This is a genomic window from Candidatus Arthromitus sp. SFB-mouse-NL, assembly GCF_000709435.1.
GTDB lineage: Bacteria > Bacillota > Clostridia > Clostridiales > Clostridiaceae > Dwaynesavagella.
Genome location: NZ_CP008713.1, coordinates 1,326,443 through 1,654,902 on the forward strand (window position 1 = coordinate 1,326,443; position 328,460 = coordinate 1,654,902).

Annotated in this window: 335 protein-coding genes, 12 tRNA genes, 1 pseudogene and 1 riboswitch (1 of these 349 cut by a window edge); of the genes and pseudogenes, 74 read left to right on the forward strand and 274 right to left on the reverse strand. The window is 27.7% G+C overall.

The window, feature by feature from the left end; translation table 11 throughout:
• The 6 genes from SFBMNL_RS06355 to rfbB all read right to left on the reverse strand — a co-directional run.
• Positions 1-2,586, reverse strand: partial view of a DUF4214 domain-containing protein gene (locus SFBMNL_RS06355; RefSeq protein ID WP_042294900.1) — the 5' portion only. 573 nt of this gene lie to the left of the window's left edge; the window shows 2,586 of its 3,159 coding nt (coding positions 1-2,586); it begins with the start codon at positions 2,584-2,586; its stop codon lies beyond the left edge, outside the window.
• A gap of 715 nt (positions 2,587-3,301) precedes the next feature.
• Positions 3,302-4,285, reverse strand: a complete 984-nt coding sequence (locus SFBMNL_RS06360) for a glycosyltransferase family 2 protein (RefSeq protein ID WP_005805411.1) — start codon at positions 4,283-4,285, stop codon at positions 3,302-3,304.
• A gap of 200 nt (positions 4,286-4,485) precedes the next feature.
• Positions 4,486-5,382 carry a hypothetical protein gene (locus SFBMNL_RS06365; protein ID WP_005805409.1) on the reverse strand — a complete coding sequence of 299 codons (897 nt, stop codon included), beginning with the start codon at positions 5,380-5,382 and terminating at the stop codon, positions 4,486-4,488.
• Positions 5,383-5,484: 102 nt separating this feature from the next.
• Positions 5,485-7,644, reverse strand: a complete 2,160-nt coding sequence (locus SFBMNL_RS06370; RefSeq protein ID WP_042294903.1) for a DUF4214 domain-containing protein — start codon at positions 7,642-7,644, stop codon at positions 5,485-5,487.
• A gap of 146 nt (positions 7,645-7,790) precedes the next feature.
• Positions 7,791-8,915, reverse strand: a complete 1,125-nt coding sequence (locus SFBMNL_RS06375) for a hypothetical protein (RefSeq protein ID WP_005805406.1) — start codon at positions 8,913-8,915, stop codon at positions 7,791-7,793.
• Positions 8,916-9,003: 88 nt separating this feature from the next.
• Positions 9,004-9,996: a dTDP-glucose 4,6-dehydratase gene (rfbB, locus tag SFBMNL_RS06380; protein ID WP_042294904.1), complete on the reverse strand. Its 993-nt coding sequence runs from the start codon at positions 9,994-9,996 to the stop codon at positions 9,004-9,006.
• 260 nt (positions 9,997-10,256) lie between these two features.
• Here rfbB and ade point away from each other — a divergent pair, with 260 nt between their 5' ends.
• The 4 genes from ade (at position 10,257) to SFBMNL_RS06400 (ending at position 16,283) form a co-directional block, all read left to right on the forward strand.
• Positions 10,257-11,996, forward strand: coding sequence for an adenine deaminase (gene ade / locus SFBMNL_RS06385; protein ID WP_042294906.1), 1,740 nt, complete (start codon positions 10,257-10,259; stop codon positions 11,994-11,996).
• Positions 11,997-12,198: 202 nt separating this feature from the next.
• The gene (gene codB, locus SFBMNL_RS06390) at positions 12,199-13,440 is read left to right on the forward strand and encodes a cytosine permease (protein ID WP_042294908.1); all 1,242 of its coding nucleotides are present in this window, start codon (positions 12,199-12,201) and stop codon (positions 13,438-13,440) included.
• 2 nt (positions 13,441-13,442) lie between these two features.
• Positions 13,443-14,711, forward strand: a complete 1,269-nt coding sequence (gene codA / locus SFBMNL_RS06395) for a cytosine deaminase (protein WP_042294910.1) — start codon at positions 13,443-13,445, stop codon at positions 14,709-14,711.
• Between the two features lie 165 nt (positions 14,712-14,876).
• Positions 14,877-16,283: a glycosyltransferase gene (locus tag SFBMNL_RS06400; protein WP_005805398.1), complete on the forward strand. Its 1,407-nt coding sequence runs from the start codon at positions 14,877-14,879 to the stop codon at positions 16,281-16,283.
• Between the two features lie 41 nt (positions 16,284-16,324).
• Here the strand turns inward: SFBMNL_RS06400 and SFBMNL_RS06405 are convergent, their stop codons facing one another.
• A complete protein-coding gene (locus SFBMNL_RS06405; RefSeq protein WP_014018048.1) occupies positions 16,325-19,270 on the reverse strand; it encodes a DUF4214 domain-containing protein in 2,946 nt (981 codons plus the stop codon).
• Between the two features lie 606 nt (positions 19,271-19,876).
• Between SFBMNL_RS06405 and SFBMNL_RS06410 the strand changes: the two genes are divergently transcribed.
• Together SFBMNL_RS06410 and SFBMNL_RS06415 are read left to right on the forward strand one after the other, a co-directional pair.
• Complete coding sequence (locus SFBMNL_RS06410; RefSeq protein ID WP_042294912.1) at positions 19,877-20,590, forward strand: signal peptidase II; 714 nt, start codon at positions 19,877-19,879, stop codon at positions 20,588-20,590.
• 11 nt (positions 20,591-20,601) lie between these two features.
• Positions 20,602-21,765: a cation:proton antiporter gene (locus SFBMNL_RS06415; RefSeq protein ID WP_005805392.1), complete on the forward strand. Its 1,164-nt coding sequence runs from the start codon at positions 20,602-20,604 to the stop codon at positions 21,763-21,765.
• Positions 21,766-21,796: 31 nt separating this feature from the next.
• Here the strand turns inward: SFBMNL_RS06415 and SFBMNL_RS06420 are convergent, their stop codons facing one another.
• The 5 genes from SFBMNL_RS06420 to SFBMNL_RS06440 form a co-directional block, all read right to left on the reverse strand.
• The gene (locus SFBMNL_RS06420; RefSeq protein ID WP_042294914.1) at positions 21,797-24,223 is read right to left on the reverse strand and encodes an ATP-binding protein; all 2,427 of its coding nucleotides are present in this window, start codon (positions 24,221-24,223) and stop codon (positions 21,797-21,799) included.
• Positions 24,224-24,380: 157 nt separating this feature from the next.
• On the reverse strand, positions 24,381-25,619 hold the full coding sequence (locus SFBMNL_RS06425; RefSeq protein WP_042294916.1) for a D-alanyl-D-alanine carboxypeptidase family protein: 1,239 nt from the start codon (positions 25,617-25,619) through the stop codon (positions 24,381-24,383).
• Positions 25,620-25,652: 33 nt separating this feature from the next.
• A complete protein-coding gene (locus SFBMNL_RS06430; RefSeq protein WP_007441121.1) occupies positions 25,653-26,417 on the reverse strand; it encodes a polysaccharide deacetylase family protein in 765 nt (254 codons plus the stop codon).
• Between the two features lie 107 nt (positions 26,418-26,524).
• On the reverse strand, positions 26,525-27,001 hold the full coding sequence (locus tag SFBMNL_RS06435) for a hypothetical protein (protein ID WP_042294919.1): 477 nt from the start codon (positions 26,999-27,001) through the stop codon (positions 26,525-26,527).
• Positions 27,002-27,388: 387 nt separating this feature from the next.
• Positions 27,389-27,464 (reverse strand) — tRNA-Trp (locus tag SFBMNL_RS06440).
• Positions 27,465-27,579: 115 nt separating this feature from the next.
• Between SFBMNL_RS06440 and tsaE the strand changes: the two genes are divergently transcribed.
• The 3 genes from tsaE to rimI are packed head-to-tail and all read left to right on the forward strand — an operon-like array spanning position 27,580 to position 29,210.
• Positions 27,580-28,062, forward strand: coding sequence for a tRNA (adenosine(37)-N6)-threonylcarbamoyltransferase complex ATPase subunit type 1 TsaE (gene tsaE / locus SFBMNL_RS06445; RefSeq protein WP_042294921.1), 483 nt, complete (start codon positions 27,580-27,582; stop codon positions 28,060-28,062).
• A 4-nt stretch (positions 28,063-28,066) separates the two neighbouring features.
• A complete protein-coding gene (tsaB, locus tag SFBMNL_RS06450; RefSeq protein WP_005805378.1) occupies positions 28,067-28,777 on the forward strand; it encodes a tRNA (adenosine(37)-N6)-threonylcarbamoyltransferase complex dimerization subunit type 1 TsaB in 711 nt (236 codons plus the stop codon).
• Positions 28,770-29,210, forward strand: a complete 441-nt coding sequence (rimI, locus tag SFBMNL_RS06455; RefSeq protein WP_005805376.1) for a ribosomal protein S18-alanine N-acetyltransferase — start codon at positions 28,770-28,772, stop codon at positions 29,208-29,210. Before tsaB ends, rimI begins: the two co-directional genes overlap by 8 nt.
• A gap of 16 nt (positions 29,211-29,226) precedes the next feature.
• Here the strand turns inward: rimI and SFBMNL_RS06460 are convergent, their stop codons facing one another.
• From SFBMNL_RS06460 to recD2, 8 genes are all read right to left on the reverse strand, one after another.
• Positions 29,227-29,784: an ECF transporter S component gene (locus tag SFBMNL_RS06460; protein WP_014018052.1), complete on the reverse strand. Its 558-nt coding sequence runs from the start codon at positions 29,782-29,784 to the stop codon at positions 29,227-29,229.
• Positions 29,785-29,808: 24 nt separating this feature from the next.
• On the reverse strand, positions 29,809-31,965 hold the full coding sequence (locus SFBMNL_RS06465; RefSeq protein WP_042294923.1) for a Tex family protein: 2,157 nt from the start codon (positions 31,963-31,965) through the stop codon (positions 29,809-29,811).
• 25 nt (positions 31,966-31,990) lie between these two features.
• A protein-coding gene (gene prfB, locus SFBMNL_RS06470) for a peptide chain release factor 2 (RefSeq protein WP_193761054.1) occupies positions 31,991-33,104 on the reverse strand; the annotation gives its coding sequence in 2 pieces (ribosomal slippage) (positions 31,991-33,040 and positions 33,042-33,104; 1,113 coding nt in all).
• A 51-nt stretch (positions 33,105-33,155) separates the two neighbouring features.
• On the reverse strand, positions 33,156-35,657 hold the full coding sequence (secA, locus tag SFBMNL_RS06475) for a preprotein translocase subunit SecA (protein WP_005805369.1): 2,502 nt from the start codon (positions 35,655-35,657) through the stop codon (positions 33,156-33,158).
• 141 nt (positions 35,658-35,798) lie between these two features.
• Complete coding sequence (gene hpf, locus SFBMNL_RS06480) at positions 35,799-36,332, reverse strand: ribosome hibernation-promoting factor, HPF/YfiA family (protein WP_005805368.1); 534 nt, start codon at positions 36,330-36,332, stop codon at positions 35,799-35,801.
• Between the two features lie 241 nt (positions 36,333-36,573).
• Positions 36,574-37,233, reverse strand: a complete 660-nt coding sequence (locus SFBMNL_RS06485; protein ID WP_042294925.1) for a ComF family protein — start codon at positions 37,231-37,233, stop codon at positions 36,574-36,576.
• Positions 37,206-37,994 (reverse strand): hypothetical protein, encoded by a 789-nt coding sequence (locus tag SFBMNL_RS06490; protein WP_005805366.1) that lies wholly within the window; start codon positions 37,992-37,994, stop codon positions 37,206-37,208. Before SFBMNL_RS06490 ends, SFBMNL_RS06485 begins: the two co-directional genes overlap by 28 nt.
• Positions 37,995-38,202: 208 nt before the next feature.
• Positions 38,203-40,431: an SF1B family DNA helicase RecD2 gene (gene recD2 / locus SFBMNL_RS06495; protein WP_042294929.1), complete on the reverse strand. Its 2,229-nt coding sequence runs from the start codon at positions 40,429-40,431 to the stop codon at positions 38,203-38,205.
• A gap of 118 nt (positions 40,432-40,549) precedes the next feature.
• On the opposite strand from recD2, the gene nagA reads away from it, so the two are divergent.
• Positions 40,550-41,695 (forward strand): N-acetylglucosamine-6-phosphate deacetylase, encoded by a 1,146-nt coding sequence (gene nagA, locus SFBMNL_RS06500; RefSeq protein ID WP_005805363.1) that lies wholly within the window; start codon positions 40,550-40,552, stop codon positions 41,693-41,695.
• Here nagA and metK read toward each other — a convergent pair.
• The 17 genes from metK to SFBMNL_RS06585 form a co-directional block, all read right to left on the reverse strand.
• Positions 41,692-42,888, reverse strand: a complete 1,197-nt coding sequence (gene metK, locus SFBMNL_RS06505) for a methionine adenosyltransferase (protein WP_042294931.1) — start codon at positions 42,886-42,888, stop codon at positions 41,692-41,694. The two genes, nagA and metK, sit on opposite strands and share 4 nt — an antisense overlap.
• Before the next feature lie 73 nt (positions 42,889-42,961).
• Positions 42,962-43,037 (reverse strand) — tRNA-Thr (locus SFBMNL_RS06510).
• 3 nt (positions 43,038-43,040) lie between these two features.
• A tRNA-Val gene (locus SFBMNL_RS06515) sits at positions 43,041-43,116 on the reverse strand.
• A gap of 4 nt (positions 43,117-43,120) precedes the next feature.
• Positions 43,121-43,206 (reverse strand) — tRNA-Tyr (locus SFBMNL_RS06520).
• A 7-nt stretch (positions 43,207-43,213) separates the two neighbouring features.
• Positions 43,214-43,289 (reverse strand) — tRNA-Thr (locus SFBMNL_RS06525).
• 139 nt (positions 43,290-43,428) lie between these two features.
• The gene (gene spoIIID, locus SFBMNL_RS06530; protein ID WP_007439744.1) at positions 43,429-43,683 is read right to left on the reverse strand and encodes a sporulation transcriptional regulator SpoIIID; all 255 of its coding nucleotides are present in this window, start codon (positions 43,681-43,683) and stop codon (positions 43,429-43,431) included.
• 45 nt (positions 43,684-43,728) lie between these two features.
• A complete protein-coding gene (locus SFBMNL_RS06535; protein ID WP_042294933.1) occupies positions 43,729-44,586 on the reverse strand; it encodes a M23 family metallopeptidase in 858 nt (285 codons plus the stop codon).
• An 89-nt stretch (positions 44,587-44,675) separates the two neighbouring features.
• A complete protein-coding gene (gene spoIID, locus SFBMNL_RS06540; protein WP_042294935.1) occupies positions 44,676-45,650 on the reverse strand; it encodes a stage II sporulation protein D in 975 nt (324 codons plus the stop codon).
• Positions 45,651-45,760: 110 nt separating this feature from the next.
• Complete coding sequence (gene murA, locus SFBMNL_RS06545) at positions 45,761-47,014, reverse strand: UDP-N-acetylglucosamine 1-carboxyvinyltransferase (RefSeq protein WP_005805355.1); 1,254 nt, start codon at positions 47,012-47,014, stop codon at positions 45,761-45,763.
• Between the two features lie 92 nt (positions 47,015-47,106).
• Positions 47,107-48,219, reverse strand: coding sequence for a non-hydrolyzing UDP-N-acetylglucosamine 2-epimerase (gene wecB, locus SFBMNL_RS06550; RefSeq protein WP_042294938.1), 1,113 nt, complete (start codon positions 48,217-48,219; stop codon positions 47,107-47,109).
• A 26-nt stretch (positions 48,220-48,245) separates the two neighbouring features.
• Complete coding sequence (locus tag SFBMNL_RS06555) at positions 48,246-49,271, reverse strand: glycosyltransferase family 4 protein (RefSeq protein WP_005805352.1); 1,026 nt, start codon at positions 49,269-49,271, stop codon at positions 48,246-48,248.
• Positions 49,272-49,352: 81 nt separating this feature from the next.
• Positions 49,353-49,982, reverse strand: a complete 630-nt coding sequence (gene upp / locus SFBMNL_RS06560) for a uracil phosphoribosyltransferase (RefSeq protein ID WP_042294940.1) — start codon at positions 49,980-49,982, stop codon at positions 49,353-49,355.
• Position 49,983: 1 nt separating this feature from the next.
• Positions 49,984-50,457 (reverse strand): arsenate reductase/protein-tyrosine-phosphatase family protein, encoded by a 474-nt coding sequence (locus SFBMNL_RS06565; protein WP_042294941.1) that lies wholly within the window; start codon positions 50,455-50,457, stop codon positions 49,984-49,986.
• 12 nt (positions 50,458-50,469) lie between these two features.
• Entirely contained in the window at positions 50,470-51,552 is a 1,083-nt protein-coding gene (locus SFBMNL_RS06570) for an L-threonylcarbamoyladenylate synthase (RefSeq protein WP_007441126.1), read from the reverse strand.
• Positions 51,553-51,583: 31 nt separating this feature from the next.
• On the reverse strand, positions 51,584-52,660 hold the full coding sequence (gene prfA, locus SFBMNL_RS06575) for a peptide chain release factor 1 (protein WP_042294943.1): 1,077 nt from the start codon (positions 52,658-52,660) through the stop codon (positions 51,584-51,586).
• A 90-nt stretch (positions 52,661-52,750) separates the two neighbouring features.
• Positions 52,751-54,484, reverse strand: a complete 1,734-nt coding sequence (prmC, locus tag SFBMNL_RS06580) for a peptide chain release factor N(5)-glutamine methyltransferase (RefSeq protein ID WP_042294944.1) — start codon at positions 54,482-54,484, stop codon at positions 52,751-52,753.
• Positions 54,485-54,517: 33 nt separating this feature from the next.
• Positions 54,518-55,102, reverse strand: coding sequence for a thymidine kinase (locus SFBMNL_RS06585; protein WP_005805344.1), 585 nt, complete (start codon positions 55,100-55,102; stop codon positions 54,518-54,520).
• 187 nt (positions 55,103-55,289) lie between these two features.
• Between SFBMNL_RS06585 and rpmE the strand changes: the two genes are divergently transcribed.
• Positions 55,290-55,505, forward strand: a complete 216-nt coding sequence (gene rpmE / locus SFBMNL_RS06590; protein WP_007440357.1) for a 50S ribosomal protein L31 — start codon at positions 55,290-55,292, stop codon at positions 55,503-55,505.
• Positions 55,506-55,549: 44 nt separating this feature from the next.
• Here the strand turns inward: rpmE and rho are convergent, their stop codons facing one another.
• Positions 55,550-56,953 (reverse strand): transcription termination factor Rho, encoded by a 1,404-nt coding sequence (gene rho, locus SFBMNL_RS06595; RefSeq protein ID WP_042294947.1) that lies wholly within the window; start codon positions 56,951-56,953, stop codon positions 55,550-55,552.
• Positions 56,954-57,124: 171 nt separating this feature from the next.
• Positions 57,125-58,735 carry a CTP synthase gene (locus SFBMNL_RS06600; RefSeq protein ID WP_042294949.1) on the reverse strand — a complete coding sequence of 537 codons (1,611 nt, stop codon included), beginning with the start codon at positions 58,733-58,735 and terminating at the stop codon, positions 57,125-57,127.
• Between the two features lie 249 nt (positions 58,736-58,984).
• Here SFBMNL_RS06600 and SFBMNL_RS06605 point away from each other — a divergent pair, with 249 nt between their 5' ends.
• Positions 58,985-60,106, forward strand: coding sequence for an MGDG synthase family glycosyltransferase (locus tag SFBMNL_RS06605; protein ID WP_005805340.1), 1,122 nt, complete (start codon positions 58,985-58,987; stop codon positions 60,104-60,106).
• Between the two features lie 32 nt (positions 60,107-60,138).
• Here SFBMNL_RS06605 and SFBMNL_RS06610 read toward each other — a convergent pair whose 3' ends face one another.
• The 13 genes from SFBMNL_RS06610 to SFBMNL_RS06670 form a co-directional block, all read right to left on the reverse strand.
• Positions 60,139-60,801, reverse strand: coding sequence for a stage II sporulation protein R (locus tag SFBMNL_RS06610; protein ID WP_042294951.1), 663 nt, complete (start codon positions 60,799-60,801; stop codon positions 60,139-60,141).
• Positions 60,802-60,847: 46 nt separating this feature from the next.
• Positions 60,848-61,954 carry a Ger(x)C family spore germination protein gene (locus SFBMNL_RS06615; protein WP_042294953.1) on the reverse strand — a complete coding sequence of 369 codons (1,107 nt, stop codon included), beginning with the start codon at positions 61,952-61,954 and terminating at the stop codon, positions 60,848-60,850.
• Positions 61,951-63,069: a GerAB/ArcD/ProY family transporter gene (locus SFBMNL_RS06620; RefSeq protein ID WP_042294955.1), complete on the reverse strand. Its 1,119-nt coding sequence runs from the start codon at positions 63,067-63,069 to the stop codon at positions 61,951-61,953. The genes SFBMNL_RS06615 and SFBMNL_RS06620 overlap by 4 nt, the downstream gene beginning before the upstream one ends.
• Before the next feature lie 11 nt (positions 63,070-63,080).
• The gene (locus SFBMNL_RS06625; RefSeq protein ID WP_005805335.1) at positions 63,081-64,541 is read right to left on the reverse strand and encodes a spore germination protein; all 1,461 of its coding nucleotides are present in this window, start codon (positions 64,539-64,541) and stop codon (positions 63,081-63,083) included.
• A 9-nt stretch (positions 64,542-64,550) separates the two neighbouring features.
• On the reverse strand, positions 64,551-64,739 hold the full coding sequence (locus tag SFBMNL_RS06630) for a hypothetical protein (protein WP_005805334.1): 189 nt from the start codon (positions 64,737-64,739) through the stop codon (positions 64,551-64,553).
• A gap of 96 nt (positions 64,740-64,835) precedes the next feature.
• Positions 64,836-65,696: a 4-(cytidine 5'-diphospho)-2-C-methyl-D-erythritol kinase gene (ispE, locus tag SFBMNL_RS06635; RefSeq protein ID WP_005805333.1), complete on the reverse strand. Its 861-nt coding sequence runs from the start codon at positions 65,694-65,696 to the stop codon at positions 64,836-64,838.
• Positions 65,697-65,795: 99 nt separating this feature from the next.
• Positions 65,796-68,396 (reverse strand): cyanophycin synthetase, encoded by a 2,601-nt coding sequence (cphA, locus tag SFBMNL_RS06640; protein WP_042294958.1) that lies wholly within the window; start codon positions 68,394-68,396, stop codon positions 65,796-65,798.
• Positions 68,396-69,217, reverse strand: coding sequence for a cyanophycinase (locus SFBMNL_RS06645; protein WP_005805330.1), 822 nt, complete (start codon positions 69,215-69,217; stop codon positions 68,396-68,398). The genes cphA and SFBMNL_RS06645 overlap by 1 nt, the downstream gene beginning before the upstream one ends.
• A 169-nt stretch (positions 69,218-69,386) precedes the next feature.
• The gene (locus SFBMNL_RS06650; RefSeq protein ID WP_042294960.1) at positions 69,387-70,934 is read right to left on the reverse strand and encodes a DUF3794 and LysM peptidoglycan-binding domain-containing protein; all 1,548 of its coding nucleotides are present in this window, start codon (positions 70,932-70,934) and stop codon (positions 69,387-69,389) included.
• A 151-nt stretch (positions 70,935-71,085) separates the two neighbouring features.
• On the reverse strand, positions 71,086-71,322 hold the full coding sequence (locus SFBMNL_RS06655) for a Veg family protein (RefSeq protein ID WP_007439875.1): 237 nt from the start codon (positions 71,320-71,322) through the stop codon (positions 71,086-71,088).
• Positions 71,323-71,420: 98 nt separating this feature from the next.
• Positions 71,421-72,311, reverse strand: coding sequence for a sporulation peptidase YabG (yabG, locus tag SFBMNL_RS06660; protein WP_042294962.1), 891 nt, complete (start codon positions 72,309-72,311; stop codon positions 71,421-71,423).
• A 63-nt stretch (positions 72,312-72,374) separates the two neighbouring features.
• Positions 72,375-73,160 carry an enoyl-ACP reductase FabI gene (gene fabI / locus SFBMNL_RS06665; RefSeq protein WP_042294964.1) on the reverse strand — a complete coding sequence of 262 codons (786 nt, stop codon included), beginning with the start codon at positions 73,158-73,160 and terminating at the stop codon, positions 72,375-72,377.
• Between the two features lie 117 nt (positions 73,161-73,277).
• Positions 73,278-74,285 (reverse strand): CotS family spore coat protein, encoded by a 1,008-nt coding sequence (locus SFBMNL_RS06670; RefSeq protein WP_005805323.1) that lies wholly within the window; start codon positions 74,283-74,285, stop codon positions 73,278-73,280.
• A gap of 116 nt (positions 74,286-74,401) precedes the next feature.
• Here SFBMNL_RS06670 and SFBMNL_RS06675 point away from each other — a divergent pair, with 116 nt between their 5' ends.
• Positions 74,402-75,472 (forward strand): glycosyltransferase family 4 protein, encoded by a 1,071-nt coding sequence (locus SFBMNL_RS06675; protein ID WP_042294967.1) that lies wholly within the window; start codon positions 74,402-74,404, stop codon positions 75,470-75,472.
• 55 nt (positions 75,473-75,527) lie between these two features.
• Here SFBMNL_RS06675 and trxB read toward each other — a convergent pair whose 3' ends face one another.
• From trxB to SFBMNL_RS06725, 10 genes are all read right to left on the reverse strand, one after another.
• Positions 75,528-76,442, reverse strand: a complete 915-nt coding sequence (gene trxB, locus SFBMNL_RS06680; RefSeq protein ID WP_005805320.1) for a thioredoxin-disulfide reductase — start codon at positions 76,440-76,442, stop codon at positions 75,528-75,530.
• Positions 76,443-76,454: 12 nt separating this feature from the next.
• Entirely contained in the window at positions 76,455-77,291 is an 837-nt protein-coding gene (locus SFBMNL_RS06685; protein WP_042294969.1) for a DegV family protein, read from the reverse strand.
• 12 nt (positions 77,292-77,303) lie between these two features.
• Positions 77,304-77,774: a tRNA (cytidine(34)-2'-O)-methyltransferase gene (locus tag SFBMNL_RS06690; protein WP_005805317.1), complete on the reverse strand. Its 471-nt coding sequence runs from the start codon at positions 77,772-77,774 to the stop codon at positions 77,304-77,306.
• A 70-nt stretch (positions 77,775-77,844) separates the two neighbouring features.
• A complete protein-coding gene (locus SFBMNL_RS06695) occupies positions 77,845-79,248 on the reverse strand; it encodes a VanW family protein (RefSeq protein ID WP_005805315.1) in 1,404 nt (467 codons plus the stop codon).
• A gap of 102 nt (positions 79,249-79,350) precedes the next feature.
• Positions 79,351-80,253, reverse strand: coding sequence for a D-alanine--D-alanine ligase (locus SFBMNL_RS06700; RefSeq protein ID WP_005805314.1), 903 nt, complete (start codon positions 80,251-80,253; stop codon positions 79,351-79,353).
• Positions 80,254-80,264: 11 nt separating this feature from the next.
• The gene (gene nth, locus SFBMNL_RS06705) at positions 80,265-80,894 is read right to left on the reverse strand and encodes an endonuclease III (protein ID WP_005805312.1); all 630 of its coding nucleotides are present in this window, start codon (positions 80,892-80,894) and stop codon (positions 80,265-80,267) included.
• Positions 80,878-81,612: a lysophospholipid acyltransferase family protein gene (locus tag SFBMNL_RS06710; RefSeq protein ID WP_007440289.1), complete on the reverse strand. Its 735-nt coding sequence runs from the start codon at positions 81,610-81,612 to the stop codon at positions 80,878-80,880. Before SFBMNL_RS06710 ends, nth begins: the two co-directional genes overlap by 17 nt.
• Positions 81,613-81,615: 3 nt before the next feature.
• Positions 81,616-82,626, reverse strand: a complete 1,011-nt coding sequence (locus SFBMNL_RS06715) for an epoxyqueuosine reductase (RefSeq protein WP_005805309.1) — start codon at positions 82,624-82,626, stop codon at positions 81,616-81,618.
• Between the two features lie 16 nt (positions 82,627-82,642).
• The gene (locus SFBMNL_RS06720) at positions 82,643-83,854 is read right to left on the reverse strand and encodes a magnesium transporter MgtE N-terminal domain-containing protein (protein WP_242821342.1); all 1,212 of its coding nucleotides are present in this window, start codon (positions 83,852-83,854) and stop codon (positions 82,643-82,645) included.
• Positions 83,855-84,022: 168 nt separating this feature from the next.
• Positions 84,023-84,436: a hypothetical protein gene (locus tag SFBMNL_RS06725; RefSeq protein WP_005805305.1), complete on the reverse strand. Its 414-nt coding sequence runs from the start codon at positions 84,434-84,436 to the stop codon at positions 84,023-84,025.
• Positions 84,437-84,676: 240 nt separating this feature from the next.
• On the opposite strand from SFBMNL_RS06725, the gene SFBMNL_RS06730 reads away from it, so the two are divergent.
• The 3 genes from SFBMNL_RS06730 (at position 84,677) to fba (ending at position 86,780) form a co-directional block, all read left to right on the forward strand.
• On the forward strand, positions 84,677-85,264 hold the full coding sequence (locus SFBMNL_RS06730) for a DUF421 domain-containing protein (protein ID WP_242838750.1): 588 nt from the start codon (positions 84,677-84,679) through the stop codon (positions 85,262-85,264).
• Positions 85,265-85,287: 23 nt separating this feature from the next.
• On the forward strand, positions 85,288-85,677 hold the full coding sequence (locus SFBMNL_RS06735; RefSeq protein ID WP_005805301.1) for a DUF4363 family protein: 390 nt from the start codon (positions 85,288-85,290) through the stop codon (positions 85,675-85,677).
• Positions 85,678-85,844: 167 nt separating this feature from the next.
• Positions 85,845-86,780, forward strand: coding sequence for a class II fructose-1,6-bisphosphate aldolase (fba, locus tag SFBMNL_RS06740; protein ID WP_005805299.1), 936 nt, complete (start codon positions 85,845-85,847; stop codon positions 86,778-86,780).
• Positions 86,781-86,800: 20 nt separating this feature from the next.
• Here fba and thiT read toward each other — a convergent pair whose 3' ends face one another.
• The 5 genes from thiT to SFBMNL_RS06765 all read right to left on the reverse strand — a co-directional run bounded on the left by thiT (position 86,801) and on the right by SFBMNL_RS06765 (position 91,912).
• Positions 86,801-87,397, reverse strand: coding sequence for an energy-coupled thiamine transporter ThiT (thiT, locus tag SFBMNL_RS06745; protein WP_007440642.1), 597 nt, complete (start codon positions 87,395-87,397; stop codon positions 86,801-86,803).
• 71 nt (positions 87,398-87,468) lie between these two features.
• Positions 87,469-87,574, reverse strand: a riboswitch (TPP riboswitch).
• Positions 87,575-87,617: 43 nt separating this feature from the next.
• Positions 87,618-87,905 (reverse strand): flagellar hook-basal body complex protein FliE, encoded by a 288-nt coding sequence (fliE, locus tag SFBMNL_RS06750; protein WP_005805296.1) that lies wholly within the window; start codon positions 87,903-87,905, stop codon positions 87,618-87,620.
• Between the two features lie 17 nt (positions 87,906-87,922).
• A complete protein-coding gene (gene fliF / locus SFBMNL_RS06755) occupies positions 87,923-89,452 on the reverse strand; it encodes a flagellar basal-body MS-ring/collar protein FliF (protein WP_005805294.1) in 1,530 nt (509 codons plus the stop codon).
• Positions 89,453-89,558: 106 nt separating this feature from the next.
• Entirely contained in the window at positions 89,559-91,676 is a 2,118-nt protein-coding gene (gene feoB / locus SFBMNL_RS06760) for a ferrous iron transport protein B (protein WP_005805293.1), read from the reverse strand.
• 8 nt (positions 91,677-91,684) lie between these two features.
• Positions 91,685-91,912 (reverse strand): FeoA family protein, encoded by a 228-nt coding sequence (locus SFBMNL_RS06765; RefSeq protein ID WP_005805291.1) that lies wholly within the window; start codon positions 91,910-91,912, stop codon positions 91,685-91,687.
• A gap of 331 nt (positions 91,913-92,243) precedes the next feature.
• Between SFBMNL_RS06765 and SFBMNL_RS06770 the strand changes: the two genes are divergently transcribed.
• On the forward strand, positions 92,244-93,626 hold the full coding sequence (locus SFBMNL_RS06770) for a hypothetical protein (protein WP_042294975.1): 1,383 nt from the start codon (positions 92,244-92,246) through the stop codon (positions 93,624-93,626).
• Positions 93,627-93,703: 77 nt separating this feature from the next.
• On the opposite strand, the gene SFBMNL_RS06775 is transcribed toward SFBMNL_RS06770, so the two are convergent.
• From SFBMNL_RS06775 to SFBMNL_RS06815, 9 genes are all read right to left on the reverse strand, one after another.
• A complete protein-coding gene (locus SFBMNL_RS06775) occupies positions 93,704-94,909 on the reverse strand; it encodes a hypothetical protein (RefSeq protein ID WP_005805287.1) in 1,206 nt (401 codons plus the stop codon).
• A gap of 35 nt (positions 94,910-94,944) precedes the next feature.
• Positions 94,945-97,017: a hypothetical protein gene (locus SFBMNL_RS06780; protein WP_042294977.1), complete on the reverse strand. Its 2,073-nt coding sequence runs from the start codon at positions 97,015-97,017 to the stop codon at positions 94,945-94,947.
• A gap of 46 nt (positions 97,018-97,063) precedes the next feature.
• Positions 97,064-99,007 carry a hypothetical protein gene (locus SFBMNL_RS06785; protein WP_042294979.1) on the reverse strand — a complete coding sequence of 648 codons (1,944 nt, stop codon included), beginning with the start codon at positions 99,005-99,007 and terminating at the stop codon, positions 97,064-97,066.
• Between the two features lie 140 nt (positions 99,008-99,147).
• The gene (locus SFBMNL_RS06790; protein ID WP_005805281.1) at positions 99,148-100,626 is read right to left on the reverse strand and encodes a M28 family peptidase; all 1,479 of its coding nucleotides are present in this window, start codon (positions 100,624-100,626) and stop codon (positions 99,148-99,150) included.
• Between the two features lie 155 nt (positions 100,627-100,781).
• Entirely contained in the window at positions 100,782-102,575 is a 1,794-nt protein-coding gene (gene pepF, locus SFBMNL_RS06795; protein ID WP_042294981.1) for an oligoendopeptidase F, read from the reverse strand.
• On the reverse strand, positions 102,576-103,523 hold the full coding sequence (locus tag SFBMNL_RS06800; protein WP_369727704.1) for an alpha/beta fold hydrolase: 948 nt from the start codon (positions 103,521-103,523) through the stop codon (positions 102,576-102,578).
• Positions 103,524-103,532: 9 nt separating this feature from the next.
• Positions 103,533-105,305, reverse strand: a complete 1,773-nt coding sequence (locus SFBMNL_RS06805; RefSeq protein WP_007439767.1) for a M3 family oligoendopeptidase — start codon at positions 105,303-105,305, stop codon at positions 103,533-103,535.
• A gap of 13 nt (positions 105,306-105,318) precedes the next feature.
• Complete coding sequence (locus SFBMNL_RS06810) at positions 105,319-106,341, reverse strand: nucleoid-associated protein (RefSeq protein WP_007439768.1); 1,023 nt, start codon at positions 106,339-106,341, stop codon at positions 105,319-105,321.
• Between the two features lie 133 nt (positions 106,342-106,474).
• On the reverse strand, positions 106,475-107,458 hold the full coding sequence (locus SFBMNL_RS06815) for a LacI family DNA-binding transcriptional regulator (RefSeq protein ID WP_014018062.1): 984 nt from the start codon (positions 107,456-107,458) through the stop codon (positions 106,475-106,477).
• Between the two features lie 208 nt (positions 107,459-107,666).
• Between SFBMNL_RS06815 and leuS the strand changes: the two genes are divergently transcribed.
• From leuS to SFBMNL_RS06830, 3 genes are all read left to right on the forward strand, one after another.
• Entirely contained in the window at positions 107,667-110,129 is a 2,463-nt protein-coding gene (leuS, locus tag SFBMNL_RS06820; protein WP_014018063.1) for a leucine--tRNA ligase, read from the forward strand.
• Positions 110,130-110,180: 51 nt separating this feature from the next.
• Positions 110,181-110,510 carry a HesB-like protein gene (locus SFBMNL_RS06825; protein WP_007439769.1) on the forward strand — a complete coding sequence of 110 codons (330 nt, stop codon included), beginning with the start codon at positions 110,181-110,183 and terminating at the stop codon, positions 110,508-110,510.
• A gap of 237 nt (positions 110,511-110,747) precedes the next feature.
• Positions 110,748-113,960: a DEAD/DEAH box helicase gene (locus tag SFBMNL_RS06830; RefSeq protein WP_042294985.1), complete on the forward strand. Its 3,213-nt coding sequence runs from the start codon at positions 110,748-110,750 to the stop codon at positions 113,958-113,960.
• A gap of 34 nt (positions 113,961-113,994) precedes the next feature.
• Here SFBMNL_RS06830 and SFBMNL_RS08330 read toward each other — a convergent pair whose 3' ends face one another.
• The 3 genes from SFBMNL_RS08330 to SFBMNL_RS06840 all read right to left on the reverse strand — a co-directional run bounded on the left by SFBMNL_RS08330 (position 113,995) and on the right by SFBMNL_RS06840 (position 115,441).
• Positions 113,995-114,150, reverse strand: a complete 156-nt coding sequence (locus SFBMNL_RS08330; RefSeq protein ID WP_158336026.1) for a hypothetical protein — start codon at positions 114,148-114,150, stop codon at positions 113,995-113,997.
• A gap of 80 nt (positions 114,151-114,230) precedes the next feature.
• Positions 114,231-115,223, reverse strand: coding sequence for a tryptophan--tRNA ligase (gene trpS, locus SFBMNL_RS06835; RefSeq protein ID WP_005805257.1), 993 nt, complete (start codon positions 115,221-115,223; stop codon positions 114,231-114,233).
• Between the two features lie 56 nt (positions 115,224-115,279).
• Positions 115,280-115,441 (reverse strand): zinc-ribbon domain-containing protein, encoded by a 162-nt coding sequence (locus SFBMNL_RS06840; protein ID WP_005805255.1) that lies wholly within the window; start codon positions 115,439-115,441, stop codon positions 115,280-115,282.
• A 302-nt stretch (positions 115,442-115,743) separates the two neighbouring features.
• Here SFBMNL_RS06840 and SFBMNL_RS06845 point away from each other — a divergent pair, with 302 nt between their 5' ends.
• From SFBMNL_RS06845 to SFBMNL_RS08395, 7 genes are all read left to right on the forward strand, one after another.
• Positions 115,744-116,814 carry a sensor domain-containing diguanylate cyclase gene (locus tag SFBMNL_RS06845; RefSeq protein ID WP_042294988.1) on the forward strand — a complete coding sequence of 357 codons (1,071 nt, stop codon included), beginning with the start codon at positions 115,744-115,746 and terminating at the stop codon, positions 116,812-116,814.
• Positions 116,815-116,880: 66 nt separating this feature from the next.
• Positions 116,881-117,576, forward strand: a complete 696-nt coding sequence (locus SFBMNL_RS06850; RefSeq protein ID WP_042294989.1) for a metallophosphoesterase — start codon at positions 116,881-116,883, stop codon at positions 117,574-117,576.
• Between the two features lie 33 nt (positions 117,577-117,609).
• Positions 117,610-118,404, forward strand: coding sequence for a GTP pyrophosphokinase (locus SFBMNL_RS06855; RefSeq protein ID WP_005805248.1), 795 nt, complete (start codon positions 117,610-117,612; stop codon positions 118,402-118,404).
• 51 nt (positions 118,405-118,455) lie between these two features.
• The gene (locus SFBMNL_RS06860) at positions 118,456-120,051 is read left to right on the forward strand and encodes a peptide chain release factor 3 (RefSeq protein WP_042294991.1); all 1,596 of its coding nucleotides are present in this window, start codon (positions 118,456-118,458) and stop codon (positions 120,049-120,051) included.
• Positions 120,052-120,109: 58 nt separating this feature from the next.
• Positions 120,110-120,274: a hypothetical protein gene (locus SFBMNL_RS08390; RefSeq protein ID WP_005805243.1), complete on the forward strand. Its 165-nt coding sequence runs from the start codon at positions 120,110-120,112 to the stop codon at positions 120,272-120,274.
• 133 nt (positions 120,275-120,407) lie between these two features.
• Positions 120,408-121,229 (forward strand): dipicolinate synthase subunit DpsA, encoded by an 822-nt coding sequence (locus SFBMNL_RS06865; protein WP_042294992.1) that lies wholly within the window; start codon positions 120,408-120,410, stop codon positions 121,227-121,229.
• A gap of 55 nt (positions 121,230-121,284) precedes the next feature.
• The gene (locus tag SFBMNL_RS08395) at positions 121,285-121,437 is read left to right on the forward strand and encodes a hypothetical protein (RefSeq protein ID WP_005805236.1); all 153 of its coding nucleotides are present in this window, start codon (positions 121,285-121,287) and stop codon (positions 121,435-121,437) included.
• Between the two features lie 26 nt (positions 121,438-121,463).
• Here SFBMNL_RS08395 and tyrS read toward each other — a convergent pair whose 3' ends face one another.
• Positions 121,464-122,684, reverse strand: a complete 1,221-nt coding sequence (gene tyrS / locus SFBMNL_RS06870) for a tyrosine--tRNA ligase (protein ID WP_005805234.1) — start codon at positions 122,682-122,684, stop codon at positions 121,464-121,466.
• A 158-nt stretch (positions 122,685-122,842) separates the two neighbouring features.
• Positions 122,843-131,092: a glucoamylase family protein gene (locus SFBMNL_RS06875; protein ID WP_042294993.1), complete on the reverse strand. Its 8,250-nt coding sequence runs from the start codon at positions 131,090-131,092 to the stop codon at positions 122,843-122,845.
• Positions 131,093-131,394: 302 nt separating this feature from the next.
• Here SFBMNL_RS06875 and adhE point away from each other — a divergent pair, with 302 nt between their 5' ends.
• Positions 131,395-134,001 (forward strand): bifunctional acetaldehyde-CoA/alcohol dehydrogenase, encoded by a 2,607-nt coding sequence (adhE, locus tag SFBMNL_RS06880; RefSeq protein ID WP_042294995.1) that lies wholly within the window; start codon positions 131,395-131,397, stop codon positions 133,999-134,001.
• A gap of 11 nt (positions 134,002-134,012) precedes the next feature.
• Here the strand turns inward: adhE and SFBMNL_RS06885 are convergent, their stop codons facing one another.
• A complete protein-coding gene (locus SFBMNL_RS06885; RefSeq protein WP_005805228.1) occupies positions 134,013-134,657 on the reverse strand; it encodes an rRNA methyltransferase in 645 nt (214 codons plus the stop codon).
• Positions 134,658-134,717: 60 nt separating this feature from the next.
• Positions 134,718-136,316, reverse strand: a complete 1,599-nt coding sequence (locus SFBMNL_RS06890; RefSeq protein WP_042294997.1) for an AbgT family transporter — start codon at positions 136,314-136,316, stop codon at positions 134,718-134,720.
• 158 nt (positions 136,317-136,474) lie between these two features.
• On the opposite strand from SFBMNL_RS06890, the gene SFBMNL_RS06895 reads away from it, so the two are divergent.
• Entirely contained in the window at positions 136,475-137,302 is an 828-nt protein-coding gene (locus SFBMNL_RS06895; protein ID WP_042294999.1) for a Cof-type HAD-IIB family hydrolase, read from the forward strand.
• 10 nt (positions 137,303-137,312) lie between these two features.
• On the opposite strand, the gene glmM is transcribed toward SFBMNL_RS06895, so the two are convergent.
• Genes glmM through cdaA form a run of 7 tightly spaced genes read right to left on the reverse strand, consistent with a single transcriptional unit; the run spans position 137,313 to position 143,080 of the window.
• Positions 137,313-138,668, reverse strand: a complete 1,356-nt coding sequence (gene glmM, locus SFBMNL_RS06900; RefSeq protein ID WP_042295001.1) for a phosphoglucosamine mutase — start codon at positions 138,666-138,668, stop codon at positions 137,313-137,315.
• 15 nt (positions 138,669-138,683) lie between these two features.
• Entirely contained in the window at positions 138,684-139,271 is a 588-nt protein-coding gene (locus SFBMNL_RS06905) for a 2-oxoacid:acceptor oxidoreductase family protein (RefSeq protein ID WP_242821474.1), read from the reverse strand.
• Complete coding sequence (locus SFBMNL_RS06910) at positions 139,222-139,953, reverse strand: thiamine pyrophosphate-dependent enzyme (RefSeq protein WP_005805218.1); 732 nt, start codon at positions 139,951-139,953, stop codon at positions 139,222-139,224. Before SFBMNL_RS06910 ends, SFBMNL_RS06905 begins: the two co-directional genes overlap by 50 nt.
• The gene (gene vorB / locus SFBMNL_RS06915; protein WP_042295002.1) at positions 139,937-141,037 is read right to left on the reverse strand and encodes a 3-methyl-2-oxobutanoate dehydrogenase subunit VorB; all 1,101 of its coding nucleotides are present in this window, start codon (positions 141,035-141,037) and stop codon (positions 139,937-139,939) included. Before vorB ends, SFBMNL_RS06910 begins: the two co-directional genes overlap by 17 nt.
• A 5-nt stretch (positions 141,038-141,042) precedes the next feature.
• Positions 141,043-141,276 carry a 4Fe-4S dicluster domain-containing protein gene (locus tag SFBMNL_RS06920; protein ID WP_005805214.1) on the reverse strand — a complete coding sequence of 78 codons (234 nt, stop codon included), beginning with the start codon at positions 141,274-141,276 and terminating at the stop codon, positions 141,043-141,045.
• Positions 141,277-141,296: 20 nt separating this feature from the next.
• Positions 141,297-142,259: a CdaR family protein gene (locus SFBMNL_RS06925; protein WP_042295004.1), complete on the reverse strand. Its 963-nt coding sequence runs from the start codon at positions 142,257-142,259 to the stop codon at positions 141,297-141,299.
• Complete coding sequence (gene cdaA / locus SFBMNL_RS06930) at positions 142,220-143,080, reverse strand: diadenylate cyclase CdaA (protein ID WP_042295006.1); 861 nt, start codon at positions 143,078-143,080, stop codon at positions 142,220-142,222. Before cdaA ends, SFBMNL_RS06925 begins: the two co-directional genes overlap by 40 nt.
• Before the next feature lie 86 nt (positions 143,081-143,166).
• Between cdaA and SFBMNL_RS06935 the strand changes: the two genes are divergently transcribed.
• Positions 143,167-144,129, forward strand: a complete 963-nt coding sequence (locus SFBMNL_RS06935) for a hypothetical protein (RefSeq protein WP_042295008.1) — start codon at positions 143,167-143,169, stop codon at positions 144,127-144,129.
• Positions 144,130-144,201: 72 nt separating this feature from the next.
• Positions 144,202-144,903: a hypothetical protein gene (locus tag SFBMNL_RS06940; protein WP_042295010.1), complete on the forward strand. Its 702-nt coding sequence runs from the start codon at positions 144,202-144,204 to the stop codon at positions 144,901-144,903.
• A 31-nt stretch (positions 144,904-144,934) separates the two neighbouring features.
• On the opposite strand, the gene trxA is transcribed toward SFBMNL_RS06940, so the two are convergent.
• The 70 genes from trxA to SFBMNL_RS07290 all read right to left on the reverse strand — a co-directional run bounded on the left by trxA (position 144,935) and on the right by SFBMNL_RS07290 (position 198,500).
• Positions 144,935-145,243, reverse strand: a complete 309-nt coding sequence (gene trxA, locus SFBMNL_RS06945) for a thioredoxin (RefSeq protein ID WP_042295011.1) — start codon at positions 145,241-145,243, stop codon at positions 144,935-144,937.
• A gap of 6 nt (positions 145,244-145,249) precedes the next feature.
• On the reverse strand, positions 145,250-146,443 hold the full coding sequence (gene iadA / locus SFBMNL_RS06950) for a beta-aspartyl-peptidase (protein WP_005805203.1): 1,194 nt from the start codon (positions 146,441-146,443) through the stop codon (positions 145,250-145,252).
• A gap of 16 nt (positions 146,444-146,459) precedes the next feature.
• Complete coding sequence (ptsP, locus tag SFBMNL_RS06955) at positions 146,460-148,085, reverse strand: phosphoenolpyruvate--protein phosphotransferase (RefSeq protein WP_042295013.1); 1,626 nt, start codon at positions 148,083-148,085, stop codon at positions 146,460-146,462.
• A gap of 188 nt (positions 148,086-148,273) precedes the next feature.
• A complete protein-coding gene (locus SFBMNL_RS06960; protein ID WP_005805199.1) occupies positions 148,274-148,786 on the reverse strand; it encodes a citrate lyase holo-[acyl-carrier protein] synthase in 513 nt (170 codons plus the stop codon).
• Positions 148,787-148,792: 6 nt separating this feature from the next.
• Complete coding sequence (locus SFBMNL_RS06965; protein WP_014018067.1) at positions 148,793-149,473, reverse strand: N-acetylmuramoyl-L-alanine amidase; 681 nt, start codon at positions 149,471-149,473, stop codon at positions 148,793-148,795.
• 125 nt (positions 149,474-149,598) lie between these two features.
• Complete coding sequence (rpsI, locus tag SFBMNL_RS06970) at positions 149,599-149,991, reverse strand: 30S ribosomal protein S9 (RefSeq protein ID WP_005805195.1); 393 nt, start codon at positions 149,989-149,991, stop codon at positions 149,599-149,601.
• A gap of 20 nt (positions 149,992-150,011) precedes the next feature.
• Positions 150,012-150,446 carry a 50S ribosomal protein L13 gene (gene rplM / locus SFBMNL_RS06975; protein ID WP_005805193.1) on the reverse strand — a complete coding sequence of 145 codons (435 nt, stop codon included), beginning with the start codon at positions 150,444-150,446 and terminating at the stop codon, positions 150,012-150,014.
• Between the two features lie 111 nt (positions 150,447-150,557).
• Entirely contained in the window at positions 150,558-151,298 is a 741-nt protein-coding gene (truA, locus tag SFBMNL_RS06980) for a tRNA pseudouridine(38-40) synthase TruA (protein ID WP_042295016.1), read from the reverse strand.
• A gap of 11 nt (positions 151,299-151,309) precedes the next feature.
• Positions 151,310-152,101 (reverse strand): energy-coupling factor transporter transmembrane component T family protein, encoded by a 792-nt coding sequence (locus tag SFBMNL_RS06985; RefSeq protein ID WP_042295018.1) that lies wholly within the window; start codon positions 152,099-152,101, stop codon positions 151,310-151,312.
• Positions 152,101-152,961 carry an ATP-binding cassette domain-containing protein gene (locus SFBMNL_RS06990; protein ID WP_042295021.1) on the reverse strand — a complete coding sequence of 287 codons (861 nt, stop codon included), beginning with the start codon at positions 152,959-152,961 and terminating at the stop codon, positions 152,101-152,103. Before SFBMNL_RS06990 ends, SFBMNL_RS06985 begins: the two co-directional genes overlap by 1 nt.
• The gene (locus SFBMNL_RS06995; protein ID WP_042295022.1) at positions 152,937-153,776 is read right to left on the reverse strand and encodes an energy-coupling factor transporter ATPase; all 840 of its coding nucleotides are present in this window, start codon (positions 153,774-153,776) and stop codon (positions 152,937-152,939) included. The genes SFBMNL_RS06990 and SFBMNL_RS06995 overlap by 25 nt, the downstream gene beginning before the upstream one ends.
• A gap of 98 nt (positions 153,777-153,874) precedes the next feature.
• On the reverse strand, positions 153,875-154,216 hold the full coding sequence (rplQ, locus tag SFBMNL_RS07000) for a 50S ribosomal protein L17 (protein WP_005805189.1): 342 nt from the start codon (positions 154,214-154,216) through the stop codon (positions 153,875-153,877).
• A gap of 14 nt (positions 154,217-154,230) precedes the next feature.
• Positions 154,231-155,175, reverse strand: a complete 945-nt coding sequence (locus tag SFBMNL_RS07005) for a DNA-directed RNA polymerase subunit alpha (RefSeq protein WP_005805187.1) — start codon at positions 155,173-155,175, stop codon at positions 154,231-154,233.
• A gap of 53 nt (positions 155,176-155,228) precedes the next feature.
• On the reverse strand, positions 155,229-155,855 hold the full coding sequence (rpsD, locus tag SFBMNL_RS07010; protein ID WP_005805186.1) for a 30S ribosomal protein S4: 627 nt from the start codon (positions 155,853-155,855) through the stop codon (positions 155,229-155,231).
• 14 nt (positions 155,856-155,869) lie between these two features.
• Positions 155,870-156,268 (reverse strand): 30S ribosomal protein S11, encoded by a 399-nt coding sequence (gene rpsK / locus SFBMNL_RS07015; protein WP_005805185.1) that lies wholly within the window; start codon positions 156,266-156,268, stop codon positions 155,870-155,872.
• 17 nt (positions 156,269-156,285) lie between these two features.
• A complete protein-coding gene (gene rpsM, locus SFBMNL_RS07020) occupies positions 156,286-156,654 on the reverse strand; it encodes a 30S ribosomal protein S13 (RefSeq protein WP_005805183.1) in 369 nt (122 codons plus the stop codon).
• 20 nt (positions 156,655-156,674) lie between these two features.
• Positions 156,675-156,788, reverse strand: a complete 114-nt coding sequence (rpmJ, locus tag SFBMNL_RS07025; protein WP_005805181.1) for a 50S ribosomal protein L36 — start codon at positions 156,786-156,788, stop codon at positions 156,675-156,677.
• Between the two features lie 20 nt (positions 156,789-156,808).
• Complete coding sequence (gene infA, locus SFBMNL_RS07030; RefSeq protein WP_005805179.1) at positions 156,809-157,027, reverse strand: translation initiation factor IF-1; 219 nt, start codon at positions 157,025-157,027, stop codon at positions 156,809-156,811.
• A 38-nt stretch (positions 157,028-157,065) separates the two neighbouring features.
• Positions 157,066-157,809, reverse strand: a complete 744-nt coding sequence (gene map / locus SFBMNL_RS07035; protein ID WP_005805177.1) for a type I methionyl aminopeptidase — start codon at positions 157,807-157,809, stop codon at positions 157,066-157,068.
• Entirely contained in the window at positions 157,796-158,455 is a 660-nt protein-coding gene (locus SFBMNL_RS07040) for an adenylate kinase family protein (RefSeq protein ID WP_005805176.1), read from the reverse strand. The genes map and SFBMNL_RS07040 overlap by 14 nt, the downstream gene beginning before the upstream one ends.
• A gap of 17 nt (positions 158,456-158,472) precedes the next feature.
• A complete protein-coding gene (secY, locus tag SFBMNL_RS07045; protein WP_005805174.1) occupies positions 158,473-159,747 on the reverse strand; it encodes a preprotein translocase subunit SecY in 1,275 nt (424 codons plus the stop codon).
• Between the two features lie 5 nt (positions 159,748-159,752).
• The gene (gene rplO, locus SFBMNL_RS07050) at positions 159,753-160,193 is read right to left on the reverse strand and encodes a 50S ribosomal protein L15 (RefSeq protein ID WP_005805172.1); all 441 of its coding nucleotides are present in this window, start codon (positions 160,191-160,193) and stop codon (positions 159,753-159,755) included.
• Positions 160,194-160,205: 12 nt separating this feature from the next.
• The gene (rpmD, locus tag SFBMNL_RS07055; protein WP_005805170.1) at positions 160,206-160,385 is read right to left on the reverse strand and encodes a 50S ribosomal protein L30; all 180 of its coding nucleotides are present in this window, start codon (positions 160,383-160,385) and stop codon (positions 160,206-160,208) included.
• Positions 160,386-160,398: 13 nt separating this feature from the next.
• On the reverse strand, positions 160,399-160,896 hold the full coding sequence (gene rpsE / locus SFBMNL_RS07060; protein ID WP_005805168.1) for a 30S ribosomal protein S5: 498 nt from the start codon (positions 160,894-160,896) through the stop codon (positions 160,399-160,401).
• 21 nt (positions 160,897-160,917) lie between these two features.
• On the reverse strand, positions 160,918-161,274 hold the full coding sequence (rplR, locus tag SFBMNL_RS07065) for a 50S ribosomal protein L18 (protein ID WP_005805166.1): 357 nt from the start codon (positions 161,272-161,274) through the stop codon (positions 160,918-160,920).
• Between the two features lie 28 nt (positions 161,275-161,302).
• Positions 161,303-161,845: a 50S ribosomal protein L6 gene (gene rplF / locus SFBMNL_RS07070; protein ID WP_005805164.1), complete on the reverse strand. Its 543-nt coding sequence runs from the start codon at positions 161,843-161,845 to the stop codon at positions 161,303-161,305.
• Positions 161,846-161,869: 24 nt separating this feature from the next.
• A complete protein-coding gene (gene rpsH / locus SFBMNL_RS07075; RefSeq protein WP_005805163.1) occupies positions 161,870-162,268 on the reverse strand; it encodes a 30S ribosomal protein S8 in 399 nt (132 codons plus the stop codon).
• A gap of 24 nt (positions 162,269-162,292) precedes the next feature.
• Positions 162,293-162,478: a type Z 30S ribosomal protein S14 gene (locus SFBMNL_RS07080; RefSeq protein ID WP_005805161.1), complete on the reverse strand. Its 186-nt coding sequence runs from the start codon at positions 162,476-162,478 to the stop codon at positions 162,293-162,295.
• 23 nt (positions 162,479-162,501) lie between these two features.
• Complete coding sequence (rplE, locus tag SFBMNL_RS07085) at positions 162,502-163,044, reverse strand: 50S ribosomal protein L5 (protein WP_100181639.1); 543 nt, start codon at positions 163,042-163,044, stop codon at positions 162,502-162,504.
• Between the two features lie 17 nt (positions 163,045-163,061).
• On the reverse strand, positions 163,062-163,370 hold the full coding sequence (rplX, locus tag SFBMNL_RS07090) for a 50S ribosomal protein L24 (RefSeq protein ID WP_042295033.1): 309 nt from the start codon (positions 163,368-163,370) through the stop codon (positions 163,062-163,064).
• Between the two features lie 15 nt (positions 163,371-163,385).
• Positions 163,386-163,754, reverse strand: a complete 369-nt coding sequence (gene rplN / locus SFBMNL_RS07095) for a 50S ribosomal protein L14 (protein ID WP_005805155.1) — start codon at positions 163,752-163,754, stop codon at positions 163,386-163,388.
• A 20-nt stretch (positions 163,755-163,774) separates the two neighbouring features.
• Positions 163,775-164,029, reverse strand: a complete 255-nt coding sequence (gene rpsQ, locus SFBMNL_RS07100; RefSeq protein WP_005805153.1) for a 30S ribosomal protein S17 — start codon at positions 164,027-164,029, stop codon at positions 163,775-163,777.
• A gap of 22 nt (positions 164,030-164,051) precedes the next feature.
• The gene (gene rpmC, locus SFBMNL_RS07105) at positions 164,052-164,261 is read right to left on the reverse strand and encodes a 50S ribosomal protein L29 (protein ID WP_005805151.1); all 210 of its coding nucleotides are present in this window, start codon (positions 164,259-164,261) and stop codon (positions 164,052-164,054) included.
• A 5-nt stretch (positions 164,262-164,266) separates the two neighbouring features.
• Entirely contained in the window at positions 164,267-164,698 is a 432-nt protein-coding gene (rplP, locus tag SFBMNL_RS07110; RefSeq protein WP_005805148.1) for a 50S ribosomal protein L16, read from the reverse strand.
• A gap of 18 nt (positions 164,699-164,716) precedes the next feature.
• Entirely contained in the window at positions 164,717-165,382 is a 666-nt protein-coding gene (rpsC, locus tag SFBMNL_RS07115) for a 30S ribosomal protein S3 (protein WP_007439904.1), read from the reverse strand.
• Between the two features lie 16 nt (positions 165,383-165,398).
• The gene (rplV, locus tag SFBMNL_RS07120; protein WP_005805144.1) at positions 165,399-165,737 is read right to left on the reverse strand and encodes a 50S ribosomal protein L22; all 339 of its coding nucleotides are present in this window, start codon (positions 165,735-165,737) and stop codon (positions 165,399-165,401) included.
• Between the two features lie 22 nt (positions 165,738-165,759).
• The gene (rpsS, locus tag SFBMNL_RS07125) at positions 165,760-166,038 is read right to left on the reverse strand and encodes a 30S ribosomal protein S19 (RefSeq protein ID WP_005805142.1); all 279 of its coding nucleotides are present in this window, start codon (positions 166,036-166,038) and stop codon (positions 165,760-165,762) included.
• Between the two features lie 23 nt (positions 166,039-166,061).
• Entirely contained in the window at positions 166,062-166,889 is an 828-nt protein-coding gene (gene rplB / locus SFBMNL_RS07130) for a 50S ribosomal protein L2 (protein ID WP_005805140.1), read from the reverse strand.
• A 24-nt stretch (positions 166,890-166,913) separates the two neighbouring features.
• Positions 166,914-167,165, reverse strand: a complete 252-nt coding sequence (rplW, locus tag SFBMNL_RS07135; RefSeq protein WP_255325492.1) for a 50S ribosomal protein L23 — start codon at positions 167,163-167,165, stop codon at positions 166,914-166,916.
• 50 nt (positions 167,166-167,215) lie between these two features.
• A complete protein-coding gene (gene rplD / locus SFBMNL_RS07140) occupies positions 167,216-167,842 on the reverse strand; it encodes a 50S ribosomal protein L4 (RefSeq protein WP_005805138.1) in 627 nt (208 codons plus the stop codon).
• Positions 167,843-167,868: 26 nt separating this feature from the next.
• A complete protein-coding gene (rplC, locus tag SFBMNL_RS07145; RefSeq protein ID WP_005805137.1) occupies positions 167,869-168,498 on the reverse strand; it encodes a 50S ribosomal protein L3 in 630 nt (209 codons plus the stop codon).
• A gap of 57 nt (positions 168,499-168,555) precedes the next feature.
• Entirely contained in the window at positions 168,556-168,867 is a 312-nt protein-coding gene (rpsJ, locus tag SFBMNL_RS07150) for a 30S ribosomal protein S10 (protein ID WP_005805136.1), read from the reverse strand.
• 186 nt (positions 168,868-169,053) lie between these two features.
• A complete protein-coding gene (gene tuf, locus SFBMNL_RS07155) occupies positions 169,054-170,247 on the reverse strand; it encodes an elongation factor Tu (RefSeq protein WP_042295036.1) in 1,194 nt (397 codons plus the stop codon).
• A 15-nt stretch (positions 170,248-170,262) separates the two neighbouring features.
• Positions 170,263-172,323, reverse strand: coding sequence for an elongation factor G (fusA, locus tag SFBMNL_RS07160; RefSeq protein WP_005805134.1), 2,061 nt, complete (start codon positions 172,321-172,323; stop codon positions 170,263-170,265).
• A 106-nt stretch (positions 172,324-172,429) separates the two neighbouring features.
• The gene (gene rpsG, locus SFBMNL_RS07165; protein WP_005805133.1) at positions 172,430-172,900 is read right to left on the reverse strand and encodes a 30S ribosomal protein S7; all 471 of its coding nucleotides are present in this window, start codon (positions 172,898-172,900) and stop codon (positions 172,430-172,432) included.
• A 78-nt stretch (positions 172,901-172,978) separates the two neighbouring features.
• Entirely contained in the window at positions 172,979-173,362 is a 384-nt protein-coding gene (gene rpsL / locus SFBMNL_RS07170; RefSeq protein ID WP_005805132.1) for a 30S ribosomal protein S12, read from the reverse strand.
• Positions 173,363-173,499: 137 nt separating this feature from the next.
• Entirely contained in the window at positions 173,500-177,060 is a 3,561-nt protein-coding gene (gene rpoC / locus SFBMNL_RS07175; RefSeq protein ID WP_042295038.1) for a DNA-directed RNA polymerase subunit beta', read from the reverse strand.
• Positions 177,061-177,078: 18 nt separating this feature from the next.
• Positions 177,079-180,780, reverse strand: coding sequence for a DNA-directed RNA polymerase subunit beta (rpoB, locus tag SFBMNL_RS07180; RefSeq protein WP_042295039.1), 3,702 nt, complete (start codon positions 180,778-180,780; stop codon positions 177,079-177,081).
• Between the two features lie 299 nt (positions 180,781-181,079).
• Positions 181,080-181,439, reverse strand: a complete 360-nt coding sequence (gene rplL, locus SFBMNL_RS07185; RefSeq protein ID WP_005805127.1) for a 50S ribosomal protein L7/L12 — start codon at positions 181,437-181,439, stop codon at positions 181,080-181,082.
• Between the two features lie 24 nt (positions 181,440-181,463).
• Positions 181,464-181,961, reverse strand: coding sequence for a 50S ribosomal protein L10 (gene rplJ, locus SFBMNL_RS07190; RefSeq protein WP_005805126.1), 498 nt, complete (start codon positions 181,959-181,961; stop codon positions 181,464-181,466).
• Between the two features lie 162 nt (positions 181,962-182,123).
• Positions 182,124-182,810, reverse strand: coding sequence for a 50S ribosomal protein L1 (rplA, locus tag SFBMNL_RS07195; RefSeq protein ID WP_042295042.1), 687 nt, complete (start codon positions 182,808-182,810; stop codon positions 182,124-182,126).
• 19 nt (positions 182,811-182,829) lie between these two features.
• Positions 182,830-183,258 carry a 50S ribosomal protein L11 gene (gene rplK, locus SFBMNL_RS07200; RefSeq protein ID WP_005805123.1) on the reverse strand — a complete coding sequence of 143 codons (429 nt, stop codon included), beginning with the start codon at positions 183,256-183,258 and terminating at the stop codon, positions 182,830-182,832.
• 26 nt (positions 183,259-183,284) lie between these two features.
• Positions 183,285-183,809: a transcription termination/antitermination protein NusG gene (gene nusG, locus SFBMNL_RS07205; RefSeq protein ID WP_005805121.1), complete on the reverse strand. Its 525-nt coding sequence runs from the start codon at positions 183,807-183,809 to the stop codon at positions 183,285-183,287.
• Positions 183,810-183,830: 21 nt separating this feature from the next.
• On the reverse strand, positions 183,831-184,025 hold the full coding sequence (secE, locus tag SFBMNL_RS07210) for a preprotein translocase subunit SecE (RefSeq protein ID WP_005805119.1): 195 nt from the start codon (positions 184,023-184,025) through the stop codon (positions 183,831-183,833).
• Positions 184,026-184,045: 20 nt separating this feature from the next.
• Positions 184,046-184,195, reverse strand: a complete 150-nt coding sequence (rpmG, locus tag SFBMNL_RS07215; protein WP_005805117.1) for a 50S ribosomal protein L33 — start codon at positions 184,193-184,195, stop codon at positions 184,046-184,048.
• Between the two features lie 105 nt (positions 184,196-184,300).
• Positions 184,301-185,494 (reverse strand): elongation factor Tu, encoded by a 1,194-nt coding sequence (gene tuf / locus SFBMNL_RS07220; protein ID WP_042295036.1) that lies wholly within the window; start codon positions 185,492-185,494, stop codon positions 184,301-184,303.
• Positions 185,495-185,656: 162 nt separating this feature from the next.
• Positions 185,657-186,298: an RNA polymerase sporulation sigma factor SigH gene (sigH, locus tag SFBMNL_RS07225; protein WP_042295045.1), complete on the reverse strand. Its 642-nt coding sequence runs from the start codon at positions 186,296-186,298 to the stop codon at positions 185,657-185,659.
• A gap of 16 nt (positions 186,299-186,314) precedes the next feature.
• Positions 186,315-186,866: an NYN domain-containing protein gene (locus SFBMNL_RS07230; protein WP_242838752.1), complete on the reverse strand. Its 552-nt coding sequence runs from the start codon at positions 186,864-186,866 to the stop codon at positions 186,315-186,317.
• Positions 186,835-187,575 (reverse strand): 23S rRNA (guanosine(2251)-2'-O)-methyltransferase RlmB, encoded by a 741-nt coding sequence (rlmB, locus tag SFBMNL_RS07235; protein ID WP_005805113.1) that lies wholly within the window; start codon positions 187,573-187,575, stop codon positions 186,835-186,837. The genes SFBMNL_RS07230 and rlmB overlap by 32 nt, the downstream gene beginning before the upstream one ends.
• A gap of 14 nt (positions 187,576-187,589) precedes the next feature.
• Positions 187,590-188,003 (reverse strand): Mini-ribonuclease 3, encoded by a 414-nt coding sequence (locus SFBMNL_RS07240; RefSeq protein ID WP_005805112.1) that lies wholly within the window; start codon positions 188,001-188,003, stop codon positions 187,590-187,592.
• A 28-nt stretch (positions 188,004-188,031) separates the two neighbouring features.
• Complete coding sequence (gene cysS, locus SFBMNL_RS07245; protein WP_042295047.1) at positions 188,032-189,456, reverse strand: cysteine--tRNA ligase; 1,425 nt, start codon at positions 189,454-189,456, stop codon at positions 188,032-188,034.
• A 12-nt stretch (positions 189,457-189,468) separates the two neighbouring features.
• Entirely contained in the window at positions 189,469-190,152 is a 684-nt protein-coding gene (gene ispD, locus SFBMNL_RS07250) for a 2-C-methyl-D-erythritol 4-phosphate cytidylyltransferase (RefSeq protein WP_005805109.1), read from the reverse strand.
• A gap of 119 nt (positions 190,153-190,271) precedes the next feature.
• Positions 190,272-192,710 carry an ATP-dependent Clp protease ATP-binding subunit gene (locus tag SFBMNL_RS07255; protein WP_042295049.1) on the reverse strand — a complete coding sequence of 813 codons (2,439 nt, stop codon included), beginning with the start codon at positions 192,708-192,710 and terminating at the stop codon, positions 190,272-190,274.
• Positions 192,711-192,726: 16 nt separating this feature from the next.
• Positions 192,727-193,761 (reverse strand): protein arginine kinase, encoded by a 1,035-nt coding sequence (locus SFBMNL_RS07260; RefSeq protein WP_042295051.1) that lies wholly within the window; start codon positions 193,759-193,761, stop codon positions 192,727-192,729.
• Positions 193,762-194,295: a UvrB/UvrC motif-containing protein gene (locus SFBMNL_RS07265; RefSeq protein ID WP_042295053.1), complete on the reverse strand. Its 534-nt coding sequence runs from the start codon at positions 194,293-194,295 to the stop codon at positions 193,762-193,764.
• A 130-nt stretch (positions 194,296-194,425) separates the two neighbouring features.
• Positions 194,426-194,599, reverse strand: a complete 174-nt coding sequence (locus SFBMNL_RS07270; protein ID WP_005805105.1) for a 4Fe-4S binding protein — start codon at positions 194,597-194,599, stop codon at positions 194,426-194,428.
• A 109-nt stretch (positions 194,600-194,708) separates the two neighbouring features.
• A complete protein-coding gene (locus tag SFBMNL_RS07275) occupies positions 194,709-195,578 on the reverse strand; it encodes a PSP1 domain-containing protein (RefSeq protein WP_005805104.1) in 870 nt (289 codons plus the stop codon).
• Positions 195,578-196,396, reverse strand: a complete 819-nt coding sequence (locus SFBMNL_RS07280; protein ID WP_042295055.1) for a DNA polymerase III subunit delta' — start codon at positions 196,394-196,396, stop codon at positions 195,578-195,580. Before SFBMNL_RS07280 ends, SFBMNL_RS07275 begins: the two co-directional genes overlap by 1 nt.
• Before the next feature lie 5 nt (positions 196,397-196,401).
• Entirely contained in the window at positions 196,402-197,049 is a 648-nt protein-coding gene (locus SFBMNL_RS07285; protein ID WP_042295057.1) for a dTMP kinase, read from the reverse strand.
• Positions 197,046-198,500 (reverse strand): aminotransferase class I/II-fold pyridoxal phosphate-dependent enzyme, encoded by a 1,455-nt coding sequence (locus SFBMNL_RS07290; protein WP_005805101.1) that lies wholly within the window; start codon positions 198,498-198,500, stop codon positions 197,046-197,048. Before SFBMNL_RS07290 ends, SFBMNL_RS07285 begins: the two co-directional genes overlap by 4 nt.
• 79 nt (positions 198,501-198,579) lie before the next feature.
• Here SFBMNL_RS07290 and SFBMNL_RS07295 point away from each other — a divergent pair, with 79 nt between their 5' ends.
• Both SFBMNL_RS07295 and SFBMNL_RS07300 read left to right on the forward strand, forming a co-directional pair.
• Positions 198,580-199,512: a magnesium transporter CorA family protein gene (locus SFBMNL_RS07295; RefSeq protein ID WP_042295060.1), complete on the forward strand. Its 933-nt coding sequence runs from the start codon at positions 198,580-198,582 to the stop codon at positions 199,510-199,512.
• A 41-nt stretch (positions 199,513-199,553) separates the two neighbouring features.
• Entirely contained in the window at positions 199,554-200,486 is a 933-nt protein-coding gene (locus tag SFBMNL_RS07300) for a S66 peptidase family protein (RefSeq protein ID WP_242838753.1), read from the forward strand.
• Positions 200,487-200,550: 64 nt separating this feature from the next.
• Here the strand turns inward: SFBMNL_RS07300 and SFBMNL_RS07305 are convergent, their stop codons facing one another.
• Positions 200,551-201,429 (reverse strand): hypothetical protein, encoded by an 879-nt coding sequence (locus SFBMNL_RS07305; protein ID WP_042295064.1) that lies wholly within the window; start codon positions 201,427-201,429, stop codon positions 200,551-200,553.
• A gap of 233 nt (positions 201,430-201,662) precedes the next feature.
• Here SFBMNL_RS07305 and SFBMNL_RS07310 point away from each other — a divergent pair, with 233 nt between their 5' ends.
• From SFBMNL_RS07310 to SFBMNL_RS07345, 9 genes are all read left to right on the forward strand, one after another.
• Positions 201,663-202,469, forward strand: coding sequence for a hypothetical protein (locus SFBMNL_RS07310; protein ID WP_042295066.1), 807 nt, complete (start codon positions 201,663-201,665; stop codon positions 202,467-202,469).
• 91 nt (positions 202,470-202,560) lie between these two features.
• A complete protein-coding gene (locus tag SFBMNL_RS07315) occupies positions 202,561-203,121 on the forward strand; it encodes a hypothetical protein (protein WP_042295068.1) in 561 nt (186 codons plus the stop codon).
• Positions 203,121-203,303 carry a hypothetical protein gene (locus SFBMNL_RS07320; protein ID WP_042295069.1) on the forward strand — a complete coding sequence of 61 codons (183 nt, stop codon included), beginning with the start codon at positions 203,121-203,123 and terminating at the stop codon, positions 203,301-203,303. The genes SFBMNL_RS07315 and SFBMNL_RS07320 overlap by 1 nt, the downstream gene beginning before the upstream one ends.
• A 24-nt stretch (positions 203,304-203,327) precedes the next feature.
• Positions 203,328-203,729 carry a hypothetical protein gene (locus tag SFBMNL_RS07325; RefSeq protein WP_042295072.1) on the forward strand — a complete coding sequence of 134 codons (402 nt, stop codon included), beginning with the start codon at positions 203,328-203,330 and terminating at the stop codon, positions 203,727-203,729.
• Positions 203,730-203,734: 5 nt separating this feature from the next.
• Positions 203,735-203,905 (forward strand): hypothetical protein, encoded by a 171-nt coding sequence (locus tag SFBMNL_RS08335; RefSeq protein WP_158336027.1) that lies wholly within the window; start codon positions 203,735-203,737, stop codon positions 203,903-203,905.
• Positions 203,906-203,920: 15 nt separating this feature from the next.
• Positions 203,921-204,151 carry a hypothetical protein gene (locus tag SFBMNL_RS07330; protein ID WP_042295074.1) on the forward strand — a complete coding sequence of 77 codons (231 nt, stop codon included), beginning with the start codon at positions 203,921-203,923 and terminating at the stop codon, positions 204,149-204,151.
• Positions 204,152-204,181: 30 nt separating this feature from the next.
• Complete coding sequence (locus SFBMNL_RS07335; protein WP_042295076.1) at positions 204,182-204,493, forward strand: hypothetical protein; 312 nt, start codon at positions 204,182-204,184, stop codon at positions 204,491-204,493.
• Positions 204,494-204,511: 18 nt separating this feature from the next.
• Entirely contained in the window at positions 204,512-204,859 is a 348-nt protein-coding gene (locus tag SFBMNL_RS07340) for a hypothetical protein (protein WP_042295077.1), read from the forward strand.
• Between the two features lie 80 nt (positions 204,860-204,939).
• Positions 204,940-206,127, forward strand: coding sequence for a helix-turn-helix domain-containing protein (locus SFBMNL_RS07345; RefSeq protein ID WP_042295079.1), 1,188 nt, complete (start codon positions 204,940-204,942; stop codon positions 206,125-206,127).
• A gap of 90 nt (positions 206,128-206,217) precedes the next feature.
• Here the strand turns inward: SFBMNL_RS07345 and SFBMNL_RS07350 are convergent, their stop codons facing one another.
• The gene (locus SFBMNL_RS07350; protein ID WP_042295082.1) at positions 206,218-206,682 is read right to left on the reverse strand and encodes a helix-turn-helix transcriptional regulator; all 465 of its coding nucleotides are present in this window, start codon (positions 206,680-206,682) and stop codon (positions 206,218-206,220) included.
• A gap of 379 nt (positions 206,683-207,061) precedes the next feature.
• Between SFBMNL_RS07350 and SFBMNL_RS07355 the strand changes: the two genes are divergently transcribed.
• Together SFBMNL_RS07355 and SFBMNL_RS07360 are read left to right on the forward strand one after the other, a co-directional pair.
• On the forward strand, positions 207,062-208,291 hold the full coding sequence (locus SFBMNL_RS07355) for a ribonuclease H1 domain-containing protein (RefSeq protein ID WP_042295085.1): 1,230 nt from the start codon (positions 207,062-207,064) through the stop codon (positions 208,289-208,291).
• A gap of 200 nt (positions 208,292-208,491) precedes the next feature.
• On the forward strand, positions 208,492-208,854 hold the full coding sequence (locus SFBMNL_RS07360) for a type II toxin-antitoxin system RnlB family antitoxin (protein WP_042295086.1): 363 nt from the start codon (positions 208,492-208,494) through the stop codon (positions 208,852-208,854).
• Here SFBMNL_RS07360 and SFBMNL_RS08555 read toward each other — a convergent pair whose 3' ends face one another.
• The 3 genes and pseudogenes from SFBMNL_RS08555 to SFBMNL_RS08235 form a co-directional block, all read right to left on the reverse strand.
• Positions 208,855-209,025, reverse strand: a complete 171-nt coding sequence (locus SFBMNL_RS08555) for a DUF4214 domain-containing protein (protein ID WP_081832590.1) — start codon at positions 209,023-209,025, stop codon at positions 208,855-208,857.
• A gap of 32 nt (positions 209,026-209,057) precedes the next feature.
• Positions 209,058-209,504, reverse strand: a complete 447-nt coding sequence (locus SFBMNL_RS07365; protein WP_052341899.1) for a Panacea domain-containing protein — start codon at positions 209,502-209,504, stop codon at positions 209,058-209,060.
• Positions 209,505-209,712: 208 nt separating this feature from the next.
• Positions 209,713-209,922 (reverse strand): annotated as a pseudogene (locus tag SFBMNL_RS08235) (N-acetylmuramoyl-L-alanine amidase); the annotation flags it as partial.
• 375 nt (positions 209,923-210,297) lie between these two features.
• On the opposite strand from SFBMNL_RS08235, the gene SFBMNL_RS07370 reads away from it, so the two are divergent.
• Genes SFBMNL_RS07370 through SFBMNL_RS07385 form a run of 4 tightly spaced genes read left to right on the forward strand, consistent with a single transcriptional unit; the run spans position 210,298 to position 211,345 of the window.
• Positions 210,298-210,549, forward strand: coding sequence for a DUF4160 domain-containing protein (locus SFBMNL_RS07370; protein WP_042295088.1), 252 nt, complete (start codon positions 210,298-210,300; stop codon positions 210,547-210,549).
• A gap of 40 nt (positions 210,550-210,589) precedes the next feature.
• A complete protein-coding gene (locus tag SFBMNL_RS07375; protein WP_042295090.1) occupies positions 210,590-210,847 on the forward strand; it encodes a DUF2442 domain-containing protein in 258 nt (85 codons plus the stop codon).
• A gap of 7 nt (positions 210,848-210,854) precedes the next feature.
• Positions 210,855-211,091: a helix-turn-helix domain-containing protein gene (locus SFBMNL_RS07380; protein ID WP_042295315.1), complete on the forward strand. Its 237-nt coding sequence runs from the start codon at positions 210,855-210,857 to the stop codon at positions 211,089-211,091.
• A 5-nt stretch (positions 211,092-211,096) separates the two neighbouring features.
• Positions 211,097-211,345, forward strand: a complete 249-nt coding sequence (locus SFBMNL_RS07385) for a DUF4160 domain-containing protein (RefSeq protein ID WP_042295093.1) — start codon at positions 211,097-211,099, stop codon at positions 211,343-211,345.
• A 43-nt stretch (positions 211,346-211,388) separates the two neighbouring features.
• Here the strand turns inward: SFBMNL_RS07385 and SFBMNL_RS07390 are convergent, their stop codons facing one another.
• From SFBMNL_RS07390 to SFBMNL_RS07590, 40 genes are all read right to left on the reverse strand, one after another.
• Positions 211,389-212,054 (reverse strand): N-acetylmuramoyl-L-alanine amidase, encoded by a 666-nt coding sequence (locus SFBMNL_RS07390; RefSeq protein ID WP_042295318.1) that lies wholly within the window; start codon positions 212,052-212,054, stop codon positions 211,389-211,391.
• Positions 212,055-212,159: 105 nt separating this feature from the next.
• Positions 212,160-212,591, reverse strand: a complete 432-nt coding sequence (locus SFBMNL_RS07395; RefSeq protein WP_042295094.1) for a phage holin family protein — start codon at positions 212,589-212,591, stop codon at positions 212,160-212,162.
• A 189-nt stretch (positions 212,592-212,780) separates the two neighbouring features.
• The gene (locus tag SFBMNL_RS07400; protein WP_042294070.1) at positions 212,781-214,493 is read right to left on the reverse strand and encodes a phage tail-collar fiber domain-containing protein; all 1,713 of its coding nucleotides are present in this window, start codon (positions 214,491-214,493) and stop codon (positions 212,781-212,783) included.
• A complete protein-coding gene (locus tag SFBMNL_RS07405) occupies positions 214,493-215,338 on the reverse strand; it encodes a hypothetical protein (protein WP_042295096.1) in 846 nt (281 codons plus the stop codon). Before SFBMNL_RS07405 ends, SFBMNL_RS07400 begins: the two co-directional genes overlap by 1 nt.
• 4 nt (positions 215,339-215,342) lie before the next feature.
• Positions 215,343-216,107, reverse strand: a complete 765-nt coding sequence (locus SFBMNL_RS07410; protein WP_042294066.1) for a hypothetical protein — start codon at positions 216,105-216,107, stop codon at positions 215,343-215,345.
• On the reverse strand, positions 216,094-216,810 hold the full coding sequence (locus SFBMNL_RS07415; RefSeq protein WP_042294063.1) for a phage tail protein: 717 nt from the start codon (positions 216,808-216,810) through the stop codon (positions 216,094-216,096). Before SFBMNL_RS07415 ends, SFBMNL_RS07410 begins: the two co-directional genes overlap by 14 nt.
• The gene (locus SFBMNL_RS07420; protein WP_052341885.1) at positions 216,807-217,898 is read right to left on the reverse strand and encodes a baseplate J/gp47 family protein; all 1,092 of its coding nucleotides are present in this window, start codon (positions 217,896-217,898) and stop codon (positions 216,807-216,809) included. The genes SFBMNL_RS07415 and SFBMNL_RS07420 overlap by 4 nt, the downstream gene beginning before the upstream one ends.
• A 1-nt stretch (position 217,899) precedes the next feature.
• A complete protein-coding gene (locus tag SFBMNL_RS07425) occupies positions 217,900-218,178 on the reverse strand; it encodes a hypothetical protein (protein ID WP_042294060.1) in 279 nt (92 codons plus the stop codon).
• Between the two features lie 4 nt (positions 218,179-218,182).
• On the reverse strand, positions 218,183-218,635 hold the full coding sequence (locus SFBMNL_RS07430; RefSeq protein WP_042294057.1) for a phage tail protein: 453 nt from the start codon (positions 218,633-218,635) through the stop codon (positions 218,183-218,185).
• Complete coding sequence (locus SFBMNL_RS07435; protein WP_042294055.1) at positions 218,625-218,831, reverse strand: hypothetical protein; 207 nt, start codon at positions 218,829-218,831, stop codon at positions 218,625-218,627. Before SFBMNL_RS07435 ends, SFBMNL_RS07430 begins: the two co-directional genes overlap by 11 nt.
• Positions 218,831-219,754: a phage late control D family protein gene (locus SFBMNL_RS07440; protein WP_042294052.1), complete on the reverse strand. Its 924-nt coding sequence runs from the start codon at positions 219,752-219,754 to the stop codon at positions 218,831-218,833. Before SFBMNL_RS07440 ends, SFBMNL_RS07435 begins: the two co-directional genes overlap by 1 nt.
• Positions 219,755-219,756: 2 nt before the next feature.
• The gene (locus SFBMNL_RS07445; RefSeq protein WP_052341884.1) at positions 219,757-220,014 is read right to left on the reverse strand and encodes a hypothetical protein; all 258 of its coding nucleotides are present in this window, start codon (positions 220,012-220,014) and stop codon (positions 219,757-219,759) included.
• A complete protein-coding gene (locus SFBMNL_RS07450; RefSeq protein WP_042295098.1) occupies positions 220,004-222,970 on the reverse strand; it encodes a phage tail tape measure protein in 2,967 nt (988 codons plus the stop codon). Before SFBMNL_RS07450 ends, SFBMNL_RS07445 begins: the two co-directional genes overlap by 11 nt.
• 327 nt (positions 222,971-223,297) lie before the next feature.
• The gene (locus tag SFBMNL_RS07455) at positions 223,298-223,630 is read right to left on the reverse strand and encodes a hypothetical protein (protein ID WP_042294048.1); all 333 of its coding nucleotides are present in this window, start codon (positions 223,628-223,630) and stop codon (positions 223,298-223,300) included.
• Positions 223,627-224,007 (reverse strand): hypothetical protein, encoded by a 381-nt coding sequence (locus SFBMNL_RS07460; protein WP_042294046.1) that lies wholly within the window; start codon positions 224,005-224,007, stop codon positions 223,627-223,629. The genes SFBMNL_RS07455 and SFBMNL_RS07460 overlap by 4 nt, the downstream gene beginning before the upstream one ends.
• 8 nt (positions 224,008-224,015) lie before the next feature.
• Positions 224,016-224,534 carry a phage major tail tube protein gene (locus SFBMNL_RS07465; RefSeq protein WP_042294044.1) on the reverse strand — a complete coding sequence of 173 codons (519 nt, stop codon included), beginning with the start codon at positions 224,532-224,534 and terminating at the stop codon, positions 224,016-224,018.
• Between the two features lie 2 nt (positions 224,535-224,536).
• Positions 224,537-225,985 (reverse strand): hypothetical protein, encoded by a 1,449-nt coding sequence (locus tag SFBMNL_RS07470; RefSeq protein ID WP_042295099.1) that lies wholly within the window; start codon positions 225,983-225,985, stop codon positions 224,537-224,539.
• 10 nt (positions 225,986-225,995) lie between these two features.
• Complete coding sequence (locus SFBMNL_RS07475) at positions 225,996-226,529, reverse strand: hypothetical protein (protein ID WP_042294040.1); 534 nt, start codon at positions 226,527-226,529, stop codon at positions 225,996-225,998.
• Positions 226,530-226,538: 9 nt separating this feature from the next.
• The gene (locus SFBMNL_RS07480; RefSeq protein WP_042294038.1) at positions 226,539-228,278 is read right to left on the reverse strand and encodes a DUF2326 domain-containing protein; all 1,740 of its coding nucleotides are present in this window, start codon (positions 228,276-228,278) and stop codon (positions 226,539-226,541) included.
• Positions 228,266-228,511, reverse strand: a complete 246-nt coding sequence (locus SFBMNL_RS07485) for an ABC-three component system middle component 6 (RefSeq protein WP_042294036.1) — start codon at positions 228,509-228,511, stop codon at positions 228,266-228,268. The genes SFBMNL_RS07480 and SFBMNL_RS07485 overlap by 13 nt, the downstream gene beginning before the upstream one ends.
• Positions 228,495-229,418, reverse strand: a complete 924-nt coding sequence (locus SFBMNL_RS08105; protein ID WP_052341883.1) for an ABC-three component system protein — start codon at positions 229,416-229,418, stop codon at positions 228,495-228,497. The genes SFBMNL_RS07485 and SFBMNL_RS08105 overlap by 17 nt, the downstream gene beginning before the upstream one ends.
• Before the next feature lie 146 nt (positions 229,419-229,564).
• Positions 229,565-229,891 (reverse strand): hypothetical protein, encoded by a 327-nt coding sequence (locus SFBMNL_RS07495; protein WP_042294034.1) that lies wholly within the window; start codon positions 229,889-229,891, stop codon positions 229,565-229,567.
• The gene (locus SFBMNL_RS07500; protein ID WP_042295101.1) at positions 229,884-230,456 is read right to left on the reverse strand and encodes a phage tail protein; all 573 of its coding nucleotides are present in this window, start codon (positions 230,454-230,456) and stop codon (positions 229,884-229,886) included. Before SFBMNL_RS07500 ends, SFBMNL_RS07495 begins: the two co-directional genes overlap by 8 nt.
• The gene (locus tag SFBMNL_RS07505) at positions 230,456-230,701 is read right to left on the reverse strand and encodes a hypothetical protein (protein WP_042295103.1); all 246 of its coding nucleotides are present in this window, start codon (positions 230,699-230,701) and stop codon (positions 230,456-230,458) included. The genes SFBMNL_RS07500 and SFBMNL_RS07505 overlap by 1 nt, the downstream gene beginning before the upstream one ends.
• Positions 230,702-231,832, reverse strand: coding sequence for a major capsid protein (locus tag SFBMNL_RS07510; protein ID WP_042295104.1), 1,131 nt, complete (start codon positions 231,830-231,832; stop codon positions 230,702-230,704).
• Positions 231,833-231,834: 2 nt separating this feature from the next.
• Positions 231,835-232,197 (reverse strand): head decoration protein, encoded by a 363-nt coding sequence (locus SFBMNL_RS07515; protein WP_052341882.1) that lies wholly within the window; start codon positions 232,195-232,197, stop codon positions 231,835-231,837.
• A complete protein-coding gene (locus SFBMNL_RS08110) occupies positions 232,197-233,195 on the reverse strand; it encodes a head maturation protease, ClpP-related (protein ID WP_052341881.1) in 999 nt (332 codons plus the stop codon). Before SFBMNL_RS08110 ends, SFBMNL_RS07515 begins: the two co-directional genes overlap by 1 nt.
• On the reverse strand, positions 233,196-234,749 hold the full coding sequence (locus tag SFBMNL_RS07525; RefSeq protein WP_042294026.1) for a phage portal protein: 1,554 nt from the start codon (positions 234,747-234,749) through the stop codon (positions 233,196-233,198).
• A gap of 8 nt (positions 234,750-234,757) precedes the next feature.
• Positions 234,758-235,006 carry a DUF6148 family protein gene (locus tag SFBMNL_RS07530; RefSeq protein WP_242838792.1) on the reverse strand — a complete coding sequence of 83 codons (249 nt, stop codon included), beginning with the start codon at positions 235,004-235,006 and terminating at the stop codon, positions 234,758-234,760.
• Complete coding sequence (locus tag SFBMNL_RS07535) at positions 235,003-236,781, reverse strand: phage terminase large subunit family protein (RefSeq protein WP_052341879.1); 1,779 nt, start codon at positions 236,779-236,781, stop codon at positions 235,003-235,005. The genes SFBMNL_RS07530 and SFBMNL_RS07535 overlap by 4 nt, the downstream gene beginning before the upstream one ends.
• Complete coding sequence (locus SFBMNL_RS07540; RefSeq protein WP_042294023.1) at positions 236,774-237,253, reverse strand: hypothetical protein; 480 nt, start codon at positions 237,251-237,253, stop codon at positions 236,774-236,776. Before SFBMNL_RS07540 ends, SFBMNL_RS07535 begins: the two co-directional genes overlap by 8 nt.
• A gap of 430 nt (positions 237,254-237,683) precedes the next feature.
• Positions 237,684-237,950 carry a helix-turn-helix domain-containing protein gene (locus tag SFBMNL_RS07545; RefSeq protein ID WP_052341900.1) on the reverse strand — a complete coding sequence of 89 codons (267 nt, stop codon included), beginning with the start codon at positions 237,948-237,950 and terminating at the stop codon, positions 237,684-237,686.
• A 1-nt stretch (position 237,951) separates the two neighbouring features.
• Positions 237,952-238,317: an HNH endonuclease gene (locus SFBMNL_RS07550; RefSeq protein WP_042295106.1), complete on the reverse strand. Its 366-nt coding sequence runs from the start codon at positions 238,315-238,317 to the stop codon at positions 237,952-237,954.
• Positions 238,301-238,552, reverse strand: coding sequence for a DUF3310 domain-containing protein (locus SFBMNL_RS07555; RefSeq protein WP_052341901.1), 252 nt, complete (start codon positions 238,550-238,552; stop codon positions 238,301-238,303). Before SFBMNL_RS07555 ends, SFBMNL_RS07550 begins: the two co-directional genes overlap by 17 nt.
• Positions 238,553-238,620: 68 nt before the next feature.
• Positions 238,621-239,067 carry a type II toxin-antitoxin system HicB family antitoxin gene (locus SFBMNL_RS07560; RefSeq protein ID WP_042295107.1) on the reverse strand — a complete coding sequence of 149 codons (447 nt, stop codon included), beginning with the start codon at positions 239,065-239,067 and terminating at the stop codon, positions 238,621-238,623.
• Positions 239,068-239,199: 132 nt separating this feature from the next.
• On the reverse strand, positions 239,200-239,397 hold the full coding sequence (locus SFBMNL_RS07565; RefSeq protein WP_042294019.1) for a type II toxin-antitoxin system HicA family toxin: 198 nt from the start codon (positions 239,395-239,397) through the stop codon (positions 239,200-239,202).
• A 147-nt stretch (positions 239,398-239,544) separates the two neighbouring features.
• Positions 239,545-240,096 (reverse strand): helix-turn-helix domain-containing protein, encoded by a 552-nt coding sequence (locus SFBMNL_RS08280; protein WP_144238983.1) that lies wholly within the window; start codon positions 240,094-240,096, stop codon positions 239,545-239,547.
• 22 nt (positions 240,097-240,118) lie between these two features.
• Entirely contained in the window at positions 240,119-240,364 is a 246-nt protein-coding gene (locus tag SFBMNL_RS07580; protein ID WP_369751269.1) for a DUF4160 domain-containing protein, read from the reverse strand.
• 282 nt (positions 240,365-240,646) lie between these two features.
• Positions 240,647-241,192 (reverse strand): tyrosine-type recombinase/integrase, encoded by a 546-nt coding sequence (locus SFBMNL_RS07585; protein WP_042295112.1) that lies wholly within the window; start codon positions 241,190-241,192, stop codon positions 240,647-240,649.
• Between the two features lie 390 nt (positions 241,193-241,582).
• Positions 241,583-241,999 carry a sigma factor-like helix-turn-helix DNA-binding protein gene (locus SFBMNL_RS07590; protein ID WP_042295114.1) on the reverse strand — a complete coding sequence of 139 codons (417 nt, stop codon included), beginning with the start codon at positions 241,997-241,999 and terminating at the stop codon, positions 241,583-241,585.
• Between the two features lie 359 nt (positions 242,000-242,358).
• On the opposite strand from SFBMNL_RS07590, the gene SFBMNL_RS07595 reads away from it, so the two are divergent.
• Positions 242,359-243,426: a site-specific integrase gene (locus SFBMNL_RS07595; RefSeq protein ID WP_042295116.1), complete on the forward strand. Its 1,068-nt coding sequence runs from the start codon at positions 242,359-242,361 to the stop codon at positions 243,424-243,426.
• A gap of 210 nt (positions 243,427-243,636) precedes the next feature.
• Positions 243,637-245,028 (forward strand): UDP-N-acetylmuramoyl-L-alanine--D-glutamate ligase, encoded by a 1,392-nt coding sequence (gene murD, locus SFBMNL_RS07600; protein ID WP_014018071.1) that lies wholly within the window; start codon positions 243,637-243,639, stop codon positions 245,026-245,028.
• Positions 245,029-245,045: 17 nt separating this feature from the next.
• Here murD and SFBMNL_RS07605 read toward each other — a convergent pair whose 3' ends face one another.
• From SFBMNL_RS07605 to murC, 32 genes are all read right to left on the reverse strand, one after another.
• Positions 245,046-246,431 (reverse strand): glycine--tRNA ligase, encoded by a 1,386-nt coding sequence (locus SFBMNL_RS07605; protein ID WP_042295118.1) that lies wholly within the window; start codon positions 246,429-246,431, stop codon positions 245,046-245,048.
• Between the two features lie 91 nt (positions 246,432-246,522).
• Positions 246,523-247,617 (reverse strand): AAA family ATPase, encoded by a 1,095-nt coding sequence (locus SFBMNL_RS07610; RefSeq protein ID WP_005805096.1) that lies wholly within the window; start codon positions 247,615-247,617, stop codon positions 246,523-246,525.
• A 280-nt stretch (positions 247,618-247,897) separates the two neighbouring features.
• Entirely contained in the window at positions 247,898-249,370 is a 1,473-nt protein-coding gene (gene lysS / locus SFBMNL_RS07615) for a lysine--tRNA ligase (RefSeq protein WP_005805095.1), read from the reverse strand.
• A 22-nt stretch (positions 249,371-249,392) separates the two neighbouring features.
• Positions 249,393-249,872, reverse strand: coding sequence for a transcription elongation factor GreA (gene greA / locus SFBMNL_RS07620; RefSeq protein ID WP_042295120.1), 480 nt, complete (start codon positions 249,870-249,872; stop codon positions 249,393-249,395).
• 87 nt (positions 249,873-249,959) lie between these two features.
• Complete coding sequence (locus SFBMNL_RS07625) at positions 249,960-250,934, reverse strand: tRNA dihydrouridine synthase (protein ID WP_005805093.1); 975 nt, start codon at positions 250,932-250,934, stop codon at positions 249,960-249,962.
• A gap of 62 nt (positions 250,935-250,996) precedes the next feature.
• Complete coding sequence (gene ftsH, locus SFBMNL_RS07630; protein WP_014018072.1) at positions 250,997-252,802, reverse strand: ATP-dependent zinc metalloprotease FtsH; 1,806 nt, start codon at positions 252,800-252,802, stop codon at positions 250,997-250,999.
• Between the two features lie 162 nt (positions 252,803-252,964).
• Positions 252,965-253,504, reverse strand: coding sequence for a hypoxanthine phosphoribosyltransferase (gene hpt / locus SFBMNL_RS07635; RefSeq protein ID WP_005805091.1), 540 nt, complete (start codon positions 253,502-253,504; stop codon positions 252,965-252,967).
• Positions 253,494-254,951 carry a tRNA lysidine(34) synthetase TilS gene (tilS, locus tag SFBMNL_RS07640; RefSeq protein ID WP_042295124.1) on the reverse strand — a complete coding sequence of 486 codons (1,458 nt, stop codon included), beginning with the start codon at positions 254,949-254,951 and terminating at the stop codon, positions 253,494-253,496. Before tilS ends, hpt begins: the two co-directional genes overlap by 11 nt.
• Before the next feature lie 99 nt (positions 254,952-255,050).
• Positions 255,051-257,405 (reverse strand): SpoIIE family protein phosphatase, encoded by a 2,355-nt coding sequence (locus SFBMNL_RS07645; protein WP_042295127.1) that lies wholly within the window; start codon positions 257,403-257,405, stop codon positions 255,051-255,053.
• Between the two features lie 142 nt (positions 257,406-257,547).
• Positions 257,548-257,624, reverse strand: a tRNA-Met gene (locus tag SFBMNL_RS07650).
• Between the two features lie 4 nt (positions 257,625-257,628).
• Positions 257,629-257,704, reverse strand: a tRNA-Met gene (locus SFBMNL_RS07655).
• Between the two features lie 6 nt (positions 257,705-257,710).
• Positions 257,711-257,799: transfer RNA gene (locus SFBMNL_RS07660), tRNA-Leu, on the reverse strand.
• A gap of 79 nt (positions 257,800-257,878) precedes the next feature.
• A complete protein-coding gene (locus SFBMNL_RS07665; protein WP_005805088.1) occupies positions 257,879-258,301 on the reverse strand; it encodes a S1 domain-containing RNA-binding protein in 423 nt (140 codons plus the stop codon).
• A gap of 35 nt (positions 258,302-258,336) precedes the next feature.
• Positions 258,337-258,621, reverse strand: a complete 285-nt coding sequence (locus tag SFBMNL_RS07670) for an FtsB family cell division protein (RefSeq protein ID WP_007440410.1) — start codon at positions 258,619-258,621, stop codon at positions 258,337-258,339.
• A 72-nt stretch (positions 258,622-258,693) separates the two neighbouring features.
• Positions 258,694-259,074, reverse strand: coding sequence for a spore cortex biosynthesis protein YabQ (gene yabQ, locus SFBMNL_RS07675; RefSeq protein WP_042295130.1), 381 nt, complete (start codon positions 259,072-259,074; stop codon positions 258,694-258,696).
• The gene (gene yabP, locus SFBMNL_RS07680; protein WP_005805084.1) at positions 259,071-259,385 is read right to left on the reverse strand and encodes a sporulation protein YabP; all 315 of its coding nucleotides are present in this window, start codon (positions 259,383-259,385) and stop codon (positions 259,071-259,073) included. Before yabP ends, yabQ begins: the two co-directional genes overlap by 4 nt.
• A 69-nt stretch (positions 259,386-259,454) precedes the next feature.
• Positions 259,455-259,694: an RNA-binding S4 domain-containing protein gene (locus tag SFBMNL_RS07685; protein ID WP_042295132.1), complete on the reverse strand. Its 240-nt coding sequence runs from the start codon at positions 259,692-259,694 to the stop codon at positions 259,455-259,457.
• A gap of 45 nt (positions 259,695-259,739) precedes the next feature.
• A complete protein-coding gene (locus tag SFBMNL_RS07690; RefSeq protein WP_005805082.1) occupies positions 259,740-260,015 on the reverse strand; it encodes an HU family DNA-binding protein in 276 nt (91 codons plus the stop codon).
• Positions 260,016-260,180: 165 nt separating this feature from the next.
• Positions 260,181-261,716, reverse strand: a complete 1,536-nt coding sequence (locus SFBMNL_RS07695) for a putative polysaccharide biosynthesis protein (protein ID WP_005805080.1) — start codon at positions 261,714-261,716, stop codon at positions 260,181-260,183.
• A gap of 115 nt (positions 261,717-261,831) precedes the next feature.
• Positions 261,832-262,380: a stage V sporulation protein T gene (spoVT, locus tag SFBMNL_RS07700; RefSeq protein WP_005805079.1), complete on the reverse strand. Its 549-nt coding sequence runs from the start codon at positions 262,378-262,380 to the stop codon at positions 261,832-261,834.
• Between the two features lie 102 nt (positions 262,381-262,482).
• Positions 262,483-263,472, reverse strand: coding sequence for a peptidylprolyl isomerase (locus SFBMNL_RS07705; protein ID WP_007440409.1), 990 nt, complete (start codon positions 263,470-263,472; stop codon positions 262,483-262,485).
• Positions 263,473-263,508: 36 nt separating this feature from the next.
• Positions 263,509-264,528 (reverse strand): peptidyl-prolyl cis-trans isomerase, encoded by a 1,020-nt coding sequence (locus SFBMNL_RS07710; RefSeq protein WP_042295134.1) that lies wholly within the window; start codon positions 264,526-264,528, stop codon positions 263,509-263,511.
• Between the two features lie 28 nt (positions 264,529-264,556).
• On the reverse strand, positions 264,557-268,066 hold the full coding sequence (gene mfd, locus SFBMNL_RS07715) for a transcription-repair coupling factor (RefSeq protein ID WP_042295136.1): 3,510 nt from the start codon (positions 268,064-268,066) through the stop codon (positions 264,557-264,559).
• 17 nt (positions 268,067-268,083) lie between these two features.
• Positions 268,084-268,638, reverse strand: a complete 555-nt coding sequence (gene pth / locus SFBMNL_RS07720) for an aminoacyl-tRNA hydrolase (protein ID WP_042295138.1) — start codon at positions 268,636-268,638, stop codon at positions 268,084-268,086.
• Positions 268,639-268,686: 48 nt separating this feature from the next.
• Positions 268,687-269,523: a S1C family serine protease gene (locus tag SFBMNL_RS07725; protein WP_005805075.1), complete on the reverse strand. Its 837-nt coding sequence runs from the start codon at positions 269,521-269,523 to the stop codon at positions 268,687-268,689.
• A gap of 43 nt (positions 269,524-269,566) precedes the next feature.
• A complete protein-coding gene (locus SFBMNL_RS07730; protein WP_042295141.1) occupies positions 269,567-270,970 on the reverse strand; it encodes a sensor histidine kinase in 1,404 nt (467 codons plus the stop codon).
• Complete coding sequence (locus SFBMNL_RS07735) at positions 270,970-271,656, reverse strand: response regulator transcription factor (protein WP_005805073.1); 687 nt, start codon at positions 271,654-271,656, stop codon at positions 270,970-270,972. The genes SFBMNL_RS07730 and SFBMNL_RS07735 overlap by 1 nt, the downstream gene beginning before the upstream one ends.
• 178 nt (positions 271,657-271,834) lie before the next feature.
• A complete protein-coding gene (locus tag SFBMNL_RS07740; RefSeq protein WP_042295143.1) occupies positions 271,835-272,812 on the reverse strand; it encodes a ribose-phosphate pyrophosphokinase in 978 nt (325 codons plus the stop codon).
• Between the two features lie 17 nt (positions 272,813-272,829).
• Complete coding sequence (glmU, locus tag SFBMNL_RS07745) at positions 272,830-274,191, reverse strand: bifunctional UDP-N-acetylglucosamine diphosphorylase/glucosamine-1-phosphate N-acetyltransferase GlmU (RefSeq protein WP_042295146.1); 1,362 nt, start codon at positions 274,189-274,191, stop codon at positions 272,830-272,832.
• 97 nt (positions 274,192-274,288) lie between these two features.
• Positions 274,289-275,677, reverse strand: coding sequence for an asparagine--tRNA ligase (gene asnS / locus SFBMNL_RS07750; RefSeq protein ID WP_005805070.1), 1,389 nt, complete (start codon positions 275,675-275,677; stop codon positions 274,289-274,291).
• 16 nt (positions 275,678-275,693) lie between these two features.
• Positions 275,694-276,359 (reverse strand): metallophosphoesterase family protein, encoded by a 666-nt coding sequence (locus tag SFBMNL_RS07755; protein ID WP_242838754.1) that lies wholly within the window; start codon positions 276,357-276,359, stop codon positions 275,694-275,696.
• 43 nt (positions 276,360-276,402) lie between these two features.
• Positions 276,403-277,788, reverse strand: coding sequence for a UDP-N-acetylmuramate--L-alanine ligase (murC, locus tag SFBMNL_RS07760; protein ID WP_042295151.1), 1,386 nt, complete (start codon positions 277,786-277,788; stop codon positions 276,403-276,405).
• Positions 277,789-277,965: 177 nt separating this feature from the next.
• On the opposite strand from murC, the gene spoVG reads away from it, so the two are divergent.
• Positions 277,966-278,238 (forward strand): septation regulator SpoVG, encoded by a 273-nt coding sequence (spoVG, locus tag SFBMNL_RS07765; RefSeq protein ID WP_005805066.1) that lies wholly within the window; start codon positions 277,966-277,968, stop codon positions 278,236-278,238.
• Positions 278,239-278,383: 145 nt separating this feature from the next.
• Here the strand turns inward: spoVG and SFBMNL_RS07770 are convergent, their stop codons facing one another.
• Positions 278,384-279,823, reverse strand: a complete 1,440-nt coding sequence (locus tag SFBMNL_RS07770; RefSeq protein ID WP_005805065.1) for a leucyl aminopeptidase — start codon at positions 279,821-279,823, stop codon at positions 278,384-278,386.
• 121 nt (positions 279,824-279,944) lie between these two features.
• Between SFBMNL_RS07770 and SFBMNL_RS07775 the strand changes: the two genes are divergently transcribed.
• Positions 279,945-280,784: an alpha/beta fold hydrolase gene (locus tag SFBMNL_RS07775; protein WP_242838755.1), complete on the forward strand. Its 840-nt coding sequence runs from the start codon at positions 279,945-279,947 to the stop codon at positions 280,782-280,784.
• Between the two features lie 9 nt (positions 280,785-280,793).
• Here SFBMNL_RS07775 and SFBMNL_RS07780 read toward each other — a convergent pair whose 3' ends face one another.
• The 5 genes from SFBMNL_RS07780 to SFBMNL_RS07800 all read right to left on the reverse strand — a co-directional run bounded on the left by SFBMNL_RS07780 (position 280,794) and on the right by SFBMNL_RS07800 (position 285,499).
• Positions 280,794-282,101 (reverse strand): hypothetical protein, encoded by a 1,308-nt coding sequence (locus tag SFBMNL_RS07780; RefSeq protein WP_042295156.1) that lies wholly within the window; start codon positions 282,099-282,101, stop codon positions 280,794-280,796.
• 84 nt (positions 282,102-282,185) lie between these two features.
• On the reverse strand, positions 282,186-283,019 hold the full coding sequence (gene rsmA / locus SFBMNL_RS07785; protein ID WP_042295158.1) for a 16S rRNA (adenine(1518)-N(6)/adenine(1519)-N(6))-dimethyltransferase RsmA: 834 nt from the start codon (positions 283,017-283,019) through the stop codon (positions 282,186-282,188).
• Entirely contained in the window at positions 283,006-283,566 is a 561-nt protein-coding gene (gene rnmV, locus SFBMNL_RS07790; protein WP_005805061.1) for a ribonuclease M5, read from the reverse strand. Before rnmV ends, rsmA begins: the two co-directional genes overlap by 14 nt.
• A 63-nt stretch (positions 283,567-283,629) precedes the next feature.
• On the reverse strand, positions 283,630-284,697 hold the full coding sequence (locus tag SFBMNL_RS07795; RefSeq protein WP_042295160.1) for a G5 and 3D domain-containing protein: 1,068 nt from the start codon (positions 284,695-284,697) through the stop codon (positions 283,630-283,632).
• Positions 284,698-284,728: 31 nt separating this feature from the next.
• A complete protein-coding gene (locus SFBMNL_RS07800) occupies positions 284,729-285,499 on the reverse strand; it encodes a TatD family hydrolase (RefSeq protein WP_042295162.1) in 771 nt (256 codons plus the stop codon).
• 182 nt (positions 285,500-285,681) lie between these two features.
• On the opposite strand from SFBMNL_RS07800, the gene SFBMNL_RS07805 reads away from it, so the two are divergent.
• From SFBMNL_RS07805 to SFBMNL_RS07820, 4 genes are all read left to right on the forward strand, one after another.
• A tRNA-Glu gene (locus SFBMNL_RS07805) sits at positions 285,682-285,756 on the forward strand.
• Between the two features lie 13 nt (positions 285,757-285,769).
• Positions 285,770-285,845, forward strand: a tRNA-Val gene (locus tag SFBMNL_RS07810).
• A 3-nt stretch (positions 285,846-285,848) separates the two neighbouring features.
• A tRNA-Asp gene (locus SFBMNL_RS07815) sits at positions 285,849-285,925 on the forward strand.
• 5 nt (positions 285,926-285,930) lie between these two features.
• Positions 285,931-286,005: transfer RNA gene (locus SFBMNL_RS07820), tRNA-Glu, on the forward strand.
• 74 nt (positions 286,006-286,079) lie between these two features.
• Here SFBMNL_RS07820 and SFBMNL_RS07825 read toward each other — a convergent pair.
• The 7 genes from SFBMNL_RS07825 to murI all read right to left on the reverse strand — a co-directional run bounded on the left by SFBMNL_RS07825 (position 286,080) and on the right by murI (position 291,879).
• On the reverse strand, positions 286,080-287,003 hold the full coding sequence (locus tag SFBMNL_RS07825; RefSeq protein WP_042295165.1) for a transketolase family protein: 924 nt from the start codon (positions 287,001-287,003) through the stop codon (positions 286,080-286,082).
• 14 nt (positions 287,004-287,017) lie between these two features.
• Positions 287,018-287,836: a transketolase gene (locus tag SFBMNL_RS07830; protein ID WP_014018075.1), complete on the reverse strand. Its 819-nt coding sequence runs from the start codon at positions 287,834-287,836 to the stop codon at positions 287,018-287,020.
• A gap of 36 nt (positions 287,837-287,872) precedes the next feature.
• Complete coding sequence (locus SFBMNL_RS07835; protein ID WP_042295167.1) at positions 287,873-288,670, reverse strand: MetQ/NlpA family ABC transporter substrate-binding protein; 798 nt, start codon at positions 288,668-288,670, stop codon at positions 287,873-287,875.
• A 34-nt stretch (positions 288,671-288,704) separates the two neighbouring features.
• Positions 288,705-289,202 carry a hypothetical protein gene (locus tag SFBMNL_RS07840; protein ID WP_005805057.1) on the reverse strand — a complete coding sequence of 166 codons (498 nt, stop codon included), beginning with the start codon at positions 289,200-289,202 and terminating at the stop codon, positions 288,705-288,707.
• A gap of 136 nt (positions 289,203-289,338) precedes the next feature.
• Positions 289,339-290,655 (reverse strand): peptidoglycan-binding protein, encoded by a 1,317-nt coding sequence (locus SFBMNL_RS07845; RefSeq protein WP_005805056.1) that lies wholly within the window; start codon positions 290,653-290,655, stop codon positions 289,339-289,341.
• Between the two features lie 56 nt (positions 290,656-290,711).
• Positions 290,712-291,086 (reverse strand): DUF3783 domain-containing protein, encoded by a 375-nt coding sequence (locus SFBMNL_RS07850; RefSeq protein WP_005805055.1) that lies wholly within the window; start codon positions 291,084-291,086, stop codon positions 290,712-290,714.
• A 1-nt stretch (position 291,087) separates the two neighbouring features.
• Entirely contained in the window at positions 291,088-291,879 is a 792-nt protein-coding gene (gene murI / locus SFBMNL_RS07855) for a glutamate racemase (protein WP_042295170.1), read from the reverse strand.
• Positions 291,880-291,991: 112 nt separating this feature from the next.
• Between murI and SFBMNL_RS07860 the strand changes: the two genes are divergently transcribed.
• Positions 291,992-293,845: a glutamine synthetase gene (locus SFBMNL_RS07860; protein ID WP_007439793.1), complete on the forward strand. Its 1,854-nt coding sequence runs from the start codon at positions 291,992-291,994 to the stop codon at positions 293,843-293,845.
• Between the two features lie 28 nt (positions 293,846-293,873).
• Here SFBMNL_RS07860 and SFBMNL_RS07865 read toward each other — a convergent pair whose 3' ends face one another.
• A complete protein-coding gene (locus SFBMNL_RS07865) occupies positions 293,874-294,938 on the reverse strand; it encodes a YkvI family membrane protein (RefSeq protein ID WP_052341902.1) in 1,065 nt (354 codons plus the stop codon).
• A 92-nt stretch (positions 294,939-295,030) separates the two neighbouring features.
• On the opposite strand from SFBMNL_RS07865, the gene SFBMNL_RS07870 reads away from it, so the two are divergent.
• From SFBMNL_RS07870 to SFBMNL_RS07885, 4 genes are all read left to right on the forward strand, one after another.
• On the forward strand, positions 295,031-295,957 hold the full coding sequence (locus SFBMNL_RS07870; RefSeq protein ID WP_005805052.1) for a TIGR01212 family radical SAM protein: 927 nt from the start codon (positions 295,031-295,033) through the stop codon (positions 295,955-295,957).
• A gap of 80 nt (positions 295,958-296,037) precedes the next feature.
• Entirely contained in the window at positions 296,038-296,589 is a 552-nt protein-coding gene (locus SFBMNL_RS07875; RefSeq protein ID WP_007439797.1) for an ECF-type riboflavin transporter substrate-binding protein, read from the forward strand.
• A gap of 33 nt (positions 296,590-296,622) precedes the next feature.
• Complete coding sequence (locus SFBMNL_RS07880) at positions 296,623-298,353, forward strand: ABC transporter ATP-binding protein (protein WP_042295174.1); 1,731 nt, start codon at positions 296,623-296,625, stop codon at positions 298,351-298,353.
• Positions 298,337-299,167: an energy-coupling factor transporter transmembrane component T family protein gene (locus SFBMNL_RS07885; RefSeq protein WP_242838756.1), complete on the forward strand. Its 831-nt coding sequence runs from the start codon at positions 298,337-298,339 to the stop codon at positions 299,165-299,167. Before SFBMNL_RS07880 ends, SFBMNL_RS07885 begins: the two co-directional genes overlap by 17 nt.
• A 28-nt stretch (positions 299,168-299,195) precedes the next feature.
• On the opposite strand, the gene SFBMNL_RS07890 is transcribed toward SFBMNL_RS07885, so the two are convergent.
• Positions 299,196-299,402, reverse strand: coding sequence for a (2Fe-2S)-binding protein (locus SFBMNL_RS07890; RefSeq protein ID WP_042295178.1), 207 nt, complete (start codon positions 299,400-299,402; stop codon positions 299,196-299,198).
• A gap of 151 nt (positions 299,403-299,553) precedes the next feature.
• Positions 299,554-299,709: a hypothetical protein gene (locus tag SFBMNL_RS08400; RefSeq protein ID WP_007439798.1), complete on the reverse strand. Its 156-nt coding sequence runs from the start codon at positions 299,707-299,709 to the stop codon at positions 299,554-299,556.
• A gap of 28 nt (positions 299,710-299,737) precedes the next feature.
• Here SFBMNL_RS08400 and SFBMNL_RS07895 point away from each other — a divergent pair, with 28 nt between their 5' ends.
• From SFBMNL_RS07895 to lonC, 4 genes are all read left to right on the forward strand, one after another.
• On the forward strand, positions 299,738-301,504 hold the full coding sequence (locus SFBMNL_RS07895) for an LTA synthase family protein (protein ID WP_242838757.1): 1,767 nt from the start codon (positions 299,738-299,740) through the stop codon (positions 301,502-301,504).
• A 27-nt stretch (positions 301,505-301,531) separates the two neighbouring features.
• A complete protein-coding gene (gene metG, locus SFBMNL_RS07900) occupies positions 301,532-303,088 on the forward strand; it encodes a methionine--tRNA ligase (RefSeq protein ID WP_005805046.1) in 1,557 nt (518 codons plus the stop codon).
• Between the two features lie 267 nt (positions 303,089-303,355).
• Positions 303,356-303,799 (forward strand): 50S ribosomal protein L9, encoded by a 444-nt coding sequence (gene rplI / locus SFBMNL_RS07905; protein ID WP_005805045.1) that lies wholly within the window; start codon positions 303,356-303,358, stop codon positions 303,797-303,799.
• A gap of 46 nt (positions 303,800-303,845) precedes the next feature.
• On the forward strand, positions 303,846-305,768 hold the full coding sequence (gene lonC, locus SFBMNL_RS07910) for a Lon family ATP-dependent protease (RefSeq protein ID WP_005805044.1): 1,923 nt from the start codon (positions 303,846-303,848) through the stop codon (positions 305,766-305,768).
• A 3-nt stretch (positions 305,769-305,771) separates the two neighbouring features.
• Here the strand turns inward: lonC and SFBMNL_RS07915 are convergent, their stop codons facing one another.
• Entirely contained in the window at positions 305,772-306,314 is a 543-nt protein-coding gene (locus tag SFBMNL_RS07915; RefSeq protein WP_007440293.1) for a helix-turn-helix domain-containing protein, read from the reverse strand.
• A 147-nt stretch (positions 306,315-306,461) separates the two neighbouring features.
• On the opposite strand from SFBMNL_RS07915, the gene dnaB reads away from it, so the two are divergent.
• Positions 306,462-307,781 (forward strand): replicative DNA helicase, encoded by a 1,320-nt coding sequence (gene dnaB / locus SFBMNL_RS07920; protein ID WP_007440294.1) that lies wholly within the window; start codon positions 306,462-306,464, stop codon positions 307,779-307,781.
• A gap of 63 nt (positions 307,782-307,844) precedes the next feature.
• Here the strand turns inward: dnaB and SFBMNL_RS07925 are convergent, their stop codons facing one another.
• The 7 genes from SFBMNL_RS07925 to SFBMNL_RS08245 form a co-directional block, all read right to left on the reverse strand.
• A complete protein-coding gene (locus SFBMNL_RS07925; protein ID WP_042295180.1) occupies positions 307,845-308,234 on the reverse strand; it encodes a 23S rRNA (pseudouridine(1915)-N(3))-methyltransferase RlmH in 390 nt (129 codons plus the stop codon).
• On the reverse strand, positions 308,231-308,620 hold the full coding sequence (locus SFBMNL_RS07930; RefSeq protein WP_042295182.1) for a 23S rRNA (pseudouridine(1915)-N(3))-methyltransferase RlmH: 390 nt from the start codon (positions 308,618-308,620) through the stop codon (positions 308,231-308,233). The genes SFBMNL_RS07925 and SFBMNL_RS07930 overlap by 4 nt, the downstream gene beginning before the upstream one ends.
• A complete protein-coding gene (locus tag SFBMNL_RS07935; RefSeq protein ID WP_042295184.1) occupies positions 308,605-309,102 on the reverse strand; it encodes an SEC-C metal-binding domain-containing protein in 498 nt (165 codons plus the stop codon). The genes SFBMNL_RS07930 and SFBMNL_RS07935 overlap by 16 nt, the downstream gene beginning before the upstream one ends.
• Before the next feature lie 23 nt (positions 309,103-309,125).
• Positions 309,126-309,284, reverse strand: a complete 159-nt coding sequence (locus SFBMNL_RS08240; protein ID WP_005805036.1) for a CxxH/CxxC protein — start codon at positions 309,282-309,284, stop codon at positions 309,126-309,128.
• Between the two features lie 5 nt (positions 309,285-309,289).
• Positions 309,290-310,069 carry an MBL fold metallo-hydrolase gene (locus SFBMNL_RS07940; protein WP_005805035.1) on the reverse strand — a complete coding sequence of 260 codons (780 nt, stop codon included), beginning with the start codon at positions 310,067-310,069 and terminating at the stop codon, positions 309,290-309,292.
• Positions 310,070-310,085: 16 nt separating this feature from the next.
• Positions 310,086-311,372, reverse strand: a complete 1,287-nt coding sequence (locus SFBMNL_RS07945; protein WP_005805034.1) for a UDP-N-acetylglucosamine 1-carboxyvinyltransferase — start codon at positions 311,370-311,372, stop codon at positions 310,086-310,088.
• Positions 311,373-311,626: 254 nt separating this feature from the next.
• Complete coding sequence (locus SFBMNL_RS08245) at positions 311,627-311,785, reverse strand: DUF1540 domain-containing protein (protein ID WP_005805033.1); 159 nt, start codon at positions 311,783-311,785, stop codon at positions 311,627-311,629.
• A 130-nt stretch (positions 311,786-311,915) separates the two neighbouring features.
• Between SFBMNL_RS08245 and SFBMNL_RS07950 the strand changes: the two genes are divergently transcribed.
• Together SFBMNL_RS07950 and SFBMNL_RS07955 are read left to right on the forward strand one after the other, a co-directional pair.
• Positions 311,916-312,416, forward strand: a complete 501-nt coding sequence (locus SFBMNL_RS07950) for a hypothetical protein (RefSeq protein WP_042295186.1) — start codon at positions 311,916-311,918, stop codon at positions 312,414-312,416.
• A 270-nt stretch (positions 312,417-312,686) separates the two neighbouring features.
• Positions 312,687-313,670 (forward strand): S8/S53 family peptidase, encoded by a 984-nt coding sequence (locus SFBMNL_RS07955; RefSeq protein ID WP_242838758.1) that lies wholly within the window; start codon positions 312,687-312,689, stop codon positions 313,668-313,670.
• Positions 313,671-313,699: 29 nt separating this feature from the next.
• Here SFBMNL_RS07955 and SFBMNL_RS07960 read toward each other — a convergent pair whose 3' ends face one another.
• Positions 313,700-314,884, reverse strand: a complete 1,185-nt coding sequence (locus SFBMNL_RS07960) for a M23 family metallopeptidase (RefSeq protein WP_042295190.1) — start codon at positions 314,882-314,884, stop codon at positions 313,700-313,702.
• Between the two features lie 136 nt (positions 314,885-315,020).
• Here SFBMNL_RS07960 and SFBMNL_RS07965 point away from each other — a divergent pair, with 136 nt between their 5' ends.
• The gene (locus tag SFBMNL_RS07965) at positions 315,021-316,013 is read left to right on the forward strand and encodes a DnaD domain protein (protein ID WP_005805029.1); all 993 of its coding nucleotides are present in this window, start codon (positions 315,021-315,023) and stop codon (positions 316,011-316,013) included.
• A complete protein-coding gene (locus SFBMNL_RS07970; protein WP_242838759.1) occupies positions 315,988-316,992 on the forward strand; it encodes an ATP-binding protein in 1,005 nt (334 codons plus the stop codon). Before SFBMNL_RS07965 ends, SFBMNL_RS07970 begins: the two co-directional genes overlap by 26 nt.
• A 12-nt stretch (positions 316,993-317,004) precedes the next feature.
• On the opposite strand, the gene rpsR is transcribed toward SFBMNL_RS07970, so the two are convergent.
• From rpsR to SFBMNL_RS07990, 4 genes are all read right to left on the reverse strand, one after another.
• On the reverse strand, positions 317,005-317,220 hold the full coding sequence (gene rpsR / locus SFBMNL_RS07975) for a 30S ribosomal protein S18 (RefSeq protein ID WP_144238986.1): 216 nt from the start codon (positions 317,218-317,220) through the stop codon (positions 317,005-317,007).
• Between the two features lie 91 nt (positions 317,221-317,311).
• Positions 317,312-317,743 (reverse strand): single-stranded DNA-binding protein, encoded by a 432-nt coding sequence (locus SFBMNL_RS07980; RefSeq protein WP_005805026.1) that lies wholly within the window; start codon positions 317,741-317,743, stop codon positions 317,312-317,314.
• A 10-nt stretch (positions 317,744-317,753) separates the two neighbouring features.
• Positions 317,754-318,038: a 30S ribosomal protein S6 gene (gene rpsF, locus SFBMNL_RS07985; protein ID WP_005805025.1), complete on the reverse strand. Its 285-nt coding sequence runs from the start codon at positions 318,036-318,038 to the stop codon at positions 317,754-317,756.
• Between the two features lie 91 nt (positions 318,039-318,129).
• A complete protein-coding gene (locus tag SFBMNL_RS07990) occupies positions 318,130-318,372 on the reverse strand; it encodes a DUF3343 domain-containing protein (RefSeq protein WP_005805024.1) in 243 nt (80 codons plus the stop codon).
• Between the two features lie 60 nt (positions 318,373-318,432).
• Here SFBMNL_RS07990 and SFBMNL_RS07995 point away from each other — a divergent pair, with 60 nt between their 5' ends.
• The 3 genes from SFBMNL_RS07995 to SFBMNL_RS08005 are packed head-to-tail and all read left to right on the forward strand — an operon-like array spanning position 318,433 to position 321,257.
• On the forward strand, positions 318,433-319,611 hold the full coding sequence (locus tag SFBMNL_RS07995) for an aminotransferase class V-fold PLP-dependent enzyme (protein ID WP_042295198.1): 1,179 nt from the start codon (positions 318,433-318,435) through the stop codon (positions 319,609-319,611).
• 21 nt (positions 319,612-319,632) lie between these two features.
• Complete coding sequence (locus SFBMNL_RS08000) at positions 319,633-320,409, forward strand: ParA family protein (RefSeq protein ID WP_042295200.1); 777 nt, start codon at positions 319,633-319,635, stop codon at positions 320,407-320,409.
• Complete coding sequence (locus SFBMNL_RS08005; RefSeq protein ID WP_005805021.1) at positions 320,406-321,257, forward strand: ParB/RepB/Spo0J family partition protein; 852 nt, start codon at positions 320,406-320,408, stop codon at positions 321,255-321,257. The genes SFBMNL_RS08000 and SFBMNL_RS08005 overlap by 4 nt, the downstream gene beginning before the upstream one ends.
• Here SFBMNL_RS08005 and SFBMNL_RS08010 read toward each other — a convergent pair.
• Entirely contained in the window at positions 321,200-321,667 is a 468-nt protein-coding gene (locus tag SFBMNL_RS08010; RefSeq protein ID WP_242838760.1) for a hypothetical protein, read from the reverse strand. The two genes, SFBMNL_RS08005 and SFBMNL_RS08010, sit on opposite strands and share 58 nt — an antisense overlap.
• Before the next feature lie 115 nt (positions 321,668-321,782).
• Here SFBMNL_RS08010 and SFBMNL_RS08015 point away from each other — a divergent pair, with 115 nt between their 5' ends.
• Positions 321,783-322,484, forward strand: coding sequence for an N-acetylmuramoyl-L-alanine amidase (locus tag SFBMNL_RS08015; RefSeq protein ID WP_042295204.1), 702 nt, complete (start codon positions 321,783-321,785; stop codon positions 322,482-322,484).
• A gap of 31 nt (positions 322,485-322,515) precedes the next feature.
• Here SFBMNL_RS08015 and rsmG read toward each other — a convergent pair whose 3' ends face one another.
• The 7 genes from rsmG to rpmH all read right to left on the reverse strand — a co-directional run bounded on the left by rsmG (position 322,516) and on the right by rpmH (position 328,042).
• Entirely contained in the window at positions 322,516-323,217 is a 702-nt protein-coding gene (gene rsmG / locus SFBMNL_RS08020; protein ID WP_042295206.1) for a 16S rRNA (guanine(527)-N(7))-methyltransferase RsmG, read from the reverse strand.
• Complete coding sequence (mnmG, locus tag SFBMNL_RS08025; protein ID WP_005805017.1) at positions 323,214-325,097, reverse strand: tRNA uridine-5-carboxymethylaminomethyl(34) synthesis enzyme MnmG; 1,884 nt, start codon at positions 325,095-325,097, stop codon at positions 323,214-323,216. The genes rsmG and mnmG overlap by 4 nt, the downstream gene beginning before the upstream one ends.
• A gap of 7 nt (positions 325,098-325,104) precedes the next feature.
• Entirely contained in the window at positions 325,105-326,469 is a 1,365-nt protein-coding gene (mnmE, locus tag SFBMNL_RS08030; RefSeq protein ID WP_005805016.1) for a tRNA uridine-5-carboxymethylaminomethyl(34) synthesis GTPase MnmE, read from the reverse strand.
• A gap of 50 nt (positions 326,470-326,519) precedes the next feature.
• Positions 326,520-327,212: a membrane protein insertase YidC gene (gene yidC, locus SFBMNL_RS08035; protein WP_042295208.1), complete on the reverse strand. Its 693-nt coding sequence runs from the start codon at positions 327,210-327,212 to the stop codon at positions 326,520-326,522.
• A 68-nt stretch (positions 327,213-327,280) separates the two neighbouring features.
• Complete coding sequence (gene yidD / locus SFBMNL_RS08040; RefSeq protein WP_005805014.1) at positions 327,281-327,496, reverse strand: membrane protein insertion efficiency factor YidD; 216 nt, start codon at positions 327,494-327,496, stop codon at positions 327,281-327,283.
• On the reverse strand, positions 327,493-327,831 hold the full coding sequence (gene rnpA / locus SFBMNL_RS08045) for a ribonuclease P protein component (protein WP_005805013.1): 339 nt from the start codon (positions 327,829-327,831) through the stop codon (positions 327,493-327,495). The genes yidD and rnpA overlap by 4 nt, the downstream gene beginning before the upstream one ends.
• A gap of 76 nt (positions 327,832-327,907) precedes the next feature.
• Complete coding sequence (gene rpmH / locus SFBMNL_RS08050) at positions 327,908-328,042, reverse strand: 50S ribosomal protein L34 (protein ID WP_005805011.1); 135 nt, start codon at positions 328,040-328,042, stop codon at positions 327,908-327,910.
• Positions 328,043-328,460: the final 418 nt, after the last annotated feature.

Genomic DNA, 328,460 nt, shown 5'->3' on the forward strand with positions numbered 1-328,460 from the left:
TTTAAATCCAACAGGTGTAGGATTTGCACTACTTTCAGTATAAGAAACGCCTGAAGGTATAGTTACACTTATTGAAGTCGAACCTTTAGTTGAATTAGTACTAGTTACATTAACTGTAGTAGATCCAGTTGATGAAGAACTACTGCTTCCTCCAGATATTGTTCCACCACTACCTGATGAAGAACCAGGCTTTGTTGTTGCCACAGCTATATTAGAATAAATATCTCGGACTTCTGAATTTCCCTCTTTGTATGAATATGTCACCACAAACTCATATTCTTTACCAGCATTCAATCCTGTAACTACCTTAGTTACTGGATCTTCTTTTATATCACTAGATGAAATATCAGCACCCTTTGCAATTTCCCATCCATCATTAGCACCTAATCCAGCTTTATATTCTCTGTAATAAATTATTCCACCTGTTATATTTTTAATCAAATCATTATTTCCGAAGAAATCCATATCAATTGTCAATCTAACTGAAGATGTTGTAGGATTATCAGCTTTAAGTAATACAGTTATAGGATTATAATTTGCAATTACTCCAGCACTATAAGTTCCTTGATACTTTCCACTATTTACAACATTATGAATTGTATTACTTCCTGATTTAAATTGATCAAATGTAACTCTATCACTACCACTAACTGGATTGTTCACTCTTACAGTTCCAGTAGGTACCGTAGAATTAAATTTAGCATCTATTTTAAATTGATCAGTTATATTTTCTGTTCCGCTGTTAGTAGCTTGAACACTTGTTAAATTTACAGATTCAACTACTCCAGGAGTCAAGTCTACCTTTCCTTCAACTCTCTTACCTTTTATCTCAAGAACCCAAGAAGCATCAGTTTTATTTGGAACAGCTCCACTAAATTGAACATCAAATACTAAATTATTATCCTTACTATCAGTAGTATTAACTGTAGCTTTAACACCATCAATTGTTAACACTGCTTCATTATAATCTAATTTACCAACCAAATCATTTAATAATTTAGATCCACCAACTATTGTAACTTGTCCTTCTGAAGAACTAGTTTTTACGAACTTAGACTGTACAGCAACACCATCAAATAAATCAACACTAACTATTATAGAAGCTTTTACTGGATCTTCAGACGTACTTGCTGTATTAATAGCAGCTATTACATTATTAGCTCCTGTCATACTAGCAGTCAATGTACTTATAGTACTCTTATCATCCTTTGCATCAACTTCAAACGTAACTGGAATTGCATTATATCCATGCTCAAATTTATTAATATCCAAAGTTATTGATTGAGTCTTGTCAATGTTTGTCATATGAGTTACAAGCTCAGAATTACCACCAATACCTGTACCAGTAAATGCTACGTACGAATAATCAGTACTATTAATATTTTTTGTCATAACAGAAGGAGCCAAACCACTCATAGCATCTAAACATGTAATAGTATCATTATTTATTGTTAATGTATAATCACCAATTAGTCCAACACTTACAGTTGAGTCACCTATTGTATTTATTCCATAACTTAACATTACATTAGGAACATAATTATCTTCAAGTTGTGTTGCTTTTGCTAAAGTCGCAGATTCAGGAGACAACTTAACTTGACTTCCAGTTGTAGTTAAAGTTAACAATGCACCACCAAGCTTATCTCCAGTACTAACTGTCTGATCGTAAGTTAATATTTCTTTTCCATCAAATGATATTTTATAACTATTCGTAGCATCCACATAAGTTCCTATCTCTGGATCTGTAGCAAGTCCAAAATCAGTCTTTATCTGTTGTTTTATATTTGGAAATTTAGTTTTATCATTTGAAGCCACAGCATTAGTTATTTTTTGATTTTTCTTAACTAGTACAATGTCTGAACTCAATGTATATTCATCCTTAGCACCATATGAAAAATTTGCTGTCAATTTATCAGTATCCTTTAAATTACCCTTATTGCCTAAATCTAATAAATTTAATACATAATTCCCATTTCCATCTGGGTCAACCTTAACAGGTGTTCCACCATTTAAAGAAAATGAAACTTTTGTTGGTTTAAAACCTGTAACTTCTGAACTTCCGTTATCAAACTTAATATTAGATAATTTAACTGTTCCAACTCCAACTTCAGTATCAAAAGTTATAGAATCACTTGGCTTTTTAACTAAGCTTAAAGTATATTCTGCTGTCATCTTATTTGCGTAAACTATAGTAACTTTTCCAGTATAAATTCCTGGCGCAGTTATTCCACTTACATTAAATTTTCCAGTACTTTTATCCCATACACCAGTAGCTTTTGATGCAGTCTCTTTAAGATCAGATCTCTCAGTAAAAGGTTTATACTCAAACTCTCCTGTAACATTACTTATAGTTTCAGGACTTATCTTAGTAAATGTAACCTGAGCTTTACCATCTGCACTCATATCTACAGATGTCTCTAGAGACTCTATTTCTAAAGTTTTTAACTTATCTAATAAATCTGTACTTAATTTAGAATCTTGTGCATGAGCTATAAAAGCTTGTCCACCTACTGCACCAACAGTAACCATTAAAGAATTCATTCCAAGTGCTGCTACCAAAGCAAGCGCTACTCTTTTTTTATTCATATTATTTTTGCCTCCATTTTTCATTTAAAAATAATCTTATTTTTTCTTATCTCTATGTAAATATTAACTATGCAAATTATCATATAGAAGTGTCAAATCTTTTCTCAGATTGTCCCTTTACTTCCGAATATCCAACTAAAAATTATAATCAGTATTTCTTCATCTTTTGTTAAAACCATTCCATTAAAAAGGATTAATCTAATCCTTACTCGCAATCTTATATTAATGCTCCATTATACTAATTTAACAATACTTATTGCTTGTCCATTTATTAAATATAGTAACAACACATTGCTATAATAAAATTATTAAAATACTTTGAAAACAAAATCAAATCACTAAATTTTTTCTATCAATTTTCGGTTTTAAGTCAAACTTTCCAGTCAAAGATAAAACTTCTCCTCAAAAATTTTATCTACATTGTTATACACTATAAATTTACAGAATTCTTTTTATATGTTCCCTCCAATTAACTTAAACACAAAGAATCATATTAATTTTTATAAAATAATAACAATTACATTACAATATTAATACATTTCGCATACTAAAGTCAATATATTTTATAACTATTTTACTATAATTTTGGTTATTAATCCATAATTATTTCTCTATTTATGCGTTATATTTTTTATAAAATTATGATAAAACTATAAAAGTGTTACACTACATTAACTTTTAAAAAAACAAAAAAGCCATTTGAAAAACCAAATGACTACACAAGTAAAAACAAATTATGAAGATGCCTATATCCAAAATCTAAAAGTTGCACCTCTATACCCTTAATAAATCCTAAGCCACTAAGTATTGCAGTCTTACTGCTATCATAACTAAATATGTCCTCACTCATAAAACAATTAAAACCATATTCATCAATAAATCTACACCTAATATTCGGATAATACCTTGAAAATATGTGATTGATAATATTTATTATCTCTCTCTCATATACGATTATAATATTATCAAAACTTTCTATAACATTTTTAAATAAATAAGTAAGTTTAAGCTCAATATTTCTATACAACATATCATATGAGTTACTAGAATCAAGAGAAGTGTTCTTTTTATGAACCCTATAGTTATAAACCACCTCAGGTAAATTTCCTATCTTATACCCAGCATTATGAAATTCTAAATAAATAAGCTTATCTTCAACAATCGAAAACTCTTTCTTAAACGGCATAAGTTCTATAAATAAATCTCGCTTTCCAAATAATCCTCCCCCGTTTATACAAGACCCCGAATATATCCTAAGAAATTGATGATAATCATCTAAAACTTCATAATTAAGTGATTCCATCATCTTCATGTAAATCTCGCTACCATTCCCAAAACCTTTTAAGTAGCACCCTATAAGATCATAATTTCCCTCTTTTAAATATTTAAGCTGTTTCTCATACCTATAAATATCATTGATATCATCCCCATCACATCTTGCAATGTATTTACCATTAGAAAGTAGTACTCCCATTTTCATTGCTTCACATATTCCACCATTTCTTTTAGTAATAACCTTAATCCTCTTATCCATCTTCTCATATTCTATCAAAATATTATAACTTCTATCAGTTGAACCATCATCGATAAGAATTATCTCAAGATTACTGTAACTCTGATTAATAATACTATCTAATGAATCTCTTAAATAAATTTCATTATTATAAACTGGAACAATAACACTTATTAAATCTTCCATATATAATTCTCCTTAAAATTATACAATACTTTATAAAAATAGCTAGAATTCTTAAAAATTCTAGCTAAATCTACTATATATAAAATCAAATCCAAATTTAAATTTGATATTAATAATTTACGTAAACCAAAAACTCATTTAATTACAATTTTTATAAAAATAATTCAAGAGTGATATATCACCAGTTCTAATAAACAAAACTATAAACTGCTAAGCTCATCAATATATCTTTTAAGTGCGTTATTATCTTCTCTTTTAAGTGCATATTCACATAAAACTGCTAGTACATTTCTTCCTACAAATCTGTATAATTTCTCATTTAATCCAAAATAATTCTTATATTTACTACCTATACTTAAAGCATATTTTTCTATAACTTCATCTAATTCCATATTTTTAATTTTAGAGTCAAGTATATAATAATCCCAAATAGGATTATCATCTAGTAAACTTAACCTATTTAATATAAATCCATCGATATCACTACATTCAATTAACTTTAAATAATCTCTTATCTTTATAATATTTATCTTAGTATTTACAAAATTCTTATATTGATAATTACTTATCCTATCTTCTAATACAACTTCATTATTAATTAAATCATTAATAGTAAAATTTACATTACATGGTACTATCTCTTTTAGTATGAAATATAGTTCACTTAATTCTAAATAATCTTCTAAAAAAAGCTCATCAGCATTTAATCTTATAGCTATCTTATTAGAACAATCATAATTATGCATGTTTGGATACGTTTTAGAACAAATTTTATATAAGTTTTTATCTTGAACTTCATCTATAAGATCAATATCTATTCCATAATCTCTATAGTATAGAAGATTCTCAACAAAACAATCTAAATCCTCATATATGTTATAATAATCTAGTACCTCTTCATAATCGTTTCCAAAAAAATAATTCTTCAACCCATCAGACACAGAATCTATAAGCTTTAATACTTTAATCCTCCTTTGTACTTTTAAAATTAAATTACTATTTATCTTTTCTCTTCCTAAAAGTTCATCAATTATATAGTAGAAAAAGTTAATGTTCCCTATTAAAAATTTGGAATACGCATGTACAAAATCTCCCAATTTATTCTCCTTAAAAATTAATCTTCTTTATATAGATAATTATTTAATAATTAAAATATACCCATAACAAAAGGCATGTACATAGTACACGCCTTAATTTATTTACTCTACTCTCAATCCAAGACTATATAGGAAGTTTCTAGTTTCTGATTCACCAAGCATTCTCTCAGATATAGCTTGCATTGCTGCAGTTCTATCTCCGATTTCTGCAATTGTCTCTTCTAGAGTCTTAACCCACCAAGCAAGTCCCTCAGCATCAGATGTCCTTCCTGTAACTGATCTATACATACGCTCTACATATTTAGTATTATCTAAGTTCTTCTCCTTGTACTCTTGCTCATTAACTATATTTGATGTAAAGTAATTAACTGAAAACTCTTGAGAAGCAAGTTTTGATGTCCAATATGCCATTCCATCTGGGTCTCCATCTCTTAAGAAAAAGATATTGTAGAATCCTTCAATCCACTCTTTTGCATTTGTGATTTTCTTAGTTGTAAATGGATCTATATCCATAGATAACTCTTGTCCATCTGTAAGAGTAACTATTAATTGAAGCCCTTTAGTTAAATTGTTTGGAATCAATCCATATAGCTTAACCAAATTTTCCTTAGTATCATAGAATGAACTTGCAATTGAATCTCCAGTAATTGAAACATCCTTTATAATTCCATCTGGATCATTAAATAAAATTTCAAATTCTGCCTTAGTTGGAGTAACATTCTTAAGTTCAAAAGTATCTAATAACTCTCCTTCAGCTGAAGCCTTACCTCCCATTGTTCTTATTGTCATAGGATTTACAGAAATAGGATCATAATTTGTAAATCTCCTATTGATATCTCCATCTCCTGAATTAAATGTTACAATTAATTCCGTAAACTTATAATCAGTTCCTGATTTTAATCCAGTTATCAATATATCTTTATATTCAGCAGCATTCTTCTGAGGATCTTTTACAGTATCATCAAGTTTAGCATAGGATTGCATAACTCCAACTTTCTCAGCCTCTTTTAAAATCTTGCCATCATAAAGTTTCCCATTTGAATCCTTCATTTGTATTCTTTTAATTGTATCTTCTGGGTCATATAACGCATCATAAAATACGACACCATCGTCTATAGGTCTTATATTTGCATGGTTATAGCCTTGAGATTTATCATCTTCTGAAGTTGGACCCACGTAGCTAACTATATTACTATCACTTGAGACAACCTCACCATTTTCATTAAAATCCAAATCAACAAAGTAAGAAACAGTTGGCTTAATTGCTAAAGGATCTAATGGGTTTGTATTATCAATGTTTATATTTTCTGTTAGTAGTGGATCTAAATATGGGATTATACCTGTTTTACTATTTATACTTGTTTGGATAGATGTTTTTTGTACTACACTCTGCTCTACAAGAGTTGGAAAAACTAAAGAACCCCCAAATTCCACATTAGTTATCTCAGCTCCTGTTGGTAAACCATAAATTTTAAAATAAACATTACCATCATTATCTACAATTTTTGGAGCATTATAAGTATTCGTATACTGGTTCCTCTTAGCTGTTGTAGTATCCATAACTAAATCTTCAATTGATATCTTTTTAGTTTCTGTCTTGGCACCACTTGTATATGTTACATTAAGTGTAAAATCTTTATTTACCAATTTCCCTGACTCATCTTTCATACCAAGTGAATTTTGTAAAACTGTTGCAAGAGTTTCTTGTTGAATCAATTCAATTTGACTACCTTTACCTTGAGAAAGCAATGTTGCATTCTTAGAATATTCCTTAACAGCTGCATCAATGGTAGACTTTAATGCAGTTGCTACATTTCCAGAAAATTTAACTTTAATATAAGCATATCCACCATTAGATGTATCCCTTAAATAAGACTTTTGATATCCCTCCATATCTTCTCTTGTCACAACCGAAGTATTACGAATTACTCCGCCTTCAATTCCTAATATCGTTAAAAATTGTTCATCTTCATTTTGTGATGATGAAGACTTTACAAAATCTTCTGTTCCCTTTAAAGGAAGTATTTCATTCTCATCATACTGACCATTACCATTAAAGTCAACTGCTCCAGGATTTGCTCCAGCTGGTATTTCTACATTTGAAAGGTTAACTGTAAACTGATTATCCCCTTCAACATATCTACTTTGTTGTGCTGGTACAGCCCAAGCATATTTTGAACCAAAATGAACTATAACACCAGAAGCAATAGATAAAGATAAAAATATCCCAATTAATCTTTTTGTAAATTTTTTACTAAACATTTTTTCCTCCTTGAAAGAATTAAATTCTAAACATTAATCTTCCAAACCGATGAATTTTTAAATTTAAATTCATGTTATGTTCACATAATCGGAATATTTTTATTTTTATTTACTATATGTAATTATTTTTATTTGATTTTTTATGTTTAAAAATTCAAAATTGATTCCATATATTCCTTACTTGATTCCATATTTAAAAACTTATCTAAAATTTCAAGTTTAGCTTCATTAATAAATTCCGCACTTGATAATTTTGTATTAAACTCTTCCAATGTAATTATAGATAATCTTCCATTTATTACTTTTTTATTTGATAAAAAATAAATACTATCAACCATTTCTTTAGGAGTTGTATTCATTCTATCAAATTCATCGCTTAAAATAATATCTACCAATATACTTTTCAAATCAACCGTATTGTCTAAAATATTATGTAAATTTTCGGAGTACTCTTTTTCAGTGGGATATCTTTTCAATACCTGATAATAAATTTTAACAAAATAACTCTGAATTTCTGAATCATGTTCCATTAAGAGTTTTGGAATAATAAATTTCATTTTATTTGAACTATTCTCATCAGCGATTATTTCCACATTTAAATACTGTTTGCCCGGAACCAAATTCCCAATTATTATTTTTTTATTATTTTTATCATAATCAATACTTAAACCCGAAATTTTATTTTCATTAAAATTTGCTGTAATGGTAAACTTTGAATTTGAACTTATGTTTATATTTTCTGGAATATTAACTAGGCTAGTTATCCCCTTTATTGTATAATCATTTAGTGTAATAACATTTTCATAACTTTGATATAATCCATCATCTATATTAACCACAAAAATATCACTCATATAAATTTTTTCGTTATTTTTAAGAAATATCTTCAAATATAAATCTTTATTTTTATCTAACAAATCCAAACTTTTGTATAAACTACTCTCAAAATTTTCATCAATATTAATATTAAATCTCTCTATATAGCTATCTTCTGTATTAATGTCTTTACTATGTATAGAAAACTTATACTCATCTAAATTTTTCAAATTAATTTCTTGTAAATTATACATAATATATTTAACCAAATCGTCTTTAGTTAATTTATTTGTATCAATGGATGATAAAAATATCTTGCCATCCTTTATACCTACAAATTCCTTACCTAAAATTTTTATATCAACAGTTTTCAATATAAAATCTAAATTTATAGTTACTAATAGTATGCAAATAAAAGCGACTATCCCAATAAGATTACGTAATTTATAGTTCAATTATATACACCACTTCTCTAATAAACTTTAAAAAGCTAACTAATACTCTACAATAAAAGCATATTTCTACTCGTACAATACTCACATTTTAATTTTCTATATACTTATCCTTTAATACTAAATCAACCCAATTCAAATTATCCAAATACCAATTTATAGTATTCCTAATAGCTACCTCAAAATTGGTATCACATTTAAACCCCAGTTCAGAATATATTTTGCTACTATCAACTGAATATTTTATATCGTGACCCAATCTATCATCAATATAAGTTATGAGAGAATAATCCTTATTTAATATATCCAATATTTTCTTTATCAAACTTAAATTATCAATCTCATATCCTGAAGAAATATTATATATTTCTCCTGTTTTACCCTCTCTTATAATTTTATCCACTGCTATTGAATGATCATGTACATATACCCAATCCCTAACGTTACTTCCATCACCATATACAGGTATTTTATTCTCTCTAACTGCATTTACAATAACAATAGGTATCAATTTTTCTGGAAACTGATAAGATCCATAGTTATTTGTGCATCTCGATATTGTCACATGAAGTTTATACATTCTAAAATAACTCATTACTAACATATCTGCTGATGCTTTTGAAACTGAATAAGGTGAAGATGGTTTTAATATATCACATTCTTTAAAACTTCTTCCATCATCTAATCTTAAATCACCATATACCTCATCGGTTGAAATTTGATGGTATTTATTAACACCATACTTTAAACACATATCCATTAAATTTTTTGTTCCTATAATGTTTGTCTCCAAAAATACTTGTCCATTATAAATTGATTTATCTACATGAGATTCTGCAGCATAATTTATTACAACATCAAAACTCTCATTTTGAAAAATATTCTCCAAAAACTTTATATCCAAAATATTCCCTCTATAAAATTTAAAATTTATATTTTGTCTAACAAGCTCTAAATTTTCAAGGTTTCCCGCATAAGTCAATGCATCTATACAAGTAATATCTATATTTCTATACTTGTTAATCATATAATGAATAAAATTACTTCCTATAAACCCTGCTCCACCTACTACACAAATCTTCATAAAACCCTCCTACTAAAAATTAAATATAGAAATCTTCACACATATCTTATAATTTAAAATTACAAATTTATCTAATCCGTATAACATTAATAAGTCTACTATAATTTCTAAATTTCTTCTACTTTAATGAACATAATTTCCTTGAATTAATTCTAAATCATAATATAATAATTCTTAATAATCTTCATAAATAATCACAATATTACCTTAAAAATATTTTAATGGAGATTATTTAATTTTTAATAAAGGTGAATTTATAAATGAATAAGAAAACTTACATTGAAAACATACAAGCATCCATAAAAAATATTCCATGTGATTTAGTGATAAAAAATATAACAATCATAGATGTATTCCAAAATTCCTCATTTGTATCAGATGTTGCTATTCATAATGGTTATATTGTTGGCATTGGAAATTACTCAGGACAAAATGAAATAGATGGAAATAAAAAATATATTTGTCCAGGTCTTATAGATGCACATGCCCATATAGAATCATCTCTATTAACACCAAAAGAATATTATAAAACTGCTCTTATACATGGAATAACTTCAATAATCATAGATCCTCATGAAATTGCTAACGTTCTCGGAATTGATGGAATCAACCTAATGATAGAACTATCCCAAAATATTCCATTTGATTTTTACTTTATGCTCCCTTCATGCGTACCTGCAACAGAATTTGAAAATTCTGGTTCCATATTAAAAAATTCAGATCTTTATCCATTTTATAAAAATAATAAAATCCTTGGACTTGCTGAAGTTATGGATCTCAGAGCTGTTCTTGAATGCAATGAAAATATGATAGATAAAATTTACGATGCTTATTTAAATAATAAAATTATAGATGGTCACTGTGCTGGATTCTCAATCGATCATATAAATGCATATACAACTGCTTATATAAAAACAGATCATGAATGTCACACTCATGAAGAATTAATTGAAAGAATTCGTCGAGGAATGTATGTACATATAAGAGAAGGTACTGTTGCCAAAAATTTAAGAGAACTAATAAAAGGTGTATCAATACACAATAGCAGAAAACTTTGTTTATGTACTGATGATAAACACATAGATGATTTTGTAAAATATGGTTCCATAGATAATTCAATAAGAATGTGTATTAGAAGCGGTCTAAGCCCTGAAACCTCAATTCAAATGGCCACTATAAATACATCTGAATGCTATAAATTAAATAAAAAAGGTGCTATCGCTCCTGGATATATTGCAGACTTTTTAATATTAGATTCACTACACGATTTTAAAATTTCATCTGTATATAAAAATGGAAATTTAGTTGTTAAAGATAATGAACTAATAAATAATGATGACTCTACTACAAAAATTTCATTAAAAACTCAAATAAATATTCCAAATCTTGCAGAAGATCATTTTAAAATCTCTATCAAAAATAAATCATTCCTAAATGTCATAGAAATAATACCTAACAATTTAAAAACTAATCATCTTAAAATAGACATATCTTCTCTTAATTTGAAATGCAATGAATACTTTAATGCACATATCGAAAATGATTTATTAAAACTAGCTATTATAGAAAGACACAATAATACTGGAAACATTGGACTCGGAATCGTAAAAGGACTTATGTTAAACTCTGGAGCAATAGCCACAACAATCGCTCATGATTCTCATAATCTAATTGTTTGTGGTGCAAATGATCAAGACATGATTCTTGCATGTAATCACATAAAAGAAATCGGTGGTGGAATTACAATTGTAGATAATGGGAAAGTACTCTACTCATTAAGATTAGAAATTGGAGGTCTTATTACAAATAGAAAAGCTTCGGATGTTATAAAAGATTTAGAAATTTTACACAACAATATTAACATACTGTCACCAAACTTAACCTTCAATCCATTCTTAACATTATCTTTCTTATCTCTTCCAGTAATTCCTAACATAAAAATTACTGATAAGGGTCTATTTGACACTATAAATTTTAAATTTATAGATGTATGTGAATAAAATATATTGATTTATAATCACAATTAAGTATATAATATCTTTCAAGAAAACTAGTCCTTTAATTTTAGTCCAGAGAGACTAACAAGGCCTTATACGAATATGTTTTTTATATAATTTAAGATAATTCATTTTTTGACGGCCTTTTGGTCGTTATTTTTTTATGCTAGTTTACTAAAAATTTAATATAATTGGAGATGACTAAATGAATAAAAACAAAATGTCAGATATAGATTATTCTTTATCTTCTGTAGATCCAAATGACAGAAAAGGATTATTTTCAATATTTGTTGTAATGCTAGGATTTACATTTTTTTCTGCAAGTATGCTAACAGGTGCAACTATTGGAGTCTCTCTCAGTTTAAATGACTTCCTAAAATCTATATTAATTGGAAACTTAATTCTATCTATATACACTGGATTATTATCATACATAGGATCTGATACTGGATTATCACTACATTTATTAACTAAATATTCATTTGGATTAAAGGGATCTTATCTCCCATCATTTATTACAAGCATAACTCAAATAGGATGGTTCGGTGTAGGTATTTCAATGTTTGCAATACCCATATCAAATAGATTCAATATAAATCTTTATGTTATTGTTCTAATAACAGGAATTCTAATGACTAGTACTGCCTACTTTGGAATGAAATCACTTACTATATTGAGTGCAATCGCTGTACCTGCTATTGCAATACTCGGTGGTTTATCACTATTTATAGCACTCCAATCAATTGGCGGATTCGGTAAACTATATAGTATCACTCCGACAAATCCAATGAATTTAATAACTGCAATAACCTTATGTATTGGATCTTTTATAAGTGGGGGAACTGTTACTCCAGACTTTACTAGGTTTTCAAGGACAAAGAAAATCGCAGTATCAACAACAGTAATAGCTTTCTTTATCGGAAACTCCTTAATGTTCTTGTTTGGTGCAATTGGTGCAATGGTTACTGGAAATTCTGACATAGCCGATGTAATGTTTTCTCAAGGACTTATTATACCAGCTATAATTGTACTCGGACTTAATATATGGACAACAAATGATAATGCAATATATACAGCAGGACTCGGACTTTCTAATATAACAAAAGTTAAAAAGAGTAAATTGGTATTAATAAGTGGTTTAATTGGAACTCTAGGATCTATATGGATTAATAATAATTTTACAGCTTTCCTAACTTTATTGAACTCAATGCTGCCTCCAATTGGGGGTGTTGTCATCGCAGATTACTTTTTCATAAAAAAACTCAAATACAATAAAATAGAAGTTACTAAATTCAAAGAGATTAATCCAATAGCTATAATATCATTCATTATTGGATTTTTAGTTTCAAACTTTATATCATTTGGTATACCTGCTATAAATGCTATTATTTCAACAATAATTGTTTATATTATTGGAATGAAAATTTTCAAGGATAAGGATGTGTAATATTGTTAATTAAAAATTTAAAACTCAAAGGAAAAAAAGACGTTTATGACATAAGAATTAAGGATGGTATATTCCATGAAATCTCAAATAATTTAATACCTCTTAAAAATGAAGACATAATAGAAGGAAACTTTAATTTAGCACACCCTCCTTTTATAGAGCCACACATTCATTTAGATACTGTATTAACAGCTGGTGAACCTAGGTGGAATAAAAGTGGCACACTCTTTGAAGGGATACAAGTATGGAATAAAAGGAAAAACTTCTTAACACATGAAGATATTAAAAATCGTGCAAAAAAAGCAATTAAATGGCAAATAGCAAACGGTATACAATTTGTTAGAACTCATGTTGATATTACAGATAAAAACTTAACTGCAATGAAAGCAATGATTGAACTAAAAGAAGAACTTAAAGAATCTATAGAAATACAAATTGTCGCATTTCCACAAGAAGGAATTTTATCCTATCCTAATGGTTCTGAGTTAATAGAAGAATCTTTAAAACTTGGAGCAGATGTTTTAGGTGGAATTCCACATTTTGAATTTACTAGAGAATATGGCGTTCAATCTATAGATTTAATTTTTTCCTTAGCTGAAAAATATAACAAACTTATAGATGTACATTGCGATGAAATTGATGATGAGCAATCAAGATTTTTAGAAGTACTCGCAACTCGTGCATATGAAACTGGATTAAAAAATAAAGTTACTGCAAGTCACACAACTGCAATGGGTTCATATAATGATGCCTACACCTATAAATTATTTAGAATCCTCAAGATGAGTGAAATCAATTTTGTGTGTAATCCACTTGTGAATATACATCTTCAAGGTAGATTCGATACTTATCCTAAAAGAAGAGGTGTTACCCGAGTGAAAGAATTAAATAAATCTTCAATAAATGTTTGCTTTGGTCACGATGATATTTTCGATCCATGGTATCCCCTCGGATCTGGAAATATGCTGGAGGTTCTTCACATGGGATTACACGTTTGCCAAATGATGGGATATGATGACATAAATGATTCACTTAAATTTATATCACATAATAGTTCTAAAACTCTGAACATACAAGATAGTTATGGAATAAAGGAAGGAAACCCTGGAAATTTAATAATACTTAATGGTAATAACGACTACGACATCATTCAAAAAAGAAGCTCAGTACTATACTCAATACGAAATGGAAAAATAATTTCAAATACTATTCCTTCAAAAACATTTATTAATATAGATAATAAATCAGAAGAAATAAACTTTAAAAAATAAGAGGCGCAATAAGTGCATCTCTTTTATTTTTATTTACACATAAAAGACCTCTAAGCTCCTTCTCAATCTAATTGTAAACATTATCCTTTAATGATATAATTTTATATCATTTGAAATAAATATAATAATAAATTTTTATAATTAAAATCTGAAAGGTGGTTAACTATGATAATCATAGATTCTATAATAAATAGTATCGATACAGATTATTTCAAGTTTAATTTAAATTTTCACAAATATGTACTTCACAAACTAAAGACAGATAATTTCCCAATTGATGAAAAATTTGAAAATAAATTAACCAAACGTATAAAACTTTTAAGCACAATAAATGGTACATGCCCTAGCATTTTAAAATTTTTCATAAATGATGATTATATAAACTATAAAGATGACTTAACTAACGAGAACCTAATAGAATTAATAAATATTTTTTCTGATGATACACCAATAAAACTAAGTGTAAATCTAATCGTATTTAATGAAGAACGTTGTATTGAAAGATCCCTAAATGCTGTTTCCACTTTTGCTGATGAAATCCTAGTTTTAGATACAGGATCAACAGATAATACGGTAAAAATAATTGAAGAAAAATTCCCAAATGTTAAATTATATAGAGACAAATGGAGAAAAGATTTTGCATATTCAAGAAACTTACTAATAGATAAATCTACTAATGACTGGATCTTATCTATAGATGCAGATGAAACCCCAACAGATGAATTTTATCTCATAAAAGATGTAATTTCAATATTTAACAATTTTAATTCAAACGAGAAACATCCATTAGTATTTTCTCCTACAATAGATTCTCTTGGACAAAAAATAAATACCACAAAGAGAATATTTAATAAAAAACATGAAATGAAATTTGATGGTAAAATTCATGAAGAAATCGTATCTAAAAATGAATCAGAAATCAATTATATCATGCTTAACTTAACACTTCTTCATGATGGATATCACCCAGAAATATTTAAAAACAAAAATAAGGCTGAAAGAAATACTGAAATACTCGAAAAGATGATAAAACTCGAACCTAATAAAATTAGATGGTATTATTTTCTCGGACGTGAAAAAAATATATTAGGACACGATATAGACGAATGTATAAAAATCTTAAAATCAGGATTAAAATTAAAACACACTCAAAATTCTATCGAAAACTTTTATTACAATATACTAACACTTTTAGCTAAAATAGCTGTATCACATAAGAAATATGATTTATTAAAAGAAGTCATAGATCTTATGGAATATGAAATACCAAACTCACTAGACAGCTTTTATTTTCAACTTATACTTGAGAATGATTCTGTAATGAGTGATAAATTTGATCAAATCAATTCAATGGTAAAATCTATAGGTGATATCACAAATAAAGTTAATACAATAGATGGAAGCTATTCACATGTACTACACACTCTAGGGATTATATATCTAAGTTTCAGAGATTATACAAGAGCATTTTATTATTTCAATCAAATAACCTCACCTAAAAATATAGAAGCAATTAAATCTATTTTACTTCCTTTAAGAGCTCAAATAGATGATTTCCTAAAAAATAAATAAAAGTGAAGTTCATATGAACTTCACTTTATTTTCATTAAACATTACTCAAATTTAATTCCTAATTTATCAGCCATCGATCTTACTTCATCAGTATCTAACATTCTTGACACAACAGAAGCTCTAGCTTGACTTTGAGTTTCTCCAGACTGTATACCCTTCTCAATTTCAGCTGTCCAGAAAGTAACTCCTTCAGTCTCTCCAGCTCTATCTACTATAGCATACATAGCCTCAACAAACTTAGTGTTAGTCAAATTCTTCTCTAATAATTCAGGTGTAAATGAAAGTTGTCCTAAGAATCCTTTTAAAGTTTCTTCCTTAGTAGCTAACTTATTTACCCAATACATTAAACCTTCTTTATCAGGCTCTCTATTAAAGAATGCTCTATATACTCTTGTAACATATCCAGCAATACCTGTTTCACTTTGTGATTGAGTGCTTGTCTTAAATGTTGGAACAGATAAAGTTGTACTCTTATCTCCATATTTTAATGTTAATTTAAGATCTGTATATTCTGTATTAGATTTAAGATCTGATAACTCAATTACATTTTTCTCAACATTATAAGTAGCTTTGATCCCATTAACTCCAGTTCCTGAAACTTCAACAGATATCATTTCCTTATCAGTATTTTTAATTGAAGCATTAACTACTGCTGTACTTGTAGTAACACCAGTTACACTAACATTTGAAGTTGAAACTTCAACTTTTGTAGTTCCAGCTCTTCCAGTTGCATATCTAGTAATAGACTGTTGAGTTTTTGTTCCACTAGCTGGTATTGAACCAAACGAACCAACTTCCCCAGTTCTTATAGATGATACTCTATTTCCATTTTCTGTAGTTGAGAATTCAAATCTAAAGTCTTTAGATTTTCCTGCTTCAATTCCTGTTATAGTAATTTCAACCATTTCGGAAGCTGACTCAATTTTACTTTCACTTCCTTGTATAACAGTATTATCTCTACTCTCTAACAATGGATAGCTAAAATTATAGACTCCGGATACGCTACCATTACCATTAACATCTAAACCTTTAACAACTCTGTAATTTGTTTCAAGCTTAACCTTTGAATCATCTATTTTCTCGTAGTTTCCACCATTATTTACATAAACATTAACACCATTTATAATATCATCAGCATCCTTAATTCTTCCATAGAATTTTACCCCACCTGGAATTTGCTCATATTTAAGCTCTGAATCTATCCATAACTCAGATTTATAATCTTTATTTGTTTTTGCAAAGTAATTATAGTTTACATTACCATCAATATTTGTACTAGAGTATGGGAATAATGAATCTCCACTTATAGAATTATTTCTTCCTAAAGATATCGGATTTCCATACCTCTCTCTTCCATTCTCATTATAAACAGTTTCAATTGATAAGAAATCATAAGTCCTATTAGTATCTAAATTAGAAATCTCTACAGCAAACCAGTTAGATTTCTCTTTTTTACCATCTTCAGACTTAACATTTTTAATTGTGTAAGTTTCATCTGCTCTTAATCCTCTAACTTCAAGTCTTTCTAAATTAGTAACATCATCAACTTTAACTAAATAAGTCAATTTGTTCAATCCAACATTAGCTTGATATAATAAATCTCCTTTTACTAATCTATCAAATCCAAGCACTTGTGAAGCCTGATAATTACTTGTAGATACACTCAAATACTTATTTCCTGTTACATAGTTAGCAGCTTTTCTATCATCAAATCTTATTCTTTGAGTTCTTTGATCACCATCAATTGTATAATGAACATCTATATATTCAAAATCATAAGTAGTATTTGAATTCAATCCACCTATTTTAAGATCTCTATACCTTTTATCGTGGTCAACTGTATCACTTGTACCATTGCTATAAGTAATCTTACCAATTTCAAAATCTCCAACTTGAGCACTATAACTATCTCCACGTCTATCAACTACAGTAGCTCCTGTTATAGTTTTATTTGTATCTCTAAAGATATCTATCAAAGTTATTGTAGATCCTGTAGCCTTAACAAACATATGCTCGCCATTATCAATTACATTATTTCTACCAGTTGATAATGGTATATATTGATCATAACTACCAACTTTTGCAAATAAAGCATCAGTTAATGTCCAAGTAGCAGTAGGTATTACAGCAGTGCCTGCATTATACGAAATGCTATTTTGCACTGAGTAAGCTGTAGCTTCAAGTTGATCTTGTCCATTAACAGTTTTAATTCCCGCATTAGTAGCCACTGTTAATTTATCTCTAGAATCTATCTCAACGTTGGTTATTGTAACGTTTGTTGGAAGTCCTCTTAGTGTAACATATATTAAACCACTATCATCAACCAAAGATCTTAAATCACTAGAACTAGAAATTCCTGATGTCGCAGGCATGTCCAAACTAAGATCGCTTAATCTTGCAGTTGTTGTTCTAACCCTACCATCATTTAATGTATATGTGATTAAAAACCTAACATCGCTATTTCTATAACCCGCAACATCAAAAGCTTGCAATAATTTTTCAGCTAATTGCAACTGTTTATTTGTATTTATTGCAACTCCATTATTATGTCTATTTGCATTAACAGTATTCACATTACCCCTATGCTCAGACACCGCATCATCAATAGCTCTCCTAAGAGTTCTTTCTAATTCTCCTGATAATCTAATACCAAATCTTACAACTCCACCTTCATTTTCATCAGCTTTATAAATTTTTTCTGAATTATTTGAGGCAACAGTCGTATTAGAAGTTAAAACTTTTGTTTCAAGCTTTTCTATAGAAAAAACGCTCTCTTCTGTTTTCTTAGCATCACTGCTTAATTTAACCTGACCACTTCCATTTACAAATGAATTTATATAATTCCCACTATTTAAAGTCCAATTATTCTCAAATCTTCCATCTGTAATTGCTGCTGCATTAGCTCTTACATTAGTAGGTAAAACTGACAAAGTCATAGCTAGCATCGCAATACCTGCAACTAATTTTCTTAATTTAAAAGATTTCATACTTGTCCTCCTAATTTTCAAAACAAAGTTAAAAATTATTTTTTATTATCTTATTATCATTATTGAAACTTATGTTGTGATTCTTCCTCCGTTAAATAATAACATTTGTAATCTTTTTTTAACATATTTATATATCTTCATTTAATTAATATTTTTGGTATTATATTGTATTTATCTTCTATTTTCTCTATTTTCCTTAATATTTTGTTTTTTATTGTATAAAATATCATGCTTATATCATTTAAAAAACAATATAGAGCACCTAAATTCAGATGCTCTACTATAAATTTAATCAAACTAAGGCATTACAAAAGATATTTTATAAATCAATCATCAAACGTTAAAATAGTTATAAATTAATAAAAAAACTAAACTACACTACTAAATTTATTAAGATAGGGATAAATATATAGATAACTATACACTATAAATCATACAATAACTATAAATAAAAGTATGTTCATATTATACATAATGCACATAAAATATTCAATAATATAAATAGTTATTATTTTTTTTAAATAGATTGATTTATTTTTTTATTTGTTATAATTATAATTTATATTAATGAATCGATATAAATAATCATAGATTGGAGATGACTTAATGAACAAAAAATTAAAATTAATTCATTTTCTCATGGTTTATCCCTCTCTTTGGCTTGTTTATTACATGTTTGAACTAATATCAAAAAATATTTCAGATACATATAGCATAATAATGAACTTATTACCTGCATTGCTGTTACTTGTTATTTCGTATTTATTTTATATGTACTACAAGAAATCTGTAATTCTTAATAACACATATTTAGCAATAACAATATCTGTGTTATTTTCAATTGATCAATTATCTAAGTTAACTATTTCTGCAATATTCGACGAAAATAATATAAATTCTATAAATCTAATACCAAATTATTTATCTATCACACCAGATTTAAACGATAAAGGATCATTTATAGCATCTAGATTTAATATAAATGCTCCATTCATAATTTTTATAGCTTTGAACTTTTTAATTCTATTATTTATATTTTTTATATATAAATATATTTCCTATAAGAAACAATTAAATTCTATGAACCAATTAACTTTTATACTTTTATTTTCAGGTGGTTTATGCTCTCTTATAGACAAAATATTCTGGGGTGGTAGCTTAGATTTTTTACATATACATAATTTATTTATTGCAGATATTAAAGATATTTTTATAACAATTGGGTTAGGTAGTTTCATTATGTCTAGTATAATTTCAGATTACCAAATTGAAATGAAAGAACTAATAAACTTTATATTTAAAAAATTTTTTAAAAATTAAAAGGAGGAGCCATGAGTCCTAATTTTTTAATTGAATTATGTTTAATACTATTACTTACAAAATTTTTAGGATCTATAACAAATAAACTAAGACTTACAAATGTTGTTGGAGCTTTAATTGCTGGAATTATATTAGGTCCATCAGTGCTAAAGATAGTTTCATACGATACGTTCTGGGAATATGCAGCAAATATAGGTGTAATACTCTTAATGTTTAACGCAGGATTAGAAACAGATATAGACCATTTAAAAAAGGTTGGTTTATCTTCTTTCTTAATAGCCTTACTCGGAGTTATAATTCCTTTAATCGCAGGATTTTCAATTGGATATTTTGTAATGAATTTATCTTATTTAGACAGCTTATTCTTAGGAATTATATTCACTCCAACATCTGTATCGATAACATCTCAAACACTTAAAGATCTTAAAGTATTTTCATCAAAATCTGGTTCTGCAATTATGGGAGCTGCGATCATAGATGATATTTTAGGAGTATTTATTCTAACACTTTTTGGAGGATCACTTGGACAAGAAGTTAAAATACAATCAGTTATAATAGGATTACTTTTATTTTTTGTATTTGTATTCTTATTAATTAAGTTCTTACCTCCATTCTTAAATAATTTAAGCATAAATAAAGACCACAAACACAGGATGCCTTTATATGCTCTCATATTATGTTTTGCAATAGCATTTATTAGTGAGGAGTTTTTTCATGTTACTTCTATAATAGGAGCATATTTAACTGGTATTGTATTTTCTAAATATGTCTTCCAACACACAGTTTACAAACAACTCAACTATTTAAGTTATTTCATATTCTCTCCTATATTCTTCGCAAGTATAGGAATGCAGACAACATTATCATCTTTCAATAAGACCGTAATAATATTTACCTTAATTCTATTTATAGGCGCAGCATTAAGTAAGTTCATTTCATGCTTTATAACATCAAAAGTATTAGGATATAATTTTATGGATTCTTCACGTATAGGAGCTGGGATGATTTCTCGGGGAGAGGTTGCATTAATAATTATAAATATTGGAATAGCTAATCAAATACTCAGCGAAAACCTAATTTCACCTCTCATAATAGTTGTAATTCTAACTACTATAGTTACCCCAATACTTTTATCTAGACTTTATGCAAACAAAAAAGAAGTTTTATTAAACTAAAAAAGGGATTAACTTAAATAAGTTAATCCCTTTAAATATTTATAATATAAGCATTTCCCTTCAGATAATCCATCTCTCTCTTAGTAGATGTAAATAAAATAACTTGTCTATCTTTTGAATATTTCTCAAGTATCATAAGCGCTTTCTTCATCCTATTAGAATCATATTTTAAAAATAAATCATCTAAGATAAGAGGAATCTCACCCTTATATTCATAAATAAAATCTGCAATAGTAATCCTCAAAGCAAAATATATAAGATCCCACATTCCAATACTTAAAAATTCAATTCCAAGTTTCTCCTTAAGAAGAATTGAACTATTATCCCTATCATATTTATAAATTTTTTTGCTTGTACTTATAGAATCCTTTGTTAAATACTTAATTAAATATTCTACTCTACTAGATATTTGTGATGATAAGGTATCCATAAACTCATAATAAATATCAGTAATTTTATTCCTATATATGTCTATATTAGCTATCTTATTCTCTAAATATAAAATCGTATTCTTAAGATTAAGTATCTCATCATTTATATTACTTACTCTATTTTTATTCGTTTCTGCACCTTTTAAACTATCTTTTAAATAGTTTATATCATCATCTATCTCTTTAAGTTCAATTTTTAAAATATTATATTCCTTATCTACAAGATCTTTATCTTTAGATACTTCAATATTAGAATATTTTGCAAATATAGATAGTTCATTTATTAACTCACTTTTTTCCTTACCATTAAGTGCTTCTAAAAGTTCATTGTTTTTAATTTCTAGCTCTCTTTCAATATTAAATTTATAATTTAACTTAAACTTCATATTATCAATAAAATTCTCTATATCCTTAATATAAATATCCTTAAATCCAAAATTACTTAATATCTCTAAAAGTTCATCTTCCTTTTTTTTAAAATCTTTAATTACAGATGTATAAGATAAATCACCAGTCTTAAATCTATAACTTAATGAATCTAACTCATTCTCTATCTTTTTTATATTTTCAATATCCATTCTAAGTTTATAGTAATAATACGGATACAACTCTTTCTCTAATTTTGATATTTGATCCTTGAATTCATAAAATTTACCTGCTTTTCTATGTATCTCTCTATCTTCTATATCTTTATAATCCCTAAATACCATATAAACGTATGATAAGCCTATTAATCCAAAAGCAATTAGACTAATTAAAATTACATTATTAACATTAATTTTAAATAAGGGCGCTAAAATAGTTATTAAAATTGATACTATTACTATGGCTATATACAACTTTGAATCATTACTTTTTTGTTTATTTTTCCTAACTCTCGAAATTAACTTATATTGCTTAAGTAAATACGCAAGTCTTCCATTTCCCCTTATATTATCTATTTCCTTATTTAACATTTCAATTTTTTTAACTCTTTCTGAATAAAAAAGAAAGTTAGATTTTATGTCAGAATATCTATCAAGTTCTTTATTTAAATACTCAAATCTCTTTATAGCATTAGACTCTTCATCGATATCTATTTTATTTACATTTAAAATCTCTTTTTTACACTCCTTATAATCAGAAAATTTATTGATAATATCTTCTATAATTGAACTATCTATCATTTTTTCATTTATCTTAGGTATACCATCATTTGCATTTTTAATATCTTGTTTAATTTTATTAATCTCATTTTCTATACTCAAAATATTATTTACATTTTCTTTAATCTCAAGATATTTAAAATATTTACGTTCATCTTCTATTAACAAATATTTACTTAGTAACAATTCTTTTCTCTTCTTTAAGCTATCTAACTTAGAATAATCTATATTATTTAAATTCACTGCCTCAATTGCCTTATGTAACTTTTCATTTAAATCTGAATATCTTTCATATAACTCACTTAAGTTTTCAGATATTTTTATATCTCTTATAACACACTTAGCTTTATTTATTAATTCAATAGATCTGTCAAAAGAAAATCTATTGTCGAAATTCTCTTTAATTTTAGCTACATCACTCATCAACTTAAAATTTTTATCCTGAACATTAAATTCATCCATACTTTTTATAAACATAGTTCTATTAAAAGCTTCAAATCCTATATCTAAAAAAGTCTTGCCAGGTTGATCTAAATCAACATTGAGTATTTCTTCACTATCAATAACTCTTCTAACAATACTAGTATCATCTAACTTTGAATTTCCAAATGTTCTATCTATACAATATTCAATATTATTTATTTCAACGATGAGTTCTCCTTTTGTTTTATCCATGAAAAACGGAGAATACTTACGTCTAAATACACTTTTAAATACTTTTCTTTCATCATCCATACCATACAAGAAACACACTATAAAATTTTGAACAATAGACTTAATTTGATTATTTCCACAATAAATAATATTAATACCGTCTTCCAAATTTAAATTCTTTTTATTTATTAAACCGAAATTATTTATATTAATTTTCTTAATCTTCATAGAATTACACGTCCTTAGTAAAAACTAGTCTCATATATTAAGATTTACTACGAAAAATTCCAAAATTTACTATATCACTAATTATATTATATTCATTAATTTTAATATTGCAATATTAATGAAAAATGGCTGCTGTTTAATAAAACAGCAGCATAAACTAAAATATTCGTTTAACTCTTTTTTTGTTTCGTATTCTCTTAATAATAACTATTACAAGAACTATAATAACAATTATTAACAATATTGACAACGCATAAACCAAAATATTTGACATAATAATTGGCATCATATCTACAGTTAAATTATAAGATGACTTACTATCTAAAACTGAAACTTCAAAAGTTCCAATCGATTTATTAATATCGGTAAAAATATTAATATTATTTTTCAAATAAATATTAGTAGATAAATTCTCTTTATTATAGTCATTATCATACATATATACATCATTATCTAAAATTAATGGAACTTCAGCAATTTTCTTAGGTCCAAAAAATCCAAAAAGCTTATACTCTAATGGAAAACTTTCAGAAACAATACTTCCCTTTTCATATAATAACGATTTTTCCTCGTTTTGTGCCATCTCCATTAAATTATACATATCCCTAAATACATAGGAATCTTCCGCATCATATACAGACTTTAAAACTGTAATTATGTATAAATTCCCATCCTTCTCAAAAGCACCTACAAGATTTCTTCCTGACCTAGATGTATAACCCGTTTTACCACCAATCATACCATCTATGCCCAATAATTTATTAGAATTTTTATAAACTATAATAGATCCATTTGGTAAAGAAACACTTGTTTCCTTAATAGAAATAGTTTCTCGTATCCACTCATAACCAAGTGCCGCCTCTAAAAGTAATGCTAAATCATAAGCAGTCGAATAATGCTCATCATCATGAAGTCCAACAGCATTCTTAAAATATGTATTTTTAAGTCCTAATTCTTTTAACTTATCATTCATTATATCTTCAAAAGGTTTTCCCAGTTCATCAGATAAATTATCCGCAACAACCTGTGCCATATCATTTGCGGAAAATATAAGTATAGATTTCATAACAAAATCTGCACTCAATTCTTGACCTACAGCAATAGAAGAATAATTTAAATTTACAGAATATTCTGGCATATCCTTAGCCTTAGCACTAAAAAACAACATATCCTCTTTATTTTTATGTTCAGCTAATAAAATAGCTGTAACAAGCTTTGAGATACTAGCCGGATACATTTTAACATTTGCATTTTTTGATAAAATAACCTCATTACTGTTTCCATCTATAACTACATACGACTCTCCATAAACTTTATAATCACTTATCTCCTCCGCTGATACACTTGTAAAAATAACACTCAAAGAAAAAATAATACTAATTAACAATTTAAACATACTAATCCCCCAAAATATTACAAATAAAAATTATCACCTTACTCCTTTATTTATAACAGATTTCTTAATAAAATAATCAAAATCTTTTTCAGTTATATCCTCTAATGTTCTAAACTTATATCCAAGTTGTTTCGCAGATAATATTATTCTCTCCAATGAATTAACAGTATTTATATTACCATATCCATCGTGTAAAAGAACTATAGCCTTTGGTTTATTACTAAGCTGGTTAATAGTAGAATTATATATCGTATCTGAATTTTCAGGAACTCTCTCAGCATCCAAACCATATACATTCCATTCTATAAAATAATATTTATTATCTAAAAATTTACTTTTGATCTCATCTAAAACACTCTCTCTTAATAACTCGTTATTAACACCCCCTGGAAATCTAATGAAATTAACAGGCTCTTTTAGAATAACATCTTTTATTTTAACTACACAACTGTTTAAATCAATAAAATAATCATCAGCTGTATCATAAATTTTTCTATAATTGTGGCAATTTGTATGTGGTAAAATACACATCCCATCCCTTTCTAACCTTTTTACAACATCTTTATGCATTTCTACTTGATTTCCAATTACAAAAAATGTAGCTTTAACATTATTTCTATTTAATATATCCAGAACCTTATTTGTATTTGGACTAGGTCCATCATCAAAAGTTAAATAAATCACTTTATCATGTTTATATGGTAAATATTTGTACTCATCTATACACTTAACATTAAACATAATCATATTAATTAATAAGCAAATATTAACGCATAATATAATAATTTTTTTATACACTCTTTAACTCTCCATTCTTTGCTAATTATAGTTAACTTACCCAATTTTCAAGAAAATTATCTAAAAATAAAAAAAGAGCACTTGAAATTCAAGTGCTCTTTTAAATATTAGTCTAAATTTATCAACATAAATACCAATTCCCTATCAGTATTTATAATTCTATTTATATAAAAATCTCCATTACTAATCTTTATCTTATATTCCTTTATAGTATCTTTAATTACATTATCCATAATTTCCCTCAAACTATTAATAGATATATCAAATCTCTTATTAGAAATTATTCCTTCAATTAAAGAGATAAACTTATTTTTATCTGCTTTTCCACATAAATTCAAATCAATAAAACCAGCTATAGATTTAAATTTGTTCAAACTATTAAATGAAATATTTAAAGCAAATGACCTATAATAAATATTGCAAGTATCACATTTAAAATCATATTTAATACCTGTGTTCTTGCAAATATCACTAACTATATATCTATCATCTAATTTCTTAAACTTGTCTAAATCGACAATATCCATAAATAAAGAATCTTTTTTGCTCAATAGTTTTTTATCATAATTATGCTCTGACCTCACCTCAAATCCCCTCCTAAGTAAACAACTATAACCGCCTCTTTATTTTCAAAGTAAATTATATTATCATCAAAATAATTTATTACAATAATTTTATTATGGTTTTTTAAATAAAATTTAAACATTATTTAATAAATAAATTATTATTTCAAAAAGCTTGTATATTTTTCCTAATTAAAAGAAATAATTTGAGTATGTTTAAATTAGGAGTTTGAAATAAATGAAAAATTGTTATTGTTGTGGTAAAGAAGGAACAAATATTATTAAACTAATTTACTCGAATTTTATTTTGTGCAATTATTGTGCAAAAACTTATTACGATTCACTAAAAATTTTAAATAATTACATATAAAAAGAGAGACGAAGTTTTCGTCTCTCTTTTTCACAATATGGCAGGGGTAGCAGGAGTCGAACCCGCAACCAACGGTTTTGGAGACCGCTACTCTACCAATTGAGCTATACCCCTAGATTACCATAATATTATACTATAATTTTTATACTAAATCAATGATAAAATTAAATTTACATTACTACCAAAAATTATTAAAATTATTCTATACAAATATAAAATGGAGTTGTTTATGGAGAATACTTTAAAAATAAATAATATAAATGAGACAATTAATATTGGAAAATTAATTGGAAAAAACTTAAATAAAAGCGCAATAATTGCATTAGATGGGGATATGGGGTGTGGTAAAACACATTTAACAAAGGGAATTGCTATGGGACTCAATATTAAAAATAATATAACTAGCCCAACATTTAATTTAATAAATGAATACTACGATGGAACCTTACCTTTATATCATTTTGATGTTTATAGATTAAATTCTTTAGATGAATTATTTTTAATTGGATTTAATGACTACATTAAAAATGACGGAGTCAAAATTATAGAATGGGCCTCAAATATAAGAGAGGCTCTCCCGAAAAATACGAATTACATAAATATCTTTAAAGTTCCCACAAAAGATAATGAGCGCATAATTGAATTTAATTTTAGTAATGAATATATTGAAGTTCTAACTATAATTTTAAATGATTTTAAAAAGGAGGTTTAATAATATGATACTTTTAACTCTAGATACAAACTCAGACATACTAAGTGCCTGTGTTACAAAAAATGAAAAATTATTGTCAGAAATAAACATATATAATTTGAAAAATCATTCTATAAACTCTATAAATATCATAGATTGCATTTTAAAAAATTCAAATATAGCAATAAACGACGTAGATGGATTTATTTTATCTAAAGGTCCTGGAAGTTTTACAGGACTTAGAATAGCCTTCTCAATAATAAAAGCTTTCTCATTTTCTTTAAAAAAACCAATGATCTCTCTATCATCTTTGGACTCTTTATGTTTTAGAGAAAATTTTAATGGTATTGTATGTAGCATAATAAATGCATTGAGAGATGAAATCTATATAAATTCATTTAGATATAAAGATGAAATAATACAAAATCGTTTTGAAGGAGAAATTATACATATAAATAATATTAAAAAATATTTAAAATCAAAAAATACTAATCTAGATAACATACTTTTTACAGGTGATGGAACAATAAGATTTGAATCTGAATTAAATTCGTTTTTCCCAAATGCATATTTAAATAAAAAGCCTATAACTTCATATGATTATGCACTATTAGGACTAGAAAAATTTAAATTAAATTTATTTGACGATACAACTTCTTCTGTTCCTTCATATATACGAATGTCCCAAGCCCAAGAAATGCTTCTTAATAAAAATTATAAATTCAAAAATGATTAATTTAAAAGATATTTATATACAAAAATCTAAAAGTTCACATATAGATTCTATCTACTCAATAAGTAATTCAAATATTAAAAATTCATGGAGCATAAAATTATTTAATGAAGACTTTAATAGTATATTCTCTGAATATTTTTCGTTAATGTATAAGAATCAAGTAATTGGATTTTTGAGTGTATGGATAATAATAGATGAAATAACCATTACCAATATATCCATTCATAATGATTATAGAGGTCTGGGATTATCAAACTATTTAATGGAATATCTCATAATAAATTATAATGAATATACTATACTTCTTGAAGTTCGTGAATCTAATAATATAGCAATAAACCTATATAAAAAATTTAACTTTAGAGAAATATGTATAAGAGAAAATTATTACAAATTTCCTGTAGAAAATGCCATAATAATGAAAAAATTCTAGGATAAATTCCTAGAATTTATTTTTTGAGTCTAGCAATAATAGCAACGGTTGGGAAGAACACTATCATAGATTTTATTATATTATACGGAACGATATATATAATCAAAAATTTTAACAATGTATTTCCTTCCCCAATAAAAGAACTTAACTCAACCCCTAATAATTTTACATAAACAGGTAATATTACCGTAGCATTTAATATAACTCCTGCTAAAGTAAGTCCAATCATTCCAGATAATAAACTAAAAATATATTTCTTATTTCCATCAAATTTTTTATAAAAATATGCTCCCGGAATTATAAAAAAAACCCCCATCAAAAAATTTGCAAGCTCCCCTATGCCAAAAGTAAAACTTCCCATAGTAAAACACACCAATAAATTTTTTAATGCTAAAGATATAACACCCCAAATAGGAGAAAATATTATAGTTATAAAAAATATCGGTATATCTGATAGATCAAACTTTAAAAAATTTGGTAAAAATGGAACGCTCAATCTAAAATACATAAGAACAACTGATAAAGATATCAAAATACATATTTTAATCTTACTATTAAATTTAAAATTTTTCATACATTAATACACCTCTAATAATTATTAGAGTCTCATTGTTAAAGAAATTCTATTTCTTTCTTTATCTATTTTAAGTACCTTAACATTAACAATCTCACCTAATTTTACTACATCTAATGGATGTCTTATAAATTTATCAGATATCTGAGACTTATGTACTAATCCATCTTGATGAACTCCAATATCTACAAAAGCTCCAAAATCAGAAATATTTCTAATAGTACCAACAAGTATCATTCCTTCTTTTAAATCATCCATAGTTAAAACTCCCTTTTTAAATATAGGCTCCGGTAAATCTTCTCTTGGATCTCTAGCAGGTTTTTTAAGTTCTTTTATTATATCTCTCAACGTAATCTCTCCAATACCTAACATTTTAGATATTTCAAAACTATTTTGTTTTTTAAACCTCTCATCTAGATCAACTATCTTCCCATGATACTTTAAATCATCTATATCCAAATCAAACATATTCAAAAGTTTTTTTGTAGCATCATAACTTTCAGGATGAACTGAAGTATTATCAAGACCATTTTCTCCATCACTTATTCTTAAAAATCCAACACATTGTTCATAAGCCTTATTACCTAGACGTTTAACCTTTAAAAGTTCTGCTCTACTTTTAAACTTTCCATTTTCTTCTCTGTACTTTACAATATTCTCAGCAATAGATGCGTTTATTCCGGAAATATATGATAATATAGAAGGTGTTGCCATATTTAAATCTACTCCAACCGAATTTACACAATCCTCTATCACAGTTTTAAGCGACTCTTCTAATTTCTTACCATTTATATCATGCTGATACTGTCCAACACCTATTGATTTAGGATCTATTTTAACAAGTTCAACTAAAGGATCTTGCAATCTCCTTCCTATTGAAATTGCTCCTCTTATAGTAACATCTAAATCAGGATACTCTTTACTTGCAAGTTCAGAGGCTGAATAAACAGAAGCTCCAGCTTCTGATACTATTACATAAGATAAATCTATACCCTTCTCTTTCTTAACCTCATTTATAATTTCACCAACAATTTCTTCAGTTTCACGACTTGCAGTACCATTTCCTAACGAAATTAAACTTACGTTGTATTTATAAATTAACTCCTTTAACTTTTTCTTACTTTCCTCAACTTTTTTAACAGGCTCATTTGGATATATAGTAGTCGAATCCAAATATGTTCCTGTATCACTTAATATACAAACTTTACAACCAGTACGAAATCCAGGATCAATCGCCATGACAACTTTATTTTTTATTGGAGGCTGCATAAGCAGCGCTTTTAAATTCTCCTTAAATATAATAATTGCACCATCTTCTGCCTCTATGCTTAAATCCTTTCTAATTTCTCTGATAATCGAAGGTACTATAAGTCTTTTTAAAGAATCATTTATAGCCTCTAATATTAATTCATTACATTTTTCATTCTCAACCATAATATTAGAAAATATCATATTTATAATTTCACTTTCTCCGAAAGATATCTTAACTTTTAAAATTCCCTCTTTCTCTCCTCTATTAATAGCTAATATCCTGTGAGGAGGTATCACCCTTACTTTTTCACTATATTCGTAATATCCCTCATATTGAGTCCTCTTATCACTTTCTCCACATGTTTCAATAATTCCATTCTCAAATATATAATTACGAATAAAATTTCTAAAATCTGCATTATCTGAAATTGTTTCAGATATTATATCCTTAGCTCCATTTAAAGCATCTTGTCCACCTTTAATGCCTAATTCCTCATTTATATACTTTTCACTCTCTTTCATAATATCCCCATTAAACTCTTTATGTAAAATGATATCCGAAAGTGGTTTTAATCCTTTTTCCTCTGCAATAATTGCACGGGTTCTTTTCTTTGGTTTAAATGGCCTATACACATCTTCTATTTCAACCAATGTATTAGCTTTTAAAATATTATCTCTAATCTCATCTGTCAACTTCCCCTGTTCATCAATCAAACGTATAATATTATCTTTCTTTTCATTCAGATTTCTTAAATAATTAAGTCTAACCTCAAATTTTCTTAATACAACATCATCGAGACAACCTGTTGCTTCTTTCCTATATCTACTTATAAATGGAACTGTATTACCCTCATCTAATAGGTTAATTACATTATCAACATATTTTTTATCAATTAAAAACTCACTAGATAAAATTTTAGAAATATCCATATTAATTCCTCCCATTGTCATAAATTTACTTTTCTCTATCAATAGAGCCTTTTATATGATTTTTTATAAATATATCAATATCTCCATCAAGCACCTTATTTATATCTGATATTTCAACATTCATTCTATGATCCTTAACAAGTGTATATGGATGCATAACATATGACCTTATTTGACTCCCAAATCCAATTTCTTTTAGATCACCCGTTAAATCCTCAAGTTTCTCCTTATGGGTTCTATCCTTAAGTTCAATCAATTTAGATACTAGCATTTTCATCGCAGTTTCCTTATTTGATAACTGACTCCTCTCATTTTGACATTGAACAACTATACCTGTCTTTAAATGAGTTATTCTAACTGCAGACTCCGTTTTATTGACATGCTGTCCCCCTGCGCCACTAGCCCTATATGTATCAATTTTAAGTTCACTCTCATTTATCTTAACTTCCTTTATATTCTGTATCTCTGGTAAAATCTCGACAGATGCAAAAGATGTTTGTCTTTTACCATTAGCATTAAAAGGGGAAATTCTAACAAGTCTATGTATGCCTCTTTCCCCCTTCATATAACCATAAGCATACTCACCTTCAATTTTTATAGTAGCACTTTTTATTCCTGCTTCATCACCTATAGTGTACTCAATAACATTTAAAGTAAATTTATTTTCCTCTCCCCATCTCATATACATTCTAAAAAGCATCTCACTCCAGTCTTGAGCATCAACTCCACCAGCACCAGCATGAATAGTTAAAAAAGCATTATTTTTATCATACTCACCGTTTAAAATAGTCCTAATACTAAGATTATCTATAAGATCTTTAAATTTATAAAAATCATCTTTAAATATCTTTATATATTCCTCATCATTATCATCCTTAATAAGCTCTAACGACTCTAATAAATATTCATAATCTTTAGATAAATTATTTACTTCATCTATTCTATCTTTTAAACTCTTGCTAATCCTAACTATTCTAGTGCTATTTTCAACATCGTCCCAAAATTTAGTATCCTCCATCATAATAGAATACTCTTCAAGTTTCTTATTTAAATTATCTAAGTCAAAGAAACCCCCTTATAACATCAAAATTCTCCTTTATATCCTTGAGCTCACTCTTAAAATATTGATAATCAAACATAACTTTCTCCTCTGTATATAAAAAGCTGCTAAAAAGCAGCTAAAATAAAATTTAAGAATTTTTACCACAACAAGACTTATATTTCTTTCCACTCCCGCAAGGACAGTTATCATTCCTTCCAACTTTAGCTTCTTTCCTAATTGGTTTTGCTTTAGTATCAGAAGAAGTTTCATTCGTACCTGTTTCCCTAGCAACTCTTTCTCTCTGAGGAGCTTTATCACCTCTAACGTGCATTAAATACTTGATAGTATCCAATTTTATATTCATTATCATCTCTTCAAACATAGCACTTCCCTCATATTGATATGCCTGAATTGGATCTTGTTGTTTATATGCTCTAAGCCCTATACCTTGTTTTAAATGATCCATATTATTTATATGATCCATCCATTTAAGGTCAACAACTCTAAGTAATATTACTCTCTCAACCTCACGAAGCTGTTTTTCTCCAAACTCTTCCTCTTTTTTTGCATATATTTTCTTTGCTATAGACACATATTTATTTATTATTTCCTTTGTATTTAAATCTTCAAGCATCTCAGGCTTAATTAACCCAACAGGAACATACAACATTTCCATATATTCTATAAGTTTATTTAAATCATTCTCTTCAGAATCAGATCCAAGTAAGTGTACATTAACCTCATATGAAACAACATCTTCAATCATAGAAATTATTTGTTCCTTTAAATTTTCACCCTCAAGTACTCTAGAACGTTGAGAATATATTATCTCTCTTTGCTTATTTATAACATCATCATATCCTATAAGAGATTTTCTGACATCAAAATTGTTACCCTCAACATTTTTTTGTGCATTCTCAATAGCTTTAGAAACAAATTTACTCTCAATAGCATCATCATCTGAAAGCCCAAGTCTATCTACAACAGCTTTTAATCTATCAGATCCAAATATTCTCATCAAATCATCATCTAGACTTATATAAAATCTAGAACTACCTGGATCTCCCTGGCGCCCAGCTCTTCCCTTCATCTGACCATCAACTCGACGAGATTCTGCTCTTTCAGTTCCTATAATTTTAAGACCTCCTGCTTCCGGAACACCCTTACCAAGCTTTATATCAGTACCTCTTCCAGCCATGTTTGTTGCAACTGTTATCATTCCTGATTGACCAGCCTGAGCTACAATTTCAGCCTCTTTTTCATGTGATTTAGCTGTTAGAAGTTGGTGCTTCATTCCTTTCCTTCTCAATTCATCAGACATGGCCTCAGCCTTAGAAATACTAGGAGCAACAACCAAAACAGGTTGACCTTTAAAATTACTTTCCTCAATATCTTTTATTATTGCTTTTATTTTCCCACCTTCAGTTTTAAATACTTTATCTGAATGATCAATTCTCTTAATAGGCTTATTAGTTGGAATAACTACTATATCCAAGCTATATATTTCTCTAAATTCATTTTCTTCAGTTGCAGCAGTACCTGTCATACCACTTAACTTTTTATACATTCTAAATAAATTCTGATAGGAAATAGTCGCAAGCGTTTTCGATTCCTTTTCAACTTTTACACCTTCCTTAGCTTCTATAGCCTGGTGCAAACCATCACCATATCTTCTTCCTTCCATTACCCTACCAGTATTATCATCAATTATCTCAACTTTTCCATTTACAACAATGTAATCCTTATCTCTTTTCATAGCATAGTTAGCCCTTAAAGATTGGGAAACATGGTGTTGTATACTCATATTTTGAGGGTCTGCATAATTATCAACCCTAAAGAAAGTTTCTGCTTTTTTAACACCATTATCAGTTAAAATTACAGAATTTGTTTTCTCATCTTTCTTATAATCATCTTCCTTAAGAGTTTTAGCAAAATAATCTGCTATCCTATAAAAATCAGTAGATTTATCTGCAGCACCAGATATTATTAAAGGAGTCCTTGCATCATCTATAAGAACAGAATCTATCTCATCTATAATTACAAAATTCAATCCTCTCTGAACTTTCTCCTCTTTAAATATAACCATGTTATCTCTTAAATAATCAAATCCAAACTCATTATTTGTTCCATATGTAATATCACAAGCATAAGCTTCCTGCCTTTGTTTAGATGTAATTCCATGAACTATAGGAGCAACGCTAACACCTAAAAAATCATATATAGGCTTATTTATTTCACAATCTCTCTGTGCTAAATAATCATTAACAGTTATTATGTGGACTCCCTCTCCTGTTATAGAATTCAAATAAGCTGGAGGTGTAGAAACCAATGTCTTTCCTTCTCCAGTCTTCATTTCCGCAATTCTTCCCTGATGTAATACAATTCCACCAATCAATTGAACATCATAATGTCTCTTACCTATCACTCTCCTTGAAACTTCCCTTATTACAGCAAAAGCCTCTGGAAGCATTTTATCAAGAGATTCACCTTTCTTATACCTCTGTCTAAATTCATCAGTCTTACCTCTTAACTGATCATCTGATAAATTTTGTATTGATGGCTCTAAAGAATTAATCTTTTTTATTATCTTGTTTATTTGTTTCAATTCTTTATCGCTATATGTACCAAATATTTTTGTTAATAATCCCATTAATTTTCATCCTCACACTACACTAACACTTATAATTATATTATCTTAATTTTATATTAAAATTAAACATATAATTTATTTTTTTATTCTATATGCTTAATAAACAGGTTAAGGTGTTCAATTGAACACCTTAACCCAAAATTAATATTCTGCTTCTATAAGTCCATAATTACCAGATTTTCTCCTATATAACACATTAACATCATTCGTCTCTGCATTGATAAAAACATAAAAATCATGTCCAATAAGTTCCATTTGGAGTATTGCCTCATCTTTATACATAGGCTTAATTGGAAACTTTTTAACTTTTATAATAATATCGTCTTCTAAATCATCATTTTCTATATTATCAAGTAATATATCCAGACTTCTTATATCTTTATTACTATATTTCTTAACAAGCTTAGTCTTTTGTCTGCGAATTTGCTTATATAATTTATCTACAACTAAATCTATAGCAATATACAAATCACTATTTCTCTCCTGAGCTCTTAAATATATACCATTAAATAAAATACCAACTTCTATTATTTGATTATTCTTTTCAACGCTCAGAGTAACGTGGGCTTCTAATTCTTGTGAAAAATAATTATCTAATTTAGATAATTTTTTATTTATAGCATCTTCCAACGCACGAGTAACTTCTATATTCTTACCATGAATAACAATTTTCATTAACCTCAAGCCCCTTTATTTTAAAATTAAAGCTAGTTGACCTGGTCTTTTACCCCACACTCGCCTGCTGGAGCTTTCGCTAATAAAAACTAATTCCTCACTACTAACCCTCTCATACCTAAATGGCAGGTCTTACTCCTAAGCCGCACCATGATAATTAAAAATCTATTTTTAATTTACGTGGATCGTTTCGCCTGCGACTGGCATCGATTTTCAACCACAAACCTAGCTTTACTATATTTTAAATTAAAGTTTTCGCAATTGTCAATACACTTAAATCCATTTCAAATGTACTTTTTTTAATAATCCCGCAAACCTCATTTAAAGTACTATAAGTTGTCGCTACATCATCTATAATTAAAACTTTCTTATTCCTTAACATACTCAAATCTACATGCTTATTTATAAAAAATTTATCCTTTATATTAACTGTTCTCTCCGATATATCTAACTTTTTTTGATCATGTTTTTTACCAATACAATATAAAAGCTTAATATACGGTATATCTAAACTCTTACTTAACGTCTTAGTCAAATAATGACTCTGATCAAACCCTTCTTTTTTAATCTTGTTCCTATCTCTAGGAACATAACTCAAATAATCTATTTTGATATTTAACTTCTTAATATAAGAATTTAAAATAATACTCAAATACTCACCAGACCTAAAATCTTTATGTATTTTAAAATTGTATATTATATTTTTCATAGTGCCAAAATAATAGCAAGCATTATATGCATGAAAATCATTAAAATCAACTCTATTAAAATCCTCATTAAACTTAATATCCCGCATACATTCGTGACAAATAAATTTATCATCTATTTTTTCATAACAACTTACACACAAATTTAAATTAGGATAAATCAAATCTAATATTTTCTCACTCCACTTTCCCAAAGTTTCTTATTATAACTCCTTGAAATTACTTTTGCCATAATTATTTCTATATTTTCATAATTAGATACAAAAATAATTTCATTTTTACGATTTGTTAAAAATTTACACATCCCACATATAGTAAGTAAACTTTTATAATTAAATTTACTGCTACAAGCAAAAAACACTATTATGTTAAAATTATTATACATGGGATTATCAACTATAAAATTATATAATTCTAAAAGATACTCACTAGTTGTCAAATATATATAATATCCATCATTAATTCTATTTACAAAATCATTAAAAGATTTAAATTCATTATACATATATATCTTCTTAATCTTAGGAAATAGTAAACTATATTTCCTCATATATTTACTTACATTGAAACATGATTTATCATCTTTAGTAATAAGTATAACCTTTGTTTTATTAAGCATAAACCACTTTAAAAATTCAAATACGACATGTGGCATATCTTCATTTAAATTTATTTTAGTTTGTATACTCCTAGGTTCTTTAAATAAACTCAAATCTTCGTTCATTTCATACAATACTTTATCCTTAAACATCTTCTTCATACTTATTATAATCTTTTTACTTATACGTATGTCTTCAACATATTCTCTTATAAAATAATCATCAACTGAAGATATTCCTGTCACATCATCTACAATTAATAAATCAAATTGATTTCTTCTATCTATATTTAAAAATGTACTTAAAAAAACTATAGAATCTACATCAACTCTTTTACTCAATAAAAATTTCTTCACGCATTCCTCATTATGAGTTATATACAATATTTTCTTATTGCTACTTAAAAGATTATTTATTAATAAAATTATACTCGATAAATTATAAAATGGATGAGATACCAAATTTAATATGCCTTCCCCTGATGTAGAAAACCATTTAGTTAGGCTATAAAAATTATAATTTATATTATTATTCTTACTATGCGTTAAAATTTTAAACTCACTCCTAATTTTTATCTAATAAATTAATCACTTCATTAAATAAGTATTTTAAAGATGAATATCTAATAATCTTTGAAGTATTTTTTATCATATATGTTAAATAATTTATATCACCAACTAATACAACATATTTTTTAGCTCTAGTAACCGCTGTATACAATATATTTCTATTCATCAGCATACTAGAGAATTTAAATATAGGCAATATAATAACTGGAAATTCACTCCCTTGACTTTTATGTATAGTAATAGCATAAGCATGTTCAATTTCACTTAATAAATTCTTTGTATATTTAAACACCTTACTGTCATCATATATAATACTTAATTCTTTTTCGTTTATATCTATAATATACCCAATATCCCCATTAAACACTCCTATTGCTTGTTCTTCATCATGTATATTATATCCTCTAATCTCATAATTATTTTTAATCTGCATAACCTTATCTCCAACTCGATAACATTTTCCCCCATATATTAATTCATCCTTATTAATATCCTTTGGATTTATGTTCTCTTGAAGTAAACTATTAAGATTTGAAACTCCCAATACTCCTCCTCTTATTGGAGATAAAATCTGTATGTCTTTTAACTTATCAATCTTATATTCAAAGAATTTAGGTATCCTAAAAGATACTAAATCTACTAAAATTTTACATATATTCTCCTCACTACTATCTTTTATAATATAAAAATCACTATCTTTTTTGTTTAATATAAGTTCCTCTCCATTATTAATCTTATGAGCATTCAAAACTATAAAACTATTTTGCTTTTGCCTATATATTTTATTTAAATATGAAACTGGAAATATACCACTGTTTATTATATCTCTTAAAAAATTTCCAGGACCAATTGATGGAAGTTGATCAACATCTCCAACTATTACTATCTTTGTTCCTATTTTCAATGCTTCAAATAATTTGCTTGCAATCAAAACATCAACCATTGATGCTTCATCTATTATTATAGCATCACACTTTATTTTATTATTTTCATTTTTCCCTATATATCCAAACTCTTCATTATCACTAGTTGAAATTTCAAGAACTCTATGTATAGTTTTAGCTTCAAATCCTGTAGTTTCCATCATTCTTTTTGCTGCTCTCCCAGTTGGTGCAACCATTATTGGATTAAATCCATAATTAAGAAGTGTGCTTAAAATAAATTTTATTATAGTTGTTTTCCCTGTACCAGGTCCACCCGTTATTATATGCACACCATTTTTTATACCACCAACTAGTGCCTCAATCTGATCTTCCGAAAATTTAAAATCATTCTTATTCTCAAACTCAAGTATATCTCTATAGATATCAATATTAAATTTATCCTTATATCCTATATATAACCTAATTAAATTTGAACATATCTCATATTCTGCCATATATATGTTTGTCAAAAAAACACATTTTATATTACTATTTTCATAGTTAAATTCCTTCTCTACAATAATACCACATGATAAAATATCATTATAAACTTCAATTATTTTTTCTTCAGAAATACATAATAACTCTTTACTTTTCTCAATCATCTCATTATATAATATAAATGTATTTCCAAATTTCAAATTATCCTTAAGCACATAAAATATACCGCTTCTAACCCTATTTGAATTCTCATTTGGTATATTTAGTTTCTTTCCTATTAAATCCACCTTCTTAAATCCAAATCCATTAATCTTTCCTATAAGCATATATGGATCCTCACGAATAATATTTACAGCTTCTTCACGAAATAAACTATAAATTTTATTTGCATTATTTAAAGAAAATCCAATATTTATAAGATCTAAAATTATCTCTTTATCATTTTTATCTCTATTCAAAGCACTTTTTATCTCTAAGAACTTCTTTTCCCCAATACCTTCAACTTCTTTTAATCTTTCAGTATAATTATTTATTATATCAAGAGTTTGATCTCCAAACTTCTCAATTATTTTCTTAGCTGTTTTCCTACCAATTCCAACAAATAAAGAAGACGATAAATAACTCTCTATGTCATTTGTAACACTTAAAATCCTCTTCTCTAAAAAGGAAACTTTAAATCTCTCACCATATTTACCATTGATTTCAAAATTCCCATTAACTTCCACGTAATCATTTTTATTAATATTATTATCATTATATACACATATTATTTCTTTACCTTCATCGTCTACAAGTATAAATATAGAGAACTTAACAGAAGTATAAATAATATTTTTAATAGCACCTATTAATTTTTTCATTCGTCCCCTCATAAATAATCCTAAAAAAATATAATATATTATATCACAAATATCTTAATCATTTATTTGACACGCATACTCTGATGAAATTAAAATGTATAAAAAGGAGTTGAAATAATTGTTAATAAAAAATGTTAAATTGATATTTACTGATTCAATTGTTCCTGGAAGTGTAGTTATACAAAACGGCAAAATATACAAAATATTTTTAAACCACAATCCAAGATATGAAGGTGAAATTTTAGATGGTGAAGGACTATACCTATCTCCTGGATTTATAGATATTCATATACATGGTGCAAGTAACCACGATACTATGGATGCATCTTATGAAGGTATTATAGAGATATCCAATACTTTATTGAAACACGGTGTAACATCATTTCTTCCAACTACTATGACATGTTCAAAAGAAGATATAAGAAATGCTCTTAAAAATATATATCAAATAATCAAAGACAATACATCACCTAACAACATACTAGGTGTTCATTTAGAAGGACCTTTTATTAGTAAGGAAAGGATCGGTGCACAAAATCCAGAATTTTTGTTAGAACCATCTATAGATAATTTCAAAGAAATAGTTGAAGATTATGAAGAAATTATAAAAATCGTAACTTTAGCTCCCGAAATTGAAGGAGCATCGAATTTAATTAAATATTTAAACGATAAAAAGATAGTCGCATCAATAGGTCACACTAATGCAACATATGAAGAAGCTCTATGTAGCATTAAAAATGGTATATCTCATGCAACTCATCTCTTCAATGCAATGACTCCATTTACTCATAGAAGCCCTGGAGTTGTAGGTGCAATATTAAATTCAAATATTACAGCTGAATGTATTTTAGATGGAATACATATCCATTATGCCGCACTAGACATGGCAATAAAAATTAAATCAAATAATAAAATAGTACTAATAACAGATGCTATGAGAGCATGCTGTATGAAAGATGGAAACTACACATTAGGAGGTCAAAATGTTATAGTTAAAGATTCTAATGCAAGACTTGAAAATGGTTCTCTTGCAGGATCGGTATTAACATTAAACAAAGCAGTATATAATGTCAAAAATAACTTAAACATCCCTCTTAATGAAATAATAAAACTTGTTACCATAAATCCATCAAAAATATGTAAAACTCAATTAACTAAAGGACTCATAAAAGAAGGATATGATGCAGATCTAGTATTATTTGATGAAGACATAAATATAAAACACGTATTTGTTAATGGGAATAAAAAAGAAGGTATTAGCTAAATACTAATACCTTCTTTCTTCAATAATGATTTTATTTCATTTACCTTATCTAATTTCTCCCAAGGAACATTTAAATCATTTCTCCCAAAATGACCATAACTAGCAACTTGTCGATATATAGGTCTCCTCAAATCAAGAATTTTTATTAATCCTCCTGGACTCAAATCAAAAACTCTATCTATAATATCATATATATTACTCTTATCTATTTTTTCGCTTCCAAAAGTTTCAACAAATATAGACACAGGACTAGCTACTCCTATTGCATATGCTAGTTGAATTTCAACCTTATCACATAAACCAGAAGCAACAAGATTTTTAGCAACCCATCTTGCTCCATAAGCAGCAGTTCTATCAACTTTTGTTGGATCTTTCCCTGAAAAAGCCCCTCCTCCATGCCTAGAAAATCCACCATATGTATCAACAATTATTTTCCTACCAGTAAGTCCACTATCTCCATGAGGTCCACCTATGACAAAACGTCCAGTCGGATTTATCAAATACTTAGTATTATTATCTAATAATTCCTTTGAAATAGTGGGTTCTACAACATTTTTTATTAAATCAGTTCTTATCTTATCTTGGGTCACAATTTCATCATGCTGAGTTGATATCAGTATAGTGTCAATTCTAAAAGGCTTGTCTCCATCATACTCAACCGTAACTTGAGTTTTTCCATCAGGTCTCAAATAATTCAATATACCTTCTTTTCTAACTTCTGCCAATCTTTTAGCTAATTTATGAGCCAATATTATAGGAAGTGGCATAAATTCCTCAGTTTCATTACAAGCATATCCAAACATTATGCCTTGATCACCAGCACCTATAAATTTATTCTCACCAACTACATCATTTCTTTTTTCAAACGATTCATCAACACCTATAGCTATATCAGATGATTGACCATGTATAAAATTAGCTATCGCACAAGTATTAGAATCAAAACCATATTCTGCCTTATTATATCCAATATCATTTACTATTTTTCTTACTATACTTTGAACATCTACATAACAATTAGTTGTAATTTCACCAATAACGTTTACAATTCCAGTTGTAACACTAATTTCACACGCTACTCTAGCTAAAGGATCTTTATCTAATATAAAATCTAATATACCATCAGAAATTTGATCACACATTTTATCTGGGTGACCTTCTGTAACAGATTCTGAAGTAAATAACCTTTTCATATCAACGCTCCTAGATTATAAAAATTTACACAAAAAATAAAAAACAACCCTCCTATCAAGAAGGATTAAAGTATGGAGCTGGCAATAGGACTTGAACCCACAACCTGCTGATTACAAGTCAGCTGCTCTACCAATTGAGCTATGCCAGCAAATGGTGGGCACAACAGGGATCGAACCTGTGACCTCCTGCTTGTAAGGCAGATGCTCTCCCAGCTGAGCTATGCGCCCTTAATGGTGGAGGAAGCTGGATTCGAACCAGCGAAGTCGAAAGACAACAGATTTACAGTCTGCCCCCTTTGGCCACTCGGGAATTCCTCCATGTTACTGGAGCTGGCAATAGGACTTGAACCCACAACCTGCTGATTACAAGTCAGCTGCTCTACCAATTGAGCTATGCCAGCAATATCCATCAACATTTTTATTATATTATATATAATTTGATTTTGCAATACTAATTTAATCTATTTTATAATTATTTATTTCGTTTTAAGCCATATTTTATTATATTATCTATAATTTACTTTAAATTAGTAGCAATTATTAATTTTCTCCACTACTATATTTCATTTTAGTAGCATTACCTCCACGTATATGCCTTTCTGCTTTATTTAAATCCAATATATACTTAGCTTCTCTAGCTATTAAAGGGTTAATTTTAGGCAAACGTTCAGTCATATCTTTATGTATAGTGCTTTTGCTAACTCCAAAGGCTCTAGCTGTTTTTCTTATAGTAGATTTAGAATCTATTATATATTTTGCAACACCTAAAACCCTTTCTTCTATATAATCTTTCATGTCATATCTTCCTTTAATAGTTGTCCAGTCACCTCGACTGGACAACTACTTAAAATTTATATAATCTGCTGGATTTACTTCTTCATTATTTAGATACATTACAAAATTTAAATGTGATCCATAATCCTCATTTGAATAATTACCTGATGAATTTCCAACTGTTGCTATAACTTCACCTTTCCTAACCTTTTGACCATTGACAACCTTAATCTCTTCATCTAAATTTGTATACACACTTTTAAATCCATTATCATGTTTAATTACTATATACTGTCCCTTTTCCGTTAAATCATTATCTATTTTTTCGACAACACCATCTAAAACAGACATAACAGATTCACCCTTATCAGCCTTTAAATCTACACCATCTCTAGTTCTCCATGTATTTAAAGTCTTAGAATACATCGTATCTACTGAATACTCTCTTATTAATGATCCCTCGACAGGACTAGAAAATGTTAATGTGGATGCTGAAACTTGAACATTATCTTTATCTAAATCAACATCAACAACATCTTTGTTAACCAAATCTTTTTTATCCTCAATTAAATTTGTTGCAATATCGGTATTTGACAATTTATCTAAATTATCATTTTTACTTACAATATCTTTTACTTCCTGATTATTTGAAGTATTCAATACATCTTCATTTTTAGTATTAGTATCACTCGGTATATTATTAACTTGAAGGGCATTATCCATATTACTCTCATTGATATTTAATTCTTCATTAAATTTCGTATTATCTGTAACCTGAGTTTTATTACCCTCTGCGTAATTATTGTTAAATGATGAATTACTAAAATAAATTATTAACGCTAAAACTATTGCTATCCCAATAAAAACAAATAAATTAATCTTTTCCTTCTTGCCAAATACTTTTGTCCTTTTTAAATTATTCATTTTTAACACCTCCATTCTAATTGTGTCCACTTTTAGTAAAAAAATACATTTTTAGAACATTTTGCACAAAAAAAAAGAAAAAGGCATCACTAAATTGAAACCTTTTTAATCTTAACACCACTATAATAATGTTTTAATATTTCATCATACTTATAACCAAGCTCAGCCATCTTTCCTGCTCCCCATTGGGACAAACCAACACCGTGACCATAACCTCTAACTTTTATAACTATATTATTATCTTCCTTTTTCATATCTATATTACTCGAATTTAACTCGAATAAATATCTGAAATCTAATCCTCTAATAATCTCATTCCCCAATCTTATCCTATATATTGATCCTGATTCCGTATAACCCAAAATTTCAATATCATCATAGTTTTTAACATTCGCATTAGAATATTTATTATTTATCCTATCTACAAACTCTCTCTCGCTAAATACATATTCCTTGGTAACATTTGGTGCATCTTGATCAAATAAACTATTAACAGATTTTAAATATGGCTCGTCAAACGAGAATACATCTGATGAATTTTCGGTATATCCACTTGAAATTGCAAAATATAATGCATTATTAACAATTTCATCATTGTAATACAAGACTTCTCCTCTTGTTTCGTCTATAGCTCTTCTTATTTTTTCTATATATTCATCTTTCTTACTACCAAACTTCTGCTCATACATACTCTCATCTATATAAGCCTGAGAATGGACTGTATCACAAACATGAGCAACATTATGTATTTTTACCCCACTAATTACCTTGCTAATTGCATATGTTCTAGATGTAACTGCCTGGGCCTTTAAAGCCTCTATATCAAATTTCACAGGCATTTCAGCTGCCAAAACACCTTCTAAATATTCTTCTAATTTCAATTCTTCTACACTATCTGTTTCATGTCTATATAATTTTATAATAACATCCTCCTGATTAACATTAATGAAACCTTTAAAATCTTCATTATAACTAATACCAATAACTGCTAAAGGCAATAAAAAAAATACACACATAAAAATTAATAACAATAATGAAAACTTCTTTAAAATATATTTAATCAAAACATTTTACCTCTACTAATCTTTAATATATAATATTTTATTTATTAATATGTTATATATTCTTACAAAATAAAAAACATCCAAAATAATGGATGTTTTTTATTCTTAATTTATATTCTATCTATACTAGCATTCAATTTTCTTAATTTATACTCTATTCCTGAATATCCTCTATCAATATGATATATATCGGTAATCTCACTTTCACCATCACAAGATAGTGCTGAAAGTATAAGTGCAGCTCCAGCTCTTAAGTCTGTAGCCTTTACAGTCGATGATATTAGTTTACTCACACCTTCTATTATAGCAACTCGATCATATATAGAAATATTAGCTCCCATTCTACACAATTCCATAACATGCATAAACCTATTTTCAAAAATAGTTTCAGTAATAGTACTAACACCATTTGTAACCGATAATAATGCCATCAATTGTGGTTGCATATCAGTAGGAAAACCAGGATGAGGTAAAGTTTTTAAATTAATAGCTCTTAAATCAACATTACCATTTACAAAAATTTCATTCCCATCAATATTCATATCAAGTCCCATCTCATAAAATTTAGATAAAATCGGATTTAAATATTCCTCATTTATCCCCCTCACCTTAAATCTACTCTTAGTAATAGCTGCAAGTGCTATATAAGTTCCAGCTTCTATCCTATCATAAATAGGAATATGCCTAGTACCTCTCAAATTTTTGACGCCATTTATAATTATTTTGGATGTCCCTGCACCTTCTATATCTCCACCCATACCATTTATAAATACTACCAAATCTACTATTTCAGGTTCTTTAGCTGCATTCTCTATTATAGTTCTTCCTTCAGCCAATGTAGCAGCCATAATTAAATTCTCAGTAGCTCCTACTGAAGGAAAATCTAAATATATTTTAGATCCAAGTAATTTTTTTGCCGTAATTTCAACACATCCATTCACAATTGAAACATTTGCTCCTAAAGTTGATAATCCTTTCAAATGCAAATCAATTGGTCTAAGACCTATATTACATCCTCCTGGCATATAAATACAAGCTTTACCAAATCTAGATATTAAAGGTCCTAATACTAAAAATGAAGCTCTCATCTTCCTTACTAAATTCTCAGATAAATCAAGTGGAAGCATATTCTTACTATTTATACTAAGAGTACTATCTATCTCATTTATATCTACCTTTACTTTCAAACTCCTTAGTACATCACATATAACAAAAACATCATCAAGCATAGGTATGTTTTCAATTATACATTCATCATCACATAGTATTGTGGCCGCTATTATAGGTAATACAGAATTTTTAGCCGAACTAACCTCAATCTCACCGTTAAGCGTCCTACCGCCTCTAATTCTAAATCTTTGCATGCTAGCCGCTCCTCCAAATATTAATTTATCTTAGATTAAATAAAACCACATTATATTATACGGTACCAATATACAAAGTTAATTATAATTTTTTAATTATTACCTAAATAGTTTTTTTCTAGTATGCTAACTATCCTTTTTGATGTATTCCCATCTCCATAAACATTACTTATCACCTTATCCTCAATTCCATTATCTATCAATTCTTTTGCAAATTTATATATTCTATCTCTATCCGTTCCAACTAATTTTATCATCCCTTCTTCTATCATCTCTTCCCTCTCAGTCTCATTTCTTAAAACCAAAACAACTTTACCCAAATGAGGCGCCTCCTCCTGTATACCACCTGAATCAGTCATAACAAAAAAACACCTAGATAATAAATTATGTGAATCGTATATATCTATAGGATCTAATATATATACATTTGATATGCCATTTAAAATAGAATTTACTGTATCCCTAACTATAGGATTTAAATGCGTTAAAAATACAATTTTTATATCCTCATATTCCTCTGATATTTTTTTTACAACATTACAAATATTTATTATAGGTTTTCCCCAACTCTCTCTCCTATGTGCTGTAACTACAATTACTTTACGTGAAAAATCCATATCTCTTAATATTTTGTTTCTAAATATATAATTATTACTTATTGTATATTTCATTGTATCTATAACTGTATTACCTACAACATATATATTCTTTTCATTTACACCTTCTTTTAAAAGGTTATTTTTAGATAAATTAGTAGGTGCAAAATGATACTTTGCCAATACTCCAGTTAATTTTCTATTTGCTTCCTCTGGAAATGGAAAATATAAATCATTACTTCTTAATCCTGCTTCAACATGCCCTATATCAATCTTTTGATAAAACGCTCCTAAACTAGAACAAAAAGTTGTGGTTGTATCACCATGTACAAGCACAACTTTAGGTTTCTCTTCTAAATATATTTTTTCAAGATTTATCATTATTGATGTAGTTAAAGTTGGTAATGTCTGCTTTTCTCTCATGAGGTTCAAATCATAATCCGGTATTATATTGAACTTATTTAATACATCATCTAACATTTCTCTATGCTGAGCGGTCACACATACAATATTTTCAAAATTCTTATTATTCTGTAGCTCCTTTATAAGCGGAACCATTTTAATTGCTTCTGGTCTTGTTCCAAAAACACTAATAACTTTTATACTCATAATATCTCCTTCAAAATATAAATTAATTATTCATCCTTCTTCAGTTGAAAAATATCAAGCTTAACCATTAAATAAATAACATAAATTACACTAATAATTAACAGAAATAAGAAATTGATCCTATTTGATATGACCATGAAAATAGCTATTACACTAAATATAATCTCAATAAAATACATAATAATAACTGCCTTAGGATGCGAATTACCCAATCTTATTAACTTATGATGTACATGACCCTTATCAGCCTGCATTATAGGTAAATTTTTCAATTTACGTCGTATTATTGAAGTTATAGTATCAAATAATGGTACCCCACAAATAATCATTGGAATCAAAATAATAAACTCTCCATTTATGGTATTACTTCCATCTATTAAAATAACAGACAAAATAAACCCAATAAATTGAGCTCCAGAATCACCTATAAATATCTTGGCTTTATAAAAATTATAAGGAAGTATACCAATTAGCGTACCACATAAAACAGATGATATAATAGCACTAGATAAATTCCCAGATATCACACTTATTATAAAAATAGTTATAAACACTATAAGTGAAATACCTGCAGCTAAACCATCTAACCCATCTATCAAATTAAATGCATTAGTAAGCACTATTACCCATATAAACATCAAGGGTATTCCTAAAAAATCTAATGAATATGTACTACCCCCAGGTATAAACGTTATATCCTTTATATAAATATCATTAAATACCAAAATACTAATAGCAATAATCTGAATAATCAGCTTTTCTTTTGGTTTAATAGGATATATATCATCGATTATGCCCCCAATTAAAATAATAGTTGAACTAACTATTATCCTAAAATGATTATTATCAATAAATGAATTTTGCAAAGTTAGTGTTATAAGAAATGATATATATATAATTATTCCACCCAAAAAAGGCATTGGCGTTCCATGAACCTTTCTCGTTTCCCTAGGAATATCTAAAAACTCAAATTTAAAGGAAATATTCATAAATAATGGCGTCAAAAACAACGATATCATCATACTAAAAATAAATAATGTTATATATTTCATAAAATCATCCTAAATATCTCATTTTAAATATGTACTTATAATTTCCAATAAATTCAAAAATTATTCTGATACGTATTAAATCTAATGCGTTCCAAATATCCTATCACCAGCATCTCCTAATCCAGGAACTATGTATCCCTTTTCATTTAACTTATCATCAATAGCTGCTGTATATATATTAATGTCATCAAATTTAGTTGTTATTTTATTCAAACCCTCTGGAGATGAAATTAATGATAAAACATTTATATCCTTAACTCCCTTTGCTTTTAAAATATTTATAGAGTCAATTATAGATCCTCCAGTCGCAATCATTGGATCTAATAACATAACTTTTGTATTCTCAATTCCACTTGGTAGTTTAGAAAAATACTCTACAATTTCAAGTGTATTTTCATCTCTATAAAGTCCGATATGTCCTACTTTAGCACTAGGTATAACTTCTAAAATCCCATTTAACATTCCAAGACCTGCTCTTAAAATAACCACAAATGTTATATTTTCTTCCTCTATCATTTTACCTGACGTAAATGTTATTGGTGTTTCAATCCCTTTATCCAACATTTTAATATCTTTAAGTGCCTCATAACCTAAAAATACCCCAATTTCATCACATAATTTCCTAAAATCACATGTACATGTCTCTTTACTTCTTAACTGTGTTAACTTATGCTGTATTATCGGATGCTTTATTTCAAAAACATTTTTCATTTTATCCTCCAAATTCATTTAATTTATCTAATACTTTGTTTAATAAATAATCAAGTTTAAGTAATGTACCCCTATATATCTCTATATCACCCATGTAAGGATCAACTATATCACAACATTCATCAACAAATTCCGAAATTGTAAATAATTTATTATCCTTTACACAAAAATTGCTTTCTATAAATTTTTTATGATCTCTTGTAACTGCTAAAATAATATCACAATTATCTATAATTTTACTATCTAATAATTTACTTTTTCTATTACTATCAAATTTCTTATTATAAAATTCTTCTAAAACCTTATTGGCATTAGATGAAATATAAGTTGATTCATCTGCCATAATACCTGCAGATTCAATTCTAAATGATTTCAAATCATTTTCACCAAATCTATCCATAATTTTTTCTCTAAGGATAATTTCAGCCATAATACTTCTACAAGTATTTCCAGTACAAACAAATAATATATTCATCAAATACCACCCCTACAAAGTAATTAACCTATGTCCAGCCGCCTTAAGAAGCCTATTCATAATAGCATTAGAAAAATCATCGCATAAACATTCACTAACTATAAAGTCACATTCTAAATCATCAAACTTCCTTATACTCTCAAATAAATTCCTACTTAATTCTAAATAACTATCTCTACTTCCAACAACTACAACTTTAAGAATATAATTTAATGTTTTATTTAATTCATCATAAAATTTATAATTTTCTCTTAAACACAGAACACCTATAATCTTATAAGAATTTACTCTCTCTTTTATATACTTACCTATACTATTTAAATCTGATTTTAGAATAATCATCTCTCCCTTAGGTGCATAATGTCTATACTTCAATCCTGGAGATATAGGTTTATCCTTAATAAATTTATCATTAATTTTACCATATAATTTTGCATTAGGTATAACATCTTTTATATCATTAATTGTAACATATCCTGGTCTTAAAACTACAGCCTCATCATTAACCATACTAATAACAGTAGATTCAAGTCCTATATAACTTTGCATACCATCTATAATAAAACTAACCTTTCCATTCAAATCATCAAAACATCTTTTTGCACTAGTTCCACTAGGTTTCCCAGAAATATTTGCAGATGGTGCTGCAATTGGAAATCCACTTTTCTCAATTAAATCAAGTGCAATTTGATGATTTGGCATCCTAAGCGCTACAGTATCAAGTCCTCCAGTAGTTTCATAGGGCATTATTTCCTTTTTTTCTAAAATTATAGTTAATGGTCCCGGCCAAAATTTATCTATAAGTTTATACGCACCATATCCTATATTCTTTGCATACCTTGAAATCTCCTTATCTGCTATATGTACAATCAAAGGATTATCTCTTTCCCTACGCTTAATGTCAAATATTTTTAATACTGCATTTTTATCTAATGCATTAGCTCCAATCCCATATACAGTTTCTGTTGGAAATACAATAATCTCACTATTCCTTAAAGCTTCTATGCATAAATTGTATTCCTTCTTATCATTATAAAAATCTACAATCTTAGTTTCCATACAAACACCCATATATGTATATGAATTTATCGCCATAAGAAAAATCTTATGGCGATAAATTCAAATACTATATACTTTCTCCCATTTGCTTCATTTTTTCTGATTGATCCTCTGTTATAAGTCCTTCAATTATTTCATCAATATATCCATCCATAAAACTATCTAACTTATAAATTGTTAACCCTATTCTATGATCGGTAACCCTACCTTGTGGATAATTATATGTCCTTATCCTCTCACTACGATCTCCAGATCCAACCTGACTTTTCCTATCTTCAGCAATAAGCTTTAATCTCTCTTGCTCCGCAATTTCAAATAATCTAGCTCTTAAAAGTTTCATTGCCTTTTCTTTGTTTTTTAATTGAGATTTTTCATCCTGACATGATATAACTATTCCACTTGGAATATGAGTAATCCTAACAGCTGAATCTGTCGTATTTACTGACTGACCACCATTACCAGATGATCTAAATACGTCTATCCTCAAATCATTTTGATTTATTTCAACATCAACATCATCAACCTCAGGTAAAACTGCAACTGTTGCAGCTGATGTATGTATTCTACCAGAAGCTTCAGTATCAGGTACCCTCTGAACTCTATGTACTCCACTCTCATATTTAAGCTTACTATAGGCCCCACTACCTTTGATCATAAATACAATTTCCTTAAATCCACCTATATCAGTATCATTTACACTTATCATTTCTATTTTCCAACGTTTATTTTCTACATATTTAGAATACATCCTAAATAAATTCGCAGCAAATAGAGCGGCTTCATCCCCTCCAGTACCTGCTCTTATCTCAACGAACACATTTTTTTCATCATTTGGATCTTTAGGGAGAAGTAAAATTTTCAACTCATTTTCAATAGTTATCTTATTATTTTGCAATTCTTTAATCTCTTCCTGAGCAAGTTCTCGAAACTCTTTGTCTTCTTCATCATCTAACATTTCTTTACTATACTCTATATCATCCAAAACTTTTTTATACTCTCTATACTTTAATGTAATAACCTCAAGTTCCGAATGATCTTTACAAAGCTTTTGCCATTCTTTCTGATTAGACATAACCTCGGGATCGCTTATTTTGATAGACAATTCTTCATATTTTTGCTCTAAAAAATCTAACCTTTGAAGCATTTAACTTTCAACTCCATGATCTTTATTTCATCTAGTTAATTATTATAAGTTTTATTTGTATAAATTTCAACAATAAATGATATTATAACCCTACTCAATTTTAGATTTATAATATCCAATTATAACCCTATCATGCTCATTAATATCTTTATAAATATCTATATTTACAAAATTATTATTAGTCATTATATACATAATATCAAACGCCTTATTATATGGTATTTCAAATGCAATAAATCCATTATCAACCAAAACTTCCTTAGCTTGCTCACAAATTTTTCTATAATACGATAAACCATCATCACCACCATCTAAAGCTTCATGAGGTTCATAATCCTTAACATCCTTCATTAAATTCTTTATATCTTTACTTTTTATATATGGAGGATTTGACACTATACCATCAAGCTCTAATCCATTTTTTATAAAAAATTCTAACAAATCACTCTTAACAACATAGCTCCTATCCTTCAAATCATGTATATATATATTTTCCTCGGTAACTTTTAGAGGAATTTCGTAATTATCTACGTATGTACAATTCACATTCTTATTATTTTTTTGTATAGATATCCCAATAGCACCACTCCCTGAACACAAATCACATATACTTAAACAATTCTCATTATTATTTAAAATTTCTAAAACTTTATCTACAATTATTTCGCTGTCAGTTCTAGGAATTAAAACACCCTCTTTAACTATGAAATCTATTCCATAAAATTCTTTCTTTCCTACCATATAAGCAATTGGTTTCCCATTTTTTCTTTGCTCAATTAAATCTAAATATTTCTTCTCATCTTCCTTAGAAACCTCAACCTCACTCGTAAATACTTGTGTTGGCGTAATACGCAAACAATATTCAATTATTAATCTAGAATCTAATGAATAAGACTCTATATTCGCATCTCTTAATATCGATCTACCCATCAAAAACAATTCTTTTATAGTATTTTTCACTTTTATACCTTCTGATATTTTCAATGCAATAATTGCAACTTCTATCTCATCATCTTTAGGTTCCTTAGTCGTAAATTGTTGAATAAGCTTTGAAATACTAAAAAGCATAGATGAAAAAATACTTTCGCTTCTTTCCATATAATCTAATATTTCATAAGATATCCCAATTACAATTGGAAAAATTATTAATTCTATCAATATATTAATTAAAAAATTATATCTCGGTATAATAAAAAACAACATTAAATAACAAATCAATATGTAAATTATAAAATTAGTTCCACATCTCTTATGAAATCTTGATGATTTTTTTACATTTTCTACAGTTAATTCACCCTTACTTTCATAACAATTAATAACCTTATGCTCAGCCCCATGATATCTCAAAATTTTAGATAATTCAGAGCTTGATGATATTCCCATAATATACGCAAATATCAAAATCAATCTAATTATAAATTTAATAAAAGATATCAATTGAATATTTTTAATAGATAGAATTATAAATACAATAAATTCAGGCAAAATAAAAAAAATAAACATCAAAAATATACTGCTTAAAACAAACATTAATACTCTATTTCTTGTAATTACCTTTATAAAACTATTGGAAATATTAGATTTACCATTTTCACTACTAATCTCCCATAAATTTAAATTTTTCACACTATCTCTTATAGTATTTATAAAATTAATCATACCTCTGATAATAAATATTTTTTCAATACCAGAAGGTTCTACAATACGTTTTTCTCTAGTTTCTATATCTATTCTCCCGCTTAATTTCCTTCGAACAATTGCACTACATTTTCTTCCAGTCATGATTATTCCGTCTATAAGTGCTTGTCCTCCCAATCTTTTCAACTGTCACACCCCAAACTTTCAACAATATTAATATTATATATCATAAACTTCTCTTCTTTTAATAAAACACTTACCACACAATGGTTCATAAGTCACATCTTTTTCACCATCTATCGCACACTGATCTCCTGAAAAAACAAACTTTCCGTTAATTTTTCTTCCATTAGTTATAGCCTTTTTCCCACATTGACATATTGTTTTGAGTTCCTCTATAGAGTGAGCTATAAGTAATAATCTTTCACTACCTTCAAACCCATTCATCAAAAAATCCGTTCTAAGTCCATAACAAATAACTGGTATATCCCAAATAATACTTATCTCAAATAATTCATCAATCTGGAATTTCTTCAAAAATTGAACTTCATCTAAAATAATACAATCAACATTATCTCTAAATGGTTTCAATAAATTCTTTAAACTCTCTGTCTGTGAAATTAAAAAATCAACCTCTCTATCTATTCCAAGACGAGATACAACTTTGTTATCTCCCTTTGTATCAATGCTCGGTTTTAACAATAAAACTTTCATTCCTTTTTCTTCATAATTATGTGCTACTTGAAGCATAGCTGTAGTTTTTCCTGAATTCATTGCACCGTACCTAAAATATAATTTCGCCATAATTCATACATCCCCTCCTATAATGTTAATTATACGTACAAATCAAAATATTTAAAGAATAATTTTAAATAAATATTTAAATAAGAATACCTGCTCATATAAAATTACTTTTGCTCTTATTGACTAATTTTATTTATATATGATAGAATACAGAAAGGTGTATAATGAAACGAAAGAGGTATATGTAATGAAACAAAGTATTCACCCAAATTACAATAACAATGCCGTGGTTAAATGTGCTTGTGGAAACACATTCACAACAGGCTCTGTAAAAGACGAATTAAAAGTTGAAATTTGTTCCAATTGCCATCCTTTCTTCACTGGCAAAAATAAAATTGTGGATATTGGTGGTAGAGTTGAAAAGTTCAGGAAAAAATTCAACATCAAATCTGAAGATAACTAAAAAACCAAAAGGACCTTTCTTAAAAAAATTTAAGAAAGGTCCTTTTATTTATTATCATCTTTATCAATTATGGCTTTATAATAATCAATAAATTCTTTATTATTCCTAGTATTCTGGAATACCTTTATTAAACTCTCTATTATATTTTCAGAGTTCCCCTCCCTATGCATTATTCTTCTAAGATAGAAAGATATTTCCCTTTCATCATTTGTAAACAATAAATCCTCTTTTCGAGTTCCTGATTTATATATATCAATACTTGGAAACAATCTTCTTTCTTGCAATTTCCTATCTAAATGAACTTCCATATTACCTGTACCCTTAAATTCCTCAAATATCATATCATCCATCCTAGATCCTGTATCAACAAGAGCTGTCGCAAGTATCGTAAGGCTCCCACCTTGTTCAAAGTTTCTTGCAGCACCAAAAAACTTTTTAGGTATTCTCAATGATCCAGGATCAAGCCCCCCTGATAGAGTCCTACCTGTAGGTACAATTGTTAAATTACATGCCCTAGCAAGTCTCGTTAAACTATCCATTAAAATAAACACATCTTTCCCATGTTCAACCATACGCTTAGCTCTTTCAAGTACCATTGTAGCAACTTTAACATGTTGATTCGGTTCCTCATCAAAAGTAGAATAAATAACTTCCCCACCTTCAATTGTTCTTTGCATATCAGTAACTTCCTCAGGCCTTTCATCTATAAGGAGAATTATTAATTTTATATCTTCATTATTTTTCAAAATATTCTGTGCTATTTTTTTTAATATACTTGTCTTACCAGCTTTAGGTGGTGCAACAATCATACCACGTTGTCCTTTACCTATAGGACATATTATATCCATTAATCTAGTCGATAAATCACTTCCATCTCCACTCTCAAGTTTTAATCTCTCATTTGGATAAATAGGAGTAAGTTCCTCAAAATTCTTCCTCTTTATCGCCTCGTCTGGTAAAAATCCATTAATCTTCTCGACATATAAAAGAGCTCTATACTTTTCACCATCTTTAGGATCTCTAACTTTACCTATTATATGATCCCCAGTTTTTAAGTTAAATCTTCTTATTTGAGAAGGAGAAACATAAACATCTTCCATACTAGTCAAATAATTCTTTCCTCGTAAAAATCCAAAACTATTATTATCATTTATTTCCAAAACACCATTAGCATTCTCAGAATTTAAAATCATATCCTGAAATTTATCTAATTTATCCCCACTATTTTCAGTGTTAATATTACAATCTTGTTCAGTAGATTTAACCATCTTCGACTTTATTTTTTCAACCAAAATAACACCATCTTTTTCAATTATAGTTGGAGATAATTCAGAAATCCTATGAATAAGATCATCCTTTTTTAATTTAGAATAATTTTTAATATCAAGAGTCCTAGCGGATTGTCTAAGCTCTGATAAAGACATTTCTTCTAATTTCAAAATATTCATATATTTAAATATTTTACAATAATAAATTTATTGTAAAATCCTCCTCTCAATTTAAAAAATATGTCTCTAAAAACAAGGTAATTTTATAAGAAAAGATTCAAGAAAGGCATTTCTAAAAGGATATATTTTATAAAATATAATTATAAAATTACTTAAAATTTGTCAACAAATTTATCTTAAATCCTTATATTCTTTACTGTATCTTATGAAATCTACAAATAGTGGATGTGGATTATTAGGCTTTGACTTAAGCTCAGGATGGAACTGAACTGCAACAAACCACGGATGATTCTTAATTTCAACAATCTCTACCAAATCATTATCAGTATTTATACCAGATAATATCATACCATTATTTAAAAACAATTCTCTATACTCATTATTAAATTCATATCTGTGCCTATGTCTTTCGTATATTATTTCAGAATTATAAGCACTATAAGCTTTAGAATCTTTGTATAACTTACACTGATATGATCCGAGTCTCATTGTACCACCAAGATTTTCAATATTAACTTGATCAACCATTATATCTATAACTTTATGTTTTGAATCCTTATTAAACTCAGATGATGTAGCATCTTTAAATCCTAAAACATTTCTTGCAAATTCTATAACAGTACACTGCATGCCTAAGCATATTCCTAAAAACGGTATATTATTTCCCCTTGCATACTTTATTGCAGAAATTTTACCTTCTATACCTCTATCCCCAAATCCTCCAGGAATGAGTATACCATTAACACCCTTTAAGGAATCAAAAACATTTTCTTCTTTAACACAAGACGCATTAATCCATCTTATTTTTACATTAACTTTATTTAAATATCCTCCATGATTTAAAGATTCAACTATAGATATATACGCATCATGAAGCTCTACATATTTACCAACAATTGCAATTTCAACATCATCTTTAATTGACTTTATATTGTCAACAATACCAATCCACTCAGAATTATCTATGTCCTTCGTATGAATATCTAGTGATTTACAAACCTTCTCATCAAATCCTTCCTTATGCAAAAGAAGAGGTACTTCATATAAATTACTCGCATCTAAATTTTGAATAACATTCTCTTGAGATACATTACAAAATAAACCAATTTTTCTTTTAAGATCACTAGATAATTCCTTCTCCGTCCTGCAAACTATAATATCTGGCTGAATACCTATACTCCTTAACTCTTTTACTGAATGCTGGGTCGGTTTTGTTTTAAGTTCTCCAGCTTTTCCTAAAAATGGTACAAGTGTTACGTGTACATAACAAACGTTATCAGAACCTATATCAAACTTAATTTGTCTGATACTTTCCAAAAAAGGAAGAGATTCTATATCTCCAACAGTACCTCCAATCTCTATAATAATAACATCATATTTATTATCTTTAGATAAATAATAAACAAAATCCTTTATTTTATCTGTTATATGTGGAATTACTTGTACAGTTCCTCCTAAATAATCTCCTCTTCTTTCTTTTGATATAACCTCCCAATAAATTTTACCGGTAGTTATATTATTATCTTTTGTGAGACTTTCATCAATAAATCTTTCATAATGCCCTAAATCTAGATCAGTCTCAGCCCCATCATCAGTCACAAAAACTTCCCCATGTTGATATGGACTCATAGTTCCAGGATCTATGTTTAAATATGGATCAAATTTTTGAATAGATACCCTAAGACCTCTATTTTTTAAAAGTCTTCCAAGAGATGCTGCTGTTATACCTTTCCCCAAAGATGAAACAACTCCTCCAGTTACAAATACAAATTTACAACTCATAATTTCCTCCTAAAAAACTACATTTAAATAAAATAATTTGTAAGATGTATATAAATGTTTTATTTTAATTAAAATAATCTCACTACAAAAATAAAATAAAGCTATAACAATCCTAGTTTTACATTTTAATTAATTATATTGAAACTTAAATAAAATATCTATATAATTAAGCATAAAAAAGTATTTTTTTAGTGTAAATATCAAATAAACGATGCTTATAAATTATATTTTTTGAGGGATATTAATAAAATGAATATTTTAATTTTTACGTCAGATATAGGTGGTGGCCATATAAAGGCTGCCGAAGCGATTTATGAACACATTAAATATAAAAATTTAAACTATACTGTAAAAACACTAAACACAATAGATAATATTAATCCATCGTTTAACAAATTACTAACATCCTCTTATAGTGAATGTATTAAGAAATACTCAAATTTATATGGAAAAATCTATTATTATGCTGAAAAAAATCATACTCCCTTAGACGTTTTTTATTCAATTTTAAAAAGTTTATCCAAAAAACTACTTCCAATTATATTGGATTTTAAGACTGATATAATGATTTCTACTCATCCATTCTCAACTCAAATGGTATCATATCTAAAAGAGCTTGGAAATATACCCGAAATTAAATTAATTAATTTATTAACTGATTATGGACCACATAGATTTTGGATATCTAACAATGTAGATGCATATATAACGGCAAGCGAACAAATGACTGATGATATGGTACAAAGAGGAGTGGATAGAAATATAATTTATCCGATTGGTATACCTGTTAGTGTTAACTTTTTAAAACCCTATGATAAAAAAGATGTTCTTAATACTATAGGTTTTAATGAAAATTGTTTCACCATACTAATTATGTCAGGTAGTCTAGGAGTTGACTATGTAATTAAAATATTTAAGCTTCTAATAACAATAAATAGAAACCTCCAAATAATTATCATAGCCGGACGTAATGAATATTTATATAAAAAATTTAAGCGTATTATTTCAAATTATACCGGAAATTCTATAAAATTCCACCTACTTGGTTTTACTAAAGAGGTCAGTAAATATATGAGTGTTTGTGATGTCATAGTTACAAAACCTGGTGGACTTACACTTACAGAAGCCATTTCTTCAAATCTTCCTATAGTATTTTTTGATGCTATGCCTGGACAGGAAGAACTAAATGCTGATTTTATCATAAAAAATAATATAGGTATGAGAATAACACAAAATCAAGAAAGTATTAACAAATTTGTTGAATTAATAGATAACTCTGAAATTTTAACCTCACTAAAAAATAATACTAATAAGATTAAAAAATTAAATTTCATAGAGAACTTATCATCTATAATAAATAATCTTAGATAAAATTTAAGCTATACTTATTTAAATAGTGTAGCTTAAAATATTTTTTTAAAAAACCCTTTTACGATCTCAATTATTTTAAAAGATACCTTAACTTCATTCACACGACTTACCCTTGATTTATCATTTGAGCTAAAAACTTCAGAATCCTTTTTATTACTTTTTATTATAGATGGAATAGAATCTATCTTTTTATCATCACTTTGTATAAAACCTATACTCGAAAATAACAAACTCCAAAAATTTTTACCAGATGCCTGTCCTATATTCAATATAAAATAATCATATATGCCTTCAGGAATTATATAAGATCCATACACTCTTTCATCAAAATATTTTTTACCAATATCTATGGTAACCTCATCATACACTCTATAATCATTAAGAACATTTATAGCAATTTCCCTTATTTTGTTTAAATTTCCCTTTAAATAGTCAATATTATCAGATTTACTTGATTTTAATTTTGAATCTTTTTCAAGATAATCCATAATTTCATCCTTAACAGCATTTTTAACATATTGATCAAAATCTAAATCACTATTAGCTATAAAATGAAATCTTATTATATTTTCACTCAATTCTTCATAATCAAGCTCTATTAAATTCTCTCTTGACTTAACACATACCTTGTCCATATTTAAAAAATTTAAGCTTAAAATAAATACCATAAAAAATAAAAATTTGATAAATTTCATAATTACACCTCAAGGTAATTGTTACATTTATCAAATTTTTTATTCATTAAAACGATATATTTTCTGTATTTGTTATATTATTTATTATGTTTAAATTTATACTAAAACCTTCTATCCAATTAGGATTTCTCCTGATCTCACTTCTCCAAATCTTTGGACTAAATTTATAAAAATAATTCTCTAAATTTAATATATCTATACCATTTTTATAAAATCTATCTAATAAATTCATACAATCTATTTTAATAATATTATCTAAATTATTATTTAAATCATCCATGATATTATATGAAAATATATGATTAGGATCCAAACAATTTTTTATAGTTGTATTCAAATTCAATTCCAAATTCATATTTTTATTACTTATAATATTTATTCTTCTCTTGGTACTCTCAGATTCATAATCTATATACCTGCTTTTAAAAGGAATACTATATATAATTTTATCATTATCTCCTCTTAATAAGTTAATTACCCTAGTATTTTTAAGATTAAGCTCATCTATATAACTTTCATTATCTAAAATATAACTTCCTTTTATACTCATTACATTCTTATCATTATTTAATCTTAAAACAGGTATTAATATATTCTTATTTTGAGAAAAATAATCCAACATATTACTTAATGTCACAGACTTAATTCCATTTTTCTTACTATTATATTCAATTAATTCCTCAATAAATATTTGAGAGTCTTCACCTGACTTAGATTTAAAATTTATAAAATCTTTTGAATCTCCATCTCCTATACACATGAAAATCCTCCTACTAATTTGAGGATTATGAGATAAATAGTCCAATACTTCACAAAAACTATTATTATTTTTAGCTAATTTAGAAGATATAACAACTATCTTAACATGATCAAGATCAATATTTTTTTTAGTTTTACTTACAATATCATACATAGCTTCATAAAACGTTTTACCAAACCCATCGATGCTACCTGCCCCTTTAATTTTTGAAGATTCAGGAGAAAATTCTGATATATCAGGATAAGATAAATACAAAGAATAATCACCATCATCATTTATATCAACACCTATTCCTGATACAAAAAGTCTTGTATCAATACTCTGAGAATATGTACATGATTTCATAATAACACATATAAAAATACCCCAAAATACAAACATTAATTTTTTCATTTTACACCCTCTCCTTTTACAATGCTCCTCTTTATATAAGTCGCTAAAAAAAGAACTACAGGTACAAAAAAAACTAGAATTAAAGATATATAAAATACCCACGTATTTATTATAAAATCAATATCCTCAACTCCTTTAGGAATCAAAGTTAAAATATATATAATAGGTATAAACATTGTCGATGAAACTTTATGCCTAAATAATCCTAAAGATTTACTATTTACATAACTAGCATAAAAATATAAATTTATAAAATTTACTATAAAAAATATAGTGGCTATAGTTATAACAATTCCCTCAACTCTCTCAATAAATCCTCCAGGAACATCTATCGTAGTAAATGCTATGATTATAGGCCAATTAGATTTCACAGTTTGATTTATATTAAGTATTCCAACACATGTAAGAAATAATAATGATAAAAATACAAATGATAAAATCGTCGACTTATAACTTACATTTACCTTCTCATTACCCTCACTCCTGTATCTTGGAAGAATATAATAAAGCATCATAGATCCAATAAAATAACTACTAAAAGTTAAAAACCCTTTTAAATATATATACCCACTTTCTATGTTCATAGGTAACATATTATCTAAATTTATATTTTTGCATACTATGGCAAACGTTACAAAACAACATATCAATAGAAACACGAACATTATTTCATTAATACCAGTTAGAACTTTATCCCCAAATCTAACCACATAATAACAAATTATAAGCGTCGCTCCTATCATAAACTCACTATTTATTTCTGGAAATATATATAATTTTATAGAATCAATAAAGATTCTAAGCTGCATTGATATCAAAAATATGATGCCTATACTAATTAAAAATAATAATATTCTCCCTATAAACTTCCCAAATAAATTTTCCACAATAATATTCAGTTCATTGTTATTATTTATCTTAACAGTATTATAAATTATATAAATAACAGCTAAATAAATAATTCCATATATAATGGTCGGAAAAAAAGCGTTGTTACCCAAAATTTTGCCTATATTCTTGGTATAAGTAAAAACTCCAAATCCAACTAAACTTAAAAAAAGTGTTGAAAAAACCCCAAAACTTCGTATAACCTTACGATCTGCATTATTTCTCATATATAACTCCTTTATTTCTGTCTCTTTTTATCCTGAGTATCCATATACTTAGGCCTATCCTTAAATAAATAAAGAGGATATTTTACAAATATATCTTTAAAATCCTTTTTTCTCATATTAACAATTGGTGATAAATAAGGAATCCCAAAACTATCCATTTTCAATAAATATGTAAGAAAAACAAACGTTCCTAAAATTATTCCATAAAATCCAAAAATACCAGATATTATTATATACATTATCCTAAATAATCTAATAGACAGCATAACCTCGTAGTTAGGCGACATAAACCCACTTATTATTGTTAGAGCAACAATAACTATCATAACAGGACTAACAAGACCCGCACTTACAGCTGCCTGACCTATTACAATTCCACCAACAATACCAATCGTTGATCCTATAGCTTTTGGTAATCTAACAATTGCTTCAAGCAAAAATGCTAAAAAAACTTCCATTATAACAGCCTCAAAAATCGGAGGAAATGCAATCCCTTGACGAGAACTTGCTATAGAATAGGCAAGTTTTGCTGGAATAATAGACGTATGAAAACTAGTCACCGAAACATATAATGATGGAAGTACTAAAGATATAATAAGAGCAAAAAATCTTATTAATCTAGAAAATGTACTATAAATCCATCTAAGATTATAATCATCTGGAGTTTGAAATAAATTAGAAAAAGTTGCTGGCGTTATAAGAACAAAAGGGGAATTATCAACTATAATACAAACCTTACCTTCATAAATTGCAGATGATACAACTTCTGGTCTCTCAGTTGCTTGAACCTGTGGAAATATAGACCATTTATCATTCTCAATCAATTGTTCAATATATCCACTATCTAATATTGCATCTATATCTATACTTTCTAACTTCTTTTTAACTCTTGTTAAAACATCTTCATTAACAATATCATCTATATAAACAATAGCAGTATCAGTTTTAGATCTAACCCCAACTTTAATAGATTCTATCCTAAGCCTTGTATCTCTAACTCTTCTCCTAATAAGAGCTGTATTAGACCTTATAGTTTCTGTAAAACCATCTCTAGATCCTCGTATTACAGACTCACCCGAAGGTTCCCCTACACCACGATTTGGCCATGACCTTGTTGCAATAATATAACATTCACTTTTCCCTTCGATAAAAAGAAGGGTTTCTCCAGATAATAAGTCGATAATTGAATCTCTTAAATTAGAAGATTTTTTCATATCAGAAGTAGTTAGTATATCGAATAATTGTTTTTCACTTAGATTAACTAAACTATTATTATCTAAAAGAGTTTCCATTACAAAATTATTTGTTAAGTTTTTATCCGATATACCATCTATACAAACAAGTAAACACTTCTTACCCGACACATTAAATTCTCTAAATACAACATCTGAATTATCCTTAAGCAATTCCTTTAGATAACTATTAATTTCATTTACATTCGGTGAAATTATTTCTTTAATTTTCTCTTCCATATATACCTCCTATTTCAAAATATTGATAATAAAAATACCTAAAGTTCCAAAAGAATAAATCCAAATTAATGCTTTACATACATTTTTATCATTCTTTAATTGATTTACCTCCCTTAATTCAATAAAAGCTAATATTCCAATTACAATTATCATTAACCAATAAAAATTTTTATTCATAACATTAAGTAAATTCATCATATTAATTCCTTCCAAACTAATTAATAATTTTATTATTTACTATTTTTTTGTAATTATGCACAAAAATAAGGCATGTAAATTAAACATCTACACACCCTACTCATTAATAGTTTTTGTTAAAAATACTTCATTAAATTCTTTTTTAAATATATCATACGAGCGTTGAGCTAAATATAAATTATCAAAAACTCCATATACTGCTGACCCGCTACCACTCATAGAAGCATTAATGGCACCACTATTTATTAATCTATATTTCATATCTCGTATAACATCCATATTCTCTACATCCGAATATTCCAATATATTTGAAATATTATTACAAACATCGTAGAACTTATCATTATTCAAATAATTAATGATCATATCCTTGTTTATATTATATTTTATATTATATAAATTAAATTTATTATAAACATCTTTAGTAGAAAAACCAAAATCAGGTTTTATAATTAAAATTATTTTATCTTCAAAAGATTTTAATTTCGTTACTTTCTCTCCTATACCCTCACATAAAACACTTCCTCCTAAAATACAATAAGGAAAATCAGCACCTAATACAATACTATCCCTACATAAAACATCTATAGGAATATCTAATTTATATATATAGTTTAAGGCTTTTATTATTTCAGCTCCATTACTTGTCCCACCACCAAGGCCTGAACATACGGGTATATTTTTATGTATTTTTATATATATTTTCCCCTTCAAACCATACTTTTCTATAAACCACATACAAGCTTTATAGCACAAATTCCTATGATCTATAGGTATTTGATGATTATCACATTCGATTTCTATGTATACTCCTTCAAACTCTTTATCTACTTTTAAATATATATCATCAAACAAATCAATTCTCTGAATCAATGTTTCAATATCATGATATCCATCTTTTCTTTTCCCCAAAATATTTAAAAAAATATTAATCTTGCCATAACTCCTTAGTTTCATATAACTCTCCCATTTCTCGTATAACTTATTAAATTATATAAAAAAGAGTATTTAAAATCAAAAAATAATCAGGGATACAAAAGAAACCCTGATTATTTTTTAAGCTAATCCCTTTTTAGGAGTTATATTCTGTTTATCTAAAATCACCTTATACAACTTATCATAATCCTCATAAAAAGCTACTATTAAATCACCCTGCTTAGCATTATCAATAGCCTCACTCAAAGCTTCTCCCTCATCGAGTATTATTTTAAAATTACTGTTATTCCCAAAACCTTGTCTAATAATATTTGCAACCTCATTCTCTTGTCTTCCTCGTTTATCGCTATCTTCTTTTATATAACTAAAACTTAAATATTTAGAACAAAGTTTTCCAATTTCAAATCCAACACTATCATTCCTATCTCCTGGTATTCCTATAACACCAGTTACTTTACTATACCCCATATTCTTTATACTACTAAAAATAGCATTAAACCCTTGAATATTGTGAGCATAATCTAAAATTACTTTTACTCCTCTAACATCAAACTGATTAAATCTTCCTTTATTATGTTTATCATCACACTGAAAACTCTTAAGCCCTTTAGATATTATGCAATAATCTATTTCAAGTCCCACTAAAGATGCAGTTGCTGTAAGAACATTTTCTATATTATGAGTAAGAGCCCCATTAAAGGTAATAGGTATATCTCTTAAATCAGCAATATGAAATATCCTTCTATTTTTCTCTACATAAATAGAATTATTAGATATATATATTCCATAGTTTCCCTTATCTAAATTTTCTCTTAAAAACTCATTATCTTTATCCTTAGAAAATACTATCAAATTACCTTTTGCTCTAGACGATATCTTCCTACACATATCATCATCACCGTTTATTATTGAATATCCATCAGGTTTAACTGCTTCTATAACTAAAGACTTTACATGTGCTAATTCCTCTAAAGTGTTAACACCATCGATACCCAAATGATCATCACTTATATTTGTAATTACTCCAACGTCAGCTAAATCATAAGCCAAACCATTTCTTATAATTCCTCCACGAGCAGTTTCTAACACAGCCACATCAACATCTTTGTTTAATAATATACTCCTCGCACTAAAAAAACCAGTCATATCTCCTTTAACTATACATTGATCATTTAAAAACACTCCACTAGTCGTAGTCATACCAACAGTATAACCAAGTCCTCTCAATGTATGAGCTACAATCCTAGTTGTAGTTGTCTTACCATTAGTTCCTGTTATCGCAATCAATGGTATACTCTTAGGAGAATTCTTAAATAACGCAGAAACAATAACATTAGCTACATCCCTTGGTGTTCCCTCACTTGGATAATGGTGCATTCTAATACCAGGAGCTGCATTAACCTCAACTATAACTCCATTATCATATAAAGGCTTTGAAACATCCATACAGCAAAGATCTATACCACAAATATTAAGTCCTATAGCCTTAGAGGCTCTAATACAAATATCAATATTTTCTTTACAAATTTTATCTGTACAATCTTCTGAAGTACCTCCAGTAGATAAATTTGAATTCTCCCTTAATACCAACTCCTTACCATCCTCTAAAACACTATCTAAACTATATCCACTTTTAGATATACAAAAAATCAGCTCATTATCTATCTTAATTTTAGTAAGTGGTTTCTCATGCCCATCCCCTCTAGATTCATCAGAATTCAAAATTTCTATTAATTCCTTAATAGTAGAGACTCCATCTCCTTTAACTATAGGCGGATTCCTCCTAGATACTGCAATAACATCTCCATCCACAACACAAACTCTATAATCATATCCTTCAACATATTGTTCAACCATAATATCCTTATATTTTGACTTAATTTTATTATAAGCTTCTATTAACTGTTTTTCATTTTTAATGTTTAAATATACTCCTTTACCCTGATATCCATATCTTGGCTTAAGAACAACTGGATATCCTATAGCCTCAGCTTCTATCAATAATTCTAATTGGCTATTGATCTTATCTCCTTTTGCCACAGGTAAAAACTGCATCTCTAAAAGTTTTTTAGTTAAAACTTTATCACTTGCAATATCCACACTAATAGAACTTGTATTTGAATCTATTGTCGCTTGAATCATCTTACTATATCTTCCATATCCAAACTGAAACATTGAATCATCATCAAATCTTATAATAGGTATGCCCTGTTTTTTTGCAGCTTCACAAAGAGCCAAAGCACTTGGTCCTAAATTTTCATATTCTAATATATTTTTAATATCTCTTATCCTTGATTGTAAATCTATATATTTCTTCGATATCAAAGAATTTATCAAATCTATGGCGAGCCTGGCTATAGCTAATGCCGTTTTCTTGTAAATGTATTCAAAAACAACATAATAAAGATCTCCTTTTATCTCCCTAGCCTTACCATAAGCTATTTCTAATCCAACTCTACTATGTAACGCAATAATAGTATGCTCACATACGTGAGCCAAATAAGTTCCTTCTCTCAATCTCTTTACAAACCCATGGTCCTCATCTATTCCACATCTATGCTCCCAAATTTCCGGCAATAACTCTATCAATTTATCATTGAATCCATCTATGCACTTACTAGGTGTTTCGCAATATCCTTGTAAATCTACATCCATTCTGACCACTTTTCTATGAGAATAAATATTTTTACCCTCATAAGCTCTGTAATTTAAAATTTTCATTATTTTACTCTTTCCTCCTCAAGTGGTTGCTTTCTATTTAAATCAAAACAATTTCCACTTTTTAAAACATGCATTTTAACATTGAATAAACTCAAAGGAACTTCATTTTCTTGCTCTAACAAACTACTATAAGTTAAATATCTACCATCTATTATATAAACAGCTCCAGAACCTATAACACTAAAATAACCTTCTTTCTTATTCACTACTATTGCCGTATCTTCATCTATACCAATACCTAGAACACTTGGATTTTCTGCAATAGCACCTAGTAGTCTTCCTATTCTTCCTCTTTGGGCAAAATGTTGATCTATCATAACTCCTTGCATAAATCCAAATCCTGGACATTTAGATAAATTATTCTTTCTTGGCGACTCTTCATCAGGTCCTCTAACAATCATAGTCTCACTCATAACCGATGCCCCCGCGGAAGTACCTGCAAATATACCTCCATTATCATGAAATTTCCTCATTTCTTCATATAGAGGTGTACCCCCTACCAAACTAGTTATTTTGAGCTGATTACCACCCGTAAAAAATATTAATGAGGCTTTTTTTACCATATCTAATAAATCTCGATTATCACATTGATCTCGAGAGGAAATATCTAAAATTTCAATATTTTTAACTCCAAGTTCATGAAATAAATTTTTATAATCATATCCAACTTCTCTACCTAAATCAGAAGCTAATGTAGAAACTATCATAGTATCTTTTTCTTTATCAATCATATTCGCAACTCTTCTTAATATTTCTCTGCTTCCACTCTTGTCTTCCGCTCCACCAATAATTATAAGTTCACCCTTAATACCATAACTCATTAACTTCTCACCTCATACACTTTAATATTTTTAACCACTATAAAAAATAATATTCATAATTTTCTAATAATCCTTATATACCATTCTTTAAACAAGCCATATTTATTATGTACATTTTTTTTATAAAAATTCATTGCAAAAAAAGAGCGTAGCATCGCTACGCTCCTACTTAAAATATAGCTTTAGATGGTATTAATAATTTATACCCAGCTATTTCATCTTCTTGATCCAAATTATTAATCCTACATATATCTTCTATTGAAACACAATATTTCTTAGCTATACCCCAAAGAGTATCTTCTTCTCCTACAATATATATTATAACACTACAATCTTTAACAGGAATTTCTTCCTGAGTTTTATACATATCAACCAATATATCTTTTTTAATTTCAGAATTAATATAAACTCTTATATTTACAACCGCTTTTATACCTATAGTCTTAGCTTCAATAAACGCTTCAATATTTTCTAAATTCTCATTAAATACTGAATCCATATCTATTTTAATATTTTCATTCTCAAAATTAGTGTTAAATGGAAATGCTTGTTTTACATTTAAGAATTGTCCATCACTATTTTTATATATAATTTCAGCATTAATAACACCTTCTATTACAAGCTTACCCTCTAAGATTTTTTTATTTAATATGCTACACCTACCGGTAGTATAAATTATAGAAACCGGTACATCTTCTACGTTTATATTATCCTTAATTATTGTATCTATATTGCCATATGCCTCTACATTATTAATTTTATAAGTATTTTTAACTAAATTAACTAAAGAATTTTTACTATAAGCATCATCTATTATAGACAATATGTTCTTACTTAAAACTTTAAGATTACATCTTATGTTAATATAACTATTTATAACTCTACTTTCTCCAGACTCATCTTCATCTATCATATATTCAAATCCAATTATATCCCAATTATGTACTGGGATCATACTAGAATCTATATCATCCACATCACAATCTTTAGTTAAATATATATCCTGCTCTAAATAATTTAAATTATCAGAATTAACTTCTTTATACAATACCTTCACTTTACAATAAGCATTATATGTTATCTTATTATCCAATAATTTACACTCTGTTTTATATATATATGAATCGCATATTAATACTTTTCCAATAGCACCTTTATCTAAAGGTACATTTATTGATGTTTCATTCATTAATTCCTCAGTAAATGTACCTTTTAGTTCACATATCTCCAAATCTTTCATTAAAAGCTGTATATCATCTTGATCCTCAAGATCATTCATAATATCTATATCCAATATTTCATTTGAATTCGAACTAAATTTCAAATGTGCCTCTATACTAATTTTCCTCTCATTTAACAACAATGATTTTTTATCCAAAATATCTACTTTAATATTATATAAATTTTCTTTTCTCATCCCAAAACTTTCAATATATAGGTTAAATTTATCAGAATAAGAAACATTGTATGTATTATTTTTCCCATCATCTACTGCAACATAAACAATGCTGTATATTAACTCTCCCTCTACAAATATCTTATCCATAAATGCTTCAGTATTAATAATCTTAGGTTTTACATCTATCATTAATATTTTATCTACATCTGGATGAGTATCTGGAATTAAATATTCACCTTTAACTACAAAATCATTATGTCCCTCTATATTTTTACATTCATAACTAATTTTTTGTTTTACTAAATTTATCTCTTCCACTTTATTACCTCCACGACTTAATTAATATATAATTATTAATGTAAAAATAAAAATATTACATATTTAATAATAAAAAATTTAGGTTTATCTAATCAATGATAAACCTAAATTTTTAAACTATCATATGTTTAACCTATATATTCTACAAGTACTAACTAGCATAAACTATCTGAACAGTATTAGTTAATACATCAGAATAACTATATGTTACTATTCGTTGGGTGTCATTCTTTAATCTTATTAAAAAAATACTATGATATGTTTTTTCTATAGTACCCTCATTTATAAAGACCTTTCTTCTTCCTCCGCTAGCTTTTAATGTTACTTTATGACCAACGTGATCCTCTATGTCCTTTTTTATGGATGCTAGTGTCTTAAAACCATCCAAAATCAACACCCTCTTTCCAAATACAATTATATCATAAATACATACTATTTGTCAAAATTTACCAAGCAAATAGTATGTAAATACTAAAATGATCTATTTCACATATAGAAAGATTTAGGAAACCCCTCCCTATATTTTCCTCTTGTCTGTATTCCTCCAATACCATTAAATCCAGTTATAGTCTCACTAATAACATCACTTATCTTGATTGTTTTATCAATAGATGTATTAAAAATTTTTGAACACACAAGAACCGGATCCAAGCAATGCACTAAAACTCTACCAGGAGAAGTCGCAAAATTAGCACCGGCTCCAATTAAAGCTTCATAACAACTCTGACAAGCACCTGCAAATATAACTAAATCATCCAAATTTTTTTCATAAGAACGTAATTTACAAACGCTTTCCATAAAATATTTAGAATTTTTATAACAGTTCAAATCCATATAATCAACTATATTCTTACTCATACTATCATGCCCTGTTAAAACCACAATATCTGGTTTATAAAAACTTACTAAATCTAATATAACATCAGGTTGTTTACTTTCATCCACACATTCACCATATACATTGACAAAAAGTTCCTCATAAACTTCTATACATTTATTTAAATATTCAAGATCTCCATCTACGTGTAATATCTTACCACTTTTCCCAAATGTAAGACCTTTTTTTTTATTTGCCTTAAAACTTCTATTTTCATCATTTTTTATATCATTACGATAATTTTTATCACTAAATCTGCAATCTAAATTTTTATTATTACTAAATGCCTGTTTAAGTTTACCTTTGACTAATTGGGATAAATTGTCATCATATTTGTTATCTACAATCTCTAAGTCATCCTTTAAAGCATCGGCTATAATCCTTATACTTTTTCCCTTTAGTATAAAAATAACTTCTCCATTAATATCTTTAATATCTGCTATCTTAAATTTTATATCCTTATCATAAGATTTTCTAACTACTATATCTCCTATTTTCATAAATCTTCCATAACAATAAATGTTTACTTCAATTTATTCACTAGGTATAAATTTTGATACAATTTATATAGTATTTCTTCCACCTAAAATATTAAATCCTGAATCTACATGTATTATTTCCCCAGTTATACCCCTTGATAAATCACTCATCAAAAATAGTGCTGTATCACCAACCTCTGATGGATCAGTTAAACGTCGAAGTGGAGACTGTTTCTCTATTTCATCTAATATTAAATTAAAATCAGACACTCCCTTAGCCGATAACGTTTTTATAGGCCCTGCCGAAATAGCATTGACTCTTATATTTTTACGTCCTAAATCATTAGCTAAATACTTAACACTCATATCAAGCGAAGCCTTAGCTACACCCATAACATTGTAATTCGGAACAACTTTTTCACTTCCATAATATGTAAGAGTAACTATACTACCTCCCTCATTCATATACTGCTCAGCCTCTTTTATAACACCTGTCAATGAATAAGAACTTACATTTTGAGCCAATAAAAACCCATCTCTAGTTGTATTTAAATACTCCCCTTTTAATTCATTCTTATTTGCAAATGCTATAGAGTGAACTATACCGTGTATTACTCCAACCTTTTCCGATATAACTTTAAAACAATTACGTATACTTTCATCATCTGTCACATCACATTCAACTATTAAATAGTTATCATTAAGTGATTTAGATAATTTTTCTATATTATCTCTAAATCTATCATTAACATATGTAAATATTATATTAGAATTTGCATTATTAAGAGATTTAGCTATATGCCAAGCTATACTAAAATTATTCGCAACTCCCATAATGACTATATTTTTATTATTTAAATTTAACTCCATAATAATCCTCCCTAAAAATAAAGTTAATAACCCCCTATTTTACTTACTAAAATAGTACACTTAATAATAATTAAAAGTCAACAAAAAAAAATTAAAACGTGTAAAACTCTACACGTTTTAATTTACTTTTATTAAAAACTCCCTCTCAAAATTATCTATAAAATTCATATAACTTTCGCGTTCATTTACTAACTTTTCTAACTGACTTAAAAATACATTTTGCCTTATTAATACATCATTATAAAAATATCTGTTGCAAACCCTCCAAAACCTTTGAGGAAATAACAAAAAACCATATATTAAAAATATATCTTCATATCTTAATTCTAAATTACTATTATAACTCTCAATTATACTCTTGCAGATATTTATATCCCAATTATTCTTTTTTAAAACTCTTATTATATAATTCGCTATATCATAGCTTCTTACTTCTCTTTTACAATAATCAAAATCTAAAATATTTATATTATCATGTTTGTCTATCACTATATTATGATGTGTATAATCATGATGACAAAAACTCTTCTCATTCTCAATTTCTCTGCAAATATCATAATAATTAGATTTTTCAAAAATATTATACGCCTTTTTAGCTATATCTTTATAAAACTCATAATTTTTAATATATATCATATCTACATCGTTCTTTAAACCCTTTTTTCTAACTAAATCTCTCATCTTATCAAATGATCTTATCCTCTTATCCATAATACTTGGCCATCTATCCAAATCACTTTTAAGTTTTGAATGCTCAGGTGGATCATATCCTTTAGATGATATATGAAGATTCGCAAGAACTTTTGCTGAATTATTAACATCATCAATATTTAAAAAATCACATTCTCGCCCATCTATCCAATTCGATAATGTATAGATATCTTCATTTACTATAGCATATGGATTTCCCTCTATGTTCAAATAAAATCTATCTATATTTTCAAATCCATTCTTTATTAAATGTTCCTTTGCTCCATATATAAAAACTAATTTTTGTATTCCATAAGATACCTTTTTTAAACACATTTCTCCCTTATTGGTCTTCAAAAAATAGATTCCTCTATTAGGTTTAATTTTCTCTATTTTTAAATCAAATTGTCTCTCTATTTCAAATTCTCTCATCATAATACTCTCTTCACCTCCTTTATATCATTATGACCAAGCATTAATAATTATTATTTGATTAACAATTTAAATTAAATTTAATATTATAAAACTATAATTTTTCAGAAGGTACTTATATGAAAATATCAATAGATGGACGCTCTGCACTATTTTATAATGGTAGTGGCATAGGTAATTACTCATCAGAAATAATAAATAAATTACTTAAAATAAATAAGGAAGATTCTATAAAAATCCTCCCAAAAAATACTAATATACCTAAATTCTCATCTTTTTGGGAAATCTCAAAAAATCCCATAGAATTAAATGATAAATGTGATGTTTTCTTCAATCCACACAATGGAATAGGACTCCCAAACAAAAATGCAAATAAAATAGTGACTACATTACACGATATCATTCCTTCAAAACTTCCCAACACTGTTAGTGAATCATATCTAAAAATCTATAATGAAAATATATACAAAATACTTAAAAAAAGTAGTTATATACTTACAGTATCAAATTTTTCAAAACTAGATATCATGGAAACATTTAATATAAATGAAAATAAAATATTTGTAACCCACCTATCTCCATCCAAAATTTATCGCCCTATAAACCAAAAACTTGCATTAAGTTTTTTAAAAAAAACCTTCAACATAAATTATAATTACATTTTATATATTGGAGGTTTTAGTCCAAGAAAAAATATCACGAGACTAATTGAAGCATTTTCAAAAGTACATGATCACAATAAAAAAATTAAATTAATCATAGTTGGAACAAAAGGTAAATCATATAATGATTATCTAAATCGTTGTATTAAATTAAATCTAATAAATAATGTAATTTTTACTGGTTTTGTTAAAACATTATATCTCCCTCTTTTATATAATTGTGCATCATGTTTCATTTATCCCTCATTATATGAAGGATTCGGTCTTCCCCCACTAGAATCTATGGCATGTGGAACACCAACTATAGCATCAAATTTAACATCTATCCCTGAAGTATTAGGTACCGCTCCTTTATATATAAATCCTTATGATGTAGATGATATATATGAAAAAATCAATTTGATATTAAATAACAATAAAATTAGGAGTTCCATCATAATAAATGGTCTGAATCATGTCAAAAATTTTTCATGGGAAAAAACATCTCTAGAAACCCTTAAAATAATTTATAAAGCAAAAGAGTGCTAATTTAATTAGCACTCTTTTTAATAATCTTTTAAAATTAGTCAAAATATTAAATTTTTTATTCTGCACCCTCTATATACTTTTCAGCCATGATTGAAGCTATCGCTCCGTCAGATGCAGCTGTAACAATTTGTCTTAAAGGTTTTTGCCTTAGGTCTCCAGCAACAAATACTCCAGGTATATTTGTTTTCATGTCTTCTCCAGCTATAACATATCCTGCATCATCCAAATTAACCTTATCTTTTATAAGATTATTTATAGGATCCAATCCAACAAACACAAAACATCCTGCTACATCTAATTCACTTTGTTCATTTGTAATTTTATTTCTTACAACTAATTTCTCTAAAACTCCATTCCCTTGCGCTTCTTCAACAACACTATTCACTATAAATTCAATCTTCTCATGCTCTTGAGCTCTATTAAGCAATGATTTAGCCGCTCTAAATTCATCCCTTCTGTGAATAATTTTTATTGATTTTGCAAATCTTGTAAGAAATAATGCTTCTGTTATAGCAGAATCTCCTCCTCCTATAACAGCTATATCCATTCCTTCAAAAAACGCCCCATCACAAGTTGCACAATAGGATACTCCCATACTCCTAAATTTAACTTCGTTCTCAAATCCAGCAAGTCTTGGTTTTGCACCCATAGCTAATATAATAGATTTAGCTCTAAATTCATTCTCATAAGTTTTAACAATTTTTATTTCAGAATCCAAAGTTAAATCATCAACATTTTCCTGTATTATTTCAACTCCAAAACTTATAGCTTGCTGTTTCATATACTCAGATAACTCAGGTCCTGTTACTTTAGCTATACCAGGATAATTCTCAACTTCATGAGTTGTAGAAACCTGACCACCAAAAGATTCCTTCTCAATTAAAAGAGTCCTAAGTTTCGCTCTACCAGCATAAAGAGCGGCTGATAATCCAGCAGGACCAGCACCAATAATTATAATATCATAAATCATCAATCATCACCTCTATATACATTTTATAGAAATACCTAAACTCTTACTTCCGCTATAGGCTCCAACTACACAGCCTGTATTTATACTATAATATTTATATTGATTTTTTTCAAGGTAATTTTTAAGAAGTCCTGTTAACTCATCCTCATCAGAATGCGCTATATAAATAATACTACTATCATCCAAATTTTCTAACTCTAAAAAATTAATTAAATAGTCTAATATTTTCCGTTTCCTAATTATTTTTCCTATAAAAGTAACTTCCCCATCTACAATTCCAATAATAACTTTCATACGGGTTAATTTAGAAATTTTACCTAATGTTTTATTAACCTTTCCTGAAATAATCAAATTACTCATATCATTTACTATAGCTATAGATTTTACATTAGATATCCCATATCCAATATTCTTACAAATTTCTTCAAATTCACATCCATTTTTAACCATCTCAGCTGCTTCCACAACAATCATTGCAAGACCACTACTTAAATTCAAACTATCGTAAATATATATATCCTGAGTTTCTAATATATCCTTTGCAATAAACGCCGACTGACAAGTAAAACTAAATTTACTTGATATATGAATAGAGATAATTTTATACCCCTTTGTTAAATATTTCTCATATACTTCTTTAAAAACGTCAAGATTAGGGGGAGATGTAGTAGGAAAATCTCCACATTCCAAAATAATCTTATTTAATTCTTTAAAATTTATATCAACTCCATCTACATAAGATTTAGAATCTATATTAACCGTTAATGGAACAACTTCAATATCTAGTTTTTCTATAATATCCTTAGATAAATCACATGTACTATCTGTAATAATTTTTATCTTATCCACGATATCCTCCACTTACTTCATATTAGGAAATCCAACTTGCCTTAAGGCTTCATACAATACTATATTAGCTGTGTTTGCTACATTTAAAGATCTAGTCGTGGTATTTATCATCGGAATCCTTATCTTATTTTCATCCTTTATTATATCCATTATTTCCTCAGGCAATCCTTGTGATTCCTTACCAAATAAAAAACAATCCCCCTCCTTGAATATTGACTCAGTATAAAATTTCTTACCCTTAGTTGTGCATATATAAATGTTATGTTCTCTATATTTTTCATAAAAATCATAGAAATTTTCATATAAATATAAATCTACTTCCTTCCAATAATCTAACCCTGCTCTCCTAACATTTTTATCATCTAAAGAAAAATTAAATGGCTTTATTAAATGCAACTTTGAATTCGTAAGTACACATGTTCTTCCTATATTTCCAGTATTTAAAGGTTTCTCAGGTTCAAATAATACTATATTAAAATTCATTTTCTACTTCCTTCCGTAAAAATAGAGGATTATATTTACAAATATAATCCTCTTTAAATCAATATTAAATCTATTTTGTTCCAACTCTAACAACTTTATCCTGCGGAGCATAGTAATCATTCCAGACATGTTTCTTCTCTATAACTTTACCAGTCTTCTTATCCTTAGAAACAAGATATACTTTAACTTTACTTCCATTAACTCCATTTTTTTGAACAACTTGAGTTCCTTTAGCTAATGTATTATCATTAACGTATTTAGTAGAATAAGGAATTGACTCCTGAGTTTCAGCAACAGTTGAATATGTCTTATCTACAGCTGTTACATCTCCATATATAGATACAGTAAGATTTCTTCCTTCTGTTGATATATCAATTAAGATTGGAAAACTATATGTATTTTTAAATACATAATCAAGGCTTCCCCAAGCAACAGCAGCATCAAATCCAAGAGGCATATAAGACGTAGGAAGAGAATGATTTCTCCTCTGAGTAGGTATTATACCTGCTCTAACAACAGCTTGATGAAGAGTGCTAGATGTTTGACAAATGCCTCCACCTAAACCAGATTCATAAACATTGCCAACTATTATAGCCGCATCCTTAAATCCTCTCTCTCTAGTTCTTTGTCCAACTATTCTATTAAAACTAAAACTTTCTCCTGGCATAAGTATAGTTCCATTTATAAAGCTCGCAGAAAGTTCAACATTAGTTGCCCTCTCAGAAGATGAACTTTTATATGATGTGGAATAAGATGAAAGTTTTCCATTTATTTTACCAAGAATATCAGATGTATATTTAGAGTTTAGACTTTTCGCACTTAAATTCATACCATTTTGAAAAGCCGATGATGGATCTGTATCACTTATCATACTTATAAGTGATTCCTTATCAATTTCAATACTACTATAACTTTCCTTAACGATAACAGGTTGTCCATCTACTATAGATATCTCTGCATTAATGGGATCTACATTAAACCTATTTGATAATTTGTTATACAAACTCTCCACTTGATAATCAGAAATATCAAATATTTCATTCAACTTAATATCTTTAATCTTTTGAGGATTCAAGATTTGATTTACTTTTTGAGTATAAGTTAATCCATCTGAAAAACTAAATGCTTCATCTATAGCTCTATCATAATCATAAGTTATACCTAATTCATTACTCTGTATATCTATTCCTTTTCCATTTAATCTAAATTCAACAATATCGTTAGTTATACTACCAGAAAATTTTTCTACCAAAAAATCTTTAAGAGCCGATCTACTTAATCCACTTACATCTACATTATTAATTGTTACACCACTATAAACCTTACCTTCCCAACTGTTAACAAGACTTGAAATCCTATAATTTACAAAACTAATAGGAAAAACAATACTTAAAATAATCAAAATAGTAAATATAACCGATGAGATACTTTTTTCTAATCGTAAATTTTTATATGTTTTTAGTATTTTATACATCCTTATACTCCTAGATCTTAAATTAATTTACAAATATGTTAGAATGATATCACAAATTAAATTATAATACTATAAAAAATACAAACCATTAAATGATTTGTATTAAATATATTTATTATTAGAATTTTCTATTATATTATCTAATAATGATTTGAAATCTAATCCTATAAGCCTAGCTATTTTAGGAAAAAGACTTCCTTCAGTCATTCCAGGTAATGTATTAATTTCAAGAAAATATGGAATTCCATCCCTCAATATGAAATCTACTCTCGAATAAACCCTACAATTCAAAACACTGTGACATTTTTTTGAAATTTCCTTAATCTTATTATCTAACTCAACAGGTAAATCTATAGGTTCCTCAATAGTTGTATTATCATACTTAGACTTATAATTAAAAAAATCATTATTCCTAGGAACTATTTTAAGTATTGGAAGCGACTCCCCATTTAATATTCCACAAGTTATTTCCTGTCCTCCTATAAATTCTTCAATTAATAGATGATCATCATATAAAAAGGACTCCTTTACATTTTCAAATAATTTATCTTTAGTTTTACAAATAACTACCCCAACACTAGATCCTCCAATATTTGGTTTAATAATAACTGGAAAATTTAAATCAATATTTAATAAATCATAATCCCTATCTACAATAATTCCCTTTGCCATAGGTATATCATAATCACTCAATACTTTCTTAACTAAATATTTATTCATACATAGTGAACTAGTTAAAAAGTCAGATCCATTATATCTAATCCCCATAGCATCTAAAATACTCTGAACTTGTCCATCTTCACCAAATTCTCCATGTAAAGCAATAAATACAAAATCAAATCCCTTACATTTAAACACATCCTCTTTATTATTTAACAATATCCCTTCAACATCATACTTTTCCTTATTTAATGCATAAATTATTTGTTTCCCTGTATTTATAGAAACTTCACGCTCAGATGATATCCCTCCATATAGAACACCTAATTTAAGTTTTTTACTCATCCATACTCTCCCTAATTATTTTGTTTATAATATTTACAATATTCACTTATTTTACATTCTCCACAATTTGGCTTCCTAGATGTACAGCATCTCCTTCCATGAAAAATAATAGTATGATGGCAAATTGTCCATAAATTTTCATCAATATTTTTCATAAGATCTAACTCGGTTTTCTCTGGAGTCGGTGAATTAGCTATACCTATTCTATTAGACACTCTAAATACATGTACATCAACTGCAAAAGCTTGTACACCAAAACAGTTAGATATAACAACATTTGCAGTTTTACGCCCTACACCAGGTAAAGTTATCAATTCATCTCTAGTTCTGGGAACTTCGCTATCGAATCTTTCCTCTAAAATCCTACATAAATTTATAATATTTTTACTCTTCATCCTATATAATCCAATAGATTTTATCTTGTCTTGAAGCTCCTTCTCGTCTAATTTTAAAAAGTCTTCCAATCTTGGATATTCTATAAATAAATTCTTTGTCACCTCATTTACTTTTTTATCTGTAGTTTGAGCGGATAAAACCGTAGCTATAAGTAATTGAAATGGACTCTTATATTCAAGTTCACACCTAGCATCAGGATAACTCTCAATCAATTTATCTACTATAATCTTAAACTTCTTCTTCATATACCCCTCTATACTCTCTAGGAAGCATAATTGCTATCTTATGCATCAATGTATTTATAAATCTCCCTTCAAACTCTTCCTTAGTTTCACTTTTAATTTTCTCTGGAATATCTACTTTGTCCCCAATACTAACATATACATCGGCATTATTGAAAGTCTCATTATTCATATTACCATCTTTATCTATTGGCATAAATTTTTCACTTCCATAAATAGCAATGGGGATAATTGGAACCTTACACAATTTCGCTATTAAATATATACCTTTTTTAGCTTTTATCATTTTCCCATCACGACTACGTGTACCCTCTGGAAAAATTAAAATATTATTTCCGCTTTTAACATGTTTTACTAAATTAGAAATTGCATTTTTATCAGGAGAAGAAGGAGTTATTTGTATATTTTTAACTATCTTACATCCTAAATTTGTCATCGGATCTTGCGTTAACTTAACTCCCATTATAAAGGTTACATCCTGATCTTTTAATACTTTATTTAATATAAGTCCATCTGCATTACTCAAATGATTGCAAATAAAAATAACAGGTTGTTTTATTTCTCTAAGTTTATCTTTACCTATAATTTTCAATTTTGCATATTTGTTTATGTATACATCCACACCAAAATTTACTATTTTCTTCATAATACTATCTGGTATTATTTTCTCTGAAAATAATATTATATTTATCAAAATTTTCATTAAAGATATCTTCTTCATTACCTATTCCTCAAAATTATTATCTAAAAATAAATTCTTATAATTATTTAATTCATCATTATTCTCGAGAGATAATCTGCACAAAAAATCTTTATTATATCTATTTTTAATCAAAGAGTTCCTCTGCAAAATCTTTTTACCCCTCCATGAACAAGCAACTTTTTTAAAGTTTTTTTTAAAAAAACTATTATTCATATTTACAATATCTTCATCACTTATATTCTTAATAAACTCTAAAGCATCGAATCTATCTATACTAGAATACTCTACATTCTTATTTTTAGGACACTTATCCTGACATATATCACAACCAAAAATCATACCATTTAAACCCTCTATATCATGGAGTCCTAATTTCTTCTGCTGTGTTAAATTAGATACACAACATCTAAAATTTTTATCAAACAACACTTTATTTGGACATCTATGTAAGCACTTATTACATATACCACATTTTTCAAATAATCCTATATCATTAAATTTTTTTTCATAGTATTCACATGAATTTTTCATACTTAACTTCGCATTTGTTATAATTTCTCCTAAAAAAACATAAGATCCATATTTACTTGTATAAACCATACTATTTCTACCAATATGACCAATACCACATAAATACGCTATATACCTCTCAGGTAAATTATTAGTATCACAAAATAATCTATATTCATATCCACTTAATTCTATAAAATGAGATATCTTTTCCAAATACGACAAAACTACCTTATGGTAATCTTCACCTTGAGTATATTTAGAAAACATTTGATTATAAGATGAATTCTCCCTGTAATACGGTACAGCAATGGAAATTATTGTTTCCCCATTTTCTAAATATAAAAAAGGGTTTATTCTATCTTCTATATCCAAACTCTCAAACTCTGTTAAATATCTCCTATCACTTTTAATTTTTAAATAATCATATAATTCTATAAACTTTCTACACTCAGTAAAACCATACAAAACATCTAAAGAATTCATATAATCTATAAGTGTTTTTCTTAATTCATTATCCATTTTATTTATAATCAACCTAAATCCTTAAAAATTCTTTCGTTAATATATCATGTATAAATAATGATCCCCTTAATTTTCCAGAATTATCTATAACAGGAATAGTAACTAAATTATATTTTAAAAAAACTTCTACAGCTAGTTCTAAATCATAATCATCATATACATATATAAATTCTTTATTCATTATTTCAAATACATTAACATTTTTATCTACAAATATTAGCGACTTAAAATCAACTACTCCTTTTAAAATATTATTTTCATCAAGTATATAGATACTATATAAATACTCTTCTCTAACTTTGGTATTCCTTATAATATCAATTATCTCACCAAGTTTTAAATTTATATTAAAGCCTATAAACTCAGTATTCATTATACTTCCAACCTTATTTTCAGCATAAGACATTATATTTCTTATATCATCGATATCACTTTTTTCCAAATTTATAAGTATTCTTTCCTTTAAAGATTCATCAACTTTCTCTAAAATATCAACAAGCTCATAGTTTGGAATATAATTAAGTATACTTATAACCTTAGAGTCACTTAAATTTTTTATTATATCAATTCTCATATCTAAATCTTCCATCTCTTCTAGTATCTCACTAGCTAAATTATCATTAAAACTCTCAAATAATTTTTTTCTATCATTATCATCTAAATCCTCAAGAATTTCAACAATATCAGCTGGATGCATTTTAGAAAGTTTAGACTGCGGTACTGATATAAGTAAACCATTTTCAATAAACTGAATTGATTCCATATCTTCCCACTTTATAACCGTATCTTCAAGATTCTTAAATATTTTATTTGTAAGTTTTTTAATAAATTTTGGAACATATTTTATATTATACTTCCTTAAAAAAGTTGTAACCCCACTCTCAATGGCAACAACTCTAAGCTCATTTCCTATACTTGCTATATGAACATCTATTATTTTAACAACTTTTTTACCATTTATATCTATAATTTGTTTATTTAATATTTCTTTAGAAAGTCTGTACTTATAACTCTGAGGTATTATGTTAAAAACCCCCAATACTTTTATTATAATATTGCGTTTATATCTATAGAATTTTATCTGTTTAAACTCATAATAAAAGTCCTCTCCATCCCTTAAAACTTTATATCCTATAGATAAAGGATATCCCTTCTCAGTTGAAATATAAATATCTTTTAATTTTCCTAAAATATCCCCAAACTCATCATAAATTTTTTTATTCAAAATATTCCTAAAATAAACTAAATTAAGTTTCTCCAACAAAATCACTCCGTACTAATCTAATTAAAAATAATAAATCAAGTAATTTAAATATAATTTATCATAAAATAAATAGGAATCTCAGCTAAATAAAAAGATTCCTATTTTTAAAATTTTTTATATAGAAGACATCTATAAATTATTTTCAGATTTAATCAATGATACTGAATTATCTTTAGGTGAATATATACTTAAAAATTTATGCTTAAAATCAGTATCCAAATTAAGTAATAGTTCCTGTTCAATCTCAAGTTTTATAAAATCCCAATTTATAATTTCACACAAAACATCGCATTTCATCTTTACATATCGCAAATAACATTGTTGAGCTTTACATATGGATTCAAGCAACGCATCTATTATACATCCCAGTTCCTCAACTTGCTTTATAGCTCTCCTCTTTTTCCTCTTAGATATCAAAATATTTAAATTAATATCATTCAAAGTTGATACTAAATTCCTATAATTTATCACATAAATATCAAGCATTTTTAACAAATTCACCAAATCATTATGATAAATATCTACGGCACTTTTATAAGACATAAGCCTAAATAATCCTTTAACACTCTTTGAATCTAAAGTATTATATTTACCCTATTATATAAATGTGATACATAACCCAATAATAAATCCTATATATAGATTTGTTTATATACTTACATAATAATCTTATTTAAGACAATACTAATTTAGATTAATAATTTAAATATACGGAGGATAAACCTAAAGATGCTTATAGTACTATCGCGAACTATAATAATTTTTGTCGTAATGTTTTTTACAATGAAGATGATGGGAAAAAGATATATAGCACAATTAGAACCCTATGAATTTGTCGTTTCCATAATGATTGCAGAACTTGCAACCCTTCCTCTCGAGGATGTATCAATTCCTCTTTTGTATGGGATTATTTGTATTTTCACAATATTATTTATTGAATTTATTATTTCTCAAATTCAACTTAAAAATATAAAACTCAGAAAATTATTTGGTGGTAAATCTGTTATTTTAGTCAAAGATGGCAAATTTATCAAAGAAAATTTGAAAAATGAAAAACTAACAATAAATGACGTATTAGAAGACTTAAGATCTGGTGGAAATTATGATCTATCTAAAATAGGTTTTGCTATACTAGAACGTAGTGGAAAAATAGCAGTTATACCAAAAAATAATGAAAATGAAAAAGTATATCTCCCAACCTCCATAATAATAGATGGAGAAATTGTGAAGGAAGGACTTAAATACATAAATAGAAATAATGACTGGCTTATGAAACAACTTAAAGAAAATAAAATAAAATCTCCAAAAGATGTACTCTATGCATATACAGACTCTAATGGTACATTTAAATACCAATTAGAAATAAAATAATAGTTTGAAAAGGAAAATACAGTATGAAATTTAATATAAAAAATATATCAGTATATGGATCATATACCTTACTTATATTACTTATAATCTTTTCATTTTTGTATGTTAAGCAATCAACGTACCAGATAAATAAAAAACTTGATGTTATCAAAATATCTCTAGAAAACGATGACTGGGATTCTTCGATAAGTTTATTTAGTGAATTTGAACTAATGCATAAAAAAGAACTAGAGTGTTTCTCATTATTTTCAAATAAAAACGATTTACACGAAGTCTTATTATCAATTAAAGATATTTCTACAAATATGGCAATGAAAAATAGGGATATTTGTTTATCAAAAATTGAAATCCTAAAATTTTATATCGAACACATATATGATTCACAGATTCCTAAGATTAGAAATATATTATAAAAATATTAACGATTTTTTTAATAATATTATTTAATTTTGTAATAATATTGTATTATAAAATTTTTACTTATCAATAAAATTTGGATTTTTTCTATTTTGATATTATAATAAATAAGTAGATAATTTCATATACAAAGTTATAGTAATTTTTATTAGGGAGTGATTATATGCCATTAGTTACAACTAAAGAAATGTTTAAAAAAGCCTATGAAGGCGGTTATGCAATAGGTGCTTTCAATATAAATAACCTAGAATCTATACAAGGTATTATTGAAGCATGTAAAGAGAAAAATTCAGCTGTTATACTACAGTGTTCTACTGGAGCAATAAAATATGCTGGTATAGAATATTTAATATCACTTGTTAAAACAGCTGCTAATGAGAGCGGTTTAGATATTGCTCTTCACTTAGACCATGGTCCTGATTTTGAAACTTGTAAGAAATGTATCGATGCAGGATTTACTTCAGTTATGATAGATGGTTCTCATCATAGTTTCGAAGAAAATATAAATCTTACTAAAAAAGTTGTTGAATATGCACACTCTAAAGGTGTATCTGTAGAAGCTGAGCTTGGTGTACTTGCTGGAGTTGAGGATGATGTAGTTGCAGATAGTCATATATACACAAATCCAGATGAAGCTGTAGAATTTGTTAAACAAACAAACTGCGACTCATTAGCTATAGCTATAGGAACATCACACGGTGCATTTAAGTTCCCTAAAGATTTCAAACCTTCTCTTAAATTTGAAATTCTTGAAGAAATCCAAAAAAAGTTACCTGGTTTCCCTATAGTATTACATGGTGCATCCGCTGTTGATTCAGAGAGTGTACAAACTTGCAATAATTATGGCGGAAAAATTAAAGATGCCGTGGGTATACCTGTTGATATGCTTAGACGTGCATCATCTATGGCTGTTTGTAAAATAAATATGGATACTGATTTAAGACTTGCTATGACTGCAAATGTAAGAAAAGTATTTGGAGACACTCCTTCTGAATTTGATCCTAGAAAATATTTAGGAGCTGCAAAAGATGGAGTTAAAAAAGTAGTTCTCTCTAAAATTGAAAATGTACTTGGATGTCAAAACTCAAGCTCAAAATAACAAAGAAGCGTAGAATATTTCTACGCTTCTTTGTTTAAACTCTTTATTATTCTATTTAAAGGCATACATGACATAACTATAGATGTTAATAATACTTCAATCCCAATGCTCGAAAAATTATATACAAGAGAATATATCCAGACATTACATCCTTCTGGTGCAAATTCACTAAAAAATAAAACTCCTGACACAACATTAAACATAACACATAAAATTCCACTAAATAAACTTCCTAAAAATATCATTATCCTATTTTTATTTCCAAAAATATTCGAAAAACCTAAACACATATTAGATAATAAATAATCTAAAATAAATTGAAGTGGATTAACAATAACCAATCCATCAAATGTTTTTAACACCCCCAATAAAAATCCTGATGTAAGTCCAACACATCTACCACGTATGAACGTAATCATCATAACAGGAAGCATTGAAAAAAATGTAATAGATCCACCCTGAGGCATCCTTATAAATTTAAACAAATTAAGTACATATCCAAGAGCTGAAAAAACTCCTATGGTAATTAATGTTCTTGTATCAAACTTACTCCTTCTTAATTCAAATGCATAAATCAATATAAATATAATTATCAAAATCAAAACTAGAAAATACATTTTCAAGTCATCTCCCATAATAATAATCATAAAAAAATGACTATGCTCAATACTGAACATAGCCACACATTATTCGTATATTAACGCTTTCCTACGCTGGCATTATCCAGTTCAGGTTTAAGGGTTGACAATATATCTCATACCATCTCTCAGCTTAAAGCACCCCTAGCAAATATTCAATTACAAATCCATTATATATCTAAATTAATCACATTGTCAATTATATCTGTATCTTGGATAATTCTTGATAAGCTTCTACCATTTTATTCCTAATTTCAATAGCTGTCTGAAGTGTAAGTCTAGCTTCTTGCATAGCTATCATAACATTATGAACTTCACTCTCATCCCCTTTTATAAAAGATACAACACTATTATCAGCTCTCTTTTGATAACTATCCAAACTATTTATATAATTGTTTAACATTTCAGAAAACACATTTGGTCTACTACTACCTACGGTTAAAATTTCTTTATTAAAATTATTAAATCCACTAATAGAATTTATCATCTATACATACCTCCCTATTATCTTGTATCTTCCATCATCCAAGATTTTATAATTTCAACTACTTGGCTTGGTTTATTTATTGCATAATTCTTAATAGCATCTTCAAGCATTTTATTCTCTGGATTTGTATCTTCTATACCATTTTTCTTAATATTTTCTTCAACATTTTGTTGTATCATCTCTTTAGCATCTGAAATCGATTGTGGTAAATTCTCATTTTTGGATGCAGGCACTGAATCCTTATTCTTCTTAAATATCTTTATTAAAAATAAAATGACTATTAATGCAACAACTGAAACTATTATAGGAACAATACTTCTTCTCTTTATCTGAGAAATTTCTTGTTTAAGTCCATTAAATTCCATTCCAACTACTGAAATTGAATCCCCTCTTTCAGCATTAAAACCAATAACTCCATTAATTAAGCTCTCTATATTATCTCTCATATCTTGAGTTATATTTCCATCATATACAAAAGATGCTGTAATCCTTTTTATCTCGCCTGGAGCATATATAATAGTCGATTCCTGTTTAGAAAGTTCATAATTGGTTATACTCTCTTCTCTACTTGACCTATCAGAAGAATTATCTTCTTCAACATTTGACATATTATTATCAATAGGTCCACCTCCAGCGTTTGAAGAAGTCCCATTATTTTCTTTTATAAGATGTTCACTTATAGGAACCTTATTATCATCTACTATTATTTCAGTTTTCTTTTTTGAATCAAAATCTAATTCTGCATTAACACGAACTCTAACCTTATCATATCCAAGTACTGGCTCAATTATAGATAAAATTCTACTCTCAAGTTCATGTTCAAATTTCCTCTCTAAATTCATTTGAGTATCTAAATTCCCTGTAAAATTCACTTCATTACTTCCATCATATATTCCTAAAGATAATAAATTCATCCTTGCATCTACTACCTCTACATTCTCAAAAGGTAAATTATTCCAAGCTGCTGATACTAGGTGAATTATGGATTTAACTTGCTCTCTTGATAAAGATTCTCCAGGATTTAACTTTAAATAAACAGATGCTTTAGCAGGATCTTTCTCAGTCATAAAAACACTAGTCTTAGATGGCGAAATATGAACTCGTGAGTCTTTAACCTGAGAAAAATTTCTTATGGTTCTCTCAAGTTCTCCTTGTACAATTCTCTGTTTTTGTATTAAAAATTCCTCATCCGTATATCCAAATCCGCTGCTCTTATCTAAAAGTTCAAATCCTTTACTACCACCTTTCAACTCTGGAGAAAAAGTAAGTCTTAATTCATCAACCCTATCTCTTAATACATAAATCGACTTCCCTCTTATTTTAACATCTAAACCCATATCTACTAATTGTTCATGTATATACTTGCTATCTGCAGGATCCAAATCTGAATATAAAAGTCCATACTTAGTAACATTAGAGTACACTAAGAAAAAAGAAAGGAACAAAACTAAAATTATAAATGCAGTAATTATTATCTTTTTTGTTTTAGAAGAAAGCTTTTCTATAAAATCTTTAACTTTTTTAAGTATTTCTTTTAATTTCCCCATAGTATACTCCTTTCTCTCTTATTATTACCAAATAATTTTAAAATAACCCCTTAATTATATTAAAAATGCAGGATAATATTATATAAAAATAAAAATGTTGTAAACGCTACAACACTTTAAAAATAATATTAAAAAATATATTCACAAAAAAACAAACTATAAATGCTACACAAGTTGGAATTAAAAAAGCCAAAAATGTCCACTTATTACTACCAGTTTCCTTCTTTATAGTCCATAAAGCAGTAGAACAAGGAAAGTGCAAAAGAGAAAATAACATCATATTTATCGCTGTTATTATAGTCCACCCATTATCTCTTAAAATCATTCCAAGAGAATTTGCTGTTTCAAAATCAATTAAAGATCCCGTAGACAAATAACTCATAAGTAAAATAGGCATAACAATTTCATTTGCTGGTATTCCTAAAAAGAATGATGACAATATCGCTCCATCAAGACCTATTAATTTACCTAAAGGATTAAGAAAATTTATTATATGGTTTATTATACTTACGTCATTTATAAAAATATTTGCAAGTATCCATATTATAATCCCAAATGGCGCTGCAATCATTATAGCTCTACCTAATACAAAAATTGTCCTATCAATTAGTGAGGTGTATAATATAGTTCTTATCCTAGGCCTCCTGTATGGTGGAAGTTCCAATGTAAATGATGATGGTTCACCTTTTAATAATGTCTTAGATAAAATATAAGATACTAAAAAAGTAACACCAATTCCTATAAGAACGATAATAGTTACAACCAATGTAGTAATTATAGAGTTAAAAAATAAACTCGTTGTAGATGAAAAAAATATTGTGGATAATACTATCATGGTAGGGAATCTTCCATTACATGGTACAAAATTATTTGTAATTATAGCTATTAATCTCTCTCTCTTGGATTCTATTATTCTAGTCCCAATAATACCTGCACAATTACATCCAAATCCCATACACATAGTCAAACATTGTTTTCCATGACATCCCGATTTTTTAAATAAATGATCCATATTAAATGCAACTCTAGGTAAGTACCCTAAATCTTCTAAAAAAGTAAACATAGGAAAAAATATTGCCATAGGAGGTAACATTACAGATATAACCCATCCAGTCACTCTAAAAAGTCCATAAACTAACATGTCATGTATCCATATCGGAAATCCTAAATTCATAATAAATATAGATAATTTACCTTCTAAAAAATTAAACATACTCGATAATAAAGAGGATGGAACATTTGATAAACTAATTGTTATAAATAATACCAATCCTAAAAGTATAAACATTATAGGGATACCATATTTCTTTGAGGTTACTATATCATCAATTTTTCTATCCCTTGTATACTTATCTCCTAATTCTTTTACACACTTTTCCTTTACTTTCTTGCATCTTTTGTATACACTACCAATTATTCTCTCTCTATTTTCCTCTACTTTATAGCTATCAAAATTGCTTTTAAAATTTTCTATATAATCTATATCATTTTCATTCAAATATTTATACATAAATTCAAAAAAACTAATATCGCTATCTATAAGTCTAAGAGCAATCCACCTTTTATTTAAAAAATTTATAGAATCATCCATTTTATCTAAAATTTCGCTAACATTATTCTCAACTTCATCATCATATTCTGTATCTAAAGTTTTAAAAGTATACTTTCCTTTTATAACATCATTTATCCTATCTTTAAGTTTATCAAGTCCTATATTCTCTTTCGTAGATGTTATTACAATTGGAACTCCGAGCATTTTTTCCATCTTATCAACATCTACATGTATATCCTTCTTTTTTGCCTCATCATAGAGATTTAAACATATGATTATCCTATTATTAATTTCAAGCATTTGAAAAAATATATTTAAATTCCTCTCAAGAGAAGTCATATCACAGACTAAAACTAAAACATCATATTTCCCAAAACATATAAATTCACGAGCAACTTCTTCTTCTTGAGAATACGAAAGTATTGAATATATACCTGGAAGATCTATAATACCATACTCATTTCCCGCATGAATATATTCTCCATATGCATTTACAACAGTTTTACCCGACCAATTCCCCGTATGTTGATGCATACCTGTTAAAGAATTAAATATACTACTTTTCCCCGTATTTGGATTTCCAACTAAACATACAATACTTCTTGATTCATTATCTGTGTTAAAAATATCTTTCATAAATTCTTTCTTCGAAGATATATTAGTAAGTCCCATAAACCCCCCTAAACTTTTATTCCATAAATAAATTTAGATTCTTCATCTCTAAGAGCAACCATTATACCCCTGACATCAAATAATACAAGTCCTCTTTTATAACCAAATCTTAATACTTCTATGACGGTTCCTTTTGTAAATCCCATGGAAAGTATCCTCTCTTTTTGATACTTCAAAAGATCAATATGATGTATCTCTATAAAATCTCCTACGTTAAATTCACAAATACTCTTCATATATTGGTGCACCTCAAAAATTAAATTTTAACTATAGCTAATCTTTATAAAATTATATGTATTACTTTTAAAAATAGTTCTAACTACCTATAAATACCCAGTTTATTATTCGTACAATCAAAAATACGTATAATAATCTTTAATCTCAAATTTACAAAAATAATTTTCGATAAAATTATTCATAAAATTCTATATTTTTTTAAAAAAAATTGTTATTAAAAAATATAGTGATTTTTATATAAATATTAAAATTTAACTGTTTTTTTCGATAATTAATATGTATATTTTAATTTTTGGAATTGGTAAGTTTTATATATTTTCGGAGGTACCTATGAAAAGAAATTTAAAATTATTATATGGTATATTAATGGCATCTTTTATATCAAACTGTGCAGTTAGTCATATAAATATAAATTCTGCAAAAGCTAGTCGTACATCTAGACCAGTTGTAGTGAATAATTCTTCAAATGAAAAAACTACAAACGATACAAACGAAAATACTGAAGATGATGCATCTTCTACTACTAATTCATCAAGTTCAAATAACAGTTCATCATCAAATTCAAGTAGTAGTTCATCATCAAATGTAGATTCCAATTCTTCACAAAATACTACTTTAATGCAAATGCTAAACTCTAATAAAGATTTAACAGTAGAAGAAATAGCAGAACTAGCTTTATCAGCATCACATTCAATAGGATTTATAGAGGAATTCAAAGAAACTTTTCCAGAACTTAATCCGCTTAGACAAATCACACCTATAAATAACAACTTAAATAATTATTTGGATGTAAATAATGGGGAAATTAGCAAATTAACTCAAATATTAAATACATCAAATTCTCCTATTTCTCCTTATGCAGATCAAAATAGCTGTAACCTATTATTAAATGAAATTTCAATAACATTATCAGAACTAAAAGAAGCAGTAGAAGAAGAACTACCTTCAACAATTTTTTCATTAGTGCCAACTATAACAGTATTTAATGACACATTCAAAATATTATCTGAACAATATTCAAATATAGTTCAAAGCGACTATAAAAACCAAATAACATTAAATATATTACTTGATGAATTAAAACCAAAGTTAACTTCACTTCTTAGTTCTATGCAAGAATTTAAAATTCAACTTCCTGATCTTATAGATACATTAAATGAATTAGCTAAAGAACTAGAAGATAAAGATGATGATATAAATGAAGATACAGAGACACCTAGTGATACAACAGATGAAGAAGAAACACCTTCTGATGATATAGACTCTGAAAACACAGATTCTGAAACCTCAAATCCAGATAATAATGTGAATTCAGGAAATACAAGCTCAGGAAACACAAACTCAGGAACTTCATCAAAAGAAGACAGTACTACAAATGAAGACGTTAATTCTACAGAGGAAGAAATGATTTACTTAGGTGAAAATGGACAAGAGCTTATTTATAATCCAGATGATGATAAATTCTACGAACTTAATCCAGAAGATCCTGAATCAGAAGAATTTATAGAATACACAGGAGAAGTATTATCAATGCCACTTAAAGAATATCTTCAAACTGAAGTATATTTCGATACAGATGGTAACGAATTATTATACGATATGGATACAGATTCATTCTTAAAATACGATGAGGAAACTGGTGAATATGTGCCATATGAAGGAGAAATAACTACTATGACTCTCGGAGATTATTTAGACCTTCTAGAACAATAAAAAATGGGTTGGACTCAAAAAGTTCAACCCATTTTTTTATGCAAAAAAACAAAATTAAAAGATAGAGTAAAATTACTCTATCTTTGAGCTATTTCTTCTATTAAACTTAAACCAGCACCATAATATTCGTCACTTATATCCCCATTATCGTACATAATATCAAGAATCTCTCCTGTTATAGCTCCACTTCTTATAGCAAAATCAAGAAGTATTAAATCTTCAGCACTCAAATATCCATCCTTAACTAAATGATGGTTTTCGGCATCTTCTGTTGACATAAGCATATCATCGCTTACTCCTACTTCAACTCCGTCATATTTATTTTTATTAGTTCCTGAGTTTATTAAAATTTCCTCATAAATAATTCCGTCATCATCTTCTTTTTCATTTATATCAAACCTTATAACATTAGAAGGTGAATCATCCTCATCATCTAAAGAATTTCCTATATCTATACTTATTCCATTATTACTTACATTCGTTTCTACCTTTGTTGGACTCTTCTTATTACTTTGAATTAAACTGTTCTTATTTAAATTAATTTTCTTAGTAATAGTTTCTGTTTTTTTAGTCTCTACTACCTCACCTTCATTGGACTCATATGATTCGTCAACTGAATTATCAACATCAAATGATTCTTGTAATGACTCTTCAACCACTTCATCATGAATTTCCTCTACAAAATCATCAACTATTTCCTCAACATATTCATCTGAAGCATCTTCTTCTACTATATTTTGAATTTCATCATTCTCTTCTACTTCGTCACTTGCTCCGAATCCTCCAACATTTATCCCTTTAGGTGGTGAGCTTGGCTTCTGCAAACCTCCCTTAGATCTCATTGCATGACCCAATGCCTGACTCTCTTGAAGTGATGAGTTATCGGCAATAGATATATTTATCTCTTTGGAGTCACTAACCTCTTGTTCTGCTAATCTAACATTGTGTTCAGCAGATGTTTCAAGCTGCTCTCTCATCCTTTCTTGTCTTGCTTGCTCTTCTGCCTGTCTTCTTGCCTCTTCCTCTGCTCTTCTTGCTTCTTCTGCTGCCTTCTGTTGAGACACAATATCTGCAGCAGTCTGTCCAATTCCAGTAGCAACACCTATAACTGTAGATACAATACCAATTATAGCTCCTATTAAAGCCTCAGACTCTTTTGGTTTTTGGTTACCTATAGCAGCTGCGCTAGTGATACTAGCAACAGTTGCAAGTAATGCAGCCTTCTTTAAAATACCCTTTCTTTTACTTTGATCAGCCTTTGTGGATACATTAACATTTCCCATTTTTTCATCCTCCTTGAATATCAAATCCTTAAATATTAAAGTTTACCACTTGAATTAAAAGTATCTAATAGTTGATTTATAACTTCTATTTGAGCACTTGTAAACGCTCCATCTTGTCCCATCTTTTCAACCATAGATTTGTTAAGCTTTGAAGATATAATTAAGTTAACTACAGCATCATATTCCCTTGCAGTAAATATACCATCTGTAACACTTTTATGAGATACCGCTTTCTCTTGTGCTCTATCATATTCATCTCTACTATATGCCTTATATCCATAGTTCTCACTCTGTGCGATTACAGACTTACCTCCAAATTTAGTATCTGTATACATTCCTCCATATCCAGCACCTGTGGCCATTCCAACTATTTGATTCATACTTCCTGATGACACAAAGTTACCATCCTTATCAAAATATCCTGATCCATCTTCTAAAACCAAATTACCATCCTTATCTATAGTACCTACCCCATTTATATCAATAGATCCATCTGGCTTAATAACTCCACTTCCATCTGGTAGATGTAAATTACCATTTTGATCAGTCCAGCTTCCATCTGGATGAGTAACTATTCCAGTTATAACATGTAATTTACTTCCATCTGGAAGTATTATAACTCCAGCCTCAGGGTCATATTTACCACCTAATTGAGCTGCCAATTTCTCATATTCTTGTGTTTGTTGATTTTTCATTAATTCTTCCTGAGCTTTTATAGCTTCTTGTTGAAGCTTAACTTGCATCTCCATACTCTGTTGTCCTTGAATTATACCAGCTATGGCTGTACCTAAAAATGCAACAGTACTTACAAGACCAATCGCAGTCATAAGTTTACCCATTTTCCCACCACCTGAGCTACCTTGTTGCACATTAGCATTTCCAACTCTATTTGTATTTACATCTGCATCACCACTAGTTTTTAAAGAAGCTGATTTAGTACTTGGAGCCTTTGACTTTATACTTGCATTTCCATTTGAACTAGCTGTACCACTTCCTGATCCGTTATTTCCTCCAGTTGGTTTTAAGCTTCCACTAGTTCCATTTTGCGTACCTGCTCCATTTGTTGTACTTCCTTGACCTTTATTTCCAGTTGTACTTGCATTAGTTGTACTTCCTTGACCTTTATTTCCACTTCCTGTTTGAGTTACAACAGGTTGTTTTTGAGAACTTGATCCAGAGCTAGTATTTGGCTTTAATCCATTTTGATTCGAAGAAGTAGGTCCATTAGGTTTATTTTGTGAGCTTCCGCTTGAAGTGCTTGAATTTGGCTTTAATGTTGACGAACTTCCTGCACTTGAACTAGTCCCAGTTGTTGGTTTTTTACTACCATTAGTTTCAAATTTACTAGTTAAATTAGCAGTATTCCCTGGTTTTATTCCTGTACCGCTTGTACTACTTCCACTTGTAGTACCTGTACTAGGTTTTTGCGTGCTCGTACTACTACCATTATTTTCAAATTTACTAGTTAAATTAGCAGTATTCCCTGGTTTTATTCCTGTACTACTTCCACTTGTAGTACCTGTACTAGGTTTTTGTGTAGTAGTATTATTATTTGATGTTGGTTTAGTTGGTGCTGTCACAGTACTTCCAGCATTTGGCTTAGTCGGCGCTGTCACGGTACTTCCAGCATTTGGCTTAGTCGGTGCTTTTACACCACTACCTGTACTTGATGTATTACCCGACTGAAATTTATTAACTAAACTAGCAGTATTCCCTGGCTTTATTCCTGTGGAACCTGTAGTTGGTTTTGTTGTTGTAGTAGTATTACTAGGTTTAACTACATTATTTGGCTTAATTGTTGAGGACACTCCAGTACTTGGCTTAACTGCTGAAGACACTCCAGTAGTTGGCTTATAACTATTTGTAACCCCGTTTACAGGTCTTTTAAATCCATTACTACCTACAAAAGTAGGTGTCTTAATTGGCGATGTAAACCTATTTGGAATCTTCATCATCGCAGATGCTTTCTTCGCAGTTCCTATCTGATGACCTGCTATACCAGTAACACCAACTAGTGCTGTAGCCATAGCTACTCTATTTAAAAATTTCTTCCTTGATGAATTAAAATCAACATTAACTTGATTCTGTTTTTTATCATTTGAATCCATAATTCTTCTAACCCTCCTTGGACTTATAAATAATCCTCAAACCATTTTATTTAAAACTTCCATTACTTTGGAAATACTCAAGCATCTCTAACGCAGCATTCGATTGATCTAAAGTTAATATATCTTGCTCATACATATACTCGATCATGAAGAAATTCATCCTACCTCCCTCGATATTTTCTTTAATAGCTTGAAGTTGCCTATAAGTAAGAATTCCTTCATCAATAAATTTTTCAAATCTGTCTTTATTTTTAAGCGTTCTAGCCTCAGATACACCTGTCTCAAATTTAGTAATATCATTATTATCGTAATCTACATCCTCATAATACATAGCATAAGTACTTCTTCTTTTACTATCTTCATTTTTTTCAAGTAAAACTGCATCTTCAAATCTTTCATCAACAATCTCATCTTCGTCAATATTATTTCCACCATCTTCGGAAGGAGTAAAATTACCATCTTTATCATAAACTCCAGATCCATCTGAAGGATAAAAATTACCATCTTTGTCATAATATCCTGATCCATCTGAAAGGAAATAATTACCATCTTTATCTAAATATCCTGATCCATCTGAATAATAGAAATTCATATCTTTATCATAATATCCTGATCCATCTGCTAAATGAAAATTACCATCTTTATCTAAATATCCTGATCCATCATTAAAATGATAGTTACCATCTTCATCATAATATCCATCTGCATCTGTTTGCTCAGAACCTCCTTGTGATAAACTATTCATCGCTTCTTGAGCTCTTAACATTTCCTTCTCATGATCCATTTGTTTTTGCTGCATTTTCTCCTGGGCAGCTATAGACTCAGCCTGAAGCTTTTCTTGAAGTTTCATACTTTCTGCAGTTTGTATAGCACTAACTACACTAGATACCATAAATCCTGCACTCATAAGATTCCCAGCAATACTTGAACCTATTTGAATTTTATCTGTAGTAGTTGGTTTCAAACTCTGATCTAAACCTGGTTTTTCATCAGTACCAGGTTTTTTATTGCTTGAGCTTGACTCTCCAGAAGATGGTTTTTTGTTACCTGTATCATTAGAACTCGGTTTATTAGAGCTTGATGAACTATCAGAACTTGGTTTATTGCTACTTGAATTACTGGAATTTGGTTTATTAGAGCTTGATGAACTATCAGAACTCGGTTTATTGCTACTTGAATTGCTAGAATTTGGCTTATTAGTACTTGAACTATTAGAAGAAGTATTCCCACTACTTGGCTTATTAGTTGAACTTGAATTTGATCCTGTACTCGGTTTATTAGTTGAATTTGATCCTGTATTTGAATTACTAGATGCCGAAGTATCTGTTTTATTACTTCCAAAACCTCCATTTTCACCATTCGATGGTTTACTTGTACTATTTGATGTATTATTAGTTGGTTTTTTTGTCGTGCTCGTACTACTACCTGTGTTTGATGTCGGTTTACTAGGTGCTGTAACGGTATTTGATGGCTTATTAGTACTTCCTGTAGAAGTATTCGTAACAGGTTTATTATTACTAGTAACTTTATTACCAGTTCCACTAGAAGACGAGCTAGAAGAAGTTGATGATCCCTTATTTGATGTAATAATATTTCCAGAACTTGAACTACTTGATCCACTTGAAGGTTTTGACGTTGTACCACTTGGTTTACTTGAAGTACTTGACCCTCCTACAGGTTTATTCGTTGATGTTGTACCACCTGGTTTACTTGAAGTACTTGACCCTCCTACAGGTTTCAGCGTCGAACTGCTTGAACTACTTGATCCACTTGAAGGTTTTGAAGTTGAAGTAGGTTTCTTAACAGGATTTTTAAGACTGGGTTTTTTAAAACTTGGAAGTTTAAATTTAAGTGCTTGAACCTCCTTAAGGGGAAGTTCTGAAATTCCAATACTCGTCATCGTAGCGAGAGTCGTTGCGATTCCTAATGATTTAATAAGTTTCTTTTTAAAATTTTTATCATTTTTAACGTTATCTGTATCCCTACTCACTAATTTCTCCCTCCTTGAAAACGCATGAATAACGAAAATAAATTATCTATTTCTCTAAATAATCACTTTTATTCCTATTATCGTAACATCAAAAATTTTTTAAATAAAAAAAATGAAAACTTTAATCAAAAAGTTTTCATTTAATCATTTTTATTAATTTTAGATAAAATAATTTTAAGAAGCACATAACATGCAATTAATACAATCAAAACTATAGCTAGAGTTTTTATTAACATTTCATTTTTACTATCGTCTTCTTCCTCATAATCACCCATAACTCCAGAGGAATAATCAAATAGAAGCTTTTTAGCTCTAATCTCAAACTTACTATTCTTAATATCTTCTCTCACTGAATTATAATTATCAGTAAATTCTTTCCTATAAGTGTAAGTTACAATCTCATCATTTACAAAAACAAATTTACCATTTAAATCACCTTCAAAATTAAAATCAAATTCCTCTATATCTTTCAAAAATTCAATTTCCTTTGGACAAACAACCTTAACAGTATAATTTCCTTCATCCAAATCTTTAAATTCAGTGATTAAAGTTTCATCTAATGAAATCTCTTTCAACTTTTTATTTCCACTATAAAGTTCATATTTTATCTGAGATATCTTATCAATATTCTCTTCTGATAACTGAGTAATTATTTTTATACTTCTATCTTCTCTAACCAAATAATTAAACACAAGTTCTACAGAATTAGATAAATTTTTCTCAACATTATCAATGAAATTATTCATCACATAATCATAATTATCATTACTGCTTCCCTCGATAATTCCAACACCTTCTCCAGTAGGATCATCGGGCAACCCATACATCTCATCCAAACTTTCAAGGGAAGTAGCTTCAATTTTACCAAATGGAACATTACTATATTTAAATGCAACATGATCACCTATATCATTCCAAACTCCAAATGGAATACCTTCTTCCAAATTTCCCTCAGGTGTAAAAAGATCAATTTTCAAATCTTTAGATAATGCTAATAATTCATCCCTAACAAATCCCTTATTCCCACTATTACCATAAATATATAAATTTTTACCACTACCAAGAGATGTTATATCTAAAAAATACATTATATTATTCAATTCATCTTGAGATCTAGTTGAAACATAATGTGTTGGTCCTATCTCTCCATTTTTTCCACTACCAAACAACACAAATTTCAAAGTAAATGGGAAACTCATATCCTTAACTCTCTCAGCAATCTCTAATAAGACAGATACACCAGTTGCTCCCTCAAATCCTGTTGATCCATTAACATCTTCAGAGTCATAAGAGGTACCAATTATAACTTCCAAATCACTTGCCCCTTTTTTAGTTGCAATAATATTGTGAGATAAATAATAGCCCTGAGTAAAATTCAAAACCGTATCATCTGGAAAAGAAATCTCCTCAAATATGGTATCATATCCAAAATCTCTCAATAGTCTTCCTAAATAATCTGCCGTATAAACCTCTCCGTCACTAAAGGAAACCCTAGGTATCCTAGATATCTGTTCTAAATAATAAATGGCATATTCTCCAAATCCACTAGCTTGTACATTAAATTTAAAAGTAAATAAAAACAAAGCAATAAAAACAAATATCTTATATATTCTCTTCAACTACTATCACCCTCTCCAACCATTAAAAACTTAATTCCCAAATATATAATCTATTAATTATTTTAAAACTTTTCGTTAAATATTATACTTCATATTTAAATTTTTAGTAAATATATTTAAAAAAATAAAAAGACGATTAATTAATCGTCTTAATTTTATATATTTTTCTCTAAAATATCTAAAAGCTGCGAAAATCTACTTAACACATTTTCCATTGGTTTTTTAGTCGTTATATCTACTCCAGAAGATTTCAATATCTCTATTGGATAGTTAGATCCACCCTTCTTTAAAAAATTATTGATATAATTTTCAACAGCATTCTTACCATTTTTTAATATGTCTTGAGAAAATGAAAAACTAGCTGCATAACCTGTTGCATATTGATATACATAAAAACAAGAATAAAAATGTGGTATCCTGCTCCATTCGTAAATTATACAATCGTCCAATACCAAATTATCTCCATAATATTTCTTATTTAATTCTCTCCATATTTCACAGAAATTATCACTAGTTAATGATCCACCCTTTTCAACCTCCTCATGTACAATAAGCTCAAACTCTGCAAATAGCATTTGTCTAAATACAGTAGTCCTAATATTTTCAATTTCCTTATTTATAAAGTATAAATACTCATCTCCAGTTGAATTGTCCTGCATATATCTATTTAATAAATGTTCATTGCAAGTCGATGCAATCTCTGCCAAAAATATTGGATATCTAGAGTTAAAAAACGTCTGACTCCTATTTGAATAATAAGAATGAATTGAGTGTCCCATTTCATGAACTAAAGTTGATACATCATTAAATGAATTTGAATAGTTTAAAAGTATATATGGATCAGTATCATAACTTCCTGATGAATACGCCCCACTTCTCTTACCTTTATTTATATAAACGTCTATCCATCTGTTTTCTATTGCCTCCTTAAATATCTCCAAATAATTCATACCAAGTGGTTTAAGCGCATTTAAAGATATCTCTAGAGCTTCCTCATACGGAATGTCTTTAATTGGATTTTTAAACAAAGGTACATATAAATCATAACTTCTCAGTTCATTTAATCCCAACATACACTTCTTTAAATCTATATATCTATGAATCTTATTAAAATTTTCATGCATAACTTCAATTGCATTTAAATAAACAGACTTATCCACATTATTACTAAATAAATTTCCCTCAAGTGTAGAATTAAATCTCTTTGCTTTAGAATACAAAACATCATTTGTAATTGATGTAGATAAACAAGTTGCTAAAGTATTTTTGTAATTCCTATATGTAGAAAATAATTTTTCATATGCATTTCTTCTTACTTCTCTATTATATGATGTTAAAAAAACTCCATAATTTCCTTCATTTAGCTGAACTTCCTTACCATTATCGTCAATTACATTTGGGAACTTCAAATCTACATTTTTAAATACAGATACTATATTATCTGGAGCATCGATAGATGACCCAAACATACTCAACACTTTTTCTGCTTCTTCAGATAAAATATGTTTCTTTCCTCTTATCAAGTTTTGTATTCTAAATCTAATATACTTAAGATCATCATCTTCTATAAGAGACTTTAAAAATTCATCATTTTGTGAAATAAGTTCTGTATCTACAAAACTACTCATAGATAAAAATTCATAATAAAGTTGCTCAACCCTTGTATATATACCCTGATATAAGGTAACAGATCCATCTTGATCTTTTTTCATATGAGCATAATTCATAAGTTTCATTACTACTCTTAATATTTTTTCAAGATCATTAAATAGATTTAATACCTCTACTTTATTATTAAGCTTACCTTTATAATCCTCAATTTTTCTGGAAAACTCTTTAATCTCCTTAAATTCTTTTTCAAATTCTTGTACATCTTTATAAATTTTCTCTAAATTCCAAGTATATTTCTCTTCTATAATATCTCTATTTTCAAAATACTTTACATTCATCTAATTATCTCCTAATTCTAAATTTGATAAAAATATTAAAATATCATTAAAGGCATCATACTTAACATCTTCAACAAATATTTCATGTCTCGCACCATCATAAATTATATGTTCAACATAAATTCCTATATCAGTTAATGACTTGCTCAATTTATTAGACCCTTTATTAAAAGAACAAACAGGGTCTAAGCTCCCAGTCAATAACAAAATATTTAAACTTTTTGGTATGCCTCCTAAAGATTTAGTACTTAAAGTACTTTTAATTCCACTAAATAAATCATGGTAGAATTTCAATGTATACTTCTTTATTCTTAAACTATCTTTATTATAATTATCAATAACCTCTTTATTTGACGTTGTAAATTCAAAGTCATCGATTTTTTTGTTTTTCCCTCTAAAACTCCTATTTAATGTATTGTAAAACGTATTACTCACAAATTTACTAGGTTTACTTGCATCCATAAATCCACACATAAATTTAGATACTAAATAACTGCCATATACATTTGTTTTACTCCCAATACCAATTCCTGACAATATGAGACCGTCTATAGAATCACCATAAACTTCAGAATATTTAAGTGACAAATATGCCCCCATACTATGTCCTATTAAAAATACTCTTTCATCCTTAAATTTACATTTAATAAATGAATTAATTGCCTTTAAATCTTTAACCATAACAGAAAAAATATTTTCTTCAACATTTGAGGTAAAGTACTCTTTACCTTCATTATACTTTCCATGTCCTCTATGATCGTGTATGACAACAATATAGGAATTATTAACCAAAACTTCTATTATTTCTTTATATGATCCACTGTGTTCTCCTTTACCGTGAGAAATCTGTATAATTCCCCTAGTTCTATTTGTGTATTCTCCATAAATATAGACATCTAAATAAAAGTTATCAAAACATCTAACTTTAATATTTTCCTTTTTTATAATAACCCTCTCCTACAAAACTAAATCTTTGTATTTATAATATTTATTTTTTAATATTTCTATAGATCTTCTAAAAAAGTCCTTATCACTTACATCAATATTAAATATTTCTCCTAAATCCTCTAAATTATTCTTCCCAGACTTACTAAGTAATTCTTCATATTTTACATGAAAATCATTACTATTATTCAAATAACAATCATAAATTCCAAGTGAAAAAAGTAATCCAAAAGCATATGGATAATTATAAAAATTATAATTAAAATCATAATAATGAGATTTATAAATCCATGCTTCCTTAAAATATTCATGATGCATTGAATCCCCGTAAGCTTCTTTTTGAGCATTTAGCATAATAGAATTCAAATTATCTGAAGTTAAAAATTCATTTTCACATCTCTCAAATACATCTCTTTCAAATAAAAATCTACTATATATATCAACAATTACTTGGGTAGCACTATTTAGTTCATATTCTAAAATAATAATTTTTTCTCTCTCATCTACACTATTAAATGCCTTATCACAAATTAGAGTTTCAAAAAAAATGGATGCTGTTTCGGCAATTGTCATAGGGTAATCTGTATTTAATATTCTCTCATTTTTAATAAGTTCTCCATGATAAGCATGTCCAAGCTCATGAGCAAGTGTAAATATAGAATCATATGAATTATTAAAATTCAATAAAATCCTACTCTCCTTAATAGAGTTAATATTTGAACAAAATGCGCCTCCAACCTTTCCTTCATAAATATCGGAGTCTATCCAATTATTATCAAAAGCATTCTTTACAAAATCACCAACCCTAGTAGAAAAATCATAAAAATTCCTTATTAAAAAATCCCTCGCATAAGAAAAGTCTATCTTATTTTTAGATTCAAGAGTCTGAACAAATAAATCACTATAATAAATCTTATTATGTTTATCTCCAATAATCCTTCCCTTAAGTTTAAGAAAATCTCTAAATAGTGGTAAACTCTCACGCATAACACTAATTAACGAATCAAAAGTTTTTTCAGAAATTCTATTATCCCTCAAAGATTTACTCAAAGGTGAATCATATCCCCTTTTTTTATTATCATATATAACACTTTTCTTAATGTTATTTAATGCAAACGATATTGGATCCTCCATATACCTATACAACTTTTTTTCTGCCTTTAACGCTTCAAATCTTAAACTCCTATTTGAATTTTCAAGCATAGCCCTACATTCTGTGAGAGGTATCTCTCTAATACAACCATCAATATTAAGTTCAACTTTATATTTAGATATCAATGTATCTTGAAGTGTAGAATAAGATATTGCACCATAATTTAAAAGAGATACCATAGTCTCCTCTACTTCATCTGATAATAAATATTTTGAATTATCAATAAGTTCTCGTATCAAAAAAGAATATTCAACTAACATATCGCTTTTATTCAGTATAGATAAAACATTATCACTAGTTGACAATACCTTAGTTATTATAAAATCTATTAAAGCTACATCAACATAAATATTTTTTAACACACAGTCATTATCCATAGCCTCTTTATTATTAGAATCACATGCCATATTTAAGAATACAAAAGATGATAGTTTCGTAAATAAAATATAAATTTCATCATATTCTGAAAATATATTCTCAAGAATGCTTATAATCTCGTCATCTTTTTTACATTTAAGGCTAATCCCTTTAAACCTCTTAAATCTCTCAATGCTTTTCTTAAGAAATAATAAATCACTTTTAAACTTGTCTGAAGAAAATCCTCCATATATACTGTCTAAATTCCACTTCATAAAATTATTACTCCTATTTCTCATTATAATTAATTATGTATTTAATAATCATATTAAGACTTCCATCACCATTTCTTTTAACCTCAAATCTATTTATATCATAAAAAGAATCCTTATTAATATAAAGATCTATGTCCTTATCTATTTTCAATCTGATTCTCTCATATTTTTTTAATACATAATTCTTATCAATCTTAATTTCTCCATCTATTCCATTATCCTCTGTAAAATCAATGAAACTCTCAAGACTACTCTTATCATCTTTAAAAATATCTATAGCTAAAGAATTTATATTTAAAATATCTCCATTTGATATTTTCTCCTTAAATAACTCCCTAATTCCAAATGCTTTATCTGCATCATCCTTTATATTTTTACGTGTCCATTTTTCCGTAAAATAAATTAAATCCTTAGTCTTTGAAAAATTAGAATATATCCTCTCACAATTTAAAAATTCATCCTTAAAATAAGTTCTCTCTTTTGTAACACTTGTAGATGACTTATCCAAAAAAAATAAATTAAAATTATCATCTGAATCTCTTAAGAAAATACACGCTTTATTCACTCTCTGAGATACACTTGGGAGAGTAATATATTGAGGAATTATATCTATCTTCATTTTATCATCAACATAATCAATCTTGTGTATATAATTTTTCATATAATCTAATTTTATCATACATAAGGCATTGCCAAACTCAGTTTTAAGCTTTAAAAATAAAAGATCACAAGAAATACCCCCACCATGCTCAACTAAAATATTAAAAAATTTCTCTGATATATCCTTTGATACCTCAATTAAACTAAATTCTTCTCTTAAAAATCTATAAACACCTAATATAAATTCAGGTTCCTTGCAAAATTGTCCCAAATCAAGCTCATCATCTTTTAAAATTTTTTCCATATGCTTTGTTAAAAATAAATTTATCTCTTCATTCGACAAATTTAAATAATTTTCATTTAAAATTGGATAATCACAGTTCACATCAAGAACATGTATTATTCCCTCTTCTATTTTAAATTCTTTAATTTTCAAATACCCATCCTCCAAGATTAAAACAATAAAATTAAGTTTAGATCATTTTACAATAAAATTTTTTCAAATTAAAGGACACTATAAAAATAGTCAAAAAACAAAAAAGAGCCAATAAATACGACTCATTATAATTCTAAATCCTTGTTGACTCTCTTTCTAATATATCACACTTTATTTGCATTTTACTTATACTATTTCCACTTACTATACTTTTAAGAGTAAAATATGACTTAACACCAAGTTCAAATTTATCATAATTAACAGTAGACAAAGATGGATTTAAACAATTAAAAATAAAATTATTATCAAATCCTATTATAGAAATATCTTCAGGAACCTTATATCTTTCTCTCGTCAATATATTTAAAATTCTATATGCTGTAAAATCATTATCTGCACATATAGCATTAACATGAATATTTTTTACAAACTCCACTATTTGTGAATCAAATTCTTCACTAGAAACATTTAAAACATTTTTAGGGTTATAATTTATCCCAAAAGAAGTCAATGCTGCAATATATCCTACAAGCTTATCTTGATAAATATAATCATTACCTTTTATATTAACAAAACTTATATCCTTATACCCTCTATCAATAAAATACTTTACAACTTTACTCATACCATCTATCATATCAATGCCAACATATCCTATGTTCTGTTTATCAATATTAAGATAACTATTTGCCATAACAAGAGGATAAGATAGTTTAAGTATAGACTTTCTTATAGAATCTGAAATATTATTTAACACCAATAGTGCTCCTGATAAATTATTAGATCTCATAATAGAATCTATACATATTTTTTTAGCACTACTTTTCAAATAAATTATTGACGTAGTATTTCCATCTTTAATAGCTTCACTATTAAATCCCTGTATTATATCATAATTTAAAATTTTGTTATATTCATCACAATTTTGATCAACAATAATACCAAATTTTAAATTAAGTTTATTAGATATAGATTTTTTAATATATCCAAGTTCATTTGCAACTTCGATAACTTTTTCTCTAGTTTTTTGACTTATATCTGTTCCACCATTGAGGGCTTTAGAAACAGAACTTATAGATATTCCTAAACTATCCGATATATCCTTAATCGTTACCATATTTTCACCCCTTAAAAATCTAAATTTATCAACATGCATTATAGATTTTTTCGTAAACAATCTTAAATTCTTTATAAATTTTACAAAAAATAACCAAATTTTTTATTATACTACATAATGTTGACAACTTAAAAAAAATTCCTATATACTTAGCTTAATTTAAGATTTAAGCATATATATAAAATTTTTATTTAAAGGATGGTATACAATGAGTACAGGATACTCTATTAAAATAGATAAGGATTCCCAAAAATTTTGGGAAAATCAAAAAATAGCTGAATTCAATTTAACAGATGATAAAGAAAAATTATATATTCTTGAAATGTTCTCATATCCATCAGGAAGTAATTTACATGCTGGACATTGGTTTAATTTTGGGCTAGTAGACTCTTATGCGCGATATAAAAAAATGAATGGATTCAATGTATTTCAACCAATGGGATTCGATGCTTTTGGCCTCCCTGCGGAAAACTATGCTATAAAAACTGGGATACACCCTAAAGATTCTACAATGAAAAATATAGATAACATGAGACTACAGCTTAGAAATATGGGAGCAATATTTAATTTTGAAAATGAAATAATTACATGCACACCTGAATACTACAAATGGACTCAATGGATATTTCTAAAACTGTATGAAAACAATTTAGCCTACAGAAAAAATGCTCCTGTTAATTTTTGCCCTTCTTGTAATACAGTTCTAGCAAATGAACAAGTTATAGATAATTCCTGTGAAAGATGCTCGACTGAAATCAAAAAGAAAAACTTAACTCAGTGGTTCTTTAAAATAACTGACTATGCTAATGAACTAGTAGACAAATTAGATTCATTAGATTGGCCAAACAAAACAAAATCAATGCAAAAAAACTGGATTGGAAGGTCATTTGGAACTATAGTTAATTTTTCTATCGAGAATTCCATTAAAACATTTGATATATTTACTACAAGGGTCGATACTCTTATGGGAGTTTCTTACGTAGTTTTAGCTCCTGAGCACAACTTAGTTTTGGAAATAACTACTGAATGTAATATAAATAAAGTTAAAAATTACATAGAAGAATCATCTAAACAATCAGAAATAGATAGAATAAGTTCATCTAAAGAAAAAACGGGAGTATTTACTGGATCTTATGCAATTCACCCAATATCAGGTAATAAAATTCCTATTTGGGTTTCGGATTACGTTATAGCAACCTACGGAACTGGAGCTGTTATGGCAGTTCCAGCACATGATGAAAGAGACTTTGAATTTGCAACTAAATTCAATCTTCCAATAAACAAAGTTATTTCAAATAGTAAAAATGATAAACTTCCCATGACTAAAAAAGGAATATTAATAAATTCTCTACAATTTGATTCATTATCATCAGATGAAGCTAAAAATAAAATTACTAAACACTTAGAAAGTATGAATAAAGGTGGTTTTAAAACTACATTTAGGCTTCGTGACTGGCTAGTATCTAGACAAAGATACTGGGGAGCTCCTATACCTATTGTATATTGTGACGATTGTGGAATTGTACCAGTTCCATACTCATCACTTCCAGTAGAGCTTCCTTACAATGTTAATTTTAAATCAAATGGTAAATCTCCACTTGAAGAATGCTCTGAATTTAAAGAAACAACTTGTCCAAAATGTAATAAAAAAGCCACAAGAGAAACAGACACACTAGATACATTCGTCTGCTCTTCATGGTATTACTTAAGATACGTTGATCCCAAAAATGAAAATTCTCCATTCAATACTGATAATGTCAATAAAATGCTCCCTGTTGATAAATATGTCGGAGGACCTGAACATGCTTGTATGCACCTTTTATATGCAAGATTCATAACAAAAGCTCTACGTGATATGGGATATTTGAACTTTGATGAACCTTTCATATCCTTAACTCATCAAGGACTAATACTCGGTCCTGATGGATTTAAAATGAGTAAGTCTCGAGGAAATACAATTTCCCCAGACAAATATATAGAAGAATACGGATCAGATGTATTTAGAATATACTTGATGTTCTCATTTACATACACAGAAGGGGGAGCTTGGAGTGATGACGGAATAAAAGCTATTCATAAATTTATACAACGAAGTGAACGACTCATAAATAGGGCATTAGACATATTAAAAGACAAAAATTTTGATTTTGTATATAATGAAGATGTACACAAAGAACTTCTATTTGCTCTTAATACTTCAATTAAAATGATAAGAAATGACATAGAAGAACTTCAATTTAATACTTGTATTGCTCATTTTATGAAACTTACAAATGAATTTTCAAAATATTTAAACACAAATAAAATAACTTATGATGTTTTAAATAATCTGCTATTAAATTATATAAAAATATTTTCACCATTTGCTCCTCATTTCTCTGAATATTATTTTGGTATAATTAAAGAATTAAATAATGAGCCGAAAACTTCTGTATTCTTTGAAGAATATCCTAAGGCAAATCAAAAGTACTTAACTCGAGATGAAGTGGAAATTGCTATACAAATTAACGGAAAAATTAAAACCAAAATATATGTAGAAACAAACTCTAGCGAAGAAACTATTAAAAATATTTCTTTATCAAATAATGAAATATTGCCCCATATAAAAGGAAAAAATATAACCAAAGTTATAGTAATTAAAAATAAACTTGTAAATATTGTTGTAAAATGATAAAAAATATTATAAAATTTTTAAGTATCAAATACCATGGAGGTAGAATATATGAACTTTGTAACTATTAGTAATGAAACTTTTAATGAGTTTAAAAAATTACTTTCAGACAATGATATAGATTCAAATATAATCAGAATCAATTTAGCAGGTATGGGATGCGGGGGGCCAACATTCAATATCGTTATAGATGAAAAAAAAGAAAATGATATATCATGTACAATTGAAGATATAACATTTATTATATCTAATGAATTACATGATAAATTTGGAGACTTCGTAATAGAAGGCACTGCTGAAAATAATAAAGGCTTAGTTTTAAGACCTATAAATAAGCCTAGTGGCGGTGGATGTGGCAGCTGCGGTGGCGGATGTCAATAAATAATAAAAAATGCTTAGATTAAAATCATTAATCTAAGCATTTTTTATATAAAATTCCCCTACAAATTTACATTCAAAATTTTAACTCTATTATAAATCTTGTAAAATAAATAAAAATAATATAGAATATACAGATAGATTAATTTACATAAACATTATGAATAAACTCTTTTAAAAACTTGATGAAACTTTCTAAATACAAATTTTAAAAATTTTTTCTACGAAAGTAGGCATTTGATGAAAAAAGTCAATATAGGAAAGATAACTGAGTTTTCCAACTTTAATAATGGAAATGACGGTATTACTATTTACAAAAAAAATAAATTAAATATGAAGTACTATGAATTTACAAGAGATGGTATACATGTTTGGTTTGATGTCCCATCTATGCGCAATATAACATACATAACTAAAATATATATTGATGATCAAAATACTTTGAAGGGATTTTCTTGTTCTTGTACATATAAAAATACGATAAATGATGTTTGCAAGCATATTATAGCTAGTTATATATTTTTCTTAAATGAACTTAAGGATAATATTAAACCTAATGTAATATACGATTTTTCACAATTAGACCAAATAAACAAATTAAATGAAGAAAATACATTAGATATTGATATAGACTATTTTAAAATAGATTATTTTGTATATGTAAATGATATTAATGATATCATGTTAGAAATTAAACTTATATCAAACAAAACTTATTCTGTATCAGATATATCTGAATTTCTAAATTCTATATTATCATCACATCCATACAGTATAAATAAAAATACTTCGTTAAATATAACTACAAATAGTTTCAATGAAAAAGATAGAATTTTTATATGTAAATTATTAACTATATATTCTCTCATCAAAATCAATGCTGTGATTATAGAAAATATATTTTCTAACCAATATATAAAACTAAACTCTTATCTATTTGAGAGTTTGGTTACCTCTTTAGGGGAAGATAATTTACATATAAAATTTAAACACTTATTATTTGAATCCTGCAAAATAATAAAAGAAGATTTAGATATATCTCCTGTTATATCAACGGATGAAAATAATAATATAACGCTATCTTTAAAGGCACTAAATATTATTGAATTATTTAGCAATAAACCTTATTTCTATTATGATGGAACAATATTTGAAACTTCACTCTCATTTATAAAAAATTATAATTGTATAAAAGAGTTAGTTCTACGCAACAACACTTCCTATTTTACAATAACTGATGATAATAAAAATATATTCCTTAATCAGATCATACCAAAACTATCTTTAAATTTTAATTTAAAAATTTCAGAAAGTTTAAATAACATACTAAATATTGAGGAATGTAAATGTAAATTCTACATAAACAAAGTTTCGAATGATATAGTCATAATAAAGGTTATATTTAATTACAAAGATTTAAACATAAACCCACTGGATACTAGCTGTCTTAATACATCTATCCTTAGAGATTATAATATTGAAAATAAAGTATTAACTACATTAAATAGACTTAGTGAATCTAAAAACTCAATTTACTACATTATTAAATCACCTGAAAAAATAATTGATTTTAAAGAAAATGGAATTCCTACGCTTAAAACCTTAGGAGAAATTTATTACACAAAAAAATTTAAACAATACAAAATAATTTCTTCATCTTCTTATAAAACTTCCTTTAGTATAGGGTTAAATAATCTATTAAATATATCATTCTCATTTGATGGAATAACAAATGGTGAATTATATTCTGCAATTAAAAACATACGAAAAGGTGAAAAATACCTGAAATTGAAAGATAAGGGTATCCTAAATCTGGAAAATGATTACTTAAAACAGATTAATTCAATCCTTAAAGATTTAGATATAGATGAAAAAGAACTTAAGAATGATTCATTAAATATTGATAAGTATTATGCATTTTACATAAACAACACATATTCAAATAATTTTAAGTCAATGGGTGAATTAACTAAAAATGAAAATTTCTTAAAAATAACAGATGATCTTTCTAACATTTCTAATATTGATTTATCTCCTCCGAAGAATTTAAACGCTTCTCTTAGAAATTATCAATTAGAAGGATTCAAATGGATTAAAACACTAAAAGAATACAATTTATCTGGGATCTTAGCAGATGAGATGGGACTTGGTAAAACTCTACAAACCATAGCATTTCTTCAAAAAGAATACGAAAATAACTCACTTGAAAATGCAATAATAATCTGCCCTAAGTCTCTTATATACAACTGGTTTGATGAGATTAAAAAATTTGCCCCAAATCTTAAAATTCTTATATTTAATGGAAACAAAAATGTTCGTTCAAAACTCATAAATGAATTTCAAAATTACGATATCATATTAACTTCTTACGGAATAATTCAAAAAGATATAGACCTCTTAAAGTTAAAAAATTTTAATATTTGTATAATAGATGAAGCTCAAAATATAAAGAATAAATCATCCAAAAACACAATCTCTTTAAGAGAACTGAATGTAAATTACAAATTTGCATTAACAGGTACTCCCATAGAAAACTCCATAGAAGAACTATGGTCTATATTTAATTTCCTAATGCCAGGATATCTATATTCCTATTCAAAATTTAGATCGATATATGGGGATCAGGAAAATTATACTTCATCTAATTTAAACAAAAAAATATCTCCTTTCATATTAAGGAGACTTAAAAAAAATGTATTAACTGAACTTCCACCTAAAATTGAAACTAAAATAATGATTGATTTAAATAATGAACAAAAAAAATTATACTATTCATACATAAATAAATTTAAAGAAGAATTTAATTTTGAAAATAACAGCTCAAATGATAAAAATCTTAAATTTAAAATGCTAAGTGCATTAACACGTTTAAGACAGATTTGTTGTGATCCTAAGGTAATATCTGAAGATTATTCCTATGGTAGTTCCAAAATAGATACATTAATGGAAATAGTAAATGAACACATTAAGAATAACAAAAAAATTATAGTATTTTCAAATTTCACAACCGTACTTGGAATTATTAAAGATAAATTCATAAAAAATAACATTAAATATACATACTTAGATGGAACAATTCCTTCCAAAGATAGAATTGATATTGTAAATGATTTTAATCAAAATGATTATAATATATTCCTAATTTCTCTTAAAGCTGGGGGATTTGGTTTGAATATAACATCTGCTGAAATTGTAATTCATTTTGATCCTTGGTGGAATAATGCTGTTGAAGATCAGGCCACAGATAGAGCACATAGGATTGGACAAAAAAATACAATTCATGTTATAAAATTAATAACTAAAGGAACTATTGAAGAGAAAATATTTGAGATACAGGAGAAGAAAAATATATTAATAAATTCTATAATAAGAGATAATGAACTAGAATATAATTCAATCTCTAAAATGTCTATTGAGGATCTTAAAAATTTATTTACAATTGATACATTATAGAAAACCTGTAGCAATAATTTTTGCTACAGGTTTTCTAGTATATCCTATTCCTTTTTGAAAACTTAGTAAGCATCAATAAGAGTCCAACTATCAAAAATATGTTTAATGAAAATCTACCAAAAAATAATATCAACAATGATATTCCAGCAATAACAGTAAATTTAACTAGACTATGTAAAATTCGGTTCATTACTTATTCACCTCATAATAATAGTCTAAACGGTAATAATATTATTACACCTTGTAAATATTGAGAATAAACCCCATTTATTAAATAAATCCAATTTTTTTCTTAACTTTCCTAAGCATTCTATAAGATGCTTCTCTTGCCTTATCTGCACCATTTTTGTAAACACTCTCTAAATAATCCTTATTATCCATAAGTTCCTTGACCCTGTTTTGTATTGGAATAAGTTCATCTATTAATGCATCTGAAACCTCATTTTTCAACTCCCCATAACCCTTATTTTTAAATCGCTCTACAATATCATAAGTGTCCTCTCCAGTTATAGATGATAATATATTAACTAAATTTTTAATACCCAATTGTTCATTACTATAGTTAATAGTTCCTATAGAATCCGTAATACTCCTAGATATTTTTCTTCTTATAAGACTCTCATTATCTAAAATTTTTATGTATGAACTCTCATTTTCATCAGACTTAGACATTTTTTTATCTGGACTTTGAAGATTCATTATTCGGGATGATGTTGAGCTTATATAAGGATCTGGTATTTTAAATGTATTTGAATAAATATTATTAAATCTTTCTGCAAGGTCACGCGCTAACTCTAAATGCTGTTTTTGATCTGATCCAACGGGAACGAGATCTGTATTATAAAGCAATATATCAGCCGCCATTAAAATTGGATATGTAAACAATCCAACTGGTATAGACTCACCTGATTTTAATGACTTTTCCTTATATTGAGTCATTCTAGATATCTCTCCCATATATGTAAAACAATTTAATATCCAAGAAAGTTCGGAATGAAAAGAAACGTGAGATTGGATAAACAATGTATTTTTGTTCGGATCTATTCCTGATGCGATATAAATTGCTAAAGTTTCTAATATTTTTTCTCTAAATTTTTTAGGATCCTGTCTTATAGTTATAGCATGCAAATCTACAATACAAAAAAAACAATTATATTGATATTGTAATTTTAACCAATTTTTTATTGCCCCAAAATAATTACCAATAGTTAAATCTCCTGATGGTTGTATACCACTAAATATATTTTTTATATTATCAATCAATTTAATTCCCTCCCTAAATTAAAAAGAGATCTTATAAATAAGATCTCTTTTTAAAACTATCTTCTTACTTCTCTTCTTTGATTCTTTCTTGCACGTCTGCAATCTGGACATCTTACTGGATCATTTTCAAATCCTTTTTCCTTAAAAAAGTCCTGCTCCCCTACCGTGAACACAAACTCTTTTCCACAATCTTTACAAGTAATATTCTTATCACTCACGCTAAACACTCCTCACGTTCATAGGAATTATTTGAATGGGACCCCTTATCCTCTCATATCAAGAATTTATGAACGAAAGAATGTGTGCCTTAAACCAAATCTATTCCTTATATTTATTACAAATGTAATTATATACTTAATTTATAAACAATTCAATATAAAAATTTATTATTTTTTTTATAAATGTAATTATATATTCTATATTTCTATACTAATTTCTACATATTTTTTATTAAATTAATAAACATTATATATTTAGTTAATAATAAAGATGAAACTTTTATATAAAGAAGGTGTTTAAAATGACATCATCAAAGAATACGATCAACAATACTCCATCCATAGAGCTTGATGTATATAAGAAGCTTGTAAAAGAAGAATCTGATAGATTAAAACAACAAAACGATTCTCTTCAGTATAAGCTTTCAATAACAAGCAATCTACTTGATATAAGCAAATATTTAAATACACGTATTGCTAATGATAATATTTTTAATGTAATAAATGACGTTGCAATAGCTATATTTGGAGTTAAATATTCCACAATTATAGTAAAAGAATCAGAAAATACTTACTTAAACATTTCAAATGTAAATAGTAAGAATTATAAAAACTTTAACTTTATGCACAAGTTTTTTGGAGAAGAAACATTTCTCATATCATGCAAACAAAAATTAAATATAGACTCCATAAAAGAACATGACTCTAAATCTCTACTTGGTTATCCAATATTCCGTAAAAAAGAATTTGTTGGATACATGATACTTGAGCATCCGTACGAAAATTTCTTCGATACTCATAAAGTTCATTTCTTGGGAGCTCTTGCAGATCTTTTAGCTATGACATATGAAAACTATATGTTATATAAACAATTAGATGAAAAATCTAAAAATGATCCCATATTAAATATTCTAACAAGAGCTGAATTCATAAATAGATTAAATAAAATTATAAACAAAAAACCTCAAAAGGATTTTGCATTAGTTATGATAGACGTTGATAATTTTAAACATATAAACGATTCACATGGACATATATTCGGAGATTCTGCTTTAATACAAACAACAAATGTTATAAAAGAACTCTTAAATGAAAATGATATATTTGCAAGATATGGAGGGGATGAGTTTATCCTATATACAAACTCATTTGACTCCATAAAAGAATTAGTAACAAAGATTGAAAAACTAAGAATGAGCGTTGAAAAAAATACAATTGAAGTTAATGGATCTAAATCAAGTGTTACTATGAGTTTTGGGATATCTGTATATCCATATGATGGTAAAACACTCGATTCTTTATTAAATTTTGCTGATAATATGCTATATAAGGCTAAAGAAAATGGAAAAAATAAAGTAGAAATAAATTTATAATTTATTGATGCCCTTATGCGTTGTATGTATAATATAACTTGCAGAGATTTTTAGGGAGTGATTAATTTGAACTTATTTGCAATATCAGACTTACATTTATCATTTAATTCTGAAAAACCAATGGATGTTTTTGGAAAAATATGGATTGATCACTTTAATAAAATTAAGGAAAATTGGTTAAAACTAGTTTGCGATGATGATTTAATTCTAATATGTGGAGATACGTCATGGGCAATGAACATAAATGATGCCATTCCAGACCTTAATTGGATAGATAATCTTCCTGGTAAAAAAATCATCATAAAAGGCAACCATGATTTTTGGTGGACTAGTATAAATAAATTAAACTCTATTTACGAGAATATAAAGTTTATTCAAAATAATTATATTTCATTTAAAGAGTATGCAATCTGTGGAAGTCGAGGTTTTAATATAGATATTCTAAACTCACAAGATGAAAAAAATCATCTAAAAATATTGGAGAGAGAAAAGATAAGAATGAATTTATCCTTACGCTCTGCTAAAAAAGATGGATACGAAAAAATAATTTATATGAGTCACTATCCCCCTTTTTCAATAAATAATATCTCTCCAAATAAAAATATTTTTATAAATATATTGAATGAATATAATGTGGAAATAGTCATATATGGACATATCCACAATAATTTTGAAAAATTTTATGATAGAAAGATAAATCATACAAAATACTACTTAACATCTTGTGATTATTTAAACTTTATTCCCCTAAAAATCTTATAAAATTATTTATTTTCTAGCTAATGGGTGATTATTATGGCTATAAAACAATGGAAAACCTTTCTTATGCCATACCAACAAGCTGTTGAGGAACTAAAAATTAAATTTAAAAGTATTCGTAAAGAGTTTAAATTTAAAAATGAGTATTCCCCTATTGAGTTTGTTACAGGTAGAGTTAAAGAAGTGGCTAGTATACTTGAAAAAGTTAAGAAGTTTAACATTCCTATAGATAGAATAGAATTTGAACTCGAAGATATCGCTGGAATTCGAATAATGTGCCAATTTGTAGATGATATAATGAAGGTAGTAAATATAATAAGAAAACGAAAAGATTTAACTATTCTATATGAAAAAGACTACATAACAAATGTAAAAGAAAGTGGTTACAGAAGTTACCATATCATAATTAAATATCCTGTTAATTTATCCATAGGATGCAAAGAGATCATATCAGAAATACAAATTAGAACTCTTGGAATGAACTTTTGGGCAACAGCAGAACATTCCTTAAACTATAAATATAAACAGCATATACCTAATAATTTAAAAAATAAACTCAAACAAGCTGCAGATACTGTATACAAACTAGACGAGTTAATGATGCAAATAAAAGATGAGATAAGAGATGCTCAGAGATTATTTGATGTTAAATCACACATAGTTTCAAATATAACTGATGCCCTAACGAGTTTAATATCACTAGGTGGACTAAAAGAGTTTACAAATTATCAAATGCAACTTACAGCGCTCATAGAAATTGGAGATGTAAATCAATTAAATTCTCTGCTACTTAAAATACAGAGGGATATCGATAAATATAAAAATTTTTAAAGACTTCTAAACATATTTAGAAGTCTTAATTTATACTAACGAGGTTTAATAATGAATAATTTTATAGATGAAATTAAAAAAAGAAGAACATTTGGTATAATATCACATCCAGATGCAGGTAAAACTACTTTAACAGAAAAATTATTATTATATAGTGGGGCGATACGTCTTGCTGGATCTGTTAAAGCTCGTAAATCTTCAAAACACGCCACATCTGATTGGATGGATATAGAAAAACAGAGAGGAATATCTGTTACAAGTTCAGTTCTTCAATTTAACTATGATGGATTTTGTATAAACATATTAGATACCCCTGGACATGAAGACTTTTCAGAAGATACATATAGAACTCTTGTGGCATGCGATTCTGCTGTAATGGTTATAGATGGTTCAAAAGGTATTGAGTTACAAACAAAAAAACTATTCCATGTGTGTGCCATTCTAAACATACCTATTTTTACTTTCATAAATAAAGTTGATCGTGAAATTAAAAATCCTTTTGATTTAATTGAAGAAATTGAACAAGAACTAGGTATAAATTGCTATCCTATGAATTGGCCAATTGGATGTGGAGATAATTTTAAAGGAATATATCAAAGAGATGAGGAGAAGATATATACATTCTTAAATAAAAATCATGGACAAGATATTATAGATTCATATGACGGTAATTATAAAGAAGAGATTTTCAAAGATATATTAGGAGAACAATTACACAAAACTTTAATTGAAGATATAGATCTATTAAACATATTAGATACACCATTTGATCATGATAAAATATTAGAAGGTAAAATTACCCCTGTATTTTTCGGATCTGCAATAACGAATTTTGGAGTTGAAATATTTCTAAAAAACTTTCTTAAATATTCTTCAATTCCAATTAAACGTGAATCTACAATTGGCTACATTTCACCTTTTGAAGATTATTTCTCAGCATTTGTGTTTAAAATACAGGCAAATATGAATCCAAAGCATAGAGATAGAATAGCATTTATGAGAATATGCTCAGGTAAATTTCAAAAAGGTATGGAAGTATCTCATATACAAAACAACAATAAAATTAAGCTTTCTCAACCCCAGCAATTCTTTGCTCAAGAAAAAGAACTAATAGATGAAGCATATGCAGGAGACATAATAGGTGTATTTGATCCAGGTATATTTTCAATTGGTGATACACTAACAACTTCAAAAACTCAATTTAAATTCAATGGTATGCCATCATTCTCTCCTGAATTATTTGCAACTATTAAACCAACTAATTCAATGAAAAGAAAACAATTTTTAAAAGGAGTTACTCAAATTGCCCAGGAAGGAGCTATACAAGTATTCAGAGAATTTAACTTTCGTATGGAAGAAGTTATAATTGGAGTTATTGGAAATCTACAATTCGAAGTTCTTGAATATAGATTAAAACACGAATATAACACAGATATTAAAATAAACAAAATCCCTTATTCTTTCATAAGATGGATTGAAAAATCAGATGTTCCAGTTGATAATTTAAATCTAACTAATGATACTAAAAAAGCAATAGATTTGAAGGGTAGAAATATATTGATATTCCAAAATAATTGGGAAATACAATGGGCATTAGATAAAAACCCATCAATTATTTTATCTGATATAGGAAAATTTCAAGATTAAAATATTAATAAAATGTTAATACTAACCTTAATTAAAATTTAAAAGGAGTTGTTTTCTTATGGATAGAAAGTATGGTCCTAAGATACGTATATCTGATAAAACGAACAAGGCTATTGAAAATTATAATAAGGTTAATAACACTAATATTCCAAACCCTAAAACAGACCCTATCGTTGTTAATAATATAGCTTCTATGGAATTTGATTATACAGAGGAAGATTAAATGTGCCTCATTGAGGCACATTTTTATTTTTTATAACGAATTTTAGAATTCAAAAATAAAGTATCACTTTGAATGCACATAACATAAACTTACATATTATCATTAAAAAATATTTTCTAAGGAGAATAATGGAATGAATTTATTAATTATCGGTGGAGATGAGAGATCAATATGCTTAAAGAACATACTTGAGAATAATAACTTTAATACACATTCCTTATTTTTAAACACGGACAAAAATGAAATTAAAAATTTAAACAATTTCGATACAATTTTCCTCCCAATACCATTTGAGAGAAACTCAAAATTAAATGCACCATTTTATAATGAAGAAATAAACCCCTCATATATACTCGAAAAGCTAAAACATTTTAATGGAACAATAATTGGAGGATTTGATAAAAAAAGTGAAGATTTCTTTATAAACGAAAATTTAAACTTTAAAAATATATTAAAAGATGAAACTTTCACATTAATCAATGCCATAATAACAGCTGAAGGCTCAATAGAAAAATTAATACATGAAAGCGAGAAAAGCCTATTTGAATCAGATGCATGTATATTAGGGTATGGACGAGTAGGAAAAGCCCTTGCTAGAAGAATAGATCCTATATGTAATAAATTAATAGTATATAATAATCCATCTATAAATTTAACTCATACAAGAATAGATAACATAAAATCTTACCAAATCAAATATTTTAAAGATCATGCATCACAATATGACATAATAATAAACACCATACCTCATTTAATTATAAATTCAGAAATCTTAGATAATTTAAACCAAAACACACTAATATTAGATCTTTCATCTTATCCTGGTGGCGTTGATTTTTCTTATGCCAAAAAACTTAAAATAAAAGTTATACATTACTTAGGAATACCAGCTAAAGTCTCAAAATATAGTTCATCAAATGCAATTTTCAATTTCTTTTTAAAAACTTTAAAATAGGCTGAATAATTTGTTTACTTTCTTCTAAAAATAACACAGAAGGAAGTGATTATACATGGATCCTAGAGATATTTGGGATGTAGAAGATATATTTGATTTAGTTGAAAATAATCATAACAAATTCAACAATAATATAGAATACAATGAATTTGAAAATAATAAAGATGATAATTTTTATGATTTCTCAAACGATGATTTACCATATTAAAAAGGCTAGTTTAAAAACTAGCCTTTTTAATTTAATAAATTTAATATGTAGAAATTTTTCTTGCCTCTTTTTAAAATAACTTTCCCATCTTTAAAATGCTCTTTCTTTAATAAAAAATTTGAATCAGTTATCTTTTCATCATGTATTGAAACTCCACCCTGAGATATAAGTCTTCTTCCTTCAGACTTTGATGGTAATATCTTAAGATCAACCAAAACATCTAAAAATAAATTTCCACTTTCTTGAATCTTAATATAATAATTAAGTGCCCCTTCTAAATTTCCAATACCTGAAAATAAAGCTCTAGCTGCTTCTTGACATTTAATAGCCTCATCTTCACCATGTATTATTTTAGTAACCTCAAAGGCTAAAACCTCCTTAGCCTTATTTATTTCAGCACTCTCAACTTTACATAAATCTTCTATCTCATCTAATGGTAAAAATGTTAACATCTTTAATGTTCTCTCTACATCACCATCTCCAATATTTCTCCAATATTGATAAAAATCATATACAGATGTTTTTTCCTTATCAAGCCATACAGCACCACTCTCTGTCTTACCCATTTTTTTACCATCACTTGTAAGAAGTAAATTACACGTCAAAGCATACACCTGTTTACCTGTCTTCTTCTTAATTAAATCCATACCAGCTATCATATTTGACCATTGATCATCTCCTCCGAGTTGCATTATACAATTATACTTCTCATTTAAATACAAAAAATCATATGCTTGCATAATCATATAATTAAACTCAATAAAACTTAATCCCTTCTCAAGTCTCTGTTTAAAACACTCTGCTCTGAGCATATTATTAACAGAAAATTTGGTACCGATTTCCCTAAGGAAATCAATATAATTAAGTTTTAAAATCCAATCAGCATTATTAATCATAATAGCTTTATTATCCGAAAAATCTATAAACTTTTTCATTTGATTTTTTATCTTATGTAAATTATCACTTATTGTATCGACAGATAACATTTTTCTCATATCTACTTTACCTGTGGGATCACCAACCATAACAGTACCACCGCCAACAAGTACAATAGGTTTATGACCATACTTCTGCATATGAGACATAAACATAAGCGTCACAAAATGACCAACAGTTAAACTATCTGCTGTAGGATCATATCCTATATAAAAAACCACTTTTTCATCATTTACAAGTTTCTTTATTTCTTCTAAATGAGTGGCCTGTTTAATAAAACCCCGATTCTCTAATTCATTAAATAAACTCATACTAAATTCCTCTTATTCCAAAGTTTTATATGCTCATTATATCATAGAATAACATTTTATAATAGAAATCGTATCACCAATAGTAATATACTCTTTATTCATTATTAAAAAAATGACTTTTACACAGTTACAATGTGCAAAAGTCTCCAATAATAAATTTATATAGTTAAATCTATTATTTTTATATCTTTATCTTTAAATCTTATAAACTTATCTTTATATTTTTCACCATTTATTTTTAAACAATGATTATGTCCTTTTCTAACAACAATTCTAAAATATTCATTAAACAAACTACATTCTACTGTATAACTACTCCAAAAAGAGGGTATACGAGGTTCTATATAAAATCCATCCTTTCTCAGAATTATACCCAAAACCTCTTCAACAACTATCCTATAAAATAATGAAGAAATATAATTAAAATCCTCATTTACTACCTTAAATAAACTATTTCCCCTAAATAATAATTTGTATGGAATTAAATAAGGTTCATATCTATATATATTTACATCATTTCTACTTGTTGTTCTTAATATAGGGTTTAAAAACTTCATATACTTGTATGCCTTATCATTGAAATTAAGCCTAAGTAACTCTTTTACAAATAATAATAATGTTTTATTATTTTGAATACTATCAAATTCTTTTACAATATTAGTTGTTTTATCAAAATACTCCCTTACAAATCCTAAATCATCATTAACCAAATATTTTTCAATAGTAAACATTACCTTATCAATAGTATCTGGTATAATTCCCAAAGACAATACTTGTGGCAATAAATATACCTCATTATAAAATTTACTACTATCTTTAACATTTAAATTATTTATATAAAACTCTCCATTAAAACATTCATTTCTAATAAACTCTAATAAACCCTTCTTAGTTGCAATAATTAACTCCTTAGTACTTATATCACCCATATTTATAGATATATCCAAAAAAGAATCTAAAGTTTTGTATAACATAAATAATACTTTAGTTTCATTAATATCCATACCAATTAATGACCTAAATTCAACAAATTTATTTATAATTATCAAACATTTGTCATATATAGTAGAAAATTTAATCACTGAACTCTTATTATCATTATTATTTAAGAACTTTATATCCAAATTCAATAAATCAATATCATTAGTTACTTTTATATAATCAGTAACTAAATATACTAAATTTAATAAATCATATGGATTTGAATTTATTTCAAAATTTTTATTTAAATAACTCCATTTATCCTTAAATTTACCATCTTCATACATGTTTGAAAAAACTTTAATTATATTCCTTTTACTTTTATCAGGATTTATATAATTATAAATTAAACATTTTTCCATTAAATCAATACATGAATTCAATTCACCCTTAGATGAACTATTCAATAAAAATTTCTCATTAGTATTTTGATGTAATACCCAACCATTAATAAGAATATCTATAAAATCATCAGGAGTATTTATTTTAAATTTTTTATATTCCTTTTTTAACAACTCATCATTCTCATCATTCAATGCATCAAATAGAGTAGGATTTTTTATAAATTTATTAATTTCATTATTTATATTTTCAATATTATCATCGTAACCTAAAATTACATATACATTTTTTTCTTCATTAGACTTTAATTCTAAATCTCCTAAAATACATAAACATGACTCTGAAAATATGCCTGACAAATTACTAAGTTTATCCTTATACATACCAATAGGATTAAAATATCCTTTATTAATACCCAAAAACTCCCTCTTACTACCAGTAAAAGATACATTATCACATCCAAATAATTTTAAATAACTCTTAATATTACTAAAATCTTTAGATAAACTATTCTGTCCATACATATATTGTAAATCAAAATCTACATATGTATATAATTTTTTGGAATAATCATTGTTGGCAGACAATAATAGTGGTGCAAAATAACATACATTTAATAGCTTATCGTATGTAGAAAGATTCTTAAAATTAATTCTTATTACCTTATACTTCTTATCTTTAGGTATAAAATATTTAACTTCTGTTTGTAGATCATTATATTTATTTTTTATTTTAGTATAATTAAATGAATTATATACTACATAATCTTCACCATTGCTAATAGGATTTAATGTTGGAGACCATACCATATCTCCATCTTTTATATAAATGCACTCTCCCTTATAATTATAATTATCCTTCCCCAATTCTTCAGTAAGTAAAAATTCTCTACATTCAAAAGCCCAAGTGTTAACAAACCCTTTAGATGATATAATAGTGAAAATATATTTACTACTTAATATATTCCTATAATAATTTGGAGTTATATTTGTTTCATTCAGTTTGAGTATATACTCAAACTTATTTTGATCAAATCCTCCATAAGAATTATAAAATTTGAGTTTCCTCTTAGGCATATCATATTTTGTTACATTATCATAATTAACAATTTCATCAGATACTTCAAATAAATATTTACCAAATAAAGTACTATTACCAAATATATCATTATGATTATTACCTATTTCAACTAATCTATTACTTCTCTCTTCCCTTAAAATTTCTTGAAAATCCTTAATTTTAAACCCAATCTGGTTATATATACTCTCTCCTCCAGAAACTATATGTAAATTAGAAATATTTTTTACGATATCGCAAGCACTCTTATACAAACTAGATAAAATCACATATATACCATTATCCACATTTATTTTATCCTTCAAATTATACTTTAATATAATCCTATCTATTTCATTTTCTATATTTTTATCATAACTTATATAACTATTTAAAATTATCAAATTAATTTCTAACTTATTTATTGAAAAATAACAAAAAGCTTTAACTAAAATTTCTAAATTATCTAAATCTCTAAATGAATTAACCTCTATAGATAAAATTGGTATATTAGGATTAACATTATGTGAAGTTAGATCTTTAATATTTAACTTATTATTAATAACTTTATTATTATCTAATGAACCATATATTATAGATGATGTCATATAATTAAATAAAGATAATTCTACTAATGTTATATTTAAATTAGACATCATCGATTTTAAATTATATATATTATTCTGAAATAATCCATCCATAACATCTATATTTCTATATTTATCAATAATACTACATAAATCCATTTTACTTTCATTAATTGAGTTTAAAAAATATACACTTAAATGATCATATGGATCTAATTTTATTCTGCTCCTTAAACTCATAATAACATCATTACCATTTGAAATATAATTTCCATATGAAGATCCTGCATTCATAGAAATTGGAAATTGAATTGTTCCATTTCTTCCTATAAAGCCTTCTTTCTTACCTTCAAACTCTACATGGTTTAAATTACCATTATCAAAATATATACTATGACCTATAAATAAATCATTATTTTCATTACCACATATACATATATTATTATCATTAATATAATCTATACTATGATTTATAATATCACTTTCAAAATAACTAGTTATTTCTATATTCTTTTCATTAGGTGTTAAATTTTTTAATATTACCTTCCTTATCTCTATATTTTCATCTTTAGATACTGTAATCTCACTTATAACATTTATTGTTTTATTTTTACATATAAATCTAACCTTATTAAGATCAAATTCACATATATAATCTAAATTATCATTCTTACATGGCAAATATGTATTACTAAATAACTCATGCTCATCTAAATCTTTTATGTAAATATTCCCCCATGAATTCTCATTGGTAAAATCTCTACTTAATTTTGAAACATACTTACCTTTATATTTTAAATATCCTCCGCCACTACTGCTAATACACATAGAATAATCATCATTAGAGTAAATTTGCATATCACATATATCATTTTTTCGATATTTAACTACTCTAGGAATAAATTCATTTTCTAATGAATCTATGCTTCTCACAAAATTAAATTCATCATTATCTTTTTTAATATTTATATTTAAACTACTCTCATTTAATAATTCTCCTATACTTTGAACATCTACTATATTTTCAAACCTACTCTGAAATACGTCATCCATTAATAAATTTGAAAGTGCCATCAAACTCATTCCTTGATGATGTGCCATATAGTTTTTTACAATACAATATCCATTGTTATTGTTTATCCTAGATTTAGTAAAATCCAGAGCTTCGTAAAATCCATATCGTCCTAATGCTCCTAATTTACGCAAAACATTTAAATTCTTCATAGAACTTACGTAATCCACCATTAAACTCATTATGCTTGAATATGAACTCACAACTAAATTATCTAAATCTTTCTTAATAGACAAATTAGGAACTCCAAATGCCTTATACTGATAATTTAATTCACTATCTAATTCATAAAAACATGATTCTGATATGCCAAATGGTATCTTATTTAAACTTGCATATTTAATTTGTGATAACACACATCCCCTATACGTATCAAAAAACATAGTCCCAGGATATGCTCGCATATATAACATAGGCATTAAATATTCAAACATAGTTCCACTCCAAGATAATAAACTACAGGTACCATTTTGTTTAATCCCATTTCTTCCCAATTTAAACCAATGATCAATAGAAATATCCTCTTTAGCAATACCTAAAAAACTTGCAATCCTAACTTCTGACGCTAATAAATCATAACAATTTTCATCTAATCTATCGTTATCACAATCATATCCTATAGACAACAAATTTTTCCTATCATTATATAAAAATTTAAAATCCATTAAATTAATTTTACTAGATAATCTATCAATTAAAGAATATATATTACCCGTTAATCTCTTAATATTGTCCAATATATTCGAAATCCTTATATCTACCAATTCATTTCTAACAGAGGAATTATTATAATTAAGCTTATATTCTAAGATCTTTTTTTCAAGTTCATTTAAATTAACATCTATAAATAACTGACCAAACTTATTTATTTTAAAATTATTTATCTCATTGATATTACAAGTTAATCCAAGAATCTCATTCAAAAAACTATTTGAAGTTTCATTTATCTTTATATGCCAATACACATCATCACCATTTTTACTTAAACTATCAATATTCTTATTTGATTCATTTAACATATTCTTTAAAAAATTAATGTAACTACTATAATCCGTACACATAAATCCAGACGCTATAATATCTCTATATAAATGATCCTTGCTAAAATTACTTGATAAATAACTAAGTTCTTCAAAAGTTTTTATTAAGTCACTATGTATAATAGGCTTATTTAACATATCCTCTAATGATTTCCTAACCAAATAATAGCTAGCAAGCAAATTACCACTATCAACCGTAGAAATATATCTATTACAAAGTGAAATATTATTCTCTATATCATACCAATTATATAGATGCCCCCTATGCGTTGGAAGCATATCTATAGAATCTAATATATGTTTCAATTTATCTACCATATCGATAAGTGTTATAAACCCAAAATCTCTTCCCGATACAAAAGAAGTTAAACTCATTCCTATATTAGTAGGTGATGTTTTTTTAGCTACTCCAATAAATGGATCTTCCTGATAATTATCACATACCAAATAATTTGTGCTTTCATTTACAAAATCTTCAAAATAAGCAAAGATACTCCTTGATAACGATCTTAAAAATATATTTTGCTGACTACCAATACGTGGCTTTCTTATCCTATACTCCTGAGATAATCCATATGCAATAAATGGGGATAGTACAAATATAAACGATGGAATAATCATCTCATATAATTTATAATAAATACTTAATCCTAAAAATAATGATCCTAAAATTAAAGCTGGAAACATGAATATTAAATAATTTAACAATAAATTATTAGTTTCTTTCTCAACCTCACTAAATGATTTCCACTCCAATAAATTTTTCTTTGTAAAAATAAGTCTAACAAAAACCCTAACCATAGCATCAAAAGTTATATATGCCTGATATGGTATAATCGAAAACATTACGAAACTCTGTATCAGTCTATCTTTTAATTCATTAAAACTAAATAATATTTTATCACTTGATACTTTAATCAAATTAATAGATGGTATAGTTAAAATAAATGGAAATATTATCCCTAAAGTTAATATACCGTAATATAAATTTTTCTGTCTTACTCCTATAAAAAACAATCCAATGATAAGAATTAAATAGCTTATAGGTAATAAAATCTTCCTCAAATTATCTAATATTTTATATTTAGAAAGATTATTAATGCCTCGTCCGTTTATTAAATAAGGTATTAATTGTAAATCTCCCCTATTCCATCTGTGTAATCTCATGAAATTAGATAAAATATTCGATGGGAAAGACTCTTGAAGTTCAATGTCAGAACTAAAGGAAACTCTTGAAAAACATCCCTCTATTAAGTCATGACTTAATATTCTATTTTCAGGTATAACATCCCATAATACCTTATCAAAAACATCTATATCTATAATTCCCTTTCCAATAAATATACTCTCGAAGAAAATATCATGATATATATTAGAAACACTTGAATTATATGAAGATGTTTCCGTATTACCGCAAAATAATCTCGAATAAATAGTATTTAAAGAACTCTTAAATGAAATCGACACTTTAGGTTGGACTATACCATATCCTCGTACAACCTTATTTTTATTATTTATATTTTTAACAACGGCTCTATTTAAAATATGATCTATTGCTCCAATTAACTTAAAAGCTGAATTTTTTATAAGTTTAGTATCAGAATCAATTGAAATTATATATTTTACATTCTTTAGTTCCTCATAATCTAAAATATTATTTTTATAACTGCTCTCCCTACCCTTGAGAAATTTTATAAATTCCATAATTTTGCCACGTTTACGTTCCCATCCCATATAAACCTTATTGCTTTCATTATAAATCTTATCCCTTATGAAAATATAAAACTTTTTATTGTGAAATTTATATTTACTATTTAAATCTTCAATTAATTTATTCACATATTCTAAAATTATACTATCTTCAGATTTATCATAAGAAATTGTATCAGTATAATCCAATAATAAAGAAAAATATAAATTATTATTTCTATTACATATATATGCTAATTCTAAATTTTTTACAATATCTTCCATATCTGATTTATTAGTCAATAATGCTGGAATAACAATAACTGTCTTTGAAGTATCTGGTATTTTCTTAGAATAATCCATTTTAGGCACAAATCTTTTCTCTACTTTAGCTAAAAATATATAATTAATAAAATTAATCCATATATCACTAACTATTAACAATATAAAAAAACTAAAAATAAACAAAATATACTTATTTTTAAACACATTATTTAAACTATACAATATGGCTACTCCGCTTAATATTATTGAAGAAAATATACATAAAAAATAATTTATTCTATTACTTATAATATTTCTTTTAACCTTATTAAATCTATAACTTCCATTATCAATTAAATAATATCCAATATGCCTAGAATAACTAGTATCTCCATTAGAACTTAACTTCACAATGTTCACTGCTTCTTCATATTCATTTAATTTATTTATTTTACACAATTTTTGCAAAACATATCTATAATGATTTCTACTTTCATAATCCATATTAGGATATACCCCAGATGGATCTTTTAAAAACTCTTTATGAACAGAGCTAACTTTCTCTAATTGAAGTTTCCAATTAAAATCAGATAAATCTTTTAAATGCTGTATATAAATACTTATTCTAATCCTATTATCTTTCAAATTATCTAAATTTTTTTCTTTAAATTTCTCATAAGTTAATTTTTCATTATTCAATATATTATCTAAAAATTTATTTATCAAATTATTATCAATTCTATTATCTTCCACAAGTTTCATAAAATAATCCAATGTATATAAAGAAATATTATTTTTTAATAAATATGATAATTTATTTGAAACTAATTTAAACCTTCCATTGTTTATATATTTAATAACATTATTAAATAACTTATAACCTTTATAATAATCCTCTTCAATTTTTCTTATATCATTTGCTAAATTAAATATTTTTTCTAATACTACATAATTTAAAAAAAACGGTATACTCCATAATTCATCTAAACTCGGTTTATACTTACTCTCATATAAGTTCAATTCATTAAAAAATTCTTCCTCTCGCAAAACAGTTTTTAAATTATTACAAAAATCGTTACAAAATAAATAAACACTAGGAAAATAAATATCATTTAATTTTATACAATTAAATTTTCCATTTCTAAAATACTTGCTCTCTAATAAATTAGTAATCCTATTTTGAATATACAAAAAATTATCCGTTAACCATAAAGAAGCTTCAGTTACATTACATCCCAAAGATTTTACTAACTCAATATACTTTATATTATCTAAAAACATCTTATTTTTACCCTTAAATGTACTAGCTAAATTAACTCTTTTTCTATAAATATTACTATATAAAATGTTCTCATCTGATAACATGCCATTTATCATATTATATCCCCTTTTCTAGTTAAAGACTGTAGCTTTTCCTATGATTTTTTGAAATATATTCTATTATTACCAATTTTTTATTATATATTCACTTTTTAACATTAATCCAATAATTAACTATTGATGTTTTTAAAACATTAGTGATATAATAAATTTGTTATTAAAATAACACTATAGGTTATTTTAATAACAAATATGAATATTTTCTTATTAAAAATAGTAATATAATTAAGTAATTGCTGCTATTATTTAGTACTACTATCTATTACTTAATAATTTAGAATTGGAGGATAATAATATCAATGAAATCAAAAAATCAAATACAAGAAAAAGAAACTTCAAATATAAGCTTAGTTATTAATTCTCTAGTAAATAATGCTAAAAAAGCTGAACAAAAACTTTTGAAATTAAATCAAAATCAAATAGATAAAATTGTATCAGCTATGTGTATTGCTGGTGCTGATAAAAACATAGAATTATCAAAATTAGCTATCGAAGAAACTAAACGTGGAGTTTTTGAAGACAAGGTTATTAAAAACCTTTTTGCTACTGAATACATTCATCATGATATTAAACATATTAAAACTGTTGGAATTATAAATGATGATCCAACTAAAGATTATTTTAATGTTGCTGAACCAGTTGGTATTATCGCTGGGGTTACTCCAGTTACAAATCCAACATCAACTGCTATGTTTAAAGCTATAATATCAATCAAAACAAGAAATCCAATAATATTTGCATTCCATCCGTCCGCCCAAAAATGTAGTTCAGAAGCTGCTAGAGTAGTTTATGAAGCTGCTATATCTGCTGGGGCTCCAGAACACTGCATTCAATGGATAAACGAACCATCCATCGAAGCTACTAATTTACTAATGAATCATCCAGAAATAGCTCTCATTTTGGCAACAGGTGGATCCGGAATGGTTAAATCTGCATATAGTTGTGGAAAACCTGCTTTAGGAGTTGGCCCTGGAAATGTTCCAGCTTATCTTGAGAAAACTTGTAACCTTCAGAGAGCTGTATCAGATATCATCATATCCAAAACTTTTGATAATGGTATGATTTGTGCATCAGAACAAACTGCTGTAGTAGATGAAGAAATCTCAAAATATTTTGAAAAATTAATGAAAGAATTAAATTGCCATTTATGTTCTGAAGATGAAATTAAAAAACTCGAAAAATATGCATTTCCTGAAGACAAAAACTCTTGTGTCTTAAATGCCAATATAGTCGGAAAATCAGCTAATGAGATAGCTAAAGAAGCTGGTTTTGAAGTTCCTGAAAAAACAAAGATATTAATTGCAAAAATAGATTCTATAGGCTCTAACTCTCCTCTATCACGTGAAAAATTAAGTCCTATTCTCTCATATATCATTGTTAAAAACTCTGATGAAGGAATCGAAAAATCTTGCCAAATAGTCGAGTTTGGAGGTCTTGGACATTCTGTAGCTATTCATTCATCCAATGAAGATATTATTAAAAAGTTCTCAGAAAAAGTTAAAGCTGGAAGAATAGTTGTAAACTCACCATCAACTCATGGAGCTATAGGTGATTTATATAATTCAAATAGAGCATCCCTAACATTAGGATGTGGTTCTTACGGTAAAAATTCGATAATATCTAACGTTACATGTGAGAATTTAATCAATCTAAAGAGAGTCGCAAGGAGAAAAACTAATATGCAACGATTTAAAATACCAAAGAAAATATTCTTCGAATGGGGTTCTACCTCATACCTAGAAAAAATGCCTGATATATCTAAAATAATGATAATTACTGATGCTGGAATGGTCAATCTTGGATATGCAGATATAGTTGTAAATCACTTAAATAACAGAATAGATAAAGTAAGTATTGAAATTTTCTCTGATGTTGAACCAGATCCATCTGTTGAAACTGTATTTAATGGTGTTAAAGCTATGAACAGATTTAAACCTGATTGTATCATTGCTTTAGGTGGAGGATCTGCAATAGATGCCGCAAAATCTATGTGGTTATTCTATGAACACCCAGAAATAAACTTCAATGATATAAAACTAAAATTTGTTGATATTAGAAAAAGAATTTACAAATTCCCTAAACTTGGTAATAAAGCTCAATTAGTTGCAATACCTACAACATCTGGAACAGGATCAGAAGTTACTTCATTCTCAGTAATTAGTGATAAAACTAAAAATATCAAATACCCTCTAGCTGATTATGAATTAACTCCTAATGTAGCTATAATAGATCCTCAATTTGTTATGAGCTTGCCAAAATCTGTTACAGCAGACACTGGACTTGATGTTTTAACTCATGCAATTGAAGCATATGTTTCAATATTAGCATCAGATTATACAGATGCCTTAGCTATAAAAGCTATACAATTAGTATTTGAATACTTACCAAGAGCATTTAAAAATGGAAATAATGATAAAGTTGCTCGTGAAAAAATGCATAACGCTTCTTCTATAGCTGGAATGGCATTTACAAACGCCTTTCTAGGTATAAATCACTCACTTGCTCATAAACTTGGAGGAGAATTCCATATACCTCATGGACGTGCAAATGCTATACTCTTACCTCATGTAATTAAATTTAACTCTGAAACACCAACAAAACTTCCATCATTCCCTAAATATGAGAAGTTTATTGCACATGAAAAATATGCAGAGATTTCAAGATCTCTAGGACTTAAAGCTTCTACTACAGAAGAAGGTGTTAATAGTCTAATTAGTTCTATTAAAAAACTTATGAGTGAACTTGAAATGCCGACAAAAATTTCTGAATGTAATATAAATAAAGAAGAATATATGAGCAAAATAGAATTACTTGCTCTCAAAGCATTCGATGATCAATGTACTGGGGCAAATCCAAGATATCCTCTTGTTGAAGAATTACACGAAATATACAAAAATATATACTAAAAAAGAGTGTATCACTGCACTCTTTTCTTATAACCATTTATAATATAAAATTCTCTTCTATTACTCTCACCTAAAACTTTAGCCCACTTGCTCTCAAAAGGAATATCATCCTTTAATATTAAATTAATCTCTTCTATTTCTATATTATATTTATAATATAACGGTCTAAAAATATTTCTAAAATACTCATCATTAAATAAAGGCAAATTCCTCTTCTCTATCTCCATCTTTTCAAATTTATCATTATAGGAAAAACATATTTTAATCATTCCACCATCTATCAATAATTTAGATATATTATGTACAATACCTAGTTCTTCCTTAAATAAACCTTCAAGTAAACTACCCCAAGGTAAATTTATATAAACTTCTGAAAACATATTATATAATAAGTTATCTATATTCTGAACATTCATAATAATATAAATTAAATTACTTACCTTATTTTTATATTGCTTAATTGCATACTTTTTCATAGAATTTCCACAAGAATCTAACCCAATATAAAAATTATTTTTATTATCCAATGCACTAAAATATACAAATGCTCCCTGTCCTGTACCCAAATCAATTATCAACTTATCATACGACTTTATCTTATCTAAAAAATCCTCATTACCTAACTCAATTTCCTTACTACTCCTAAGTATCCTCATAATTCACCTCAATAAATAAGGATAATTTAACCAAAATTAAATTATCCTAAAATCTAGAAATTATTTTAAAAATATAAACGCTTCTGGTCCCAAAGGTAATTTTAAAACCATCCATAATACTAATAATGTGATCCAACTTACTAAGAAAGCTATCGAATATGGCAACATTAATGATATTAATGTACCTATTCCACTTTTTTTATCATATTTCTTAACAAGCATTGCAATTATTGGGAAATATGGAAGCAGTGGAGTTATTATATTTGTAGTTGAATCACCTATTCTGTATGCCATCTGAGTAAACTCTGGACTATAACCTAGCCTCATAAATAATGGAACAAACACAGGAGCTATTATGGCCCACTTAGCTGATGCACTTCCTATAAATAAATTTATAAAACCAGTTATAATTATAAATCCTATTATGAGCGGTATTCCTACAAACCCTATATTCTCTAGAATTTCAGCTCCATCTACTGCAATTATTGTAGCAATCTTACTTTTCTCAAATAAATTTATAAACTGTGCTGCAAAGAATGACAATACCAAATATGACCCCATAGATGACATAGATTTTGACATAGCATTGATGATATCACTATCTTTCTTAATTTTCCCTGATCCAATCCCAAAAAACACTCCAGGAATTAAAAATAACAGCGCAAGTATAACAACAATACCACTAATAAATGGTGATTTATTAATTATTGAACCTGTCTCTGGATTCCTAAGCATCCCACCAGGCAAAAGTCCTATTCCAATTATGATACAAAATACCAATAAAGAAATTCCTGCATATAAAAGACCTTTTTTTTCACTTTTAGTAAACTTAAATGAATTCTCATCTTGAACTTCAACTTGCTCAACTAAATTATCAGGATTTTGATTTTTTTCAAGTCTTGGAATTATTACATATTCGGTTATAAGTGTTCCAACTATAGTTATTAAAAAAGTAGAAACTACCATAAAATAATAATTACTTGTTGGATTTACCATATATGATGGATCTATTATATTTGCTGCTGATTGACTAAGTCCACTTAATAATGGATCTATAGTTCCTATAAGAAGATTTGCTGAAAATCCCCCAGAAACACCAGCAAAAGCAGCAGCAATACCGGCTATAGGATTTCTACCAAAACTCTTAAATATTATAGCACCTAGTGGAACTAACACAACATATCCGGCATCAGAAGCTACATTAGACAAAACTCCTAAAAACACAACAACAATTGTTATCAATCTTTTTGGAGTGCTTAATATAAGTTTCTTTATTAAAGCATCTATTAAACCAGTTCCTTCAGCCACTCCAACTCCGAGCATAGAAACCAACACGACACCTAAGGGCGCAAAACTTGTAAAATTAGTAACTATACTGGTCAGAAAATTAGACATAGCTTCTTTTGTAAGTAAATTTGTTACCTGAACTTTAACTGCCTCAGATACACCATCTTTTAATGTTTCATACTCAGCTACAATGTTCATATTACTTAAAATATAAGAAGCAATAACAGTTATTATACTTAATAAAACAAACAATGTTACTGGATCTGGTAACTTATTACCTACAACCTCAATAAAATTAAGACTTTTATTAAGTATCCCAACTTTTTTATTATCTAATGAATGTTTCTCTTTTCTACTTCTTTTTTGAGTCAAATTATTTATCTTCCTTTCATTTATAAATATTTTAAATTATAATACTAATATCTCAATATTATTTTAGTATTTGAACAATTATTATACAATATTATTATAAATATCTCAATGAAAAAAACATTTTTTTGTTAAATTATATAATTAAAGGAGATTTTTAAATGTCAAATATAAAACTTTGCGTATTTGATTTAGATGGTACACTTTTAAATTCTAACAAGGAAATTACAAAGGAAACACTACAAGCTTTGCAAAAACTAAAAAATAAAAATATACAATACACAATAGCAACTGGAAGAATAGACATCCTCGCTAGAAAGTATCAAAAACAAATAAAATCCAACTTACCTATAATATCCTGTAATGGATCTCTCATACGTGATTTATCTAATAATATACTTTATAAAAAATCTTTAGATTTCAATATTGTTAAAAATTTAGTAGACTTCTATAATTTAAATAATCTAAACTTTATGTTATATACTGAAACTGCTATATTAAGTACGCCCAATAATCCAAGATTAAAATTACTAGAAAAACTAAATCTATCATCGGATCTAAAAGATAAATTTGAAGTTGAAATAATACATAAAGATATACAAAACTATTCTAATCTATCATTTTTAAAATCACTAACACACATAGATAATAGAGAAAAACTTTTAAATATAGAATCTCAATTAAATAAAAAATTTAAAAATTTATCTATTGTATCATCAGATGAAAAATTACTCGATATAATGCCTCCAGGTGTAAATAAAGGAACTGCACTCCATAATTTATGTAAAATATTAGACATCGATAAAAATGAAATTATTGTATTTGGTGATAACTTTAACGATATAGAAATGATTAATTTTGCACATATATCTGTTGTCCCTTCAAACGGTGAACAACATATAAAAAATATGGCAACATATGTAACAAAAAGTAACGACGATAATGGTATTGCCTTTGCAATAAATGAATTCATACTAAAGAGTGTGTAGTATAAAAATACTACACACTCTTTAATTTAAAATTAATAGCCCCTACAATATCATCAACAATATTTTTAATCATATCCATATCTTCACCTTCAGCCATGATCCTAATTAAATTCTCTGTTCCGGATTCTCTAACTAAAATTCTACCATTCCCTGAAAGCTCATTCTCATATCTATTTATCAAGTCATTAACTTCTTTATCCTCTTTATATATCCTTTTATTAAATTCATCAACCTCTATATTAACTAATAATTGTGGAAATTCCTTTATAACTGAACATAAATCTTTTAAACTCTTTCCTTTTTCCTTAACTATCTTGCTTATTATTAAAGATGTTAAAATTCCATCACCTGTTTTATTATCAAAAAGTATTATGTGCCCAGATTGCTCTCCTCCAACTACATAATCATTCTCATTCATGTTTTGAAAAACATACTTATCTCCAACACCTACTGTAGATATAGATATATCAAACTTATCTAAAGATTTATAAAGTCCCAAATTACTCATAACTGTTACGACTATTGTATTCTTATTTAAAATTCCTTGTTCCTTAAAATAAATAGCAATTAAACCCATTATATGATCACCATTTATTATATTACCCTCATGATCAACAGCTAAGCATCTATCTGCATCTCCATCATATGCAAATCCTAAATCGCAATTATTTTCAACAACAAATTTAGATATCTCATCCATATATGTAGATCCACATTTATTATTAATATTAACCCCATTAGGATAATCGTTTATAATCAAAAACTCAGCACCTGTAGCCTCAAATACTCTTCTTGCAATAGAATAAGCTGCACCATTAGCACAATCTACACCAATTTTCAACCCACTTAAATCATTTTTTCCCAAATTACTCAACAAAAAATCAATGTAATCGGTAATCATTTCACTAGAAAATTCAATTTTACCAATATCATCAAAACCATCCATATTGCTAACATTTAATAAATTAAAATACAAATTCTCAATTTCATTTTCTAAATCATCATTAAGTTTTACACCATTACTATCAAAAAACTTTATTCCATTATACTCATATGGATTATGTGATGCAGAAATCATAACACCACCAAGCAACTTAAATTTTTGAATTAAATAAGCTATAGCTGGTGTAGGAACATTCGATACTCTTATAACATCTATACCAGTAGATGCTATACCTGCACATATACTATACTCAATCATAGAGCTTGAAATTCTTGTATCAATGCCCACAACTATTTTTCTATTATCTATCACACCTTTAGATAATACCTTAGCTCCACACTTACCAATATTATAAGCAAGTTCTCCAGTTAATTTAATATTTGCGATTCCTCTAATACCATCCGTACCAAATAATTTACCCATAAATTAACTCCTTATTTACACAAAATCATATCCTATTTTCAAAGCCCTTTTATTATCTTCAATACTAAATTTAGCATTAGTATAACTAGTAAAAACATCAAATATAGAATCCATAGATATTTTATTCATAACCTTAATTAAAGATCCAAGCATAACAATATTCCCAAAAACCTTTTCTGATATACTTTTAGCCATACTCTGAATAGGTATATCCAAATAATTAACACTTGATCTTCTATTATATGATTTAACTATATCTGAGTTAATAAGCATAAATCCACTATCCAAAACCTTACTTTCATATTTATTAAAAGATGGATAATTCATAGCAACCATGTATTTAGGCCTAAGTACAATCGGCGATAAAATCTTTCTATCACTCATTACAACAGAACAACTTGCTGTTCCTCCTCTCATTTCTGGGCCATAGGATGGGAACCATGTAACATTTAATCCACTCTCAAGTGCAGCATAAGACAACATTTTTGATATAAATAATATACCTTGTCCCCCAAAACCAGAAAATAAAACTTCCAAATTCATATTATCAACTCTATTCCTTAAATATTTTAATATCAAATTCTTTACACATATTCTCTTCAACCCATTTTAATGAATCTACTGCACTTTTTCCCCAATTAGTTGGGCATGTTGATAATATTTCTATTAAACAAAACCCTTCACCATTTCTAACATACTCAAAAGCTTTACTTATGGACTTTTTAGTATTTATAATACCCTTTAAATTATGAGTTGAAACTCTTTCCAAATATCTAACACTCTCTATAGTTTCAAGCATTTCACATATCTTAATAGGAGTACCATAATGATCCTTATTTCTACCCATAGGAGTAGTCTCTGTAACCTGACCATTTAACGTCGTAGGTGCCATTTGCCCTCCTGTCATTCCATAGGTTCCATTATTTATAAATATAACAACTATATTTTCTCCTCTTGAAGCTGCATGTATAATTTCAGAAGTCCCTATAGCAGCCAAATCCCCGTCCCCTTGATAAGTAAATACAACTCTATCTTTTAAAAGCCTTGACACAGCAGTTGCTACTGATGGTGCTCGTCCATGTGCCGCACTAATAAAATCACAATTTATATACTCATATATAAAAACTGAACATCCTACTGATGCAATCCCAACTGATTTATCTAATATATCAAGCTCATCTAAGACTTCAGCAATAATATTATTTATTATTCCATGAGTACATCCTGGACAATAATGACTCTTAACATCTATAATTCCTTTAGAAGGTTTAAACTTTATACTCATTAACTTCTCCTTTAATAATACCTTTCACATATTTGATTACACTCTCATAATCTATTATATCTCCAGAAACCTCTGCATAAGAATAAACTTTATTATTACCATAAGAAGATAAAATTACATCTTCAATCATTTGTCCAAAATTCATCTCAACACATAAAAATCCATATTTAGTATTCTCAGACATATGCTTTATAATATCATAAGGAAATGGCCATAAAGTTATGGGTCTAATTATACCAACTTCTATATTTTCCTTCTTTAATTCCTCAGCAGCTTTTTCACATGTTCTTGAAATCATGCCAAAACATACCAAAATAATATCTACTTTTTTATCTAAATAAATTTTTTCATATCTAATCTCATTTTTCTTTATTTGTAAATATTTATTACTAAGATTATCCATATGCCTCTTCAAATCATCATTATCTAAATTTAATGATTTTATTATATTTCTATTCTTCCTATGTAATTTACCATTTGAACTCCATGGCTTTAAGCTTATTATATCACTTAACGTATGCACCTTATCTTCATATTCATCCTCTATATCTAATGACTCCATAACTTGTCCGAGAGTACCATCTAAAAATATAATTACTGGATTTCTATATTTATCAGCTAAATCAAACGCCTCTATCGTTAAATCATATATTTCTTGAACACTGTTTGGCGCTAAAACAATGGCTCTAACTCCTCCATGCCCCAATCCTTTAGTCATAAAAAAATAGTCCTGTTGAGAAGGTTGTATTCCTCCTAGTCCTGGTCCAACACGGCACACATTAACTATAACGCATGGAAGTTCAGATCCAACTATATAAGATATACCTTCCGCTTTTAAACTCATTCCAGGACTAGCTGTTGAAGTCATAACCCTAAATCCTGCTGCTGCTGCTCCATAAACCATATTAATCGCAGAAATTTCACTCTCAGCTTGAATAATTAGCCTATTATGTTCCGGCATTTTTTTTGATAAATATGCAACTAGCTCTGTCTGCGGAGTTATAGGATATCCAAAAAACGCATTACATCCAGCTCTTATAGTAGCCTTCCCTAAAGCTTCACATCCTTTACATAAAATTCTCAATATTATTACCCCTCATTATTAATTATAGTTATTACTGAATCTGGACATATCCTAAAACAAGATCCACATCCTATACATTTTTTTTGATTATCTAAAGTTATCCTAGCAAAATTATATCCTATTATATTTAAATTATCTGACATACTTATTATCCCTTTAGGACAAAATGTCTCACATAATCTACATCCTTTACACCTATCTTCCCTAAATAATACTTTATAAATAATTATCACCTCTATTCTAACATTAAAATTTAATTCTACTGATCAATTTTACTAACCTTAACTTTTATAACTACAGAATTTTTATTATCAATAGTTTCTATACCACTTGCTATCTTAAAAGGTACTTCTATTATGGAGTTTTCAGTTATTTCTGACAAATTTACACTCTCAGATGAAATTTTATATATATTTGATATAACATCCTCTATACCTATTATTTTTATTACCTTAGGAATAACTTCAACACTTTCTAGTTTCAACCCTTCTGGTAAATTATTAATAAATGGTACATCAATTTCTACTTCTTTCATAGCCCTAACCATAATATACATCTCTACAACATCTGGATATATATCTAAAAACTCATTTATTTCCTTACCATCTTTATTTAAAAATTTAACCTTTAAACTCTGATATATATCCTGTTTTAAATCAGTAAAACTTGCGTTAACAACTGCTTTATCTACTTCATTTACATATTTAGATGCTCCCGATACTATAACATATTCAGGAGTTATTACAGGTTCAAAAGAATAAAATCCATCTATATTAACATTATCAATTACTTTATCTATAGATACTCTTTTCTCAACAAATTCATCTATTTGAACTTTAATATCCAAATCATTAGGCTTTGTTATAGATATATTTTGAGGAATACTCCTTATATATCCCCTAACTATATTTTCACCCTTTTGAAGATCATATAAGCTTAAGTCTAAAAATATCTCAAAATTATCAGGTTTCAAATTATAAATATCATTTGCCTTACCTTCTACACTCAAATTAACCGTAAATTTTTGATTAGGTAAAACAATCAATCCATTTTTCTTAAGACTCAAACTATTTATAACATTAACAGGTATATTATAAACTTTAGTAGTTAATACAGGATTCAAAGAGATAACTATATATACCCAAAGTATAAATGAAATTACAAAACATAATATCTTCACAATTATTCCTTGTGTTTGTTTTTTACTTTTCCCCTTATCCAACCTTTTACCCTACCTTTAAATGATGATGTTTTTAAGCTATTATACTCAAACATCCTATTTAGTAAAGAATTTAACTTTTCAAAATCATAATTTCTAGTCATCTTACCATTTACGAATAAAGATATAATTCCTGTTTCTTCTGATACCACAATAACAGCAGAATCACTTACCTCGGATATACCAAGAGCAGCCCTATGACGTGTCCCCAAACTCTTATCTATATTTTGATAACTCAACGGAAGGAAACAACCAGCCGCCTCAATTAAACCACCCTTTATAACTATAGCTCCATCATGAAGAGGACTATTAGGAAAAAATATAGTCTCTATTAACTCAGATTTTACCTTCGAATTAATCGTTGTACCACTCTCTATAATATCTCCAAGTTTTGTATTTCTCTCGATTACAATCAATGCTCCAATATTTTTATTAGACATGTTCGCAATAGCTTTACATATTTCCACTATAAAATCATTTTTAATATACTCATAATTTTTATTATATCTATTTCTATCTGAAAATGCACTCCTGCCTAAATGTTCTAAAGCCTTTCTTATCTCTGGTTGAAACAATATAACAATTGTCAAAACTCCTATAGTTAAAGTATTTTTTAATATTGAATATACCATAGTTAAATTTAAAAGATAACTAATAGGCATAAGAAATAACATAAATAAAATACCCTTTAACAATTGTTCCGCTCTTGTTTCTTTTATTAACATGTAAACCTTATATAAAGCATATGCTACTATAGATATATCTATTAAATCAAATAGATTAATATTTTTTATAGTATTAAAAACTATATTTAAAAAACCCAATTATTTACCTCTTTTTTCTTTTTTAAGAATTTATTAACTAAATAAATAATATAATAAACTAACTAATTTTAAAAGGGGAGAAAATTTTGTATATAAAAAAAAATCTATTTAAATTTATATCCATATTCCTATTTGTTATTTTTTTTAGTATATGTTGTTTTATAACATACTTAATTATAAAGAAAGAACATAACCATAAATATAAATTAGATTCCTATATATCATATCTAAATAGCACATATAAAATTTTAGATGATGATATAAATTCCGAGGAAAACATAAATAAATCTCTTGATAACATAAATATAATGCAAAAATCTAAAAAAAATTTAAATACATCTATGAAATTAAATGAGATAGAAACATTTAATCACCTAATACATTCCTCTGAATTATATATTAAACAATTACAAAACCTCAAAAATGACAAAAACACTATAAATGAAAATATAGTTTCCTTAAAAAACTATTTTGACGATATATTATCTAGTCTGAAATCTTTACCCGCAAATTCAAATTTATTAAATGAAATAATTGAAACAATCACAAATGTACAAACTGCATATGAAAATAATTTTTATACAGAAAAAATAAACTCCATATCAAATGTAAACTTACATAATTTTATAAATAAACTCAATTCTATACTGTATGATTTTCTCCCACTTATGGAAAACATAGAGGAAAAACTAAATCAGGCTAGAGAAAATAAATATGATTATCAGCTAATTATTAATAAGTTAGAAAAAAATCTAACTGTAAATGATAATCTTAAAATATCTTTGTCGAAATTACCTATTCCACAAAATGGACTCAATTTATACCATCAAATGGAGGAAATCTTAGAAACATACAATGAATATAATACAAAATTAAAATACTGTATTAAAAATGAAAATTTATCAAAAAAAGAAGAATTGACTAAAGAATTTATAGGTAAAATATATGAACAGACAGATTATATATATTCAAAACTTTTAAACCAATATAACACCTTAAAGCATAAAATAGATTCTAAATTAAGTATCTCAACTTACTTATATAAATAAACTAATAATTTTCAAAATTTTTGTACAAAATAAAAACGATTGACTATACCTTTAAATTTTTCGGAGGTATTTATGAACAATTTAAAATTTATAGCATTAAGTTTATCGTTAGGTACAATGACAATAATTCTTCCTTTCATAAACACACAAGCCCTACCTATATATGATGATACTAATGAAAAACAAATAATTACTCCATTAAATATGTTTAATACTGAAAACAAACACATCAAAAGAAACCAAAAGGAAGAAATGAGTGAAATCTTAGTAAAATTATATAATAATTATAATGCAATTTTAAAGAGAGGTCTGGAAATAAATGATGTGAAAAATTCAGATCTATATTTTAATATAACCAAACAAAAATCTAATATAAAAGAATTATTGTATGATATTATAAATTATCCGTACTATATTGTTAATTCAGAAATAGAACAGAATTTTTTAAAATCTAATATATCATTTTGCAACTTAAGTAAAATATATATACAAGAAGAAAATTTAAATCGCATATTCAATATTACAAATATAGATGAGATAAAATATGATTTAAATAATATATTAGATATTATAACATTATCCGTAGATATAGTAAAAATTTTTGAAGGAGAATATAATAATGACTTCTTAAATGAAAGTACTCTCCATCTAAATTTCTTAGTTCATAATAACATATATGATATGGATTCATTCAATGAAAATAAATATACTATTAAAAATTTAATAAATAAAATATCTTCATATATTGATAATATTTTAGTAGAATATAAATAATAAAAGAGATGCTATTTAAGCATCTCTTTTATTATTTATTCTTATTAACAAAATCAACTAAGTCTTTCTTTTGCATAGCACCAATAAACCTATCACATACCTCCCCATTCTTAAATAAGATAACAGTTGGTATACTCATAACCCTATATGTTCTAGCACTTGTACTCTCATCAACATTCATTTTAACACATTTTACGTCACTAACTTCTTTAGAGAACTCTTCAAATATAGGCGCAAAATTTTTACAAGGACCACACCAATCTGCATAAAAATCTATCAAAACAATCCCTTTATGCTCTAAAACTTCTGTTTTAAAATTTGTATCATTAACCTGAATCATATTTTTTTACTCCTTAATAAAAGTTTCCTTAGCTAATATTTTACCTTCCTCCATCATCTTTTTACCATTTGAAAACACGTATTTTAACTCATAATCTTTATTATCTACAAGTATAAAATCCGCATCATTATATCTCTTTATTTCACCTTTATAATGTAATCCTAAAATATTAGCCACATTTTTAGTTACAATAGATATTATATCACTTTTCGGCAAAGAATTGCTAATTAATAATTCTTTAATTTCATTGTAAAGAGATTTTGGTTTTCCTATTCCGATACCAGCAAACTTTCCATCATCACCAATAATAGGAAGACTACCTTGAGCATCTGAAGAACAAGTAATATGAGATATTGCTACTCCATCAGATATAATATTTGGCAATATATTACTAACTCTTAATTCTTCTTCTTCTTTTATTCCTCTAACATAACTACTAGTTAAATCAAAGTATCCACCTTTTATTCCATATTCAATCGCACTATTTAAAAGTTTTTTATTCCTATTAACATGTGTTGGTATAATCTGATCCAAAGATATATCCTTATTCATACACAATTCAAATAAATATTTTAACCCATCTTCAGAATCTCCTATATGTATGTGGACAATACCTTTTTTATTTGCCAACAATCCTCCAACTCTTGCATCATAAATAACCTTAATAAATTCTTCAAAACTTGGTTTAGAAGATCTATAATCAGATAAAGCAATTTCTCCAACTCCAATTACTTTAGGAATTAGCATTAAATCACTCTTTATGCTATTTGTTATAGTCTTAACTGGTATTTCATAAGATCCTGTATAGATATATGAGCTTATTCCTTCTTCCTCAAGTCCATATGCTTTAGCAAGTAAATTATTCATATTTCTACATATACTATCCGTACCTAAACATCCAACAACTGTTGTAATACCACCAGATATTAGGTCAAAAAAATTAATCTCAGGAGTCCTACTCTTAAATCCAGATTCTCCTCCACCTCCTGATATATGAACATGTGAATCTATAAGTCCTGGGAACATAATTAATCCAGTACCATCAATTATTTCATATTCAGTAAAACAATTACCATACTTAAATTCATCATATATACCCTCTATTTTGTTAAATAAAATAACAACATCTTTTTTCCCAATATTATCTGGAGAATATATTTCCACATTTTTAACTATAGTTACAATTAAAATCGCCCCCATAAAAATAATATATAAATTATTTCTTATTTAATATTTCTAATATTTGCTTTTTTGCTGGCAGAATAGATGTTGCAGACATAGAAAATTCATCTAATCCATATTCTAATAATTTCGGAATAGCCTCCTCATCTCCTGCCATTTCCCCACACATTCCTACCCATTTTCCTTCAGCATGTGCTCCATCTATAGTCATTTTTATAAGAGACAGTACCGATGGATTCATTGGATTATATAAATATGATACTTTTTCATTCATCCTATCACATGCAAGTGTATATTGAATTAAATCATTTGTACCAATGGAAAAAAAATCAACTTCTTTTGCAAATTCTCTGGCAGAAACTGCTGTAGAAGGTATCTCAACCATAATCCCAACTTCAATAGAATCACTTACATCATATCCCTCATTAGTAAGTTCACTTCTACATTCTTCTAAAATTTTCTTACACTGTGTAAACTCTTCAATACATGAAATCATAGGAAACATGATCTTAAGATTACCATAAATAGATGCACGTAAAAGAGCTCTCAACTGTACCTTAAATATATCAACTCTATCTAAACAAAGTCTTATCGCTCTATATCCTAAAAATGGATTCATCTCTTCTCCAACATTTAAATAACTTAATTTCTTATCTCCACCTATATCCAATGTTCTTATAACAACAGGTTTACCATTGATTTTATCAAGAACTTCTTTATAAGAATTAAATTGTTCTTCTTCAGATGGCATAGAATTTCTATCCATATATAAAAATTCAGTTCTAAATAAACCTACACCATCAGCTCCATTTTCAATTACCTGATCTATATCTTTAACAGATCCAATATTCCCACATATCTCAATATGCCTCTTATTAGAATCATAAATTTTAATATCTTTTAATTCCTTTAATCTCTCTTTCTCTTCTTCATACATCTTTATCTTAGATTTAAATTCATTAATTTCACTATCACTTGGGTTTAAAATTACAACTCCGTTGATACCATCAACTAAAATTTCATCTCCAGATTTGACAATTTCAGTTATATTACCCATCCCAACAATTGCAGGTATTTCCATAGTTCTTGCCATTATAGCAGAATGTGAAGTCCTCCCTCCAATATTGGTTAAAAAAGCACATACTTTTGATTTATCCAATTGTGCTGTATCAGACGGTGTTAAATCATGTGCAACAACTATAGTGTTATATTCATTAATACTTACATCATTACTAATACCTAATAAATTTCTTATTATCCTATCTCCAACATCTTTAATATCTGTAGCACGCTCTCTCATATATTCATCATCAATACTTGACATTATTGATACTAACTCATTTCTAACCTCATCTATAGCATAATCTGCTGTTATAGCTTTACTCTTTATAATATCCTTAGCCTTATCTATAAATTCAGGATCATCAAGTATCATCTGATGACTTTCAAATACTAAAGATTCCTCCTTTCCTACTTCAATTTCAGTCATCTTTCTTAAGGTCTCCAATTGTTCTCTAGTTTTATCTAAAGAAACATTTAATTTTTTTATTTCACTTTCTACATCATCAATTTTTGATTTATTAATTTCTATCTTTATATCTTTCTTTATAAATGCTTTTCCTATAGCATACCCCTTAGAAGCCGCAATTCCCTTCATCATAATAAAGCATTCCTCCCATAAAATACATAAAAAAAACAATAAATTACTTTTAAAATTATATAATTATAATTCATTTTCATTTATAATAAATATACTAAAGTAATAAATATACAATAACTATTTTTACAATAATAAGTGTAAAACTTTTCCCAAATATATTCAAGCACAATTATGACAAATATTTATCTCTATACTACTGAAAAAAAATATTTCCTAAGTTCTGAATACTTACTACTTAAAAATTTTATTATTTGCTCTCTATTATGTTTTTTATTTATATCACAATTAATATATTCTTCGTTACGACATATAGGACAAATCCTATAATCTGAATTAGACTCACTTCTTTTTATAAATCTATTCTCTATTTTATCATATACCATATAAACTCCCAGCATTCCTAAGTCATCCTCATCCTCAAATACAGACATATCATGCTTTAAACTAAAGGAATCTTTATTTATAACAACAAATATTATAGGTCCTTCTTCATCACTCATAATCATTTTAAAAGTCATATAATCTCCATATAATGACTCAAGCTTATCAATAATCAAATTTAAAATAGAAAGAGACACCTCTGCTTTTTTAACTTCCTTATAATAAATAGGTCTAATTATCACAATATTACCTTCAGATTTTGCAAGCAAATTGTCAATAAATATACTTGATTGTATCTTACCTTTAAAATTAAATATCAATATTCATTACCTCCCATTAAAGTAATCATCAATAGCCATTCCTAAAGAATTACAAAATTCATATTGGTATGATTCATCCTTCAATTTACGCTCTTCCTCATCATTAGAGATAAATCCACATTCAACTATAACGGATGCACCATCATAGCCATCCCTTAAGATTACATAATCATTTTTAACACCTTTTGGTTGTCTATTATGTTGTTGATTCAAAGTATTCTTAAATTGTTTGTGCATATTTTCAGCTAACTTTTTACTCTTCTCGCTATAAAATGGATACCATACTTGGGAACCTTTAGCAGAAGCATCTGGAAACTTATTCATATGAATACTTATAAAAACATCACAAGCAACCTCTCTTTTCATAATACATCTCTTATTTAAATCATCTCTTTTCTGCTGTTTAACACTTCCACCACTTGATAAAGAAACATCGTTTTCTCTTGTCATAAATACCTTATATCCTTTATTTTCTAATATCTCCTTCAACTTAATAGACATCTCTAAATTTAAATCTTTTTCTAAAGTATTATTTCTAGAAACAGCTCCGCCATCCATTCCACCATGACCAGGATCTATTAATATAACTTTTCCTGTATTATATATTTGTGCTTTTACATTAAAGGAAAGGCATGTAAATATAAAAATACATATCAAAAAAACTTTACATAAATTATATATTTTCATTTTTAAAAACTCTCCTACACAATCTAATCTCAGTTTTTATAATTAACATTTTTAATTATTTTTATGTAAACTAAAATAAAGTCCGAACAAAATTTGTTCGGACTTTATTTTTAATAAAACTTATATTATCTCTTAGAAAATTGAGGAGCTCTTCTAGCCTTCTTCAATCCATATTTCTTTCTTTCCTTCATTCTTGGATCTCTTGTTAAAAATCCTTCTTTTTTAAGAATTGATCTTAAATTATCATCAACCTTAATTAAAGCTCTCGAGATTCCATGCCTTATAGCTCCTGCTTGACCTGTAAGACCTCCGCCATGAACATTCACCTTGACATCATAACTCGACATAGTATTTGTTAAAACAAGTGGTTGATTAACTATATACTTTAAAGTATCTAATCCAAAGTAATCGTCTATATTTCTCTTATTTATTATAACATTACCACTCCCAGGAACTAAAAACACTCTAGCAACAGATTTCTTTCTTCTTCCTGTTCCCATATACTGAATTTTACTCATCTACTAATCCTCCTCTCAAATTAATACTTCAATTCCAACTTTACTGGATTCTGAGCTTGGTGATTATGCTCATTTCCCTTATATATCTTAAGTTTCTTAATTTGACGTCTTGCAAGAGGACCACTTGGTAACATCCTTCTCACAGCCTCATAAAATAAAAACTCAGGTTTTTTATCTAAAAGCTTATTGTACGAAATCTCCTTACGTCCACCTGGATAGCCTGTATGGTAACTATACATCTTTTGACTAAGTTTTTTACCAGTTAAAACAATTTTATCTGCATTCAATACTATTACAAAATCTCCTAAATCCATATTAGGTGTAAACTCTGGCTTGTGCTTACCTCTTAATATAGAAGCTATTTGACTTGCTGCTCTTCCTAAAACCATTCCTTCTACATCAACTACATACCATTGTTTCTGAATATCATTCTCTTTTGGTAAATGTGACTTCATAATATCCTCCTAACAAAAGTGATACTTCTTATTTATAAAAATCCGGGGCAGTGGATTTATTTTTCAACTTAATACATAACATTGCTATTATAATAAAATTTAATTTCTATGTCAATTCTCATAAAAAACTTTTTTTAAGCATAAACCCTTTGCTTCGCTAACAAAACCTGCTTTATTCCTATTCCTAGATTTTATTATATGTTGAATATCTTGAGACTCAATTTTACCCTGACCTACCATTATCAAAGTACCTACAATTATTCTAACCATATTATATAAAAAACCATTTCCTAAAATATTGTAAATTATAATATTATCTTCCTTATAAATACTACTTTTAAAAATTATTCTAATCGTATTTTTTATTGAAGAATTACTACTCATAAATGCCCTAAAATCATGTTCACCTTCAAAATACTTACATGCCTTATACATAGAAGTAAAATCTAATTCATATCTAAAATGCATATAATATTGATATTTAAAAGGATCCATAACATCTCCGTTAAATATCTTATATTCATATTCTTTTTTCAAGGCATCATATCTCGAATGAAACTTTTCATCCACATAAAATACATCTAAAATTCTTATATCATAAGGTAAATAAGTATTTAATGCATTCTTTATATTTACACATGACACTCTAAAATTATCTAAATGAATATTAAAATAAAATTCTTTAGCATGAACACCAGCATCAGTTCTACTACATCCTATAATATTTACTTTTATTTTAAATATTTTGTAAAAAACATCCTCTATAACACCCTGTATACTTATTTTTTCCTTCTGTTTTTGGAATCCATGATAATTTGATCCTAAATAACATATTTTAAAACAAATATTCAATTTTATATCACCTATAAAAAATAAATCAAAATAACAAATAATATAAACAAAATTAAACTTAGATAATCTCTAATATTAAATTTTAAAACTTTAAATTTAAATCTATCTTCACTTCCATTATAACACCTAGATTCCATAGCTATAGCTAATTCATCAGCTCTCCTAAATGAATTTATAAATAATGGTATTAAAATTGGTACTATATTTTTAACTCTACTTATAATACTACCCTTTTCAAAATCAACACCTCTCGATTTTTGAGCCTTAATAATCTTATCTGTTTCATTTAAAAGTATAGGTATAAATCTTAATGAAATGCTTACCATTAGAGAAATTTCGCCAACCGGAACATTTAACTTTCGCAAAGGATACATCATAGATTCAAATCCATCAGTTAATTCAACTGGTGATGTTGTTAATGTCAAAATAGTAGATCCTAATATCAAAAATATTACTCTAAGACTTATAAATATTGAAGTTTCTATTGCTTTATCATATATACTCAAAAAACCTAATTTAAAAATCAAATTTCCTTCTCTAATAAAAAATACATTAAAAAATGCAGCAAATATTATAAACAAACTTACTACTTTTATGGAATTTAAAATATAATAAAATTTAATCCTTGCACCCAATGTAATTAAAAATATCATAATTAAATAAAATAAATACTTAAATACACTATCAATAAAAAAAATACCAATAATATAAACAATATTTAATATTATCTTAACCCTAGGATCTAACCTATGTATAAATGAATCAATCTTTAAATATTGTCCAATTATAATGCTTTCAATCATTATTTACTCCTTTTATATAAATAATTATAAATTAACTTCTCCATATTCTCTATATCTCTTGGACATTCCTTAATATCGATTCCATTTTTCCTCAATTCTAAAAACAACTTCACTAAATATGGCTTCTCAATATGATACTTATTACATAAATTTTCATCAGTAAAAATATCATATGGATAATCAAATCTCACAATCTTTCCATTATCTAATAACATAACTTTATCAGACATACCAAAAACCAAATCCATAATATGTGTAACCATTATGATTGTTTTATTAAACTGTTTATTTAAATTCTTAATAATTAATTCAACTTCTTCACAACTCTTAGGATCAAGACCAACAGTAGGTTCATCTAAAATTATATAACTTGGGTCTAATACAAGTATAGATGCTAAAGATAATTTTCTCTTCTCACCTCCACTTATATCAAATGGATTTTTATCTTTATATTTATCAAAATTAAGGCATACCATATCCATAGCTCTTCTTATCTTGTTTTCAATTAACTCTTCATTTTCTCCCCTAATTTTTAATGAAAAAGCAATATCCTTATATATTGTATCTTCAAAAAATTGATATTCTGGATACTGAAAAGAAAATCCAAACTTTTTCCTAATCTCTGCTTTATTTACCTTCTTATTCTTTACATTCAATGAATCTATAATTATATCCCCTTCAAACCCACTAAGTAAAAGATTCATAAGTTGAATCAATGTAGACTTACCACTACCAGTATGACCAATAATAGAAATAAAATTTCCCGTATCAATTTTAAAATTAATATCATGTAAAACCTTTTTTTCAAAAGGTGTTCTCTTGAAATATGCATATCCTACATCCTTAAATTCAATTGACATAATAAATTCACAAGCTCCTCTAACTCAAATATATCTTTATTATTATGAAGTCCATATTTCATTAAAGTATTTGAAATTCTACATGAATATGTAGTAGTAAGATTATTCTTAACTAAAAAATCTTCATTGGATAAAATATTCCTCGGATCACCATCATACTTAATAACCCCATCTGTTAAAATTATACCTCTATCACATGCCAAACACTCATCAACAAAATGTGTTATTAATATCACTGTTATACCATAATTTTTATTCAAATCTGTTAATATATTTAATACCTCTTTTTTTCCAAAAGGATCCAACATAGAGGTAGATTCATCAAAAATAATATAATCAGGCTTCATAGACAAAACACCTGAGATGGATACTCTCTGTTTCTGACCACCAGATAGCATATTTGTATTATAATTTCTATAGTCAAACATATTTACTTTATGTAAGGCATCATTAGCTCTTCTTTCCATCTTTTTTCTATCTCTTAATATATTTTCAAGACCGAATACAACATCATCCATAACTATAGTTGAAACAATCTGATTATCTGGATTCTGAAAAACTATAGATACTTTTTTCCTAATATCTAAAATATTCTTTCTATCCTTAACACTAAGCGAATCAACATATATATCTCCATACTTTAACTCATAAATACCATTGATTAATTTAGACAATGTTGATTTTCCTGAACCATTTCCACCCATAATACATACAAATTCCCCCTTTTTTATATTAATATTTACATCCCTCAATATAAAATCATTTAACTCATCATATTTAAATGAAACATTCTTAATACTTATACAATTATCCATAAAAACACCTTTTCCAAATTGATATGTAAATTATAACAAAATTCCCATAAAAAAAAAGAGAAATTAAGACATTATTCCTAATTCCTCAATAAAAGATATTATACAAACTCCAAGATAACCATTTCTGATCCATCACCTTTTCTTGATCCAAGTTTTATTATTCTAGTATACCCACCATTTCTCTCCTGATACTTAGGTGCAACATCTGAAAATAAACTAGCAACAACTTTCTGCTCTTTAACAAAAGAAAGAACCTGTCTTTTTGCATGCAGATCTCCTCTTTTAGCAAGAGTTATCATTTTTTCAGCTAAACTCTGAGTTTCCTTAGCTCTAGTAAGTGTAGTAGTTATCTTACCGTGCTTCAGAAAACTAGTAACTAAATTTTTTATCATTGCAATCCTTTGATCTGTTGACCTCCCTAATTTTCTTTGCCAAGCCATCTTAACACCTCCTATTATTCATCACTTTGTTTTAAACTTAATCCCAAATCCTTAAGTTTCTTTTCAACTTCTTCTAAAGATTTCTTGCCTAAATTTCTAACTTTCATCATATCTTCTAAAGATTTTTGTGCAAGTTCTTGTACTGTATTTATACCTGCCCTCTTTAAACAGTTATAACTCCTAACAGAAAAATCTAACTCTTCAATAGTCATCTCAAGTACTTTCTCTTTTTTATCTTCTTCTTTTTGTACCATTACAACAACTTCATTTGCCTCTTTAGTTAAACCTAAAAATAATTTAAAATGTTCAATTAATATTTTAGCCGAATAACTTATTGCCTCATCTACTTTTATAGAACCATTAGTCCATACTTCTATAGTTAATTTATCATAATCAGTAACTTGCCCCACTCTAGTATTCTCAACGGTAAAATTAACCCTCTTCACTGGAGTATAAATAGAATCAATCGGTATATATCCAATATTCCCATCTATTTTATTCTTATTTTGGGGGACATACCCTCTTCCTCTATTAACAGTTATCTCCATATTTAAATGCCCATCATCTTCAAGTGTTGCTATATGTAAATCTTTATTTATAATTTCAATTCCTTCTTCTTCAATTATATCTGCAGCAGTAACTTCCTTGCTTCCCTTAATATCTAAATGTAATACTTTACTTCCTTCTTCTTCCATCCTTAAAGCAAGTTGCTTAATATTCAAAATAATTTCTGTTACATCTTCTTTTATACCCTTAATTGTAGAAAATTCATGTAATACTTCGTTAATTTTTATAGAAGTAGTAGCTACACCAGGTAGTGATGATAGCAAAATTCTTCTTAATGAATTGCCAAGAGTTGTTCCATACCCTCTTTCAAGAGGATCTATAACATATTTCCCATATGTCCCTTGTTCATTAGATTCTATACATTCAATCTTAGGTGTTTCAATATCAAACATATATAATAAACCCCTCCCTTAATATATATTTTTAAGGGCATCTGATTCAAAAATTATTTGCTATAAAACTCTACTATTAAAGTTTCATTAAATGGCACATTTAAATCATCTTTAGATGGTAATGACATAACTTTACCCTTATATTTATCTTCCTCTACACTAATCCATTGCGGAATTACTTTCCTATTTTCAATTAGTATCTTAAATTTTTCACTTGATCTACTTCTATCTAATAATTCAATAACATCATTTATTTTAACAACATATGATGGTATATTAACCTTTTTACCATTCACTAAAAAATGACCATGAGATACTAATTGACGTGCTTCTCTTCTAGAATTAGCGAATCCTAATTTAAAAACTACATTATCTAATCTCATCTCAAGTAAACTAATTAAATTTTCGCCAGTAATACCAGGTTTTTTATCTGCTCTATTATATATAATTCTAAATTGCTTTTCTAGCAAACCATATATTTTTTTAGTTTTCTGTTTTTCTCTTAATTGAAGTGCATAGTTGGATAATTTTTTTCTATTCTTACCATGTTGACCTGGAGCTCCAGCACTTTGTCTCTTAACAACAGAACACTTAGATGAATAACATCTATCTCCCTTTAAAAATAATTTTATACCTTCTCTTCTACACAATTTACATTGTGGGCCGTTGTATTTAGCCATTTCACACCTCCAAATTACACCCTTCTTCTTTTTGGCGGTCTACACCCGTTATGAGGAATAGGTGTCACATCCTTTATTAAAGTTATTTCTAATCCAGCTGCTTGCAAAGATCTTATAGCTGCTTCTCTTCCTGATCCAGGTCCTTTAACATATACTTCTACACTCTTAAGTCCATGTTCCATAGCAGTAACAGCTGCAGTTTCAGCTGCCATTTGTGCAGCATAAGGTGTACTCTTTCTAGACCCTTTAAATCCTAATGAACCAGCGCTAGACCAAGATAAAGTATTACCATTGACATCAGTTAAAGTAACAATTGAATTATTAAAAGTTGATTTTATATGTGCAGATCCCCTATCTATATTTTTCCTATCTTTCTTACGCCTATTAACTTTTTTAGATTTTTGCATTGCCATTTAGCTAACTTACCTCCCTACTTCTTTTTATTCGCTATAGTTTTTCTTGGCCCTTTAATAGTTCTTGCATTTGTTTTGGTTCTTTGACCTCTTAAAGGCAACCTTTTTCTATGTCTTATCCCTCTATAACATCCTATCTCTATCAATCTTTTTATATTCAATACTATATCTCTTCTTAAATCTCCTTCTACTCTAAGGTTTTTATTAATAAAATCTCTTATTAAATTCACCTGTTCTTCAGTTAAATCTTTAACTCTTATATTAGGATTTATATCTGTTTCCTTTAAAATCCTTTTAGATGTAGATAATCCTATACCATAAATATAAGTTAAACTCACTTCAACTCTCTTATCCTTAGGTATATCTACCCCAGAAATTCTAGCCATTTTAAATATCCACCTCCATCTTATCCTTGTTTTTGTTTATGTTTTGGCGTTTCACAAATTACCATAATCCGTCCTTTTCTTTTTATAATCCTACATTTTTCACATATAGGCTTTACAGATGCTCTTATCTTCATAAATTATCCTCCAACAAACTTTACTTAGCTCTCCAAATTATCCTACCACGGGTTAAGTCGTAAGGCGACATTTCTATTTTAACTTTATCTCCAGGAATTATCCTTATAAAATTCATTCTTAATTTACCTGAAATATGTGCAAGAATTATATGTCCACTCTCAAGTTCAACTTGAAACATTGCGTTTGGTAACGACTCTTTAACAATTCCTTGCATTTCTATAATATCATCTTTAGCCATTCACTTTAACCCTCCCTAAATAATATTTTACATTTTACTTATAGTGTTATAATTTCCGGATCACCGTCAGTTATAATAACAGTATTTTCATAATGTGCAGATAAACTATTATCTATTGTCACAACTGTCCAGTTATCATCAAGTATTTTAACATGTTCCTTACCTAAATTAACCATAGGCTCAATTGCAATAGCCATACCCCTCTTGATATGAAATCCCGTTCCTTTTTTCCCAAAATTCGGAATTTCAGGGGCTTCATGTAAACTCCTACCAATACCATGGCCCGTAAAATCCTTTACTATAGAATAACCTTTATTTTCAACATATTCTTGAATAAAGCTAGATATATCACCAATAAAATATCCTTCCCTCGCATATTTAAGAGACTTGAAAAAACTATCACAAGTAGTTTCTATAAGATTTTTAGCCTCACTTGATACATTACCGATAGCAAAAGTCCTGGCTGCATCAGCATGAAATCCATAAATATTGGCTCCGCAATCAACACTAACTATATCTCCCTCTTTAATAATTCTATCAGAAGGTATACCATGTATAACTTGATTATTTATTGATACACATAATGTTGATGGAAAACCATAATATCCCTTAAATGATGGTTTGGCTTTGGATCTTATTATATAATCTTCTGCTTTACTATCTAAATAATTAGTTGTTACACCTTCCTTTATAATTGATTCCACAATTTTCAAAGTATCACCAACTATTTTACCAGCCTTTTTCATTAAAGAAATTTCTTCATCGTTCTTAATATAAATCATAATATTCTCCTATTACCTTTTTTACCTGACTAAAAATTTCATTAATTCCATACGAAGCATCTATTTCATACAAAACATCTAAATTCCTAAAATAATCTACTACTCTAGAGGTTATTCTATAATATATTTCAAGTCTTTCCTTAAGTATATTAACCTTATCATCCGATCTTATTATTAACCGATTTCCACAAATATCACATTTCCCATAAATCTTAGGTAAATCATTTTGTAAATTATAAATATTTCCGCAGTTTATACAAGTTAATCTATTAGAAATCCTATTTAATATGTATTCATTACTAGTACTTAAATAAATCACTAAATATTTCTCATTTTTATTCAAAATATTATTAATATAAAATTCTGCTTGAGATACTGTTCTAGGATAACCGTCTAATAAATATGATTGATCTAAAATCTTATCAGATTTCAATTGACTGACTATACTATTAACTAAATCATCTGATACAAATTTCCCACAATCTATACCATAATTTGAAATTCTTTTTCCTATCTCACTATCATCTGAAATATATTTCCTAAGTATATCACCTGTTGAGATATGTTTAAGATTATATTTACTACAAATAAGATTTGCTTGTGTTCCCTTTCCAACACCTGGCGGTCCAATTAGTAATATTCTCATAATATATATCACCTAATCTACTTTAAAAACCCTTGATAATGTCTTAAGATAAGTTGTGATTCAATTTGTCTCATTGTATCAACAGAAGTACTTATTAAAATCAATAACATAGTACCTCCAAATTGCAATCCCTTAAATGGTGTAAACAAATCTATAAATATTGGAAACAGCGCTAACATAGCACCAAATATTCCCCCAATAATAGAAATCTTATCTAATATATTTTCTATATATTTAGCCGTAGACTCACCTGGTCTTATTCCTGGAATAAACCCAGCAGATTTATTCATGTTTTCCGCCATTTCATCTGGTTTATATGTAACTTGGGTATAAAACCAGGTAAAAAAGATTATCAATAATGCAAATAATATTGTATATAAAGCAGAATTAATCCTAAATGGACTGTAGCTTCCATTAACTAAAATTCTATTTATCCATGAATCTGGAGAAAAAAATGTACCAATAGTTGCTGGAAATTGTAGTACAGATGTAGCAAAAATAATTGCTATCACCGCAGATCCAGTTATACTAAACGGTATGTGAGCTTTATTATTCTTATTACTGCCTGATAATTGCTTTCCTGCATATTGAACAGTTATTCTTCTTTCAGCTAATGTCATATATATAGTCCAAATTAATAGACCAATAGCAACTAATATAAAAATTATACTTTCTATAAAACCAACTTCTCCAGATTTATTCAATGCACCAATCTGTAAAAACATATTCGGAAATCTAGAAACTATATTTACAAATATAAACAAGGAGACACCATTACCTATACCATGTAAACTAACTTGATCACCTATCCATACTAAAAATACAGATGCAGCAACCAATGTAAATACTACAAATATCATAGAAAATATAGAATTATTAGTAATTGCTCCTGCATTTAATATTAAAAAATACGATCCATATGCTTGAATAAATGACAGAACTATAGATAAGTATCTAGTTATATTTTGAAGTTTCTTTCTTCCTTCCTCTCCCTCCTTTGATAGCTGCTCAAATTTGGGGATAGACATAGACAATAATTGAACTATTATAGAAGAATTTATATATGGAACAACTCCTAGTGCAAATATACTAAATCTTTCTAAAGCTCCTCCAGATATCAAATCATAGAATCCAAATAAACCAGTTGATGTTAATTGTTTTAAACTTTCAGTATTAACACCTGGAACAGGTATAAAATTCCCCAATCTAAATACTATAACAATAAACAACGTAAAAAATATTCTTTTTCTAAGATCCTTAACTTTAAAAGCATTACCTAAAATTTTAAACATTTAACCTAAATCACCTCTACTTTTCCACCAGCAGCCTCAATTTTCTCAATAGCCGACTGTGAAAATTTAGAAACTCTAACAGTTAAACTCCTCTCCAAATTTCCTTTTGCTAATATTTTAACACCATCTCTTATCCTATTTATTATTCCCATGTCTAATAGCACATCTTCAGTAACTTCTGAACCATTTTCAAATATATTTAATCTATCTAAATTTAAAATAGCATATTCCTTTTTAAATATATTAGTAAACCCTCTTTTAGGAACTCGCCTATATAATGGCATTTGACCACCTTCAAATCCTACTCTTACTCCTCCACCACTTCTAGACTTTTGTCCCTTTTCACCTTTTCCTGAATTCCTACCTAACCCTGATCCAGTACCTCTTCCTAATCTTTTACAATTTTTTCTACTTCCAGGAGCCGGTTTTAATTCATGTAATTTCATTCTTAACCCCCCTTAAACTTCTATAATATTTAATAAAAACTTGACCTTATTTACCATACCAAGTATCTGGGGAGTTCCATTATGTTCCACTTGATCCCCAATTTTTTTTAATCCCAAAGCATATACTGTATCTCTTTGCTCTTTATTTCTACCTATTAGGCTCCGTGTTAAACAAATTTTGATTTTATTCATTTATATACCCTACCTAACCTATTATTTCTATAACTTTCTTATCTCTAAGTTCTGCAATTTTTTCTAATGTCCTCAAAGATAATAATGCATTAAATGTAGCATTAACAACATTTTTAGGATTATTTGAACCTAAAGATTTAGCTGTAATATTTTTTACTCCAACTAATTCTAAAACGCTTCTAACTGGACCACCTGCTATAATTCCTGTACCTTTCCTTGCTGGCATTATTAAAACCTTAGACTTTCCAAATACCCCAACAGTTTCATGTGGTATAGTTTCTTTAATTATTGGTACATAAATCATATTTTTCTTAGCATCTTCTATACCTTTTCTTATAGCATCAGGAACTTCTGCAGATTTACCTGTTCCAACACCTATAAATCCTTTTCCATCTCCTACAACTACTAAAGCACTAAATCTAAAATTCCTACCACCTTTAACAACTTTAGTAACCCTATTTATGAAAATTACTTTTTCTTTTAATTCTGAGCTATTATTTTTAATTTTCATTGTTAAAACCAACCTCCCTTATTAAAATTGTAATCCAGCCTCTCTTGCTCCCTCAGCTAACTCAGAAATTCTTCCATGATATAAATAACCATTTCTATCAAAAACAACGTTAGTTATAGACTTTTCTAGTGCTTTCTTGGCTATATTCCTACCTATAATTCTAGCTGCCTCCTTATTACTACCAATACCATTAAAATTTTTATCCAATGTAGATGCAGCAACTAATATATTCCCACTAACATCATCAATTAATTGTGCATATATATTTTTTGAACTCCTAAAAACACATAATCTTGGTATATTCAATGTACCATTAAGTTTCTTTCTTATTCTAAAATGTCTTCTTTTTCTCTTAGCAGTTTTATTGTATTTACTCATTACTATCTCCTTTCTTCAATTATCTAATTTATTTTTTACCTGTCTTCCCTTCTTTTCTCCTTATAATCTCATCAGAATATTTAATCCCTTTTCCTTTATAAGGTTCAGGTTTTCTCCATTGTCTAATTTTAGCTGCTACTTCCCCAACTAACTGTTTATCAATACCACTAACAATTATTTGAGTTTGATTTGGTACCTCAAAAATAATTCCATCTACACTGTTAATTTCCACAGGATGAGAATAACCTAAATTCATGACTATATTCTTCCCCTTTAGTTGAGCTCTATATCCAACACCGTTAAGTTCTAAAGTCTTACTATATCCCTCAGATACACCTTTAACCATATTAAAAATCAAAGCCCTAGTTAAACCATGTAATTGTTTTTGTTTTTTTGTCTCATTTTTTCTTTCAACAAATATCTGACTTTCTTCCTGTCTTATAATTATATCGCTAGACATTTGTTTCTCTAATTTACCTTTTTTACCTTGTACTGTAATAAAATTATTTGAATCTATATTAACCAAAGTGCCTTCAGGCAAAATAATAGGTAATCTACCCACTCTAGACATTTGTACACCTCCTATTATAATTTTTTACCAAACATAACAGATAACTTCTCCACCTAATCCTTGTTTTCTAGCCTCACGATCAACCATCATGCCTTTAGATGTTGAAATTATAGCTACCCCTAATCCACTTAATACTCTTGGTATATTATCTTTTTTGCAATAAACTCTTAAACCAGGTCTTGAAATTCTCTTTAAACCCACTATTACCTTTTCTCTGTTTTTTCCATATTTTAAAGATATTTTACACATTGGAACTACTCCATCATCATAATCTTCATACGACTTTATATATCCTTCATTCAATAAAATCTTCAAAATTTCTTTTTTTACCTTAGACATAGGAACTTCTAAAGTTTCATGCCTTGCCATATTAGCATTTCTTATCCTAGTCAATAAATCTGCGATTGGATCTGTCATTACCATTTATACCTTACCTCCCTTCTAACATTACCAACTTGATTTTGTACATCCAGGAATTTGCCCCTTATAAGCCAATTCTCTAAAGCAAATTCTACAAATACCAAATTTTCTTAACACCGCATGTGGTCTACCACATAAACTACACCTAGTATAAACTCTTGTTTTATATTTAGCCATTTTCTTCCATTTCTCAATCATTGCTTTACGTGCCACAATTTTACCTCCTTTTAATAAAATTAACTCATAAATGGCATTCCTAGATATCTCAATAATTCTCTAGCCTCTTCATCAGTTTTTGCAGTTGTTACAAATATTACTTCAATACCCCTAATTTTATCTATTTTATCATATTCAATTTCCGGGAATATCAAATGTTCCTTTAGTCCTAAAGTATAATTCCCTCTCCCATCAAAACTTTTTTCAGATACACCTCTAAAATCTCTAACTCTAGGTAAAGCTACATTAAATAATTTATCTATAAAATCATACATTCTACTTTTTCTTAAAGTTACTTTGCACCCAATAGGCATATTTTCCCTAAGTTTAAAATTAGATATGGACTTCTTAGCTCTACATATAATTGGTTTTTGACCAGATATTAATTGCATATCATTAACAACTGATTCTAATACCTTTGAATTATCCTTAGCCTCTCCAACTCCCATATTAATAACAACTTTTTCTATTTTAGGAACCTGCATCAAATTACTATATTTAAATTTTTCTACCAATTTACTTGTAACTTCGTTAATATATTTTTCTTTAAGTCTTGACAAAATTACAACCCCCCCTTTAATCAAATTGTTCGTTCGCAATGTCTACAAACTCTTACTTTTGTACCATTATCAATAAATTTTTGTTTTAATCTTGTAGATTTTTTACAATTATTACAATATAACATAACCTTAGATACATTTATTGGAGCTTCAACTTTTGTTATACCCCCTTGCATATTTTGTCTATTAGGCTTTATATGTTTAGTTACTATATTTACACCACTTACAATAAGCGTATTCTTATTAGGATTTACTTTAAGAACTTCACCTATTTTATCTTTATCCTTACCTGAAATAATGTAAACCGTATCATTTTTTCTGACATGCATTCTATCACCTCTAATCTATAAAACTTCTGGAGCTAATGAAAGTATTTTCATACACTCTTTATCTCTTAATTCTCTAGCAACAGGTCCAAAAATTCTGGTTCCTCTAGGCTGACCATCTTCTTTCAAAATTACAACAGCATTATCATCAAATCTAATAAAAGAACCATCTGAACGAACAACACCTTTAACAGTTCTAACTATTATGGCCTTAACAACATCACCTTTTTTAACAACACCACCTGGTGATGCATTTTTTACGCTAGCAACTATAATATCTCCTATATTCCCACTTTTCCTGCGTGATCCCCCTAATACTCTTATACACATCACTTCCTTAGCACCTGTGTTATCAGCAACTTTTAATCTAGTTAATTCCTGTATCATCTTATATTCTCCCCCCTTAATTATTTAGCTCTTTCTAATACTTCTACCAACCTCCATCTTTTATCTTTTGATAGTGGTCTTGTTTCCATAATTAATACTCTATCATTAATCTTAGCTTCATTATTCTCATCGTGAGCCTTAAATTTATTAGTAACTTTAAGAACCTTACCATACAACGTATGCTTCTTCTTACCCTCTACCGCAACAACTATAGTTTTTTGCATCTTATCTGATACTACTACACCAGTTTTAACTTTTCTTGAATTTCTTTCCACTTACTTACCCTCCTTTACAAAATTATTTTAACTGCATTATTTCATGTTCTCTTATAGCTGTTTTAATCTGAGCAATTGATCTCTTAACTTCTCTAATTCTCATAGGATTAGATAGTTGACCAACAGCCAATTGAAAACGCAAATTAAAAAGTTCCGATTTTAATTCAATTAATTTAACATTCATTTCAGTAATATCCAATGACCTTAATTCTCTAAGTTCACTTATCTTCATTTGTCCTATTCACCACCAACTCTTTCAAAATCTTTTCTAGTCAAAAATTTAGTCTTTACTGGTAATTTATGCGAAGCTAACCTCATAGCTTCCTTTGCTAATTCTTCTGAAACGCCCGATAATTCAAACATAATCCTTCCCGGTTTAACAACCGCAACAAAAAATTCTGGCGCACCCTTACCAGATCCCATACGAACTTCAGCTGGTTTTTTAGTAACTGATTTATGAGGGAATATTTTTATATGTAATTTTCCACCTCTTTTTATATATCTATTTATAGCAATCCTTGCAGACTCAATTTGATTACCAGTTATCCAAGAAGTACTTGTAGCAACTAAAGCATAATCTCCATAAGCTATCATTGTACCCGCTTTAGATACGCCTCTCATTCTACCTTTTTGTACCCTACGATATTTAACTCTTTTAGGCATTAACATATACAAAATTCCTCCTTTCTAATTTTTATCATCATTACTTAAAGTTTTTTTAGATAAAACTTCACCTTTATAAATCCAAACCTTAACACCAAGTTTACCATAAGTAGTGTTAGCCTCAGCAAACCCATAATCTATATCAGCTCTTAAAGTTTGTAATGGTATTGTTCCATCATGATAATGCTCAGTTCTAGCAATATCTGCTCCACCCAATCTTCCTGAAACAGCAGTTTTTATTCCTAAAACTCTCATTTTCATAGTTCTTTGCATTGCCTGTTTCATAGCTCTCCTAAACGATACTCTTCTTTCTAATTGCAAAGCTATATTTTCAGCAACTAACTGTGCATCTGTATCATATGATTTAATCTCAACTATATTTATTACAATTGAACTACCAGCTGAATCTATCTTTTGAATCTCTGATTTAACAATTTCAATTCCAGCTCCACCTTTTCCAATAATAACACCAGGTCGTGCCGTATATATATTTATTTTTAACTTCTTTACACTTCTCTCAATCTCTATCTTTGATATTCCTGCAGAATAATACTTATTCTTAATTACTTTCCTAATTTGAAAATCTTCAAACAAATACCTGGAAAAATCTTTTTTATCTGCATACCATCTAGAAGACCAATCTTTAATAACTCCCACTCTTAGACCATGAGGATTAACTTTTTGACCCATTCTATTATTACCTCCTTTATTTGCTATTTTCTCCAACTATTATAGTAATATGGCTAGTTCTTTTATTAATTCTAAATGCTCTACCCTGAGCTCTTGGTTGAAACCTTTTTAATATAGGACCATTATTAACATAAGCAGACTTAACAATTAATAAATTTCGATCCATATTATTATTATTTTCCGCATTTGAAACTGCTGATTTTAAAACTTTTTCTATAACGGCAGCCGCTCTTCTATTTGTATATAACAAAATAGAATATGCTTCTTTAATCGATTTGCCTCTTATTAGTTTTAATACAACATTTATTTTCATAGGAGACATTCTTACATATTTGGCTATAGCTTTTGTATCCATAACAACAACTCCTTTCTATATATTATCTAACTCTAGATGTCTTCTGATCAACATGACCTTTATAAGTTCTTGTTAACGCAAATTCACCCAATTTATGACCAACCATATCTTCAGTTATATAAACTGGTACATGTTTTCTTCCATCATGAACAGCAATTGTATGGCCTATCATTTCTGGAAATATTGTAGAACTTCTGGACCATGTTTTTATCACTTTTTTTTCACTGTTCTTATTCATCATGACAATTCTATCTAAAAGAATCTTTTGAACAAAAGGACCTTTTTTAGCAGATCTTCCCAATATTTAAACCTCCTATCATCTATCTATTTTCTTTTTCTTACTATTAAATTATCAGAATACTTTTTATTTCTTCGGGTCTTATAGCCAAGAGTTGGAACTCCCCAAGGAGATACAGGCGACGGTCTTCCAATCGGGCTTCTTCCTTCCCCTCCTCCATGTGGATGATCACAAGGATTCATAACAGATCCTCGAACTGTTGGTCTTATACCTTTATTCCTATTTCTTCCAGCCTTACCCATGCTAATTATTGAATGTGATTCATTAGATAAAATACCTATAGTAGCTCTACACTCTATTCTTACATATCTCATTTCACCACTTGGTAACCTAAGTGTAGCATAACTTCCCTCTTTAGCCATTAATTGAGCAGATAAACCAGCAGATCTAACTATTTGACCACCTTTGCCCTTTTTTAATTCAATATTATGGATCATTGTACCAACTGGTATACTACTCAATGGCAAACAATTCCCAGGCTTAATATCCGCATTAATCCCGGAAAATATCTTATCTCCAACATTTAATCCATTCGGAGTTAATATATACCTCTTTTCACCATCTGCATAAGCTATTAAAGATATAAAAGTTGATCTATTTGGATCGTACTCAATTGTTTTAACCAAGCCAGCTATATCATCTTTATTTCTCTTAAAATCAATTATCCTATACTTTCTTTTATTGCCACCACCCTTATGTCTAACCGTTATCTTTCCCTGAGCATTTCTTCCACCACTTTTTCTCAGACCATAAACCAGAGATTTTTCAGGTTTATTAGTAGTTATTTCCTCATAAGAATTTACAGTCATATTTCTACGCGAAGCTGTTGTTGGCTTTAATTTTTTTACTCCCAAAGTTCATTACCTCCTCATAACAAATTACTCCATAGAATTCATTGAATTAAAAAATTCTATTCCATTACTATCTGGCGTAAGTTGAACTATAGCCTTTTTATAATCAGATCTTTTACCCAGATTAAATCGTATCCTTTTCTTTTTTCCACTATAATTCATAGTAAAAACTCTATCTACTTTAACTCCAAATATAGCTTCAATTGCATTCCTAACTTGTATCTTATTAGCACTCTTCTTTACAATAAATGTATACTTCCTATCAACCATAATAGACATGCTTTTCTCTGTTATTATAGGTCTTATAATTATATCATAATCTGTTAATTTCAATTCGAATACACCTCCTCAAGTTTTCTAACTGCACCTTGAGTCATAACAAGCTTATCATACTTTAACAAATCATAAACATTTATATTATTCACAGGAATCACCTTTACATTTTGCAAATTCGTACTAGATCTGTAAACATTTTTATTAGAAGTTTCAGTAACTAATAACATATTGCTCTCTATATTAAAGTTATTCATAACTTTGACCATCTCTTTAGTTTTAGGAAAATTAAATGATATACTATCTAAAACTAATAAATTTTCATCCTTAACTTTACTAGTTAATACAGAAGTAATCGCTACTTTTCTTAATGTTTTAGAAACATTCATTCTGTAATCTCTTGGTTTAGGTGCAAAAACAACCCCACCATGAATCCATTGCGGTGCCCTTATAGATCCTTGTCTAGCTCTACCCGTACCTTTTTGTCTCCAAGGCTTTTTACCTCCACCAGAAACTTCAGATCTTGTTTTTGCAGACTGAGTTCCTTGTCTCTTATTAGCTAATTGGGTAACAACAACCTGGTGTACAGCATATTTTTTTATTTCCACATCAAATATTTCTTTTAAAAGTTCTAATTCTCCAACCTTTTCCCCACAAATATTATATACTGCTACTTTAGACATCTAGTCTCCTCCTTTCATAAAATAAACTAACCTTTTATACAATTTCTAATTTGTACAATTGACTTATTAGGTCCAGGTATGCAACCTTTAATTAACATAATATTCTTATCTTCAATAATTTGTACAATTTCAAGGTTTTGCATTGTACATCTCTTACCGCCCATTCTTCCTGGCATTTTCTTGTTTTTAAATGTTCTTGAAGGATCAGATGAAGCACCCATAGAACCTACAGATCTATGAAATTTAGATCCGTGAGACATTGGACCTCTATGTCCATTCCACCTCTTTATAGTTCCTTGAAAACCTTTCCCCTTAGATTTACCTATAACATCTACTTTTTCTCCAACTGAAAATAAATTAATACTAATTTCAGTTCCCACTTCATAAGAAGAACAATCTTCTAATCTAAGTTCTTTTAAATGCCTTTTTATATCAATTCCTGATTTTTTGAAATGTCCCTTTATAGGGTTATTAACAAGTTTTTCTCTTATAATTCCATACCCAACTTGTATAGCATTATATCCTTCTTTTTCCTCTTTCTTAACTTGAACTACAACATTCGACTCAACTAAAATAACACTAACCGGAATCATATTACCATCTTCTGTAAAAATTTGAGTCATTCCGATTTTCTGTCCAAAAATTGCTTTTTTCACGCTAACTTTCCTCCTTTATGAGCGGATTAAAATATTAATCAATCATAAAACCAATCATTATAATTTCAATTCTACATCAACACCTGTTGGAACATCCAACCTCATTAGAGCATCAACAGTTTTAGGCGTAGGATTAACTATATCAAGCAATCTTTTATGTGTTCTTATTTCAAACTGTTCTCTTGAATCTTTATACTTGTGAGGAGATCTTAATATAGTAATCTTCTCCGTCCTCGTTGGCAACGGTATTGGTCCACACACCTTAGCTCCAGTATTATTCGCTACCTCAACTATTTTTAAGACAGCATTATCAAGCATTACATGATCAAATGCTTTTAATTTTATTCTAATTTTCTGATTTAAGCTCATTTTTTTCCCTCCTTTTATGGACACATCAAAAAACAACACTACATGATTCTATCCTACAATTGTCTACATATATATGTATAACTACTTAATTATACTATAAATAAAAATACAACTCAATACTTTATTTATTACAATAACAAATATAAAGGGACTAATTAAATTATCAGTCCCTTTAAATATATAAAACTATTTATTTATTTTTGAAACAACCCCAGATCCTACTGTTCTTCCACCTTCTCTTATGGCAAACCTTAATCCCTCATCCATAGCTATCGGAGTTATCAATTCAACCTCCATATCTATATGATCTCCTGGCATAACCATCTCTTTTCCTTCTGGTAATTTTATATTACCTGTAACATCTGTCGTTCTAAAATAAAATTGTGGTCTATATCCATCAAAAAATGGCTTATGTCTACCACCCTCTTCTTTCTTAAGAACATATACTTGACCTATAAAATTTGTATGTGGATTTACTGTCCCAGGTTTAGCTAATACCTGACCTCTCTCTATGTCAGACCTCTGAATCCCCCTTAACAACGCACCTATATTATCTCCTGCTTGAGCTTCATCTAATAATTTCCTAAACATTTCTATCCCAGTAATTACTGTCTTGCTCTTTTCTTCTTTCAATCCTATTATTTCTACTTCCTCTTGCACCTTCAATACACCAGTCTCTACTCTTCCAGTAGCTACTGTTCCTCTTCCTGTTATAGTAAACACATCCTCAACCGGCATTAAAAAAGGCTTATCCGTAGCTCTCTCAGGCGTAGGAATATAGCTATCTACGGCATCCATTAACTCCATTATACAAGCTGTAGCATCCATATCAGTAGGATTCTCTAACGCCTTTAATGCTGATCCCTTTATAATAGGTGTATCATCCCCAGGAAATTTATACTCATTTAATAAATCCCTTACTTCCATCTCTACTAATTCCAATAACTCTTCATCATCAACCATATCAGCTTTATTTAAAAACACTACTATATAATCAACTCCTACTCTAGAAGCCAACAATATATGTTCTCTTGTCTGTGGCATAGGTCCATCAGCTGCAGATACAACCAATATCGCACCATCCATTTGAGCAGCTCCAGTTATCATATTCTTAACATAATCAGCATGCCCCGGACAATCAACATGTGCATAATGCCTTCCATCCGTCTCATACTCAACATGCGCTGTATTTATCGTTATACCTCTCTCTTTCTCCTCCGGAGCCTTATCTATCTCGTCATATTTAAATGCTTCAGCATATCCTTTGTTTGCTAATACTGTCGTTATAGCCGCTGTCAATGTAGTCTTACCATGATCAACATGTCCTATCGTCCCTATATTAACATGCGGTTTATTCCTCTCAAATTTAGCTTTTGACATCTCTATAAATACCTCCTATTTTTTACTAACTATCTGTTCTTGAATATTTTTTGGCACTTCATCATAATGATCAAATTCCATACTATAAGTACCCCTCCCTTGAGTTCTAGATCTCAAAACTGTAGCATATCCAAACATTTCAGACATAGGTACTTGTGCTTTTATTATTTGAGCTCCAAATCTTGATTCCATCCCCTCTATTCTTCCTCTACGAGAGTTCAAATCACCCATTACATCACCCATATATTCTTCAGGCACAGTTACTTCTACTTTAACAATAGGTTCTAATAAAACAGGATCTGCCTTAGACATACCATTTTTAAATGCCATAGAACCTGCAAATTCAAATGCCATTTCAGATGAATCAACATCATGATATGATCCATCATGCAATCTAACCTTAAAATTAATCGTTGGATAACCTCCTATAACACCATTAAGAGCAGCATTTCTAATGCCATTATCAACAGCTGGTATGTATTCTTTCGGTATTACTCCACCAACTATTGCATTTTCAAACTCATAATCACCTGAACATGGTATAAGATCTATAACACAATGTCCATACTGACCTCTACCACCAGATTGTCTTATATACTTACCTTCACATGTAACTTGTTTTCTTATTGTTTCTTTATAAGCAACCTGAGGTTTCCCTACATTGCAATCAACCTTAAATTCCCTCTGTAATCTATCCACGATAATCTCAAGATGCAACTCACCCATTCCAGCTATTATAGTTTGATTTGTTTCCTGATCAGTGTATGTTTTAAATGTAGGATCTTCCTCTGCTAACTTAGCTAAAGATAGACCCATTTTCTCCTGGCTAGCTTTAGTTTTAGGCTCTATAGCTACGGATATAACTGGCTCTGGGAATTCCATACTCTCAAGTATGATTTTCTTTGTATCATCACACAAAGTGTCTCCAGTTGTCGTATCTTTTAATCCAACAATAGCTCCTAAATCCCCAGCTCTTAATTCATCTACTTCCTGCCTATGATTAGCATGCATTTTAAGAAGTCTTCCAATTCTCTCTTTTTTGCCTTTCGTAGAATTATAAACATACGATCCACTTTTTAATACTCCAGAATAAACTCTGGTATATGCAAGCCTTCCAATAAATGGATCAGTCTGTATCTTAAATGCTAAAGCAGACATTGCTATATCATCACTTGCTTCTCTTGAATCTTCATTACCATCTAAATCAACACCTTTTACGGCATCAATATCAATAGGTGATGGTAAATACTCAACAGCAGCATCTATCATTTCTTGAACACCTTTGTTTTTATAAGAAGAACCACATATAACTGGTATAACTTGTATATCAATAACCGCTTTTCTAAGAGCAGTTTTTAGCTCAGATGCACGTATTTCTTCACCTTCTAAAAACTTAATCATAAGTTCTTCATCTGTTTCAGCTATTGATTCAATCATAAGTTCTCTATATTTACTAGCATCTTCTTTATATTCTTCTGGAATATCCTCTCTAGAAACCTCAGTCCCTAAATCATTTTTATAAATTATAGCAACATTTTCAATCAAATCAATTATTCCTATAAACTCAGATTCACTACCTATAGGTATTTGTACAGGTACTGCATTAGCCCTTAATCTATCTTTTATGGAATCTACACAATTATAAAAATTAGCTCCAATAGCATCCATTTTGTTAACATATACTATTCTAGGTACTCTATATTTATCAGCTTGCCTCCAAACAGTTTCAGTTTGTGGCTCAACACCACTTTTAGCATCAAGAACAGCTACAGCACCATCTAAAACTCTCAATGATCTTTCAACCTCAACTGTAAAATCAACATGACCAGGAGTATCTATAATATTTATCACATAATCCTTCCATTGGCAAGTTGTTGCTGCTGAAGTTATTGTTATGCCTCTCTCTTGTTCCTGAACCATCCAGTCCATGGTAGCCTGCCCTTCATGAACTTCACCTATTTTGTGAGTCTTACCTGTATAAAATAAAATCCTCTCCGTTGTGGTAGTTTTACCAGCATCTATATGAGCCATAATTCCAATATTCCTAAATTTTTCTAGTGGAAATTCTCTAGCCATAATTCGCCTCCATTTAATATGAACTTTGTGTATTTAATTATCAAAAAATATATATAGTAATAAAACTGTTTTGATCGCTACAACCAAAACAGTAAATATTAAATACTTAATACCTATAATGTGCAAATGCCTTATTAGCTTCAGCCATTTTATGAGTATCTTCTCTCTTTTTAACAGCCGCTCCAGTATTATTAGAAGCATCTATTAATTCATTAGCTAATCTTTCTTTCATATATTTTTCACTTCTTTTCCTAGCAGCGATCAATAACCATCTTATTCCCAAGGTTTGTTTTCTTTCTGATCTCACTTCTACAGGCACCTGATATGTAGCTCCACCAATTCTACGTGATTTAATCTCTAAAATAGGCATTATATTATTCATAGCAGTTTCAAAAACTTCTAAAGCATCCTTAGATGTCTTTTCCTCTACTATTCTAAACGCATCATAACATATCTTCTGAGCAACGCCTTTTTTACCATCCTTCATTATATTATTTATAAGTTTCGTCACAACTAAATTATCATAAATAGGATCAGGTAAAATCTCTCTTTTAAATACATGTCCTTTTCTTGGCATTTTACTTCCCTCCTTAAAAACCAATTCTAATTCACCGGTACTCGACCAAACTGTCGTAAAGCCAAATTATATATATGTTTATTTAGCAGATTTCTTAGCTTTCTTAGTTCCATATTTTGATCTTGCTTGCATTTTATCTTGCACACCTGCAGAATCAAGAGCTCCTCTTATTATATGGTATCTAACTCCTGGTAAGTCCTTTACTCTCCCACCTCTTATCAAAACAACACTATGCTCTTGTAGGTTATGTCCCTCTCCAGGTATATATGCCGTAACTTCGTAACCGTTACTTAATCTAACCCTAGCAACTTTTCTTAAAGCTGAATTAGGTTTTTTAGGAGTCATAGTTTTAACCAATGTACAAACTCCCCTAACTTGCGGACATCCTTTCATAGCTGGAGCTGTTGATTTATATGCTACTTTCTTTCTACCTTTTCTGATCAATTGATTAATAGTTGGCATTATTATCACCTCTTTCTAATTCTTATTAAAACTAAAATAACTCGAACAAAATAAATAAAACTTTTTACCAAATGAATTAATTATTAACTTAAGTATTTTAACACCCTAGACATATTAAGTCAATACATACAGGAATATCAAGCCATAGTGTATTCAAGATTATCATCATTCCCATAATTTATTTTCATAGATCTATAATGATTCATTCCTGTTCCTGCAGGTATTAATTTACCTATTATTACATTTTCCTTTAATCCTATCAAGGGATCTATCTTTCCTTTTATTGCAGCATCAGTTAATACTTTTGTGGTTTCTTGAAATGATGCTGCTGATAAGAAAGATTCAGTAGATAAAGATGCTTTTGTTATTCCAAGCAAAACCCTCTCACATTCAGCCTCATTAAGTCCATCATCTTTAACTCGTTTATTTTCATCATTAAAATATGATATATCAACAATAGAATTCGGAAGTATTTCTGTATCACCTGCCTCCACAACTCTAACTTTTCTAGTCATCTGCTTTATTATGACCTCAAGATGTTTATCATTTATGTCAACACCCTGTAATCTATAAACTTTTTGAACCTCAGATAATAAATATTCCCTAACAGCATCTATTCCTTTTATTCTTAATATATCTTGTGGATTTATAGATCCCTCAGTAATTATAGAACCTGCTTCTATACGCATACCATTTTCAACCTTCACCCTAGATCCAAAAGGTATATCGTACTCCCTAAATTCTCCCTCATTAGATACAATCTTAACAAGTCTCTTTTTCTTAGTATTTTCAAACTCTACAATGCCATCTATTTCCGAAACTATAGCAAGCCCCTTCGGTTTTCTTGCTTCAAATAATTCTTCAACTCTAGGTAACCCTTGAGTTATATCCGCACCGACAACTCCTCCTGTATGGAATGTCCTCATTGTAAGCTGTGTACCAGGCTCACCTATAGATTGAGCAGCAATTATCCCAACCGATTCTCCTATGCTTATCTCTCTTGCAGTTGCCATATTCATGCCATAACACTTAGCACAAACACCAATTCTAGAATCACAAGTAAATACACTTCTTATTTTGACCTTCAATATTTTTTCACTTTCTTCTCTATCAGTATCTTCATTAATATCAGCTATAATTTTAGCCATACTATTAGTTATATATTGGTCTCTTTTAATTAAAATCCTATTACTTTTAGGATCTATTATATCCTCAGCTACATATCTCCCTATAAGTCTCTCACTTAAACTTTCAACAATAGAATTATCATCCTTAATCTCACTTACATAAATTCCATCAACACTCCCACAATCTTCACTTCTTATTATAACATCTTGACTTACATCGACTAATCTCCTTGTTAAATATCCAGAATCCGCTGTTTTCAAAGCTGTATCAGCATTCCCTTTTCTAGCCCCATGCGTTGATGTAAAATACTCTAAAACATCAAGTCCCTCTCTAAAAGAAGCCTTAATTGGGAGCTCTATTATTTTACCCGATGGATTACTCATAAGCCCTCTCATTCCAGCAAGTTGTTTTATCTGACTTTTAGATCCTCTAGCTCCTGAATCTGCCATCATCGATATAGGATTAAATTTATCCATACTATTCATAAGCACATCTGCTATTTTATCGGTTGTGCTATTCCAAATCTCTATAACTGAATTATATCTCTCATCTTCAGTCATCAATCCACGTCTAAACTTTTTACTCACTGTATCAACTTTTTCTTCTGATTCCCTAATTATATTTTCCTTTTCTTTAGGAACTATCATATCAGATGCAGCAACTGTTATTGCCCCTATAGTAGAATAATGATATCCCTTAGTTTTAATTTGATCAAGCATAGATGCGGTTTCAGATGGACCATGTTTTAAATAACATCTATCTACTATTTCTGTTAACTTACCTTTATTAACAAGAAAATCTATTTCAAACTCAAATAAATTTTCTTCCTTTTCCCTATCGACAAAACCCAGATCTTGAGGTATAGATTCATTAAATATAATTTTACCTACAGTTGTTTCTATTAATTTAGATTTTTTTTCACCATTTATCTCTTTCTCAACCCTTAGTTTTATCTTTTCATGTATATTTAAATACCCCAATTCAAAGGCCATTATAGCTTCTTCAGAATTCGAATAACTCTTTATATCCCTATCATTAAATAAAGGGTTATCCATAGTTAAATAATATGATCCTAATATCATATCTTGAGACGGAACACATACTGGTTTACCATCAGAAGGTTTCAATATATTAACAGCTGCTAACATTAAAAATCGAGCTTCAGCTTGTGCCTCCATAGATAAAGGTACATGAACAGCCATCTGATCTCCATCAAAATCCGCATTATAAGCCGTACAAACGAGTGGGTGCAATTTTATTGCCCTACCCTCAACTAAAACTGGTTGAAATGCTTGAATTCCCAATCTATGTAGTGTTGGTGCTCTGTTTAATAACACTGGATGATCAGTTATAACTTCCTCTAATATATCCCAAACTTGATTCATATTTTTTTCAACCATTCTTTTTGCTGCTTTAATATTATGAGCAATACCTGAATCTACTAATTTCTTCATCACAAATGGCTTAAAAAGTTCCAAGGCCATCTCTTTAGGTAATCCACATTGATACAATTTCAACTCTGGACCAACAACTATTACAGACCTTCCAGAATAATCGACACGTTTACCTAAAAGATTCTGTCTAAACCTTCCCTGCTTTCCTTTAAGCATATCTGATAAAGATTTAAGCGGCCTATTCCCAGGTCCAGTTACAGGTCTACCTCTCCTACCATTATCTATTAAAGCATCAACAGATTCTTGAAGCATCCTCTTCTCATTTCTTACTATTATATCTGGTGCTTTTAAATCCAATAATTTTTTTAACCTATTATTTCTATTTATAACTCTTCTATATAAATCATTTAAATCTGATGTGGCAAACCTTCCACCGTCTAACATTACCATAGGTCTAAGTTCAGGAGGTATAACTGGTATAACGTCTATTATCATCCACTCCGGTTTATTATTAGATTTCCTAAAAGACTCAACTACTTCAAGTCTCCTAATAACTCTAGCCTTCTTTTGACCAGTACTATTTTTCAATTCTTCCTTAAGTTTATTTGATAAACTATCTAAATCTAAATCCATAAGAAGTTGTTTTATTGCCTCTGCTCCCATGCCAACCTCAAATGAACCTTCCCCAAACTTCTCACTATATTCCCTAAAATCTTTCTCTGATAATATTTGCCCTTTTTGTAGTAAAGTAACTTCCTTCGGATCTAATACAACATACGATGCAAAATAAAGTATTTTTTCTAAAACCCTTGCCTGCATTTCAAGTAACAAAGCCATTTTTGATGGAGTACCCTTAAAATACCATATATGTGATACAGATGTTGCTAATTCAATGTGACCCATTCTTTCACGCCTAACCTTTGATTTAGTAACCTCCACACCACATCTATCACAAACAATACCCTTATACCTAACTCTCTTATACTTTCCACAGTGACATTCCCAATCTTTAGTAGGTCCAAATATTCTCTCACAAAAAAGACCATCTCTTTCTGGTTTTAAAGTCCTATAATTTATAGTCTCGGGTTTTTTAACCTCTCCCCTAGACCACTCTCTAATTTGCTCAGGAGATGCTAAACCTATTCTTATGGCATCAAAATTATTCAACTCAACCACTAATAAATCCACTCCTTCCTAATAGTCATTATCAGAAATGAATTCTTCGGCATTCATAATATCTTCTGTTAATAACACATCATCAAATTCATCTTCATCTTCATCTTCATGATAATCAGAAATTTCTGACTCAGGCGGCAACTCTCTAGCATCATCATATTTAATAGAATCTTCAAAAGATACATCTATATCATTCATTTCATCTTCTAGAGTCTCTTTAATTTCTATTTCTTCATAATTTTCATTCAAGACTTTTATATTCAAACATAAAGCTTGTAATTCCTTTATTAAAACCTTAAATGATTCTGGTACACCCGGCTCGGGTATATTTTCACCCTTAACAATTGCTTCATATGTCTTAACCCTACCAACAATATCATCAGATTTAACAGTAAGTATCTCTTGTAACATATGAGCTGCACCATATGCCTCTAATGCCCAAACTTCCATCTCCCCAAATCTTTGTCCTCCAAATTGTGCCTTACCTCCAAGCGGCTGCTGAGTTACTAGAGAATATGGTCCCGTAGATCTTGCATGTATCTTATCATCAACTAAATGAGCTAACTTTAATATATACATATAGCCAACAGTAACACGATTATCAAATGGTTCGCCAGTTCTTCCATCATAAAGTGTTAACTTACCATCCCTATCAAATCCAGCATTCTCTAAACATTCTTCAATTTCCTCTTTCGTAGCCCCATTAAATACAGGTGTTGCAACATGCCATCCTTGAGCACTCGCAGCAAGCCCCAAATGAACTTCTAAAACTTGACCTATATTCATACGGCTAGGCACTCCAAGTGGATTTAAACAAATTTGAAGTGGCGTTCCATCAGGTAAAAACGGCATATCTTCTTCTGGTAAAACCCTGGAAATGACTCCCTTATTTCCGTGACGCCCCGCCATTTTATCACCAACTGATATTTTTCTCTTCTGAGCTATATAACATCTAACTAATTGATTAACTCCTGGAGGTAATTCATCACCATTTTCACGAGTAAATATTTTTACATCAACTATTATTCCTTGCTCACCATGAGGAACTTTTAAAGAAGTATCTCTAACCTCCCTAGCTTTCTCGCCAAAAATAGCACGTAAAAGTCTTTCTTCCGCAGTAAGTTCAGTTTCACCCTTAGGTGTTACCTTACCTACAAGAATATCACCTGTCCTAACCTCTGCTCCTATCTTTATTATACCATTTGAATCTAAATCTTTTATAGCGTCTTCACCCACATTAGGTATATCACGAGTTATTTCTTCCGGACCCAACTTTGTATCGCGTGAATCACATTCATATTCTTCTATATGTATAGATGTAAATACATCATCTCTAACAAGCTGTTCAGATATGAGCATTGCATCTTCATAATTGTATCCTTCCCAAGTTATAAAACCTATCTTTATATTTTTACCTAAAGCAATTTCTCCAAGATCTGTAGACGGTCCATCTGCTAAAACAGTTCCTTCTTCTACAAAATCCCCCCTATTAACAATAGGTTTCTGATTAATACATGTACCTTGATTAGATCTCTTAAACTTAAGAAGCTTATATGTATCTATTTTATTATCCAGCTCCCTCCTTACTCTTATTTCTTGAGCACTTACATAGCATACCATTCCAGCTTTCTTAGCTTTAACTAAAACACCCGAATCTATAGCAGCCTTATATTCTATTCCAGTCCCAACTATCGGTGCACTAGCCTTAAGTAATGGAACAGCTTGACGTTGCATATTAGATCCCATAAGTGCTCTAGTGGCATCATCATTTTCTAAAAAAGGAATCATGGAAGTTGCAACAGATACAATTTGTCTTGGAGATATATCTAGATAATCAACCTTATCTGATGATACTAAAAGCATACCCTCTTTACTTCTAACAACGATCCTAGAATTTAGAAATTCTCCTTCACTGGAAATAAGCTCATTAGATTGAGCTATCAAATATTGATCTTCTTCATCAGCTGTCATATATATAATTTCATTTGTAACCTTACCAGTATCCTTATCAACTTTCCTATAAGGAGTTTCTATAAATCCATAATTATTAACCTTAGCATAAGTTGCAAGTGAATTTATAAGCCCTATATTAGGTCCCTCAGGAGTCTCTATAGGACACATTCTCCCATAATGCGAATTATGAACATCCCTTACTTCGAACCCAGCTCTATCTCTAGATAATCCTCCAGGACCTAGAGCAGATAACCTCCTTTTATTAGTAAGTTCAGATAACGGATTAGTTTGATCCATAAATTGCGATAGCTGCGAACTCCCAAAAAATTCTTTAACAGCAGCTGCAACAGGTCTAATATTAATAAGATTTTGGGGAGTTATCATTTCAGGTTCGATAGACATCATTCTTTCTTTTATATTTCTTTCCATTCTGACCAAACCAACTCTAAATTGATTTTGCAAAAGTTCTCCAACAGATCTAAGTCTTCTATTTCCTAAATGATCTATATCATCTTCATATCCAATACCATTATTAAGTCCGAGTATATAACTTATAATCGAAAAAATATCATCTGTGGTTATATACTTTGGTATTAAATCATGTATATTCTTAATTAATTCTTTCTTAATTTCATCACTTGAGGAACAATTATCAAGTACAGATCTAAGAACAGGATAATAAACGTAATCATTAATGCCAACGTCACTCAAATCAAAATCTACAAATTCTTTTATATTAACCCAATTATTCCCAACAACCTTAACACACTTATCATTTATTAATAAATCCATAAAATTTATACCTGAATTTTGAATTCTATAACTACTCTCTGCAGTTATTTTTTCTCCTTTTTCAACTAATATTTCCCCTGTTATAGGATCAAAAACATCGTTAAATGCGATATGATTGACAATCCTATTCCTCAATGATAATTTTTTATTAAACTTGTATCTACCAACTTTTGATAAATCATATTTCTTAGGATCAAAAAAATATTGATCTATTAAATTTTTAGCACTTTCAGGTGTAGCTGGTTCTGATGGTTTTAACTTGTCATATATTTTTATAAGGGCCTGTTCCTGATTTTCAGAATCATCCTTATTTAAAGTATTTTGCAAACGTTCATCATTACCAAAATAATTTATAATATCTTCAGAAGATGATATACCCAGAGCCTTTATAAACCAAGTTACATATAACTTTTTTTGTTTATCAATTCTAACATACAACACCTCATTAGAATCAGTTTCATATTCAAGCCAAGCACCTCGATTGGGTATAACACTCGATGAAAATAATTTTTTACCATTTTTATCAACTTCATAATTATAGTATACTCCTGGAGATCTGACTAATTGACTAACTATTACACGTTCAGCTCCATTAATAATAAAAGTTCCTTGAGGCGTCATTCTTGGCAAATCTCCCATAAAAACTTCTTGTTCTTTAAGCTCCCCAGTATCTAAATTTTGTAACCTAACCTTAACCTTCAATGGAGCGGCATATATAGCATCTCTTTCTTTACATTCTTCCATGTTGTATTTAGTAGAAGCAATATCTAATTTAAAATCAATAAATTCTAATATATGTTTACCATTGAAACTTTTTATAGGATTTACATCCGCAAAAACTTCTAATAATCCTTCTTTCAAAAACCATTCATAAGAATTTAACTGAACCTCTATAAGATTCGGCATATCAATTATATCTTTAACTTTGCCGAAACTCATTCTAGTTCTTTTACCTACCTTAAGAGGATATATCATGAATTTCACTCCTTATTTTCAAGTAAAATCACGTAAATTTATTTTAAATTACAAACACTTACACTTAACAAATTTCTATAGTACTATATAAAAAATAATAAAAATATATCTTTATTAATATTTCTACCAACTTTAAATATAAATTTACACATAAAATAATAATAAAACATATAAAATCAGACATTTATATACATTTTAAGATAGTACCACATATATCTCACTTAGTCAACCAAACAAAATCAATAACATATGAAATTAGGAGAGGGCGAAAACACCCTCTCCTAATTTCAATAATATCATTATTTCAATTCAACAGTAGCTCCAACTTCATCTAGTTGTGACTTAATTTTCTCAGCTTCATCCTTAGAAACAGCTTCTTTTAACGTTTTTGGAGCTCCATCAACTATCTCTTTAGCCTCTTTAAGACCAAGTCCACATATTTCTTTCACAACCTTCACAACTTTCAATTTTTCAGATCCAGCATTAGAAAGTACAACATCAAATTCTGTCTTTTCCTCAGACGAATCAGCAACACTAGTTCCTACTATTACAGGAGCAGAAGCACTAACACCAAACTCTTCTTCACACATTTTTACTAAATCATTTAAATCTAACACGCTCATATTTTTTATTGCTTCAATTATCTGTTCTTTATCCATAAATATCATTCCTCCTAAAATAAATCAATTTTCACTATCTTTTTTATCTTTTATAGCATTAAATACGTATACAAAATTTAAAACTGGCGATTTTATACTGCCAAGTAATTTTGATATGAGTATCTCCTTTGAAGGTATATTAGCAAGTTTCTGAAGCTTTTCTTTATCATAGTATTCACTTTCAACTACACCAACTTTAAAAGAAAATTTTTCCAATTTTTCAGAAAACTCACTCAAAATTTTAGCCGGTGCTATGATATCTCCATAACTAAATGCTATAGATGTAGTTCCTTCCAAATGTTCCAATAAAAAATCATACCCTAATTCTTCAGCTACAATTTTGACTAATCTATTTTTATATACCTTATATTCAAGATCTAAATCTCTCATTTTTTTTCTTAATTTAGTATCTTGCTCCACATTTATTCCTTGATAATTTACTAAAATTATAGACTTAGCTCTTTGAAATTTTTCCCTAATTTCACTTACTTTTTCAACTTTCTTTAACATATTTTTTGTCAAGTTAATCACACCCCCTTATATAAAAATAAAGCTCCTCTAAATTATTTAAGAGAAACCTTTGCAATCAAAATCATATAAATGCAATAACATAAATACAAACTTTCTCCTAAATAGGCGCATAAACATTATCCAATTTTTAAAACTAGACCTATTATCTCTGGATTAACTTATTTTTGAAATATTTATTCTTAACGCAGGACTCATAGTGCTACAAACTGATATGCTTTTTATATACTGCCCCTTAGTTGAAACTGGTTTAGATTTTATTATAGCTGACATTATAGTATTAAAATTTTCTAGTAAAGATTCAACAGAAAAAGTTTTTTTACCAATACCAACATGTATTATAGCTGTTTTATCTATCCTATATTCTACTTTACCTGCTTTTATTTCCGAAACAGTCTTACTAATATCAAAAGTTACTGTTCCAGATTTAGGATTTGGCATTAATCCTTTTGGACCTAACAATTTTCCAATCCGTCCAACTACACCCATCATATCTGGAGTAGCAACTATTATATCAAAATCAAACCAATTTTCATTTTGTATCTTATTAACTAATTCATGATCTCCAACATAATCAGCTCCAGCATCTACAGCTTCTTTCGCCTTATCTCCCTTAGCAAAAACTAATATCTTTACATCCTTCCCTGTCCCATTAGGTAACAATACTGTACCTCTAACTTGCTGATCTGCATGTCTAGGATCGACTCCTAATTTTACATGTAATTCCACCGTTTCGTTAAATTTAGCTTTAGATATCTTAGATAAAACCTCAAAAGCTTCTTTTGGATTATAAAAATTATTTCTATCAATCAATTTTATACTTTCTAAATAATTCTTACCCATGCTATACACCTCCCTCTAACTAATTATTTTCTACCTCTATACCCATGCTCCTAGCAGTACCACATATCATATCCATAGCTGAATCAATATTAGATGCATTTAAGTCATCGAATTTCAACTCAGCAATCTCCCTAACTTTATTAATACTAATCTTTCCAATTTTAGATTTATTAGGCTCTGAAGAACCCTTCTCAAGACCTAGAGCTTTCATAAGCAACACAGCTGCAGGGGGGGTCTTCATTATAAAACTAAACGATTTATCTTGATACACAGAAATAACTACTGGTATTATCAGTCCAGATTTATCTGCAGTCTTAGCATTAAACTCTTTACAAAATGCCATTATATTAACACCATGCTGACCCAAAGCAGGACCCACAGGTGGTGCTGGAGTTGCTTTTCCTGCAGGTAATTGTAATTTTATCATACCTACTATTTTTTTAGCCATAATTCACCTCTCCTATAATTATAGTTTCATAATCTATCTAATTGACAAAAATCTATCTCCACAATATTATTGCCAATAACATCTATACTTGCTTTTATTCTTTTATTTTTATTATCAACTTCCCTTATTACAACATATTTACCTTTTAAAATTCCAGATTTAATTTTAACACTATTCCCAACCTTATATAAATCATCCTGATTTTCAGCTACATACGATTCTATAAATCTTATTTCTTCTTGATCTAACGGAACAGCTTCCTTGCCTGTAGGTCCTACAAATCCTGTAACTCCTCTTATATTGCGCACTCTATACCACATTTCATCACTCATTATCATTTTTACAAATACATATCCTGGATAAACTTTTTTAGACACTTTTTTAATCTTATTACCACTTTTTTCTATAGTTTCATGTGTTGGCACAACTATTTCTAATATATAATCATGTAAACTATTGCTTTCAATCAATTTCTCCAAGCTATTTTTAACCTTATTTTCATATCCTGAATAAGTATGTAAAACGTACCAATTGGATAATACAGTGCTCATAGATATTCTCCTTAAAATTTATCACTTAAACAATAAATCAAAAACTTTCTTCAATATTAAATCAAAAAAACCTATATAAACTATATACAAGAAAACAAATATCAAAACAATACCAGTGGTACTTTTGAATTCCTTAGATTTAGGCCAAGTAATAATTTTAAATTCATTAACAATTCCAGAAAATAAATTCTCTTTTTTGTTTTTTCTATTACTCAACTAAAACCCTCCCTACACTTCTATTTTGTTTCCTTATGAAATACGTACTCTTTACAAAACTTACAATATTTTTTCAATTCTATCCTCTCAGGATCATTTTTTTTATTCTTAACCGTATTATAATTTCGTTGCCTACACACGCTACAAGCTAGTATTACATTAATCCTCATTAAATACGCACCCCCAAACTTCAACTGTAGTTTAAAGTATCATATATAATTTTATTTGTCAATAAGATCGTGAGTAAATATCTACTCACGATCTCAAAAATAAAACTATTTATTTATTTTTGAAACAACCCCAGATCCTACTGTTCTTCCACCTTCTCTTATGGCAAACCTTAATCCCTCATCCATAGCTATCGGAGTTATCAATTCAACCTCCATATCTATATGATCTCCTGGCATAACCATCTCTTTTCCTTCTGGTAATTTTATATTACCTGTAACATCTGTCGTTCTAAAATAAAATTGTGGTCTATATCCATCAAAAAATGGCTTATGTCTACCACCCTCTTCTTTCTTAAGAACATATACTTGACCTATAAAATTTGTATGTGGATTTACTGTCCCAGGTTTAGCTAATACCTGACCTCTCTCTATGTCAGACCTCTGAATCCCCCTTAACAACGCACCTATATTATCTCCTGCTTGAGCTTCATCTAATAATTTCCTAAACATTTCTATCCCAGTAATTACTGTCTTGCTCTTTTCTTCTTTCAATCCTATTATTTCTACTTCCTCTTGCACCTTCAATACACCAGTCTCTACTCTTCCAGTAGCTACTGTTCCTCTTCCTGTTATAGTAAACACATCCTCAACCGGCATTAAAAAAGGCTTATCCGTAGCTCTCTCAGGCGTAGGAATATAGCTATCTACGGCATCCATTAACTCCATTATACAAGCTGTAGCATCCATATCAGTAGGATTCTCTAACGCCTTTAATGCTGATCCCTTTATAATAGGTGTATCATCCCCAGGAAATTTATACTCATTTAATAAATCCCTTACTTCCATCTCTACTAATTCCAATAACTCTTCATCATCAACCATATCAGCTTTATTTAAAAACACTACTATATAATCAACTCCTACTCTAGAAGCCAACAATATATGTTCTCTTGTCTGTGGCATAGGTCCATCAGCTGCAGATACAACCAATATCGCACCATCCATTTGAGCAGCTCCAGTTATCATATTCTTAACATAATCAGCATGCCCCGGACAATCAACATGTGCATAATGCCTTCCATCCGTCTCATACTCAACATGCGCTGTATTTATCGTTATACCTCTCTCTTTCTCCTCCGGAGCCTTATCTATCTCGTCATATTTAAATGCTTCAGCATATCCTTTGTTTGCTAATACTGTCGTTATAGCCGCTGTCAATGTAGTCTTACCATGATCAACATGTCCTATCGTCCCTATATTAACATGCGGTTTATTCCTCTCAAATTTAGCTTTTGACATCTCTATAAATACCTCCATCTATTTAGGACTCATTAGTAGAATTTATGCAATAATATTAAAAATCGCAATATATCACTAAATTACATGAATATTACTTAAATAAATTTTAATCTATTTAAAAATAAGTGTCAACACACTTAATCTTTATATTAATTAATTTATTTAATCTTTATTAAAGCATTTTATTAATTTCCTCTTTATTCGTTGTATTGCGTTATCTATAGATTTAGGTTGTCGATCCAATAAATATGCAATTTGCTGATAACTCCTACCTATAATGTAATAATGTAAAACTACCTTTTCATATTTAGATAAATTCCTTAAAACATGTGTTTCTATCTCACTTATTTGTTCCTTATCAACAAATAAATCCTCTGGATCAGATATTTTTAATGATTCAGTAATATCTAATAATGTTTTATCAGATTCATCATCATAAATAGGTTTATTTAAAGATATATATGTATTCAGTGGTATATGTTTTTGCCTAGTGGCAGTTTTTATAGCTGTAATAATTTGTCTAGTTATACAAAGTTCGGCAAAGCATTTAAAACTAGATAATTTATCACTATTATAATCTCTAATAGCTTTATATAATCCGATTAATCCCTCTTGATATATATCTTCCTTATCTGCCCCTATAAGGAAGTAAGATTTTGATTTCAACTGTATAAATTTCTTATATTTATTAATAAGTATCTCTATCGCCTTACTATCACCTTGCTTAGCTTTATCTAAAATAAATTCCTCTTCTATATCATAATTACCATTCAAACCATCTATATCAAACGAGCTATTAATCATCTATTCACCTCTTAAGTCACTTAATCCTTCTCATATTTTCTAATTTTTGTAAAATATTATCATCTAAATTATCAATAAGTAAAAAACCTGAGTTTTTATGATTATTTTTAGTTATTTGCTTATTTATTTTTTTATCAATTCTATATACATCATTGTAAAACTCTAAACAAGACATTCTATAAGCACCTCTCTGAAAAATAATTTGCTGTTCCATATAGTCCGAGGTAACTACTATAATTTCTACTTTTTGGGCCATCTTATGTGCTATTCTCTCTATATAAGTATCTGCAAATTCATCTTTATTAGTATATATTATACTTAAATTATCAGATATATCTATCTTTCTCTCATTTGTAGAATCAGAATTATAAGCATCAAATATTAAAAACACTCTGTATCCATTAAATAGAGCATAGCTTTCTACCATACTAATAAGTTTTTCTCTAACTATGCTAAAATCTAAATCCCTACTATTTTTAAAATTCGGCCATGAATTTATAACATTGTATGCATCAACAAAAATAATTTTCACCGTATCAATACCTGCTTTGAATATTTTTAATTTCATACATTATAATACCTGCCGCTACAGAAACATTAAAAGAATCAATATTCCCGTACATCGGTATTTTAATTTTAATATCGCAGTGATTTAATAAATCTTCACCTATTCCCATTTCCTCATTTCCAATAATTAAAATTAATGGAAAATTATAATTTATATCACATAAACTTGATGTAGAATCTAAACTTGTTGCAACAATTTTAAATCCCATATTTTTAAATTTAGATAAGACATTAATAATATTATTAATCCTACAAATATTTAAATATGCTAATGATCCCATAGATGCCTTCCAAACAGTACTATTTATCCCACAGCTTCTTTTTTGAGGTATAATTACATTCTTTATTCCCATAATTTCTGCAGTTCTCAATATAGATCCTAAGTTTCTTGGATCTTGTATACTATCTAAAATTAACACAATATCATTACTATTAGTATCGATATTATCTATAATCTCGTTAATCTTAAAATATTTATATTCAGATATTTTAATCGCAATTCCTTGATGTACCCCATAATCACATAGAACATCCATATCACTATTATAAATCTCTTTTATATTTATACATTTTTTTTTAGCATACTCCAATATACCTAAAATTTTATCCTTCTTCACATTCTTACTTATATATATGCTCTCCACCTTAATTTTACTATTCAAAACTTCTTGTACAACTCTTCTTCCATAAATAATACTCTCTTTTCCCAAAATTAACCTTCTCCTTAAATTAGTTTAAATATTTCATTAAATATAAAATCCAATCTTTTAAAATTTCCAATCATGTATAAATAACCTATAACACTTTCCAATCCAGTTGCTATTTTATAATTTCCAATACCACAATTTTTAGGAATAGTTTTAATTCTACTATTCCTCCCTCTCTTAAAATAGTAAATCTCATTTTCTTTAAATATATCCTTTATTTTATAATAAATATTAGTTTGAAATTTAGCATTTACATATTTTATAACCTCTAAATGTAATTTATTAGAATCTATATGGCCAAATCTTTTTATAATATAATTCCTAAAATACATTTCATACACGCAATCACCAATATATGCCACACTCAATATATTAAAATATTTCATCTTATCTTCATCATATACATATATACCTAATATACTCCAATCCATTAATACCCCACATTTACATAAAAATAACTTATAATAAAACTGTATATATCAAATTATTATCATTTGTATCTAAAATTCTTGTTCCACCTTTTATATCTTCCAATATATACCCCTTTTTTTCTAATTCAGACCTTATTAGATCTGATTTATCAAATTGCCTTTTTTGTTTAAATTCAAGCCTCTGTATTACCATATCCTTTATATCATCTTCTAAATTTTTACAATCAACATTATTATCACCATATTCTAAACCAAAAATATCAAAAAAATTTTTAAAAATTTTAATACTTTCCATTACTTCTAATCTATTAAAACTATTTGCAAACCTATTAATATATTTAATAAATTCAAAAATTACTGATATTGCATCTGAAGTATTAAAATCATCCTCCATTTTATTTATAAATTTAGCATAATATTTTTTGATCTCATCTAAGTAATTATCACTATCAGCATTATTACAAGATTTAATATTTATCAAATTAACATATGATTTTTTTATCCTAGCTAATGATTTTTTAGCAGATTCCATATGTAAATTACTAAACGAAATATTATTTCTATAATGAACTGACAACAAAAAAAATCTTATAACGTTAGGATTATAAACATTTAAAACTTCTCTAACTGTTAAAAAATTACCTAATGATTTAGACATTTTCTCATTATTCATATTCAGAAAAGAACAATGCATCCAATAATTAGCCAATTTTTTATTTCCCAATGCTTCAATTTGTGCTATTTCATTTTCATGATGTGGAAATATTAAATCCATACCTCCACCATGTATATCAATAGTATTGCCATCAAAATATTTATATATCATAGAACAACATTCTGTGTGCCAACCAGGCCTTCCTACACCCCAAGGAGAATTGTATCCAGGCTCTTCCCCCTTATTTTTCTTCCATAATATAAAATCTAACGCATCTTTTTTATTTTCATTTATTTTTATTCTAGATCCAGATTTTAATGTATTTAAATCTTGCCCAAATAATTTTCCGTAACTTCTAAATTCCCTAATAGAAAAATAAACATTTCCATCTATTTCATAAGCAAATCTATTGTCCATTAGCTCTGATATCAATTCAATTATTTCATTTAAGTAATCAGTTGCTCTAGGATTTTGAGTTGCTCTTTTTATATTTAAACTATCGGAATCAATATAATACTCCTCTATATATTTATCAGAAATTTCATATATAGTCTTATTTTCTTGTAAAGATTTATTTATTATTTTATCATCTATATCAGTAAAATTTTGTATGAAATTTACTGAGTATCCCTTGTATTCAAGATAACGTCTAACACAATCAAAAAATATAAATGTTCTAGCATTGCCTATATGAAATAAATCGTAAACAGTAGGTCCACAAACATACATATTTATAATATCTTTATTGATTGGTTTGAACTCTTCCTTAGATCTAGTTAATGTATTAAATATTTTCATTATATAACTCTCCTAAAATACTTTCTGAATCGATTCTCCAATATAAATATCTTCTCGACTTGTTATTTTAATATTAAATCTATTTCCTAAATAAAAATATGTCCTTTCTCCAATTAGATCTAGAGCACTACTCTCATCATTTATAATTATTCCATGTTGCTTTACATACTTATACGCAGAAACCAACTTACTTTTCTCAAAGCACTGAGGTGTTTGAATTACCAATAAATTTTCCCTATTCAAAGTTTTAATTTCACCATTATAATTAATTTTTATTGTATCATTAGAAGTTATATAACATGATGCGGCACCATATTCATACGCATATTTAATTGCATCATCTATACATTCTTTAGTTAAAAATGGTCTGGCAGCATCATGTATTAAAACGTACTTGCCTTTAACGATATTCAATGCGTTATACACAGAATCTTGCCTATTATCACCACCAACTACTATTGTTATTTTATTACTGTCAAAAAACCATTTATCAATTATATTTTTTTGGCAATATTCTACATAAATATCTTCTAAAACTAAATATATATTCTCTATACCCTCATTATTTAAAATACTATTTAAAGAATAATATAATATAGGTTTATCATTAATTTCCATAAATTGTTTACTTATTCCCGAATTCATACGTCTCGACCTACCAGCTGCCAAAAGTATACAATCAGATTTTTTATACATTTAACCAATCTCCAAAAGTTAATATTTAAATTAATATTTAAGTTTATTATAATCATATTTCCCACTAATTGGCAATTTTTTTTAAAATAATTAAAGATATAGTTAAAACAACTATATCTTTATGTATTTTTTATATAACAAATCTTATCATCCTTTAATATAACTTCCACACTATCATTAGCCTTAATGTTCCCTAATAATATTTGATCAGATAAACTATCCTCAATATACTTAGTTATTGACCTTCTCAATGGTCTAGCTCCATATTTTTCACTTGAGCTATTCTCAAGTATATAATTTTTAACATCATCATTAAAATTAATTATTATATTCTGATTTAATACTCTTGATTTAAAATCATCTAACATCTTATCCAATATTTTTACAAGACTCTTTTTATCTAATGGCTTAAATACTATTATATCATCTAATCTATTTAAAAACTCAGGTCTAAAACTTTTCTTGAGCTCACTCAAAACATTATCCTTAATTTTATTATAAACTTCTTCATCACCATTCTTATGATTAACAAATCCCAAAGATGAATCTTTATTAATAATATTTGCACCTATATTTGAAGTTAATATTATTATTGTATTTTTAAAACTAATTTTTTTGCCATTCGAATCAGTTAAATGACCATCTTCTAAAATTTGCAACATTATATTAAATATATCTGGATGAGCCTTCTCTATTTCATCAAATAATATAATAGAATATGGAGATCTTCTTACCTTTTCCGTTAATTGTCCTCCTTCTTGAAATCCAACATATCCCGGAGGTGATCCTATAATTTTTGATACTGTATGCTTTTCCATAAATTCAGACATATCAAATCTTATAATATTATCCTCACTCCCAAAAACAGCATCTGCTAAAGCCTTACACAACTCAGTTTTACCAACTCCAGTAGGGCCTAAAAATATAAATGATCCAATAGGTCTTTTAGGATCCTTCAATCCAACACGTCCACGTTTAACAGCTCTGGCAACAGATATAACAGCTTCATTTTGATCTATAACTCTACTCCTCAATATATCATCTAATTTTAATAATTTCTCGGACTCTGTCTGTGTTAATTTCTCAACAGGTATTTTAGTCCAACTAGCTACAACAGATGCCAATTCTTGCTCAGTAAGTATAAATTCCTTATCATATTTTTCAACTTTCCACTTCTCTTTTGAATTTTCTAATCTTTCTTTAAGCTTCTGTTCTTTATCTCTAAGAGATGCGGCTTTTTCAAAATCTTCCAAAGTTATTGCTTCTTGTTTCTCCTTACCAACTTTTGCTATCTCTTCCTCTATTTCCTTAACTTCAATAGGAACCGTCAAATTTCTAACTCTTATTTTAGCTGATGCCTCATCTATTAAATCTATAGCTTTATCTGGTAAATATCTATCTGGAATAAATCTAACTGATAAACTAACTGCAAATTTTATAGCTTCATCAGTGATTTTAACTTTATGATGCGTTTCATATTTATCTCTTATACCCATCAATATATCTATAGTTTCATTTTCATTAGGTTCTCCAACAAATATAGGCTGAAATCTCCGCTCAAGAGCCGTATCTTTTTCTATATACTTTCTATACTCATCAATAGTTGTAGCCCCTATACATTGTATTTCACCTCTAGCCAAAGCAGGTTTCAATATATTAGATGCGTCTATTGCCCCCTCAGCTCCACCTGCACCAATTATAGTATGTATCTCATCTATAAATAAAATTATATTCCTAGACCTCTTTATCTCTTCCATTATTTTTTTTAATCTTTCTTCAAACTCACCCCTATATTTTGTTCCTGCAATTAAAGACGATAAATCTAAAGTTATAACACGTTTATTTTTTAATATTTCCGGAATATTGCCTTCTATTATTTTCTGTGCCAAACCCTCAATAATAGCAGTTTTACCCACACCAGGATCACCTATCAAGCATGGATTATTTTTTATTCTTCGACATAATATTTCAAGAACCCTCTGTGTTTCTGTATCTCTTCCGATAACAGGATCCAATTTGCCTTCATTAGCCAGTTTAGTAAGATCTCTACCATGCTGATCTAACACAGGAGTCGGTAGATTTTTAAGTTGTTGCTCTTTTTCATGTGGATTTTGTACATCAATTGTAACATTTAATGCATTTATAGTTTGATTCCATATTTTTACTACAGATACACCTTTTTTATCCAATATCTTATACGCAACTCCATCAGGTTCATTTATGATAGCCAATAATATATGCTCAGGTGATACGTGGTTATGACCCAGTTTCTTAGCCTCATCTATGCTGCTTTCTATAACTTTTTTAGTTCTAGGTGTCAATGGTATTTCACTATTCTTTATCTCTATCTCTCCTGGAGACAATATAGTTCTAATTTCTTTAAAAATATCATCATAATATACATCAAATGAATTCAGTATCTTCTGTGCAGGACCATCTTCTCTTAATAATCCTAATAATATATGCTCTGTTCCTATAAAACCATGTCCTAATTTTAATGCATCATCACCAGAATAACTAATAACTTTTCTAGCCCTTTCAGTCAATTTTTCAAACATCAAACTACCACCTTTCTTAATTTTTATCTATTATCTCTATATTCTTAATGGAATTCCTCAAAAATTTAGCTCTCTCAATATCTCTTTCCTTAGAATTCATCTTATTATTTACATCAGATTGTAAAGATGCTGGTTGACAACCTATCAGTATCTTATTCATACAAATATTAGAGCTTAATAAGCCTTCTTCAATGCCAAATCTTATATACGATAAATATTCCAAAGCTTCCTTAGATGTTATAGAATAACAATTACCCAATATACCAACACTCCTAAATATTTTATCCTTTATCTCAATTCCGAAATCATTAAATAATGACTTTCTAACGTTACATTCTTTATCTACTAATTCATTCACTATGGCATGTAAATTATTCAATATATCTTTCTCGCTCACACCTAACGTTATCTGATTAGATACCTGATAGATATTCCCATCTATCTTGCTACCCTCCCCATAAAGTCCTCTTATAGTCATACCAATTTGAGTTAAAGCCTTATACACTTTTGATATTTGATCAGTCATAGAAAGTGCAGGTAAATGCATCATAACTGATGCTCTCATCCCAGTTCCTAAATTAGTAGGACATGTGGTTAAATATCCTATCTTTTCACTAAAAGCATAATCTAGCTTTTCCTCTATAAAATCATCCAATTTCATAGCTTCATCAAATGCCTCTTTAAGATTATATCCAGAATTAAAAAACTGCATTCTTAAATGATCTTCCTCATTAGCCATTATACTAATAGTCTGATCTTCATTTATAAAACAAGCACTCTTAGTAGAAAATTTAATTAAATCATTACTTATCAAATGTTTCTCCAATAACACATTATTATCTATATAGTCTTGGTCATTCAATTTTATTTTCTTAAAACTATATTCATAACCAGATAATCCTCTTTCAATTTTATCTATCACAGCAATTGCATTATCATCATCTAATTTATGAGGAAAATTTATGCCTTTTAAATTTCTAGCTAATCTAATCCTACTGCTCAAGATAAAATTATTACAACTGTCCGATGAATTAATCCAATTAGTTAACATCTAATCTTCCTCCTTAATTTTACTTTCTATACTCCTTATACTATCCCTTAATTCTGCTGCTTTCTCATATTCTTCCGATAAAATAGCCTTTTGTAATTTATCTTTTAAAATAATCAATTCCCTTTTAATAATTACATCATATCCACATCTAGAAGGTATTTTCCCTATGTGTTCTGAATTTTTTTGAACTCTTTTTATAAAAATAGTCAGTATTTTTATAAACTGATTATAGCATTCATCACATCCTAACAAACCACTATTTTTAAACTCAGCATAAGTTGTACCGCAATTCATACATTTAGAATCATTTATTTTTATTACTGATGATTGCTGATTATTATTAAAATACTCTAACAATCCTCCCAAAATATTTAAAGAAAATGCATCTTCAACATTTACCATATAATTTAAATTAAACTCTCCAAGCTCCTTTGCACATTTCTCACATATATTTAGTTCCTTTTTTATCCCATCAAAAACCTTAATTATGTGGACATTTGCTTTATACTTATTACACCTCTCACATCTATCCAAAATATCACCTCTAAAATATACTATTACTCTTATTCTTATATTATCAATATATATATCTATTTAAACATATTTTAACATAATTACTAACTTTAAAAAAATAACAGAGGGCAAATTTCCTCTGTTACCTTAACTATTCTTGGCTTATAGCACTAACAGGACATACACCTGCACAAGTTCCACAATCTATACATTCTTCTGGATTTATCTTATATCTCCCATCATGCTTTTGAGATATACACATAACAGGACAATCTGCTGCACAAGTTCCACATCCTATACACTCATCACTAATATTAAAAGCCATCAAAAATACCTCCAAAAATTATATATAATAAATTTAAATTTATCCATATATAATCTATAATACTATATTTTAATTACTAATAAAATATTTTTTGATCAATTTTAAACTTTTATAGAATATCATTTATAAAATAATTCGTATTGTTATCATTATCCCTGCTATTTTTAAAAATACACTCTTTTATATCACTAATATCTATATCTCTCACAATCTCTTCATCCTGATCAACAATAATCTTAACTTTAATTCTTTCTTTCAATATACTTAATCCTATAACTTCAGCTCTACCAAAACTAGTATCAACTATACTGCCAATCTTAGGCATATTCTTCTTTATATCATCATATGTATCCTGCTCATACTTTAAACAGCACATTAATCTACCACACATACCAGATATTTTACTTGGATTTAATGATAATTCTTGTTCTTTTGCCATTTTTATAGATACAGATGTAAAATCACCAAGAAAGGTCGAACAACATAATGTCCTTCCACAAGTACCTATCCCACCAACACTTTTAGCTTCATCTCTTACACCAATTTGTCTCAATTCTATTCTAACCTTAAAAATTGAAGCAAGAATTTTAACTAAATCTCTAAAATCAACCCTACCTTCTGCAATAAAATAAAAAATTATTTTATTATTATCAAAAGTGTACTCAACTTCAATTAGATTCATTTTTAAATTAAGTTCTCTTATTTTATCATTTGCTATACTAAAAGCTTCCTTTTCCTTCCTTTTATTTTCATAATAAATGCTCTCGTCTTCTCTTGTCGCAATTCTTATACATTTTTTTAAAGGATTGTTTAAATCCTCATCATTAACATACTTCATTCCTATAACACACTTACTATACTCAATACCTCTCGATGTTTCAACAATAACATTATCTCCAACTTTTACCTCAAATTCCTCACATGAAAAATAATATATCTTACCAACATCTTTAAATCTAGCTCCTATTACGCATCTCATCAGTCTCCTCCAATCCTAAATATAAATAACCTAAGACTTAATCCAAAATTAATATTTAAATTAACCCTAGATTTAAATTTCTCTAACTCAAAAATACTTTTATCTATATTAAAATACTTTAACAAATTACCTAACTCTAAAATATATCCTAAAAATTTATCATTAGAAATTATATCAGTATCTTTCATTTTAATATATATAAATAAATCCCTAATAAATATATACATCATATCCGTTATTAAATCCAATTTATTTTTATATGCAACTAAACTATTAATATTTTCGCTGAAATTATTAAACTTAAACATTCTAAAATTAATTAATGAATTTATTAATAATTCATATATTTTTTCAGAATCTTCTCCACCATATATACGTCCAAAATTATTCTCGCTAGATTTTAAAATTGAATTGAAATTAATAACTATGCACCTAGATATTATTGTATCCAAAATTTTATTAATATCATTAAGAATCAATACTATAAATACATTTTTACTTTGATCTTCCAGTGTTTTTAAAATAGCATTCTGAGCTTCCACACTCATTCTCTCAGAATTACTTATTAAGACTACTTTATTTTTATGATAAATAGACTTTTTAATCACCTCAGATTTAATAAACCTAATATCATTTATAGTAATAGATTTAATGTTATTTCCCAAAAATATTATACTGTCCATAATATTTGTTTTACTTCCAATAACCCTATATGCAAATTCCAAGGAAAATTTATTTATTAACTCTATATCATCACCAAAAAAAATATATGATTGTGATAATCCTAAGTTATTAAAAATTTCATCTAATATCTTCATAATATTCAACCTTTATATCCAATTTTATTCAGAATCTTACTGTATATCTTTTCATTTATACTTTGTATTGAAAATAAACTTTTCCCATCATCACATTCTATATTAATAAAATCATACATACTACATACATACTGAGAAGTTTTATAACACTTAATTATAAAATCATAATCTTTCTCATAAATATCTTTATTATTTCTCTTCTTTATCATATCTAAATTTATATCCAATGATAAATTCATAAAAAACGTCATATTTTCTTTAGGTAAACCACATATATCATATTCAAATTCTAACACCCATTTAAAAAACTTGTCTCTATCATCTTCATTATCTATAAGACTTCCTTGATATATTAAGTTTGAATATATATATCTATCACATAATATAAAATACCCTTCATCTATGTATCTACTCATTTCCCTCTTATATACCCCAAATCTATCTAATCCAAAAAATGTAGAAATTAAATATGGATTCAAATTATTCCCAAAATCACCATTTAAATACTCTTTAACAAACAAAGAATACTTATTACAATAATTTGGAAATTCTATTCTTATAGTTTTTAATCCTATATCATTTAATCTCTTCTCTATTAATTTTGTTTGGGTCTCTTTACCACTACCATCTAATCCCTCAAACACTATTATCATTGCTTAATATTCTCCTCTAATACTTTTAAATATTTCCCATCAAATACACCATTTACTCTACAGTTTAATTTTAAATACTCAAAAATAACTTCCATATGTTTACTTTCTATATATTCACCTCTTACAATTATAGGAGTACCTGGGGGATATAAAAATATATCATTAAATGCTACCTTTCCAACACATTTTTCTATTTCTAAAAATTCATAAGGTTTATGTAGTATTTCATAAGGCTCAAATACCTTTATGATATCTAAATCATAAATCTTAGGAAATATTTCAAATATATTATTTATATACTCATTTCCCTTAAACTCATTGATACTATAATATAATTTTTGAAAATCATTCTTTTTACTACAATAAGTTGGTATTAATACAATACCATTAAAATACGTCATCTCACACACAATCTTTTTCTTTAATAGATAATTGTATAAATCGTTAGAAGACATATTCCCATATTTAAACTTTAAACATAATCTTGAATCATCATACAGAAAATTACTATTACTTCTATTAATTATACAATTATTATCTATTCCTATTATCTCACAATCCACTAATAATTCTCTAAAATTATCACACTCATCGACATAACTATATCCTATATTTTTATATTTTACACAATCATCTAAACCTTTTTCTAAAGACATTAATATAAGATATGATGGACTAGTAGTGGTAAATATACAAAAATATTCATCTACCTTACTTATTAGATCACTCTTATTAACATGCAAATACGCTCCCTGTGTAAGAGATGCAAGAGTCTTGTGTGCACTCATAACACTAATATCACAAAATTTGTTTACACAATCAATCTTTTTATTAAAAGCCTTTATATGTGCACCATGTGCACCATCTATCAATAGTAAAATATTTCTCTTTTTTAAATAAGAATAAATTCCTTTTTGATCCACATATATCCCATAATAATTTGGATTTGTTAAAACAACACCTCTTACATTCTTATTATTTTCAATGATATTAACTATATCACTAAAAATAATATCCTTCTCATTATAATCTATAAATGAGAATTTGTCTGGCATTAATAAATCTACGTTATATTTATCTCTATTTACATATAAAACTTTAAGCTTTCTTAAAATAAGAGCATTTATAACGCTTTTATGACATCCTCGTTCAACTAAAATCGTATCTCCTTCATCAAAACAGCTAAAAAACATAATATGTATTCCACTTGTTGACCCATTTACTAAATAATAAGATTTCTTACTCTCATAAAATTTACTCAAATTATTTAACGAATCATTTATACATTCATATGGATTATGCAGATTATCAAGCCCCTCAATCTCCGTTAAATCATATTTAAATAAATTTTCTGTGTAATTATATCCATTCCCTTGTTTATGTCCAGGTGTAGTAAAAAATGAATATTCTTCACCCAAATATCTTTCTATAGATTTAATTAGTTCTCCCACATAATTCTCCTATTTTAAAAATTATTATTATTTGATATACTTCTCTATATCTTAAATTTTTTATTCTAGGGGATTTTAAATGATTTGTATATATAAAACTTCAAACAATATTCTTGAAAGAATCGATAATATTGAATCTGGTTGCTGGATAAATATCGTTCAACCATCCGAACAAGAACTTCTATTCATATCAAAAAAAACAGATATATCTCTTGATCTCTTAAACGCAGCACTTGATGAAGAAGAAACTTCAAGGATAGATGTTGAGCTATCAAATATTTTAATAATAGTAGATGTACCATTTACTAGCATAGAAGAAAATTCATTAACATATGGTACATATCCTCTAGGCATAATTTCAAACGATAATTACATAATCACTATATCTATTAAAAAAAATAAGGTTATATCTGATTTCATAGATGGTAAAATTAAGAATTTTTACACAAATAAGCGCCCTAGATTCACACTTCAAATATTAAATAAAATAACAACTTATTTCCTCCTCTATCTAAGACAAATTGATAAGAAAAGCCAACTTATTCATAACAAAATACATAAATCAATGAAAAACAAAGAACTCATGCAATTATTATCATTAGAAAAATCTCTTGTATATTTTTCAACATCTCTAAAATCTAATGAAATGACCTTAGAAAAATTGCTTAAATACGATTTTATACAGAAATATGAAGAGGATAAACACCTACTCGAAGATGTTATTATTGATAACAAACAAGCCATTGAAATGGCTCATATATATGCAAGTGTCCTATCAAGTCTTCTTGAATTCTTCGCTGCACTTATATCTAACAATTTAAATATGGTTATGAAATTTCTTGCTTCTATGACTATAGTTATATCAGTTCCATCTATAATTTTTACCATGTGGGGATCAAATGTACCCCTCCCTTTTGCAAACAATCCATTTGGATTCTTAATACTTTTACTTATAGCTCTACTATTATCTTCAATAATTGCCATTATTCTCTATAAAAAAGGCATGTTTTAGTATTTAATTAAATATATCTATTAATAAATTTCAGTTTTAAATTGGAGGTTATAATGGCTATTCCCTGCAAAAAATTAATTTTCGGAGATAAAATATCTGTTATCTCTCCTTCCTCTCCATCTTCGAAAGAAACCATCAAAAATGCTCTTAATTTACTTAAATCTCTTAATTTCGATTACAAAATATATGATCATCTATACGATAATATCGGATACCTAGCAGGACTCGATATCCATAGAGCTAAAGACTTCAATAATGCATTAAAAGACAAAGAAACTAACGCAATAATATGTTTAAGAGGGGGATATGGAACCCTTCGTATTATGAATCTCATAGAATGGTCATTATATAAAAAAAATCCCAAGATATTCATGGGATTTAGCGATATCACACCAATTTTAAATTATATATTTAAAAAATTCAATATAATTACATTTCACTCACCTATGTTAACATCAAATCTAATGGATGAACACTCTAGAGATAGTTTAATAAACTCTATTACAATTCAAAAAAGCAATTACTTTATCAAAAATCCAGAAAATATATCTCTTAAATCCTTCCCTTCTAACAAAAATATAGTCACAGGAAACATAATAGGTGGGAACTTATCACTCATATGTTCTACAATATCAACAAAATATGAAATACCGTTTAAAAATAATATTCTGTTTATTGAAGAAATAAATGAATCTCCTTATAAAGTGGATAGAATGTTATCCCATCTCTATTTAAGCGGTAAAATTCAAAAGTGTTCAGGAATAATATTGGGTCAGTTCACAGATTGTAAAGATGACAATGGTGTAAACATAGAAGATCTTCTTCTGGAAAAATTACGTTTATTTAAAAAACCTTGCATATACAACCTATGCGCAGGACATGGTTCTCCAAGACTCACTATACCAATAGGAGCCCGTGCAAGAATTAATACTAATAATTCAACTATTGAAATACTAAAAAGTGTAGTAATATAAAACACATTAAAATTAAAGTAGATATTTAAAATATCTACTTTTTTATATACCCATTTAAATAATTTTATAATATATCTGAGTGAGTTTGGTTAATATTGCCTTCAACACTTAATACATCGAAAAAATCTTTAATGTTAAGATTATGCTCATCACAAAACAAGAAAACCGAATCCAACTTTATATATCTCTGTACTTTAACGCCCTTTGATTCCAATTTCTGTTTTATAAAATTGGCAGAGTTTGAAACATCTATTATCTTAAAGTCTTCTCTAAATTCTTTTTTATCAAAATCAAAAAAATCTTTAGGGCTTATTCTTAAACTCTTACATATTTTTAAAAATCCATGTAATGTTGGAAAAGTATTGGGGTTAATAGCTATATTGCTTCCAACAATCCTACCCTTAATATCCTCAAGTTCATAGATCCTATTATTAAAATCATTTATACTTATTCCATTTTTGATTTTGTCACCTTTAATTTTATATTTTTCCCCTATTAAAAAAAAATCATCTGATGTAATTTCTAACGCTTCTAAATAACCATAAAACTTATCTAACGATATGCAACTTTTACAACTTTCAAATTGATATATTGTCGTAAATTTAATTTCTTTTCTAAAATTATCAATAATATGTTTAACACTAAAATTTTTACTTAATCTAGATTTCTTCGCTCTATTAGCTAAAAAAACAAAAAATTCCCCAAAAACATCAAAGGAATTTTCAAACTCATACGTATAATCACTAAACATTAATAAATTCCTTATATCAATACCTAAAAATTTAGATGTCTTAAAAAGAGTTTTAAATGTCGTACTTCCATTACGACGAATCTCATCCAAGCTCTTAAATCCATCAGTCTTATTAAAATATTCATAAGAAATTCCATTAAGTTTAATATATTTATCTAACTTTTTCTTAAGATTAACTCTAAATTTATCCACAAAAACAAATTCCTTCCTAAATTAAATATTGACATCAGAGAAATTTTGAAATACAATTGATTTACAAATTAAAACTAAAACAAATTCAAAAAGTTTCTCAGGCTGTTGAATTTGTTTACTTAGCACTACTACTATCTAAATAGCAATAAATTATTTACCCAAAGTACTAAAACAAATAAATATTTTAATACCATCTCGTGTCGATTTTTAATCTTAAAGAAAGGAGTTTGTCAATGAGTCTTTGTAATATTGTTAAAAAATCAAAATTATTAACAAATGGTTGTAAACGCTATTATGATTATTTATTAAAGCTACTGAAGGAATCAACCAAAAATAACTGGAGGATTACTTCGGGGGATTATAAAAATCATCTTTTTATAATCCCTACAGACACCGTAGCCTCCGAAAGATTATTTATGGGTTTAACAAGCATTTACAAATATAAAAAGACTCTAAAGTCCTTAGGATTAATAGACATTATACCCAAATTTACCGTTAGAACAAACGTTGGTAAAAACAAGAACTATTGTCATAGACAAATAACGATAGTAAGTCAAACCATGCCTAAAAAATTTATAAGTAAATCACTTATATGGGTTAAAAATATAAAAAAAGCTACAATCCTTAAAACTTCTAACTATATTATATCACAATTTAAGAAAAATTTAAATAATGCCGTTTTCAATATACATACAAAAATTAAAAAAATGTTGAATACTGTAACAAACACAAATACTAGTTACATAAATAACTTAAACAAAAATGATGTACAAACTATAACTAATATGCTTAATACATATAATATTAAATTTAAAAACAAAGAAATGGCTAGCTATATAGATATGTATAAAAAATCAAAAGAAAAATTCAATCAAACCTGCAAATATTGCAGTGATAAAGACATGTACGCACCACTCGAATATTTTACCAAAGTATTTTATGTATCGAATAAACCCAAAAGTGCATTTTTTAACTTTAAGCAAAGAGATTATGACTATGAAAAGCTAGAAGCAATGTTAGTCAATAGATTTGATTTATAGGAGGTTTATTATGAATTTTTATGATGAAAATAGCACGGAAGAATGTCCTGGACAAATTTCAATATTTGAATTATTGGCAGGTATCAACTAAATGAACAATAAATTTTTATACGCCAAAAGTATAAGTCTAGAAAATATATTAAAGCTATTATTTAACAAACCAGAGATTGAACATAGCATCAAATTAAACTTACTATTACAATTTGAAATGACCGAACATATTAATCAACAAACCTTTAATGAATATTTTTTTTACAATTTTAATTTTTTTGATAGATGTATTAGTCTTAATTTAAATGATGATGAACAACTCGCACTAGCCTTTATATACAACAAAGAAAAACAAAAATTTGAAATGGCAATATCCACTAATAAAGATATTGAAGATGAGAAAGAAGAATTATTTGATAACTTATCAAACGAATTACAAAACTCTAAATATTATTATTTATACAAAGCTAATGGTTATTATGTTTCGGATTGTGCTAGGATTAAAATCCTTCAATATCTAAAAGATATAGCAGAAATGGAATATAACGATGGATTCATATTTTACCCTGAGTTAATAAACATACAGAATTTAATCATAGAAACTTTTGAATCCAATTGTGTCAAAGTAAATTCATCTGAATTATTTACTTCGAGGTGTTAATGGATAGAATTAATATTTTAATAAATGAAAAACAATCTTTATTAAATAAACTAAACGATTATAAATCACTATTAAATAAAATAAAATCAAAGAATGAACTTATTAGACTTAATAAAGAAATGCGAATAATAAATGAAAAGATACAATCTATAAACTTAATCATAGAAAATCTAAAATTATAAAATAATTTATTACGGAGTATAATCATGCACAACTTTATCTACACAAGGTACAAAAAAGAACGTAATTTTAAGCAATATGATAGCGTGATAAGTATACGTTTAAACCCTAAATTTTATAAATTTTTATATAAAATAAATCCTGTTAATATAAGCTCAACCATAAGATCTCTTATTAGAGCTGATCTATATGAAGGTAATATCGAGGTAACACACAAAGATGAAACTAAAATGTTCTCTTGCTTCAAAGACAATGATTTTAAGCAAATACAAGAATATACTTACACTGCTAAGAAAGGTAAATCTATACAAATTAGACTCTATAAAAATGAAAAGGAAACTATTATAAATAGATCTGATGGAAACATTAGTAACTATGTTGATCTTGTAATAATGGATTTTATAAATAAGATAAACTATGGAAGGTGAAAATAATGAAAGTTACATATAAAACAAACAGACTAGATCAAGATGATAATATTATACCTAAAATTGATATTGAAACCCAAAATGAAGAAACAAGAGAAACCCTATCAGATAAATTTTTGTACATATATTTAATTGTATGTATTGTGATAATAATAGCGATTAAAATATTTGCATAAGGACGGATTACACATATGATATTTTTAGACGATCGAGATAAAATAAAAGATGCTTTAAACAGTGCAATATCTCTGCTAGACAAGCTAGATTATGATGATCAAGATTATTATAGCTTGGAAGATATAAAAGAATATTGCCTTAAAAATATTAAAAATAAAATTAACCGTGCAACGACTATATACACAATATACATTTATTATGTTTTATCAAATCCCGATATTTTTGTTAATAAATTTGCACAATAAATATTTTAAAGGAGCTTTGTAAAAGATGCTATGATTATTTCAATACCAAAATTTGATGAAATATTGAAATTACTAAAATTTGATGGCGATAAAAATGAAATATCACTTGAATATGTTGCAATATTATCAGATTTTCAAAATAAAACAGACTTATTTATAAAGTTGTTTAAGAAGGTTAGAAATAAAATAAGAGAATATAAAAAAGGTACAGATACTTTTTCACAATACGGTGAAAAAATAAGTAAAATGATACATGATGATGACCCCATTGCTGAAGAATTATATAATAGAGTTTATATTTCTATTTTAGTAATAATTATTTTTATTGTAGAAAAAATTTAAAAACGATGAGAAGATCAAATGACTAAAAAAGAAACAGTATTAAATATAATAAAAGCACAATTTAAATTAGTTAAAGAAATTGAGCAACTTGAGTACTTTACCATACAAATTAATTATTTTACACCATTTGCAACAAATCGTGATGAATTAACGATGGGAACATCAGAAGAAATATTTGAAAATTTAGATGACTCAATTAAATTTCTTGATAATTATAACGATAACTTAGAACTTATTATTGATGATTATAAAAAATCAAAATATCCACCAATTAACAACATAGTTACCAGTTGGAGCGAATTTACAATATATGCTATATGTCCTCTTTATTATTTTGAACCTGATAATCAAACATTACTAGTGTAAATTAATAAATGATATTGAGAATAGAAAATTATAAGACAAGCTATTAAATGGCTTGTCTTAAATTATTATAGGAGATAAAAATGAATTCTAAAAGTTTTAACGGACAAAATCTCAGAAATGCTAGACTATATCGAAGAATGACTCTAAATGAATTAGCATCTAAAATAAACATATCCAAACAATCAATATCTTTATATGAAAATGGAAGGACTATGCCTGATTTTGAAAAAATAATAAATATTTCATATGTATTAGATTTTCCATATGAATTCTTTTTACAAAAACACACATTTAACTATACACCTACAACAACATATTTTAAATCATTCTCTAGTGCTACCAAATTGAATAGAATATCACACTCTTTAAGATTAAACTATATGTCAAAAATCTATGGAGCTTTATCAGATTATGTTGATTTCCCAAGGCTAAATATACCTGCAATTGATTTCAACATTCCAGATTGTGCGTTTTATGAGGAAAATATGGTCGCCAGAGATCAAATAGAGCATGCCGCTGAATATTTAAGAACGTTTTGGGGAGTAGGTAACAAACCTTTGACTAATCTGAAGCATCTATTAGAAAAAAACGGAATAGTTATTACAAGTTTTAAAACCGATGATAATAAAATAGACGCTTTTAGTCAACGCTCAACTATAGGAAATGAAGAAATGTATTTTATAGTTTCTGCTCTCGGAAATAAATCGGAAGGTCGTGTGAATTTTGATTTATCGCACGAACTAGGTCATATATTATTGCATCCTTGGAGCGAGGATTTAGAATCAATACCTAAAGAAGATTTCAAGGCAAGAGAAAAACAGGCTAATATGTTTGCTAGTGCCTTCTTGTTACCGAAAGATAGTTTTTCGGAAAGAGTAAAATTATATCCTACCGATCTGCAATACTATAAGTTTCTTAAGAACGAATGGGGGGTCTCTATGCAGGCAATGATTTATAGATCTTACCAATTAAATATAATATCTTTTAGTCAATATCAATATTTGATTAAACAAATATCTAAAAACGGTTGGAAGACTAATGAGCCAGATGATTATATTTATAGACCAGCTACTAATATATTTCAGGATGCCATAGATTTATTAATATCTGAAAACGTATTGTCTGTTAAAGAAATAATTGATCTTATATATAGAAATGGTGTTATTATGAATATAAGCAATCTAGAAAATTTATTAAACCTAAAACACGGTACCTTAATTAATAACGAAAAAATAGACAATATAATTAAATTAAAATTTAATACGTAAATAACTTTTAAAAAATACTTTATTATCTTGATAAATATTATATTGTGTTACCATATATAGTAACACAATATAATGAATACACTTTATTTGTTATTTTTGATATTTTTCAAATTTAAAAGTTTTAAAACAAGCATTTACTATATCTTCACACGATAAATTATAGACTAAATGCATTTTATAAATAGTATTAGATGTTGGTTTAAGTTCAGATTTTTCATACCTTAATAAAGTGCTTCTTGCTATTTCTAGTTTTGTACAAGCTTCTTTAACATTTAATCCTACACATTCTCTTAATTCTTTTAGTGTTTTTTCTTCATAATTGGCTCCGTAATTTAAATTTTTATTTATACTTTTATTTTTACAAGCATAAATAATATCAGTATAAGTAACATTATAAACTACAGCCAATTTGTCAACTATAATAAAATTAAATGTTCTATCTCCACAACCAGATTCGTAGTCACTTAAAGTCATTTTTTTGATTTTTAATTTTATTGCAGCATCCTCAAGTGTCAATCCTTTTTTCTTTCTTAAATTTCTTAAACTCAAAAACATAATATTATCTCTTTTTTATTTTGCAGTTCCTTAACTACATTACTATTATAGCATATTGTAAGTATTTACGCAACACTTTTTTTGGAAAAATATTTAAAAAAGTTGTGTAATAATATAAATCCGCGATATAATTAATTGAATCTTTTTTTTATTTTTATTTTAGAATAGACCTAGATTTTTAAAATCTAGGTCTATTCTATTGAATAAACTAACCTACATACTTTTTTTTAAATTCTTCACTTTCTCCTCATCTTTTAAGCATATCTCCAAAACTAAGACCACTATTTAATTTATAGCCTCTTTTTATAACTTAATATGATTTAACATGTTAACAAAATTTAATAACACCAAGAAGAAAGTAAGGAGGAAATTAATATAAATGGATAAAAATTTTTATGTTGTTAAAAAAGGTTTTAAACCCGATATATATGATAACTGGGAAGATTGCCAAAAACAAATTAAAGGATTCAGCAATTCAGAATATTGTAAATTTAAAAATCGTGAGGATGCTGAAAAATTTTTAAATTCAGACACTATATCTTCGATAAATCATAAATCTATTATAACTTCAAATAATGACGCAACCGCATATATAACATCTAGTTATATTAATACCGATAAAGAAGGTGCATATGGCTCACTAATATTACATAATAATAATAAAGAAATTTTACAAGAAAAACTTGAAAATGATATTAATTGCGGCACAGATCTAGAAATTATAGCTGCACAAAAAACTATACAGTTTTGTATAGATAATAATATTAAAAACTTAACCTTGTTTTATAAATCAGACATAGTAGCCAAACTAGCAAATGGCGACATAAAGGCTAAAAGCGAAATAAATAAGGCTTATGTATCTTTTTGTTACAAAGTTAAACAAAAATTAAGCATAGAATTTAAAAAAAGTACACATGCTGAAAATAACTATATTAAAGAAATAAATCAAACTGTTAAGAACACACTGAAAAAAACTAATATAAAAGAAAATAAAAACAGCGTAACAGTCGATGGTATAAAAAATAAAGATCTTATAAATATATTTGAAATAATGAAAGAAAATCTCCCAGATTTATCTATAGAAAATGATTCTACAAAGTGCGATAAAATATTATACAGACTAGTTCTAAATGAAAATAAAAAACAAAAACTCACTGTCACTGAATACCAAAGAAAAAATAAAATTCTAATACAAGGTTCGATGAACGATATTTTCGCGGTATTAATAACATATATCAATGAATTATTGGAACCTGATAAAGTTCATGATTTCTTGGATGGAGTTACCAAATCTAATACAAATAAAACAACATTAGAAAATAATCTTAATTCTCTATTACCTAATATTGCACTCATAGAATTAGAAAAATTACATAATACTTTGATGCAAGCTGTTTATAACCTAAATTTAAAAGATGATTTTTATGAATGTTCGTTTTTAACATTCCCTGCCCTAAGAGGGATGGAAGGTTTCTTAAGATATATACTCTCTAAAAATGGAATATCAGTAGGAGATAAAAGGAAATTTTCCATGTTCAAAAAAATGAAGATTCTGGTAGTTATAGACTTAAACGGGAATATATCAAACCTGAACATACCAAAGAATTAATAGATTATTTTAGTGAACTGTATTCAATATATAATCATGAAAGACACTCCATTTTCCATTATACCATTGACCCCATAGATACAACTCGTACCATTGAAACACCTGAGGAAGCTCATGAGATAATAAGAAAATCTTTATACACAATAAATAAATATTTTTCTATAATAAAATTAATATGATAACTAAAAGGAGGCATAAAAATGGGTAAATTTATAATTGTAAATAATATTACGAGTAATTTTTGTGATGTATTACTTGTACTATCTAGTTCAATATGTCCGATTTCTCCATTAAAAGAAATAGAGGACACTATGCCTCCTTATTCTAATTGTAAGATAATAATTGATCAAATTTTACACATAGGCAATAATAGTGAACGCTTTATTTATCTTGAAATAAATCACGGTGAAGTATCAAAATCGTCCATTAAATTTATTCAAATACCTAAAAACGATAAAATAAGAGAACTTTCCAGAGATGTTATGATATCATATGATTTAATAGATTTTTCTATACTAACCACTATACAAAAAAATATGTTGAATAAAGGCATTGCTATATAATTATATAATATACTTTTCTCTAAACTCTTCGCTCTCTCCCATAGATTTAAGCATATCTCCAAAACTTAACCCACTATTTAATTTATCATTCCAATAATTGATTCCTTCGCTATCCCCTATTAATAGCTTTCTCTTCAGGCGTATTATTATTACTATTCCTTTGATTATAATTTAGGGGGAACCTATTTTTCGTTTGTACATATTTATCTATATTCTTCATTAAAATATTTCTCTAATGACTCCTTCGTAATTATGTTATTTACAGATTGATATGCTTCTATCCAAGGATCCTGATTATGTGTTATTTCAACCAAGTCACTTGCTGTAAAACCCGAAAACTCATCTATAATAATATTTATATGAGTACGATGCTTTTTACTAATTTTATTCTCATCGTATCCATCGAAACTAATATAATCAGGAAAAATACTCATTCCTCCACAATGCCTATATTCATAATAAGCTCTAGGTACAACTGGTCCAAATTCCCATGCCTCAATTTCATCATCAAAACACGGCTTTTTTTCTTCGCAAAGGAATATCGCTTGTATAAAATAAAGTAATTTCTGTAACTTTAAATTAGATATAGCATAATTTTTTATATTACAATAAACTATCATGTACCTACAAATATCAATAACATCATACACAAACAAACTCCCCTTTCAAATTAAATAACCTCGACTTATAATAATAAATTTATCGAATATAGTCAAAGTTTAAATATAAATTAATATATTTAGTATATTATATATATTAATTTATGTATACAATTAACCTTTTAACCTTCGATTTATTAATTTTTACAATAATATATATTAAGATATCCTTAAATACTTTTCTCTAAACTCTTCACTTCAAATACTTAACTAACATAAGTGAGTTTTTATAGGTTTTATTAAAATCTCCATCGCTATTGATACACATTTCTATTCCAATACTATTTTCATTTGTTATGCCATACTTTCCTTTTCCATCCCCACAATGCCAACTTTTATCATCATCTCTTATAATTCTTAATATCTGTTTATCATCAACAAAATAATGTGCTGATGCTCCTCTATCTGCTCCAAATCATTAATTGAAAATTTTATAGCACTTAGTCTAATTTAATATATCTTTATATAACAATATAACTAATGTGTAAAGGTAACTATTTAATTTATTGACTCTTTTTATAACTTAATATGATTTAAAATAATTTGTTGGTTGTCAACATTCGGTAGGATTTTGATTTAAGATCGGTAGGTAAATAAAAAACCTCAAGACCTATATATTTGCCTATCATATATACAGTTTTATATAAGTACATAACCATATATTGTCTGTAAAAGGAAACGATACTTAATAATCAAATTCTATAATCATAATAAAATATACGCAGAAGTTATTGACTTTTTATAACTCATAAGTTATAATAATAGTAGGAAGAGAGGTTTGGAAATGCCAGAAATTACTAGATTTTATGGAATTATAATTAAAATATATTTTTCAAAAGAACATAATCCTCCACATTTTCACGCGATTTATGGGAATTATACTGCGAGTTTTAGAATTGATACACTCGAAATGTTAGAAGGAGACCTACCAAATACAGCTGTAAAATTTGTAAAGCAATGGGCTAAAAAATATAACAGCGATATCATGGAAATGTGGAATACCAAAATATTAAAAAAGCTTCCGCCATTAAGATAATGGCGGAAAGCTTAAATAAAAATTTAAGGACGGAAATACTATGAATTTATCAATTAAAATTAAAAATGTAGAACCTCTTGAAAACTTTATGCTGTCTGTCACTTTTACAAATGGTGTTGAAAAAATTTATGACGTAAAAAACCTTTTTGAAAAGCTACCTCAAATGTTTAAACCTATACAAGATAATCCATCGCTATTTAAAAATGTATGTGTTGATTCTGGCGGTATCGGAATATCCTGGAATGAAAATATAGATATTTCAGAATATGAACTCTGGGAAAATGGAATATTAAAATAACTTGCTAATGATTGAAGAAAAGATAAAAGAAATTGTATCCGAAATAATAAGACTTAGACGGGAAAATGGACTCACACAGAAACAACTTGAAGAGTTAAGCAACATAAAACAACCAATTATAGCGAGGATGGAAAAAGGAACAAATATACCGCAACTCAACACTATTTTAAAATTACTAAAACCTTTGGGGAAAACAATTGCAATAGTTCCTCTTGAAAAAACAAAACCAACTAAACCGAGGTGAATTAAATGGGAGAAATTACTAAATTTTATGGCATTACTGTTAAAATATTTTTCACTGGCTATAACCCTCCTCACTTCCAGGCTTTATATGACGATACATTAGGTATTTTTAAAATTGACACACTCGAAATGGTGGAAGGTGATTTAACAGACATAGCTCAATCACTTGTAAAAGAGTGGGCGGAAAAATATAAAACTGACCTGATGGAAATGTGGAATTCTAAAACATTAAAAAAACTTCCACCTTTAGAATAACTAAAAAGAGACATAAAATATGTTAAATAAAAGTATGCTATAATTATATAGCATACTTTTCTCTAAACTCCTCGCTCTCGCCCCATTTTTTAAGTAAATCTCCAAAGCTAAGTCCAGTATTCAATTGCTCATTCCAATATTTCAAACCTTCATCATCTGGCTCTCTTTGTAAAACATTTTTATACAATAATGTTATGGAAGGTGTGTAATCTTTGTGATTTTTCGCATCTAATCTCAATAAATCACTTTTAAATTTGTTCCACATCTCCCAGTTATCTTGTTTCCATGTATCTGGACAACTCTTTCTGCTTGCGTCATAATGCCTAACTACTTTATCAATTGATATATTATATTTATTCATTAGATACTTAACTAAATCTAGTGTGTTTTGATAGGTTTTATTAAAATCTCCATCGCTATTGATACACATTTCAATTCCAATACTATTTTCATTTGTTATGCCATACTTTCCTTTTCCATCTCCACAATGCCAACTTTTATCATCATCTCTTATAATTCTTAATATCTGTTTATCATCAACAAAATAATGTGCTGATGCTCCTCTATCTGCTCTATCATGTAATTTAAAATGTGCCTCAGCATCAGCTCCTCTATCTGGATTACCTGTATCATGGACTGTTATGTATTTTATTTTTTCTCCTTTACGACTCGAAAAATTATACTTTACTAGCTTTTCATTTATTTTTATCATTGACTGTAACTCCTTTATATTATATAATTCAGTAATAATTTGTATTTTTTTTACTTAATGACATAGTTAGAGAGGTATGTGAGTAATCACATACCTCTCTTCTTATTTTTTATTTTTAAAGATCTTTAAAGCCTGAGATACCATATGGGTTATGTCTAATCCCATTAGCTTACTATTTTCTAGGATCGATATAATCTCGTTGAGTACAAAAGCTATAACAATGATATCTTTTATATACTTAACATGCAGTCCCATACCTATTAGAAAGTTTTCGACTATCACTGCCACCCCAACAAGTAATAACATATTAATCTTTTTAACTAGTCCCTTATACCCTATATGACTTGATAACCCTCCGTCACCATGCTTAGATTTATCGCTTATCGCAAGAGATAACCCCAAAACATAATCGACGCACATAACAAGTATTAATGTCCTTATCGCAAAATCTATTCCAATCCAAAGACTTAACCCTGTCGCAAAAACTAATATTAAAATTAGTAATCCAATTTTTACAAATCTACTATTCTTCATTTGTCCCCCCCCTTACATAATTTTCTATTTTTTTGTCTAATCTCCGAAAAAACCACCTCACCATTTAACCTGTAAGCCTATTGTTTTAATATTTTAATGTAATAACACTACTGCAATAAAAATCCTCTTAAAATGCCTATAAACGCATAATAAGAGGATTTGCCATATATAATAAAAATTAGCTGCAATTTAAGCTAATAATATAACAATACAAACTTTTATTTGTCCTGTAGAGCTAGTATTTATCGTCATAGTAAATTGCTGACTTGCATTATAATATCCATCATTATAATTGAAACTGAACATTGAGTTTTCGGTTGTATAAATAGATTTTTTAAATACAATATTAGCTGATTGTGCTAAACTTAAAGTTAAATCACTCCTCTTTGTTAGATAAGTACTATCCCATACAACCGTGTTTTTACCCCCTCCAGAATTCCAAAAGTTTGCCCACAAGGCACCGAGAACACGCCCTGAATCCATTGAGCCAGTGACACCAAATATATTAACTCCTTTTTTGATATTCTCGGGCGATAGATTACCTTTTGGAAAAGATAATCTAGCATTATTATAATACCCGTTACTAATTGTCGGAGTAATCAAATTATTCCCACTTATTGTCGGAGCGGATATACTCCTATCACCTGAGTAAGTACTAATATTACCTGTTATTTTGCTGCCTCTTGCATAAGCAGTTTTACCCGATAATATATCTGAGGCTACTGCATTAGCATCATTTGTATATGTACCTCTAACACCGTAAATATCAATCCCAGCCTTTATAGACTCAGGATAAAGATTGTGTCCAAAAGATACTGTAGCGTTTTTATACAAACCATCTGGGATGGTAGGACTCTGTAGCCTACTGTTGATTATTGATGGGTTGCTTAACTGTATATCTCCTGTATTTGCAATCATCGATCCAGTAATTTTTTGTCCATTAGCGTAAGCTGTTTTACCTGGCATAATATCATCGCTCGTTGCTGTCGCATCATCTGTATAAGATCCAACAATCCTATCAATCTCTTGATCATCTCGTGTTATGACAACTGTTACCCCTGCTCTTAAGGTGTCAGCTGTCAATCCGGTGACCGATATATCACCAGTCCCCTCGATCTCCATATCAGCCCAGCCTGTACCAGTCTTATACTGGAGTTTTTTTCGGTCTACCACATATCTAAAATCATGTACTCCACTATCATTGAGGATTGACAAAAGTTTATGATTGTTAATTTCGGATTCTGCGGCCTGCCCTGTTGGTATATCTATCCACGCTCCATTTTTATTGTATTTTAACTTAGCTTGGGTCTCATCAAACTTTAATCCATGTTCTCCATTTGCACCTAAAATATCATTTGTTATGTGCTCGCTTATATCAGATTGTATTCCATTAATATAATCCATAATCTCGTCTGATAGCATTGATAATCTTATAGATGCATCAGGTATATCTACCTTGCTAAATACAATCTCAACATTTGCAGCATTTCCTACCGCAACTACAAATTGTATGGTTTGGCTAAATGTTTGACCTCCTTCATTCGGTGTTAAGTAATCAAATTTATCACCAGCATTAAGATAAGCATAAAGTATTTCCTCTCCATCGATTTCAGCAAAAATACCGACTTCACGGAACTTAAAAGCATCCGTTACATGATCGGTATTTATATTAATATCTATAATTGCTTGCTTACCATCACCTCGTACACCTACTATATCAGCATCGCTTTTGTAGTTAATAAGCTCATCCAAATTAGCAAGATTATCTGGATCTATTACCTCACCATCACCTATTTGAGCTTTAGTAAATCTCATTTGTTTACCTGCTACCACGTGACTTACAAACTCGTAACTCTTAGTAGTCAATACCACATACTCAAAAAATAAGTTCTTATTTTGCACTATTGACCTCCTGTGTATAGAGCACCATATACCCAATCACTGCCGTTATGCTCAAAAATAAAATTATACTTACCCGCATCGCCTTGATACCCACTACCAAAATAGTACTCAGTGCCAAAATCAATATTAACTCCATCTGATACATCAGCTTGTACTAAAATCTGACTGAAGGTACTATCATCTATAGTAGGTAAAATAATATTAGTATCGCTACTAATATTAGTCCTATATATTTTATTAGTCTCCAGCGTAATATTACCATCAACCGCTGTTATCTCTATTACATCGGATGCTCTCTCTAGTCTATCAACTTTTGTTTGTATTCCATCTATTAAGTCAACCTTACTTTTATACTCAGTTGTAAAATCATTAGATGATAAACTTTTACCGTTAACTTTATCTACCTTAGTATCTAAAGTAGTATTTAAAGCATCTATACTCTCTACTTTTTGCTTTAACTCATTAGTAAAATTATTATCAGATAAAACCTTATTGCCGTCCTTATCAACTTTAGTGTCCAGTGTCGATTGGATTGTTGTTATGTCTGTTGTCACATTTGCAATCGAGTCAACTTTGACCTTATATTCGTCGGTAAAATCATTAGATGAGAGACCTTTACCATCCTCTTTGTCGACTTTATCTTCCGTCGATGTTGATATCGTATCCTCTAAATTATCAAGCTTAGTTTTATAAGCGTCTGTAAAATCATTACTGGACAGTCCTTTATTCCCATCCCTACTCACTTTTTGAGTATCTAAAGTCTCCAATTGATCCTCAATCTTATTAAGTTTTGCAGCGTCAACTATAGTAACATTATCAATCCGCTCAGTTTTTGTATAACTCATTTTCTCACTCCCCAACTTTATATTCATTCACACGGAATTTATTTACGACAGATCTATGTATTGTAATATCAATACCATAATCTTTGGCATCTGCTAACACCTCTTGCATTATCTGTTCGTAGGTTAAAGCCTTGTTCCATACTCGTAGATCATAATGTGTTACATTATCCTCAGATCTATTAGCGGATAATCGCCTATTAAAAGCATGAGTGTCTATATTAGCATGTCCATTACCGTTAAACCCTTTTTTATCATCAGGTTGTATAAGTTCATGTGTTTGATTACCATTTACATATATCTTCACAGGCTCTGTTTTTGACACGACTACAATTAAGTTATAAATTTTATCAACATCAGTTACAAAACCAGGTGGACCACCTACTATTGATACTATAGCTTTGTTATCATTGTTGATACCCCACAAATAGGTTTCACGTGCTCTATCTCCAGATCCGTTCTCAATCCGCATACCTACTGTAGAGCGTCCCCAAGCTAAATTCAAAAACCCTCTCCAATCAGCTTTAGCATGTATCTTAAAAGTATAACACATTGTAAATTCTTGCCAGCCACTCATGTCATAGTTAAACATACCATATGTACCAGGTACAGTTTTTATACCATTATCTACTACCTCTGGATCTCCAGTCCAAGACACAGATATGCCGCCGCGTGGAAATTGGTCTAAATTCTCTATGTTTTTGCCCCGGAAAAATAATTTAGGTCTCATGCGTAGATTATCACTTAATAATCTAAAACTATGTATTATCATTTATCTCACCTACCTTCATTGCCCCACACACAAAACGTCCTAAAATAGCTTTATAATTTATTGGATTAATTTGCACTTTAATTTTTTTACATCTCTTAATGCCAATACCAATAAAAAAAGAAGACTCACACGAATCTTCCATATAAGGCTTTACGTTAACGCTAAAATTTTTAATCCTGTTAATACCGATACCGAAGTATGTATTGGTATTAATATTGTGTTTGATACACACACCATCTAACCAAGTATCAGCACTCTTAACCCATGATAATGATGATAAAAATCTACCATAAGCCTCTAAAAAAGCTTTATCAAAAACTACATCATTAATAGTTATTTTAAACCTATGATGAGATCCACCATAATCATACCAATTGTCTATAGATCCAGCGGATCCCCAATAATCATGTATGAGCTGTAATATTGCACTTTCAGTCCCTAGGTTTTTGTATGTAGATCTGTAATTTTTTATTATATTAGCTTTATGCTTTATCGGCAGAGCGGAATCATACCATACAATTGACCTATCTTTAGCTATCTCATCAAGTACCCTATCATCAAACTGATCTAAATTATGCATTAAAAATAATCCATTATATACGTCATCTATCTCTTTTATATACTGATCTATAACCTCAGATAAACATCTACTAAAATCATCTTCTCGCAAGAGCTTAGGTAATAATTTATATAATCCTATCACACTAACCCTCCATATTTTATGGTTTTATCTCCCATAACTAACACCTTACCCACATTTTCCTTTGTAAATTCAGGCTCTTTTATATTAACTATATAGGCTCCTGCATTTAATATTCTTTTTTTTAAGTCATCAGGATTCAAATAAAGGTTTATATTCATTTTTTGGTACATTATAAATTCATCAATTGCTGTATTTACTTTATCTTGTATCTCTTTTTCATACATTTTGTCTGTATCTTTTATATAATAATCAAGATTGATGTTAAAGCTATAAGTGTCAGGTATAACAACCCTCAATGTAGTTGTATTAGGATAATTTTTAGTTTTATCAAACATATCCTTAATCCTATTAATATTGACTTCTGTCGGCAACTCTCCCGTTTTAAGTACTGGTTTTATCTCGACAACCCCAGGTTCGGGTGTAGTTATTAATACATCTGATATATCTGCATCAGATTTAAGTGCCCAATACTTATAAGCCAGTACCGGTCCTGCGGTTGAATATTGAGCCTCTGCTATCTTTAAGCGAGCTCTATATGATTCGTCATCTTCAACATCGCTCCCCCCAGAGCTCTTATTAATATTAGATACTGAATCCAAATAAGGTAAAACATCGACAAATCTATTAATTAAACCAATATCTATATTATTGTATAATGTCCCAGGTAAAGATGCTCTACACTTAACTACTCCTTCTGTTTCATTACTTTGTATTATTAAATCATCTATAGTCTCAAACATCTGGTTATCCATCGTACTAACCCTAGTACCTTTAGGTATCTTATAATCTATGTTTTGAGATTTTGATAATATAAATTTACAGTCAACTTCTGAATAATTAGCATCAAGTCTTGGAGTATTTAAATCAATACCTTTTTGGTTAAGTGCAATCCCATAAGCTTCACTTAAAAAATTTTGATTAAACGCAAGATTCGCTCTCACTCTCTCTAGAGATATGATATAAGCGAGGGTAGAAATAAAAATATATCTTTGATCCCCCTCATATATCTTAACCTTGTATTTATCCTCCATTATAGATAGCATCTCTTTTAGTATCTTATCAGGATTAGTATCAAGCAACTGTAGCATATCAATCTCTCCCTATAATCTCTACGTTTATCTTGTAATCTCCTAGTCCATCTTCTTCAAGCGACAAACCTTTAAGTTTCGCTCTGGGTTCATATATATCAATATTACGATCTATCTCACTTAAGAGTAATAATTCAGCTTCTTCTTTACGTTTATCTAAGTATTCTCTCGATACTCCTATCTGTCTATTAAGAGGTATATCAAACATTCCCACGCTTATTAAATTACGTGCATTTTGTATAATCTGATCCTTATCTGCTATCTCCCAATTAATGCCCATATAATCACTCCTTTAACTTTGTTGATGCATCAGATTTATCATTAGATACTTTTTTACTTTTGCTATTATCTTGACCTGCAAACTCTTTAAAATCTACATTAATGGTAGCTGATATAATCGTTTTAGCATCACTGATCATATCACTCACACTGACTCCAATTACTATCCAATTACCACCATATTTTTTATTAGCTATATACAAACTATCCCTAACTCCAATCTCTGCATAACTTTTCCAGTCATTTATCTCAGCTTCTACGTCTACTCCAAGCTCTGCTATTAAATCAATTGTTAAAGATAAATCCTGTAATGATGCACCCTTTATATACATCTTAGACTTACTACCTTCCACCTCTTTTTCCTCATAGCTGAGTTTTACGCTGTTTGTGAATGAATTAAAAGTATATATTTGCTCATTAGATACAGTAAATATCTTATCTTTAAACTTACCTATCATTTATCTTACCAAGCACCACACCATCTCGGATTTCGGCTCCTGTAAAACCTACTACAACAGTATCACCCACCATAAGTTCTATTAAAGGCTGAACAACAACAGAGGGGAGGGGTGGAGATACTATATTGTTACGCTCAGGAAATACTACCCTTATTTTTGATCCCTCAAATGAGCTTATCTTACCCTTTATAACCATTACATAACCCTCCTTAATGCTAAATCCATAAAAAAATTGTTATCTAAATGTACTCTATTTTCTTCAATAAAATATTTACCATCATACTCATCAAATCCACTAATATTAACCGTATTCCCTGCCGCTATTGATGCATCTCCATCAATCTTAAGTATAATATTTTGATAATCTTGATTGATTTTATATAGTAAATTCTTAGCAAACCTCTGTCCCTCACCAAGGGAGCTTATGTATATATCACCTTCATACAGCTCCTTAGTCCCTCCTACAATATCCTCTGATACTTCCTCCACTTTGCCATAAGAGCTATTAATAACTAATTTTGAGTATTTATTATTTTGCTTAGTATTAACATTATAATTACCTAATATTTCATCTCGTTTAATTGTCTTGATCGGAGATTTAGACTCAAATATCTTATCGTTAAAGAGTATAATCCTTTTGTCAAATATCTTAATCGAATATCCTTCTCTCTCAGCTAGTTTGCCTAAAAGTGAGAAATCACCTGCGTGTTGCTCAACTCTACTATATACATAATTTATGGTGTCATAAGAATAATAAGTAAAACCATACCGTGAAGCTATATCATTAAAAATAGTATCTAAGGTCACATTTTCCCACACCCTTGTGGTATTAGTTTTAGACTTGAGATTTATAGACTTAGCTAAGATTTTAAATCCTCCTGGAGTAACCTTAAAATCATCAACAAACATAATCTTGGTACTGTACTCACCCTTATCACTTATATATATAACTTCAATCTCCTGGTCTATTTTAAGACCCCATTTTTCCCAGTCCTTGTCAATATTACTTAGATTAATTTCCAAGAGATCAACCTTACCTCTTGCATAATCTACATAGTCTACATCTCTTATTAATAAACTATCTGTTACATCTACATTATCAATAAGTACTTTAATCAAGTCTATCTCCTCCATGGCGGTAATGTGCTTGTATAATCTTTTTTAAGCTCTGGTATCTTGATTTGTATATCACAATCGATAAAACCATCTATATTCAGTTCTCTGTTAGCATAAATAAGACTATCCATATACTTTTCATCCTCATAAAATCTTAAGGATATTAAATCCCATGTATCATACTTACTTGTTGTATATGTATCTGTAATTTTAAATGTAGTATCTATAAGCTTAATATCTAAAGTTACATTATTAATATCCAAGACTTGCCCTCGCTTTCTCAATCTCAATCTCTGTTAAGAGCTCTCTAAGTTTATCTTTCAAATTATTTGCAGTTGATTCCAGGACCTTTTGTATATTATCATCTCCACCATTAACAGTAACATTAAAAGATAGATTTATATTATTGCTACTAGTGCTATTATTATATCCACCTGGTACTCCTCCACCAGTCGTATCCATACCTAATATACTGGCAGCTTGTCTTACTAAATCTTCCGACCTTTTATTGCCTGGTCTAAGTGGTATTGCTATCTCTGGTCCATCCTCACCAAATATAGATGGCTTATTAGCTATCCCACCTTTAGCGTACATTTTTACTCCATTATTATTGTTACCAACTGATACATTAACAGATCTATTGTTAAGATCATTAATTTTAGCATTAACCCCATTGATAGCATTATTAATATTAGATGCTGCTTGACTTGCAAAATAATCAAAATTATATGTAGCTCCTGTTAGTCCCTGAGTAGCTAATGTACTCTGCTGAGTCTTTAGCATATTATCTTCAACCGCCATAGCATCCATTTCATTGCTTTGTTTATGTGCATCAACGCTCTGAATACTATTATCAATGCTCATTTTATGTTCTTGTAATTTAGTATTGTATTTAGTGTAATCATCACCTAATATTTGTTCTTGTTGCTCACCTGTACCATACTGATTAACAATTGACCTTTTATCTCTTTCAGCGTCAAATCCAAGTGTTGTAAAAAATCTAGTAATACTATTTTCAAGCTCTCCCGTATTAATATTAATGTAATCCATAACCTTACCATAGGTTTCGTACATTTTAACAAGCTCTTCTCCCCGCAACCTCTCAATTTCAGCTAAATCTTGTGTATATTGAGATTCCAAGATACTTAATCTGTTTTCATACTCTTGTTTAGTTATCTTTTCATTATCTAAATCAAAAGTTAACATCTTTTTTTCTTCAACATTGTTAGTCTTCAGCAATTCTTTTTGACTTTCTACGGCTGCATTAAGTTCTTTTATAACAGGTACTAAATCTTCAGCTTTTGTATTTTTAACATCACTTTTTAAGGCAATGTATGCATCTATCTCATCAAGTGTAATCCCACTACTCTGCATATTAATTTTACTTATATTACGCATAAGATTATTAATCTCATTCTGCTCATCTTTTGTAAAACTTCTATTATCTTTTTGTGCCGCATTAGATATTTCAATAATCATCTGATTATTTTTCTCAACTTCATCTTTTCTGTTTTGGTTCTTATTTTTAACCTTATCAATTTCTTCATCTGTATATCCACGTTTTTTCGCTAGTTCTATATCCTCTTCTAATTTTTTATCCAAATTATTCTTAACTTCATCTACTATTAATTGTACTTCCCCTAAAAAAGTTGCTTGAGCTTCTGGAGTTATCTTAACTTCTGTGGCTGTTAATGCTCCTAATTTATTTTTAACGCTATCGATTTTACCTTCAATCTCTGCAAATTCTTTTCCGCCCTCCCCTAAAGACTCTCCAAGATAATCAAAAGATTTAACCATTTTATTTGTTTCTTTGTTAACTAAAGCTACTGCTAATCCAGCAGCTACCGCTCCTACGGCAAGTCCTCCAGATGCTAATAATCCTGTCTTTGTTAGTAATGGAGCTAACGATCTCAAACTTTTAGTCAATATGTTAGATGATTTACTAATCATAGATATACTACTACCAGCATCTTTAGCTATTTTAATACTACTAACCATACTCCTAATCTTAGATAAATATTTTAAACTCGACCCAAAAACCTTAAAAGATGGTCCTGCTAGTGCTGCTGCTCCAACTATACCCATCAATAACTGCTGAGTTTGTGGACTTAAATTATTAAATCTATCAAGCATACTATTAACCATCTCAAGACCTTGACTCAATATGGGTAAAAGATTTTCGCCCAATTTAGTAAGTGTGTTTTGTAACTTAACCCAAGTCTTTTGGATTTCATTTGCTTTAGAGCTATCCATCTCATTAAATGCATTATTTAAAGCTTCCGTGTTACTCTCCATCTCCTGCATTGTGCGATTAAATAAATCTGCTCCCTGTTCAGATCCCAAAATAAGCATAGCGTTTAATCCTTCTACGGATCCAAATAAATTTGCAAATCCTGCTATAGGACTATCAGCCGCAGTAGCTAGCATTTCTAAATCCGCTTTTTGTTTAGCTACTAAACCCTTAAGCTCTTTATATCTTGCTTTCCCTTCTTTGCTCTCACTATTTTCAAGGTATGACATTTCATTAAGGGTTGATTCATGTGCTTTTACAAGTTTTGCATACTCAGGAACTGCACTTTTAATAGCATCTTGTATATATGATGCAAACCCCATTAATCCTTTATCGCCTAAAGTTTTAGCATCAAAACTAATCCCTAAAGCTTTAGCTGCATTTTCTGCCTCTTTAGTAGGCTTAATAATATTAGATAAAGCTGCTTTAAGAGCTGATACACCCTCAGATGTTGCTATACCATTAGCAGTTAAAACAGCGAGACTCGAAAATAACTCATTAGTACCTAAATTTAATTGATTAAAAATAGGTGGTACTTTGGATACAGTTGTTGCAAGCTCTCCAAATGTTGTTTTACCCATATTCTGGGCAACAAGCATTTGATTAGCTATTTCGTTGGAGCTATCTGCTGCAAGTCCGTAGGAATTAAGTATGTTAGTGATCCCATCAATAGCAGTTGTCATATCGGTAAAACCACCCTTTGATGCCTTAGCCCCAACTTCCAAAACCTTAAATATATCATCCTCTTTAACACCTGCGGATAGTGCTTGATATATACTCTCTGTTACATCTTTATTGGCTATTCCAAACTCAGAAGAAAACTCTAAAGCCTTTTGCTTTAATCCTTTAAATTCCTCCCCTGTTTTATAAAGCATGGTATTTACTTTCCTCATGCCTGCATCAAAATCAATCGCAAACTTACCAGCCATAGTTGCTGCAGCAGATATCGGAGCTGTAACACCGAGAGTTAATTTATTTCCGATCGAATTAAATTTATCTCCACATTTTTTTAAAGATCCAAATTTTTGCTCAATCTTATCAAATCCACTATTTAATTTTTTGATTGCTGCATTAAAAGTAGAATCTAATTTACCAGCAAAATTAAATAAAGTCTCATATACCTTTCTGCTTGCTATTTTTAATCACCTCCAGTCTTGCTGATGCTATATCGGTAAATATTAAAAAATCCTCTAAAGGTAAATCCATAAGCTTTAGAGGATCGGTATGTAGTATGTTAGCTACATTAATTATTAATTTTAGTCTTTTTTTTTACTAATAATCTCTTTAGGTATAAAAAAGTTATCAATTATCTTAACTATACGTCTTTTATCTTTGCCTTTAATACGTAAAAACTCAACAAAACTAAGGTTTTTGTTGAATTTACAAGAGGATATAAAAAAAGCACATAACTTATATATAAGCTGTGACTCTGGTATCAAATATTCAACGTTATTATCTTGCATTAAATTAAAATATATCTTTTCAATGCTATTAAAATCTTTAATAGTAAGATCATATAAATCATATTCAAGGCATTTAATATACTTATCTCTGTTATCTTTAATCGGTTTATTAAGATTTAATATCATATATTATCACCACTTATACTATCGATCGTTTTAATGCTCTGTTCTAAAAATATATTTAAATAAAGAGATTTTATAGTAAATAAAAGATTTCGGGCATCCTCACCTTTTATATTTTCGATGTCTTTAGATGTTATTAAAAGCTTAGGATATTGTTTTTTAAGTATTACTTCCAGTACTGATGCGTGATAACAATTAGTATACTCACGCTGTACAACTGGTACAACATTACCATCGATAATCTTAGTATATCTCTTCTCGACCTCTATTAAATCACTTATAGTTAATTCATCTAGATCTATATTGATCTCCCCAATTTCTTCCACGCCAGTTGTAGTATGTATTATCAAAGGAGTACTAAATTTATAATTAAATATCATAACCCCACCTACATCTGATTAATGTAATTACGTGTTTGTTCTGCGTAATCAGTCCCGTTAATCCTATAAATATATTTTATTTTATCTATATTAATAAGCTCCTTACCATGTCCATCTACCTGCTTATAAGACAAAACTTCAAAAGTAGCACTAGCTGACATATTCTCACCATTTGTAATAGTTCCTATTTTATGACTTTTAGATCTAACTTGCATAAATAATTTATTACCATCCGCAGCAACTACACCATCGTCGCCAACAACATCTTTGACAAATGCCATCTTAATATCGTGCACATTTGGAGCTAACAAATGTATATTATTTTCTGTTGAGCTCCTGTATTCTATCGTTAGCGTTAACCCCTCAATTTTAGTAAAAGATGGCATATCTATTGTACCCATGATGCCTGATCCTTTAACTTCATAAGTTCCGTTTGTAATCTCTGGCAATTCAATAGACGTGACATCTTCTATATCTACATCATTAATCCTTATCTTATTAGCAATAACATCTCCACTTATTTTCATACTTACTCTCCACCCTCAAATAATAAATTGATGCCTTTAGGAGTCCATCTAAGTAGAGCAGTTATACTCTTAACCACAAGTCCACCAGTCACATCAATATTAAATTTAAAATCTCCTTGCAGCATATCAGATGCAGGATTTTCATCATATAAAAACTCAATAGTTCCGTATAATAGTTTACCTTGACTAACGTATAAATCTAAAACATCACGCTGAAAATCGTTAATAATAGACTCAATAATCCCTTTATTAAGACCTTTATCAATCTTATCCCAAAATTTACGCTGAAAAACATTACCCAAGTGCCTTACAACCCTTACACTTGACTCATACATATCTCGTGGATCCATGCTATCACTAGTATCATAAGTATAAGCTGATGTATGTACTCCCCAAGTTCTCCACGATCCCTCAAATTTAATTGCAGTAGATATACCTACAGAATTTAACTTTTTAGCATCAATCTCATCGATATCTATATCCTTACTATTATCTAACACAAGCTTTTGTATATTTATTACCCGGTTTGATGGAGGATCATTCGGAAATTTATTTGCCTTATCTACCTTTTGAGCAACAACTGACCTTAAAACGCTTAAATGATAAATTTTTCCCTTATTATATGCTTTAGGATAATTGGTTACTTCGACTGGAGATGTGTACCCTCTATCAGTTTTACATTTAATAGCCTTATCAACTGTATTAATACTATCATCACAAGGTAAATCAGTATACGCAAAAGCATTCCAATGATTGTTTATGTTATTAGCTGCATAAATCATCTCATCATGCACTCTTTGTAAGTGAGAGTAGCCTGGACAAAGTAATAAACCTGGTATCATATTAAGTTTAGAGTACACATAAGGTAATGCTTTGATACCACTTCTTTTGCCATCTAATGCTATCTTACCTATTATTGTATCCTCGTTAACACCTGATAGATCAATCTCTTTGTATCTAACCTCTTCATCACCATCTAAGGTTGAGGATAAATCAGTTATTACTACAGTTTGTCCATCTTGACTATACTCAACTTTAAAATCTTCATCGATAATTAGGTCACTTATAGTTATTGTATTCCTTATAATGTCTCCTCCACTAAGTTTACCTACACCATTAACAAAATTAACATTAATTGCCTTCTCGATTGTCTGATTAGTGCTAGGATCTAGCACATTTATAAGTACAATCGGACCGACAACATCAAAATCATTTTTAAAATGTGCGTATATCGGTTCACACAGCGTATATTTCCAATCATCGCTATACCCAGTTTTATAAACATCATCAAAACTATTAACTACTATGGGATTATTAATTCTATCTGTATAATCTTGTAATTGATGTACTGGCAATAACCCAATATACACTGGTATAGTTACGTTGTTATAATCCTTACTTATAGTCTCACTTGATACTATATTTACATTTATCCCTCTTTTGTAACTCATATTTACCTCCTTATAAATCTAAAAAATCTTGTATCTCTTTATCAGTTGGTTGAGGGTATGCTAACCCTGACATTTTAAATAGTATTACAGCCCCATAATAAGGTGGTTCAACCCCCTCGATTAATTTTATGGTCATATCAGGCTTTATAAGCTTACCTACATCCCTGTTTATTATTAATTCTCGTCTTATTTTAGTAACAAAATTAAAAAGAGTTACATATCCATCTCCTTTGTTTGGATAGTAACTCCTCAGTCCGTTATTGTGTAGTACATTAATACCATTATCAAACACAAATACATATAACTGTATACTATATAACTCAGTCTGTCTATTATCTATTATCTCGTCGAATTCAATCGATATAAATGGATAGTTTATATTTTCTAATCGCATCTCACGAGGAGCAAACACAAAACATTTAGGGTTAACAAGCTCATATTCTCTTGTTTTAGTCTCTGCTTTAAGTTTTATCTTATTACATACATTGATCTTAAGTATATCACGTAATTTATTAAGTTGAGAATTAATTTCTATTATAACCACTCCCTTAATTTATTTATCCTCAATATCTACTTGCACACCTAATAATTTTTCAGAAACATCCTCATCTGTTAAAACTAATATTGTATTATCTTCAATTATTTCTTTATAACGTTCTTCACCTAAAATATATTTTATCCCTTTAATTTGATTCTGATTAATAGAAGCAATATATTGATTATTTGTATCACTAAATTTTTCATTTAAAACTGATATAAGTTCAGCCTTTTGTCTATCATCAATCCCATCAAATAATCTGCTATCATGAAAAATAAAATTAATTTTATGATTTTTACCCTTAAATAACAAAGTTAAATCATAACAAAATATTTTAACATTATTAATTCCATCCGAATTATCAGATTCTATTTTTGCCTCAATATTGAACCTTTGTTTATTGCTACCATCATTATTTTCAATCGTCAAACCTACAACATTATTTGGATAAAATCGTTTCGCGATATCTCTAAAATAATTCCTCAATTCATTCACTTCAGAATAAGTATCAATTAAATATTTATCAGTTATACCTGACTGTTCAATTTGCTCTTTTTCTATGTTACGTAATCTATCCCTATATTCTATTTGTAAATCGTGATACTTTTTCAAACTATCACGATTTGATTTTAAATTGGATAATTTTTCACTTAACTTAACAAAAACATCTAAAGCACCATGCTCACCTAAATATATCATCAATTTATCAAATTCAATTTGTAAGTTTCTTGCATTTTCATTTTCTTCGCTCAATTGTTTTTCTAGTTTTATCTTCTGCTCATATAATCTCCTTTTACGGCTATCAATTAATTTTTTGTAAAATTCTTCTAAATCCTCTAATCTTTTTGTTATTAGTTCACTGAAATAAATATTAGATTCTTCATATATTTTTAAAATATTTCTAGCATTTTCATCGCTAGGCTTAATTTGTAAACTCTCATTTACTAAATCCAAATTATTACTTAGTAAAATAATCTTATTTCTTAATTCAAATAATTCTTTTTCAATTTTATTAGCCTGTATCTGTATATCATAATAATTTTCAGCCACTTTAAAATCTTTTAAGTCATTCTCTAATTTACTTATCTGATCATCCAAGTCATCAATAGTTAACGATACATCCCTCTTACCTAATAAAAACTTACGTAATAAATCATCTTTTTCGAAATTCTTTTCAAATTTCTGAATTCTATCTTGTTCGACTTTTAAATTATGCTTATCTTGAGCTAAGGTTACATTTAGTCCTAACAAAAATGAATTATATAACATTTTCTGATAAGGATTGGGAACAGCTTGTGCCTCATCAAAATTAACATAACTTTTCCTATTAGGTCTTATAAAAAAAGGAATCAATGATCTAAAAGATAAGTAACTTATGTCATTAGGTATGTTAAAACATAAATCTTGCATTATTTTATTAAAATTATTTATAGACAATTCCTTACCATTTAAAATAACACGATTAGGATCTGATGTTTTCCTTTCAGCCCTGTAAATTGTTCTATTAATTTCAAAGTCTAAATAAAACTCCCAGTCCACTAATTCAGAACAAAAAGAATTATAATGTTTACTATCTGCTCCTAAACAAAAATGAATTATTTTTATTACTAATGATTTTCCAACTCCATTATATGTTTTGCTTACATCGTAATTATCCTCATTTTTTTGTTTGGCTACTATAAAATTTAATCCAAACTTATTAAATTTAATTGTTTTAAAATTACTCTTATTGGCTGATATTTTTATGAGATACATCTGACAATACCTCCATTTCTCTCTTCTATTGCTCCAATTGAGTTCAGAAAAACTAGAGTAATTAAAAAATTATCAAAATTGTGCTTTGATTTATATTTATCTTCTGACAAATCTTTCTGATATTCATTCCACAAAAAATCTACCGTACTTTCTGAGGATATTTTTTTTAAAATATATGCTCCAAAACCAAGTAAAGATTCTGAAAACTTAATATGTTTATTTGGTATAATCATTTTTATCCTCCTTTGGTTCTTCAAATATATCACAAGTTTCAAAATATTTAGCCATTATCACTATTACCACACACTGATATGCATATTGCTGTATAGGAGTAAGAGTATTTAGTATAGAAAGAAATAGAGAATCTCCTGCTTCCTTACCTTTAAATGTTTCATATGTATCGCTTAATTTCTCTTTTAAAGAATTTGATAAAAAAATACTATTATTTGATAAATATTCATCTAGACTAACTAATTGAATAGAAGCACTATCTAAATATTTTTTAACTCCTTCAGATAAATTGTTATATTTTATTTTTTCTTCCCAATCTGGAACTGTAATTTTATCATCCATACTAATATCTAATGGTAATGACATTATATGATCAATAACTTCATTTAATATAGAATAATCAATTCTTTTAATATAATCTAAATTTGGTAATATCCCAATTATACTAATAATTTCATCATCTTCTAATTCTTCAAATAAAATATTTTCAAGATCTTTTGCTATAAGTATTTCTGCATCCTCTAATTTATAATTTTTTTTTATTTGTTGCATTATCTGCTCAGCATCTGCATTAACACCTTTATACTTATCATTTATAACAAAGTAAAATTTTTTAACTGGAGTCCACTGTTCTATTAATCTCTTAAAATCTGTACATATTTTATTTACAGTATTACGATAGGACTTTTCAATTTCTTCTGGGGCATATACTTGATAAAATGTTCCTGTACTTTTTATATAACCATCATTCTTTCTATCACCTATATTACCCCAAGGTTTAATGGGTTTAAATCCCTTCTCAGCATAATTCATTATTGATATAAATAAATCTTCAAAAGCTTGACCATTACTTGTAAAAATCTTATTCCTAAACATCAATCTGGCAAGTAATTTTTCTTGATTATTCATATAAAACCCCTCGTAATAATCATATAATAAATATTTAGACGATCATAACAATTTAATTAACCTGTTTTAATTATACTAACTAGGCAATTGTTTTATCAAGGAATTTACACAATATTACTAATATACTAATTAAATTACTTAAATATTTAAATCCACTCCTTTATAGACCCTTGAGTTGATCTTTTTAATACTAGTTGATACATTCCGCCTTGTTTATCCTTTGATAGTACAGTATAAAACATTCCATTATAATCTACATAATTATCAATATTAATACTATCAAGGTCTTGCACCCTGCAATATATCATCAATAGGTCTTCATACAGTAAATCAGCATTATTATTTTTATACTCTTTGACCCCATCACTGTCTTCTACTACAATAATAAACCTACCATTTATAGACGATTCCTCGCCAAATTCCTCTGTGTTGACAAATACATCAAGGTCTGCATCTAAAATATCCTTAAACATTACTTAACTCCATTAACCGCTTGAACTCTTTATCATAGGTTTCTGACCCTATTTTTAATATATGTTTTGATACATCTTTATTATCAGCCATTTTAGCAACTGGTACTGTCCTAACTTGCGATGTACTATATCTTTTTTCCGATACTCTACGAGCTACTATAAGTTTAGACCCACCTACTCGCATTAAAAATGGTTTATATCTTCCGCCAGATAAATTCTTATGGCTACCCTTTTTAATATGTACTTTAATTTTTTGTCCTCTGTATGCCCCTCGTTTTTTTCTCGATCCTGACATTATTTTAATGGTCTTAAGCATAGGAGCAATTATTGGTGTAGCATGACTTTTAAAAGTCATGCTAGACTCTGGGTTGCTGTAACTTGCTCTCTTGATTTTTATGGTCTTAGATACATCTTTAGCCTTTAAATTGTATTTACTCTGGATTATCCTCCTTGACTCCGTTTTAATCTTAGCAACAGCTTTATTTTTAGCTCTACAATCTGACTTAACAACTTTAGATGCTAATTTATTTATATCCTTCTTAATATCTTTAATATTACTCCCCATTATAATGCATCTCTTAAATCATCTATTGTTTTATTTTCTCTGCTATCAGTCTTATCATTTATATTATCATTAGCCACAACATTATTTTGTTTAGTTAGTACCCTAAATAGCTCTTCATTAACCTCTACGCATAATTTTGATTTTATGAGCTTTTCTCCGATATCTTTTTTGCATTCTAGCATCTCACCTGTATTATATACTCTATCTTTATAATTAACCTTACCTTTTATAACTTTAATATACAACTAAACCACCACCTTAATCGATGTCCACATATCCACATCAGATATTTTGGGCAAAGGTCTAGAATACAAACTTAATTGTTTAATATTATCATAATGATTAATTAATATCTTAGGTACTCTCTTTTGTGCATACGTTACAAGCTCGCTCGAATCTGGATGGGGTATTATTGTTATAGCTCCATAAAGCATCTCTCCAATATTTTTAGGAGTTATTATAGCAGTATTAGGATCTAAATAAGGTGTTAAATCACCATCACTATTATTATACCAAGCATTATGCGAGTACATTTGTAAATTACCTATAATAGGACCACTAATTTGACCTAGGTAAGAATATCCTTCTCCCGACTCATTTGACATTACTGTAGGATCTATAGACCCAAGATTAATCCGTCTATTATCTAACGCATCTAATATCGATTTATTTTTAAGCATGTAAGACCACGCTTCGTGACCAATTATAATAACCTCAGGGTTATATCCAGCTTGTCTTATATCTAATGCCTTCTTCTCAATCATTCCATATATATCAGCATTAGCATTACTCCATTCTTTATCTCCTGTTAATTGCTCACACTTATTTTTATCATATTCCACTTTAACTGTATTAACGGGTTTAGTTTTATCTAAACTATACTCCTCAATTGTTACAATGCCAGTTTGCAAAAGTTCAGCACACATAAGCTCTTCCCTGCGTGTTATCATATTATCAAGTCTCACATAATCGAGCATCTGCAAGGTTACTGCTCTCTCATCTGGGGTAAGTCCTGCATACTCAAGCTCTCCAGGTAATCTTTTATTAAGCACATCTCTATCATATATAGTATTGATACCTATGTATGGAGTTTTATACCTCTTAGTTATAAATCCCTCTCTTGATGTATTTACGATTTCTACTCCTTCAAATACAAAGGGTGCAACAGATCTTTTATCTTTATAAAAATCCATATCCACTTCCTCTGTATCAAACAAAATTGATTGGCTGAAGAAATTTTTTATAAAGAAAGTAGATACCTGCATATTTTTAATATAGGCATCTAACATCTTTTTAGGTTTATACGCATCATCTCCAGCATTGTTGGAAAACATATTGTTAGTTAGATTAAGTATTGTACTCTCATTGATTATCACGCTTACACCTCCGTAGCAATATAGATATTTACAATCCTAAGATCATCCACACAATTTAAAATATTGTCATTGTCATCTATGTACACTTGACTTAAATTAAATTGACCTGATGTATAACATGTAGCAGTAATATCTCCTAAATTAACATTATGAGCTAACACACAATTTGGTGTTTGAGATCCATCTACTGCACTAGTATTAACTAATTTATACTTACCGCTACTCGTTACTTTGCCAAGTATTGCACCCTTATTTAGTTCTGTCTGATCGTTTTCTAGCTCTACCGTAGCTGTTATTAGAGGATATTTAACACCACCTAGCATACTATTTCTATCGCACGATCCAATATCCTTAATATAATCCATTACTTACATCCCCCTCTCTCAAACGCTCTAGCGATAATGTTAAATATATTAGTCATATCTGCATTATTTTCAGTCTCTAATGTTTTACCCTTATTGTTATCTATACTATATGATGCTACATCATTAACTCCCGATTCTCTATTAACATTAACATGATTCAAAAAAGCTCCCATGCCATTAACCTTATTTTGTTTAATTGCTTCGTAAGCTAGTTTCTCAGCATTCCAATTAAGTTCATATTTAGCTTTATCGACTAAATCTTTATCTATCATGTTAGCTATACCATCTATAGCTTTTAATCTTTCTCTTTCTGCTGTTACTTCGTTCATAGATACTTCCCCTTTGCCTTCAAAATTAAAAGGTACTTGCAAATAACCACAATCTAGGCTATTAACAAATACCTTATTATTTTTGTTTTCGTATTTAACATTATTGTTATATAAAACAATATCAGCAAATCCCATCTCTGCCGCGTCTTTAGCTGTAATCCATGTTTCTTTGGACATCATTTCATACAGCTCCTCTTTTGATATTTTTACTTTTGATAGATATGACTCTATTATCGACTCTTTTATTTTATCGAGTGCTTGAGTATTAGATTTCAATTCTTCTTTATTATAATTGCCGTTTAATATTGTAGTAGGGTCGTGTATCATCAATAGAGAGTTAACAGGCATATATACAATATCAGCAGCCATTAATATAATAGTTGCAGCACTGGCTGCTATACCATCAACATAACAATTTATTTTAGATTTGCACCTTTTAAGCTTATTATATATTCCGCATGCTGCAAATACAGATCCCCCAGTACTATTTATATAGACGTTTATAGCATCTTTATTTTTATACTTATCAAGCTCACGTATAAACTTATTTTCTGATGTATATTGCTCTCCATAATATTCTTTTATCCAGTTATCATCGCTCTCTATCATCCCTTTAATATAGAGATCAATAGAATTAGGTGTTTCATCTTTAAAATTCCAAAAATTCACTCAATTACCCTCCTTAACATTATTAACTGTATATAATCCCTGGTTTTCTCTCTCTAATACCCTTAGATTGCTCTCAAAGTCCATTCCTGTAAGCTCTTGAGCCTCTTTTTCACGCGTTGAAAAACCATTATCTATCCTTAATTTTGCTGCTTGAACCTCTTTCACTGGGTCTATTTGACCTTGTGCGATCCCAATCCATGTAGCACTACTCCATAATTTCATCATAGATTTACTAGAAAAATACCCTCTCGCCTTAATTTTACCCTTACTTATAGCCTCAAAAAGCCACATCTCGTAAACTGGTTGACAAAAATCACTTATGAACCACTCCCTATTAAGTCTAAATAACCTCCAAGCTTCAAGGAGTGCTGCTCTTGATGCACTATAAGAGCTGTTAAAACTCTTAACTAATACTTCATAAGGTATTTCTAGGGTTGCCCCTATAAGTTTTGTTATTTGGCTTGAGAACGACTCGAAAGAACTAGACGGTCTCTTAGGATCAGAGAAAACAACCTTCTCACCACTACCTAGCACATTTATGGTACCAGCTCCTAATTCATAATTTTCGGCTCTTTCTTCAGCTGTTAAAACTGATTCATCATCTAGGATAGATCTTTGAAACGGCATAGAAGTTGGATCTGCAACATTTTCTATAAATACAGAATAAAATGAGTTAATAATCGCTGCTGTAACCTCTGCCTCTGTGTATCTTTCCATACTTTTTATAAGCTCAATTATAGGCGATAAAAAAGGGACTCCTCTATATTGTCCTGCCCTTTCAGCGTTAAAACTAAACAAAACGTTAGGAAATCCCGTGTATTCATTATACGCTTTTATTCTAGTCCATTTAATCGGATTATTATAATTAAATCCAACTTGTGGATGATTATTACTTATCCAGTATGCTAATGGTTTACCTCTATTATTAACCTCTATGCCACTTATAATCTTGTTGCCATCCCTAGTTAAATTAACTGCTACCGATCCATCTGGATTACTTAATCTATCTGACTCAACTAGATGTAGTTTTAAATCATAATCATCAGTCATGTCACTATAATTAACCAGTGCTATAGCATCCCCATTGAGGAGCACTCCAAGAAGTGCCATAGACTGGAGCTCGTAAAAATTATTAAGTCCTAGATAGTCACACTCTTTAGATGTCGCCCATATACTAAACTCCCTCTCAACATTTTTACACCATCGTCTACCTTCTTCTCTCGTTAATCCTAAGGATTCGTAATCTATATTGGGTTTAAGCTTTAATCCACTACCAACAATATTAGATCTCATAACTTTAATAGCTGCAGTTCCAAGCCCTCCACCCATGTACAGACTTCTCGATCTCTGCCTTAATATATGTAAATTATCATTAATATCCTCTAATGGAGATTTAGATGATGCTGTCCAACCTCTAAGGGAGTTTTTTCTTTTCGACGCTCCACTCTGGCTATACCCAGAGTTAACAATTGTATGGGTTGTAGATCTATCTCTAATCCTTTTTAATCCCCATGCAGGGCTTATGTAATTAATTGCTTTATCAATCCAATTCATAACATCTCCTATAGATCTCTAATAACTACTCTATAACTCTTTCTTAGACCTTGACCTTTTAATTGTAACTCTAATTCTTTCTTCTTAAGGATCAGATTATCAATCATTTCTCTAACCTCTTTTAGGTTTGCCCTCTCCAAGGTCTTACTCCCTATAGTGTAGCTTTGTGCACCCTCTAATATTTTAGATTCTGCTTCTAAATATATAGCTAACCGTTCATTTACAACATCTAATTCTCTTAATATTTCCCTTCTCACATATCCCAAATACTCCTCCTCCTTTTTCTTTTTATAGGTCTTGCGGTTTCTTTTTTACTATTTTGTCTTACAAATATACTCTTGTAGTTATCCCATCTAGGGAGAATAAATTTAAGAGCACAATAAGCATATACTCTGCAATCTAAGGCTTCATTCCTTTTTCTGATACTCTGCCACACATATTGGGTTGACCCTCCAACACTCTTTAATACCCTTTTCTCCGAGAATAGCTGGTTAAAATACTCTAGATTATACTCTTCAGATCGTGGAAAATGTGCTCTAAAGACAGTACTATCAGGATCACACATCTGTAGTACGTGCTCTTTACCGTTATTAACTCCTAATAATATAAGATAAATACCATAACTTTTAATAAATGTAGGATTTGGGTGTATTAATCCTTCATTTATTGCATTTCTTCCCTTTATTGCAAATATGCGTTTCATTTTGCTTGCAAATTCGTATACCTTATCAGTATAGTGCCCTCCAGAGTCGATAAAACTCATACTTATTGTGAGAGTAGTTCCATCTTCTTTTTCATATTCTGTGTTTAATATACTGTATAACTCTTCCCATACTCGTCCGATAGATGGGTTGCCTACAATAACACCTTTTTGTATACCCCAGCTTTCGTCATCGTCGGCCCATCCTACAATCTCATACTCTAATCTATTATCCTGAGTATCTATTCCGCATGTTAATACCTTAACTTGATCAGGTATCTTAATGTAATCCTCACGGAGTCCATATAACTTTTGAGCATTACCAACATCTCCTTTAACCTCAAAAGGCAAACCTAAAACTGTATTATAAAATACTTGCAGTTGTGAATCTCCAGCTCTTTTTGATCTCTTATAATCTTTTGCGATACTCTCCCAACTAACCCAAGGAGATGCAAATGCATTAAGATTATAACTCTTAATCTTAGCATCAGGTGTATTATGATACCATCTACCCTTAATACTATTACTTTTCCACTCATGCTCACTTGCATAACTACCACAACGAGTACAGTACATCTCATATGTATCAATATCTAAATACTCAAAATTAAGCTCTTGATACTCGTGACAATTAGGACAGGGTAATTCCCACACTCCTCTACTACCTTTGTTATAGCATTCCTCGATTTTGCTAGCATCTTTGAGTGTGGGAGTTGATACCTTTATTATCTTGCGATCAAAAAATGTTGTGGTACGTTTCTCAACTATCGTAACCGGATCTCCCTCTTTACCTGCAGACACTGGGTAACGGTCAATCTCATCGCATAAAAGTACTTTAATTGGTCTAGATGCAAGGGATGATGGTGCATTTGCCCCAACAATTGTGATATGCCCACCCTCAAATCCTTTATGAAGCTTAGTGTTACTAGAATTTCTACTCTTAGCTTCATACACCTTACCCTTAAGAACTTCTGTATCTCTTATCATAGTTGATAACCTGTCCTCCGAGAACGCATTAGCAATCTCTTCTGTTGGGAGTACTACCATAATCGGAGATGGATCTTGATGTATACAATACCCAATAAGGTTAAGGATAAGCTCTGTTTTACCAACTTGGGCTGAAGCCATTATTACAACCTCCTCGATACTCTTATCGCTTATTGCTCTCATGGGTTCCATCATATATGGAGTCCTCTTTGTATCCCATTTACCAATCTCAGAGGATGACTCAGGGGAGAGTTCCCTATACTTATCAGCCCACTCAACTAGGTCAAAATCTGATATAGATAATATATTAAGGCACTCAGTATACCAATCCTTTAATTTATCCATCAAAATTACCCTTAGATATATTGTTAAGTGCAGTTATAACAAGGTTATGTATCTTAGATTTAACATCCCTTCTCATATCATCATCTGTCATTAAATACCCAAGCTCCATAACAATTTTATTCTCAAGATTAAGACAAGATCTTTTAAAAGCTATAAATCCATCATTAAGATTTTTAATCACTTCTTCTTTGGGTAGGTAATCTTCTTTTTCAATCTTAAGTTTAAGATCATGTAATTCTGACTGAGCTTTTTTAAGATCTATCTCATATTTCAATTTTTGCTCTTGTAATGATAAATTTTCTAAATTCTCCGCCCCTATTTCCCCTCCTCCGATTACACCTCTCCATTTTAAAACTTCCTTCAAATTATAACTATGCCCTTTTCTCGGACACCCCTTATTTACCCATCTTGTAATGGTTCTAGCATCAACTTCCAAAAATTCAGCAAGTTCTTTTTTCTTCATCAAAATCATAAAAATCACCTCCAAAAAACCAAATTAAAAAAGGACAAGGACACGATTTTTTTTGATGAAAACTAGAGATATTTCGGGGTCACGGCACCGCAATGGTTTTAATACTCTGGAAGTACCTATAAAAATAATACTCCTCAAATAAAAAATTAAGTATACCATGTTGTTAATTATCATCAATAACATAAATCTATTTACATATCCTAATTTTAATTATCCTATATTCTCCATGTATAATTAAATTTTTATACTACTCTCCTATAATATAAACATCTAAAAATATTTTTAATTTTTTTGTATGACTAATTAGTCATACAATTTGTCATACAATGTCATACAATTTGTCACACAATTTGTCATACAAATTCTAAAATATAAAATAGGGTGTAGTAATTTTTTATAGAAATTATCATCCCTTTTAATTCAATATAAATTATAAATTTGGGTTACTTCTGTTATTTTCATAAAAATTATTAAATTCATTTTCATTCAATATAATTGTTACATCTATATTTAGCATCTCTGTTATTATTTTGAGTTTATATATTGGTACATCATTAATACCAGTTTCAATTTTATTTATTGTGGATCTAGATTTATATCCACACATTTTTGCTAATTCGTATTGTGATAATCCACCTAATCTCCTAATCTTTTTAATTCGCTTACCAATATCTTTCAAATATTTAGATCTATTCATATTAAAACCTATTATGTATCTTGTTGTGACAATCAGCACAAAGCGTTATTAAATTATTCTCGTCTAGTGCCTTATTAAAATCATCTTTAACCCCAATAATATGATGGACTGTATTACATATAATCATCTTGTTATCCTTTATACACTCTTGGCAAATGTAATTATCTCTCCTTAGTATATAATCCCTAACTATTTTCCACTGTACACTTTTATAAAATTTTCTGTATTTATCGCCCTTACGTTTATCATCATAATCCTTACGCCATCTCTTTAATTGATCTTTAGGAACACCTTTATGTTCGTCACAATATTTATCTTTTAAGTTTATTAAATTATTACATCCAAACTTATTACATAACTTTTTCATTTTTATGATCAACCATCCAAGTTAAATATGTTATTGCCTTTTTAATATCTTTAATTTCTCCACCCTTGCTATTGTATCTGCTGAGATATTTAATTGCATTACCAATTAAATATCCCTCAAATTGATTTCTTGTTAATTTATCTTTTATAAAATATATCGTTTCAACATCTCCCGAATAATGATTCGATGTCAAAATATAATCATACATATTGTTATTTCTATCTATATTAATCATTTTATATTTCCTTCCAAATGTTGAAATAAAAATAGTTGTTGCAAAACTTACAACAACTATTTAAATATTTACTCTTTATTAATTCCATACATCTTGTCTTTAGCACGATTTATTTCATCTAATAATGCATTTTGTAACACTTTAGAAAAATTTATTCCTAATTCTAAAGCCTCGTCATTCATCCATTTAGGTATTGTTAAATTCTTTTTAACAGATTTATCAAAATGCTTTTTAGCATAATCATCTGCATCAACTGTTACTATTTGTTTAATAGCTTCTACATAATCTCCTTCTGTTTTTTCATCAACCTCAACCAAATTTAAATCAAGTGTTGGTTTCGGTATTTCTTGATTTTGTTCCTTACACCACCTAATTTCTCCCGCTAAACAATCAATAGCCATCCTTGTTGCATCTTCCAAATCCCTTCCATGTGTTGTTACTCTAAAATCAGGAAATGTTACACTATAAGCCCCATCTTCAAGCTTATAAAATACTGCTGGATATGAAACTAACATTTTAAAACTTCCCTTCTTGAACCTAAGAGAAAATTAATAAACTTTATAAGATCTAATATAAATTTAAATCATTGAAAAAATATTTATTTGTTTTGTGATACTTAGGAGTTAATCTCCTAAGTATCTTTAAATCTATTTTAATCTCACTTCAATTCCTGCATATTTAAAAATAGATTTTAATGTTTTAATATCTATATCTTTATTAGTATGTTTAGGTATTGTAATTTTTCCTTTTTTCATGGGATGTATATAATGAAAATGTGAACCTTTAGAATTCTTTTCTATCCATCCATTTTCTTTTAATATTTTTTCAACTTGTCTAAAATTCATTAATTTCCTCCCTCCTTATATAATGAGTATATCATATAATACCGATTATGTCAATACTTATTTTAAAAATTTTTATTTATTTATATTTTAAAATGACAATCGATGTAAATAAAAAGTGGTTGTTGCAAAAAATGTGCAACTACCACTCTATTTATTATCTACTATTTTTAACTTACAATTTAAAGCATTAGCAATTTTTAAAATAGTATCCATTCTAGGTATAACTTTTTTGGTTTCAAAACGAGCTATAACAGACTGTGTTAATCCCGTTTTATTGGATAAATCCTGTTGAGTTAATCCTTCGTCTTGTCGTTTTCTAATTAAATAATCTATAATTTCATTTATGCCTAGATCTTGAGGAATACTTTTAACATACAAAGTATCAGAACTTAAATCAACTTTATTACTCCAATTTAAATTACTATCAATATTTGGATCTTTATCCCAAGATACTGTATTACTTTCATCTAGATATACTCTTTTAAAATTATTATAATCACTTAAAAATTCAAATACAGTTCCTTTTTCTATTAAATGATTGCAATCATATTTCCGTATTTCACCATTATCAAATCTAAGAGTCAATGTATAATCATCATTTGGGATAACTTCTATAATTGTTCTTTCACCTGTTGCAAAATATTTAGCCATATCATAATCCATGCCTCTATCAAGATAATACTTTATTTTTTTATCCATATTATTCCTCCTATAGAACCGTTTATCTTAACGGTTCTATGTCAAATAATTCATGATTATTTTTAGCTAGTTCCCAATTTTCTAATAACTCTTCTTGATGCAATGCTGTCCAACCTAAAACCATTTTTAATTGTTTATTAGGTATTTCCCCTCTTAATACATCAATCTTGTTAATATCTATTGATACTTTTTGATTTCCATATTGTGCATGAAAATGTGGTGGATTATGCTCTTTCCAATTAATATAAATTTTAATCCCTCTAAACATACATATCGTAGGCATAAATTCAACTCCCTTACTTAGTATATTATAATTATAGCATTAATGCTATAATTATTCAAGAGTTAACTTATAAATAATTTTATTTTTATACTATTATTTTATATATCAAACTTAACATATTGTATAATTGTGTTAAATTCCATTACATCTTACAAACCTGCTTATTTACTAGATTATGTATTTTTTACACCTTTGAATTAAACCTGCTCTCAATATGGATAGTTCTATTCAAAAAAATAAAAAAGACCTTCATTTTTAAATGAAAATCTACCAAAATTTTAAATTATTTATTGATTTTTTTATGGTCTCAGAATTTACACCAATATAACGAAATGTAATATCTGTATGAGAATGATTAAATATTTTTTGAAGAATTATGATATCTTTATTAGTTTTATAATGAAAATATCCAAATGTTTTACGTAGACTGTGTGGTGATATTCTCAAGTCAAATCTATCTCCACAACTTTTGATTATTTGGAATGCTCTAGCTCTACTTATTGGATTCTCTCCATTATCTCTATAAGATATTATATACTCTCTATCATCTCTATTTTTAATAAATGATTTTAAAATATTTTGTAGATTAGGATTAATATTTAAAGTCTTTCTCTTACCTGTTTTTTTCTCAACTAATATAAATTCATTTTTATTTTTTACATCTCTAACTTTAAGGTTTAAAATATCCGTTATTCTAAGTCCTGAATAAACAGCAAGTGAAAATAGTACATAATCCCTTTTATTATTAGATTTTAAATATCTAGCTATACCTCCTAACAATTCCTTGTCTCTTATTGGTTCTGTATAATTCATCTCATTATCTTATTTATCACCTATAAAATCTAATGATTTTTCATCTATTTCTTTAAGTCCATCCAGACAGTCAATATTATATATCTTATTTATTTTTAACAAAGCATGAACACCTCTTAATAAAAAACAATAAATCCTCATTTACTTACTTAAAATAAGGATTTATCTTTGTAATTTATAAAATATTTAATCCGACATAATTTAATCTTTATTTTTATAGATCATTTTGTCTAACAATGTAAAAATTTATGGTTAGCACTATGTAAATTCAAATCAATATACTTTAGTACTTTATCATTTTAACACATTTTTTATAAAAAAAACGCTCATGTTTTACGCATAAAATACGCATGTTTTACGCATAAAATACGCATGTTTTACGCATACCATTTAATTTAAAATACCCTTTAAGTTAGTAATAGCGTTAGTTTTAACTCTCCTTATTTGTGACTCAGAATATGATAATTGTTTGGCAATTTTAGATATATTTAAATTTTTAAAATAAAAATCAATTATAACTGATCTCTCCATACCCTCTAATAAATTAACTGATTCGGATATAAATTTTTTATCTAACTTAAGGTCATTTAATTTATTACTCAGTTTTGTTTTTTTATCCAGTAATTTTTCAAATCTGCAGTTAGAGTTTCCACCCCTACCCTCTTCCAGTTTTGACGTTTTAACTTTTAATAGCTCACTATCTATTAATTTAATTTGTTTATCTATGTACTCAATATTTTTTTGTATCACTGCGTAACTGTTTAATTTATCTACAACATTTTTTAAGCAATCTTTTTTTAATCCCATTAGTTACACTCTCCAAGTAATCAATTTATTAAAATTATAGCTTTTAACTTTTTTGATTGTCAATTTATACCAATTTAATAATTAAATTTAAAATTTATTTCAATAACAATAACATAGTTGTTTTTATTATATTTTTTATAATTATATTTATTATTATGTTTAGAACCTTCACTTTTGAAAGGTTTAACCTTCACTTTTGAATTTGCAATAAAAATTATTCACAAGTTATCAACATTATCATCAACAATATAAATATTTAAATTTTATATTAACAAATAGTTTACAAAAAGTTAAAATTAATCCATATATTTTCGAAAATATATAAATAAGATATTTTCGGAATTATTAGGAGGGTATTTATGGTTATAAAAAAGAAATGCGATAATAATTGGGAGTACTGCGTGTATCTAGGACAAGATAACAATGGAAAGAAAAAATATAAAAGAAAGTGTGGTTTTAAAACTAAAAAAGCTTGTATAAAAGAAGCGCTTACATTTGAAGAACAAAAATCAATAATCAAGAATAATAAAAAAACTTTTAAAGATGTATGTTATGTGTTTTTGGATGACTGTGTTAAACGTGGATTAAAGCCAACAACTTTAATTACATATAAAAGACAGATTAATTTCTTTGTAAATAATTTCAAAGCAATAAACAAAGATATAAAACAAATCAAAACAAATGATATTTATGATTTGATCAATTCAAAGATTAGTTTAAAAAAGAATATTTCTAGACGAAAAACCATTGAATTTCTGAAATATATATTTACTTATGCTAAAAAAAATAACATAATTCCCTACAATGTTTTTGATGAAATAAAATTGCCTAAAATAATATATACAACTAGAAATATTTGGAGTGAACAGGAAATAAATAAATATCTACCAATATTACAGAAATTTAAATATTACGATATGATGTATTTAGTCTTGGAAACTGGATTGCGTAAAGGAGAGGTATGTGCTTTAACATGGGACTGTGTTGACTTTGAACAAAATATACTAACAGTAGATAAATCATATATAGTCTGTGGAGATTTTTCAGGCATTACTCTCCCCAAAACAGCTACTTCTGTAAGGCAAATTGTACTTTTAGATAAAAGTATAGAAATATTAAAACGTCTCTATAAAAATAAAATATCCAAATACGTTTTCCCGAATCCTAATAATATTAACATGCCTGTAAATCCTAATGTCGTTTCAGCTAATTTCAAAAGATTTTTAAGGAGACATAATATTAAAAAAATCAGATTCCATGATTTAAGGCATATACATGCAACATTGCTATTAAATAAAAACATAAATTACAAAATTTTATCCAAACGGCTTGGTCATTCAAACGTTTCTTTTACACTCCAAACATACACCCATGTAATCCCTGAACACGAAATACAATTATTTAAAAATTTATCTAAAATTTTTTAAAAATTTTCCATAAACAAAAAACAGAAAACTTTACAATACCTTGTATAGCTTATATTAACTATACTGCAGGCATTAGTTTTCTGTTTTTTAAATTAAGTTTATAATTATAAATTATTTTAAATAATAACATTTGATTTTAACTCACTTGTACACTTATATTTAAATATAATATAATATCGTTATCTCTTGCATTATTTTGTCGGAGGATATATGAGACAGGATTTTAAAGACTTTAAAACTAATATTAAAAACAAACACGTTGCAATCGTTGGATTAGGTATAAGTAATATTCCATTAATAAATTTTTTATCTAAATTAGGTTGCAAAATCACTCTATTTGATAGGAAAGATATTGAAAATTTTTCGAATTTGGAAATAAAATCATTCAATAAACTAAACATTAAATTTGTATTTGGAAAAAATTATCTAAATTACATTAATAATTTCGATTATATATTTAAGACTCCTTCTATTAGGTCTGATATTTTAGAGTTCGAAAATGCTAAAAAAAACGGTTCTATAATAACCTCCGAAATAGAAGAGCTTCTTAGGTATTGTCCATCAAAAATATATGGTGTGACAGGAAGTGATGGAAAAACTACCACTACTAGTATTTTATATAACTTATTAAAAAACTCAGGATATAAAACATGGGTTGGAGGTAATATAGGATTCCCTTTATTTAGCAAAATTGAAGAAATGAGAGAAGATGATAAAGTTGTCTTAGAACTATCTAGTTTTCAACTTATGAACATAAATATATCTCCTGATGTATCTATAATAACAAATATATCCCCTAATCATTTGGATTATCATAAGGACATGAATGAATATATCGATTGTAAGAAAAACATATTTAGATTTCAAGATGATAATAGCATTACAATATTAAATAGAGATTGTTCTATTACTAATTCCTTTGATAAAGAATTAAATGGAAGATCTAGAAAGTTTTCTATTAATCATTTCGATGATAAAGAAGTTATAAAAAATGGTTCATATTTAAAAAATGATGAGCTCTATGTATTAAACCAAAGAATACTTCACAAAAATGATCTAAAAATTAAAGGTGATCACAATATGTTAAACTTTGCAGCTGCAATACTTGCAACAATACCTGATATATCTTACTCTACAATTAAAAATTTTGCTAAAGAATTCAGCGGGGTAAAACATAGAAATGAATTTGTCGATACAATAAATAACATACATTTTTATAATGATTCCATAGCCTCAACTCCTACACGTACTCTTGCTACCTTATCGTGTTTTGATCAAAAAGTCATTCTAATTGCCGGAGGATATGATAAAAACATTTCCTATGTTCCGTTATTAAATGGTTATGATAAGATTAAAAAACTCTACCTAATAGGCGCAACTAAACAAAAAATATACGATGTATTTAAAAAATACTCTTCTGATATAGAAATAATCATATTTAATGATTTTAATGAACTCGTTTCACATGCATATAAAAATGCATGTGAAAATGATGTTATACTTCTATCACCAGCTTCGGCAAGCTTTGATATGTTCAAAAATTTTGAAGAACGAGGAGATAAATTTAAAGAAATCATCCAAAAAATAAAAGCTAGTAAATAAAAATTTACTAGCTTTTATTAAAATTCAAATTTAAGATTAAAATATTCATCCAAACAATCTATATTAATCCTAACTTGATCCATTGTATCTCTATCTCTAATGGTTACACTATTATCTTCAAGCGAATCAAAATCAATAGTTACACAATAAGGAGTTCCTATCTCATCTTGTCTTCTATATCTCTTACCTATAGCTCCTGATTCATCATACTCACAATTATATTTTTTACTCAATTTTTCGTAAACTATCATAGCTTTATCAGATAATTTTTTTGATAAAGGTAATACACCAATTTTTACAGGAGCTACAGCTGGGTGAAATCTCAAAACTGTACGAATATCACCATCTTTTATACATTCCTCATCATATGCACTACACATTACGCTCAAAAGAAGTCTATCAACTCCAAGAGATGGCTCTATACAATAAGGAATATATTTTTCATTTAATTCTTGGTCAAAATATGTAAGATCCTCCGATGAATGATTCATATGTGCTTTTAAATCGTAATCCGTTCTATCAGCAATTCCCCATAACTCACCAAATCCAAAAGGAAATTTAAACTCAATATCAGTTGTAGCATTTGAATAAAATGAAAGCTCTTCCCTAGAATGATCCCTAATTTTCAATTCTTCTTCCTTTATTCCAAGATCTCTTAAAAATTTTAAACAATACTCTCTCCAATATTCAAACCAATTTAAATCCTCACCAGGTTTACAAAAAAACTCAAGCTCCATTTGTTCAAATTCTCTAGTTCTAAATATAAAATTCCCTGGAGTTATCTCATTTCTAAAACTCTTACCAATTTGAGCTATTCCAAAAGGAAGCTTTTTTCTTGAACTTCTGAGTACATTTTTAAAATTAACAAATATCCCTTGAGCAGTCTCAGGTCTTAAATAAATTTCAGCCTTATTATCCTCAGTAACACCTTGAAATGTCTTAAACATCAAATTAAAACTTCTTATATCCGTATAGTTCTTCTCCCCACACTTAGGACAAACTATATTTTCATCATCTATAATTTTCTTTAACTCTTCTTTAGAATAACCATCAATTCCAAGAATCTCACGTCCACTGTCTATAAAATAATCATCTATTAATTTATCTGCCCTAAATCTACTCTTACATTCCTTACAATCCATAAGAGGATCAGAAAATCCACCAATATGACCAGATGCTATCCAAACCTCTTTATTCATTAAAATAGCAGAATCAAGCCCAACATTATATTGACTTTCATATACAAATCTTTTCCACCAAGCCTTCTTTAAATTATTCTTAATTTCAACTCCTAACGGACCATAATCCCAAGAATTTGCAAGTCCACCATATATCTCAGATCCCTGAAATATAAATCCCCTGTTTTTACATAATGATAGAATTTTTTCCATTGAAACGTCCATAATTTCCTCCAATAATAAGCATTCCCTTTATTATAACAAAAATATATAAATTAAAAAATATAAATAAAAAAATATGCACTTAAACCATTATCTATAATTCTATATCCTTATCTCTGCTTATAGATAGATCATACAAATTATCTTTAAACATTTCATGTATAGTGGTTCTTATAGCTCTTGCTCCTAATGGATGATTCAAACATTTATCTACAATATTTTTGATTACTTCTTTTTTTATTTTTATAGATTTCCCCATCAAACTAAAATAATTTATAACTTCTCGTTCAAGCTCTATTTCTGTTATAGCTATTAAATTCTCTTTAGTTAACGCATTTAGACAAACAATTAAAGGAAATCTTCCTATAAATTCACTAAGTATTCCATAATTAATAACATCCTCAAGTTTAACATAACGTCTTAAGTCATCTACTTCTAAATTATAATTGTAATTGCTATTTTCTTTAAAACCAAATATTTTTTTAAAACTTCTCTCTCTAACATACCTCTCAATTCCTGTAAATGCACCTCCACCTATGAAAAGGATATTTTTTGTATCAACCTCTATAGTTTCATTATCATCAGTTTGTATTCTAACTATTGTTCCTTCAAGCATCTTAAGAAGATTTTGCTGAACACCTTCTCCAGATACATCCTTAGCCTCTCCATTTTGTCCGCTTTTTGAAATCTTATCTATCTCATCTATAAACACAATTCCATACTCCGCAATCTTAACATCACCATTAGCCTCTTTAAGTAAATTTTTTATAATATCATATACATTTAATCCAACATATCCAACCTGAGTGTACGCAGTAATATCAACCTCAACAAATGGAAGCTTGACTATCTCAGATAAACTTTTAATAAGAAGAGTCTTACCACTACCACTGGGTCCGATAAGCATAATATTTCCTTTGTTTAAATTTAATATATTAGAATTTTTAATCCTAAGTATATGTCTATACATCTCAAAAGACAATACCTTCTTTGCATAATCCTGTCCTATAACTTTTTTATCAAGCTCTCTTTTTATTTCATTTGGGTATATTATGTCTATCTGTACCTCAGACAACTCACTAAAAAATAATACCTCACAATCCTTACAAAGAACTAAATCATTATTATTAGAATCATTTCTCACAACATATGTTTCAGTTTCCTTAAGACAACACATGCACTTTCTCATACCTATATACCCCTATATACCCCTTAAAATTAAATCTCTAAAAACTAATATTTATTATGCTCAATTAAAAACATTTTAAACAAATAAAGGAGCTAGGTGACTCTACCCCTTAAATATTATTTCATATATTTAAATTTCCTATAGAATTCAAATGTAATTAGTATGTTATAAAAACAGTACTTTTCCATTTACATAAAAAAATAAAAAAACTCCTAAAAGATATTCATTTTTTAGGAGCTACATAAATCTCAAACTAAATTAAATAATTAAATTGTATTATCTAATCATTCCTTAAGGGTTTCATTGTAGGAAATAATATTACATCTCTTATAGAATAAGAATTCGTCAAAAACATTACAATCCTATCAATTCCAATTCCAAGACCACCCGTTGGAGGCATACCATACTCAAGAGAATACATAAAATCCTCATCTATAGAATAAGCCTCATCATCTCCAAGTTCACGCTCAAGCTCTTGCTTTAAAAATCTTTCCCTCTGAACTATAGGGTCATTAAGTTCTGAATACGCATTGCATATTTCACGACCATATATGAATCCTTCAAATCTTTCAGTAAAATCATCATCTCCTCTTTTCTTTTTCGTAAGTGGAGATATTTCAACTGGATAATCGATAATAAAAGTTGGCTGTATTAATTTATTCTCCACATATTTTTCAAACATTGCATTTAAAATTTCACCTTTAGAACAATCTTTAAGATCCTTTTTAAACTCAAGCTCATGTTCTTTTGCAATATTATAAGAATCTTCTATTGTTAAAGTTTTAAAATCAATACCAGAATATTCTCTTACAGCATCAAGCATAGTTATCCTTCTCCACGGAGGAGTAAAATCAATCTCTGTTCCCTGATACTCAACTTTCATACTTCCACAAACTTTTAAACACACGCTAGATATTAAATCTTCTGTAAGTCTCATCATATCATTATAATCAGAATAAGCTTCATAAAGCTCAATCATAGTAAATTCTGGATTATGTTTTATATCGATTCCCTCATTCCTAAAATTTTTACCCATTTCATAAACCTTATCAAATCCAGAAACTATAAGCCTTTTTAAATAAAGTTCTGTTGCAATTCTCAAATACATATCCATATTAAGCGTATTATGATGAGTTAAAAACGGACGCGCCGCAGCACCTCCTGCAATTAAGGAAAGTATTGGGGTTTCAGCCTCTAAATACCCTCTATTATCTAAAAACAACCGTATCTCAGATATTATCTTGCTTCTCTTTAAAAAAACATCTTTAACATCCCTATTCATTATTATATCTATTTCTCTGTGTCTATATCTTAAATCCGGATCTGTTATACCGTGAAACTTCTCTGGAAGAACTCTTAGAGATTTTGATATCAAATCAATCTTTAAAACTCTTATAGTAACTTCTCCAACTTTAGTTTTAAATACTTCACCTTCAACCCATATGATATCACCTATATCATAAGAAAAAACGCTATCTAACGTCTCTTTACCCACTATATCTACTTTAATAAAAATTTGAATCTGCCCTAATGTATCCTGTATAGTTATAAATCCTGCCTTTCCTTGTCCTCTCTTAGTCATAATTCTTCCAGCAAGCTTTACAATCTTACCTTCATAATCTAAATAATTATCAATTATATTCTTAGAATAATCTGAAACATCTACCTTATAAACATTAAATGGATCCATTCCTTTTTCTTGAAGATCACTGAGTTTATTACGGCGTATTATCTCTTGTTCATTAAATTCCATATTCGTACTCCCCTTAAATTATCTACTTCCTCTGTATTTTAACAATCTTATACTTGCAGTTTCCACCTGGAGTATTAACTATAAATTCTTCATCTACTTTCCTTCCTATAATCTCTGCACCAACAGGCGACTCATTTGATATCTTATTTTCAAAAGTATCGGTCTCAGCCGACCCAACTATTGTATATGTAACTTCCTCTTCAAATTCAAAATCATAAAGTGTAACTACAGATCCAATAGATACTACATCTGTTGAAATCTCACTTTCATCTATAAGTTCAATATTTTTAAGTTTATTTTCTATCTCAGCAATTCTTCCTTCAACGAAAGCTTGTTCATTCTTAGCCTCATCATATTCTGAATTCTCACTTAAATCACCATATCCACGAGCAACCTTAATCTTTTCTGTAACTTCTTTTCTTTTAATAGTTTTTAGATATTCAAGCTCTTCCTCTAATTTGCGCAAACCATCATTAGTAATTAGATATTTCTTATCACTCATAAATACAATCTTCTCCTTTAATAAAAAATTACTAATAAAAAACTATTTGATAATTATAAAATAATATTAGTTTGTGTGTCAATGTAATCAAGCTATATTCTTATATTCTTCCAACAAATTTAATATTTTATTAGGATCAGTCATTTTAAATATCTCACTTTTAAGTTCAGTCGCTCCGTGAAGTCCTTTAAGATACCAACCTATTTGCTTACGCATCCCAAACACTGCCACTCTCTCCTCTTCATATTTTAAAGCTTTATTATAATGTTCAATTAAATCGCTAACAATAAATTCATGTGTTCTTACTTTAGGAATATACTTCTTACCTTCAAGCTTCGAATTTAAATAATTATTTAAATCTTCAAATATCCAAGGCCTACCATGAGATCCACGGGCAACAGCTGCAAATCTACATCCAGTATGATCTAAAATATCAAATCCATCATTACAATTAAATATATCACCATTTGCAATGATAGGAGTTTTAACCATCTTATTAGCTTCTCTTATAACATCCCAATCTGCCTTCCCTTTATACATCTGCTTTGTATATCTACCATGTATTGTTATAAAATCAATATCATTACATTCAAGTACTTTTATAACATCATAACAATTTATCTTATTTTCATAATATCCAATCCTTATCTTAACCGATAATGGCTTCTTTACTGCACTTCTCAATTTATATGTTATCTCATCAACTTTCTTAAGATCGAGCGTAAGAGCAGACCCATCACCGTTTTTAATTATCTTTGAGGCAGGACATCCCATATTAACATCTAATATTTTTACATAATCAAGACTTGATATAATTTCACCTGCATGTACTAAATGCTCAGGATTACTCCCAAATATCTGAACTCCAACTTTCTCTTCCAAGTCACCCTTTTCAAATATTTTCTCAGTTTTATCACTTTTATAATAAAGTGCCGTTGAACTCACCATTTCTGTAAAATTTATCCCATCATGATACTTTACACACATCTCACGAAAAGCAATATTATTTACACCTGCCATCGGAGATAAAATAAATCTACTTTTAAATTCATCATATACCATCGTTTAATTTTCTCCTTATAAACATAAATAAAAAAGTCTTAGATAAAATCTAAGACTTACTTTTAAGAGTTTTTGAATAATTCTTCAAACTCTTCACCATCAAGCTTTTCTTTCTCTATTAGAGCCTTGGCAACTGCATGAAGTTTTGATATGTTCTCTGACAAAAGCGTTTGAGTTTTATTATACGCTTTATCTACTATTTTTTTAATTTCTTTATCAATTTTAGATCCTAGCTCTTCTGAAAAATTTCTACTCTTTGTGAAATCTCTTCCCAAAAATACTTCATTATCTCCTCCAAAAGAAATAGTTCCAATTTCTTCACTCATACCATATTCCATAACCATTTTTCTTGCGATGTTACTAACTCTATCAATATCATTTTTAGCTCCTGTGCTTATATCGCCTAGAACTAATTTCTCGGCAACACGACCACCTAAAAGTGATATCATATCTTTCTCAAGGTCAGACTTAGAAATATAATCCTTATCCTCATCAGGTAAATGCATAGTGTATCCACCTGCCATACCTCTTGGTATAATACTTATCTCATGAACTTTATCATATTTATCTAACAATCTAGATACAACCGCATGACCAGCTTCATGATAAGCTGTAAGCTTATTAGTTTTCTCAGTCCTAATCTTACTTTTCTTCTCAGGACCAGCTAATACCCTAGTTATAGCTTCTTCCATTTCATTCATAGTTATAAATTTCTTGCCACGTCTAACTGCTAATAAAGATGCTTCATTAGTTAAATTTTCAAGATCAGCTCCAGTAAATCCAGGAGTTCTTTTAGCAAGTACATCTAATTTAATTTCCTCTGATAAAGGTTTATTTTTAACATGTATCTTAAGTATTTCTTCTCTACCCTTAACATCAGGTGCTCCAACTATTATTTGTCTATCAAATCTTCCTGGTCTTAATAATGCAGGATCTAATATATCAGGTCTATTTGTTGCTGCAATTATTATTATTCCCTCATTTACTCCAAATCCATCCATTTCTACAAGTAACTGATTCAAAGTTTGCTCTCTTTCATCATGTCCTCCACCAAGACCTGCTCCTCTATGTCTACCTACAGCATCAATCTCATCTATAAATATAATACATGGAGAATTTTTCTTAGCTTCATTAAATAAATCTCTAACTCTTGATGCACCTACACCAACAAACATCTCAACAAAGTCTGAACCAGATATACTGAAAAACGGTACTCCTGCTTCACCAGCAACAGCTTTTGCAAGAAGGGTCTTACCAGTTCCAGGTGGTCCAAATAACAACACACCTTTAGGAATCCTTGCTCCCATTTCTATATACTTCCTAGGTTCTCTTAAGAAATCTACAATTTCTTCAAGCTCCTCTTTTTCTTCTTTAGCACCAGCAACCTCTTTAAAAGTTATCTTTTTAGTATCTTGAGTAGCCATTTTAGCCCTACTCTTACCAAAATTCATAACTCCTCGTCCGCTTCCTCCACCTTGGGATTGTTGCATAAATAAAAACCACAAACCAAGGGACATTACAATAATTATTAAAGACGGAACAAATTGAAGCCAAGCAAAAACATTGCTTTGTTCTTCGTATAATTCAACTACTTCTCCATTTTTCGGATATTTATCAAATAATAAATTTAATCTATTTTGAGGTACAACAGTAACAAATTGCTCTCTGTTTTTAAGGCTACCCTCTATAGCCAAACTTCCTTCTCTTATTTTTATACTTTGTACTTCATCATTTATCCAATACTGTTCAAACTTACTATATGGTATAGTTTTATCTGTCCTTGTAGATTCAAAATAAAAAAGTCCAACTATAAAAATCATAACAACTATTACAATCCAAGTTGTTATATTCGAAAAGCTTTTCTTCATTATTTTAACCCCCCTCCCTTTATCAAAATAAATACTATAAAATTTTATCACACCAATTTTTATTAAACAAGTCAGTTGTTTTATTATTTATCAAGTTATTTTATTTTTAGATATCTTCTTATTTACTAATCATTCCAATATAAAATATTACCAATTTTAAATTTATTTATACACACTCTCATCAAGCACACCTATGTATGATAAATTTCTATATTTTTCAGCATAATCAAGCCCATATCCAACTACAAATTCATTTCCAACTTTAAATCCTTTATATTTAGCATCTATATTTACCTTTCTACCACTAGGCTTATCCAATAACGTTATTATTTCAACACTTTTAGCACCCTTGCCTTTTATATAATTACAAATATAATTTAGCGTTATTCCCGTATCTATAATATCCTCAACAATTAATATATCCTTTCCCTCAACAGACATATCTAAATCTTTCATTATTCTAACTTGTCCTGAACTAATAATTGAATTACCATAAGACGATACACCCATAAAATCAATTTCAACATATGTATTTATATATTTCATGAGATCAGCCATAAACATCAAAGACCCCTTTAATATACACACAAGGAGTAACTCTCTATCTTTATAATCTCTACTTATTTCTTCTCCCAATAATTTAACCTTACCTTGAATTTGTTCCTTACTTATTAATATATTTTTAATATCATTATTTATCATAAATATTCTCCTCTATAAAATCTAATTTTATTTTCAATAATTTTTTACTATCAGGCATTACCTTATAATCATTACTATTTCTAACTCCAACCACCCAAACAATTGTATTATCAAAGCAAATTAAGGGTATACAACTCCTATTAAAAACCTTCTCATTTATAAAAAAATCTTTTAGTTTTTTGTACCTGTCCATCCCAAAAGGTTTAAATAAATCTCCTATCTTCTTATTCCTAATAGCTATAGATTCTTTCAAATCATCTATAGAGAAATATTTTTCATAATTTAAAGTAAAATCTAAGTTGCAATTTTGATTCTCTAATACTTTAAAGCTAATTCTTAACTTTGAACCTAAAAACTCAACATTTCGCTCTATGAAATTCACTTCTCCAAGTTTAAGTTTTAATATATCATTTCTATCAATTAATTCTAAAAATGAATATTCAACATCCAAAATGTTTGGAGCTTTACTTAAAATTTTTATACATTTATTATAATTTACAACAAATAAATTTTTCTTAATCTGTATGATCTTATATACATTTTTAATTGATAAATCTTCTATGTACTTTATATGTTTAAAACTTACATTATTAATATGTCCACAAAACATAAAAATACATTGTCTAATAAGTCTATATAAAATAGATTTATGTAATGTAAATACATTTTTTTGTATAGTTATACAATCATAATCAATACTTACGTATTTATCTATAAAACGTTTTACAATATCTGAAAAATATTCATTGTCATAGCTCGAGATTTCTTTTAAGGTTAAAATATTTTTAGATATATCCTTAGAGAAACTTTCATTTATTTTTGGAATAAGCGATAGTCTAATTTTATTTCTTAAATAATCTTCAGACAAATTACTCTTATCTATTATGAACTCTATATTATTGTTATTTAAATACCTCTCTATATCATTTAATCTACTTAAACACAATATAGGTCTTATATAAAAACCATCTCTTTTTACTTTTATTCCCTCTATTCCTTCTATTCCAGTACCATTAAAAATTCTCATAATAATAGTCTCAACATCATCATCAGCGTGATGTGCTAAAGCACATTTTGTTATGATACCTTTATTTTTCAAATTGGAAAATATATTATATCTAGTTTCCCTCCCTCCCATCTCTACAGATATCTTTCGTTCATTACTGTATTTTAAAACATCAACTCTAAATGATTTAAACTCAATATTATTTTTTATACAAAAATTTTCAGAGAACTTCTCATCTAAATATGAATCGTTCCCTCTTAACATGTGATTTACATGAATTGCTAAAATCTTAAATCCTAAAGATAAAGATAATTTATTCAAAACATATGTCATAAAAACAGAATCGGCTCCACCAGATAAAGCGCATCCCACAATTTCCCCATAGGAAATTAAATCATTTGAGATAATAAAATTCTTAATTTTCTTTATAGTATCATCCATAAAATTTCTCCAAATATGCAATTTAATCTAATTATAAGGATTTTTCAAAAAAAAATCAAAAGCCCTTTTATATTTAATAAAAGGGCTCTTATTTTTAATTTAATTTTTGTATACTTTAGATACTATTACACTAACATCATCTTGAAAAGATCCTGAATTTAATATTTTAAATTCTCTTAAAATCTCTTCACATAATTTATCAGGAGATGATACATCACATCTCTTAAGAAATGTATATAGCCACGCTTTATTTGATAAATCCTTAAAATGAATAAGTCCATCTGTTAAATGAACTAAAATATCTCCGCACTCAAGATCAAATTCAGAGCTTAATATTCTTATATCATCATCTAAAGAGTTATCATTTAAATCCCTTTCATTTCCTAATATAAATACCTCATTATTCCTTTTTATATATGTAATAATAGATGAAAATTTTAAATAATTCATTTTCCCTGTATACAAATCAATTCTAGCAAAATCTATAGTAGATATTGCCTCATCTCTAAAAAATTTAAGGGAAATTATTGATATTATTTCTTTAATACAAGATGAAAGAGATAAACTTGTCCTTACAAATTTATATATTAAATCAACTGTAAACTTACTTTTATTATAAGCCTCAATTCCAGATCCTATCCCATCACTCAATATAATTAAATAATCATCATTAATACTATTAGTACAAATATAACTATCTCCATTTTTATCTTTTTTAGATAATTGAAGGCAATGAGATACAACATTATAACAATACTTCTCAACATATGTAACAATTATTTCATCATTAGAATTTATATATTTAGATGGTTCATCTTGTATAATCATCTCTCTATCTAAAGCAATATTTATAATATCTAACAAATCATTTTTATACTCTATAAATATATTATAAGGAAGAATTATCTTAACTTTTAATCGTTCGCTTTCTTCGTAACAAATAATATCAAAATATTTTATGTTAAATTTATTAAATTTACTTATAAGACTCTTTTCATAATTAACCTTTATTACAATGTCTTTTTTAACCTCTTTAATACTCTGATTAATTATATTGTGAAGATTTTTTAATTCATAAGACAACATATCTTGAGCTTCATAAATCCTTTCTTCATAAACCTTCTGTATATTATAAAAATTAGAAATCTTATATAACTCATTTTTGAATTTATCTTTCCTTATACATAAACCATCTATATATTCTGTTAAACTTTTATCACCCTGTATAAAATTATCAAGACTTAAAAGCATCTCTGTTCTAACTTTATTAAAATTAACTTTCCAACATTTATTAACATTACTACATTCTCCACAAACACTTTCTGCAAGTATTTCAATATATATTTTCTTATCTAAAATTTTATATTTGAAATTGACATTAGATACTATCATATCTGACAATTCCTTAATTATATCATTAAACTCATTTATCTTTTGTATTCTCATATCAAGAGTATTAAATAATCTCTTATTTGTATAAAATTCCTTTTTATATTCTTCATTAAAATACATGGTTATCTTCATCAAATAACTTTTAGGAACAACAGCAAATATCACTGATCCTATAAATATCTCTATTAAAAATAAATTACTTCCAATATCCATAGATGACATATTAGATAATTTTAATATTAATATACACACTATAGAAATAACAGATACAGTAAATCTTGATGATAAAGATAAAAACGAAGATACAGTTGCAATCACACTATATATAGCTATATACTCTGTAAAATTTCCATAAATAAATCCCATTATACTCCCAGAAAATACAGCACATATAACTCCAACTGACATTCCATTTATGTAAGACATCATAAATACAAATAACACAATTAATATATTTGATAAATCAAGGTTAAAAATTTTAAACCCATTAATACCACAAAGAATTAAACATGTAGTTATTACCAAACATATTATATCTTCTTTTTTAAATATATAATTAGTATTAAAATAACTTATACTCTTAATAAATATGTCGAAAACATAATATAGTACATAAATAATCCCAACCTCTATAGTAATAGAAAATAAGGTAGGATATATAGAAAACCTCACATAAAAATATTTATATATATAACTTATCAAACAAATTAAAAGCAATATAAATAATCTGTGTTTCTTTTTAATGTTAAAAAATATTCCTAAAAATATCAGAATCATATTTATTATTATATATAAATCAAAAGAATCAAAATTTGATCTTATACTAAAATATCCCAATATACTAAAAATACCTACAAGAACAGTTAAAACCTTATTATTTTTAAACATGATAGTAGCAGTAAATGCTATACCAATAGGAGCTATATAAAATAGTATGTTTATACGACTTAATAATAATGCAATCAGAGCATATATTAAAAGTTTCTTAATATCCAATAAATTACTCAGCTTTTCATAATAATTTTCTCCATTATTATTGAATAGTTTTCCATTATAAATCATTACTTCACCTTTAAAATAATTCCAATTTTTGTAAATAATTATATCACTTATTTACAAAAAAACATATTAATTTAATGTTAAGTAATTCCATAAAAAACTAAAAAAGAACAACCAAGAATGGTTGCTCTTAAATATTCGATAATGGTAGCGGAAATAGGACTCGAACCTACGACACACCGGGTATGAACCGATTGCTCTAGCCAACTGAGCTATTCCGCCAAAATGGTTGCGGGGGCAGGACTCGAACCTGCGACCTTCGGGTTATGAGCCCGACGAGCTACCAACTGCTCCACCCCGCAATAATATGGTGCTGAAGACCGGACTCGAACCGGTACGGTATTTTAGTACCGCAGGATTTTAAGTCCTGTGCGTCTGCCAGTTTCGCCACTTCAGCTTATTTATTAAATTGTTATTTTCTACTTTGTTAGTATATATCTTTTCAAATTATATGTCAATACTTTTTTAATATATTTTTATCCAAAATTTCTTTTATTATATCCTCTTTGTTTAGAATCTTGGTTCTTTCTAAAATCTTGCATCCTTTCCTCACTATCTTTTAAATATTTAGACAAAATATCCTCAAAATTTGATGCATTACTTTTTGGAGTAGCATGTATTCTATCATTATTTTTTTTATAGTTATTATTGCCCACATTTAATGAATTACCTTCTGCTTGTTTTAAAGATAAACTAATTTTACCAGAATCATCTATAGATAAAACCTTTACCCTAACATCTAACTTATCCTTTAAATAATCTCTTATATCCTTTATATATTTATTCGAAACCTCTGATATATGTACAAGCCCCGTTTCTCCATTAATATCTACAAAAGCACCGAAGTTAGTTATGTTAACAACCTTTCCTTCGTATATGTTCCCTATGACTAAAGCCATATTAATTTTATTCCTCCTTAAAATAATCTAATATTCTACTTAACTATATTAATTATAGATTTTTCTCCCTCAAATACATAACCTAGTCTATCTCTAACTAAAACCTCTAAGTATTCCTTAGTATTTGATAAATTTAATTCATCTTTTAATAATTGAATTTCCCAGGTTATATCCTCTAGTTTATCCTGATACTTCATAAATTCAACTTCTACATTATATCGATCAAAATCATTTTTAAACAGAGTGATCAAACTATAAATTAATATGACCAAAATCACAATATTCCTAATAAAAAAAATACGTTTCCTTTGTTTAACCAAAATAACCTCTTTGTAAATTAAATTTTCAATACATAAATATTTTAATACAATTTAGTTTTTTTTCAATATATTCTAATAATTTTTTTTATTTACAACTTTTGAAATAATATATATTAAATTTTTAAATATATATCTAATTATTTCCAAAAGGAAACCTACTAAATTATTGATTATCCTATATATAAATATAGATATACACTTTGTATAAAATATAATACCTAATAATATATAAAAATAAGTATAAAACGATAGTATAGCATACTGTGTGTTCAATAAAAATATAAACACTAATACTCCCACAACCATCCAATATATATGATCAATTATAATTCTAAAAACTTTATAATATACATCTCTAAATAACACTCTATATATATCAAACCCTATTCCAAATATAACTCCAGATATAAAACTATAAAACAAAATCAATATCTGTATATCTAGGTTAATCATTTATTCTTACCCAGTATTTTTTTAACTATACCTAACTTATTCTTATCACCTTTAAACTTCTTATCATCTAAATACTTACACTCATTAATGTTACCTGTAATACTAATTTCCCCATTTTTTAAATCTAACTTACTAATCTTAAGATTATTCCCTATAATTTCTAGTTTCTTTAGAACAGTATTTAGAGTTACCTTTTCTTCATCAAAAGATAAAACTTCAAATACTCCAGTTATACTTATATTTTTTCTATTCTCAAGTAATATATTACTCTTCTTTATTAATTCTGTAGTATTGTCTTTTTTATATTCCATAATTACCTCCAATTAATATTCTTCATTAAATTAATATGAATATTAATTGGTAAGTATTACATTAATAAATTATATAATTCTATACATTTTTTCAGCTTCATCCTTTCTTACATGTTCCTTTATATCTAAAATCTCTATCTTAAAATTATTATTTCCAAAAATTATTTCCAAAACATCCCCAACATTAACCTTAGATGATGGCTTTGATAATTTCCCATTTATTAAAACCTTATCTGAATCACATGCATCCTTTGCAACAGTCCTTCTCTTTATTATCCTAGTTACTTTTAAAAATTTATCTAATCTCATATTATCTCCTCCTATAAATAAAGATCCGAGAAAAAACTCGGATCTCTATTTATTAACTCTATCTTTGAATTCTTTACCTGCTTTAAATACCGGAACCTTGGCTGCAGGAATCTTTATTGGTTCATTGTTTTGAGGATTTCTTCCTTCTCTCTCAGCTCTCTCCCTAATTTCGAAAGTTCCAAAGCCTACTAATTGAACTTTGTCTGCATTTTCTAACGCTTCAAAAACACTCTTTATAAATGCATTTAGAGCAGCTTCAGCATCTTTTTTACTAAGTTCACTCTTCTGCGCTATACTAGCAACCAATTCAGCTTTATTCAATCCTATATCCTCCTTAGATTGAGTTGTTAATTCGTTATACAATAAACTATAACTAATTAAAACTACTATGTAATACTAAATTTATTTTTCTGTGTTAATGTTATCATAACTAAAAATATTATTCAACAACATTATTTCTAAGTATTATATTTCCATACTACACACTTATTTAATAGATGTAAATATACTACTTAACTCTCTCATTTTAAATAAAACAAGACTCAAAATGTATATAATACCTCCAATTATCCCACATATAAAAATACTTAACACTGTACTCCCAGACATCTTATAAAAATAATCAAATGATAATAATGCTATTATTATCATTAAAAGAGAAGAAAATAGAGGTGTTATTATTATATCCAATATATTCAAATTTATATTTAATTTTTTCTTAATTGCACTAAAATTCAAATAACTTGTTAATATGTATGAAAATATTGTAGCTAAAACTGCACCATATATATTAAATTCAGAGTTTCCAGTTAAAATTAAGGTCACTATGACTTTAATAAAACACCCTATCAAAAGATTAATAACTGGTCTTATATAATTATTTGTACTTTGAAGTATAGATATTGATACTTGAGAAAAAATTATAAAGGGTATACTAACTGCTGCATATCTCAATATATTGTATCCATCTGTATTGTTTGGAAATATCACATTCATTATAGGATATGCTAAAAAATACATAGATATAAAACAAGGAAATGCTATATAGCTTGACAATTTAAAACACATAATAACCTTATCCTTAAACTCTTCCATTTTATTTAAAACAAAAAGTCTAGATAACGTTGGTATCACAGATGTTCCTAAAGCAACCGCAAGTGCAAGAGGAACATTTATAATAACAGAAACCTTACCAGTTAACTGTCCATATAATACCGTGGCCTCTCTATTAGTATATCCAGCATTCAAAAGCATTTGAGGGACTAAAATCGAATCTATCAAAACCATTATTGTTGATACTGTAGCCCCAAGAGATAATGGTATTGCTATTTTTAATATCTTACCTACATATTTCCTACCATTTATATTTTTTCTATTTATGCCATCAAAATATTTTATACTAAATTTCAAATACATAATAACAATAAATACCGTTGCTATTATTCCACCTATTACAGCACCAAAAGATGCGCCTCCAGCTGCATAGTGTATACCCTTATATAAAAGCAGGTAAGCAAGCGATACTCCAACCACAACTCTTATAATTTGTTCAATTATTTGAGAAATCCCTGTTGGAACCATATTCTCCATTCCCTGAAATACTCCCCGAAAAACACCCAAAAGACATACACTAATAGGTGCTATAGATATTCCAATGAAACAAAGATAAACCTTACTATCCCATTTGAGTAAATTTATTATCGGATTTGAAAATACTAACAAGATAATGCTTGTACCTACTCCTAAAAATATCATAATCCTAAGAGAAGCTTTTATTATACTTACTATAGATTCCTTATCTCCATATGCAGATCTCTCAGATACAAATTTTGAAACAGCAATAGGCATTCCTGACACAATACCAATAAAAAACATGTATAATGGATATGTCATTTGATAGTACCCAATTCCTTCATCACCTATAAGCATAACAAGAGGCCATCTGAAAAATATCCCCAAAAATTTTGCAATTATACTGCTTACACTAAGTATAAGTGTTCCTTTTATTATCTTATTTTTCATAAATCCCCCAAACAATAAATGATAATACACTTAATTATTATTTAATAATATAAAAAATATTACTAAATAAAAAAATTAAAAAGCTATGAAATCATAGCTTCTCAATATGTAAAATTTATTCCATTTGCTTCCCTAAAAATGATGCAGCTGTTTCAGCAAGCTTTTGCTCAACTATCCCAAGCTTATCGTCACCCTCTTTTGATAATATTATTACAGAACCTATTGTATCTCCTTCTGCAACAATTGGTGAAATTATTTGAGAAGAGTATTTATTCTCTAAATTCTCATCAATGCATAATGGTAAAAATTCTTCTTGATTTGTTATACACAATGTTTTTCTATTCTCTAATACTTTCTCAAGCTCCGGACTTATTTTCTTATCTAAATACTCTTTTTTAGATATACCACAAACCGATATGAATTCATCTTTATCAGAAATTAAAACTATATTACCTATAGCCTGTTGAAGTGACTCTGCATATTCTTTTGAAAAATCACTCAATTCTTCTATTGGAGAGTACTTCTTTAATATAACCCCACCATCTCTATCAGTAAATATTTCGAGTGGGTCACCCTCTCTTATTCTTAGAGTCTTTCTTATTTCTTTAGGTATTACAACTCTCCCTAAATCATCTATTCTTCTAACAATTCCAGTTGCTTTCATTAATTCTTTTCCTCCTCAAATTCACAGATAACTTACTTGACATACTTATTATTTATCATTTCTGTTATTTTATACATAACATAGAAAAAAAGAGTAGTAATACTACTCTTTTTTACCAGTTATATTCTCTGTATATATCTTTACATCATATTTTTCCTTTACCTTTGTAAACAAAGAATTTATTGTTTCATTTATTTTATCACTCTTTAATGTATCTTCTATATCTTTAGAAACTCTATCTAAATCTTGAGTCCATTCTTTAGAATTAATATTTTCAACTTTTATAATGTGATATCCAAATTGAGTCTTAACAGGTCCTCGAATTTCGCCTTCTTTCATATCCTTTACTTCATCCATAAACTCTTTTACAAGTTGTGAATTATCAAACTCTTGGTAACCTAAATATCCATCAACATTAGCACTTCCATCTTGGCTATAAGTTCTTGCAAGTTTACCAAAATCTTCTCCATCATTTAGTTTTTCTAATACAGTATTAGCAGTGTCTTCATCTGCTACAAATATATGGTATACATCTGCCCCTGGACCCTTTACAAATTTAGTCTTATTGTCATTATAATACTGTTTTATTTCACTTGATGATATTTTCAAATTATCAGTCTCTTTATTTATAAGTTCTTCTATAATAAGTGATATTTTAAGCTTATTTTTATAATCTTCTTCATCTTTAAATCTACTATTTATTATAGCCGTTTCAAATGCCTCATCACTTCCGAAAATGCTCTTCATATTTTCAAATTCTTCGTCTACTTTCTCTTGTATCTCAGCATCATCAACTAATGATTCATCCTTTGCATATTGAACTAATGCTTTTTGTTCTACATACTGTTCAACTAAATCTAAATATACATTTTTAAAATCTTCAGATTCCTTATAATTTTCTCCATATTGAGTTATAAATCCATTTTTAAGCCCACTATAGTATTCATCTACTTCTGTTTTGGTAATATCCTCTTTCTTTATTCTTGCAACAATATTTTCATCTTTCGGTGTACCCCCACCAATACAAGAATATAAAAAACATATTGTTACTATTGGAGCTAAAACTAATGATGTAATCTTTCTAAATTTCATATTATAATTCCTCCTAAGATTATTGAAGCATTAAGATTATTTTACCTTAAGTTTCTTCTCTTTAAATAAATTCTCAGAAAACTCAGTAACAGCCTTATTCCTTTTCTCATATAATAAAGTCTCTTCTATTTCAGATTTCACAGATTCAAAATCAGTATATTGATCCTCAGTTCTAACATCTGTAACTTTTATTATATGATAACCAAACTGAGTTTTAACAGGGTCTGATATTTCACCCTCTTTTAAATTCTTTGCGCCAGCTAAAAAATCAGCATCATAATTAGTATTATCATACTCAACAAATCCTAAACTTCCACCTGTTTGACTAGTTGCATCCTTGTTTAATTCTTTTGCTATATCTTCATATTTCTCTCCATTATTAAGTCTTTCTTTAACTTTTAGTGCCTCTTCTTCTGTGTCAACTAAAATATGATACATAATAGCTCCAGGACGTGTTATGTATTTAGTATCTTTATTATCTTCATAATATTTATTTAATTCCTCTTCAGTGACACTAACATCCTTTATAAGATCATCAACTAAAGCATTTATCTTTATTATGTCCCTCTGTTTATTTTTATAATCTTCCTCATCTACATAAAAAGCTTCATTCAATGCTTTATTAAATCGTTCTTGATCTATTTTATGACCGTGCCCATCATCCACACCATTCTCTTCATCTATAAATAAATCCTTAACTGCGTGTAATGACTCCTCTACCTTATTATTTATCTCTTCTTCAGAGATAAGCCCTCTTTTATCAAACTCTTCTATTAAAATAGAATTTTGAGAATAATTCTCTGCAAAAGCTTTCAATTGATCATTCAAATATCCAGCATCATTTTTATAATTTTCTCCATATCTTTGAACTAAAGCATTATGAAATCCTGCAAAGTAATCCTCAACCTCCCCTCTAGTTATCTTTCTCCCTTCATAAGTTGCCAAAACTTCCTTTCTTATAGCCTCTTCTGTTTTTTCAATAGTACTACAAGAAGAAACTGTAAAAAGAATCGATAATGATATACAAACCCTACTTAATATTTTGTTAAATTTCATTTTAAAATATCCTCCCAATTATTAAGCTTTATTGTTTTTTAACATCTTTTATTAAATTTTCTAACAATTTTATAAATTCATCAATCATAACACTCTTATCGTCACAATCAATTTTATAATAAAAACAAGGCTTATCACCCAAATTAAATGTTACCTTACCTTGATAATTATTACATATATAATTAAATCCATAATCATCTAAAAAATCTTTGCTCTTATACTCAAATAAAATCTTATCGCCTATTTCTTTTATTTGAGAAAAACCCAATTTCTTCCCTAGAGCTCTTATATATGATATCTTTATTAAATTATCGATCTCAAAAGGTATTACAGAAAACCTATCCATAAGTTCCTCTTTTATATATGATATATCCTTTTTATCCTCAATACACGATATTTTTTTATATATTTCAAGTTTTTGCATTTCATCTTCTATGTAATTATCTTTTATATAGACATCAATCTTTATATCAACAACTGTATTTACTTCTACACAAGTAACTTCTCCCTGAAGCATCTTTATAGCATCCTCAAGCATCTTACAATAAAGGTCATACCCAACAACACTCATTTGGCCATGTTGAGACTCACCAATTAAATTCCCAGATCCCCTAATTTCCAAATCTTTCATTGCTACTTTAAACCCAGATCCAAGTTCTGTAAAATCCTTGAGCGTCTTTAATCTCTTCTCTGCAACTTCACTTAAAACTCTATCTTTTTTATAAGTTAGATATGCATATGCTACTTTATTACTTCTACCAACTCTACCTCTTAGTTGATATAACTGAGATAAACCAAATTTATCTGCATTATGTATAATTATAGTATTAGCATTTTTTATATCAATCCCTGTTTCAATTATAGTTGTACATACAAGAAAATCTATATCCTTATTTAAAAATTTTATTAATATATCTTCTATTTCTCTTTCGCCCATTTGACCATGAATAACAGAAAATCTACATTCAGGAACCAAATTTTGAAGATAAATATTCATTTTATCTATGTTTTCAACACTATTATACAAGAAAAATCCTTGTCCACATCGTGAAATTTCTTTCATAATAGCTCCTCTTACTAATTGATCACTATATTCAACAACAAAAGTTTGAACTGGGTATCTATCTTCGGGTGGAGTATCTATTACACTAATATCGCGTACACCAACCATTGACATATGAAGTGTTCTAGGTATAGGTGTTGCACTTAAACTAAGAACATCAATACTCTCTTTCATCTCTTTTATCTTTTCTTTATGTTTAACTCCAAACCTTTGTTCCTCATCTATAATTAAAAGTCCTAAATTTTTAAATTGAACATCTTTAGATAAAAGTCTATGGGTTCCTACAATTATATCAATCTCTCCAAGTTTTAATTTAGATAATGTCTCCTTCTGCTGTTTAGTGGTTCTAAACCTACTTAAAACATCAACGTTAAATGGGAATCCTTCAAACCTCTTCTTTATATTATTATAATGCTGATCTGCAAGAATCGTTGTTGGTACTAAAAATACAACCTGTCTTTTATCAACTACAGCCTTAAACATTGCTCTAAGGGCAACCTCAGTTTTCCCATATCCAACGTCACCACATAGTAGTCTATCCATAGGTTTATCTGACTCCATATCCTTTTTAATATCTTCTATAGCCAATAATTGATCTGGTGTTTCTACGTATGGGAATTCTTGCTCAAATTGAGACTGCCAAGTACTATCTTTAGAATAAGCATACCCCTTTAAAATATTTCTCTTAGCATACAATTTAACTAAATTATATGCAATTTCATCAATGGACCTCCTAGTTTTTGTCTTTATCTTAATCCATTCACTTCCACCTAATTTATTTACTTTAGGACTCTTACCTTCAATACCTATGTACTTTTGAACCAAATCAAGCTGTTCTATAGGAACATATAACTTATCTTTTTTATCATACTCTATATCTAAATAATCTCTCTGAATTCCCTGAAAATCTATCTTCTTAATTCCTTTATATACCCCAATTCCATGATTCACATGTACTATATAATCACCTGGTTTAAGATCATAAAAACTCCTTATTTTCGTCAATCCTTTTTTAGATGACGAGAAGCTCTTTCTCTGTTTTCTTTGTTGATCATAGCCAAAAATTTCCTGATCACATATAACATATAAACTAAAATCTGAAAAATCATATCCTTCATTTAAATATCCAAGAGATATAAAAACCTTACCATTACAAATATTGTTAATATCATTACATAAAGTAGACTCTATACCATATTCAATCAATAATTCCTTTAATTTTTTACATCTAGGTTCAGATGAAGATAGTATTATAACGCAATAGTCTTCGCTAAGTTTATCCTTTATTTCATTTAATATAACGCTTATTTTGCCATCCATTTTTATGATGTTCTTAGTTTTAAATTCAATAATAGTATCTTTATTATAATAATTAAATAAATTAAATGATAAATTATTTATTTTATTAACCTTTGATATTAACTTATCTTTATCTATAAGAAGATTAATTTGATTTGGTAAGACCTCACCTCTCAAAAGAAGCATATCAAAATTACTAATAAACCTATCATATACGATATCTAAGGTTTCCATACATTTTTTATACTCATCTAAAAGTACAAAAGAGTTACTCATAAATTCAAAAAATTCAGAAAGATATTTATGTAAATAGGGTATTATAATATTGTATTCATCATAAAAATTACCCTCTCTTAATTTATCCAATATAAAATTAAACTTGGTGCTTAATTTTTCTTTCACCTCTAAATCATTTATCCCTGTTATATGTTCTCTAAAATCCTTCTCAAGATTTTCATAAAGCTTACTTTTCTCTTCATCATTTAAAATAAATTCCTTACACTGTATGATTTTAATACTTTGAATAGATTCAATACTCATTTGAGTTGTCACATTAAAACTCTTTATATTATCTATTGTATCTCCAAAAAATTCGATTCTATAAGCACATGAGAAGTTTATAGGAAAAATGTCTATAATTCCACCTCTTACAGCATACTGTCCCTTCTGTTCAACCTTATATACTTTTTCATATCCAATAGAAAATATATCATTTATAAACTTTTCAAATTCATACTCCATATTTATATAAATATCAATATCTAATTTAATAAACCTACTATTGTTACTCATATATAATGAAATTAAGCTCTCTATAGAAGTGCATATTATCTTATTCTCAGTTGAACACACCTCTCTGAAAGCTATAATTCTATCAAATTTTAAATCACTTGAAAACGCCTCTATATTATAAAAAACATTTTCTCTTTCTTGAAAATACACGCAATTATCTGTATAAACTCTTATATTTTCATACATTTCTTTAGCCTCATAATTGCTCGCTGATATTACAAAAATTTTCCTATTAATTTTTTCAAATATACCATAAATTATATTAGCCTTAGTGGAACCGACAAGTCCACATACATCAATATTCTTATTATTTTCTATTGAAAATAATATATTTTGAAATTTTTCAGAATTAAAAATTCTATTATTAATTCCTTCTAGTTTCATAAAACACCGCCCATTACTTAATTGAACAAATTCATAGCCTCAACTAATTTTCCTTCTATAATCATTCTAATACAAGTAGATATATCTTCATATTTACTATCTAACATACGCATTTCATCATATGTGAATTTAGACAACACATAATTAGATAAATCAATATTTTTATTTTCTCCAATTCCTATCTTTATCCTTTTAAATTTATCAGTATTTATCTTATTAATTATATCTTTTATGCCATTATGACCACCATGAGATCCTCTCTGCTTAATTCTAATCTTTGATACATCTAAATATATATCATCATAAATAACAAGCAAATCATCAATACTTATTTTAAAGTAATTAATAATTTCAAGCACAGCACTCCCACTTAAATTCATAAAAGTTTTTGGTTTCATACACATGATATTCTTACCTGAAATAATACCAGTACCATAATATGATGTATCATTTTCATTATCTAAACTAATATTAAAATCTTCACAAATTCTATCAAGCATAATAAATCCAACATTATGTCGAGTATTATTATATCTACTTCCAATGTTACCAAGCCCAACAATTAAAAACATTAAACTCCAACTCCTAAACATCAAAATAAGAGTGCAACAAATAATAAACTAAGTTGCACTCTTTATAATATCCTGCACAATTTTTATAACATCTCCTGATGAAATATAAGTTGATTCACAATCAGATAATTTAAATTTTTCATTTAACGCACAACTACTCATACCAATTATTTCTCCATTTATATTACATATAGGTCCACCTGTATTTAAAATATTAGTACAAAAATTGCTTTTTATAAACTTCACTTCTCTATCTAAATCATCTTTAAGTATATTTATACCACTAACTACTCCAGGATAAATAGAATACGAATTAACCTTTCCAAAAGAATTGCCTATAGAAATAACATTTAAACCATATGATACTTCTGATAAATCTTCTTTTAAATCTCCCTTGGTATAATCATTCCCATTTATTTTTAACAAACAAATATCACACTCTTTATCATAACCAATAACTTTCGCTTCCTTTATGAAATCAAGAGCAGTCGGAAATTTCACATAAATCCTATCAGCATTCTTAATACCACTAAAATTCGTCAATATGTATCCATCTTCAGAATAAATAATCCCTGTTAAATTATTTTGAAACAAATCTTCACTATCCCTTATATAAGCATTTACACTAACTATGGATTTATTTATTTTATTCAAAACACTCACTATATTATAATCATACTCGTCTCCAAACCTATCATATCGTATACTATCATACATATCTGAAAAAAATACATTATGCACAAAAACGCTTCCCATTATCCCAAACAAAAAAGAAATTATTGTATTTACTAAAATAACCCACAACATCTTATTTACATTTATCATTCTTTTTTGCTTAAATACTATGTGGACCTTATCTCTACGCATATTTTCTCTATTAAACACAATAACCCCTACCTAAAATAAAAATTTATAGAACTTATTAATATCAACTAGATAATTGCAATGTGAAAATAAAACTAACTCCTTGTTCCTTAGTCCTATTTTCAACCCATATATCTTCTCTAAACTGAGATATTATATTCCTAACTATAGATAACCCAAGGCCAGTACTCCCTCTTCTAGTCCTAGACTTATCATTTTTATAAAATCTTACCCAGATATTATTAAATTCATCCTCACTTAAAAGTTTAGCTGTATTAAAGATATTAACTACAGCTTTATTATTCTTTATTTTTGTAGAAATATTTATTCGTTTCTTATTATCACAATACTTAATAGCGTTAGCAATTAAATTATTTAAAACCTGTACAAGTCTATCCTCATCAGCAACAACGTTTATAGAATTTTGTTCAAAAAATACTTCCATAACTATATCATTTTGCTCTATCTCCTGCTCAAAATTTTTAACTGTATACTTTATGAGAGAATTTAACTCTATTACTCTTGGTCTTAATGTAAATTTACCAGATTCTATAGCAGTTAAATCTAATAAATCATTTACAAGTCTAGATAATCTTTTTACCTCATCATATACGATAGTTAACTTTTCAATATGATCCTTAGGTGATATTATGCCATCTAAAATACCACTCAAAAATCCTATAATCGTTGTAAGAGGTGTTCTCAATTCATGAGATACATTAGATAAAAACTCCCTCCTATTCGAATCAATTTTATCTAATGACTCTGCCATGTAATTAAATGAATTTGATAATTCACCAATCTCATCCTTAGAATTTATATATACTCGCTTACACACATCACCTGAAGCAAATCTTTTAGCTGTATTATTTATAATTTCTATAGGTTTAACTAATATCTTCCTTAACAATAAATAGTAAATAACACCAATAATAATCATGAGAAAAATATATAAAATAATCATAAATACCTTAATATTCAATAATTTTAAAGATATATAGCCATCATCTAATATTAAAGTAATAGAACCTTTGTAAATATTTGAATTATACAAAGGTTTAGTAAGTTTATACACTTTCTTTTGAAGATCAGAATCATATACACTAATTTTTGTTATTACATCTTTCTCAATATTTATTTGCTTACCTAACAGATTCTTATGTACTGAATTAGATACTAAATAAACATACCCAATAGCATCTGATAAAATCAGATCAACCCCTGAATATTTATTAAATTTCTCAACATATTCCCATAAATACTTACTATTTTCAATTGTTGAATTATTTATATATTCAAGAGCTAAATCTGATATTACATCTGACTGAATTTCTAGATCATCTATACATAGATCAACTAGTGTTAATTCATAAAATGAATAAATTAAAAAGGAAAATAACATAAAAACAATAGTTGTTACCGATAAAAAATAAAATAATATTTTATTAATAATACTATGTTTTGACACTACTTCACCTCAAATTTATATCCTACACCCCAAACTGTTTCTATTTGCCAATTCATTCCACCATTTAACTTCTCTCTCAGTCTTTTTATATGTACATCAACCGTTCTAGAATCCCCTGGATAATCATATCCCCAAACCTCACAAAGCAAATTTTCTCTAGTAAAAACCTTATTTCTATTTGACGCTAAATAATGCAATAATTCAAACTCTTTAGGTGGCATTTTTATATCATTACCTTTAAAAATAACTGTATAAGAGTTTATATCTATGATCAAATCTGTAAATAAAAGGCTCTCCCTTATATAGTTATCGGTATTAAATCTTCTCATTACAGCCTTTATTCTAGCCAACAATTCTTTAGGCTCAAATGGTTTAACCATATAGTCATCAGCACCAAGTTCTAAAGCCAAACATTTATCAAACAATTCACCTTTAGCTGTAAGCATTATTATTGGAACACTTGAATCCCTTCTAATCCATTTTAAAACCTCAGTACCATCTAAAACAGGCATCATAATATCAAGTATTACCAAATTAGGTTTATAATCTGGAAAAATTTCTTGGACTTCTCTACCATCACTACAAGACCTTATATCATAACCAGAGTTACCTAGATACATTTTTAAAACTTCTAATATGTTAACATCATCATCTACTATTAGAACCTTAACTGCATTTCCGTCCATCTTAACACTCCCTTATTTTGTGAACATTTTTATTATTTATATATAAATTCTAAATTATAAAAAACTCTCCTAACTATAATTACATTTATTGGTTAAATTTAATATTTTTAACATAAAAATACAACTAATTTCCCTTATAGTTTCCCATTATTTCGAAAAAATATACTAAAATATAGAGTTAAAATTTACCAAACAAAGGACTTAAACTCCTGCAATCATGTATTCTTCTTATAGCTTCTGCAAATATCGGTGCAACTGATAACATCTTAAATTTACTATTTTGTTCACACAATGAAGACTGTGAAATAGTATTTAAAAATACTAATTCTTTTATTTCCGAATTATTTATTTTTTCTACCGCATCACCAGAAAATACCCCATGAGTACAACAAGCATACACTTCTTTTGTTCCAAGTTCCATAAGTTTATTTGCAGCATTAACAATAGTACCAGCAGTATCTATCATATCATCAACCAATATAGCTATCTTATCTTTAACTTTCCCAATTACAGATAATACTTCTGAAACATTTTGGGTAGGTCTTCTTTTATCTATAATAGCCATAGGTACATCTCCACTTAATTTCTCAGCAAATACACGTGCTCTTTTAACACTTCCTACATCAGGAGAAACTATAACCAAATCACCATTAAATTCTTTTTTATCATAATACTTTGTAAGTACAGGTAATCCTAATAAATGGTCAACTGGTATGTTAAAATATCCTTGTATTTGAGGAGCATGTAAGTCCATAGTAAGAACCCGATTAGCTCCAGCTACAGTTATGATATCTGCTACTAATTTAGCTGTTATTGGATCTCTTGATTTAGCCTTTCTATCTTGACGAGCATATCCATAATAAGATATAACTGCAGTAATCCTCCCTGCAGATGCCCTCTTTAATGCATCTATTATTATCAAAAGTTCCATTAAGCTATCGTTTACTGTTAGTTTATCTGTTGCACAAATAGATTGAACAACAAATACATCCTCTCCTCTAATTGTTTCACTTATATCTACATTTATTTCTCCATCACTAAAATTCATAACTTTAGATTTTACAAGAGATGTATTTAAGCACGTTGCTATATTTTTAGATAATTCAAGATTAGAATTACCAGCAATTATTTTTATATTGTTGATCTGTTCTATCATTTAAAAGTTTCCTCCAATTACTTAAATTTATTTGTCACCCAATTCTCCTTATTAACTTGTTTACACCTACCAATAGCTAAACTATTTGATTTAACTTTCTCTGTGATAGTAGTCCCTGCTGCTACATAAGAATTTTCCTCTACAACAACAGGTGCAATCAGATTTGAATTACAACCAATAAAGCAATCATTACCTATAATAGTTTTATTTTTATTCTTACCATTATAATTAACCGTTATTGTAGAACAACCCAAATTACATCTCTCTCCAACTTCTGAATCTCCAATATAAGATAAATGTGGAATTTTTGTCCTATCACCAATTACAGAATTTTTAATTTCTACAAAATCCCCTAGTTTGACATTATCACCTATTAATGATCCCGGCCTTACATAAGCAAATGGGCCTATATTAGTGCCATTACCCACCTTAGAATCACAAATTATAGAAGCATCTATTATACAATCTTTTCCAATAAAACTATTAGATATCCTAGTATTGGGATATATTTCACTACCTTCTTTTACTAAAGTATTCCCTTTTAAATACACATTTGCATGTATAATTACATCACTCTCTATCCTAACATCAGAATCTATATAAGTAGAATCACTATCTATGATTGTGACTCCATTTTCCATATGTTTATCATTTATCTGTGATCTTAAAATACTATTAGCTAACCACAACTGTCTTCTAGTATCCACTCCAACTAATTCATTTTCATCAACCTTAACACTTCCTATTTTTTTACCACTCTTGCTAAATATCTCAATTATATCAGTCAAATAAAATTCGCCCTGATTATTAATTTTACCAATATTTCTTATGTCATTTCTTAAATCATCTATTTTAAAGCAATATATACTAGAATTAATTTCATTTATCATAAGTTCTGACTCGGAACAATCTTTAGCCTCTTTAATACGCTCAATTCCATTTTTCCCTCTGATTACTCTTCCATATTTTAAAGGATTTCTCAATTCAGATGTAATAATTGTGGATGAATTACCATCACTTATATGTCTTTCTATAAGCTTTTTAATATTCTCCTCTTTAATAAGTGGCATATCACAAGCAATAACCAAAACATCCCCAGATTTATTACCCCAAAATTTTTCAGCACACAATACGGCATCAGCAGTTCCTAATTGTTTCTCTTGAATAGAATACGACACATTTCTATTACCTATTGAATCAACTAAACTTTCTTTATGTTCCCCTATAATCACATTAATATCTTTAATTCCACATAATTCTAATTTATCTATTATTATGTTTATCATTTCCTTACCACAAATTTTATGAGTAGCCTTATGACGCGTAGACTTCATTCTACTTCCCCTACCCGCCGCTAGAATTATAGCACAAACATTCATAATAAACACCTCAAAGTTAATACTAATTCTATTATAAATTAACATTGTTAATATTTGCAATAATATAAAAAAAGATAGTTAACTTTAACTATCTTTCTTAAAATTCTGCATTTTGGGGCGTTCTCGGAAATGGTATAACATCTCTTATATTATTCATTCCAGTCAAATACATAACAAGTCTTTCGAGACCAAGACCAAATCCTGAATGTACAGTTTCTCCATATTTCCTTAAATCTAAATACCACCAATAATCTTCTTCATTAAGACCAAATTCATTTATTCTATTCTTTAAAACCTCATACCTTTCTTCTCTTTGACTACCTCCAATTACTTCACCAATTCCAGGTACTAAACAATCAAAAGAAGCTACAGTCTTATTGTCATCATTTAATCTCATATAAAAAGCTTTTATATATTTAGGATAATTATATAAAAATATAGGCCTCTTAAAATATTCTTCTGTTAAGTATCTTTCGTGTTCTGACTGTAGATCGATTCCCCATTCAACTCTATACTCAAATTTCTTACCACTCTTTAATAATATATCTACAGCATCTGTATAAGTAATTCTATCAAATCTATCATTAACAAGCTTATTTAATTTATCTAGTAATCCTTTTTCCACAAAATTATTTAAGAATTCAATTTCATCTTTACAATCTCTTAATACAAATTCAATTACATATTTAAGCATGCTTTCAGCTAGGTCCATAGCACCAAAAAGGTCAACAAATGAAGCTTCAGGCTCAATCATCCAAAACTCAGAAGCATGACGTGATGTATTTGAATTCTCTGCTCTAAATGTCGGTCCAAAAGTATATACTTTCCCTAGGGCAAGAGCCATAATTTCAGCTTCTAACTGCCCACTAACAGTTAAATTAGCCATCTTACCAAAAAAATCCTTAGAGTAATCCACTTCTCCATTATCTTCTCTAGGTATATTTTTAAAATCAAGTGTTGTTACTTTAAACATTTCTCCAGCACCTTCACAATCACTTGCTGTAATTATCGGAGAATTGATATATTCATATCCATTTTCCCTAAAAAACAAGTGTATTGCATAGGATACAACACTCCTTATTCTAAATACAGATAAAAAGGTATATGTTCTCGGCCTCAAATGCCCTATACTTCTTAAATATTCAAAAGTATGTCTCTTTTTTTGAAGTGGATAATCTTGATTCGAATTTCCTTCTAAATATATAGATATAGCTTTTATTTCAAAAGGTTGTTTATTTTTCGGTGTTAATACAACAGTACCTTCTATCTTAATAGTTGATGAAATTACATATGAGCAAACTTCATCATAATTTTTTAGATAATTTTCCATGACAATCTGTACATTTTTAAAGGAACTCCCGTCATTTATTTCTAAAAAAGCAATATTATTATTACTCCTTACACTCCTTAACCAACCATAAATTATTACATTTTTATTGCTATACTTTTCACAATTCTTATATAAATCATTAATATTTATTCTCAACTTCAATCATCTCCTTTTAATATGTATCTATATCATATGAATTTATAAGTATTTCTGGAAAATTCATCATCTTCATATCTTTATTAATTTTAGAAAATAAATGTTTACACTTCAATATCTTATAGTTATACACATTATTTGAAATATCCAAAACCCCACAAGAAACACCACCTATACTTGACACCGGTTTACCACAGCTTCCTGGTATTATAATACATTTTCCTTTACCAACTTTAATTTTATTTGGCGTATGTTCATAACCACAAACTAAAATATCTTCCTGAATATCTTGATCACTCTTATAAGGATTTTTATGTACAAACTTTATATTAAAATTTCCAAAATTCATAATTAATTCAGAAGGTAAACTAGATAAATAATATAAATTATTTTTTGTTAATTCCATAAACGTAAAATTTACGGAAAAACTATTTATAGTCCCCTCATTTATACAAGAAAAATCATTATTAATAACTGCAGAATCATATATACCCTTAATAGATATTATATGTTTCCTTTTAATAAAATTTACAACCTCATTAGGATGAGGTCCGTATCCAACAATATCTCCCAAACACAAGATAAATTCCACGCATTCCTTTTCCAATAAATCATAAATCTCCATTAAAGAATATAAATTTGAATGAACATTACTTATGATACCTATTTTCAATAAAGTCACAACCCCTTAAATTAAAATAAAGAGGTTAAAAAACCTCTCAAAACTACATATATATAAATTTATTACTTAACTCATAAATATTACCTGCACCAACCACTAAAAAAACATCTCCTTCTTCTCCCTTACCTTCCATATACTTAATCGCATCATCAAAACTTTTAGAATAATAACATTTCTGTCCGGTTGAAGCTATTTTTTCCTTTAAATCTATAGCTGTAATACCCCATATGTTTTTTTCCCTTGCCGCATATATATCAAATAATATAAGTTCTTCAATTCCATTAAAACTTTTTGAGAATTCATCAAGCAAAAATAATGTTCTACTATAAGTATGAGGTTGAAAAAAACAATATATCTTACCCTTAGTTACAGACTTAGTCATATCTATAAGAGCCTTTATCTCAGTTGGATGATGGGCATAATCCTCAATAATTTTAATCCCATATCTCTGCCCTTTTATCTCAAATCTTCTTTTAGGTAAATAAAAATCTAAAAGTGCTTCTTTAGTCTTACATATATCAATATCAGATATTAATGAAAATGTAATACCTGATAGAGCATTGAGTAAATTATGATCACCTATTACATTTATCTTAAATCCTTCATAAATCATATTTTTATATAAAATATCAAAACATATACTATTTTCAGTTCTAGATATATTAATAGCACTTACATCTCCGCACCCTATCCCATAAGATACTTTTTTGCAACTTGTATTATACAATACATCATATATAAGTCTATCAGAAGCACAATATATTAAGTATCCATCACTTGATATATTTTCTGCATATTTACTAAATGCCATTTTTATGTCACTTAAATCTTTATAATAATCCAAATGATCCCTATCTATATTTAATATAACACCTATATCTGTCTTGAAATTTAAAAACGAATGTTTATATTCACAAGCCTCTATAAGCAAATACTCGCTTTTACCTGATCTACAATTCCCATTAATTAAATCCAGCTCTCCTCCTATTAATATGGTAGGATCCAATCCATTATATATCATAATATAACTAAAAATAGATGTAGTACTTGTTTTACCATGAGTTCCCGATATAGTAACACACTTACTATATTTCTGGGTTAATTCTCCTAAAAATTCCGCTCTATTAATTACAGGTATTTTTTTTCTAATAGCTTCTTTAATCTCATCATTTTCATAATTAACAGCTGAAGTACACACAACAAGCCCAACAGTATCCTTAATATTCTTAGAATTATGTCCTACACTTATCTTACAACCTCTATTTTCCAAATTAATTGTTAATTGATTTTTACAAATATCACTTCCTGAAACCCTAAAACCTCTATCTAATAAAATTGATGCTATACCACTCATGCTAATTCCAGAAATTCCAACTAAGTGTATATATTTATTGTTTTTGATAATTCTATCTAAAAATATATCTCGCAAAAAAACACCCCTTAATTATATAGGACTTTTTATAATTATATACATTTTTTACTAAAAAAAATACACATTTATTAAATAATAATATATTTTTTTAAAACTTATTGTTATATTAATATATTTTTCTGTTTTTTACATAAACTACTTTCATAAATCGAAAAACTTATAGAGGTGAATTGAATGCAAGTTACAGATGTTAAAATCAGAAAAATCACTAACGAAGGAAAAATGAAAGCTATAGTTTCAATAACTTTAGATAATGAATTTGTTGTTCATGATATAAAAGTTATTGAAGGGGAGAATGGATTATTTATAGCTATGCCTAGCAGGAAAACTCCTAATGGGGAGTTCAAGGATATAGCCCATCCTATTTCAACAGAGGTAAGACAAAAATTCCAAACCGAAATATTAAAAAATTATAATATTGCACTAAATGAACAAGAGCAAATGTAATTCAATTAAAATAATGTATATAATATCATTTAGTTAAAAATTTATTTAAATAAGTTTTTAACTAGTATACTTATGTTATAAATTAAAAAGAAGACCACACATATACATGTGGTCTTCTTTTTATTTAATAATTTTAAACTTAGAATCATTGACTATTTTTACAAAAATTATATAACAGTTCAACGACAGCACCTGTTGCACCTTTTTTAGGAAATATCTTTGTAGAAAAATCATTCCACGCAACATAAGCTATGTCTATATGAGCCCATGGTTTACCTAAAGTAAATTCCCCAACAAACAATCCAGCCGTTATAGTTCCGCCATATCTTCCACCAATATTTTTATAATCAGCAATATCGGACTTCAAAGTCGATAAATATTCCTTATCTCCTGGTAACCTCCATATACTATCTACAGTATTTTTACTTGCATCATTCAACTTATTAAATATACTTTCATCATTATCTATAATGGCAGCATACTTAGTCCCAAGCGCTATACCACACGCTCCTGTTAGCGTAGCAATATCTATTATTAAATCAGAATTTAAATTTTTCGCTGCATAATAAACTCCATCTGCAAGTGCTAATCTACCCTCTGCATCCGTTGATATAATCTCAATAGTTTTGCCTGAAAGTGATCCTATTACATCCCCAGGTTTAAACCCATTTCCATTTATCATATTTTCACACGTAGGTATCACACCAAAAACATTTATTTTCAAATTTTGTTTCGCAAGTAAAATTATTAAAGATAAAACGCTCGCTGCTCCTGCCATGTCACATTTCATAGTTACCATTCCATCAGAACTCTTTATAGAATACCCACCAGAATCATATGTTAATCCCTTACCAACAAAAGATATAGTTTTATCGCTTTGTTTATCTCCAAAATATTTCATAACAATAAATCTTGGTTTATTTACGGATGCCTTTCCAACCTCATATAGAGCATTTAAATTGTTTTCCTTTATCCAATTTTCATCATATACATTAATCTCTACATCCAAACCCTTAACTTGTTCAATACACCTATTTCCAAACTCTTCTGGAGTTAAAATATTTGACGGTTCATTAACTAAGTCCCTGGTTAAATTTATTGCATCTCTTATATTCAATAGTTCATCTAAATCTTCACTTTTATTAGTGTATATATCAATCTTTACCTCTGTCTCTCCTAATTTCGTGGTCATATACCTATCAAATTTATAATTTGCTGCACTAAATGATAAAATAATACCTTTTAGCATATTTTTAATATTTAAATTATCACATTCAAAAGAATAAAATAAAATATTTTTTAATAAATTTATTTTCATTTTTTCAAATAAAGAAACTAAGGATTTATACCAAGAATCATATGTTAACTCGTCTTTTTTCCCAATACCCACAAATACAAGCGTAGAAATACCATTCACATCATTCTGATTAAGCGAATACTTTGTACCAATTTTACCTTCAAACAATCCCTGATTTTTAATCTTATTAAAAATATCGCTATATCTAGATATTTCATAATCTTCAAAACAAGGTATAATTTCTACTTGATATTCACTATCTAATTTATCAACTAACTTAAATTCCATTTAGTACTCTCCTTAAAAATAAGATGTATATTTAAAAATTTAATAACCAAAATAATACAAGGTGATTATTTTGATCAATAAAAAAAATATATTAATATACTCTATAATTTTATTATTTTTTATGCATATCATTATTAATTGTATGTATATTTTTTACAACAGCAAGAACAATTTAAACTACTATATAAATAACTTTAATGAAAAACAATTTAAGATAAATAACACTTATATAACTTATTACGAAAAAAATATAATAAATAACTATAGTAACAGAACAAAAAATGTTATACTACTTCATGGTCCATTTGAATCATCTCTTAACTCATATAACCTAATTAATAAATCTCTAGAAACATTAACCAATTTAAAATGCAACTTTAACATTTTTCTTATAGATTTACCTGGGCACGGAAAATCATTCAAAATAAATAATTTCGATTACTCATTTAGGAATGTTTCTTCATATATCAACTACTTACTAGAAAATTTAAATATAACTGATACTTTACTGATATGTAGCAATTTCTCATCAAGTATAGGATTAAATATGATTTCCTTAAATGATAAAATATTCTCACAAATTATTCTTATAGATCCTATTTTTAATTACAACCCAACATGGGAAAATTCCAAGTTATTTATTAAAAACAAACTATTGTTATTATCATCATTTATTATTTTAAATATAAATAAATCATCTTTAAATTTGAGTAATTATGCTACATTATACTTCAACAATAAAAACTCATCAAATAAATATGCTTCAAAAATGATAAACGAAAGTTCTCCAATATCAACTTTAGATATTAGATCCAATATACCTATATTCGCTATAATTACTAGAAAAAGCTACTTTAATTCAACTTACATTGCAAATCTATCTAATAGATTTGCATCAATTATATTTTTACCTCATATATTCCCCCTAGAGGATATAATAGATAGTAGGTTTAAAAATTAAACCTACTATCTATTTAACCTCAAATCTTTTGTAATCATATTCCATTATAATATATTTTTTTGAATTTTCATAATCATATATATATTTATTAAATCCTGTTTCTCCATCATACGGCAATTTAAAATTATTATCAAGATCACCCTCTACTCCATATACAAGGTTAGAAATATCTTTTCCATCACAATTAATTCCTATAATAAAATAACCACGATCTACAAAATATGGATACATAAAAACCATTGGATAATATATTATTGCATATTTTATATTATCTATTTTTCTAATATTTTCTATTTGTGAAAAATTATCTACATAAACTTTAAAAAATCTATAATTATCCTGATTTAAAGAATAAAATTCCTCATACTCACTCAATATATTTAAAAAAAACTTATAATCATAATCATAATCTATATGTCTATTAATATCACAAAAATTTTGGAGTAAACTCTTTACCATTTTCTTTATTTCACCATCATCCTTTAACAGAAGTTTTTTTAATGAATCTATATGTTTCTTTGCTTCATTAAAAATATTTTTAGATTTATCTATATCATTCTTTATTTCATTCTCATATTCATAATATACATTATCATTTTTATTTTCAAAGTCTCTAGTTGAATCTAAAGAATGTGTCCTTAAATATCTATCCATGATAAAATCACCTCTATTAAATTTAAATAAGCTTAAATTTTTTTCATTACACAAACATTTAGATTCATCAATTTTATCATCATTTTCCACTAAAACCTCAATTCCAATTTCCTTATCTACTTTAACAAATTTATTTTCACAGTTTTTATTATCATTTTTAGTATATTCAACTCCATCTTCATAATCTTTTTTATCTTCCTTTTTCTGTATATCCCTCTTTGTTTCAAACATAAAACTATCTCTTCTAAAGGTCCTATTTTTAATTAATCTAAACTGATTAACCTTCCAATTAAAAACTTTTTTCTTAGCTAAAAATCCACTTAATGGATATTTGACCCCACCTTTCAAATCTTTAAAACAAACTGTACTACCATGCAAACATTCAAGTAATGTATCATCAAATTCATATGATACATCAATTTTTCCATTCTCATCTGGTTTAATATCTCCAATTGATATAATATCTATTTTAGATTCATTTTTAATTATTAAACTCAAGCTATAAGTATTTTCATTATTTAAATTCTGTATATAATAAAATATTCTAAATTTAGAATCTTTGGCTTCTATCTTTGTATAACCTGAAGGTTTCTTATTTTTAAATGAGTACCCTTTATCATCCTCTTGAAGTATTATAAATTTTTTACTGTCAGAAATAATCATTTAATTCTCCAATATATAATTTTAATACTATGCTATGCATAATTATATTAAAAATTACTAAATAAAAAACAGATCAAATTATATTTAATCTAATCCATTTAAAATTTTAAATATTTTAACAAACTCATCCACTGTCAAATTTTCTGCTCTTTTATTAAAATCAATATCCATGTAATTAAATATTTTCATCAAAATTTCTTTATCCTTAGTAAAATTAGACAACACATTATAGAGTGTCTTCCTTCTCATACTAAAACATCTTTTAACGAATTTTAAAAAATTATCTTCTATTTCTCTATTTTCAAATTTTCTATTATTCAATATTTCAAACTTTATAAATACAGAATCAACTTTCGGTTTAGGTATAAAATTAACAGCCGGTATATATTTAACAACATGAGGCACTGAAAAATAATTTACAAAAACACTCAAAGATCCATATTCTTTTGTAGAAACATTTGCTAAAATACGATTCCCTACTTCTTTTTGCACCATAATAGCAATAAAATCTATACTTAACTCACTCTTAAACAATTTCTCCAGTATAGGTGTTGTTATATAATAAGGTATATTAGCTACAACCTTAAACCTCCCATTTAAATTTCCCAAATCTTCTAAATTCATTTTCATAAAATCATTATGTATAAGTTTGAAATTATCATACTCTTTTAAATTTTCATTTAAAATGGGTATAAGTCTATCATCTATTTCAATTGATATAACTTTTTTTGATTTCAAAAGTAATTTTTCTGTCAAAACACCAAATCCTGGTCCAATTTCAATAACAATATCATTCTTTGTAATATCTAATTTATCTAATATTTCATTAAGCAAAATATCATTATTAAAAAAATTCTGTCCTAAATATCCTTTAAATAAAAATCCATATTTTCTCTGCAATTCTCTAACACTCGTCATCTATTAACTCCTCTAATTTTTTTAGTGAGGATAAAAACACTTCTCTAGATATATTAAAACTATTTAGCCTAGATAAAAACTTCTTTCCATTTGCTGTACCGATTCCTAAAATATTCCCTAGTATTTCTCTACGTTTTAATGAATCCCTATTTCCAACAAGTTTATTATTAAATAAATCCTTTTGTGTAAACTCCTCTCTTCTATAAGACAATTCACATTTTGCATTTTTTATTGCTAAAATTATATCCTTAGGATGAGCATTTTCCACTCCTATATCACCATTTTTAATACTCTTATTTTTTGGTATATACGCATGCTTAACACCTTTTACCTCATCTGAAATTTTTTTTCTTATTCTTTCTCCCGCAGAATCAGAATCCATAAGTAAAATAACTCCACATCTTTCTTGTGCATTCTTAATCAAATTCATCGTTCTACTAGATATCCCAAACCCAGATACGTATATAACCTCTGCATTAATTCCTCGCTTAACTGCAATTTCATCACATATACCCTCAACTACTATAACTTCCTTAATTTTAATCATTAAGTCCTCCTATAAAAAATAATGCTACAATACTTTACACAAATATTGTAGCAAAACTTCAACTTATTCTAGTATATATATTTTTACTCCCTTTTTTCTACCCCAATTATATGCAGCCTCTCTACTAGGCATAAAAACATCTATTATATTCCCTCTGATAGCTCCACCAGTATCATGAGCTATGGCAAAACCATATCCTTCAACATATACCTTTGTATTAAGAGGTATAACTTTTGGATCAACTGCAATAGTACTCCATCCATCAGGATTATAAAGAGTTGGATTACCTGTAGCTGTTATATGATTACCATTAGATCCACTATTATAAAAAGCAGTAGACTCCACTAATTTAGAATATTTAATTGAATATTCCTCACCTAAAAACGTTATTTTACCTCCATTTAAATACGAATTATTTATAATATTTGATAATGCTTGATTCTCATCCTTAATAATAGATCTATCCTTTGTCCCTTTTTCAATTACTTTATTAATTGGCTGTCTCTCTACATCATCATAAATTACATTATCACTTACTTCAATATTATTTTCATAACGCTTTTCTCTTTTAATAAGTCTTAATCCATCTCTACCTTCTTGAATTACTCTATTTTCATCTGAATATAAAGAATTATTGTATCTAATTTCAGTGTCATATGGAATTGCTATACTTTCTTCATTAATCCTTATATCAACATATTTAATAAAAATTTCTTCATCTGGAATAATATCACTATATAATGATGGTTCAACTATATCATTTTCATCTATATCTATATCTCTCTCTTTCAAAAGATCTTCTATAGTTTTAGACATTGTCATAACCTCATATGGATCACTATTTCCTAAATACAAAATAACAGGAACTGGATTATTAAAAACATCATTATCTCCATATTCTATATTAGAAAGTTTTGATGGATATACCCCCACTTCATCCTGTAAGACTATGCTATTCTCCTTCAAAACATCTCTAGTTGTATTTTCTATTACATAAGTTGAAATTTCAATTCCATCAACAACAAGTGTAACTGGTTTATTTATATAAATAACCAAATAAAATAGTATAACAGAAATTAACAAACTAGCTAAAGAAAATAACATAGTCTTTATCGACCTTGATTTTACCATAATTCCCCCCCTAATAAAACTTTAATATACATTATAAACTAAAAAACTTTAATGCATTTTTATATAACGTATCCCCAATTTTATAGAAGTCTTCATTTCTTACATCAGCAATTTTTTTTATAATATACTCTATATTTATTGATTCATTTCTTTTACCTCTAAGTGGTACAGGTGAAAGATAAGGACAATCTGTCTCTGTCAAAAGATATTCAATTGGAATTTCTTTTATTACTTCTATTATCTTGACAGCATTTTTAAATGTAGAAATACCTGATATTCCCAAATAAAATCCTAGCTTAATCAATTCTATAGCGATTTCTAAACTGCCAGAAAAACAGTGGACCACACCTCTTATTGGCATAAATTCCTTAATTATCCTGAGCGTATCTGCATATGCATCTCTACAATGAATAATAACTGGCTTATCCAAATCTTTTGCAATTTTTAATTGATTTCTAAATACCTCTTTTTGAATTTCCTTATCAATATTATCATAGTAGTAGTCTAATCCAATTTCACCAATTGCTAAAACTTTTTTATGTTTATTAAATTTATATAAATCATCCTCATAAGTTATTTTATAATAATATTTAGAATAACTTGGATGTATTCCACAAGCTCCATAAATAAAATCATATTTATCAATAATATCAATTGTTTTTTTACAAGAATCAATGTCTACAGCACAATTTAATATTTTTTTTACCCCGTAATTAAATTGCCTCTCAATAACTTCATCCCTATCGTGCAAAAAGCTATCATCATAATAATGAGAATGAGTTTCAAAAATTTTCAAAGACATCTTATTTCTCCTTTCATAGTTTAAAATAATACATTTATTATCTTTTAGTGTCAACTTGACAAAATATGGATTTTATGTTCTATCTAATTTGTAAAAACCTTCAATATTTTTTAAATACTTATGTAAAAAATATTGACATGAATAATATTATACTATATAATTTGTAAGGTAGTAAATTAGTTGGCCCGTTGGTCAAGCGGCTAAGACACCACCCTTTCACGGTGGTAACACGGGTTCGATTCCCGTACGGGTCACCATAATTTTATATTTGGGCGCATAGCTCAGCTGGGAGAGCATCTGCCTTACAAGCAGGAGGTCACAGGTTCGATCCCTGTTGTGCCCACCATTTGGCCCAGTAGCTCAGTTGGTTAGAGTGCCGGCCTGTCACGCCGGAGGTCGAGGGTTCGAGCCCCTTCTGGGTCGCCATTTATGGCCCGTTGGTCAAGCGGTTAAGACACCACCCTTTCACGGTGGTAACACGGGTTCGATTCCCGTACGGGTCACCAAAACAAAAAAACAATGAAGTAATACTACTTTATTGTTTTTTTGTTTTTTATAAAAAGTAGGAAATACATCCTACTTAATAATCTAATAAATTCTTGCATTCATTAATTATTTGTTCACTTGTCATACCATATTTATTAAGCAAGAAACCTATAGATCCCACTTCTCCAAAATGATCTTTTATTCCAATATTTCTTATTAATGATGGTGCATATCTACATGAAACTTCACAAATAGCACTATAAAGCCCTCCTATAACATTATGATTTTCAGCAGTAACAGCTTTTTTAGTTTTAAGTAAAGAATTTTTAACTGTCTCTACATCAATCGGTTTTATAACTGGTATTGATATAAGTTCTATGCTCACACCTTCCCTTTCTAAAATATCACTAGCCTTAATTGCCTCATCTACCATAATACCAGTAGCAAATATTGTGATATCATCTCCGTGTTTTAAAATATCTGCTTTATTAATATCAAATTTATAATTATTATCATACACCTTAGGAACCTGTTTTCTCGCTAATCTTATATATATAACTCCTTTTTTATCTACTGTATCTAAAAGTACTTCTTTCAATTGAATTTCATCAATAACATCTATTATAGTTATACCTGGTATACTTCTTAAAACTCCTATATCTTCAAAACTCATATGAGTTCCTCCATTTAATTCGGCACAAACCCCTGAATCTGTTGCTATAATTTTAACATTTTGCTTTGCATAACACATAGAAACAGCTATTTGATCACATATCCTTCTTGACGCAAACGGTGTAAATGTACATATATATGGATTCATACCATAGGCACTCATACCAGCTGCCATACTAGCCATATTAGCTTCACTTATACCAACATCAAATGCTCTATCCTTATAAATCTTCCTAAGCTCCATAGTTCCATTAGCCTCAGCTAAATCTGCATCCATAAATATAACATTATTATTCTTATCCATAATTTCTTTCATTGTGCTAAATAATACCTGTCTCATTTCCATAATTAAACCCCCCCTTATAATAATTCTACAATTGATTTTTTAAAATCATCATCTGTTAATCCCATACTGTGATTTTTATAACCTGCATTTTCTATTATAGAAACACCCTTGCCCTTTACAGTGTTAAGAACTATAGCTATAGGCTTATACTGCTTCTTACCATTACAAATAGCATTATGCATTTCTTCAAAATTATGTCCATCTACACTCTCAACATAAAATCCAAATGATTCCCATTTTTTATGCATATCACCCATATCCAATATATCAATTAATTTACCATCTAACTGCATTTTATTATAATCAATAAATACTATAAGATTATTTAAACCAGATGAAGATGCAGCCATAGCAGCCTCCCAAACCTGCCCCTCATTACATTCTCCATCACCAACTATACAGTATATATAACAATTATCATTTTTTATTTTGGATGCTTTAGCCATACCAACTGCACAACTTATACCTTGACCTAAAGATCCCGTAGTCATATCAACGCCAGTTGTTTTATTCATATCACAATGACTTGGAAGACATGTATTTTCCTTGTTAAGGGTATTTAAATCTTCTTTACTTATGTATCCTTTATCTGCAAGAACCGCATATAAAGCCGGCCCCGCATGACCTTTGGACAATACAAGCCTATCTCTATTTTCCATTCCTGGATTAGTAACATCTATATTCATTTCAACATTATACAAAAGTACTAGTATATCTACTATAGACAAACTTCCTCCATAATGTCCCTTCCCTAAATTATGAATCTCCTCTATCAACATTTTTCTTATTTCTCTAGATTTACTATTCAATTTTTCTAAATCTCCAAAACTCATATGTTAAAATACCTCCAATTTTAAAATTTACTTTAATTAAAACACCGGTTTTACAAAACCACTATATCTTTCATTTATAAATTTAAAATTTTCATAACTATTTAAATAATTAGCAATTTCTTTTAATTTTATTGATGTCTTCATATCCTCTCTAGTTACAAAAATACTAAATTTCATACCATCATTAAATGAATCTTCATAAAAAATACCCACCTCCCTAGGATCTATATTATTTTCCATAGCCACATTAGTATTTAGAACAATTAAATCTGATATATTAAAAAAATCTGGAATATCATTAATATCGACCTGATTTATCACTAAATTTTTAGGATTACTTATAACAATATAAGACCCATCTAATTCTTCTACAAGCGTGATCAACCCAGCATCTTCTAAAAGCTTTAAAGATCTATTCCTATTTATAAAATCATTTGGTATATACACAATATCTCCATTCTCCACCTTATCAATCGATCTATATTTACTACTATAGATAATCAAAGGTTCAATGTGCACAGATGTAATTTCTATAAGTTTACTTTCACTACTCAAGTTAAATCTATTTAAATAATCTCTTGTCTGAAAAAAATTAGCATCTAAATTACCATTAACTAGATCTCGATTCAATGTATCATAATCAATATAATTTACTATTTCAAAGTCTTCCTTAAATACATTCTTTATATTCTGCAAAATTTCTCCATAAGGAACAGTCGTAACTCCTATTTTTAATTTTCTATCAGTTGTATTAATCACTCCTATATCAGATTTGCATGACATAAAAATATAAACAAAAATAAACATCAAGAATATTCTTAAATATTTATTCATAATGTCCTCCTAATCAATATATGCACTACAAGAGCTAAATTCCAGTTAAACCAAAATTAAATTTAAGCAAATTATATTTATTAACTACAAATCTACATTTATCTATTATGCTCATTGTATTTTTTATAAAAAAATCATTTGTTGAATAAAAAATACTGCTCTTCAAGAATTCATTATCAATTATAGTCAATAAATCATTAAGTAAATTAACTAAATATCTTTTATTTAGATCACAATAATATAAATTTCTATTTATATTATTAATAATTGATATTATTGTGAATTTAATATCTGTATATCCATCACGAATTTCTTTTACAAAATATTTACTTACTACATTAGTTTCCATATACTTATTATTTTCTTCAATAAACATATTTTCTAAACCATTCAAATCATTAAATATTTTTTCAATGTCATGTATATATATATTCTCTATATTTCTACTATCTATATGAATAAAACTTAAAATTCCTAAAAATATACTAAATATAATTAAAATTAAAAAACATCCGTTAACTTTTATATTCATAATTCCCCCAAATAAATCATATATATCCCCATTTAAATTATATCATTTATATTTAAAATAATAAATCAAAACAACTAAATATTACTTAAAAAATAAAAAATAACTACTGATTAAAATCAATAGTTATTCAATAAAATTAATACCTAATTGGAGACACCTTATCGATAGGAGAATATGGAATAAAATTTCTTAATACCTTTGTATCATATCTGAGTTCAGCCATTTCAGTTACTGCAACATAGACATTAGAAATCGCATACCAGGTATCATACTCAACAACACCTGATACATTAACATTAAATATCTCTTGAAATTTTTTAACAGCATCCCTAGTAGCATTTCCATATATACCATCTTCAGAAACTTTAGGTATAGCTGGGTAATTTTTCGAAATTGTATTCAAATATTTTTGTATATTCCTCACATCAGAACCTCTGCTCCCAACTTTTAGTGCAATACCTGGATAAGATATTGGTATGCCTTTAACTTCTTTTGCTGTTACTAAATCTAAATTTGTTCCATAAAAATTAGTCAATATCTCATAAGGAGTATATCCTTCATCTGCCAGATATTTGCTCCCCCATTGAGTCATCCAGCCAGGACACTTTACTTTTTTACCATCACAATATTGTGACAATAAAGGCTGTTTAGATCCTGGTCTCTTCATATATGTTGAAAAAATTTCATCGACAATATTTGATATATTTTTAAATATATTTCTTCCATAATTAAATGCATGATCATACGCTGTAGAATTTGTTATTGTAAAATCCTTTCCCTTGCCTCTGTACCATTCCGTATATACTCTATTTAATGTGAATGATATTATTGCATATATATTAGCTCTTATAGCATTTGATGGCCATGTTGAATATATTTCACAGGAGGCAACATTTTTGATATATTCAGAATATCTCACCGTATAATCATTTCCATTAGAATTCGGAGAGCCTATATGAACTGTAATAAATTCAGGTACTACAACCTCTGATAATACAACTTGACCTGTTGATTGCATCATAGTTTTTTCTTCGGCTTCAGGTATCTTAGGTGGATAATTGCCATAAAGAGTATTTGCCTCTATATTAATTTCCTCTATCTGACTATACAATGATTTATTCCTATTAACTAAATTTAAATTAATGGGCTGAATCGATTCCTCGTCTCCAAATAATTGACATCCTTTTACAAATGTTTCAATAAATCCATCTTTGGAAACTGCTACATCACATAATCCATATGGTCTCTCAGTCTCATATTCATTTAAAGATAATTCTATAGGTGGTGTAACTATTCCATCTAAAATAGCTATCCCAGAATCATTTGTTTTTAAATCAACAACCTCTCTAACTATATTGTTCTGATCATATAAAGTAACTTTAATATTTGCATTACTTACCGGTTCAGGATTATTACCCATATAAGTTTGAATTTTTAAAGACCCTGTGGACATAAAAACTCCTAAAAAAATATTATATACTTAAAACTATTCTTAAAAATTAATAAAGTTTACTTGTTTTTCCTATTTCCCCTAAAATAATCCCTTTCTTGTTTAAATTCATCAAATAAATGTGATATTTCCATATTTATAGATGTATCCGTAACCGTTGCAAATATTATATTTTTACCTAAATTCTTTCTAAGTAATTTAAAATATATATCTACTTCTTTAGATACAATATTCTGAAATATAACTACTTTTTCTCCACAACTATACTCACCATTAGTATTAAATTTTTTGTCTTTTATTACATCCCCTAAAGTTCTATTGAAATCACTATCATCGAATGTTAAATATTGTATATTACTACTAATAAATTTTACCGTCTTTTGAATTCTTAATATTTCATCTTCTGAAAATCCATATAATATAAATTTCTTCATCCTATATTACCCCACTTAATATTTTATGACAACGTAGCACTTTCTCATTATCCAAAGAATTATATATTTGAACCCTAGTATTTAAATTATCTATAGTTTTATTAATTAAATTATTTTCTATAAGTCTACGTCTAAGTTCCATCGCTGTACCTAATGATCCATCAAATATTCTTACTCCTTCACCAAAAATATCTTTAATTATATTTTTCACAAAATAATAATGAGTACACCCTAATACAATACAGCTAACATTATTTATATATTTATGTAATCTTTCATAAAGGTAGTCATAAATACTTTGTTCACTTTCATTATGTTCGATCATATAAGCTAAATAATCAAGAGCAAAACACTCTATTGTATTCTTACTATATTTATTAATTAAACATCTTAACTTATCCCCATTTACTGTAAACGGTGTAGCCAATAATAATATATATCCTTTTTTGTTATTTGAATTAACAAACTCTACTGCTGGTTTTATTGCTGGTTCCACTCCTATTATTGGTATTTTAGGCTCATACCTTTCTCTTAAAAACCTTATTGCCGCACTACTAGCAGTATTGCAAGCAACAACAATTGCTTTACAATTATTTTCAAAAATCAGAAAATTACATATATTAATAGATAAATTGATTAATTCACTCTCAGATTTACTTCCATAAGGAGAATTTCTAGAATCACCAAAATAAATAAACACTTCATTTTCTAAAAGTTTCATTGTTTTTCCTAAAATAGAAATACCTCCAATTCCAGAATCAAAAAAACCAATATTACCATTTTTAAAATCCATAATAAAACCCTTTCGAATTTGACAATAAGTAGAATTAATTATATCATAAAATTCAAAATATCATCAAAAATAAAAGGAGGAAATCAAATAATTTATTTGATTTTAAAGATTTATGGTTGAAAATTTAATTTATATAATTAGAAAAGAAAATATATCAAAAAGTTCTATTATAAATTTACTAGTTAATCATCCTGAAATAAAATTCATATCACTCATGGCTATAGATTTAAATGCTAATGATACTGATGAAAAAATACCTACAGAAATCTTTATTAATGATATTGATTTATTCTTTGATGGATGTGCTATTCAAACAGATGGATCTTCAGTAGTATTAACTGGAATAGCAACACTAAATGATGCAAAAGTAGACATGATCATAGATAAACATTCAAACTGGTTTGTTGATTACAATTTTGATAACGTAGATCAACTAACAAACAAACCTGTAGGAACACTTAGAATACCTAGTTTTTTAACACACAATAAAAAATATATCGACTCTAGATCTATCTTAAAAAGATCAATTAATTTCATGAAATGTACCCTTATAGACCTATTTAAAAAAAATCCTAACTACCTTAAATCAATTAATTTTGATGATATAGATGATATAATAATAAATACTGCAACTGAACTTGAATTTTGGGTTAAAACTCCTGAAGAATATATTAACATAGAAGATTTAACAACTTCTCAGGGTTTACATGAACAATACTGGAATATGACAAAAGGAATTGTTAGAACTGCTTTAGAAGATTCATTAATAATGATGGAAAACTATGACTTGCACCCAGAAATGGGACATAAAGAAGTTGGCGGTGTTAAATCAAAGATAGACTCTAATGGAAATTATCACATTTTAGAACAGTTAGAAATTGACTGGAAATATTCAACTGCAATGCAAACATGCGATAATCTTTTAATTGTGAAAAGTATAATAAAAGAAACATTCAAACGCCATAAGTTAGATGTTACATTTTTAGCTAAACCTATCGAAAAAGTAGCTGGAAATGGTGCTCATTTACATTTTAGTATTTTTTTAAAACTTAAAAATGGTAATCTAATAAATATATTTTCAGATAATGATAGTGAATTTATGAGTCCTATAGGATATGGTGCGATTATGGGAATCTTAAAAAACTACGACATAATAAATCCATTCATATCCAATACAATAGACTCATTAAAACGTCTCAAACCAGGCTTCGAAGCTCCAATATGTACAGTTGCATCACTTGGTATATCTAAAGACATACCGTCTAGAAATAGGTCTATATTGATAGCTCTTATAAGAGATAGTGAAAATAATAAATCAACAAGATTTGAATTAAGATCACCAAATCCAAAAACAAATATGTATTTAACTATTTCAGCTATAAATATGTGTATTATAGATGGAATTAAATACTCTATAGATAAGAATGAAAAATATCTGTTAAAAGAACTATCAAAAAAATCTGGTGAATATTATGGGTATCTAGATGAATCTAGAATGTATCGAAGTGAAGAAAATATATTTGAAAAATACTCAGAGGATGATAGTAATAACATTTTTGGCAAAGCTCCTAAGACTGTTTATGAAAATTTATTAAATATTGAAAAAAATGATTGTAGTATATTAACACAAAATTCTGTATTTACTACTGATATAATAAACAGTTTTAAAACATCCTCATTAGACCAATATATGATGGAAATAGAGCATAGACTTTTACCGAAATATAAAAAAGAACTAAATAATTTAATTAAAAACATAGAAATAAATTCAAAATTAATATCTCTTAACTATTTGATACTAAACGAAATATACTTCAATTTATTCATTGATAGTCTCGACCACATAAGCTTATCATCTAAAATAAAAAACTATATCCAAAATCGCAACTACGAAATGATATCAACTCTCCATATAGAAATTGAAAACATAATAGATGATTTTATACATTTATACAATTTATGTTAGGTATCTATCAAATTGATAGATACCTTTTTTATTTTTTCTTATATTTATACTTAACTATATAGTATATAAAAACTAATCCTAACAGGCCAAAAAATGGATATATAATAGAAATTAAATTAGTAAACCCAAATATAGATACAGGCACAGAAACAAATAAGATCAATAAAATACTCTTAAATAACGAAAATCTATACTTGTTAGAAATACCTTGGGCAAGTGAATAAAGACTAGATATTTCTGTAGAAAGCATCTCAACCCATATTAAAACAAGTATAATCACCTGAAATGTTTTTCCAAATATCTTAGATACATAAAGAAGAGGTATATCATATTTGGCTATGTATGGCATATTGGATAAAATTAAATAATTTATAATCATACTTATTAAAATTAAAAACAATGACCCCATAAATATGCCTTTTTTAAAATTACTGCTCTTATGACGAATAGAAAGCGGAGCCAAAATACCTGTGGAACTCAAAATATTAAATCCACCGTATAAAAGACAAGATAAGATTATATTATTATGTAACTTTATATCTTTATTCTTAAATATAAATAATGCTCCTGTTTCAAGGTTTATTGGATCCGAAAATAATTCAAATAATATAAATATTAGAAATATTATACAAATCATTATTGGTACACTTAATGAATTAACCCAAACGAGTCCCTTCATACTAAATTTTAAAATCACAACTGAAACTATTATCATTAATATCGTCCCAAAAATACTTGGTATAGAAAAAAATTGACTTATTATAGATCCACTTGCTGCAAATATAATTGAAGAGGAAAACAAATAGTATAAACTCACGAAACTATTTAAAATTTTTGCTGAAATTCGAGGACATATTTCATTTATCAAAAGATTATAAGAAGATAAGTTTTTTTTATTACATATATCACACAATATATTTCCAATAAATACATACATTAAAAAACATACTATAAATCCAAAAAAACTATCTAAACCATATATGGAAAAAAATTGATATATTTCCTTCCCTGACGCAAGTCCGGCTCCAACAACTGTACCAATAAAGATACATGATACCTTAAACATACTCATTAAATTATTTAAATTTGTCAAAATCAACTACCTTCCTTTTTTTATATCGTATTTAATTTTTATTTTCTTATATGTTAAAATATGAATCTATTATTTTTGAAAGGAAATAAACTATGATTTTTGATAATAAACCTTATTATTCTTTAAATTTATTCCTTAGAAATAAATTTAAAGAAAAAATAATAAAAATAACATTAGATGGGGGATTTACATGTCCAAATAGAGATGGAAAAATATCTTTTGGTGGGTGTACATTCTGTAGTACTATGGGCTCTGGTGAATTTTCAGGAAATAGATCTAAATCAATATCAGAACAATTTATTGAACAAAAAAAAATTATGAAAAGGAAATGGAACTCAAATAAATACATAGCATATTTTCAAGCTTATACAAACACATATGCTTCCATAGATTATTTAAAGAAAATATATGATGAAGCAATAAGTCAAGAAGGAGTTATTGGATTATCAATAGGAACTAGACCTGATTGTCTATCCAACGAAATATTAGACTTACTATCTCATTATAATGAAAAAATATTCCTAATGGTTGAACTTGGACTACAAACATCAAAAGATTCAACTGCTATATTAATAAATCGAGGTCATGATACAGAATGTTTTAAAGAAGCAGTAATAAAATTACGTAAGAAGAACATAAATGTAGTCACTCACATTATTTTTGGACTACCATATGAATCATATGATGATATGATAGAAACAGTAAAATTTATAAATACACTAGATATACAAGGTATAAAATACCATCTCCTCTATATAATTAAAAACACACAACTTGCAAAAGAGTATTTAAAAAATCCATCTATATATACTCTAACAAGAAATAGTTATATAAAAATAATAGGAGATGCTATATCACTTACAAATCCAAATATAGTAATACATAGAATAACTGGGGATGCTAAAAGAGAAGACATAATAGAACCTAAATGGAGCATAAAAAAATGGGAATTATTAAACTCAATACATGACTATTTAAAAGAAAATAACATATATCAAGGTAAACATTTTAATAAATAGTTAATATTGATTTTAAAGATAGTATTGTGTATACTTTTTGTGTGAAAATAAAATATATTCTTAATCAAGGAGGATTCAGCATGAAAAACTCTTCCATATCTATTAAAAATATTGTAGCAATAGGTATTGGTTCTGCTGTTTTTTTAATTTTAGGGCGTTTCGCATCTATACCATCAGGAATTCCAAACACAAATTTTGAATTATCTTATGCTTTCTTAGCATTAATGGCTGTAATTTATGGTCCATTGTCTGGTTTGCTAATTGGTTTTATAGGACATGCATTAAAAGATATGTTGTTCTACGGTACACCTTGGTTTAGCTGGGTTTTAGCCTCTACAATTATAGGTTTTATAATTGGTCTATGCTCTAAATCTATTAATCTAAAAGTATTTAATAAATACTCAATAATAAAATTTAATATTGCACAAATTATATCTAATCTTATCGCTTGGCTTATAGTTGCACCAATTTTAGATGTGCTAATATATTCTGAACCCATAAAAAAGGTATTCATCCAAGGAGGAATGGCATCAATTACAAATATATTAACTGTAGGTATAATCGGAACAAGCTTATTATCATTATATTCTAAATCTATTGTAAAAAAAGGAAGTCTATCCAAAGAATCCTAAAATAAAATTTCCAAATTTGAGGTAAACATCCAAATGAAAAAAAAATTAATTGAATTTACAAATTTCAGTTTTAAATACAATTCACAACAATTTCCCACATTGAAAGACATAAATCTAACCATCTACAAAAATGAAAAAATACTCATACTTGGAGAATCAGGATGCGGTAAAAGTACTCTATTTAACTCCATAAATGGTCTTGTTCCTTTTTTTTATCCTGGAGAAATTTCTGGTAATTTAAAAATTAATGACAAAGATACCAGAAATATGTCTATTTTTGAAATATCAAAAAATGTAGCTACAATCCTTCAAGATACTGATAATCAATTTATAGCATTAACATCTGCAGAAGATATAGCATTCAAGTTAGAAAATTTATGTGTAAATTCAGAATTAATGCATAAAAAAGTCAATAATATATCTAATCTTATTGGTTCCAATGATTTTTTAAATTCAAGTCCTCATAATCTATCTGGTGGACAAAAACAAAGAGTAACTCTAGGCGGTGCACTTGTAGACAATAGTGAAATATTAATTTTTGATGAACCTTTAGCAAATTTAGATCCAAAAACAGCAGAGGAAACCATTAATTTAATTAATACAATCACAGATAAAAATCCGAAAACTATAATAATAATAGAACATAGACTTGAAGAAGTATTGAAACTTAATTTTGATAGAGTATTACTTATGCATGATGGTAAGATAGTTTTTGATGGTGAAATAAATAAATTATTATCAACCTCATTATTAAAACAATGTGGTATAAGGGAACCTTTATATTTAACAGCTTTAAAATATGCAGGATGCGATATAAATGAAAATCCAAACCTTAATAACATAGAAAATTTAAATATTTCATCTTTTAAAGATAATATTAAAAGATTTTATAAATCATTAAAATACACTAATTTTCATGCTAATATATGCTCTGCCCATCCTCTTTTAAAATGCGAAAATATAAACTTTGGCTACAAGAATGATAAACTTGTTTTAAATAATTTATCATTTGATGTTTACAATAATGAATTACTATGTATTGTCGGTAAAAACGGTGCTGGAAAGTCCACAATTTCAAAAATTATATGTGGGTTTTTAAAACCGTCTTCAGGTAAAGTATTTTTAAATAATAAAGATATAACATACGATACAATATTTCAAAGATCTTCTTCAATTGGATATGTAATGCAAAATCCAAATCAAATGATAAGTAATACTTTATTGTTTGATGAAGTAGCATTTACTCTTAAAAATATGAATTTACATAAAAGTGAAATTGAAAATCGTGTATATGATATATTAAAAATATGTGGCTTATATGAGCTTAGGAATTGGCCTATATCTGCGCTGAGTTATGGACAAAAAAGACGTGTGACAATAGCATCTATCTTAGTAAGCAACCCAAAAATACTTATTTTAGATGAACCAACAGCTGGTCAAGATTTTAAACACTATAATCAAATAATGGAATTTATACAAAGATTAAAAAAATATAACATAACTTCAATTATAATAACTCATGATATGAACTTACTGATGGAATATGCAGATAGATGTATTGTTCTATCTGATGGTAAAAAAATAGGTGACGATATACCATCTAAAATTTTATCAAACGAATATATAATAGATAACGCTAACCTAAGGAAAACATCATTACATAATATTTCTAAAAAATTATCATTAGATGACACTGATATATTTATAAACAAATTTATAACTTATGACAGGAGCACAAGGTATAAAAATGAAGTTGATTCTTGAATATATTGATAAGAATTCGTTTATTCACAATTTAACAGGTGCAACTAAATTAATATGTTTTATTCTTTGGTGTGTTGTAACAATAATAACATATGATACAAGATTATTAATATTCTTAATTGTATTAAGTGTATTTTTATTTAAATTATCAAAGATAAAATTTAAGGATATTTCCTTTGTAATAACATTCATACTAATATTCCTATTATTGAATAACATACTCATATATGCTTTTGGTCCAAATACAGGACCAGAAATATATGGAACTAAAACTATACTATTAAATTTTAATAATGCATATTCAATTACTGCTGAACAGCTTTTCTATCAACTTAATATTACATTAAAGTATTTTAGCGTAATTCCTATTTCTCTACTGTTTATACTAACAACAAATCCGAGTGAGTTCGCGGCATCATTAAATAAAATAGGTATAAACTATAAAATTTCTTATGCTATATCTTTAGCACTTAGATATATACCTGACATAATAGAGGATTACAAAAATATATCATTATCCAAACAAGCACGCGGAATCGATATGTCCAAAAATGAAAAACTATCTATAAGAATAAAAAATATGTTCTTTATAATAATTCCTATAATTTTTTCAAGCATTAATCGTATAGATAAAATTTCATGTGCAATGGAACTTAGAGGGTTTGGTTATAAGAAAAAACGTACATGGTATACACAAAGAAAATTTAAAATAAATGATATAGTATCAATATTATTTTTCATTATATTAGACTTAATAGCTATCTGGTTGTTTTATATGAATAATGGTAGATTCTTTAATCCGTTTATTAAATAAAGGGGAGGATACTAAAGTATCCTCCCCTTTATTTATCTGATTCTTCTATAAGTTCTATAATTTTACTCCTACACCTAGATCCTTTACATCCACCTCCAGTTGCTCCAGTCTTTTCTTTTATTTTATCAACTGTATCAGCACCATCTTTTATACATTCATTAATGGTAAACTTATCAATTCCCCTGCACAAACATATCTTTGTTAATTTATCTTTTATCATAGTATCCTTATCCATTAATTTATCACCTCATAAACATTATACACTTTATTAACTCTATATTTCAATGTATAATAAGCTATATAGTATTTAGTATTTTTCATTTTAACTTAAATATTATGCTTAAAAATTTTAATAATAATGAAAAATATAATAGTAAGCTTATAATTCAATACATTATAATCTGTATACTGTTCTTCATTTTAATTGAATTAATACATAGACAAGACCTTAAATCTATATACAATTTTTTAAGTTCAAACAATATATATATATACTTATATCTAATACTATTTTTTATATTTTCAAGTTTATATACGTTCATATTTAAAAAACCTCTTATATTTTGTGCAATGCACTATAGTGTATGGTGTTTTATTGCATTTATAAGTAATGTAAATATTTATTTTAAAGGTAGTCCATTAATTTTTGAAGATTTATTCTTAGTAAATGAAGCAACTAATATTATTTCAAAGTATCTAAATACCAAACTAATAACTAATGTATTGATATTAATTATTTTATTCTCCATTATATTTATAATTGTAGTAAAAATATCTAAAAACATTAAATTTAAGTTATTTAATTTAAAATATAGGTATTTAAACTTTATACTATACACATTATTTATATATATTTACTTGTTATCTATGGATAAACTTTATAATTATGGTAAATCTATTACATATGTACTAAGTGATTTTAATTTATCAGATACATATTTTAAAAATGGATTTTTACATTCTTTTTATGACTCAACAACCTTATTCTTTTCAAACAATAAAAACCTCGATTACGATATAGATAAAATCTTAAAAATCAAAAATATGTTATCTGAAAATGATTATAATTTTGAAAATCCAGATGTTAATATAATCTTAATTCAATTAGAATCAATATTTGATCCACTTAAATTAAAGGATGTTAAATTTTCTAATGATCCACTTAAAAACTTAAGAAATCTATCAAAAATAAACGAAAGTGGAGAAATAATTGTTCCAGTTTTAGGCGGTGGGACAATTCAATCAGAATTTGAAATACTTACAGGAATTAATATAAAAAACCTTTATACAAAAATGCCTTACTTAAACTTATTAAATAATACTCAAGTAGAAAGCATTCCTTATATATTAAAAAATTATGGATACTCAACAACAGCTATACACAATTATTTTTCGACATTCTATAATCGTACTAAAGCTTACGAAAATATTGGATTTGAAACATTTATACCTATTGAAGCTATGACATCAAGAGAAATAAGTCAAAATTTTTGGTATAAAGATAATATCCTAATAAATGAAATTATAACTAAAATTAAAAATACTCCGGAAAAAGATTTTATATTTGGTGTTACTGTAGAATCACATGGTCCATATAATACGTTAATAAATGGTGACATTGTAGTTGAAAGTAATTCACTTAGTGAGAAAGACTTAATAGAACTCCAAAATTATGCAAATATTATTAAACATGTGGACGATTTCATTATAAATTTAATAAATGAACTAAATAACACAAATGAAGAATATATTCTAATACTTTATGGTGACCATTTACCTTCTCTTGGAGAAAATCAAAGTACCTTTTCTTCATTAACTAAAGAAGATTTATTTAAGACCCCTTATTTAATAATTGAATCAAATAATAAAAAAATGATATCTATTGATAAAAATACAGAAATTCATGCTTATGAATTTCTGTATGAAATTTTTTCAGATTTAAATATAAATTCCACAATATATCATAGATTCAGAGAAATTTTTAAGGAAGATACAAAATATAACGATTATGAAAAACAATTAATTTTAGATATAAAAAAACAAAATATATACGATAATAGTAAATTTCCTTATGAAATATCACCTATAAAAATAGGCAATAACACTCAAATTATAGAAGATATTAATATAAATAATGATGGAGTCTTTATAATTGGAAATGGTTTTACTGAAAATTCAAAGATTTTAGTTAATGGTAAAAAAATAGATACACAATATATATCTACTAATTGTCTAAAATCTATAAACTATATTCCCAATAATGAGGATGTATTTATAGTTATACTATTTTCAAATAAGAATTCCCCTCTAAACATTAGCAATAAATTCATATTTTAAAAAATAAATGAAAGGATAAATGAAATAATGAAAAATACCTACTATATAACGACACCTATCTATTATGCATCGGGAGATTTACATATTGGACATACATACACAACAATAATAAGTGACTCAATTGCTAGATTTAAAAGACTGCAGGGATACGATACAAAATTTTTAACAGGAACTGATGAACATGGATTAAAAATTCAACAAAATGCAGATAAATATTCAAAACATCCAAAAATATATGTTGATGAGATAGTTGAAAAAATTAAATCTCTTTGGAGACTATTTAATATAGATTATGACATATTTGTAAGAACTACTGATGATTATCATATAAAAACTGTACAAAATATATTTGAAACACTATATAAAAATGGAGATATATATAAAGGCACATATGAAGGACCTTATTGTATTCCTTGTGAATCATTTTTTACAGAAACCCAATTGATTGACAAAAAATGTCCAGACTGTAAACGTGATATAACCATTCAAAAAGAAGAAGCTTATTTCTTTAAGATAAGTAAATATGCAAATAGATTATTAAAACACATAGAGGAAAACCCATCATTTATTCAACCTGAATCAAGGAAGAATGAAATGATAAACAATTTTATAAAACCTGGACTTCAAGATCTATGTGTTTCAAGAACTAGTTTAAAATGGGGAATACCTGTAAAATTTGATCAAAAACACGTTGTCTATGTATGGATAGATGCTTTATCAAATTACATATCTGCTCTTGGTTACAAAAATAATGAAAAAAATCTGATGAATTCTTTCTGGCCTGCTGATCTTCATGTTGTAGGAAAAGAAATTGTAAGATTCCATGTGATTTATTGGCCTATTATGCTATTTGCACTAAATCTTCCACTTCCAAAGCAAGTATTTGGACATGGTTGGCTTCTTATAGACGGAAATAAAATGTCTAAATCCCAAGGTAGTGTAATTGATCCAATTATTTTATCACAACACTTTCCAATTGACTCTATAAGATATTTTCTTTTACGCGAAGTTAATTTTGGAAATGATGGAGTATTTAACAATGAGTTATTTATGTTAAAAATAAATTCTGATTTATCTAATCTATTGGGTAACCTCATATCAAGGACTATATCTATGGTAATAAAATATTTCGATGGATTTATTCCTAATCAACTTGAAATATTAAATGAAGATATAGAACTTATAAATTCGGTTAAAAATTTAAAAGATAAGGTTACATCATGTATGGATCAATTAAAAATATCAAATGCCTTATCAGAAATATTTAACTGTATAAGCCTATCAAATAAATACATAGATGAAACTAAACCTTGGATTCTTGGAAAAGAGGAACAATCAAAGGATAGACTCAAAACTGTTTTATATAATCTATGTGAATCAATACGTGTATTCTCAATTCTGCTAGGTCCATTTATGCCAAATACATCAAAACAAATTAAATCTAAATTAAATTATGATGTAGACTCATTTGATTCTATTTCAAATTTTAATGGAACAAAAGCTGGAACCAAAGTTGAAAAAGGTGAAAATTTATTCCCAAGAATAGATATTGAAGACAAATTAAAACAGCTTCTAAATAATTAAATTTAAAAATGCAAATAGAAATTACTCTATTTGCCTTTTATTATACTTTGGATAATAATATACAAATGTATATATATTTTACATTACTTAATTAAGAATTTTTAAATAAATTTTAAACAATACTATAACTGTTAATATGTTATAAATATTATGTTTTTAATATCTAATAATTTTAATAAATACCTCTAAAGCCTTGAAATATATAATTATTAAAACTAAAATATTAATTACTATAATGTAAATTTTTTATTTTACGGAGGTATTTTTATGAAAGTTATACTAACTAATGATATTAAAAATCTAGGAAAGAAAAATGATTTAGTTGAAGTATCAGATGGGTATGCAAGAAACTTCCTATTTCCTAAAAAATTAGCCATAGAAGCTAATAATTCAAATTTAAATACACTAAATTACCATAAAGAGATGGAACGTCAGGCACACATCGAAAAAATTGAAGAATTTCAAAAAATAGCAAATAATTTAAGAGGAAAAGAAATTATAATAAATACAAAACTTGGAAATAATGGAAAACTATTTGGTACAATTACATCTAAAGATATTTGTAATAAAATAAACTCAAAATTCAACTTAAATATAGACAAAAAGAAAATATCGTTTGAACAAGTTAAATCATTGGGAAATTATCCAATCTCCATAAAATTATGTACAGAGGTTTCGGTTAACATGATATTAAAAGTTATTAGTGAATAATTTTTAACTTAATTTAATTTTTATTAAATAATAAGGGGGAGATAATTTGAATTCTAATGTTACAATTGATGAAATTGAGAAACTAATTGAAGAAAGTAATAATATTGAATTTAGAGTTAATGTTTTATATGAAATGCTTGAAAAATTATTCGATAAAAATACCATTAATAGTAGAATTTCTAAATTTAAATTACCAAAATATATTTCAAGTAAAAATATTAATGAAAAACTTTATAGCATAAATGTAATTGCTAGTAATGGAAAATCCTTAATTGACGTTCCTTCTTATGATGAATTAGAAAAAGTTTATTTAATTACCAAGGATATTATAGTTGAAGAAATCAGTCGCAGATACATTCAAAGTAAAATTGAAAATGAAGTTGAAGATATATTAAATGAAAAACAAGATAAATATATTGATGAAATAAAACTACAAATCATTAAAAAAAATAAAGGTCCAGAAAATACCAAAACTCTAAAAAAATATGCCCAACTTGAGATGCTCAATAAAAAACAATTAAATAAAAGTATACAACATCTTTTAAGACCTAAATCATTTGATGAAATAATAGGTCAAGATAGACCTATTAAAGCATTGATTTCAAAACTTACTTCTGAATATCCTCAACATATATTAATTTATGGACCACCCGGGGTAGGTAAAACTTCTGCAGCTAGACTTGCTCTAGAAGAAGCTAAAAAATTTGATTTTACTCCATTTAATAATAAATCAAATTTCATAGAAGTTAATGGAACAACATTAAGATGGGATCCAAGAGAAGTTACAAATCCTCTTTTAGGATCTGTTCATGATCCAATTTATCAAGGTAGTAAAAAAGACTTAGCAGAAATAGGAATACCTGAACCAAAACCAGGACTTGTTACAGATGCACATGGTGGAGTATTATTTATAGATGAAATCGGTGAACTTGATTTAATATTACAAAACAAATTATTGAAGGTACTTGAAGATAAGAAAGTAGAATTTTCATCAGCATATTATGATCCAGATGATGAGAATATACCTAAATACATTAAATTTTTATTTGATAATGGAGCACCTGCAGATTTTATATTAATCGGTGCTACTACCCGTGAACCACATGAAATAAATCCTGCTCTTAGATCCAGATGTACCGAAGTATTTTTTGAACCTCTAACATCAACTGATATAGAAAAAATTGTAGTAAATTCCGCTAAAAAATTAAATATAACATTAAAAGATGATGTACCGTCAATAATAAGCGAACATTGTATAGAAGGTAGGAAAGCAACAAGTATAATAAGTGACGCATATGGTTATGCGATATACAAGAACAAAGGAAATAAAAATTCAAATATTGTGATAACAAAAGATATAGTAAAGGAAGTTTTATCATTATCTCGTATTTCTCCTTTTGTAGAGAAAAATAAAATAGAAGATCCTAAAGTTGGTTTAATAAAAGGACTTGGAGTTAATGGATTTTTAGGTTCCGTTTTAAATTTTGAATGTGAAACTTTTAAAGCCAAAAATCCCTCAAAAGGCAAACTTAGATTCAATGAAACAGCTGGTTCTATGGCAAAAGATTCAGTATTCAATGCCTCAACCGTTATACGTAAGCTTACTGGTCTAGATTTAAACGACTATGATATACATTTAAATGCTATAGGTGGTGGTAAAATTGACGGTCCATCTGCAGGAGTTGCGGTAACTATATGTATATTAAGTTCTATTTTAAATAAACCAGTACCTCAAAATATAGCCATAACAGGTGAAATATCAATTAAAGGAAACATTAAAAAAGTTGGAGGTATATTTGAAAAGATATATGCTGCAAGAAAAAGTGGATTAAAACATATCATAATCCCAAAAGAAAATGAAAATGATATTCCTAAAAATATAAAAGATATTAACATTATTTGTTCAGATAATATTAATGATATTATAAAATTTATATTTAAAGATCCTTCCTTAGTTAATATTATTTAAGGTTTAAAAATTTGGAGGAGTACTTACCCAGATGACACATGCCTCAATATGATTAGATGTATTCTCTATATAGTGATCTGTTTCTGGTGAAAAATAAAAGGACTCTCCTTTTTTTACCCTTATCTTCCTATTTCCCAAATTTAAATAAATACTTCCTGAAATAACATATCCAAACTCTTCTCCTTCATGTGGATCTTCTTTAAATGTTTTTCCTCCACCCTTCAAATACACTATAATAGGTTCCATTCTATTTTTCTGAGAATTTGGAACAATCCAATGTATATCATGTTTTAATTCTTCATTATTAGTTATAAAAAAATCATTCTTACCAAAACATATTTTCTCATTATCTTCCTGACTAAAAAATTCTTTTAAATTAGTTCCTAAACACTCTAAAATATCCACAAGTGTAGCTATTGAAGGTGAAGTTAAATCCCTTTCTAATTGAGATATAAATCCTTTAGATAATTCACTTCTATCTGCCAATTCTTCCTGAGTAAGACCATTTTTAATTCTTAAATGTTTTATTTTTTTACCGATCTTCATTACAAACTCCATATAAAAAATTAATAAATATTAAACTTAAAGTTTAAAATAGTAAACTTATTATAATTTAACATTATTTTATTTGTCAATTAACATAATTACCTTCTATAATATATAATGAAATATTTTATAGAAGGAACTAATTTTATGGATAATAAGATTTCACCAAATAATATAGAATCAGAACAAACACTATTAGGTGCAATGATAATACATAAAAATACCATTCATGAGATACTAGACAATATAAATGTGGATGATTTTTATAAAGATGTGCACAAAAATATTTTTAAAACTATAAAAAAGATGTTTTTAAAAGATATACATGTAGATTTAATTTCTCTTATTGAATATTTAAAGAAAGATTCTCTATTAGAATTATCTGGTGGAGCATTATACATAACTGATATATCAAATTCAATAGCCACAATTGCCAATATACAAACACATATCAAAATAGTTAAGGATAATTCCATACTTAGAAAACTTATCAAAATTTCTAATGATACTCTCGAACGTATTTATAAAAAAGAGGATCCCAATCTATTAATAGAAAATATACAAAAAAGTGTATTTGATCTCTCAATATCAGAAACTAAATCTGATATTGAACCACTTAATAACATATTAGATAGAACAATTAAACACATTGAAAATTTATATGTTAATAATTTATCTTTTGTTGGATTATCCACAGGGTTTTATGATTTAGATATAAAATTATCTGGATTACAAAAATCCCAAATGATATTAATAGCTGCAAGACCATCTATGGGAAAAACTACTTTTGCTTTAAATATAGCTGAAAATGTAGCAATTAAAGAAAATAAAACTGTACTTATATTTTCTCTTGAGATGAGTAAGGAACAATTAACTAGTAAATTAATATCATCAATAACAAAAATTAATATACAAAAACTTCAAACGGGAAATTTAGATGATTCTGATTTAGATAGATTAGTTAAAGGCACAGAAATTATATCTAAAGCAAAAATATATATCGATGATACCCCTAATATATCAATAACAGAAATGAGATCAAAATGTAGAAAACTTAAATTTTCTACCAACATAGATTTAATAATTATAGATTATCTTCAACTTATGAGTGGAAATACGAGAAATGAAAACAGACAGCAGGAAGTTTCAGAAATATCTAGATTCATAAAAGCATTATCGAAAGAAATTAATTGTCCTATAATTGCATTATCCCAGTTATCCCGTGCTCCAGAGCAAAGATCTGATCATAGACCAATGTTATCTGATTTGCGTGAATCAGGATCTATTGAACAGGACTCTGATATAGTAATGCTCCTATATAGAGATGAATACTACAATAAAGATACAGAATATAAAAATATTGCTGAATGTATAATTGCAAAACACAGAAATGGTGAAGTTGGAAACATAAAACTTGCATGGATAGGTCAACATTCAAAATTTGCAAATCTAGATAATAAACATTAAAGGGAGTATTCAAAATTGAATACTCCCTTTAATATTTTTAAAAATATACTTTATCAGTATAAATTACTTATGATATGGTTCATTATTGATTATTTTATATGATCTATATATTTGCTCCAATACAATTAAAAACAATAAATCTATATCTACATTAAAACATACAAAACAAATATTATGATATAAATTAGATGTTCCAAAAACAATATTAATATTTTTTATTCTATCCATACTTTTAAATCTTATAATATTACTAAATTCAATAGAATCCATATACTCTCCATCTATTGATACATTAATATTATACGAATCACTCTGATCAAACAATTTACTATTTAAACAATAATAAATATTAATCTTTACAAACTTGTCAATTCTTCTAAAATAATCCATTATTGCAGGAAATAAATCAGAATTCCTTAAGTCCTTCTTATTTAAAAATAAATTTATCCTCATTTATAAAACATCTCATTTATAAATTTCAATGCAATTAACCTAAATATCTGATGTGGATACGTAAAACTACTTAACCTAATTGTATAATTACACTTAGTCTTTATTTCATTACATACCCCTTCACTCCCACCGACTATAAAATAGATATTTTTATTAATATTCTTAAGTTTATTAATTTCACCTAAGTCTCTGACACCATTTACATCAAACAATACATATAAACTATCCTTGTTCTTATTTATTATATTCAATATACTCTTACTCTCTAAGATTCTATCACTTTCTTTTATATTTATTAAATCAACAGAACCTTTATAATATTTCTCTGATTTCTTAAAATAATCTTTCAATGTACCAACAGAAATTAAACTTACCTTCCGCAACATTTCTTATATTTTTTACCACTACCACATAAACACAATTCATTTCTTCCAATTTTTATACTATTTACTACAACTTTAGATGATCTCCATTTGGTTGTAATTTCTTTAATCTTATCACTAGATAAAATATCCTTCCATTCTTGTAAATTGAATAAATAATCAGCTTTAGCATCCAACATATTAAAATATAATTTTTCCACATCAATATTAAAATCTATTTCATCATTTAATGTAATATTTTCTATATCTACATTCGTATTTAAACTCTCACTTATACCATCAACAAACCCTACTATAAATTCCTCACTTATACCATATTTCTTAGATAATTGACTAATACTAGAGGTAAATCTAAAACTTTTATTCCCAAGTATATCCTTATAAATTTTTAATTCTACATTTTTATACTCATTCCAAAATACTGCTTCACCTTTTGTCTTAACGAATTCAGTAACCATATTAGTCCATTTATCATATAAATTCATAAAAACACCTCTTTAAAATATAATTAATCCATTACAATATATTTTGCATACTTATTGCAATAATTACAATAATTATTATCCCTATCAAATTCAATATTCGGAACTAATTCATATGTGTTAATAAAATCATCAATAACATAACCTATATGTTCCTCACATGAACAATATATATTATCTATCATTATACTCAAAACCTCATATAATTACTTGGTAAACTTCTGTGTGCAATAGTTAACTTCAAATCTTTTCCAATTTTCATACCATGATTTAAAATAATTTTTTCTGAAGTTTTGTATGCAAGTTCAGGAAAATTACTTGTAATACTTAAATGTCCCAAAATAACTCTTTTATAAGATATTTCTGCTAATTTAACTATCGTTAATGCGCATTCCTCATTTGACAAATGCCCATGATCACTAAGTATTCTTTCTTTTAAAAAATAAGGATAATTACTAAGTCTAAGCATATCTTCATTATAATTACTCTCAATCAATATCACATCTGAATCTTTTATATTATCAAAAACATCCTTTGACATATAACCAATATCAGTAGCTATACTCAACTTTTTTGTTCCATCTAAAATACTATAGCCAATTGGATCAACAGCATCATGAGGTAATTTAAAGGTTCTAATATCTAAATCACCAATCGAAAATTCTTTATTATCTATTATGTTTATTCTTTCTACACCTTTTAATTTATCCTCAATATTTTTAAATGTCAATTCATTTAAATACAATGGAATATCTAAACTTTTACATACTACACTGGCTCCTTTATAATGATCTAAATGTTCATGCGTTATTAATATACCACTAATTAAATTAGGTTTCACATTAATCATATTAATAGCATTTAATAATGATTTTTTTGATATTCCTATATCTATTAAAATATTTGTTCTATCACTTCCAACAAAAAAACAATTACCAGAACTACCACTACTTATAGAACAAAATTTCATTTTACCCCCAGATAAATTATATTATATTTTTAAATTCCTTAATATCACTTCTGTATTCTCTATATATATTAGCACCCAATTTCCTAAATTTTTCTTCTATATGAGGATATCCCCTATCTATATGTTTTATTGAAACTATTTCTGTAGTTCCCTCTGCCACTAATCCAGCTATAATCATAGCAGCCCCAGCTCTAAGATCTGTAGCTCTAAGCTTACATCCCGTAAGCCTATTCACTCCATTTATAATAGCAGCTCTTCCCTCAATCTTAACATTTACCCCCATTTTCTTTAATTCATCAAAATATTTAAATCTATTTTCAAATATACTCTCACTTATAATACTAGTCCCTTCAGAAATACTCATAAGGACACCTATTATTTGTTGTACATCAGTTGGAAATCCTGGATATGGCGCAGTTTTAATATTTACGCCTTTCAAACGTTCAACACTTTTAACCAAAATACTGTCATCATATTCAAAAATAGTTACGCCCATTTCTATAAGTTTTGCTGTTATGGACTCTAAATGCTTTGGTATTACATTTTTAATCAATACTTCCCCTGTACAAGCTGCAGTTGCCATCATGTATGTAGATGCTTCTATTTGATCTGGTATTATTGAATAATTACATCCTAAAAGTCTATTAACACCAGTTATTTTTATAATATCTGTACCTGCACCTTTTATATTTGCTCCCATTAAATTCAAAAAATTCGCGACATCAACAACATGTGGTTCTTTTGCAACATTTTCAAGAACAGTAACTCCATCTGCAAAACATGCTGCTAACATTACATTTATAGTTGCCCCTACACTTACCACATCAAAAAATATATTATTCCCAACCAATTTATCAGTTTCAGCAATCACTGATCCATGTTCAATCCTAATATTAACACCAAGTTTCTCCAACCCTCTTATATGTTGGTCTATAGGACGATCACCTATGCTACAACCTCCTGGTAAATCTACGATTGCTTTCTTAAATCTTGCTAATAGCGCACCTATTAAATAATAAGAGGCTCTCATATTATGTACATCATCACTATCAGCTCGATAACTTTGTAAATCAGAGTTATCTATTATTAATGTATTATTTGTTTTTCGTACATTAGATCCCAAAGTCCTCAATATTCTCACTAATTTATTTACATCTTCTATATCAGGCATATTATCTATCACACAAATTCCTTCACTACACATAACTGTAGCTGGTATCACAGCAACTGCTGCATTCTTCGCACCACTAATTTCTATACTTCCATAAAGTGGATTAGATCCATTTATTATAATCTTTTCCATCTATTCTCCCTACTTTAAATTGAGTTTAAATATAATAAAAATATCTCATAAACAATTCTTATTAAACTTTTTTAAAGTCGCTCCTAAATATTCTAATTTTATTGGTGTTTTTTGTCAATATTCTTAACAATCAACCTAATATTTTTCTAAATTTTAGTTATTATTATTTCTTCGTTTAAATAATTTTATTCATATCAAAAAATAAAGCATTCCCCACTAACTACAATTAATTATAGTATAGGAATGCTTTATCACTATTTCATAGACTGAAAACTTGCACAATCTGTTGACTCTATATTTTTGACTATTGCATCATGTTTAGTTATCTTTATTTTGTCTAAAGTACAGTATTGATTTTTGTCATTAAATTTACATTCTACTACATTACACAATATATTGTTATTCTTCAACATTTTTTTACCTCTATCTTAAAACAAACTCACTATTTTATTATTAATTCTTATTATTTTTTTATTCTATATTATGTTATAATCCTATTATTACATTTAGAGGAGGATTTTAGGTTCATATACCTATATTAATATGAAATATATTATTAAGTGTGGACTTACAGATAATTCTATAAAAGACTTAAAATATTTTGAACATAAAATTTCAAAAAAATATAATCAAATAAAAAATAAAAATATATTTTACGTACCATTAATTAGCTTTAATTACACTGATTATATTAAATTCAATCCACAGTTATTAAAAAAACTACAAAAATTTCAAACATTCAGAATTAATGTATCTGATATTAAATTTCAAAATAAAATAGTTTATTTACTTATAAAACCTCTTGGTTTCATATCATCAATACAGAGGTTGTTAGAAGAATATTTTATAACCAATAATATTAAGTATAGTAAACTGAATAAATGGGATTATTTATTCATAGAATATACAACTATCAACAAACTGAATATAAATATAGATGATTTATTTTTCCCATCATATATAAAGATTTCATCAATAAATATATTTAGAGAAAATAGCAAAAAAAATACTCCAATAGAATCCATAAATTTAAAAAATATATAAAAAAATCACCTTAATTAATCAATATAATAAACTAAATTATATATTAATTTTAAGGTGATTTTTATGATTACTATTAAAAATAAAATACACACTAATCTTTTAAATATATTTAACAAACGTACACTTACTAATTACAGAATAATATTAGAACTAAACAATAGCTCTCCAAAAATAATAAAAAAAATCCAAGACAATCAAAATTGTACTCTAATACACCATATGTGCGATTTAAATATCATATGTTGTATAGTATCTCATAAATTATTAAACATGTTAATAAATTCCCCTGAAGTTAAATACATTTCTTTTGACTCTGAAGTTTTCTTATGTGGAAACAAATTATATTCAGAAATTGAAAAACCCAATTATAAAACTATGACATATAACACTAACTTAACTGGTAAAAACATACGCATAGGTATAATAGATTCAGGAATTTATCCATTAAATATTTTTATTAAACCAAAAAATAGAATAGTATTATTTAAAGATTTTATAAACAACATTTCATATCCATATGATGATAATGGACATGGTACAGCTATGTGTAATATAATAGGTGGAAACTTCATATATAAAAACACCGTACTTAAAAATTCCTCAGAATGCGACTTTTGTGTAATCAAAACATTTGATAAATACAATAAATCGTATTGCTCATTGATTTTTAAAGCTATTGATTTAATATATGAAATTTCTGCTAAATTTAATATTCAAATATTATACCTTCCATTTGAACTTCATGAATTTAATAAATTTATACTAGATATATTCCAAATTTTAATAGATAAAATATCCAAATCTAATATTATTGTATTAGTACCATCAGGAAATAATTCAACTAATTACTGTTCACTAAAAGGTCTATCATTACTTGATAATTGCCTTGTAGTAGGAGGTATTAACTTCAAAGATTCATCAAAAGGTATTTATAGTAATAAATTTATTAAACCTAATATAGTATCTATTTACGAAAATATCTATTTGCAAAATATAAATACCAAGTATGTTCCAGAAAAAAATAATCAATATATATATCCAACTAAACCCAATAATTCATTAATTGAGTATTTTGGTACCTCCTGTTCATGTGCTTATGTATGTGCTTTGATAACATTACTTAAACAAAAAAACATATCAGTAAATATAAATGATGTTATGTCTTTACTAAAAATAAGTTGTAATAAAACTAACAATTTAGATGATTCTATACAAGGATTAGGTACAATCAACTTAACCCAATTATTAGAATAAATAAACAATATTAATATTGTTTATTTATTCTAATATGCTACATAATTTAATGGATTATCTGCTTTGCCATTAACCCTCACTTCAAAATGCAAATGCGGTCCAGTGCTTCTGCCAGTATTACCTATCTCTCCTATTATCTGACCCTTTTTCACATATTCACCTTCCTTTATAAACATAACATCACAATGTCCATATAATGTTTCAACTCCTTTTCCGTGATTTAATTTCATATAATTGCCATATACATTATTATATGACACCAAATTTGCAAACCCAGATTCTGCTGCAAATATAGGATCACCTATATCACCTGCAATATCAATCCCATGATGTTTCTCTCCACCCCACCTTAATCCAAAAGGAGAAGTTATTACATTGCCTTTAGAAGGATTATTTAAATAGAATAATTCACCACTTTGAACCTCATTTAAAGGAGATCTTAACATCTTAGTAGATACTTTCTTCATCCCCACATACTTATCATTATTATAAGTAATTTCTCTAACAACTTCACGATCAAATCCATTCTGGTATATTTTCTCTTTATTACTGCTTTGATTATAGAGTTTCATGATTTGTACTTTATTTCCTTCAATATTTTCCAAAAAAGTCTTACTAGCTACTATTTCGACGGTAGCTAAAATATTGTTGTTTTCATTATTACTTAAAATAAAGTCATATAATTGATCTTCATTCATGGTATCTTTAAAACTTAAAACTTCTTCACTAAATTCAACTTTTTCTTTAATCTTAATCCAATTAATAGGAATATCATTTAAATTGTGCTTTCCTATATAATAATCAAATAATCTCTTCTTTACATTATTGAATACATCCCTATTATCTATGTTTGCAATTTTTTTATCACCAAGAAATAAACTATAAGCTTTAATATAAAAGTCTAAATTTTCATCTAAAATTTTAATAGTTTCATCAACAGATAAACATTCTATCTTATTAACTAATCCTATTTTAAAATCTAAAGAATCCATTTTTACAATTTCCTGTGATTTGATATTATTATTGTGCAATTTTTCCTCATAATATTCATTAAATATTTTTTTATTTTTTGTAACTCCAATCTGATTTCCATTAACCAAAATTACATAACCTAAGGTTTTACCAGATATTAAGTAAAGTATTAATATTATAAAGATAATATTAATAGCAAAAATTATATTCCCAATATTTATTTTACCTTTAAAATTATGCATAAATTTTACGTCATCTCCTATATCTTTTTTGACTATTATTTATACATTTTTTATAAAATATTCCTTTTTTTATTCTTACCTGGAAAAAAAAATGTTATAATTTAATTCAAAATTTATTTTAGAAAGGCAAAATCAAATGAGTTTATATAAATTAACTTCTCCATTTGTAAACTACACTTTAATCGATAATAGTTTTATTGATAATTTTTTACCTACTGCTCGTGGAGAGTATGTGAAAATATATATCCTTATTCTCAAATACGCATCTTCTGGAGAGCTAGGATTCAATACATCTTTTATTGCTAAAACTCTTAATTTATTAGAATCTGATGTCAAAAATGCTCTTAATTATTGGAATGATTTAGGATTAATAAAAATTTCAACATTAGACAATAAAATTTCTAATGTTGAATTTAATCAATTATCAGAATCAAATAACTATACATCATCCTTAAATTTAATAGATCAAATAAATGATAACAATCTTATAGATTTTTTTAGAGATATTGAAACAACTATAGGTAGACCACTATCACAAAAGGAAATGGAAACATACATAAATTGGACCAAAAATTATAAATTTTCATATGAATTAATTCTCTACTTAATAAGTTATTGCGTAAATAAAAATAAAAAAGATTTTAGGTATATAGAAAAGGTTGCCATTTCATGGTCTGATTTAAATATTAATACCCTTGATCAGGCTATGGTGTATACAGAAAAAAGAGAGAAACAATTTTCTAATATAAAAAAAATACTGAATTATATAGGATTAACTGATACTGAAATTAGCAAACCTCATGAAGAATTATTTAATAAATGGCTTATAACTTATAATATGCCCCTAGAACTAATTTATAAAGCATGTGACATATGCTGTTCAAAATTATCAAAACCTGATCTAAATTATATTGATGGTATATTAAACAACTTTAAAAATTCAAATATATTTTCTCTTAAAGATTTGGAAAAATATGAATCAAATAAAAATTCAATATCAAAAAATTTTTCAAATAAATCTATTAATAAAAATTCATTTTCAAATTTCCCGCAAAGAGACTATGACTATGAGAAACTTGAAAAAATATTGACTCAAAATAACTATGAAGGAAATAATACAAATGATTAAAGGATATGGTGAAAAATTAAATAATTTATATCAAGAAATAAGATCGAATAATTTAAAAGAACATATTAAAAGATTAGAAAGTGTATATAACATTAATCCAGAATTAAGAACCTTAAATAATAATATAAAAAAGTTAACATTTCAATTAATAAAATCAAATAATAATATCACATCAAATCAATTAAAAATAAAAATAAATGAAATAAGAAGTAGACTTAAAACCATATTAAATAACTTAAATTTTCCAGATAATTATTTGGATAATATTTATAATTGCAATATGTGTAATGATACTGGGTATATATTAAATGAAAAATGTTCTTGTTTAATAACAAATCTAACTAAACTTTACTTAAATGACTCAGAGCTAAAATTATCTATACTAAAAAATAATTTCGAAAATTTTAACTTTTCTTTTTATTCTGACAATATCACTCAAAACAACAAAATATCACCAAGTAATAATATAAAAAACATATACACTAATATTTTAAATTATATAAAAACATTTAAAACAAATAAATTAAATTTACTATTTAATGGAGAATGTGGAAGTGGTAAAACCTTTATGACTCATTGTATAGCTAAAGATTTATTAGATAAAGGATATTCAGTACTATATAAAACTTCTGAAGATTTATTGATAGAATTATTCCATTACTACACTAATAAAAATGTAAATAATTTTAATGAAAATATTAATGATTCATTTCTAATGCAATGTGATTTACTTATAATTGATGATCTAGGTACAGAGAACCAAAACAAATTATATAACTCAATTCTTTTTAATTTTATTAACAAAAAATTAATGTTGGATAAAAGAATGATTATTTCTACTAATTTTACCCTTAGAGATTTACAGCAAACATATTCTGATAGAATATTTTCTCGTATTGTAGGAAATTTTAGAATTCATAACTTTTTCGTTCATGAAGATATACGAATTCAAAAACAACAGATTAAGAGGGAGGGATAAAATCCCTCCCTCTTAATCTGTTGTAAAAGGAAGCAAAACTATATTCCTGGCAAGTTTTATAGCTCTTGTAACTTCTCTCTGATGTCTCGCGCATGTACCTGATATTCTTCTTGGTAAAATCTTACCTCTCTCCGTAACAAACTTTCTTAATTTATTAACATCTTTATAATCTATAAAATCAGACTTTTCAACACAAAAGGAACACACTTTCTTTCTTGTTTTCCTCATCCTAAAATTGTTTTTTCTAATTTCTTGTTGCTTGTTAGAAACATTACTTGTCTGAGAAACATTATTCATCATTCCACCTCCTATAATTTTATCAAAACGGAACATCATCATCAATTAAGGTCATATCATCTCCAATAGGAATATCACCATAATCAACACCATTACCAAAATCATCATTATCTGATAACTTCCTATAAGATGATTTATTACCCCATTCTATAAATGATACCTCATCTGCTACAACTTCCGTTACATATCTTTTATTATTGTCTTTATCAATATAAGTTCTCGTTTGAATTCTACCACAAACAGCAAATTTACATCCTTTATTTATATAATTAGCTGTAGCTTCAGCTTGCTTACCCCAAATTATAACTTGTATAAAATCAGTACTTTTTTGTTGTTCCTTGGAATTAATTTTTCTATCAATAGCTAGTGTAATTGTTGATACTGCCGTACCGCTTGGTGTAAATCTCAATTCAGGATCTTTAGTTAATCTACCTATTAAGATCACTTTATTCATGGATATACCTCTATTTTCTATTTACTATTATATGTCTTATAATATCATCCATTATTTTAAAATTTCTATCTAATTCCTTAGGCAAATCCTCACTACTTGAAAAATTTATTAAAATAAAATATCCTTCACTTTTTTTATTTATTTCGTAAGCTAATTTTTTCCTTCCCCAATGATCAATACCTTCTATATCACCATTATAATTTTCTATAATATTAGTTACTTTATTTACGATATCAGATATCTTTTCTTCAGTACTATCTGGATTTAGTATAAAAACAGTTTCATATTTCCTCACATTCTCACCTCCCTCTGGACTTAAGGCTACATAATAAGTAGCAGGGCAATACCTGAATTATAGCATTTTTAAATGTTATAATCAAATTTATTTATATATCCTCCAATTTCTTTTTATTAATATTATCATATATATCTTTAACAATTATTTTTTTGTCATTTATAAGCTTAATTATATCATTTAAATCTTCTTTATTAATTCCAATACCGATACCACAACTGCTAGTTATGTGTGATGGCACAGGTACTATAGTCAATCTTATTTTAATATCATTCAAAATTTTTTCACACTTTAAAGCTCTATATGTATTTGAAAAAATTAATATATATTCCATATTCTAACTCCTTTAAATTATTATATAATTTCTGATATATTAATATTGGGTGATAAATTTATGAATTTATATTTTGATAATTCTTCAACAAGTTTTCCAAAACCTCAGAACGTAATAGATTCTATAAATAATTTCTCTATCAATATTGGAGCTAGTCCAAGTAGAGGATATTACGATTTATCAATAAAATCTAGTAAAATTCTCTTTGAATGCCGAGAATTATTGTGTGATTTCTTTAAATTTGATTCTCCTGAAAATATAGTGTTTTCATATAATGCAACCTATGCATTCAATATACTACTTCAAAGCATCGTAAATTCAAATATTTTTAATGATATACCCCATTTTTTGGTTTCAAACTTAGATCATAACTGCACCTTAAGACCACTAATTAATTTAAAAAATAAAAATAAAATAACACTAGACATAATTAGTTGTGACCAAAATATGTTCTTAAATTTCAATGAACTATATTGTAAAATAACATCTAAAACAAAATTTATAGTAATATCTCATATGTCTAACGTTTTAGGTAATATCCAAAACATTGAAAAATTATCTGATATTTGTAAAAAATTGAAAATTTTCTTAATTTTAGATATAGCTCAAAGTGCAGGTCTTGTAAATATAGACCTAACTAAAATTTATTTCTCAGCATTAATTTTTACTGGCCATAAAAACTTATTTTCAACCTCTGGAATTGGTGGATTTATAATATCAAATGAACTTTTAAATGTGTGTGATAATTATTTTTTGGGTGGAACTGGAAGCTCCTCATCATCATTATTGTCTAAATCCGATATGCCTGACTATTTTGAAATTGGAACACATAACATGATCGGTATTTATTCTTTACTAAATGGTGTAAAATTTATAAATACATGTGGTTTAAATTTTATATACGATAAAAAAAAGGAGGTTATTATAAATATATATGAACAACTTTCTAATATTAATGATATAATTATAATAAACAACGTCCTTTTAAAACATCAAAATTCTAATCTGTGTATTAATTTTAAAAATTTATCTCCAGATGTAGCCGCACATATGTTGAACAAATATTATGGCATATGTGTTAGATCTGGCTTGCACTGTTCTCCAAATACCCATAAAATTATTAATACATACCCATTAGGCTGTATCCGTATAAGTCCCTCAATCTTTAACGATGTTAAAGATGTTAATTATCTGGTTTCATCCATTAAAAAAATTTGTAATGTTTCACGTAGAACATAAAAGGTGGTGTTTAAATTTAGTATGAAAAAAATATGTGTGTTTAATCAAAAAGGTGGTGTTGGTAAAACAACTACTAATATTAATTTGGCTAGTTATCTGTCTTTAGAAGGTTTTAAAACCCTAGTTGTTGACATGGATCCTCAGGGTAATGCTTCTAGTGGTTTAGGTGTTGATAAAAATAAATTCAATTGGTCAATGTATGATTTATTTGTCTATGATAGAGATATTAACTCATTAATAATTGAAAGTGATATAATTAAAAATCTATATCTCATCCCTTCTAGTATAAATCTTGCTGCAGCAGAAGTAGAGTTAATTAATATCAAAAACAGAGAATTCCTGTTGAAAGAATATATTGCCAAATTAAATAATTCTTTTGACTTCGTTTTTATTGATTGTCCGCCTTCTTTAGGTTTTTTAAGCTTAAACTCTTTGGTTGCTAGCGATAGTCTTATAATTCCTATACAATGTGAGTTTTATGCTTTAGAAGGTTTAAGTCAATTAATAAATACAATAAATCTGGTTAATCAATCTCTTAATAAATCTCTCTATATTGAAGGAGTTATTCTTAATATGTTTGATTCACGTGCAAAGCTTAGTAATGAAGTTGTATCTGAAGTTAATAAATTTTTTAAGGATAAAGTGTATTCCACTATAATCCCTAGGAATATTAAACTCGCTGAATCTCCTAGCTATGGCCTTCCTATTATGTTGTATGATGAAAAATGTAAAGGTGCCATTTCTTATAAAGCTTTAGCTAAAGAATTCATTTTCAAACAAAGGAGAAGTGGTCTATGAAAAAAAATGTTCTAGGTAAAGGATTGAATTCTCTAATACCGAATTATGAAAATAAAAATTCTGATCCTAATAATTATACCCTCTTAAATATTGAATTACTATATGCTAATGTTAATCAACCTCGCAAACATTTTAATGATTCTAGTTTGCACGACCTAAGTAAATCCATCGAAATTCATGGAATAATTCAACCACTAATTGTTAGTGAATCTAATGGTAAATATTTGATAGTTGCTGGTGAGCGCAGGTATAGGGCAGCTAAAATAATAAAACTTGATAAAATACCATGTATAATTATTGAAAAATCTACTGATGAGATACTTGAATTATCTCTTATAGAAAACATACAAAGAGATGATTTAAATCCAATAGAAGAAGCTAGGGCATTCAAAAATCTTATAGACAATTTTAATATTACTCATGAATGTCTGTCAGAAAAATTATCTATTTCAAGAACTTCTATAACCAATAAGCTAAGATTATTAAAATTATCTTCTATAGTTCAAGATTATATATTAAATGAAGATATAACAGAGGGGCATGGTAAAATTTTAGCTGGAGTAAAAGATGAACACCTTCAGATAGAAATATCTAATAAAATAATAGATGAAGATCTTAATGTGAGACAAACGGAAAAATTAATTCAATCTATATTCTCAAAACCTAAAGAAAAAATTAACTGTAAAAATGATGTATATATAAATGATTTGAAGCTCAATTTAGAAAACTATTTTGGAACAAAAGTATCAATACATAACAAAAAAAATAAAGGTAATATTCAAATAGAATATTACTCAGTAGAAGATTTAAATAGAATATTAGATTTAATATATTCAAAAGACGTATAATTTGAATAAAAATACTCTTTCATATTTTTATTTTCTTCAATGAAGATATTTAATAACAAAATTAAATATCTTTTTATTTTTTTTTTGTTCCCATACTTTATACTTTGATTCAAATTCCGTATATATTTATTTTTAAGTCTAAATGAATCACTTTTTTTAATACTCTCTATATACTCTTTATATTTATCATATTGATTATTTTTCTTTATATGTCTTACGATATCTTCTTTCTCTTTGAGAGTTTCCACCCATTTTTTATTTAATTCTATATCATATTTTTCACTTACTCTTAAAAAAAATTTTTCTTGATTAGATAATTCCAAGATACTATGTGCACTTACATTATACATCCCAATAAGTATAAATATATTCAAAAAAAATAATTTAATATATTTTATCAATATTACCATCTCCTTAATTAATATTCTATCTAATATATTTTTAATTATTCTGTAATTTTTTTAATCATATTTAATAATATTTAACATAACTTTATCTATGTAATAATATTTGGAGATGCTCTTTATGAAAATAAACGAAAATCTAGTTAGATATAATTTTTCATCAAGACAAGAAACTAAAATAGAATATATTGTTATACACGATACTGGAAACACATCCAAAGGAGCAGATGCAAATGCCCATTTTTCATTTTTTAATTCAGCTGACAGACAAGCATCAGCTCACTATTTTGTTGATGATAGCCAAATATTGAGAATTATTAAAGACTCAGACAAAGCATGGCACTGTGGAGACGGTAAAGGAAAATACGGTATAACAAATGAAAATAGTATTGGAATTGAAATGTGTATTAATATAGATGGTGACTTCAGTATAACATTAGATAAAACCATTGAATTAACAGCATACCTTATGAAAAAATATAATATTCCTATAAAAAATGTTGTGAGGCACTATGATGCAAGTAGAAAAATTTGTCCAAATATAATGAGTAAAAATAACTGGGCTCTATGGAATGAATTTAAATCTGATTTAAATATTTATTATAATAATCTGAATCCAAATTCTAATACTATAATTATTTCAGATAATATAAATAATTTTATTGATAATATCTATATAGTATTTTTTTATAGATATCCCGATGATGAAGGTAAAAATTTTTGGTACAATAAAATAAAATCTAAAAATTCAACAATAGAAAACTTTGTAAATTCTCTAATGGATAGTCAAGAATTCATAGAAATTAAATCTATGTATATATAAAAATTTATAGCGAAAGCTAATTTAGCTCTCGCTATAAACTCTTTTTAGCTATTAATCTATATTCTCTAGGATAAAATTCTGGTGTTTTAAATACCTTGTTTATTACTATTAAATTACTATTAAACTCCGGTATATTAATTATATTCTCAAATTCACCTCCCAATATTCTAATGGCATTTATTGCTTCATCCAACTCTACCATTGACTTTAACCCTTTGAATGCTATGTATTTACCATTTACTTTGACAAGTGGAAATGACAACTCTAATAATTCATTTAATCTTGCCATTGCTCTTGACACAACATAATCATATTTTTCTCTATAAATTTTATTATGTGCTAATTCCTCAACCCTTATGTTTATTACTCTAATATTGTCTAAATTTAATGTAGTTATTACATTATTTAAAAATTTAGTTTTCTTAGATATCGATTCAATTAAATCCACATTAATATCACCGCGTATTATTTTTATGGGTATCCCCGGAAATCCTGCTCCACTTCCAACATCACACAACTTAGAATTATATTTAATTTTATAATTAAATATTGATAAAGAATCTAGAAAATGTCTTGATACAATTTCATCCCTATTTCTTATAGCTGTTAAATTAATATTTTTATTGTATTCTATTAACATTTCCATATATATATTAAATTTTTCATACATCTGATTTGAAAAATTTATATCTAACTTAGAACAAAATGTTTTCATTATATCAAAGTATTTCATATATTATTCCTCTTAAATAATTCAATATATAATATAAGAACAGATATATCAGCTGGAGATACCCCAGATATCCTCATAGCCTGACCTATACTAGTTGGTCTTATAGAATTTAATTTCTGAATTGCTTCTTGTCTTAATCCTTTTATATCACTATAATTTATATTTAATGGAATTAATTTATTCTCCATTTTTTTGAAGTTTTTAACCTCATCCTCTTGTTTTTTTATATAACCGTCATATTTTATTACCACATTAATTTGATCAATTATATCTTTATCTATTATAGTAGGTCTATCTTTATCCAATAAGTATAAAATATTATAGTCTAATTCTGTTCTTTTAATTAATTCATATAATGTAGTTGGTTTTTTTAATGGTTTTGAATTTATAGATTCTAATATTCTATTAGTTTCAGAAGAATTATTTATTATCACATTATTTATCCTATTTAACTCATCGTTTAAAATTTTTACTTTTAATTTGAATATATTATACCTATAATTATCTACTAAACCAATTTCATATCCTTTATCTGTTAATCTTAAATCAGCATTATCTTGTCTTAATAATAGTCTATACTCAGCTCTCGATGTCATCATTCTATAAGGTTCATTTGTTCCTTTATTTATAAGATCATCAATTAAAACCCCAATATATCCATCACTTCTATCTAATATAAATGGCGATCTATTTTTCACATATAATGCTGCATTAATTCCAGCTACTATACCTTGTGCTGCTGCTTCTTCGTATCCGGATGTTCCATTTATCTGTCCTGCTGAAAACAATCCTCTAATACTTTTTAATTCTAATGTATGTCTAAATTCTTTAGTATCCAAAACATCATATTCTATAGCATAACCTGTCCTCATTACTTGAATATTTTCACAACCTCTTATAGTTTTTATCATTTCAATTTGTATGTTTTCAGGTAAAGATGACGACATTCCTTGTAAATACATTTCATTTGTATTTAATCCTTCTGGCTCTATAAAAATTTGATGCCTATTTTTGTCACCAAATCTCATTATTTTATCTTCAATTGATGGACAATACCTGGGTCCAATACCACTTATAGTTCCATTATAAATTGGTGATTTATCTATGTTATTCTTTATTATATTATGTGTTTCAGAATTAGTATAAGTTAAATAACAATCTACCTGTTTTCTATCTATATTTTTATTAAGAAATGAAAATGGAGTTATTTCATAATCACCTGCATGAACTTCTACTTTCGAAAAATCAATACTCAACTTATTTACTCTAGCGGGGGTTCCTGTTTTAAACCTCCTTATACTCATTCCCAAATCAACCAATTTACTTGTTAAAAACTTCGAATTTGATAAACCATTGGGACCTGAATCAAATATATTATCACCAATTATAACCTTAGAATTTAAATATACACCTGTACAAATTACTATAGACTTACATTTAAAATAAGAACCCGTTGTTAATTTTAGTCCCTTTATTTTATTTTTCTCAATATCTATATCCTTAACTTCTCCCTGAACTATACTTAAATTTTCTTGAGTTTCCAAAATATATTTCATATAGTTTTGATATTGTACTTTATCTATTTGGAATCTTAATGAATGAACTGCAGGTCCTTTTGACATATTAAGCATTCTTGCTTGAATAACACACTTATCCGCACTTAATCCCATCTGTCCACCTAACGCATCAATTTCTCTCACCAGATGTCCTTTTGCAGTTCCTCCTATACTAGGATTACAAGGCATAAATCCAATTGAATCTAAATTTAATGTTATAAGTAAAGTTTTAACTCCCATTCTTGCAGAAGCAAGAGATGCCTCAATGCCAGCATGTCCTCCACCTATAACAACTACAGAAAACTCTCCCCTTAAATAACTCATAAATTACCTACTTTCCAATACAAAATTTCGAAAATATGTTGTCAATAATTGATTCTGTTACATCTTCCCCTGTTATATTCATTACAAAACTTAATGCTCTTCTAACATCTATAGATACAATATCTAACGGAATAGAATTGCTTAACGAAGTTATAGCATTATTTAAAAATATTCTTGCATTATTCAAAGCCTCAACATGACGTGAATTAGTTAAAACTATAGAATCCCCTATAAAATCCAAATCGTTTAATATAAATTTATCTCTAATAATTTTTTCTAAGTCCTCGAATCCTATATCATCCTTAACTGATAAATTAATTATATTATCTATTAATAAATCTTCAAGATGTCTACTTACATAATTTTTATCAATTAAATTCTTAATTTCACACTTATTTATTATAACAATTACATTTTTATTTTTTACCAAATCATATATTTTAAAATCATCCTCACTAAGCTCCCTTGTTCCATCTAATAAAAATAATATCAAATCACTTTCACTTATCTTCTTCATTGCCATATTAATACCTATAGTTTCTACTATATCTGCACTTTCCCTTATTCCAGCAGTATCAAATAAATTTAATATAATCCCTCTAAAATTAACACTCTCTTCTATCACATCTCTAGTAGTTCCAGGAATATCTGTTACAATTGCCTTATCAAATCTACAAAAATAATTTAACAATGATGATTTCCCAACATTCGGTTTGCCCACAATACAAGTAGAAATACCTTCTTTTATTAAATTGCCTTGATCCTTATACTTTAGTATATCATTTACACTCTCTATAATATTTATCAAATTCTTTCTTATATCATCTGAATATATTTCCTCTACCTCATCTTCAAAATCAATAATTACTTCTATTTTAGAAATTATATTTAAAATATCATCTTTAATTATTTTTAATTTATTATATAATTTACCTAATTTTTGATTAATAGCACATTTGAGCTCAATATCTGACTTAGCATAAATTAAATCCACTATTGATTCTGCCTTTGTCAAATCTATTTTACCATTAATAAATGCTCTCTTTGTAAATTCTCCATGATCAGCCACTCTAGCTCCAAGACTAACAACTAAATTAAGTATTTTATTAGTGATAAGTCTTCCACCATGACAATTAATTTCTATTATATCCTCACCTGTAAAACTTTTTGGTGCCTTCATAAAACTTACTAATACCTCATCATAAATCTCCCCATCATATTTTATAAATCCATACTTAATTTCATTTGGATTTAATTCTTTTTTAGTATGAAAAATTTTTTCTGCAATCTCTAAACTCTTATCTCCAGAAATTCTTATTATATTTACAGCACTACTAGATAATGCTGTTGCTAATCCAACAATCGTACTCATTACTTCCTCCTCCAAATAAAAAAAGAGTTGTCTTACAAACAACCCTATAACTAATTTTTTAATATTACCTTATCATTATTTCTAAATACATTATTTATTATAACACTTATTATAATTGAAATTATGTTAGAAAAAACATAGTATATTCCTACTGCTGAGGAAACAGATATTGTAAATACCCCAAGCATAACTGATAATACAATATTCATAATCCTACTTTGTTGAGCTTGAGTTTTACTATCTTCCGATACTGGTGTAGGTATACTTAATTTGCCTTGTAAAAAACCAGTTATAACAGCCAATATTGGCAGTATAAAATACGGATCTTTAGTCGCTAAATTAGGAATCCATAAAAATGAAATCGTATTTTCCTGTAAACCTGGTAATCTCAAAAATAATTGAAAAAATAATAAAAGTATCGGCAATTGTATAAATGTAGGTAAACATCCAGATAATGGATTGATTTTATAATCTTTATATAATTGTAATATTTGTTGTTGCTGTTTTTGTGGATCAGATTTATACTTTGCTTGTATTTTTTGAAGCTCTGGTTGTATTTTTTGTAAAACTTTTGTTGTCTTTATTTGTTTTATATGTAATGGTAGGGTAATTACTTTTATAATTATTATAGCTAATATAATTGTTAACCCATATGATAAATTAACATTTGGAATAATATTGAAAACCACATTATGTAATCCCTCAAACCCCTTAATCAATAAATTAATTATACTATCAAACAATTATTAATCCCCCTTAAAACTATCAATACATTATAATTCTAATACAAAAAATATAAAAAGTACATTGTTTATTTTAATGGATCATATCCCCCTTTGAAGAATGGATTACATTTACAAATCCTTACAATCACTAAAAAAGTAGCCTTAATAAAACCGTATTTCTTATAAGCTAAAATAGCATAATTAGAACATGTTGGGTAAAACTTACACCTAGGCATTGTATAAGATGATATATATTTTTGATAAATTTTTATTATTCTTATAATAAGCTTTTCATACCTCATAACAATATTAAACTCTTATTAAACAAATCATTAATACTCTTCTCTATCTCTCCGTAAATTCTATCTTTAGCTGCCATTCTTACAATAAATACTATATCATATCCATTTTTTAATTTATGCAAATTTAACCTATAAACCTCATAAATAAGTCTCCTTATTTTATTTCTAATAACACTTTTGCCTACTTTTTTACTTACACTTATACCTAGTCTATTAATATCTAAATTTTTTTTATTTTTATATATATATAGTATAAATAATTTATTAGAAAATGATCTTCCTCTATTATATACAATTCTAAAATCATAATTTTTCTTAATTTTATAAACCTTCATAATTAAAATGTAATCTCCCTCAAAATATCAAAGAGGCACATTTTTGAAATAAAAAGTGCCTCTTTGATATTTCATATTAATAAGTTAACTTTTTTCTTCCTCTTAGTCTTCTTCTTTTTATGATAGCTCTTCCAGAAGCAGTTCTCATTCTTTTTCTAAATCCATGCTCCTTTTTACGCTGTCTCTTTTTTGGTTGATATGTCATAAACATGAAACCACCCCATTTTAATTAATTTCTAAACTTTCACTTTTGTAAATTATATATCTAATTTCTAATTGTGTCAATTATTATTTTACAAACTTTAATTTATCTAATTAATTATTGAACGAGTGTACAATATTATGATATTATGTTCTTACTTGTTGATAACTATATTTAATTTTAATATTTTTATCAACAACTCAAATTATTGTTTAAATATTTGTGTATTTTGTTTTATTCTTATGATTTTTACTGCATTTTTTGTAGTTAATGTTTTGTTTATAACTTTCTTATAGATATTTTTTTTTGAACTTATACATACTATTATTTTAAATATATATTCAATATATATCTTTGTTTATAACTTGTTATTAATTTGTTAATTATTAATCATATCAAAATTTTTTATTTATTGGAGGTAATGTTT

Coding starts and splice junctions, on each gene's coding strand:
- upp (WP_042294940.1), bottom strand. CDS start 49,982: ATGAAAAATGTTTTTGAAATAAAGCATCCGATAATACAGCATAAGTTA.
- SFBMNL_RS07550 (WP_042295106.1), bottom strand. CDS start 238,317: ATGAAAAAGTTATGTAATAAGTTTGGATGTAATAATTTAATAAACTTA.
- rpsI (WP_005805195.1), bottom strand. CDS start 149,991: ATGAGTAAAATTCAGTATATGGGAACAGGAAGAAGAAAGAAATCTGTT.
- SFBMNL_RS08010 (WP_242838760.1), bottom strand. CDS start 321,667: ATGGTAATATTGATAAAATATATTAAATTATTTTTTTTGAATATATTT.
- SFBMNL_RS07275 (WP_005805104.1), bottom strand. CDS start 195,578: ATGAGATGCGTAATAGGAGCTAGATTTAAAGATGTTGGTAAGATATAT.
- rpsG (WP_005805133.1), bottom strand. CDS start 172,900: ATGCCAAGAAAAGGACATGTATTTAAAAGAGAGATTTTACCTGATCCT.
- SFBMNL_RS07860 (WP_007439793.1), top strand. CDS start 291,992: ATGGTTGAAAATTTAATTTATATAATTAGAAAAGAAAATATATCAAAA.
- SFBMNL_RS06885 (WP_005805228.1), bottom strand. CDS start 134,657: ATGAGGATACTTAGGAGTAGTAAGGAAATTGAGTTAGGTAATGAGGAT.
- SFBMNL_RS07935 (WP_042295184.1), bottom strand. CDS start 309,102: ATGAATTTATATGATAAATGGACTAATATGGTTACTGAATTCGTTAAG.
- rplF (WP_005805164.1), bottom strand. CDS start 161,845: ATGTCTAGAGTGGGTAGATTACCTATTATTTTGCCTGAAGGCACTTTG.
- recD2 (WP_042294929.1), bottom strand. CDS start 40,431: ATGAAAAAATTAATAGGTGCTATTAAAAATATTATTTATACTTCTGTT.
- SFBMNL_RS08335 (WP_158336027.1), top strand. CDS start 203,735: ATGAAAGTTACATATAAAACAAACAGACTAGATCAAGATGATAATATT.
- SFBMNL_RS06855 (WP_005805248.1), top strand. CDS start 117,610: ATGGCTATAAAACAATGGAAAACCTTTCTTATGCCATACCAACAAGCT.
- rplX (WP_042295033.1), bottom strand. CDS start 163,370: ATGCATGTCAGAAAAAATGATACGGTTTACATTATTTCAGGTAAGGAT.
- iadA (WP_005805203.1), bottom strand. CDS start 146,443: ATGGGGGCGATTTTAATTGTAACTATAGTTAAAAATGTGGAAATATAT.
- SFBMNL_RS07515 (WP_052341882.1), bottom strand. CDS start 232,197: ATGGATTATATTAAGGATATTGGATCGTGCGATAGAAATAGTATGCTA.
- pepF (WP_042294981.1), bottom strand. CDS start 102,575: ATGAATGTAAAGTATTTTGAAAATAGAGATATTATAGAAGAGAAATAT.
- SFBMNL_RS07835 (WP_042295167.1), bottom strand. CDS start 288,670: ATGAATAAATATTTAAGAATATTCTTGATGTTTATTTTTGTTTATATT.
- SFBMNL_RS06625 (WP_005805335.1), bottom strand. CDS start 64,541: ATGGAAGAGAAAATTAAAGAAATAATTTCACCGAATGTAAATGAAATT.
- murD (WP_014018071.1), top strand. CDS start 243,637: ATGAGACAGGATTTTAAAGACTTTAAAACTAATATTAAAAACAAACAC.
- SFBMNL_RS06405 (WP_014018048.1), bottom strand. CDS start 19,270: ATGAAATCTTTTAAATTAAGAAAATTAGTTGCAGGTATTGCGATGCTA.
- feoB (WP_005805293.1), bottom strand. CDS start 91,676: ATGGGACTTACTAATATATCTTCGAAGAAAGAATTTATGAAAGATATT.
- SFBMNL_RS07330 (WP_042295074.1), top strand. CDS start 203,921: ATGATATTTTTAGACGATCGAGATAAAATAAAAGATGCTTTAAACAGT.
- SFBMNL_RS06620 (WP_042294955.1), bottom strand. CDS start 63,069: ATGAGAAATAATGCAGATCGTAAGGTTATACGAAGTTTTGGGGTTTTT.
- ade (WP_042294906.1), top strand. CDS start 10,257: ATGAATAAGAAAACTTACATTGAAAACATACAAGCATCCATAAAAAAT.
- trxA (WP_042295011.1), bottom strand. CDS start 145,243: ATGATTCAGGTTAATGATACAAATTTTAAAACAGAAGTTTTAGAGCAT.
- SFBMNL_RS06765 (WP_005805291.1), bottom strand. CDS start 91,912: ATGAAGAGTATTTGTGAATTTAACGTAGGAGATTTTATAGAGATACAT.
- SFBMNL_RS07525 (WP_042294026.1), bottom strand. CDS start 234,749: ATGAATTGGATTGATAAAGCAATTAATTACATAAGCCCTGCATGGGGA.
- thiT (WP_007440642.1), bottom strand. CDS start 87,397: ATGTATTTTCTAGTTTTGATTTTGATAATTATATTTATATTGATTTAT.
- SFBMNL_RS07800 (WP_042295162.1), bottom strand. CDS start 285,499: ATGTCTTTGAAAATTTTTGAAACTCATTCTCATTATTATGATGATAGC.
- SFBMNL_RS06770 (WP_042294975.1), top strand. CDS start 92,244: ATGAAAAGAAATTTAAAATTATTATATGGTATATTAATGGCATCTTTT.
- SFBMNL_RS07005 (WP_005805187.1), bottom strand. CDS start 155,175: ATGTTTGATATTGAAACACCTAAGATTGAATGTATAGAATCTAATGAA.
- SFBMNL_RS07325 (WP_042295072.1), top strand. CDS start 203,328: ATGCACAACTTTATCTACACAAGGTACAAAAAAGAACGTAATTTTAAG.
- map (WP_005805177.1), bottom strand. CDS start 157,809: ATGATTTATATTAAGAACGATGAAGAAATTTCTTTAATGAAAAAGGCT.
- SFBMNL_RS07375 (WP_042295090.1), top strand. CDS start 210,590: ATGAATTTATCAATTAAAATTAAAAATGTAGAACCTCTTGAAAACTTT.
- SFBMNL_RS07645 (WP_042295127.1), bottom strand. CDS start 257,405: ATGATTTATAATGGAAAACTATTCAATAATAATGGAGAAAATTATTAT.
- SFBMNL_RS07775 (WP_242838755.1), top strand. CDS start 279,945: ATGCATATCATTATTAATTGTATGTATATTTTTTACAACAGCAAGAAC.
- rplO (WP_005805172.1), bottom strand. CDS start 160,193: ATGAAATTACATGAATTAAAACCGGCTCCTGGAAGTAGAAAAAATTGT.
- SFBMNL_RS07590 (WP_042295114.1), bottom strand. CDS start 241,999: ATGGGATTAAAAAAAGATTGCTTAAAAAATGTTGTAGATAAATTAAAC.
- yidD (WP_005805014.1), bottom strand. CDS start 327,496: ATGAGGTATGAAAAGCTTATTATAAGAATAATAAAAATTTATCAAAAA.
- SFBMNL_RS07260 (WP_042295051.1), bottom strand. CDS start 193,761: ATGTTAACTAATTGGATTAATTCATCGGACAGTTGTAATAATTTTATC.
- rpsL (WP_005805132.1), bottom strand. CDS start 173,362: ATGCCAACTATTAATCAATTGATCAGAAAAGGTAGAAAGAAAGTAGCA.
- dnaB (WP_007440294.1), top strand. CDS start 306,462: ATGGATAATAAGATTTCACCAAATAATATAGAATCAGAACAAACACTA.
- SFBMNL_RS07495 (WP_042294034.1), bottom strand. CDS start 229,891: ATGTTTAAGGATATTTTAGATGCAGACCTTGATGTATTTGTCAACACA.
- cysS (WP_042295047.1), bottom strand. CDS start 189,456: ATGAAAATATTTAATACATTAACTAGATCTAAGGAAGAGTTCAAACCA.
- SFBMNL_RS07230 (WP_242838752.1), bottom strand. CDS start 186,866: ATGAAATTAAAAATATTCAAAGCAGGTATTGATACGGTGAAAATTATT.
- SFBMNL_RS06360 (WP_005805411.1), bottom strand. CDS start 4,285: ATGGAAGATTTAATAAGTGTTATTGTTCCAGTTTATAATAATGAAATT.
- rpsC (WP_007439904.1), bottom strand. CDS start 165,382: ATGGGTCAAAAAGTTAATCCTCATGGTCTAAGAGTGGGAGTTATTAAA.
- rsmA (WP_042295158.1), bottom strand. CDS start 283,019: ATGACGAGTGTTAGAGAATTGCAGAGAAAATATGGATTTTTATTTAAA.
- SFBMNL_RS07955 (WP_242838758.1), top strand. CDS start 312,687: ATGTTAATAAATTCCCCTGAAGTTAAATACATTTCTTTTGACTCTGAA.
- SFBMNL_RS07370 (WP_042295088.1), top strand. CDS start 210,298: ATGCCAGAAATTACTAGATTTTATGGAATTATAATTAAAATATATTTT.
- SFBMNL_RS07940 (WP_005805035.1), bottom strand. CDS start 310,069: ATGAAATTTTGTTCTATAAGTAGTGGTAGTTCTGGTAATTGTTTTTTT.
- rpmG (WP_005805117.1), bottom strand. CDS start 184,195: ATGAGGATTAATGTAATACTAGCTTGTAGCGTGTGTAGGCAACGAAAT.
- SFBMNL_RS06735 (WP_005805301.1), top strand. CDS start 85,288: ATGAAATTTAATATAAAAAATATATCAGTATATGGATCATATACCTTA.
- SFBMNL_RS06710 (WP_007440289.1), bottom strand. CDS start 81,612: ATGAAGAAGATATCTTTAATGAAAATTTTGATAAATATAATATTATTT.
- SFBMNL_RS07605 (WP_042295118.1), bottom strand. CDS start 246,431: ATGGACGTTTCAATGGAAAAAATTCTATCATTATGTAAAAACAGGGGA.
- fabI (WP_042294964.1), bottom strand. CDS start 73,160: ATGGAGTTAAATTTAAATAATAAAAATATAGTCATTATGGGAGTTGCG.
- SFBMNL_RS07665 (WP_005805088.1), bottom strand. CDS start 258,301: ATGGCTTTAGTCATAGGGAACATATACGAAGGAAAGGTTGTTAACATA.
- SFBMNL_RS07480 (WP_042294038.1), bottom strand. CDS start 228,278: ATGTATCTCATAAAAATATCAGCCAATAAGAGTAATTTTAAAACAATT.
- SFBMNL_RS07825 (WP_042295165.1), bottom strand. CDS start 287,003: ATGGAAATGAGACAGGTATTATTTAGCACAATGAAAGAAATTATGGAT.
- rpoB (WP_042295039.1), bottom strand. CDS start 180,780: ATGATATATCCTCTTAAGGTAGGTAAAAGAACTAGAATGAGTTTCGGC.
- prfA (WP_042294943.1), bottom strand. CDS start 52,660: ATGCTTCAAAGGTTAGATTTTTTAGAGCAAAAATATGAAGAATTGTCT.
- SFBMNL_RS06420 (WP_042294914.1), bottom strand. CDS start 24,223: ATGAAGATTAAGAAAATTAATATAAATAATTTCGGTTTAATAAATAAA.
- SFBMNL_RS07610 (WP_005805096.1), bottom strand. CDS start 247,617: ATGAGAAAGTGCATGTGTTGTCTTAAGGAAACTGAAACATATGTTGTG.
- SFBMNL_RS07930 (WP_042295182.1), bottom strand. CDS start 308,620: ATGTTGCGGAAGGTAAGTTTAATTTCTGTTGGTACATTGAAAGATTAT.
- lysS (WP_005805095.1), bottom strand. CDS start 249,370: ATGGAATTTAATGAACAAGAGATAATACGCCGTAATAAACTCAGTGAT.
- yabQ (WP_042295130.1), bottom strand. CDS start 259,074: ATGATTAACCTAGATATACAGATATTGATTTTGTTTTATAGTTTTATA.
- SFBMNL_RS07950 (WP_042295186.1), top strand. CDS start 311,916: ATGAAATATATTATTAAGTGTGGACTTACAGATAATTCTATAAAAGAC.
- tyrS (WP_005805234.1), bottom strand. CDS start 122,684: ATGAGTTTATTTAATGAATTAGAGAATCGGGGTTTTATTAAACAGGCC.
- tsaE (WP_042294921.1), top strand. CDS start 27,580: ATGGAGAATACTTTAAAAATAAATAATATAAATGAGACAATTAATATT.
- SFBMNL_RS08390 (WP_005805243.1), top strand. CDS start 120,110: ATGGATAGAAAGTATGGTCCTAAGATACGTATATCTGATAAAACGAAC.
- mnmG (WP_005805017.1), bottom strand. CDS start 325,097: ATGAGTTATTTAAGGGGAGAGTTTTCTGTAGTTGTTATAGGTGGAGGA.
- SFBMNL_RS06825 (WP_007439769.1), top strand. CDS start 110,181: ATGAACTTTGTAACTATTAGTAATGAAACTTTTAATGAGTTTAAAAAA.
- SFBMNL_RS06990 (WP_042295021.1), bottom strand. CDS start 152,961: ATGTCAATTGAATTTAAGGATGTAGGATATGCATATTTCAAGAGAACA.
- ispE (WP_005805333.1), bottom strand. CDS start 65,696: ATGAAACTAAGGAGTTATGGCAAGATTAATATTTTTTTAAATATTTTG.
- spoIIID (WP_007439744.1), bottom strand. CDS start 43,683: ATGAAAGATTATATAGAAGAAAGGGTTTTAGGTGTTGCAAAATATATA.
- spoVG (WP_005805066.1), top strand. CDS start 277,966: ATGCAAGTTACAGATGTTAAAATCAGAAAAATCACTAACGAAGGAAAA.
- SFBMNL_RS06985 (WP_042295018.1), bottom strand. CDS start 152,101: ATGATTGAAAGCATTATAATTGGACAATATTTAAAGATTGATTCATTT.
- ptsP (WP_042295013.1), bottom strand. CDS start 148,085: ATGATGAAGGGAATTGCGGCTTCTAAGGGGTATGCTATAGGAAAAGCA.
- SFBMNL_RS07540 (WP_042294023.1), bottom strand. CDS start 237,253: ATGATTTTGATGAAGAAAAAAGAACTTGCTGAATTTTTGGAAGTTGAT.
- codB (WP_042294908.1), top strand. CDS start 12,199: ATGAATAAAAACAAAATGTCAGATATAGATTATTCTTTATCTTCTGTA.
- SFBMNL_RS07585 (WP_042295112.1), bottom strand. CDS start 241,192: ATGAATTATACAGAACCAATAAGAGACAAGGAATTGTTAGGAGGTATA.
- SFBMNL_RS08280 (WP_144238983.1), bottom strand. CDS start 240,096: ATGGATAAAAAAATAAAGTATTATCTTGATAGAGGCATGGATTATGAT.
- SFBMNL_RS06995 (WP_042295022.1), bottom strand. CDS start 153,776: ATGGATAATTGTATAAGTATTAAGAATGTTTCATTTAAATATGATGAG.
- SFBMNL_RS07895 (WP_242838757.1), top strand. CDS start 299,738: ATGCACTATAGTGTATGGTGTTTTATTGCATTTATAAGTAATGTAAAT.
- SFBMNL_RS08105 (WP_052341883.1), bottom strand. CDS start 229,418: ATGAATAATCAAGAAAAATTACTTGCCAGATTGATGTTTAGGAATAAG.
- SFBMNL_RS06600 (WP_042294949.1), bottom strand. CDS start 58,735: ATGAGTTGTAAATTTGTATTTGTAACTGGAGGAGTTGTTTCATCTTTG.
- rpsH (WP_005805163.1), bottom strand. CDS start 162,268: ATGGTAATGACAGATCCAATCGCAGATTTATTGACTAGGATAAGAAAT.
- SFBMNL_RS06465 (WP_042294923.1), bottom strand. CDS start 31,965: ATGGATATTTCTAAAATTTTATCTAGTGAGTTTTTAATTGATAAAAAA.
- SFBMNL_RS08005 (WP_005805021.1), top strand. CDS start 320,406: ATGAAAAAAAATGTTCTAGGTAAAGGATTGAATTCTCTAATACCGAAT.
- rho (WP_042294947.1), bottom strand. CDS start 56,953: ATGAATATTTTGAAATTAGAAGAAATGTCTTTATCAGAGCTTAGACAA.
- adhE (WP_042294995.1), top strand. CDS start 131,395: ATGAAATCAAAAAATCAAATACAAGAAAAAGAAACTTCAAATATAAGC.
- SFBMNL_RS07350 (WP_042295082.1), bottom strand. CDS start 206,682: ATGTTTTTGAGTTTAAGAAATTTAAGAAAGAAAAAAGGATTGACACTT.
- SFBMNL_RS06700 (WP_005805314.1), bottom strand. CDS start 80,253: ATGAGTAAAAAACTTAAATTAGGTGTTCTATATGGAGGGATATCATCT.
- SFBMNL_RS07565 (WP_042294019.1), bottom strand. CDS start 239,397: ATGAATTTTAGACAAGTTGAAAAAATATTAAAAGAAAATGGATGGATA.
- SFBMNL_RS07945 (WP_005805034.1), bottom strand. CDS start 311,372: ATGGAAAAGATTATAATAAATGGATCTAATCCACTTTATGGAAGTATA.
- fliE (WP_005805296.1), bottom strand. CDS start 87,905: ATGATAAATTCTATTAGTGGATTTAATAATTTTAATAAAGAAATTTTA.
- SFBMNL_RS07430 (WP_042294057.1), bottom strand. CDS start 218,635: ATGATAGGTAAGTTTAAAGATAAGATATTTACTGTATCTAATGAGCAA.
- SFBMNL_RS07285 (WP_042295057.1), bottom strand. CDS start 197,049: ATGATAATAGTGTTTGAGGGATTAGATGGTAGTGGTAAAGAGACCCAA.
- rpmC (WP_005805151.1), bottom strand. CDS start 164,261: ATGAAGATAAGTGAACTTAGAGAATTAAGGTCATTGGATATTACTGAA.
- SFBMNL_RS06630 (WP_005805334.1), bottom strand. CDS start 64,739: ATGATGAATTTACTTAATGTTATGAATAAAAATTTTTATTGGTTAATG.
- SFBMNL_RS07500 (WP_042295101.1), bottom strand. CDS start 230,456: ATGGGGAGTAATATTAAAGATATTAAGAAGGATATAAATAAATTAGCA.
- SFBMNL_RS06775 (WP_005805287.1), bottom strand. CDS start 94,909: ATGGGAAATGTTAATGTATCCACAAAGGCTGATCAAAGTAAAAGAAAG.
- SFBMNL_RS06415 (WP_005805392.1), top strand. CDS start 20,602: ATGAGTCCTAATTTTTTAATTGAATTATGTTTAATACTATTACTTACA.
- SFBMNL_RS07485 (WP_042294036.1), bottom strand. CDS start 228,511: ATGATTATACCAAATAAACATATTAAGTTTTCAGAATCTTTACTTGGT.
- SFBMNL_RS07270 (WP_005805105.1), bottom strand. CDS start 194,599: ATGGCTTTTAATATTAGTGATGAGTGTATAGGATGTGGAACTTGTGCA.
- SFBMNL_RS06815 (WP_014018062.1), bottom strand. CDS start 107,458: ATGGTAACGATTAAGGATATATCGGATAGTTTAGGAATATCTATAAGT.
- SFBMNL_RS07320 (WP_042295069.1), top strand. CDS start 203,121: ATGGATAGAATTAATATTTTAATAAATGAAAAACAATCTTTATTAAAT.
- hpt (WP_005805091.1), bottom strand. CDS start 253,504: ATGATAAATAATGATATTAAAAATATATTAATAAGTAAGGAACAAATT.
- nth (WP_005805312.1), bottom strand. CDS start 80,894: ATGAAGAAGAAGTTTAAGATTATAGTAGATAAATTGATTGAGAGTTAT.
- rplQ (WP_005805189.1), bottom strand. CDS start 154,216: ATGGCTTGGCAAAGAAAATTAGGGAGGTCAACAGATCAAAGGATTGCA.
- SFBMNL_RS06875 (WP_042294993.1), bottom strand. CDS start 131,092: ATGATAAATGGCATGTTATCAGATGAGAACATTTTATATAGTAATATT.
- SFBMNL_RS06410 (WP_042294912.1), top strand. CDS start 19,877: ATGAACAAAAAATTAAAATTAATTCATTTTCTCATGGTTTATCCCTCT.
- secA (WP_005805369.1), bottom strand. CDS start 35,657: ATGGGATTATTAACAAAAATATTTGGTACATATAGCGATAAAGAATTG.
- SFBMNL_RS06605 (WP_005805340.1), top strand. CDS start 58,985: ATGAATATTTTAATTTTTACGTCAGATATAGGTGGTGGCCATATAAAG.
- SFBMNL_RS08240 (WP_005805036.1), bottom strand. CDS start 309,284: ATGATAGATAATATATATTGTTCATGTGAGGAACATATAGGTTATGTT.
- SFBMNL_RS06555 (WP_005805352.1), bottom strand. CDS start 49,271: ATGAAATATATAACATTATTTATTTTTAGTATGATGATATCGTTGTTT.
- leuS (WP_014018063.1), top strand. CDS start 107,667: ATGAGTACAGGATACTCTATTAAAATAGATAAGGATTCCCAAAAATTT.
- SFBMNL_RS07545 (WP_052341900.1), bottom strand. CDS start 237,950: ATGAATAGATCTAAATATTTGAAAGATATTGGTAAGCGAATTAAAAAG.
- tuf (WP_042295036.1), bottom strand. CDS start 185,494: ATGTCAAAAGCTAAATTTGAGAGGAATAAACCGCATGTTAATATAGGG.
- SFBMNL_RS07980 (WP_005805026.1), bottom strand. CDS start 317,743: ATGAATAAAGTGATCTTAATAGGTAGATTAACTAAAGATCCTGAATTG.
- murI (WP_042295170.1), bottom strand. CDS start 291,879: ATGGATTTTAAAAATGGTAATATTGGTTTTTTTGATTCTGGAATTGGA.
- SFBMNL_RS06695 (WP_005805315.1), bottom strand. CDS start 79,248: ATGTATAAAATACTAAAAACATATAAAAATTTACGATTAGAAAAAAGT.
- metG (WP_005805046.1), top strand. CDS start 301,532: ATGAAAAATACCTACTATATAACGACACCTATCTATTATGCATCGGGA.
- rpsR (WP_144238986.1), bottom strand. CDS start 317,220: ATGAGGAAAACAAGAAAGAAAGTGTGTTCCTTTTGTGTTGAAAAGTCT.
- SFBMNL_RS06725 (WP_005805305.1), bottom strand. CDS start 84,436: ATGTCTTATAAAAGTGCCGTAGATATTTATCATAATGATTTGGTGAAT.
- secY (WP_005805174.1), bottom strand. CDS start 159,747: ATGTTTAAAATTTTAGGTAATGCTTTTAAAGTTAAGGATCTTAGAAAA.
- SFBMNL_RS07770 (WP_005805065.1), bottom strand. CDS start 279,823: ATGGAATTTAAGTTAGTTGATAAATTAGATAGTGAATATCAAGTAGAA.
- SFBMNL_RS07915 (WP_007440293.1), bottom strand. CDS start 306,314: ATGAAGATCGGTAAAAAAATAAAACATTTAAGAATTAAAAATGGTCTT.
- cphA (WP_042294958.1), bottom strand. CDS start 68,396: ATGAAAATTTTAAATTACAGAGCTTATGAGGGTAAAAATATTTATTCT.
- SFBMNL_RS07355 (WP_042295085.1), top strand. CDS start 207,062: ATGGATAAAAATTTTTATGTTGTTAAAAAAGGTTTTAAACCCGATATA.
- SFBMNL_RS06610 (WP_042294951.1), bottom strand. CDS start 60,801: ATGAAATTTATCAAATTTTTATTTTTTATGGTATTTATTTTAAGCTTA.
- fusA (WP_005805134.1), bottom strand. CDS start 172,323: ATGGCTAGAGAATTTCCACTAGAAAAATTTAGGAATATTGGAATTATG.
- rplN (WP_005805155.1), bottom strand. CDS start 163,754: ATGATACAGGAATTAACTAGATTAAAAGTTGCTGATAACACAGGTGCT.
- rpmJ (WP_005805181.1), bottom strand. CDS start 156,788: ATGAAGATAAGAGCATCTGTAAAGCCTATATGTGAAAAATGTAGGATT.
- SFBMNL_RS07335 (WP_042295076.1), top strand. CDS start 204,182: ATGATTATTTCAATACCAAAATTTGATGAAATATTGAAATTACTAAAA.
- tsaB (WP_005805378.1), top strand. CDS start 28,067: ATGATACTTTTAACTCTAGATACAAACTCAGACATACTAAGTGCCTGT.
- SFBMNL_RS07875 (WP_007439797.1), top strand. CDS start 296,038: ATGAAAAACTCTTCCATATCTATTAAAAATATTGTAGCAATAGGTATT.
- SFBMNL_RS07560 (WP_042295107.1), bottom strand. CDS start 239,067: ATGTTAGTTTCATATCCAGCAGTATTTTATAAGCTTGAAGATGGGGCT.
- rplA (WP_042295042.1), bottom strand. CDS start 182,810: ATGGGTAAGAATTATTTAGAAAGTATAAAATTGATTGATAGAAATAAT.
- SFBMNL_RS07255 (WP_042295049.1), bottom strand. CDS start 192,710: ATGTTTGAAAAATTGACTGAAAGGGCTAGAAAAGTTATTAGTTATTCT.
- SFBMNL_RS07625 (WP_005805093.1), bottom strand. CDS start 250,934: ATGGTATATGATGAATTTAAAAGTAGATTTATTTTATCTCCGATGGCA.
- SFBMNL_RS08015 (WP_042295204.1), top strand. CDS start 321,783: ATGAAAATAAACGAAAATCTAGTTAGATATAATTTTTCATCAAGACAA.
- SFBMNL_RS07780 (WP_042295156.1), bottom strand. CDS start 282,101: ATGATTATTTCTGACAGTAAAAAATTTATAATACTTCAAGAGGATGAT.
- SFBMNL_RS07735 (WP_005805073.1), bottom strand. CDS start 271,656: ATGGACGGAAATGCAGTTAAGGTTCTAATAGTAGATGATGATGTTAAC.
- SFBMNL_RS07040 (WP_005805176.1), bottom strand. CDS start 158,455: ATGAGAATATTACTAATTGGACCGCCAGGTGTTGGAAAGGGAACACAA.
- SFBMNL_RS07405 (WP_042295096.1), bottom strand. CDS start 215,338: ATGAGTTATACAAAAACTGAGCGGATTGATAATGTTACTATAGTTGAC.
- SFBMNL_RS06645 (WP_005805330.1), bottom strand. CDS start 69,217: ATGAGTTATGGTATTAAGGGTGAACTTATAATTATTGGTGGAGCGGAA.
- SFBMNL_RS07695 (WP_005805080.1), bottom strand. CDS start 261,716: ATGAAAAATAAGATAATAAAAGGAACACTTATACTTAGTGTAAGCAGT.
- rplI (WP_005805045.1), top strand. CDS start 303,356: ATGAAAGTTATACTAACTAATGATATTAAAAATCTAGGAAAGAAAAAT.
- SFBMNL_RS08330 (WP_158336026.1), bottom strand. CDS start 114,150: ATGAACCGAATTTTACATAGTCTAGTTAAATTTACTGTTATTGCTGGA.
- SFBMNL_RS07970 (WP_242838759.1), top strand. CDS start 315,988: ATGAAGGAAATAATACAAATGATTAAAGGATATGGTGAAAAATTAAAT.
- rplV (WP_005805144.1), bottom strand. CDS start 165,737: ATGGATACAAAAGCTATAGCCAAATATGTAAGAATGTCTCCTATGAAA.
- rfbB (WP_042294904.1), bottom strand. CDS start 9,996: ATGAAGATTTGTGTAGTAGGTGGAGCAGGGTTTATAGGAAGTAATTTT.
- SFBMNL_RS08395 (WP_005805236.1), top strand. CDS start 121,285: ATGGATCCTAGAGATATTTGGGATGTAGAAGATATATTTGATTTAGTT.
- SFBMNL_RS07420 (WP_052341885.1), bottom strand. CDS start 217,898: ATGCTACAGTTGCTTGATACTAATCCTGATAAGATACTAAAAGAGATG.
- SFBMNL_RS06910 (WP_005805218.1), bottom strand. CDS start 139,953: ATGAGTATAAAGTTTAAACCTTCTAAAGGAATTATAGATGTTAAGAGT.
- SFBMNL_RS07990 (WP_005805024.1), bottom strand. CDS start 318,372: ATGGAATATATATTAATTTTTTCAAATACATATAGAGCTTTAAAGTGT.
- ftsH (WP_014018072.1), bottom strand. CDS start 252,802: ATGAAGAAAAGCTTTTCGAATATAACAACTTGGATTGTAATAGTTGTT.
- rpsD (WP_005805186.1), bottom strand. CDS start 155,855: ATGGCTAAATACAACGGCCCACAATGTAAATTGTGTAGAAGAGAAGGT.
- SFBMNL_RS07880 (WP_042295174.1), top strand. CDS start 296,623: ATGAAAAAAAAATTAATTGAATTTACAAATTTCAGTTTTAAATACAAT.
- tuf (WP_042295036.1), bottom strand. CDS start 170,247: ATGTCAAAAGCTAAATTTGAGAGGAATAAACCGCATGTTAATATAGGG.
- SFBMNL_RS07740 (WP_042295143.1), bottom strand. CDS start 272,812: ATGATAGAACAGATCAACAATATAAAAATAATTGCTGGTAATTCTAAT.
- SFBMNL_RS07280 (WP_042295055.1), bottom strand. CDS start 196,396: ATGAAGATATTAGATGAAATTTTTAATAACTTAGGATTATCACAATCA.
- SFBMNL_RS07710 (WP_042295134.1), bottom strand. CDS start 264,528: ATGAAATTTAACAAAATATTAAGTAGGGTTTGTATATCATTATCGATT.
- SFBMNL_RS07995 (WP_042295198.1), top strand. CDS start 318,433: ATGAATTTATATTTTGATAATTCTTCAACAAGTTTTCCAAAACCTCAG.
- SFBMNL_RS07885 (WP_242838756.1), top strand. CDS start 298,337: ATGAAGTTGATTCTTGAATATATTGATAAGAATTCGTTTATTCACAAT.
- SFBMNL_RS06845 (WP_042294988.1), top strand. CDS start 115,744: ATGACATCATCAAAGAATACGATCAACAATACTCCATCCATAGAGCTT.
- SFBMNL_RS07925 (WP_042295180.1), bottom strand. CDS start 308,234: ATGAGGATAAATTTATTTTTAAATAAGAAGGACTTAAGGAATTCTGAT.
- SFBMNL_RS07425 (WP_042294060.1), bottom strand. CDS start 218,178: ATGGGCATTAATTGGGAGATAGCAGATAAGGATCAGATTATACAAAAT.
- rimI (WP_005805376.1), top strand. CDS start 28,770: ATGATTAATTTAAAAGATATTTATATACAAAAATCTAAAAGTTCACAT.
- SFBMNL_RS07830 (WP_014018075.1), bottom strand. CDS start 287,836: ATGAGTTTTGGAGATTTAGAAAAATTGAATAGTAAATCTAGAGAAATA.
- SFBMNL_RS07240 (WP_005805112.1), bottom strand. CDS start 188,003: ATGGATTGGAGTATATTAGGTATATATGTATATGATGAAGATAAGATG.
- SFBMNL_RS07395 (WP_042295094.1), bottom strand. CDS start 212,591: ATGAAGAATAGTAGATTTGTAAAAATTGGATTACTAATTTTAATATTA.
- SFBMNL_RS06865 (WP_042294992.1), top strand. CDS start 120,408: ATGAATTTATTAATTATCGGTGGAGATGAGAGATCAATATGCTTAAAG.
- SFBMNL_RS06805 (WP_007439767.1), bottom strand. CDS start 105,305: ATGAAGTGGAATTTAGACAGTATATATGGAGGATTTTCTTCAGACAAG.
- rpsM (WP_005805183.1), bottom strand. CDS start 156,654: ATGGCTAGAATTTCTGGGGTAGATATACCTAAGGATAAGAGAGTTGAA.
- SFBMNL_RS06860 (WP_042294991.1), top strand. CDS start 118,456: ATGAATAATTTTATAGATGAAATTAAAAAAAGAAGAACATTTGGTATA.
- SFBMNL_RS08000 (WP_042295200.1), top strand. CDS start 319,633: ATGAAAAAAATATGTGTGTTTAATCAAAAAGGTGGTGTTGGTAAAACA.
- SFBMNL_RS06690 (WP_005805317.1), bottom strand. CDS start 77,774: ATGAATTTTAATATAGTATTATTTGAACCTGAGAAACCTTTAAATACT.
- glmU (WP_042295146.1), bottom strand. CDS start 274,191: ATGAATGTTTGTGCTATAATTCTAGCGGCGGGTAGGGGAAGTAGAATG.
- SFBMNL_RS06370 (WP_042294903.1), bottom strand. CDS start 7,644: ATGTTTAGTAAAAAATTTACAAAAAGATTAATTGGGATATTTTTATCT.
- SFBMNL_RS06715 (WP_005805309.1), bottom strand. CDS start 82,626: ATGGATAATGAATTAAGAAAAACACTTATAGATTATATGAATTCTTTA.
- trxB (WP_005805320.1), bottom strand. CDS start 76,442: ATGATTTATGATATTATAATTATTGGTGCTGGTCCTGCTGGATTATCA.
- SFBMNL_RS06400 (WP_005805398.1), top strand. CDS start 14,877: ATGATAATCATAGATTCTATAATAAATAGTATCGATACAGATTATTTC.
- mnmE (WP_005805016.1), bottom strand. CDS start 326,469: ATGAGTACGATTGTTGGATTAGCAACAGCATTATCTAGTAGTGCTGTA.
- rplK (WP_005805123.1), bottom strand. CDS start 183,258: ATGGCTAAAAAAATAGTAGGTATGATAAAATTACAATTACCTGCAGGA.
- sigH (WP_042295045.1), bottom strand. CDS start 186,298: ATGATTAATAGCTCGTTTGATATAGATGGTTTGAATGGTAATTATGAT.
- hpf (WP_005805368.1), bottom strand. CDS start 36,332: ATGAAAATTGTTATTCATGGTAAGAATATAGAAGTTACTCGTGCGTTG.
- SFBMNL_RS06585 (WP_005805344.1), bottom strand. CDS start 55,102: ATGGCGAAATTATATTTTAGGTACGGTGCAATGAATTCAGGAAAAACT.
- SFBMNL_RS07295 (WP_042295060.1), top strand. CDS start 198,580: ATGATTTGTATATATAAAACTTCAAACAATATTCTTGAAAGAATCGAT.
- SFBMNL_RS06615 (WP_042294953.1), bottom strand. CDS start 61,954: ATGAAAAAATTAATGTTTGTATTTTGGGGTATTTTTATATGTGTTATT.
- SFBMNL_RS07360 (WP_042295086.1), top strand. CDS start 208,492: ATGGGTAAATTTATAATTGTAAATAATATTACGAGTAATTTTTGTGAT.
- SFBMNL_RS07845 (WP_005805056.1), bottom strand. CDS start 290,655: ATGTCCACAGGGTCTTTAAAAATTCAAACTTATATGGGTAATAATCCT.
- rplD (WP_005805138.1), bottom strand. CDS start 167,842: ATGTCTAAAGTAGCAGTATATAATATTTGTGGGGAAAAGGTTGGAGAA.
- SFBMNL_RS07685 (WP_042295132.1), bottom strand. CDS start 259,694: ATGAGATTAGATAAATTTTTAAAAGTAACTAGGATAATAAAGAGAAGG.
- SFBMNL_RS07870 (WP_005805052.1), top strand. CDS start 295,031: ATGATTTTTGATAATAAACCTTATTATTCTTTAAATTTATTCCTTAGA.
- rplR (WP_005805166.1), bottom strand. CDS start 161,274: ATGAGTAAATACAATAAAACTGCTAAGAGAAAAAGAAGACATTTTAGA.
- SFBMNL_RS07580 (WP_369751269.1), bottom strand. CDS start 240,364: ATGTTTAGAGGGATTAAAATTTATATTAATTGGAAAGAGCATAATCCA.
- rplL (WP_005805127.1), bottom strand. CDS start 181,439: ATGGATAAAGAACAGATAATTGAAGCAATAAAAAATATGAGCGTGTTA.
- infA (WP_005805179.1), bottom strand. CDS start 157,027: ATGGCTAAAGATGATATTATAGAAATGCAAGGAATTGTTAAAGAGTCG.
- SFBMNL_RS06730 (WP_242838750.1), top strand. CDS start 84,677: ATGAAGATGATGGGAAAAAGATATATAGCACAATTAGAACCCTATGAA.
- SFBMNL_RS07345 (WP_042295079.1), top strand. CDS start 204,940: ATGAATTCTAAAAGTTTTAACGGACAAAATCTCAGAAATGCTAGACTA.
- SFBMNL_RS07340 (WP_042295077.1), top strand. CDS start 204,512: ATGACTAAAAAAGAAACAGTATTAAATATAATAAAAGCACAATTTAAA.
- ispD (WP_005805109.1), bottom strand. CDS start 190,152: ATGTATAAAAAATCTGATTGTATACTTTTGGCAGCTGGTAGGTCGAGA.
- SFBMNL_RS07960 (WP_042295190.1), bottom strand. CDS start 314,884: ATGCATAATTTTAAAGGTAAAATAAATATTGGGAATATAATTTTTGCT.
- pth (WP_042295138.1), bottom strand. CDS start 268,638: ATGTTTTTAATTGTTGGGCTTGGTAACATTGGAAGTAGATATAATAAT.
- rpmD (WP_005805170.1), bottom strand. CDS start 160,385: ATGAATAAAATCAAAATTTGTTTAACACGGAGCCTAATAGGTAGAAAT.
- SFBMNL_RS07460 (WP_042294046.1), bottom strand. CDS start 224,007: ATGATATTTAATTATAAATTTAGTACTCCTTTGATAATACATACTACA.
- tilS (WP_042295124.1), bottom strand. CDS start 254,951: ATGGATGATACTATAAAGAAAATTAAGAATTTTATTATCTCAAATGAT.
- SFBMNL_RS07470 (WP_042295099.1), bottom strand. CDS start 225,985: ATGAGTTACAAAAGAGGGATAAATGTAAATATAGTATCAAGTGAGACT.
- SFBMNL_RS06780 (WP_042294977.1), bottom strand. CDS start 97,017: ATGGATTCAAATGATAAAAAACAGAATCAAGTTAATGTTGATTTTAAT.
- SFBMNL_RS06565 (WP_042294941.1), bottom strand. CDS start 50,457: ATGAATATATTATTTGTTTGTACTGGAAATACTTGTAGAAGTATTATG.
- rpmH (WP_005805011.1), bottom strand. CDS start 328,042: ATGTTTATGACATATCAACCAAAAAAGAGACAGCGTAAAAAGGAGCAT.
- mfd (WP_042295136.1), bottom strand. CDS start 268,066: ATGAAACTAGAAGGAATTAATAATAGAATTTTTAATTCTGAAAAATTT.
- rpsE (WP_005805168.1), bottom strand. CDS start 160,896: ATGAAAATTAAAAATAATAGCTCAGAATTAAAAGAAAAAGTAATTTTC.
- SFBMNL_RS07380 (WP_042295315.1), top strand. CDS start 210,855: ATGATTGAAGAAAAGATAAAAGAAATTGTATCCGAAATAATAAGACTT.
- SFBMNL_RS07535 (WP_052341879.1), bottom strand. CDS start 236,781: ATGGATAAATTAAAGGATTGGTATACTGAGTGCCTTAATATATTATCT.
- SFBMNL_RS07890 (WP_042295178.1), bottom strand. CDS start 299,402: ATGGATAAGGATACTATGATAAAAGATAAATTAACAAAGATATGTTTG.
- SFBMNL_RS07795 (WP_042295160.1), bottom strand. CDS start 284,697: ATGGTAAAATCAAGGTCGATAAAGACTATGTTATTTTCTTTAGCTAGT.
- greA (WP_042295120.1), bottom strand. CDS start 249,872: ATGAGTGATAAGAAATATCTAATTACTAATGATGGTTTGCGCAAATTA.
- SFBMNL_RS06570 (WP_007441126.1), bottom strand. CDS start 51,552: ATGGCGATAAATTCATATACATATATGGGTGTTTGTATGGAAACTAAG.
- SFBMNL_RS06675 (WP_042294967.1), top strand. CDS start 74,402: ATGAAAATATCAATAGATGGACGCTCTGCACTATTTTATAATGGTAGT.
- wecB (WP_042294938.1), bottom strand. CDS start 48,219: ATGAGTATAAAAGTTATTAGTGTTTTTGGAACAAGACCAGAAGCAATT.
- glmM (WP_042295001.1), bottom strand. CDS start 138,668: ATGGGTAAATTATTTGGTACGGATGGTATTAGAGGAATCGCAAATATT.
- nusG (WP_005805121.1), bottom strand. CDS start 183,809: ATGAGCACTGTATTATCCAATTGGTACGTTTTACATACTTATTCAGGA.
- SFBMNL_RS07310 (WP_042295066.1), top strand. CDS start 201,663: ATGAGTCTTTGTAATATTGTTAAAAAATCAAAATTATTAACAAATGGT.
- SFBMNL_RS08400 (WP_007439798.1), bottom strand. CDS start 299,709: ATGAACGTATATAAACTTGAAAATATAAAAAATAGTATTAGATATAAG.
- SFBMNL_RS06895 (WP_042294999.1), top strand. CDS start 136,475: ATGTCAAATATAAAACTTTGCGTATTTGATTTAGATGGTACACTTTTA.
- rpsK (WP_005805185.1), bottom strand. CDS start 156,268: ATGGCAATGCAAAAATCTAAAAAAGTTAATAGGCGTAAGAAAGATAGG.
- SFBMNL_RS07465 (WP_042294044.1), bottom strand. CDS start 224,534: ATGAAAATAAGTGGAGATGTTATTGCTAATAAGATAAGGATTAATGAT.
- SFBMNL_RS08245 (WP_005805033.1), bottom strand. CDS start 311,785: ATGTTGAAGAATAACAATATATTGTGTAATGTAGTAGAATGTAAATTT.
- rnpA (WP_005805013.1), bottom strand. CDS start 327,831: ATGAAGGTTTATAAAATTAAGAAAAATTATGATTTTAGAATTGTATAT.
- SFBMNL_RS07555 (WP_052341901.1), bottom strand. CDS start 238,552: ATGATTAATATAGATAGAAATAACAATATGTATGATTATATTTTGACA.
- rnmV (WP_005805061.1), bottom strand. CDS start 283,566: ATGATTAAAATTAAGGAAGTTATAGTAGTTGAGGGTATATGTGATGAA.
- fba (WP_005805299.1), top strand. CDS start 85,845: ATGCCATTAGTTACAACTAAAGAAATGTTTAAAAAAGCCTATGAAGGC.
- fliF (WP_005805294.1), bottom strand. CDS start 89,452: ATGGGGAAATTAAAAGAAATACTTAAAAAAGTTAAAGATTTTATAGAA.
- metK (WP_042294931.1), bottom strand. CDS start 42,888: ATGAAAAGGTTATTTACTTCAGAATCTGTTACAGAAGGTCACCCAGAT.
- rplW (WP_255325492.1), bottom strand. CDS start 167,165: ATGTCTATTATGGTTGATAGGAAGTATACATTTATTGTAAAGAAGAGT.
- SFBMNL_RS06535 (WP_042294933.1), bottom strand. CDS start 44,586: ATGAATAATTTAAAAAGGACAAAAGTATTTGGCAAGAAGGAAAAGATT.
- yabP (WP_005805084.1), bottom strand. CDS start 259,385: ATGGAATATAAAAAAGACAATACTACAGAATTAATAAAGAAGAGTAAT.
- SFBMNL_RS06940 (WP_042295010.1), top strand. CDS start 144,202: ATGAACAATTTAAAATTTATAGCATTAAGTTTATCGTTAGGTACAATG.
- SFBMNL_RS07965 (WP_005805029.1), top strand. CDS start 315,021: ATGAGTTTATATAAATTAACTTCTCCATTTGTAAACTACACTTTAATC.
- SFBMNL_RS06670 (WP_005805323.1), bottom strand. CDS start 74,285: ATGATGAGAGAATTTGAAATAGAGAGACAATTTGATTTAAAAATAGAG.
- rpsJ (WP_005805136.1), bottom strand. CDS start 168,867: ATGAGCTTAAATCAGAAAATTAGAATAAAATTAAAAGCATTTGATCAT.
- rpmE (WP_007440357.1), top strand. CDS start 55,290: ATGAAACAAAGTATTCACCCAAATTACAATAACAATGCCGTGGTTAAA.
- murA (WP_005805355.1), bottom strand. CDS start 47,014: ATGCAAAGATTTAGAATTAGAGGCGGTAGGACGCTTAACGGTGAGATT.
- SFBMNL_RS07435 (WP_042294055.1), bottom strand. CDS start 218,831: ATGGTTATAAAGGGTAAGATAAGCTCATTTGAGGGATCAAAAATAAGG.
- spoVT (WP_005805079.1), bottom strand. CDS start 262,380: ATGAAAGCAACTGGAATTGTTAGAAGAATAGATGATTTAGGGAGAGTT.
- SFBMNL_RS07315 (WP_042295068.1), top strand. CDS start 202,561: ATGAACAATAAATTTTTATACGCCAAAAGTATAAGTCTAGAAAATATA.
- yabG (WP_042294962.1), bottom strand. CDS start 72,311: ATGAAAATAGGAGATATAGTAGTTAGAAAATCTTATGATAAGGATATA.
- SFBMNL_RS07455 (WP_042294048.1), bottom strand. CDS start 223,630: ATGATATTAAATCTTAATAAACCGATTAAAGATAACAGAGATAAGTAT.
- SFBMNL_RS07840 (WP_005805057.1), bottom strand. CDS start 289,202: ATGAATATAAAAGTTAACGGATGTTTTTTAATTTTAATTATATTTAGT.
- SFBMNL_RS07450 (WP_042295098.1), bottom strand. CDS start 222,970: ATGGCTGGTAAGTTTGCGATTGATTTTGATGCAGGCATGAGGAAAGTA.
- SFBMNL_RS06830 (WP_042294985.1), top strand. CDS start 110,748: ATGAAAAAAGTCAATATAGGAAAGATAACTGAGTTTTCCAACTTTAAT.
- SFBMNL_RS06425 (WP_042294916.1), bottom strand. CDS start 25,619: ATGTTTAAATTGTTAATTAGTATTATTTTTTCTTTGAGTGTTATTTTT.
- rsmG (WP_042295206.1), bottom strand. CDS start 323,217: ATGAAATACTTTGATATAATGAAAACATTTTGTTCTAAGTTAGATATA.
- SFBMNL_RS07410 (WP_042294066.1), bottom strand. CDS start 216,107: ATGATAATACATAGTTTTAGATTATTAAGTGATAATCTACGCATGAGA.
- SFBMNL_RS07385 (WP_042295093.1), top strand. CDS start 211,097: ATGGGAGAAATTACTAAATTTTATGGCATTACTGTTAAAATATTTTTC.
- SFBMNL_RS07595 (WP_042295116.1), top strand. CDS start 242,359: ATGGTTATAAAAAAGAAATGCGATAATAATTGGGAGTACTGCGTGTAT.
- rplM (WP_005805193.1), bottom strand. CDS start 150,446: ATGAAGTCACATTTACCAAAAGAGAATGATATTCAGAAACAATGGTAT.
- SFBMNL_RS07705 (WP_007440409.1), bottom strand. CDS start 263,472: ATGAAATTTAGAAAGATTACATCATTAGTTTTAGCTCCAATAGTAACA.
- SFBMNL_RS06965 (WP_014018067.1), bottom strand. CDS start 149,473: ATGAAAATATATAATTTATGTAAAGTTTTTTTGATATGTATTTTTATA.
- SFBMNL_RS07850 (WP_005805055.1), bottom strand. CDS start 291,086: ATGAAGAAATTTATATTATATGGATTTTCAGAAGATGAAATATTAAGA.
- SFBMNL_RS06460 (WP_014018052.1), bottom strand. CDS start 29,784: ATGAAAAATTTTAAATTTAATAGTAAGATTAAAATATGTATTTTGATA.
- rplP (WP_005805148.1), bottom strand. CDS start 164,698: ATGTTAATGCCTAAAAGAGTTAAATATCGTAGGGTACAAAAAGGTAGA.